Origin of the sequence: Nibribacter koreensis (assembly GCF_039541795.1) — a bacterium.
Classification (GTDB): Bacteria; Bacteroidota; Bacteroidia; order Cytophagales; family Hymenobacteraceae; genus Nibribacter; species Nibribacter koreensis.
On record NZ_BAABGX010000003.1, the window covers coordinates 57,672 to 519,044 of the forward strand.

The 461,373-nt window shown below is 49.7% G+C and carries 358 protein-coding genes, 3 tRNA genes, 1 other RNA gene, 1 pseudogene and 1 riboswitch (2 of these 364 running past the window's edge); of the genes and pseudogenes, 218 read left to right on the top strand and 145 right to left on the bottom strand.

What is annotated here, in order from left to right:
* The 13 genes from ABD880_RS15720 to ABD880_RS15780 form a co-directional block, all read left to right on the top strand.
* Nucleotides 1–157: the 3' portion of an NADH-quinone oxidoreductase subunit B gene (locus tag ABD880_RS15720; RefSeq protein WP_066506071.1), read on the top strand. Its footprint begins 398 nt before the window's first position; the window shows 157 of its 555 coding nt (coding positions 399–555); its start codon lies off the left edge, out of view; the stop codon is at nucleotides 155–157.
* 2 nt (nucleotides 158–159) lie between these two features.
* Nucleotides 160–666, top strand: a complete 507-nt coding sequence (locus ABD880_RS15725) for an NADH-quinone oxidoreductase subunit C (RefSeq protein WP_345168206.1) — start codon at nucleotides 160–162, stop codon at nucleotides 664–666.
* Between the two features lie 69 nt (nucleotides 667–735).
* Nucleotides 736–1,959: an NADH dehydrogenase (quinone) subunit D gene (gene nuoD / locus ABD880_RS15730; protein WP_345168209.1), complete on the top strand. Its 1,224-nt coding sequence runs from the start codon at nucleotides 736–738 to the stop codon at nucleotides 1,957–1,959.
* 68 nt (nucleotides 1,960–2,027) lie between these two features.
* Nucleotides 2,028–2,567 carry an NADH-quinone oxidoreductase subunit NuoE family protein gene (locus tag ABD880_RS15735; protein WP_345168211.1) on the top strand — a complete coding sequence of 180 codons (540 nt, stop codon included), beginning with the start codon at nucleotides 2,028–2,030 and terminating at the stop codon, nucleotides 2,565–2,567.
* Nucleotides 2,549–3,892 carry an NADH-quinone oxidoreductase subunit NuoF gene (gene nuoF / locus ABD880_RS15740; RefSeq protein ID WP_345168214.1) on the top strand — a complete coding sequence of 448 codons (1,344 nt, stop codon included), beginning with the start codon at nucleotides 2,549–2,551 and terminating at the stop codon, nucleotides 3,890–3,892. The genes ABD880_RS15735 and nuoF overlap by 19 nt, the downstream gene beginning before the upstream one ends.
* 115 nt (nucleotides 3,893–4,007) lie before the next feature.
* Complete coding sequence (locus tag ABD880_RS15745) at nucleotides 4,008–5,012, top strand: NADH-quinone oxidoreductase subunit G (protein ID WP_345168215.1); 1,005 nt, start codon at nucleotides 4,008–4,010, stop codon at nucleotides 5,010–5,012.
* Complete coding sequence (nuoH, locus tag ABD880_RS15750) at nucleotides 5,012–6,070, top strand: NADH-quinone oxidoreductase subunit NuoH (RefSeq protein ID WP_066506060.1); 1,059 nt, start codon at nucleotides 5,012–5,014, stop codon at nucleotides 6,068–6,070. The genes ABD880_RS15745 and nuoH overlap by 1 nt, the downstream gene beginning before the upstream one ends.
* Before the next feature lie 72 nt (nucleotides 6,071–6,142).
* Nucleotides 6,143–6,655 carry a NuoI/complex I 23 kDa subunit family protein gene (locus ABD880_RS15755; protein ID WP_071887769.1) on the top strand — a complete coding sequence of 171 codons (513 nt, stop codon included), beginning with the start codon at nucleotides 6,143–6,145 and terminating at the stop codon, nucleotides 6,653–6,655.
* A gap of 33 nt (nucleotides 6,656–6,688) precedes the next feature.
* Nucleotides 6,689–7,201 carry an NADH-quinone oxidoreductase subunit J family protein gene (locus tag ABD880_RS15760; RefSeq protein ID WP_345168224.1) on the top strand — a complete coding sequence of 171 codons (513 nt, stop codon included), beginning with the start codon at nucleotides 6,689–6,691 and terminating at the stop codon, nucleotides 7,199–7,201.
* A 241-nt stretch (nucleotides 7,202–7,442) separates the two neighbouring features.
* A complete protein-coding gene (gene nuoK, locus ABD880_RS15765; RefSeq protein ID WP_066506053.1) occupies nucleotides 7,443–7,772 on the top strand; it encodes an NADH-quinone oxidoreductase subunit NuoK in 330 nt (109 codons plus the stop codon).
* Nucleotides 7,773–7,832: 60 nt separating this feature from the next.
* Nucleotides 7,833–9,788 (top strand): NADH-quinone oxidoreductase subunit L, encoded by a 1,956-nt coding sequence (gene nuoL, locus ABD880_RS15770; RefSeq protein WP_345168227.1) that lies wholly within the window; start codon nucleotides 7,833–7,835, stop codon nucleotides 9,786–9,788.
* 10 nt (nucleotides 9,789–9,798) lie between these two features.
* A complete protein-coding gene (locus ABD880_RS15775; RefSeq protein ID WP_345168230.1) occupies nucleotides 9,799–11,250 on the top strand; it encodes a complex I subunit 4 family protein in 1,452 nt (483 codons plus the stop codon).
* Between the two features lie 42 nt (nucleotides 11,251–11,292).
* Nucleotides 11,293–12,669, top strand: coding sequence for an NADH-quinone oxidoreductase subunit N (locus ABD880_RS15780; protein ID WP_345168233.1), 1,377 nt, complete (start codon nucleotides 11,293–11,295; stop codon nucleotides 12,667–12,669).
* A gap of 369 nt (nucleotides 12,670–13,038) precedes the next feature.
* Here ABD880_RS15780 and ABD880_RS15785 read toward each other — a convergent pair whose 3' ends face one another.
* The 4 genes from ABD880_RS15785 to aspS form a co-directional block, all read right to left on the bottom strand.
* Nucleotides 13,039–13,755, bottom strand: a complete 717-nt coding sequence (locus tag ABD880_RS15785) for a LytR/AlgR family response regulator transcription factor (protein ID WP_345168235.1) — start codon at nucleotides 13,753–13,755, stop codon at nucleotides 13,039–13,041.
* Nucleotides 13,736–14,794, bottom strand: coding sequence for a sensor histidine kinase (locus ABD880_RS15790; protein ID WP_345168237.1), 1,059 nt, complete (start codon nucleotides 14,792–14,794; stop codon nucleotides 13,736–13,738). Before ABD880_RS15790 ends, ABD880_RS15785 begins: the two co-directional genes overlap by 20 nt.
* 15 nt (nucleotides 14,795–14,809) lie before the next feature.
* Nucleotides 14,810–15,676 carry an alpha/beta fold hydrolase gene (locus ABD880_RS15795; protein ID WP_345168239.1) on the bottom strand — a complete coding sequence of 289 codons (867 nt, stop codon included), beginning with the start codon at nucleotides 15,674–15,676 and terminating at the stop codon, nucleotides 14,810–14,812.
* An 855-nt stretch (nucleotides 15,677–16,531) separates the two neighbouring features.
* Entirely contained in the window at nucleotides 16,532–18,286 is a 1,755-nt protein-coding gene (gene aspS / locus ABD880_RS15800; protein WP_345168241.1) for an aspartate--tRNA ligase, read from the bottom strand.
* A gap of 362 nt (nucleotides 18,287–18,648) precedes the next feature.
* Between aspS and ABD880_RS15805 the strand changes: the two genes are divergently transcribed.
* Nucleotides 18,649–21,126 (top strand): outer membrane beta-barrel protein, encoded by a 2,478-nt coding sequence (locus ABD880_RS15805; protein WP_345168243.1) that lies wholly within the window; start codon nucleotides 18,649–18,651, stop codon nucleotides 21,124–21,126.
* Nucleotides 21,127–21,709: 583 nt separating this feature from the next.
* The gene (locus tag ABD880_RS15810; RefSeq protein WP_345168244.1) at nucleotides 21,710–22,243 is read left to right on the top strand and encodes a hypothetical protein; all 534 of its coding nucleotides are present in this window, start codon (nucleotides 21,710–21,712) and stop codon (nucleotides 22,241–22,243) included.
* Between the two features lie 181 nt (nucleotides 22,244–22,424).
* Here ABD880_RS15810 and pruA read toward each other — a convergent pair whose 3' ends face one another.
* Nucleotides 22,425–24,077 (bottom strand): L-glutamate gamma-semialdehyde dehydrogenase, encoded by a 1,653-nt coding sequence (gene pruA / locus ABD880_RS15815; RefSeq protein WP_345168245.1) that lies wholly within the window; start codon nucleotides 24,075–24,077, stop codon nucleotides 22,425–22,427.
* 121 nt (nucleotides 24,078–24,198) lie between these two features.
* A complete protein-coding gene (locus ABD880_RS15820) occupies nucleotides 24,199–24,747 on the bottom strand; it encodes a hypothetical protein (protein WP_345168247.1) in 549 nt (182 codons plus the stop codon).
* 172 nt (nucleotides 24,748–24,919) lie between these two features.
* Between ABD880_RS15820 and ABD880_RS15825 the strand changes: the two genes are divergently transcribed.
* Nucleotides 24,920–25,669: a class I SAM-dependent methyltransferase gene (locus ABD880_RS15825; protein WP_345168248.1), complete on the top strand. Its 750-nt coding sequence runs from the start codon at nucleotides 24,920–24,922 to the stop codon at nucleotides 25,667–25,669.
* An 80-nt stretch (nucleotides 25,670–25,749) separates the two neighbouring features.
* Here ABD880_RS15825 and ABD880_RS15830 read toward each other — a convergent pair whose 3' ends face one another.
* A complete protein-coding gene (locus ABD880_RS15830) occupies nucleotides 25,750–26,580 on the bottom strand; it encodes a metallophosphoesterase family protein (protein ID WP_345168251.1) in 831 nt (276 codons plus the stop codon).
* Between the two features lie 82 nt (nucleotides 26,581–26,662).
* Nucleotides 26,663–27,403, bottom strand: a complete 741-nt coding sequence (locus ABD880_RS15835) for a nucleotidyltransferase (protein WP_345168253.1) — start codon at nucleotides 27,401–27,403, stop codon at nucleotides 26,663–26,665.
* A 301-nt stretch (nucleotides 27,404–27,704) separates the two neighbouring features.
* On the opposite strand from ABD880_RS15835, the gene ABD880_RS15840 reads away from it, so the two are divergent.
* The 14 genes from ABD880_RS15840 (at nucleotide 27,705) to ABD880_RS15905 (ending at nucleotide 41,960) form a co-directional block, all read left to right on the top strand.
* Entirely contained in the window at nucleotides 27,705–28,112 is a 408-nt protein-coding gene (locus ABD880_RS15840; protein WP_345168256.1) for a hypothetical protein, read from the top strand.
* Nucleotides 28,113–28,290: 178 nt separating this feature from the next.
* The gene (locus ABD880_RS15845; RefSeq protein ID WP_345168257.1) at nucleotides 28,291–28,695 is read left to right on the top strand and encodes a hypothetical protein; all 405 of its coding nucleotides are present in this window, start codon (nucleotides 28,291–28,293) and stop codon (nucleotides 28,693–28,695) included.
* 133 nt (nucleotides 28,696–28,828) lie between these two features.
* Nucleotides 28,829–29,494 (top strand): porin family protein, encoded by a 666-nt coding sequence (locus tag ABD880_RS15850; RefSeq protein WP_345168260.1) that lies wholly within the window; start codon nucleotides 28,829–28,831, stop codon nucleotides 29,492–29,494.
* Between the two features lie 138 nt (nucleotides 29,495–29,632).
* Nucleotides 29,633–31,558, top strand: coding sequence for a DNA polymerase III subunit gamma/tau (locus ABD880_RS15855; protein WP_345168262.1), 1,926 nt, complete (start codon nucleotides 29,633–29,635; stop codon nucleotides 31,556–31,558).
* Nucleotides 31,559–31,706: 148 nt separating this feature from the next.
* Nucleotides 31,707–32,081, top strand: a complete 375-nt coding sequence (locus ABD880_RS15860) for a hypothetical protein (RefSeq protein WP_345168264.1) — start codon at nucleotides 31,707–31,709, stop codon at nucleotides 32,079–32,081.
* A 168-nt stretch (nucleotides 32,082–32,249) separates the two neighbouring features.
* Nucleotides 32,250–32,753, top strand: a complete 504-nt coding sequence (locus ABD880_RS15865; RefSeq protein ID WP_345168266.1) for a hypothetical protein — start codon at nucleotides 32,250–32,252, stop codon at nucleotides 32,751–32,753.
* A gap of 131 nt (nucleotides 32,754–32,884) precedes the next feature.
* On the top strand, nucleotides 32,885–35,851 hold the full coding sequence (locus ABD880_RS15870) for a M16 family metallopeptidase (protein ID WP_345168269.1): 2,967 nt from the start codon (nucleotides 32,885–32,887) through the stop codon (nucleotides 35,849–35,851).
* 127 nt (nucleotides 35,852–35,978) lie between these two features.
* On the top strand, nucleotides 35,979–36,608 hold the full coding sequence (locus ABD880_RS15875) for a hypothetical protein (RefSeq protein WP_345168271.1): 630 nt from the start codon (nucleotides 35,979–35,981) through the stop codon (nucleotides 36,606–36,608).
* A 301-nt stretch (nucleotides 36,609–36,909) separates the two neighbouring features.
* Nucleotides 36,910–37,470: a hypothetical protein gene (locus tag ABD880_RS15880; RefSeq protein ID WP_345168274.1), complete on the top strand. Its 561-nt coding sequence runs from the start codon at nucleotides 36,910–36,912 to the stop codon at nucleotides 37,468–37,470.
* Between the two features lie 189 nt (nucleotides 37,471–37,659).
* Nucleotides 37,660–38,154, top strand: coding sequence for an RNA polymerase sigma factor (locus ABD880_RS15885; RefSeq protein WP_345168276.1), 495 nt, complete (start codon nucleotides 37,660–37,662; stop codon nucleotides 38,152–38,154).
* Entirely contained in the window at nucleotides 38,154–38,747 is a 594-nt protein-coding gene (locus tag ABD880_RS15890) for a hypothetical protein (protein ID WP_345168279.1), read from the top strand. Before ABD880_RS15885 ends, ABD880_RS15890 begins: the two co-directional genes overlap by 1 nt.
* A gap of 105 nt (nucleotides 38,748–38,852) precedes the next feature.
* Nucleotides 38,853–39,260 (top strand): hypothetical protein, encoded by a 408-nt coding sequence (locus ABD880_RS15895; RefSeq protein WP_345168281.1) that lies wholly within the window; start codon nucleotides 38,853–38,855, stop codon nucleotides 39,258–39,260.
* A gap of 218 nt (nucleotides 39,261–39,478) precedes the next feature.
* Nucleotides 39,479–40,489, top strand: coding sequence for an alpha/beta hydrolase (locus ABD880_RS15900; protein WP_345168284.1), 1,011 nt, complete (start codon nucleotides 39,479–39,481; stop codon nucleotides 40,487–40,489).
* Nucleotides 40,490–40,751: 262 nt separating this feature from the next.
* Nucleotides 40,752–41,960, top strand: coding sequence for an alpha/beta hydrolase-fold protein (locus tag ABD880_RS15905; RefSeq protein ID WP_345168287.1), 1,209 nt, complete (start codon nucleotides 40,752–40,754; stop codon nucleotides 41,958–41,960).
* 191 nt (nucleotides 41,961–42,151) lie between these two features.
* On the opposite strand, the gene ABD880_RS15910 is transcribed toward ABD880_RS15905, so the two are convergent.
* The gene (locus ABD880_RS15910; protein ID WP_345168290.1) at nucleotides 42,152–43,045 is read right to left on the bottom strand and encodes a DUF4394 domain-containing protein; all 894 of its coding nucleotides are present in this window, start codon (nucleotides 43,043–43,045) and stop codon (nucleotides 42,152–42,154) included.
* Between the two features lie 281 nt (nucleotides 43,046–43,326).
* Here ABD880_RS15910 and ABD880_RS15915 point away from each other — a divergent pair, with 281 nt between their 5' ends.
* The gene (locus ABD880_RS15915; protein ID WP_345168293.1) at nucleotides 43,327–43,971 is read left to right on the top strand and encodes a helix-turn-helix domain-containing protein; all 645 of its coding nucleotides are present in this window, start codon (nucleotides 43,327–43,329) and stop codon (nucleotides 43,969–43,971) included.
* Between the two features lie 149 nt (nucleotides 43,972–44,120).
* A complete protein-coding gene (locus ABD880_RS15920) occupies nucleotides 44,121–45,092 on the top strand; it encodes a hypothetical protein (protein WP_345168295.1) in 972 nt (323 codons plus the stop codon).
* A gap of 88 nt (nucleotides 45,093–45,180) precedes the next feature.
* Here ABD880_RS15920 and ABD880_RS15925 read toward each other — a convergent pair whose 3' ends face one another.
* Nucleotides 45,181–46,095 carry an NmrA family NAD(P)-binding protein gene (locus ABD880_RS15925; protein ID WP_345168298.1) on the bottom strand — a complete coding sequence of 305 codons (915 nt, stop codon included), beginning with the start codon at nucleotides 46,093–46,095 and terminating at the stop codon, nucleotides 45,181–45,183.
* 359 nt (nucleotides 46,096–46,454) lie between these two features.
* On the opposite strand from ABD880_RS15925, the gene ABD880_RS15930 reads away from it, so the two are divergent.
* The 5 genes from ABD880_RS15930 (at nucleotide 46,455) to ABD880_RS15950 (ending at nucleotide 50,602) form a co-directional block, all read left to right on the top strand.
* The gene (locus ABD880_RS15930; RefSeq protein WP_345168301.1) at nucleotides 46,455–48,359 is read left to right on the top strand and encodes a DUF262 domain-containing protein; all 1,905 of its coding nucleotides are present in this window, start codon (nucleotides 46,455–46,457) and stop codon (nucleotides 48,357–48,359) included.
* A gap of 297 nt (nucleotides 48,360–48,656) precedes the next feature.
* Nucleotides 48,657–49,220 (top strand): Crp/Fnr family transcriptional regulator, encoded by a 564-nt coding sequence (locus ABD880_RS15935; RefSeq protein ID WP_345168304.1) that lies wholly within the window; start codon nucleotides 48,657–48,659, stop codon nucleotides 49,218–49,220.
* A gap of 80 nt (nucleotides 49,221–49,300) precedes the next feature.
* Nucleotides 49,301–49,720 carry an inner membrane protein YiaA gene (yiaA, locus tag ABD880_RS15940; RefSeq protein WP_345168307.1) on the top strand — a complete coding sequence of 140 codons (420 nt, stop codon included), beginning with the start codon at nucleotides 49,301–49,303 and terminating at the stop codon, nucleotides 49,718–49,720.
* A gap of 212 nt (nucleotides 49,721–49,932) precedes the next feature.
* Nucleotides 49,933–50,184, top strand: a complete 252-nt coding sequence (locus ABD880_RS15945) for a DUF6364 family protein (protein WP_345168309.1) — start codon at nucleotides 49,933–49,935, stop codon at nucleotides 50,182–50,184.
* Complete coding sequence (locus ABD880_RS15950) at nucleotides 50,177–50,602, top strand: type II toxin-antitoxin system VapC family toxin (RefSeq protein ID WP_345168312.1); 426 nt, start codon at nucleotides 50,177–50,179, stop codon at nucleotides 50,600–50,602. The genes ABD880_RS15945 and ABD880_RS15950 overlap by 8 nt, the downstream gene beginning before the upstream one ends.
* Nucleotides 50,603–50,899: 297 nt before the next feature.
* Here the strand turns inward: ABD880_RS15950 and ABD880_RS15955 are convergent, their stop codons facing one another.
* A complete protein-coding gene (locus tag ABD880_RS15955; protein WP_345168315.1) occupies nucleotides 50,900–53,125 on the bottom strand; it encodes an NADP-dependent isocitrate dehydrogenase in 2,226 nt (741 codons plus the stop codon).
* Between the two features lie 374 nt (nucleotides 53,126–53,499).
* Between ABD880_RS15955 and ABD880_RS15960 the strand changes: the two genes are divergently transcribed.
* The 16 genes from ABD880_RS15960 to recO all read left to right on the top strand — a co-directional run bounded on the left by ABD880_RS15960 (nucleotide 53,500) and on the right by recO (nucleotide 70,609).
* Entirely contained in the window at nucleotides 53,500–56,049 is a 2,550-nt protein-coding gene (locus ABD880_RS15960) for a PAS domain-containing sensor histidine kinase (protein WP_345168318.1), read from the top strand.
* A 44-nt stretch (nucleotides 56,050–56,093) separates the two neighbouring features.
* On the top strand, nucleotides 56,094–56,810 hold the full coding sequence (locus ABD880_RS15965) for a hypothetical protein (protein ID WP_345168320.1): 717 nt from the start codon (nucleotides 56,094–56,096) through the stop codon (nucleotides 56,808–56,810).
* Nucleotides 56,811–57,108: 298 nt separating this feature from the next.
* Nucleotides 57,109–57,786 (top strand): deoxyribonuclease V, encoded by a 678-nt coding sequence (gene nfi, locus ABD880_RS15970; protein WP_345168322.1) that lies wholly within the window; start codon nucleotides 57,109–57,111, stop codon nucleotides 57,784–57,786.
* Between the two features lie 1,116 nt (nucleotides 57,787–58,902).
* Nucleotides 58,903–59,544 carry a heme exporter protein CcmB gene (locus ABD880_RS15975; protein WP_066512718.1) on the top strand — a complete coding sequence of 214 codons (642 nt, stop codon included), beginning with the start codon at nucleotides 58,903–58,905 and terminating at the stop codon, nucleotides 59,542–59,544.
* Nucleotides 59,545–59,565: 21 nt separating this feature from the next.
* The gene (ccsA, locus tag ABD880_RS15980) at nucleotides 59,566–60,231 is read left to right on the top strand and encodes a cytochrome c biogenesis protein CcsA (protein WP_345168324.1); all 666 of its coding nucleotides are present in this window, start codon (nucleotides 59,566–59,568) and stop codon (nucleotides 60,229–60,231) included.
* Nucleotides 60,218–60,478 (top strand): CcmD family protein, encoded by a 261-nt coding sequence (locus ABD880_RS15985; RefSeq protein ID WP_345168326.1) that lies wholly within the window; start codon nucleotides 60,218–60,220, stop codon nucleotides 60,476–60,478. Before ccsA (ABD880_RS15980) ends, ABD880_RS15985 begins: the two co-directional genes overlap by 14 nt.
* Before the next feature lie 144 nt (nucleotides 60,479–60,622).
* Complete coding sequence (locus tag ABD880_RS15990) at nucleotides 60,623–61,054, top strand: cytochrome c maturation protein CcmE domain-containing protein (protein ID WP_345168328.1); 432 nt, start codon at nucleotides 60,623–60,625, stop codon at nucleotides 61,052–61,054.
* Nucleotides 61,055–61,198: 144 nt separating this feature from the next.
* Complete coding sequence (gene ccsA, locus ABD880_RS15995; RefSeq protein ID WP_345168330.1) at nucleotides 61,199–63,808, top strand: cytochrome c biogenesis protein CcsA; 2,610 nt, start codon at nucleotides 61,199–61,201, stop codon at nucleotides 63,806–63,808.
* A gap of 109 nt (nucleotides 63,809–63,917) precedes the next feature.
* Nucleotides 63,918–64,775, top strand: coding sequence for a Rossmann-like and DUF2520 domain-containing protein (locus ABD880_RS16000; protein WP_345168332.1), 858 nt, complete (start codon nucleotides 63,918–63,920; stop codon nucleotides 64,773–64,775).
* A 92-nt stretch (nucleotides 64,776–64,867) separates the two neighbouring features.
* Nucleotides 64,868–65,197 (top strand): 2Fe-2S iron-sulfur cluster-binding protein, encoded by a 330-nt coding sequence (locus ABD880_RS16005; protein WP_345168335.1) that lies wholly within the window; start codon nucleotides 64,868–64,870, stop codon nucleotides 65,195–65,197.
* A gap of 167 nt (nucleotides 65,198–65,364) precedes the next feature.
* Entirely contained in the window at nucleotides 65,365–65,604 is a 240-nt protein-coding gene (gene iscX, locus ABD880_RS16010; RefSeq protein WP_066508422.1) for a Fe-S cluster assembly protein IscX, read from the top strand.
* A gap of 21 nt (nucleotides 65,605–65,625) precedes the next feature.
* Nucleotides 65,626–66,120, top strand: coding sequence for a KdsC family phosphatase (locus ABD880_RS16015; protein WP_066508426.1), 495 nt, complete (start codon nucleotides 65,626–65,628; stop codon nucleotides 66,118–66,120).
* 115 nt (nucleotides 66,121–66,235) lie between these two features.
* On the top strand, nucleotides 66,236–66,430 hold the full coding sequence (locus ABD880_RS16020) for a cold-shock protein (RefSeq protein ID WP_066508428.1): 195 nt from the start codon (nucleotides 66,236–66,238) through the stop codon (nucleotides 66,428–66,430).
* A 116-nt stretch (nucleotides 66,431–66,546) separates the two neighbouring features.
* The gene (locus tag ABD880_RS16025) at nucleotides 66,547–67,392 is read left to right on the top strand and encodes a geranylgeranylglycerol-phosphate geranylgeranyltransferase (RefSeq protein ID WP_345168341.1); all 846 of its coding nucleotides are present in this window, start codon (nucleotides 66,547–66,549) and stop codon (nucleotides 67,390–67,392) included.
* A gap of 62 nt (nucleotides 67,393–67,454) precedes the next feature.
* On the top strand, nucleotides 67,455–69,761 hold the full coding sequence (gene porZ / locus ABD880_RS16030; protein ID WP_345168344.1) for a type IX secretion system anionic LPS delivery protein PorZ: 2,307 nt from the start codon (nucleotides 67,455–67,457) through the stop codon (nucleotides 69,759–69,761).
* A 134-nt stretch (nucleotides 69,762–69,895) separates the two neighbouring features.
* Nucleotides 69,896–70,609, top strand: a complete 714-nt coding sequence (recO, locus tag ABD880_RS16035) for a DNA repair protein RecO (RefSeq protein WP_345168347.1) — start codon at nucleotides 69,896–69,898, stop codon at nucleotides 70,607–70,609.
* Between the two features lie 245 nt (nucleotides 70,610–70,854).
* On the opposite strand, the gene ABD880_RS16040 is transcribed toward recO, so the two are convergent.
* The 3 genes from ABD880_RS16040 to ABD880_RS16050 are packed head-to-tail and all read right to left on the bottom strand — an operon-like array spanning nucleotide 70,855 to nucleotide 73,417.
* Complete coding sequence (locus ABD880_RS16040) at nucleotides 70,855–71,379, bottom strand: FKBP-type peptidyl-prolyl cis-trans isomerase (RefSeq protein WP_345168350.1); 525 nt, start codon at nucleotides 71,377–71,379, stop codon at nucleotides 70,855–70,857.
* Nucleotides 71,380–71,390: 11 nt separating this feature from the next.
* On the bottom strand, nucleotides 71,391–72,374 hold the full coding sequence (locus ABD880_RS16045) for an FKBP-type peptidyl-prolyl cis-trans isomerase (RefSeq protein ID WP_345168353.1): 984 nt from the start codon (nucleotides 72,372–72,374) through the stop codon (nucleotides 71,391–71,393).
* A gap of 32 nt (nucleotides 72,375–72,406) precedes the next feature.
* On the bottom strand, nucleotides 72,407–73,417 hold the full coding sequence (locus tag ABD880_RS16050; protein WP_345168356.1) for a DHH family phosphoesterase: 1,011 nt from the start codon (nucleotides 73,415–73,417) through the stop codon (nucleotides 72,407–72,409).
* 196 nt (nucleotides 73,418–73,613) lie between these two features.
* Here ABD880_RS16050 and ABD880_RS16055 point away from each other — a divergent pair, with 196 nt between their 5' ends.
* The 3 genes from ABD880_RS16055 (at nucleotide 73,614) to ABD880_RS16065 (ending at nucleotide 76,425) form a co-directional block, all read left to right on the top strand.
* Complete coding sequence (locus ABD880_RS16055) at nucleotides 73,614–74,033, top strand: nucleoside-diphosphate kinase (RefSeq protein ID WP_066508436.1); 420 nt, start codon at nucleotides 73,614–73,616, stop codon at nucleotides 74,031–74,033.
* A 152-nt stretch (nucleotides 74,034–74,185) separates the two neighbouring features.
* Nucleotides 74,186–75,328 (top strand): TonB family protein, encoded by a 1,143-nt coding sequence (locus ABD880_RS16060; RefSeq protein ID WP_345168362.1) that lies wholly within the window; start codon nucleotides 74,186–74,188, stop codon nucleotides 75,326–75,328.
* A gap of 140 nt (nucleotides 75,329–75,468) precedes the next feature.
* Nucleotides 75,469–76,425, top strand: coding sequence for a TonB family protein (locus ABD880_RS16065; RefSeq protein WP_345168364.1), 957 nt, complete (start codon nucleotides 75,469–75,471; stop codon nucleotides 76,423–76,425).
* 153 nt (nucleotides 76,426–76,578) lie between these two features.
* On the opposite strand, the gene ABD880_RS16070 is transcribed toward ABD880_RS16065, so the two are convergent.
* The 4 genes from ABD880_RS16070 to ABD880_RS16085 all read right to left on the bottom strand — a co-directional run bounded on the left by ABD880_RS16070 (nucleotide 76,579) and on the right by ABD880_RS16085 (nucleotide 79,864).
* On the bottom strand, nucleotides 76,579–77,070 hold the full coding sequence (locus ABD880_RS16070) for a DUF4199 domain-containing protein (RefSeq protein ID WP_345168367.1): 492 nt from the start codon (nucleotides 77,068–77,070) through the stop codon (nucleotides 76,579–76,581).
* A gap of 335 nt (nucleotides 77,071–77,405) precedes the next feature.
* On the bottom strand, nucleotides 77,406–77,951 hold the full coding sequence (locus ABD880_RS16075; protein WP_345168370.1) for a hypothetical protein: 546 nt from the start codon (nucleotides 77,949–77,951) through the stop codon (nucleotides 77,406–77,408).
* An 85-nt stretch (nucleotides 77,952–78,036) separates the two neighbouring features.
* Complete coding sequence (locus ABD880_RS16080) at nucleotides 78,037–79,101, bottom strand: lysylphosphatidylglycerol synthase transmembrane domain-containing protein (RefSeq protein ID WP_066508444.1); 1,065 nt, start codon at nucleotides 79,099–79,101, stop codon at nucleotides 78,037–78,039.
* Entirely contained in the window at nucleotides 79,088–79,864 is a 777-nt protein-coding gene (locus ABD880_RS16085) for a segregation and condensation protein A (protein WP_066508446.1), read from the bottom strand. Before ABD880_RS16085 ends, ABD880_RS16080 begins: the two co-directional genes overlap by 14 nt.
* Before the next feature lie 256 nt (nucleotides 79,865–80,120).
* On the opposite strand from ABD880_RS16085, the gene ABD880_RS16090 reads away from it, so the two are divergent.
* The 6 genes from ABD880_RS16090 to ABD880_RS16115 all read left to right on the top strand — a co-directional run bounded on the left by ABD880_RS16090 (nucleotide 80,121) and on the right by ABD880_RS16115 (nucleotide 88,956).
* On the top strand, nucleotides 80,121–81,482 hold the full coding sequence (locus ABD880_RS16090; protein WP_345168376.1) for an ArnT family glycosyltransferase: 1,362 nt from the start codon (nucleotides 80,121–80,123) through the stop codon (nucleotides 81,480–81,482).
* A 115-nt stretch (nucleotides 81,483–81,597) separates the two neighbouring features.
* Nucleotides 81,598–83,514, top strand: a complete 1,917-nt coding sequence (gene dxs / locus ABD880_RS16095; RefSeq protein WP_345168378.1) for a 1-deoxy-D-xylulose-5-phosphate synthase — start codon at nucleotides 81,598–81,600, stop codon at nucleotides 83,512–83,514.
* Between the two features lie 401 nt (nucleotides 83,515–83,915).
* Entirely contained in the window at nucleotides 83,916–84,233 is a 318-nt protein-coding gene (locus tag ABD880_RS16100; protein ID WP_345168381.1) for a hypothetical protein, read from the top strand.
* A 53-nt stretch (nucleotides 84,234–84,286) separates the two neighbouring features.
* Entirely contained in the window at nucleotides 84,287–85,102 is an 816-nt protein-coding gene (locus tag ABD880_RS16105) for an alpha/beta fold hydrolase (protein WP_345168384.1), read from the top strand.
* Between the two features lie 114 nt (nucleotides 85,103–85,216).
* On the top strand, nucleotides 85,217–85,702 hold the full coding sequence (locus tag ABD880_RS16110; RefSeq protein WP_345168387.1) for a hypothetical protein: 486 nt from the start codon (nucleotides 85,217–85,219) through the stop codon (nucleotides 85,700–85,702).
* Nucleotides 85,703–86,022: 320 nt separating this feature from the next.
* Complete coding sequence (locus ABD880_RS16115) at nucleotides 86,023–88,956, top strand: VPS10 domain-containing protein (protein WP_345168389.1); 2,934 nt, start codon at nucleotides 86,023–86,025, stop codon at nucleotides 88,954–88,956.
* A gap of 85 nt (nucleotides 88,957–89,041) precedes the next feature.
* On the opposite strand, the gene ABD880_RS16120 is transcribed toward ABD880_RS16115, so the two are convergent.
* Nucleotides 89,042–89,446, bottom strand: coding sequence for a response regulator (locus ABD880_RS16120; RefSeq protein WP_345168391.1), 405 nt, complete (start codon nucleotides 89,444–89,446; stop codon nucleotides 89,042–89,044).
* Between the two features lie 387 nt (nucleotides 89,447–89,833).
* On the opposite strand from ABD880_RS16120, the gene ABD880_RS16125 reads away from it, so the two are divergent.
* The 3 genes from ABD880_RS16125 to ABD880_RS16135 all read left to right on the top strand — a co-directional run bounded on the left by ABD880_RS16125 (nucleotide 89,834) and on the right by ABD880_RS16135 (nucleotide 92,047).
* Nucleotides 89,834–90,847 (top strand): hypothetical protein, encoded by a 1,014-nt coding sequence (locus ABD880_RS16125; protein WP_345168392.1) that lies wholly within the window; start codon nucleotides 89,834–89,836, stop codon nucleotides 90,845–90,847.
* A 218-nt stretch (nucleotides 90,848–91,065) separates the two neighbouring features.
* A complete protein-coding gene (locus ABD880_RS16130; protein ID WP_345168394.1) occupies nucleotides 91,066–91,413 on the top strand; it encodes a DUF6970 domain-containing protein in 348 nt (115 codons plus the stop codon).
* A gap of 43 nt (nucleotides 91,414–91,456) precedes the next feature.
* Nucleotides 91,457–92,047 (top strand): hypothetical protein, encoded by a 591-nt coding sequence (locus ABD880_RS16135; RefSeq protein ID WP_345168395.1) that lies wholly within the window; start codon nucleotides 91,457–91,459, stop codon nucleotides 92,045–92,047.
* Between the two features lie 131 nt (nucleotides 92,048–92,178).
* Here the strand turns inward: ABD880_RS16135 and ABD880_RS16140 are convergent, their stop codons facing one another.
* Nucleotides 92,179–93,168 (bottom strand): aspartate-semialdehyde dehydrogenase, encoded by a 990-nt coding sequence (locus ABD880_RS16140; RefSeq protein ID WP_345168398.1) that lies wholly within the window; start codon nucleotides 93,166–93,168, stop codon nucleotides 92,179–92,181.
* A gap of 192 nt (nucleotides 93,169–93,360) precedes the next feature.
* On the opposite strand from ABD880_RS16140, the gene ABD880_RS16145 reads away from it, so the two are divergent.
* From ABD880_RS16145 to ABD880_RS16180, 8 genes are all read left to right on the top strand, one after another.
* Entirely contained in the window at nucleotides 93,361–95,904 is a 2,544-nt protein-coding gene (locus ABD880_RS16145) for a lamin tail domain-containing protein (protein WP_345168399.1), read from the top strand.
* A 120-nt stretch (nucleotides 95,905–96,024) separates the two neighbouring features.
* A complete protein-coding gene (locus ABD880_RS16150) occupies nucleotides 96,025–96,783 on the top strand; it encodes a sulfite exporter TauE/SafE family protein (protein WP_345168401.1) in 759 nt (252 codons plus the stop codon).
* A gap of 154 nt (nucleotides 96,784–96,937) precedes the next feature.
* Complete coding sequence (locus tag ABD880_RS16155) at nucleotides 96,938–98,056, top strand: DUF6588 family protein (RefSeq protein WP_345168403.1); 1,119 nt, start codon at nucleotides 96,938–96,940, stop codon at nucleotides 98,054–98,056.
* Between the two features lie 728 nt (nucleotides 98,057–98,784).
* Complete coding sequence (locus ABD880_RS16160) at nucleotides 98,785–101,802, top strand: SusC/RagA family TonB-linked outer membrane protein (protein WP_345168405.1); 3,018 nt, start codon at nucleotides 98,785–98,787, stop codon at nucleotides 101,800–101,802.
* A gap of 35 nt (nucleotides 101,803–101,837) precedes the next feature.
* Nucleotides 101,838–103,262 (top strand): RagB/SusD family nutrient uptake outer membrane protein, encoded by a 1,425-nt coding sequence (locus tag ABD880_RS16165; protein WP_345168407.1) that lies wholly within the window; start codon nucleotides 101,838–101,840, stop codon nucleotides 103,260–103,262.
* Between the two features lie 19 nt (nucleotides 103,263–103,281).
* Nucleotides 103,282–103,773: a hypothetical protein gene (locus tag ABD880_RS16170; protein WP_345168410.1), complete on the top strand. Its 492-nt coding sequence runs from the start codon at nucleotides 103,282–103,284 to the stop codon at nucleotides 103,771–103,773.
* 109 nt (nucleotides 103,774–103,882) lie between these two features.
* Nucleotides 103,883–105,550: an amidase gene (locus ABD880_RS16175; RefSeq protein ID WP_345168411.1), complete on the top strand. Its 1,668-nt coding sequence runs from the start codon at nucleotides 103,883–103,885 to the stop codon at nucleotides 105,548–105,550.
* A 41-nt stretch (nucleotides 105,551–105,591) separates the two neighbouring features.
* Nucleotides 105,592–107,979, top strand: a complete 2,388-nt coding sequence (locus ABD880_RS16180; RefSeq protein ID WP_345168412.1) for a S9 family peptidase — start codon at nucleotides 105,592–105,594, stop codon at nucleotides 107,977–107,979.
* 95 nt (nucleotides 107,980–108,074) lie between these two features.
* Here the strand turns inward: ABD880_RS16180 and ABD880_RS16185 are convergent, their stop codons facing one another.
* Nucleotides 108,075–108,890, bottom strand: coding sequence for a phosphatase PAP2 family protein (locus ABD880_RS16185; RefSeq protein WP_345168415.1), 816 nt, complete (start codon nucleotides 108,888–108,890; stop codon nucleotides 108,075–108,077).
* Nucleotides 108,891–109,166: 276 nt separating this feature from the next.
* Between ABD880_RS16185 and metK the strand changes: the two genes are divergently transcribed.
* Complete coding sequence (gene metK, locus ABD880_RS16190) at nucleotides 109,167–110,471, top strand: methionine adenosyltransferase (protein ID WP_345168417.1); 1,305 nt, start codon at nucleotides 109,167–109,169, stop codon at nucleotides 110,469–110,471.
* A gap of 85 nt (nucleotides 110,472–110,556) precedes the next feature.
* Here metK and hpf read toward each other — a convergent pair whose 3' ends face one another.
* The 4 genes from hpf to ABD880_RS16210 form a co-directional block, all read right to left on the bottom strand.
* A complete protein-coding gene (gene hpf, locus ABD880_RS16195; protein WP_345168418.1) occupies nucleotides 110,557–110,856 on the bottom strand; it encodes a ribosome hibernation-promoting factor, HPF/YfiA family in 300 nt (99 codons plus the stop codon).
* 24 nt (nucleotides 110,857–110,880) lie between these two features.
* A complete protein-coding gene (locus ABD880_RS16200; RefSeq protein WP_345168421.1) occupies nucleotides 110,881–111,759 on the bottom strand; it encodes a tyrosine-type recombinase/integrase in 879 nt (292 codons plus the stop codon).
* A gap of 74 nt (nucleotides 111,760–111,833) precedes the next feature.
* A complete protein-coding gene (gene rpsU / locus ABD880_RS16205; RefSeq protein ID WP_345168424.1) occupies nucleotides 111,834–112,028 on the bottom strand; it encodes a 30S ribosomal protein S21 in 195 nt (64 codons plus the stop codon).
* Between the two features lie 82 nt (nucleotides 112,029–112,110).
* Nucleotides 112,111–113,250 (bottom strand): acyl-CoA dehydrogenase, encoded by a 1,140-nt coding sequence (locus tag ABD880_RS16210; RefSeq protein ID WP_345168426.1) that lies wholly within the window; start codon nucleotides 113,248–113,250, stop codon nucleotides 112,111–112,113.
* 297 nt (nucleotides 113,251–113,547) lie between these two features.
* Between ABD880_RS16210 and ABD880_RS16215 the strand changes: the two genes are divergently transcribed.
* The 21 genes from ABD880_RS16215 (at nucleotide 113,548) to ABD880_RS16315 (ending at nucleotide 137,829) form a co-directional block, all read left to right on the top strand.
* Nucleotides 113,548–114,360 carry a polysaccharide biosynthesis/export family protein gene (locus tag ABD880_RS16215; RefSeq protein WP_345168427.1) on the top strand — a complete coding sequence of 271 codons (813 nt, stop codon included), beginning with the start codon at nucleotides 113,548–113,550 and terminating at the stop codon, nucleotides 114,358–114,360.
* Nucleotides 114,361–114,371: 11 nt separating this feature from the next.
* The gene (locus tag ABD880_RS16220; RefSeq protein ID WP_345168430.1) at nucleotides 114,372–116,807 is read left to right on the top strand and encodes a GumC family protein; all 2,436 of its coding nucleotides are present in this window, start codon (nucleotides 114,372–114,374) and stop codon (nucleotides 116,805–116,807) included.
* Nucleotides 116,808–116,811: 4 nt separating this feature from the next.
* Nucleotides 116,812–117,567, top strand: a complete 756-nt coding sequence (locus tag ABD880_RS16225; RefSeq protein ID WP_345168432.1) for a tyrosine-protein phosphatase — start codon at nucleotides 116,812–116,814, stop codon at nucleotides 117,565–117,567.
* Nucleotides 117,568–117,576: 9 nt separating this feature from the next.
* Nucleotides 117,577–118,560 (top strand): NAD-dependent epimerase/dehydratase family protein, encoded by a 984-nt coding sequence (locus tag ABD880_RS16230; RefSeq protein ID WP_345168433.1) that lies wholly within the window; start codon nucleotides 117,577–117,579, stop codon nucleotides 118,558–118,560.
* A 66-nt stretch (nucleotides 118,561–118,626) separates the two neighbouring features.
* Entirely contained in the window at nucleotides 118,627–120,027 is a 1,401-nt protein-coding gene (locus ABD880_RS16235; RefSeq protein WP_345168436.1) for a tetratricopeptide repeat protein, read from the top strand.
* An 8-nt stretch (nucleotides 120,028–120,035) separates the two neighbouring features.
* A complete protein-coding gene (locus ABD880_RS16240; protein WP_345168438.1) occupies nucleotides 120,036–120,818 on the top strand; it encodes a phosphosulfolactate synthase in 783 nt (260 codons plus the stop codon).
* Nucleotides 120,819–120,843: 25 nt separating this feature from the next.
* Nucleotides 120,844–121,491: a DedA family protein gene (locus ABD880_RS16245; RefSeq protein WP_345168441.1), complete on the top strand. Its 648-nt coding sequence runs from the start codon at nucleotides 120,844–120,846 to the stop codon at nucleotides 121,489–121,491.
* 18 nt (nucleotides 121,492–121,509) lie between these two features.
* Nucleotides 121,510–122,256 (top strand): shikimate dehydrogenase family protein, encoded by a 747-nt coding sequence (locus ABD880_RS16250; protein WP_345168443.1) that lies wholly within the window; start codon nucleotides 121,510–121,512, stop codon nucleotides 122,254–122,256.
* 217 nt (nucleotides 122,257–122,473) lie between these two features.
* A complete protein-coding gene (locus ABD880_RS16255) occupies nucleotides 122,474–123,055 on the top strand; it encodes an RNA polymerase sigma factor (protein WP_345168445.1) in 582 nt (193 codons plus the stop codon).
* Entirely contained in the window at nucleotides 123,030–124,703 is a 1,674-nt protein-coding gene (locus ABD880_RS16260) for an outer membrane beta-barrel protein (protein ID WP_345168448.1), read from the top strand. Before ABD880_RS16255 ends, ABD880_RS16260 begins: the two co-directional genes overlap by 26 nt.
* A gap of 98 nt (nucleotides 124,704–124,801) precedes the next feature.
* Nucleotides 124,802–125,032 carry a hypothetical protein gene (locus ABD880_RS16265; protein ID WP_345168451.1) on the top strand — a complete coding sequence of 77 codons (231 nt, stop codon included), beginning with the start codon at nucleotides 124,802–124,804 and terminating at the stop codon, nucleotides 125,030–125,032.
* Between the two features lie 45 nt (nucleotides 125,033–125,077).
* The gene (locus ABD880_RS16270) at nucleotides 125,078–125,434 is read left to right on the top strand and encodes a hypothetical protein (protein ID WP_345168453.1); all 357 of its coding nucleotides are present in this window, start codon (nucleotides 125,078–125,080) and stop codon (nucleotides 125,432–125,434) included.
* A gap of 190 nt (nucleotides 125,435–125,624) precedes the next feature.
* The gene (gene uvrB, locus ABD880_RS16275) at nucleotides 125,625–127,658 is read left to right on the top strand and encodes an excinuclease ABC subunit UvrB (protein ID WP_345168456.1); all 2,034 of its coding nucleotides are present in this window, start codon (nucleotides 125,625–125,627) and stop codon (nucleotides 127,656–127,658) included.
* Between the two features lie 190 nt (nucleotides 127,659–127,848).
* Nucleotides 127,849–128,841, top strand: coding sequence for a hypothetical protein (locus ABD880_RS16280; protein ID WP_345168458.1), 993 nt, complete (start codon nucleotides 127,849–127,851; stop codon nucleotides 128,839–128,841).
* 255 nt (nucleotides 128,842–129,096) lie between these two features.
* Nucleotides 129,097–129,288, top strand: coding sequence for a hypothetical protein (locus tag ABD880_RS16285; RefSeq protein WP_345168460.1), 192 nt, complete (start codon nucleotides 129,097–129,099; stop codon nucleotides 129,286–129,288).
* Between the two features lie 214 nt (nucleotides 129,289–129,502).
* On the top strand, nucleotides 129,503–130,087 hold the full coding sequence (locus ABD880_RS16290; RefSeq protein WP_345168462.1) for a hypothetical protein: 585 nt from the start codon (nucleotides 129,503–129,505) through the stop codon (nucleotides 130,085–130,087).
* Between the two features lie 147 nt (nucleotides 130,088–130,234).
* Nucleotides 130,235–132,853 carry an ATP-dependent chaperone ClpB gene (clpB, locus tag ABD880_RS16295; protein ID WP_345168465.1) on the top strand — a complete coding sequence of 873 codons (2,619 nt, stop codon included), beginning with the start codon at nucleotides 130,235–130,237 and terminating at the stop codon, nucleotides 132,851–132,853.
* 746 nt (nucleotides 132,854–133,599) lie between these two features.
* Nucleotides 133,600–134,202: a HupE/UreJ family protein gene (locus ABD880_RS16300; protein WP_345168467.1), complete on the top strand. Its 603-nt coding sequence runs from the start codon at nucleotides 133,600–133,602 to the stop codon at nucleotides 134,200–134,202.
* A 45-nt stretch (nucleotides 134,203–134,247) separates the two neighbouring features.
* The gene (locus ABD880_RS16305; protein WP_345168469.1) at nucleotides 134,248–134,901 is read left to right on the top strand and encodes a DnaJ domain-containing protein; all 654 of its coding nucleotides are present in this window, start codon (nucleotides 134,248–134,250) and stop codon (nucleotides 134,899–134,901) included.
* A gap of 88 nt (nucleotides 134,902–134,989) precedes the next feature.
* On the top strand, nucleotides 134,990–137,323 hold the full coding sequence (locus ABD880_RS16310) for a M1 family metallopeptidase (protein WP_345168471.1): 2,334 nt from the start codon (nucleotides 134,990–134,992) through the stop codon (nucleotides 137,321–137,323).
* Between the two features lie 218 nt (nucleotides 137,324–137,541).
* Nucleotides 137,542–137,829, top strand: a complete 288-nt coding sequence (locus ABD880_RS16315) for a hypothetical protein (protein WP_345168473.1) — start codon at nucleotides 137,542–137,544, stop codon at nucleotides 137,827–137,829.
* A 639-nt stretch (nucleotides 137,830–138,468) separates the two neighbouring features.
* Here the strand turns inward: ABD880_RS16315 and ABD880_RS16320 are convergent.
* A complete protein-coding gene (locus ABD880_RS16320; protein WP_345168476.1) occupies nucleotides 138,469–139,161 on the bottom strand; it encodes a carboxypeptidase-like regulatory domain-containing protein in 693 nt (230 codons plus the stop codon).
* Nucleotides 139,162–139,247: 86 nt separating this feature from the next.
* Between ABD880_RS16320 and ABD880_RS16325 the strand changes: the two genes are divergently transcribed.
* From ABD880_RS16325 to ABD880_RS16360, 8 genes are all read left to right on the top strand, one after another.
* Nucleotides 139,248–139,634: an ArsR/SmtB family transcription factor gene (locus tag ABD880_RS16325; protein WP_345168478.1), complete on the top strand. Its 387-nt coding sequence runs from the start codon at nucleotides 139,248–139,250 to the stop codon at nucleotides 139,632–139,634.
* Nucleotides 139,635–139,757: 123 nt separating this feature from the next.
* Complete coding sequence (locus ABD880_RS16330) at nucleotides 139,758–140,462, top strand: YjjG family noncanonical pyrimidine nucleotidase (protein ID WP_345168480.1); 705 nt, start codon at nucleotides 139,758–139,760, stop codon at nucleotides 140,460–140,462.
* 134 nt (nucleotides 140,463–140,596) lie between these two features.
* Nucleotides 140,597–140,969: a transfer-messenger RNA gene (gene ssrA, locus ABD880_RS16335) on the top strand.
* Nucleotides 140,970–141,692: 723 nt separating this feature from the next.
* Nucleotides 141,693–143,777, top strand: coding sequence for a T9SS type A sorting domain-containing protein (locus ABD880_RS16340; RefSeq protein WP_345168482.1), 2,085 nt, complete (start codon nucleotides 141,693–141,695; stop codon nucleotides 143,775–143,777).
* A gap of 1,631 nt (nucleotides 143,778–145,408) precedes the next feature.
* Nucleotides 145,409–145,540 (top strand): hypothetical protein, encoded by a 132-nt coding sequence (locus ABD880_RS16345; protein WP_345168483.1) that lies wholly within the window; start codon nucleotides 145,409–145,411, stop codon nucleotides 145,538–145,540.
* Nucleotides 145,540–152,868 carry a LamG-like jellyroll fold domain-containing protein gene (locus ABD880_RS16350; protein ID WP_345168484.1) on the top strand — a complete coding sequence of 2,443 codons (7,329 nt, stop codon included), beginning with the start codon at nucleotides 145,540–145,542 and terminating at the stop codon, nucleotides 152,866–152,868. Before ABD880_RS16345 ends, ABD880_RS16350 begins: the two co-directional genes overlap by 1 nt.
* Nucleotides 152,869–152,870: 2 nt before the next feature.
* A complete protein-coding gene (locus ABD880_RS16355) occupies nucleotides 152,871–153,863 on the top strand; it encodes a PorP/SprF family type IX secretion system membrane protein (RefSeq protein ID WP_345168485.1) in 993 nt (330 codons plus the stop codon).
* A gap of 20 nt (nucleotides 153,864–153,883) precedes the next feature.
* Entirely contained in the window at nucleotides 153,884–155,047 is a 1,164-nt protein-coding gene (locus tag ABD880_RS16360) for an OmpA family protein (RefSeq protein ID WP_345168486.1), read from the top strand.
* Between the two features lie 149 nt (nucleotides 155,048–155,196).
* Here the strand turns inward: ABD880_RS16360 and ABD880_RS16365 are convergent, their stop codons facing one another.
* From ABD880_RS16365 to ABD880_RS16375, 3 genes are all read right to left on the bottom strand, one after another.
* Nucleotides 155,197–155,856, bottom strand: coding sequence for a 3-keto-disaccharide hydrolase (locus ABD880_RS16365; protein ID WP_345168487.1), 660 nt, complete (start codon nucleotides 155,854–155,856; stop codon nucleotides 155,197–155,199).
* A 376-nt stretch (nucleotides 155,857–156,232) separates the two neighbouring features.
* A complete protein-coding gene (locus ABD880_RS16370; protein WP_345168490.1) occupies nucleotides 156,233–159,655 on the bottom strand; it encodes an amidohydrolase family protein in 3,423 nt (1,140 codons plus the stop codon).
* A 454-nt stretch (nucleotides 159,656–160,109) separates the two neighbouring features.
* On the bottom strand, nucleotides 160,110–160,862 hold the full coding sequence (locus tag ABD880_RS16375) for an SDR family oxidoreductase (RefSeq protein WP_345168492.1): 753 nt from the start codon (nucleotides 160,860–160,862) through the stop codon (nucleotides 160,110–160,112).
* Nucleotides 160,863–161,012: 150 nt separating this feature from the next.
* On the opposite strand from ABD880_RS16375, the gene ABD880_RS16380 reads away from it, so the two are divergent.
* The 7 genes from ABD880_RS16380 to ABD880_RS16410 all read left to right on the top strand — a co-directional run bounded on the left by ABD880_RS16380 (nucleotide 161,013) and on the right by ABD880_RS16410 (nucleotide 166,569).
* Nucleotides 161,013–161,612, top strand: coding sequence for a GNAT family N-acetyltransferase (locus tag ABD880_RS16380; RefSeq protein ID WP_345168494.1), 600 nt, complete (start codon nucleotides 161,013–161,015; stop codon nucleotides 161,610–161,612).
* Between the two features lie 50 nt (nucleotides 161,613–161,662).
* Nucleotides 161,663–162,148, top strand: a complete 486-nt coding sequence (locus tag ABD880_RS16385; protein ID WP_345168496.1) for a DUF4112 domain-containing protein — start codon at nucleotides 161,663–161,665, stop codon at nucleotides 162,146–162,148.
* A gap of 77 nt (nucleotides 162,149–162,225) precedes the next feature.
* Nucleotides 162,226–162,960 (top strand): Dph6-related ATP pyrophosphatase, encoded by a 735-nt coding sequence (locus ABD880_RS16390; RefSeq protein ID WP_345168497.1) that lies wholly within the window; start codon nucleotides 162,226–162,228, stop codon nucleotides 162,958–162,960.
* A gap of 74 nt (nucleotides 162,961–163,034) precedes the next feature.
* Nucleotides 163,035–163,712: a hypothetical protein gene (locus tag ABD880_RS16395; protein ID WP_345168500.1), complete on the top strand. Its 678-nt coding sequence runs from the start codon at nucleotides 163,035–163,037 to the stop codon at nucleotides 163,710–163,712.
* 120 nt (nucleotides 163,713–163,832) lie between these two features.
* A complete protein-coding gene (locus tag ABD880_RS16400; protein ID WP_345168503.1) occupies nucleotides 163,833–165,209 on the top strand; it encodes a lysophospholipid acyltransferase family protein in 1,377 nt (458 codons plus the stop codon).
* Between the two features lie 212 nt (nucleotides 165,210–165,421).
* Nucleotides 165,422–166,063, top strand: a complete 642-nt coding sequence (locus tag ABD880_RS16405; protein ID WP_345168505.1) for an SGNH/GDSL hydrolase family protein — start codon at nucleotides 165,422–165,424, stop codon at nucleotides 166,061–166,063.
* Nucleotides 166,064–166,155: 92 nt separating this feature from the next.
* Nucleotides 166,156–166,569, top strand: coding sequence for a T9SS type A sorting domain-containing protein (locus ABD880_RS16410; protein WP_345168506.1), 414 nt, complete (start codon nucleotides 166,156–166,158; stop codon nucleotides 166,567–166,569).
* A 75-nt stretch (nucleotides 166,570–166,644) separates the two neighbouring features.
* Here ABD880_RS16410 and ABD880_RS16415 read toward each other — a convergent pair whose 3' ends face one another.
* The 3 genes from ABD880_RS16415 to ABD880_RS16425 all read right to left on the bottom strand — a co-directional run bounded on the left by ABD880_RS16415 (nucleotide 166,645) and on the right by ABD880_RS16425 (nucleotide 174,705).
* Nucleotides 166,645–167,658, bottom strand: coding sequence for a DUF6929 family protein (locus tag ABD880_RS16415; RefSeq protein WP_345168508.1), 1,014 nt, complete (start codon nucleotides 167,656–167,658; stop codon nucleotides 166,645–166,647).
* Nucleotides 167,659–167,763: 105 nt separating this feature from the next.
* On the bottom strand, nucleotides 167,764–168,657 hold the full coding sequence (uvsE, locus tag ABD880_RS16420) for a UV DNA damage repair endonuclease UvsE (protein WP_345168511.1): 894 nt from the start codon (nucleotides 168,655–168,657) through the stop codon (nucleotides 167,764–167,766).
* Nucleotides 168,658–168,831: 174 nt separating this feature from the next.
* Nucleotides 168,832–174,705, bottom strand: coding sequence for a carboxypeptidase-like regulatory domain-containing protein (locus ABD880_RS16425; RefSeq protein ID WP_345168512.1), 5,874 nt, complete (start codon nucleotides 174,703–174,705; stop codon nucleotides 168,832–168,834).
* Between the two features lie 224 nt (nucleotides 174,706–174,929).
* Here ABD880_RS16425 and sucD point away from each other — a divergent pair, with 224 nt between their 5' ends.
* Nucleotides 174,930–175,820: a succinate--CoA ligase subunit alpha gene (sucD, locus tag ABD880_RS16430; RefSeq protein WP_345168515.1), complete on the top strand. Its 891-nt coding sequence runs from the start codon at nucleotides 174,930–174,932 to the stop codon at nucleotides 175,818–175,820.
* 730 nt (nucleotides 175,821–176,550) lie between these two features.
* Here sucD and ABD880_RS16435 read toward each other — a convergent pair.
* Nucleotides 176,551–178,134, bottom strand: coding sequence for a glycerol-3-phosphate dehydrogenase/oxidase (locus ABD880_RS16435; RefSeq protein WP_345168517.1), 1,584 nt, complete (start codon nucleotides 178,132–178,134; stop codon nucleotides 176,551–176,553).
* Between the two features lie 80 nt (nucleotides 178,135–178,214).
* Nucleotides 178,215–179,150 carry a hydrogen peroxide-inducible genes activator gene (locus ABD880_RS16440; RefSeq protein ID WP_345168518.1) on the bottom strand — a complete coding sequence of 312 codons (936 nt, stop codon included), beginning with the start codon at nucleotides 179,148–179,150 and terminating at the stop codon, nucleotides 178,215–178,217.
* A 312-nt stretch (nucleotides 179,151–179,462) separates the two neighbouring features.
* On the opposite strand from ABD880_RS16440, the gene ABD880_RS16445 reads away from it, so the two are divergent.
* Nucleotides 179,463–179,939, top strand: coding sequence for a Dps family protein (locus ABD880_RS16445; RefSeq protein WP_345168521.1), 477 nt, complete (start codon nucleotides 179,463–179,465; stop codon nucleotides 179,937–179,939).
* A 366-nt stretch (nucleotides 179,940–180,305) separates the two neighbouring features.
* Here the strand turns inward: ABD880_RS16445 and rny are convergent, their stop codons facing one another.
* From rny to radC, 6 genes are all read right to left on the bottom strand, one after another.
* Nucleotides 180,306–181,904: a ribonuclease Y gene (gene rny, locus ABD880_RS16450; protein WP_345168523.1), complete on the bottom strand. Its 1,599-nt coding sequence runs from the start codon at nucleotides 181,902–181,904 to the stop codon at nucleotides 180,306–180,308.
* Between the two features lie 69 nt (nucleotides 181,905–181,973).
* Nucleotides 181,974–182,264 carry a cell division protein ZapA gene (locus ABD880_RS16455; RefSeq protein ID WP_066505874.1) on the bottom strand — a complete coding sequence of 97 codons (291 nt, stop codon included), beginning with the start codon at nucleotides 182,262–182,264 and terminating at the stop codon, nucleotides 181,974–181,976.
* Between the two features lie 163 nt (nucleotides 182,265–182,427).
* On the bottom strand, nucleotides 182,428–182,724 hold the full coding sequence (locus ABD880_RS16460; protein ID WP_066505871.1) for a hypothetical protein: 297 nt from the start codon (nucleotides 182,722–182,724) through the stop codon (nucleotides 182,428–182,430).
* Nucleotide 182,725: 1 nt separating this feature from the next.
* Complete coding sequence (gene pheT / locus ABD880_RS16465; RefSeq protein WP_345168529.1) at nucleotides 182,726–185,140, bottom strand: phenylalanine--tRNA ligase subunit beta; 2,415 nt, start codon at nucleotides 185,138–185,140, stop codon at nucleotides 182,726–182,728.
* An 851-nt stretch (nucleotides 185,141–185,991) separates the two neighbouring features.
* Nucleotides 185,992–186,594 carry a DUF1684 domain-containing protein gene (locus ABD880_RS16470; protein WP_345168531.1) on the bottom strand — a complete coding sequence of 201 codons (603 nt, stop codon included), beginning with the start codon at nucleotides 186,592–186,594 and terminating at the stop codon, nucleotides 185,992–185,994.
* Between the two features lie 354 nt (nucleotides 186,595–186,948).
* The gene (radC, locus tag ABD880_RS16475) at nucleotides 186,949–187,653 is read right to left on the bottom strand and encodes a RadC family protein (protein WP_345168533.1); all 705 of its coding nucleotides are present in this window, start codon (nucleotides 187,651–187,653) and stop codon (nucleotides 186,949–186,951) included.
* A gap of 150 nt (nucleotides 187,654–187,803) precedes the next feature.
* Here radC and ABD880_RS16480 point away from each other — a divergent pair, with 150 nt between their 5' ends.
* From ABD880_RS16480 to ABD880_RS16505, 6 genes and pseudogenes are all read left to right on the top strand, one after another.
* Nucleotides 187,804–189,033, top strand: a complete 1,230-nt coding sequence (locus ABD880_RS16480) for a metallophosphoesterase (RefSeq protein ID WP_345168536.1) — start codon at nucleotides 187,804–187,806, stop codon at nucleotides 189,031–189,033.
* 232 nt (nucleotides 189,034–189,265) lie between these two features.
* The gene (locus ABD880_RS16485; RefSeq protein WP_345168539.1) at nucleotides 189,266–190,048 is read left to right on the top strand and encodes a hypothetical protein; all 783 of its coding nucleotides are present in this window, start codon (nucleotides 189,266–189,268) and stop codon (nucleotides 190,046–190,048) included.
* An 87-nt stretch (nucleotides 190,049–190,135) separates the two neighbouring features.
* Nucleotides 190,136–190,840, top strand: a complete 705-nt coding sequence (locus tag ABD880_RS16490; protein WP_345168543.1) for a carboxypeptidase-like regulatory domain-containing protein — start codon at nucleotides 190,136–190,138, stop codon at nucleotides 190,838–190,840.
* A 79-nt stretch (nucleotides 190,841–190,919) separates the two neighbouring features.
* A pseudogene (locus tag ABD880_RS16495) lies at nucleotides 190,920–191,897 on the top strand (PLP-dependent cysteine synthase family protein); the annotation flags it as partial.
* A gap of 180 nt (nucleotides 191,898–192,077) precedes the next feature.
* Complete coding sequence (locus ABD880_RS16500) at nucleotides 192,078–193,385, top strand: sensor histidine kinase (RefSeq protein WP_345168545.1); 1,308 nt, start codon at nucleotides 192,078–192,080, stop codon at nucleotides 193,383–193,385.
* The gene (locus ABD880_RS16505; protein WP_345168547.1) at nucleotides 193,382–193,810 is read left to right on the top strand and encodes a response regulator; all 429 of its coding nucleotides are present in this window, start codon (nucleotides 193,382–193,384) and stop codon (nucleotides 193,808–193,810) included. The genes ABD880_RS16500 and ABD880_RS16505 overlap by 4 nt, the downstream gene beginning before the upstream one ends.
* A gap of 68 nt (nucleotides 193,811–193,878) precedes the next feature.
* Here ABD880_RS16505 and ABD880_RS16510 read toward each other — a convergent pair whose 3' ends face one another.
* Both ABD880_RS16510 and ade read right to left on the bottom strand, forming a co-directional pair.
* On the bottom strand, nucleotides 193,879–194,715 hold the full coding sequence (locus ABD880_RS16510) for a sulfite exporter TauE/SafE family protein (protein WP_345168549.1): 837 nt from the start codon (nucleotides 194,713–194,715) through the stop codon (nucleotides 193,879–193,881).
* 89 nt (nucleotides 194,716–194,804) lie between these two features.
* Nucleotides 194,805–196,451, bottom strand: a complete 1,647-nt coding sequence (gene ade, locus ABD880_RS16515; RefSeq protein ID WP_345168550.1) for an adenine deaminase — start codon at nucleotides 196,449–196,451, stop codon at nucleotides 194,805–194,807.
* Nucleotides 196,452–196,755: 304 nt separating this feature from the next.
* Between ade and cmk the strand changes: the two genes are divergently transcribed.
* The 12 genes from cmk (at nucleotide 196,756) to ABD880_RS16575 (ending at nucleotide 209,167) form a co-directional block, all read left to right on the top strand.
* Nucleotides 196,756–197,454 carry a (d)CMP kinase gene (cmk, locus tag ABD880_RS16520; protein WP_345168554.1) on the top strand — a complete coding sequence of 233 codons (699 nt, stop codon included), beginning with the start codon at nucleotides 196,756–196,758 and terminating at the stop codon, nucleotides 197,452–197,454.
* Between the two features lie 210 nt (nucleotides 197,455–197,664).
* On the top strand, nucleotides 197,665–198,558 hold the full coding sequence (locus ABD880_RS16525) for a 4-hydroxy-3-methylbut-2-enyl diphosphate reductase (protein WP_345168555.1): 894 nt from the start codon (nucleotides 197,665–197,667) through the stop codon (nucleotides 198,556–198,558).
* A 79-nt stretch (nucleotides 198,559–198,637) separates the two neighbouring features.
* A complete protein-coding gene (locus ABD880_RS16530) occupies nucleotides 198,638–199,180 on the top strand; it encodes a DUF502 domain-containing protein (RefSeq protein ID WP_345168558.1) in 543 nt (180 codons plus the stop codon).
* A 108-nt stretch (nucleotides 199,181–199,288) separates the two neighbouring features.
* Nucleotides 199,289–201,868: a family 20 glycosylhydrolase gene (locus tag ABD880_RS16535; RefSeq protein ID WP_345168559.1), complete on the top strand. Its 2,580-nt coding sequence runs from the start codon at nucleotides 199,289–199,291 to the stop codon at nucleotides 201,866–201,868.
* A 38-nt stretch (nucleotides 201,869–201,906) separates the two neighbouring features.
* On the top strand, nucleotides 201,907–202,500 hold the full coding sequence (locus ABD880_RS16540; protein ID WP_345168562.1) for a hypothetical protein: 594 nt from the start codon (nucleotides 201,907–201,909) through the stop codon (nucleotides 202,498–202,500).
* Nucleotides 202,501–202,648: 148 nt separating this feature from the next.
* Nucleotides 202,649–203,278, top strand: a complete 630-nt coding sequence (locus ABD880_RS16545; protein WP_345168565.1) for a hypothetical protein — start codon at nucleotides 202,649–202,651, stop codon at nucleotides 203,276–203,278.
* Nucleotides 203,279–203,362: 84 nt separating this feature from the next.
* A complete protein-coding gene (locus ABD880_RS16550) occupies nucleotides 203,363–204,178 on the top strand; it encodes an alpha/beta fold hydrolase (RefSeq protein WP_345168566.1) in 816 nt (271 codons plus the stop codon).
* Between the two features lie 132 nt (nucleotides 204,179–204,310).
* Entirely contained in the window at nucleotides 204,311–205,519 is a 1,209-nt protein-coding gene (locus tag ABD880_RS16555) for a PQQ-dependent sugar dehydrogenase (RefSeq protein WP_345168569.1), read from the top strand.
* A 173-nt stretch (nucleotides 205,520–205,692) separates the two neighbouring features.
* Nucleotides 205,693–206,433 (top strand): hypothetical protein, encoded by a 741-nt coding sequence (locus ABD880_RS16560; RefSeq protein ID WP_345168570.1) that lies wholly within the window; start codon nucleotides 205,693–205,695, stop codon nucleotides 206,431–206,433.
* Between the two features lie 385 nt (nucleotides 206,434–206,818).
* Nucleotides 206,819–207,319, top strand: coding sequence for an ATP-dependent zinc protease family protein (locus ABD880_RS16565; protein WP_345168572.1), 501 nt, complete (start codon nucleotides 206,819–206,821; stop codon nucleotides 207,317–207,319).
* On the top strand, nucleotides 207,316–208,251 hold the full coding sequence (rimK, locus tag ABD880_RS16570; protein WP_345168573.1) for a 30S ribosomal protein S6--L-glutamate ligase: 936 nt from the start codon (nucleotides 207,316–207,318) through the stop codon (nucleotides 208,249–208,251). The genes ABD880_RS16565 and rimK overlap by 4 nt, the downstream gene beginning before the upstream one ends.
* Nucleotides 208,229–209,167, top strand: a complete 939-nt coding sequence (locus ABD880_RS16575; protein WP_345168576.1) for a succinylglutamate desuccinylase/aspartoacylase family protein — start codon at nucleotides 208,229–208,231, stop codon at nucleotides 209,165–209,167. Before rimK ends, ABD880_RS16575 begins: the two co-directional genes overlap by 23 nt.
* A 137-nt stretch (nucleotides 209,168–209,304) precedes the next feature.
* Here the strand turns inward: ABD880_RS16575 and ABD880_RS16580 are convergent, their stop codons facing one another.
* The 7 genes from ABD880_RS16580 to ABD880_RS16610 all read right to left on the bottom strand — a co-directional run bounded on the left by ABD880_RS16580 (nucleotide 209,305) and on the right by ABD880_RS16610 (nucleotide 221,335).
* Entirely contained in the window at nucleotides 209,305–210,156 is an 852-nt protein-coding gene (locus tag ABD880_RS16580; protein WP_345168577.1) for a DUF4261 domain-containing protein, read from the bottom strand.
* Nucleotides 210,157–210,357: 201 nt separating this feature from the next.
* Nucleotides 210,358–211,311, bottom strand: a complete 954-nt coding sequence (metF, locus tag ABD880_RS16585) for a methylenetetrahydrofolate reductase [NAD(P)H] (protein ID WP_345168579.1) — start codon at nucleotides 211,309–211,311, stop codon at nucleotides 210,358–210,360.
* Between the two features lie 96 nt (nucleotides 211,312–211,407).
* Nucleotides 211,408–215,097, bottom strand: coding sequence for a methionine synthase (gene metH, locus ABD880_RS16590; RefSeq protein ID WP_345168582.1), 3,690 nt, complete (start codon nucleotides 215,095–215,097; stop codon nucleotides 211,408–211,410).
* Between the two features lie 83 nt (nucleotides 215,098–215,180).
* A riboswitch (SAM riboswitch) is annotated at nucleotides 215,181–215,289 on the bottom strand.
* A 1,038-nt stretch (nucleotides 215,290–216,327) separates the two neighbouring features.
* Entirely contained in the window at nucleotides 216,328–217,113 is a 786-nt protein-coding gene (locus ABD880_RS16595) for an SAM-dependent methyltransferase (protein ID WP_345168584.1), read from the bottom strand.
* 176 nt (nucleotides 217,114–217,289) lie between these two features.
* The gene (locus ABD880_RS16600; protein WP_345168587.1) at nucleotides 217,290–217,952 is read right to left on the bottom strand and encodes an oxidoreductase; all 663 of its coding nucleotides are present in this window, start codon (nucleotides 217,950–217,952) and stop codon (nucleotides 217,290–217,292) included.
* Nucleotides 217,953–217,960: 8 nt separating this feature from the next.
* Nucleotides 217,961–220,462: a DUF5916 domain-containing protein gene (locus ABD880_RS16605; RefSeq protein WP_345168589.1), complete on the bottom strand. Its 2,502-nt coding sequence runs from the start codon at nucleotides 220,460–220,462 to the stop codon at nucleotides 217,961–217,963.
* Between the two features lie 36 nt (nucleotides 220,463–220,498).
* Entirely contained in the window at nucleotides 220,499–221,335 is an 837-nt protein-coding gene (locus ABD880_RS16610) for a CvfB family protein (protein WP_345168590.1), read from the bottom strand.
* Between the two features lie 233 nt (nucleotides 221,336–221,568).
* Here ABD880_RS16610 and ABD880_RS16615 point away from each other — a divergent pair, with 233 nt between their 5' ends.
* Together ABD880_RS16615 and ABD880_RS16620 are read left to right on the top strand one after the other, a co-directional pair.
* Nucleotides 221,569–222,243 carry a hypothetical protein gene (locus tag ABD880_RS16615; RefSeq protein ID WP_345168592.1) on the top strand — a complete coding sequence of 225 codons (675 nt, stop codon included), beginning with the start codon at nucleotides 221,569–221,571 and terminating at the stop codon, nucleotides 222,241–222,243.
* A 315-nt stretch (nucleotides 222,244–222,558) separates the two neighbouring features.
* A complete protein-coding gene (locus ABD880_RS16620; RefSeq protein ID WP_345168595.1) occupies nucleotides 222,559–222,708 on the top strand; it encodes a hypothetical protein in 150 nt (49 codons plus the stop codon).
* A 119-nt stretch (nucleotides 222,709–222,827) separates the two neighbouring features.
* Here the strand turns inward: ABD880_RS16620 and ABD880_RS16625 are convergent, their stop codons facing one another.
* From ABD880_RS16625 to ABD880_RS16635, 3 genes are all read right to left on the bottom strand, one after another.
* On the bottom strand, nucleotides 222,828–223,874 hold the full coding sequence (locus ABD880_RS16625; RefSeq protein ID WP_345168597.1) for a PorP/SprF family type IX secretion system membrane protein: 1,047 nt from the start codon (nucleotides 223,872–223,874) through the stop codon (nucleotides 222,828–222,830).
* A complete protein-coding gene (locus ABD880_RS16630; RefSeq protein WP_345168600.1) occupies nucleotides 223,874–227,677 on the bottom strand; it encodes a PKD domain-containing protein in 3,804 nt (1,267 codons plus the stop codon). Before ABD880_RS16630 ends, ABD880_RS16625 begins: the two co-directional genes overlap by 1 nt.
* A 197-nt stretch (nucleotides 227,678–227,874) precedes the next feature.
* Complete coding sequence (locus tag ABD880_RS16635) at nucleotides 227,875–229,818, bottom strand: hypothetical protein (RefSeq protein ID WP_345168603.1); 1,944 nt, start codon at nucleotides 229,816–229,818, stop codon at nucleotides 227,875–227,877.
* 192 nt (nucleotides 229,819–230,010) lie between these two features.
* Between ABD880_RS16635 and ABD880_RS16640 the strand changes: the two genes are divergently transcribed.
* The 12 genes from ABD880_RS16640 (at nucleotide 230,011) to ABD880_RS16695 (ending at nucleotide 242,127) form a co-directional block, all read left to right on the top strand.
* Nucleotides 230,011–231,276, top strand: a complete 1,266-nt coding sequence (locus ABD880_RS16640) for a putative DNA modification/repair radical SAM protein (protein WP_345168605.1) — start codon at nucleotides 230,011–230,013, stop codon at nucleotides 231,274–231,276.
* Nucleotides 231,277–231,365: 89 nt separating this feature from the next.
* Entirely contained in the window at nucleotides 231,366–231,515 is a 150-nt protein-coding gene (locus tag ABD880_RS16645) for a hypothetical protein (RefSeq protein WP_345168607.1), read from the top strand.
* An 18-nt stretch (nucleotides 231,516–231,533) separates the two neighbouring features.
* Nucleotides 231,534–232,367, top strand: coding sequence for a TIGR03915 family putative DNA repair protein (locus tag ABD880_RS16650; RefSeq protein ID WP_345168609.1), 834 nt, complete (start codon nucleotides 231,534–231,536; stop codon nucleotides 232,365–232,367).
* Between the two features lie 641 nt (nucleotides 232,368–233,008).
* Nucleotides 233,009–233,608, top strand: a complete 600-nt coding sequence (gene purN / locus ABD880_RS16655; protein ID WP_345168611.1) for a phosphoribosylglycinamide formyltransferase — start codon at nucleotides 233,009–233,011, stop codon at nucleotides 233,606–233,608.
* A 210-nt stretch (nucleotides 233,609–233,818) separates the two neighbouring features.
* Nucleotides 233,819–235,348, top strand: a complete 1,530-nt coding sequence (purH, locus tag ABD880_RS16660) for a bifunctional phosphoribosylaminoimidazolecarboxamide formyltransferase/IMP cyclohydrolase (RefSeq protein WP_345168613.1) — start codon at nucleotides 233,819–233,821, stop codon at nucleotides 235,346–235,348.
* A 220-nt stretch (nucleotides 235,349–235,568) separates the two neighbouring features.
* Entirely contained in the window at nucleotides 235,569–235,955 is a 387-nt protein-coding gene (locus tag ABD880_RS16665; RefSeq protein ID WP_345168615.1) for a hypothetical protein, read from the top strand.
* Nucleotides 235,956–236,247: 292 nt separating this feature from the next.
* Nucleotides 236,248–237,276, top strand: a complete 1,029-nt coding sequence (locus ABD880_RS16670; protein WP_345168618.1) for a rod shape-determining protein — start codon at nucleotides 236,248–236,250, stop codon at nucleotides 237,274–237,276.
* Between the two features lie 12 nt (nucleotides 237,277–237,288).
* Nucleotides 237,289–238,155, top strand: a complete 867-nt coding sequence (mreC, locus tag ABD880_RS16675) for a rod shape-determining protein MreC (RefSeq protein ID WP_345168620.1) — start codon at nucleotides 237,289–237,291, stop codon at nucleotides 238,153–238,155.
* Entirely contained in the window at nucleotides 238,148–238,672 is a 525-nt protein-coding gene (locus ABD880_RS16680; protein ID WP_345168623.1) for a hypothetical protein, read from the top strand. The genes mreC and ABD880_RS16680 overlap by 8 nt, the downstream gene beginning before the upstream one ends.
* Entirely contained in the window at nucleotides 238,669–240,501 is a 1,833-nt protein-coding gene (gene mrdA, locus ABD880_RS16685) for a penicillin-binding protein 2 (protein ID WP_345168626.1), read from the top strand. Before ABD880_RS16680 ends, mrdA begins: the two co-directional genes overlap by 4 nt.
* Before the next feature lie 2 nt (nucleotides 240,502–240,503).
* Nucleotides 240,504–241,781, top strand: a complete 1,278-nt coding sequence (gene rodA / locus ABD880_RS16690; protein ID WP_345168628.1) for a rod shape-determining protein RodA — start codon at nucleotides 240,504–240,506, stop codon at nucleotides 241,779–241,781.
* Between the two features lie 139 nt (nucleotides 241,782–241,920).
* Nucleotides 241,921–242,127 (top strand): hypothetical protein, encoded by a 207-nt coding sequence (locus tag ABD880_RS16695; RefSeq protein ID WP_345168631.1) that lies wholly within the window; start codon nucleotides 241,921–241,923, stop codon nucleotides 242,125–242,127.
* Nucleotides 242,128–242,254: 127 nt separating this feature from the next.
* Here ABD880_RS16695 and ABD880_RS16700 read toward each other — a convergent pair whose 3' ends face one another.
* Nucleotides 242,255–243,397, bottom strand: coding sequence for a hypothetical protein (locus ABD880_RS16700; RefSeq protein WP_345168633.1), 1,143 nt, complete (start codon nucleotides 243,395–243,397; stop codon nucleotides 242,255–242,257).
* 58 nt (nucleotides 243,398–243,455) lie between these two features.
* Between ABD880_RS16700 and ABD880_RS16705 the strand changes: the two genes are divergently transcribed.
* The 6 genes from ABD880_RS16705 to ABD880_RS16730 all read left to right on the top strand — a co-directional run bounded on the left by ABD880_RS16705 (nucleotide 243,456) and on the right by ABD880_RS16730 (nucleotide 251,233).
* Nucleotides 243,456–243,761, top strand: coding sequence for a 2Fe-2S iron-sulfur cluster-binding protein (locus tag ABD880_RS16705; protein ID WP_345168635.1), 306 nt, complete (start codon nucleotides 243,456–243,458; stop codon nucleotides 243,759–243,761).
* 388 nt (nucleotides 243,762–244,149) lie between these two features.
* A complete protein-coding gene (locus ABD880_RS16710) occupies nucleotides 244,150–244,743 on the top strand; it encodes a thymidine kinase (protein ID WP_345168637.1) in 594 nt (197 codons plus the stop codon).
* A 320-nt stretch (nucleotides 244,744–245,063) separates the two neighbouring features.
* Nucleotides 245,064–245,555 (top strand): hypothetical protein, encoded by a 492-nt coding sequence (locus ABD880_RS16715; protein ID WP_345168639.1) that lies wholly within the window; start codon nucleotides 245,064–245,066, stop codon nucleotides 245,553–245,555.
* Nucleotides 245,556–246,040: 485 nt separating this feature from the next.
* Entirely contained in the window at nucleotides 246,041–249,316 is a 3,276-nt protein-coding gene (locus ABD880_RS16720; RefSeq protein ID WP_345168641.1) for a S41 family peptidase, read from the top strand.
* 14 nt (nucleotides 249,317–249,330) lie between these two features.
* Nucleotides 249,331–249,891, top strand: a complete 561-nt coding sequence (locus tag ABD880_RS16725) for a hypothetical protein (RefSeq protein WP_345168644.1) — start codon at nucleotides 249,331–249,333, stop codon at nucleotides 249,889–249,891.
* Between the two features lie 118 nt (nucleotides 249,892–250,009).
* Nucleotides 250,010–251,233, top strand: coding sequence for an RtcB family protein (locus ABD880_RS16730; protein ID WP_345168646.1), 1,224 nt, complete (start codon nucleotides 250,010–250,012; stop codon nucleotides 251,231–251,233).
* A gap of 86 nt (nucleotides 251,234–251,319) precedes the next feature.
* Here ABD880_RS16730 and ABD880_RS16735 read toward each other — a convergent pair whose 3' ends face one another.
* The 3 genes from ABD880_RS16735 to ABD880_RS16745 all read right to left on the bottom strand — a co-directional run bounded on the left by ABD880_RS16735 (nucleotide 251,320) and on the right by ABD880_RS16745 (nucleotide 255,998).
* The gene (locus ABD880_RS16735; protein WP_345168648.1) at nucleotides 251,320–252,438 is read right to left on the bottom strand and encodes a PepSY-associated TM helix domain-containing protein; all 1,119 of its coding nucleotides are present in this window, start codon (nucleotides 252,436–252,438) and stop codon (nucleotides 251,320–251,322) included.
* Between the two features lie 73 nt (nucleotides 252,439–252,511).
* Complete coding sequence (locus ABD880_RS16740; RefSeq protein WP_345168651.1) at nucleotides 252,512–254,824, bottom strand: TonB-dependent siderophore receptor; 2,313 nt, start codon at nucleotides 254,822–254,824, stop codon at nucleotides 252,512–252,514.
* A gap of 79 nt (nucleotides 254,825–254,903) precedes the next feature.
* Complete coding sequence (locus ABD880_RS16745; protein WP_345168654.1) at nucleotides 254,904–255,998, bottom strand: mechanosensitive ion channel family protein; 1,095 nt, start codon at nucleotides 255,996–255,998, stop codon at nucleotides 254,904–254,906.
* A 220-nt stretch (nucleotides 255,999–256,218) separates the two neighbouring features.
* On the opposite strand from ABD880_RS16745, the gene ABD880_RS16750 reads away from it, so the two are divergent.
* Entirely contained in the window at nucleotides 256,219–258,399 is a 2,181-nt protein-coding gene (locus ABD880_RS16750; protein ID WP_345168656.1) for a bifunctional alpha,alpha-trehalose-phosphate synthase (UDP-forming)/trehalose-phosphatase, read from the top strand.
* Between the two features lie 348 nt (nucleotides 258,400–258,747).
* Here the strand turns inward: ABD880_RS16750 and ABD880_RS16755 are convergent, their stop codons facing one another.
* The 4 genes from ABD880_RS16755 to metX form a co-directional block, all read right to left on the bottom strand.
* Nucleotides 258,748–259,029, bottom strand: a complete 282-nt coding sequence (locus ABD880_RS16755) for a hypothetical protein (protein ID WP_345168659.1) — start codon at nucleotides 259,027–259,029, stop codon at nucleotides 258,748–258,750.
* Nucleotides 259,030–259,043: 14 nt separating this feature from the next.
* Nucleotides 259,044–260,825: a glycoside hydrolase family 15 protein gene (locus ABD880_RS16760; RefSeq protein ID WP_345168662.1), complete on the bottom strand. Its 1,782-nt coding sequence runs from the start codon at nucleotides 260,823–260,825 to the stop codon at nucleotides 259,044–259,046.
* A gap of 256 nt (nucleotides 260,826–261,081) precedes the next feature.
* On the bottom strand, nucleotides 261,082–261,528 hold the full coding sequence (locus ABD880_RS16765; protein ID WP_345168664.1) for a hypothetical protein: 447 nt from the start codon (nucleotides 261,526–261,528) through the stop codon (nucleotides 261,082–261,084).
* Nucleotides 261,529–261,578: 50 nt separating this feature from the next.
* Nucleotides 261,579–262,628: a homoserine O-acetyltransferase MetX gene (gene metX / locus ABD880_RS16770; protein ID WP_345168667.1), complete on the bottom strand. Its 1,050-nt coding sequence runs from the start codon at nucleotides 262,626–262,628 to the stop codon at nucleotides 261,579–261,581.
* Nucleotides 262,629–262,670: 42 nt separating this feature from the next.
* On the opposite strand from metX, the gene ABD880_RS16775 reads away from it, so the two are divergent.
* Both ABD880_RS16775 and ABD880_RS16780 read left to right on the top strand, forming a co-directional pair.
* Nucleotides 262,671–263,093, top strand: coding sequence for an OsmC family protein (locus ABD880_RS16775; RefSeq protein ID WP_345168670.1), 423 nt, complete (start codon nucleotides 262,671–262,673; stop codon nucleotides 263,091–263,093).
* 724 nt (nucleotides 263,094–263,817) lie between these two features.
* On the top strand, nucleotides 263,818–264,996 hold the full coding sequence (locus ABD880_RS16780) for a trans-sulfuration enzyme family protein (RefSeq protein ID WP_345168673.1): 1,179 nt from the start codon (nucleotides 263,818–263,820) through the stop codon (nucleotides 264,994–264,996).
* Nucleotides 264,997–265,298: 302 nt separating this feature from the next.
* Here ABD880_RS16780 and ABD880_RS16785 read toward each other — a convergent pair whose 3' ends face one another.
* The 4 genes from ABD880_RS16785 to ABD880_RS16800 form a co-directional block, all read right to left on the bottom strand.
* Complete coding sequence (locus ABD880_RS16785) at nucleotides 265,299–265,838, bottom strand: pyridoxamine 5'-phosphate oxidase family protein (protein ID WP_345168676.1); 540 nt, start codon at nucleotides 265,836–265,838, stop codon at nucleotides 265,299–265,301.
* Nucleotides 265,839–266,010: 172 nt separating this feature from the next.
* A complete protein-coding gene (locus ABD880_RS16790; protein ID WP_345168679.1) occupies nucleotides 266,011–266,535 on the bottom strand; it encodes a hypothetical protein in 525 nt (174 codons plus the stop codon).
* Between the two features lie 14 nt (nucleotides 266,536–266,549).
* Nucleotides 266,550–267,455, bottom strand: coding sequence for a polysaccharide deacetylase family protein (locus ABD880_RS16795; RefSeq protein ID WP_345168683.1), 906 nt, complete (start codon nucleotides 267,453–267,455; stop codon nucleotides 266,550–266,552).
* A 131-nt stretch (nucleotides 267,456–267,586) separates the two neighbouring features.
* Nucleotides 267,587–267,778, bottom strand: a complete 192-nt coding sequence (locus ABD880_RS16800; RefSeq protein ID WP_066505718.1) for a cold-shock protein — start codon at nucleotides 267,776–267,778, stop codon at nucleotides 267,587–267,589.
* Between the two features lie 393 nt (nucleotides 267,779–268,171).
* Between ABD880_RS16800 and ABD880_RS16805 the strand changes: the two genes are divergently transcribed.
* The 4 genes from ABD880_RS16805 (at nucleotide 268,172) to ABD880_RS16820 (ending at nucleotide 270,460) form a co-directional block, all read left to right on the top strand.
* Nucleotides 268,172–269,227 carry an oxidoreductase gene (locus ABD880_RS16805; protein ID WP_345168689.1) on the top strand — a complete coding sequence of 352 codons (1,056 nt, stop codon included), beginning with the start codon at nucleotides 268,172–268,174 and terminating at the stop codon, nucleotides 269,225–269,227.
* A gap of 90 nt (nucleotides 269,228–269,317) precedes the next feature.
* Nucleotides 269,318–269,728 (top strand): lipocalin-like domain-containing protein, encoded by a 411-nt coding sequence (locus tag ABD880_RS16810; protein WP_345168691.1) that lies wholly within the window; start codon nucleotides 269,318–269,320, stop codon nucleotides 269,726–269,728.
* 140 nt (nucleotides 269,729–269,868) lie between these two features.
* Nucleotides 269,869–270,150, top strand: coding sequence for a type II toxin-antitoxin system RelE/ParE family toxin (locus ABD880_RS16815; protein WP_345168693.1), 282 nt, complete (start codon nucleotides 269,869–269,871; stop codon nucleotides 270,148–270,150).
* A gap of 10 nt (nucleotides 270,151–270,160) precedes the next feature.
* On the top strand, nucleotides 270,161–270,460 hold the full coding sequence (locus ABD880_RS16820) for a HigA family addiction module antitoxin (RefSeq protein WP_345168696.1): 300 nt from the start codon (nucleotides 270,161–270,163) through the stop codon (nucleotides 270,458–270,460).
* A gap of 250 nt (nucleotides 270,461–270,710) precedes the next feature.
* On the opposite strand, the gene ABD880_RS16825 is transcribed toward ABD880_RS16820, so the two are convergent.
* The 4 genes from ABD880_RS16825 to ABD880_RS16840 form a co-directional block, all read right to left on the bottom strand.
* A complete protein-coding gene (locus ABD880_RS16825) occupies nucleotides 270,711–271,652 on the bottom strand; it encodes an SDR family oxidoreductase (RefSeq protein ID WP_345168698.1) in 942 nt (313 codons plus the stop codon).
* Between the two features lie 366 nt (nucleotides 271,653–272,018).
* On the bottom strand, nucleotides 272,019–273,821 hold the full coding sequence (gene typA / locus ABD880_RS16830; protein ID WP_345168701.1) for a translational GTPase TypA: 1,803 nt from the start codon (nucleotides 273,819–273,821) through the stop codon (nucleotides 272,019–272,021).
* A gap of 308 nt (nucleotides 273,822–274,129) precedes the next feature.
* On the bottom strand, nucleotides 274,130–275,086 hold the full coding sequence (locus tag ABD880_RS16835; RefSeq protein WP_345168703.1) for a PorP/SprF family type IX secretion system membrane protein: 957 nt from the start codon (nucleotides 275,084–275,086) through the stop codon (nucleotides 274,130–274,132).
* A gap of 25 nt (nucleotides 275,087–275,111) precedes the next feature.
* Nucleotides 275,112–290,807, bottom strand: coding sequence for a T9SS type B sorting domain-containing protein (locus ABD880_RS16840; RefSeq protein ID WP_345168705.1), 15,696 nt, complete (start codon nucleotides 290,805–290,807; stop codon nucleotides 275,112–275,114).
* Nucleotides 290,808–291,546: 739 nt separating this feature from the next.
* Between ABD880_RS16840 and ABD880_RS16845 the strand changes: the two genes are divergently transcribed.
* The 4 genes from ABD880_RS16845 (at nucleotide 291,547) to metG (ending at nucleotide 295,664) form a co-directional block, all read left to right on the top strand.
* Entirely contained in the window at nucleotides 291,547–292,329 is a 783-nt protein-coding gene (locus ABD880_RS16845; protein WP_345168708.1) for a DUF3050 domain-containing protein, read from the top strand.
* Nucleotides 292,330–292,395: 66 nt separating this feature from the next.
* On the top strand, nucleotides 292,396–292,710 hold the full coding sequence (locus tag ABD880_RS16850) for a hypothetical protein (RefSeq protein WP_345168710.1): 315 nt from the start codon (nucleotides 292,396–292,398) through the stop codon (nucleotides 292,708–292,710).
* 13 nt (nucleotides 292,711–292,723) lie between these two features.
* Nucleotides 292,724–293,068 carry a hypothetical protein gene (locus ABD880_RS16855; protein ID WP_345168713.1) on the top strand — a complete coding sequence of 115 codons (345 nt, stop codon included), beginning with the start codon at nucleotides 292,724–292,726 and terminating at the stop codon, nucleotides 293,066–293,068.
* Between the two features lie 553 nt (nucleotides 293,069–293,621).
* A complete protein-coding gene (gene metG, locus ABD880_RS16860; protein WP_345168715.1) occupies nucleotides 293,622–295,664 on the top strand; it encodes a methionine--tRNA ligase in 2,043 nt (680 codons plus the stop codon).
* 107 nt (nucleotides 295,665–295,771) lie between these two features.
* Here the strand turns inward: metG and ABD880_RS16865 are convergent, their stop codons facing one another.
* The 4 genes from ABD880_RS16865 to ABD880_RS16880 form a co-directional block, all read right to left on the bottom strand.
* Nucleotides 295,772–296,434 (bottom strand): energy transducer TonB, encoded by a 663-nt coding sequence (locus ABD880_RS16865; RefSeq protein ID WP_345168717.1) that lies wholly within the window; start codon nucleotides 296,432–296,434, stop codon nucleotides 295,772–295,774.
* 339 nt (nucleotides 296,435–296,773) lie between these two features.
* Nucleotides 296,774–297,610 (bottom strand): energy transducer TonB, encoded by an 837-nt coding sequence (locus ABD880_RS16870; protein ID WP_345168720.1) that lies wholly within the window; start codon nucleotides 297,608–297,610, stop codon nucleotides 296,774–296,776.
* A 250-nt stretch (nucleotides 297,611–297,860) separates the two neighbouring features.
* Nucleotides 297,861–299,066, bottom strand: coding sequence for a lactonase family protein (locus ABD880_RS16875; protein ID WP_345168723.1), 1,206 nt, complete (start codon nucleotides 299,064–299,066; stop codon nucleotides 297,861–297,863).
* Between the two features lie 51 nt (nucleotides 299,067–299,117).
* Nucleotides 299,118–300,317: an MFS transporter gene (locus ABD880_RS16880; RefSeq protein WP_345168726.1), complete on the bottom strand. Its 1,200-nt coding sequence runs from the start codon at nucleotides 300,315–300,317 to the stop codon at nucleotides 299,118–299,120.
* A 184-nt stretch (nucleotides 300,318–300,501) separates the two neighbouring features.
* Here ABD880_RS16880 and ABD880_RS16885 point away from each other — a divergent pair, with 184 nt between their 5' ends.
* Nucleotides 300,502–301,263, top strand: a complete 762-nt coding sequence (locus tag ABD880_RS16885) for a GAF domain-containing protein (RefSeq protein ID WP_345168729.1) — start codon at nucleotides 300,502–300,504, stop codon at nucleotides 301,261–301,263.
* A gap of 53 nt (nucleotides 301,264–301,316) precedes the next feature.
* On the opposite strand, the gene pth is transcribed toward ABD880_RS16885, so the two are convergent.
* The 5 genes from pth to purL all read right to left on the bottom strand — a co-directional run bounded on the left by pth (nucleotide 301,317) and on the right by purL (nucleotide 306,868).
* Complete coding sequence (pth, locus tag ABD880_RS16890) at nucleotides 301,317–301,877, bottom strand: aminoacyl-tRNA hydrolase (RefSeq protein ID WP_345168731.1); 561 nt, start codon at nucleotides 301,875–301,877, stop codon at nucleotides 301,317–301,319.
* Nucleotides 301,878–302,712: 835 nt separating this feature from the next.
* Nucleotides 302,713–303,297, bottom strand: a complete 585-nt coding sequence (locus tag ABD880_RS16895; protein ID WP_345168734.1) for a 50S ribosomal protein L25/general stress protein Ctc — start codon at nucleotides 303,295–303,297, stop codon at nucleotides 302,713–302,715.
* Nucleotides 303,298–303,410: 113 nt separating this feature from the next.
* Nucleotides 303,411–304,343 (bottom strand): ribose-phosphate pyrophosphokinase, encoded by a 933-nt coding sequence (locus tag ABD880_RS16900; RefSeq protein ID WP_345168737.1) that lies wholly within the window; start codon nucleotides 304,341–304,343, stop codon nucleotides 303,411–303,413.
* A 135-nt stretch (nucleotides 304,344–304,478) separates the two neighbouring features.
* A tRNA-Gln gene (locus ABD880_RS16905) sits at nucleotides 304,479–304,551 on the bottom strand.
* Between the two features lie 94 nt (nucleotides 304,552–304,645).
* The gene (gene purL / locus ABD880_RS16910; RefSeq protein WP_345168740.1) at nucleotides 304,646–306,868 is read right to left on the bottom strand and encodes a phosphoribosylformylglycinamidine synthase subunit PurL; all 2,223 of its coding nucleotides are present in this window, start codon (nucleotides 306,866–306,868) and stop codon (nucleotides 304,646–304,648) included.
* 246 nt (nucleotides 306,869–307,114) lie between these two features.
* Here purL and ABD880_RS16915 point away from each other — a divergent pair, with 246 nt between their 5' ends.
* From ABD880_RS16915 to ABD880_RS16945, 7 genes are all read left to right on the top strand, one after another.
* On the top strand, nucleotides 307,115–307,513 hold the full coding sequence (locus tag ABD880_RS16915; protein ID WP_345168742.1) for a hypothetical protein: 399 nt from the start codon (nucleotides 307,115–307,117) through the stop codon (nucleotides 307,511–307,513).
* A 2-nt stretch (nucleotides 307,514–307,515) separates the two neighbouring features.
* On the top strand, nucleotides 307,516–307,743 hold the full coding sequence (locus tag ABD880_RS16920) for a hypothetical protein (protein WP_345168745.1): 228 nt from the start codon (nucleotides 307,516–307,518) through the stop codon (nucleotides 307,741–307,743).
* A 68-nt stretch (nucleotides 307,744–307,811) separates the two neighbouring features.
* Complete coding sequence (locus tag ABD880_RS16925) at nucleotides 307,812–308,360, top strand: Riean_0653 family protein (RefSeq protein WP_345168747.1); 549 nt, start codon at nucleotides 307,812–307,814, stop codon at nucleotides 308,358–308,360.
* A gap of 435 nt (nucleotides 308,361–308,795) precedes the next feature.
* A complete protein-coding gene (gene atpD, locus ABD880_RS16930; protein ID WP_066505684.1) occupies nucleotides 308,796–310,301 on the top strand; it encodes a F0F1 ATP synthase subunit beta in 1,506 nt (501 codons plus the stop codon).
* An 88-nt stretch (nucleotides 310,302–310,389) separates the two neighbouring features.
* Nucleotides 310,390–310,638 carry an ATP synthase F1 subunit epsilon gene (gene atpC, locus ABD880_RS16935; RefSeq protein WP_345168752.1) on the top strand — a complete coding sequence of 83 codons (249 nt, stop codon included), beginning with the start codon at nucleotides 310,390–310,392 and terminating at the stop codon, nucleotides 310,636–310,638.
* Nucleotides 310,639–310,876: 238 nt separating this feature from the next.
* Nucleotides 310,877–311,461: a hypothetical protein gene (locus ABD880_RS16940; RefSeq protein WP_345168754.1), complete on the top strand. Its 585-nt coding sequence runs from the start codon at nucleotides 310,877–310,879 to the stop codon at nucleotides 311,459–311,461.
* 135 nt (nucleotides 311,462–311,596) lie between these two features.
* Entirely contained in the window at nucleotides 311,597–312,724 is a 1,128-nt protein-coding gene (locus tag ABD880_RS16945) for a trans-sulfuration enzyme family protein (RefSeq protein WP_345168757.1), read from the top strand.
* A 256-nt stretch (nucleotides 312,725–312,980) separates the two neighbouring features.
* Here the strand turns inward: ABD880_RS16945 and ABD880_RS16950 are convergent, their stop codons facing one another.
* Genes ABD880_RS16950 through ABD880_RS16965 form a run of 4 tightly spaced genes read right to left on the bottom strand, consistent with a single transcriptional unit; the run spans nucleotide 312,981 to nucleotide 316,177 of the window.
* On the bottom strand, nucleotides 312,981–314,117 hold the full coding sequence (locus tag ABD880_RS16950) for a DegT/DnrJ/EryC1/StrS family aminotransferase (RefSeq protein ID WP_345168760.1): 1,137 nt from the start codon (nucleotides 314,115–314,117) through the stop codon (nucleotides 312,981–312,983).
* Nucleotides 314,114–314,767: an acetyltransferase gene (locus ABD880_RS16955; RefSeq protein ID WP_345168762.1), complete on the bottom strand. Its 654-nt coding sequence runs from the start codon at nucleotides 314,765–314,767 to the stop codon at nucleotides 314,114–314,116. Before ABD880_RS16955 ends, ABD880_RS16950 begins: the two co-directional genes overlap by 4 nt.
* The gene (locus ABD880_RS16960) at nucleotides 314,764–315,381 is read right to left on the bottom strand and encodes a sugar transferase (RefSeq protein ID WP_345168765.1); all 618 of its coding nucleotides are present in this window, start codon (nucleotides 315,379–315,381) and stop codon (nucleotides 314,764–314,766) included. Before ABD880_RS16960 ends, ABD880_RS16955 begins: the two co-directional genes overlap by 4 nt.
* A 28-nt stretch (nucleotides 315,382–315,409) precedes the next feature.
* The gene (locus tag ABD880_RS16965) at nucleotides 315,410–316,177 is read right to left on the bottom strand and encodes a DUF2310 family Zn-ribbon-containing protein (protein WP_345168768.1); all 768 of its coding nucleotides are present in this window, start codon (nucleotides 316,175–316,177) and stop codon (nucleotides 315,410–315,412) included.
* Nucleotides 316,178–316,328: 151 nt separating this feature from the next.
* Between ABD880_RS16965 and ispE the strand changes: the two genes are divergently transcribed.
* The 5 genes from ispE (at nucleotide 316,329) to ABD880_RS16990 (ending at nucleotide 319,429) form a co-directional block, all read left to right on the top strand.
* Nucleotides 316,329–317,141 carry a 4-(cytidine 5'-diphospho)-2-C-methyl-D-erythritol kinase gene (gene ispE, locus ABD880_RS16970; protein WP_345168771.1) on the top strand — a complete coding sequence of 271 codons (813 nt, stop codon included), beginning with the start codon at nucleotides 316,329–316,331 and terminating at the stop codon, nucleotides 317,139–317,141.
* Between the two features lie 25 nt (nucleotides 317,142–317,166).
* On the top strand, nucleotides 317,167–317,562 hold the full coding sequence (locus ABD880_RS16975; protein ID WP_345168774.1) for a DoxX-like family protein: 396 nt from the start codon (nucleotides 317,167–317,169) through the stop codon (nucleotides 317,560–317,562).
* Between the two features lies 1 nt (nucleotide 317,563).
* Nucleotides 317,564–318,304 carry a DUF2071 domain-containing protein gene (locus ABD880_RS16980; protein ID WP_345168776.1) on the top strand — a complete coding sequence of 247 codons (741 nt, stop codon included), beginning with the start codon at nucleotides 317,564–317,566 and terminating at the stop codon, nucleotides 318,302–318,304.
* Entirely contained in the window at nucleotides 318,301–319,050 is a 750-nt protein-coding gene (locus tag ABD880_RS16985) for a class I SAM-dependent methyltransferase (protein ID WP_345168779.1), read from the top strand. The genes ABD880_RS16980 and ABD880_RS16985 overlap by 4 nt, the downstream gene beginning before the upstream one ends.
* A 91-nt stretch (nucleotides 319,051–319,141) precedes the next feature.
* The gene (locus tag ABD880_RS16990; protein WP_345168782.1) at nucleotides 319,142–319,429 is read left to right on the top strand and encodes a hypothetical protein; all 288 of its coding nucleotides are present in this window, start codon (nucleotides 319,142–319,144) and stop codon (nucleotides 319,427–319,429) included.
* 20 nt (nucleotides 319,430–319,449) lie between these two features.
* On the opposite strand, the gene ABD880_RS16995 is transcribed toward ABD880_RS16990, so the two are convergent.
* From ABD880_RS16995 to tgt, 3 genes are all read right to left on the bottom strand, one after another.
* The gene (locus tag ABD880_RS16995) at nucleotides 319,450–320,373 is read right to left on the bottom strand and encodes a DMT family transporter (RefSeq protein ID WP_345168784.1); all 924 of its coding nucleotides are present in this window, start codon (nucleotides 320,371–320,373) and stop codon (nucleotides 319,450–319,452) included.
* 93 nt (nucleotides 320,374–320,466) lie between these two features.
* Complete coding sequence (locus ABD880_RS17000) at nucleotides 320,467–321,543, bottom strand: LptF/LptG family permease (protein ID WP_345168786.1); 1,077 nt, start codon at nucleotides 321,541–321,543, stop codon at nucleotides 320,467–320,469.
* Nucleotides 321,544–321,678: 135 nt separating this feature from the next.
* Entirely contained in the window at nucleotides 321,679–322,809 is a 1,131-nt protein-coding gene (gene tgt, locus ABD880_RS17005) for a tRNA guanosine(34) transglycosylase Tgt (protein ID WP_345168788.1), read from the bottom strand.
* 160 nt (nucleotides 322,810–322,969) lie between these two features.
* Between tgt and ABD880_RS17010 the strand changes: the two genes are divergently transcribed.
* From ABD880_RS17010 to rsmG, 3 genes are all read left to right on the top strand, one after another.
* On the top strand, nucleotides 322,970–324,109 hold the full coding sequence (locus tag ABD880_RS17010; protein WP_345168791.1) for a glycosyltransferase: 1,140 nt from the start codon (nucleotides 322,970–322,972) through the stop codon (nucleotides 324,107–324,109).
* The gene (locus ABD880_RS17015) at nucleotides 324,100–324,708 is read left to right on the top strand and encodes an RNA polymerase sigma factor (protein WP_066505647.1); all 609 of its coding nucleotides are present in this window, start codon (nucleotides 324,100–324,102) and stop codon (nucleotides 324,706–324,708) included. Before ABD880_RS17010 ends, ABD880_RS17015 begins: the two co-directional genes overlap by 10 nt.
* A gap of 673 nt (nucleotides 324,709–325,381) precedes the next feature.
* Nucleotides 325,382–326,023 carry a 16S rRNA (guanine(527)-N(7))-methyltransferase RsmG gene (rsmG, locus tag ABD880_RS17020; protein ID WP_345168794.1) on the top strand — a complete coding sequence of 214 codons (642 nt, stop codon included), beginning with the start codon at nucleotides 325,382–325,384 and terminating at the stop codon, nucleotides 326,021–326,023.
* Between the two features lie 137 nt (nucleotides 326,024–326,160).
* Here the strand turns inward: rsmG and ABD880_RS17025 are convergent, their stop codons facing one another.
* Nucleotides 326,161–327,111, bottom strand: a complete 951-nt coding sequence (locus ABD880_RS17025; RefSeq protein ID WP_345168796.1) for an AAA family ATPase — start codon at nucleotides 327,109–327,111, stop codon at nucleotides 326,161–326,163.
* 248 nt (nucleotides 327,112–327,359) lie between these two features.
* Nucleotides 327,360–329,294, bottom strand: coding sequence for a peptidylprolyl isomerase (locus ABD880_RS17030; RefSeq protein WP_345168799.1), 1,935 nt, complete (start codon nucleotides 329,292–329,294; stop codon nucleotides 327,360–327,362).
* A 697-nt stretch (nucleotides 329,295–329,991) separates the two neighbouring features.
* Between ABD880_RS17030 and ABD880_RS17035 the strand changes: the two genes are divergently transcribed.
* The gene (locus tag ABD880_RS17035) at nucleotides 329,992–331,164 is read left to right on the top strand and encodes an MFS transporter (RefSeq protein ID WP_345168801.1); all 1,173 of its coding nucleotides are present in this window, start codon (nucleotides 329,992–329,994) and stop codon (nucleotides 331,162–331,164) included.
* A gap of 42 nt (nucleotides 331,165–331,206) precedes the next feature.
* Nucleotides 331,207–331,752 (top strand): hypothetical protein, encoded by a 546-nt coding sequence (locus tag ABD880_RS17040; RefSeq protein ID WP_345168804.1) that lies wholly within the window; start codon nucleotides 331,207–331,209, stop codon nucleotides 331,750–331,752.
* A gap of 305 nt (nucleotides 331,753–332,057) precedes the next feature.
* Here the strand turns inward: ABD880_RS17040 and ABD880_RS17045 are convergent, their stop codons facing one another.
* Complete coding sequence (locus ABD880_RS17045; protein WP_345168807.1) at nucleotides 332,058–333,917, bottom strand: ABC transporter ATP-binding protein; 1,860 nt, start codon at nucleotides 333,915–333,917, stop codon at nucleotides 332,058–332,060.
* A gap of 389 nt (nucleotides 333,918–334,306) precedes the next feature.
* Here ABD880_RS17045 and ABD880_RS17050 point away from each other — a divergent pair, with 389 nt between their 5' ends.
* Both ABD880_RS17050 and cysK read left to right on the top strand, forming a co-directional pair.
* Complete coding sequence (locus ABD880_RS17050; protein ID WP_345168810.1) at nucleotides 334,307–335,140, top strand: serine O-acetyltransferase; 834 nt, start codon at nucleotides 334,307–334,309, stop codon at nucleotides 335,138–335,140.
* Nucleotides 335,141–335,230: 90 nt separating this feature from the next.
* Nucleotides 335,231–336,145: a cysteine synthase A gene (gene cysK / locus ABD880_RS17055; RefSeq protein ID WP_345168813.1), complete on the top strand. Its 915-nt coding sequence runs from the start codon at nucleotides 335,231–335,233 to the stop codon at nucleotides 336,143–336,145.
* 176 nt (nucleotides 336,146–336,321) lie between these two features.
* Here the strand turns inward: cysK and ABD880_RS17060 are convergent, their stop codons facing one another.
* The 8 genes from ABD880_RS17060 to ABD880_RS17090 form a co-directional block, all read right to left on the bottom strand.
* A complete protein-coding gene (locus tag ABD880_RS17060; RefSeq protein ID WP_345168816.1) occupies nucleotides 336,322–337,029 on the bottom strand; it encodes a PKD domain-containing protein in 708 nt (235 codons plus the stop codon).
* Nucleotides 337,030–337,405: 376 nt separating this feature from the next.
* The gene (locus ABD880_RS17065) at nucleotides 337,406–338,101 is read right to left on the bottom strand and encodes a hypothetical protein (protein WP_345168819.1); all 696 of its coding nucleotides are present in this window, start codon (nucleotides 338,099–338,101) and stop codon (nucleotides 337,406–337,408) included.
* Nucleotides 338,102–338,346: 245 nt separating this feature from the next.
* Nucleotides 338,347–338,610 carry a GIY-YIG nuclease family protein gene (locus tag ABD880_RS19135; RefSeq protein ID WP_425575844.1) on the bottom strand — a complete coding sequence of 88 codons (264 nt, stop codon included), beginning with the start codon at nucleotides 338,608–338,610 and terminating at the stop codon, nucleotides 338,347–338,349.
* A 34-nt stretch (nucleotides 338,611–338,644) separates the two neighbouring features.
* Nucleotides 338,645–338,718: transfer RNA gene (locus tag ABD880_RS17070), tRNA-Ala, on the bottom strand.
* Nucleotides 338,719–338,901: 183 nt separating this feature from the next.
* The gene (locus tag ABD880_RS17075) at nucleotides 338,902–342,240 is read right to left on the bottom strand and encodes a TonB-dependent receptor (RefSeq protein WP_345168821.1); all 3,339 of its coding nucleotides are present in this window, start codon (nucleotides 342,238–342,240) and stop codon (nucleotides 338,902–338,904) included.
* Nucleotides 342,241–342,499: 259 nt separating this feature from the next.
* Nucleotides 342,500–343,693, bottom strand: a complete 1,194-nt coding sequence (locus ABD880_RS17080; protein WP_345168824.1) for a hypothetical protein — start codon at nucleotides 343,691–343,693, stop codon at nucleotides 342,500–342,502.
* Between the two features lie 10 nt (nucleotides 343,694–343,703).
* Nucleotides 343,704–346,271, bottom strand: a complete 2,568-nt coding sequence (locus ABD880_RS17085; RefSeq protein WP_345168827.1) for a TonB-dependent receptor — start codon at nucleotides 346,269–346,271, stop codon at nucleotides 343,704–343,706.
* Between the two features lie 369 nt (nucleotides 346,272–346,640).
* Nucleotides 346,641–347,303, bottom strand: coding sequence for a C40 family peptidase (locus ABD880_RS17090; protein WP_345168829.1), 663 nt, complete (start codon nucleotides 347,301–347,303; stop codon nucleotides 346,641–346,643).
* A gap of 71 nt (nucleotides 347,304–347,374) precedes the next feature.
* Between ABD880_RS17090 and ABD880_RS17095 the strand changes: the two genes are divergently transcribed.
* On the top strand, nucleotides 347,375–348,787 hold the full coding sequence (locus ABD880_RS17095; RefSeq protein ID WP_345168832.1) for an FAD-binding oxidoreductase: 1,413 nt from the start codon (nucleotides 347,375–347,377) through the stop codon (nucleotides 348,785–348,787).
* Nucleotides 348,788–349,066: 279 nt separating this feature from the next.
* Here the strand turns inward: ABD880_RS17095 and ABD880_RS17100 are convergent, their stop codons facing one another.
* The 4 genes from ABD880_RS17100 to ABD880_RS17115 form a co-directional block, all read right to left on the bottom strand.
* Nucleotides 349,067–350,347 (bottom strand): YaiO family outer membrane beta-barrel protein, encoded by a 1,281-nt coding sequence (locus ABD880_RS17100; RefSeq protein ID WP_345168834.1) that lies wholly within the window; start codon nucleotides 350,345–350,347, stop codon nucleotides 349,067–349,069.
* A gap of 172 nt (nucleotides 350,348–350,519) precedes the next feature.
* Nucleotides 350,520–351,482, bottom strand: coding sequence for a YheT family hydrolase (locus ABD880_RS17105; RefSeq protein ID WP_345168836.1), 963 nt, complete (start codon nucleotides 351,480–351,482; stop codon nucleotides 350,520–350,522).
* 515 nt (nucleotides 351,483–351,997) lie between these two features.
* Nucleotides 351,998–354,385, bottom strand: a complete 2,388-nt coding sequence (locus ABD880_RS17110) for an endonuclease (RefSeq protein WP_345168838.1) — start codon at nucleotides 354,383–354,385, stop codon at nucleotides 351,998–352,000.
* 65 nt (nucleotides 354,386–354,450) lie between these two features.
* Nucleotides 354,451–354,882 carry an STAS/SEC14 domain-containing protein gene (locus ABD880_RS17115; RefSeq protein ID WP_345168841.1) on the bottom strand — a complete coding sequence of 144 codons (432 nt, stop codon included), beginning with the start codon at nucleotides 354,880–354,882 and terminating at the stop codon, nucleotides 354,451–354,453.
* Between the two features lie 388 nt (nucleotides 354,883–355,270).
* Here ABD880_RS17115 and ABD880_RS17120 point away from each other — a divergent pair, with 388 nt between their 5' ends.
* The 3 genes from ABD880_RS17120 to ABD880_RS17130 all read left to right on the top strand — a co-directional run bounded on the left by ABD880_RS17120 (nucleotide 355,271) and on the right by ABD880_RS17130 (nucleotide 357,091).
* Nucleotides 355,271–355,774 (top strand): GAF domain-containing protein, encoded by a 504-nt coding sequence (locus tag ABD880_RS17120; RefSeq protein WP_345168844.1) that lies wholly within the window; start codon nucleotides 355,271–355,273, stop codon nucleotides 355,772–355,774.
* A 241-nt stretch (nucleotides 355,775–356,015) separates the two neighbouring features.
* The gene (locus ABD880_RS17125) at nucleotides 356,016–356,603 is read left to right on the top strand and encodes a heme NO-binding domain-containing protein (RefSeq protein ID WP_345168847.1); all 588 of its coding nucleotides are present in this window, start codon (nucleotides 356,016–356,018) and stop codon (nucleotides 356,601–356,603) included.
* Nucleotides 356,604–356,713: 110 nt separating this feature from the next.
* Nucleotides 356,714–357,091, top strand: a complete 378-nt coding sequence (locus ABD880_RS17130; protein ID WP_345168849.1) for a hypothetical protein — start codon at nucleotides 356,714–356,716, stop codon at nucleotides 357,089–357,091.
* 233 nt (nucleotides 357,092–357,324) lie between these two features.
* Here ABD880_RS17130 and ABD880_RS17135 read toward each other — a convergent pair.
* Both ABD880_RS17135 and ABD880_RS17140 read right to left on the bottom strand, forming a co-directional pair.
* Nucleotides 357,325–357,401, bottom strand: a tRNA-Arg gene (locus tag ABD880_RS17135).
* 142 nt (nucleotides 357,402–357,543) lie between these two features.
* Nucleotides 357,544–358,239, bottom strand: a complete 696-nt coding sequence (locus ABD880_RS17140) for a TVP38/TMEM64 family protein (protein ID WP_345168852.1) — start codon at nucleotides 358,237–358,239, stop codon at nucleotides 357,544–357,546.
* A 133-nt stretch (nucleotides 358,240–358,372) separates the two neighbouring features.
* Between ABD880_RS17140 and ABD880_RS17145 the strand changes: the two genes are divergently transcribed.
* Together ABD880_RS17145 and ABD880_RS17150 are read left to right on the top strand one after the other, a co-directional pair.
* The gene (locus ABD880_RS17145) at nucleotides 358,373–359,512 is read left to right on the top strand and encodes a cystathionine gamma-synthase (RefSeq protein WP_345168854.1); all 1,140 of its coding nucleotides are present in this window, start codon (nucleotides 358,373–358,375) and stop codon (nucleotides 359,510–359,512) included.
* A 479-nt stretch (nucleotides 359,513–359,991) separates the two neighbouring features.
* Nucleotides 359,992–360,678, top strand: coding sequence for a hypothetical protein (locus tag ABD880_RS17150; RefSeq protein WP_345168857.1), 687 nt, complete (start codon nucleotides 359,992–359,994; stop codon nucleotides 360,676–360,678).
* 53 nt (nucleotides 360,679–360,731) lie between these two features.
* Here ABD880_RS17150 and ABD880_RS17155 read toward each other — a convergent pair whose 3' ends face one another.
* The 6 genes from ABD880_RS17155 to ABD880_RS17180 form a co-directional block, all read right to left on the bottom strand.
* Nucleotides 360,732–361,475: an SIMPL domain-containing protein gene (locus ABD880_RS17155; protein WP_345168861.1), complete on the bottom strand. Its 744-nt coding sequence runs from the start codon at nucleotides 361,473–361,475 to the stop codon at nucleotides 360,732–360,734.
* 248 nt (nucleotides 361,476–361,723) lie between these two features.
* A complete protein-coding gene (gene bglX / locus ABD880_RS17160; RefSeq protein ID WP_345168867.1) occupies nucleotides 361,724–363,991 on the bottom strand; it encodes a beta-glucosidase BglX in 2,268 nt (755 codons plus the stop codon).
* A 90-nt stretch (nucleotides 363,992–364,081) separates the two neighbouring features.
* Nucleotides 364,082–366,184: a family 16 glycosylhydrolase gene (locus tag ABD880_RS17165; RefSeq protein ID WP_345168874.1), complete on the bottom strand. Its 2,103-nt coding sequence runs from the start codon at nucleotides 366,182–366,184 to the stop codon at nucleotides 364,082–364,084.
* 69 nt (nucleotides 366,185–366,253) lie between these two features.
* The gene (locus ABD880_RS17170) at nucleotides 366,254–367,675 is read right to left on the bottom strand and encodes a PKD domain-containing protein (RefSeq protein ID WP_345168876.1); all 1,422 of its coding nucleotides are present in this window, start codon (nucleotides 367,673–367,675) and stop codon (nucleotides 366,254–366,256) included.
* A gap of 24 nt (nucleotides 367,676–367,699) precedes the next feature.
* Complete coding sequence (locus ABD880_RS17175; protein ID WP_345168879.1) at nucleotides 367,700–369,271, bottom strand: RagB/SusD family nutrient uptake outer membrane protein; 1,572 nt, start codon at nucleotides 369,269–369,271, stop codon at nucleotides 367,700–367,702.
* Between the two features lie 10 nt (nucleotides 369,272–369,281).
* Nucleotides 369,282–372,362, bottom strand: a complete 3,081-nt coding sequence (locus tag ABD880_RS17180) for a SusC/RagA family TonB-linked outer membrane protein (RefSeq protein ID WP_345168882.1) — start codon at nucleotides 372,360–372,362, stop codon at nucleotides 369,282–369,284.
* Nucleotides 372,363–372,679: 317 nt separating this feature from the next.
* On the opposite strand from ABD880_RS17180, the gene ABD880_RS19140 reads away from it, so the two are divergent.
* A complete protein-coding gene (locus ABD880_RS19140) occupies nucleotides 372,680–375,511 on the top strand; it encodes a ligand-binding sensor domain-containing protein (protein ID WP_425575845.1) in 2,832 nt (943 codons plus the stop codon).
* Between the two features lie 470 nt (nucleotides 375,512–375,981).
* Here the strand turns inward: ABD880_RS19140 and ABD880_RS17195 are convergent, their stop codons facing one another.
* The 6 genes from ABD880_RS17195 to ABD880_RS17220 all read right to left on the bottom strand — a co-directional run bounded on the left by ABD880_RS17195 (nucleotide 375,982) and on the right by ABD880_RS17220 (nucleotide 382,634).
* Nucleotides 375,982–377,052: an NADH:flavin oxidoreductase/NADH oxidase gene (locus ABD880_RS17195; RefSeq protein WP_345168885.1), complete on the bottom strand. Its 1,071-nt coding sequence runs from the start codon at nucleotides 377,050–377,052 to the stop codon at nucleotides 375,982–375,984.
* A 233-nt stretch (nucleotides 377,053–377,285) separates the two neighbouring features.
* Nucleotides 377,286–377,900 carry a peptide chain release factor H gene (prfH, locus tag ABD880_RS17200; RefSeq protein WP_345168888.1) on the bottom strand — a complete coding sequence of 205 codons (615 nt, stop codon included), beginning with the start codon at nucleotides 377,898–377,900 and terminating at the stop codon, nucleotides 377,286–377,288.
* A gap of 8 nt (nucleotides 377,901–377,908) precedes the next feature.
* Nucleotides 377,909–379,315 carry an RtcB family protein gene (locus ABD880_RS17205; protein WP_345168891.1) on the bottom strand — a complete coding sequence of 469 codons (1,407 nt, stop codon included), beginning with the start codon at nucleotides 379,313–379,315 and terminating at the stop codon, nucleotides 377,909–377,911.
* Between the two features lie 787 nt (nucleotides 379,316–380,102).
* A complete protein-coding gene (locus ABD880_RS17210; protein WP_345168894.1) occupies nucleotides 380,103–380,567 on the bottom strand; it encodes a MaoC family dehydratase in 465 nt (154 codons plus the stop codon).
* A 169-nt stretch (nucleotides 380,568–380,736) separates the two neighbouring features.
* A complete protein-coding gene (locus ABD880_RS17215; protein ID WP_345168897.1) occupies nucleotides 380,737–381,732 on the bottom strand; it encodes an OmpA family protein in 996 nt (331 codons plus the stop codon).
* A 191-nt stretch (nucleotides 381,733–381,923) separates the two neighbouring features.
* Nucleotides 381,924–382,634 (bottom strand): OmpA/MotB family protein, encoded by a 711-nt coding sequence (locus ABD880_RS17220; protein WP_345168899.1) that lies wholly within the window; start codon nucleotides 382,632–382,634, stop codon nucleotides 381,924–381,926.
* Nucleotides 382,635–382,939: 305 nt separating this feature from the next.
* On the opposite strand from ABD880_RS17220, the gene ABD880_RS17225 reads away from it, so the two are divergent.
* From ABD880_RS17225 to ABD880_RS17240, 4 genes are all read left to right on the top strand, one after another.
* Nucleotides 382,940–383,998, top strand: a complete 1,059-nt coding sequence (locus ABD880_RS17225) for a class I fructose-bisphosphate aldolase (protein WP_345168902.1) — start codon at nucleotides 382,940–382,942, stop codon at nucleotides 383,996–383,998.
* 172 nt (nucleotides 383,999–384,170) lie between these two features.
* On the top strand, nucleotides 384,171–385,064 hold the full coding sequence (gene accD, locus ABD880_RS17230; protein ID WP_345168906.1) for an acetyl-CoA carboxylase, carboxyltransferase subunit beta: 894 nt from the start codon (nucleotides 384,171–384,173) through the stop codon (nucleotides 385,062–385,064).
* 210 nt (nucleotides 385,065–385,274) lie between these two features.
* Entirely contained in the window at nucleotides 385,275–385,991 is a 717-nt protein-coding gene (locus ABD880_RS17235) for a YiaD family glycine zipper/OmpA-like lipoprotein (RefSeq protein ID WP_345168909.1), read from the top strand.
* Nucleotides 385,992–386,118: 127 nt separating this feature from the next.
* Nucleotides 386,119–386,784 carry a hypothetical protein gene (locus ABD880_RS17240; RefSeq protein WP_345168915.1) on the top strand — a complete coding sequence of 222 codons (666 nt, stop codon included), beginning with the start codon at nucleotides 386,119–386,121 and terminating at the stop codon, nucleotides 386,782–386,784.
* Between the two features lie 69 nt (nucleotides 386,785–386,853).
* Here ABD880_RS17240 and ABD880_RS17245 read toward each other — a convergent pair whose 3' ends face one another.
* Both ABD880_RS17245 and ABD880_RS17250 read right to left on the bottom strand, forming a co-directional pair.
* Nucleotides 386,854–387,495 carry a DUF2238 domain-containing protein gene (locus ABD880_RS17245; RefSeq protein WP_345168922.1) on the bottom strand — a complete coding sequence of 214 codons (642 nt, stop codon included), beginning with the start codon at nucleotides 387,493–387,495 and terminating at the stop codon, nucleotides 386,854–386,856.
* 172 nt (nucleotides 387,496–387,667) lie between these two features.
* On the bottom strand, nucleotides 387,668–388,393 hold the full coding sequence (locus tag ABD880_RS17250) for an MBL fold metallo-hydrolase (protein ID WP_345168924.1): 726 nt from the start codon (nucleotides 388,391–388,393) through the stop codon (nucleotides 387,668–387,670).
* Nucleotides 388,394–388,480: 87 nt separating this feature from the next.
* On the opposite strand from ABD880_RS17250, the gene ABD880_RS17255 reads away from it, so the two are divergent.
* The 3 genes from ABD880_RS17255 to ABD880_RS17265 all read left to right on the top strand — a co-directional run bounded on the left by ABD880_RS17255 (nucleotide 388,481) and on the right by ABD880_RS17265 (nucleotide 394,329).
* A complete protein-coding gene (locus ABD880_RS17255) occupies nucleotides 388,481–389,188 on the top strand; it encodes an endonuclease III domain-containing protein (RefSeq protein WP_345168927.1) in 708 nt (235 codons plus the stop codon).
* Nucleotides 389,189–390,024: 836 nt separating this feature from the next.
* Nucleotides 390,025–392,472 carry a TonB-dependent receptor gene (locus ABD880_RS17260; RefSeq protein WP_345168930.1) on the top strand — a complete coding sequence of 816 codons (2,448 nt, stop codon included), beginning with the start codon at nucleotides 390,025–390,027 and terminating at the stop codon, nucleotides 392,470–392,472.
* Between the two features lie 876 nt (nucleotides 392,473–393,348).
* Nucleotides 393,349–394,329, top strand: coding sequence for a radical SAM protein (locus ABD880_RS17265; RefSeq protein ID WP_345168934.1), 981 nt, complete (start codon nucleotides 393,349–393,351; stop codon nucleotides 394,327–394,329).
* A gap of 9 nt (nucleotides 394,330–394,338) precedes the next feature.
* Here the strand turns inward: ABD880_RS17265 and ABD880_RS17270 are convergent, their stop codons facing one another.
* Nucleotides 394,339–394,662: a hypothetical protein gene (locus tag ABD880_RS17270; protein WP_345168936.1), complete on the bottom strand. Its 324-nt coding sequence runs from the start codon at nucleotides 394,660–394,662 to the stop codon at nucleotides 394,339–394,341.
* A gap of 88 nt (nucleotides 394,663–394,750) precedes the next feature.
* Between ABD880_RS17270 and ABD880_RS17275 the strand changes: the two genes are divergently transcribed.
* The 5 genes from ABD880_RS17275 to ABD880_RS17295 all read left to right on the top strand — a co-directional run bounded on the left by ABD880_RS17275 (nucleotide 394,751) and on the right by ABD880_RS17295 (nucleotide 402,259).
* Entirely contained in the window at nucleotides 394,751–397,471 is a 2,721-nt protein-coding gene (locus ABD880_RS17275) for a TonB-dependent receptor domain-containing protein (protein WP_345168939.1), read from the top strand.
* 7 nt (nucleotides 397,472–397,478) lie between these two features.
* Entirely contained in the window at nucleotides 397,479–398,555 is a 1,077-nt protein-coding gene (locus ABD880_RS17280) for a DUF4249 domain-containing protein (protein ID WP_345168942.1), read from the top strand.
* A 23-nt stretch (nucleotides 398,556–398,578) separates the two neighbouring features.
* Nucleotides 398,579–400,870, top strand: coding sequence for a hypothetical protein (locus tag ABD880_RS17285; RefSeq protein ID WP_345168945.1), 2,292 nt, complete (start codon nucleotides 398,579–398,581; stop codon nucleotides 400,868–400,870).
* Between the two features lie 64 nt (nucleotides 400,871–400,934).
* Complete coding sequence (locus ABD880_RS17290; protein ID WP_345168950.1) at nucleotides 400,935–401,459, top strand: gamma carbonic anhydrase family protein; 525 nt, start codon at nucleotides 400,935–400,937, stop codon at nucleotides 401,457–401,459.
* Between the two features lie 32 nt (nucleotides 401,460–401,491).
* Nucleotides 401,492–402,259 (top strand): NADase-type glycan-binding domain-containing protein, encoded by a 768-nt coding sequence (locus ABD880_RS17295; protein ID WP_345168952.1) that lies wholly within the window; start codon nucleotides 401,492–401,494, stop codon nucleotides 402,257–402,259.
* 77 nt (nucleotides 402,260–402,336) lie between these two features.
* Here the strand turns inward: ABD880_RS17295 and ABD880_RS17300 are convergent, their stop codons facing one another.
* From ABD880_RS17300 to ABD880_RS17315, 4 genes are all read right to left on the bottom strand, one after another.
* Nucleotides 402,337–402,927, bottom strand: coding sequence for a Pycsar system effector family protein (locus tag ABD880_RS17300; protein ID WP_345168958.1), 591 nt, complete (start codon nucleotides 402,925–402,927; stop codon nucleotides 402,337–402,339).
* A gap of 194 nt (nucleotides 402,928–403,121) precedes the next feature.
* A complete protein-coding gene (locus ABD880_RS17305) occupies nucleotides 403,122–403,682 on the bottom strand; it encodes an NUDIX hydrolase (protein WP_345168963.1) in 561 nt (186 codons plus the stop codon).
* Between the two features lie 264 nt (nucleotides 403,683–403,946).
* Nucleotides 403,947–404,354, bottom strand: a complete 408-nt coding sequence (locus ABD880_RS17310) for a hypothetical protein (RefSeq protein WP_345168966.1) — start codon at nucleotides 404,352–404,354, stop codon at nucleotides 403,947–403,949.
* Nucleotides 404,355–404,523: 169 nt separating this feature from the next.
* Entirely contained in the window at nucleotides 404,524–405,834 is a 1,311-nt protein-coding gene (locus ABD880_RS17315; RefSeq protein WP_345168969.1) for a hemolysin family protein, read from the bottom strand.
* Nucleotides 405,835–406,058: 224 nt separating this feature from the next.
* Here ABD880_RS17315 and ABD880_RS17320 point away from each other — a divergent pair, with 224 nt between their 5' ends.
* The gene (locus ABD880_RS17320; RefSeq protein WP_345168973.1) at nucleotides 406,059–408,275 is read left to right on the top strand and encodes a protein-disulfide reductase DsbD family protein; all 2,217 of its coding nucleotides are present in this window, start codon (nucleotides 406,059–406,061) and stop codon (nucleotides 408,273–408,275) included.
* 333 nt (nucleotides 408,276–408,608) lie between these two features.
* Here ABD880_RS17320 and ABD880_RS17325 read toward each other — a convergent pair whose 3' ends face one another.
* Nucleotides 408,609–409,139 carry a DUF4385 domain-containing protein gene (locus ABD880_RS17325; protein WP_345168976.1) on the bottom strand — a complete coding sequence of 177 codons (531 nt, stop codon included), beginning with the start codon at nucleotides 409,137–409,139 and terminating at the stop codon, nucleotides 408,609–408,611.
* Nucleotides 409,140–409,219: 80 nt separating this feature from the next.
* Between ABD880_RS17325 and ABD880_RS17330 the strand changes: the two genes are divergently transcribed.
* Nucleotides 409,220–409,789, top strand: a complete 570-nt coding sequence (locus tag ABD880_RS17330; RefSeq protein WP_345168978.1) for a hypothetical protein — start codon at nucleotides 409,220–409,222, stop codon at nucleotides 409,787–409,789.
* Nucleotides 409,790–410,068: 279 nt separating this feature from the next.
* On the opposite strand, the gene ABD880_RS17335 is transcribed toward ABD880_RS17330, so the two are convergent.
* The gene (locus tag ABD880_RS17335; RefSeq protein ID WP_345168980.1) at nucleotides 410,069–411,700 is read right to left on the bottom strand and encodes an ArnT family glycosyltransferase; all 1,632 of its coding nucleotides are present in this window, start codon (nucleotides 411,698–411,700) and stop codon (nucleotides 410,069–410,071) included.
* Between the two features lie 154 nt (nucleotides 411,701–411,854).
* On the opposite strand from ABD880_RS17335, the gene ABD880_RS17340 reads away from it, so the two are divergent.
* Nucleotides 411,855–413,783: a hypothetical protein gene (locus tag ABD880_RS17340; protein ID WP_345168985.1), complete on the top strand. Its 1,929-nt coding sequence runs from the start codon at nucleotides 411,855–411,857 to the stop codon at nucleotides 413,781–413,783.
* 794 nt (nucleotides 413,784–414,577) lie between these two features.
* Here the strand turns inward: ABD880_RS17340 and trxA are convergent.
* From trxA to dnaE, 3 genes are all read right to left on the bottom strand, one after another.
* The gene (trxA, locus tag ABD880_RS17345) at nucleotides 414,578–414,904 is read right to left on the bottom strand and encodes a thioredoxin (RefSeq protein ID WP_066505504.1); all 327 of its coding nucleotides are present in this window, start codon (nucleotides 414,902–414,904) and stop codon (nucleotides 414,578–414,580) included.
* Between the two features lie 479 nt (nucleotides 414,905–415,383).
* Nucleotides 415,384–415,929, bottom strand: coding sequence for an REP-associated tyrosine transposase (locus ABD880_RS17350; RefSeq protein WP_345168991.1), 546 nt, complete (start codon nucleotides 415,927–415,929; stop codon nucleotides 415,384–415,386).
* Between the two features lie 298 nt (nucleotides 415,930–416,227).
* On the bottom strand, nucleotides 416,228–419,863 hold the full coding sequence (gene dnaE, locus ABD880_RS17355) for a DNA polymerase III subunit alpha (protein ID WP_345168995.1): 3,636 nt from the start codon (nucleotides 419,861–419,863) through the stop codon (nucleotides 416,228–416,230).
* 276 nt (nucleotides 419,864–420,139) lie between these two features.
* On the opposite strand from dnaE, the gene ABD880_RS17360 reads away from it, so the two are divergent.
* The gene (locus ABD880_RS17360) at nucleotides 420,140–420,445 is read left to right on the top strand and encodes a DUF3817 domain-containing protein (protein WP_345168997.1); all 306 of its coding nucleotides are present in this window, start codon (nucleotides 420,140–420,142) and stop codon (nucleotides 420,443–420,445) included.
* Nucleotides 420,446–420,524: 79 nt separating this feature from the next.
* Here ABD880_RS17360 and ABD880_RS17365 read toward each other — a convergent pair whose 3' ends face one another.
* Complete coding sequence (locus ABD880_RS17365) at nucleotides 420,525–421,421, bottom strand: cyanophycinase (protein ID WP_345169000.1); 897 nt, start codon at nucleotides 421,419–421,421, stop codon at nucleotides 420,525–420,527.
* 266 nt (nucleotides 421,422–421,687) lie between these two features.
* Between ABD880_RS17365 and ABD880_RS17370 the strand changes: the two genes are divergently transcribed.
* Nucleotides 421,688–423,031 (top strand): MFS transporter, encoded by a 1,344-nt coding sequence (locus ABD880_RS17370; RefSeq protein ID WP_345169002.1) that lies wholly within the window; start codon nucleotides 421,688–421,690, stop codon nucleotides 423,029–423,031.
* A 95-nt stretch (nucleotides 423,032–423,126) separates the two neighbouring features.
* Here the strand turns inward: ABD880_RS17370 and ABD880_RS17375 are convergent, their stop codons facing one another.
* The 3 genes from ABD880_RS17375 to ABD880_RS17385 all read right to left on the bottom strand — a co-directional run bounded on the left by ABD880_RS17375 (nucleotide 423,127) and on the right by ABD880_RS17385 (nucleotide 427,642).
* Nucleotides 423,127–425,391 (bottom strand): LysM peptidoglycan-binding domain-containing protein, encoded by a 2,265-nt coding sequence (locus tag ABD880_RS17375; protein ID WP_345169004.1) that lies wholly within the window; start codon nucleotides 425,389–425,391, stop codon nucleotides 423,127–423,129.
* A gap of 194 nt (nucleotides 425,392–425,585) precedes the next feature.
* Entirely contained in the window at nucleotides 425,586–426,230 is a 645-nt protein-coding gene (locus ABD880_RS17380) for an O-methyltransferase (protein WP_345169006.1), read from the bottom strand.
* Nucleotides 426,231–426,400: 170 nt separating this feature from the next.
* The gene (locus ABD880_RS17385) at nucleotides 426,401–427,642 is read right to left on the bottom strand and encodes a M16 family metallopeptidase (RefSeq protein WP_345169008.1); all 1,242 of its coding nucleotides are present in this window, start codon (nucleotides 427,640–427,642) and stop codon (nucleotides 426,401–426,403) included.
* 235 nt (nucleotides 427,643–427,877) lie between these two features.
* Between ABD880_RS17385 and ABD880_RS17390 the strand changes: the two genes are divergently transcribed.
* Nucleotides 427,878–429,116, top strand: a complete 1,239-nt coding sequence (locus ABD880_RS17390) for a DUF2254 domain-containing protein (protein ID WP_345169011.1) — start codon at nucleotides 427,878–427,880, stop codon at nucleotides 429,114–429,116.
* Between the two features lie 104 nt (nucleotides 429,117–429,220).
* Here ABD880_RS17390 and ABD880_RS17395 read toward each other — a convergent pair whose 3' ends face one another.
* Nucleotides 429,221–430,348 (bottom strand): glycosyltransferase family 4 protein, encoded by a 1,128-nt coding sequence (locus ABD880_RS17395; protein WP_345169014.1) that lies wholly within the window; start codon nucleotides 430,346–430,348, stop codon nucleotides 429,221–429,223.
* A 219-nt stretch (nucleotides 430,349–430,567) separates the two neighbouring features.
* On the opposite strand from ABD880_RS17395, the gene ABD880_RS17400 reads away from it, so the two are divergent.
* Both ABD880_RS17400 and ABD880_RS17405 read left to right on the top strand, forming a co-directional pair.
* Complete coding sequence (locus ABD880_RS17400) at nucleotides 430,568–430,945, top strand: BlaI/MecI/CopY family transcriptional regulator (RefSeq protein ID WP_345169016.1); 378 nt, start codon at nucleotides 430,568–430,570, stop codon at nucleotides 430,943–430,945.
* Complete coding sequence (locus ABD880_RS17405) at nucleotides 430,938–433,229, top strand: energy transducer TonB (protein WP_345169018.1); 2,292 nt, start codon at nucleotides 430,938–430,940, stop codon at nucleotides 433,227–433,229. Before ABD880_RS17400 ends, ABD880_RS17405 begins: the two co-directional genes overlap by 8 nt.
* Before the next feature lie 69 nt (nucleotides 433,230–433,298).
* On the opposite strand, the gene ABD880_RS17410 is transcribed toward ABD880_RS17405, so the two are convergent.
* A complete protein-coding gene (locus tag ABD880_RS17410) occupies nucleotides 433,299–434,552 on the bottom strand; it encodes a S8 family serine peptidase (RefSeq protein ID WP_345169019.1) in 1,254 nt (417 codons plus the stop codon).
* A 470-nt stretch (nucleotides 434,553–435,022) separates the two neighbouring features.
* On the opposite strand from ABD880_RS17410, the gene ABD880_RS17415 reads away from it, so the two are divergent.
* The gene (locus ABD880_RS17415) at nucleotides 435,023–436,312 is read left to right on the top strand and encodes an aminopeptidase P N-terminal domain-containing protein (RefSeq protein WP_345169021.1); all 1,290 of its coding nucleotides are present in this window, start codon (nucleotides 435,023–435,025) and stop codon (nucleotides 436,310–436,312) included.
* A gap of 105 nt (nucleotides 436,313–436,417) precedes the next feature.
* Nucleotides 436,418–437,950 carry a TolC family protein gene (locus ABD880_RS17420; RefSeq protein WP_345169023.1) on the top strand — a complete coding sequence of 511 codons (1,533 nt, stop codon included), beginning with the start codon at nucleotides 436,418–436,420 and terminating at the stop codon, nucleotides 437,948–437,950.
* Nucleotides 437,951–438,064: 114 nt separating this feature from the next.
* Here the strand turns inward: ABD880_RS17420 and ABD880_RS17425 are convergent, their stop codons facing one another.
* From ABD880_RS17425 to ABD880_RS17460, 8 genes are all read right to left on the bottom strand, one after another.
* A complete protein-coding gene (locus ABD880_RS17425; protein ID WP_345169025.1) occupies nucleotides 438,065–438,481 on the bottom strand; it encodes an STAS/SEC14 domain-containing protein in 417 nt (138 codons plus the stop codon).
* A 184-nt stretch (nucleotides 438,482–438,665) separates the two neighbouring features.
* Nucleotides 438,666–439,589 (bottom strand): aspartate carbamoyltransferase catalytic subunit, encoded by a 924-nt coding sequence (locus ABD880_RS17430; RefSeq protein ID WP_345169027.1) that lies wholly within the window; start codon nucleotides 439,587–439,589, stop codon nucleotides 438,666–438,668.
* Nucleotides 439,576–440,145 carry a bifunctional pyr operon transcriptional regulator/uracil phosphoribosyltransferase PyrR gene (gene pyrR / locus ABD880_RS17435; protein ID WP_345169029.1) on the bottom strand — a complete coding sequence of 190 codons (570 nt, stop codon included), beginning with the start codon at nucleotides 440,143–440,145 and terminating at the stop codon, nucleotides 439,576–439,578. Before pyrR ends, ABD880_RS17430 begins: the two co-directional genes overlap by 14 nt.
* A gap of 126 nt (nucleotides 440,146–440,271) precedes the next feature.
* Nucleotides 440,272–441,789, bottom strand: coding sequence for a hypothetical protein (locus ABD880_RS17440; RefSeq protein WP_345169031.1), 1,518 nt, complete (start codon nucleotides 441,787–441,789; stop codon nucleotides 440,272–440,274).
* Nucleotides 441,790–441,832: 43 nt separating this feature from the next.
* Entirely contained in the window at nucleotides 441,833–442,834 is a 1,002-nt protein-coding gene (locus ABD880_RS17445; protein WP_345169033.1) for a hypothetical protein, read from the bottom strand.
* Nucleotides 442,835–443,479: 645 nt separating this feature from the next.
* Complete coding sequence (locus ABD880_RS17450) at nucleotides 443,480–445,018, bottom strand: hypothetical protein (RefSeq protein ID WP_345169036.1); 1,539 nt, start codon at nucleotides 445,016–445,018, stop codon at nucleotides 443,480–443,482.
* Between the two features lie 74 nt (nucleotides 445,019–445,092).
* Nucleotides 445,093–445,497, bottom strand: a complete 405-nt coding sequence (locus tag ABD880_RS17455) for an EVE domain-containing protein (protein ID WP_345169038.1) — start codon at nucleotides 445,495–445,497, stop codon at nucleotides 445,093–445,095.
* 58 nt (nucleotides 445,498–445,555) lie between these two features.
* Entirely contained in the window at nucleotides 445,556–445,954 is a 399-nt protein-coding gene (locus tag ABD880_RS17460) for a hypothetical protein (protein WP_345169041.1), read from the bottom strand.
* A 936-nt stretch (nucleotides 445,955–446,890) separates the two neighbouring features.
* Between ABD880_RS17460 and ABD880_RS17465 the strand changes: the two genes are divergently transcribed.
* Entirely contained in the window at nucleotides 446,891–448,642 is a 1,752-nt protein-coding gene (locus ABD880_RS17465; protein ID WP_345169043.1) for a helix-hairpin-helix domain-containing protein, read from the top strand.
* Nucleotides 448,643–448,893: 251 nt separating this feature from the next.
* Complete coding sequence (locus tag ABD880_RS17470) at nucleotides 448,894–449,487, top strand: hypothetical protein (RefSeq protein WP_345169046.1); 594 nt, start codon at nucleotides 448,894–448,896, stop codon at nucleotides 449,485–449,487.
* A gap of 186 nt (nucleotides 449,488–449,673) precedes the next feature.
* Here the strand turns inward: ABD880_RS17470 and ABD880_RS17475 are convergent, their stop codons facing one another.
* On the bottom strand, nucleotides 449,674–450,129 hold the full coding sequence (locus ABD880_RS17475) for an energy transducer TonB (protein WP_345169048.1): 456 nt from the start codon (nucleotides 450,127–450,129) through the stop codon (nucleotides 449,674–449,676).
* Nucleotides 450,130–450,656: 527 nt separating this feature from the next.
* Between ABD880_RS17475 and ABD880_RS17480 the strand changes: the two genes are divergently transcribed.
* Together ABD880_RS17480 and ABD880_RS17485 are read left to right on the top strand one after the other, a co-directional pair.
* On the top strand, nucleotides 450,657–451,274 hold the full coding sequence (locus ABD880_RS17480) for a hypothetical protein (protein ID WP_345169050.1): 618 nt from the start codon (nucleotides 450,657–450,659) through the stop codon (nucleotides 451,272–451,274).
* 123 nt (nucleotides 451,275–451,397) lie between these two features.
* Nucleotides 451,398–452,423, top strand: coding sequence for a glycosyltransferase family 9 protein (locus ABD880_RS17485; protein ID WP_345169052.1), 1,026 nt, complete (start codon nucleotides 451,398–451,400; stop codon nucleotides 452,421–452,423).
* A 756-nt stretch (nucleotides 452,424–453,179) separates the two neighbouring features.
* Here the strand turns inward: ABD880_RS17485 and serS are convergent.
* Nucleotides 453,180–454,457, bottom strand: coding sequence for a serine--tRNA ligase (serS, locus tag ABD880_RS17490; protein ID WP_345169054.1), 1,278 nt, complete (start codon nucleotides 454,455–454,457; stop codon nucleotides 453,180–453,182).
* 278 nt (nucleotides 454,458–454,735) lie between these two features.
* Here serS and rho point away from each other — a divergent pair, with 278 nt between their 5' ends.
* The 3 genes from rho (at nucleotide 454,736) to ABD880_RS17505 (ending at nucleotide 457,787) form a co-directional block, all read left to right on the top strand.
* Complete coding sequence (gene rho, locus ABD880_RS17495) at nucleotides 454,736–456,595, top strand: transcription termination factor Rho (RefSeq protein ID WP_345169056.1); 1,860 nt, start codon at nucleotides 454,736–454,738, stop codon at nucleotides 456,593–456,595.
* Between the two features lie 309 nt (nucleotides 456,596–456,904).
* Entirely contained in the window at nucleotides 456,905–457,273 is a 369-nt protein-coding gene (locus tag ABD880_RS17500) for a hypothetical protein (protein WP_345169058.1), read from the top strand.
* A 154-nt stretch (nucleotides 457,274–457,427) separates the two neighbouring features.
* The gene (locus ABD880_RS17505) at nucleotides 457,428–457,787 is read left to right on the top strand and encodes a DUF2200 domain-containing protein (protein WP_345169060.1); all 360 of its coding nucleotides are present in this window, start codon (nucleotides 457,428–457,430) and stop codon (nucleotides 457,785–457,787) included.
* 26 nt (nucleotides 457,788–457,813) lie between these two features.
* Here ABD880_RS17505 and ABD880_RS17510 read toward each other — a convergent pair whose 3' ends face one another.
* The 4 genes from ABD880_RS17510 to ABD880_RS17525 form a co-directional block, all read right to left on the bottom strand.
* Nucleotides 457,814–458,410 carry a hypothetical protein gene (locus tag ABD880_RS17510; protein WP_345169063.1) on the bottom strand — a complete coding sequence of 199 codons (597 nt, stop codon included), beginning with the start codon at nucleotides 458,408–458,410 and terminating at the stop codon, nucleotides 457,814–457,816.
* A gap of 57 nt (nucleotides 458,411–458,467) precedes the next feature.
* Nucleotides 458,468–459,352, bottom strand: coding sequence for a UbiA family prenyltransferase (locus ABD880_RS17515; protein ID WP_345169065.1), 885 nt, complete (start codon nucleotides 459,350–459,352; stop codon nucleotides 458,468–458,470).
* A gap of 9 nt (nucleotides 459,353–459,361) precedes the next feature.
* Nucleotides 459,362–460,144, bottom strand: coding sequence for a class I SAM-dependent methyltransferase (locus ABD880_RS17520; protein ID WP_345169067.1), 783 nt, complete (start codon nucleotides 460,142–460,144; stop codon nucleotides 459,362–459,364).
* Between the two features lie 419 nt (nucleotides 460,145–460,563).
* Nucleotides 460,564–460,989, bottom strand: a complete 426-nt coding sequence (locus tag ABD880_RS17525) for a lipocalin family protein (protein ID WP_345169069.1) — start codon at nucleotides 460,987–460,989, stop codon at nucleotides 460,564–460,566.
* 201 nt (nucleotides 460,990–461,190) lie between these two features.
* Here ABD880_RS17525 and ABD880_RS17530 point away from each other — a divergent pair, with 201 nt between their 5' ends.
* A protein-coding gene (locus ABD880_RS17530; RefSeq protein ID WP_345169072.1) for a LysM peptidoglycan-binding domain-containing protein crosses the window boundary here: on the top strand, nucleotides 461,191–461,373 show its 5' portion. The gene runs 111 nt beyond the window's last position; the window shows 183 of its 294 coding nt (coding positions 1–183); its start codon is at nucleotides 461,191–461,193; the stop codon falls past the right edge of the window.

The window sequence follows — 461,373 nt, forward strand, 5'->3', positions numbered from 1 at the left end:
AGTACCGGTAGACGTGTACGTGCCGGGCTGCCCGCCGCGCCCAGAGCAGATTCTGGATGGCTTGATGCGTATTCAGGATTTGGCTGAGAACGAGTCCCTGCGCCGCCGTAACTCACCAGAATATCAAGCATTACTAGCTTCTTACAACATTAAATAGGCATGTCCGAACTTACCAACGAACTCCTCATCCAAAAGCTTCAAGAGAAGTTTGGGGACCAGGTGTTTGATATCCAGGAGCCTTACGGTCTGGTCACTGTGACCACCACCCGTGAAAACATCATCCCCATTCTACAGGCACTGTATGATGATGAGATGATGCAGTTCCAGTTCCTCACCACCATGTGCGGAATCCATTACCCAGATAACAAGGGCCAGGAGCTAGGCGTGATTTACCACGTGCACAGCTTGGTACACAACGTGCGCCTTCGCCTTAAAATCTTCTTCTCTGAGGATGATGCCGTGGTGCCAACCGCCACCAACCTGTACGCCACCGCCAACTGGATGGAACGTGAGACCTGGGATTTCTACGGCATCCGATTTGAGGGTCACCCTAACCTTATTCGCATTCTCAATGTGGAAGAGATGGAGGTGTTCCCCATGCGTAAGGAGTTCCCGCTAGAGGATCAAACCCGCGAAGACAAGATTAATACCTTCTTCGGAAGATAATAGAAGGCCTAAACCGATGATTGCGCAAAAGCACGGTCATCGGTTTTGCCGCATACCCTAACAGCCATTATGGAGTTAGACAAACCAACAACAGGAACAACAGAGTTAAACACCACAGACACCTTTGTACAGGAGTTAACCACTCTTAACCTAGGTCCTACGCACCCGGCCACGCACGGCATCTTCCAGAACATTCTACAAATGAATGGCGAGAAGATCGTTTCGGGCGTGCCTACCATTGGCTACATTCACCGGGCCTTTGAGAAGATTGCCGAGCGTAGAGCGTTCTACCAAATCACCCCGCTCACTGACCGCATGAACTACTGCTCCTCACCCATCAACAACATGGGCTGGTGGATGACGGTAGAGAAGTTGTTGGGCGTAACGGTTCCAAAACGCGCTGAGTACATTAGAGTGATTGTGATGGAGCTGGCCCGTATTGCGGACCACTTGATCTGTAACTCTATCTTGGGCGTGGACACGGGCGCCTTCTCGGGCTTCTTGTACGTGTTTCAGGAGCGTGAGAAAATCTATGAGATTTACGAGGAGATCTGCGGTGCCCGCTTAACTACCAACATGGGTAGAATTGGCGGCATGGAGCGTGACCTTTCTCCGTTGGCCATTGAAAAAATCAGAAAGTTCCTGGCTGAGTTCCCGGCTGTGATGCGCGAGTTTGAGACTATGTTCAACCGCAACCGCATCTTTGTGGACCGTGTGGAAGGCGTTGGCCCCATCACGGCAGAGCGTGCCTTGAACTACGGTTTCACAGGCCCTAACCTGAGAGCTGCTGGCGTAGACTATGACGTGCGCGTCATGAACCCGTACTCGTCCTACCAAGACTTTGAGTTTGATATTCCGGTAGGTACCAAAGGCGACACCTATGACCGTTTCATGGTGCGTAACGAGGAGATCTGGCAGAGTTTGCGCATCATTCAGCAGGCTTTAGACAATTTACCTGAGGGACCTTACCACGCAGACGCGCCAGAGTTCTTTCTGCCGCCAAAGCAAGAGGTGTACCGCAGCATGGAAGCCTTGATCTACCACTTCAAGATTGTGATGGGCGAGATTGATGCACCAGTAGGTGAGGTCTACCATTCAGTAGAAGGTGGTAATGGGGAGCTAGGCTTCTATCTGGTGTCTGACGGAGGCCGCACGCCGTATCGTTTGCACTTCAGAAGACCTTGTTTTATTTACTACCAAGCCTACCCAGAAATGGTGGTGGGCACGCAGTTGTCAGATGCCATCGTGATCCTTTCTTCTATGAATGTGATTGCCGGTGAGCTTGACGCCTAAGCGGTTCTTATAACAGAAACATTTTCCCAAGCCTGCTGTGAGGCGGCTTTATATCGACCATTGACCAAATGGATCAAACAGTAGAAAGAAAAGAAGTACAGTTCTCAGAGGGGGCCATGGCCGAGATTCGGCGCTACCTATCTCATTACCCGGCAGACCGTCAGAAGTCAGCGTTGTTGCCTATCCTGCACATTGCGCAGGCCGAGTTTGGCGGCTGGGTAAGCCCAGAGGCGATGGACAAAGTAGCCGAAATCCTGGGCATTGAGCCTATTGAGGTATATGAGGTGGCTACGTTCTATACCATGTTCAACCTGAAGCCGGTAGGCAAGCACGTGTTGGAGGTTTGCCGAACGGGACCTTGCATGCTACGCGGCTCAGATGAGTTGATTCAGCACCTGGAGAACAAGTTGGGTTGCAAAGTAGGAGAGACCAGTGCAGACGGCAACTTCACCTTGAAGACCGTGGAGTGCCTTGCCTCTTGCGGTACCGGCCCAATGTTGCAGGTGAGAGAGCAGTATTATGAGAACTTGGACGCTGCCAGCACAGACCAGTTGCTGGAAGACCTGAAAGCTTCAACGGTGAAGAAACCATGGGAAGAAAATTATTAACTGAACATATCAACGTTGAAGGCATTGAAACCTTTGACGTGTACCGCAAGCACGGCGGCTACGCTTCTGTAGAGAAAGCTTTAAAGACCATGACCCCAGAGGAAGTGGTGGAAGAAGTGAAAACCTCTGGATTGAGAGGCCGTGGTGGTGCTGGTTTCCCTACGGGGATGAAGTGGAGCTTTTTGGCCAAGCCAGAAGGTAAGCCGCGTTACCTGGTATGCAACGCAGATGAGTCTGAGCCAGGTACCTTCAAGGACCGCTATCTGATGGAAAAACTGCCTCACCTGTTGGTAGAGGGCATGATTACCTCTAGCTATGCCCTAGGTTGCCGTACCTCTTATATCTACATACGCGGGGAGTTAATGTACATCCTGCGCATTCTGGAAAAAGCCATCGCCGAGGCCTATGCCAATGGTTTCTTGGGTGAGAACATTCTGGGTAGCGGTTACTCTCTGGATTTACACGTGCACCCAGGCGGTGGCGCGTACATCTGCGGCGAGGAGACTGCTTTACTGGAGTCTCTGGAAGGCAAGCGCGGCAACCCGCGTAACAAGCCACCTTTCCCGGCGGTATGGGGCCTTTATGGTTGCCCAACCGTGGTGAACAACGTGGAGTCCATTGCCACTGTTCCCTGGATTGTGAATAACACCGCTGCTGAATATGCCAAGATTGGCGTGGGACGCAGTACCGGTACCAAATTGATCTCCGCTGGTGGTAACATCAACAACCCTGGTGTGTACGAGATTGAAATGGGCATCACTGTAGAGGAGTTCATCTACTCAGACGAATACTGCGGTGGTATCTGGAAAGGCCGTGACATGAAAGCCGTCATTGCCGGTGGTTCTTCGGTTCCAATTTTGCCTAAAGACTTAATCTTGAAAACCGCCGCTGGCGAGGATAGATTAATGACTTATGAGTCTTTGTCTGACGGAGGTTTTGCCACGGGTACCATGTTGGGCTCTGGCGGCTTCTTCGTGATGGATGACCAGACTTGTATTGTAAGACATACTTGGACTTTGGCCCGTTTCTACCACCACGAGTCGTGCGGCCAGTGTAGCCCATGCCGTGAAGGAACCGGTTGGTTAGAGAAAGTCTTGCACCGCATTGAGTACGGCCATGGCCACATGCATGACATTGACTTGCTGGTGAGCGTTGCCAAGCAGATTGAAGGAAACACCATCTGTCCACTAGGGGATGCCGCGGCATGGCCTGTAGCGGCAGCGGTGCGTCACTTCAGAGAGGAGTTTGAGTGGCACGTGAAACATCCAGAGCAGGCAACTTCTCCTGGGGCAGTGTTCAACAAAAACGCCTCTGTTTTAGCATAAGGTTTTCGTTTTTGGCGTGTTTTCTAGAAAAGAGGCCAAAAACGAGCAGTAGATTAAATAGCCATTTGCTGATTGACAGTAACAATTGACAACCAGCAATCAACAATACATTGAAATGGTAAAGATAACTTTTGATGGCATAGAGGTGGAGGTAGAAGAGGGAACTACCATCCTCAACGCGGCCCGTAAAATAGGCGGCGAAGTGGTTCCTCCGGCCATGTGCTATTATACTCCTTTAAAAGGAAGCGGCGGAAAGTGTCGGGCTTGCTTGGTAAGAGTGGCGGCTGGTTCAGCCAAAGACCCGCGCCCTATGCCTAAGCTGGTGGCTTCCTGCATTACCCCGGTACAAGACGGCATGGTGGTAGAAAACACCACCAACCCAGACGTATTGGCCGCCCGCAAAGGCGTGGTGGAAATGCTGTTGATTAACCACCCGCTGGATTGCCCTATCTGTGACCAGGCCGGGGAGTGCGACTTGCAGAACTTCGCGTATGAGCACGGTACCTCTGGTACCCGCTATGAAGAAGAGCGCCGCACCTTTGATAAAATTGACATCGGGCCGTTGATTCAACTGCACATGACGCGTTGCATCCTTTGCTACCGTTGCGTGTACACCGCTGACCAAATTACTGAGAAGCGTGTGCATGGTGTACTAGGCCGTGGTGATGCCGCTGAGATTGGTACCTACATTGAGAACGTGATTGACAACGAATTCTCTGGTAACGTGATTGACGTGTGCCCGGTAGGCGCCTTGACAGACAAGACCTTCCGTTTCAAAAACCGCGTGTGGTTCACCAAGCCTATGGATGCGCACCGTGACTGCCCTAAATGCTCTGGTAAAGTAGTGTTGTGGATGCGCGGCAACGATGTATTGCGTGTGACGGGTCGCAAGGACCAGTACGGCGAGGTGCAGGAATTCATCTGCAACGAGTGTCGCTTTGATCACAAAGACCCGCAGGATTGGACCATTGAAGGACCTCGTCACATTGACCAGCGTTCTGTCATTGCCACTAACCACTATGAGTTGCCGGTATTGAACGTACCAGTGGTACCTAACTTGCCAGGGTCCACCGAAGAAGATTTAAAAAGCACGCCTTTTAACCTAGGAAGACAAGTATAATGGAGTCAACCGTATTTTTGGTAAAAGCCCTCATCATCTTGGCGGTGTTTGGGGTCACTTTATTAATTGCCACTTACTCTACCTACGCGGAGCGCAAGGTGGCCGCCTTCATCCAAGACAGGATTGGGCCAAACCGGGCGGGTCCGCTGGGTTTGTTTCAGCCGTTGGCAGATGCGGTGAAGCTTTTCTTTAAAGAGGAGTTCGTGCCGGCCAACGCCAATAAGTTCCTGTTCATCTTGGGGCCGTCCCTGTCTATGTTGACAGCGTGTATGGCCAGCGCGGTGATTCCGTTTGGCGGCAGTATTTTGATTGACGGTCAGTACATTAACGTGCAGGCCATTGAGGTGAACATCGGGATTCTGTACATCTTTGGCGTAGTGGCCTTGGGTGTGTACGGCATCATGATTGGTGGTTGGGCCTCTAACAACAAGTTCTCTTTGCTAGGAGCCATTAGAGCGGCTTCGCAGAACATCAGCTATGAGCTAGCCATGGGTATGTCCATCATCGCTCTTTTGCTGGTGACATCAACCTTGTCTTTAGGCGAGATGGCGCGTCAGCAGGGAGAGCCTTTGTTTGGTATCTCGGGCATGAACTGGAATATCTTCTACCAGCCGCTGGGCTTCCTGATCTTCATCATCTGTGCGTTTGCAGAGACCAACCGCGTACCTTTTGACTTACCTGAGTGTGAGACCGAACTGATTGGCGGGTACCACACCGAGTATAGCTCTATGGGTATGGGCTTGTACCTGTTTGCCGAGTACGTGAACATCTTCGTGGCTTCGGCTGTGATGGCAACGCTTTACTTTGGTGGCTATAACTTCCCGTTCATGTATGACATGGGCTTGCCGCACAACATCGTGACTTTGTTAGGCACCGTAGCTTTGTTTGGAAAAATCTTCTTCTTCATCTTCTTCTTCATGTGGGTGCGCTGGACTTTGCCACGCTTCCGTTATGACCAGTTGATGAACCTTGGCTGGAAAATCTTGATTCCATTGTCCATTGCCAACGTGATTGTGACCGCGGCCATTATTTTGTTCAAGCAAGAGTACTTCCAATAAGAAGCAATTGCCGTGAGATGTAAGGCTCTCTGTTTAGAAAAGCCTTACCCACTATTTAAAGACTAGAATGATATGCAATCATTAAGTAATAGAGCAAAGAAGCTGGAAAAGAAACCGATGAACTTCTCTGAGAGAATGTATCTGCCGGCTATTTTTCAGGGCTTGACCATTACCATGCGTCACTTCTTCAAGAAGAAGGCGACCATCAGCTACCCAGAGCAGACACGCCCCATGAGTGCGGTGTGGCGGGGCTTGCACGTGTTAAAGCGTGACGAGAAGGGGAGAGAGCGTTGCACGGCCTGCGGTCTGTGTGCCGTGGCTTGCCCAGCCGAGGCCATTACCATGGTGGCCGGTGAGCGCAAGCGTGGCGAAGAAGGCTTGTACCGCGAAGAGAAATACGCGGTGAGCTATGAGATTAACATGTTGCGTTGCATCTTCTGCGGCCTCTGTGAGGAAGCCTGTCCTAAGGCGGCCATCTTCCTGCAGAACGACAAGACGGCACCGGCCCGCTATGAGCGTGATGAGTTCATCTACGGCAAAGACCGTTTGGTGGAGCCTATGCCTGCTACCGGAAACAACCAATAACCCAAGCCCCGAGATTCGCTAATCATCTATAAAATGACTGGAAATTTATTCTTCTTTTTAGCCTTCTTGACCTTGTTCGCGGCTATTGGTGTGGTAGTGTCTAAGAACCCGGTGTACAGCATCCTGTTCATGATTTTGACCTTCTTCGCTTTAACGGGCCACTATATCTTGTTGAACGCCCAGTTTGTGGCCGCCGTGAATTTCATTGTATACATGGGCGCCATCATGGTGTTGTTCCTGTTTGTGATCATGTTCCTGAACATGCGCGAAGACACCGAAGAGCACAAGTCTAACTTAAGCAAGTTTGCCGCCGCCATTGCCGGAGGCGTCCTGTTGGTGATTATGATTGCCGCCTTGAAAGACGTGGAAACCGCTGGCTACGCTTCTGATTTCAACTCACAAGTAGGTCTGGTAGAGAACCTGGGCAAGGTGTTGTTCAGAGATTATCTGTTGCCGTTTGAGTTGGCGTCTGTGTTGTTCTTGGCTGCTATGGCTGGAGCCGTGATGCTGGGCAAGCGCGAACCAGGCGAGCAAAACAGATTCTAAGGCGTAGACAAGCGCTGGACAAGGACAGCTATGCATGTTGTCCTTTTTTCTTGCCAGACCGCTTCTCGTTTTTAGGCTATTTTCGGGAAAACAGGCCAAAAACGGCAAGCACGAACGCCAGAGGCAGAGTACAGGCACCTAGTAAGTAGGCGCCTTTTAATGTGGATTTACCAAAAAATGGGAATAACTTTGGCCGCCGTTCACGCGCCCGGGCAAGGCAGTTCCTGCGAATACAAAAACCATGAATGAGATACCTGAGGTAATCAGAACCATCCCGCTGAACTACTACCTGTTCTTCAGCACTATGCTGTTTTGCATTGGGGTTACGGGCGTATTGGTTCGTCGTAATGCCATCATCATCTTTATGTGCATTGAGTTGATGCTGAACTCTGTGAACTTGTTGCTCACTGCTTTCTCAGCGTACCGCTCAGACCCGCACGGACAGATTTTTGTATTCTTCATCATGGCGGTAGCCGCCGCCGAAGTAGCGGTTGGTCTGGCCATCATTGTGATGATTTACCGCAACCTGCGCACCACAGACATACATTTCCTGAACAAATTGAAGTGGTAGACAGACGTGTAGTCTCTGCCTGAATCTGTTAAAGAATACCGTTTCATATACCTTTACCAAATGCAAGAATTTATTTTGCCGGCAAACAATTCTGAGATGCGTCTCATTACGTTGCTGATTCCGCTCCTGCCGTTCATCGGGTTTCTGATTAACGGGCTAGGCAACCGGAAATTGCCGAAAGGGCTGGCGGGACTCATTGGCTGTGCCTCTGTCCTGGGCTCGTTCCTGCTGTCTCTGTACCTGTTCTTCGGGTTTGAGGGCTATGGCAACCGTCCGTACACTACTCAAATCTTTGACTGGATTAACGTAGCCAACCTGCAGATTCCGTTCGCTTTCCAGATTGACCAGTTGTCCCTGGTGATGCTGTTGCTGGTGACGGGCGTGGGTTCTGTGATTCATATCTACTCAGCGGGCTACATGAGCCATGATGAGAACTTCGGTAAATTCTTCTCTTTCCTGAACCTGTTCGTGTTCTCCATGCTCCTTTTGGTGATGGGCGCGAACTACGTGATGATGTTTGTGGGCTGGGAAGGCGTGGGCCTTTGCTCGTACCTGCTCATCGGGTTCTGGAACAAGGTAACACCGTATAACAACGCCGCTAAGAAAGCCTTCATCATCAACCGCATTGGTGACTTGGGCTTCTTGCTGGGTATCTTCTTAATCTTTATCACCTACGGAAGCGTGAGTTACGGCGAGGTGTTCAATCAAGCCTCTCAGCTGAACCAGGTAAACGATGGCGTAGTGATTGCCATTACCTTGTTGTTGTTTGTGGGTGCCATGGGTAAGTCTGCCCAGTTGCCACTTTACACGTGGTTGCCGGACGCGATGGCTGGTCCAACCCCAGTGTCTGCCTTGATTCACGCCGCTACCATGGTGACGGCGGGTATCTACATGGTGATACGGTCAAACGTGCTTTATACTTTAGCACCGGACACGCTTGAGTTTGTGGCCATCATTGGTTTGGCTACGGCTTTGTTTGCTGCTACCATTGGTCTCTTCCAAAACGACATCAAAAAAGTATTGGCTTACTCTACCGTGAGTCAGTTGGGCTACATGTTCCTGGCGTTGGGCGTGATGGCATATTCCTCTTCTCTGTTCCACGTATTGACGCACGCCTTCTTCAAAGCTCTTCTATTCTTGGGTGCAGGTAGCGTGATTCATGCCATGTCTGGAGAGCAGGATTTGCGCAGAATGGGCGGTCTGAAAAAAGTATTGCCTATCACTTTCCTGACTTTCCTGATTGGAACGCTGGCTATTTCTGGTATTCCGCCGTTTGCCGGTTTCTTCTCTAAGGATGAGTTGTTGGCGCATGTGTTTGTGCACAGCAAAGTGATGTGGGCGTTTGGTCTGTTAACCTCGTTCATGACGGCTTTCTACATGTTTAGGTTGCTGTATCTGGCTTTCTTCGGGGAGTTTAGAGGCACTGAGGAACAGCGCAAGCATTTGCATGAGTCGCCGGCCGTGATGACCATTCCATTGATTATCCTGGCCATCCTTTCTACCATTGGCGGATTTATGGGCTTGCCAGCGGTCTTCAGCCAGAACCATATGCTGGGTAACTTCTTGTCGCCTATTTATGAGCTGGCCAGAAGAGCTGTGCCAAGTGCTTTTGAAGCACACCACTTATCCCATGAGACAGAATATATGCTAATGGCAGTTTCTGTGGCTGTGGCAGTTGTCGCTATCATTTTGGCTTATATGATTTACGGGAAGAAGAAGTCTATTCCTGCAGAAGAAGGAGCCACTTTGTCACCGTTGCACAAGCTGGTGTACAACAAATACTACGTGGACGAACTGTATGACGCTATCATTGTAAAGCCTGTCATGGCTATGTCTACGGGCTTGCACCGCTTTGTGGAGAAGGGCTTGATTGACCCAATCGTGAACGGATTCGGGAAGGCCACCTTGGGTGGCGGGCGCACCTTGCGCTTTGTGCAGAGCGGGGCCACCGGTTCTTACATCCTGATGATGGTGCTGGGCATCGCGTTAATTTTATTGCTGAACTTTATTATCTGATAGGCCACACATGTTAACCGCATTATTAATCTTATGGCCTGCTGTGGCCGCACTGCTGGTACTGTTGGTAAAAGGACAGGGAGCCAAGAAAGTAGCCTTCGGCGCAGCCTTGGTAGAATTGCTTTTGGGTATTTACGCTTGGATTGGTTTCAATCCAGCAGACAGCTCAGCCCAGTATTTAATTAACCTTCCGTGGATTGCCTCTGCGGGCATCGTGTTCAAAGTGGGTATGGACGGCATCAGCTTATTGCTAATGTTGTTGACGGTGTTCTTATTGCCGTTAATCATCCTGTCCACGTTCAGGCACAACTATGAGCGGCCGTCGTCTTTCTATGCCTTGATTCTGTTCATGCAGACGGGTTTGATTGGTGTGTTCACCGCTTTAGACGCCTTCTTGTTCTACTTCTTCTGGGAGGTGGCCTTGATTCCAATCTACTTCATTGCCGGTCTTTGGGGCGGTGAGAACAGAATTAGAGTAACGTTCAAGTTCTTCTTGTACACGGTCTTCGGGTCGTTGTTCATGCTGGCCGCGTTTGTGTATCTGTACTTCCAGACGCCGGGCACGCACACCTCTGAATTGTCGGCTTTCTATCAATTGGTATTAGATGCAGGCACGCAGAGCTGGTTGTTCTGGTTTCTGTTCATTGCCTTCGCTATTAAAATGCCGGTGTTCCCGTTCCATACCTGGCAACCAGATACATACGCTGAGGCTCCGGCCGCCGGTACCATGTTGCTGTCTGGTATCATGCTGAAAATGGGTATCTATGGCGTGCTACGTTGGTTGTTGCCGGTAGTACCTTTGGGCGTAAGCCAGTGGTCTACAGTAGCCATCGTTCTAGCAATCATCGGGATTGTCTACGGAGCCATCATCGCCATCCGTCAGCATGACATGAAGCGTCTGATTGCGTTTTCTTCCATCTCGCACGTTGGTCTGATTGCCGCTGGTTTGTTCACGTTAACCGAGCAGGGCTTGCAAGGCGTGATGGTACAGATGCTGAGCCACGGTATTAACGTGGTGGGCTTGTTCTTCATCATAGACATTATTCAACAGCGCACCGGTACCCGCGAGATTGCCGCCATGGGTGGTATCACGCAGAAGGCACCGTTCCTGACCGTTTGCTTTATGGTTTTGATGCTAGGCGCTGTTGCCTTGCCATTGACCAATGGGTTTGTGGGTGAATTCCTGCTCTTGATGGGCGTGTACCAGTACAATGCCTGGATGGGTGCTGTGGCCGGTCTGACTATCATCCTGGGAGCCGTGTACATGTTGCGCATGTTCCAGCGCGTGATGTTTGGGGAGACCAACCACATCACCGATGTTTTCACAGATTTGACCTTCACCGAGAAAGCCGTGTTGGTACCCTTGGTGATTATGGTGTTCTGGATTGGCTTGAACCCCAATACGTTTTTGAACATCTCTGAACCGGCCATTGGGCAGTTGCTGAACGTGATTAACCGCTAAGTTTAGCGACGATATTATATACACAGGAGAAATTACCTGCACATGACCTCATTAATTCTACTCTCTATTTTTGGTATTGTGAACCTGTTCTTAGGGTTCATGAAATCTAAAAAGGTACTCATGCCTATGGTGATGCTGTTTCTGGCAGTTTCCTTAGGTGCTACGTTACTGGACTGGAACAATCCCCAGACCTACTTCAACAACATGTTCACCATGGACAACTTCTCCATAGCGTTTACCGCGGTGATGATTTTGTCCACGCTGTTCATCCTCCCGTTCTCCAGCAAATACGGCCGCGACGAAGACGGTAATTTAGCTGAATATTACTCTCTGATGCTCTTCTCTTTGGTGGGCGGCATCATGATGGTGGGCTATGAGAACCTGTTGATGCTGTTCATTGGCATTGAGATTATGTCCATTAGCATGTACATCCTGGCCGGTTCAGACAAGCGCAACATCTTGTCCAATGAGGCGTCCATGAAGTACTTCTTGATGGGGTCTTTCTTCACGGGTATCATTTTGTTCGGCGTGGCGTTGTTGTACGGGGCCACCGGCTCTTTTGACTTGACTACCATCTCTGACGCTGCCAGAAACATTGACGCCGGCAGCGCACCGTTGTTGCTGATGGGTCTCCTGTTGGTGTTGATAGGGATTACTTTTAAGGTAGGGGCTGCGCCTTTCCACTTCTGGACGCCAGACGTGTATGAAGGCACGCCAACCGTGTTTACAAGCTACATGTCTACCGTGGTGAAGACCGCGGGTATTGCGGCTTTCTACAAATTGATGTCGGCGGCGTTTGGCGGGGTGTATGAGCAGTGGTTCCCAACCGTGGTAGCCATTACCGTCCTGACCCTGTTGATTGGTAACATTGGGGCTGTGGCGCAGACCAGCATGAAGCGTATGTTGGCTTACTCCAGTATCTCGCACGCGGGCTACCTGATGATTGCCTTAACATCCTTCAATGACCGTTCTGAGAACGCTATCTTATTCTATTCTCTTGCCTATTCAGTAGCCACCATCGCGGCCTTCGGGATATTAAAGTACGTGGCAGATGAGCGTAAATCAGATGCCTATGAAGCGTTCAACGGTTTAGGTAAAACCAACCCTCTGCTGGCCTTTGTGATGACTGTTGCTATGCTGTCTTTGGCGGGTATTCCGTTGACGGGCGGTTTCTTCGGGAAGCTGTTCCTCTTCTCTGCCGCCTTGGAGCAAGACATGCTGTGGCTGATTGTGGTGGCTATCCTGATGTCTGCCGTGGGTATCTATTATTACTTCAGAGTGATTATTGCCATGTACATGAAGGAGCCAGCCGGCGAGCGCATTACTGTTGACGCCTTGGCCAGCTTTACTTTGATAGCCTTGGTGGTATTGACCGTGCTGATGGGCGTAGTACCAGGCTTGTTCAACGATTTACTCTAAGCAGAATATATTCTTGATATTAAACAGAAGAGGCGCTCATGGAGCGCCTCTTCTGTTTTTGTCGTTTTTGAGCTGTTTTCTGGAAAGTAGGCCAAAATCGAGCAAAGGTGACTACGGGCAGATTCTCCCCTTGAGGGGAGCGCAGAAGGGTGTCTAAATCTGCTGAATCTTCTTTTTACACTGAAGATATTGCAATGACTTTTTATGGTAACACCGTCAAGAGCCCTTTAAGCATCGGCTCTCCTATGTAAACACCCCTCTGCACTCCCCTCAAGGGGAGAATCCGGGCGTGGTAAATGGATAAGCTAGATTAGACCGAATTTCGTTTTCAACCCGTTTTCCAGAAAATAGGCCAAAAACGCTTCTCTTTTACAAACTCATCAAATCCTTAAACACCTGTGTCTGTCTCCTAGATACTTCCACTTCCTCACCGCCCCTGAGTTGGATCTTGATGCTTCCTCTGAACCACGGGTTAATTTGCTCAATGTAGTTCACGTTGATAATCTGCTGGCGGTTGGCTCTAAAGAACACCTTGGGATCCAGGCGGCTTTCCAGGTAGTTCAGGGTCTTGAGAATGCAGGGGCGTTCGTTGTCAAAGGAGAGCAGGGCGTAATTGCCATTGGACTCAATGAGGCGCACTTGCTTTAAGGCCACAAACCAGCAGCGCTCGCCGTCTTTCACAAACACGCGGTCGTCTTCACTCAGTTGAGCAGGGGCCACGGCAGGTTTGGCGGATACTTGTTTAGCCAGGGCTTTCTCTACGGCTTGGCGTAGGCGGTTCTCCTCAATGGGTTTCATGAGGTAGTCCAGGGCGTTGCGCTCAAAGGCTTGCAGGGCGTACTGGTCATAGGCCGTGGTGAAGATGACCTGCGGTATGAGCTCTAGTGCCTCTAACAACTCGAAGCCGTTTTTCTGGGGCAGATGGATGTCCAGAAACAGCAAATCCGGCCGAAGTTCTTCTACTAAGGCAATGCCGTCTTCGGCGTTCTCGGCTTCGCCTACCAGTTCCAATTCTGGAAATTTGGTGAGCAGGTGCTTCAGCTCCAGGCGCGCCAGCCGTGAGTCTTCAACTATGCAGATTCTCATACTTTTTAAAAGGAAGCGTGAGCGTGGCGGTCACGCTGGTGTCTGTGGTTTGATGTAAATTGAAAGTGCCGGGCTGGTCCAGCGAATGAGCGACGCGCTCCAGCAATCGCTGAATGCCGATGCCAGCAGGGGCAGACGAGGCGCCCAATCTACCGGTGTTCTCTACTTGTACCTGTAAATAGCCGTTCTGACGGTGCAAAGAAAGCACAATTTGACCTCCTTTAGCCTGCGTCCCGATGCCGTGTTTGATGGCGTTCTCTACCAACAACTGAATGCCCAAAGGCGGAATGGAAGCTAATTTTAAGTCTTCCGGGACTTCAGAAGAGAACGCCAGCTTGTCCTCGAAATGGATTTTCTCCAGCGCCACGTAATGGTCCAGAAACTCCAGCTCTTCGGCCACGCTCACCAGGTTGTTGCGGTTGTAGCCAATCACGTAGCGCATCATGGCCGACAGGCGGGTTATCATCTCGCGGGCCTTGGAAGGGTCTTCCAGCACCAGGGACCGGATGTTGTTAAGGCTGTTGAACAGAAAGTGAGGGTTTAGTTGCGAACGGATGGCTTCCAGTTCAGCCTCTTTCAAAGACAGTTGTAGTTTAAGCGTTTCTACTTCCTTGGCTTTCCAGCGCTTGATTGCCTGGAACGCAAAATAGAAAGAAGACCACGCAGACAGCACTACAATCCCGTTGACGGAATACAACAACAGAATCGGGAATTCCATCTGCTTCCAGGTATACATCCCGCTAACCACCATTTGGCTGTAGGTAAGCAATTGGACCAGAACAGAGCAAACGGCATTATAGAGCAGGATTAAAGCGGCTAGCTTGGCAATGGAGAATTTCTGCCATTGGTATTTCTTAGATAGATAACGTTGCAAGTGTGTCACCACCAGAAACAGGAAAGCACCAGTGAGCTGGATGCCATACATGGTGGCCGAACCTTTGAAGAAATTATAACTAATGAACAGACCCAGGAAAAAGTAAAGGGTCCAGCCAGTTACCTGACAGACCCAATACCATTTATGTTGACGTGTGTTAGACATGAACCGTGCGGTTACTTATTTCTTCAAGAAGGCATCCATTTGTGCAAACAACCAGGCAGGCTCATCATACATGATGAAGTGGCGGGCAGTGTCTGCTATCTTAACTTCGGCGGAAGGCAAGTTAGCAAATTGTGTCTTATACATGTTGGTGGTTAACTCCTTGGTCACGCCGTACCCTTTGTACCCATACCAGGCGCCTAGTACCAGCACCGGCGATTTGATGGTGGCGATGTCTTTGCGCAAGTCGGTGGTGTACATTTCATACATGGCCTGTCCGGTGGTTTTATAGTCAGACTTTCTGCCCCAGTCAATCACTTTTTGGATGTGCACCGAGTCGGTGGCCATGGTCACGCCGTAGCTGGCCTCCTGTTGTTTCTGCATTTCGGGGCTCATCTTAGCCATGGAGTTCTTCATCTGATCGGCCATGGGTTTGATGCTTTCCACGGTGGCGCCTGGGTTTTGGGCGGCGCCAATGTAGGGCAGTCCGTCTACCACTACCACTTTCCCAAACAGGTCAGGCGCTTTTACGCTCAGTGCGAGGGTCATGTACCCACCTAAGCTATGCCCTACCAACACTGGTTTCTTGAGCTTGTTCTCCTGCACGTAGGTGATAATCTCGTCGCGCACGGTGTTCAGGAAGTGGTCTGTTTGGATAGCCGGCTGTCCCGCAAAACCGGGTAAGGTCAGTACGTAGCAGGTGTAGCTTTTTTGGTAGTGCTTGACGGTCTCGTCCCATACCTCACCATCAGAGTTCAAGCCGGGAATTAGAATCATAGCCGGTCCCTTGCCGGTTTTCACTACTTTGAAGGATGGGGCCTTGGCCTGCGCGGTGAGGGTGATGAACAACAACAGCGCGAGGAGAGAGGTTAGTTTTGCTTTCATGGTTTCTTATGGGTTAGAATTTTTAAGTGCGATTGCTTGATACAAATATGGGAGAAGTGTTCACGCTGGGGAAGGGAAAAATGATGAGCGGTTGTTGGGTGGGGTGAATGGCAGAGTATATAGTTTTTTGGTAGGTGATGTCGTTTTTGGCGTGTTTTCTGGGAATTAGGCTGAAAATGGCAATTGGTCATTATAGCTTAACCGAAGAATTTAAGGGGATTTGCTTTAGTGGACGATGGTGCACGCCGTTGGCTGTTTCCTTGGTAATGCCGTCTGTTCCGGTGCGAAGTCACAGCCTTGTTGCATTTTGTCCGCTAAGCGCTCACGGCCGCGGGGCCTCGTCTTGGCCCTTCGCAATGCTGTTGTACTCTGGGCCTTTGGCCCCGCCCTGGCGGGCGACGAAACAACAGAGGCGCTCAGGACCAAGACTGGTTTCGGTTCCGGTCCTGTAAGGGTTTATTGGTGGCCTAAGTGGTTGTAGGTAAAGTCCGTCCCTGTCGCTGCAGAGGCATTCGTGCTGCGCACGGTCTGTTTGATCTTGGTTCACGTGGGCATGGTGCAAGTCTTCGACTTGGCCCCATGACGGGGGCAGTTTTCAACTGCCCTGAAGCGCTGGCTTCAACCGGCGCGTTGGTCCCCCTTTGAAGTCGAAGATCCCGGACTTGTTCCGGGAGGAGTAGGGGGAGGACAGGAGCTCTTTCAGACTCACGACTCGCGACTCATGACTAAACAAGTAGCGTCTTGGCCAAGAACCGTTTTTAGCCTCTTTTTACAAAAACAGGCTAAAAACGAAAAGCCCTGCGAAAAAGGATTCCGCAGGGCTTTTTATAACAATCAACAATTAGCAATCAACAATTAACCCTTCAACTTCACGTCAATCTGCAACTCATCCAACTGCGCTTGCGCGATAGGTGATGGGGCGTCAATCATCACGTCACGGCCGGAGTTGTTCTTAGGGAAGGCGATGAAGTCACGGATAGAGTCTGCACCACCGAACAAAGAACAAAGACGGTCAAACCCGAAAGCGATGCCACCGTGTGGAGGCGCTCCATATTCAAAGGCATCCAGCAAGAACCCGAACTGGGCCTGTGCTTCCTCTGGCGTGAAGCCTAGCAGGTTGAACATGCGTGACTGCACCGCGCGGTCATGGATACGGATAGAACCTCCGCCTACTTCTACACCATTAATCACCATGTCATAGGCGTTGGCGCGCACGGCGCCCGGGTTGGTGTCAATCAGGTCCATGTCCTCTGGTTTGGGCGAAGTGAACGGGTGGTGCATGGCGTGGTAGCGGTTGCTTTCCTCGTCCCACTCCAGGAGAGGGAAGTCCAGGACCCACAGCGTAGAGAACGTGTCTTTGTCGCGCATGCCCAAACGGGTGCCCATCTCCAGACGCAGTTCATTCAACGCTTTTCTGGTTTTATCAGCACCGCCGGCCAGGACTAACAGCAAGTCGCCGGGCTGGGCGTTGAAGGCTTGCGCCCATAGTTGCAGGTCTTCTGGCGAGTAGAATTTGTCCACGCTTGATTTCACGCTTCCGTCTTCCTGCACGCGGGCGTATACCAAACCGGTGGCACCTACTTGGGGGCGCTTCACGAAGTCTGTGAGCTCATCCAGTTGCTTGCGGGTGAAATGGGCGCTGCCAGAGGCGTTGATACCCACCACCAGCTCGGCATCGTCAAATACCTTAAAGCCTTTGTTCTTTACCACGTCATTCAGCTCCACAAACTGCATCCCAAAACGGGTGTCTGGCTTGTCTGAACCATACAGGCGCATCGCATCGGCGTAGGTCATTCTAGGGAAGTCTGGCAGTTCAATGCCTTTCACGGCTCTGAATAATTGCTTCACCAAACCTTCAAAGGTGTTCAGGATGTCTTCCTGCGTCACGAAGGACATTTCGCAGTCAATCTGGGTGAATTCGGGCTGGCGGTCAGCACGAAGGTCTTCGTCTCTAAAGCACTTCACAATCTGGAAGTACTTGTCAAAGCCTGACACCATCAACAACTGCTTAAAGGTCTGCGGGGACTGGGGCAAGGCGTAGAACTCACCAGGGTTCATGCGGCTAGGCACTACAAAGTCACGAGCGCCTTCCGGGGTAGACTTTATCAACACCGGCGTCTCCACTTCAATAAAGCCTTGTCCGTCTAAATAGGCGCGCGTCTGCTGGCCAATGCGGTGGCGCAGTTCCAGGCTTTTGCGCACCGGTGAGCGGCGCAGGTCCAGGTAGCGGTACTTCATGCGCAGGTCATCGCCGCCGTCGGTCTCGTCCTCAATAAGGAAAGGAGGGAGTTTGGCAGGGTTTAGAATTTCAAGGTCCATTACCTTAATCTCTACATCGCCGGTGGCAATCTTATCGTTTTTAGACACGCGCTCAATCACGGTGCCAGTGGCTTTGATCACAAACTCGCGGCCCAGGGTACGCGCCAGGGTAAGGGCTTCTGGAGAAGAAACGCCTTCCTCTAGCATCAATTGCGTGATGCCGTAGCGGTCGCGCAGGTCCACCCACAGCATGCCGCCTTTGTCACGTGATTTCTGTACCCAACCGGTCAGGGTTACTTCCTGGCCAACATGTTCAAGGCGCAATTCGCCGCAGGTGTGTGAACGAAGCATGGTATCTCTCTTTCTATAAGTCGCAAAAACAAAGGGCAAAGGTACACAATCTCCTTTGTTCTGCCGAAGGCCGTTTTTGGGGTATTTTCTGGAAAGGAGGCCAAAAATGTAAAAACTTTTTTAGCGTCTACCAGCCGTGCGCAACCGTCCAAGTGCTGTTCGGTTATGGGTGGAAAGTGTCCGGTTTTATACACTTATTGGTGTGGGGTGTTTTGTAACTAACTGTAGTTCAATTACTTGTTATTTTGGCATAACCCTTGCCAAGGTGGTGAAACTGAACGGCTTAACTCCATAACAGACAGTTGCCCTTCAGTAGAGCTTCACCTAATCACCAGTATTTATTGATTACAAGTACACATACAATGAAACACAAAGACAAACTATTCACGCTTCTCTTCCTCCTTTTGGTAAGTTGGGCGCCGGCTTGGGCCCAGGACGCCAACCGCTTTGAGCTGAAAGGCAAGCTAACAGGTACCAAGGCAGAGCCCTTGCTGGCCGGCAACATTCAATTAGTGAAAGACCCGTCTATGACTTTGGTGAAAGTAGAGGTCTCCGCTGAGGACGGCTCCTTCACCTTCAGCAACCTGCCGGCGGGCGATTATAAGCTCATGGCCACGCACTATGACTACGCTACGTATCAGTCTAATACTATTCAACTGCGCCAAAATATGAACCTGGGCGATTTGGTGATGCCAGAACGCGCGGTGGCCTTGAAGGAGATTAAGATTGAGCAACAGAAGCCTTTGGTGGAACAACACTTTGATAAGACGGTGCTCAACGTGGAGAACAGCATTGCCGCCACCGGTAGCACCGTGCTGGAAGTGCTGGAGAAAGCGCCCGGCGTGAACATTGACCAGAACGACAACATAAGCATGCGTGGCAAAACCGGCGTGATTGTGATGGTAGACGGCAAGCCGGTACCTATGTCTGGTGCCGAGCTGGCCAACATGCTACGGGGTATGGGGGCCAACACCGTGGCCAAGATTGATTTGATCACCAACCCTTCGGCTAAGTATGACGCGGCAGGTAATGCGGGAATCATTGACATTAGGCTGAAGAAGGACAACCGGGTGGGTACCAACGGGACGCTTTCCTCTTCGGCAGGCATGGGTATGTTCCCGAAGGCCAACCAAGGCTTGCAGTTAAACCACCGCAACAGAAACGTGAACGTCTTTGGCTCTTACAACTATGTGCACCGCAATGACATCAACAAGCTTGATCTATACCGTGAGTTCTTTACGGTCGTTGAGTCAGATACTGAAGGACCTAAGTCGGGAGAGCTTACCAATGTCTATGACCAGAAAAACGTGTTCGGGCACATCATCAACGGGCACAACGGCAGAGTAGGTTTGGATTATAATCTTTCGCCTAAGACCATTGTAGGCATTGTTGGAAGTGGGGCGTTTACAGACATTAACCGCACGGTCAACAACACCGCCGATGTCCTGAATGCCAGCCGTCAGTACGTGAGCGGATTTAACACCACCGGTTTTACCGAAACCAACCGGAACAACCAGGCGCTTAACCTTAACCTGAAGCATACCATTGACACCACAGGCCGTGAGATTTCTGCCGACGTTGATTATGCCTCCTTCCAGACCCGTGACCTTCAAAACATCAACATCGCGTTTATAAACAATCCTCGCCCAACCCCTGATTCTACCTTGTTCGGTGATTTGGACGGCGGACTGGATATTTATTCAGCCAAAGTAGACTATGCACAGCCGTTGCCTTCGGTAAAAGCTAACTTAGAACTAGGGTTAAAAAGCAGTTTGGTGAAGGCAGATAACAACCTGCAGTTCTTTGACCGATCAGAAGGCAGAAATGATTACCTGGCAGGCACCAGCAATCATTTTCTGTATTCAGAGAACATCAACGCCGCATACGTAAACGTGAACAAGAAGTGGGCTAAACTGAGTTTGCAACTAGGGCTCAGAGTGGAGAATACCCAAGCTGAAGGGGAGCAGTTGATTACCAATGATACCTTTGACCGAAACTATACCCAACTTTTCCCGAGCGCCTTTGTAGGTTATACGGTTAGTGAGAAGCATGATGTGGGCCTTTCCTTAAGCAGACGCATTGACCGGCCTACCTATAACCAGCTCAATCCATTCAGATTCCTTCTGGACCATACTACCTATTCACAGGGGAATCCGGCGCTCAAGCCACAGCTCACGTACTCCTTTGAGTTCACGCATACCTTGTTGCAGAAGTTTGTGACCAAACTCAGCTACAGCCGCACCAAAGACGTAATCGTGAGCGTGCTTTCCCCAACAGATGAGTTAACTGGTGACGGAAGACCCGTGGTGAGGCAACAGGACCTGAACCTGGCCCAACTGGATTACTACGGCGTGACCATGTCTGTGCCAATCACTGTTGCTCGTTGGTTTACCAGTACCAATAACCTGGAGATGTACTACGGCTTGTACCAAGGCAATCTGGCCAACACCAACCTGCGCAACGGACGTCCTACGTTCAACCTCAACTCCAACAACTCGTTCCTGTTGCCTAAAGACTGGTCAGCCGAAGTGATAGGTGTTTATCGGGCCCGTGAGATTTATGGTTTCTTAGACGTAGAGCCGGTAAGATTCCTGTCTGTGGGCGTGCAAAAGCAGTTCTTGGAAAAGAAAGCCAGTCTTAAGTTAAATGTATCTGACGTGTTCTATTCTAATAAGACCCGCGCCACTACTGAGCTTACCTCTTACGCAGAGCGCTTCTATCAGCGCAGAGACACCCGCGTGGCCACGTTGAGCTTTACCTACAGATTTGGTAAGAGCCAGGTGGCCCCATCGCGCAGACGCACCGGCGGCGCCGAAGAAGAGAAACGCCGCGCCGGATAAGCCTAATAAAAAAACCAATAAGCATCCTGCTGTATAGAAGGAGCCAACTAGGTGTAGTCAGCTACTCTGTTTGGCTCCTTCTTTTTTGTGCGCTAGTTAAGGGAAGGCTTTTTGGGAATCAATGGATAATACTAAAAGTTGAGGTGTAGGCTAGATTTTAATGCCAGCCAGGTATTGTGTATTTTTGTCATGCAGCTTTATTACTATATAAGGAATGGTATATAGTAAATTAAATATATTTTTTAGGACTGTAATAGCTTTCTTTCACTAGTTTATTACATCCAAGTAAGAAGTTATTATAATCTTATAGGAATATCTTTGAAGATTGCCTGAGGCGTGGTAACTAGCTTAAAATGTATAATAGCAAGAGTGTAGCCAATGTTATACTGGCCTTGTGACAGGCATTTATATATAAGCACAAAACAGTTAAATACAGCATTTACTTAAAATATCAGCAATGTTTGGTTTATTATGGCATAAGTCTAAATCGGGAAAGTCTAAAAAACGATACGAGACGAGCTCTACTAAGGAAGAATATTTTGATAGAGTAAATTACCCCCGCACGGCTGTAAGTTTATTGAACATGGTCACTGATAATAAGTTGGTTGCAGAGAATTCTGACCTGGCTATTACCTTCAGAGGCGTGGAGTTTGGCACTACCTTGAAAGAGGCAAGACAGACCCTTGGTAAACCAGATTTACATGCTCACCGTGACATGGAGGTAGAAGGACATGAGATCCTTTTTTACTCTTCTTCTATTGGCTCTGTACGCGTCACGCAGTGTCTTCATTTTAAGGATGACAGCTTCTTTTTGGGGCAGACCATCTTAAGAAGACCGTCCCAGGAACAATACAAGGCTTTCTTAGAGAAGGTGTTGGAGAAATATGACTTGATGCCTTCTAAAGGAGCCAGCGTATCTGACCTGGAAGCGCAGCTGCCGGTGTGTGATAACAACCGCAACCGCATTGAGTTTACACAGGCGTTTCACTTGACCATCAACTACATCTCTGGTGACCCACAGATAGCGGATGCGTTTGATGACGTGCGCACTCAGAAGCAACGCAAACGTTCATCTGCTAGAGCTTCTTTCAGGGAGCAGGTAGAGAACTTTATTTAGTCTACAGTACCAATCCAAACTACACAAACAACTGCCCTTTCTCTTTAGAGGAAGGGCTTTTTTATGGGCAATTACCAACCTTAGATATCAATGAATCCCGCCAGTTCTTTCCCTAAATGAAAACAGCCCAAGAACGGGGATCCGTTTTTGGGCTGTTTTCTAGAAATTAGGTTAAAAACGCTTAGATGGCGCCTTCTGCGGCGCTTCCGCGCTGTAAGAATGGATAGCGGTAGTCTACTGGTGGTACAAACGTTTCTTTAATAGTACGGGCGGTTGTCCAACGCAACAGATTCAACATAGAGCCGGCCTTGTCATTGGTACCAGACGCACGTGATCCACCAAACGGCTGCTGGCCTACCACGGCGCCGGTTGGCTTGTCATTGATGTAGAAGTTACCGGCCGCATGGCTCAGCTTCTTAGAGGCAATCTCAATGGCATAGCGGTCGTTAGAGAAGATGGCACCGGTCAAGGCGTACGGAGAGGTTTTGTCTACCAGCTCCAGGGTCTCCTCAAACTTGTTCTCGTCATACACATGTAAGGTCAACACCGGCCCGAAGAGCTCTTCGCACATAGTCACGTACTGCGGATCCTCTGCCACGATGATGGTAGGCTCAATGAAGTAGCCTTTGCTCTTGTCATAGTTGCCACCGGCAATGATCTCTACGCCTTTGTCTTTCTTGGCGGCGTCAATGTATTTGGCCAGCTTGTCAAAAGACTTCTCGTCAATTACGGCATTGATGAAATTCCCGAAGTCCTGCGGGTCACCCATCTCCAATGATTTCAGGTCTTCAATCACGTAGGCCTTCACGTCTTCCCAGATGTTGCTAGGAATGTACGCTCTTGAGGCGGCAGAGCATTTCTGACCCTGGTACTCAAAGGCACCACGGGTAATAGCTACGGCTACCTCTTTGGCATCCGCTGATTTGTGCGCCACAATGAAGTCCTTGCCACCGGTCTCACCCACAATGCGTGGGTAGTTGCGGTAGTTGCCCACGTTCTCGCCAATGGTCTTCCAGATGTGGTTGAACACGCCAGTACTACCAGTGAAGTGGATACCAGAGAAATCACGGTGCTTGAAGATAACGTCACCTGCCACCGGACCATCTACATACACCAGGTTGATCACGCCGTCTGGCACGCCAGCGGCTTTGAACAGGTCCATGATCACTTTAGCCGAGTAGATCTGCGTGTTGGCTGGCTTCCAAACCACTACGTTGCCCATCAAGGCAGGTGCGGCCGGAAGGTTAGCGGCAATAGAGGTGAAGTTGAACGGCGTCAAAGCGAACACAAAACCTTCCAGCGGGCGGTGCTCCAAACGGTTCCACATGCCAGGCAATGACTCGGGTTGCATCTTGTAGATGTCGGTCATGTACTTCACGTTGAACTTGAAGAAGTCAATCAGCTCACAAGCGGCGTCAATCTCGGCTTGGAATGCGTTCTTGGACTGGCCCAGCATGGTAGCGGCGTTCATGCGCGCTCTGAAAGGACCGGCCAATAATTCGGCGGCTTTTAAGAAGATGGCGGCACGGCTTTCCCAGGGCATGTTGGCCCATTGCTCACGGGCGGCCAAGGCGGCGTCAATGGCTTGTTGCACGTGGCTGGCGTCTCCCTGGTGGAAGTTGGCAATCACGCGCTTATGATCATGCGGAGGCGCAATGGTAGCAGTCTTGCCGCTGCGTACCTCTTCGCCGCCAATGTACATGGGGATGTCTAACTGCTGTTCGCGCAGTTCATTGTATGTGTTGAGAAGTTCTTCTCTTTCTTTGCTGCCCGGAGCGTAGCTCTTCACAGGCTCGTTCACCGGAATGGGAACATTGAAAAATCCGTTGGCCATATTGACTATAGTTTTAGATTCTGGTTAAGATGTAAAGGTAAGGCATAGAGAGGGAAAAGGCTAACACCTGTACGTTCAGGCTGTATACCATCTCTGTACATCTACGTTGCTTTGATTAATCTTACATATGCGTAAGACGCATAGAGTCAAAGAATTTTCTGATTCTCTCTTTACTTGGTTTGTGCAGATGCGAAATGGGTGTGTATTGCGCCTGATATACCCGTCCATCAACAAAAATTACCCGTTTGCTAAACGTGATTGGATACTTGCCAAGCGGAGGCGCTGCCGAAAAAGAGAATTCAAGCCCTCTATAATTGTCTAATGTGAAAGAAGATGAATCTACCAATGTGCCATTTGCCCCTTTAATCTGAGAGGTCATCAAACTGACATAATACTGGTAGGGATTGGTGATGGGTTTGAGGCTTGGCTGATTATTATAATGAATGGCAGTTGCTATAAAGCCTGCATCGGTTGATTTGATAAAGTACAAACTGTGGCTAGAGCCAGATCCTGTTTTTTCAGTAGGAGTCCCCGGAAATTCAATAGATAACCTCTGATCTAGGTGCTGTCTAATCCAATCTGAAGGGCGAATAGTGAACGCGAGAAGAGGCACGGTAACGCAAATAGCAAAAAGTAAAATGGTCGTTTTGGAGGGAAGAGTGCGTTTCATGGGATGGAATATAGGATAGGAATAAGGTTTCAAATTACTGAATCTTTTGGCAAGTCTCTAACTTCAGATTAGAACAAATAGGGTTTTTCTTTGATTCCTGAATAATGGGAAGCAAAATGGCATACTCCTCTTTTATAACATTTAAAGAAACGCAAATACTTACTTTGTTCCTATGACCGCTCCCAAAGACAATTTCTCCAGGCAAGCTTCGCTTTACAAGAAGTTCAGGCCCACGTATCCTCAATCACTTTATAACTTTCTGTTAAGTTTGGTGCCGACTCGGGAATGTGCCTGGGACTGCGGCACTGGCAACGGCCAAGTAGCGGTAGAGTTGGCCAAGCACTTTACCCACATCAAAGCCACCGACATAAGTGAAAAGCAATTACAACAAGCACCTGCGCTGGTCAACATAGAATACCGATTGCTGCCTGCAGAAAAGACCAATTTCGCTGACAATTCCTTTGACTTGATCACAGTAGGCCAAGCTGCGCATTGGTTTAATTTTGAACCGTTTTATGGGGAAGTAAAACGCGTGGGCAAAGCCAATGCTATCCTGGCCATTTGGGGCTACGGTCTGCTCTCCATTACACCCGCCATAGATGCCATCATCCGTCATTTTTACACGCAGGTTATTGGCCCGTACTGGGACGCTGAACGCAAGCACATTGACGCTGCCTATGCCACGTTGCCTTTTCCGTTGGAAGAGTTGCCATCCTTTACCGGAGCCATTGAACAGACCTGGACGGTGGCAGACTTGGAAGGCTATTTGAACACCTGGTCTAGCGTGCAGGCCTTCATTCAAAAGCACGGAGAAAATCCAGTGGATGCTTGTATGGTAGAAATAAGAAAGGTCTGGAAGGAAGAGGAGGAATTGCTGGTACGTTTCCCGGTTTTCAGTAGGATCGGCAGAATTTCGAAATAAGGATGGAGAGAAAATAAGAATCCTGTTTTTGGCCTGTTTTCCGGAAAACAGGCCAAAAACAGGATTCTCTTTAATGTGGGTTACACGTCAAACAGGAAGAACGGCATGGCAAAGCCGGCTTTCTGCAAAATGGGTTTGGCTACGTTGAATACCTTTACGCCATGCGAGGTAGCGCCTTCCAGCGTGCCTATGTGCGCGTGCCCATGAAAGCAGGCCAAGACGTTCTGTCGGTTCAAAGGCTCTGCCAACCGGGAACAGCCCAGGAACGGATGAATGGCTTCGGGTTCGCCCTCTACGGTGGCCCTGATAGGAGAGTAGTGTAGCAGGGCAATCTTCTTCACGTCTGGGTATTCTGTATCCAGTCTGGAGAGGCCGGCCTCCAGTTTGAGAGCCTCGTCCACGGCTTCCTGTACAAAGGCTTTGTTGGATGTTTCACCAAACATGGAGAGCATGTGGTGGTCAAAGCCGCCGCCAAAGCCTTTTACGCCGGTAAAGCCCACGTTACGTATCACCACGGCATCACCGTCCAGAAAGTGCACGTTGTCTTTTATGAGGCATTTTCTGATTTGGTCCTGCTCGTTCTTGTCATGGTCATGGTTGCCTAATACGCACACCACAGGAATGGTGCAGGCGCGCATCTCATCAGCCAGAATCTCGGCCTCGCGGGCGTAGCCATGGTCGGTTAAGTCGCCGCAGAGAAGCAGTACGTCTGCCTGGTCACTGGCCGCCCTAAAAAAGTCCACCCACTTGCCTTTGTCCGTTTCGCGCACATGGATGTCTCCCACGGCGGCAATGCGGGTGGGGCGTTGCGCTTCCTGCGGAGGAGCAGGAACCGGTTGCGGATAAGGGGCTAGCGGTTGCTGCGGTTGAGGCGTGTCTGGGGCCGGGGGCGTGTTAGGGTTTTGCTCCATTCTTTTAATTGTTGGTTGTTGATTGTCAGTTGTTTAAAGATGTAGTCTTAGGAACGAACAACTTGTAACGATCAACTAATAACTAAATAGTCATGATGGTCATGGCCTTAAAGCCCCACTCAGTGACGGCCGGCGCATATTGGGTTTGGTCAATGAGGAGACCACGGCACACGCGCTCTGTGGGCGGTGGCATGTCAAACTGCTCTTTGGCGCGTAGCAACAGTTCGTCAAACAAGTCTCTTGGAATGATGTCTCGTTCTGAGGGGTACACAAACTGGAAGGAGAGGAGTTGCATGAGCAGCAATTGCCAGTGTTGCTCCAGGGTTTGCAGGATGCGTTCCCAGTCCATCTTGTCACCGTGTCTTAAAATCAAGTGATTCAGGTCTGAGCCGTCATAGCGCTCGCGGTTCTGCACGTATATTTTGCATTTGAACAGATCCTCGGCAGAGATGTATTTGACCGGCACGCCAAACTCGGTGCCTTCGGGCGCTCTCCTGAACCAGCCATCGTTGACGGGCATGTTGCTGGCCGGGTTGTTGAAAATGAAGTCTACGTACTTGCCGTCTTTGTAGGCCTTGGCCAGCCAGCGGGCGTCTACCAGTTCGGTTTTGAAGCCTTCATCAGAGAAAATCTTGAGCAGGCGCGGGCAGTCGCCGGCTTTGCAGAAAACGTCCATGTCTTTCATGTCGCGTTGCATGCCGGTATACTGACGTAAGGCAAAGCCGCCGCCCATCAAGAAAGGCAGTCCGCTCTCATGCAGCATTTGCAGGGCCTGCGGGTAAAATTCTTTGGCCACTTCGGGGGCCATATCGTCAAGTTCCATAATCTTCTAAAGCTCTGAAATGTAAAAGGTTCTGCCTTTTGGAAAGGCGTCTTTGCCACTTGTAGGGCAGAATAGGGGCTTCTGGTGTCTCTACTCCTTTCTCTGGTGGTATTGCATGTACTAAATCCTGTAGAAAATGTTATCTCTCATTTTGTCTGAACTAAAGGCAAGAACTAATTCTAGTGAACTTTCTATATAGGACAACCAAATTATTATTAGAACCGTTAAAAATAAAATCATAATAATTATATGATTCAAGCCAATATTATATTACTATTGTTCTAATTAATGGTAGAGCGTCATGAAAAATTTCTTTAGCACCCTGTTGGTAATCACCCTGTTAGGCACTTCTAGTACTGTTAATTCCGTTTTTGCGCAGAGTAACCCAGAGGCTGACAAGACATCAGCGATGGTTTCAAAAAAAATGTTGCAGGTATTAAGGCTCAATGAGTTAGAGTACATCAAGGTGAAGGAACTGAACCTTGCCCGCATCTCTAAGATGACGGAAGCCTTGACCAAGTACAGCCACGACCAAGCCGGTCTTGAAACTAAGTTGACAGAAATTGAGAGAGAGTTTGAGGCCAACTTAACCGAGGTTCTTAAGAAGGAATCCTTCTTGCGTTACGCAGATTTCAAAATGACGCCAGAAGGTGACGTGCTTGCCTTGGTGAAAAACGCATCGGCTGGTAACACAACCCCTGCCAAGTAGAGAGCTATAATTGTTATAAAGAATCCCCACGGAGAGATGACCTGGTAGCAGGCCCCTCTCCGTGGGGATTTTTACGTTCAAGGCCTGCACAACTGTGGGCTTTAAATAACCTGGACTTGATTTGCTACCTTTGCCTGGCATTTGGCATTGCCGCCTAGGTGCCTTAGAAAGTAGTAGCATGTCCGGAAAAAAAGTAAAATACCTGTTAATAGCCTTGGGCGCCTTGTTAGTGATTTGGTTTATCAAAGACGCCTTCACCCAGCCCAGCATAGATGACCTCTCTGGCGAATTTAACGAGGTAGCCTTTTACCGAAACGAGAACAACACCGGCCCCATTCAGCGCATTTACGCCGTCACCGTTGAGGACACCCTCTGGGACCAGATGCAGCAGTATGGCGAGTTTATGCCGCACACCAAATACGGCACCACCAGAATCTACTTCTTCCTGCAAAACCAGCCTTTCCCAGAGACCATTGCCCCGGGCCAAGACAATTTTGACGCGCAATACCAAAAACACTGCCTGGCCAAGTATGAGAAGGACGCCATGGGGCAGGTGAGTTTTGTGAAGTGGCCTTTTAGGTAGGGGCAATCCCTCGTGGTTGCCCTAATATGGAGGAAAGTTAGGCCAATGCGTAGCCAGTTAATCCTTTTTATAGGATCTTCTCTATATTAAACTGCCATGACCTATCTTTAAGGGTTCAATATAAACGCATTTGATGAAAAATTTAATCCTAGCTCTCTATTTACTCTTCGCCTCCTCGGTTTCTAGTATGGCGCAACAAACGCCTGGTACCTTGCAACTAGGACTGGTAGCAGGACCCAGCCACGTGTTTTTTGATAGAGATGATGTTCCCTATGGTAATGTTACCATTAGCAGTGATATTAGGTGGTCGGCAGGTTTATCTTCTAAATATCAGCTAAACAAGTTCTTTCTTAAGGTGGACCTGCTCTATGAAAATAAAGGGTATGGAGCACATGCCATCCTTCCGTACAATGGTCGACAAACACAAGAAGAAATCAATCAAAAAAAACATTTCCATTATTTAACACTTCCGCTTTTACTCGGGGTGGACATTCTTCAGTCAGGCATCTTTCTCAATGCAGGTCCATATATAGGCAGGCTTCTATCTCAAATAACGTTTGAGAGCAGTTCTGAGGCAGAGAAACAAACTGCTCGTAGAAACGAGACTATGGGGTGGGAAAAGTTTGACTATGGAATTTCAGGAGGTATAGGGTATTATAAAGAAATCACCCCAATTTTGAATGTTAGTGCGGAGATTCGTCACAACAGAGGGCTATACGATATTTATAATTGGGGCAACTATAATCCCAATTCCACTAGCTTGCTTCTAGGCCTGCACTATACACTTGCCACCAAATAGCATTCTTCTCTCGTTTTTGGCCTGTTTTCTCTAAAATACGCCAAAAACGAATCTGCCCTTGCACAAAATCAAGAACCTGTGCGCCGCTCCGTTTTTCCGTTGCGCAAACAAATCAGAATAGATTAACTTTGTAGAGCGATGGAGAATTTTGTTGTATCGGCTAGAAAATACCGTCCTACCACCTTTGACAGTGTGGTGGGCCAGCACCATATTACCACTACCTTAAAGAACGCAATCAGCAGCAACCATTTGGCCCAGGCCTTCTTGTTCTGCGGGCCAAGGGGAGTGGGTAAGACCACGTGCGCGCGTATTCTGGCCAAGACCATCAACTGCGAGAACATTACGCCAGAGGTAGAGGCCTGCAACGTCTGTGACTCCTGCAAAAGCTTCAATACCAGCTCTTCCTTCAACATCCATGAGCTAGATGCCGCATCTAACAACTCGGTAGATGACATTAGAAGTCTGGTGGAGCAGGTGCGTTATGTGCCGCAGACGGGCAAGTACAAAATCTACATCATAGATGAGGTGCACATGCTCTCTAACCAGGCCTTCAACGCGTTTCTGAAGACCCTGGAAGAGCCGCCGTCCTACGCCATTTTCATTCTGGCTACTACGGAGCGTCATAAAATCATCCCTACTATTCTGTCCCGCTGTCAGATCTTTGACTTCAACCGCATTCGTATTGAAGACATGGTCCAGCATTTGGGCAACATTGCGGGCAAAGAGAACATTGAAGCCGAGGAAGACGCCCTGCACCTGATTTCGCAGAAGGCAGACGGCGCCCTGCGCGATGCGCTTTCCATCTTTGACCAGATGGTGACCTTCTCGGGTAATCATTTGACCTATAAGGCCACGGTACAGAACCTCCATATTCTGGACTATGACTATTACTTCAGGCTGACCGACTATTTGCTCACGCAGAACCTGAGCGGCACCTTGTTGCTGTATGATGAGATCCTGAAAAACGGTTTTGACTCCCATAACTTCATATTAGGCATTGGGGACCACTTCAGAAGTCTGTTGGTGTGCAAAGACCAAGTGACGGTGCAGTTGCTGGAGGTATCTGAGAACATCAAGTCCCGCTACGCCCAGCAAGCGCAGGAAGCCAGCTTGAGTTTCTTGCTATCTGGCTTGAATCTGGTGGGCACTTGCGACCAGAACTTTAAAGCGGCCAAGAACCAGCGCCTGCACGTAGAGCTATTGCTCATGAAACTGGCGCATTTGCCGCAAGCCTTGCAACTGGCCTCAGACGTCTCTCTTACCGGGGACGTCAAAAAAAAAACTAATGGAAGTTCCGGCGTAGCCGCACCCGCGGTTCCTGCAACTGCTGTTCCTGTTCCAACTCCTGCTCCAGTAGCGGCCGCTCCGGCGCCCGCAGTTTTAGGTAGTTTTGAAGAAAACAGCCCAAAAACGCACCATAACACGGCACCCTCAGACATGGACGCTGGCGAGGATCCTATCTTTGACACGTATCCAGAAGAGGCGCCTTCGCCGGTGCCTTCTATGATAGCGCCTGCCGCGCCGGTGGTCACGCCCGCTCCCTTGCGCGCACCCATCTCGTCTCCGTTGGCTGGTCGCAAACTGTCCAAATTGCCCAGCCTCAAGAATATAGAAGAAAAAGTAGCGGCTTCGGCGGGCCCCGCCATTGACGTGTTGGAAGAAGAAACCGAAGCCTACGTGCCCGGCTCCCTGCCTGCCATCAATGAGGAGAGACTACGCCGTTTGTGGCAGGTCTACGTGGACCGCGTCAAGCAAACGGACCGCACCCTGGAGTACACCATCATGAACCGCGACTGGACCTTTGACGTGGAACGCGCCGAGGTACGCCTGACCGTGGAGAATGATGTGCAGGTAGCCGAGTTCAACTCCTTTAAACCAGAACTGTTGTTGTACCTGCGCCAAGGCATAGGACACAACCGTCTGCAAGTGAACATTGAAGTAGCCCAACAGGAAAACACCGGCCGTAATCTCTACACCTCGCAAGACCGATTCAATTACTTGTCAGAACTCTATCCGGGGTTATTGGAGCTGAAAAACCGCCTCGGGCTGGATACTGATTTCTAAGAAGAGAGTAGCTTTTGTGTAGCAAGGGCTTCTACATCTTTCATAGATAAAACCAGTCGCTCTACTCTCTTCTTGTCATCCTGAAAGGATCTTGGGAGCAAGCTAGGTAAGCAGTTATTACACGCATGATTGCGCAGAAATATCGACGATGGATAAACGGCAAAGATTTCTAGAAGCATTTCTTGGAGCCTTGGGTGCAAGCCAATTGCTATGGAATTCTACTAACGATGAATTTGTGTCTGGCACCGTTATTTATGACATTGCAGACCCAGAAGAACGACAAGATTTTATCTTGCACAAGACAGAAAATGAAGTGCCAGATGAAGATGTCATTACTTTGCTAGCGTACTTGAAGGATAATGAGCTCTTAGACGGTGATAAACTTAAAGTTCCTGATACTGAAATAAGTCTACCCACAATGGATGACGCAAGAAAAGAGAGAGCGTTTGAGGCGCTTTTTACTGTTTTAGTCTCTATGGTGGATGAGGGTGAAGAAACAGATTGTTACTACATTCATGATTGATACCCTGTATTTTATTTCAGTCCCACCATTAAAAGATGAGGTAGGATAGAGCCTACCTAGCTTGTTCCCAAGATCCTTTCAGGATGACAAAAGAGAAAAAGGGAGTAGCTTTGTCCGTTGCTGTCACCTCAAGCTCACAGCGTTTCCTTTACTTTTTATCCTCCCTCCATGCCCCACATCTTTGACCGCAAAACAGATTCTTTCTTTGGCTCGCTCAGTTACGCTGGGTATGGGTTATTGGTGATAGGCGCATTGATGGTAAGCAGTCCCTGGTGGTGGACCGGGGAGGTGAACCAGACGCAGATGTTGGCTGTGGGGGTATTGCTTTTGATTCTTGGAGTTTTGTTCAAGTTTACGCACCATGGCTTCCAGCTGGATTTTGAGCAAGGCCGGGTGCGGGAATACTTGTTGATGTTTGGGATTAAATTTGGCCAATGGGCGCCCTTGCCGGTGTTTGAACGCGTGGTATTGACGACCAACATGATCCCGGCAGGCCATGACCATCCGGGCGAGGAACCAGCCTTGGTGAAATGGTACACGGTGGGTTTATATGCCACCGCAGATGAACCCGCCTATGAACTACGCACCAGCCATGAGCACGAGGCCCTGCAAACACTAGAACTATTATCCCATCGGCTGCAGGTTCCTTCTGAAAACAGGCTGATTTCCTGAAAACAGGCCAAAAACGAACTCCCTTGGTGATTGTCTATGGCTGGTAGTTGATTGCCCTCCATAACTGCCAAAGACAATAAATTTCCCGCTTTTCGTTTTATTTAAGTAGAATTTCATTCAATCCTATCCCTGTGAAGAAAAGACTCATAGCCTGTTCACTCTTGGGCGTAATGCTGTTTACCCAGTGTAAAACCAGCACGCCTTCGCCAACAGCGCAAACCAATACGCCCGAAGCGCAGACCGCTACGCCAAAAGCCAAGGAATACACCTACACCACCGTCCCAAACGACCCGCTCAAAGCCCGCATCTATACACTGGACAACGGCCTGACGGTCTATCTAACGGACTACAAAGACGCGCCCCGCATCCAGACCTACATAGCAGTGCGCGCTGGCAGTAAGAATGACCCGGCCAATGCCACGGGCCTGGCGCATTACCTGGAGCACATGGCGTTCAAGGGTTCCAGCAAACTGGGCACCACCAACTGGCAGAAGGAGCAAGAGGAGCTGGCCAAGATAGAGGCGCTGTATGAACTGTACCGCACCCAGAAAGACCCGGCCATCCGCAAGAAAACCTACCACCAGATTGACTCCATTTCGGGCGTGGCCGCCAAATATGCCGTTCCCAATGAGTATGACAAGCTGGTGGCGTCTATGGGCATGCAGAACTCCAACGCCAGTACCTGGGTAGAGCAGACTATTTACTACGGAGACATCCCGAGCAACCAACTAGAACGCTGGGCCATGCTGGAATCTGAGCGCCTGAGCGTGATGGTGCCGCGTTTGTTCCACACCGAACTGGAAGCAGTGTACGAGGAAAAAAACCGTTCCTTGGACTCAGATAACAACAAGGTGTTTGAAGCGGCCTTCGCGGCGCTGTACCCTACGCACCAGTATGGCACGCAAACCACCATTGGCACGGTAGAGCACTTGAAGAATCCGTCCATTACGGAGATTAAGAAGTACTTTGATACCTACTACGTGCCCAACAACATGGCCATTGCCATGAGCGGGGACCTGGACCCAGACCAGACCATCAGGATTATTGATGAGCATTTTGGAAAGTGGCGGAAGAAGGCAGACCCGATGTACAACGCTCCGCAGGAGAAACCACTGACGGCACCGGTAATCAAAGAGGTGATAGGGCCAGACGCCGAGAGCGTGTTTTTGGGCTTCCGGTTCCCGGGGGTGAAATCTAAAGACGCCTTGGTGTTGCGCATGATCAGTCAGATTTTGAGCAACGGCCAGGCGGGTTTGATTGACCTGAACATCAACCAGAAGCAGGCGGCCTTGGGCGCAGGCTCCTTCGCCGAGATTTACAATGACTACAGTGCGCACTTCTTGTCAGGCAATCCGCGCCAAGGACAGAGCCTGGACCAAGTGAAGGATCTGTTGCTACAGCAGATTGAGCTGGTCAAGAAGGGAGCTTTTGAGGACTGGTTGATTCCGGCCATCGTCAATAAGAACAAAATCAGTCAGATGGAAGCCTATGAAAGCAACGAGGCCCGCGCCACGGCCTTTGTGGACGCGTTCATTGCCCGCCAGGACTGGGCCGACTATGTGAAGCAGGACGCCGAGTTTGCCAAGATCACCAAGCAGGACGTGATGGAGGTGGCTAACCGCTACTACGGCAACAACTACGCCCTCATTTACAAGCGCACCGGCAAAGACCCCAATGCCCAGAAGGTAGAGAAACCTACCATCACCCCCGTGCCCGCCAACCGCGAGGCACAGAGTGATTACTACAAAACGGTGGCCAGCAAACCAGTGTCTGATCTTCAGCCTGAGTTTGTGGACTACAAGAAAGACATTCAGCAGGGACAACTGAAGGCCGGTATTCCGGTGTACTACACGCGCAACAAGGAGAACGGCCTGTTCAATCTGTACTATGTGCTGGACATGGGCACCAACAATGACCTTAAACTGGGCCTGGCCGTGAACTACCTGCAATACTTGGGCACCGACAAATACTCTGCCGAGGAACTGCAGAAGGAGTTCTTCAAGATTGGATGCTCGTTTAACGTGTCTTCGGGGCAGGACCAGATTTATGTGTCTTTGTCTGGCCTGGATGAAAACATGGAGCAGGGCTTGAACTTGTTTGAAAGCCTCTTGAAGAATCCTCAACCAGACCAGAAAGCTTTGAGTGATTTAGTGGCTGGCATCCTGAAAGACCGCAAAGACGCCAAGCTCAACAAGAACATCATCCACAGCGTGGCCATGGTCAACTACGCCAAGTACGGCCCTAAGAATCCGTTCACCAACCTCTTGTCTGAGCAGGAACTGAAGAAGGTGAAACCGCAGGAACTGGTGTCTTTGATCAAGAGTATTCCTAGCTACCAGCACCGCGTATTGTACTACGGGCCGAGAGAGTTGCAAGCCATCACGGCCACGCTCAACACGGGTCATATTGTGCCGGCTACCTTAAAACCCGTGCCCGCCGAGAAGCCTTTCAAAGAACTGGACATCACCAAACGCCAAGTCTATTGGACCGACTACAACATGGTGCAGGCCGAGTTGCTTTTCCTGACCAAGTCGCTCAACTATGATCCTAAGCTGGTACCTACCATTAGGCTGTACAACGAGTACTTTGACGGAGGCATGGGCGCTATTGTCTTCCAAGAGCTACGCGAGTCCAGAGCTTTGGCGTACAGCGCTAGCTCCCGGTTTGCCAACGCCAGCAAGAAAGACCGCGCCAACTACATTCTCTCTTACATAGGCACACAGTCAGATAAATTACCCGAAGCCATGGCCGGCATGCAGGAGCTCCTGAATGATTTACCCCTCGCCGAAGCCAACTTCGCCAACGCCAAAGCCTCGGTACGCAACAGCATCGCCACGGAGCGCATCAACAAGACGGCCATCCTGATGAACTATGAGCAGGCCCGCAAACTGGGGATTGACCATGACATTAGACGTGACATCTACGAAAGCCTGGACGCCCTGACCCTGGACCAGATCAAAGCCTTTCAACAGCAGTTCGTGAAGGGCCAGAACCAGACCATTCTGGTGATTGGCTCCAAAGACAAACTCAACTTCAAGGAACTGGCCAAGTACGGCACCGTGAAGCAGTTGACCTTGAAAGAGCTGTTCGGGTATTAGGATTGGTTAGACGTTAGTAGCTAGATAGTAGACGTTAGATTTTGGAGAAGGAGAGGCCGTTGGTTGCTCCTTTTCTGTTTTTGGGCTACTTTTAGAGAAATAAGCCAAAAACGAAACCCTTTAGTACATGAAGAAAATTTTATCCACCTTATTCTTTACCTTGTTATTTAGTGCTACTTTTTCGCAGAGTTTTGAAGGCAAGATCACGTACAATGTGACGTACAAAAGCAAGAATCCTGCAATAACGGATGCGCAGTTTGCCGCCATGATGGGCAATACCCAAGAGTATTTCATCAAAGGAGGTAGCTATAAGTCTATCATGAACGGTGAGTTGGTGCAATGGCAACTTTACCCAAGCCAGGATACGCTCATGTACAGCAAAATGTCAAACACGCCCTCTGTGTACTGGGTAGATGCCCGCACAGATGATGACCATATCCTGAAAACCGAAATCAACAAAGGCGCCGCCACCTTTCTGGGATACCTTTGTGATGAGTTGATTCTGACCTGCAAATCTGGCGTGCAGAAATACTACTTCAGCCAAAAGCTACCCTTGGATTACACCCTGTTTACGAAGCATAATTATGGCAACTGGTTAGCGTACCTAAAGCAGGCCAAAGCGGTGCCATTAAAGATGTCAGCAGACACAGAGATGATGACCATTGAATCTACGGCTACTGCGGTGAAGGCCATGAAACTGGAGTCGTCGTTTTTTCAGTTGGCCAAAGGTAGCAAGCTTGAGAAAATGCCTTACTAAGAACTCATAGAAGAACAGATATTGCAGAAGGAGAGGCCGTTGGTTTCTCCTTCTTCGTTTTTAGCCTGTTTTGGGGAAAACAGGCTAAAAACCATGTGGCTAAAAAACTTATGAAGTGCTCATCTAATATAAGTTTACATCAAGCCGAGATGCCTTAGAATAGCTCAAACACAATTAAACCGCTCCAATACATTAATGGTTTGTACAATGCTATGAATTATTAGCAGAAGACGAGTAATAAGTAAGCCTCCCCTGCGACTCATAGACAGTAACTAAATTTTAACACTTTTAAGAATTGACTATGAGCAAGGCATCTTTTTTTAGGGTAAGAATTTGGTTTACGGCGCTGGTAGCCCTAGTCATCTGGGCGCTGTTGAGTTATCAGCAGTACAATGGAGGCGTGCCCAGTCACCATATCCTGGCAGATGAAACCTTGCCGTCTTTCTCTAATTGGTGGGGAGCGCTTCTGTTGCCTGTCCTGACGTGGATTCTCTTATACCGCATAGAAAAAAGGGTATTCGCGCATTCTAATACAGTTCTATCAATGCAACACGTCCTCTATGGGTTTGTCGGGGCCTTGCTGTTTGGCGTGGTCCTTTCCGTCTTCTTTACGCTGGGCAATACGAATGTGCCGGGCTTTATGCTCCTGGGCGTATTTGCCTTAGCCTTATTTCTTCCGGTTTACCGTGCGCAGTGTCTACTGGGTTTTGTGCTGGGGATGACCTTCACCTTCGGGGCGGTTCTACCAACGGGCATTGGGCTTATTCTTTCCTTGATTACCGCCGTGATTTATCTGGTCATAAGGCCCGCTTTCTTATTTGTAGTCTCTAAGCTGATGAGAAAGCAGAGTACACAAGTTTAACGTTTCTTCCATTTCCTTCCGTTCACCGCTTAAAGCGCACTGCGCCCAGTGTAGCCTACATCCGTTTTTGTCCTGTTTTCACTAAAACAGGTCAAAAACGCCTATTTCTCCTGCCCTGAAAATAATTCTTCCCGTGCCTGTGATTTTCTTGTGCCTTGCTACACTAATGGGCTGAAGATTGATTTTTAGATGGACCTACACCAGCAGTTTACCCGCGTCATCCAAGAGAATAAAGGCTTGATCTTTAAGGTGTCGGCTATGTATACCAATTCTGCAGATGACCGGAACGACCTGCAACAGGAGATTGTGTACCAGCTCTGGAAATCCTATGAATCCTTTAAGCAGGAGTCTAAGCTGAGCACCTGGATGTACCGCGTGGCCTTGAACACCGCTATTGCTTATCTAAACCAAACCAAGCGAAGGGTCAGCACCATTCCCTTGGAACTGGACACTGATAGGTTTGTAGAAAGTTATGATAAGACCGAGGAGGAGCAGATTCAACAGCTGTACGCCCAGATACAGAGCCTCCACCTGCTGGATAGAGGCATCATCCTACTGTTCCTGGAAGGCAAGAAGTACGAGGAGATTGCCGTCATTGTGGGAATCACGCCTAGCAACGTGGGCACCAGGATTTCGCGCATCAAAGAAAAACTAAGAACGCAACTAGTTAAACAACCTGCATAATGGAACTGGAAGAAATGCAACAGGCCTGGGCAAACCTAAGCCAGCGAGTAGAAAAACAAGATATCTTAACCACTCATCTGGTAGAGCAGACAGCGCGCCAGAGGTATCACGCTAGGTTGAACAGCATCAAGTATTCTGAGTTGGCCGGCACTTTTGTCTGTTACGCCGCCGCCGGGTACGTGAGCGTGCACCTCACCAGAATTGAGGGCTTCTGGATGCAGGTCCTGGCCGTCTTAACCATTGTAGTGCTGTTGATATTACCCATTTTATCATTGGCCTCGGTGCGCGCGGTTAGGGGTGTGAACATTTCAGTGGCGACGTATGTAGAAACCATCCAGACGTTTGCCCGGCAGAAGATCAGGTTCCAGCGGCTACAGAAAATCAACGTGTTGTTAGGCCTGGTGTTGTTGTTTGTTTCTCTGCCCGTGCTAGCGTCCATTCAAGGCAAAGACCTTACTCAGATTCCGTATCTCTGGACGGTGCTGGTGCCGGTAGGAGCGGCGGTGTTTCTGGCCTTCGCTTATTGGGTGCTAAGGTCCTACAACAAGATCTTAACCGATATGGAAAGCCTGCTTACTGACATTGAGAAGTAAGATTGGGATGAAGGCGTATAAGGCAGGCGCATAAAGAGACTTCTTTTTTCAACAAACTTTAAAGAAAACTAGGAGGCTTGACTGCCCAATACATCTCTTTGCCAGATGAAATCAAATCTGCTGTTTAAGACTTCCTATCTCTTCCTTCTCTCTTTGCTGCTAGGGTGTGAGGAGGAGGAGGACAGGTATGAGAAGTTTTACGGTACCTGGTTCGCCATTGCCTGTGGCTCTAATGGTGGGCCTCCCAATTGCGGCTATCCGTATCCGATGCCCAGGGGAACTAGAACACTCATCTTAAATCCTGATAGAACCTATGTTTCAACAGGGAATGGGTATCATAAGGAAGGCACTTATGTAATTAAAAGGGATTTGTTTTCAATCAATACTAATCCTAAGCAACCAAAAGATATGATCAAGTTTGATGGCAACTCTTGGGAGGATTATGTTGAAATAGTGAATGGTAACTTACGTGTAAGGGAAGGTTGCTGTGCGGCTTATACCTATGAAAAGTAAGGGAATAGAAATTCCAATGTGAAGAAGGGACGACGGCTGGTTGTCCCTTCTTCGTTTTTGGGCTGTTTTGATGGAAACAGGCCAAAAACGAGAGGAGGTATAGCTTAAAGGCTATATAAATAAGCTAAGAGAACTGGGCGGTTCTTCTTTCTTGAGTCTTATTCTAAAGCGTTTTGTAATAATGCCGGATGGAATGCTACATATAAAAGAAAAACTCCATGAAGAGATTCTTTCTGCTCACCTGTCTAAGCCTGTTCTCTCTTTTTATTACGTCTGAGGTTTTGGCGCAGGCCTGCAATACGCGGGTGCTGGACCCCAACGTGGCTGGTTTTCTGAAAATGATAGGGTATCAGGATTTGACCTTGGACCAGTTGAGGGCCCTGCCCATGGAGCAGATTAAGTTTGCCGGCCCGCCCGCCATTCCTTATCCCCAGGAAGACGTCAGAAGAATGAAGATCACGGCAGACAGCATTTCGGTCTTGGTGTTCAATGCCTCTAAAACGCCCAACGCGCCTATTATTATCAACTACCATGGCGGTGGCTTCATTTCGCCTTTGTTGCCGGGCCTGGAGCATTCCTTGTGGCTGGAGTCTAAAACGTATGGAGCTGTGGTGGTGGCCGTAGATTACCGGGTGGCACCAGAACACAGATTCCCGGCGGCGGTCAATGATAGTTACAATGCCTTTAAATGGGTAGCCCAGCACGGCAAAAGCTTGGGCGGAGATACTGACCGAATTGTCCTGCTAGGCAACAGCGCCGGGGCCAACCTGGTGGCAGTCATCGCCCAGAAAGCCAAGAAGGAAGGCATCGCCAAAAAGATAAAACTTCAGGTGATGAATGGTCTGCCGGTGGACCTTCGGCCCCAGCACATGGAAACGTCCGTATCGTATCAGCAGAATGCCAAAGGCTACTTCCAGACCAAAGACGCCTGCTACTTCGCGGTAGAAACATATGCGCCCAACCAGTACAACAACCCAGAAGTTTCGCCTATTCTCACCAAAGATGTATCTGGCTTGCCGCCGGCGGTCATCATCAACGCCGAGTTTGACCCTCTGCGCGAGGACGGTATTTTATATGCTTCTAAGTTGAGAAAAGCCGGCGTGAAGGTTTGGGATAAGTGCTTCGCAGGGCAGATTCATTGTTTGATTGGCCTGCAGCCGGGCGCTCCTGCGTTATTAGAGTATGAGGCGCTGGTGAAGACCGCCATGCAAGAGAGCTTTAAAAAGTAGCCAAGTGTAATCACTGTCGGAGTAAAGGCTATCCGTTTTTGGCTTGTTTTCTGGGAAACAGGCCAAAAACGGATAGCCTTTCTTGTTTGCGTCTAAGTAGGCATGTGACCAATTACGCCATTTCCCTCTCCTTTGAACGCCTCCTTATTATATTATCAGAATTATATATAGTCTTTCTTTAAGCTTGTGCTAAGTAATCCGTTTACCTTAGAGGCATTATTGCTATAAAAGCCCACAACCCATTCTTTCCCCTTCATCTCTCATGAGAGTATTTCTTGCCCTTCTATTACTGCTTCCAACCTTTTGCTTTGCACAAACTGCTAAACAGCCTGATGCTCCCATCACTATAGGCACCAAGCAGATTCTTCATTCGGCTATCTTAAAAGAAGACAGAACCCTGTGGGTGTATGTGCCTAAATCTGGGGACGGCGCGAAAACGCGTTACCCAGTCATGTACCTGTTAGACGGCGAGGCTTTTTTTATGTCCATGGCCGGCACGGTGGACTACGTGAGCGGACAAGGCAAGATGCCCGAAATGATCATTGTCGGCATTGAAAGCCCAGACCGGGTACGCGACCTGACGCCCACCCATTATCCGTTTTGGGCCAGTGGCGAGCCGGCCAATGATTTAAAGACATCGGGCGGAGGGGCCAATTTTATGGCCTTCCTGGAAAAGGAAGTGATGCCCTACATTGAAAAGCGCTACCAAACCCAGCCGTACCGCATGCTGGTGGGGCACTCCCTGGGTGGCTTGACCGTTTTGCAGGCCCTGGTACACCAGCCAACCCTGTTTACGTCGTATGTAGCCATTGACCCTAGTATTTGGTGGGACAAGGAACTCATCATGAAGCAGGCCGAGAAAGCCCTCACCCAAAAAGACTACGCCAGTGAAAGCCTCTTCTATGCGGTGGCCAACACCATGGAGAAGGGGATGGATACCGTGCGCGTGGTGCAAGACAAAACGCAAGGCAACCATAATGTGAGAAATCACCTGCTGTTCAGAGAGACGCTCAGAAAGAGCAAGAACCTGGCCTGGGCCTGGAAGTACTACCCAGAAGACAACCATGGTTCGGTGCCGTTCCCGGCGCAGTACGACGCCCTGCGGTATCTTTTCAAAACCTATGCGCTAGACAAGGACTTAAAAGATGCTACCATCACCGTAGACTATATCAAAAACCACTACCGTGCCGTGTCTGCTCTGTTACAATACCAAGTGTTGCCTGACATGGGCACGGTGAATACGCTGGGCTATATTTCTTTAAGCGAAAAACGGTATGACAAGGCCTATCAGTTCTTTAAATTAAACCTTGAAAACTACCCCGCCGTGGGCAACCTCTATGATTCTATGGGCGACTATTACGTGGCGGTAGGAGATAAGAAGAAAGCCATGGAAGCTTTTAAAAAGGCGTTGTCCCTAGAGGAAGTAGCAGACACCAGACGCAAGCTGAAAAGCCTGGAGGCGGGGAAATAGTAGAATCTTCCTTGTACAAGCAAAGTTGGCCAAGGTATCATGGCAGTTGCCACTAAAGGATACTCATCTCAGTAAAAGAAAGTCTATTGCTGATGCTCACTCAACAAAGAAGCCGTTTCAACTAGATTGAAACGGCTTCTTTGTTTAAGATGGGGTGGGTTGTAGAAACTACCCAAGAGAGAACGAATGGCTTAGTTGCCAGTTGGCATGATGGCAATACCAATTACGGCGCGGTCTGTTTTGCCCAGGTTCTTCGCCTTTCCAGTCTGCAGGTCAATAGAATAGAACCGGTATTTGTTGCCGTTTGAGTCCTCTTGTTGGTCTGCGTCTCCGCCGCCACGGCCAAACAAAACGGCAAGGGCCATGGAGTTGTCTGGGGAAATGTCAAATCCGCCTTCGCCGGAGGCCTGCACGTTCAAGCTACCCACTTCTACCAACCCACCGCTGTTAGGAGGAGATTGAATGTAAAGCTTGTCTGTATTTACGTCAATGTCATACAGGGTGGTAGACGTAGCGCCGGCCATGCTGTTGGTATAGGCCGCGGCTACTACCGCCGGGTTTCCTGGGTTCAAATCACCGTCAATGGCAGCCACCGCTCCTGTGATGGGGTTCAAACGAAGATTCTGGCCTGTGTTGGTCACTAACCTAATGCGGTCTACCGTCGGGTTAAAGTCAAAGCCCACCTCTGTGCCCTCAATGGCAGGGGAGAAGGGCTGAGAACCTATAGCCATGGCAGCACCCGTCATCTGATCAATCACATACAATCTACTTTGGTTACTAACGGCATACAGTTGGCCCGTGGCTGGCCGGAAATCAATGCCCAAGAGGCTCTCGCCGCTTTGTAAGCCGGTGATGATAACCGCGCTCATCTCCTGTATGGTTTGGTTGGAGCTGTACTTCACCAACTGATTCATATTGGTAAGCGCATAAAACAGGGTGGGGCTGTCCATCTTTTTAGCTTGGTTAATAGCCGTCGCGTTTTGTGGAGCCAGGGTCTCAAGCTCATCTGTAGAGCAAGAAGAAAATAACAGGGAAATGGAGAGAAGTCCCGAAAGCCCGAAGGCAAGATGTTTGTTTGTTTTCATAGCAAGATGAGTTTAAGTGGTTCATATGTAGGAACTTACGAACTGGCTTGACGCCCAGATTGCAGGCTTCTAAATAAACTTGCCAGGCTCAGAACACACAGTGGCGGAAGTAAGATTGAGCCCTCCTATATTTTCTATAAAGCGTTTTTAGGCTGTTTTCTGGGAAAGAGGCCAAAAACGCTTAATGATATCAGGAGAATTTACAGGCTTGGCAAAAACCACTACCCACTATTGCTTACTTTTAAGGGAAGAATCCAATACCCATCTTCTGCTTGAACCCCATGAACCTAGCTGATAAAGTCACCACCTATAGAAAGAGCCAAGGCTTGTCACAGGAAGACTTAGCAGACCTTTCGCAAATCAGCCTCAGGACCATACAACGGATAGAGGGAGGCAAGAGCATCCCGCGGGGCTATACCTTGAAATCTCTGGCGCAGGCCTTGGGGAAACCGGTGGAGGAATTTGCCGGACAGGAGGAAGCCGAAGCGCCGTCTTTACCGGTGGCGGTGGAGCAGGAGGTGGCCCAGCCCGAAGTTCAGCCAATGGCTACCTCGCCAGGGGCGCTGACGATGTGGTTGCAACAGTTGAACATCGCGTCCTTCGCGTTTCTGGTGTTGCCGTACCTGGGTTTTTTGGTGCCCTTGTGGCTCTGGCGGAAACAACCGGAAGGGTCAGAGGCCAGGGTCTTGGGCGCGCGGGTGGTTAACTTTCAGGTGCTGTGGTGTGTGGGCATGCACCTGGGTTTGTTGCTGGCTTTGGGCGTGCAGTTGGCACTGGCGTATTACTTCCAGGTGAAGCTAGGGTTTCTGGTCCTCGGGACGTTTTTCTTTTTCTATGCGCTCAACATTGTGGCCATTTTATACGGCGCGGCCAAGCTGAGAACCAGTCAAAATCTCTATTCCGTAGGGTTCTATTTGTTCGGGTAAAAGACTCTAGATACAAGCTTTTTCACGAGTGGCGTAAGAATGTCATAGGCAAAAAGGGCCTTAGCGCGTGTTTGGCGGGCATATGACGTAAGAATGGCGTGTTCAAGCGCCGGTATCTGCCCTAACATTGCAAGAAAAAAACACTTGCTATGAAACTGCTGAAAAGACTCTCCCTCGTTTTTGTTGTCCTGTTTATCCTGAGCTCGGTAGGAGGTTGCTTCTACTTCAAGAAGAAGTTTGCCCCGCCAGCCAACCAACTGCACATGGCCAACCAGGCCCATTACATTCCGTTTGTATGGCGCGGTGATGCCAATGATACCCACGCATTTCTCTTGGTGCCCGTGACCCTGCCGGGTTCTTCTAAGAAGTTCTACATGCAGTTAGACACCGGCGCGCCGTACTCGCTGTTTTATCAAAGCAAAGTAGAGGCGCTTCAGAAAAAGTACGGCACCTACGGCCTGCACCAAAAAGAGAACGGTACATTTTTGCAAGACCTGAAATTTAACGTGGGCAACTTGGCGGTGACAGCATCAGAAGTCAAAGTATTGGCCAACGGTACCACTGGTATTAACTGGGAAGACACTACTCAGGTAGAAGTGATTGGCACGCTGGGCTCAGACTTTATTGAGAACAAGGTGGTGGCCATTGACTACAGCAAAGGCGTCATCTTCTGGGGCGACCAACTGCCCAAAGAGATTCCGGCGTCTACACCCATGATGGACTTTGAATTTGAGAACAGACGCGTCATGCTCCCGTCTACCATCAACGGCAAAGAAACCAAGCTGATGTTTGACACCGGCGCCAGCGCCTATGAGTTGCTCACCAACCAATCTACCTGGAAAGAACTGGCCGACCAAGGAAGCCGTACCGACACCACCAAGGTGAATTCATGGGGCACTACCCTCACGGCGTTTACCGTCAACACCAGCAAAACGGCCACGTTCGGCCAAACGCAGATTCCTATCAAGCAAGCCACCTACATGGAAGGCATGAGTTTCATCAATACCACCTTGATGCGGTTCTCGGGGATGGGCGGAATGACGGGCAACAAGCTCTTTTTGGGGACTACGCTGGTATTGGATACCAAGCACCAGAAGTTTGCCATTGTGGCCAACCGCTAATTTGGCTGGCTTGGGAGATAGTCTTGCCCGGCAGAAAAACAGCACCCGTTTTTGGCTTGTTTTACAGAAAACAGGCTAAAAACGGGTTTTACTTTTTAGTGGCCAGCACTTCTTGCACGCTGGTCCAGCGCATGCCGGGGTAGCGGTCATTGTCCAGAGATGGCAGTTTGGTTTCTCCGCTGAGCATGTCGCGCAGGTATTGCATGCCTTGCCACGGCGGAAACACTTCCTGGTTATTGCGCATAAGCGTCTTGGTCACTTTAATCATGGCGTTCAAGACGCCCAGCCCGCCAGCTCTCAAGAGTTTATAGGGATGACCCGTAGCTTGGCTGGCGACGTGTTGCAGGCTTCTAGGCGATTGCACGTCACCGGCTATGCGCAGGTAGCGGGGCGTGTTGGGGTCCAGGGCCACCAGGGCGGTATATTCTGCGGTGTTGGCGATGGTGGTGAAATCCAGGGGCTGGTCTGCGTTGCCCCAGAACAGGATGCGCTTTAATGGGAACAGCACCACCGGCGCCTGGCCCGTGAGCAGGTCTGTGAACATGCCGTTCAAGACCGAGGTCCCGGCAATGGGCGCATTGTCCAGCACCTCACTAAATTCTTTCCGGAAGTCTAGGTTGCGGTTCTTGCCGTAGGCCAGCCGGGTGAAATCTATGGAGAAGTCTGAGGGAATAAACCGGGGCACGCCGGCCTGTACAGACGCGTTCAAAAGTTGGGTCTGGGTGTCTACCATCACGTCCCGCAAACCCGACAAAGCACTTACCACACACGCCCCACCCTGGCAGGCTTGGGCCAAGGCCGGTGCATTCTGGAAGTCCACCTCCACCACCTCGGCGCCCAGGGCTTTCAAGGCAGAACGTTTGCCCGCCTCGGTTCCCACCCGCACCAAAGCCCGCACGTGCGCGCCTCTTTTGCGCAACTCTTCGGCAATGAGGCCTCCTAAGTGGCCGGTGGCTCCTGCGAGGATGATGGTTGGGGTGTTGGGTGAGGTGGGATTGGTCATAGAAAAAAGTTATATTTTTATCTTAACCAGATAGCGGACTAAAATGTTAGCTGTAATAATTTCTGTAGGGAAAAGGTTGTTATCTTTTAATTATGCTGAATACTCTCCTTTTGTAAATGTCTACAGAAAGCAAACTGAATATATAAGGTTTATACAATCTTGATAAGGATAATTAAATCAAAAAAAGTATATATATAATCAATAATATATTTTATCTTCGAATATTAGGAGTGTTTTATGGGTACTAGATTATTCAAATATAAAAATACAATCAATACATGGCTTGGTATAAGCCTTATATTGATTGTATGAAAGCTCAGGAGTATAAATACAGATATTTTAAATAATTAATAAATAATATGAACTTAGGCAAGCCATTATTAGAAGAACTTTTTAATAAGCAAATCAGATTTAGAATTCCAGTCTTTCAAAGACATTATGTTTGGAATGAGCAGGAACAGTTAATGCCTTTGTGGGAAGATTTTGTTAATAAATACAATGAAAGGCTTGCCAAAAAGAAAATCCATCCTCATTACACAGGCTCAATTGTTCTATTTCATGAAAATACGACAACAAGTACGCTTTCGTCATACAGTGTTATAGATGGTCAACAAAGGCTTACTACATTTCAGATTTTTATCGCCTCATTTAGAGAAATATGTAGAAAGTATTTAGGAGACGAAAATCTAATTAAGGAATTAGATAAATTTCTTTTTAATGAAAAGTCGTATGGAGACCAGGACTATGAATTGCAGAAATTCAAGTTGGAGCCAACAAAATTCAATAAAGAAATATTCAATACTATTATCTCGAATACATACGAAAAAATAAATGAGTTACTTGTGTTGCCTGTTTTGTCAGAATATGGTATAGGGCATAAAACATATAGACAGGTTGCTAAGGGCAGAAATAAGCTTTTGGGAGCATACCTGTTTTTCTATGACCAGTTAGATAATTTAGTTTCTGGATACGATGGCCATTTGCCTGACTTAATAACACAATTTCTATTAGTATTAAAAAGGGATTTTCAATTTGTTGAAATAGGGTTAACTCAAAATGATGACCCTCAAATGATTTTTGAAACAATGAATGGTCGCGGGGCTTCATTGACAGAAACTGACCTCATAAGAAATTACATATTTATGAGAGCAAATAGTAACCAAGAAAATTTAGATAAAATATATGAAAAGTATTGGGATGAATTTGACGATTCTGAATCAAAATTTAAATGGCATGAAAAGGTAAGTAGAGGCAGATATTTTGAGAGGAATTTGCAGTTTTTCATTATTGACTATCTAACACTTAAACTTCAAGCAGAAATAAGATATGACCAAGTGTTTTATTTCTACAAACTTTTTATAATAAACCAAACTAATTTTCAAAATGTAGAAGAAGAATTAGCGGAACTAAATGCATATAGTAAAATATTTAAAAGAATTGTAAAGCCAGAGGGGAATACATTTTTTGACCGACTGGCATCACGTCTTTTAGATATGAATATATCCACCGTCTATCCACTTATCTTGTACATTGAGGGTGATTCAGATATTACTATTGAAAATAAAAATAAAATTTACTCGTATTTAGACTCTTACATTACAAGGAGATTCTTATGTGGTTATACTACAAAAAATTATAATAATGTCTTTTTAGAATATTTAAAGTTTTTGACTAAGAATAAAGATGCAGATTCTTTCAAAGAATTATTGAACTCAAAAACGTCTGAAACTAATCTGTGGCCAACAGATAATATACTTTTAGAGAAACTACTTGAACGGCCTTTGTATAGGGAAGAAAAGAACAAGTCAAGGAGTATTTCAAATATTTTATTGGAAGTTGAACACTCTATCCGTGGTAACAAACAGGAACAAGTTAAATTCTTAAATACTGGACTGACCATAGAGCATCTACTGCCTCAAAATTGGTTTAAATATTGGCCACTAGGTGGCGAGGCTATATCAGAAGATGATTTTAATATCTCAGTTCATGCTGTAATGACTGAGGATGATAAAAATGGCAAGTACCATAAAATTGAGAATAGAAATAAAATGCTTCATACAATAGGCAATCTAACTATTCTAACAAGTTCTTTGAACCCAAGTGTAAGTAATTCTTCATTTGATATTAAGAAGCAAGAAATTGGTCGTCAATCAACAGCAGTACTTAATACCTATTTCCAAAGTAAATCTACTTGGGACGAAGAACAAATTATCAGTAGAAGTGAATATCTTTATGAGCAAATTAAGAAAATATGGTCTGCCTAGAGGGAGCAGTATATATAGTTTTTTGTGCTAAATGGACTGTTGAGAATTGAAAGTAGATATGACTTCTTTTAAAGTTTTAAAGCTAAGTGCTATTAAAAGACCACAATCTGATTGTGTTCTTTCTCTGGTAATATTGCAAAGGAAAGGGTGCTTGAGATTACTCCCAAGCACCCTTTCCTTTGTAATATTACCTTTTCCTAAAACTAGAATAAGAAAGAATTTAATGTGGGGTTTGGGTATTGCCGCTCATTCAAATCAGTAAAGGCTTACTCATATCCATAGCAAAAGAGTCTCAAAATGAATGCATTGTATAATTGCATATCAAAATACTATCCTATCACTTCTGAAGCTTGGAAGGCCCTTTCCAATGCTTTAACCCAAATCAAGATTCCAAGAAATTCCTTTCTAGTAAAAGAAGGAACGGTATGCAACAACTTATACTTTCTTGAGCGAGGTTGTCTACGTGGGTATTATAGCCTAGACGGGAAAGAGATTACCTATTGGTTTGGGTTTGAGGATAATTTTGTCACGTCCTTTTATAGCTTTATTTCTAGAAAGCCAGCGGTAGAAAACATACAGGCTTTAGAAGACTCTACCTTATGGAGCATTAGTTATGAAGCTTTGCACCTGTTGTTTGATGCGCATCATGACCTGGAGCGGCTTGTGCGCATTATCAATGAGCAGTACTACATACGGCTGGAAGAGCGGTTTATGGCCATGCAGTTTAAAACGGCTAAAGAGCGCTATGAACAGCTAATAGAAAATTCGCCACACATCCTTCACAGAATCTCGCTTGGACAAACGGCTTCTTACCTGGGTATTAGTCAGGAAACGCTGAGCAGAATAAGAAGCCAAGTGTAGCGTTTCGCTTTTTGACAAATGTCAAAAGAAAGGATTGAGGCCCACTCTACCTTTGATTCATCATTTAACGAAAAACAAAGATGAATCAGAAACCATCAAACGTATTTGCCGCGGCCTCTTATTTTGTTCTACTTACGGGTATCAGTGCTTACATCATAGGCCTCTGGAACGCCGACATGATGCTGAATGAAAAAGGGTATTACTTCACCATTCTTATGTATGGTTTGTTCTCAGCCATCTCCCTGCAAAAAAGTGTGCGTGACCAATTAGATGGTATTCCGGTTTCTAGTATGTATTATGGACTTGCCTGGTTCTCTACCATCGTTTCCTTGGTACTACTTACCGTAGGGCTCTGGAATGCAGATTTGTTTCTGAGCGAGAAAGGTTTTTACGGAATGTCTTTTCTGTTGAGCCTATTCGCTGCGATAACCGTTCAGAAAAATACCAGAGACAGTCTAGCTAATGAAACGTCTGCGAAGCATAATGTGGATGGGTATTAACTACTCAACAAGAAAGGGACTTATGGAAAAGGCCGCTTGAGACTTCTCTTAACCGGCTTTTTCTTTCCTGCTTGTTCCCTTGGGTCCCAATCTGCTCCTGGTGTAAATTCAATTCCTGAACTATGTTGCCAGCCTGTTGATTTGCAAAACTATCAACCGCGCACATAACTCGCTTCTTGTTTGCACGTATAGAATTGTATAATTTTACACGTATGGAAACCAAGCTCACGTTAGTCTTAGACAAAGCTATTATTGAGAGAGCCAAGTTATATGCCTCTTCCAAGAAGACTAGTTTGTCTAAAATGATAGAGGCCTACCTGGATCGGGTAACAGAAGAAGAAACGGCCAAGGCAGAAATTTCGCCGTTGGTGAAAAGCCTTTCTGGCGTATTGTCTCTCCCTAAAACGCATGACCTGAAAAAGGACTACGGTGACTACCTGGCAGATAAATACTTGAATGGCTGATATCTTCATTGACACAGACGTGTGTCTGGACCTTTTGGCCCAAAGAGACCCGCATTACACCTATGCGGCTTCTTTGTTTACCATGGCAGACAAAGGCGAAATTACCTTATATGTGTCTTCGCTTTCCTTCTCTAATTTGAATTACCTGTTGTCCAGGCAGTACTCCATTGCAGAGGCCAGACGGATTTTGAGCAAGTTTAAAGTTTTGGTCAAAGTGTTGGCAGTAGATGATAAAATTATTGAATTGGCGCTTCATTCTAAATTCACTGATTTTGAGGACGCCATTCAGTACTTCACCGCCATTGAAACAGGCATTACTGTACTGTTAACCAGAAACTTGAAAGACTACAAGAAAGCTGAGATAACCGTGCAGACACCAGAACTGTATTTAAAGCCCATAACGGGGAAAAGTTTTTAAATAGGTGTATGTCGTAGGCGTCCGTTTGTGTACGTACGTATAGTGAATTACCAATAATCTGCTATCTGCTCTTTAGTATTTATTGCTGATGTACCTTGCTATTCGGGATTTACCAATCCCGAATCCATCTGTCGGGGATTTATCAATCCCCGTTTTGCTCAAGAAGGGGATTGATAAATCCCCGACAGAGAGCTTTCAGATTGGTAAATCTGAAATAGCAAAGTGCATCTTTAATAACAAAAAGGCCGCTTGAGATTTCTCCCAAGCGGCCTTTCCTTTTCTAAAATTACCTTCCTCCTAGAACTGGTCTAAGAAAGAATTCAACGTGGCGCTTGGGCGCATGGCTTTCTCTACTTTGGCCGTGTCTGGGTGGAAGTAACCACCCATGTCTACGGGTTTGCCTTGGGCCGCAATCTGCTCCTGTACAATCTTCTCTTCGTTCTCCGTTAAGCCTTTGGCCAGGTCCGTGAAACGGGTTTTCAGTTCCTCGTTCTTGGTTTGCTCAGCCAGGGCCTGGGCCCAGTAAAGCGCCAGGTAGAAGTGGCTTCCGCGGTTGTCAATGCCGCCTACTTTACGGGCCGGCGACTTGTCTTTCTCCAGGAACTCGGCGTTGGCTTGGTTCAGGGTTTCGGCAAGCACGGCGGCTTTGTCGTTCTTGGTTTTGTAAGCCAGGTCTTCCAGCGATACGGCCAGGGCCAGGAACTCACCCAGTGAATCCCAGCGCAGGTAGTTCTCCTCAGCGAACTGCTGTACGTGCTTAGGTGCAGATCCACCGGCACCGGTTTCAAACAGTCCGCCGCCGTCTAGCAACGGCACAATAGAAAGCATTTTGGCGCTGGTGCCTAGTTCAATAATCGGGAACAAGTCCGTTAAGTAGTCACGCAGTACGTTGCCCGTCACAGAGATGGTGTCTTTACCGGCAACCGCGCGCTCACATGAGTAGCGCATGGCCTCTACCGGAGACATGATTTTAATCTCCAGGCCGTTGGTGTCATGGTCTTTCAGGTACTGGTTTACCTTCTTGATGAGGTTGGCGTCATGCGCACGCTTCGGGTCTAGCCAGAAGATGGCAGGCGCGCCGGTGATGCGGGCACGGGTCACGGCCAGTTTCACCCAGTCCTGAATAGGCAGGTCTTTGGTCTGGCACATTCTCCAGATATCGCCTTCCTCTACTTTGTGCTCCATCAAGGCATTGCCAGCCGCATCTACCACGCGCACGGTACCGCTGGTAGTCATTTGGAAGGTCTTGTCATGTGAGCCGTACTCTTCGGCTTTCTGGGCCATTAGGCCAATGTTAGGCACGGTGCCCATGGTCTTAGGGTCAAAAGCGCCGTTCTCTTTGCAGAAGTCAATCACCTCTTGGTAGATGCCCGCGTAGTTGCGGTCTGGAATCATGAACTTGGCGTCATGGGCTTTGCCGTCGGCGCCCCACATCTTGCCAGACGTTCTAATGGCCGCCGGCATAGAGGCGTCAATAATCACGTCATTAGGGAAGTGCAGGTTGGTGATGCCTTTGTCTGAGTCTACCATGGCCAGGGCCGGACCGTTCTCTAGGGCCGCTTTCAAATCAGCCTCAATGGCTTCTCTCTGGTCTTGGGGCAGAGACTGGATTTTGTTGTACACATCGCCCAGGCCGTTGTTGGGGTCCACACCGGCGGTTTTCAGGGCCTCGGCGTGCTTGGTGAACACGTCCTTGAAGAACACCGTCACGGCATGACCAAACATAATAGGGTCAGAGACCTTCATCATGGTGGCTTTCAGGTGCAGAGACAATAGAATACCAGATGCCTTGGCATCAGCGATCTCTTTCTCATAGAACGCGCGCAGGGCTTTCTTGCTCATCACCGATGAGTCAATCACCTCGCCGGCTTTCAGGGCCAGTTTGTCTTTTAGGGTAGTGGTGGTTCCGTCGGCGGCTACAAACTCAATCTTTACTTCGGTGGCTTGGTCCATGGTCACTGACTGCTCAGTGCCATAAAAATCACCGTCGGTCATGTGGGCTACGTGTGATTTTGAGTCTGATGTCCAGGCGCCCATGGAGTGCGGGTGCTTGCGGGCGTACTGCTTCACGGCGTCGGCCACGCGGCGGTCAGAGTTTCCTTCGCGCAAGACCGGGTTCACGGCACTGCCCAACACTTTGCCGTAGCGGGTTTTGATTTCCTTCTCGGCGTCGGTCTTCGGGTCTGCCGGATAGTCTGGAATGTTATAGCCCTGGCTCTGCAATTCTTTGATGGCCTGCGTCAACTGCGGCACAGAGGCCGAGATGTTAGGCAATTTGATGATGTTGGCTTCCGGGGTTTTGGCCAGTTCGCCTAGCTCTGCTAAGTCATCGGCTTGTCTCTGCTCAGGAGTCAGGTTCTCTGGGAAGGTAGCCAGAATACGGCCCGCCAGGGAGATGTCTCTTGTTTCTACCTCAATGCCGGCCGCCTTGGTGAATGCCTTTACAATAGGCAGGAACGAGTGCGTGGCCAAAGCCGGCGCCTCATCTGTTATGGTATAAATGATTTTTGATGTGTTTGCCATAGTAGTGTATGTTAAGTAATGTGCCCTGCGCGCAAACCTGTTACCCGCACGTCTAAGCCCTGTACGGTTGGCAAAGGGTTAGACTGGCAAATATAAGTGAAAATTGATACGCACTAATCTGCAGACCAACTGTTCTAAACAATAAATACCTGAATAGGTTAAGAGGCAAACTGGTCTTTCGTTTTTGGGCTGTTTTCCTCAAAACAAGCCAAAAACGACCTTTGCGACTATTGTTTGTGGCATGAACCCTGGTGCTGACAACTTTAATCCATGGCCGTTAAAAAGGTCTTTTCTGCGCTTTAAGCTCAATATTAATCCTATCTTTGGTAACCACGTAAAGGGAGTTCCTTTGCTACATCAGCTCTCAGCGGTACATGACTGATTTCTCCACTTCCCCCAACCCTACAGCTTCTTTTAATGAGGCGCTTTCGTTTCAGAAGATTTTTGAGGCACAAAACAACCCTATTCTTGTGCTCTCGCCTTCTTTGAAAATATTAGGGTGTACTGAAGCTTATTTAAATGAAACGCTTCTAACCAGAGAGCAACTGCTCGGGAAAAGTGTGTTTGACGCTTTTCCAGACAATCCAGAAGCCGGCGAGTCTCTCTCTTCAGTAAAGCTGAGAGCTTCTTTGCAACAGGTGCTGGCTAGTAAACAGGCCCACCAGATGGAGGTGACGCGGTATGACATCCCAGATCCCAACCACTCGGCCTCTTTTATAGAACGGTATTGGTCTATCCTCAACACGCCTATTTTAGACGAAAGGGGAGAGGTGCTTTATATTTTGAACGAGGCCACCAACGTCACAGAGGCAGAGAAATCTAAAAAGAACTTACTGGAAAGCGAAGAAAGGGAAAAAGTAGCCTTGGCCGAGGTAGAACAGCAACGCCTTAGGTTAGAGCGCCTGTTTGCCCAGGCACCGGCGGCCATGGCCGTTCTGGAAGGCCCAAATCTTGAATTCAAGGAAATCAATGACGCGTATCAGCAGTTGTTTCCGGGACGCAAATTACTGGGTCTAGCCTTGTTTGAAGCCCTTTCAGAGCTAAAGGGGCAGCCCATAGAAGAAATTGTGCAGCACGTCATCACTACCGGCGAGACCTTTGAGGGCAAGGAAATCTTAATACCCGTAGCCCGTTACAAAGACCAGCCGGTAGAGGACATTTACTGGAACTTCATCTACCAGGCCCTTTATGACGCCCAAGGCAAGATCAACGGCATGTTCATTTTTGCCTTGGATGTAACGCCCTTTGTAGAAGCCCGCCAACAAGTAGAGAAAAGCGCCGAGGACCTGAAAGCCCTTAACCTGGAACTGGAGGCCCGGGTAGAAAGACGCACCCAGGAGGTGCAAAAAGCCCAGGCCGATGCCGAGCGCCAACGCCAGCGCTTTGAAAGGCTCTTTATGGATGCGCCCACGGCCATCTGCATACTAGCAGGCCCAGAGCTGGTGTATGAACTAGTCAACCCGGTGTACGCAGGCCTTTTCCCCGATAGGGAGCTTCTGGGCAAGCCCATTTTAGAGGCCCTGCCAGAGATTGGACATAACAAGGCGTATGAGACCTTCTCAGAAGTGTATAGAACGGGTATCACCCATGAAGAGCCAGAATTGCTCATTCCCTTCACCTCGCCCCATGGCTTCTTAGAGGACAGGTACTTCAGGTACATTCAACAAGCCAGAACCAACGAAGAAGGCATAGTAGACGGCGTGCTGGTCTTCGCTATTGAGGTGACAGAGCAGGTGGCGGCACGCAAAGCCGTAGAAGAAAACGCCAACAACCTGCGGCTCATCACAGATTCTTTGCCGGTCCTCATTGGGTACCTGGACCGGAGCCGGGTTTACCGTTTCACCAACAAAGCCTATGAAGCATGGTTTCCTATCAAGTCTGAGGATTTGCTGGGCCGCCGGGTGCAGGACGTGGTGGGTGAAAAAGCCTACAATAACACCAAAGGCTACATGGACCGCGCCCTGGCCGGAGAGCGCCTTAGCTTTGAGGCCACCATGCCCTACCGCGAAGATTTTGTCAAGCATATAAAGACAGACTATGTGCCAGACGTAAGAGGCGGCGAAGTGTTAGGTTTCTATACCTTGGTCACGGACGTAACCGACCAGGTAGAGGCTCGCTTAAAAATAGAGTCCAGCGCCCAACAGGCTAGCGCCATTGCCGTTGAACTGGCCGCCGCCAATGAAGACCTGCGCCTGGCCAACCTGGACCTGGCCGACGCCAACCAACAGCTTACCCACACCAACAAAGACCTGGATAATTTTATCTACACGGCCTCGCATGACCTCAAGGCGCCTATCTCTAACATAGAGATGCTTTTACGGGAGCTGCAGGTAGAACTGCCCAAAGAGAGTCTGGAGGGGAATGAAGTCAAGGTGATCATCAAGATGATGCAAAACTCCATTGACCGTTTCAAGAAGACCATTGCCAGCCTTACAGAGATCACCAAACTGCAGAAAGACCATGACCGGGCGGCCCAAACCGTTAACCTGAAGGACGTGGTGCAAGAGGTGCAGCTAGACATGCAGCAAATCATTGCGTCACATAGCGCACAGATTGAGGCAGACCTCAGGGATGATGCCATGGTGTCCTTCTCAGAGAAGAACCTGCGCAGCGTGGTGTATAATCTACTGTCTAACGCCATCAAGTACCGGCACCTGGACAGAAATCCCGTGGTCAGGATCAGCTGTCAGCCCGAAGACGACTACGTGGTGCTGGTAGTGCAGGATAACGGCTTGGGCATTAATGGTAAACAACAGAAAAAGCTGTTTACCATGTTCAGTCGGTTCCATGACCACGTAGAAGGCTCTGGCGTGGGGCTTTACATGGTTAAGAGGATTTTAGATAACGCAGAAGGCAAGATTGAAGTAGAAAGTACCGTAGGAGAAGGAAGTACCTTCAAAGTATTCCTTAAGCGCGCTCAATAAGTATTGAAAAGCCTTCTTTTTCAGGCACTCCGTATATCATCTCTATGAAGACTCTTATCTATTGTTGCTTGGGCGTGATGTTGGGGCTGGCCGGTTGCCAAAGCAAAACCTCAACAGAGATTACGGCCCCAGACACGGCCACCACCATGGACACCGCCGCCAATCCCGTGGCCGTGACAGATGCCTCGGCGCGCGTGCTGCAACAAGATACCCTGAACGCCGTGCAGGATGAGGTGGTCAAAAAATCTTCTGCCGAGGAGCTGGCGGGGTTTAAAGTCATGTTCCAGGCATTTAACCAGAGCATTCAGAACGGAGACGCCCAGGCCTTTAACCAATACCTTGATCCCGTGCACGGCCTTTACATCATTGACACGCCCGGCGCCATGCCGCAGTTTACCAAGGTCACCGACATACGCCAGTACAAGCGCTTCTACCAGAATCTGCCGTTCTTCACCATCAAAGAGTATTTTAAGCGCTGTGACCTGCAAGAAATAGCCGCCCTGCCCAAGGTCACCTGCGAAGGAGAGGAGCCCTACACCCAGAAAGGCTGTTTTGTGGCAGACGCCGACGCTTTTAGAAAAAATACGGCCTACCAGTACACAGAACTCCCCGACGCCGAGAAGAAGACCATCGCTCAGATTCAGTTGCTGGTAGACAAGACCGTCCTGCACACCGCATCGGGCTTTAAATTTCACTTCGCGCAAATTAATGGCCAATGGCGCGTGCTGTTTATTGATTTGATGATCCCTTGTAGTGCTTAGAATAGACACAAGACGCAAGACTTTCTTCCTCACATTTGTCATCCTGAAAGGACATTATGACCAAATTAGAAAAGCGCTTGCTCCCGGCGGTAATTTCTCTGCTTTCTTTATAGCTGGAACCCTTTCTGCTTAAAAAGGCATTGCGCCAAATCTCCCTTCTTTCCCAAACCCTAAGATATCTTGACGGGCTTGTTGCCGTACAGTCATAAAGTGGTTTAGTTTTGGCCTGATTTCTCCAAAACAGACCAAAAACGACAAAACTCTTAACTCATAACTTTCAATTCTTAACTCTTTAAGAATGGCTTGGTACGCGCAACATCCTGCTCCAGATCCTATCCTTGTCAAAGAACTTACCGCCAAGCAAGAAGAATTGCGGCAACAGGTCATTATTCAGAAACCAGACTTTAAATTGAAATGGCTGGCCGGTTGCGACTCTTCGTTTATTGGCGAGAAGATTCTGTCTGTGTTTGTCTTGCTCAAGTACCCAGAGCTGGAGCTGGTAGAGAAAGTGTACCATTACGGCGACGTGGAGTTGCCCTACATCCCAGGGTTTCTGGCCTTCAGAGAATCTCCCAACCTGCTCAAAGCCTACGCCCTCTTGCAACAGAAACCCGACTTGATCATGGTAGACGGCCATGGCATTGCGCACCCACGGCGTCTGGGCATTGCCAGCCAACTGGGTGTGTTGCTCAACAAGCCCACCATGGGCGTGGCCAAGAAAGTGCTCACGGGCAAGTATGAAGAACCCGCGCCCGTTAAAGGAAGCACCTCGCCGCTCATGAGCAAAGTGGAGCAGATTGGAACGGTGCTGGTGACTAAAGATAAAGTGAAACCCGTGTTCGTCTCGCCGGGTCATCTCATGGATCAGGAAACTGCCGCCGCCCTCGCCCTGGAAACCGCCATCAAGCACAAACTCCCAGAACCCACCCGCCTGGCAGACCACTACGCCGAAGTCTTCAAAGCTGAAGTGCGGTAAGCGGTAATTCAGTGCAGGCCGTTTTTGGCCTCTTTCCCAGAAAACAGGCTAAAAACGGACTAGCCCAGTACCTTCACTTTGAGGAAGAAGAGCTGAGGCGTGTCTTCTAAGAAAATCAATGTAGAGAGGAGATGCGCGTCGGTCTGTCAGGGGACAGACTAATGGTGAATTCCGAATTTCTGTAGAGACCAGGCTCTGCCTTGTCTCCTACGCATTGCTTTCTTCTGCCTGATTTATTACCACCGCCAGCCCCTTCTAAAAAGAGGAGTCAACGACTTTTGTACGTCTTTGGCGCAGACGCTCGCAGGTCCCGCTGGACGCTACGAGGTCTTTTAAGCGACGGCCGTTCACAAGGCAAGCGCCCTCGTCATCCCCCTACCCCTCCCGGAACAAGTCCGGGATCTTCGACTTCAAAGGGGGACGTAATGCGCCGGTTGAAGCCAGCGCTTCAGGGCAGTTGAAAACTGCCTGGGATCATGGATTCAAGTCAAAGACTTGAACCATGCCCACGGGACAGCAGATGGCTACAACCGTGCCTTGGCACGCGTGCCTCTGCAGCGACAGGGACGGACTTTGCCTACAACCACCTGAACCAACCATCCAGCTTACACAGGACTGGAACCAGAACCAGTCTTGGTACTGAGCGCCTCTGTTGTTTCGTCGCCCGCCAGGGCGGGGCCAAAGGCCCAGAGTACAACAGCAGTGCGAAGGGCCAAGACGAGGCCCCGCGGCCTTGAGCGCTTAGCGGACAAAATGCAACAAGAAAGGTGGTGCGCACCGGAGCAGACGGCATTGCCAAGAGAACAGCCAACGGAAGTGCACCAAGTCTTTCCCAGAGAGTAATGGCAATTGGAGCGGCAGTCTCAGTCATTGGTGACAACACCAACCACGGCAGGCAATGTGCAATATAAGCTGCCGAACCCCTCCATCAGCAACTGACAATCACCAACCAGCCATTCACCACCCACCTCGTTTTTCGCCTGATTTCCTGAAAGTAACCTAAAAACCAACCTGCCTCTCTGTGATTAATGACAGAAATCATCTTGCGCCATGGTTTTGTGTTGTACCTTTGCCCCAAAGAAGAAAAACGTGCTCCTGAAAGAGGTTATCTACTTGATGCAAAAGGATTTTGTGCTGGAATGGCGGCAGAAGTATGCGTTCAATGGCATGCTCCTGTACGTGGGCAGTACGGTGTTCATTTGCTACCTCAGCTTCAGTTTGCAGTTTGGCGGCTTGCAAGTGCCGGTCTGGAATGCCTTGTACTGGGTGATTCTGCTGTTTACCGCCGTGAACGCCATTGCCAAGGGCTTTGCCCAGGAGAGCAGGGGACGCCTGCTCTATTATTACAGCATTGTGAGTCCGCAAGGCGTGATTCTGGCTAAGATTCTGTACAACACGGCCCTAATGCTGGTGCTGGCGCTCTTGTGCTTTGTGTTCTATGCGGTGGTGATTGGCAACCCGGTGCAGGACATCACCATGTTTCTGGCGGCCATTGTGCTGGGAGCAGTTGGGTTTGCTACGTCGCTGACCATGATTTCGGGCATTGCGGCCAAGGCATCCAACACGGGTACTTTGATGGCGGTGCTGAGTTTTCCGGTGATGGTGCCCATGCTCCTGATGCTGATTAGAATGTCTAAGAACGCCATTGACGGCCTGGACCGCTCCTTGAGTTTGGATGAGGCCCTGACTGTTTTGGCTATTAATATGATTGTTGTCACTGTTTCTTACATCCTGTTCCCGTATTTGTGGCGCAGTTAAGCAACGGTTTAAACTAGAAGAATGAAACTATCCTGGTGGAAATGGCTGACCATAGCCTTGCTCCTGTTTACCGTGGTGGGAGGGATGCTTACCGAGGTACCTAGACTGGCCATCTTGAATGAGACCATCCGCAACCTATTCTTTCACGTGCCCATGTGGTTCGGGATGATCCTGATTCTGCTGGTTTCAGTGGTGTACTCCATTAAGTACCTCCGTACCCCGTCGCTTAAGAATGACGTGATGGCGGTAGAAGCGGCTAAGGTTGGTATTCTTTTTGGCGTGCTGGGCATTGTGACCGGCATGGAATGGGCGCGCTTTACCTGGGGCGAGTTCTGGAGCAATGACCCGAAGCAGAACGCCTCGGCCATTGGTCTGTTGATTTACTTTGCCTACTTGATTCTGCGCGGTTCTTTCCAGGACTACCAGCAACGTGCCAGAATTGGCGCGGTGTACAACATCTTCGCGTTTGCGGCTTTGATTCCTTTGTTATTCATCCTGCCCAGGCTTACAGATTCCTTACACCCCGGCAACGGCGGAAACCCAGGCTTTAACTCTTATGACCTGGATGCTCGCCTACGAGTAGTGTTTTATCCAGCGGTACTAGGGTGGACCTTGTTGGGTGTTTGGATGATGACCGTGAAAGCCCGTCTTGAACTTTTGAAGCAACGCATTTATGAAAGTGTATAAATTGATTTTGGTAGTGCTCCTGTCATGGGTGGCTACCGCCGGAACCCCGTTGATGGCGCAAAGCCAGACAGAAACCACATCTACCACGGCTACTACTTCTGGTCCAGAGATGGCCGATGTGATGCGCCAGGATGGCAAGATTTACATTGTGGTGGCTGTGTTGGTGACCGTGTTGTTGGGCATCTTGTTTTATCTGATTTCCTTGGATAGAAAAGTAGCCAAACTGGAGCGGGAACTAAGGCAATAAAATCGTTTTTGGGCTGTTTTTAGAAAAAGAGGCCAAAAACGACAACCTTTTTTTAAGGCTGTTTTAAAAGTGCCGCTTCTGCGGATTTAATTTACAGTAAGTAGTGTTAGGTAGGCGGAAAACACCGTCCAAGCTCTTGCAACCATGAAAAGAATACACATTTTCGGAATCCTGATTATCGCCGCGGCCATCACCATCATCATGTCTACGGCCTCTGACGCTAGCGTGTACGTGCCTTTCACTGAGGCTCAGGCCCGCGCCAAAGACGGCGATGACACCAAAGTGCACGTGGTGGGCCGCCTGAAGAAGGACGCCAAAGGGCACATTGTAGGCATGCAATATGACCCTATGATTGACCCTAACTACTTCTCCTTCGTGCTGGTAGACACCAACCGCGTGGAGCAACAAGTGGTGTACTACAATCCCAAACCGCAGGACTTTGACCGTTCTGAGCAAGTGGTAATCACCGGTAACATGCAGGGCAAGACCTTTGTGGCAGACAAGATCCTGCTCAAGTGTCCTTCTAAATACACAGAAAACGAAGTCAAGGCCGAAGGCAAAACGGCTAGCCTTTAGTTAAAAGTTGAGAGTTAAAAGTTAAGAGTGGATTTCACTCAGGCTTAGCTCTCAAATTTGAAGATTATAATTTAGTGATAGGGAAGGGCGATGTTAGTCTCAATAGACTTTTAACTCTTAACTTTTAATTCTTAACTAACCATCATGGTTAACACTCTTATTGGTGATGTTGGGCATATCAGTGTGATTGTCGCGTTTGTGGCCGCATTGGTGTCTTCTTTTGCTTACTTCTTCGCTTCCAGGCTCAACAGCTTAGAAGCAGATCAGGAATCTTGGCGCAAGCTGGCCCGGGGAGCTTTCTTTGTGCACGCTTTGGCCGTGGTGGGAATTATCTTTGCCCTGTTCAACATCATCTACGAGCACCGCTACGAGTACCATTACGCCTGGAGCCACTCTAGCAATCACTTGCCGGTGCATTACATGATTTCCTGCTTCTGGGAAGGCCAGGAAGGCTCGTTCCTTCTCTGGATTTTCTGGCATGCGGTCTTAGGACTTATCCTAATCAAGTATTCTAAGAAGTGGGAAAGCCCGGTGATGGCTGTGTTCTCCTTCGTGCAGATTTTCTTGACGTCCATGATTCTGGGCGTGGTCTTAGGCGACTTCAAACTGGGTAGCTCACCGTTTATCTTGATGCGGGACTTCATGACAGACGCGCCGGTGTTCCAGATGGACCCTAACTTCGTGCCTAAGGATGGTACCGGCCTGAACCCGCTGTTGCAGAACTACTGGATGGTGATTCACCCGCCGGTTTTGTTCCTGGGCTTCGCCGCTACCTTGGTGCCGTTTGCCTTTGCTATTGCCGGTCTCTGGAAGAAAGACTACTCTTCTTGGACGAAGCCTGCCTTGCCTTGGGCCCTGTTTGCCGCGGGTATCTTGGGTCTTGGAATCATGATGGGCGCTTACTGGGCGTATGAGACCTTGAATTTTGGTGGGTACTGGAACTGGGATCCGGTAGAAAACGCGGTATACATTCCGTGGCTGGTGCTGATAGGTGCCATTCATACCTTGATTGCCTACCGCAAGAGCAGAACCGCTCTGCGCGCGACTTTCATCTTGTTCATCACATCCTTCCTGTTAATCCTGTATGCTACCTTCTTAACGCGTAGCGGTATCTTGGGCAATGCCTCTGTACACTCCTTCACCGACTTAGGTTTGTCAGGACAGTTGTTCACGTATTTGGCGGCATTCTTAGTACTGTCTATTGCGCTATTGGTATACCGCTGGAAGTTCATCCCGGCCACTGAAAAAGAGATTGCCACCTACAACGGCGAGTTCTGGGTGTTCATTGGCGCGGCCGTTCTTTGCTTGGGCGCTTTCCAGGTATTAGTGACTACGTCTATCCCGGTATACAATTCCTTCATGGGCTTTATTGGCGTGAAAACCAACGTAGCCTTACCCGCCGACCAGATTGCGCACTACACCAAGTTCCAGTTGTGGATGGGCGTGGGCATCGCGCTTCTTTCAGGAACTGGTCAATTATTATGGTGGCGCAAGCAGAACAACGGCGAGAAAATTTCTGACGTGTTCACCTTGCCGTTCATCTTCACCGCCTTATTCACCGCGCTTATTCTGCTGTTAGGTAAGATGGGCGTTCTGGGTATTGCAGAGAAAATCAACAACCCAGTTTATATCATAGTGTTGGTGGCTGGCTTATACGCCTTCTTCAGTAACCTGCGGGTACTGTTTGTGCTCTTGCAGTCTAGAGTGGCTATTGCCGGTGGTGCCGTGGCGCACATTGGGGTTGCCTTAATGCTGTTGGGTATCTTGTTCTCCGCGGGGTATTCTAACATCATCTCCAAGAACATGTCAGGTATGGTGTATGCCCGTGAGTTTGGCGATGACATTAACCGGGACAACGTGTTGCTGTGGCGCAATGACGCTACGCAGATGGGGCCTTACACTGTGACCTACAAAGGCCAGTACTTAGAAGTGGACAACATCTCTGAGCACGTGAACAAGCAGATGCTCTTTAGATTGGCAGATGAGTACAAAGCTGTAGCCCGCGGACCATTGAAAGACGGTGACGAGGTTATTTACAACACCGGTGATACGGTAGACCTGGTGTCTCCAGAGAACACGTATTATCAGGTGGAATACAAACACAAAGAATCAGGTGAAGTCTTTACGCTCTACCCACGCGCGCAGGTGAACCCAGAGATGGGCCTGCTGGCCTCGCCGGACGTGAAGATGATGCCGGGCAAAGACTTGTACACCCACGTGTCTACTATTCCAGACCCTAATGAGGAGAAGGAGTGGGGCGAGCTGAAAGAGTTTGAAGTGAAGATAGGCGACACCATCTTCGTGAATGACTACGTGGCGGTGCTGAACGGCATTGAGCCAGCCAAAGACACCTTGCTGTTGCAGTTGAAGCCGGGCGACATTGCCGTGCAAGCAGACATGCAAGTAATGGGCGAACGCCGTACGTACCACGCGCATCCTATCTACGCCATCCGTAACAAGAGCCAGGTAGGACAGGTCCCCGAGGAGATTGAAGACCTGGGCATGCGTCTGTTCTTGTTGAGCATCAATCCAGAGAAAGGCAAGATCACCATTGGCGTGAACACCACCCAGAAGGACTACATCATCCTGAAGGCCATGGAGAAACCGTTCATCAGCTTCCTGTGGATTGGTACCATCATTATGACCATCGGGTTTATCATGGCCATAGTACGTCATTACCATGACGGCAAAACCAAAGGTGGTAAAGTGGTGGCTGGTAAAAAGACTACCACCCGTGAAAAGCAGATTGCTTAAGCGGTTTTAGTGACGAGATACAAGAGGGAGAGCAGGCAACTGTTCTCCCTCTTTCTATTTACAAATCCTGTTTTTGCCGAGTTTTCAGAAAAAGAGGCTATTTTCCAGCATGCAACCAGACGCACACTCGCTTTCAAGTACTTCCACCGGCTTACCCAAAGTGGCCATCATAGGCGCGGGCAATGTAGGTACTCATTTGGCCATGGGCTTAAAAGCGGCAGGTATAGAAATAGTCTGGGTATACAGCCGCACTGAGGCGCACGGGCAAGAGTTGGCAAACAAAGTCCAAAGTCAAACCATCACTAAGGTTGATTTCACCCTGGCGCCGCCGGCGGATATCTATTTGCTTTCCATCCCAGACCAAGCCTTGGAGCAGTTAACTAGAGAAGCGGTTTTCCCACCCAATGTCTTGGTGGCGCATACGTCGGGAGCACAGCCGTTGCAAGTCCTTGAGGCAATTCCGGGAGTAAGAAAAGGCGTTTTCTACCCGTTGCAGACCTTTAGTAAAGAGAAGGCCGTGGATTGGAAAACCATCCCCATCTGTGTAGAAGCTGAAAGACCAGACAACGAGAGAATTTTACAGGAACTGGGTAGACTGTTAAGCAATCAGGTAGTAATCCTGCAGGGCGAGGCCAGAAAGCAATTGCACGTGGCGGCCGTGTTCGCGTGTAATTTCACCAACCATCTGTGGGGTATTGCGCAGGAGTTGTTGCAGAAAGCTCAATTGCCTGGGCATTTGCTGGAGCCGCTTATGCAGGAGACCTTGGAGAAAGCCAGGCAGTTTCCGCCGTTCACGGTGCAGACCGGGCCTGCGCAACGCAATGACAAGAATACCATTCAGGCGCATCTGCAGTTGTTGGCCGGCAACCCGCAGTACCAGCAAGTGTACCAGACCCTCACCCGAAGCATTCAAACCACCGCTTCTGAAAATGGCCTGATTTCTGGAAAACAAGCCAAAAACGACTGATTGCCTTCTTGATACCGAAGACAAAACTCCTCTGGTTTTGATAGGGGCCGCAGGATGCCTACCTTTGCACCCTTAATGAACATTGCCCCAGAATGAAAGTCGTCAATATTACTTATAAGTTCGAAGACGGGAAACCAGATGAAACTCATCTGGGAGCCGAAGGAGAGTCTGTGCTGGATGTAGCCCTTAACAACGGCGTACAGTTACAGCACAATTGTGGAGGCGTCTGTGGGTGCAGTACTTGCCATGTCTACATTGAAAGCGGGATGGATGACCTCCCCGAAATCACCGACAAGGAAGAGGACTTCATTGACCGCGCCGTCAACCCGCGCCTCAACTCCAGACTTGCCTGCCAGTGCGTGGTGCAAGGCGGCCAAGACTTGGTCATCACCATTCCTAAGCAAGATTTCCTAGGACACTAGGTTTAATGAATAGTGATTAATGAATAATAAATAATAATCAGTGGGTGATCAAACACAAAAGCATGTTAGTCTTTTGTTTGTTTTAATCATTGGTCATTCATCAATATTCATTGCCTATTAATCATTAGTCACTGGTCATTAATCATTACTATTAATCATTAGAAATTATGAATAAATCATATGAACCGCCTATCAACTGGGCAGACCATGAAGACATTGCCATGGCGCTTTATGAGAAGTTTGGCGATGAGTTTGGTGAAAGCAAAATCTACCGCATCAGGTTCACCGACTTGCTGGAGTGGATTCTGACCTTGCCTAACTTTGAAGGCACCCGCGAGCAGGCCAACGAGGGTCACTTGGAGCAGATCCAGGCCGCTTGGGTGTATGAGTGGAGAGACAATCAATAGACTGTTTTAGCCAGATTTGCCATGCAAGCGCTTCCAGACTTCCGGAACATATCCACCTTCATTTTTGACGTAGACGGCGTTCTCACAGACGGCACGCTCATGTGCTTTTCTACGGGAGAGCAGGCGCGGTCTTTCAACATCAAAGACGGTTATGCTATTAAGCATGCGCTTAAGAAAGGGTACCGAGTGGCCATTATCTCTGGACGCAATGAGCCGGGCGTGCGCAAGCGTCTGGAGCAGCTGGACATCAAGGACATTTACCTGGGAGTGGAGAATAAGCTGGATACCTGCCAGAACTACCTCTACTACTATGGCATTGAGCCAGAGACGGTGGTGTTCATGGGTGATGACATGCCAGACTTAGAAGTGATGGAATATTGCGGAATCTCGGCGTGCCCGGCAGACGCGGCCATTGACATCTGTGACATTAGCCAGTACGTGGCCGCCGCCGAAGGAGGAAAAGGCGCCGCCAGAGAATTGATTGAGATGGTGATGAAGCTACAAAAGCGCTGGTAGAGGGGATTTTTTCCACTAACGTTCTTGGTTTTCAAATTATTGTAAAGAAAGTTGGCTTTTTTGAAAGAAATCATATATTTACAATATCATTCATTCTTTCAATTTTTAATTTCTTATGAAAACAGGAACGGTAAAATTCTTCAACGAGTCTAAAGGCTACGGCTTTATCACCGAAGAAGGCACCAATGAGGATTTCTTCGTACACGTGACAGGCCTCAACGGAATCCAAATCCAACAGCATGACAAAGTGGAATTCGACACCAAAGAAGGTAAAAAAGGCATTAACGCGGTAAACGTGAAGAAACTCTAATTACCGCTTGCGCATACCCATTTTGTGAACTCTTCTAAAAGCCCCTGGTCTAGGGGCTTTTTTCATTTGTGGCCCCTTTGCCGTACCTTGCCCGCCTATCTGGGTTTATCTGCGCTGTGAAGAGTCTCCTGTCCCTAATTCGGTTCCCCAATCTGGTCATCATGCTACTCACGCAGGTACTAGTGCGCCTATGCCTGGTGTTTCCGGAGCGTAGTCTGGCCAAGTCCTTCACCTGGCCGTTTGGCATTCTGCTGTTAGCTACGTTCTGCATTGGCGCCTCTGGTTACATCATCAATGATTACTATGACCTCAAGATAGACCGCATCAACAAGCCTGAGCGCATCATAGTAGGCAAAGGCCTCACCCGCCGAAAGGCCATGATGCTACACCTATACCTGTCGCTGGCCAGTGTCACCTTGGGAACGCTGTTGGGCTGGCGCATTGGCTTGGTGTACTTGGGCACGGGACTGCTATTGTGGGGCTATTCGGCGCAGTTGAAGAAGCGTATGCTGGTAGGTAACATGACGGTGGCTTTGCTGGCGGCAGCCATGGTGCTGGTGGTGCCCTTGCAGGCGGGGCAGCCGTCTCTAGCGGCCTGGGCCTACGGTATCTTCGCGTTTTTGATGACCTTGATTAGAGAGATTGTCAAAGACATGGAAGATGTGCAGGGCGATGCCTCTTTTAGGTGTGAGACCTTGCCCATTGTTCTTGGGCTGCCCAAGACCAAATGGGTGCTGTACTTTCTGTTGCTCTGCTTCTGGTTATTTACGGGCTTTGTGATAGCGCATGAGTGGGAGTCCAAGCTGTTGGTAGTCTATCTGTTCATTGGCGTGGTGTTGCCGTCCTTGGTGCTCTTTCGGCAACTATTCTACGCTGACCGCAAGCGCGACTTTGCCCAGTTGAGCTGGCTCTGCAAAGGCATCATGGTGACGGGCATCTTGTCCATGCTGGTGTGGCACTAGTGTTTTTGGCCTGATTTCCAGAAAACAGGCCAAAAACGAAGGCAATCTGCGTATCTTTACATATGGTGCTTTCTTCTGCGAAGTTCTGGATGAGTTTTCTCTGTGCCTGGGTGTTAGCCTTCGCGGCGCAGGCGCAAAGTTCTACTCTGCCCATAGGTTCTTGGCGCTTGCACGTGCCCAACAACCGCGCCAAGGCCCTCACCGAAACTCCCACCTCCATCTATGTCGCCACGGAGGATGGTTTCTTCAAGCTGTTAAAAGAAGACAACTCGCTACAAGTCTTAACCCGCACCGATGGTTTCAGTGACGTGAACCTAAGCAGCGTGCGCTATGACTCAGCCTCGGCGACGCTGGTGGTAGCGTATGAGAACACCAACCTGGACTTGGTGCAGGACGGCAAGATTAAGAACATCACGGACCTGTTGCGAAAGCAGTTGGCGGGCGTTAAGACCATTCATCATCTCTATACGCATCAGAAGAAGGCCTATCTATCCACGTCCTTCGGGTTGGTGGTGGTAGACTTGGTGAAGCTGGAGGTAAAGGACACGTATTCCAACCTGGGCCCGCAGGGCGAGGGCGTGCAAGTCTACAGTTCCACCGTGCTCAAAGACAGTTTGTTCATCACCTCGTCTATGGGCGTGATGGCGACCTCCCTCCAAAACGCCAATTTGCTGGATTACAGAGCCTGGCGAAGATTCACCGCAGCTCAAGGTTTGCCTGCCCAGGCCACAGACAATGCTAGAACCATTTCGGCTTTTCAAGGCAAGGTGTATGTGGGCGTGAATGGCAGCGGGCTGTACCAATACCAAAACAATACCTGGCAGAGAGCGCCTTTCTCTACCCCAGACAATCAGTTTGCGGCCATTGAAACCAACGGCGTGAGGCTGGTGCTGGCCAGTGGCCCCAACGTAGTAGAAGCTAATGCCAACGGCCAAGCCACGGTCTATACAAATCAGCTCATCACCTCGGCGCGCATGGCTATTCCGGCCAAGGACGGTAGCCTCTGGGTAGCTGATTACGTGAATGGACTAGTTCAGCTCAAAAACAACAGCGCCCAGGCCTTCGCGCCCAACGGTCCGGCCTTTGTGGATGTGTTTAGTTTGTACGCTGAGAATAATACCCTCACGGTGCTGGGCGGAGGCTTTAACCAATCCTACTTGCAGGCTGGCTCCAACGCAGGCTTCTATCAATACCAGGACGGGCAGTGGACCAGTTATAACAGGTTTAGCGGTGGACAATTCCCGAGTAATGTACGTGACTTGGTAGCGGCTGTGCGTAATCCCGTGACGGGTAAGTTCTACCTGGCTAGCTACGGCGGCGGTCTCCTGGAATGGGACGGACTGAACAAGGTGACGCTGTATAATGAGACCAACAGCCCCTTACGGAGCGCCATTCCCGGTAATCAGGATTTTGTGCGCATCACTAGTCTAGCCGTAGACCCGCAAGGCCATTTGTGGGTGGTGAATAGAAACCAACAAGCCAATGCGGCAGGTTTGTTTGAACTGCTTCCGGATGGCACCTGGAAGGCACATCCGTTTAATTTTCAGTTCAGCAATGCGCTGGACAAGATTGTGATTGACAACGAGGGCTATAAATGGCTCACCGTGAGTACCAATGCCCCGGGCGCGGGTCTGGTAGTCTACAATGACTTGGATAAAACGTACCGCTACCTGGGCGCTGCCGGCGAGGGTGGTTTGCCCAGCCCGCAGGTATACAGCCTGGCCGTAGACAACAAAGGCGAAATCTGGGTAGGGACGGGCGCAGGCGTGGCCGTGTTCAGCAGTGGGGCAGACGTGTTTTCATCTAACGCAGCCAATGCCTATCTGCCCATCTATGAACGGCGACCATTGCTGCAGGGCCAGGTGGTGCGCAGCATTGCCATAGACGGTGGCAATCGCAAATGGATTGGCACTGACAATGGCGTGTGGCTGTTCAATGAAACCGGCGAGGAGATGATTTCTAACTTCACCACCAGGAACAGTCCTTTGCCTTCAGACAAGATCAGAGACATTGCCATCAACCACGCAACCGGCGAAGTCTTCATTGGCACCGAGGCTGGCATTGCCGCGTATAGAGGCGCTGCGACCAAGACTGAGGCTGTGAGTAAAGACTGCCTGCAAGTGTTTCCTAATCCCGTACGCGTGGGGTACGCGGGCTCTATTGGGATCTCGGGCTTGCCCAATAACGGCTGGGTGAAGATAACAGACGCCAGCGGCAAACTGGTCTTTGAAGGAAAGTCCAACGGCGGTACCTTCCCCTGGAACGGCCGCGACTACAAGGGTAACAAAGCCAAACCGGGCGTGTATGTAGTGCTGGCTGGTTCTGATGATGGCGCTGAGACCTGTTCCACCAAAATAGCCGTACAATAGCTGTTGTCAGAAATGGCAGCTTTACCGCAGGTTTTCGTTTTTGACCTGTTTTCTGGAAAATAGCCTGAAAATGCCAAGCTTGAAGCCATGGCGTACAACCACAAGTTCAGTTTTGAAATTATAGCACATTTGGCATGCTGATAAAGACCCGGGGCATTGTTTTAAACTTCATCAAGTTCAAGGAGTCCTCCATTATTGTGCGCATTTACACCGAGGAGCTGGGCCTGCAGAGCTACATAGTCAACAGCGTACGCAAGAAGGGTAGTGCGTCTAGGATAGCCTTGTTCCAACCGTTCACCTTGCTGGACATGGTGGTGTACCCTTCGGCGAAGGGTGGTTTGACGCGCATCTCAGAGTACAAGTGCAGCCACCCGTTCTCCTCTGTGCCCTATGACATCAGGAAGAGCAGCATCTTGATGTTCTTGTCTGAGATGGTGGCCCGTACCGTGAAGGAGGAAGAAGAGAATAGGCCGCTGTTTGAGTTTCTGCATGAGGCCATCATTGCCTTTGATGAGGCCCCGGCCGGCTTTGAGAACTTCCATCTGGCGTTTCTGCTGCAGTTGGCGGGGTATCTGGGCTTCGGGGTTTCTTCTGCAGATGAGCTCATTAGCCAGATTGCGTTTGAGACCGGCGGATCTACTGCCTTGGGCAACAGCGTCATGCAACTGCAGCGCCTGGAGCCGTATCTGGCAGAATTGCTCCACAATGGCGTGGCCGCAAACATTCCCAACGGCCGCGCCCGCCGCGAACTGCTTCAACTATTGGTACAGTACTTTCAACTACACGTAGCCAATCTGGGCGAAATTAAGTCTTTGGCGGTCTTGTCTGAGGTCTTGAGTGTAGAGTAGGCTGAAGGCGGCGCTTTCCAAAGGGACTTCGTTTTTAGGCTGTTTTCTAGAAAATAAGCCAAAAACGGATGTGCCAATTCTCTTGTTTCTACAATCTCCCACCAGCAAAGGGCGGTTTTGGCTATCATGGTTAGATAGAGCAACTATAATAGCAATCCAAATGGGATAAGCCAGAAAGCCAGGGTTATTATACAAAAAAAGAGGCCACCTGTTTAGGTGGCCTCTTTTTGTAAACTTACGTGTGATTAGAAGTTAAGCAACTCCACGTCAAACATGATAGGCGTATTGCCAGGAACGGAGCCGCTACCATAACGTCCGTAACCTAAGTGCGATGGAATTAGCAAAAGTCCTTTTTCACCTTTGCTCATCAGTAAAACACCTTCATCCCAGCCTTTGATTACTTTGCCAATGCCTAAAATAAATTTGAACGTCTTGGCGCGGTCATAAGAAGAATCAAATTTTTGACTGTCACTTACAAACCTGCCCACATAGTGCATTTCTACTTCTTGGCCATTCACCGGTTTTACACCATTTCCTGCGGTTTTAACCACATAATAAAGACCAGAGGCGGTGCGGGTGTAGTCTTTTTCTGTTAAGCCCATAAATTCCTGCAGGTAGGCCTTGATCTGCTTGTCTTCAAACTCTGCTTGCGCGGCCGCGTCAAAATTGTCATATGGGTTAGTGTCATCTTTGCAGCTCAGCAAAGTCATGACAAGACACAAAGACAAAACCAATTGCCACAGCACGCTTTTTCTTACCAACTGTTGCATGATGTTAAGGATTATAGACCTGGACCGGCAGGACCCGCTGGGTTCACCGGCGTGTTCTTAATGTCTACCAACTCAATGTCAAAACGAAGGATAGAGTTAGCCGGCATGTCTGCTCCACGGGCCATGGCACCGTAACCCATTGGCGAAGGAATCAACAAGATGCCTTTGCTGCCTTTGTTGAACTGCTGCAAGCCTTCTTCCCAGCCTTTAATCACCTGGCCTTGGCCAAGCGGGAATTCAATTGGGTTGCCACCGTTAGACTTGGCAGAAGAATCAAACTCTTTGCCGTTCAGCAAGGTGCCTTTGTATTGTACGCTCACTGTCTTGCCGGCAGTAGCGTTAGGACCAGTACCTGGTTGAGAGATGACATAGTATACACCGTTAGCTGTCTTCTGAGCAGTCAAGTTGTTTTTCTTGATGTACTCCTGAATCAGCTTGTCATCAATTGGCGCTTGCTTTAAGGCTTTGGCTTCCATGGCCTTCTGCTGCGCTTCCATCATTTTAGGATAGTCGGCCATGGCCTCTTGCTCTGTCTGCAGGTTCACCGCTTTCACGAAGAACGTCAGGAAGCTTCCTTTTTTGATGAACGGAGGAAGTGGTGCTTTGAAGGTCTTGGCAAACAAAGTGTCTGCGTTGATCTTGAACACGGCGCTGTCGCCTTTGTCTAGCAACAAGAACGCTTCTTCAATGCTGCCTTTGTTGGGCGTCTCTACCAGTTTAATCTGGATAGGCATGGCGTTGTCTTTGGTGCTGAACAGCAAAGAGTCTTTCTCTGTGCGGTATTCCATCTCAAAGGTCATCACTTTGCCCATTTTGGTAGTGTCTACTTTGGCGGCGTCTTTTACCTCATAATCACCGTCTTTACCAGCTGCGTATAGTTTGTATTCTAGGCCAGAGGCGGTCTTCTGAAATGAGTCATTGCCCAGGTTCTTGCATGACGGGGCAAAAAGGGTTATTGCCAAGGCTGGCAATAGGTAGATTGATTTTTTTAACATCGGTTTAATTAGTGTAAATCTTATTTGGTTGGTTACTTGGCTAATTGTTCTGCGTAGAGCGGCAACAGACTCTGGAACTTCTCCACGGTTTCGGCCAGCGAAAGATAAGAAATTCCGCCCGAAGCATTTTTATGTCCGCCCCCGCTAAAGTGACTTCTGGCAAACTCGTTCACAGAAATGTCGCCCACCGACCGGAAGGAGATCTTAACAGCCTCTGTGCGGTCAATGAACAGAGCGGCAAAACGCACGCCTTCAATGGAAAGCGCAAAGTTTACCAAGCCTTCGGTGTCACCGGTCTGGGAGTTGTATTGCTTTAGTTCTTCTGAGGTAACGGCAATAAAGGCGGTATTGTATTCGCGCACCACCGTCAGTTTGTCTTTGAGCACGTAGCCCAAAAAGCGCAGGCGGCTCTCTGAGTAGCTATCATAGATGTTGCGGTGAATCTTACAGATGTCTACGCCTTTGTGCAACAAATCTGCAATAATCAAGTGCACGTTACGGGTAGTACTGGCATGTCTAAAGGAACCCGTGTCGGTCATGATGCCGGCGTACAGACACTCCCCAATGGCGGTATCTATCAGTTCTTCATCGCCTAAATCTCTAATCACTTCATAGACCAGTTCTGCGGTGGCCGCTGCGCTGGTGTTGGAAAACATGATCTCGGCGAAGGGCTCTGGTTCCAGGTGGTGGTCAATCAGGACCTTAGTGCCTTTGGCCTCACGTATGTAGCCGCCCAGTTCATTGATGCGGCTCAAGGCGCTAAAGTCCAGACAGAACAGCACCTCGGCGTCATTGATGATGGCCTTAGCCTGGGCGTCTGTGCGGTGGCTGTAAATAAGGACCTCATCGTTGCCGCTCATCCAGTTAAGGAAGGAGGGGTAGTCTGTGGGGGTGATCACCGTTACCTGGTGGCCCTTTTTCTTTAGATACCCTGCCAGCCCCAGTGAAGATCCTAACGCGTCCGCATCCGGTTTATGGTGCGTGGTGATCATGATCTTCTTAGGCGATTGCAAAAGCTCTCGTAGCTCGTTGATTTGTTGCATTGTATACGCTCCACCCGCGTCAGAAAAAATGCGGGTATAAGATGCAAAATTCAGAAGAATAAAAGTACAAACCAAATAAAAGCCCAAGGGAAACAAAGGCCTCATTTGGGGTATTTATCAGGCAGAACAAAGACTTTTACCAAATTGTGCTAATTTTGCGTCTCAATTAGTCAATCACTGTTAAATAATAAGAAAAATGGCTGGAAACGTAACGTTCACCATGATTAAACCAGATGCCGTGCAGGACAACCACATTGGCGGTATCACTAAAATGATGGAAGAGGCTGGCTTTAGAGTTGTAGCCATGAAAAAGACGCGCCTGACAGAGGAGCGTGCCGGAAAGTTCTACGAGGTGCACAAGGAGCGTCCGTTCTATGGTGACCTGGTAAAATACATGAGCTCTGGCCCTATCGTGGCCATGATCTTAGAGAAAGACAACGCCGTGTTGGATTTCCGTACCTTAATTGGCGCCACCAACCCAGCCCAGGCTGAGAACGGTACCATCAGAAAGCAATACGCTAAGTCTGTTGAGGCCAACGCCGTACACGGTTCTGACTCTGATGAGAACGCCCAGATTGAAGGAGACTTCTTCTTCTCTGCTGACGAGCGTTTCTAGTCTGTTTTCTAGAAAATACCCCAAAAACGCCTGATGCTTACGTGTCAGGCGTTTTTTTGTGCCTGCCGATTTTGGGCTGGTTTTGTGAAAACAGACTGAAAACGGAATGGTTGATTATCTTTAGGCTATCTATTCCATATTTATATCCCATCATGAATCTTCGTTTTGTGTGGGTGCTGATCTTCTTTCTCATTCTGGGGAATAGGAGCATTGCCCAAGAAATAAATCCGCAGGTGGTACCGGTCACTATGTTTTATGACCAAAACTGGCAGGTGACTGTCAAAGAGAAGGCGTCTTTTATACGAGTGGGTAGCTTGGACACCGTTCGGCTGAAATTCATGGGCAAGGTCACTGATTTTTACGCCAACGGCACACCGCTACTGCAGGTGAATTACTTAGAGACGGGCAAAGACGGAGCCTTCCAAACCAGTTACTCCAACAAGAAATTAGAGCAGCGCGGCATTTTCCTGAAAGACAAGCCCGTGGGTACATGGGAATACTATTACGCCTCGGGCAAGCCTTGGCAGACCGTTGAATACCTGGAGAATGGAGACTTTAAGGTTCTAGCTTTCTATGATACTACCGGGCAACAACTAGTGAAGGATGGCACGGGCCCTTGGTACTCCAAGATGCGGGCTCAGATAAAAGGCATAGACTTTACAGTAAACATTACCGGTAACTGGAAAGAAGGCAAGAGAATTGGTCAATGGAAGGCTACTCAGAAAAACGGTAAGTCGGTGTTTGAGGAACTGTTTGAAGCTGGCGTACTAAAAGAAGGAAAGCTTTTTGACGTATTTACTGGCCGGCCCTCCAGCAATTACATAGAAAAGGAGAATCCCAAGATAGGGACGTTTGACTTTGTCTACCATGCCGAAGCCCTTAACCCAAGTCCTTCCTTTCTAACGAAAGAGCGAGCTGTTAGGTACATTTTACGGAAAGAGCATCTTCTACCTGCTATCTTAGAGTCTATCACTTATACAGAAAATGTGGAGAAGATGCCGGAATTTCCAGGAGGAATGGCAGCCTTGTACAAATTCATACGTGACAACTTTAGGGTTCCTGCAGATGTCTCTAGAAGGCGAGAAAGTATGGATGGCACCGTAGTACTCTCTATGACAGTAGGATCCGAAGGCAAAGTAGCTAATATTAAAGTAGAAAGGTCCTTCACTCCTAGCATTGACCAAGAAGTGATCCGCATATTCAAGATTATGCCCACTTGGTACCCAGGTATACAGAATGGCAGGGCTGTGAGCGTTAAGTATACTATTCCTTATAGGGTATCTATCAAATACTAAGACACCTGCTGTAAGCTTATTCTGGTAAGTAGTACCTGTTCTATTTGTTTTTGGGCTGGTTTAGCGAAAAGAGGGCAAAAACGCAAGAGGGGAGATGACTATTGATTTTGTAACTTTGATTAGGTTCCAAATGCGTTTTTATGAAAAGATATTTTCCCCTGCTAGTATTAGTGCTTTTGCCGTTTTGGGTGCAAGCGCAAACCTCCTCCACGTACCATCAAGAAATCTTAAAGCACCGCGCCCAAGAGGACAGCGTGTTCAAGCACGGTGAGAAATCCCCGCTCACGCCAGAGGACAAAGCCACGTTCGCAGCCCTGGAGTATTATCCAATCAATGAAGCCTACCGTGTTAAGGCCAAGTTTGTGCGCACCGCCAATGAAGGGGTTTTTAAAATGCCCACCACCGGCCCGCGCACGCCAGAATACGTCAAGTACGGCGAACTTCACTTTAGCCTGAACGGCCAGCAACTAGCCTTGAACGCCTATCAGAACCAGGACCTCATGAAACAGGTACAGTACGCCAACTACCTGTTCATTCCGTTCACAGATGCTACCACCGGGCAAGAAACGTATGCCACCGGCCGGTACCTGGACTTTGCCATTCCCATGGGAGAAGACAGCGTGTGGGTAGATTTTAACAAAGCCTATAATCCGTATTGCGCCTACAGTGACGGCTATTCCTGCCCCATTCCACCCAAGGAGAATAAGTTGGCCGTGCGCATAGAGGCCGGGGTGAAGGACTATAAGAAGTATGGAAAGAGAATGGCCGTCAGCAAAAAGATGGCCGTCTACCCGGGCGGCGACCAGGTGCTGGAAGACTTTTTGTACAGAAACCTGGTGATTCCGGTGGCGGTCAGAAAGGCGCACATTTCTGGCAACGTTGTGTTTTGCTTCGTGGTCAAGCCAGATGGCTCCTTGACAAATTTTGAGATTGTGAAGTCCGTACGAAGTGATGTAGACAGCGCCGTGCTCAAGGCAGCCAGAAAAATGCCTAAATGGGAGCCGCTGGAATCTAATGAGGAGATAAAGATGACCTTGTCTTTGCAAGTGCCCAGAGGAAAGCCTCACCAACAGGATCTGACCAAGGCGGCTTACTGAGAGAAGATACTTCTTACGTAGAAGGCAAAGCGACAAAGCTTGACGTCACTCTTTTGACGCTTATTTTACAGCTTGTGCCGTCAGGGTAGTGCCGTTTTCGGCCTGTTTTGCAGAAAACAGGCCGAAAACGTTTTTAAGGAAATGACAAAGATGTTAAGCATCCTTGCTAAACTGCCCGCCAGAATTGTCAAACGCCATCATTAAAATGTAGCCCGTCATAGCGCCCGTGGCCGTCCCCAAAATCACAACAGATCCCGCTACCATGATAAGGGGCAGTTGAATCCCGTAATAGTCTTGGGTGGCCAAAACGCCTGCATAGTCAGGGTCAAGGAAGATGGCATTGATCAGGATGAAGGCTGCAAAGAGGGCTGAGCCAATCAACCCCACCAGAAACCCGATGGCCAGACCGGGTAGGTAAGGCGTCTGCCTATTGCGGTTTTCATAGTTTCTCTTGAGCGACCTAATGGCCAGCACCACTGCTCCTATGATAAAGATATTACTGCCAAAGCGCACCAATTCACTGTCTTGCAGGTCAAGCAGGTTAATGACAATGAAATAGATAATCATGGCCAAGGCCGAAAGCACACCGTAGCGGACACCAATTCTTTGGGTGGGGGCAGTTGATCTATTTGCTGTCGTTTCCATAGCAATTGGATTAGGGTTGACAAAGTAGTTTAATTCGTGTCCATAGATTTTAGACTATTCTCTGGATACGTAAAAAACTAAAACTTAGTCTACCTGAAACGCCTGGCCAGAAACTTGCCATAAACCAAACTTACTACCCGGTCACCCATCACCAATGGTGGCTTTTTCACTGAAAAAAGGGCCGGGAATGATTGCCTGATCGCCTGCGTGGTGATAAAACAATCCCCATGTAATCTTGCAAAGTCAAGGTTTTGTGTCTCCTTTACCAAATAGGTTGTCCATAAAAAAGGCCTTCTGCTTATCAGGAGGCCTTTTCGCTTTAAAGCATTTCTTCTTTACTGCACTTTGATGCTAGTCAAAAGACGGGTAAAGGTATTGTGCATCTTAAGGTTGTCCTCGCCAAAACCAGCTACAATATATGCCTTGCCTTTCTGGTCAGTGAAGCCGTAGCCTTTTACTATCATCTTGTCTGTACCTCTGGTGAACGTGGCAGTGGCCAGCAGAGCGCTTTTCTCTTGGTTCAATTCCATGAACTCAATCTGGAAATCAGTGCCTTGCAGCTGGGTGACGGCATTCTGAATGGCGCCTTGTAAACTACCTTGAATACTGACCTGGGTGGTTTTGGCGTGCATGTACATGCTGTAAATCATGTAATCGCCACCGTTGCCCATGTGGGCCTCCATGGAGTGGAACATGGCCTTCTGCTCTGGGGCCACCGGAATCTCCATTTTCTGCAAGGCCATGGGAGCCAGCAAGGAGAGTCCATGAAAAGAGGTCTGCACCCACGGCTTAGGGGCATCAGTGGGCGTTGTCTGCGCAAAAGAAGAGGTAAAAGTACTTACCAGAAGCGCCAACAAGACAAAGGCTTTTAAAAACCGCATGAGTAAGGAGAAAAGGTAGAAGAAAAGATAACCTTCCGTTTTTGGCCTGTTTTACCCAAAACAAGCCAAAAACGGAGGCAAGGGTTTAAACATCGTCCTCGTCGTCCTGCGGATGCTCGCCAAAGACGCGCAATACCCAGCGAGGCAGGAAGAAAGAACCTAGAATCAGGTACAGGTAATACGTCACCACGCGGTACAGCAAAACAATCACCGTGGTGAATCGGCCCAAGAACTGCCCGAAGAACGTAGGGAACGCCACCTCAGCAATACCCGCACCGCCCGGCGTCACGGCTACTAGCAAGACAATTTTGTAGACCATGTTTCTAGAGAAGATGAGCACGTGGTCATGGAAGCCTATGTCTGTGAAAGCAGCAATGAGGCAGTTAATGACAAAGTAGCGGGCAGTCCAGACAAAGGCGGTGCTCAGGGCGGCGTTCATCCAGTAACTGAACGTGCTGCCCTTCAAATGCTGCGAAGCCCATACCAGTTCATTGCCGTGCTTGTAGGCGCCCGGTCTCCAGCGACGCGTCCATTTAAACGAGGTAGCGCGTAAGAAAAGGCGTTTCACGGCCTTCGGGTTGATGAGCAGGCCATAGGCCATCAAGAACGCATAGAAAGCAATGAGCAGGTAGCTGATTACAAAGGCAATCTCTAAACTCTGCGTCACGGAGAATTCCATGGCAGAAACCTGCGGGAAGATGTCACCGGCGGTAATCAAGAACACCAGCGGCACGGCCACAATAAAGTACAGGTTGTCCAGCATGGCCGTCACCATCACATAGGCCAAAGACTTACCCAAGCTTAGGCCTTCCTTGTTCAAAATAAAAGCAGCCACGGTTGACCCGCCTACTACAGAGGGCATCACGCAAGAGGCAAACTCCCAGAGCATGATTACGTCCACGCTCTTGCGCCAGCTCAAGAACTTCTCCGTCACGTACCTGATGCGGTAAATGTACCCGAAGTCCCGCACCACCAGCACCAGAAACGTCATAAAGAGCCAGAACGGCTTGGCGTTGTAGAGCGGCGTTAAGTCCATCTGGGCGCTGTCCCGGTAGAACATGTACCCAATCACGCTCAAGCCAATCACCACCGGAATGAGAATGCGCTGCGGCGTGAAGTAGGAGAGAAGTTTCTTTCTATTCAGATCCATTGGTTTCAGAGACGGTCAGGTGCTGGGTATCAGAAAAGGGCACGATGCGGAAATTATTAAACCCATCGCCAATCTCCAAGCCAATCTCATTGAGCTGGAGCAAATCTAAAATCGCCAGAAAGTTAAAGATAAGGCCAATCTTGTCGGGGAAGGCCTCTAATATGTCTGTGAACTGCACGGCACCCTGGGCGCTCACCCGGTGCTTGATGTAGTTGCGTTGCTGGTCTATGGTGTAGGGATAGGTATAGACGGTGTGCTTGGGCCGGTTCTGCTCTTCCTCGTAGCGCTGCATGGCCTTATGAAAGCTTTGCATGAGGTGGTAGAGGTTGAGGTCCTTGAGCTCGTACTCCAGTTGGTGCTTGGCGGCAATCTTGCCTAGTTCCTCATCCGTATTGCCGCGGCGCTCCTGTTGCAGTCGTACGTCTTCTAAAAGACTTAAATCGCCTAATACTTCTTTGTAGCGCTTGTATTCCAAGAGGTGTTGGACCAGTTCCTGGCGCGGGTCAATCTCATTGCCCTGCTCGTCTTTCTCAAAACGGGGCAAGAGCATCTTGGCCTTGATGCGCATGAGGGTGGCAGCGGTGAGGATGAACTCGCTGGCCACTTCCATGTTCATGGTCTCCAGCTGACGTATGTAGCCTACAAAGTCATTGGTGATCTGCGAGATGGGAATATCATGAATGTCCAGCTCATCACGCTCAATAAAGAAGAGCAATAAGTCAAAGGGGCCCTCAAAAAGCGATAATTTTATCTCGAAACTCACGAATTCTGTTCTGCTACGTCTTACGGTGGAAGCTCGGTTAGAAGTGGGTTCAGGCGAAAGGCGTTTTAAGTGCCAGCACCGTTTTTGGGCTCTTTTCTGGAAAACAGGTCAAAAACGAGTCTGCATCCTATAGAAACCCCTTTGCTTCTAAGGCTTCAAGACATAAAATTAGGCAAAAAAAAGAAGACGAAGCAGAAAACCGGAGACTGCCTAATTCTGGCTACCTTGCTTTCCCTAAAAATTAGCTTAGCCCAGATTGACCTCCACTACAACTTTTTCATCAACCAGAGAGTCTAGAAACCAGAAATGGGTCTGGGGTGTGTTGGTATTGCTACACGTAGCGGGCTTCTTTTGGCAACTGCACCAACAAGCCTATCTCCTCACCGATTCTCAGCAATACCTGAATGTAGCCCAGAACCTGCGTGAGCACGGAGAAATCTACAGCGCTGTCTGGCAAGCACCATTTATTCTGGAAGGCTTTACGCTTCGGCCACCGGGATACCCACTCTTTATCTTACTCTGGCAACAATTCTCTAATAGCGTTTGGGGTGTTTTTTTGGCACAGGCAGTTCTAAGTCTGGTCACTTTGTACACGGTGCAACGGCTATGGCTGGAGAGTCTATTGCAAAGAAAGTATCCTGTGCTTTTGCTGGCGGCAGTAGTATTGTATCCGGCGCAAGTCATTTACGCCAACATAGTCATGTCTGAGATGCTGGTGCAGGCCTTGTTGCTGGGTTATTTTGTGGCGCTTCTGCACTTCAACCGCAAAGGACAGCCTCATTATTTTTTGGTGGCCGGCTTCTTTTTGATGGTAGCCATGCTCACCAAGCCCTTGTTCTATCCTTTCACCTTTCTGTTTCTAGCTTGGGGAGTCTTTTTAAGCTTTAAACAGAAAAGAGCGCTTTTGCTACTTTATGCAGTGCTACCACTTGCGGTAGCGGTTGGCTACCAAAAATACAATGAGCACAGAACGGGCTATTTCCATTTCTCCAGCATCCAAGAAATAAATCTGCGGCAGTACAATGCCTTTGGGGTTTGGGAGAAGGAGCACGGCTACGCTTACGCAGACAGCGCCTTGACTGCCTTAGAAACCAACGCCGACCAACAGCCATCCTTTGCCGAACGGCAAAAATTTATCAGAAAAGCTAGCGTAGAGGTGTTGTTAAATTCACCGGTGACGTATGCGCAGAACCACCTTTTAGGCATGGTGCATTTCTTTCTGGACCCGGGACGCTATGATCTGGTGCATTATTTTGGGGTGGATATCAAGAAAGGGCCGGGACTGAGCAGTTATTTGCAAACCGAAGGCTACGGTGGCTTATTCAAGTATTTCAAGGATTACAATTTCTTCTTCTTGCTGGCGTTGGTTCTTCTGGTGCTGGCCAATCTGTTGAAGGTGGCATCCTTAGTTCTCTTCGCGTTAAATAAGCGGGTTGCGGTCTATGAAAAGGTGCTGTTGCTAGGAGTCATTTTGTTGGTAGCGGGGCTAACAGGACCGGTGGGCGCGTCTAGGTACACAGTGCCGGTTTTTCCGTTGATGTTGTACACGTTTCCTTTTGCGCTACAAGCAAGCAGGCTTTTTATTCAAAAACGTCTATTTTTCGTAGAGGAGAAATAAGCAACGCGGGCGGCTTGGCAAGAGGGATAAGAATTTTTGCTATTTTTACATTTTTTGGGGAAACCAGAACATTTGGCCACCTCATTGGTTAAGATTTTGCTAAGTAGAAAGACATATGATCATTGAACCCGGAGAATTACTGTCCAAAATAGACTCGCCCGCCGACCTGCGGAAGCTGTCTGAGGACCAGTTGTTACAGGTCTGCCAAGAACTGCGGCAATTCATCATTGACAATGTGTCTATCTATGGAGGCCACTTCGGCGCCAGCTTGGGCGTGGTGGAGATGACCGTGGCCCTGCATTACGTGTTCAACACGCCCTATGACCAATTGGTCTGGGACGTGGGGCACCAGGCCTATGGCCACAAAATCCTCACCGGCCGAAGAGACAATTTCCACACCAACCGTAAGCTCAACGGCATCTCGGGCTTCCCGAAGCGCAAGGAGAGCGAGTATGATGCCTTTGGCGTTGGGCACTCTAGTACGTCCATTTCGGCGGCGCTAGGCATGGCCGTGGCCTCGCAGATTAAGAAAGAGTTTGACCGTCACCACATTGCCGTGATTGGCGATGGCTCCATGACGGCCGGTATGGCCTTTGAAGCCCTCAACCACGGCGGCGCCTCAGACGCCGACCTACTGGTAGTTTTAAACGACAACTGCATGAGCATTGACCCCAACGTGGGCGCGCTCAAAGAATATTTAACCGATATCACCACGTCCCGCACCTACAACAAAGTGCGCGATGAGCTTTGGAACATCCTGGGCAAGATCAGCAAGTTTGGGCCTAATGCCCAGCAGATTGCCTCTAAGGTAGAAAGCGGCATCAAAGCCACCTTGCTGAAGCAAAGCAACTTGTTTGAAAGCCTCAAGTTTCGGTACTTCGGTCCTATTGACGGTCATGATGTCAATCATCTGGCCAGCGTCTTGCAAGACCTGAAGAAGATACCCGGACCTAAAATCCTCCACTGCGTGACCGTGAAAGGCAAGGGCTTTGCCCTGGCTGAGAAAGAGCAGACCAAATGGCACGCGCCAGGACTGTTTGACAAAGTCACCGGTGAAATCTACAAAGTACACCACACCACGCCGCAGCCGCCTAAGTACCAAGATGTGTTTGGGCACACGCTGTTGGAGATGGCCGAGCAGAACCCTAAAATCATGGGCGTGACACCGGCTATGCCAAGTGGTTCTTCCATGAACATCATGATGGCCGCCATGCCAGACCGCGCCATTGACGTGGGCATAGCGGAGCAGCATGCTGTGACGTTCTCGGCAGGCTTGGCCACGCAGGGCATGGTGCCGTTCTGTAACATCTACTCCAGCTTCATGCAACGCGGCTATGACCAGGTGGTGCATGACGTGTGTCTGCAGAACCTGCACGTGGTCTTCACGCTGGACAGAGCCGGTTTTGCTGGCGCCGATGGCCAGACGCACCATGGTTCTTATGACATTGCCTTCATGCGCTGTCTGCCTAACATGGTGGTGTCATCTCCAATGAACGAGCAGGAGTTGCGCAACCTTATGTTCACCGCCAGCCAAGACGGCATGGGACCGTTTACCATCCGCTACCCACGCGGCGAAGGCGTGATGCCCGAATGGCGCACTCCGCTGGAGCTAATAAAAGTAGGAGAAGGCTGTACGGTGCAAGAAGGGGAGGAAGTAGCCATCCTGACCATCGGGCACATTGGCAATTATGCCGTAGACGTTTGCAAGAACTTAAAACTAGACGGTCTGCGCCCGGGGCACTATGACATGCGCTTCTGCAAACCATTAGATGAAAAACTCCTGCACCATATCTTCCAGACCTATGATAAAGTAGTGACGGTAGAGGACGGTTGTTTGCAAGGCGGTTTTGGCAGTGCCATCTTAGAGTTCATGGCCGATCATGGTTACAATGCCCAAGTGAAACGCCTGGGTATTCCAGACACGATTGTAGAGCACGGCTCGCAATTGGAGTTGCACCGCCTGTGCGGTTTTGACCCAGAAGGCATTGAGCAAACCGTACGCGAGCTGATGGAAGTGCCGGTAAGAGTATAATTCCCAATAAGATATAATTTGAGGGAGGCCTCGTAGGTTTTTAAAACCTGCGAGGTCTTTTCGTTTTTGGCCTGTTTTAAGGGAAACAGGCTAAAAGTGGTGTCAGCGAATCGAAATGTATGTTATCGTGTCTTGGTAGCAAACATGAAATGCTGTTGCTACGTGCCTGCTTCAAGTTTTAAACTTGGAGCTTTTAATAGGGCAAGTTTTCAACTTGCGTAAGTTTGTGGGCGCGTAAGACGCAAGTTGAAAACTTGCCCTATAGTGACCACAAGTTAAAAACTTGCGGTAGAGCAGGAAGGTAGAGAAAGAAGATGAGCAGTGGGTAAGAACCCGTTTTTAGCTTGTTTTACCCAAAACAGACCAAAAACGGCGTCCGGAAATATTTGTACCTTCACCCAATGACAACGCCAGAACATACGCCACTTCCAACCCTACCACTACAAGAAAAGCTCATCATTATTGGTAGGTCACTGCTGTTGGTAGTGGTCATTTATACGGTCATCGATTTGTACATACCGGTTAAGAAGATATTGTTCGGCGAGGTCATCACTTGGAAGGAAACAATCTCCCATCTGGAGGTGCTGGAGAAGTGGCCTATTGTAGCCATCATCACCGCCTTAATGGCCAACAACAGCATCAAGAAAAAGACCAAGGCCCTGCAAGAAGCCCAGGCCCAGCCCCAAGAAACGGCAGAACAAGGAACAGTAGGTAAATAATCTTCTTCGTTTTTCGCCTCTTTTCCGTAAAACAGGTCAAAATCAGAATTCTTATGACACCCAATCTTCTTTCCCATACCCAGTCCGGTACCGGTCCTACCTTGGTTTTCTTGCACGGCTTCTGCGAAAGCAAGGAAGTCTGGACCGATTTCGTGAAGCCGCTCTTACATGAATTCCAGATCATCACCCTAGACCTGCCCGGTCACGGCGAAAGCGAACTCCCCAAAGATTATTCTATGGAAGCCCAGGCGCGGCAAGTACAAGAGACGCTGGTGTCCTTGAACGTGGAGAAGTGCCTGTTGGTAGGCCATTCCATGGGCGGTTACGTGAGTCTGGCGGTGGCCGAGCAGTTTCCGGACCTATTGTACGGCTTGTGCCTGTTCCACTCCAGCGCGCTGGCAGACAATGAGGAGAAGAAAGAAAGCCGCAACAAGACGGTAGAGTTCATCCAGAAGCACGGTGTAGACAAGTTTATGGAGACGTTCGTGGCCCCGCTGTTCGCAGAGAGCAATAGAGTGTCCTGCCAGCCCGCCATTGAAAAGATGCAGACCATTGGCAAGGCCACGCCGCAAGAAACCATCATTGGCTGTCTGCAGGCCATGCGCGACAGAAAAGACCGTACCGAGGTATTGAAAACCACGCCTATTCCGGTGTTCTTCATGGCGGGCAAAGAAGACCCAGCCGTACCGCTAGAAGCTACTCTGCAACAGTGCCACCTTCCTGAGAATAGCATGACCTACTTCCTGGGCCACGTGGGGCACATGGGCATGTTTGAGAATACGGCCCTCACGCGGCAGGCCCTGCTCAAGTTTGCAGAGACACTGTCGCCGGCCAACGCCCAGAAGTACCGCTCTCAGAACTCGTTCTAAACTGAAATTCATTCACAAGCCGAAGTAGAAAAAGGGGTAAGTATATAGTGGTTTCGCTATTTATGTGTAGTATTAGGCTTTCTTTTACTGCTACTTTTTCTTGCCGGTTTTTGTATGAATGACGCCCATTATCATCTGTTGTTAAATCACTTGCCTATTCTGGGTTCCTTGTTCGGGGCGCTGTTGTTGGCCTCTGGGTTTTTCACCAAAAGCGTGTCGGTGCTGAAGGCGGGCATGACCACCATCTTAATCGTTTCGTTGCTGACCATGCCGGCCTACTTTACCGGTGAAGCCGCTGAGGAAGTGGTGGAGCATCTGCCGGGCGTGCGCCATGATGACATTGAGGCCCATGAAGAAGCCGCCGAGTTTGCCCTGTGGGCGATGGGAGCCGCCGGCGCCGCCGCCTTGATGGGCTTGCTGACCACTTCCAGCCGAAGTTCCCGTTCCCAACGACCTAAGACGTGGGCCGTGGTAACCTTATTTGTGACCCTGGGAGCCTTCGGTGTCATGGCCTGGACAGGCGTAACCGGCGGACAGATTCGGCACAGCGAGTTACACCAGGAGAAATTGATTGCACCTGCTCCGGCAGACAAGAAGTAAAGTGGCACAGAACTTATAACAACTACTTTCTTGAAGGAAGTAGCAGGAACGCCCGCCCTAGTTGGTGTTATCACGAACAAGTAACATACAGTTTCTGATTGAAAAGGGTGCCTGTCTCGCTTGTTGGTGATGCCACCAACCAGGGCAACGGAACTACCAATATCCAAAGCCGTTTTTGGCCTGTTTTCCTAAAAACAGGCCAAAAACGGCTTTTCTTTTAGAAAGCGCTGGCGCTTATTTTATTAACTGCCGCTTTTCCTCTATTTTCAAGCATCCTAACTCCACCTAACTAACAAAAGACAGACGTCTTCGCATAAGGCATGATGCTACGCAAACCACTCTTCCCCTTGATGATGCTGGGCTTTTTGAGCCTACCCGCCATCGCCCAGAAAAACAAAGAAAAACAGCCGCCCTTTACGCCTGCCAAAGAGCGCTTAGAAGGCTACCAGCAACGGCTTAAACTTCAGCAGAACTCCATTGCCGGCAACATCGCGTTCCGCAACGTGGGGCCTACCGTGATGAGCGGCCGCGTGGTAGACTTGGACGTGTCGCCTACAGACCCCACCAATTTCTACGTGGCCTACGCCTCTGGAGGACTGTGGCATACTACCAACAACGGCATTTCCTTTGAGCCTTTGTTTGACCGTCAGGCGGTGATGACCATTGGCGACATTGCCGTGGACTGGAAGACCAACACCATCTGGGTAGGCACTGGCGAAAGCAACTCTAGCCGTTCCTCGTATTCTGGGGTAGGTATTTATAAGTCAACCGACGGCGGAAAAACCTGGCAACACAAAGGCCTTCCGGAGTCACATCACATTGGGCGTATTATCCTGAGCCCCACAGACCCGAACACGGCCTGGGTGGCGGCGGTGGGCCACTTGTACTCACCTAACCAGGAGCGCGGCATTTTCAAAACCACCGACGGCGGCAATACCTGGAAGCACGTCTTGAAAGGCGGGAACGCTAACACGGGCGCCGTGGACATGGTCATTGACCCAACTAACCCCAATACCTTGTACGCCAGCTTGTGGCAACGTGAGCGCCGGGCCTGGAACTTCGTGGAAAGCGGAAGTGGCTCTGGCGTGTACAAAAGCACCAACGGCGGTGAGACCTGGCAGAAAATGGACGGCGGTCTGCCATCCGGCGAAGGCGTGGGCCGCATCGGCTTGACCATCTTCCCGGGCAACCCGAAGATCATCTATGCCAGTGTTGATAACCAGGAACTACGCAAGGACGTGAAGCCGGCCGTGGCCAGCAACACCAACAAACTGCGCAAGGAGCAGTTCAAGGACTTCACCAAAGAAGACTTCCTGAAGCTGGATGACGCTACCATCAACACCTTTTTAGACGACAACAACTTTCCGAGAACCTATACCGCCCGCTCTGTGAAGGAGATGGTGCGCACGGATAAGATTAGACCGGTGGCATTGTCGGATTTCTTGGTAGACGCCAACTCTATCATGATTGAGACCCCGGTGACGGGCGCGCAGGTGTACCGCTCAGACGATGCCGGCCTTACCTGGAAGAAAACCCACGAAGGCTACATTGACGACCTATACTATACCTACGGCTACTATTTCGGGGTGATTAGAGTATCGCCTATCAACCCAGACCATGTGTATGTGCTGGGTGTGCCGTTGCTCAAGTCTGAGGACGCGGGTAAAACCTGGAAGAACATTGAAGGCGACAACGTGCACTCAGACCATCAGGATTTATGGGTGAGCCCTACCAAGCAAGGTCACTTAATCAGTGGCAATGACGGTGGTTTGAATATTACGTATGATGACGGTAAGACGTGGTTCAAAGCCAATTCGCAGGCTTTGGGGCAGTTCTATTCTGTGGCGGTAGACATGGCCACGCCTTATAACGTGTATGGCGGTTTGCAGGACAACGGCGTTTGGGGCGGACCAAGCACCTACCAGGCCAGCAATGCCTGGACCGAAAACGGCCGTTACCCATACCAGCGTTTGGGCGGTGGCGACGGCATGATGGTGCAGGTAGATTTCAGGGACAACAACACGGTTTACACCGGCTCACAGTACGGCGCTTACTTCAGGCTGAACAAGGCCACTGGCCAGCGCATGCCTATCCAGCCTAAGCACCAATTGGGTGAGCGTCCGTTGCGCTTCAACTGGGAAAGCCCGATTCTCTTGTCACGTCATAACCAGGATGTCCTGTACTTCGGGTCTAACAAATTCCACCGCTCTTTGAACAAGGGCGAGAACATGGAAGCCCTGTCTGGTGACCTGACCAATGGCGGAAGAGCTGGTGACGTGGGCTACGGCACCTTAACGGTGATTGAGGAATCTCCTAAGCGTTTTGGCCTATTGTACACGGGCTCAGATGATGGACTAATCCATGTAAGCCGCGATGGTGGCTATACCTGGACCAAGATTTCTGACAAGCTCCCTAAGGACATGTGGATCAGTGCCATCTCGGCTTCGAATGAAAACGAAGGCACCGTATATGCTACCTTAAACGGCTACCGTTGGGATGATTTCACGCCGTACCTGTACATGTCTACGGACTATGGTAAGAACTGGAAGCAACTAGGTAAGAACCTGCCTAAAGAGCCTTTGAACGTAGTTAAAGAAGACCCTAAAAACCCTAATTTGCTTTTTGTAGGCACAGACAACGGCCTGTACATGTCACTGGACAAAGGACAAACATTCCAAGCAATGGGCGGTGATGATTTGCCATCGGTGTCGGTGCATGATTTGGCCATCCATCCAAGAGAGAATGACCTGGTGGTGGGTACGCACGGGCGCTCCTTGTTTATTGGGAACATTGCCCATTTACAGCAGTTGACCTCAGAAATTCAAGGCAAGGCGGTGCATATGTTCGCGTTGACCGCGCCGCAGTACTCTGAGCGTTGGGGAGAGAAATTTGGTGCTTATGGTGACACGTTCACGCCTAACCTGACCGTGCCATTTTATGTGAACAACGCTGGCACCACTACCATCAGAATCAAAACGGACAAAGGCCAGGTATTAAAGCAGGTAACAGATCAAAGCGAGAAAGGCTTGAATTACGTGGGCTATGACTTAACCGTAGAACCTGCCAACCAAACCGCTTATGAGCAAGCCTTGAACGAAGGCCGTAAAGGCGGCGAGGCCGTGAAAGTAGCTCCGGCTTCTAACAAGAGCCTGTACCTGAAGCCTGGCAAATACACCGTAGAGGTAGAAGCCAACGGCTCTAAGACCACGCAGGAGTTTGTGATTAAAGCCCCTGAGCGCAGAGGCAGAGAATAGATTTTGCGTAAACCGTTTTCGGGCTAATTCCCGGAAAACAGGCTAAAAACGAAAAAGGAGGCTATGAGGGCCTCCTTTTTTTGTGTTAACTGAAATGCTCATTGACCAGGTGCATGGCGTCTGCCTGCGTCAAGGGCTTGGACAAGAAGCCCACCACGTCCGGGAACTCCTTCAGTTTCTCCAGGTCATAAAAGCTGGCCGAAGAGGAAAGGGTGAACACCTTTTTGGCTTTGTGGTGGTCGGGGAGTTCCTGGTACTGGGCCAGAAAGTCAAAGCCGTCCATGACAGACATTTTGATGTCCACCAGAATCAGGTCCAGAGGCAGGCTGGCGTTGGCATGGGCTTCGCCGGTGAGGTAGTTGAGGGCTTCCTCGCCGTTGAGCACCACGTCAATCTGCTGGGCAATCTCGGCCTTGTTCAAGACCCGCTGGTTCATATAATTGGTAATCTCGTCGTCGTCAATCAACAAGACTCTGTTGAGTTTTTTCATAGGTACTGGGGTTGTAGGGCACCGGTGTGCCGTGCTCTTGTAAAGATAGCGTCTTTCCTATATAGATGGACTATCCAGCAAAATCTGTCTTTTACTATAACGTCTGCCCCGGCGGTGATTGTATGGTGGCCGGGCGCGTTTATCTGGTACGTGGCTTGCCTTGTTAAAGTGACAAAAAATACCAGAGTCGGTTCCATGTTGCACCATACTGCGTATATAGGAATATGTAGATGTAAGAGGCGTTTTTGGCCTGATTTCCAGAAAACAGGCTAAAAACAAAAAAGTGGAAACAAAACATGCGCGGGCTTCTGAACATCCACAGAAAACCGGTATCTTCCAGAATCCATTGCTCATTCGTTTACCCTTGTGATTACCGCACCTACCAAAATGAAATCAAAGCAGGCCATGAAGTTGAAGTTAGGAGGGGCCCTTGCCCTGGCCTTTCTCTGGGGAGCCACCCTTACCAGTTGTAATTCTAAAGCCGCCGCAGAGGAGACGGCCCGTCAAGACAAAGAAATTGCCGCCGCGGCTGCCGCAGATTCGGTTAAAGCGGCCAAGGTAGTAGCAGACTCTCTGGCCGCCAAAGCCAAGGCAGACTCCATAGACTTGGCCACCAAAGCCATTCTGCCGCACAAACGCATCATTGCCTACTACGGTAACCCTATGTCTAAGCGCATGGGTATTTTGGGCGAACTGCCGCCTAAGCAAATGCTCAAAAAATTGGACGAAGAGGTGAAGACCTGGAACGCCGTAGACCCGGCCACGCCCGTACAGCCTGCCTTGCACGTGATTGTGGTAACGGCCCAGGGCCAGCCCGGCAAAGGCGGCAAGTACCGTCTTCGCATGAGCGACCACGTAGCCGACTCTGTCATCTCCTGGGCCAAGCAACGTAACGCCATTGTGTTCCTGGACATTCAAATAGGCCAAAGCACTCTGCAAGAAGAGATTCCTAGGCTGGAGAAATGGCTGAAACTGCCGCAGGTGCACCTGGGCATTGACCCTGAGTTTGCCATGAAGAACGGCGGAATACCAGGCAGACGCGTAGGTACGGTGGATGCCGCAGATATTAACTATGCCACCGGTTTCTTGGCAGACGTGGCCAAGCGCTACAACCTGCCACCTAAGATTTTGGTAGTGCACCGCTTCACGCAACGCATGGTCACCAACTACCAGAATATCAGGTTACGGCCAAATGTTCAGTTTGTGATGCACATGGACGGCTGGGGAGACCGCATCTTGAAGAAGAGCACCTACAACGACTACATCAAGAAAGAGCCCGTACAGTACACCGGTTTCAAGATCTTCTACAAGAACGACACCAAGAAGCCCGGCTGGAAACTCTACGACCCGAAAGACCTGCTTAAGCTGACGCCGGTGCCGTTGTACATCCAGTACCAATAAGGATACCCGTCTTTTATTTGAAAAGCCGTTTTCGGCCTGTTTTCCAGAAAACAGGCCGAAAACGGCTTTCTTCGTTTGGCAAGCGCGTGCGCAAAGTAGAAAGTAAGCTTGGCATTCTATGCGTGAAGGTGTAGTTTGCAGAAAATAGATAGAAAGGTGCGTGGCCAAAGCAACCTACCGTCCAGTTTGGGTATCTATACAGCAAAGACCCCATTGCTATGAAACACCTGTACTTCCTGTGCCTTCTTGTTTTGATCTCTTTCTCTTCTTGTGAACTGGAAGAAGTCAACCGCACCTGTGACGTAGTCAAACCCACTGAGAACATTAAATGGCTGAAGGAGCGCGTGCAGGAATTAGAACGCTCTAACCGTTGCCAGTTTGTACAGCAAGGCCAATACAACGGGCACAGCGTCTTCGTGATTGGTAGCTGTGAGCCCGGCGTCAACTCCATCAACTCCGTCTATGACTGCGAAGGCAACCTGCTTTGCTTCAACGGTGACGAAACCTGCCCTGATTTTGATAGGGAAGTGAAGGATTTGCGGATTATCTGGCAGGATGCGAATTAGGGGTAGGCTACAAATAGGAGGATGTGAGTAAAGTAAATGTTCAATGAAAATAAAGCTCTTCCTAACTGTACTTTTCACTATTGTATTTCTTTCCTGCAACTCAAAGAATGATGTAGGAGTTAGAGCGGCTCAATCAAATTCAGATAATGTTTCACCCGCATTGGATGATTCTTCATCAACTTCAATCAAGAGTACTCGACGAGAGTATTGGCCGCTTGACAATGATGTTTTTGAAGAAGACACCGTTGTTCAGCTTAAGGATACTTTTCTGATTAAAACCAATAATTATAGCCTAAATGACAGCGCTGTAATTCATACAGCTACTGATGATTTGGGTCAATTCCTTGTACATAGTCACAATAGGGTTGTTGAAGTTACCATACTTAAAAATCAGAAACAGTATATCAAATCGATTCTATCTAAAAACATATTCGAGAAAAATACAGAACTTCAACTTACTGGAACTTCTTTCCAGAGGTATTCGAATGGAGAACACGTCTTTAGAATAGAAGCCTGTATTCCGGATACTGATGTTTGCGATGTAGCTGAAGTAGCAATGAATAATTTAGGTAAAGTTAGAGTGGTCCAATTCCTTAGTAATGAGGCAGACACAAATACTAATTCATCTAACTAATTGAGTTCAGATTCATTAACAGAAATACCGTTTTCAATCTCTTTTCCAGAAAACAGACCAATAACGAACCAGCCATAAAAAGGGAAAGGCTACCAATTGGTAGCCTTTCCCTTTTTATCTAAACCTGATACTTACACCAACTTGTTCTCTACTAAGTATTCCGCGATTTGAACGGCGTTGGTAGCGGCACCTTTTCTCAGGTTATCGGCTACAATCCATAGGTTCAAAGTCTTAGGCTGAGACTCGTCTCTGCGTATGCGGCCTACAAACACTTCATCTTTGCCGTGGGCATTTAAGGGCATTGGGTATTGCTGGTTGGCAACGTCATCCACTACCACCACGCCCGGGGTTTCCTGCAAGATGCGGTATACTTCCTCAAGGGTGAAATCACGCTCAAACTCTACGTTCACAGACTCAGAGTGACCGCCAATCACGGGAATGCGCACCGTGGTGGCCGTTACCTGAATAGAATCATCGCCCATGATTTTCTTGGTCTCCAGAATCATCTTCATCTCCTCCTTGGTGTAACCATTCTCGGTGAAGACGTCAATCTGCGGAATCACGTTCAGGTCAATCTGGTAGGCATACGCCATTTCACCGTCTTTACCGTTGCGCTCGTTCATAAGTTGGTCCACTGCCTTCTTGCCGGTGCCGGTTACGCTCTGGTAGGTACTGACCACAATACGTTTGATTTTAAGCGCTTTGTGCAGGTGGTTCAAGGCCACTACCATCTGGATGGTAGAGCAGTTGGGGTTGGCGATAATCTTGTCAGTGGCGGTCAGTTCAGAAGCGTTGATTTCGGGTACTACCAGCTTTTTGGTAGGGTCCATGCGCCAGGCCGAAGAGTTGTCTACCACGGTGGTACCGGCTTCAGCGAACTTAGGCGCCATTTCCTTGCTCACACTGCCACCGGCAGAGAAGATGGCAATGGCGGGTTTTTGGGCAATGGCGTCGTCCATGCTAATGACGGTGTACTCCTTGCCCTCAAAAGACATTTTCTGGCCCACAGAACGCTCTGAGGCCACTAACAATAATTCATCAACCGGAAATTGGCGCTCGGCCAACACCTTCAGCATTTCGCCACCCACTAGGCCGGTGGCGCCTACTACAGCTACTTTCATGTAAGGTGAACTTATAAAAATGAATGTCGGTCATGGGCTTTATTGTTGAGGCCGCATGCCTGAGTAGATTTCCGTTTTTGGCTTGTTTTCTGAGAATCAGGCAGAAAACGGAAATTTCTCTGTCGCAAAGAAACCAACTTTTACGCACTTTTAAAGTATGGTCATTCTATGCGGCAACTCTTTCTTTTGATAATGCTACAGTTTGCCCTCTGCGGTACGGCTAGCGCCCAATTACAGGAGACGTTTACAGACGGTGATTTTACGCAGAATCCCGCGTGGACGGGTGATGCGGGCTCTTTTCAGGTGAACGCCGCCAAGCAGTTGCAAAGCAAGGGCCCCGCCGTGACGGGCACCACCTTGCAACTCATGACGCCCAACACGCTGGCCGTGGGGGTGCAATGGGAGTTCTACGCGCAACTGGCCTTTGCCACTTCCTCGGGAAATTACGCAGAGGTCCACCTCACCTCAGACAACCAAGACTTGAAAGGCGCGCACCAAGGCTATTTTGTGCGCATTGGGGGCACCGAAGACGAGGTAAGCCTCTATCGCAAAGACGGCGGCACGGCGGTACGCATCATCAACGGTCCAGATAAAACCGTGGCCACTAGCAATAACGTGCTGAGAGTACGCGTCACCAGAACTGAAACAAACCTATGGAATTTAGAACTGGACATGGGCGCCACTGGCCAGAACTACGTGAGCCAAGGCACGGTGCAGGATGCCCGCTATCCCACGTCTGCCTTTACCGGTGTGCGCTTCACCTACAGCCAAGCCAATGCCCAGAAGTTTTACTTCGATGATTATTCTATCAAGGACATTGGCGTGCCAGCTCTTTTAGAAACTAAAGTAGCCGGCCCAAGGTCGTTAGAAATAAAATTCTCTGAGCCTATCACCGCGGCCTCGGTACAGAACCTGCAGAACTATCTCTTGAACGGAGCGGTACTGCCCAACGCTGTTGAATTGGTAGACCCCAGTACCATACGGCTTGCCTTTTCCTCAGACTTTACCACAGGGAGCAACCGTTTACAGATGGCAGAAATTACAGACCTACAAGGAAACACCGCCAGAAATCTACAGACTACTTTTGACTACAGCCCCATCGCCCAACCCGGTGAGGTGCGCATCACGGAGATTTACCCTGACCTGAACCCTTTGCAAGATTTGCCCGCTGCCGAGTTCTTCGAGATTCATAACCTGAGCGACAAGACCTTTAACCTGCAAAACTGGAAATACTCAGACGCCACCACTAATACCGCCACCTTTCCCACGTTTCTGTTAAAGCCCGGGGCCTACGTGATTGTAACCGCAGCCGCAGATACGGCTTTGTACAAACCATTTGGCGAAGTGGTGGGTTTGCCCAGTTTTCCGTCTTTGAACGACACCGGAGACGAGGTAGAGCTTTTCAATGCACAAGGGCAGTTGCTAGACAAGGTGATTTATACCAACGCGTGGTATAGAGATAACCAGAAGAAGGAAGGAGGCTGGACTTTGGAACTGGTAGACGTGAACACCACTTGTACGGGAGCCGCTGCCTGGAAAGCCTCTGAAGACCCAAGAGGCGGATCTCCAGGAAAAGTAAACTCGGTGCAAGGGAAAGACGTGACCGCTCCGCAATTCTTGCAAGCGACCACCACTGCGCCAGACAAGGTGCTGCTTCGGTTGGATGAACCCCTAGATAGCTTGGCTGCTTCCTCACTGTCTTTGTATAAGATAACGCCAGAGGTAGTTGTTACGCAAGTACGCGTGTTGCCTGCCACGTTCACCGAGGTGGAGTTGACCTTACAGGCGCCCTTGCGAGAAAATATAAGATACGCGGTGACGGTGCAGGGCATGAAAGATTGCGCCGGGAATACCAATGTCACTCAACAGATGGTGTCGCTGGTTTTGCCATCTTTGGCGCTGAAGGGAGACGTGATCATCAATGAGATTCTGTTCAACCCCCGCACCGGCGGCGTAGACTTTGTGGAACTGGTTAACCGCACCGACAAGTACCTGAACCTGCAGAACTGGCAACTGGCCAACCGAGACAAAGGAGAAATTGCCAATGCTAGAACCATCTCTAGTCAGCCGTTTCTGTTGGCGCCCAATGCTTATCTGGTGCTTACTTCCAGTGCCAAGATTCTGCTGGAGCACTACCCCAACGCCAAAACAGAGACGTTTTTGCAAATGACGTCTCTGCCGTCTTTTAATGACGATGCCGGAAACGTAGTGCTTCTGGTGCCAGATAAAACCGTGATGGACGAAGTGGCCTATAATGCTAAACAGCACTTTAAATTGATACGTGACCCCGAGGGAATTTCTCTGGAGCGGATTCAACTCAACGGACCAAGCGTAGCGGCCAACTTTCATTCGGCGGCCACGGCAGTGAGAGCCACGCCGGGCTACCTGAACTCTCAAACACAGACAACCGCCACTCAAAACAAAAAACTCACACTCACACCCAAAGTGTTCACCCCAGACGGCGACGGGGTAGAGGATGTGCTCTTGCTGCAGTTCAATGGCGTATCGTCAGGGAGCGTGGCCAACGTGACCGTGTATGATGCCTCCGGCAGACAGGTCCGCAAGCTGGTTAACAACACCTTGACCGGTAATGAAAACCTGATGCAGTGGGACGGCCTCACAGACAAAGGAACCAAGGCGGCCATTGGGTATTACATCCTGTTAGTAGAACTGTTCAGCCTGAACGGGGAGAAGGAGATCCTCAAAGAAACCACCGTCGTAGGCGGTCGTTTTTAGGCTGTTTTCTGTAAAGCAGGCCAAAAACAAATTTGCTGTTGAGCAGTTTTGGCAAGCCCGGCCTTTTTCTGAATCTTTGCGAAAAATTGGCTCTGTACGGGGCCTTATCTATTTGTACTAGTGGAGATTCTGTACCTGTGTGTGTTCGCGTTTCTGGCGGGCTTGATTGATTCTGTAGTAGGCGGCGGCGGACTGATCCAGTTACCAGCCTTGTTCGTATTCCTTCCTTCGGCGCCTATCCCAGCTTTGTTTGGCACGGGCAAGTTGTCCAGCATTGCGGGCACCTCGGTCTCGCTCTGGCGTTTCTCCAGAAACGTAGAAATCAACTGGAAAGCGGTTCTGCCGGCGGCGGCGGCGGCATTTGTCTTCTCCTTTCTGGGCGCACGCGTAGTCAGCCATTTTGATAAAGAGATGCTCAGGCCTTTGATCTTGGTCTTACTGATTGCTGTGGCGGTGTACACTTTTTTTAGAAAGGATTTTGGCGCCATTCATGCGCCGCGGCTAGCGCCGGCCAAAGAGGTGTGGTACGGCATGGGCGTGGGCCTGGTGATAGGGTTTTATGACGGGTTCTTCGGGCCGGGCACGGGCAGCTTTTTGATGTTTGTGTTTGTGGGCCTGTTCGGGTTTAACTTTTTAGCAGCCTCGGCGTCTGCCAAAGTAGTGAACGTGGCCACAAATTTGTCTGCTTTGTTGTACTTTGGGTATAAAGGTTTTATCTTGTTCCACATTGGAATACCAATGGCCATTAGTAGCGTACTAGGTTCTGTGGTTGGCACCAAGATTGCGCTGGCAAAAGGAAGCGGTTTTGTGCGCAAGCTTTTCTTGGTGGTGGTCACGGGCATCATCCTTAAATTCGCCTACGACACGTTTTACGCCTAGCCGTTTTTGGCCTGTTTTTCTATAAATGCCTCAAAAACGGCTACTTACAAACAGTCTTCCCCCTCGTCTGTTTGAGAATATCTCTTTATCATGATTTTAACACGGCAGAGCAAGACTGTCGGGTACCTGTTTATTCTGACTTTATTCTAATTGTATGTTGAAAAAAACTCTACAAAGATTTTCTTTCTGGGCGTTGCCTGCCCTGGCATTTGTGTTGGTGTCACCAGCCGCCCAGGCCCAAGACGAGGTGGGTGAGTTCATTAGAGCCGGCAAGGAAGACGCCAGTAAACTGGTAAGAGCCTACGCAGAGCCCGCGGGTATTGCGTTGGGGCATAACCTGAACAGCGGCTGGTTCAACTCGGGCCAGGCCATGAAGCCGGGCCGTTTTGACATCCGTATCTATGCCTCTGCCGTGTTTGCGCCAGATGACGCCAAGACGTTTGACATCTCCAAGCTGGGTCTTAAGCAGATCAGGACCTCTACTGGCGCTCCCTTTGATCCCAACCGTCCGGTTTTGGTGCCTACCGTGTTTGGCGAAGACAGAGAAGGTCCTGAACTTACCGTCTACACCCGCAACCCCTTGACCAACCAAGAGGAAGAAGTAGTGTCCTTTAATTCGCCGCCAGGGGCCGGGTATGACGTATTGCCTTTCCCGATGGCCCAGGTGAGCATAGGCTTGTTCAAAGAAACAGAAGTAGCGGTTAGGTTTGTCCCTAAAACCAAAGCCGATGATTTTGAGGGAAGCCTCTGGGGCGTGGGCGTAAAGCACGGCTTAAAACAATGGATTCCGGGCGTGGCCGCTATTCCGGGCTTTGACATTACTGTGTTTGGCGGCTATACCAACCTCACCAGCTCATATGGCCTGGACGTGCCCTTAACTGAGGACAACCAGATGTACGCAACCCAACAGCAGCAGAGCCCCACCTATTATGATGGGCAAGCCTTAGAATTAAAGACCAAGGCCTGGACTACCAGCCTAGTCGTTTCTAAAACGGTTAGCGTCATCACCGGCTACGCCGGCATCCGGTACAGCAACGTAGAGACAGATTTGAACGCCGTGGGCAAGTACCCGGTAGTAGCTTACAGAACCACCGCGCCTTACGCTAAATATGTAGACGACGTGGTAGACCCTATCCTGGTCAAGATGAAAGATGCGCAAGTAGGCGGCACCGCCGGCCTACGCTTAAAGCTAGCGTTCTTCTCTATCTACGGCGAGTACACGTTTGCCAAGTACTCAACCGCCATGGCCGGCATTGGCCTAGGCTGGAACTAAGGCTTGCTCGTTTTTGGCCTGTTTTTGTGAAAACCGGCCAAAAACGGACACCATTATGACAAAGCGCCTCTCTTAATAAATAGGAGAGGCGCTTTTGTTTGGTTAATCAAGAGGGGAAGGTAACTGCCACTAGAAAGGCCTTTTATTTTGGAAGGGGCTGTGTTTGAAAACCGCTACTGACTGCAATTAGCCCCATTCATATTTCAAGGGTGAGAGTCAATTTGGTAATTTATAATTAGGAAGGTCTATTCTGATTGATTTATCTGCTTCGCGGCTCATAAACAGAAGCGAAAATATTTCTTTTACTATATAAAAGGTTTAACATGAATTAACCTCTACTTCTATCAAATGAATACCTAGCGCCAGAAATTTTCTCTGGAAAAACGATATTTTATTTTAATGCTTCCCTATTCTAGGTATTCTAGCCTCTCTCATAAAATAATGAAGGTGATTTAGGATAGGTGTTTAAGCTTAGGGAGGAAAGGGGGTAAGGAGTGTTTTAGGAATAGACGCCTAAGGTCGAGAAAATGCAAAGATGTTTAATAGTCAAATATTTAATTATATACATGATATTATATTATTTCTATTTTGAATAGCCTTAAACGGGTAACTAGTGAAATAGGTTGAAGTTTTTAAAAAATAATTCATGTTAAGGATTTGTTAAAGTTGAGTTGGTGGTTATATTTGGTTAACAAAGAATAAACTCTACAAACAAACCAAAAAACCACATGAAGAAAGCTTTACTTTTCAGCTTCGTTTTTGTGTTGGCGCTTGTAACCCAAGCGTGGGCCCAGAACCGGACTGTGACAGGACGAGTGACTGATGCACAAACAGGAGAGGGAATGCCTGGTGTAACAGTACAACTCAAAGGAACCACAACCGCATCTCCTACAGATGTAAACGGTGGTTATGAAATTAGTGTACCGTCTAACGGTGGTACCCTTGTGTTTACATTTATTGGCTACGCCAAGCAAGAAATTGCTGTAGGTAGCCAGTCAACGGTAAATGTGAAATTGGGAAGCGACGCTCGTCAAATCTCAGAAATCGTGATTACCGGTTATGGTGTGCAGGAAAAACTTGAGCCAGCTGGTTCAACTGCCAGAGTAAGCGGTGCAACCATTGAGAACTTGCCGGTGCAAAGCTTTGACAGAGCCCTACAAGGAAGAGCTGCAGGTGTGCAGGTAACTGCACTGAGCGGTCAGCCAGGTGGTGCCATCAACGTACGTGTACGTGGTCAAGGCTCTATCAATGCTGGTAATGAGCCTTTGTACATCATTGACGGTGTAATGGTGGCTAGTGGCCAGACTTCTGGTCAGTCTTCTTCTAACGCACTTTCTTCTATCAACCCTAATGACATTGAGTCTATGGAAGTGTTGAAGGACGCTGCTGCTGCTTCTATCTACGGTGCCCAGGCAGCCAACGGTGTAGTTTTGATTACTACAAAACGTGGTAAGTCTGGTAAGACTAACTTTACATTCTCTGGTCAAGAGGGTGTGGTGGAAAGAATCAAGAAGTTAGACGTAACTACTGCTGCTGAGTTTGCTGAGTTGAGAATTGAAGCCCTATACAATCAGTATTTTGATATCTATGGCCCAACTGTTCCAACTAACCCGGTACAAGACACTCGTACCTATACCCGTAACTTAGCCATCGCTGCTCACGGTGATCCTGCTACGGTTAAAAACACAGACTGGCAAGAAACAATTTACCGGAAAGGTAGATTGCGTACGTATGACTTCTCTGCCAATGGGGGAGATGAAAAAACAAGATTTTTGCTTTCTGCTTCTTATAACAAGCAAGAAGGACAGATCTTGAAGTCTGATTTTGCGCGCGCCACAGCTCGTTTAAACTTAGACCATAAAGTAAACGACAGATTGTCTTTCTTGGCAAACATAAGTTTAGCGAACACAAAGCAGAATGGTAACATTGCTGATGGTGCTTTCATTAACAGCCCGCAGTTCTCTGCTCCTTTGATCTTGCCTAACCAGCCAGTATATAGAGAAGATGGTTCTTTCAATGCTCCTTTAGCAGGTGCCTTCTCTTACAATATCTTGCAGAACACGTTATTGGAACTTCGCCAAGCGGTGACTAACCAAACTGTATCTAGCTTTAAGGCTGTGTACAAAGTTGCTCCAGGTATCTTTGTGAGTGCTCTGGCAGGAGTGGATTTTGCAGATACGCAAGATGATAACTACCGCGACCCACGTGTTCCTCAGTTTGCCGCTATTGGAGGTCAAGCTACTAACATCAACCGTCGTACGTTGAACTGGAACTCTAACGTTACCTTGAACTACAACAAAACATTTGCTGAGTTACACAATTTCTCTGCATTAGTAGGAACTGAGTACCGTGAAGAAACAAGAGAGACTTCAACTGCACAAGGTGAAGGTTTCCCAAGTGGTCAATTCCAGACTTTGGCTTCTGCTGCTAACCCTAAAGCTGTAAGCGGTACTTATACTACTTACAAAATGGGTGGTATCTTCACTAACTTGAAGTATGACCTAGGTGAGAAGTATTTCTTGAGCGGTACGTTGCGTTATGATGGTTCTTCTAAATTTGGTGCCAACAACCGCTTTGGGTTATTCTACGCAGGTGCTGTAGCATGGGCTCTGAACAGAGAAGCCTTCTTGGCTAATGCAACATACCTAGACAACTTGAAGCTTCGTTTGAGCTACGGTGTAACTGGTAACTCTAACATTGACAACTTTGCGTCTTTAGGTTTATTAGGTAGTGGTCCTAACTACACTGGTACTTCTGGTATCCGTCCTTCTCAGTTGCCTAATCCAGACCTTACTTGGGAAGAAGCTAAGACTTTGAACTTAGGTTTAGACTGGTCATTCTTCAACAGCCGTGTGAGTGGTGCTGTAGATGTATATCGTCGTAACAATGAGCGTTTATTGCTAGCAAGACAATTGCCAACTGATACTGGTTTTGGTTCTGTATGGGAAAATGCAGGTGTTGTATTGAACGAAGGTGTTGAAGTTGAATTGAACACCGTGAACGTAGATGCTGGTGGGTTCAAGTGGAGCACCAACTTTAACGTGACCTTCCAAAGAAATGAGATCAAAGAACTTTATGGAGGTCTTCAGAACATTGGAACTGGTCTGCGTGTAGGTCAGCCAATTGACATCTTGTGGTACCCAGAATATGCTGGTGTAAACCCTGCAGATGGACGCCCAATGTACTATGACTCTTTAGGCAACATTACGTACACTTTGCGTGCCCGTGATTCTAAAGTAACTGGTCAGTATCTGCCAAAAACGTTTGGCGGTTTAGCTAACAGTTTCCAATACAAAGGCTTGTCATTAGATGTGTTCTTCCAAGGTTCATTTGGAAGCAAGACGTTGAACAATAACTCTTACTTTATGGCTAACTCTGCTGGTACTACTTACAACCAGACCAGAGACCAATACACAGAGAGATGGACTACTCCAGGTCAAATCACTGACGTGCCAAGACCATACGGTGGTGGTACTGAGCCTAACACCAGCGGTGTGTTTAACTTCTCTACTAAACAAGTGGAAGACAACTCTTACATCCGCTTGAAGCAGTTGACATTAGCGTACAACTTGCCGCAGACTTTAATCTCTCGTGCAAAATTGACTAACGTACGCGTGTTTGTTCAAGGCTTGAACCTAGTTACTTGGACAGGTTACTCAGGTCTAGATCCAGAATTGTTGTTCAATGAGATTGGTACTTATCCTCAAGGAAAGCAATACTCAGGCGGACTTTCAGTTAGTTTCTAATTACTAATTATTGATTTATTATGTTAAAAAAATATATGATTGCTGTTCTAATGGGAGCCACTGCGCTTTCTGTTAGTTCCTGCGATGACCTTCTAGAAACCGCACCAAGACAATCTATTGCCCTAGACACTGGATTGACTGATATCACAGGCGTAAGAGCTCTTTTGATTGGTGTGTATGACCGCTTGCAAGTAAACACTTACTATGGCGCCCAGATGATGCTGGCCCCAGACGTGATGGCAGATAACTTGCGTCAGACGGCTTCTAACTCTAACCGCTACACGTTCTTCCAGAACAATAGCTTTGGTACCCAGCTGAATAGATGGGCCGGTAACTATGGTGCCATCAATGATACTAACTTGATTATTGAGGCAATTGCCAATAACACAGATCCAACAGTGACGGCGGCAGAAAAAGCCAGAATTACCGCAGAAGCTAAGTTCTTAAGAGCCTTGTTGTATCATGATTTAGTAAGAATTTACGGATATGAGCCAGGTAAAGAAGTAGGTGGTTTCAATGCAGGGGTAATCCTTCGTTTAGAGCCAGTTACGCTAAAGTCTGAGGCTGATTTCAAAGCAAGAGCTACTAACGCAGAAGTTTATGCTCAAATTGAGAAAGACTTGACAGATGCTATTGCAGGGTTTACAACTTCTAACCAGACTAGCTGGTTTAGAGGTAACAAGGCTGCTGCTGAGGCTTTGATGGCTCGTGTTTCTCTTTATCAGGCCAAGTGGCAACAAGCTCTTGATTTCTCTAACACAGCTATTGCAACTGCTGCAGCACGTAGCAAAGGGTTAGTGTCAGCTGCCAACTATGCTGCTGCTTGGACTACCTTGCCAAACCCAGAGTCTTTGTTTGAATTGAATTACGTACAAGCAACTGAAACCTTGGGTGCTAATGAGTCCCTGAACTCATTAACTTCAGACACCTACGTTGGTGCTTGGCGAGACATCGTGCCTACCAACACATTGTTTAACCTGTATGAGGTGAATGATGTACGTAGAGCCATGTTCTACACTGCTACTAAAGGTAGTGAGGCAGTAAGATTCAACAAGAAGTTTGCTGGTAACCAAGGTGTGTTCACAGACAACATTCCAATTATCCGTCTTTCTGAAGTGCATTTAATCAAGGCAGAGGCAGAAGCTGAGTTAGCTGCTGGAACTGAAGTTTCTGTAGCAGGTCTTGCTACTTTGAACAATTTGCGTTCTAGAAGAGATGCATCACCAGTGGTTGCTCTTACAAAAGCTGATTTGATTAACGCTATCTTGGTAGAGCGTAGATTAGAATTAGTGTATGAAGGACACCGCTTCTTTGACTTGAAGCGTCGCGGTCTTGATATTGTGAAGGATCCACAAGTTGCAGCTGTTAACATTCCTTACACAGACCCAAGAGTATTAGCGCCAATCCCTGCGGCTGAAGTAAACCTCAACTCTAAGTTGAAGCAAAACCCAGGTTATTAATTCTTTAATTGACAGATTCATGAAAAATAAATTTATAATCGGTTCACTTTTCGCTTTGGCGATTGGCTTTACCTCTTGCGATCTTGAGGAAGAAGACAAGTCTTATGATGGACCTTTACAAGTAGAATACGATTCTTCTCCAGCTTCAGCGTACAGAAAAAGCTTTACACTGAGCGGACCAACCAGAAGAGACAGCTTTAAAGTGCAGTTGATTGGACCTCACCAGTCTGAGGCTATCAATGGTACTTACAAAGTAGACCCTAACGCTAAGAAAATCACAGACCCTAATAACACCAATCCTCTTTTGGATAATGCGGTTGAAGGTACTGACTTTACGTTGGTAGATGGTGGAAAATACACTATTCCAGCCAACTCTAGCTTTGGTTATGTTAAGTATATCATGGTTAAACCAAGCGACGGAAGAACTAAGGTTTTAGGGTTAGAACTGCTTGACACTGATAAAGTGAAGGCAGCTGTTAACTACAAAACTGCTACTGCAACTTTTAAATAAGTCAACGGCTTATTCCAACTAAAAAAGCGGATACCCATTAAGGGTATCCGCTTTTTTTATGTAGAATACCATATCTTTAAGAACAAGAACTCTTTAAGCTGGATTAGATATGTTCAAGAAAGTTTCACTCTACTCCTTTCTGGCTCTTTTAATATTCACTACCGGTGCCTTCTTTGGCAAGCAGGTACAAATGGAGAAGATAACCGTTCCCATGGTACAAGGCGCTCAGAAGTTGCTAGGCCTATCCTTCACGCCTGCCCAGATAGATACTGCGTTGGCAGAATTAACGGATCTGCGTAATGGTTACACACGCCTGCGCGAAGTTAAAGTAGAGAACAGCGTGCCACCGGCGTTGCAGTTCAACCCGATTCCAATAGGCTTCCAGTTTGGCCGGGAGAAGGAGAAGTTCAAGGTGTCCTCCATAGAGAAGGTGAGTCTGCCTGCTAATAGAGAAGACCTGGCGTTCTACTCAGTGAGAGAGCTAGCAGACCTCTTAAGGAATAAGAAAATCACCTCGCTGGAATTAACGCAGTTCTTCTTAGAGCGATTGAAACGATACAATACCCAATTACACTGCGTTACCTCTTTTACCGAAGACCTGGCCTTGCAACAAGCCAGACAAGCTGACGCTGAGATTAAAGCCGGCAAATACAAAGGATTATTGCACGGCATACCGTTTGGCGTGAAAGATTTGTTAAGCACCAAAGGTTATAAAACCACGTGGGGATCTGTGCCCTACAAAGACCAAGTGCTTGAGGAAGACGCAACGGTTGTCACCAAGCTAAGAGAAGCCGGTGCCGTGCTGGTGGCCAAGATGACCCTGGGCGAATTAGCCATGGGCGATGTCTGGTACGGGGGCAAGACCCGGACGCCATGGGATGTGACCAGAGGCTCTAGCGGTTCCTCAGCGGGATCTGCCTCTGCAGTAGCGGCTGGATTGTTACCCTTTGCCATAGGTACAGAAACACTTGGTTCTATTGTGTCACCGTCCAATGCATGTGGTACTACTGGATTACGTCCTACCTATGGCCGCGTGAGCCGCCACGGGGCTATGGCCCTAAGTTGGTCCATGGATAAGATTGGTCCCATTGCCAGAACGGTAGAAGACTGCGCCATTGTGTTCAATGCCATCTATGGCCCAGATGGCAAAGACCAAACGGTGTACGGGGCACCTTTCAACTACAACGCCAAGCAAGACCTTAAGAAACTCAGAATTGGGTACTTGAAAAGTGATTTTGAGCGCAATTACCCTACCAAAGCCCAGGACCAGGCTACCTTAGAGGCCCTTAGAAAAGCGGGACATGAGTTAATTCCCATTGAGTTACCTAAGATACCGGTGAACGATTTGGTGATGACCATTTCTGTAGAGGGAGCCACGGCTTTTGATGAGATTACCCGCAACAACAAGGTAGCCGACATGGTCAACCAGGATAAGAACGCCTGGCCCAACACGTTTAGAAGCGCCCGGTTCATCCCCGCGGTAGAGTACCTGCAGGCCCAGCGCGTGCGTTACCAGCTTATTCAGGAAATGCACAAGATGATGGAGCAGGTAGATGTGTACGTGTCTCCGTCATTTGCCAGCAGTAACCTGGTGGTGACCAATTTGACGGGGCATCCCTGCGTGGTGGTCCCAAACGGGTTTAACGCCCGCAACCTGCCCACTACCATCACCTTTATTGGCAAGTTGTTTGGTGAGGCAGACTTGTTGGCCTTTGCTAAAGCTTACCAGGACGGGACAGACTTTCACAAGAAGCACCCGGCGGCTTTCTTAAAATAGTAATTTCATTTTTGACTTATTTTCCATAAAACAGCCTAAAAATGCGTTTCATCAAGACAGCATTGGCGGTTAGCGCCTCCTTATTGTTTCCGTTGGTTTCGGGTTTCGCCCAGAGCAAGCCTGAACTTACGGTAGAGAAAATCATGCGGGACCCTGCCCAATGGATAGGGACCTCGCCCAGCAACATTCAGTGGGCCGAAAGCGGCAAGCAGGTCTATTTCATGTGGAACCCCGAGAAGGCCAGACAGGACTCTCTCTATGTGGTAGACACGGGCTCCAAGAAAATCAGCAAAGTCTCTAAAGCCGCCAGGTTGGCCATGCCTTCGCAAGGCGGCACCTACAACAGACAGCGCACCCAACGGGTCTATGAAAAGGCCGGCGACGTCTATTTGCTGGACATGAAAACCGGCAAGAGCCGCCAAATCACGGCTACGGCAGACAGAGAGTCTTCGCCGTCTTTCACAGCAGATGAACAGCGCGTTGCGTATCTCAAGGACGGCAACCTGTATACCTGGAACATCAGCAACGGGCAGGTAAAACAGCTCACAGACTTTAGAAGAGGCCGCAAGCCGGTAGACCCAAGCCAGACCCGTGACAAGCAGGAGCTTTTCTTGCGCGAGCAACAACTGGACTTGTTGCAGATTGTGAAGAAGCGCGAGGAGGACCGCCGGAACCAACAACTGGCCCAGCGCGAGATGACCCGCAACAAACCCAAGGAAATTTACACCGAGGACAAGTCTGTTGACAACATCACCCTAAGCCCAGACGAAAAATTCATTACCTACCGTCTCACTACCAGACCCGCCAATAGTAAAATAGCGCAGGTACCCAACTTTGTGACGGCCTCTGGCTACACCGAAGACATTCCCACCAGAACCAAAGTGGGCGCGGTGCAGGCCACCTATGAGATGGGCGTGTATGATGTAAAAGCAGATACTACTTACCTGGTGTCCTTTAAAGGTTTGACAGGTTTGCAGGAAAAGCCGGTTTATCAGAGAGAAAATCAAAAGCCAGGGACAGACACTGAGAAAGCCGCTGCCGCTGAGGCATCGCGCAGAGTGTTGATGTTCGGGCCGTATTATTCCACAGACGGCAAACATGGCGTCTTGGTGATTAGATCTGCAGACAACAAAGACCGCTGGATTGCCTCTTTTGACCCAGCCACCAGAACCGTGAAGACGTTGGACCGCCAGCGCGACGAGGCTTGGGTAAACGGCTTCGGGCCGGGCGTGATTGGCTGGATGCCGGATAACAAACGCATCTATTTCACCTCAGAAGAAACTGGGTATGCCCACTTGTATACGCTGGATGTTGAGACGGGCAAGAAAACGGCTTTGACCAGCGGCAAATATGAGGTAATAGGCGTTCAGATGTCAAAGGACCAGAAGAACTGGTACCTCACCACCAACCAGGTGCACCCCGGGGAGCAGCACTTCTACCGTCTGCCTTTGAACGGCGGCAGAGCCGAGCAGATCACCCGCATGACGGGGGCGCATGAAGTCACCATGTCACCAGATGAGAAGACCCTGGCCGTACGCTATTCTTACTCCAACAAGCCCTGGGAGCTGTTCTTGATGGACAACAAGCCGGGCGCTAAGCCAGTGCAGATCACCAATTCCCTCACCGAAGAATTCAAGGCCTATCCATGGCGCGAGCCAGAGGTGATTACCTACAAGGCAGCTGATGGTGCTGATGTGCACGCCCGCTTGTATAAGCCGGCCAACGGCGTATCTAACGGACCGGCGGTTATCTTTGTGCACGGGGCCGGTTACCTGCAGAACGCGCACAAGTGGTGGAGCACCTATTTTAGAGAATACATGTTCCACAACCTATTGGTAGATAAAGGCTATACCGTCTTAGACATTGACTACCGCGGAAGCGCCGGCTACGGCCGTGACTGGCGCACGGGCATCTACCGTCATATGGGTGGCAAAGACCTGAGTGATCACGTAGACGGCGCCAAGTTGTTAGCCGAGAAGTACAACGTAGACCCTAAGCGCATTGGCATCTACGGCGGTTCTTACGGTGGTTTCATTACGCTCATGGCCATGTTTACGCAACCAGACGTATTTGCCGCCGGAGCCGCCTTGCGCTCCGTAACTGACTGGTCTCACTACAACCACGGCTACACGTCTAACATCTTAAATGAGCCACAGGCAGACAGCCTGGCGTACACGCGCAGTTCGCCCATCTACTTCGCCGAAGGATTGAAGGGTGCTTTGCTCATGTGCCACGGCATGGTAGACACCAACGTGCACTTCCAGGATATCGTGCGGCTGTCACAACGCTTAATTGAGCTAGGCAAGGATAATTGGGAGTTGGCGGTGTACCCAGTAGAAGACCACGGCTTTGTGGAGCCCTCCAGCTGGACAGATGAATACAAACGCATCCTCAAACTCTTTGAGACCAATCTGCAGCCCAAAAAGTAAAAACGAAGAGGCCAGACACTGCAGTGTCTGGCCTCTTCGTTTTTGGCTTATTTTCCAGAAATCAGACCAAAAACGGCCTTACTGAAAATGATTTCTTAGAACTTGTACTGAAGCGCAACGCCTTCTACAGACTCGCCCTGCATCGGAATGGCGGTGGGAGCAATAGACAGGTTGCTGTTGGTCTTATGTAACTGTGGTACCAAAATACCCACGGCGGCACCAACGCCATAGCCAATAAGGTTGTCACTTAAAAAGTGCTTTCCGGCTTCTAGTCTCAGGTAGCCAACGGCAGCTGGTACCAAGGCTGCTCCTGCCCATACAAACGGTCTGGCCGGTGAGTCTGGGTTGTAGTCATGGAATACCTTGGCCGTGAAGAAAGACATGGTAGACACGGCGGCGGTATGACCGGCAAAGAAGGAGTTCTGCGCATTGGCTCTTATCTTTTCACTTAAAGGAACGGCGCCAGACTTGTCATACACCAACGGCCTGGCTCTAGGGAAGGCGGCAGAGCTCATAGTGAACAAAGCACCCGTCACAGACATGGTCTCAACATACAAGGCAAACATCTGGCCCGCGTTCTGAGAAATGTCTTGGTCAAACAACAAGAGGGCAGGCGCGGCAATGGAGCTGTACATCATGATGTCACTTACTTTTTTGGCGCTGGTGCTATGGTTGCCGGCCGCAAAACGGTCAAAGCTATTCACAGAGCTCTTGTTTAGGTCCATGGCCTCCTGCTCTGTAAAAGGATCTTTTTGCTGCATCAGGTACAAGCCCAGTCCGCTCAAGCCCATTCCTACGGCAGTAATGGGTGCATCTTTCTTAAAAGACATTTTATAAGGAGAGGAGGACTGCCCAAAGGATTGCGTAAGAGTGGCTATTGCTAAGACAAGGGTACAAATGTGTCGTTTCATAAGAATATAGGTAAATAGAAATTCTAAAATTGTTGCTTGTGAAACGGGCAAGTCGGCAAAAGGTTTAAGGGGGCTGCAATATGATTGAATGTCGTTTTTGGTCTATTTTCTGGAAAACAGGCCAAAAACGAACGAGTCGTGCCCAAGTATCTTCCAGTGAGCGGGTATTTATCCCTCAAGTTTTTGCATCTCCATCATTTAGAGTAATTTTGCCCTCCTGTGGCTTGGCTCTTATGGCTTAGCCGCAACCCAACGTAGTATTTTAATCTTTTAGAGATGCCATATCTTTTTACTTCTGAGTCGGTTTCTGAGGGTCACCCAGACAAAGTAGCCGATCAAATCTCTGACGCCCTGTTAGATGAGTTTTTAAAGCAAGACCCCCAATCAAAGGTTGCCTGTGAGACATTGGTAACCACTGGTTTGGTGGTATTGAGCGGCGAGGTGAAGTCCCATGCCTATGTAGACGTACAGAAAGTGGCCCGTGAGGTAATCCGCCGCATTGGCTATACCAAGTCTGAATATAAATTTGACGCTGAGGCCTGCGGTGTGATCTCTGCCATTCACGAGCAGTCTGGTGACATCAACCAGGGCGTAGAGCGCGAGAACCCAGAAGACCAGGGCGCCGGCGACCAAGGCATGATGTTCGGTTACGCCACCAGCGAAACCGACAGCTACATGCCATTGGCCCTTGAAATCTCCCACTTGTTGTTGAAAGAGCTGGCCGCCATCCGGAAAGAAGGCAAAGAAATGACCTATCTGCGTCCAGATGCTAAGTCTCAGGTAACCATCCGGTACTCAGACAACCACGTGCCAGAGAAGATTGACACCATTGTCATCTCTACCCAGCATGATGAGTTTGAACTGTCTGACGCCAATGACCGCGCGGCCTCTAAGCAAGCCGAAGCCAATATGGTAGCCCGCATTAAGGAAGACGTACTGAACATCCTGTTGCCCCGCGTGAAGAGCAAATTGCCGCAGCGCACCGCAGACCTGTTTGCAGATGACATCACCTACCACATCAACCCAACGGGTAAGTTTGTGATTGGTGGTCCGCACGGTGACACGGGTTTGACCGGTCGTAAGATCATTGTAGACACCTACGGCGGAAAAGGTGCCCACGGTGGTGGGGCTTTCTCTGGCAAAGACTCTTCTAAAGTAGACCGCTCTGCGGCCTACGCGGCCAGACACATTGCCAAGAACCTGGTAGCCGCTGGCGTAGCAGAACAAGTATTGGTGCAGGTGGCCTATGCTATTGGCGTGGCAGAGCCGGTGGGCTTGTACGTGACCACATACGGCACTACCAAAGTGAAAGGCGCTAACGGCGAGGTGATGACGGATGGTGAGATTGCCAACAAGGTGAACGAGCTGTTTGAAATGCGCCCGTATGACATCATCAAGCGCTTCGGATTGCAGAATCCTATCTTCTCTGAGACGGCTGCTTACGGGCATATGGGTCGCGAAGCCGGTGTTAAGAAGGTTGAATACACCGTGAACGGAACCACAGAGGTACGTGAGTTTGAGACCTTCACGTGGGAGAAGCTAGACTACGTGGATAAAATCAAAGCGGCCTTTACTCTATAGTAAGTCGTTTTTGACCTGTTGTAACGAAAAGAGCCCCAAAACGGGGCTCTTTTTTTATGGTCAATGCGTAAAGCGTTGCGGCTACTTAGTGCGTGGCCAGCTTCTCTTTATGTTTGATCAATTGCTTCTTCATGTCTTCCACACACTTATCAGTAGCGGTTTCAAAGCTGTTGGCCTCTTCTTTGCAGAAAAGCGTGGCGCCTGGTACAAACAGTTTTACTTCTACTAGCTTATTGTCATGTGACTCTGGCTTAGATACGCGCAGGATCACCTCGCCACTGATCACTCTATCATAAAAGGTTTCTAGCTTATCTAGCTTCTTCTGGATAAAGTCTAATAGGCTTTGGTCGGCATTGAAGTGCACGGATTGAATTTGCAGTTTCATAGTTTACTTCTTTAGTGGTACTTGTTACGCTTTAGGATGAGCCTTCTCAAAGACGGCTTTGAGTTGCTCAATGGAATTATGGGTATACACCTGTGTGGCCGCCAAACTAGAGTGGCCCAACAGATCCTTGATGGCTCCCAAATCTGCCCCTCTGTTTAATAAGTGCGTGGCAAAGGAGTGACGCAACACATGCGGACTGTTCTTGGATGACGTAGAAACGGTGCTCATGTATTTTTTCACTACCCGGTACACATACTTTGGATAGAGCGGGAGTCCTTTATCGGTAACGAATAGATGAGTAGAATTGTTATCAGTGCTATGCGCGCGTCTCATTTCTAAAAACCTACCCAAGGCCTCTTTGATGGATGAATTCAGGGGCAAGATACGCTCTTTGTTTCCCTTACCCAGTACCTTAATTGTGCCCTCCAGATGATTTACATCATTGACTTTTAAACCTATGAGTTCTGATAGACGCATGCCGGTGCCGTACAGCAACTCCAGAATGAGCCGCTCGGTGTGGCCTTTCAAGTCGTCTGAAAAATCGCCTTGGTCTAATAATTGGGTGAAAGCATCTTCTGGGATAAACGCCGGAAGCTTTTTGGCTAGCTTGGGTGCTTTAATCCTAAGGGTGGGATTTTGCTCCACCTCGCCGCGGTTCAATAAGAACTTGAAGTAGGAGCGCAGGGAGGCAATCTTGCGGTGGACAGTACGGCTGTCCAGGTCTTTCTGCACCAAGGCCACTACCCAGGAACGGATGATGGCATGGTCTGCCTTGCTAATATCTGTGAGCTCGTAGGTCTCCTTTAGATATTCTTGAAACTGGTAAAGGTCTGTCTGGTAAGAGGTAACGGTGTGTGGGCTAAACCGTTTCTCGTACTGCAGGTACTTAAAAAATAATTCCATAAATCAGTAAACGACTCAGAAGTAAGTCTGTCTACTAATTTATGGAATTACCTCGTAGGTTGTATGGATAAAGCCTAGTAGTTATCTGTCGCGAACAATTGTTGCTTGTAGATAGCTCTTTCTTTTTGCTTTCTCTGTCTGATAGAAGGCTTCAGGAAGAAAGTTCTAGCGCGTAGTTCTTTCAATACACCAGTTCTCTCAAATTTCTTTTTGAATCTTTTTAAGGCTTTGTCTACAGACTCGTTATCCTTTACGTTTACGATAATCATATTATAGATTGAGTTTAAAGTCAATTGTTTTAAGGACTGCAAAGATATTTACAAAATATCTGACTGTCAATACCTGCGGCAATTATTTTAATACGGCTCTGGAAATAACCAGTTTCTGTATCTCTGAAGTTCCTTCACCAATAGTGCACAGCTTAGAATCACGGTAATACTTTTCTGCCGGGTAGTCTTTGGTGTAGCCGTAACCGCCAAAAATCTGCACACCTTCATTGGCCACGCGCACGCACACCTCAGAGGCATACAATTTAGCCATGGCAGACTCCTTGTTTACGTTCTCACCACGGTTCTTCATGGCGGCAGAGCGATAGGTCAATAAGGCAGCTGCTTCAATTTCTGTGGCCATGTCTGCCAGCTTAAAGGCAATGCCTTGGAACTGAGAGATAGGCTTGTTGAACTGGTGACGCTCTTTAGAATAGGCCAAAGCCGCTTCATAGGCACCTTGCGCAATTCCTAAGCTTAAGGCGGCAATAGAGATTCTACCACCGTCCAATACTTTCATGGATTGGATAAAGCCATCACCTACTTTGCCTAATACATTCTCATTTGGTACGCGGCAGTCCTGGAAAATAAGTTCTGTGGTCTCAGAGGCGCGCATGCCTAGTTTGTCTTCCTTGCGTCCGGCGGTAAAACCTTCGGTTGGTTTCTCAATTACAAAGGCCGTCATGCCATGAGAGTCACCCACCTCGCCGGTTCTGGCAATCACCACCGCAATGTTGCTGGACTTGCCGTGCGTGATGAAGTTCTTGGCGCCGTTCAGTACCCAGTGGTCCCCATCTCTTACCGCTACGGTTTTCATGTTGCCGGCGTCAGAACCTGTGTTGGGCTCGGTTAGGCCCCAAGCGCCAATCCACTCGGCGGTGGCTAGTTTAGGCAACCACTTGCGTTTCTGCTCTTCGTTGCCAAACTGCAGAATGTGGCCGGTGCACAATGAGTTATGGGCTGCCATGGACAATCCAATAGATCCGTCAATCTTAGACAATTCTGCAATGGCAGTCACGTATTCTAAATAGCCAAATCCTGCTCCACCGTATTCCTGCGGTACCAGCACGCCCATTAACCCAAGCTCGCCTAGTTTTTTGAAGACATGCACCGGGAACTCTTGTGACTCGTCCCATTTCATCATGTCTGGTTTAATGTTTTTGGCGCCAAAATCACGGATCATTTCCGCAATCATCTGCTGGTTTTCATTGTAGGTGAGCTGCATAATATATAGTACAGATTTGGAGTTTTATGAAATAAGGGTGTTAGTTACGAATTTTTAGGATGCAAAGCTAACGTAAGTTAGTTTTTAACTTGCTCTGAGATGAATGATTAGAAGAATAAAGGTTTTTCAACCAAGCACAACTTTTTTAAGGTATTGCAGTACGCATGAGCGGAAGACATGTGCGTTTTTGGCGTACCCGTTACTTTTGCCTTTCTTTGTAGTTAGGTCTTACGGTTGCGCATTGCGTGCACTTGTTCATTATGACCGCTTTTATTACTAAATCCACTGCCTTTATCCATGCTAAAATTCTTATTGAGATTACTGCCTGTGTTTGCGCTCTTGCAGCTTACCGGGTGTAACGTCTACCGGCAGAACATCATGTTTCAGACAGATGGCAATGTGAATGCAGATGTTTTGAGAGCTTCTGCCGCAGAGGCTAGTAAGAATTACCGCGTGCAACCAAATGATATCCTAGAGATTAAGATTTTCACCAATAAGGGAGAGCTTCTGGTAGATCCTAACAACTTCTTGAGACAGGAACTGACCAGTGGTTCTGGAAGAGGTGGAGGAGGTGTGCAGCAAGGGCGGCAAGTAGAAGACCCTGAGTATGTGGTGCTCCCCAACGGTGAGGTGAAGGTACCCATGGTGGGCTATATAAAAGTAGACGGTCTTACTGTTTCTCAGGTAGATAGTGTGTTGCAAACCCAATTCGAAACTTATTATAAGGAGACGTATGTTTACACAAAAGTAGTAAGCAGACGGGTGGTAGTTTTAGGTGCAACGGGGGGTAAAGTCATCCCTTTGAACAATGAAAGCATGCACTTGGTTGAGGTGGTGGCGCTGGCAGGAGGTATCCCAGATAATGGTAAGGCGCATAACATCCGTCTAATCAGGAATGTGGCATCAGATAACCCCAGTGTTGAGATTATAGATTTATCTACCGTGCAAGGTTTGCAGAGAGCCAATATTTGGGTGCAGCCTAATGACGTTATTTATGTAGAGCCCGTGCGTAGGGTCTTCAATGAGTCTTTAAGGGACGCTTTGACAGTACTTGGTGCCCTCTCCAACATACTTACTACCTATTTGGTAATACAGAACTTACTTAATTAAAAAAGGATTTCATGAGTGTGAAAACAGGCAATAATCTGGATGAACTGGATTATCACACGAGTAATGCAGATATAGAAGAAGAGGATAGTGGTTCAAGCATTGATTTAGTAACGCTTTGGCATGTGGTCCGGAGGAGCATTCCCTGGGTTGTCTTGCTCGTCCTTCTGGGTTTAACAGGTTCTTATCTTTTTCTTAGATATACCAAAAAAGTTTATGAGTCGTCCTCAGTTATAAAGCTGGAGGAGCAGACGGAGGCTAAGGTATTGGAACTTCCTGGAGCAGGTATGGAATCTGACCTAGGTAAGTTGCAGGGTGAAGTAGACTTGATTAAGTCTGACCTAGTGTATGACCGGCTCAAGAAAAACATGCCTCTGCAAGTGAGTTACCATGTAGAGGCAAGGATCCTTGAGGTTGAATTATACAATGAGAGCCCATTTAGGATTGCCTTTGATTCTTCAAAGTTCAATCTGTATGACCAAAAAATATACGTCAGCTTTGATTCTAAAAACCGCTATACCATCCAGATCGGTGAAGAAGGTGAAAAATCAGCTGTGCAGACTGTGGGGGCTCCTTTCACGTTGGCAGGTAACAGCTTAAATGTATACACCAACCCAAGATTTAATGCCAATCATATTGGAGAGTCTTTCTTCTTTATTGTCCATAGTAACCAAGCCTTAAAAAGCTACCTTAATCAAAACCTGACAGTAGCAGTTCTAAATCCTGAGGCCAAGACCATCTCTATTTCTTTTAAAGAATTCAATAGAGAGAAGGCCCGTGATGTGGTAAACAAGATTGACACTGTTTACCTAGAGCAGAAATTAGCTAGAAGCAACCAGGCCAGTCAGCAAACCATAGATTTCCTTTCTGATCAGTTGCAGGAGACGCAAGATAACTTGCAGAAGGCTGAAATTGATATGGAGTATTTTGTAAAGCAAAATAAGTCCTATGACGTTAAAGCCGGCTTGGAAGGGGCGATGACCCAAATCCAGGAATTGGAGAAGCAGAAGTATGAGTTGCGCTTTAGAAATTCTTTGCTGGCAGATATACAGCAAAGGATAAGAAAAGACGATGATTTAAGTCTTGTCATTTCCAGTTTACAAGTACAGGAGCAGCAAGACCCTCAGCTCACCCAATTGCTTACTGAATTAAACGACCTACAGGCGCAGCGCAGAAAGGTATTAACCACCACAAGAGGGAATACGCTGTCTGTGGAGTTATTGGATCAACAGATAAAGTTTTCTCAAGACAAAATTACCTCCCTTTTAAAAGAGGGTAGAGACTACCTACAGGATCAGATTTCAAACATTGATAAGAATAAATCTCTATTAACTGGCCAGATTATGCAAATGCCGTCTAAGGAGACGGAGCGGGCCAGGTTGATTAGAATCTTGGGCATTTATGAGAAGTTCTATTTGCTTCTAATGGAGAAACGGGTTGAGTTTGGCATTTCTATGGCCGGTACTATCCCAGACTTCCAGATTCTGTCACCGGCTAGTTTGCCTAATGAGTCCAATCCCATTTATCCGAATAGGATGATCATCTATGCTATTGGCATTGCAGGTGGCTTGTTTTTTGGGATAGCCCTAATTGGTGCGCGCTACTTGATGCACAATACCGTGACGAGTGTGCGGGAGTTGGAACGAAACACGAGTGCTCCTGTTCTGGGGGTTATACCGTCTTACAGCAAAGAGAAGATGCCGGTTTCTAAGCTGGTTGTGAATCAGAACCCAAAATCTGCCCTCAGCGAGTCCATTAGGTCTATTAGAACCAACTTGGACTTTTTGAGCTCTGCCAAGAAAAAACGCCTTATCTCAGTAACCTCAACCATAAGTGGAGAGGGGAAGACTTTTGTGGCAACCAACTTGGGGGGGATTATAGCCATGTCTGGTCAGAAAGTGATTCTACTAGATTTGGATATGCGCAAGCCCAAGGTACACATTGCCTTGGATGGAGAAAATATCAAAGGGATGAGCACCATCCTTATTGAGAAGCACACCATCTTAGAGTCAACGCAAAGGACATCTATTGAGAACTTAGATTTTATCTCGGCGGGGCCAACGCCTCCCAATCCATCTGAGCTGATCATGGGCCAAAGGTTTGATGATATCCTGCAGGAGTTGCACCAAGAATATGATGTGATTCTAATTGATAGTCCGCCGGTAGGGTTGGTGACGGACGGTATCTTGATTATGCGCAAGGCAGACATTCCTTTGTTTATTGTACGCGCCAACTACTCTAAGAAAGCCTTCTTGAAAGGTGTGGATAGAGTCATGAAAACCAACCATCTGTCCAACATGGCCACTATCCTGAATGATGCGCCAAGCACCAACATGTATGGGTATTCTTATGGTTACGGCTATGGCTACGGCTACGGGTATGGTTACGGGTATTATGAGGAGGAAGAGAAGCCTACCATGACAAGCCGTATTAAATCAATGTTCAAATAAGGGTATGTGGAATCCACTGCGTGGCTTTAGGCAGAAAGCAAAGGAACCTGCAATAACGTCTTATGCTAGTTTGGTGACAGACATGCACTCGCATTTGCTTCCGGGCATTGATGACGGTTCTAGCTGTGTGGAGGATTCTATCCAGATGATGGAGAAGTTGCAGCAACTTGGGTTTAAGAAGCTGTGCATGACCCCTCACATCATGGGCGATTTTTTCAAGAATACTCCGGAGGGTATCAGAGAAAAACTACTTGAGCTGCAGGATGCGTCGCAGAAGGGGGGACTGAACTTAGAACTCTCATGCGCTGCGGAGTATTATCTGGATGAATGGTTCATGGCCAAGTTGGAGGAAGGGCAGGAATTGCTTTCGTTTGGCGGAGATAAGAAATACCTGTTGCTGGAAACGTCCTATATCAATGAACCTGCCCATTTACGGCAAGCCATCTTTTCATTGAAGGCCGCTGGTTTTATGCCAGTCTTGGCTCACCCAGAGCGGTATACTTATTTTTATGGCCGACTGGAAGAGCTGCTAAGCCTGCGGGATTTGGGCGTGTTGTTTCAGGTGAACACTAACTCCATCAATGGATATTATTCTAAAGGCGCGAGGATGGTGGCAGAGCAGTTGATTAAAAAAGGAGCGGTAGAGTTTCTAGGAACAGACACGCACTCCATGCGTCATCTAAGAGCGTTGGAAAGTACCTTGACGGATCCGCTTTTAGCGCAGGCGCTAAAATTACCCTTGCTTAACGCCACGCTCTAATTCCATTCGTTGAAAAAAGCACTCGTAACCGGAGGTAGTGGCTTGATTGGCCAGTTTCTACTGCAACAGTTGCAGGTGGCAGGGTATGAAGTCATAGCATTGTACAGAAACACCCCTCCATCTCATGAAGCAATAGGTCTTAAGTGGGTGGAAGGAGATGTATTAGACCCACTGCTTTTGCATTCCCTGGTGAAGGAGGTAGAGGAGGTTTACCATTGCGCCGGCTTTGTGTCCTACTCTCCCCAAGACGCAAATGTAATGCAGCAGATAAACGTGGAGGGTACTGCTAATATTGTGGATGCCTGTCTGCAATTCCCTGAGGTGAAGCTGTGCCACGTAAGCTCCATTGCCGCCATCAACAGAAAAAAAGGAGACAGTGTCATCACAGAAGAAGCCAAGTGGGACCCCAACGAGGAGCGCTCTGTTTACGCATTTTCAAAATATGCGGCAGAGGTAGAAGTCTGGCGAGGCATCTCAGAAGGATTGAAGGCAGTCATTGTGAACCCTGCTATTGTGCTGGGACCGGCAGACTGGAAAAGAAGCAGTACGCAACTGTTCAAATACGCTTGGGATGAACATGCCTTTTATACCGCAGGATACGCTAACTTTGTAGACGTGAGGGATGTTGTGCAGGCCATGACCCTTTTAATGCAAGGCGATCACTGGGGTAGACGGTTTATTCTGAATGCCCACCAAATCACGTACCAAGAGTTTTTTCAGCGCGTAGCTACTTGTTTTACTAAGAAGCCTCCAACCATCAAGGTGTCCAATTGGTTAACAGAAGTAATATGGCGCGCCGAAGCCCTAAGAGGAAAACTAATCGGTAGCAGGCCGCTTATCACCAAAGAAACCGCCCGGGTTGCCAAGGAGAAACACTTTTACAGCAACGCAAAAATTAAAGAGGCGCTAGGGTTTGAGTTTAGGCCATTAGAGGACACCTTGGCCTGGTGCTGTCAATCCTTGCAAAACAGAATAGAAAAGGCAGTCGCCTAATAGAAACATTGTCGTGTGATTAGAGAGGAGCATAGAAGCCTGTGCCCACGTTGAGACTTATTTTAGATGAACGATAATTTTGATGAGCTTTCTGGGGAGGAGCTAGACTTGATTGCCAAGTTTGAGCAAATGCTGGAAACCAATGGATCTGCATTCTTTGATCTTTCAGATTTTGAGACCATTATAGACCATTACGCCAATAATTTTAACTATGCGCAGGCCCTAAAGGCGTGCGACGTGGCCATTGAACAATACCCATTCTCTACCGAAATCTTAGTAGACAAGGCACAGGTGCTAGCCATGCTAGGCGCCTTTGATGAGGCGCTGTCCATTGTAGAAGACGTCACCCAAATAAACCCAGACTCAGCAGACATTCCTTTGACCAAAGGCATCATCTTCAACCAGAAGGGTGACTTTGGCGCCGCTATAGATTATTTTAAGCAGGCGGCAGAGCTGATTGAGGATCGGGATGACATTTATTTTAACATAGGGCTGTCTTATCAAAGCTGGGGCAAGTTTAAGGCCGCACTTAAGTACTACAAGAAGTGCCTCAAGCTAAACATGGAGAATGAGCTGGCTTTGCAGGAATTACTCTATTGTATAGAGATTACCGGTGAAGGCGAGAACACAGTACCCTTCTTTCAGGAGTTTGTAGACGCAGATCCTTATTCACCCATGGCTTGGTTTAATCTGGGCTTGGTGTATGGACGCATTGCAGACTATGAGAAAGCGGTAGGTGCCTATGAGTACGCTACGCTGATCAAGCCAGATTTCCCGGCGGCGTATGTGAACCTGGCCAACAGCTTTGTGTACTTAGGCGAGTTTACCAAGGCTATTGAGGCCTTTATGCTGGCCATTGAGCACTCAGAACCCAATGCCGACATCTACTGCAACGTGGGCGAGTGTTATGAAAAATTGTCCCAGTGGAACCTGTCGCATAAATACTATCAGAAAGCCATTGACCTGGCACCTGACATGGACGAGGCCTGGTTTGGGATTGGCGTCATCTTGGACCTGCAAGGCAAATGGATGGAGGCGGTGCATTACTACCGCAAAGCCATTTCTTTTTATAGCGAGAACCCAGACTACTGGATGGCGCTGGCCGCCGCCGAGTACCAGATGGGCAACATCATCTCCAGCGTAGAGGCTTATGAACAGGCTAGCGTCCTGGCTCCTCAAAATAAGGACATCTGGTTGAACTGGTCCATTATTTTATATGAGCAGGGCAATTATGAAGGGGCCGCAGATCTTTTAATGAACGCCGTAGAACTGCAACCAGATGAAGCAGAGCTATATTACCGGTTGTGTGCCTACTGCCTGGCCGCAGGAAAATACAAACAAGCGTATAATTATTTGGAAAATGCTCTAATTTTGGACTTCGATAAGCATAAGCTTCTATTCGACTTCTTTCCTGAACTGGAGTCACAGAGAGCCTTGGCCCGTCTGATTGACCAGTACCGTAAATAGCATTTCTAATGAATTACCATCTTTCCCACTTACCAGAACGCACTGCTAAACCTAGAGAGAGCGGCTTCACCATGGCCATGGACAAAGGTCTGAGCGTGCGCGAAGTAGAAAACTTTGTAGAAGTTGCCGGTGAGTACACAGACATAGTAAAGCTTGGCTGGGCCACGTCTTTTGTAACGCCCAATCTAGAAAAAAAGCTAGAAGTTTATAGAGCCGCCGGTATACCGGTATATTTTGGTGGTACGCTGTTTGAGGCGTTCATCGTTCGGGACCAGTTTGATGACTACCGCAGAATGCTGGACAAGTTCCAGCTGACCTTTGCCGAGGTCTCTGACGGTTCCATTGAGATGGACCACGGCAAGAAATGCGAATACATCAGGACGCTGTCTGAGCAAGTGACCGTTCTTTCTGAGGTGGGTTCTAAGGACGCGGAGAAGATCATCCCGCCGTACAAGTGGATCAAACTTATGCAGGATGAACTGGACGCCGGTGCCTGGAAGGTCATTGGCGAGTCTAGAGAAGCGGGCAACGTGGGCCTTTTTAGATCTACCGGCGAGGTGCGCAGCGGTCTGGTGGAAGAGATCCTGACCAAGATTCCGTTTGAGAAAATCATTTGGGAAGCTCCGCAAAAGGCACAGCAAGTGTTCTTTATCAAACTTTTGGGCTCAAACGTAAATCTGGGCAATATATCACCTAATGAGATCATTCCATTAGAAACCATTAGGTTAGGCTTGCGCGGCGACACGTTCACCCATTTCATTGACAAAACATTGCTAGACAAGCTGGTTTAGTCATTCAACTTTATAAGTTATCCCCATGGAGCTCCTCCATCAGTTTATTGACCTGTTTCTGCACCTAGACAAACACCTGAGCCAGATCATTTCTGACTACGGTACCTGGACGTATGCCATCTTGTTCCTGATCATCTTCGTGGAGACAGGAATTGTAATTATGCCCTTTCTGCCAGGCGACTCGCTGTTATTTGCGGCTGGGGCGTTTGCGGCCACTGGGGTACTTAACGTTTGGTACCTCTTGGTGCTGTTGTTTGTGGCGGCATTCTTGGGTGATACGCTCAATTACCTGATTGGAGACTATTTTGGACCCAGGGTGTTCAGGAAGGACTACCGTTTTCTCAAAAAGGAATACCTGATGAAGACCCAGGCCTATTATGAGAAGCACGGTGGTAAGACCATCATCTTCGCGCGCTTTATCCCCATCATCAGGACGTTTGCGCCCTTTGTGGCCGGCGTGGGCACCATGAAGTATGGCAAGTTCCTGTCTTATAATATCATTGGCGGCATCCTGTGGGTGGTGGGTTTTGTGATGGCGGGCTTCCTGTTCGGGAATATTCCGGCAGTTAAGAAAAACTTCACCATGGTGATTTTTGGCATCATCCTCATCTCCATCCTTCCGCCCATCTATGAGATTCTGAAGCAGAAATTTGGCAAGCAGACTGTCAAGTAATCAGGATAGCAACAAGAAGTGGAGCAGGTAGAGCATCTATACGGCCTGATAGGCTATAAACTTAGCCATTCGTTTTCTAAAGGCTACTTCACAGACAAATTCAAGGCAGAGGGCATTGACAACAGTGCTTATCAATTGTTTGAGCTGGATTCCATTGCAGAGCTGCCTGGGCTCATTCAAACGCATCCTAATCTGCGCGGCCTCAACGTCACCATTCCGTATAAAGAGGCCGTCCTTCCTTTTCTTGATGAATTGTCGCCGGCAGCGGCTGAGATTGGGGCTGTCAACGTCATCAAATTTGACCAAGGCAGACTGATTGGCCACAATTCAGACTACCAAGGGTTCATGCAGTCCCTGCAGGGTTTCTATCCGTGCCATTCGCAGTCTAAAGCCTTGGTACTGGGTACAGGTGGTGCGGCCAAAGCAGTCATGGCTGCGTTGGGGTACCTCAACATCTCTTATCAAGTAGTATCCAGAGAGAGAAGACCGGGCATGCTCACGTACCAGGACTTGACGCCCAGCTTAATGGCGGCCGTCTCTTTGATTGTGAACGCATCGCCGGTAGGTACCTTCCCCAATGACCAAGAGGCACCGGCCATCCCGTATGACTTGCTTTCTATGCATCATTACCTGTATGATCTGGTGTACAACCCGCCCGTGACAGAGTTCATGAAGCGTGGCAAGGCCATGGGTGCCAAGACGATCAACGGCTATGAGATGCTATGTCTGCAGGCAGAAGTGGCCTGGCAGATCTGGAACAGCTAAACGCCTTTCGTTTTTAGGCTATTTTCCAGAAAACAGGCCGAAAACGCTTCTTCTTTTTATTTTCTATGTAGTAGGCACAGCCAGTTTCTGCCATTCTGAGTGATAGCGCTAGGTTTCAGCTGATATAAAATAGTCTTTTTCTTTGGCTATCTTTGGCGTGCAACCTTTTATGGTAAAAAGGACTCTTCTTACTAGAAGCCCCCACACCACCCAACCCTTGAAACTTAAGCCTGCCAAAGACCTCTCAGAAGAGGACCTGATCAAAGGTGCCGTAGCCGGGAAAAGAGAGGCGCAGCACCAGTTGTACCAGCGGTACGCAGGCAAGATGCTGGCCGTGAGTAAACGCTACGCCCGCACTGATTTTGAGGCCGAGGATATTTTGCAGGACGCCTTTTTGAAGGTGTTCACCTACCTCAAGAATTTTAAAGGGGAGTGTCCGCTGGAGTTCTGGGTCAAGCGCATAGTCATCAACACGGCGCTCAAGCACCAGCACAGCAATAGGCACCTAACGGTGACAGACCAGGAGGAGGAATGGGACGAGGCTTCTGAACAGGAAAATTTTGACAGCCAGCACGGATATGAAGAACTGTTGCAATTGGTAAGGGAACTGCCGCCGCGCTACCAGGCGGTCTTTAACTTGTATGCCATTGAAGGCTTTTCGCACAAAGAGATTGGCGAAATGCTGGACATTACAGAAAGTACCTCTAAGTCTCAATATTCCCGGGCCCGCGCCAGCTTGCGCCAGGCCCTGCAGAATTTAGAAAACCAATACCATGAAAGAGTCATCGGGAGAGGATAACAAACGGAACCGCCGCGTGGAGGACGTCTTTCGCGACGGCTTTGAGGGCGCGCAGGTGCCCCCGCCGGCACGGCTATGGGACAACCTGGACCAGGCCCTGGAAAACCAGGAGCTGAAGCACTACCGTACGCAAGCCTTTTGGTACCGCTCTGTAGCAGCTGCCTGTCTGTTGCTGTTGTTGACCGCCGGCGCCTACCTGTGGCAACAAGACCAGAGCCTTTTTGGCACTAATGAAGGGCACCTGGCCAAGGCTCCGGCTGCTAAGTCTACCCCATCAGAAGGTGCCTCTGGCGTCAATCAAAATGCTATAAATAAGTCAGGCGAAGAGGAAAGCACGAAGGAGTCTTCCGTTTTTGGCTCAAATCCTGGAAAACAGGCCAAAAACGAAATGGCCAGCCACCAATCCGTAGAGAGAACTACCAACAGCCTGCCTTCTAGACAAGAAGATAAAAAGCAGTCCCGTCCGTTAAGTGCAGAGACTGGGCGCATGGCTAATAGCCAGGAGAAGATAAACACTGGTGCTGTTACTTTAGGGAGCAGGGGAGAAGCCAACCCTGCGGCATTGGCTATTTCAGCTACTAATCCTAAGGCTGACGGTGCAGGCAAAGCAGCGGAAGCAGCCATCAGGAATGACGAATCTTCCTCCATGGCATCTGCCTCAGTCATGGCATTGGAGTCTTTTAAAACTAATTCTTCCCTTGCAACTACCAAGGCCGGCACAGCTGTTTCTGCAGACTCATTGATGAACACTAGAGTAGCCACCGTTCTGTACCAAGGAGAGGGAAATAACCTGCAGATGGCCAAGGTGGACGTAGAGCCAACGCCTGCGCTACCAGAAGAGAAGAAGAAGACCACGCTAAAAGGCTGGATGGTTTCTCTTTCCTACACGCCCCTGTACGCCTACGCACCCATTGCCGTGGCCGAGGCCCCCAGCCGCGAAGGCATAAGAATGTCTGCAGAGCAACAGCAAATGTACGAGCAGTATGACCAAGCCTTGCAAGAGTACCGCGAAAGCTATTCACCTGCCTATTCTTACAGTGCTAAGCTAGGTGCCGGGTACCAGTTAAATGATCATTGGCAAATAGAGACGGGCTTTTTGTATGGTCATAACGAGGCCACTACTACTCATTCGTTCCTCATTACCAAGGCTGACAACGTCATGAGAATCAACTCTGCAGTGCCGCGTGTGAACAGACCAGAGCCCATTGTCAAGGTGGCCTTTGAGCCAGAACTGGTGAATAACCTGGAGGCCGTAACGCCCACAGAGCGGTATCAAACCAAGTACAAGTACCAGCAGATTGGGGTTCCGTTGCGCATTGCCTACCATAAAAGCATTAGCAAGGTGTTTGCCTTTGTCTCAGGCGGGGTGAACCTGAACCTGCTGCTCAACAACCGTATTGAGTCTGACAACCAAGACGTGCAGGCCAAGCGCTACCATTACAAAGATGAGGCCTCACCGTTTAGAGCCTGGCAGTGGGCGGCGGCTACCTCTGCGGGAATTGGCTACCAGGTGAACCGTAAAATGAGCCTGACGGTGGCCCCCGAGCTTACCTATTCTTTTTCATCTGCGTTAAAGGAAAGTCAGACGCAGGCAGACCCTTACCAGGTGGGGGTGAGCATTGGTGGTAAATACCGACTTTCTAAATAACAATTTATCATAGAAGCCATACAATTTCGGCTACCGCTATAGGGGTCTTTGAAGGATAAGTGGTCTTATAGGTACAAGTGGAAAGATCAATGAGAGTAATGCGTAAACAACAGCCAGATACTATCTTTTTCTCTAAAGTGGCCCGCACCTGGGTTCTGCTTTTCTCAGTGCCGCTGTACATTGGCAGCACCGTGCTTTGGATGAAAGAGGAGATAAAGCAGGTGTTAGCCCAAGAGCCAGCCTCACAACAGCTCATGGTTTCTTTGAAAGAACAAGTGAAGAAAACGACCCAGCCAGAGAACCTACAACAGTCGTTTATCCTGCCCTAGCCAAAGACGACCCGAAACCTTAACCTGTTGCAACCCAATTTTTTTATGTCAATTTCCCTTAGAGGCATCTGTCTTCTTCTGGCCACTGCTTTGCTGTCTGGTGGTTGCAAGGAGGAAGAAGTAAGCCCTGTTTGTTATGAGGCCATCGTTAAAGACCAAGGCTGCGGTACTACGTTGGCTATCTTAAACAAAGAGGCGGCTTCTATTTTTGATACCCAAGCCAAAGGCGATACCGTTTTTGTAAGCACCTTTCATTTGCCGGTCAAATACCAGGTTAGGGACAAACGGCTGTACGTGACGGTGGCACCAGCCTCTAAAGAAGAAGAACAGATTTGCCACGGCATCTATGTGCTGTACCCCAAAGCTAAAATCATCAACGTGCAGGAAACGCCCTGCTCTTAGAATATTGGTTCTCTCAAAAGAGCTATTGGTCCTATGTTTACATTTTTGGAAAGCGTCGTTTCATAGAAGCGGCGCTTTTTTACGTATGTCTTTCAGGACTTAAAAAACACTAGTTTATTTAGCATTCGGCTAAACTCTCTGGCCGTGACTGGTGTTATAATACGTTACCTTTGACCGTATTTCAGAACGCATGAAGTTTCAACTAACGTCAGAATTCAAACCCACCGGCGACCAGCCCCGCGCCATAGGCCAACTCACAGACGGCCTGCGCAACGGGGAGCACGCCCAGGTATTGCTAGGCGCCACCGGTACGGGTAAAACCTTTACCGTGGCCAACGTGATTCAGGAGGTGCAGAAGCCCACGCTGGTGCTGTGTCACAATAAAACCCTGGCCGCCCAGCTGTACGGTGAGTTCAAGCAATTCTTCCCTAATAACGCCGTAGAGTATTTCATCTCTTACTATGACTACTATCAGCCCGAGGCTTACATCGCTTCCTCTGATGTGTTCATTGAAAAGGATTTGGCCATCAACGAAGAGATTGAGAAGCTGCGTCTGCATGCCACGTCTGCGCTGCTTTCGGGACGGAGGGATGTGATTGTGGTGGCCTCGGTGTCTTGTATCTATGGTATTGGCAATCCAGAGGAGTTCGGGAAGAACGTTATTCCGCTGGCGGCGGGCATGAAGGTGAGTCGCAACAACCTACTCTACCAGTTCGTGTCCATTTTATATAGCCGCACCGAGATTGAGTTCACCCGTGGAACGTTCCGGGTGAAAGGCGATACCGTGGACATCTACCCGGCCTACGCCGACTTTGCCTACCGCATCTATTTCTGGGGCGATGAGATTGAGTCCATCCAGCGCATTGATCCAGAGTCTGGCAAGAAGATAGCCGATGAGGAGAGCATCTCGCTATTCCCGGCCAACCTCTTCGTGACGGGCAAAGACACCTTGAACCAAGCCATTCATGAAATCCAGTATGACATGGTGGCCCAACACGAGTACTTCCTGAAAGAAGGCCGCGACAATGAAGCCAAGCGCATTAAGGAGCGGACGGAGTTTGACCTGGAGATGATTCGGGAGCTAGGGTATTGTTCTGGTATTGAGAACTACTCCCGCTACTTTGACCGCAGGGAGCCTGGGGCCCGACCATTCTGCTTGCTGGATTATTTCCCGGATGACTTCCTGATGGTTATTGACGAGAGTCACGCCACCTTGCCGCAGGTACGTGCCATGTGGGGCGGTGACCGTTCGCGCAAGACGGCCTTGGTAGAGTATGGCTTTAGATTACCGGCCGCCATGGACAACCGCCCGCTCACCTTCAATGAGTTTGAGAGCGTGATGCACCAAGTCATCTTTGTGAGTGCCACGCCAGGTGACTATGAGATTCAGAAATCTGAGGGTGTGATTGTGGAGCAGATTATTAGGCCTACGGGCTTGCTGGACCCTGAGATTGAAATCAGACCGAGCCAGAACCAGATAGATGATTTACTGGACGAGGTAGACAATCGCATCAAAAAGGGAGACCGCGTGCTGGTGACCACCCTGACCAAACGCATGGCCGAAGAGCTTTGCAAGTACATGGAGCGCCTCAACATCAAGGTCAAATACATTCATTCAGAGGTGAAGTCTCTGGAGCGCGTGGAGATTCTGCGCGAACTGCGTCTGGGCGTGATTGATGTGTTGATTGGCGTAAACTTGCTGCGCGAAGGTCTGGATTTACCAGAGGTGAGTTTGGTGGCTATTCTTGACACCGACAAAGAAGGCTTCCTGCGGGACCAGCGTTCCTTGATTCAGACCATCGGCCGCGCCGCGCGTAACGAGAACGGTAAGGTGCTTATGTACGCCGATAGAATCACTGGTTCTATGCAACGCGCCATTGATGAGACCAACCGGCGCCGAGCCACGCAGATGGAGTACAACCTGGAGCATGGTATTACGCCTAAGACTATCTTTAAGTCCAAGGAAGCTATCATGGACCAGACTTCGGTGGCAGACTCTAACAAGCGCGAAGCCAAGGCTTATGCCGGCCCAGATGAAAGCCTGATGTCCATTGCCGCGGACCCGGTGGTGCAGTACATGAAGCGCGACGAGTTGGAGAAAGTCATCAAGAAAACCGAGAAGCAGATGGAAGCCGCCGCCAAGGAGCTGGACTTCTTGCAGGCCGCCAAGTTTAGAGATGAACTGGCAGAGCTTCGCAAACTGCTTAAGGCAAAGAGAGACTAATATATTGAACTTTCATTGAAGCCGTTTTTGACCTGTTTTCACCAAAACAGGCCAAAAACGGCTTCTGCTTTGCAAAAGGTTTGTGCTGTAATAGGGGAGAAGTGAGAGAAGTCGGTCTTTGTTGTAGAAAGCGCCATGGCGCGTATTTTACGTGCCTTCGTTCAGCATCATCTCCATACCACCTACACCCATGCGTAAACTTTTAAACCTGTTGTGGCTACTGGCCGCTCCTTTCTTGATGGCCTCTTGCGGAGACGAAAAGGATCCCTCACCTGCTCCGCACTCAGAATTAACAGCAGTAGTGCAGCTCTCTAAACATACCAACCTTGGTTATCTTCCGGTAGGTAGAGACTCGGAGATGAAACTCTATTCAGGCGATACCATTCGCTACTTCTTTCGGTTTACCACTAACCAAGGCATCAAGGATTTTAAAGTGTATGACAATTTTGTAGGTCGCGAGTTTCCATTAACCGTGCACCTCAAAGCTACTTCTACAGCCAATGGCGTAACTTCTAATGAATATGAATTGGAGTATATAGTAGATAGCTACCCTCAATCTCAAAAGCCCTACCAACCAGTTATCTTAAACCTAGAGCCCCAGCACACCGACGGGACTATTTACCTAGACCCAACCACGGGTAAGCCTTTTCAAATGCTGTTTCTCAAGTCAGGACCCAAGGAATACACTGGCGTTAGACTGTATAACTACTGGGGTCCTAGCAGTAATTCGCTCACCATCAATGACTACAGGATAGACAACCCTGATCCGCAGGCGTTGGTAGATGAGCGCTCCTTAAACCCGTTTGCCTTCCTAACCAACAAAATGCCCCCGCGCGAGTGGTTTGACAACCGTTTTGAAGCGTCGTTTACTTCTGGACCAGAAATGGGCGAGGGACGTGTGGCCTTTGTGAAAGTGCCTGTTGTTGCCAAAGATTGGTACCAACCTAACCAGATTGCCAAAGCCATGAAACAATATGGTCCAGAGAAGACGACTGTTCTGAACGCGCAGGTAGGTGATGTATACGCCTTCAGGGTGAGCTACCCATTGATGGGCTCTTGGGTGATTTATGGTGTGCTGGAAGTGAAAAGCATAGTAGATGACCATGACACCGCCGCCGGCAACGGGCATGACAACGATTATCTGGAGTTTGACATCAAGTATTTCCCCGGCTATAGGTATTAAGGAACAACGTCGTTTTCATGCTGTTTTCCTGAAAACAGCATGAAAACGACTCAATCTTTCTCAAGATTAAGAATACTTCTTTAGCAAATAGGATACGAAAGGGAAATGCTCTCTACACGGCATCATGTGACCGTAAAGGAAGAACAGAGGTAATGGGAATACCAGACCGTGTCCTGGAGCAGGAGCACGTCCCAATGCGGCAAATCTCCGTAGAATGCTTACTATTGAAATTCAAACCTCTGGCTTTTCCAACCCATGAAACCCAAGTACCTACTGCTGTTGTTGCTGCTCATTCCCATAGATTTCTTGTCCTATATGCAAATCAAGGAGTTGTTGCGGCAGCCGTCAGACCTAGCCGTCATGTTCGGGGTTTTCTTTCTGGTCATGCTGTTGGCGGGCAATTTCATTATCCTGCGCTATTTGCTGGCAAAAATAAAACGCTCTTAGACTACTATTCATAGTTCTAAAGCTGGCACCTATGAGACACGGAAGAGAGCTGCGTCTTGAATAAAAATTTGCAGGCAGTGCTTAAGGGTCTGCAGTAGAATCAAATGCACATACACCTAACCTAAACCAGTGGCCTTACGTCTTTACCGTAAGGCCACTGGCATTTATGGCCACCAGGTTTTTGATAGAACATTAGCAAGTACAAAAGATTCCTATGGACACACTTCGCAGATTCTCCGGTACGTCAGAAGAAGAACTTTGGCGCCAGCTCACCATTGACCTTGCCCGCGATAAGAACCTCACCAGCTATTCGGCGCAATTGATGCTTCATGACACCGAAGTTTTTCTGGACATTGACATTGACCTGGGCGGCGGGTTTGAAGGAGGTTCTTCGTCTACCACGTTCATGGCGCCGGTGCCTACCAACGTGCCTCTGCGGTTTGCCTTGCATGAGCAGGACTGGATGAGCGAGATAGGCAAGTTCTTCGGGATGGGAGACGTACAACTAAACCTGCCTGACCTGGATGACGCCTTCGTGATTAAAGCCAACGACCCCGTTGCCCTAGCGTCCCTACTGTCAGATGCCAAGGTACGGCAGACCTTGCTAGAACATTCCAACTGTGAATTGAAACTGAGCGTGGACAATGATGAGCCAGATGCCACGCCGTTTCTTACCTTCTCCAAAGACGACGCCATCCTGGACATGGACAAACTGCAGGAAGTCTACCGCATGATTTTAAAGCTGTTGCAGAAACTGAATCCACCGGTAGCCACCACTAAAGAATTCGACAAGCTATAATCAAGACGTTTTGTCTCATTATGTTAAATAGTATTGCAATTGTTTCTGTCATAATTTCCGGAAAGTAGGCTAAAATCGGTTCGGTACCCTGTTTGCTTCTGGCATCGTAGAAAAGTAGTAACCACTCAACCACGATATATAGAAGCTATGAACTTTAACAATTATACCATCAAGTCTCAGGAGGCCGTACAGAAGGCCACTGAGATTGCGGGAGGCAACCAGCAGCAGGCCATTGAAACCGGCCACCTGCTTAAGGGCATCCTGCAAACCGACGAAAACGTGCCCAACTTCTACCTCAAGAAGCTGGGCGTGAGTATCAGCCAATTCGAATCCCGCCTGAACGAGGTAGTAACCGCCTATCCAGTGGTGACCGGCGGAAATCCATACCTGAGCAATGACGCGGCGGCGGCCCTGCAAAAAGCAACGTCGTATTTAAAAGAGTTCGGCGACGAATACGTGGCCATTGAGCACTTACTTTTAGGTTTATTGGCGGGCCGCGACAAGGTAGCCACGCTCATGAAAGACGCGGGCATCACGGAGAAAGGCCTGAAAGCCGCCATCAAAGAACTGCGCGGCGATTCTAAAGTAACCGACCAGAACGCCGAGGCCAAATACAATTCCCTTAAGAAATATGCCATTGACCTGAATGAGCAAGCGCGCCTGGGCAAGATTGACCCCGTGATTGGCCGTGACGAGGAAATAAGACGCGTGCTCCAAATCCTGAGCCGCCGTACCAAGAACAACCCAATTCTTTTAGGTGAGCCGGGGGTAGGTAAAACTGCCATCGTGGAAGGTTTGGCCCAGCGCATTGTCTCCGGTGACGTGCCCGAGAACCTCAAATCCAAAACCATCATGAGCCTGGACATGGGTCTGCTGGTGGCCGGTGCCAAATACAAAGGCGAATTTGAGGAACGCTTGAAAGCCGTCATCAAAGAAGTGGTGGACTCAGAAGGGGAGATTGTGCTCTTCATTGACGAGATACATACCCTGATTGGCGCCGGTGCCGGTGGAGAGAGTGCCATGGACGCCGCCAACCTATTAAAGCCAGCTTTGGCGAGAGGTGAACTGCACGCCATTGGGGCCACCACGCTCAAAGAGTACCAGAAGTATTTTGAGAAGGACAAGGCTATGGAGCGCCGGTTCCAGTCGGTGACCGTTGATGAGCCTAGTATTCCAGATGCTATTTCCATCTTACGCGGTATCAAAGACAAGTATGAGTTACACCACGGCGTGCGTATTAAAGACGATGCCATCATCTCTGCCGTGGAATTGTCCAGCCGCTATATCTCTGACCGCTTCTTGCCAGACAAAGCCATTGACTTAATTGACGAGGCCGCGTCCAAGCTTCGCATTGAAATGGATTCTCTGCCGGTAGAACTGGACGAGGTGCAGCGTAAAATCATGCAACTGGAGATTGAGCGCGAAGCCATCCGCCGGGAGAATGACAAGGAAAAAGAGAACCTACTGTCTAAGGAAATCGCTGATTTAAGCGAAGCCCGGGACACCTTGCGCGCCAAATGGCAGAGTGAGAAACAGGTCATTGAAGGCATCCAGAAAGAGAAGGAAGCCATTGAACAATATAAACTGGAAGCAGACCACGCCGAACGCGCTGGTGATTACGGTCGCGTAGCCGAGCTGCGCTATGGTATTATCCAGGAAGCCGAAGCCCGTTTGAAGCAGTTGCAAGAGACGGTGAAGGAACAGCAGGCGGGTGAGCACATGCTCCAGGAAGAGGTGACTTCTGAAGACATCGCTGAAGTAGTGGCCAAGTGGACGGGCGTGCCGGTGAATAAAATGCTGCAAAGCGACCGCGAGAAGCTCCTGCGCCTAGAAGAAGAACTAGGCCGAAGAGTAGCCGGTCAGGAAGAAGCCATTGCGGCCATTTCTGATGCCGTTCGCCGGAGCCGCGCCGGGTTGCAAGACCCTAAGCGCCCCATCGGGTCGTTCATCTTTCTGGGAACTACCGGGGTAGGTAAAACGGAGCTCGCCAAAGCCTTAGCCGACTTCCTGTTCAATGATGAGAACGCCATGGTCCGGATTGACATGAGCGAGTACCAGGAGCGCCACGCGGTGAGCCGTCTGGTAGGGGCGCCTCCGGGCTACGTGGGTTATGACGAAGGCGGTCAGTTGACTGAGGCCGTGCGCCGTAAGCCGTACTCTGTCATTCTGCTGGATGAAATTGAGAAAGCGCACCCAGACGTGTTTAACATCCTGTTGCAGGTGCTGGATGACGGCCGCCTGACGGATAACAAGGGACGCGTGGCCAACTTCAAGAACACCATCATCATCATGACGTCCAACATTGGCGCCAACATCATTCAGGAGAACTTCCAGGATCTGGATGAGAAGAACCCAGAGCCAACCATTGAGCGCACCAAGGACGAAGTGTTTGAGGTCTTGAAGAAAACGCTTCGGCCGGAGTTCCTGAACCGGATTGACGAGCTGATTATGTTCCGTCCGTTGAGCTCTAGAGAGATCCGGAAGATTGTGGACATCCAGTTCCGTCACATCCAGGAACGTCTGGAAGACTCGGGCATCCGTCTGGAAGCCACCAATGAGGTATTGGACTTCTTGGGACGCGAAGGCTACGATCCGCAGTTTGGGGCCCGTCCGTTGAAGCGCGTACTACAGCGCCGCATCTTGAACGAGCTGTCTAAGTCCATCCTGGGCGGCGACATCCGGAAGGACGCGGTGGTAGAGGCGGTATTGGCCGGTGACCAGATAAAATTTGTGAACATTGACATTGACTTGCCAGTAGATAGGTAAGAATGAATGATGAATAAGAAAAGGCGTCGGAGGGTTTTCCCTTCGGCGCCTTTTCGTTTACAATTGGCTTGATTCGTTTTTGGCCTGTTTTCTGGGAAATAGGCTGAAAATGAAGAAGACGCTCGTAGGAGCTCCGCACACTATGAGGTCTTTTGAGAGTCTTGAGTTTTGAGTTTTGAGTCGGCATTGAGGTTATCCGCGCCAGCGCATAAAGGCATTGCAGCTTCTCAACCATTAGTCCGCCGGCTGACCGACCTTGCGCAGGGCAGCCTTGGCTGTGCGCCCGGAGCATGGGCAGGGACCGAGTAGTAGCCTGTCAATTGGCGAAGGCGTAAGCTGGCTATGAAACAGATCACATCGGCCAGGTGCATAAAGACGAAGAAAAGACTGTCTGAGCGGCAGCGAGTTTCTTTTCTTCTTGATTCTTTTGGTTAGGTTGAACATCAAGGAGAAAAGTGACAAACGCGGGTAGAAAGTAAGAAAGAAGATGGGTGGTGAGAAGGAATTGAGAGGCAGAAGCTAAAAGGGAAACGTATCACCAAGAGTAAGTCATCCCCCTACCCCCTTCAAAGGGGGACAGAGCAGATTGTACGGCAGTCTTGGTTGTTGGTGATAACACCAACAACGGCGGCCGATGTTAGTGGCATTTTTGGCCTGTTTTCCAGAAAACAAGCCAAAAACGCTTCTTGCAAAAGAACAGGCATTGCTTAAATTTGTCTGCTTACAAATTCAATCACTCCATTCCTGTGTCTTCCGTTTTTTACACGTATCTTCAGTTAGGCTTCCATCATATCTTTAACCTACAGGCATATGACCACATGGTCTTTGTGCTGGCCATGTGTGCGCTGTACACAGGGCAGGAGTGGCGAAGAATTTTAGCGCTGGTGACCAGTTTCACACTGGGGCATTCCATCACGCTGGCTTTATCTACGCTGGAGGTGATAAAGTTTAACACGGCCTTGATTGAGTTATTGATACCAGTGACCATTTTGCTAACGTGTGTCTATAACCTCACGCAGATGGACAAAAACAAACGCAAGGGTTCAGTGGTATTTAGTTGGAGCAACTTCTTTGCGGTGGCCTTCGGGCTGATTCATGGCATGGGCTTCTCTAACTATCTCAAGTCCCTGTTGGGCAAAGGTGAAAACATCGTGCTGGAGCTGTTTGCCTTCAACGTGGGCATTGAGCTGGGCCAGTTGCTAATTGTGGTGTTGATATTGGTGGTGAGCGCCATTTTGGTGAATGCTTTTAGAGTGGCCAGAAGGGACTGGGTGTTGGGCGTGAGTGCGGCTGCCGGGGCCATTGCGCTTATGCTCATTTTAGACCAGGATTTTTCGGCTATTTTCTAGAAAATAGGTCAAAAACGGAAACCCTTCCGTGCATAAAAAAAGAACATGCTGGCGGAGTCGTATAGAGTGTTGCAGGTACCTTTTGGCGCGCAGATGCCAGAGGTGAGGCGCGCCTACCGCCAGTTGGTCTTGCAGTACCACCCCGACAGAAACCGTGAGCCCAACGCGCAGGAGACGTTCTTGCGGGTGCAGGCCGCCTACGAGTTTTTGCAAGGCTATCACGCTAATCCTTCTCAATTTTTCGCGCCTTCGCCTGTAACCTCCAGTCAACCAGAAGACCCCAAATCCAAAGCTGAGCGGGACTGGGAGAAGTACCAATACGTCTATGAGCCGCCCGCTGACCCCAAGGAGTTTGCTGCCTGGGCCGAAGTGGGGAAGGAACGGGTACGCCGTCAAGCCAAAAAGGACCATGAGGCCTACATTAGGCGCACGCTGGCCATGAAAGCCAAATGGTGGTACCAGCTGGCACGGCTGTTCAGCTATCTAGTGCTGCTGTTTGGGGCCGTGTTTGGTCTGGGGGTCTTGCTTACGCCTTTGTGGTTTGCGTGGATTGGCTATTACTACCACCCATACTACTACAGATTTGTAGCGCTGGGTGTCATCATCATTCCCATGGGGTTGCGCGTACTGCAGATGATGAAGTCTTTGAAAGAAGATATAAAATACTATTTCGGGGAAAACCTGACCGAGCAAAATTAATGTAGGGACACGCGTCAGAAGCTTTGTTTTTGGCCAATAATTGCCCAATTTGCTCGTTCACACTACCACAAACTCACAAACCTTTAGAATGAAGAAGTTCTTACTCGCCTCGGGGTTGCTGTTAAGCGCTTTGGCTCCGGTTTTGGCGCAGGAAAACATTGATAAGTCTAAGTTCAGGCAACTGGCCCAAGAGTTACCAACCCCTAATACCTACCGTTCGGCTTCGGGCGCGCCCGGCCATGAATACTGGCAACAGCGCGCCGACTACAACATCAAAGCCGAATTGAACGATGACAACCAGTCGTTGACCGGCTCTGAGACTATCACCTACACCAACTTGTCACCAGATATGTTGACCTACCTGTGGGTGCAGTTGGACCAGAACATCTTTGAGAAGAACTCCATGACCAGCCTCACGCGCACCAACTCGGTGCCGGCGCGGGCGCCGTTCAGCACGGCAGAGGCTTTGGCAGAGCAGACGTTTGACGGTGGGTACAAAATCAAATCAGTGAAAGATGCCAACGGTAAAGCATTGCCATACACCATCAACTTCACCATGATGCGCATTGACCTGCCGCAGCCTCTTAAGCCAAAGCAGTCTGTGAAGTTCTCCATTGACTGGACCAACCTCATTAATGACCAAAAGAAGCAAGGCGGCCGCGGGGGCTATGAGTTCTTCCCCGAAGACGGCAACTATGAGTACCAGATGGCGCAGTGGTTCCCGCGCATGGCCGTCTATGATGACGTGAACGGCTGGCAGCACAAGCAGTTCCTGGGCACGGGCGAGTTCGCCCTTCCGTTTGGCGATTATAAAGTAAGCCTGACCGTGCCTGCTGACCATATTGTAGCTTCTACCGGTGAATTGCAAAACGAGGACGTCTTGACTTCTACGCAACGCAGCCGTCTGGCGCAAGCCAAGAAAGCCAACAAGCCAGTCTTGATTGTAACGCCAGAAGAAGCCTTGAAAGCCGAAAAGTCTAAAGCCAAGGGCAAAAAGACTTGGACGTTTGTAGCCAAGGACGTGCGCGACTTCGCGTGGGCCTCTAGCCGTAAGTTCATCTGGGATGCCATGAACGTGAACTACGCCGGCAAGAACACCATGGCCATGAGCTTCTACCCGAAGGAGGGAAACCCGCTGTGGGGACAGTATTCCACCGAGGTAGTAGCCCACACCATCAAAGTATACTCAAAGTATACCATTGACTACCCGTATCCGGTGGCTATCTCAGTGCACGGCGCGGTAGGCGGGATGGAGTATCCAATGCTTTCGTTCAACGGAGGCCGTCCTGAGAAAGACGGTTCTTACACAGAGCGCACCAAATACGGTATGATTTCGGTGATTATCCATGAGGTGGGCCACAACTTCTTCCCGATGATCATCAACTCTGATGAGCGTCAGTGGACCTGGATGGACGAAGGCTTGAACACCTTCGTGCAGTATTTAGCTGAGCAGGAATGGCAGCGTGATTACCCAAGCAGCCGCGGCGAGGCCAGAAACATGACTACCTACATGAAGATGGACAAGGCCATGCAACAGCCCATCATGACCAACTCTGAGTCAATCTCCCAGCTGGGTAACAACGCCTACGGCAAACCGGCCACCGCTTTGAATATTCTTCGTGAGACCGTGTTGGGCCGTAAGTTGTTTGACTACGCCTTTAAAGAATACGCGCGCCGTTGGGCTTTCAAACATCCAATGCCGGCAGACTTCTTCCGGACCATGGAAGACGCTTCTGGCACTGACCTGGATTGGTTCTGGAGAGGCTGGTTCTACACCACAGACCACGTAGAGCAGGAGTTGACCGGCGTGAAATGGTACTCAATAGACACCAAAAACCCGCAGGTAGAAAACGCCAAAAGACGGGAAGAGATTAACAGCGCGCCTTTGAGCATTTCACAGCAACGCAACCTGCAAGACATTCCTAAGACCTTGCTTGATACCAAGCCCGAGCTAAAGGACTTCTACAATACCTATGACCCGCTAGCCGTAACGCCAGAAAGCCAGGCTACTTACCAAAAATACGTGCAAGCCTTGAGCCCAGAAGAGAAGGCTATTCTAGAGAAAGGCCTAAACTTCTATGAGGTGGGCTTACGCAACAACGGCGGTCTGGTAATGCCCATAGTGATGCAAATGACCTTCTCTGACGGCACCAACCAGATTGTGCGCATACCCGCAGAAATATGGCGCTACAATGAGAAGGAGGTGACCAAGGTGTTTGTGACCGAGAAGCCGGTGGTGAGCTTCGTCTTGGATCCGTTCCAGGAAACCGCTGACATTGACATGAGCAACAACGCCTACCCGGCCCGCATGGCACCTTCGCGCTTTGAACTGTTCAAGCAACAACCTCAAGGTGTGACGCCCAACCCGTTGCAACAGCAGATGCAACGCCAACAGCAACCGAAGCCGCAAGGCAATCAGTAGTCTTTGTTTTTGGCCTGTTTTCTAGGAAACAGCCCCAAAACGATTTTTGGGAAGCCCATTCTTTACAAGAGTGGGCCTTCTTATTTAAATGGGCAGTGCGCAATGGGAAATTAATATACAGAGCCAATAGTTTAAAAATGAGGGTCTTTGATTACATCTACTATAGGATTACACGATTTTATTACGATAAGGATGGAGCTGATGGTCCCAGAGGAATCATGATGCTAACTGTTATTCAAGGGGTCCTTTTAGCCAACATTTATTATGAGATACTTTGGCTATTTGAGCCTCCCCATTTACATGTGTCCGGTGAAGTCAGCTACACCAAGGAAATAGGTTTGGTAGTAGGGTTGCTTATCATGATTTTCAATTTAAAGCGTTACCGCGGCAACTATTCACTTTATGACCAACGCTGGGGAAACAGTGAAACTTCTAGGCAAAGCAAGCTCAGAGGATGGTTGGTGGTGGTTGCTTTAATGGTACCATTAGCAATAATCTTTTTGTAAAGATGCTTCTTTATCATTTTTGGCCTGTTTTCTGAGAAATAGGCCAAAAACGATTTTCGGGAAGCCCATTCTTTACAGGAGTGGGCTTCCTTTTTGCATGAATAGAGCGTGCGAGTGAAATTTAGTGCAGAGCCAAGAGTTTACAAATGAAGTTCTTTGATTACATATTCTACAGGGTGACCAAGTTCTTTTACTCAAGAGACGGTGCCGATGGGCCGAGGGGAATTGGGTTAGTTAGTGTGATGCAAGTATTTCTTTGCTGTAAAATTTATTATGAAGTTTTGTGGTTGTTTGTAGAGCCTCAAAAAAATGAACCCGGCGAATTTAACTATGCTAAGTTGATTGGGTTAGTGGTTGCGCTCAGTATTTTAATCTTTAATGTATTGCGCTACCGTGGCAAGTATGAGTTCTATAACCAGCGATGGGGGAACAGTGAGACGCCAAGCCAGAGAAGATTGAGGGGATGGCTGGTGGTATTGGCTTTGGTGGCGTCTTTTATATTACTGTATTTGTAGAGGACGCTCATTTATCGTTTTTGGGCTAATTTCCAGAAATTAGGCTAAAAACGAACTCGTCTTAAAGCAAGAAGGCCCAACCTCATCATGGTTGGGCCTTCTGCTTGTATGGAATAAAGCCTTTCTAGTCCTTTCTCTTGAAATCGCCGCGTTTGATGGATTGGATGACTTGGTACCAGGCAAACGGATTGAGCAGTGGGTTGGTGGCACCTGGGTTGTAACCGCCTCTGCGTAGCATCTGCTGGTTTTGAAGGTTCATGTAGTTCTGGTGGTTGGCAGTAGCGTCCATGGGGGTGTTCTCATACATCTGCGCCAAAATTTGTTTACTCATGGCCGTCTGTTGGTCTACATCCTGTGACGGTAGTTTCATAGCCATGACCGCCTGCGTGAATTCCCTGAAGGTGGCATACGGAAACACCTTGATCTCGGCTAGCATGGTTGGGTCTTCCAGCATCTCAATGATCACAGAATAACTCTGCTTTTCAAAATTGGCTGGGATGATGATGGACTGCTTGGCAAAACCTAGGGAGCTGATCACCACGCTGTCGCCGGCTAGGACCGGGAGCGAGAAGAAACCATATTCGTTGGTGTTGGTGCCTCGGCCGGCTTTGGGGACATATACGCTGGCTCCGGGTATGCCCAAGAGGCTGTCGCCGGCGGCTACTACGCCTGTGAGTTGTATTACTTTCTTGCCGCCTTGGGCATGCACAACGGTAGGAGAGAAGGCCCAATAGAAACAAAGAAGCGCACTAAACGTGAAAATAAGGCGCCACCTGCGGGCAAGAGAAGTAGTAATAACGGAAGAGTAAGTCTGCATTGAATAAGATCGTTTACAAGTATAGCCTTATTTGTGGTACTTTGTGCCGCAGGTGGCGTAAATTTGTTTTACGCAGCTAGTAGAACATGAGGCTCAAACATTTCAACGTCAATTTCGGGGAACAAGTATTCAAGGCCATGAGCGATGCCTCGCGCATCCGTATTCTGCACCTGTTGCTCCGCAACAAGGAGCTCTGCATTGCAGACATGGAAATGGTATTGGACTTCACGCAGACTAAGACTTCCAGGCACCTCATCTACCTTAAAAACGCCGGTTTAGTGTCCTTTAGAAAGCAGGATCAATGGGCTTTCTATGCCATCAAAGACGAGATGCTGGACCTGTTGCAGCAGATGTTTGGCTACCTGGAGAAAGACCAACAACTGCTCCATGACCAGGAAGTATACCAAACGCTCTATTCTAATAGAGAGTTGGCTATTAACCGTCTGCAACAGCGACATTTTACAGGTTTGTAGAATTCTTGGAGGAGATGACCTGTCATGCCGTAAATAAACATTGTACCAAATCACGGGTTTTATCCTAGAACAAAGAACTTTGCCCCACCCGCCTCCGTTCTTGAAGGCCCAACGCTTACTCTCATGAAAAAAGTTAAAACCTACCGCCATATTTTCTTCGACCTGGACCATACGCTCTGGGACTTTGAGAAAAACTCAGAAGAAACGCTGGTGCACCTGTTTCATGAGTTTGAGCTGCACCGCCTGGGAGATTTCACCATCACAGACTTTTACAAGAAGTACAGCTATATCAACCTCAGGCTTTGGGACCTGTTCCACAAGGGCAAGATTGACCAGCAGGAGCTACGGGAGAAACGCTTTGTCAAATGCCTCACCGGTCTAGGCGTGGCCGAAGAAGACGTGCCCGAAGGCCTGAGTGAGGCGTACACAGACATCTGTCCTACCAAGTCGGCGGTGTTTCCGTTCACGCATGAGGTGCTGGGGTATTTGAAGCAGAAATACACGCTGCACATCATTACCAATGGTTTTAAAGACGTGCAGGCCATTAAGCTACAATCGTCTAACCTGACGCAGTATTTCTCTGAGGTGGTCACGTCTGAATGTATTAACTGCACCAAGCCAGACAAACGCATCTATCAGCATGCTTTAGAACGCGCCGGCGTGAAGGCCAGCGAGAGCCTCATGATTGGCGACAACCTGGAGGCTGATATTCTGGGTGCCATGAATGCAGGCCTGGACCAGGTGTTCTTTAACCCTGAGCGTAAGCGCATTCCGTTAAAACCCACCTATGAGGTGGCTTGTTTAAGTGAGCTGAAAACGTTTCTGTAAAGCCGTTTTTGGCCTGTTTTCACCAAAACAAGCCAAAAACGCGGAACCAGAAAGAGCTAGCATTTGTCTATTATTTGGTTACTTTTGCAGGCCTTCGGGCGTATAAGTAAGAGTGACACGTTCTTTTACACATTGGGGATGACCGGAATTGACAGCTTGAGCAAGCTGGGTGTAAGCATGTCGGGAGTTGGCTGTTTTCCCGTAAATCAGAATTGACCGACTATTATCTGGCGAGTCTAACTACGCCATGGCTGCCTAGTCTAGGTACTAAGCATTTTGCCATTGTCCTGCAGCTCCTCGGTTCGGTGGGGGTTGGTCACAGGGCATCGTAATGCCGATCTAGTGTACTCCAAGGTGTGGGGAGTGCATGAAACTAAAGCACCTAAGGTGATTTCATAGGCCAGGCTTGGGCCTGAACTCACACGAAAACCAATCCAAGACTAAACATGTAGAAAGCGCTCAAGTTTCCTTGTCTGGACCAGGGTTCGACTCCCTGCATCTCCACAAATCACTAAAAATGAAGCCTGATTATCTAATTGGTAGTCAGGCTTTTTTTTGATGAATTTTTAGTCGCCTTTCCGCCTTTCTAGTTCTTTTGGGATACCCCTTTGTCTAGCAGGGTTTAATACATTCATTAATTTCCGGGTTTTGGATTGGTAGCACATATATGCGTGAGAAGCTACTAGATAATTGCCTGCGCATTGTAATGTACATATCGTTTGAATTCTGCCTTGTCTTCAGCCCTTTTCCTGTTATTGTCCTAAGCAATTCGGCTCTTTTTGTGAACTTCTCTCTGTTAAGCCGAAACTCAATATATATGGGCAATGGTATGGAATAATATGTAAAACTTGTTAAAATGCAATAGTTAAAATGCGTCTTTTAGTACAAAAGTGTGTGTTATGAGAGTAAAATAGGGTAAAAATTGAACATTTCAAATAAGGTAATTGTAGTTTTGAGATAAAGTGCAAAAATCTTGAAACCGGGCGTAGGAAAGGTCGTTAAAGAGGTATGTAAGCTGAAATATAATAAAACACAGCAATATAACCTTCAAAACACTGTATATATGAAAATAATTGTACTTCCTATCCAGATTCAGTCAGCAATAGCAGACCTTACTTACCATATCTTCCTGAACTAAGGTAAGCTTTCTCCCCGACTCTCTTCCCCAAGAGAACCCGAATACCTAGCAAAGTACCCTCAAATTTCCTTTTTCCTATAAATCCTATTACTATGAAAAGATTCATACTTTCATGGGCTAGCATCCTAATGTTCATACTTTTCGGATTCACGCAACAAGCCCAAGCACAATGCACTGCTTCTGATGAGTGCTTTGATTTTACCTTCATGGGCGCTGAGCCAATTGAAAACGACTTTGTTCGTCTTTCATTCAAAGTAAAAACAAACTGCTCTAATGACTTAAGCAACGTTGCCTTTGAATTGCCAACCGGCGCGGGCGTTACGTCATCAGCAGTGGCCTACTCTTCAGCCAAATACAAATACACGGTTGAGAACGGCACCAACAACCCATTCTACTCTATCAAGTTTGAGGGCGTAGGTATTAACGGTTACAAAAACGGTGCAGAAGACATCTTCACCTATGACCTTAGCGCCTATGAGTACTCTACCATGAAGACCTTGAAAGTGTCTGCCAAGGCGGCCACTACCACTGGTACTGTCATGTTTGATCTTTCTAAATGCGCTCCGGTAACTGGCGGCACTAACGGTGGTGGTACCACTGGCGGCGGAAACAATGGCAATGATGCTTCTGGCAAATGTGCTACTTCACAGCCATCTCCTATCACTGGCCCTTATGATCCATGCCCAGGTGATATTGTAACCTATTGCATTGCCGCAGACGCTAACTACACTTCTTATGTATGGGACGTTCCAAGAGCACACGCCGGTGAAGAACCAACTGGTTGGGTGATCATCTCTGGTCAAGGCACTAACTGCGTGACGGTAAAAGTAGGTGAGAAACCAGGTACCATGAAAGTGAAAGTGACGCACAAAGAGTGTGGCACTAAAGTAAGAACCAAGCCAGTGCACCCAGGGCGCAACGCCAATGTAGACATTGCAGGCCCCGCTCAGTATTGCCCGGGTGAGCGTTTAACCTACACCGCAACCATTGACAAGCAAGGTAACGGCAACGGTGGTGCTAACCCTAAGTTCTTCAACATTACCTGGACAGTGCCTGCCGGATGGGAGATCGTATCTGGACAAGGAACAGAGAAAATAGTAGTAGTTGCAGGAGTTTTGCCAGGTGCCATCTCTGTGAATGCTGAGTACAACAAGCCAGGAAACGGCAACGGTAACAATGGCAACGGAAACAACACAGATGGTAACCCTAACAACGGAAACGGCAACACCGGCAACAACCAGTCACAGAAAACCTACTGCGGTAAAGCTACAGACACCCTGCCAGTTACTCCTAAGCCAGAATGCGGCGGCGGGCCATGTGTAGAGCCAACTGTTGCCATCACTGCTCCAGACACGGTTTGTAACTTGTCAGATGAGTTCTACACCTTTAGCGTAGCAGAAGTACAAGAAGGCGTTACTTACTCATTCACTTTGCCAGAAGGCTTCATCGTGATTGAAGAAACCAACGGATCTGTAACCGTAGCCGCCATCTTTGAAGAAGATCAGTTAGGTCAGCCACAAACTATCACCGTGACGGCCACCAATGACTGCGGAACTGCCACTGCCACTGCCCAGGTGATCGTCTCTGAGTGTGAGCCAGGTGAGGCCTTGCCAGTAACCTTGACCAAGTTTGACGGTGTGTCTAGAAACGGAGCCATTGAGCTAAGCTGGGCCACTGCCACAGAGATTAACAATGACAGATTTGAGATTGAGCGTAGCACCAACGGTAAGGACTTTGTGAAGATTGGCGAAGTAAAAGGATCTGGTAACAGCAGCATCTTGAGAGACTACACCTTCACAGACCGTCAAGCCCCTAAAGGCACCGTGTACTACCGCTTGAACCAAGTAGACATTGACACCAAGAATGAGTACTCTAAAGTGATTGCAGTACAACACAGCATCAAAGGCGCTGGCAACGGATTGAGAGTCACCTTGTATCCTAACCCAGTGAGCAACGGCAACCTGAACATCAGATTTGACGAGATGCCACAAGGTGCCGGTGACGTAGCCTTCCAGTTGCTTGACATGAGCGGAAGAGTATTGCACACTAGAACCCTGAACGGTAACAGCGCCGAAGCCGCCGTAGCTCTACAGTCACTAGGCTTGAAACAAGGTGTCTACATGGTGTCCATCACCGTGGCTGGACAGAAAACAGTACAGAGAATAGTAGTACAATAAGGAAAGGAATTACAATAGGATGCTTTTGGAAAGGCAGCGGCTCAAGGCCGCTGCTTTTTTTATGCCCGTATGGTAGACAATCATCTAAGTACCCAGGCTAACCTAAAGTTATTGATATGTGTTTAACCAATAAGGTTTTTTAAGTATTAGGGATAGTGCCGTTTTTAGCCTTGTTTCTGGTAAATAGGCAAAAAACGAGGTGGGTAGGGCAGGGTTAATTCTTGGTTCTGGGAGTGTAATTTGAATCAAAAAGATAACACACCAAATAAGGTTGCCTTCTAATCGTCTTTGCAATTAGAGATGGATGCCTGTATGTAATTAAACGCTTGTAATCCCTAAGGCTAAGACGTTCAGTTGTTATTTATTTGGATAGGTTTTCTCTAGCTAATAGTATGCTTCTAGTATAAGCTTAGAAGGTTAGTTAAATAATATTGGTCTTACCTGATGATGGCTAAACCTGTGCAGAGGCCATTGATTGTGTGGCAGAATAAAAGATTGTCGCCACCTCGATTATCTGTCATTGCCAGAGCAGTTCTTCCTATTGTTCTAGCTTTAACAAAACTTAACCTTGTAAAAGGGCATTTTTTGTTAATTCTAAACAAGAATCCGTATTTCTCCTTGTCAAAAAAAGTGCTTATACATCCTAAAAAGCTCGTTTTTTGGCTTTATTAAATTTTAAATTGACTTTTTGTGATAAAATTATTGGAGGCCTTACGTTAAATACTGATAAAGGTTTCTACATTTGTCCTGTCTTTCAAAAAAAATTAAGCTGCAAAAGCATCTTTCTCCCCACTAGATGTTCTGGTATCCTTTAGCTATCCCCCTGGCTTTTCATATACCACAGTAAGAATACCCCCTTTAGAAGTAACAGTTTGGCTTAGAATAAGCCTTTAGAATCCGCTTTAAACCAAAAGCTTTAGGGCTTTCCTTATGAATAGTAAAACAGATAGTCTACAAAGGCTATCAAGCTTATCCTGTTATACCCTTGGTATTGATAGGGTGCATTGGTCAGGCATACAGTAGAACCATCATTCTATCCCCTTTACGGCTTCAGAATGATGGTTCTACTGTATGCTTTTAGATTGTTATCAATAATTCGCTCACTCATACTATCTACTACTTAACCCTTTATATGAAGCAATTCTACTCACCGCCACCCAAGCTAAGGTGGAAAACACAAGACTTTAAAAAGTCAAAAGTCAAAACGCTCTTTTCCTGGATGGCTGCTCTCTTGATGCTGGCTGTTCCTTTTGTTGGAACGGCGCAGACTACTACATTTAACTATACCGGAAATGTGCAGACCTATACAGTCCCTGCTGGGGTAACTAAAATCTCAATTCAAGGTTTTGGTGCTCAAGGTGGCGGAAATGCGGGCGGAAAGGGGGCAAGTATCAAGGGAGACTTTGATGTAACACCTGGAGAAGTTATTCGAATCCTAATAGGTGGACAAGGTGGAGTCTCATCTCAAGGTGTTAATTATTGCGCTGGAGGTGGAGGTGGCACTTATATTTATAGAAATAGTGCAGATGCTTTACCATTGGTTGTTGCCGCCGGTGGAGGTGGCCAATCTGAATACACATATAGCGTAGCGGCGGCTGGTGGTGTAGGCTCTGCGACTAATGTATCTACAAATGGAAATTCAATTCCAGGTAATGCAACAGGGGGAATTAATGGAAATGGTGGAAATGGTGGCGCAAATGTTGGAATGTATTCAACTGGCGGTGGTGGTGCAGGATGGATTACAAGTGGTAGCAATGGCTTAATGCTAAGAAACCCCGCAGGAATTGGGGGGAAATCACCTCGTGATGGGGGAGCTGGAGGTACTTATTCGCATCCATATTTTACTGGAGCTAATGGAGGATATGGTGGTGGAGGCAGTGGGTCAGACAATACAGGAGCTGGCGGCGGCGGCGGCGGCTTCAATGGCGGCGGCGGCGGCAACAACTACCTTGGAGGTGGTCAATGGGGTTCAGGGGGAGGAGGAGGCTCTTTTAATGCAGGAGCTAATCCAAATAATGTAGCAGGAACAAACACAGGTAATGGCAAAGCAATTATTACAGTTCTTGTTACCCCAGCAACAGCCCTAAACTTTGACGGTGTTGATGACATCGTGGATTTAGGAAATGTTCACAATAGCTTAGAGTCACTTACTATAAGTGCCTGGATTTATAGGACTGCAAACAACGGGTTTGGCTATGATGAGATTTGGGCTAAGGATAATATCAGCTCTTTGTCCATCAACAACACCAACAACAAGTTGCACGTCAACTTCGGGAATGGTACCACTTGGGGCAATGCCACTGAGTCTGCGCAGACCATTCCACTTAATGAATGGGTGTTTGTAGCGGCTACTCGTGACTTTACTACCGGTTCTGTTAAAATCTATATAAATGGCGCACCAGATGGTAGCGGCTCCAATAATTTAACCGGATTCAACCTGTCATCCAGGGGCATTGGGTATAAGCCAGGAGTTCCTCTGCAAAACGGAATTTTTGCGGGTTCTATTGATGAGGTAAGACTATGGAACCGGGTACTTTGCGAAGGAGAACTAAAGAACAGCATGAATGCTGAGTTAACCCTTCCGCAAACTGGTTTGGTTTCTTACTACAAGTTTAACCACGGCAATGTTGGAGAAAATAACGCCGGTGTTATTACCTTAAGCGATCTAGTAGGTGTTGATCACGGTACTTTGACCAACTTCGCTCTTACAGGAGCTTCTTCTAACTGGGTAGCTGGCAAGGTAACGGGCACTGCCCTAGCGTTTGTGGCTCCAACCGTATCTTTCACAACTTCTAATCCGCTTATCCAGTGCAGTGGCGGTTCTGTAATCTTTACTGCTGCATCGGCGGCTGGTAGCACGTATCAATGGACAAAAGATGGTGCTCCTATTAATGGCGCAACAAACAACACTTATACTGCTACAACATCAGGAAGCTACAACGTAATAGTAACCAATACAGGCTGTACGGCTACGGCTACGGCTCAAAATGTAGTGATTGAAGACGTAACTAGTCCGGTGGTTCCTGTTCTGGCAGATGTGACCGGTCAGTGTTCTGCCACCGTGACGGCCCCTACTACTACAGACAATTGTGCTGGCACTATCACAGGTACTACTTCAAGTCCTTTAACCTATAACACGCAGGGCGAATACACCATTACTTGGTCTTTCAATGACGGGAATGGGAATGTGTCTACGGCGCAGCAGAAAGTGATAGTTAAAGACACGCAAAAACCAGGAGCAGTTGCCTTTGCGGCGCCTGCCAACCTTTTGAGCAATGTCTCTGAAGCATCTAACTTCAATCTTGCCTATACGCTCAACATCCCTGATAGAGCTGACTTCAACAGCCCAAGCGATATTCTCTATGCGGTGAATAATGCGGCGGCCTTGCAAGGGAAAACCATTACCCGTATTGCCTACGCTTTAGAGCTGGACAATAAATGGGTGTGGGTATCTATGGATGCCTTCAGCCAGAATGTTTCCCAGTTAGGAGTACCTACAGGAGCCACAGGCTTCCAGCAGAAAGTGAACAACCTAAATGTGTTTGCTAGTTCTAACGCGGGCGTGACTACCGGCACCGGTATCACCACCGGTAACATTGAGATTTGGTCTAACTGTTATGGTACAGGAAATGCTACTGCCTTGCCTGGTGCCAATGCGGGGATTTATGATTTTGATGACTCAAGAGATGGCGCTAACTGTTACGGGTCTTTTCAGGTTCATAATTATGGAGCGCAGCAGACGCTTCTTGCTTATAATAGATTTTCTGAAAACATTAATAATATTTCAGATTTAGGTATTGGTAATCAAGGAAGTGGCCATACAGATTGGACTTTTGTTAGCAATGCCAATTCGTTCACAACCAAAAAACTGCATGTATTTGTACAAACAGATGGTGGTCTTTTTGCTAAGAATGCCACGGTCTTCTTAGATGCCAATGGTACAGCCACCATCACGGCGGCAGATGTAAATGCAGGTGTAACGGATAATTGCGGCATTGCCTCGGTTACCGTTGACAAAACTAGTTTCACGGCTGCTAACTTGGGTGCAAATACTGTAACGCTTACGGCCACAGATGTAAACGGAAACGTGAATACTGCAACGGCTACGGTAACGGTAGTAGATAATACCAACCCGGTATTCACCTCTACGCAAGCCAATGAGATTGTAGCGTTAGATGCTATAACAGGTACAGCCTCTTTAAAAGATTACGCAACCCTGGCCACTGCTACAGATAATTCTGGTACGGTAACTATCACGCAGGCACCAGCAGCAGGCACTGCCCTTGCTAAGAACGTGCCTGTTACGGTCACCTTGACGGCAATTGATGCTTCGGGTAACAAGGTTACTCAGATTTTTACGGTAACAGCTACAGACCAAACAGCACCAGTGCCTAATGTAAAACCATTGGCAACTGTCACTGGGGAATGTGCTGCCACGGTAACGGCTCCAACAGCCACAGACAACACGGCAGGAACGGTGACTGGCACAACCACAGACCCGGTAACTTATACAGCCCAGGGAAATTACACTATCACCTGGAAGTATGATGACGGCAGCGGAAACGTTGCAACCCAAACCCAGACAGTGGTGGTGAAAGACGTAACCGCGCCGGTATTTGCGGCAGTTGCTTCTATCACTAAGACCAATGATGTAGATAAGTGCGGGGCTATTGTAAATTTCACGGTAGGTGGTAATAACGCCCTTACAGAAGCAGTGGCAACATTTAATTTACAAGGTGGAATAGGATCAACAAAAATAAATATTGCTTACAATCCTCTTAAAGGCTTGTACTATTTATCAAGAGGTGGAAGCTCAAGCTTGCCTTTAGAGACGTTTAACTCTGATGGGCAATTAGTTTTTACAACTAATAACTCAGGCCATGATTGGAGAGGAATGTGGTGGAATCCAATTGATAATCAATTAGAAGGTAATCCATGCGCCACATGTCAAGCAAATGGAATCCGTAAACAACATCTTGATATAAATGGGTATGCTTTAGGAACAGGTACTCAGATTCTTCCCATTGGACAACCTGAATTCCAATCAAAAGGCGATTTTGATTACAACTCAGATGAGATACTATACTATTACCAAGGGAAAATTCATAGGTATTCTCATGTGGATGGGCTAGCAATCGGTACTATAAACATTACCGGTTTACCTGTAAGTATTAGCAACATAAATTCCAGCTTCATAGGTTATACAGGTGTGCCTGGTAAGGAAGTGATCATTTATGATGAAAGCTTAGAGGCGGTATACTTCATAAATAAGGCTACAGGTGCTTATTCTGGTACCTGTAAAATGCCGTCTGATGTGGCCGCAATTAATCCAAGCTGGGGAATTGGATATACAAATGGTCAACTATTTATTAATAATGGTAATGGTGGAACTACGTTTGGATATAAAATAGTAACTACTGGTACCGATGTGTCAGACAACTGCACCGGTCCTCTCACCATCACTCAAACGGCTGGCCTTGCCTCTGGTTCCTTGTTCCCAGTAGGTACAACCACTAACACGTTTGAGGCAAAAGACGCAGCGGGTAATGTAACTACCACTAGTTTTAATGTAACTGTTTCGGATACTCAAAAGCCAACTGTCCTTACTCAGAACATTACGGTTCAGTTAGATGCCAACGGTACGGTAGTTATCACGCCGGGCCAAATCAACAACGGCTCAACAGACAACTGCTCTATTCCAGCCAATGGCTACAGCTTAGACAAAACCAGCTTTGACTGTACCAACGTGGGTGTCAACACGGTTACGTTAACCGTATCAGACGTGAACGGCAACACGCAAACTAAGACTGCTACAGTAACGGTTGAGGACAAAAATCTTCCGGTCGCCAAGGCCAAAAACATTGCGGTTCAGCTGAATGCGAGTGGGGTGGCAACGGTCACGCCAGCCATGATAGACAATGGCTCTGCAGACCAATGTGGTGCTGTAACTCTAACGCTTTCCAAAACCAGTTTTGACTGTAGCAACCTTGGGGAGAACACAGTAGTGTTAACAGCCACAGACAACAGTGGCAACACGCATACGGCAACCGCCGTGGTGACAGTACAAGACGTAATAGCCCCAGTGGCCATTGCCAAGAACATCATCGTGCAACTAGACGCCACTGGTAAAGTATCTGTTACCGCCGCCCAGGTGAACAACAGCTCTACAGATAACTGCGGGGTTGAATTGATGACACTGTCTAAAACAGCCTTTGACTGCGGTAACATAGGACCAAACACGGTTACCTTAACGGTAGCAGACAAGAGTGGCAACACGCACTCAGTGGACGCTACGGTGACGGTAGAAGACAGAATTGCTCCGGTGGTACTTGTTAAAAACATCACTGCGCAATTAGACGCTGCTGGTAAAGTGATAATTACGGCAAATGACGTGGACAATGGCAGTGCAGACGCCTGTGGTATTGCGTCCATGACTTTGTCTAAAACTACTTTTGACTGCAGCAATGTAGGAGCAAATGCAGTAACACTAACGCTGACAGATGTAAACAACAACGTCTCTACTGCTACGGTGACAGTGACCATTCAAGACAATGTGGCTCCAGTGGCCATTGCTAAGAATATCACGGTTCCATTAGGGGTTAACGGTACTGTATCTATCACTGCGGCAGATGTCAACAATGGTAGTTCAGACGCGTGCGGTATTGCTTCTATAGCTGTTTCTAAGACTAGCTTTGACTGTACTACCACCGGTCCTAACACGGTAACCTTGACGGTGACAGACGTGAACGGAAATGTTTCTACGGCAGAAGCAGTAGTGACGGTAGTAGAAGAGATAGCGCCAGTAGCTATTGCCAAAAACCTTACGGTAGAACTAGACGCCAACGGCGAAGCCACGGTGACGGCAGCGCAGGTAAACAACGCTTCTACAGACAACTGCGGAATTGGTGCCCTGGCATTATCTAAGACTACCTTCAATTGCAGCAATGTAGGCGAGAACACAGTAACTCTCACGGTAACAGATAAGAGCGGTAACACCAACGCAACTACTGCCATCATTACAGTGGTTGATAAGTTGGCGCCTGTTGTGCTAACGCAGAACTTAACGGTACAGCTAGATGCCACAGGTAAGGCTACCATCACGGCTGCTCAGGTGAACAATGGTTCCAAAGACAACTGTGACGTGGCATCGTTAACGCTAGACAAAAACGAGTTTACGTGTGAGAATGTAGGTGCCAATACGGTTACTTTGACAGTGATAGATGTGCACGGGAATGTAGCTTCTGGTACCGCCACCATCACGGTAGAAGACAAAGTAGCGCCAGTGGTTATTGCCAAAAACATCACTGCGCAATTAGGAGCCAATGGAACTGTTACCATAACGGCTGCTCAGGTAGACAATGGTAGCACAGATGCGTGCGGCATTGCTTCTATGACGCTTTCTAAAACCGTGTTTGATTGCTCTAATCTTGGTGAGAACACAGTAACCCTTCTGGTAACAGATAAGAATGGCAACGTGTCCTCTGTAGAGGCGGTGATTACCATTGAAGACAAGGTAGCACCAGTGGCTATTGCCAAGAACATCACCGTGCAACTAGACGCTACGGGTAATGTCACCATTACACCAGCACAAGTAGACGGAGGTTCTTCAGATAATTGCTCTATTGCTTCTATCACCCTTGATAAAACTGCTTTCAACTGCGCTACCATAGGTGCAAATGAGGTAGTCCTTACAGTGACAGACCAAAGCGGGAACACACACGCTGCCACTGCCACCGTTACGGTAGAAGACAAGATTGCTCCTGTCATCCTAGCTCAGAACATCACGGTTCAGCTAAATGCCAGCGGCACTGCCACTATCACAGCGGCACAAATCAACAACGGCACTACAGACAACTGCTCTATTCCAGCTGGTGGTTATAGCCTAAGTAAAACAAGCTTTGACTGTACCAACGTAGGTGCCAATACTGTCACCTTAACCGTGACAGACGTCAATGGCAACTCAGCTAGCGCCGTAGTGACGGTAACGGTAGAGGACAAGATCAACCCAACCATCACAGCTCCGGCCAATGTGACGGTGAACGTTGACCCTGGCAAAACCACTGCCTCTAACGTAGCCTTGGGTACCCCGGTAACGGCAGACAACTGTTCAGTTTCAACGGCCACCAACAACGGTCTGGTAGAATACCCAACAGGTGTAACTACCGTCATCTGGACCGTAACTGATGCGTCTGGCAACACGGCCACTGCTACGCAAACCGTGACCGTTAGACCAAATGCAGTGTCTGTGGCAACGCCAGCCATGATAGAGGTGAAGATAAGAACCACCTTCGCGCAGGTTCCTAAACCAGCTACCGTAGCGGTGACCTTCACAGATGGTAACACAGCGCAGGTGCCTGTGGTATGGCAGCAAGGTAGCTATGACGGTACCGTTGCAGGAGACTATGAGTTGACCGGTACCTTAACTATGCCGGCAGATAAGTCTAATGTAAACAATGTAGTAGCTAAAATGACAGTACGTGTGCTGCCAAACCAAGCGCCTACCAACATTCTGTTAAGCAAAAACACCTTCCAGCCTAACATCACCCCAGAGCAGGCCATTGGTACGTTGACGGCAGTAGATGTGGATGACCCAATTGACAACAATCCAGACAATCAGCATGAGTATTTCTTGGTCAATGGTCAAGGTGCTGCAGACAACGGCTTGTTTGAGATAAGAGGCGACAAGTTGTACCTCAAGTCCAACAAAGGTCTTTCTGGTAGAACCACCTTTACGGTGAGAGTGATGACGGTAGATCCTTATGCCAATTCATTTGAGAAATCCTTCACGCTCACCAAAGAGGCCTACAGCAAAGAAACTGTAGACTTGAAACTGGTGAACGCCTTCTCTCCAAACGGTGACGGCGTGAATGATACCTGGACAGTACCTGAGCTTAAGTTCTACAACAGCGTGGAAGTACAGGTGTTTGACCGTTCGGGCGTGCGTTTGTTCCACACCACCAACCCAGAAGAAGGTTGGAACGGGCGTGACACCAACGGCAATGTATTGGTAGGTCCTTACCTCTACATCATCCACATCAAGGATATCAACTTTGTGAAGAGAGGAACTGTGACCATCCTTAAGAAACAATAACGATGAAAAAGTTAACCATATCCCTATGTTTCCTGCTTTCCGCTCTGGGCGCTTCTGCCCAGAGCCGGAAGCACATTGCCAACTTCTCCTTGTTTCAGCAGTACTTCAACCCGGCCTTGACCGGGTATGAAGGCTCCATGGTTAAGACTTATTACCGCGACCAGTGGACTGGCTTTGAGGATGCCCCGCGCACCATCTTTGCCTCTGTTGAACTAGATGCGGCAGACATCACCGCCTGGAGAAGGTCTGATGTCATGAAAACCCGGAACCCAGATTACTACAACCGCCAGGCCGGTGCCAAGCATGCCTATGGCTTGTCTGTATTGCACGACTCTTTCGGTCCTTTTGTAGAAACCCAGGTCAACCTAAGCTACGGCTCCCGCATCCGGTTATCTGAGAAGATGAGCATGCGGGCCGGGGTGGCCATGACCTATGGCATTCAACGGTTAAACGGTAACAAACTGGTCATAGACCAAGACGGCGACCAGGAGTACCTGGACTATCTAGGCAAGGAAAACCGCGCCAACAAGCTAGACGTGAACTTGGGCGTCATGCTAACCGGGCAGGATGCCTACCTGGGCTATGCCTTGCAGGACATCGCCAAAGGCGAAGTTTCTTCTGGTGATGAGTTTATGGAAGGCACCTATGCCATGCAACACGTAGTGCAGGCGGGTTACCGCACGGCCGTGTCTGAGCATATTGGTTTTGTGGCCAACGGTATCTTCAGATATGACAGCTTCCAGAAAGAAACCACTGAGGTGCAGGCGAAGGCCGTGTTTCAGAACGTGTTCTGGGCAGGCGGCGGCTACCGCCATAACCTGGCCTACACCGTGAATGCTGGCGTGCGCTTAAACCAGTTCAAGGTAGGGTATGTGTTGGAGATGCCTACCGGCGACGCCCAGCACATAGGCAAGAACACCAGCGAGTTCATGGTTACTTATAACCTCTTCCCTGTCAAGTACCCTAAGCTGGGTAAAAAAGTAACCATGTGGTAATCTGAGTTTAGCTAGACATAATGAAAAGAATCTTTTATACAATTGCTATACTACTGTCCTCCTGGACAGTGACCAACGCTCAGACGGCCGTCCGTGAAACCAAAGACAACCTGGCAGATTTTTCTCTTATTGGAGGAGACCTGCTGGTGTACACCATCAAAGAAAACAACGGCCAGTTTCTCTACATAGAAAAGCGCGGCGACCAAGCTTCTTACCATAAAGAAGTTTCTTTGAACGGAGGAGCGGTAAACGCACTTATTGGCTCTAATGCGGCTGGGGATGAACTCTACGTCTATCAGAAGGTAGACCGTAAGCAAGAGCGGATTGCCATCTACCGTTGGGACGGGACCAGTTTCCAGAAAACGGGAGAGAAGCCTTTTCCTAAGTTCAGAAACCACTCCTATAACATGGGGGCTCACCTTTCACCAGACCAGAACACGCTCATCATCACCGCCGGTTTAAGAAAGACCAAAGGCTATGATGATCTGTACCTGAGCAAGTGGGAGAAGGGCAAATGGTCCAAACCTGTCAACTTTGACAAGCCTGTGAACACCCGCGAGTCTGAGTTTGCACCTTTTGTGGTGAATGACTCCTTGTTTTTTACGCAAAAAAGCGGTGACAACGGGTACGTCTTCTCAGTGCCCATGAGTGCCTCAATGCCCAATGGAGCGCCTACCAAGGTAAGAAGCCTCATCAACAAGGAGAACGCGTTCAACGCAGGCTACAAGCGCATAGGCGAAAAGCAGCTATGGATAACCCGCACGCCAGACGGTGTGCATACGGCCTATATCCTGGAGCCGGCACCCATCATTGTGCCGCCGGTGGTTGAGCCTACGCCAGAAGTAGTAGCCGCGCCAACCCCTCAGCCCGAGGCACCCGTAGCAAAAGAGATGGCAGTGAACTATGGCCTGAATGAAGTGTTCATGACCTCGGCAGATGCCGCTTCTCTGGATGCGTTCTTAGCCCTGCAGCCAACCGGTGCCACCATCTGGGTGAAAGGCTATTCAGATAGCATTGGACCAGACAAAGCCAAGAAGAGCGTAGCCAGAAAACGCGCCGAATTCCTGAAAAAGTACATAGAAAGATACCACGCTGACCGTAGCTTCAAGGTAGAAACCTCAAGCGATGTTTTAGGCACCGCAGGCCGTGACTCACGTCGGGTTGAAATACACAAGCACGACTAAATGGTGACTTAGTAACCACAAAAAAAGCCCTCTGTGCATGCAGAGGGCTTTTTTTATGATACCTATTCCGTCTTCAGGAAATTTAGGGTACAGAGAAAGGCCGTTTTTAACCTATTTTCTTGAAAACAAGCCAAAAACGGTAGAATGACCTACAAGCGCTTGATTAGAATATTGCGGTACCAAACATCATCGCCGTGGTCTTGCAGGGCAATCTTCCCAGACTGGAACATCCCAAAACCAGGCATCTGCGCAAACTTGCTTTTACTTATTAGGGATTTCCATTCATCGTTCCAAAGAGTAGTGGACAGCACCTGCGTCCCGTTCAACTTCACTGTCAACTGGTTATTATGGCTGATAATCTCCACTTGGTTCCACTGTCCGGCGGGCTTCACCGTCTCTGGGGTGCTGGCAATAAGGTCATACAAGTCTCCGGCGCGGTGCTTTTGTATTCTAGCGTCTGGGTGCCCGGCATTGTCCAGCACCTGAACCTCTGGACCGGTATGCCACGCATAGGGATATTTAGCTGGGTCTTCCTGCACAAAGAGAATGATACCGCTGTTCCCGGTAGGGGCAATCTTCCATTCTAGCTTTAGGTGGAAGTTGTCAAAGCTTTGGTCTGTGACAATGTCTCCGCCTTCAGCGGTCTGCCAATCCTTTTTGGCAGAAGCGTCTAAATGGAGAGCGTTGTCCTCTACCGTCCAGGCTTTGCCAATGGTTTGCTTGCCGTACGTATGCCAGCCACTAGTGGTCTTGCCGTCAAACAACGATTGCCACTCGCCTTTACTGCTGGAATCAATTGATTTTGCCATGGAAGAATCTTGGTAGGTGGATTTACAGGAAAGTAACACCGCCAAAGGAAATAGCAGCAAACTGTTCTTTGATATCATAGCTTTCAGGTTTGAACCAAGGGGAATAAGGAGACCGTTTTTAGCCTGTTTTCCTGAAACTAGCCTAAAATCAATGGAAGGTCAAATCTCCTGTTGATAAAATTCCTTCGGAAGGACCAAGCTGGAAATTCAGAGGGGAGTAAATGTGTCAAGTAAAACCAAGTTGCTTTCCCTGTAGAATTTTAAACTTTCGCTCAGACTAAAATCCGTTTTTGGCTTGGTTTCCAGAAAACAGCCTAAAAACGAAAAGGCCTCACCTGTTTCCAGATGAGGCCTTTTCTAATGCAACTAATTCAACTTATTTCTGAACGCCAGGTACGCCAACGGGTAGCGCGCTGTGCCAGTCAAAGTCCGGAGCCTTCTTCTTGGTTGGGGCTAGCTCATCCAAGGTGTTGGCATCATACAGACGGCCGTTGCGCATCACGTACTGCACCGTGTTGGTGTTTCTAATGTTCTCCAATGGGTTCTGGTCCAAGATCACCAGGTCGGCTAGTTTGCCGTTTTGGATAGAGCCTAGGTCGCCTTCCAAGCCCAGAGACTTAGCGCCTAAGATGGTGGCGGTTTTCAAGGCGTCCAGGTTGCTCATGCCACCCGACTGCATAGACCATAGCTCCCAGTGGTAGCCCAAGCCTTGCAACTGACCGTGCGAGCCAACGCCAGCCAAACCACCGGCTTTCACCAGGTTGTTCACAAACTGCGCGTGGCGGTCAAAGATGTGCTCTTCTTTCATGAACCATCCGGCGCGGCGTCTGATCTTCTCATCCAATTCCACTTTAGGCGTGAAGTAGTTGAGTTTTTTATCGCCGGCCACATCTTCGGTGGCATAGTAATAGTTCTCGGCCCAAGGCCCGCCATAAGACACCAACAAGGTAGGCGTGTAGGCAATCTGCGACTGAGACACAAAGTCAATCACGTCTTTGTACAGCGGGTAGATGGGGTAGGAGTGCTCATGGCCCGGGTAGCCGTCCAGAATCTCGGTTAGGTTGCTCTTGAAATCAAGGCCGCCTTCGGTAGTAGGCATCAGGCCTTGTTCTTTGGCAGCCATAATCACCCATTGACGGTGCTGGCGGTTACCCACCATGTACATCTTAATGGTCTTGGTGTTGTAGTACTCAGAGTACTGCTTCAAGACGTTGCGGGTATGGTCCAGGCTCTTGAGGTTATAACCCCAATAGCCGACGCCCGGTCCGGTTGAGTACACGCGCGGCCCGATCATCTTGCCGGTCTCCACCATGTCTGAGTAGGTGAGTACGTCTGTAGTGGCAGTCTGTGGGTCGCGGGTGGTGGTTACGCCGTAGGCCAGGTTGGCAGCATATACCCACACCTGGTTGGAGTGAACGCCCCAGCGTGGCCACATGTGCGCGTGGGTGTCAATGAAGCCCGGCGTGATGGTTTTGCCTTTCACGTCTACCACGGTGGCCGACGTAGGTGCGTTCAACGTCCCCGAAGCACCCACCGCTTTAATACGGTTGTTTTCTACTAGGATGTCGCCGTTTTCAATCACCTCATCGCCGTTCATGGTAATGATGCGGGCGCCTTGCAATAAAACTACGCCTTGCGGAATGTCACGCGGCACCTCAATCGCGATGCGCATCTCTTTGGCTTTGTAGCCTTCAATCTTCACCGCTTCTTTGGCGCCGGTGCTATCCGTTTTCACGGCTACTTCTGGCTTGGCGTCTTTCTTCTTCTCTTCGGCTAGCTCCAGTTCTCTTTTCTTGGCAAAAGCCTCGTCTAAGTTATAAGCGAAGAACGCGTTGCCAATAGACCAGTACACCGATTTACCATCGGCGGACCAGCTTGGGAACTGACCGCCAATGTCGGTTAACTTCCAGCTTGGGAACTGCGAGCTGGTTACGTCTGCCACCGAGATGGTTGGCGTCTCACCCCCCACGAACGGAATGGTCACCACGTAAATCTCATTGTTAATAAGAGCCAAAGCCTTATCGCCTTTAGGGGCTTTAATCACGGTAGTAGCGGTAGAGGCCTGCATGGTAGGCTCCTTCTCGTTAACGTGGTGGTTGTGGCTCATCTCTTCCTCTAACATGTCGGCGAAAGAGCCATACGTGGTAATACCTTTCACCTTCACGTACGGCTTCTTGTCCGTGCCATCCCAACGGATGGAAATCAATCCGTCAGCAGAACTGTACAGGTAAATGCGGTCATCGCCTTGCACGAAGTGTGGGTTAGCGCCCAGGTTGGCTTTGGTCACAAACGTGCTGGTGCCGCCTTTGCTGGAAACCCAGTTGATGGTCTGGCGGGCGTCAAAAGCGCCCGGGCCCGCAGACTCACGGTAGGTTTGGGCAGAGCCTTTCACGAACACAATCTTGTCTCCCTTAGGTGACCAAACCGGCTCCTGGAAAACAGAATTCTCCACGGTCAATTTCTCTGGCTTGCCTTTGCCGGTAGCTGCTACTTTATAGATAGCGCCGCCGGTTTTCTCATGCCAGGTCACAAATGCCAGGCTCTTGCCGTCTGGTGACCAGGCGGGTTGGGCCTCTGTAAAGTCATTGGTGGTGATGCGCTTGGGCGTTCCGCTTGGGTAGTCCATCACGTACAGTCTGTCCAGGGCGGTGAAGGCCACGCGTTTACCATCCGGAGACACTGCGGCGTCCCGGATTTGCGTCACCTTCATGGTCTTGTCATCCTTGATAGGGTATTTGAACTCCAGTTTCGGGCCGATGGCGATTTTGGTGTTTACCTCAAACGGGATTTCCTTGGCCGCGCCACCATTCATAGGGATGCGATAGATTTTACCGCCGTAAGAAGCCACCAGTTCCTTGCTGTCTGGCGTGAAAGACATAGCCGGCAATACGCCTAATGGCGCCACCGACTCCTGCTCATCACGCTGTACCGGATAGGCCAGCCACTTCTCATCGCCAGATTTCAGGTTCTGGGCAATCAGGCCGGTGTGGTTGTTATAGCGCGTGCCGTACACCAGCCAGTTGCCATCCGGTGAAAGAGTAGGCGTGAAGGCAGATCCGTAGCGAGACGTTCTAGTGTCGGTTTCACCGGTTTCGCGGTCAAAGGTAGAAAGCTGGAATTGTGGCAATTGGGCGTTGTAGTTCCAGCCGCCGGTTCTCTTGGCGTACCAGATGTAACGGCTGTCCTTGCCAAACGCAGGCTCCACCGTTTTCAAGGTCTCGGGCGTTTTAATCAACTGCGTACCAGAACCACTGTCTTTGTGGTACAGGTGCAGTTTTAAGTTGCGGCGTCCCTGAGAAACTACCAGGTACTCGCCGTCTGGCGTCCACTCGGCGGCCTGGAAGTTCTCGTTTTTGCTCTTGCTGATTTGGCGGGTCTTCTTGTTGGCCAGCTCCATAACCCAGACGTTGTCAGAGCCGTCGCGGTCAGAGAGGAACACAATGGATTTGCCGTCTGGACTGAACCGCGGCTGCACGTCCAGCGCCATGCCGTCGGTCAGCTGTTCGGCCTTGCCGCCCGTGATGGGCAGCATGTACAAATCGCCCAGCATGCTGAAGATGATTTTCTGGCCGTCTGGGCTTACGTCCAGCGCCAACCAGGAACCTTCTTTGGTGTTGATGTCTAGGGTGCGGCCGGCCTCTAGCGGCAGGTCTTTTTTCTCTTCCTTTTTAGGCGCGTCTTTCTTTGCGGGCGGGGTGGTCTGCTGCGCGGAGGCCGGGTCAGAGAGCAAGCCTAGCGTGCAAAGCAGAAACACTGATTTGGTCCAGCGGCCTGGGCGGCTGGGAAATAGATGCTTCATGAAGTCAGGTTTAGTAGTGTTTGTTTGTTGTCCTGAATATAAGGAGCAAATGCCAAAATATAAATACCGCTGAGTAAGAATAAGTTAGGATAGACTCGCGAGTGGGAATTCGTTTTCGGCCTGTTTTCTGGAAACGAGGCCAAAAACAGAAAGGCACAGCAGTTGTTTCTCGCTTAGGGAAATAACTGCTGTGCCTAGTTAGTGTGGCAGATTCTGTAGAGACCAGGCATTGCCTTGTCTCCAGCGCATTGTTTTCTTCTGTGCCGATTCATCTGCTGGTGTAAACATCCCCCTACACCCCCTTCAAAGGGGGAATCTGCGTTTTGGAGAAGTCATTGGCGCAGACGCTCGCAGGTCCTGCCGGACGCTACGAGGTCTTTGGAGCAAGCGATGTTAGCGTTTTTGCCCTGATTTCCGAAAAAGAAGCCAAAAACGGGTTGTCAAAAAACAAGGCTTAAGAACCGCTGAACATGCGCTGGTTCATCTGCTCAGAGAAGGCGTCGTTTTCTTGTCTGGAGGCCAGTCTTCTTTGCTCAGAATTGCCGTAGCCTACTTCCAGTTCGCCTTGGTCCAGGCGCTGCATCACAGAGTCGGCGAAGGCGTCTACAGGCTCTCCAAACGTATGCAAGCCCACGCCACCCAAGTCGGTGTTGACGGCAGGCGGCACAATCTCCAACACTTCCACGCTGGTTTTAGAAAGCAGAAACCGCAGGGACACGGTGAAGGAATGCAAGGCCGCTTTGGTGGCGCAGTAGATGGGCGCGAAGGCGGCAGGCGTGAAGGCCAGCCCCGAGGTCACGTTGATGATGGCCGCTTTCTCCTGTTTCTTCAGATGCTCCGCGAACAGCATGCACAGGTGAATGGGCGCCTCCAGGTTAATAGCCAGTTCCTGCTGCGTCTCGGACCAGGGTTCTTGGGTGTCTACCGGGTTCACGCGGCGCTGGATGCCGGCGTTGTTGACCAGCACATTCATCTTCGGGAAGTTTTCCCTAATCCAGTTGTATAACTCTTTCCGTTCCTGTTCCTGGGCCACGTCACAGACCCGGGCGTGCAGGGTGGGGTGCTGCTGCTTGGCCTCGTGCAGTTTGTCTTCGCGGCGGCCACAGATGATGACGGTGCTGCCGGCCTGTAAAAAGCGTTCGGCAATGGCCAGGCCGATGCCCGAGGCCCCGCCAGTCACTAAAACGGTATTTCCTGCTAATTTCATGGTGTCTGTTTAGGTTAGGTAATCGCTTCTAAAACTATACTCATATTCATAGAAAAGGGCTGAGGAAAGCAGCCGTCGTTTTTGGCCTGTTTTCCGGAAATGAGGACAAAAACGAGTAAACTTGTCGCACGCTTAAATTCCAACCAAGTCATGAAACAACCTACGCCCGTCACTCTCACCGGCCAGCACGTTCTCCTCCGGCCCATGCAAGCCTCAGACATCCCAGAACTGTGCGAAGTAGGGCTGGAGCCAAGCCTCTGGGAACTGAGTTTGAGCGTCCTGCAAACCCCTGAGGACATGGCCCAGTACGTACACACGGCCTTGCAGGCGCAGGAAGCGGGCACGGCGCTGCCCTTCGTGTACGTGGACCCGAAGACGGGCGGCATCATCGGGAGCACGCGCTTCGGGAACATTGAGGTGGCCAACAAAGGCCTGGAGATTGGCTGGACCTGGCTAATACCCGCCTACCAGCGCACAGGCGTTAATACAGAGACTAAATATCTCTTGTTGTGCCATGCGTTTGAGAAGCTGGGATGTATTAGAGTCGCTTTGAAAACCGATGTTTTGAACGAGCGTTCCCGCAACGCCATGAAGCGGATTGGAGCCAAAGAGGAAGGCATTCTGCGTAACCACATGGTCACCTCCACGGGCCGCGTGCGCGACTCAGTTATGCTCAGTATTATTGATAAAGAGTGGTTAGAAGTGAAGACGCGACTGGAGCAAATGATGGCCAGATATACCGCTAAATAATCTAGCGGATGCAATTCTGCGTATGAGAGAAAAAAACCTTCCTGCACCCCATGAACACACCTCCGCAAGTACCGTTAGATGACCGCTTAAAATGGGTAGAATCTGTGGCCAGCCTACTGGACAACCAATTCAAAGTGCCGGGTACCAATTTCAGGTTCGGGGTGGACCCCATTCTCAACCTGATCCCGGTGGTGGGCAGTCTTTCTACGTTTGCCATGTCTGGGGTGATGGTTATGACCATGGCCCGACACGGCGCCAGCGGGGCCTTAGTGGTGCGCATGCTGTTCAATATTCTGCTAGATGCGGTAGTAGGTGCTATCCCGGTGCTGGGCTGGCTGTTTGACTTCGGGTTCAAGGCCAACCAGCGCAACGTAGAGATGCTCCGCCGGCATTACGTAGAGGGCAAGTACCAGGGTCGCGGCACCGGTTTTGTGGTAGGGGTGCTGTTGGTATTCCTGGTGCTCTTCGGATTGGTGCTGTACGGCATCTGGCAACTGTTCGCGTTTGGCTGGGAGTGGGTGTCTACCGCTTTCTAATTTCGTTTTTCGGCTCTTTTCCAGAAATTAGGCTAAAAACGCCTTTGCCCGGCGTGGGCTTTGCGTAATTTGCCGCCATGAAACCGAAGGCCATCTTTAACTGGAGCGGCGGCAAAGACTCTGCGCTCGCCTTGCACCGCATCCAACAGCAGGACCAATTTCAACTGCACGCCCTGTTTACTTCTTTGAGTCAGGCCCACCAACGGGTGACCATGCACGGCGTGCGCGAAGAACTCATGCGCCAGCAACTACAGCAGTTAAACCTACCCTGGAAACCGCTGTTTCTGCCGGAAGGCGTGTCTTTGAAAGAATACAACCAAGCCATGAAAACCGCGTGGCAAGACTTCACCAAAGCCGGGGTGACGCACGCCATCTTCGGGGATATCTACCTGGAGGATTTGCGCCAGTACCGCGAGACGCAATTGGCCGAAGTGGGCGTGACCGCGGTCTTTCCTATCTGGGGAGAGGACACCACCCAACTACTCGAGGAATTCTGGCGACTGGGTTTCAAGGCCAAAATAGTCTGCGTGAACGGCAAATACCTGGACGCCTCCTTCGCGGGCCGTGAGCTAGACCAAGCCTTCATAAAAGACCTGCCCGCCGGCGTAGACCCCTGCGGCGAGAACGGCGAATACCACACCTTTGTCTATGACGGCCCCAATTTCAAAGCACCCGTGCCAGTGCAGGTAGGGGAAACTGTGTTTAAAAGCTACGCGCCTTCCAGCCAGAACAGTGAGGATGATTGCTTTGCCGCCTCACCGCCCGCCTATGACACCGGTTTCTGGTTCTGTGATTTGCTGCCGGGCAACTAAAACTTCCGCAAGAAATTAGGAGCGCGAATTTCGTTTTCTAACTAGCTTGTTAAAGGCCATATAGATGTTGACTTATGAAATCCAATAGTGTATCAGTACTGTTGCTTTTAGTAGCCATGCTGGGTTGTAACAGACAGAAGGTGTCTGAAGAAACCCAAATCCAAGATTCTAAAAAGAGTGAAAAAAAGTTGGTTTTTACTCAGGAAACAACAGATAGAATTAAGAAGGCAGTAAATACGGATAGTGTACAGCTTACCGCATTTACTAGAAGCTTCTATAAATGGTATGAGCAGAAGGGACGGAAGCCGGACTTTATACCTGTCAGAAAATCTACTAAAGATAGCGCTTACATGGGCATTGACTGGAAGGCTCATAATATCAGAGTAACAGAACTGAAAAACACAGGCTTCTTCTCTAATGCTTTCCTAGATAATTATCAAAGAATAGCTGAGCGTATTGACCAAAAGCTGAAAAGCGGTGAAGAGGTTTGGCTAGTAGGAGAAATGTCGCCTTTTGGACCAGATGCAAATGCCTGGTGCAATTGCCAAGACACCAAGGAAAAATATTGGGAGACGTTGACTATACAAGATTTTCAGAGAGGGTCTGGTAAAGCGACTTTTCAATGGACGTGGGGAGACGCTTTTACTTATGCAATTAAAACAGAGCATGTGCAGAATAAATGGTTCATTTCTGAAATGGAAGGATTCCAGTTTGAAAATTATTTCGGAATAGACCAAGCAAGGCCTGAGTAGTTATTTGAGACTGTCACCGGCTAAAGACAACCACAAAACTATAGTAGGTTTTCGTTTTTGGCCTGTTTTCCTGAAATGAGGCCAAAAATGCGTAGCTTCCTGTGTTAATCCAGAGCCTGTATGCTGTATTTTATATTAAAGTCCCTCTTCCGGATTGCCCTGCGCGTGTTCTTTAGGCGGTTCACGGTCAACAATAAGCACCTGCTGTTCTCAGAGGGGCCGTTGATTGTAGTCTCCAACCACCCCAACACGCTCATGGACCCCGTGGTGACCGCCTCGCTCATGAAGCAGGACATCTACTTTCTGGCTAAGAGCAGTTTCTTTAAACCGGGCATCCAGGGCTGGCTGTTCTCCAAGCTATTCATGATACCCGTTTACCGCCGCGAAGACGTGGGCGACGGCGGCACCGCGCAGAACGATGCCACCTTTGTCAAGTGCTACGAGTTCCTGGGAAAGGGCGGCACGCTCATGGTATTCCCAGAGGGCAACAGTTTTATGCAGCGCCGCCTGCGTCCGCTCAAGACCGGCACCGCCCGCATTGCCTTGGGCGCCGAGGCCCAGCATGACTTCCATCTGGGCGTGCGCATCATTCCGGTAGGGCTTAACTACTCAGACCCGTCCCGGTTCAGGAGCGAAGTGTTTGTGAACGTGGGCGAGCCCATTCATGTCAAGGAGTTCAAAGACGCGTATCTGCAAGATCCTTTCAAAGCGGCTCACGCCTTAACGGACCATCTCAAAGAACGCCTGGAAGATTTGGTCATCCACACCGAAACCGACGAAGAAGACCTCTTGGCCCGGCAAGTGGAAGCCGTCTACCAAGACACCCTAGCCGAGGAGCTGGACCTGGCCAAGTCAGACCCGCAGGAGCGCTTCTTAATCACCAAAGGCATTGTGCAGAGCATCCAGCATTTTGAGAACACCCAGCCAGAGCGGGTGCATAAACTGCGCCTGGATTTACAAGAGTACCTGGACCATCTGGAGCGGGTGGGTTTGCTGCCCAGCGCCATCAAAAACATGCCCAAGCGCCACCACCTGGCTTGGGGCACGGTAGAAACGGTGCTGTACCTGCTCATCGGGTTTCCGTTTTATGTGTACGGGGTGATTCATAATTACCTGCCTTATATTCTGCCCGCCAAGATTGCCAAGTCCCTGACCAAGGATGTGGAGTTTCATGCGCCTATGATGATGACCATTGGCATGTTCACCTTTCCTATTTTTTATGCCCTGCTTGGTTCGGCCGCGCACGCCTGGCTGGGGCTGAACGGCTGGGGGCTGGTAGCCTACTTGGTGACCCTGCCCATCACGGGCTTTTTTGTGCTGCACTACTGGCACCGCGTAGAGGTGGCCCGCCGTGGTTGGATTTTTCTTTCGCTTTTTACCAAGAGGTCTACTATTTTGGCCCATTTATTGGAACAGCGCAACCACCTCATGGCAGAATTAGAGAGTGCTAGAAAAGAGTTTTTGGCCTCTGCATCTGAAAGTAAATTAAATGCGTAATACACTTATCTTGGCAAAGTTCAAGTTGGGTGTGAGATGAGGAAAATCGGGAAGGGGTTGAACAAATAAATTTCAATTCCTGTTGTGCTGGCGAGGCCTTAAACGGCCATTTATTGAGAAGGTTTCACACTGATAGTATAGTCTGTATGCGTTCGTTACTCCCCCTGCTTCTAGTACTCGTTACCCTGTTTTCTTCTTGTGAAAAATCTCCCATGGAAGAGTTGGAAGACAAGCTGCCCGGCCCGGGCATGGCCGCTAAGTTTCTGGCTCTAGGCGATTCTTATACCATAGGCGAGGGGGTGCTGCCCGCAGATAGATGGCCCATGCAACTGTCTGTGCTGTTAGACAAAGAGGGCATTCAATTAGGGGAACCCTTGTACGTAGCCAAAACCGGCTGGACCACGGGTAACCTCTTAAGTTACCTGCGCACCGTGAGCATGCCCAATGACTATGGCCTGGTGACCCTGCAGATTGGCGTCAACAACCAATACCAGAACCGCTCCCTGGACGAGTTTAGAAGTGAGCTGCGCACTTTGATTAGCATTGCCACCGGTTTAGCCAGCAAGAGCCCTAAAAACGTAATGCTGCTTACCATCCCAGATTACGGAGTGACGCCTTTTGCCACTGGTAAAAACGCAACCACCATCACTACCCAGATTAACCAGTTTAACACGGTGATTTTGGAAGAGGGGCAAAAAGCAAGCGTGGTGGTGGTCAACGTAAATGATTTGTCCAAGATGGTCATTTCTAACCCGGCCTTTTTAGCGCCAGACGGTCTGCACTACAGCGCGGCCATGTACGCCCTCTGGGCAGACCGCGCCAAACCCACGGCGGTGAGCATCATCAAAGAATAATTTTTTCAGGTTTCTGATTTTTGGAACAGTATGTGCATAGGCTTTGTCAACTACACAAGTAGCCTCTGTTACAAACTTAAATGTTGGAAAGAATGAAGCTGAAAAAGACTACCCTGGTTGCATTGATGATGTTAGGTTTTGGTGCTGTGATAGTTCCTGCGCAAGCACAAACTCCCGTAAAGGGCACACTGGCCTTAGCAGATACCAATGCCAAAAAAGGCCCTGAGAAAGTGATACGTCGTGAGACCCTCTCAGGCATAGACCTGTATGAGGAGAAAGGTAAGTCCAAGGACTTTATGCTCTCGTTTCAGCAGAACCTGGTGGAGGATGGCGTCCTGACGGTAGCCAACTCTGCGGGCAAGGTTCTGTTCACCAAGTCGCTTACTGCCGGAGACCATACGCTGGCGCCGCCCATGAACCTGGGGGCATTGCGCAACGGGGTGTACCTGGTAGAAGTAAAAACCGGTAACACCATCTATTGGAAGAAGCTTCGTATTAAACCATAGTAAGAACCGTAATAAATTATAAAAGCCCTTCTGAATCATACTTCAGAAGGGCTTTCTTTTTGGGATCCGATCGAATTAAAACGTCAGTTTCAAGACTATTAATTCAGACTGGCCGTCATCGCTGTCGGCTACGGCCACGGCTTGGTAGCCACCGTCCTTTAAGGGTTCTACCAAGGAGATGGACTCCAGTTTGCCTTTGTACACACTGCCGTCTTGCTCCGTGACGATGGCTACCTGCTGGGGTTTCTGTGCAGAGGTGGCAGAAAAGTTAGGCGATAGCCAGCCAATCAAGCTTCCGTATACCTGGCCGTCCAGAATGGCGTTGGGCGTCTCTTCTGCCGAGGCCGTGAACAAAAGCTGTCCGTTGTCATAGGCCGTCACGCCAGAGAAACCGGTTTTGATCTTCTCCAAATCAGGCAGGGCCCAGGGCTGTATATGGCGCGGCACCGGCGCCGGGGACAAGCCCATCAAGAACGGAATGACTTCTTCCATGGCGTATAGCACCAGCACGTTCTGTCCGCCGGGGCTAAACCGTTGCAGCACATACAGAAACTCTTCATTGGCGGCCACGCCTTCAATGTTCAAAGACGCGGTGCCGGTCACTTGCTGGTTCTTTTGCAGGCCTTGATAGAGTGGCGTCAGGCCCACCGTCAGTACTTTGCCCAACCTGCCTCTGTCTATGGGTACCAGGTAGCCTTTGTTCCGGTATTCTGTGGCCCCAGAACCCAAGATGAACAAGAAGTTCTCGCCCTCAATGGATAAGGAGGTGATGGCTTCCAGGTCGGGTTTGACTGATTTCGGGATTCGGCCGCCGGTTACTTCTTTAGGCTCCAGCAATTTGGTCCTGGCAATAATCTTAAAGTTCTCATTGAGGGTGAACAGGTACGGCGAATCATCTCCTATCACGTAATAGCGGTTCTCTACCTTCTCAATGCCAGACGCCGAGGGCAGGTCTGTAAACGTCATCTTTTGGGTAACGACTGCGGAGAGGGGCATAGTAGAAGATTCTGTAGGGGAATGGCAGGCAGATGAGAAAGCCAGGAGGAAAGCCACCAGGCTGTACATCAGGAATTGGATAATCCTTTTCATACCCCCTCAGTACGGGATGCGCGTTAGAAGGGCTTCGTTTTTGGCCTCTTTTTCAGAAAATAGGCTAAAAACGACCTTCCATTAAAGGAGAATTGTGAAGGGAATCTATACCAAGGTCAACTCTTCTAAGACCTGTCTTGCGCGCAGGCAGCTGGCTTCTTTGTCTTTGATTTCCAGCATGATGTCCACGTCCAGTCCGTTCAGGTGCGTGAGAAACTCCCGGAACAAGTCTGTGTCCATGCTGTGGGTGTGCTTGCCTTTGCGTTCGCCATGTGACTGGGAGCTGTAGTCCATCATGAGCACACCGTCAGTCTGTGGGTGCCAGGTGCCGGCGGCCAGTTGCAGGGCCTCGGCCATGGGCTCGCCGTTGTTCAGGCACTCATGGTGGAAGTTGTCAAACAAGATGGGGATGCCCGTCTCGCCGTGTAACTCTAAACAATCCCGAAGGCTGTACAGACGGTCATCGTTCTCCACCACCAAGCGGGCTTTCACGGCTTCGGGGAGCATGGTGTGGTAGGTATGGATGAAGCGTTTGAGGGCAGCGGGTTTGTCGCCGTAGACGCCGCCGGCGTGTATCTGCAGTTTGGCCGTGGAGTCCAGTCCCATCAAGTCCATGACACTGCCTTGGTAGATTAACTCTGCTATGCTGTTGCGCACAATGCGCTCGTCAGGTGAATTCAAAACTACAAACTGGTCTGGGTGCATGGAGATGCGCATGCCGTGCTTTTTGATGAAATCTCCCAGGCGCTTGAACGTCATTCTAAAATGCTCTTGCCAGTTGTACGTGCACACGGCATGGCTGGCAAAGGGCACCAAGCCAGAACTCATCCTGAAGAAAAGAAACCCATGCTCCAGGTTGTATTCCAGAATGCGGCGCAGACAAGCCAGGTTCTTCTCTACGCTCTGCACCAACCGCTCCTCACTGTAAGACGCTAATCTAAACGTAGTAGAAGTACTGCAATCCAGAGACTCATTTACGCACGGGTATCCTATTTTCATGTTACGGTGGGTTTGGGCCTAATAACCACTACCAAGGGCAGATGTTTAAACTTCTATAAACGCAAGGCAGAGGAGGGAGTTTATGAACGTACAGTGCGCTACAAGCAGAGAGCCGTTTTTGGCCTGATTTCCGGAAATCAGGCCAAAAACGGCTCTCTGCGCAATAAGGTAATTTTACTTCACTTCCACAGTTTTCAGGCCTTCCCGTCCGAAGAACGTAGGAAAGTACATGAGCTCTGCCTTGGCAGGATTTAACGTGTAGGTGCCTTTGTACCGTGGCAACAATTGAATGGTGAACGTGTACTTTCCTTTCTGCAAACGGTCTGAGAAGATGGCCACCTTATGTCTAAAGTACTCGCGGTGCGATTCATTGCGGCCCCAGGCGGTTTTGGCGTCATATGAACAGCCCGCCGGAATAGGCACTTCAATCATGACGTAAGAAGCGTCTCCTTTCACCTCAACGTCCACTACTAATTCTACCGGTTTGCCGGCCTCTAGCGTAGCAATGGTGGTTTTGGTATTGGCAAAGGAGGTGCGGACTACAAAGTCTTTGTCTACCCGTGCCGGTTGGGTCACCCATTCATTCTGGTAGGCGGTGAGGTACATAGCCATAGAGCCCGTCTTCTTAAGGGTGAGCGGCTGGGTAGGAGTGAAGGTAGTGTCTACCGGGAATTTAGTGAGCGTGGCATTCATAGAGCCTGACACCAAAAGCTGATTTTCTGCCGCCTGTCCTTTTCCTTTTACTAGGTCTGGAAGCAGGGTTTCTAAGATCCTCGCCGATTCAAAGGTGTTTCGCCAGTAACCAGCGCGGCGTTCGTTCAGCAAGTATGCTTGTATTCTTAGCAGATCACGTTCATGTCCTCCAGCCGCTTTTAGAATCTCATATGCCAGCAACGTATTGGAAATGTGGCTGTCAAAGAGGCTGCTGCGCTCCCTGCCCCAATACATTCCTCCAAAAGTAGTGGTCTGGTGGTATTCGTTCAGGGTGTCTAAAGGTGCCTTCATTTGAAGTTTTTGTCTAAGCCTGGTTAACCTAAACTGATCCTCCAAGGTGAGTTGCTTTTCCTTTTCTAACTGCGGGATATAGGTGACAAAATCTACTTTGCCGCCTAACTGTTGGAGTATTTCTAAACCACGTACTTTGTCATAAGAATCTTTTTTCTCAACATGATACGTGAGGTAATCTATGAGCGGCTGTGCTTTGAAAGCAGTGGCGTAGCCTTCTTTCTGGGCCATGACCAGCGCCTCGGTGACATGTTGGGTAATCCAGAGATACCCCGTGCCATTGCCCCACCAACTCCAGGTGCCTTCTTCTTTCTGGGCTTTCTCTAAGTGCTTGATGGCGCGTTTTACGAGCTTGTCATGCTCAAAGGGTTTTCCTAAGGTTTCTTGAATGCGTTTCTCCCAAAGCAGGCCTTTTAATTTAGAAGCCGCCTGCTCATTGCACCAGTATTCATAACGGTGTAGGGCGCTGATCTCATCTAACATTACCTGCAACAGGCTACTTTGCGCATAGAAACGAACAGGTCCTTTGGCGGGGTCAAAGGCAAGGGTGAACGTCGTGTCAATGGGGAGCGAAAGAAATACGCCCTTTCGTTCTAAGACACCCTTTTTATATACGCCTATGTGTCGTTGCTCGCCGTCTGTAAAGCTGTTGGCCTGTTTTAAAGTGAACTGCAACGCAACAGAATCTGGCGCCACCGCTGGGGCCTGTATCATAAACGTGTCTGCGTACACCCGGCCAAAGGTGAGTTGCTTTTCTCTTACTAGTTTGCCGTTCAGCTCAAACCTGGTTTGTACCCTAGCCGAATCTGGTAGGTAGTTGACAGCTTTGCCAATGATCTGGGCTTTGTCTCCCTCCACCAAGAAACGAGGGCCGCTCAAGGAGGCCATCATGGCTTTGAAAGATAGTATCTCGGTGGAGGTCTGGCCGCTTCGCTTATGGCCATCCATGCCCAGTATATGCGTTTTCCAACTGGTTACATCGCCTGGGAAGGTAACCGTAAAGGAAGCCTTGCCCTGGTTGTCTGTCACCAGGCGCGGCTGCCAGAAGGCATAGTCAGAGAAATAACTCCTGATGGAAGAGGCAGCCGCGGCGCCTTCTGGCAGCTCTTGCTCAAGCCCAGGCAGGCTATTTGCCTGTTTGCCCCGTATTCCCCCATTCTTGGTGGTAATAATAATCACTCCATTGGCGCCTCTTGCCCCATATAAGGCCGTTGCGTCTGCTCCCTTCATTACGGTTGAACTAGCAATGGTTTGTGGATCCAGGTCTGCTACGTTGCCATTAAACGGAAGGCCGTCTACAATAATGATGGGTGGGTTATTCCCTGCTAACGTAGAGGCCCCTCTAATCAAAATGGGGGCGGCATTACCTGAGACTTGGACCCCGGCGGCTCTGCCTTGTAGCGCTTGTTCTACCCCGTACCCAGTCACTACCACCTCTTGTAATTGCTTTACATCTCCTGCCAGTTTAACATCAATCCGGCTACTGTTCCTAACGGGCACTTCTTGGTGAACATAGCCTATGTAAGAGAATAACAGAACGCCGTTGCCGGGTGCTTGAATGCTGTACCTGCCATCTGCGTCTGTAGCTACACCGGTGGTTGTGCCCTTTAGGAGCACGGTCACACCGGGTAATCCCTCAGCAGTCTGCGCGTCTACCACCATTCCCCTAACCTCACTAGCATAACCCAAGAATCCTCCATAAGAGACAGAGGGGGGTAATATACTGGTTGGGGCAGGCGTTGAGATGGGAACGGTAGAGGAGGCATTCGCTATAGCGGTTTCTACGCTCTTTTGTAAGTAAGCTTCCAATGCCTTGGTTTCAGAAGTAGGGGCTTTTAACTGAGAAGGGTTGAAATGCAGGCGCAATTCGCCGTTTGGTTTAACGGTGACCAAGGTGCTGATGTGTCTATGGTCCGGAAACACTAACACCAGTTTGTATTTCTTTGGGAATACTGAGGTAAGGTGAGTTACCTGGCCAGCATACATGGCAATCTGATGATTGGCGGCGTTAGGCTCATAGAAGAAGACAAATTTGGGTGAGGCTTTAAAAGCAGAATCAAGTTGCCAGTGCAGGCGTCCGTTTCCGGCCTCCGTACGATAAGCAGGACGTTCTAAGATTTTAGAAAGCCAATAGTTGTATTGGGTGTCTTTCCATTGCTGTTGCAGGCCTTCTTCTGTGTAAGCAGTCTCTGCCAGAGTTTCTGATGGAAGTCTATAGGATTTGTTGTCAGTAGCCAGAGAGAAATTGCCCGTAAAAATTTTCCTTTCGCGCATTTTTAGTAATCTAGGCTCAAAACGGTGGACGTAATTGGCTTCTGGCGTGAAAGCGGTGGTAAAGTTGCCTATAGAAATGAACTCCATGGTATTTGGTCTGAATGGACCACCTACAAGTATTCTGTCCCAGGTATTGCTTCGTTGGGAATAATTTCTGCTAGAGCCGTTGGGCAGGTACTGGATAATCTTTCCCTGTTTTAGATAAGTAAGGCCATTGGAAAAGTTCTGTTCAACGGGTACCAGATAATGGCTAAGCATTTCCTGCTCAGAAGGTGATAATTTATTCTTTTCAGTGGCGGTGAACAGATAGGATAGTTTGTGCTGGTCAACACTTAAAATAAGCTTTTGGCCATGCTGTAAGTACACGCTGTCTAGCTCTATTTCATGCTTGGCAGTGCGTAACCTTATGTAATGGTAGCCGCTGTCTGCCGGAAAAGAGTAGGGCGGCACTACATCTGTCCCTGAGAAATAGATGGGTACTTCGTTTAGGTAGAGGATATGAATGGGTACCACTCGTCCAGAGTCCACCACAAAAGGGGCAAACTGGGTAAGTTTGTCTGCAGTAGTGGAGTAGTTGGTGTAAATGCCTTTGCTTGGGTAAAGCAGTTGGTAGTAGGACAAGCTGTCCAAGCCCATGGTCTGGCGCCAGTGCTCCCAGTTCATCAGTTGGAAACCTTTCTCTGGTATATCCTTCAAATGAAAAGTGCGCCGGTCTTTTCTGCTGTGGTGCTTGCCAAACTCTGGCAGATTTTCTGGCGATGTGTCTTTGAATTTAGACGTGAGGGCATAGGCGGTTACATCTACATTAGAGGCGGGTTTACCTTTTGAGTTAGTGACCTGTAGCGTAAAGTTTGTCTTCTGGCCCGGGTACACCGTGGTGGGGCCTTGCAGTGCAATGTGTAAATCATTCTTCCGGAAGGGAGCGTTATACTCGTCACTTTCTACTTGCCCTGCCCACAGGTATTGAACAGACACGTAATACGGCTCTTGGTTAGTGGCTGGGCGGCTGTATTGCCACATGGCCGTGGTGTCTTGGCCTCTGTCTACTAAATGGTTGTTTTTATACACAAAGTACCAGAAAGGGAGTTTTCTAGGATTGTGAATGCCCAATAAGAGAGAGTCTGCAGTACGTTCTGAGTAGAACTGCAGGTTGGCAGATTGATCTTCTAAATGTAAAGTGCTTTCTAACCGACCAGCCGTAAGCCTGTATTGTTGCGCGTTTGGCTGTAGTGGTAACAAGGCGGGTAAGGTCACTTTCTGTGTTTGTAGCAGTTTGCCTTGGCCGTCTATCAATGTTACCACAGCTTGTTTAGGAAGAGACGCCGTGCCCTTCATAAAATCTGCCTTGACGCTGTCATTCAAAAGACTGAGGGTGAGTTGACCGTCTTCTTCTAATACATATCTGGCATTGACTGACTTTTCTGACCTTTCATTGTTTGAGGTTAGAAAAACCGCTCGTATCTGGTAGTCAATGGTAGCTTTTGGAAAAATGGAGTCTGGTAGCAAAAGAGTGGTTTCTCCTGAGCTTTCTAAGGGTTGTTTGTGTACCCAAAGCGTGTCTGGTATGAATTGAACGGGAGCGTTGCTCTGTTTTATTTTTTTAGTCAACACTGTAAGCTCTACCCAGGCATCTGTCAAGGTGAGGCCGTTGGCGTCTGACCCTCGTAAATACAACTTGTTGGGCGTGCCAGCCGTGTGCTCCAGTTTGTCAAGCCTAACCGCATAGCTATTCTCCTTCAGCTCATAATCCTCATATTTGAATCTGGTGGTGATTACCTGCTCTGTGCTCCACCTCTTCTTTTGTGAGAGGTTCAAGGCCACATAAGTGTCCAGTCGTAGACGTAATGAGTCATGGAGTATAAAGGAGCCTTCATAGGCGCCAGGACGAAAGGCTTTCAACTCGCCCAGTCTTTTGGGTTTCCCGTTTCCGGTGATCTCTGTCAGTAGGGTCTTCGTATAGGGCCTTCCATTTTTCTTCACCAAAAAGGCTTTGTACCGCACTGTGTCATTAGGCATGTACATGGGCTTATTCAGGACCAGATAGCCTTTTGGCCAGTCACTGGAGCGGTAACCCCAATCATCAAATAAGTGGATGGCGCTGTACACGTATCCCTGCGGATACCAATGAATCAAACTTCTGGCAATGTCTCTAAAGGGACTCCAGAGGTAGTAGATGGGTTTTCTGAATACAATTTTTTTGAAGAGGGAGTGTTTCCCGCCTTTGATATTCTGGCTTACGGGTACATAATACGTGTATCCGTTGTGGGTAACAGAAAGTAGTCCGTTCTTTTTGGTATTGCCCAGTCTGTATGTTTGGGAAGCCTTGTCAAAGGGGACAGGTTTATTTTTCAGTTGAAGCTGGGCATCCGGCAGGATGTTCCCCAGAGAATCTAGTAAAACTGCCGCAAAATCAACATGGTTGTTAAGGAGTTTCAACTGTGTCTTTGTCTGCGTGAATAAGGTGTATTCCAGATCTGGCCCAGACGCAAGGGTGTAGAGGTAATGCCCCTGCGGCAACTGTTTGATGTAAGGTAGGTTAGTGACGAAGGAGTCTACCTTGGTATGAAAGAAGCTTTGCTTAGCAGCTTGCATGCCCTTGTCATACAGCACTTTTGCCTCTGCATCTGTAATCTTATAGAGGTAGGTAAAATAGCTGGTAGTTCTGCTTTGCGCTAAATGTTGTTGGGCAGAGACCTTGGACGTGAGGGAGAAAAAGCAAAACAGCAATACCCAATAGGCAAAAACGCGGGAGCAGGGGAGCAATCTCATTTAATCTTGTATTTTTTATTTAATATATAGAGAACCTGCAAGAATACCAGTAAAGAAGCGGTATTCCCTCGTTTTTGCCCTCTTTTCCAGAAAACAAGCAAAAAATGCCTTATGCGTAGGTTAGCGGTTTAATGCGGAGTCTTAGTTTGGATGCGCGCCAAAAAAGCCTATTTTTGCGTACAGTTTGAAAACAGAGCGTACATCTATCACATAATCCACTACACATGAGTGTTTTAGTAAATAAAGATTCCAAGGTGATTGTGCAGGGCTTCACCGGCTCAGAAGGTTCTTTCCACGCACAGCAGATGATTGAGTATGGTACCAACGTGGTTGGTGGCGTGACCCCGGGCAAAGGTGGTTCAACGCACCTGGACCGTCCGGTATTCAACACCGTGGCCGAGGCCGTGCAGAAAGCTCAGGCTAACGTATCTATCATCTTCGTGCCGCCGGCTTTTGCCGCTGACGCCATCATGGAAGCCGCCGACGCTGGTATTGAAGTGATTGTTTGTATCACCGAGGGTATTCCAGTGAAAGACATGGTTGCCGCTAAAAACTACCTTAAAAACAAAGCAGTTACCTTGATTGGACCAAACTGCCCAGGTGTGATCACGCCAGGCGAAGCCAAAGTTGGTATCATGCCAGGTTTCGTGTTCAAGCCAGGTAGAATTGGCATCGTGTCTAAGTCTGGTACGTTGACCTATGAAGCCGCTGACCAAATCGTGAAAGCTGGCTTGGGTATCTCTACCGCTATTGGTATTGGTGGTGACCCAATCATTGGAACACCTACTAAGAACGCCGTGGAGTTGTTGATGGAAGATCCAGAGACTGATGCCATTGTGATGATTGGAGAGATTGGTGGTAACTATGAGGCCATGGCCGCTGAGTACATCCGCTCAACTGGTAACAAGAAGCCAGTAGTTGGTTTCATTGCGGGCCAGACGGCTCCTGCTGGTCGTAGAATGGGCCACGCCGGTGCTATCATTGGTGGTGCTGATGACACGGCTGCCGCTAAAATGCGCATCATGCGTGAGAACGGCATCTTTGTGGTGGATTCTCCGGCAGAGATTGGCGATACTATGTTGAAAGCCTTGAAAGGTGAGCTTGCCAACGCATAAGCTTTTCTTTTACTTATAGAAAAGGCCGCTCTGCAAAGAGCGGCCTTTTTGTTTGCCTTCGTTTTCAGCTTATTTTCTGGGAATTAAGGTAAAAACGAAAATAGGTAATTGTAGGAGTTTCGTCTACTCAAAGGCGTTTTGTTAAGGCTCTATTTACTACTTTGGATGTGTCGCTCTTCTCCTTCCTCTCTTTGTCATCCTGAAAGGATCTTGTGGGCGAACTAGAGAGGTCCATCCATGAAAAGACTTCCAGCAAATTCGCCGCCGTTGTTGGTGTTATCACCAACAACTAAAACGGCCTTTCAATCTGCACTTGTTTGATAAAGGTTTTTCTAGCCGCAATAATCCTAGTCATTATTTTTGTGCACGTAGTTGGCTATCCCTGCGTAAGACCGCCCTTACCGGTGCGCACCACCTTCCTTGTTCCATAGCCTCCGGTAAGCGCTCAAGGCCGCGAGGCCTCGTCTTGGCCCTTCGCACTGCTGTTGTACTCTGGGCCTTTGGTCCCGCCTTTCAGGCGACGAAACAACAGAGGCGCTCAGGACCAAGACTGGTTTCGGTTCCAGTCCTGTGTAGGCTGGATGGTTGATTCTGGTGGTTGCAGGTAATAATGGTTCCTGTCGCTGCAGAGACACGCGTGCTGCGCACGGTTTTCTTTATCTGCTGGCACGGGACTGTTCCAAGTCTGTGGCTTGGAACAGTTTTAGGGATGAAGAATGATTGTGGATGACTACAAAATATACTGGCTTGCCAATTGCTTGAACTGCTGAATTTGATTTTCTTCCCAAGCCGCATCTTTGTGTAAGGCAACCGCCATTAATTGAGCCACTTTAGGAGCCATCTTTAGTGCTATTCGGGCATCCAGAAACAGCACCCGAAGCCTTCTGGCCAAGACATCCTCCACGGTTCTCGCCATTTCATATTGCGCGGCCCAAACTACTTCAGCGGCGATGTGAGGGAATCTAGGATGAAGTGGTTGGCCTAAGTCTGAGAATTGCTTCACCAACGCTAAGATTCCTGCTTTGTCGGTGCCGTAAATGGCCAGCGGGTCTGCCGGGTATTTCTCCAAACTATAGCCGTGGATTTTCAATTGAGCGGTATGGCAGGTAGCAGGAGGGAGGAAGCCCTGGGTAATGGCCAGGTCAAGGGCGTCCTCGGCCATTTGTCGGTAAGTAGTCCATTTGCCGCCTGTCACCGTGATGAGGCCAGAGGGTGCTACTAAAATGCTGTGGCTTCTAGAGATTTCTTTGGTCTTGTGCGTATGAATGGTGGGCGCCGCGAGGGGCCGCTGTCCGGCAAAAACACTTAGCACATCTGCCCGGGTGGGCTTGCGCACCAGGTAGTGGCTGGCCGTCTCTAAGATGAAGTCAATCTCCTGTTCCTGCGCCTTAGGTTCCAGGCTAGTCTCATTCACCAGCGTGTCTGTAGTGCCCACCAACAGATACCCATGCCACGGCACCATAAAGAGCACGCGTCCGTCAGAGGTCTTCGGGATCATCAGCGCATTCTCGCCTTTCAGGAAGGATTGGTCCAGCACCACATGCACGCCTTGGCTAGGACGTACCAACGGCGCCTGGGCCGGTGCGTCCATGTGCAGAATACTGTTCACAAAAACGCCCGTGGCATTAATCACCGCTTTGGCGAAGATGGAATATTCTTGGCCAGATTCCATGTCTTTGGTTTGAACTCCAACAACTTTATCCTGAGTGTCTTTGAGCAAGTTCACCACTGGCATGTAATTCAGCAAGAGGCCGCCTTGCTCGGCGCAGGTCTGGGCCAGGTTGATGGCCAGGCGCGTGTCATCGAACTGACCGTCAAAGTATTGCACGCCGCCGGTCAGGCCTTCGGTTTTAATGTTGGGGAGCTGTTGAGCGGTTTCTTGGGAAGAAAGAAAAGCGGTGTTGCGCAGGCGAAGTCTGCCGGCCATCAGATCATAGAGCGTCAGGCCCAGGCCATAGACCAGCTTGTCCCACCACCTGTAGGTAGGAATGATGAAGGACTGGAGTTGGACCAGATGAGGAGCGTTCTCCAGCAACCTGCCTCTTTCCCGCAAGGCCTCCAGGACCAGTTTTATGTGGCCCAAGGCCAGGTAGCGTACGCCGCCGTGCACTAGTTTGGTGCTTCTACTGGAGGTGCCTTTGGCGAAGTCTGCCTGCTCCAGCAACACCGTTTTGTACCCCCGGGAGGCTGCGTCTACGGCAATGCCTAAGCCGGTGGCCCCGCCGCCAATCACCACCACGTCCCAAACAGGTTGCGCCTGCAACTTCTGCAGGAAATGCTCTCGGTTAAAGGCGAATGGCTGGCTTTCTTTCACAGGCGCAGTAGAAGTAGGAGAAGAAGCGATTATTGAAATCCGTTTTTGGCTTGTTTTCTGGAAATCGGGCCGAAAACGGCTTATTTGATTTTAACCACGCGCACCGGGTTCCTGGTCTTGAGGTCTGCGGGGATGTGCGCCAAAATGGTTTCCCGCAGGGCTTCAATCATTCGTTTCTTCAGGAAGCTCTTATGCACCACCAAACTCACCTCACGTAAGGGGGCGGGGTCAGAGAAGGGACGCACTAGAAGTTTTTTGTCCTCAGGCAGGTCCATTACCGACAGTTCTGGCAACAAGGTCATGCCGCTTTGGGTTTCTACTATCCGCTTGAGGGTTTCCAGGGAGCCGCTCTCATAGTCCAGATGCACGTTGCGGGGTGCTTTGGTCCGGTTGCAAATTTGCAGCACCTGGCTCCGGAAGCAGTGGCCCTCGTTCATGAGCCACAAGTCCTCGTTGTCAATGGCGCCAGGCGTGATTTCCTTTTCAGCAAAGAGCGGGTGTTTGGGGTGCAGGTAGCCCACAAAGGCCTCATAGAACAGCGGAATCTCCACAATGGTCTTCTCCTGCAGGGGCGTCACCAACAGGCCCACGTCCAGCATCTCCAGCCGTAGCTTCTCAATAATGGTGTCTGTGACCATCTCATGGACTATCACGTGCACCTTGGGATATTTCTGAATGAAATCGGTGATGAACAGCGGAATGAGGTAAGGGGCCAGCGTGGGAATGACGCCAATGCGCAGTTCGCCGGTGATGCCAGTGCGCTGGGCCTGCACAATCTCCTGTATCTTCTTGAACTCAGACACCGTGACGCGGGCCTGCTCAATGACATCCTTGCCCAGCTCGGTGGGCCGAACGGGCACGCGGCTGCGATCAAACAATTGTACGCCCAGCTCGTCCTCCAACTTCTGCAACTGCATGCTCAAGGTGGGCTGGGTTACAAAACATTTCTCGGCGGCGGTGGCGAAGTGACGGTACGTGTCCACGGCCAGCAGGTACTCCAATTGGGTAAGGGTCATGCAATAAGGGGATGGGCTAGCGGTTACAAAGGCAAGGCGGCGTCAGGGATTGACAAGAGAAAGCGGGCGCAGTAATCACTGTGAGCGAGTCCCCTGTAGCGGGCGCCTGTGATATAAGTACCAGGGCGCGACGGTCCAAAGCATTTCCGTTTTTGGGCTGGTTTCCAGAAAAGAGGCCAAAAACGATTTCCTCTGCGAATATAATAGTTTTTCTCTATAACGAAAGTTATATAATCAATTTGTGCAATGACATCATAAGCCTGCTTTTTCCCGTATGCACCAACACAAACCTAATTAGAACATACATTGACTATGGAATCACATAATGAATTAGGCTTAGCCCGCCGAGACACCAAAGACTTAGCCGTTAAACTGAACGAACTGCTGGCCAACTACCACGTCTACTACCAGAACCTGCGCGCCTTCCACTGGAACATCCGGGGCGGAAACTTCTTTGCCCTGCACGCCAAGTTTGAAGAACTGTACACCGCCGCCTTTGAGACCATTGACGAGATTGCCGAGCGCATCCTGACCCTGCGTCATACACCCATGCACAGCTTCTCTGACTACCTGGCTACCTCCAGAGTGCAGGAGCGCAAAGGCCTCACCACCGATGTAGACACCGTGGAGGCTACCGTAGAGAACATCGGGCAGATTATCCATTTGGAGCGCGAAGTCCTGGCCATGGCCTCTGAACTGGAGGACGAAGGCACGCAAGGCTTAATCAGTGATGACTTGAACGCCCTGGAGAAAACCCTCTGGATGCTGAACGCCTTCCAGGCACGATAAGAGAATGATACTTGTAGGAGCTTCGCGCACTACGAGGTCATAGCACCTAGCAAACCTGTGAGGTTTTGAAAACCTCACAGGTTTTTTGTTTTTGGCCTGTTTTGGTGAAAAGAGGGCAAAAATGAGACAGTTTGTTCATCATTTTAGCTGCGGCTATTCAACGCAGATTCTCCTCTTGAGGGGAGAATCTGCGTTTAGTTAGGGATAATGCCGTTTTTATAGTAGTTTAAATAGACTTCCACTATTGGCACTTGGCCCCAAAACAAAACGCCTGTTGCTACAGTAGCAACAGGCGTTTTTCGCTTTTTTTCCAGAAACTAGGCCCAAAACGAAATGTCTAAGGTCTAGCGTCTAGTATCTAACATCTTACTTCGCGTATGACACAGAGCGCATCTCCCGGATGACCGTGATTTTAATCTGGCCTGGGTACTGCATCTCTTTCTCAATCTTCTGGGAGATGTCAAAGGAAAGCTCCTGGGCGCGCTCATCGGTTACGTTTTCAGCGTCTACCATTACGCGCAGCTCGCGGCCGGCCTGGATGGCATAGCACTGGTTCACACCTTCAAAAGAGTGCGCAGTTTCTTCCAGTTCTTTCAGACGCTTGATGTAGGATTCCATGATCTCGCGGCGGGCACCCGGGCGTGAGCCAGAGATGGCATCACAAGCCTGTATGATAGGCGAAATCATAGCCGTCATCTCAATCTCGTCGTGGTGAGCACCGATGGCGTTGCAAACGTCTGGATGTTCCTTGTATTTCTGGGCCAGTTGCATACCAATGATAGCGTGCGGCAATTCTGGCTCCTCGGGCGTTACCTTCCCGATGTCATGCAACAGACCGGCGCGCTTGGCCAGCTTCACGTTCAAGCCTAGTTCGGCGGCCATGGTGGCGCAAAGGTTGGCTACCTCTCTAGAGTGTTGCAACAGGTTCTGACCATAAGATGACCGGAAACGCATACGGCCTACCATTCTAATCAGTTCTGGGTGCAGACCATGGATGCCCAAGTCAATAGCGGTGCGCTCCCCAATCTCCACAATCTCCTCTTCAATGCCTTTCTTGGTCTTGGCTACTACCTCTTCAATACGGGCCGGGTGAATACGTCCGTCGGCTACCAGGCGGTGTAGGGCCAGGCGGGCAATCTCACGGCGTACCGGGTCAAAGCCAGAGATGATGATGGCTTCTGGGGTGTCGTCTACAATAATCTCAACACCAGTGGCGGCTTCTAAGGCTCTAATGTTACGTCCTTCACGACCGATAATCTTCCCTTTGATGTCATCAGACTCAATGTTGAAGATAGAGACGCAGTTCTCAATGGCGTGCTCGGCGGCGGTGCGCTGGATGGTCTCAATCACCACCTTCTTGGCTTCTTTGGTAGCGGTAAGTTTGGCTTCGGCTACAATGTCTTTGATGTAGGAAGAAGCGCGGGTAGAGGCTTCAGACTTGAGGCTTTCTACTAGTTGCTCGCGAGCTTCCTCGGCAGACAAGTTAGCAATGCGCTCCAGTTTGCTCAGAATCTCGTGGTGGTCTTTGTCTACCTTGTTTTGCTTCTCGCGGTACTGGGCCTCTAATTCCTCTTTGCGCTGGTCAATGCCTTCTAGTTGCTTGTTCAGCTTTTCGCGGACGGCGTCAGTTTCCTGCTCTTTTTTCTTGAGGTCTTCCAGTTGCTTGGTCACCAGCACTTCGCGCTGCTTTACCTTGGCCTCGTTCTGGATGATGATGTTTTTCTTGTGGTTGGCTTGTTCTTCGTGCTCGGCTTTCAGCTTTAAGAAATGCTCCTTGGCTTCCAGCATCTTCTCCTTTTTCTGGCTTTCGGCGCGGGCCTCTGCGTCCCGGATGATTTGCTGGGCGCGTTGCTTGGCCTGGGTCTCCTGGTCCTGGAACAGCTTGACCAGCAGCACGCGGCCAATGAAGAAGCCGATGCCCAGACAGACAACGGCCGTGATTAGAATATAAACGATGGTAGACATGTGGCTATAGCTTTTATGGTTAAAAGTATAGCATTAGACATTGGCCCTAGGCCTCACAGAGAAAGCGCTCTACCCGAGCTTGAGGGAGGAAAGCAAATCATTCAAAGACGACAGCTGCTGTTCCAGACCCATCTGGTCTTGCTGTGCGGCGTCTTCGGTTTTAATCTTATCTGCGGCGGTCTCCAGGGCTATCATGGCCAGCAAATCTTGCTTGTCATGGATGCCAAACTGGTCCCTGAACATCTTAATGCGCTCATTCAGGTATTTGCCCGCCAAACGCAGTCGTTCTTCTTCTTCCTCGCTTACCCGCATCGGATATTCGCGGTCTGCTATCTTTATCTTTATAGATAACTCACTCATTTCCTGATGCTTTCTAAATTGCCTGCGCGTTTTGTTATGTCTAAAAGAGAAATCATGTTCTGTAAAAGGTCCTAATCTCTCTGGTACTCTATAATCTAAAGGGAACGTGCACGGGGCACGAAGTCTAAAATGGACATCAACAAACCGCGTCCAGACACTTGGGTTATTCTCTTAGATACGCGATGCACTTGTCAATCTCTCGCAGGTACTCGTTTATCTTCAGCTTCAGCTCTGTGGAACTGGCAGTGTCTACTGCTATGGTTTGTACAATTTTACTAATATTATCTTGATTCTGAAAATTTTTTATCTCAGTCTCTTTTTCCTGTATCACTTGCTGCAGACGCGCAATTTCTTGGTGGGCGGCCTGTAGTCTGTCCTGCCCGGCCTGGTATTGCTCCACCAACGCATGGACTTTGGCCTCAATGTTCTGGATTTGATGAAGATAGCTGCTCGCTTTCATATTACTTCCGGATGACGGCGCCCAATTGGTGTTCAAACTGCTGCATTAATCGGCCCATGGTGGAGTCAATGACTTTGTCTATGAGCGTCTGCTGTTTGTCCTGCAACGTGAAGCTCACCGCAATGGCCTTCTTACCGCTCTCAATCTTGTCGCCCTCATACACGTCAAAGGCGTTCACGTCCTGCAACAGCTTGCGCTCTGTGCGCTGGGCCACTTGCTTAATCTGCTCAAAGGTAACGGCTTTATCCACAACCAAAGATAAATCTCGGCGCACCTCCGGGAACTTGGACAGCTCCTCAAACACCAGCTTGTCTTTGTAGTTGCGCAGCAAGTAGTCCCAGTTGAGCTCGGCGTACCAAACCTGCTCTTTCACGTCGGCCTGCTTGCACACGCTTTCTTTCACCAGACCCACGTGCGCCAGGGTGATGTCGCCTTTGTGGTAGGTCACCCCGCCGGCCAGATACGGGTGCTCGGTGGGCTTGGTGGTGAAATTGTTCTGGCGGCAAAGCGTGAGGGTCTGTTGTACCTGCGTGGCCAAATCATGGAACGAGGCTTTGGCACTGGCCTGTTGCCAGCTTTCTGCGGCCTTATTGCCGGTCATGAACAGCACCAAATAGTTATTCTCCTTGTACTTCTCACCGTCTTTGCGGTAGACCTTGCCCAGTTCAAACACTTTGAGGTCGCGCTGGCGGCGGTTGATGTTATGGCGCAGCACTTCCAGGCCAGAATACACCAGCGTCAGGCGCATGGCATCCAAATCCTCTGAATTGTAGTTGAGGATGGGCACCAGTTCTGCCGGCACGTTGCCTTCTGCGTCTTTGTAGTAGTTGGAGTTTGTCAAGGAGTTGGTGAACATCTCCAGGTAGCCGTTGGCGGCCAACGCGTCGGCCACGCGGCTGGTGATAATCTCCGGGTCCGGGTTAGGGAACTTGGCCAGGAAGTCGGCGGCCAGGTTCTCACTCAGGATGATGTTGTTGTAGCCATAGATTCTGAGGATTTCCTCTACCACATCGGCCTCGCGGGTCACGTCTACCTTATAGGCCGGAATGGACAAGGCCAACTGTTCCTCGTTCTCGCTGGTGATTTCAATGCCCAGGTTGGTCAAAATAGCTTTGATGTGCGCCGGCTCGATGTACTGGCCAATGAGTTGCTGCACGCGGCTGTAGCGCAAGGTAATTTGCTGCGGCTGGATAGGCTGCGGGTACACGTCCACAATCTCTGAAGAGATAACCCCGCCGGCAATCTCCTGGATTAACAAGGCCGCTCTTTTCAAAGCCAGAATCACCATGTCTGGGTCAGTGCCGCGCTCAAACCTGAATGACGAGTCGGTCTTGATGCCGTGCACCTGCGAAGTTTTCCGGATGCCCGCTGGCGCGAAATAAGCACTCTCCAGGAAGATATTCTGTGTCTGCTCAGTCACACCCGCCTGCAATCCTCCGAATACCCCGGCCAACACCATTGGTTCTTCAGCGTTGCTGATGGTCAGGTCCTCGGCGCGCAAAGTGCGTTCTACGCTGTCCAGCGTGGTGAATTTGGCGCCTTCAGAAGCGTTCTTCACGATGATTTTTCCGCCTTTGATTTTGGCGGCGTCAAACGCGTGCAAGGGCTGACCCAACTCATGCAATACATAGTTGGTGGCGTCCACCACGTTGTTGATGGGCGACAGGCCGATGGCGCGCAGTCTGCGTTGCAACCAGGCCGGAGAGTCCTGCACGGTCACGCCTGAGATAGTGACGCCCGCATAGCGTGGGCAGGCTTCTGTATTTTCTACTTCCACCGTGATAGGCAGAGACGTATTGGCTACTGTGAAACCGCTCACTTCTGGCAGTTGGTAGGGTGCATTTAGTAAGGCTTGTAAGTCGCGGGCCACGCCCAGATGCGAGGCGGCATCGGCACGGTTGGGCGTCAGGCCAATCTCAAAGACCTCATCCGAAGCCAAGCCGAAGTACTGGGCGGCCGGCGTACCGTTTGGTAAATCTGTGTCCAAGACCATAATGCCGGCGTGTGAAGAACCTACGCCAATCTCGTCCTCGGCGCAAATCATGCCTTCAGACACGGCTCCGCGTATTTTTGATTTCTTGATTTGGAACGGCTCGCCGCCCGCTGGGTATAAGGTGGCGCCCACGGTGGCAATGACCACTTTCTGACCGGCCGCCACGTTGGGCGCCCCGCAGACAATGTGCTTGGGCTCGCCGTCGCCTACGTCTACCGTGGTTACGCTCAGCTTGTCGGCGTCTGGGTGTTTGGCGCAGGTGAGCACTTCTCCAATCACAATTCCTTGTAAACCGCCGGGCACTACCTCAAAGGTCTCAATGCCTTCTACCTCCAGACCAGCGTCTGTCAGGAATTGGCCAATCTCTTGGGCGGGTTTGTCTGTGGGGAAAAGTTGCTTCAGCCAGTCAAATGATATGCGCATGGTGTTGTTTGTCTCTCAAGGTGTTAGGGGTGCGGTGAATTGCACCTGTGGCCGTTTTTGGGCTACAATTTTCAAAATTACCAAAAACTGGGGAAGATGGGATGGATTTTTTATTGGTCAGGAGTTTAGAGTTGTGGGTCCAGCGCCCTGCCTCTCGTGTCTATTGCCTCTGCCAACCGCAGATTCTCCTCTTGAGGATTGCCCAAACGAGAGTTTGAGGCAGCGAGCGTAGCTCAGTAGAGGGGTGTTTTCACTGACAACTAAGAATTCCATCTAAGCCTCTGCCTTCCAACATCTACTTAGTAAACCTTTTCTTTCTTACTTTCTGCCCGCGTTTGTCACTTTTCTCCTTGATGAGAAAAGTAACCAAAAGAATCAAGAAGAAAAGAAACTCGCTGACGCTCAGACAGCTTTTCTTCGAGTTGTGTACCAGGCCGGCGTGATTCGTTTCATTGTAGGCTTAGGCCAATGCCAATGGATAGGCCACTGCTTTCTCCCTCTGTCAAAGAGACTTAAACTGACCAGTCTCTTTTCACTCGGTCAAGGGCCGGCGGACTGCTGGTTGGGAAGTTGCAATGCCTTCATCGCCCTTCGGGCGGTAATTTCTGAGGCTGATGTAGAGACAACGGCACCGCCTTGTCTCCCGCGCATTGCCTTCTTCTGCTGACCTCATGGTCTTTCGTAGCTTCAATGACCTCGTAGCGTGCAAAGCTCCTACGAGTGTCTCTGCCAACAACCGTTTTTGGCCTAATTCCCAGAAAGTAGCCCAAAAACGAAACAGCCGCGCCCTAAAAAGAAAGCGGCTGTTCTAAAATATCTGACACTCGCGACTCAAGACTCAGAACTCGCGACTATTTAAAGTTCTTCTCGCCGGCGGGGATTTTGACTTTCAGGCGGTTTTCTGCGGGGGGCATGGGACAGACGAACTCAGGGTTGTAGGCGCAGAAAGGGTTGTAGGCGCGGTTGAAGTCCAGGACGATGTTGCTTCCGGTGGGGATGGCGTCCAGGTAGCGGCCGCCGCCGTAGGTGTCAAAACCGTTGGTCTGGTCGGTGAAGGGGATGAAAAGCGAGTCTGAGGTGGCGCCGGCTTTTTGGTACAACGTAAGCGTGTGCTCCTGGCCGTCCAGTTCAAAGGTGGCCTTGCCTTTCACGTGGTAAGGCTCTTTGGTGCCGCCGGTCATGGCCATGGCAATAGGTTCAGGACGTTCCTCGGGGGTAAAGTCAGCCGTGATTTCATAGTCGCGGTCGGGGGCATAGTAGTCCAGCTTGTTGAACTTGCGGCGCAACGAGTCTGAGAGGGGAGAGGCGCTCAGGCTCCGGAACGTGAGGTCCTTGTTCTCTCTGAATTTTTTGACGGACTGGATATAGCTTTCGTCGTTGAAGAACAGGTCACTGACCAGGTAGCCTACAATGGCTAGAACGCCCACCAGAATAATGTATTTAAAACCTTTCATGTACGGTGCAATTGAATACAGCCGCAAAGGTAGAACCAGACGCACGTAACACGGCATGATTGGTCGCACTTTTTAGAAAAGCTTCGTTTTTGGCCTGTTTTCTGGGAAATAAGCCAAAAACAGCATGTTGAGATTTTAGATAATGCTATTTGTTTCCACCGGTAAGGGGGTCTTAAGACTCCCTTCATCCTTTGTCACGAGACTGAAGTCTCACGCCAGAAACTAATTGAGAAGAACAGTCTTTCGTTTTTAGCCTGTTTTCTAGGAAATAAGCCAAAAACGAAAAGCAGCACCCCGTTTAAAGGCCGCCGCTTTCAGAATCTAACAATCAACAATTAACAACCAACAATCAATTTAAAGCATATCCTCATCCGCGAAGCTGTAGTAACTGCTATCCGTGAAGATGAGGTGGTCCAGGATGGGTAGGTCCAAAACTTTTCCGGCCTCCTGTAGTTTTTTGGTGAGGGAGATGTCGGCGGCGCTGGGTTTGAGTTGGCCAGATGGATGGTTGTGCACCAGAATCATGGCGCTGGCCAGGTTTTCCAGGGCGTGCTTGAAGATGATTTTAGGGTCGGCCACGGTGCCGGCCACGCCGCCGCTGCTTATTTGAATTTTCTTCATGATGGCGTTGGCGCGGTTGAGCAGGATAATCCAGAACTCCTCGTGCGGCAAATCCAACAGGTGCGGGCGCATGTAGTTGTAAATGTCCGTGGAGCAGGTGATTTTGGTGAGTTGGGTGGCTGTGGCTTCCTTGCGTCTCCGGCCCAGTTCCAGGGCGCTCACAATGGTGATGGCCTTGGCTTCGCCGATGCCTTTGTGCTTTTTGAGCTCGTTGACGGTGAGCTTGGCCAGGGCGTTTAAGTCATGGTCCACTGCTTTCAGAATAAGTTTGGCTACGTCTACGGCGCTAAGGCTGGGCGTGCCCGACCCAATTAAAATGCCAATCAGTTCTGCGTCTGAAAGCGCGGCGCGTCCTTTTAAAAGCAGTTTTTCGCGCGGCCGGTCTTCTTCGGCCCAGGATTTAATGGTGAGTGGGGCAGGCGCGTAGACGGTAGACATAAGGATTCTGGTTATTTTTGCAGATAAATCAGGCTAAAATTGTCCTGTTAAGCGTTGAGCGGTAGAAATAGTTCACCGTCCGTATTCTTTTCGCGTACCAGAACGCGGGTAGCCTTATAAGCAGGCTATCTAGTTCATTTAAAATTACCTATGACCCGATTAATCATAACCCTCATCCTGATTCTACTCCTAGACGTGTACGTCTTCCAGGCAGTAAGAACGGTGATGATGGGTTCTTCGCCGCTTTTTAAGAAAAGCGCCTATTTCATTTACTGGGCCTTGAGTCTGTTCACGCTGGGAACCATCTTGCTGGCCATGTTCACCCGCGGCACCGCACCAAATCCCATGCGCATGCAGGTGGCCAACATCCTATTCATCTTCTTCGTGTCAAAGGCGGTCATTGTGCTGTTTCTGCTGGTAGATGACCTGGTGCGACTGGTGCAGCTTATCTCCAACACCGTGAGAGGGCCAGAGAAACTGCAGTTTAACTTGGGCAGACATAAGTTTCTGAGCCAGATGGCGCTGGTGATGGGTGCCATTCCGCTGGGTACGCTGGTGTGGGGCATGGTCAAGGGCGCGTATGACTACCAGGTCAAGAAGGTGACGCTCAAGTTTCCTAACCTGCCGCCGGCGTTTGAAGGGTTTAGAATGTTGCAGATCACAGACATGCACACGGGTAGTTTTCACTCGGGTGAGCCCTTGCAGAAGGCAGTACAAATCATTAATCAGCAGGCCTGTGACGTGGTGGTGTTTACCGGTGACCTGGTCAACAACGTGGCCGCCGAGGTGGAGCCTTACATTGATACGCTGGCGCAGATAAAAGCTAAAATGGGAGTCTTCTCCATCATGGGTAACCATGACTACGGTGACTACATGCAGTGGGAGACGCCTGCCCAGAAAGCGCAGAACCTGGCAGACTTTAAGAACGCCCACAAGCGCATGGGCTGGGACCTGCTCTTGAACGAGCATAGGGTCCTGGAGCGCGACGGCCAGAAGATTGCCCTGCTGGGCGTGGAGAACTGGGGCCACCGCATGAACTTCCCTAAGTACGGCATCATGTCCAAGGCCTATGAGGGCACCCAGGAGTATCCGGTCAAGGTGCTGTTGTCGCATGACCCCTCGCATTGGGATGGCGAGGTGAATCAAAAATACCAGGACATAGACCTCATGCTGTCTGGCCACACCCACGGCATGCAGTTTGGCGTGAACATGCCCGGCTTTAAATGGAGCCCGGTGCAGTACGTCTATAAACAATGGTCTGGTTTGTACCAGAAGGGTAAGCAGCGCCTGTACGTGAACGTGGGCCTGGGCTTTCTGGGCTACCATGGGCGCGTAGGATTTCTACCAGAGATTACCGTCTTTGAATTTAAGCGAGGTTAATATATAGGCAAAGTTCAATAAATCATTTTTAGCCTGTTTTTGAGGAATTAGGCTAAAAACGATTTTTATACGCGGTATTGACCAGTCTCTAGATGGCTTGGTGCGTCTATTGGGAAGAGGGTTTGTGTTGGGAGAGTGCAATTGCAAGTTAACCTATTGGATTGGCGTTTCGTATGGAGGGTGTGGGGTTTGCGTTGGGCAAGTCTCTCATCATCAACTTAATGCTACTACCATGAAAAAACTGATGTTACTATGCATGGCGGCGGGGGCTTTGACCTTTACTGCCTGCCGTGAGGATTCTGGTACGTCTACTGAGACCAACACCAACGATAGCGATACCCCAGATGCCGCCTCTGGCTCTACCAGAGAGGATTCTACCAACACCACTGCCGCCAACTATAACTATGACGCCGAGTACCGCGAGCGCGCCACCCGCCTGGCCCGTCAGGTGACCGCAGATCTGCGGCTAGACCCGGCCACCCAGGAGCGCGTGCAAACCGTCTACTACAACCGCGCACGCCAGGTAGATGAGCTGGAGCGTACCTATACCAGTAGAAACGCCAGCGCCGGTCTGGCCTATGACACCACCATTGGGGACGATCCTCTGGTAAACGGTGAGATGCCTGTAGAAGGCTACCCCTCTGACCACCCCAAGGCTTACTACACAGAACTGGAGACCATCAACAGCAACGTGGACATGGAGTTGAAAGGCTTCCTGACCCCAGAGCAGTTCAAAGCGTACCAGACCAACCGGCAGAAGTATTACGCTGAGGACATCAAATATGAAACCTCTACCGGTGACAAGATGAAACTGGACGGTGACGAGGCCAAAGTAAAGGCAGGAGATACCAAAATGAAGCGCGAAGGCGATGAGGCCAAAATGAAAGTAGGCGACGCCAAGTTGAAACATGACGGCGATGAGACCAAGATCAAGGCCGGCGACACCAAAATTAAGAAAGACGGCAATGAAACCAAAGTCAAGACAGATGATGGTAAAATAAAGATAGAGGAGTAACCGTTCTGTTACTACCTTTGAAAGGCTTGCCCCTAAAGGGCAGGCCTTTTTCTATGTAGGGTGCCGCCTTTGTACCTTTTCTGCCGCATGAACCAGTATTTACGTCTTCTCTTTCTCTTCTGCTTTTGTCTGTTGGCGGCTAGCGCTTCTCTGGCGCAAACCCAGGACCATTACGTCTGGGTAAGCGGCCAAGTCTTAAAGCAAGTAGACAAGACGCCCATTGCCGGCGTGTCTGTCTTTACCAAAAGGAGCGGGCTGGGAGCCTCTACAGACGGAGAAGGGCGGTTTAGGGTACAGATTTCCTCAACAGACACCTTGGTGTTCAGGGCGCTGGGCTATCGTCAGAAATTGTACGTGCCGGCTTTAAGGAGCGTCACTGAACTACGCGTGAACATTCTCTTGCAAGAGGAAAGCGTGCAATTGAAAGAAGTGCAGGTGGGACCCGTGGCCACGCCAGAGAAGGTGGACCGCGTGCTCCGGAACATGAAGCCCCGCGCCGCCGCGCCCAAGCCCCGCATGAACGCCATGGTGCCGCGCGTCATCATTCCGCCCAAGCCCTTGAGTTCAGAGCCGCCATCACCGTTAATGCTCTTGTCCAGCCCCTTGAATTATTTCTATGAGCAGTTCTCCAAAGACGGCAAACAGCGCCGCCGCGTAGCCTTGTTGATGGAACAGCAAGAGATGCTAAAGGCCATTGAGCGCGAAAACCTCAAGAAAGACTCCATCCGGCAGGCGCGCCTGCGCTACAACCGTTTCTTCAGGGACACCGTGAGCTTCTACCCGCGCTGGTAAGCACGTTGCTAGCAGACCCTTCAGATTTTTTTGGTTATCTTTGCGGCAGATTCCAGAATACTGGATAAAACGCAATTGTATGTATTTAAACAACATTATAGAGGCCATTGGCAACACGCCCCTGGTTAAGCTGAACAGCGTGACAGACGGCGTCAAAGCCACCATTCTGGCCAAGGTAGAATACTTTAACCCAGGCAACTCGGTAAAAGACCGCATGGCCCTGCGCATGATTGAGGACGCCGAGAAGGCGGGCATCCTGAAGCCGGGCGGTACCATCATTGAAGGCACCAGCGGTAACACGGGTATGGGCTTGGCGCTGGCCGCCATCGCCAAAGGCTACAAGTGCATCTTCACCATGTCTGACAAGCAGAGCAAGGAGAAAATGGACATCTTGAGAGCCGTAGGCGCCGAAGTATTGGTGTGCCCCACCAACGTGTCTCCAGACCATCCAGATTCTTACTACTCCGTAGCCAAGCGTTTGAACCAGGAGATTCCCAACTCATTCTACCCTAACCAGTACGACAACCTGTCCAACACCGCGGCGCACTATGAGACCAGCGGTCCAGAGATCTGGAAGCAGACCGAAGGCAAGATCACGCACTTTGCGGCGGGCGTGGGCACGGGCGGTACCATCTGCGGCATCTCTAAATACTTGAAAGAGCAGAACCCAGCCATCCAGGCCATTGGTCTAGACACGTACGGCTCTGTTTTCAAGAAATACAAGGAGACCGGCATCTTTGACGAAAACGAGATCTACGCCTATGCCACCGAGGGTATTGGCGAGGATATTCTGCCCAAGAACGTAGACTTCTCTCTTATTGACACCTTCATCAAGGTGACTGACAAGGACGCCGCCCTCATGACCAGAAGACTGGCCAAGGAAGAAGGTCTGTTTGTGGGTTGGTCATGTGGTTCTGCCGTATACGGTGCCATGGAGTACGCCAGAGAGCATCTGACTGAGAATGACACCATGGTGATTGTGTTGCCAGACCACGGCACGCGCTACCTGGCCAAAATCTACAATGATGACTGGATGAAGGCACAAGGCTACCTGGACTAAGACTTCTAGCACACAAGCCGTTTTTGGCCTGTTTTCCAGAAAAGACCTCAAAAACAGGCTGATGCGTTTTACACGTGTCAGCCTGTTTTTGTATGTTAGGGCTGAAATGTATGTTTCTAAGACGGTGGCATAACTTTCTTTTGACGCTAGCCGTTCATATCCTACATTGTATACCTGATGGATTCACTTCTTTTTCTGTCCTTGCCCACCTTGGCGCAGGTATGGCCCGCCGTCCCACCTCAATATGAGTGGCTCTTCCTTATTGGGGAAATCTTGTCTGGTACCGCGTATCTGGTGGTGGCAGGCGTCCTGTTTTACCTGGCCCTTAAACGCGACGACAAACAACGCAAAATGGTGTTGCTGCTCTTCGGGGTATTGGGGGCATTAGGGGCTGGGGTGCATTTTCTAAATCTGTGGGCAGGAGAGGAATGGTTCTCAACGGTACAGGTCATCCGGTTTGTGATTGGGATCTTCTCTATGGTGACGGCCGTATTTTTATACAGGGCCATTCCCAGTCTTTTGGCTATTCCCAGCCCAGAAAGGTTAGAGAGGGCCAACCTAGAACTGCGGGAGCAGATCCTGGAACGGGAGCGCGCCGAGGATGCCTTGCGCAAAACCCATCAGGAGCTGGAGAAGAGCGTACAGCAGCGCACCGCCCAGCTCATTACGGCCAACCGCGACATGGAGCGCGAGATGGAAAGCCGTAAAAACGCTGAGAAGCAGCTCATTGCCAAGAACTATGAACTGGTGCGCACCAACGCAGATCTAGATGATTTTGTGTATTACGCCTCCAGAGACATCAAGGGACCGGTGCTTAACGTATCTGGCCTCATTGCCGCCATCAAAGAGGAGCTTCCGCCTAACAATGAGGTCTTGGCCAACCTGTTCTCCCGGCTAGATAATTCGGTGGAGCAGATCAACCGCAAGCTCAACAACCTGTCAGAGGTGAGCAGAATCCAGCGCCCTGCAGAACAGACCCAGCAGAGCAAGGTGTCTTTGCAAGAGGTGTTTGATAACGTGATGAAGGATCTAGCCGAGCGGCTGGTTGGGTTTGAACATACCATAGAAGCAGATTTCTCTCAAGCCCCAGAGGTGCTTATCACCAAAGAGAACCTGTACAGCCTGCTCTACCACCTGCTCACCAACTCTATCAAGTACAGAGACCCGTCCAGGCCCCTGCATATTTTAGTCTCCTCAGACCAACAAGAGCGCTATACGCGTTTACTAGTCAAAGACAACGGGCTGGGCATGGAGACCACGCAGTATGAGGGCAAGATCTTCTCCCTGTTCCGGCGGTTCCATGACCACGTAGAGGGCAGTGGCATTGGGTTGTACATCATCAAGCGCATCATGGACAATCACCGGGGCAAGGTAGAAGTGAAAAGTACCGTGGGCGAAGGCACCACCTTCTATCTTTCCTTTGTGAACATAGCACCAACCACAACATCATCATCATCATCAGATAACACCGCAGCACGCGTATGAAAAAGTTACAGGGCATTCTGCTTATAGACGACGACGATACTAACAATTTCCTGAACAACCGGTTAATTTCCCGAATGGACATCACTGACCAGATACGGGAGTTCAGAAACGGCAAGCAAGCCTTTGACTACCTGTACGCCATCAGTCAGGGAATTGTAGACGCCAACTCACCTGAGTACGTGAAGCCGTCACTTATCCTGCTGGACATCAACATGCCCGTGATGGACGGGTTTGAGTTTCTGCAGATGTTTGACAAGCTGGACCCTGCCTTTACCAAAGACATAGTGCTGGCCATCCTGACCACCTCAGAGCACAAGCAGGACACCGAGCGCGCCGCCGCCAGCAACATAGCCTACCTCACCAAACCGTTGACTACTGAGAAGATGGAAGGGGTGTTGCAGGCGTACTTTCCGGCAGCGCAGTAATAGTAGAATTGAGAGAGTCCGTTTTTGGCCTGTTTTTCAGAAATCAGGCCAAAAACGGACTCTCTACTTTACCAGTCAAATTCGTACTTGAGGAAGATGTGCGTGATAACGCTGGCGCCCGCCAGTAACAGGCCAAGGCCAATCAGGCGCTCTGGATGATGTAGATGACTTTTCTGTTTTAGAATTTTGCCCAGCACCGCGCCAATGGCAAAGGCCAGCATCAAAGGCGCGCTCTTGACCCAGTCCACGTTGCCCAGCCAGTAATGCGAAGAGATGCCCGTCAGGCTGGTGATCACCAGCAGAAACAAGGAGGTGGAGATGGCAATTTGCGGAGGAATCTTGAAGACCTTGATCATGATGGGCGTCTGCAGAAAACCGCCGCCAATCCCAAACATGCCTGCCATGGTGCCGGTGCACAACCCAAAGAAGGACACCAGCGTCCCGTTCAGCCTATAGGCCTTGTGTTTAGGTCTGTTTTTCCTGATGAAGGAAGTGGGCAGGCGGTTGATGCGGTACAGCACACCCTGTTTTCTGGCTTTAGCCTGCACATGTGACACCAGCATGTAGACACCCGTCCCTGACACGAACAAGGCAAAGAGCGCCTGCATGTGCAACACCGGTATATACGCCACCAGAAACGCTCCCAAGACCGTGCCCAGCATGGCAAACGGCTGTATAAGCGAGGCCACCACGTAATCTATGTTTTTTTCGCGGTAGCTAAAGATGGAGGTAATCAAGGACGCCGGGAGCAAGGCGCACATGGCACTGCCAATGGCCACCTCAATGGGAAACTGGAAGAAGATGATGAGGATAGGTACCAGAAACACGCCGCCGCCAAACCCAATGAGGGTCCCGAACGCGCTGACCAAAACGCCAATTACAAAAAGTAAGATCTCTGTGACCAATCCTGTCTGGGTATAAACTAAAAAGGAGCTGATGTTGTACCAGCCCCCTTTTAGCTTACTGCCTGACAAAAGAATAGTTGCTCTAAAGTTTACTCCGCCTCCAGAACGTCTACAAACTCAAACTTCTGACCGTCAAAAAGCCCTTTGTCGCTCAGCTTCAAGGCCGGAATCACCAGCAGGGCCATAAAGCTCAAGGTCATGTACGGCGAGTTCAAGGTGCTACCCATCTCTTTAGCGATTCTGTCCAGTTTGGCGTACTGCTCGGCCACCCAATACCCGTCCTCAGCAGACATGATGCCGGCCACCGGCAAAGGAAGGATTTCCTCCATTTTCCCAGAAACAGCAGATATGCCGCCTTTGGCTTCAATAACCAAGTTCACCGCGCGGCACAGGCTCTCATCATCACAGCCCACGGCAATGATGTTGTGTGAGTCATGCCCCACGCTGGACGCAATGGCTCCATGTTTCAACCCGAAGTTCTTGATGAAGGCAATGGCGGGCTCTGCGTTCTCGTAGCGGTTCACCACGGTCATCTTAAGCACGTCATTGGCCACGTCAGAGACAATGTTGCCGTTCTCAATCTTGGCCTGGGCGGTGAGCAGGCCGGTAATCAACTGCCCGTCATATGGCTCTATGACTTTCACTTTGGTAGCCTGTTGCGCGGGTAGTTTAAACTGTTCCACCGTTTTTACCTCGGCATGAAAGTTATTGATGATGTCGCTGGGCGTGAAGTCAATCTTGGTCTTCCCGTTCTCGGCTACCAACTGCCCGTTGATGTAGGTCTGCTGAATGGTGAAATCCTGCAGGTTGTTGACGATGATAAAGTCTGCCGGGTCTTTCTCTTGAAGCAAGCCTACTTCCAGTTTGTAGTGCTGAACGGGGTTGACGCAGGCGGCCTGTAGCACATGGAACAGCTCATGTCCGTGGGCTAGTGCGCATTTAACCAGCTCGTTGATATGGCCTTCCACCAGATTGTCTGGGTGCTTGTCATCTGAGCAGAACATGATGCTGGCGGCGTGGTCTTTGAGCAGGGGAATGAGGGCTTCAAAGTTTTTGGCGGCGCTTCCTTCGCGGATTAAGATCTTCATGCCCACGGCCAGTTTGTCCAAGGCCTCCTCAGCGGTAAAGCACTCATGGTCGGTGGTCATGCCGGCGGCGGCGTAGGCAGCGGCTTGTTCGCCGCGCAGGCCGGGCGCGTGGCCGTCTACCTGCTTGTCAAACTTCTGGGCCAGCGTTATCTTCTGCATCACCAGGTCATCGCCATTCAGTACACCGGGCCAGTTCATCATCTCAGCCAGGTACTTTACCTCGGGGCGGAGGAACAATTCCTCAATGTCTTCGGGCGTTATCTCTGCGCCAGCGGTCTCAAACGGAGTGGCCGGCACGCAGGACGGTGCCCCGAAGAAAAACTTGAAGGGTACTTTCTTGCCGTTGTCCAGCATGTACTCTACTCCTTTGAGGCCCAGCACGTTGCCAATCTCATGCGGGTCTGATACGGTGGCCACGGTGCCGTGGGGAACGGCCAGGCGCGCGAACTCAGAGGGCACCAGCATGGAGCTCTCCACGTGCACGTGCGCGTCTATGAACCCGGGCAGGAGGAAGTGCGTTTCAGTGACGGACTCGCGGGTGATGGCTGTGATGGTGCCGTCCATGATTTCCAGGGTACCTTGGTAGATTTCCTGACGCAACACATCTACAATGTGCCCGCTTACCTTGAAAAAACGACGTGTGCTCATAGCCTTCAGTTTAGAGGAGTTTTAGGGAAAACAAGCCAGAAACGATCCCACATAAGAAATGTAAGGTTCGTGGTTCTGGCTTTAACGTGTATCTTTGCAGTCAAAGTTAATGGTTTTGAAAAAGATATTTTCGCTTGGTTTGATCTGGTGCCTGCTCCTGGGAGCGGTAAGCCCCGCCTGCACGCGCAAGACGTCCCTGAGCAAGAAAACGAAAAGCTACCAGCGCCATCAACGTTCGGGCAAGGCCATTCCCTGCCCCACAAAAGATTGTTAATTCCTTTTATATAGTAGACAAGGCACTGGTATGAAGAAGATTGTAGTTGCTCTGGACGGGCACTCTTCCTGCGGTAAAAGCACCACCGCTAAGCAGGTGGCGAAAGAACTGGGCTATGCCTACATTGACACCGGGGCCATGTACCGGGCGGTAACGCTTTATTTTCTGGAGCATTATATTGACCTCACCAACCCTAAAAAGATTCAGGAGGCGCTGGCCAACATTGAAGTTACCTTCCATAGAAACCCCAAAACCAACCGCAACGAGGTGTTCTTGAACGGCCTCAACGTGGAGGATGAAATCAGGACCATGTACGTGTCTAACATGGTGAGCGAGGTGAGCGTGATTCCGGCTGTGCGCCGCGCAATGGTTGCCGAACAACAAAAAATGGGCAAGCGCCGGGGCGTGGTCATGGACGGCCGCGACATTGGCACCGTGGTGTTCCCAGACGCAGAAGTAAAAGTCTTCATGACCGCCGATGTAGAGACCCGCGCCAAGCGCCGGCAGGAAGAACTGTTTGAGAAAGACCAACTAGTGCCCTTTGACGAGATAGTGGAGAACCTGAAGAAGCGTGACCACATAGACTCAACCCGTGAGGACAGCCCGTTGCGTCAGGCTGAGGACGCGCATCTGCTGGACACCTCGCACATCACCATTGATGAGCAGGTAGAGTTTGTCATGCGTCTGGTGGACTCTAAGCTGGCACACTTATCAGTGACTAATGAATAATGACTAGTGATTAATGAATAATAGTAAATAAGACAATTATTCATCATTGGTCATTACTCATTAATCATTAGTCCAGCCGGAATTTAATAGAGGCAAATTAGGTTAGTTAACTGAAAGAAAGGTACAGCATAAGTTGTGTATCTTCCGTTCTAATAAAGCAATGGTTTCTGGTTTTTAATCATGAATCATTGGTCATTAATCATTGTAAGGATGAACGTAACCATAGATCAGAATTCAGGCTATTGCTTTGGGGTGGAGTTTGCCATACAGATGGCAGAGGACGAACTAGAGGAAGTAACCGAACTCTATTGTTTAGGCGACATTGTGCACAACAGCATGGAGGTGCAGCGTTTGTACAACAAAGGCCTGCGCATCATTGACCGTGACCAGCTCAAGGAACTGCGGGACTGTAAAGTCTTGATTAGAGCGCACGGCGAGCCGCCTGAAACGTATCAAACCGCCCTGCAGAACAACCTGGAGCTGATTGACGCTTCTTGCCCGGTGGTGCTCAAGTTGCAGAACCGCGTCAAGCATGCCTATGACTCCAACAAGGCCATGAACGGCCAGATTGTACTCTACGGGCAGCAAGGCCACGCCGAGGTGATTGGCTTAGCCGGCCAGACCGGCAACGAGGCCATTGTCATCACCACTGAGGAGGATTTGGACCAGTTGGATTACAGCCGCCCGATTACCTTGTTCAGCCAGACCACCAAGAGCACCAAAGGCTTTTACCACATGAAAGAGCTGATTGAGCAACGGGTAGCCGCGGCGCAAGCCTCTGGGGTGCAGGTGGAATCTTTAGACGCCAATGACAGCATCTGCCGCCAAGTGTCTAACCGCGAGCCGCAGTTGGAGAAATTCGCCGCCTTACATGACGTGGTAATCTTTGTGAGTGGTAAAAAAAGCTCCAACGGCAAAGCTTTATATGCGGTTTGCCAGCGCGTAAACCCGCAAAGCTACTTTGTGGAGAACGCGCAGGAATTGGACATGGACTGGTTCAAAAACGCTGGTTCTGTAGGTATCTGCGGGGCCACGTCTACACCCATGTGGTTGATGCAAGCCGTGAAAGACGCCATACAGGCACAAGAACCGGTAGCAGTATAAGACTTTAAGAATATAGCAGAATATACCTATTTTTAAGCCCCGGCACCAGTCGGGGCTTTTTCTTTACCTTGCCTATAGCATGAAAAAATTACTCAAATACTTTCTCAACGGTTTCCTGATTGTAGCGCCCATTAGCCTCACCATCTACATTATTGTAGCCATTGTGAACTGGTTGGACAACCTCTTTTTGCTTTACTATCCAGGACTTGGACTGTTCATCATCATCTTTTTGGTGACCTTGGTGGGCTTCATCGGCTCGTCTTTCCTGGTCAAGCCTTTCTTTGTGCTCACAGAGCGTATCATGAACCGCCTGCCCTTGGTGAGCATGATCTATTCCTCCCTCAAAGACTTGTTTGACGCGTTTGTAGGCGAGAACCAGAAATTCAACCAGCCGGTTTTGGTCAAGATGACGCAGTTTCAAGACGTCATGAAGCTGGGCTTTATCACCCAGACCTCTATGGATGCCTTGCATTTACCCGACAAGGTGGCCGTGTATTTCCCGCACTCTTACAACTTCTCGGGTGAGTTGTTCCTGGTGCCGCGTGAAAGCGTGACGTTCTTAGAGATTCCAAGCAGCGAGGTGATGAAATTTGTAGTCTCTGGCGGCGTTTCTAAACTATAGAAGTAGTAGCAAGATTCTTGTGAGTAGTCCGTTTTTGGCCTGATTTCTGGGAATTAAGCCAAAAACGGATTTCTAGTTTACCTATTCTTCCCCTAAAAGATAGACGGCATGGCAAAGTATTGGATTGGTTTTTTGGGTTGTTTCTTTTCTGTCTGGACGGTGAGTTGCGGTCAGCCCAGTCCCCAAAAACAGCAGAAGGTAGAAACTACTTCTGCCCCGCAAGATAATGCCAAAGCCGACCTTCAGCTCATATTCCAGGTCTTAGAAGAAAAGTATCAAGGTAAAACACAGTCCCGATCCTCGCTGACTTTCAAAAACACCGGCAACGCTCCCTTGCTGGCCACCGGCTGGAAAATTTATTTCAACGGCTCGCCGTCTTACAAAGCCAAAGACACCAACGGGCCAATCAAAATAGAATCCATCAACGGGGACTTGTTGCATCTGGTGCCTACAGAGAATTTTAAAGCAATTGCAAGCGGTGATTCCATAACAGTAGAGGTAGTTTCTGCCGGACAGATCATCAATGACTCACGGGCTCCTTATGGCTTTTACCTGGTCTGGGATAAAGAACCAGCCAAAGGCTATACACTTACTACCCGTTATGTAAAGCCTACCAAAAATGCAGTAGGCTGGATAGAAGCGCAGGACATCTACCGCCAGAACCAAAATATCCAGAACATACCGGAAGATAAGCTGACCAAGGTGTTTCCCACGCCTGCGCAGTACACCAAAACCGGCAGCTCAATTACGCTTACCCCAGCTACCATGGTCACAACGGACCCTGCTTTTGCCAATGAAGGCAAGTTGCTGTCAGAATATTTGGAAACCATTTTAGGAAAGCCAAATGTAGCTCAAGTGCAAGAGTACGGAAAGAATTCTATTCAGCTGAACAAAAAGCCTGGCTTAGGCGCTGAAGGCTATGAGTTGCAGGTTCTGCCCATGGCTATTGTCATTAACGCCACTACACCCGCAGGTGCTTTCTATGGAATACAGTCTTTGAAAACGCTTATTCCACCGTCGGCTTATGCTCAAAAGCAGACTTCCATCACCGTTGACGGTGTACAGATAAAAGACGCTTCCAGATTTCCGCACCGGGCTTTTATGATGGATGTAGCCAGAAACTTCCAGCAGAAGGAGCAGGTGCTCAAGGTGCTGGATTTGATGGCGCTCTACAAACTCAACGTCCTGCACTTCCACTTGAATGATGACGAAGGCTGGCGCCTGGAGATTGCCGGCTTACCAGAACTTACCCAAGTAGGGGGTAGACGTGGACATACGCTGGACAATCTTCAGTTCTTGCAATCTGCCTACGCCTCTGGCCCAGACGTGAACAATTCTACCGGAAGCGGTCATTACACCAAGGAAGACTTCATTGAAATTCTCAAATACGCCAAGGCGCGTCACATAAAAGTCATTCCTGAGATTGAGACGCCCGGCCACGCGCGCGCGGCTATAAAGGCCATGGACGCCCGCTATTATCGCCTGCTCAATGAAGGCAAGAAAACGGAGGCCGAGCAGTACCTGCTGAGAGACCTGAATGACAAATCCGTCTACCGTTCCGTACAGTACTGGAACGACAACGTGATGGACGTGTCTATGCCGTCTACCTATCGGTTTTTGGAAAAAGTGACGGATGAAGTGCTAGCCATGTACAAAGAAGCCGGGGCGCCTATCCAGACCATCCACTTCGGGGGCGACGAGGTGCCCAAAGGCGTCTGGGAGAAATCCCCATCGGTGCAGGCGTTGATGAAGAAAGATGCGTCCATCAAAGAGATTGATGACTTGTGGTACTACTTCTTCAACAAGCTCAACGCCATGCTTAAAGCCCGCAAGATGTATCTATCGGGTTGGGAGGAAGTGGGCCTGCGCAAGGTTCGGGAAAACAGCAAGCTGAGCTATGTGGCCAACCCGGTACTGGCCAAGGAGAACGTACACGTAGACGTCTGGAACAACATAGGCACCAACAGTGACCTGGCCTACCGCATGGCCAACGCCGGCTACAAAGTGGTGCTTACCAACGTGACTAATCTGTACCTGGACCTGGCCTACCAAAAAGCCTACGAAGAGCCCGGGTTGTATTGGGGAGGCTTCGTGGACCTGGACAAGCCCTTCTATTTCATCCCGCTCAACTACATGAAGAACATGAAAGTGGATGAAAGCAATAACCCTATCAAGCCAGGAACCTTTGCCGGAAAAGAGCAACTCACCTCCAAAGGCAAAGCCAACATCGTAGGCTTACAGGCCCCGCTCTGGAGCGAAAGAATCCTCAGCCCCGAACGCCAGGAATACATGCTCCTTCCCAAACTTTTAGGCCTGGCAGAACGCGCCTGGGCCCCAGACCCAATGTGGGCCACCGAACCCAACACTGCCAAAAGCGAAGCCCTCTATACCGCCGCCTGGTCCCAGTTTGTGAACACCCTCGGTAAGCGCGAACTACCCCGTCTTAACTACTACCACAACGGCTTTCAATACCGCATCCCCACCGCCGGAGCCTTGGTAGAAAATGGAAAAGTCTTGGCTAATGTGCAGTTGCCGGGAATGGTGATTCGGTACACGGTAGATGGTTCAGAACCTACCGCTCAAAGCAAGGTATATTTAGGACCAATCACAGAGAAGGGAACAGTTAAGCTAAGAGTATTTGATGTGACTGGCAGAGGAAGCAGGGTGATAGCAGTGGATAATAGATAATTCGGTTAAAAGAAATTAGAATCTTTATTACAATTAGAATGACTTTTAAGCCGAACCTTCTATCTCTAATAATCTTGTTAATAATTTGTGCCTCATGCCGGAAGAATGAGAATCACGAATTTCAAACTGTAGATTTTGAAGCATTTAAAGTTGACTTACCCAAAACTTGGAGAGTGGTAGATTTGAAAGGGATTGATTCCTATATTAAAGCGATAGTTACTACGGATGGAGACACTTTGCAATTTGATTATGGCTTTTACTCAGGAGCTTTGGAAGAAGAAAGCCCAAAAGTTTATCCTGCTAACTTGAGGAAGATTTTCATAGAAAGAGGTAGAGATACAACGGGCTTTATTTTTTTAGATAAGGAAATTATATCAAGTTCTGATTTAGAGCCTTATAGAAAACAAAGGTTGGAGAATAAAATAATTGATGGATTTAGGGCTAGTATAATGACTCCTAAAAAGGCTGGCACAGGAATAACCGGCGTTTACTTTGATAGCTTAGGAGATGACCCAATTGGGAATATTCAATTGAGATTTTCAGGAAATAATCTAAAGCCAAAAAATAGTGCCCTTTTCTTGAAGTCTATTAATACAATTAGAATTAGTCGTGATACTACAACTTCTAAATGAGTTAATTCTAAGAGATTGATTAACTCCCATTTTCCGCCTCTTTTCACCAAAACAAGCCAAAAACGGCCATGCTCTCTTAAGTAGTTAAATAACTATCTGGATTGAATTCTAAATAATCAGAAGTATATCTCTGTTTTTCTTCCTTGCCTTGATATTCCAATTTTGCACCCTGAAAAAGACTCAAATACCTAAGAGTTCTCATTTGGGTGGGAATGCTGTACACCAAGATGATACTACCAGAATTACTAGGATTAAGCTTTTTGATTTAAAGCCGTTTGAAGCTGTTTTCACTAAAGCTGAAAAGATACACATAGTGGACAAAGCGGTGAAAAGCGCAATGCAAGAAAATGCTTTTGTGTTTCTTGAGAATGACTGGTACAGATGGGACAGTAAAACCAGTAGGCCACAATCTATAGGTAGTGGCTTGGCGTGCAGGCTAAATGATTTCTATTTGATTGATTTGGATAATGATGAAGACTTAGATATCATCTATTCTTCAGCGGTAGACCAATATGTCAATTGGGATACAAACGCAGTATATATCTTCCAGAACAAGAATGGTGATTATCAACTCCATCGCTTTACTGGTTACTTAGTTAACACAGACTTGTCAGAAAGGAAGAGTGATAAAGTTCACTTTAAAACTGTTGTGAGACCTTGTTGTGACAACAATGACTTTAGGTTCTACGATTCAGTACTTAATACGCATAGTTGGGTCATTACTACATTGAAAGGAGCAACGGTGCACAAATCGAAAGTGAAAGAAGATTTTGAGTAAATCTCATTTTCCGCCTCATTTCACTAAAACAAGCCAAAAACGCCGGCGCCTCTCGTATAGAGAAAATTACCAAAATATCTTCCAGTGTCCATCATCAGACTTCAAACGTCCAAGCTCCATTACAGAAAGTTAGGCCACGGCCCCAAGGCCTTGTTGGCGTTTCATGGGTATGGGCAGGAGGGGCATTACTTTGATGTGATGGCGCGCACCCTGCACCCAGATTACACGGTGTATGCGGTGGACCTCTTCTTCCATGGGGGCAGTACGTTGAGTAAGGCAGACCAACCGCTCACCAAAACCAAGTTACAGGAGTTTGTGCAGGCCTTGCTGGAGAAGGAAAAAGTAGAGCGGTTCTCGGTGATGGCCTTTAGCATGGGCGGGAAGTTCGCGCTGGCCACGCTGGAGAAATTCCATGGGCAGATGAACGAGTTGTACCTTATTGCGCCCGACGGCATCAAGACCCATCTGTTGTATAACATTGCCACCTACCCGGGTTGGTTGCAGGGCTTGTTCAAGCGCATCGTGCTACGGCCTACGCGGTTCTTCCAGACGTTGGGCTGGCTGGAGCGCAAGCGGGTAGTGGACTCGGGGTTGGTGAAGTTCGCCAACTGGCAGATGAACTCCCAAGAGAAGCGTCTGCGCGTGTACCGCAGTTGGACTGCTTTCAGAAACCTCACGTTTGACATACGGCACGTAGTCAAACTGCTCAACCAGAGTGATATGGAGGTGACCGTTTTTCTGGGCAAGTATGACCAGATTATTTCGCCCAAACGGCTGGAGGTATTCCTGAAAGCTTTGCGCAAACACAACCTGGTTATTTTGAACGCCGGGCATACGCACTTGCTGTATGATGTGGCTACTTGGTTAAAGAACCACCGGCGGTCGGCCAAGAATCTGTAGGGCGCGTACACCCAAACTAATTCCTGTTTACCTTGTTGCGTTTTTGGCCTGTTTTCCAGGAAAGAGGCTAAAAACGATTCCACCTTCATTCTACCCTCGATTAACGAACAACGAATAACCACTCACGAATCTATGAAAAGACTTTCTACCGTTAAATGGAGTGTGCTGGGCCTGGCCCTGGCGTTCCAGATGAGCTGTTCCTCAGACAGCAACAAGCCTAACGCCAACGCTGAAGGAGAGAAGCCTTCCACCGAAGCCCAAGACACCCTCTCTGAGAACGTCACCGAAGCTCCTGCCACCGAAGCCAACCTGGCTAAGATTGTGCTGCCAGACGGTTTCAAAATCAGCTACTACGCCCAAAAGGTGGTGAACGCCCGCTCCATGACACTCACGCCCAACGGCACCCTGTTTGTGGGTACCCGCGACAAAGGCAGTGTGTACGCCATTGTGGACCGCAACAAAGACAACAAAGCCGACGAAGTCATCACCATCGCCACCGGCCTGAGAATGCCCAACGGCGTGGCCTTTAGGAACGGTTCTCTGTATGTAGCCGAGATTCACCGCATCCTGCGCTTTGACAACATTGAAGACAACCTCAAGAACCCGCCTAAGCCGGTGGTGGTGTATGACAAATTCCCGACAGAGGAGCACCACGGTTGGAAGTACATCGCCTTCGGGCCGGATGATAAACTGTACGTGCCCGTGGGCGCCCCGTGTAACATCTGCCTTTCTGAGAAGCCCGTGTACGCCGCCATTAACCGCATGAACGCAGACGGCTCAGGCTTGGAAGTATTCGCCAATGGCGTGCGCAACACCGTGGGCTTTGACTGGCACCCAGACACCAAAGAACTCTGGTTCACCGACAACGGCCGTGACCTCATGGGCGACAACACGCCCGCAGATGAACTGAACAAAGCGCCTAAAAAGGGAATGCACTTCGGGTACCCGTTCTGCCACGCCGGCGATGTGCTGGACCCCGAGTTTGGCAAAGGCAAGAACTGTGCTGACTACACCGCGCCTGTGCAGAAACTGAACCCGCACGGCGGAACGCTGGGCATGGAGTTTTACACCGGCACCATGTTCCCAGAAAACTACCGCAAGCAAATCTTCATAGCCGAGCACGGCTCTTGGAACCGCACCGAGAAAATTGGCTACCGCGTGAGTTTGGTGAGAACAGACGCGCAAGGCAAAACCACGTTCTCACCCTTCGCGGCCGGTTGGTTGCAGGAAGGCAAAGAATGGGGACGCCCCGTGGACGTAGAAGTAATGCCGGACGGCTCTATGCTAGTCTCAGATGACATGAATGACGCCATCTACCGCATCACCTACAGCGGGAAGTAAGCCTAGAAAAATTGATTCATGAAAAGGAGCCGTGCAGGAACGTACGGCTCCTTTTCTTTTTAAATTGGCTTCTCAACGCATGTGCTCTTTTCTCTTTATCATCCTGAAAGGAACTTGTGGGCGAGTTAGAAAGGCGTTGAATAAAGGAATAGATAAAAGTTAAATTATAAATAATGAGATTCAAGATTTCAGCCCTGTATACCTTTGTCTTGTTGGTTTCGCTTTCTTGCTCTTCCACCACTCAGAAGCCAAAAGAGGAACCCTCAGATAATGAGGTAAAGCCGTCCATGGTTGAACCTGTCTCTAACTTCGGCAGTGGGACTCAGAAGACAATAAAGCTCCAAAATGGATTTGAGATTTTAGTTGGTGGGGAAGAAGATTTTGATAGTTTCAAGACCTATACTTTGTTCAAGCTAAACAGAAACGGAATACAACTCTTTCAGGATACTTCTCAAACAGAATATGAATTTGGTGACAAGTTGTATCCGCTTTCCTTTTCATTTGATAATGAGAAATTCAACCTGTTAGTTGAAGTAAATGATAGGCCAAGTAAAAACTACCTTAAGCTTTTTAAGATTGATGGTGAGAAACTCGTCAAGATAGAAAAGTTACCAACTTTCATTGCCCATGCCAAAAATCTTGATTCTGACAATGAATTGGAATTTGCTGGCTTTTGGGATTATCCGCAAATAAGCTCAGATGAAGATGGCAATAAAATAACTGCTTATAACCCAATTCTCTATTACTACTTATCTAAAAGAGGATTAGAAGTAGATACTGCTTTGACGAAAGAGCGCAATACAGCCATCTATGGTAAGTTTTATGGTTTTGAATTCATGGAATCAATAGAAGTTTCTTCTACAACTTTGACTAACCATGATGCCGAGGTTGAGCGGATTAAAAACTTAAAATAAAAGGAGCAGACAAAGCTCAGAGCAAAGCCTTTTTACCATTACCTACCCATGAATTCAGGACACCTCATAGTTCTTTTTTTTATTCCAGTTGGAATCTTCTTCATGCTGATTAACAAATTTTGGAAGCATGAGGCAAACGACGTGCTTTATTATATCCGACTAAGGCTTTTCTTAGGAGGTCTCTTTTTATTCCTAACTGGTATTTGGGAAGTTATAGACGGAATTGTAAAGCTTCTAAAGTGACCCCAAATATTCACCAACTCAAATTCTTTCCCCCTGAACCTCTCCATGTTACCAGCATCACGTAAAAGAGACAACCGTTTTTGGCCTGTTTTTCAGAAATTAGCCGAAAAACGACACGCGCAGACCCTTAGCTTTTACCGATATGACAGAGAGTCTTGAGAAAAAAATCATTGGCAGACGGGAGATGGTAGACTTCCCCGGGCTAGAGCTGTTTGAGGTAGAAGCCAAGATTGACACCGGGGCGTTCACCTCATCCATCCATTGCAACAACATCCGCGAAGTCACGCAGGCGGACGGTCGCAAGGCCATTCACTTTGAGTTGCTGGACCCTTCGCACCCGGCCTACAACCACAAAGCCTTTGAGTTCAATGACTTCACGTTGCGCAACGTAAAAAGTTCGTTTGGCGATGTACAGGAACGCTACATCATTCGTACTACCATTGTGGTGCACGGGCAGGAGATTGAGACGGAGTTCTCCCTCTCTGACCGAAGCGACTTGAAATATCCCGTGCTGTTGGGCCGTACGCTGTTGCGGCGCCGGTTTGTGGTAGACGTTTCTAAAAAGAACCTGTCGCTCAAAGCCAAAAACAAGAAAGCCACCAAGGCCAAAAGATCACCCAAGAAAAAAGACCAGACCTCATGAAGATAGCGATTCTCTCGCGTAACCCCCGGCTGTACTCTACGCGCCGGTTAGTAGAAGCCGCGCACCAACGCGGCCACGAAGCCGTGGTGCTGGACCACCTGCGCTGTGACCTGGTCATGGAAAAAGGCGCACCTCACATTCTCTACAAAGGCGAACTGCTCACCGGCATTGATGCTATTATTCCGCGCATTGGCGCCTCGGTCACATTTTACGGCACGGCCGTGGTGCGTCAGTTTGAGATGATGAAAGTAAAGAGCGTAGTGGCCTCACAGTCCATTGTGCGCTCCAGAGACAAACTGCGCTCGCTTCAGATTATGGCCCGCGCCGGTCTGGGCATGCCCAAAACTGCCTTCACCAACTACTCCAAGGAAGTTAAACAGTTGATTGCCGAGGTAGGCGGTGCCCCGCTGGTGATTAAACTGCTGGAAGGAACGCAAGGCCTGGGCGTGGTACTGGCAGAAACCGGCAAAGCTGCTGAGTCGGTGATTGAGGCCTTCCATAACCTGAAGGCCCGCATCATTGTGCAGGAGTTTATCGCTGAAAGCAAAGGCGCCGACATACGCGTGTTTGTGGTGAACGGTGAGGTGGTGGGCGCCATGAAACGCCAGGGCAAGGAAGGCGAGTTTAGGTCCAACCTGCACCGTGGCGGCAGTGCTACGCTCATTAAACTGTCCCGCGCCGAAAAAGCCGCCGCCCTCATGGCCGCCAAGTCGTTGGGCCTGGACGTAGCCGGCGTAGACATGCTCCAGTCCAAACGCGGACCGCTGATTCTGGAGGTGAACTCATCCCCGGGTTTGGAGGGTATTGAGAAAGCCACGCAGAAAGACATAGCCGGTAAGATCATAGAATTCACAGAACTGCTGGTCAACAAGAAGGCCTCTAAGACCAGCAAAAAGAAAACCACCGGCGATGGCGGAGATGATCATCAATGAGATAGCCATTCAGCCCGGTGAGAACATCTTAATCAGGCTGGCCATCTCCAGACTGCCTAGCGGAACCGAGATTGACATTCCCGTCCATGTGTTTAGGTCTCTGGAGCCGGGGCCGGTATTGCTGCTCATGGCCGGCATGCACGGCGATGAAGTGAACGGCATTGAGATCATCCGGCGCATGATCAGGCGCAATATGTTGCAACCCGAGCGCGGTACCATCATCGCTATTCCGGTTCTCAACATCTACGGCTTCCTGAACTTCTCCCGTGAGGTGCCAGACGGCAAAGACGTAAACCGGAGTTTTCCTGGCAATCCCAACGGCTCCCTGGCCAGTCGCGTGGCCGCAAGATTTACCAAAGAGATTCTGCCGCTGGTAGACTACGGCATTGACTTTCATACGGGCGGGGCCAGCCGTTCCAACTATCCGCAGTTGCGCTGTGTGCTGGAAGAGGAAACCAACGCCCAATTGGCCCATGCCTTCGGCGCTCCCTTCATTCTCAACTCCAACCTTCGGCTGGGTTCGCTTCGCAAGGAAGCCTCCCAGATGGGCAAGTCCATTATTGTATATGAGACCGGCGAATCGTTGCGCTTTGATGATAACGGGATTAACATCGCTATTGAAGGCACGCACCGCGTCATGCACCATCTGGGCATGATCAGTTCCTCTACGCCGCTCTCGCAACCCAGCATTGTCTGCCAGAAAGACACGTGGGTGCGCGCGCCCAAGGCGGGTTTGTTCAGAAGCTTCGTGAAGAACGGGCAGATCATCAACCGCGGCCAGCAGATTGGCACCTCGGCAGATCCGTATGGTTTTGACAGCTATCCCATCATCTCCCCCGTGAGCGGCTACGTCATTGGCCTCAACCACATGCCCGTCGTCAACCAAGGCGATGCCATTCTACATATTGGGTACTGAGAAAATCATTTGTTGATGAAACGGGAGAGGCGATACTGTAACAGTATCGCCTCTCCCGTTTTCAGCCTGTTTTCTGCAAAATAGGCCAAAATTGGATATGCCTAACTTGCTAAAAGCATTGTTAGATGCCGTTAGTTCTAATCTACTAATATGTTAATAACAATTCGTTCGGGGTCAACCAAAGATGGTTGTTTTTCAGATTTCCACTTGGACGCTTCTGAAAGACCCTGCAGAGTGTTCCCAGACTTTATTACATCCCCATTTTCATAAATATAGTAGGCGTAATTCCACAGCAATCCTGCAACTTCGTTTTCATCCAAGCCGGTAAACTTGATTTGTAAGTCAGGTAGTCCTAATGAGTGCATTCCAATCGTGTCCATTAATATTTCTCCTTCCTGCCCGTCATTAATATTAAATAAGCGCACGTTAACGAGTCCATGTAAATCCTCCCTATTCCTTGTGGCAGAATCGAGCACTAAGTCTTCTGGCAAAATTAACTTTTGGCAATTGAGAGAGTGGATGGCTTGAGGGTTTGTAACTTTTATGAGTGCGCCCAAAAAATTCAAATATAGGTCAGCCCTAACCTTATAATCCAAGCTTCGGCTCATAAGATCACTTATGAAGATTTCGTAATTGCATTGTTGGGCTATGTGAGTAGCTTCTTCCCAATGCCAATTTTGTTGGAGCGAACTTTCCTCAATATTTGATGTCTTTGATCCTTCAGAGTTAAGAAGAGTTAATTGTGCAGGAATGGATGCATCTGACAGGTTAATCTTTAACTCAGGAAAGAAAAAAAGTAACGTATTCCCTTCGCCGGCAGACTCAACACCTGTGTATACTGGTTTAAGTTCTTGTAATATTTTAGCGGCATCAATGCTAGGTCTTTCAAAGTACAACAATCTGGTAGTTAGTACCTCTGGGCTGTTTTGTATTGGTGCAAAAGACTCTTGTGGAGTAGATGCCTTCTTTATAAAATCGAATATTCCCATTTCTTAAACCTATTAAAACGCAGAATAACAGAAGGGACGGAGTTATCCAGCATGTTAGTCCAATATATGGAATAAACCTTCAGCTAATAATACCTCCTAGCGGAGAGTTAGAATAAAATTTGGTTGACACTCAAGATGTTATTGAAAGAGCAAATGACCGTTTTTGGCCTGTTTTCCGAGAAACAGCCCAAAAACGATTTTCTAAAAAACACCTCTGGCTACGGCGGCGGTAGCCTCAGACTTGCTCATGGTGTAAAAGTGCAGGCATGGCACGCCAAAGTTGATCAGTTCCTTGCACTGCTGTATGGTCCACTCAATGCCTACTTGCTTGACCGCTTGCGGCGTTTTGCAAGCGTCTACGGCGTTCACCAAATCTTCGGGCAGGTCAATGTTGAAGAAGCGCGGCAAAACGGTAAGCTGGTTGCGCGTAGTCAAAGGCTTAAGACCCGGAATGATAGGCACAGTGATGCCCACGGCGCGGCAGGCGGTGACAAAGTCGCAGAACTTCTTGTTGTCAAAAAACATCTGCGTGATGATATACTGGGCGCCTAGGTCTACTTTCTGTTTCAGATACTTCAGGTCGGTGGCCAGGTTGGGGGCTTCTACGTGCTTTTCTGGGTAACCAGCCACGCCAATGCAGAAGTCGGTGGGGGTGGGGCTTTCCATCTCCTCGTCCAGGTAAACACCGTGGTTTAGTTGTACCACCTGCTGAATGAGGTCAGAAGCGTGGGCATGGCCATCAGTATGCGGCCGGAAATGAGCCTCCGTTTTCACGGCGTCGCCGCGAAGCAGAAGCACATTGTCAATGCCCAGAAAGTTGAGGTCCATCAAGGCGTTCTCGGTGTCTTCCTTGCTGAAGCCTCCGCAGATGATGTGCGGCACCGTGTCTACCTTGTACTTGTTCATAATAGCCGAACAAATTCCTACCGTGCCGGGCCGCTTCCGGATGGTGATCTTCTCCAGCAACCCATTGCCACGCTCTTTGAACACGTACTCCTCGCGGTGGTAGGTCACATTGATGAACGGCGGGTTGAACTCCATCAAAGGGTCAATGCCCTCATAAATGGATTGGATGCTTTTCCCTTTCACGGGCGGAAGTATCTCAAAGGAGAATAGGGTAGAAGTGGCGTTCTGTAAATGCTCTGTTACTTTCACTTTGTATAATGAGTAATGATTAATGAATAGTGACTAATGGGATGATGAATAAAAGTTTAATTATTAATCATTGGTCATTAATCATTAGTCATTGAATTAGTAATTCAAATTTGGCGACAGCCAGCGCTCAGTTTCCTCCACCGTCATGCCTTTGCGCTTAGCGTAATCTACCACTTGGTCTTTCTCAATCTTACCCAATCCAAAATACCTGGATTGTTTATGCGCGAAGTACATACCAGACACTGCCGCGGTAGGATACATGGCAAGGCTCTCGGTTAAGGTGATGCCTGTGTGCTTTTCCACGTCTAGTAACTGGAAGAGCGTGGTTTTCTCGGTGTGGTCTGGGCAGGCCGGATAGCCCGGCGCCGGACGGATACCTTGGTATTTCTCCTTAATTAGTTCCTCGTTGCTCAGACTTTCTTCTGGTTCATAGGCCCACAGTTCCTTGCGCACAATCTCATGCAGTTTCTCAGCGAAGGCCTCAGCCAGACGGTCGGCCAGGGCTTTGGCCATGATGCTGTGGTAGTCGTCGTGGTCGGCGGCGAACTCTTTCAACAGTTCCTCCAGGCCATGGCCCGTGGTGACGGCAAATCCGCCCACGTAATCAGGCAATTCCGTCTCTTTAGGAGCCACAAAATCGGCCAGCGCCAGGTTTGGCACGCCGGGCCCTTTTTGGCCCTGTTGGCGCAGTGACCTGAAGGTGGTCAAGACTTCTGAACGCTCGTTATTGGCATAGACCTCAATGTCATCTTCCCCTATGCTGTTGGCCGGAAACAGACCCACGATGCCGTTGGCGGTGAGCAGTTTTTGGTCTACAATGCGCTTTAGTAGAGCCTGAGCATCTGCGTAGAGCTTGGTGGCTTCTGAACCAATCAACGGGTCTTCCAGCAGTTTAGGGAAACGGCCGTGCAACTCCCAGGTTTGGAAGAACGGCGTCCAGTCAATGTAGGGCACCAACTCCTCTAGCGGGAAGCCTTTGAATACAGTCACGCCGGTTTTAGCAGGTTGATAAATGTCCTCGGCTTTCCAGTCTATAGGAAGTTTGTTGGCGCGAGCCTGCGACAGGGTGAGGTACTTTTTCTCCTTCTGGCGGCTCAGGTAGCCTTCGCGCATCTCGTCGTACTCCGCCTTCATGTCTAGGGCAAACTTCTCACGGTTGTCGGGGCTCAACAGGTTACCAACCACCGGCACGCTACGCGAGGCATCCAACACGTGCACCACCGTGCCTTTGTAAGCCGGAGCAATCTTCACGGCGGTATGCGCGCGCGAGGTAGTTGCCCCGCCAATGAGTAACGGCACTTGGAAGTTCTGGCGCTCCATCTCCCTAGCCACCGACACCATTTCATCCAAAGACGGGGTAATCAAACCACTCAGGCCAATCACATCCACGTTCTCCTGGCGGGCGGTCTCCAGAATTTTATCAATGGGCGTCATCACGCCCAAGTCTATCACTTCATAATTGTTGCAGGCCAAGACCACGCCTACAATGTTTTTGCCGATGTCGTGCACATCGCCTTTCACGGTGGCGAGGAGGATTTTGCCGTTGGTCTGGCGGGTAGACGTGTCACCGGCGGCGGCGGCGCGTTCTTTTTCTTGCTCAATGAACGGCAACAGATAGGCCACGGCCTTCTTCATCACGCGGGCGCTTTTCACCACTTGCGGCAGGAACATCTTTCCTTCGCCAAACAGGTCGCCTACCACGTTCATACCATCCATGAGCGGGCCTTCAATCACTTCCAGCGGTTTTTGGTACAGGTGGCGGGCTTCTTCCACGTCCTGATCAATGTATTCCACCAAGCCTTTCACTAGCGCGTGCGTCAAACGCTTCTGCACCGGCTCATTGCGCCAGGCCTCATCCCGGACAATCTCTTTGCCTTTGTTTTTAACGGTTTCAGCGAACTCCACCAAGCGCTCGGTGGCATCTGGTCTGCGGTTCAACAGCACGTCCTCTACTCGCTCTAACAAGTCCTTCGGGATTTCCTCGTAGACCTCCAGCATACCCGCATTCACAATGCCCATGTCCAGACCGGCCTTGATGGCGTGGTACAGGAAGACAGAGTGCATGGCCTCACGCACGGGGTCATTGCCCCTGAACGAGAAGGAGATGTTACTCACGCCGCCGCTCACTTTACAGCCCGGTAGGTTTTCTTTAATCCAGCGGGTGGCATTGATGAAATCTACGGCGTAGTTGTTGTGCTCTTCCATGCCCGTGGCCACCGTCAAGATGTTGGGGTCAAAGATGATGTCCTGGGGCGGGAAGCCTACTTCTTTGGTCAGGATGTTATAAGCACGTTGGCAGATTTGGATGCGACGCTCGTAGTTGTCGGCCTGGCCTTGTTCGTCAAACGCCATCACCACCACCGCGGCTCCGTAACTGCGCACCTTGCGGGCCACTTCCTTGAATTTCTCTTCGCCTTCTTTAAGGGAGATGGAGTTGACAATAGCCTTACCCTGCACACACTTCAAACCAGCCTCAATCACGCTCCATTTAGAGGAGTCAATCATGATGGGCACACGGGCGATGTCTGGCTCTGAGGCTATGAGGTTGAGGAACGTGGTCATGGCGGCTTCTGAGTCCAGCATGCCTTCGTCCATGTTCACGTCTATGATTTGGGCACCGTTTTCTACCTGTTGGCGGGCAATGGCCAGGGCTTCTTCATATTCCCCATTTAAGATGAGGCGGGCGAATTTTTTGGAACCGGTGACGTTGGTGCGCTCGCCAATGTTGACGAAGTTGGAGCCTTCAAAGACCGTTAGTGGCTCAAGGCCGGAGTAGGTGGGAACGGCCGGTAATTGGGGGAGAGGACGCGGGGAGAACTCTTGGGCAATCTGGGCAATGACTTTGATGTGCGGCGGCGTAGTGCCACAACAACCACCCACAATGTTCACGAAGTTGTTCTCTAAATAGTCACGAATGTGTTCGCCCATCTGCTCAGGCGTCTCATCATACGCCCCAAAGGCATTCGGTAAGCCGGCATTGGGGTAGGCACTGATTCTGAACTTGGACGCCTTATCCAGGGACTGCAAGTGCGGACGCAACTGTTTGGCGCCTAAGGCGCAGTTAAAGCCTACGCTCAACAACGGCATGTGCGACACTGAGTACAAAAATGCCTCTACCGTCTGCCCAGAAAGCGTACGTCCGCTGGCATCTGTAATAGTACCAGATACCATGATAGGCAGGCGCTTGCCGGTCTGCTGGCTGTATTGGTCAATGGCGAACAAGGCCGCTTTGGCGTTCAAGGTATCAAAGATGGTTTCTACCAACAACACGTCCACGCCGCCGTCTACCAAGCCTCTAATCTGCTCGGTGTAGGCGTCTACCAGTTCATCAAAGGTGATTGCGCGGTAGCCGGGGTTGTTGACATCTGGAGAAAGAGAGGCGGTACGGTTGGTGGGGCCCATGGCACCCGCCACAAAGCGCGGCTTGTCTGGCGTCTTGGCGGTCCATTCATCAGCGGCCTCGCGAGCGATGCGGGCAGATTCAAAATTCAGTTCATAGACCAAATCCTCCATCTGGTAATCGGCCATGGCGATAGAGGTGCCGCTGAATGTGTTGGTCTCAGCAATGTCTGCGCCGGCCTCAAAGTACTGGCTATGGATTTCCTTGATGATGTGCGGCTGCGTGAGGGAGAGCAGGTCATTGTTGCCCTTCACATCGGTGGGGTGGTTTTTAAAGCGCTCGCCGCGGTAATCCTCTTCTTGGAGGTTATAGCGTTGAATCATGGTGCCCATGGCACCGTCTAAGACTAAAATTCGTTTTTGTACTTCTTCCTCTATGCGCGTCATGGCTCTCTGGGTTCACCTGGGTATGGTTACGTATACAGAAAGCGCAGAGGAAAAGTGGCGGGCAGGCGTGCAGGAAATTCCGTCACTCATCTCCCCCAGCACGCTACGCGAACTGGGTAGGAAGTAGCACCCAACTGAATTGGGTTGCTAAGACATCACAGGGCCTAATCCCTCCGTCTTTCTGGATAAGTGCTACAAAGGTAGGTTGCAGATGCGCATTCTCCAAATTGGATTATTGCTGATTGTTCATTGCCGGTTGTTGAAGGTCGTTTTTAGTCTGTTTTCTGGAAAAGTGACTAAAAATGAATTTTGGCACAGACGCTCGCAGGTCTTACAGACGCTACGAGGTCTTTTGAGCAACAACTGTTCAGTGTTTTGCGCATTGTTATTCAGCTTGTGTGAACACCCCCCTTCGCCCCCCTCAAAGGGGGAATCCGCGAGTAGTAGAGGCCTCTGCCACTGGCACCAGTTCCAGTCTTTCCGGCGAGTCGCCTAAGCAGGTTGCCGCCTATGGACCAATAAGCGGTCCCGACAGAGCAAAGCAGATTCAAGAGCCATTAGAGGGACTATGCAAAGGAGGCAAGCTGGTACAGCGCGAGGCGGGAAGACGGGGCCCCGCGGCCGTGAGCGCTTGGCGGAGACAATGCAACAAAACGGCATAAGGGCACCGGAAGAAGCAGTCTTTCTCAGGAACAGCCAACGGAAGCGCACGGCAATGAGTCACGGGAATGACATCCGCGCCATATAAGGGGGCACAAAGCTAGTCAGAAAGGCACTCTGGGTCGTTGGTGACAAAACCAACAACGGCGGGACTCAGCAGAGGAAGACATCAACCAACAATTGGCAATCAACAATCAAACACCGGTTTTGGCCTCTTTTCCGGAAAATAGGCCAAAAATGAAAACCAAAGAAAATGAAAAAGCCTGCGCGAGGCAGGCTTTTCAAGTAGGTTCGGGGAAGCATCAGTTGATGTGCCTCACGGTTAGTGCGCCGTCAGGAAACAAGAAAAACTGTCCCGGTAGACATCCAAAAATGGCATAAATTGATGGCCACCAGAGACAAGAATTCCCGCTATGTGATATTCCAAACCTAAAATATGGTAGTTCTCCTTTTTGCTGGAGAAACTCTAGTAAATAATCGTCAGAATCACTTTTTTATTTTACTCTGCAACAGAGAAAATTTTGCAAAAACAGTGTCTGCTCCGTTTAAGAAGACTTTTGCGACTGCAAGTTAACTTTTTTTGTAAGACTGTAGATAGGCATTTTTGTCAGTGCGCTGACCTACCAGCCGGAAGAAACTGATTGTTTGGTGCTTATCTTTTTTAAGAGCCCGTGCAAATGGGTCTTTTTTTTGTCCATGCTCCTCAAAGTCCTTCACATACTGCTCTCGTATCAATTCCGCGGCTGGTAACAGCTCAGCCGTGGTGATGTTGACCAAGCCGGTTTTCTCCCAGAGCTTCTGCCACCAGGGAACGGAATGGATGTAGTACCAGTAGTCCTGATAGTCTTCCTGCAGAAAATCGGGCACTTGGTCCAGCGTCTCAATCTCCTCTAGAAAGCACACGTCCACCACGCCTATGTAGCCTTCGGGCTTTAAGAACTTGCAGATGTAGGGCAGGTACTTGTCATCGGTGCCAAAGTAGGTATAAGAATCTATCACCAAGACCACGTCAAAAAACTCCTTCGGGAAGGGCAGGGACCGGGCATCTACCTGAAGGGGAAACACCTGGTTCTCCAGGTTCTCGTCTAAAATGCGCTGGTAGTTGTCCGTGGCCGAAATGGCCTCATCTACGGCCCATACCTGCACGCCAAACTCCTTGGCCAGAAAGATGGAACTGATGGCCTTGCCGCAGCCCAGGTCCAGGACGCGCATGCCTTTCTTAAGCGGTATTTTAGAAGTGATGCTCTCCAGATTAAAGAGCACGTTCTCGCCCATGGAATGCTCGCGCACCCAATGCGGATCATATTGCACACTACGCGGGAAAAGGTGTTTAAACTGATGCTCAGGCGACGCCATGCTTTGTAAAAGTAAGAAGTAGAAATCAATGATTTCATAATACTCCTTTCAGGGCGTTGGGTTGTGGAAAGTAGAGGCAGGTATCAGAAATGCACCTGCAAGAATAGCGTCGTTTTTGGTATCTTTTCTGGAAAACAGGCCAAAAACGACAATCAACAATCAGCGATTAACAATTGTCAGGCAAATTGCTGCATCTGTTCTGAGGAGTGCACCAATACGCCGCCGCCGTCCTGCTTGGCGGCTTCCAGCATGGCCTTGGCCACGGTCTTGGCCTGGATGGGGCGGTACTTGCGCAAAGGCCCGCGCAGCAAGAAACCAAACCAGCGCATGGCGGTGGCGGCCATGGATTCGCCTTTTCGTTTCTCCTGGCGGTTACCTAAGAGCAGGCTAGGCTGGAAAATATGGACGGCGGTGAACGGAAGCGCCTTGACGGCCTGCTCCATTTCGCCTTTGGTGTGGTTGTAAAAGATATGCGACTCTGGGTCGGCGCCCAGGGCAGACACCACCAGAAACTGCGTGGCAAAGTTCTTGGATGTAATCTTGGCCAGGTTGACCACGTAGTGTAAATCTACCTTCCTGAAGTTCTCCTTTGAGCCGGCCTTCTTGATGGTGGTGCCCAGGCAGCAGTAGATGTCATCTGCCACCAGGCTTTGCTGCACCTTGGTCAAGTCATTAAAGTCTACCACCAACTGCTTGAGTTTGGGGTGGTCCAGATGCAGGGGGCGCCTTCCAATGGAGATGACTTTGCTGTATCTGGGGTCATCCAGTAAGAGTTGCAGGCAGTGGCTGCCTACCAACCCACTGGCACCCGCAATAAGGGCAGTTTTGGCAGATTCCATAGAGTCCGTTATTTTTTTAGGGCTTGTTTTATCACCAGGTAGTCCAGGTAATATAACAGCTTAACGGAGAAGCTATTTAATTGGTTAGCTTCTAGGGTACTCCTTAAATTGCGACCGTAGCTGGTGTGTGGCGGCACCTGGTCATCATAGATGGCGTTCTTCCAGACAAGGCTCATCTCACTGCCCGGGGCAAATCGCCAGCTGTACACCAGGTCAACGTTGAAGGCGTTAAAGTTTCTGTTAGACGCTGATGGGCTCTCTGCCGGATCTTTGATGGGGAGCATGTTCCCGTCCTCTAATAACAGCAACTTTTGATGATAAGAGGCATTGGAGTAATAATGGCGGGCATTAATGTTTAGTGCGGTGCGGGCATTGAAGATGTAAGAACCCGTCAAACTGTTCTCAATGGTTTTTACCGTTCGTTGGCCAAAGATGATGTCCTTGTGGCCGTCGTCATACACTAGGTTTTCAACAAACCCGTAGCTGTTCAGGCTTTCATTGTAGCCGGTTCTGTAAACGAGCATGAGGTGGTCATTCACGCGCACCCTTGGGCTTACGTTAATCCAGTAGTTCTTCTGGTTATACTCGCCAGCATGGAAGATGCCGCCGTTTACGTCTAAGGCAAATCGCTTACGGTAGTCAGAAGAGACATATGCGTTTATCTCTTTGCCGCCAGGCTGTCTCCATTTGCGGTTGGGTACCCCGTTTTCATAAGACCTGGGCTCGAAGTAGTCATAGTTTTTGTGCGGCAGAAAGGCCAGCGTCACGCCAAAGGAGGTAAAGTTCTTGGTGTTGCCGTTGGTCTGTATAAAATACACTATCTGCGAAAAAGAGGCCGGTTTGTACAGCATGCGGTGTTGTATGCCCACGGCATTGTAGAGGCTGTTCAGTTTCCAGAAGGGCTTGTAGAAGTTGTAGCGTACGTTGGCGGCGTTGTCAATGCTGTTGTTGTTGCTCAGGTAACCCAGGTCATTGATGTCATAGGTGTGGTTCTTGACGCTGTGCTCTGTAGAGAACTGAAAGTTGCCGCTGGTCTTGCCAAACCAGGCATTGTAGGTATAGCCTAAATCAACATTCTGCCTGGACGGGCCAGTGTTTTTAATGTATTTCTGACTTAGGTTAAACTGACCACCGCCCGTGTAGCTGTTTTTTTTGTTGGAGAACCTGCCCATGACGCCAGAAACGTTGGCGTTGTAGTAGCCGTGTCCTCTGGTCACGTTGGTGTTGGTAAATGTAACCGACGAGCTGTTAGGCAAGGTCTGGTCCAACACCAACACATTGTAGTTAGAGATGGGGTCTGTAAGCACCTCAAACTCATCACCGGTCTCTGGGTCACGCAAGGTGGCATAGGTGTTTTTGGTTACGGCATTAAAGATACCCACGCCCAGGCCCTTATTGGTGCGCCCAGATACCTTGGTAGCGTTCACTAAGCTGGTTTTGTCTGGATTGTCTACTATCTCTACATTGTCCCCGTAGCGGTCATGGTCATACTTGGGGTTAAAGTAATCCTGCGGTCTGGCGCCAATGCGTCTGGAGTAAAAGAGGCCGGCCTTGTTGAAGAGCTCGGTGCCTTCTGTGAAGAACTGCCTGTTTTCATTAAAACGCACCTCAAACGGGGAGAGGTTCAAGACCTGCGCATCTGACTGCGTCTGCCCGAAATCCGGAATTAAGGTCATGTCCAGGGTAAAGGCGTCATTGATGCCGTACTTGATGTCCATGCCGCCGTTGACCGTGGTCTCCAGGTTGTCCTTGTCTGCTTGATTGTACGGATAATGGTCTGCGTACCCAGAGATATAGGGCATTAAAGAAAGGCGCAACGGTGATTTGATGTTGGTGATGCCGTCTACTTCGCCAAACTGGTTCACAAAACCCTGTACTGAGTTGTCAATGAAATTCCAGAAGGCGTCCTCGCGGTAGCGTCGTATGCCCCGCCAGAAGTTAATGCCCCAGGTCTGCACCTCTTTGTTAGGAAAACGGATGGCCGAATACGGAATCCTGATCTCCACGGACCAGCCTTTGTCATGGCGGGCCACGGCGCTTTGCCAAACGGCGTCCCAGGCGCGGTCATCGCCGTTGCTAGTCAGTTTAAAGTCTGTCTGCACGCCAGAGGTAGCCACCTCAAACCCAAACGCGTTCTGCTTGTCCAGATACGTGTCAAAGTACACGCCAAACATGTCTGCGTTCACCTGGCCGCCGTCTCTGGCGCTTAGCTGGGTAAGGATGGAGTCTGGAGCGGTGTCAAACAGCATGGCGCTCACGTACACGGCGGCGTCATCATAGAGCATGCGCACCTCGGTGCGTTGCTTGGCTGGCGCGCCCATGTTGGGCACGTTCTGGATAAAGTCTGTGGCTACGGGCGCTTGTTGCCAAATCTCCTCGTCTGGCGTTCCGTCTAGTTTAGGAGGCGTCTGCGTGCGGATGGCCGTTGTTTTCTTGGTGATTTTGGGAGCTTGCCCAAAGCTTAGCAGGGCACTGCAGAGAAACAGAGAGAGTAAACAGACGTATTTCATTGGGCGATGGGAATGACAATAGGTGAGGACGTTGCGCTAGTTCTTGGGTGAAAGACTCACGCTGTCTGGCAATAGTTGCACGTCTCCTCTTTTATATAATGCGCCAATTGCTTTCTTAAACGTCTTCTTGCTCATGCCCAGGGTCTTGTAAATGAGTTCTGGGCTGCTTTTGTCGGTGAGGGGCAAGGTGCCGCCCTCCGCTTTTAGCTTGGCAAGAATCTGTTCGGCGGCTTCAAGGGCCTCGTCATAGCCTTGTTTTTGCAGGCTTACGTCCAGGCGGTTGTCTTCGCGTACTTTCTTGACAAAGCCTTGGGTGTAGTCGCCGGGCACAAGCGGTTTAAAGATCTCGTTGCGGTAGAGCATGCCCAAAAAACCGTTGTTCACCATCACCTGGTATCCCAAGGCTTTCTCAGGGCCAATTAGAATCTGCACCTCTTCGCCTTCTTGCGGAGGCATGGATTCATAGTTAAGAAACGGAGCCAGCTTGGTGGAGCCCACCAAACGGTCAGAGGTCTCATCCAAGTATACGTACACCAGCGCCCATTGGCCTATGTGCAAGGGCTCATGCTGGTTCTGGTAGGGCACAAACAAATCCTTCTCCAGTCCCCACTCCATGAACGCCCCAAAGTTGCTGATGTCCTTTACCTGCAGGCAGGCAAACTGGTCTACCTTGGCTTTGGGGTCCAGAGTGGTGGCAATAAGGCGGTCCTCAGAGTCACGGTACACAAACACGGTGATCATGTCACCCACGTGCACGCCTTGTGGTATGTATTTGCGTGGCAACAGCACGTCTCCATCCTCAGAGCCCAGATAATAGCCGTGGTCCAGTTCTCTTAGAATTTCAAGGTGGTTGTAGTCGCCTAGGTGTAGCATACCGTCCAAAGGTTTATGAATATTTGAACAAAGGTAGAAATTCTAGATGGCACCTTAGTGCGCGTACGTCAACTTTGTGTAAAGCTTTCGTTTTTGGCCTCTTTTCAAGAAAACAGGCTAAAAACGGCTTGGGGATTTTAAGGCAGAAGAAGGGCTTTGTAATTTATCTGTCATACGATGAAATTTAAATATTTAGCCAGAACTTTAGGAAAACATACTACTGGCCTCTTTTTATGAAAAAACGCATCAGCTCTCTCTTTTTGGCAGTTGTCCTTTTGCAAAGCTGCGTCTCCACAGAGGAGGCCGCCAAGATTGTGAAGCCGGGAGAGATAGAGAAAGTTGGGTACTTCTCCGCTACTTCTTACATCAGCATGGTGGAAAAAGGAAACAATGGTTCTCATAATGAGGAGATGTCTAGAGAGGCCGCTGCTAGGATAGATTCTTTGGTGAAGGTGCAGAGCCAAACCTTCAGGGTGCAGGCGTCCTTGTCACCGGAGGGAGATGCCTTGGCCGCCAAGGTAGACAAAGAAATAGAGGCGCTGCTCCTGCAGGTAATGAATAGAAGAAGAGCCTACAATGTGACGCTTTCGCCTACCATTGACTCTTTGATGGAGGCCAGCGGCGAGCGCTTCGCCCTGACCATTCTCTCCTCGGGCTTCAGTAGGGTGAAGGGAAACTACGGCGGCCAGGTAGCCAAGGGCATTGGGGTAGGTATTCTCACGTTGGGCATGTACACACCCCTTCCAATCAAGGCAAACTCTACGCTGCACGCCATGGTCTTTGATGCCAAGAACAATACCGTAGCCCTTTACAAGCGAAGCCAGCTCCTGGACAAAGAACCCATGGACCAAAAAGTAATGACCAAGCAGGTGAATTTCTTGCTGTCCAGCCTTTTAATGGCAAAGTGATAGGAAGGTATCTCCCTTAGGACTTCGTGACGAACAAAAAATCCGCTCTACTTTATGAATATCTGCCATGCCTCTTTTAAAGCGTGCCTGCTGTTCCTTTGTTTATATCTGTGTTCCTGTTCAGGTATAGCAAAGGAAGCAGATGCCATTGGTGTGTATACGCCTAAAGATTACATCAATAATTTTGATACGGTGCAACTCAAAGTTGGTGGGGTTTATAATAGAAGAGTTTATGATAAAAATAGACGATTGGTCAAGGCAATGGATGGGAGGTGGTCCTTTTCTGGGGGTGTCTTAAAACTGCACTCTTTTTACATGAATCTAGACGATGATTTACTGCGGTTCCCTGAATCAGTAGCTGACTCTAGATACTACATACAGACGTACTTCCGGAAGGTGAATGGCTTAGAGTCTTTTTGCATTGGCCATGATTTAGACAAAAACTGTTACACTAAAGTAAGGTAATAAACTAAAGACTGTAGAACCTGGTCCAAAAATCAATCTAAGCTTTTTGTATCCGGCCATTAACTATTTCTTTCTTGGGCGTTTTTGGCCTGATTTCCAGAAAATAAGCCAAAAACGGCTTACCAGTACTGGGACGGGGAGAAGACGCCGCGGGTGTTGCGGAGCATGAGGCCCAGCACGATCTCGTGGCTCCCGTGGCTTACTGTGCTGAGCTGGCTGGTGGTGAAGTCGTAGGCGTAGCCCAGGTGCAGGCGCTGCTTGAGCTGGAATCCCGCCGAGGCCACCGCCGCGTCGTGGTGCCGGTAGGTGCCGCCCAGCCAGAACTGGTCCCGGTAGAAGACCTTGGCGTTCACGTCAAAGGCGAGCGGGCTGGGATTAGCGTACTTGAGCACCACTGAGGGGAGCACGCTGAACTGCCGGCCCACCGCAAACCGGTATCCGCCGTGCGCAAAAATATGTCGCTGCTGTTTGGCCGGAACCTCAGCACTAGAGGATCTGAAGCTGAAGGGCGCCGGCAACACCTGCGCCAAAGAAATTCCCGCGTAGAACTGACCGTCATACGCCATCAGGCCCACGCCCAGGTTGGGACGGGTGCGGCGGTAGTCCTGCGCACTGGTCACCGGGTCACTGGGGTTGGTGAAGGAGATGTGCTCCCAGTTGAGGCCGTATTGCGTGATGCCCCCAGAGATGCCCGCCGCCAGCTTAATGCTGGAATTGAGCGGCAAGTGATAGGCGTAAATCAGCTGGGCGTCGGTGCGCTTGAGACCGGCCGCCTGGTCCACCTGGACGAGCGCTCCCAGGCCATGGTGGGCGCGGGTCTTCTGTAGGGTGCTCTTGTGTTGGGGCTTCCAGCGGGCGCGGCTCTTGCTCTTGGAGAAGGACTGCGGCCTAAACGTGGTGGGCGTGCTGCTGTAGTCCAGCTTGCCCAGGGGCATGTGCCCGCTTAAATAATAAGAGGTAGGCGCGCCCTCCAGCCCCACCCACTGGTTGCGGTAGCCGGCACGCACGTCCAGATAGTTGTCTGTACCGCTGATGGCCGGATTGAGCAGGAGCGGGTTGAGCATGTACTGGCTGTAGTGCGGAATCTGCTGGGCCTGCACGTTCGCGCCTGCCAGCATCACTATGCAAACCACCCATAGCGAGCATTTCTTCAGTAGCTTTCTCATCAGCGTAGAATGGTCAGGGAGACCGAGAACTTAGGACGGCCGTTGTGCGGGTTGATGATGTAGTAGTAGGCACCCACGGGCAGGTCTGCGCCGTTACGCCTGCCGTCCCAGGGCGTCTTGTACCCGAAGGCGTTGTAGACCACCTCGCCCCAGCGGTTGTAGATCTCAATGCTCACGTTAGGATAATCCTCCACTCCCGGAATCTCCCAAGTGTCGTTCACGCCGTCGCCGTTGGGCGAGAAGGCCTTGGGGATCTTGAGCTTCTTAAGCACCGTCACCAAGACGCTATCCACGTTGGGGCAGCCCGCCTCTGATAGCACGTTGAGGTAGTACTTGGTGGTGACCTCGGGCGTGGCCACCGGGTTGCCTATGTTGGCGTTGCTGAGTCCGGTGGCAGGGGACCATCTAAGGCTTCCCTCGCCGGTGCCGGCCAAAGTGGTGTTTTCGCCTTCTATCAAGATCACGTCCTTGCCGGCGTCCGCCTTGGGCGTGGGTCTAAGCTTGATCTCCACCTCATCATAGACGCTGGCGCATGGGCTGTTGCTGGCCGTCCAGCGCAAGACGTAGGTGCCGCCCATGGTGCCGGTGAAGGTGGCCTTGGGAGAGGTCTCGTCAGAGAAACTACCACCGGTGCCGCTGGTTACCGTCCACTTGCCGGCGGCAGGTGCCGTGACGTTGGCTGCCAGGACAGCAGTGGTCTTTCCGCAGATGAGCTGGTCCGGCCCGGCCGTGGCCACGGGCGTGGGGGTGATGGTGATCTGCTTGGTGACGGTGCTGGGGCAACCCTTGTCTGAGGTAGTGGTCAGCTTGACGGTGTAGGTGCCGGGTTTGGTGTACTGGTGGCTGGGGTTCTGCTGCGCTGAGTTGGTCCCATCGCCAAAGTCCCAGGCCCACGTGGTGAGCCTTCCGCCAGATAAGCTGGTCATATCCTGGAAAGAGACCGCGTCCGCCTGGCAACCCACCGTGGGCGAAAAATCAGCGCGCGGCGTAGGGTAGATGGTAATGCTCTGGGTAAAGGTTTCCTCGCAAGCGTTGGCCGCCTTCACAACCAGCGTGACGGTATAGGTGCCGGGCGTAGCGTAGGTATAGTTTGGATTCTGCTCGGTAGAAGTCTTGCTATCCCCAAACGTCCAGAGATAGCTGAGCGCGCCGCTTCCGTTGGCCGTGGAGGTGTTGGTGAACTTAGCTGCCTCGCCCTCGCAGACGTTGGCCGTGGTAAAACTGGCCACAGGGTTGGGGATGACGGTGATCTGCTTGGTGACAGAGTCGGTGCAGACAATGCCGGACCAGACGCGGAGCTTGACCTGGTAGGTGCCCGCGGCGGCGTAGGTGTGCACGGGGTTCTGCTGGTCTGAGAACTGGCCATCGCCAAACGTCCAGCGCCAGCGCACAATGTTCCCGAAAGCAATTTTACTCGCGTCCTTGAACTGCACGCCCTGCTTCTGGCAGAAGGAAGCGGCCGTGAAGTCCGGCTCAGGCACGGCACCGCTCACGGTGTAGGTGTTGGTGGCCGTGGCTATGCAGCCTTTGTCACTGGTGACGGTGAGCTTGACCGTGTAGACGCCCTCATTGGTGTAGCGGTGTCTAGGGTGGCGCAGAGTGGACGTCTTGCCGTCCCCAAACTCCCAGAAATAAGTAAGCGTGCCCACGGCTATGCTGGAGGTGTTCTGGAAGACGGCATCGTCCTTGATGCAAATGTCGGGCAGGCTGAACTCGGCGGTGGGCTGTTGGTTAACCGTAACGGATAGTTGAGTAGAATCTACACAGCCTTTGTCTGAGGTCACTTTTAATTTAACCAGGTAGGTGCCGGGTGCCGGGTATATATGTTTGGGCGAAGCAATGGTGGATACAGCGGAGCCGTCTCCAAAATCCCAGGCCCACTTCGTTATGCTTCCCAGGGCTACCGTGCTCTGGTCCTGGAACACCATCTCTTTTTGGTCACAAGTGGCCGGTGCACTGAATTTGGCTTGAGGCGGCGCGTAAATAACCACGGTTTTCTGGACTTCATTGACGCAGAGGGCCTGTGTGACCGTCATCAGTTTTACGGTGTAGGTGCCGGGCGTTGTGAACGGGTGCTTTGGGTTTTGCTCCCTGGATTTGGTGCCGTCCCCAAAGTCCCAGTGCCATTCTTTGATGATTTCGCCGGTGGTTACTTGGCTGGCATCTGTAAACTGGGTGGCCTCATTGGAACAGACGGTGCTGTAGGTGAACTCTGATTGCGGATTGTTATGCACTTCTACCTCAATATACGTAGAGTCCTGTGAGTCGCAGTCATTGCCGTTGGACTTGGTGGTGACCAGAGAGACGGTGTAAGTGCCGGGCTTTGGAAACGTATGCGAAGGGTTCTGATCTGTGGAGGTGGTGCCGTCCCCAAAATGCCATTTCCAGGCCAGCGGGTTGTAAATGGCAAAGCCCTTGAACCTGATGCTACGGCCGTCACAAATGGAGTCTGACAATACCATGATGTTTTGCACCAGGTTGTTCACGTTGGCCCCCGCCGAATAGCCGTAGGACTCAACCTGGCCAAACCCGTAGGCCACGGCATTGAACCCACTGTCTGCCTTGAGCGAGTGGTTGCCTTGTAACACATCGTTCTGGGAGTAGGCAAACTGCGGATTGGCGGGAATGGTTTTAAACAGTACTTTTTTGCCGTCCATTAAAAACGTGGCCGTGTCCTGTGACTTCATGGTCACGTTGATGTAGTGCCTGGAAATCTGAAAGTCTCTGGACGAGTACAGCGTGATGTCCTTTAAGGTCTGCTCCACGGGGTTGACCAACGTCATCTCGGGGTCTGCCTGCACGCCGTCACAGGACTGCGTCTTGGCGTACTGGGCAAAGAGAATGGGCTTATCTGCAGACACGTAATTAGGCGCCATGCTTTCAAATTCATAAAACTGGCCTTTGTTTCTGGTCACCGATGTGCCGTTGATGTTGATGCTGGTATTGTCCTCAGAGGTCAGCACTCTAAATACATCGCCGGCCAGACGGCTTTTGAAAGGAGCCGTTACAAAACTCTTGCCCCAGGCGCTGATGGGGTACAGTTGCTGGTACAGATTGTCTCCGCTGATGGTGGCGGGACAGTTGAGGGGAACGGCCGTCCAGGAGCTTCCGGAGAAGACCGCAATACGTTTACAGGATCCCAAGCCTGTGTCTATAGACTCTACCTTGGTGCCGGTCAGGTCTTGCAAGGTGCGCACCTGGTAGACTTCGCCCTTCATGAGCGGCCTTTCTGGAGAGAACGCCACGCCGGCAGGTTTGCCCCCCAGGGTGGGCACGGTAGGTGTAATTTCAATGGTGGTGTTATCTTCTAACGCCACTACCATCAATTGTGAAGAGGCCCGGCCTGGGTCTGTGGGATAGTACAGCTGGTCATAGCTGATGGCGTAATAAGACCGGCCCAGGGTATTGGTAGGCAGTACCAGCGTAGCCGCCGACTTGTTGGTGTAATAGATATGCGAATAGACCACCACCGGCACGTCTGATGTCACGTGAATGGCTTTGGGCTCAATCAACTCAGAACTGTTCACGTACGCCTGCGACACGCTAATGGGAATCACGGTGACTTTGTTGGCGGTCACGGCATGCGTAGTGGGCGTGTTGCTACCCACGGTCACGGTCACCTGCGCGTCTCGGTCTGAGGTGACGTAGAGGTTCATCCTGGAGGCAGTTCCCTCAAAATGCGCCATGTACCCCAGCCAGAAATCACGGCCTTTGTTAGAGGTGCTTTGGGCGCGGCTCTGGCCAACCAGTAGTAATAACAGAGCGCAAAGAAGAAGGAGTGGACAGCGTAAAAGTTTTACCATACGGTAGGGCGCAAAATACGGGAAGCAGTGGGCCTTAGAAAATTCTGTTTTTCAAGAACTTGCTTTGGCAAGAGGGGGAATTAAAGCTAAGGATTTTTTACAACAAGTCAATCATCTCCCAGTTGGCGCCTAGGTGGACAGGGGTTTTAACTAAGACCGTTTTTGATCTGTTTTCCAGAAAATAGACCAAAAACGGCTTATCTGAATTCTGTGATCAAGGGCTGGGTAAAGCGCAGGTCGTTGAAGTCATAATACGGGCGCGAACTCCTGAAGAACTTGAAGTCGGTTTGATTGTCTAGTGGTACCCGTGGGTAGTAACCTAATAGAATCTGGATGGTACTAAAGGGCAGGTACTCGTTCCGGAACCTGAAGCCCATGCCCAAGCCGGTGTAGGGTTTCTCCGTGAAGGGAGAGCCGTCCTTTTTCTCGGTGATCCAAGCCAGATCAGCAAAGCCCACCACCGCCAGTCTAAATCCAAACACTGTCACCGGGGCAAAGAAGTTGGTCTCATAGTTTAACACAAACTTGCGGTAGCCGCGCACCATCTCAGACCTGAACCCTCTAATGCCGTCATCTTGGTTAATATGCAGCGCCAGCAAATCTGGTCTTCTTAGGCCAATCTGGGTTCTGTTCCACAAGAAATGCCGCCAGCGCCAGCGGTTAAGTTTGTAAAGGGGCGTAAAGTACAAAGCCTCTGAGGTCCAGACGCCCTGCTCCCAGCCGCCCTGGTACCGGTAGCTGCCGTATTCCATGCCGCCATACAGGTAGCCAAAGTTGGGCTTGTACTTGCCAAAAGCGAACTTGGTCCCAAAGTACAGTCGGTTTTTAGCGGAGCCGTCTTCAAAGCCCGCCGTCACCGCCAACAGGTTGCCCGCCGGAATGTCTTCTGTTCTACCAAAGCCAAACAGGTACTGGTCCTTGTAATAGCGCCTGAAACTGTAGCCCAGGCCAGAAAGGTACAGCCGCGCGCTCTGGATGGTAGGCCCGGTGCCCTGCGTGTACTGGATGTTCATGACCCGCAGCGCCGTAATCAAACGGCCCGGATTGTCATGGCTTAGATCATAGGACTTGAGCCTATAGGCGCGTCCCACCCAAAAATCCTGCACGTTGTAGTCCAGAGGTTTGTAGAGAATGGGCGCTGGCGTAGGGACGGGATCTGTGTCATAGACCTCGGGCTCATAGAAATCGGGTACCAGGGTCTGGTACCAATTGATGGTGGCCCCGCCGGCGTACTTGGTGTTGGTAGAGTAGAAGTCTCTCTGGAAAGAAATGCCCTGCTGTTTATACGTGTACTCGTTTCTGTAAATCAGCTCCGCCGAAATGTACGACCGGTAGATGTTCTCAATCAGGTAGCTGCCCTGGAACAGCCAGCCCTGCGGGTCATCCATGGCAAACCTGCCCACGGTGCGTATCTGGTGGCCCAGTCCCAGAAAGTTAATGTCCCGCAAGGCCAGCCGCGTGCCAGACGTACTCACAGAACCAGAACCGCTCAAGCTGAAGATGTCCTTGGTGATAACCGTGACGTCTACGCTGTCTTGGGTAGAGGTAGAGTCATTGACTAGAATTCTGGCGTCTACTATATAATCCGTTTGGCGCAAGAGACGCTCAGATTCTGAGAGAGCCAGGGGTTCTAAGAATTTGCCTTGCTGAAACAGGAGTTTGTTGCGTAGCAGCCGGGGCTTGGACCGGGAGTGCAGGGCGTTGCCAAATTTCTCCAGCGCATTGTCTGGTACCTGTAAGGTGTCATTGATGTTATAGCCAAAGGCATCCATCCGCACAAAATGGATTTTGCGCACCACCTTGTAGTTGTGCTGCTCCTGGTCCTGAGGCAATAGCTCAGCATCTACGGGGCCTTCCAGCTTGCGCGGCTTAAACACCACCAAGGCCCTTATGGCCCGGCCAAAAATGGTTTTGCGCTGGCTCATGCGCCGCAGAAAATCTAGGAACCTCTTTTGTTGAATACTGTCTCTGGCAACGGTGTCCTTTTTTAATATGGAGGTAGGCACGAAGGAGGAGTCCGGCACTACCACCTGGGCGCAGGCATTGGGTGAGCTATGTAGCCACAAAATAGAGACCAGTAAAAGGAGTGCGGCAACCTTAAGGACCTTGAAAAGACCCGTGCCGAGTCTGTTAGCGCTCATGCCCAATAATACATCCTTCTAAAGTACGCAAAAATCATGCATATCTGGTGTAGAAGCTTATTATGCTAATAATTTTAGTGTTATAAACATTTGAACATCACCTTGTGGAAAACAAAAAACTAAAATTATTAGTTATAAAAGCGAGTTGTTAGTATCTTGCTAACGCATTCAGGAGTACATAAACCCACACAGATGCAGAACACTATCATTGAAAAGCTAAGCATTTTGGCAGATTCGGCTAAGTACGACGTCTCTTGCTCTTCTAGCGGCGGTAAACGCAAAAACGAAGGCAAAGGATTAGGCAACGCCGAAGGCATGGGCATTTGCCACAGCTATACCGAGGATGGCCGTTGCGTGTCTCTGCTGAAAATTCTGCTCACCAATTTCTGCATTTTTGACTGCGCCTACTGCGTGTCCAGAAAAAGCAATGACGTGAAGCGTGTGGCTTTCACAGTGCAGGAGGTGGTGGATTTGACCATCAACTTCTACCGCCGCAACTACATAGAGGGCCTGTTCCTGAGCTCTGGTATTTTCAAGGACTCTGACTATACCATGGAGCGCCTGGTGCGCATTGCCAAGAAGCTGCGCCTGGAGCACAACTTCAACGGGTACATCCACCTCAAGACCATACCGGGTGCCAGCGAAGAACTCATCAAAGAGGCCGGTAAGTACGCCGACAGACTGAGCGTAAACATTGAGCTGCCCTCTGAGCTGAGCCTGCAGACTTTGGCGCCAGAGAAGAACTACCAGGAGATTCTCACGCCCATGGGCAACATCAAAGACCAGTTGGTATTGGTGAAAGAGGAGAAGAGGCTGTTCAAGTCTACGCCTGCCTTCGCGCCGGCCGGACAGAGCACGCAGTTGATAGTTGGGGCCACGCCCGAAAGCGACCGTCAAATTCTGGCCTTATCCAGCGGCTTGTACAAGAACTTTGAGTTAAAGCGGGTCTACTATTCTGGCTATGTGCCCGTGGTAACAGATAGCCGCCTGCCCATCATCAGCACGCCGCCCATTATCAGAGAGAACAGGTTGTACCAAGCCGACTGGCTCATGCGCTTGTATGGTTTTGACGCGAAGGAGTTGCTAGATGAGCAGAACCCTAACCTGGATTTGCAGATTGACCCCAAGTTGGCTTGGGCGCTACGCAACCGGCACGTGTTTCCTTTAGAGATTAACACCGCAGACTATGAGATGATTGTCCGGGTGCCGGGCATAGGCTTAAAGTCTGCCAAAAAGATAGTGGCAGCCCGCCGCTTTGCATACCTCAACTGGGAGAACCTGAAACAGATTGGGGTGGTCATTAAACGGGCCAAGTACTTTATCACCTGCGGAGGGCGCAGTTTGGAGACGAGAGAATGGGACGAGGAAGCCATCCGAAGAAGAATCCTTTTCGGGGAAAAGGGAGACCGAAACGGTCTGTGGGGAAGTCAGCTGGATTTGTTTCAGCAGGCCAGCTGAGCCGCCGCGACCGGAAACCCAGAACTGGGAAGCTAAATGCTTCCAAAACAAAGAAAATCACATTTGTAAAACATCAAACCAACACCGCCATGCAATCTATCACTGCCCGCCAAACCGTAGCTCCTGTTTCTTTCCGTTGCAAGCTAAGCACGCTGGTGCCGTATCTGCGCCAACTGTCTGCCCAGCGCCAGGAGGCCGCCGCCAACGCCGTATTGAGCGACATCCGCATCGCTTCCTAATTCAGCTATATTCTGGCTATGCACTTCTATACCTATGATGGCTCGTTTGAGGGACTGCTCACGGTCATCTTTGAGGCGTATGAGCGCAAGGCCTGGCCAGACCAGATAGGCAAAGAAGGCGAGGCCCCTCCGGGCATTTTTGCGGAGCACCATTTCATCCCATCAGATGAGACCAAGGCCAAGCGCGTTTGGGAAGGTCTGGGTAAGAAGTTATCTAAGGCTGCCTGGGAGAACGTGTACAAAGCCTACCTCTGGGAACAGCCGGGGTTTGAGATGCTCATCTGGCAGTTTGTGCAATTGGTCTTCTCCAGCCAGCAGGAGGGTATTGAAGAAAATTTCGCGGAGCCTTGCGTGCAGAAGATGGCGCAGGTGGGCAAGCAGATGTTTAGAGAGAAGCACCGCATGGAGGCCTTTGTCAGGTTCCAGTGCACGCAAGACGGCCTCTACGTAGCGCCCATCCAACCCGACTTCAACGTGTTGCCTTTGATTGTCACCCACTTTGAGAAACGCTACGCCGACCAGCAGTGGCTTATCTATGACGTAAAGCGCCAATACGGGGCATTTTACAATGGCCAGTTTGTAGAGCTGGTGTCCATGGAAGATGGCGCACCGGCGTTCCAGAAGATAGACTTGCCGCAGGATGTTCTGGCTGGCGTGGAGCCTTTGTACCAACAGCTATGGCAGGCGTACTTTGACCACGTCAACATCCCGGAGCGGCGCAACAAGAAACTGCACATGCGGCACATGCCCAAACGCTACTGGAAGTACCTCACAGAGAAGAAGCCCAGAATCCAGGCGTACCAGCCCATCCAGAACAAGCAACTGCCCACTGGGCTGGCCCGGTTAAATTAATCCTGTCGTTTTTGGCCTATTTTCTGGAAAAGAGGACAAAAACGAGCAGTCTCTTCTCCCTGGAAGAAGGTTAGGAAAATAGCCTAAAAACGGTTAATAGTTGATTGCCCATTGCTAATTCATCTACAGATATAAACACCCCTCTACAGAGCTCCGCTCGCTGGCTCAAACTCTCGTTTGGCCAATCCTCAAGGGGAGAATCCTCGTTTGGCAAAGGCTTCTACTACGTGTACCTGATCCAGTCTTTCCGTCGAGTCGCCTAAGCAGGTTGCCGCCTCTGACAGGATAGCGGTCACGATAAAGCAATGTTAGCTAAATAAGCAAGGAAGTAGCCATGCAAAAGAGGCAAGCTGGTACAGCGCGAGGCGGGAAGACGGGGCCTCGCGGCCGTGAGCGCTTAGCGGAGAAGATGAAAAAGGAAGTATAAGGGCACCGGAAGAAAGAGCCTTCTCAGGCATAGCCAAATGCGTGCTCATCAATACCAGAAAGGATTAGAAAGTATAGACCTGTAGTCTACGCTGTGGACAAATGTAACGGGCAATGGTGAGCCTGAGAAAACAAATATCATCGTTTTCAGCCTATTTTCTGGAAAAGAAGCCAGAAACGCTATCTTTGCTCTTCCATCTGCATGACCAGCTGTTTTGGGTACTTCTTCTAAAAAGAACATCGTCATTTTCGCTTCCGGCTCTGGGAGCAATGCCCAGCGCCTGCTGGAGCACTTTGAGCACCACCCTACTATTCAGGTGGCGGCGCTCTTCTCCAACAACGCCAACGCGTTTGCCCTGCAGCGGGCCGAAAACTTCAACGTCCCCACCGTGGTCTTTGACCGGGCTTCATTGAAAGACGGCACCGTGGCCCAGCAAGTAAATGACTATCATCCAGATTTGATTGTACTGGCCGGATTTTTATGGCTGTTACCAGCAGAGTTTGTGAGGGCCTTCCATAATAGGATCATCAACATTCATCCGGCGTTGTTACCTAAGTTTGGCGGCAAAGGCATGCACGGACAGCATGTGCACCAGGCAGTGTTGGATGCGACAGAGGCCGAAACCGGCATCACCATCCATTACGTGAATGAGCACTATGACGAGGGCGCGCCTATCTTTCAAGAAACCTGCCCCGTCCGGGCAGACGATACCTGCGAGACCTTGGCGGCGCGCGTGCTTTCTCTGGAGCACAAGCACCTGCCGCGCGTAGTAGAAGAGTTGCTCACCCAGGAGAAACAGACCCCCAAAGCCTAACCTGCCAAAGATGAAGCGACTACTCCAGCCCTCTGCGTTTTGCTCCCTTCATCTGCCCGCTACCCTTTTGCGCTTTCTTTTAAAGGACACCACTTCACATAGAAGTTGGATGCCTCATGTCCAGTTACATCTGGATTTTGGGGTGGCTACGTATGTCCTGAGGCGTATTGCCTTTAATTTGCCAATTGAACCCAATCATTCTCAATCTATATGAATACCGTTAAAATCAAATCTGCTTTAATCTCTGTGTACTACAAAGACGGTCTGGAGCCGCTGGTGCGCGAATTGCAGAAACAAGGCGTGACGTTTTACTCAACCGGCGGCACCCAGGACTTTCTGGAGAAGCTAGGCGTTGAGGTAGTACCGGTAGAAACCGTAACTGATTATCCGTCCATCTTTGGAGGGCGCGTGAAGACCTTGCACCCTAAAATCTTCGGGGGGATTCTGCACCGCCGCGGGCATGAGCAGGACCAGCAGGAGTTGCGCCACTTCCAGATTCCGGCGCTGGACCTGGTGATTGTGGATTTGTATCCGTTTGAAGAAACCGTGGCCTCTGGTGCTTCAGAGGAGGACATCATTGAGAAGATTGACATCGGGGGGATTTCCTTGATTAGAGCGGCGGCCAAAAACTTCCAGGACGTACTCATCGTCTCTAACCGCGAGCAGTACGGTGAGGTGGTAGAACTCTTGCAGGCCAAAGACGGAAGCACTGACCTCTCTGACCGCAAGCGTTTTGCAGCCAAGGCGTTTGACGTGTCTTCACATTATGACACGCACATTTTCCAGCACTTGAGCAAAGAGCAAGAGCTTGCGCCAGCTTTCAAACAAAGCGAACGCACCAGCCAAGCCCTGCGCTATGGCGAGAATCCGCACCAGGCTGGTACCTTCTATGGCAACCTGGACCAACTCTTTGACAAGCTCAACGGCAAAGAGCTGTCTTATAACAACCTGGTAGACGTAGACGCCGCTGTGTTGTTAATGGCCGAGTTTGCGAACCAACCCGCCGTGGCCATTTTAAAGCACACCAATGCTTGCGGCGTGGCCGTGGCGGATACTTTACACCAAGCCTATTTGAATGCTTTGGCTTGTGACCCAGTGTCGGCGTTTGGCGGGGTGATCATTGCCAACAAAACCATTGACCTGGCCACTGCGCAGGAACTGAACAAGCTCTTCTTTGAAGTCTTGATTGCCCCAGCCTTTGATCAAGATGCGTTGGAACTGCTTTCCTCTAAGAAGAACCGCATCTTGCTTAGACAAAAGCCGGTGCAACTGCCAACTAAGCTGTTTAAAACCTTGCTGAACGGTGTGATTGAACAAGACAAAGACTCAGCCACAGAAACCGCCAAGGACTTTAAAACCGCCACCAACCGCGCACCGTCACCAGAAGAAGTAGAAGGATTGGAGTTCGCGTTAAAGGTTTGCAAGCACACCAAGTCCAATACCATTGTATTGGCCAAAGGAAACCAACTTTTGGCCAGCGGCGTGGGCCAGACATCCAGAGTAGATGCCTTGCGCCAAGCCATTGAAAAGGCTAGAAGCTTCGGGTTTGATTTGCAAGGGGCGGTGATGGCCTCAGACGCGTTCTTCCCGTTCCCGGACTGCGTGACCATCGCGTCAGAGGCCGGCATTACCGCCGTGGTACAGCCGGGTGGTTCCATCAAAGACCAGGATTCTATTGACGCCTGCAATGAGCGCAACATGGCCATGGTCATGACCGGTGTGCGTCACTTCAAGCATTAATCATTACTTATCTCAGACTCAATCAAAAGCCCGGCTGTTCTAGAACAGCCGGGCTTTTCGTTTTTGGCCTGTTTTCAAGAAATCAGGCCAAAAACGGATAGCTTCCCAACTCAGATCGTCTTTGAGATTTTATATTGAATGGAATATATATTAAAATATAAATTCAGTTGATTTTCAAATAGTTGCGTAAGCTTGAGATACAGTTAATCTATAATAAATTATGAAAAATAAGGCCATTGTTTTCGCTTTCTTGTTAGGGGGTGCAACACTATTATCTACCAACGCCATTGCTCAGGAAACTAACTCCCAGCAAAAGGAGAAAGAGATGCAGGATAAACAACGCCTTCAGGATGCCAGAACGTTAAAAGCCGACACCAAAAAATCGGCGGCGCAGACCAAAGCCTCGGCCAACGACCAGAAAGCCTTGCTAAAAGAAGCCAAGGCAAACGCAAAAGAGGCTAATAGAATTGAAGACGAGGCAAATGATGCCGCCAAGCAAGCCAAGCAGTCCGTAAGAACCGAAGAAAAAGCCCAACGGACCCGCGAGAATGCTGACAAGCAAGCCAAAAAAGCGGCAAAGGCCCAGGCCAAATCCAACCGGAATTAAGCCTGAAAAGGAAGGTCTGTCACAAATAAAACTATGAAAAGAAGAAGCCTCTACGTTAGAGGCTTTTTTTGTTTTAGTAAAAAAACAAGGTGGAAAGCCTCCAGAGAATAAAATGAAGACTGGAAAAACGACGTTTTTAGGCTGTTTTACAGAAAACAAACCAAAAACGAAAGGCTTTTAAATGAGAATGAGATAATATGACAGAAATACGTAATTTTGCTTTTTGTAGTACCTAGTAAAGAGAATATTCTTCATATATAGTGTTTCGGCTAGAGACACCAAAAGACAACGAATGGGATTATTTAATTTTTTCACCGCAGATATAGCGATTGATTTGGGCACCGCCAATACCCTTATCATCCACAACGATAAAATAGTGATAGACGAACCATCTATCATTGCCATGGACCGCACCACCAACAAGATGATTGCCGTGGGCCGTGAGGCGATGCAGATGCACGAAAAAACCCACGAAAACATCAAGACCATCCGTCCCTTGAAAGACGGCGTAATTGCAGACTTTACCGCGGCAGAGCAGATGATACGCGGCATGATCAAGATGATTGACAAAGGCAAGAAGCGTTTGTTCCAGCCGTCTTACCGCATGGTAGTTTGTATTCCGTCTGGTATCACCGAGGTGGAGAAACGCGCCGTAAAGGATTCTTGTGAGCACGCCGACGCCCGCGAGGTATGGATGATCCAGGAGCCGATGGCCGCCGCCATTGGAATTGGCATTGACGTAGAGCAGCCCATTGGTACCATGATTGTGGACGTGGGAGGTGGTACCACAGAGATTGCCGTGATTGCGCTTTCTGGTATTGTCTGCGAGCAGTCTATTAGAGTAGCCGGTGACGTGTTCAACAAAGACATTCTGGACCACATGCGCCGCCAGCACAACCTATTGATTGGCGAGCGTTCAGCAGAAAAAATTAAGATTGAAGTGGGCGCGGCTCTAACAGATTTAGAGAACCCGCCAGCTGACTTTGAGATACGCGGCCGTGACTTGATGACTGGTATTCCTAAAGTAATCAAGGTAACCTACCAGGAGATTGCCATCGCGTTAGACAAATCTGTCTCTAAGATTGAAGAAGCGGTGTTGAAGGCCCTGGAGATTGCTCCGCCAGAACTTTCCGCAGACATTTATGACAATGGTATTCACCTGACCGGTGGCGGCGCCTTGTTGCGTGGATTGGATAAGCGTCTGGCCAGCAAAACCAAACTGCCTATTCATATTGCCGAGGATCCGTTGCGCGCCGTGGTGCGTGGCACCGGCGCGGCCGTTAAAAATATTGAAGGTTTCCGTAGCGTACTGCTAAGCTAAGAACTCGCGCCCATGCGGAAACTCTTTCAGTTTATCTTCCGGATACGGGCGTTTCTGGTGTTTGTCTTGTTTGAGGTACTTTCTCTATACCTGCTTTACCGGAGCAACACCTACCACAATGCCGCGTTCTACCAGTCCTCTAACTACTATGTGGGTAAGGTGCTGGAGTTTCAGAGCGAGGTGACGGAGTATTTCCAGTTACGGGAACAGAACCAGACGCTGGCCGCTGAGAACGCCCTTTTGCGCGCGCAACTCACCCAGAAGCAGGAACTACAGCTCAATGACAGCATAGAAACCGTCAGGGACTCTACGTTTGCCGCGGCAGATTCTGTGGCGGCGGCGCTGTACACGTTCAGGCCGGCCCGGGTCATCAACAACTCGGTGCGCAGGCTCAACAACTACCTCACGCTCAACATTGGGTCAGATGCAGGGGTAAAGGCAGGAATGGGCGTCTTGACGTCCAGAGGCGTGGTGGGCCGTGTGAAGGCTGTCTCTAAACATTATGCCACCGTTACGTCGCTGTTGCACTCCCAAACCCTTATCTCGGTTAAGCTCAAGCGCAACAAAAGCTTTGGCAGTATCAAGTGGGACACGGGCAATCCTGAGTTTGCCACCCTGCATTACATCCCGTTGAGTGAGAAGGTGTTCAAAGGTGATACCGTGGTGACGTCTGGGTTTAATGCCATTTATCCGCAGGGCATCATGATTGGCCGCGTGGTAAGCGTGATGAAAGAATTGGACAAGAGTTTTTATACCATTAGAGTACGTTTGGGCGTTGACTTTGAGAAGCTCTCTTACGTGTACGTGGTGGAGAACAAAGGCCAATCTGAGCTAGATACGTTGCAAGTTAAATCAGGCATAAAGGCAGAAGATGAGTAGTTTCAGGTTTGTCAACTTAATCCAGTTTGTGGTGCTCATGGCCCTGCAGATTCTGCTTATGCGCAACCTGGTGCTCTTTGACACTGGGTTTTGCTTTGTCTACATAGGGTTTATCCTGTTCTTGCCCATTGACATTGACCGCGTGTTGTTGCTGGTGCTGGCCTTTTTGACGGGCCTCACCGTGGACTTGTTCTATGACACGGCGGGGGTACATGCGGCGGCCACGGTGCTGGTGGGCTATTTGCGTCCTTACATGCTCAAACTCTTGACGCCCAGAGACGGGTATGAGACCTCAGACAATCCCAGTCTCACGTCTATGGGCTGGCGCTGGTTCTTGACCTATGGTATTGTGCTGTTGCTGGTGCATCACTTTACGCTTTTCTTTTTAGAACTGAACGGCTTCAAACTCATAGGATTTACTTTGGCTAAGATTATTGCGAGCACTTTTTTCACAGGGGCGGTGTTGGTTATTTTTCAGATGCTATTTTTCGCAAGGAGGGTTAGGGGTTTCAGATGAAATACTTAGAAGGCCGCAAATACGTGATCCAAGCCATTTTTCTGGCCATTGGGGCGGTTTATCTCATCAAACTTTTTTACATACAGGTCTTAGACGACAGCTACAAAACGGCCGCCGAGAACAACGCCATGCGCCGCGTGGTGCAGTACCCGTTTAGGGGCCTCATGTATGACCGCGACGGCAAGTTGCTGGTAGAGAACAAGCCGGTCTATGATCTGATGGTGGTGCCCAAAGAGGCCAAGGCCATTGACACGCTCAAGTTCTGCCAGGTGATGGGCATTACCATGGACGAATACCGCGAGAAGATAAAGGCCGCCAAGGCCTATTCTTACGTCAAGTCCTCACCGTTTCTACAGCGCCTCACCAACGAGGAGTTTGCGCATATCCAAGACAATCTGGTAGACTTTCCGGGGTTCTACATCAACGCGCGGACCGTACGCGGCTATCCGCACCAAAGCCTGTCGCATGCCTTGGGCTACATTGGTGAAATCAGTCCCAGACAATTAGAGGACTCCTCTTTTAAAGGATACATGCCGGGTGACTACCTGGGCGTGAGTGGTCTGGAGAAGGAGTATGAGAAGTACCTCATGGGCAGGCGCGGCGTTAAGTACACCATGGTCAACGTGCGCGGCATTGAGAAAGGATCTTTCAAGAACGGCGAATATGACACCCTGTCCATTGCCGGCCAAAATCTCATCACTACCATTGACCTAGAATTACAGAAGTACGGCGAAAAGCTGATGGCCGGCAAGGTGGGCAGTATTGTGGCCATTGAACCGCAGACCGGCGAGATTCTGTCCATGATTTCGGCGCCATATTATGACCCCTCTTTGCTAACGGGTAAGGAACTAGGAAATAACTACATGAAGTTGTTGCGCGACCCTATCAAACCGCTCTTCAACCGCCCTACCATGGCCACCTATCCGCCGGGTTCTATCTTTAAACTGGCGCAGGCCTTGATTGCCATGCAAGAAGGCACGCTTACGGCCAGCACTGGTTATCCTTGTAACTGGTCTCTGGTAAGATGCTCGCATAGGCACGCGTATCCGGCTAATCTGGGTATTGCCATTGAGCAGTCCTGCAACCCGTACTTCTATCAGGTGTTCAGGTCTGTGGTGAATAAGGGGCGTTCCAATAATGTGTACCTGGATGCTAAACTAGGACTGGACGCTTGGCGGGAGCACGTCACGTCCTTCGGGTTTGCGTCTCAGTTGGGGATAGACTTTCCGCAGGAGAAGAAGGGCTTGATGCCGGGCAGTAAGTTCTATGACAAGATCTACGGCCCCAAAGGTTGGAAATTCCCTACCATCTATTCCATCAGCATTGGCCAGGGTGAGACCGGTGTGACGCCTTTGCAGATGGCTAACTTTGCCGCCATTGTCGCTAACCGTGGCTATTACTATACACCGCATTTGATTAGGTCTGTAGGCGAAAAAGGAAAGCCGTTGCCTGAGTATTCTGTCAAGCACCATTCTTCTGTGGCCCCCAAGCATTTTGGGCCTGTCATAGATGGTATGGAACGCGTGGTGCAGTCTGGTACGGCCCAGTTTGCCAAGTTGAACCACGTGGGCATAACGCTCTGCGGCAAAACAGGCACGGTGCAGAACCCGCACGGAAAAGACCACTCGGTGTTCATTGCGTTTGCACCTAAGGAGAATCCTAAGATTGCCATTGCCGTGTACGTGGAGAACGCCGGTGGAGGAGCCGTGGCCGCCGCGCCTATGGCCAGCCTCATGGTAGAGAAATACCTGACAGACTCCATCAAAACCGCTCCGCGCAAACGTTGGGAAGAGTGGTTGATTGACGGCGGTTTCTACAAAATCAACTAAGCATGCGTACTTCCTATAACCTTACTAGAAACGTTGACTGGATCACCATTGGCCTGTATGGCTTTATGGTGCTTTTGGGTTGGATGAACATTTACGCCGCCGTGTATAACCCTGAAAATGTAACCAACATCTTTGACTTTTCTCTGAACTCAGGAAAACAACTTGCTTGGATTGGAACATCGGTAGTGATCATTATCATGCTCTTTGCCATTGACTATAAGGCGTATGACTCACTGGCGTACGTAATCTACTGGTTCTTCATTCTTCTATTGCTGGGCACCTTGGCTTTTGCCTCAGAGATTAAAGGCTCCAGGTCTTGGCTGGTGATTACAGAATCTGTGAGGCTACAGCCCGCCGAGTTTGCCAAGTTTGCCACGGCGCTGGCGGTGTCAAAGTTCATGAGCGGCATTAACCTGCGGCAACAGAACTGGCGCGACCAAGCCAAGCTAGCGGGATTGGCGCTTCTGCCGCCGGTCATCATCATCTTACAGAATGAGACGGGCTCTGCCCTAGTATTTGCCGCCTTTACGCTGGCGTTCTTCAGAGAGGGTATGTCGCCGTTGATTCTGATCATTGGCGCGGTGGCCGTCTTTGTGTTTGTGTTGACCTTGCTTATAAACCAGTGGTGGTTGATTGGTATCTTAACAGCCTTGATGGGCGGTTACCTGTGGCTGAATTTCCATCGTCTGCGGCGTGATTTGCGCGGATTCATCGGTATTTGGGTGGCGGTGATTGTGATGGTGTTCAGCGTACACTACTTTGTGGAGAATGTGTTACAGCCCCATCAGCAGAACCGCATCAAGGTGTTGGTAGACCCTGAGATTGACCCCTTGGGCGTGGGCTGGAACGTGACCCAGTCCAAGATTGCCATTGGCTCCGGCGGCTTCTTCGGGAAGGGATTTCTGGAAGGCACGCAGACCAAGTTTGACTTTGTGCCGGAGCAGTCCACTGACTTTATCTTTTGTACCATTGGCGAAGAGCACGGCTGGATAGGCAGTTTGGTGGTAATAGCCTTGTTCCTGGGCTTGCTCACGCGTATCATCTTCATAGCCGAACGACAGCGCTCCGTCTTTGGCCGAACGTACGGCTACTGCGTGGCCTCCATCATCTTCTTCCACTTTCTGGTGAACATAGGCATGACCATAGGCCTGGCGCCGGTGGTGGGAATCCCGTTGCCATTCTTCAGCTACGGAGGTTCGGGGCTTTGGTCGTTTACCATTTTGCTCTTCATCCTACTAGCCATTGACGCCCACCGCAAACTAGACCTGGGCAGAGGATAAGAGGGTAGCACGTATTAGGTAGCAAGACTTTTGGGTTCCGTTTTCGGCCTGTTTCTTAGAAATTAGGCCAAAAACGGAATTTCTGCTTCCAACCAGATTTCGTTATAAACCTGTTTACTACTTACTGTTTACTTTCATCATGTACCGCTATTTAGGAGATAAGCACACAGACTCAGCCCTGAAGGGAGGGCTTTGTGAGGCGATGCGCCAACAAAACGGAAAGTGCATTAGAGGCAAGAACGGCAGTATGCTGGTGCGGTTTCTGGATTTACCTTACCCGACGGTGGTGATTGGGAGGTTGCTACGAAAAGTAAATCCTGAAGACAAGCTAGCACATCAGAAATAAAAGCGTTCCTCTAAAATGCAAAACGCCCGGCTCCTCTAAAAGAACCGGGCGTTTTTGGCTTATTTTCCAGAAAACAGCCTAAAAACGAACAACCCATTAATCACTAGTCATTCGTCAGTATTCATTATCACGCGAATTTGCGCTCAATCAATCTGGTCAGTTTCTGCACGTGTTCTTCTTTTTTAGACCAGTTGTAGTGACTGCCTATTTCCTCCACAAGTACACGTTTAGCTTCTTCGGCGGTGGGTTGCTCGTCTAGCTGTTTGATGGCGGCATGATAGGCCATGTTGTCGCCGTCAAACAGCTCATTGATGAAAGAGAAGCGCTGGTTGATGGAAATGGCTTCGCGCAGAGTGCCTATTTTCTGTTCCTGGTTACGGTCTGAAAGCGAACTGGTAGAGGCAGTGGTCTGCTTTAAGCGGTCGTTGAGGCTGGGCTTCTGCTCTGTCTGGAACCGGTCGTTCATCAGCTTAGGCTCTGCCTGCAATACGGGCCTGAAGAAAGGTGCGGCCACCGCGGGTGCCTGCGGCTCTTCTTGTACAATAGGAGCAACGGGTACCAAAGGCTCTGGCGTTGGGATGGTTTGTCTTTCAGCAACAGGAGCTGTGTTCTCTTCTTCCATCACCATTGGTTCAGCAGATGGAGTGGGCTCAGAAATCAACAGTTCCTCCATTTCCAGCGGCTCAAGGCTGTAGAACCTATCCAAGATTTCTTTCAAAGAGGTGCGCTCATCTTCATGCTCTGCCAGGAAACGGTCTAGCTGGGCCATGATAGTGGAGCGCTCCATGTCAATGCCAGAAAGCGTGCCTATGAAGCTCCGATATAAGTCTTTGTCAATGTCCTGGTACTTGAGGCTATCCTGTAGTTTGGTCACGGTCAGGTCCTCCAAGCGTAGGAATTTCTCCTCAAAAACGGCCACGGGGTCCAACGGAATCCTGATGGTGTCTTCAATGGCGTTCACCAAAAGCGGCTCAAAATGCTCACGTTTGATGGAGATTTTGCGCGACAGCACGTTCATGAACTGCACCAGGGCGTCCTTCACCTCGGGGTGTTCAAAGTCAAAATACGGGCTGCGCAGGTTGGCCATCTCGTGGTTCCAAAGCGTGAGCAGTTCGCGTATCATGTACAGGTTCACCTGCTTAACAGGCGTAAACGAAATCAACTGCTGGGCAGTAACGGCCTCATGAGTGGCAAAATGTTCCTCACTGAGGCGCTGGGCCAATTGCTGGCTATATAGCGCTAGGCGGATTTGATTATATTTGTCTTTCATTGGCGGAAGCATACTGGGGTAAAGATAGCGAAGATAGGGAAAAATGGGCGAATTAACCGTGCAGAATCTAGCAGATAAAACGCTTAACGTTGCCCCGGGGCAGACGGTTCTGGCCGCATTGCAGGCCGCCGGCGTAGGCTGGATGCACGCCTGCGGCGGAAAAGGCCGCTGCACCTCCTGCCGCATGATCATCAAAGCCGGCGAAGAAAATCTGGCTCCGCTCACTGCCCCAGAGATTCGGTTTAGAGAAAACGGCCGACTCAAACCCAACGCCCGCCTCACCTGCCAGACCCAGATTACCGGCCCCGTTACCTGCCGCGTGCCAGAGCAGACCAAGCTCCCGCACCTTTCTTATAGTGATTGATTTTCAATTGAGAGATTGAATGGTTGAATGAATGAGAGAATGGTTTTGATGCGCTAATTCTCAATGTGCTGATGTGCTAATTGGTTGAACTCTCCCTATTGTCATCCTGGAAGGACCTTGTGAGCAAGTTGTAATAGGGGTTGCTAGCTAATCAAATAGCCATCCTCCATTTATTTTGCCGTCTCCAAATTTTCAAACCTCCACATCTTCAAATCAATTAATTCTCTCACTCATTCAACCATTCAATCACTCAATGGGTTGAGCGATAGCGAAATGGATAACTGTGTGGAAAAATTGTGCATTAGGGAAGGCGGTGCACCGTGTAACTTGCTAGAGTGTTCAGGCAAGAATAGCACATGAGCACATTAAAAAATTAGCACATTAATCTATGTTCATAGAGCCTCGGGTGGGAAACCGCCAACAGACCCAGAAGCGTGGTTGGATAGAAGTGATTTGCGGGTCTATGTTTTCGGGCAAGACCGAGGAGCTCATTAGACGCCTGAACCGCGCCAAAATTGCCAAACAGCGCGTGGAGATTTTCAAGCCGGCCATTGATACCCGCTACCATGAAGAAGACGTGGTCTCCCATAACGCCACGTCCATCCGTTCCACGCCCGTACAGTTTGCCAACGACATGTTGTTGCTGGGCAGTGGTTGTGACGTACTGGGCGTAGACGAGGCCCAGTTCTTTGACGATGCCATCACTGATGTTTGCGTCCAGCTAGCCAACTCTGGCGTGCGTGTGATTGTGGCCGGCCTGGACATGGACTACCTGGGCAAACCCTTCGGACCTATGCCAGCCTTAATGGGCGTGGCAGAGTACGTGACCAAAGTACACGCCATCTGCGTGCAGTGTGGCGACATCGCTTCTTACTCCTTCCGTAATGCCGCCTCCCAAGAGAAAGTGTTACTAGGCGAAACCGACTCCTACGAGGCCCGCTGTCGTCACTGCTTCCAGGAAGGATTGAAGGGGAAACTTTAAGCTAGTCTCGAGTCGCGAGTTCTGAGTCGCGAGTCATAAAAAACCCTCGTTTTTGGCCTGTTTTCTTGAAAACAGGCCAAAAACGAGGGTTTTTCTTGGTGCTTTTAATCTTCGATATGTTAGACAGTTTACGTGAGGGAATTAATAGTCATAGGACTTGTTTACGATTTGTCGGAAATATATTCGAAAATATTTGGTCGGTGAGTAACTTGTTTCGTATGTTTGTTTATACGATGCTCGTAAATAATCGAAGACATCCTCGATAATTCGTTTAAACACCTTTTTAGCGTGGTCGGTATGTACTTTAACATTTCAAAATTATGGACAATCTAATTAGTGAAGCGCTTGAAAGTGTTCAGGAAAAGGTTGTCGCTGCGAAAGCGATTTGCAGTGCAAGAATTAAGGAAATTGAAGATGCTATAGATGCCCTTGTGGTTGAAAAAAATATTCTGTTAAAACACCTTCAGTCCTTGGAATCTGTGAATTTATCTAATGATAAAAAGGCTTTGACTTTGAATATTAATATGCCTGATTCAAATAGAGCGACTACTAAAGATACTGAAGGATATAATCGGTCTTGGCCATGGGCTCTTAAAATTCAATTTGTTCTTAGTCAGACAGATAGGAAAATGTCCCCTAAGCAAATTGTTGAAGAGATATTTAAGTTTGAACCAGAGCTGAGAAAGTCAAAATCACTGAATAGTATTACTTCTGTAATAAGCGCTAGAATTAAGAGAGGTGCTCTAGTAAAATACCCCATTGATGGGCCTAATGAGTCTAGTTCTAGTAGTTATTTGGTTGGGTTGAAATAATTGTGAATCAATGGGAACAATGAGTTAATTGACTATAAATACAAAGGCTCAGAATAAAAAAAGGGTAGCATTTAGCTACCCTCATTAAAGATGTTCGATCAGATAGCGGAGCCGGTCTCATTAGCCGGGAAAGTGGAATGGCAGTTCCATCTTTGACTATCAACTGTAAGCCGTGCCAGTAGATACACGCTTACATTAAATGCCCTGTCCATTTACGAGGCGACACCTGCAGGATGTGCCAATTTATACACGTCTTGCCTGTACCAAGCCCTGTTCATTAACAGGCCAGAGGAGGCTGGTAGGATTCATTTCCTATCAGCCTCTCTGCATTTAGGTCATATGCAAATATACGAGGTCCTCCGTTTTTTGCCTAATTTCTCCAAAACAGCCTAAAAATGATTTCATAAATCCCTCTTGAACCGGTTGAATAGAAGGCGTTTATTGTGTAGCTTTCTAGTACCAATCTAACAAATTCCAATTCCTTTATGAAAAAGAGGTTCTTCGCCGTTCTGGCCTTATGCTGTGTGAGCAGTCTGGGAGCCAGTGCGCAAGCCCAAGCCCCGCTCTGGATGACCACGCCGGCCATTTCGCCAGACGGCCAGACCATTGTCTTCAGCTACAAAGGCGACCTATATAGAGTAGCCAGTGCCGGAGGTAATGCCACCCCGCTCACCATGCACGAAGGCTACGAATACATGCCCGTCTGGTCGCCGGACGGTAAGCAGTTGGCCTATGCCTCAGACCGTCATGGCAACTTTGACGTGTTCGTGATGCCAGCCGTGGGCGGAGAGTCCAAGCGCTTGACGTTTAACTCCTCTGGTGATTTGCCTTCAGATTTTTCAGCGGACGGTAAGAATGTGTTGTTCACGGCGGCCAGACTTGATGCGGCCAGCAACTCCATGTTCCCCTCAGGGGCGTTCCCTGAGTTGTATAGCGTTTCAGTAAACGGAGGCAAAAACAGCATGGTCTTGACCACGCCCGCCGAGGCCGCCCGTTACAGCCCCGCTGGTGACGTCATTGTGTACCAAGACCGCAAGGGACCGGAGAACGCTTTGCGTAAGCACCACGTCTCGTCCATCACCCGTGACATCTGGGCCTACAACGCCAAAACCAAACAGCATACCAAGCTTACTGATAACCCCGGCGAAGACCGTCAGCCCATGGTTTCGGCCAATGGGCAAGACGTGTATTACCTGAGCGAACAGCCTAACGGTACGTTCAACGTGCGCAAGATGAGCCTGCAGAACCCGAAGCAGAGCACGGCCGTGACCAACTTCACCAAGCACCCGGTGCGGCATTTGAGCGGTTCTAAAGACGGCGTATTGTCCTTCACCTACAACGGCGAAATCTACACCCAGAAGCCTGGTGCACAGCCGCAGAAGGTAGCCATTCAGCTGTACTCAGACATCAGAGCCAATCAAGAGACCGTGTTGCCTATCTCGGGTGGCATGACCGAAATGGAGGTGTCGCCGAACGGCAAAGAAGTAGTGTTCGTGAACCGGGGCGAGGTGTTCGTGTCCTCGGTGGAAGGCGGCATCACTAAGCGCATCACCAACACACCAGAGCAGGAGCGGAGCGTGAGCTTCTCGCCAGACGGACGCAAGATTTTGTACGCCGGCGAGCGCAACGGAAGCTGGAACGTCTATGAAACCAGCCTGGTGCGCGCCAACGAGCCGTATTTCTACGCGTCTACCATTCTCAAGGAAGACGTAGTTATTGCCAATCAAAAGGTGGAGGAATTTCAACCGGCGTACTCGCCAGACGGCAAAGAGGTGGCGTTTTTAGAAGACCGTACCAAACTACGCGTGGTCAACAAAGTCACCAAGCAGGTGCGCGACATCATGGTCAACTCTAACAACTACTCGTACTCAGACGGCGACCAGTACTATGAGTGGTCACCAGACGGCAAGTGGTTCTTGGTGCAGTACAATCAGCCCAAGCAATGGATAAGTGAGGTGGGATTGGTATCGGCCTCGGGCAACGGTGCTATTAGAAACCTGACGCAAAGCGGTTACTATGAGAACGGTCCGCAGTGGATGATGGGCGGCAAGATAATTATCTACTACTCTAACCGCGAAGGCCTGCGCGGCAACGGCAACAACTCGGGCACCGGCGATATTTATGCCCTGTTCACCACGCAAGACGCCTTTGACCGCTTCAAGCTGAGCAAGGATGACTACAACCTGCTGGAGGACCTGGAGAAGCGCGAGACCGAAGCCAGAAGCCAGGCCGAGAAAGCCGAGCCCAAGGGCAAAGGCAAGAAAGGCGAAGCGCCTGTGAAAATGGCACCTGCCGCCATGACCATTGAACTGGACAACCTGGCCTACCGCAAAGCCCGCCTTACCGGCACGTCCTCAGACATCGCGGACGCGGTGGTTTCTTCTAAAGGAGATAGACTGTTTTATTTAACCCGCTTCGAGAAAGGCTACGACCTGTGGGTGACCAACCTCAGAGACAATGACACCAAACTGCTGGCCAAACTAGGTGCCCGCGGCGGAGACATGGCCATGAGCAAGGACGGTAAAAACCTGTTTGTCTTAACCGAAGGCAAAATCCTGAAGATGGACACCGAGAACGGCAAGCAGGAAACCCTCAAGGTAAACGGCGAAATGAACTTGAACGCCTCCGCTGAGCGCGCCTACATGTATGACCACGTGATACGGGAACTGGAGCAGAAATTCTATGTCACCGATTTACACGGCGTAGACTGGAAAGCCAACACTGAGAATTACCGTCAGTTTTTACCGCACATCGCCAATAACTATGACTTTGCAGATGTGCTGAGCGAGCTTTTGGGTGAACTGAACGCCTCGCACACCGGCGGTCGTTATAGCCACCGCGCCACCAACCCAGATGCCACCGCGTCGCTGGGTCTGTTCTATGATGAGCAGTATACTGGCAAAGGCTTGAAGGTGAAGGAAGTCATCAACCTGAGCCCGTTTGACCGAGCCAGCTCCAAAGTGAAGCCGGGCGTTATCATTGAGATGATTGATGGACAGGCCATTGAAGAGAACACTGACCTGGACCAAATCCTGAACCGCAAGTCGGGTAAGTACACGCTGGTGTCTCTGTATGATGAGAAAACCAAAACACGTTGGGAAGAGACCGTGAAGCCTATCAACGCCGGTGAACTGAACGAACTCCTGTACCAGCGTTGGGTAGAAAACCGCCGGAAAGAAGTAGACCGTCTATCTGGTGGACGGTTAGGCTACGTGCACATACGGGGCATGAATGATGCCAGCTACCGCACCGTGTATGAAGACGCCCTAGGCAAGAACGCCACCAAAGAAGCCCTCATTGTAGACACCCGCTCTAACGGTGGCGGAAACCTGCATGATGACCTCATCAGCTTCCTGAACACCAAACGCTACGCCGAGTTCATCCCGCGCAACCAGCACCTCTCAGATGAGCCCCGCAATAAATGGACGAAGCCGTCGGTGGTGGTCATGAACGAGAGCAACTACTCAGACGCGCACATCTTCCCGATGCTCTACAAAGAGCTGGGCCTGGGTAAAACCGTGGGCATGCCCGTAGCCGGTACCGGTACCTTTGTCTGGTGGGAAACCCTGATTGACCCAACCATGGTCTTCGGGATTCCGCAGATTGGCTACCGCACCTTAAAAGGAGGCAAGTTCCTGGAGAACACCCAGCTGGAGCCGGATTACCTGGTGGCCAATGAGCCCTCTTTAACCGCCCAAGGCCGTGACCAACAGCTAGAAAAAGCCGTGGAGGTATTGTTGCAGGAACTACCTAAGAAGTAATCCGTAGATTCGACTTGATAAAAGAAGCCCTGCCAGATTTGGTAGGGCTTCTTTCGTTTTTGGCGTATTTTGGTGGGAAAAAGCTAAAAGTGAACAATATGAGAACAGAATTTTTACACCTTAAGATTTTCTCAAGGGCTCTACTTATAGGTGTTATTTTATGTTGTTCAAGCTGTCTTGTTTCTACTCACTTGTTTATTCCTGTAGATGCAAATAACAAGTTTGGTGATGAAATTCAAGGTAGTGGGTACATTTTGGAATGTCATGCACCGTATAATTCAGATGCTATCCTAGAGGCTGTTATTAAACAAAGCATGGATAGTTTAAGCAAATTCAAACTATCTAAAATTTCCATTAATTGGATTGAAAATGGAGATACCATTAGCGTGAATCCTGAAAAACAGGGACACTATAGTAGCTACTCATATTTTATTTTCTCTGCCCCCAACATTAAAAAGAGGAAAACTATAAACGTTTCATTAGAGGGCATTCTAGTGAAAGGTAATGACTCAGTCGTGATTCTTCAAAGTCATACTTTAAAGAAAGTGCGGGATTACTTCTTTACTATCCATTAAAGTTTACAGCTAGAAGGAAGCAATTCAACAAGATTTCATTTTCAACCTCTTTCCCTCAAAACAGCCTAAAAACGAATGGGCTTTTTCTCGTATAGCCTAAGCTACCAACTCAAAAGCTATGGCTACGGTAATCAACAACATCACGGTCTTCGGGGAGGAAATCATTGACCAGAGCGCCATTGAACAAATCAAGCGCTGTGTGAGTGAAGAGGACATTGGCGTCCTCACTGCCGATGCCCACTATGGTTACGCGCACCCCATTGGCGGGGCAGTGGCCTATAAAAACAAGGTCTCTTTGTCGGGGGTGGGGTTTGACATTGGCTGTGGCAACAAGGCCGTCAAGACCAACGTGCTGGCCAGCGATGTGAACATTGCCCGCATCATGGATGAGATTGTGGACCAGATTGGCTTTGGCGTAGGCCGGCCTAATCCCAAGCGGGTGGACCATCCGGTACTGGAACACATCCAAAACGCCGACTTTAAACCCCAGCGCGAAATGATTAAAATGGCCTCGGCGCAACTGGGCACGGTGGGCAGTGGCAACCATTTCATTGACTTGTTCGAGGACGAGAAGGGCTATCTATGGATTGGTGTGCACTTCGGGTCAAGGGGTTTCGGGCACAAAACCGCCTCTGGCTTCATTGCTATGTCTCAGGGACTGTCGTTTTTTGACCGAGCCAAGGAAGGACCCATGGACGGCCCGCCCATCCTGTTTGACATCCACTCAGGACTGGGCCAGGACTACATTGCCGCCATGGGCCTGGCGGGAGAATACGCCTATGCCGGGCGCGACGTGGTGGTGGAGAAACTGCTGGAAATTCTGGGCGCGCAGAGCACCGAGATTATCCATAACCACCACAACTTTGCGTGGTTTGAGAAGCACCAAGGCGAAGAATACTGGGTGGTGCGCAAAGGTTGCACGCCCGCGTTCCCGGGTCAGAAAGGCTTTATTGGCGCCAACATGCATGACAACTCTGTGATCATTGAAGGCGTAGAGAGCGAGCTGTCCATCAGGGGATTGTATTCCACGGTGCACGGCGCGGGCAGGGTCATGAGCAGACGCGCCGCCGCCGGCAAAACCAAATGGATACGCGATAGAAGAGGCGTCAAGCGCAAAACCGTCATCTCGCCGGGACTCATAGACTTTGACGAAGTGCAGATGCGCATGAAAGCCCGCAAAATTGAACTGCGCGGCGCCGGCGCCGATGAAGCCCCCGAAGCCTACAAGAAACTGGAAGACGTCCTCCAACACCAAGGCAACACCATCAAAATCCTGCATACGCTTAGACCGCTAGGCGTGGCCATGGCCAGTGATGAAATCTTTGACCCGTACAAGGATTGAAGTTTCGTTGCTGGTTATTGGTTGTTCGTTATTTGATGAGACTGGGCCGTTTTTAGCCTGATTACCAGAAATGAGGCTAAAAACGATTATACTGGTCTTAGAGTAGCCGACTTATTTTTGCGCTTTTTGTTACGCCAGATGACGAAGCCAGACACCCAGAGGAAGGCCGGCAGAAAACCCAAAATAAACCAAAGCACTCTGGTGACATAACCGCCAACCTCCCCGAAGTGGATAGGAATAAACCAGTTGCGCAGGATGCGGGCACCGCGCGGGCTGGTCTCTGGGTTGAAATGGTACATCTCTTTGCCGGTGTACTGGTCCAGGTAGACCATTGGTCTTATCTCTGGCCCAGCGCCCACGGTGGGGTCCTCTACAAACGTGAACAGAACAGTGCCTGCGCTGTCTTTGGGCATGGTCAGGCTACGTTTGGCGTGATTGGGATAATACGTGGCCATGCGCTGTAGGGCTTGTTGAGCGTCCATGCCTTGAGCATTAGCCACAAACGTAGACTTTAGCTTTTTACCGGCGGGCATGCGCTCTGTAGTGGCTGTAATCTGGTTGATGGCGGTTTGGGTCTCTTCTGGGAACGCGAAGTTCACGCCCGTAATGGCGATGATGAACAGTGGAAGGGAGACGTAGAAGCCGGTCACGTTGTGCAGGTCATACACCCGTCGTTTAGGGCCGGCGTTTTTCTTGTAAGAAAGGCCGTCTTTCAGTTGGCGCTTCTTTCTGGGGAACCACAGATACAAGCCGGTGCTCAGCAACACCAGAGCCATCAACAAAGCGCAGGTGCCGGTGATGAGGGAGCCGGTTTCGCCCATTGTCAATTGGCGGTGAAGTTCCAGAATGCCTTCAAACACACCCCGGCGCTGTTTCATCTCACCTAAAAAGGCACCGGTATGCAGGTCATAGAACAGCCACTCCTTCTTTTTCTGAAGCTTGATTTGGTAGTTCTCCAGTTCGCGGGTGGGGAAGTTGAGCGTGGCAATGGGTTCTTGAAACTGGGCCTGCGCCTTTTGTACCACTTGCTCTGCTGGATATACAGGACCAGTGTTTTGGGTTTGGTAATACTTTGAATAGAAAAGCCCGGTCAGTTCCGGCTGGAAGACATACAAAGAACCCGTGATGCCCACCACAGACAAGACGGCTCCGCTGAGTAAGCCCACCCAGAGGTGCAGAAAGACAAGGATTTTCTTCAGTTTCATAGTCACAAAAAACGCCGGCCTCTTTTACCTGTATGCAAGAGAGGCCGGCGCTGTAAAAATAGGCGGAATTTACTTAGAAGTTATACCCAACCGTGCCAATGATGGTACGCGGAGCACCCGGCATAATACCCGTAGCCGACTGCGCGCCGTCATAATAGTACTCATCCGTCAGGTTCTTGCCGTTCACACTCACGTGAATGCGCTTGGCGCGGTAGAAGATAGTCGCATCTACCTTGGTGTAACCTGGTAGTCTGAATGAGTCGTTGATGTCTCCCGGACGGGACTGCACCGAGGTAAACCCTCCACCAAAGCCCAGGCCTTTCAATAGACCAGCCTGCAACTCATAGGTAGTCCAGAAGGTGAAGTTATGCGGGCTCACGTTCTGGAAACGGGTGCCTTTGCTGGTCACGCCGTCACTGCTCACGCGGGCGTCAATAAAGCTGTAGGTGGCAATCAGGTTTAAGCCAGGCAACACCTCGCCGGTCACGTCCACCTCAGCGCCTTCACTAATGATTTCGCCTACCTGTACTCTAAAGTTAACGTCACGCGGGTCTACGGCAGAAATGTTGCTTTTCTTGATTCTGAAGTAGCTGGTGGTCAGGTTCAAACGGTCCTGGAACAAGCCCAGTTTGATACCGCCTTCCAGTTGCTGGGTGCGTAACGGCTCAAAGGTGTCACCCTCCAATGTTCGGCCAATCTCCGTCTGGAAACCGGTGGAATAGTTGGCGTAGGCAGACAAAGGGCCATAGACTTCATACAGCAAACCTATGCGCGGGTTAAAGGCGTAGTTGCGCTGCGTGGTGGTGTCTTTGCCTAAATAATCCTCACTGCGGTAGTCAAAGATGTCATAGCGGCCGCCCAGCAACACGTTCAAACGCTGACGGATGGTGATGAAATCCTGCAGGTAAAAACCGGCGTTCTGGGTGCGGTCCCGGTAGTCCTGAGAGGTAACGGTGCTGTTGACCGGTTTGGGCTTGGTGCTGTACTCTGGATTATAAATGTCCAGCTGATCATAGGCTGCTCGTTTCACGTTCAGGTCCAGCATGAAGGAGCTGTACTCCACGCCCGCCACGGTACGGTGCGCAATGTCTGCGCCGGTGTTGAACTTACCATACACCTCATTCTGCGTGGCGAAGTACCGGTCAAAGGTGTACTGGTCCTGGTAGCGGCGATTAATCTTACGGTCTGAGTTAGCTACCAACGTTGTCTGCTCTACCAGTTTGCGGGTCTCGGTGCCGTAATTGAAGTTCACGGCGTGGCGCAGGCTCCAGGCATCGTTCAGGCGGTGCGTAAAGTTGTACTGCACCAAACGGTTCTGGTAAAACGAATAGTTGTCCGGCTCACCCAGACTTCGGCTGCGGGGCACGTCTGCAATCTTTCCTTTCACGGCAAAGATACCACGGTCAGAAGGCTGGTTGTGGTTCAGGAGCTCGGCTTCTACGCTTAAAGACGTGTTAGGGGAGAAGTCATACGTCACCGACGGGGCCACGAAGTAGCGCTTGGTCTTTACAAAATCGCGGTAGCTTTCACTGCGCTCATACAAGCCGTTTAAGCGGTATTTGAAGTTTTTGGCTTCGCCGATGGTACCGCCCAAGTCCACACTTGGTCTAACCAACCCGAAGCTGTTTCCCGTCAGTTGAATAGATTGGAATGTATAGGCCGTTGGTTTTTTAGTGGTAAGGTTGATGAGGCCGCCCGGGTCACTCACTCCATATAAAACTGAGGCAGGACCTTTCATGACTTCTACTTGCTGCACGTTGGCACTCTCCCGGTAGGTACGCGCTGGGTTTCTAAAGCCGTTCTTGAAAATACTGGTCTGGTCGGTTCTAAAGCCTCTTATCTGGAAAACATCGGTACGGCCGCCAAAGCCCGTTTCCACAGAGACGCCGCTCACGTTGCGCATGGCGTCTTCTACTCTTACCACCTGCAACTGGTCCATGGCTCTGCGCGACAAAACCTGCACCGACTGCGGCACGGTGCTCAAATGGGCTTCCATCTTAGTGGCCGTAGTGCCTTCGCGCTCCAGGTAGTTGCCGGCCTTGCTTCCGGTAATCTCTACCTGGGCTAAGGTGAAATCAGAGGTGTTCAAGCGCATGAACACGGGAACCACTTGCTGTTCTGCAATGGAGATGGTCTGCTTGACAGACTCATAGCCAATACCTGAAATCACCAACGTATAGTCGCCGGCGGGAATGCTTTTAATCAGAAATTTGCCTTCGTCATCAGTGGTGCTTCCCAGGGTAGTGCCTTCCAGGCCCACGCTGATGCCGGGCAGGGATTCGCCTTTCTGGGACTGAATGCGCCCCTCAATACGGCCCGTGGTCTGGGCGAAGGAAACAGTACTAGTAATTATGAAAAGGATTAGGAGGGTAAGTAGGCGGTGCATGTCTATTTATTTAGACTAATTATAAACTTGCGCAAACTTACAGCCGGATTTCAGAATAACAAAATTGTTTAGAAGGTTTCTAAATAATCATCCCGCCCTCTGCCGCACCTGGCACCACGGTCCTGGTCATGGGCAGGCAGTCTGGGTAGTTCTTCTGCACAAAATCCACCAGCTGCTCGCGCACCAGACAGCGCAGGTCAAAGGCGGTGCCAGAGTCGCGGGCGCTCACCAGCATGCGCAGTTCCAGGGTTCGCTCCTTTGAATCTGTGACCTGTAGCAGGCCTACGCGCCCGTCCCAGAGCGGCGTCTCTTTTAAGATTCTGTTCAACTCCTGCCTTAAGGGTTCTACCGGAATGGTGTAATCCAGGTATAGAAAGACAGTGCCCAGAATCTCGGCGTTGGTGCGGGTCCAGTTCTGGAAGGGCTTTTCAATAAAGTAATTGATGGGCAGGACCAGACGGCGCTGGTCCCAGAGGCGCATGACCACGTAGGTCAGGTTGATCTCTTCCACGCGGCCCCATTCGTTCTCCACCACCAGCACATCGTCAATCCTAATGGGTTGGGTGAAGGCAATCTGGAAACCGGCCAGCAGGTTAGCCAGGGAGCGCTGCGCGGCAAAACCCACAATGACGCCCGCAATCCCTGCCGAGGTGAGCAGACCCGTGCCTATCTTACGCACCGTCGGGAAACTCATCAACACCAGCGCCGCGGCAAAGAAGATGATCAAGATGATGACCAGCCTCCTAATGAACTGCAGCTGCGTGAACAGGCGCCGCTCCCGTATGTTGTCCTCCTTGTCTATGTGATGCTTTTTGCGGATTCTGTACTGCACCACGTTCACCCAGCCAATCAGGAAATAGGCAAAGGTGCAGATGAGCAGAATCTCCATGAGGCGGCGCAGCACCTCAAAGGGCCTGGGCGCTAGCGGCAGCAGCGGCAACACGGTTGACAAGACCAACAGGGGCAGAAAATAGGCCACGGGTTTGCCTAGCTTCAAGAGCATGCCTTCTACCCAGACGCTGGGGAACCAATGCTGGTAGGCAGCCAGCACTTTGAATATAATCCATTTAAGAACCAGCCCCACCAACAAGGCCGCCACCACCACGCCCAAACCCTGCAAAAACTGCGAAAGATGGTCTAGGGTGAAGTGCCTGAGTTGTTCTAGTAGTTCCATGTAGGAGAGCGCCGTTTAAGTCTTCCCTTACCCTTGGCAAGAGAGAAAGGTTGTCCACTCATGCCAGTAGCAAGCCTTCCCTCAAGAATATAGGACAATTTATATATCTTTTAACCTATGCCCCGTGAAAAGAGTAAACTATACCACTAAGCAGTAAGCGGCGCCAATACTTGGTAAATAAACTGTCAGCGCCTTCTTGTATGTCACAAACCAGTACCCTATGTCTAAAACCATCATCATTTCTAATAGATTACCCATAAAAGTACAGCGCAAGGAAGAGGGGTTGGCTTATGAGACAAGTGAAGGAGGATTGGCCACGGGCTTAGGCTCTATCTATAAAGAAGGAGACAACGTCTGGATTGGCTGGCCGGGTCTTTTCTTTGAGGATGAAGCCGAAGAACAGGAGGTGACCCTCTCGCTCAAGTCACAGAGCATGCACCCGGTATTCCTGACGGAGAGCGAGATAAAAGAATTCTACGAAGGCTTCAGCAATGAGACGCTGTGGCCCTCTTTCCATTATTTTAGTCAGTACACCGTCTATGACGATGTTTACTGGGAGGCGTACCAACATGTAAACCGCAAGTTTTGCCAGGCCGTCATGCAGGTAGCCCAGCCCGGCGACACCATCTGGGTGCATGACTACCAACTGCTGTTGCTGCCCGCCTACCTCAGAGAGGCGTTTCCAGACAGCAGCATCGGGTTTTTTCAGCACATTCCCTTCCCTTCCTTTGAGGTGTTCAGGATGCTGCCCTGGCGCGAACAGCTCCTGAAAGGAATACTTGGAGCCGATTTGATTGGCTTCCATACTTATGATGATGTGAGACATTTCCTGAGTTCGGTGAGCCGCATCATTGGCATGAATACCGCCCAAGGCATGATAGACAACGGCTACCGCCAAATCATGGTGGACGCGTTCCCCATGGGCATAGATTATGAGAAGTATGCGCAACTGGCCGCCTCGCCAGAGATGAAGGAAAAGCTTATTCCTTATAATGAGGCTTTAAGCGGCCAGAAGGTTATTCTATCCATTGACCGCCTGGACTATTCCAAAGGCATACCGGCGCGCTTGCAGGCCTTTGAGCTGCTGTTACAGGAGTACCCAGAGTTCAGGGAGAAAGTGACCTTGTTCATGCTGGTGGTGCCGTCCCGTGACCAGGTAGAAAAGTACAAGCAACTCAAAGAAACCATTGACGAGCTGGTGGGCCGCATCAACAGCTCTTACCGTACCATCTCCTGGAACCCCATTCAATACTTCTATCGGTCATTTCCCATTGAAGAACTTTCTGCCTTATACACGGTGGCAGACATTGCCCTCATCACACCCATGCGCGACGGCATGAACCTGGTCTGCAAAGAGTTTGTAGCCAGCAAGCTGGACCAGAAGGGCGTTTTGATCTTGAGCGAGATGGCCGGGGCCGCCAAAGAACTGTCAGACGCGCTCATCATCAACCCAAATGACCTGGGCCAGATGGTGCAAGCCATGCGCGAAGCCATGACCATGCCCGAGGCCGAGCAGCAAATCCGCATGCAGCACATGCAGGACATTCTCAAGCGCTATGACATTCACCAGTGGGTGAGCATTTTCATGAACCGTCTGGAATACATCAAACTCAAGCAGCTAAGCCTGGCCACTGAGTACCTTTCTCAAGAAGAGCGCCAAGCCTTGCTCCAGAGCTACCGCCAAGCCCAACAGCGCATCCTGTTCCTGGATTATGACGGTACGCTCACCGGCTTTGTGCAGAATCCCAAGCATGCTTTCCCCGATGAAGAACTCCTGCGCGTCCTGGATCAGTTAACGCAAGAGCCCAAAAACCGCGTGGTGGTTATCAGCGGCCGAGACCGTCATACTTTAGAGGATTGGTTAGGTCATCTGCCCGTAGACATCATTGCCGAACACGGCGTCTGGATGCGCCAGCAAACCCATGAGTGGCAGATGATGCACCACATCACCAATGAATGGAAAACCGAGGTGCGCCCCATCATGGAAATGCACGTGAGCCGTACGCCGGGTTCCTTCATTGAAGAGAAGGATTACTCCCTGGTGTGGCATTACCGCAAAGTAGACGCTTCTTTGGGAGAACTGCGCGCCCGCGAACTCAGCAACCACCTTCAGTTCATGGCCGCCAACATCAACCTGCAAGTCATGGAAGGCGACAAGGTGCTGGAAGTAAAGAACGTGGAAGTGAACAAGGGCTTGGCTACGCTCCGTTGGCTAGAACTGCACCCCCATGATTTCCTGCTGGCCATTGGTGATGACCGCACCGACGAGGACATGTTCAAGATGATGCCTGATGATGCCTATACCATTAAAGTAGGTAGTCAGCGCTCTTTTGCCAAGTACAACCTGGACAATCATCAAGAAGTGAGAAAGCTGTTACAAGAGCTTTGCTCTCAGCACTAGTTGGATGCTTGACTTATCGTTTTTGGCTTATTTTCCAGAAAGTAAGCCAAAAACGATTACAAGAATTTCAATTTAGTCTTTCAAGGAGAAAATGGGCTTCTTCGTCCCCCTTTGAAGGGGGTAGGGGGATGACTACTATAGCTGATTAATAAAGGTTTAGCTTTTACCTCTCAATCCTGTACTTCTCAACTTTCAACTCTTAACTTTTCTGCCCGGGTTTGTCACTTTTCTCCTTGATGAGAAAAGTAACCAAAAGAATCAAGAAGAAAAGAAACTCGCTGCCGCTCAGACAGCTTTTCTTCAGACTCTGCACCTGGCTGAGGCTATCTGTTTCATGGTAGGCTTACGCTACTGCCAGATGCCAAGCCACTGCTCGGTCCCTGCCCATGCTCCGGGCGCACAGCCAAGGCTTCCCTGCGCAAGGTCGGTCGGCAGGCGGCTTGGTGTTTGAGAGGCGGCAATGCGTTCTTCGCTGGAGCGGATTTTTCTGTAGAGACCAGGCACTGCCTTGTCTCCTGCGCATTGCTTGGCTATTTCGTTTTTGGCTTGTTTTCTGGAAAATAGGCCGAAAACGGCATCCACCTTAACCAAGAAAGGCCAGCAATTCGCTGGCCTTTCTTGGTTAATCATACAACTTCTCCTCCTTATAAGAAAGAAGGCCTGTCTAGGCGTTTGGAAATGCGGTAAGCTGCATTCAATAAGCCCACATGGCTGTAGGCCTGCGGGAAGTTACCCCACTGGCTTCCGTCTCTGGAGTCTACGTCCTCGCTCAATAATCCCAAATGGTTGGTGTATTGGAGGATGTTCTCAAACTCATGCAGGGCTTCTTCTACGCGGCCCACGCAGGCCAGGGCCTCAATGTACCAGAAGGCACAGATGAGGAAGGTACTTTGCGGTACGCCAAAATCATCGGCGTGCTTGTAGCGGTAGAAAAGTCCCTCGGGGGTTTTAAGCTCGCGTTCCATGGCTTCTAGGTGCGTTTTGGCTACCTCAGAGGCGGGGTCAATGTAGTGCATCATGATTAGTTGCAAGGTGCTGGCATCTAGGTGATTCTTACCTATGGCCTGGGTGTACACGCCGCGTTCCGGGTCAAAGCACTGCTCAATCTTAGCGGCTGCCTGTTGCATTAAATCGGTGGCCAGCTGGTGCAGTTGTTCGTCGCCAAAATGACGGGCTGCGCTTCTTGCCGCCGCCGCACCTGCCCAATGGAACAGGTAGGTGTAGGTATGGTACTGCGCAAAATCCCGGAACTCCCAGAGGCCGGCATCGGGCTCTTCCATGGTGTCCTGAATCTTGTAAAGCGTCTTGTAAATCAGTTTCTGCGACTCAATGCGCTCGGCGTCATTAAAACGGCGGTCAATATAGAGCGGCAAAAGGGCTACCAGAATCTGACCGTAGACGTCGTTCTGAATGTGGGTGTAGGCATCATTGCCAATGCGCACCGGCTTGTTGCCCAGGTAGCCTTCCAGCTCCAGTTCCAGCTCGGTGAGTTTGCTTTGCCCGCTGATGGAGTAGAGCGGTTGGTAACGCGGCGTGTCCTTGGCGGTGATGTTGGCGATGAAATGGAAGTAGCGCTCCATTTCCTCAAAGTGGCCTATGTTGTTGAACGCGTTGAGAATATAGTACGTGTCCCGCATCCAGCAGAAGCGGTAATCCCAGTTCCGGCCGCTACCGGGGTGCTCTGGCAAGCTGGTGGTAGGCGAAGCGATGATGGCGCCCGTGTCTTCGTACTGGTGTATTTTCAAAGCCAACGCAGACCGTATCACCTGCTCCTGGAAGAAATTGCTGATGCTGGTGTTTTTGACCCAGTTGTGCCAGTAGCGGGTGGTTTGGCGCAGGAAGGATTCTACGGTGCTCTCCAGGTTGGCCTCCAGCGGTGCGCCATAGGTTAAGACAAAGTAGAGCGTCTCATTCAGGACAAAAAACTGGTCCTCCAGGATGTAGCTCAAAGACGCGTTGGTGGTCAGGCGCACTTCCTCGTCCAAGCCCAGAAACGCGATGTGGTTGGAACTGCGTCTTCGTTTTAATTCCAGTTGGCCATAGTTCCCCACCGGACGGCAGGTGGCTTTAATGCGTGGCGAACCAGCGATAGGTTCCACTTTTCTAACCAGCATCAAAGGCTTGTAATAGCGCTGGTGCTGTCTAAAACGCGGCGCGAAGTCGGTGACCCGGTAACTGCCTTCCTGGCAGGTGATTTCGGTGCAGAGGATGTTGGTGTTCTCTACATAATATTGGTGCGAGGTGAATTCCTCGGCGTCTGGTTTCAGGGAGAATTCGCCGCCTTTTTGCCGGTCCATCATGGGCCCGAACACAAAACTGCTGTCAAATCTGGGCCAGCAGAGCCATTCAATGTTGGTGTCTTGGTGGATCAAGGCTAGATAGGCACAGTTGCCAATCAAGCCCATGTCATAGGTGTGCTTCGCCATACGGGTTCTGATAGACGCCGGGATTGTCTGCCGGCTTCTGACATACCGTGTACCGTTTTGCGTAGGCTGAGGTTTCTAAAAATATGGAGGTAGCGGTCTAAACCATGTTTATTGCCGTAGGTTCACTGTTTATTATCTGGAGCCCGTAAAACCTTTTGAAAGCGGTGGTATTCTTTTAACTGAAGTCTTTAATCCTGTTTATTAGTTAAGCAGAATTGAATATAGTCAACTATTAAATGATTTGTTTGTGAATCGTTTATTCGCCTTTATAATAATCTTTAAATGAATCTGGATATATAATCTGATTAGGTTTTGCTATAAAAACTTTACATTCTTTATAGCAGGTTTCTACGGAAGTTTTACTACCCCAAGGTTTAGTGATTGATGTATAAAAAGTTAGTGATTTGTAGTTGGCTTTATGACTAAGAATGGGAGTAATCTGATCAACTGTTTTGAAAATGACTTTCTCAAAGGAAGTACTATCTAAGTCGCACACTGAACCATAAACGTAGATGACTAAATTGCCATTTTTTTTATTGTTTGTGACGGCATAATAATCGTGTCTAATTTCCAAGTCAGAGCAGTTTAATTCCTTCTTCAGTGTCTCTTGCAACTCTTCTTCTTCTTCAGTTAAGTCAATACGGGGTACCATACAAGACTGTAAAAATACTATGACCAATATTGCTTGGACTAGTGTTTTCATAGAGATACAGTTATTAACTCCATAGTTTAATTAATTTATATTGATTCAGACTATTGAGCGATACCTAGTTGGCCTGGCAACCAGTCCTGCAATGCTTGAGTGATGCGCTTGCTTTCAATGATAAAGCCGTCATGGCCGTAATCAGATTCAATCTCCACGTACTGCGCGTTGGGTACGTGCTGTGCAATAAACTTCTGCTCCTGCACCGGACACAGCACATCACTGCTAATACCAATGACCAACGTTTTCTGGTGTATCTGTTGTAGCACTTCTGCCAGCTTTCCGCCGCGGCCACGGGCCAAGTGATGACTGTCCATGGCTTTGGTGAGAATCCAATAACTGTAGGCATTGAACCGGTTTACCAGCTTGTCGCCTTGATAATTGATGTAGGACGAGACGCGGTAGTTGTCTAACTTCTCCACGTCAGGGTCGGTTTGGTTCTGTTCCAGAATCTGGAAACTCCGGTACGTCAAAATTCCCACCGCACGCGCCGCTTTCAAGCCTTTGCTCCCGGCCGTATCAGAGTTTTCGCCAAAAGTGCCATCGGCTTCAATGGCCAGACGCTGAGTAGTATGAATGGCAATGCCCCAGGCGCTCTCAGTAGCCGAGGTAGCCAGCAGAAACAGGTTCTCAATCCTATCTGGCTCCAGCACGCACCATTCCAACGCCTGATAACCACCCATGCTTCCGCCTGCCAACAGGTAAATCTTTTCAATGCCCAGCTGTTCCCGCAACAACGCATGCACCTTGACCATGTCTCTGATGGTTACCTGCGGAAAGGTGGCATAATAGGGTTGGCCGGTCTCTGGATTCACGCTCAGCGGACCCGTAGAGCCATAACAGGAGCCCAGAATGTTGGCGCAGATGATGAAATGCTCCTGCGGGTTGATGGCTTTGCCTTCGGCGGTTACGCCACTCCACCAGTCCAGCGGGTTTGAATTAGCGGTGAGGGCATGGCAAATCCAGACTACATTGCTTTTCTTTGCGTTCAACTCACCAAACGTATGGTAGGCAATGGTCAGGGCCGGAAGCGTCTGGCCGTTCTCCAATGCAAAGGGGTGAGAATACTCAAAGTAGTTCATGCCAAGGTGTCTATTCAATGTTCTGCAAAGAAAGGCGCTACAGGTTTTAAATTGAAGAAAATGGTTAGAATAGAATTAGAACGCACCGCCGGCGACTACGGCTTTGAAGCAAAAGACGCCTTCGGGCACGTCATCACCACCGACACCAGCCCCGATGGCGGCGGCACCAACGCGGGCGTACGTCCCATGCAAATGCTGTTGATGGCCCTGGGCGGGTGCGCCGGCATTGACGTGGTCATGATCTTGAACAAGCAACGCCAGACCATCACCCATTTTAAAATGTACATTGACGGTGAACGCGAAACCGGCAAAGAACCTGCCCTCTGGACCAACATCCACGTGGTGTATGAACTAGGCGGCTCCATAGACGCAGACAAAGCCGAACGCGCCTGCCAGCTCTCCATGGACAAGTACTGCTCCGTGGCCGAAACCCTCCGCCGCGCCGGCGCCAACATCACCTGGGAAGTTCGCATCACGGAGTGATGCAGTCCTGAGTCTAGAGTCGCGAGTCCTGAGTCTGGAATGCGTTTTTGGGCTGTTTTCTGGAAATCAGCCCAAAAACGGTTCTTGGCGCAGACGCTCGCAGGTCCTCCGGACGCTACGAGGTCTTTTGAGTAGGGGCAGTTCTTCATCAAACGCCTTTGTCATCCCCCTACCCCCTTCAAAGGGGGACGGTATGCGCGGGGTGTCAAATGCGGATAAAGCAGGTAACAAAACCGTGCGCAGCACGAAGGCCTCTGCAGCGACAGCAAAGGCCATTTCTTGCAACAAGCTTATCAACCAACAAGCCTAAGCAGAATGGAACGAGAACCAGTCTTGGTTCTGAGCGCCTCTGTTGTTTCGTCGCCCGCCAGGGCGGGGCCAAAGGCCCAGAGTACAACAGCAGTGCGAAGGGCCAAGACGGGGCCCCGCGGCCGTGAGCGCTTGGCGGAGGTTATGCAACAAGAAAGGAAGTGCGCACCGGAGCAGACGGCATTGCCAAGGGAACAGCCAAATGCGTGCACCAAGGCCTTATTTCAGTGAAAGGAGGCTGGTGAAGCAGTCTGGGTCGTTGGTGATAACACCAACAACGGCGACGATGGGTCTTTCTCAGCAGTAACCAAGGGCGTGCAATTAAAAGGCAGTAGAGCGTATTACAGCTTAATAAGCAGTTGAGGTGATTGGTGAGGGCACCAACCACGGCAAGAGCATTCAAACAAAGAAACCAATGGAAGAGCAAACCTACCATCCCATCACCCAAGCCATCAGAACCCAAACCGAACGCACCCAGGAAATGGAGCACGCCACGCCGCTGTTCCTGACCAGCAGCTTTGTGTTTGACAATGCAGAGGACATGCGCGCCGCCTTCGCTGATGAGACGGAGGACAACATCTACAGCCGGTTCAGCAACCCCAGCGTGCAGGAGTTCACAGACAAGATGGTGGCCTTGGAAGGAGCGGAGGCGGGTTTTGCGACGGCGTCTGGCATGAGTGCGGTGTTTGCCTCGTTCATGGCCCTGCTCAAAGCGGGAGACCATCTGCTTTCCTGCAATTCCATCTTCGGAAGCACGCACACGGTCATCACCAAATATCTGCCCAAGTACGGCATTGAGTACAGCTACGTGCCCGCCGACAAGCCCGAAGAATGGGAAGCCGCCATCCGGCCCAACACTAAGATGCTCTACATAGAGACGCCTACCAACCCGGGGCTGGACCTCATTGACCTGGAGTGGGTAGGGCAACTGACTAAAAAGCACAACATCCTGCTCAATGTAGACAATTGTTTCGCTACGCCCGTAAACCAGAAGCCCATTGACTTTGGCGCTGATCTGGTGGTGCACTCCGCTACTAAGTGGATTGACGGCCAAGGTCGCGTGATGGGTGGCGTAGTGGTAGGGAAGAAGGAGCTTATCAAAGACATCTACCTTTTTTGCCGGAGCACCGGCCCAGCGCTTTCTCCCTTCAACGGTTGGGTGTTGAGCAAGAGCCTGGAGACCCTGGATGTGCGCATGGAACGCCACGCTGGCAACGCCTTGAAAATAGCCACGGCCCTTCAAGACCATCCTAAACTAAGCTGGGTAAAGTACCCGTTTCTGCCAAGTCATCCGCAATATGCCATCGCCCAAAAGCAGATGCAAAACGGCGGCGGACTGCTCTGCTTTGAACTCACCGGCGGTCTGGAAAGCGGCCGGAAATTCTTAGACAGCCTGAAGATGCTGTCGCTCACCGCTAACTTGGGAGATACGCGTAGCATTGCCTCGCACCCCGCCAGTACCACGCACGCCAAACTCACCGAAGAGGAGCGGCTGGCCGTCAACATCACGCCAGGCCTCATCAGAATCTCAGTAGGATTGGAGCACGCAGATGACATCTTGAACGACATTCTGCAGGCGCTAGAGAAGTGCTAGTTGTTTCGTTGTTGGTTACTGGTTGCTCGTTATTTGAGGACAAAGATTAGCGTTTTATGTAGTACCATGGCGCAAGCGTCCGCTTGTGTCCACGCGCATTGTTAATCTGGAATGCGTCAGAGACAAGGCGGTGCCTGGTCTCTACAGGAGCTGCATCACCTTTTTGTCTCCATTGCCAACCCCCTCATCCTAACCTTCTCACTCAGGTAGAAGGGATTTAAAAAAGAAGCGTTTTCGGCCTGATTTCTAGGAAACAGGCCAAAAACGCTTTTCTGGTTTTATAAGAAGTAAGATGCTGGCTCTTATTTCATGTCCAGCTTTCCTTCAATGGAATCGTCTAGCGTGACGCCAGTGGCCGCGCCAATGGCTTGTTTGGCAAATGCGACGGCGTTGCCGTGTTTGTTGTCCCAGTAGTAACCGCCAGTGGGCACTACCTTGAGGACGGTGATTCTGGGGTCGTCTATGCCTTCGGTGAACCAGGTTTTGAGCATGGGGTTCCAGAGTTCCTTGATCATGGCTTTGTCCTTGCTCACCTCGGTGTTTCCGTACACCGTCAGGAAGTCTGAGTGTGCCGAGCCCTGGAACATCAGCTGCACAAACGGGTCTTGCTGGAGCTCTTCTATCTTATGCGAATCGTCTGAGGTCAGGAACCAGAAATTACCGGCTTCGTCTGCTTTTAAGACTGCCATGGGGCGGGTGGTGATGGGCTGGCTGGCTTTGATGTTGGTGCAGAAAAAACAGCTTTCGGCGTTTTCTGCCAAATCTTTCATTTTTTTGGCAGCTTCGGCGCCGTGCAGGTCCTGGTGGTTTTTTTCGGGCTGATTTTGGTTGATGCTATCCATAGTTTTAAAAGTCGTTAGGTTAGAAAGATGTACTGTGTTTGTCAGGCATCGGTTTTCATTCTCTCTTCTAGCGCTTGAATTTTCTATAGAAAGCGAAAACCCGTTTTTGGCCTGATTTTGAGAAAACAGGCCAAAAACGGGTTTTGTTTTGGGAGAAGGTAAACTGGTTAATTTAACTTATCTCTTTCTTGAAATGGTCCTCTGACTCCATAGGATTAATATCTATTTCTAAGGTGCTAGGAGCATGATCATATAGACTATCCATTATGTCATAGAAATCGTCACTTGACTTTAACCTGATTCTGGTCAATTGAAAATCGTGAAAGATGAATTCTACTCTGTGGGGTTTTATGGCAAACATTTGAATAACAAATGAAATGCGGTTCAAATCCCTGTAGCATATTCTTAAAGTGTCGTGCTGACTTTCAAGGGTAATCGCATCAGATTGAATAGTAAGCGTAGCTGATTTATTCCTTTTTATACCCCGCAAGGCAAAGGATAACACTGCCAATGCGAATAAGAAACCTACAGTATACCAAGAGAAATTTGGAGAAATATCGAAGGTTTTTAAAATGACGAAAGGCTCAATAAAATAGAACAAGACAAAAAGGACAATAACAGAACCTAGTAGGTAATCAGATATCTTTTTAATCCTTTTAGGAACTGTATTTATATGCACTTGGTATGCCTCTGCCATTCCTGCTTCTCTTACTAAAAGCTATTCTTAATGCTGTTATGCAAGGTGCGGGTGCTCCAGTAGCCGCTAGCAATGATGCGCCGGATGGTGAAGAGCGGGTCCTGCTGGTCGCGTTTGGTGGCTAGTTGGAAAGCCGCCGCGAAGCCGCGCTTCTGCAGTTCTGGGATGGCTTCTGGCCTCCACAAGCCAAACGGGTACGCGAAGTAGCGGATGGGTTTGCCGGTGATGGCCTCCAGTTGCTTGGTGGGTTTCTCAATTTGGGTAATCCAGTCTTTGGCTTCGTATTTTTTGACGTTGTGGTGGTCATAGGTATGCGAGCCAATCACGTGCCCTTGGTCAGAGAGCTCTTTGATCTGCGCCTTGGTCATGTAGTTGGGACGGCCAATGGAAACGGTCATCAAGAAGAACACACCTTTGAAGCCGTATTTTTCCATGACAGGTTTGGCCACGGTGTACTGGTCCAGTTTGGTGTCATCAAAGGTGAGCATGATGGGCTTGGACGGCAGAGGCTTGCCTTCTGTGAGGTAGGCGTAGAGTTGGTCGGGCAGGATGGTGTTGTAACCACTGTCGGCTAGCATTTTCATCTGGGCCTTGAACTCGGCGGGCTTCACAATGTAGTCCTTGCCTACTTTGCCGTCTTTAGACGTCCACTCGCGAATCTGGTGGTAACACAAGATGGGCACCTGCGGTCTGGCCAGGATGGAGGCCGCGGTGGCTTTCACTTCTTTGAACGGTGCGTTGGGGTCTGCGGCTACCGGCGCGGTAGTAGGTGGCGGGGTAGTAGCTACCTCTTGGGTTGGTTTTTTAGCGGAGGCGACGGGTACCTGGGCCTCTGTCTGGCCAGCAAAACCAAAAATAAAATAGCCTGCCAAAAGGAGGACGGGCAAAAGCAAAAGATACCAACTGCGGTTCCGGGTCATGGGAGTAAAAGGTAAAAGCGTAGAAAATGGTGGGCAGGGAACGGTACCAAGCGTTCCCCACAGTAAGATACAAAAAAAGGGCTTCGCATATATGCAAAGCCCTTTTTTATGAAACTGATATATATTAAAACTTATGCAAGCTTCACATTAACAGCGTTCAAACCTTTTCTGCCTTCTTTCAGCTCAAAAGTTACATCATCATTCTCTCTGATCTCGTCTACCAGGTTAGACACGTGAACAAAGTACTCTTCGTTTGTTTCTGCATCTTTAATGAAACCAAATCCTTTGGAGTCATTGAAGAATTTTACTTTACCGTTTTTCATTTTTTGATTTTAATAGATATGCAAAGGTAGGTATTCTCCTGAATACTATATGCTATTTACGTAAAAAATAGTTGATATCAGAGCACTGAGGGCAGGTTTTAGCGCTTGAAAATGAGTGAATTACGTCTTTATTCAGGCCCGTTTCTGAAAATATAGTACAAATACGGATGACCCTTTTGAAGTTTACCAAGGTAGCTTTCCTACTTTGTAGTTTGAAAAGTAGAAAGGCTTTTGTAGATGTGCCTCGTTTTTGACCTGTTTACTGGAAAGGAGGCCAAAAACGCTAGTCGGTGGTTCTTCGTCTAATTACGGGGGAGGGTAGCAAGGCTCACCGCAATTGATTTTCTTTGGAAGTATGTCTGGCTTGCTGGACCCATCTTAAAAATTAGCAGGATGATACGCGTAGGATTAATAGGCTATGGCATGGCCGGGCAGGTGTTTCATGCGCCCTTTGTGGACGCCGTAGACGGTTTAGAACTGACCAGAATCAGAGAGTCACGGGATGAGAACATACGCTTGGCCAATGACCGTTACCCCAAAGCGGTGGTGACGTCCAACGTGCAGGATATTTTTAACGACGATAACATTGACCTGGTCATTGTGGCCGTGCCCAACAGCGCGCATTATTCCCTGGCCAAAGAAGCCTTGCTGGCAGGTAAACATGTGGTGGTGGAAAAGCCCTTCACCGTCACTTCTGCCGAGGCTGATGAACTGATTGACCTGTCCAAAGCGCAAGGCAAAATGCTCACCGTCTACCACAACCGCCGGTGGGACAGTGACTTTAAAACCATCCAGAAACTGGTGAAACAAGAACTACTGGGCAACCTGGTGGAATACCGTGCCCATTTTGACCGGTTCAGGAACGCCATACGGCCCAACACCTGGAAAGAGGAGGCCGTGCCCGGTACCACCATTCTCTATGACTTGGGCTCACACTTGATTGACCAAGCTTTGACTTTGTTTGGCATGCCAAAAGCAGTTTTTGCTGATATAAGAACCCAGCGCGAAGGAAGCCAGATCCCAGACAAGTTTGAGACGGTGCTCTTCTATGACAAACTCAAAGTGGTTCTAACCGCGGGCATGCTGGTCCGTGAGCCCGGCCCCCGTTACATCTTGCACGGCGATAAAGGCTCTTTCTTGAAACACGGCCTGGACGTGCAAGAAGAAGCCCTCAAGCAAGGCCTCTTCCCGAAGGACCTGCCCACCACCTGGGGCGTAGAACCAGAGCACCTCTGGGGCCAACTAAACACCAACATGCAAGGCTTACACTTCATGGGCAAAGTAGAAAGCGAAACCGGCGATTACCGTGGTTTTTATGAAAATGTGAAGCAGGCTATTCTGGGGGAAGCAGCATTAGAAGTAAAACCAGAACAGGCGCGGGATGTGATTAGAATCATTGAGCTGGCCATGCAGAGTAGTGAGGAGAAGGGGGTAGTTGAGGTTAGGTAGGTTGAAGTTGGTTTTGAATCCAAATTAAAATTTGATATTTAAGATTTATTTGGATGTATATCTACCTCTAACAATTCTTTTCCTGTTACTATGAGAAACATTATTTATGCATTGCTTGCCTTATTAATCTTTCCAAGTTGTGATAAAGATGAGCCAGCAACATTGATTGGCACATGGATGAGAACAGAAGTGTATGCCATTGATAACGCAGGAAACAGAAGCCATAATAATCTTGATTATGCCCCTACCTGTGAAAAGGACAACCTTTATCAGTTTACTGGTAACAATGAATATTACCTGAAGGAAGGAGGCAATATCTGTCAGCCAAGCGCCGAGAGTTCTGATAAGTATGAGTTGCTAGAAAATGGTACTAAGATAAAATTTCAGAAGGGTGGATTATGGATGATAGAATCACTTTCTGGAGCTTCTCTAACAGTGAAACAAGCATTGCCGCCCGGAGTTGGATTCAAGGAGATTGTAACAATCTTTAAAAGAAGGTAAGCAGGTTTGAAGTAAAATCCGTTTTGCCCTCATTCCCAGAAAATAGGCCGAAAACGGAAAAGTCTATAAAACACAGGTATAGCTTTTTTATGGATCAAACAAATTGCCTACTTTTGACGTTAGTAACGTAAAACGGGAGTATGATTACATCTTTTGGCACTAAGCAGACAGAGAAAATCTGGAATGGTGAAAGGGTGGCTAAACTGCCTCTGGAAATACAGACCGTGGGAAGGCGTAAACTCAGGATGCTCCACAACTCCCAAGACATTGCCGACCTTCGGATACCTCCTTCCAATAGGCTAGAAAAATTATCAGGGAACCTAAAGGATTTTTACAGCATCAGGATAAATGACCAATGGCGGATCATCTTTAAGTGGAATAGTGGCCAAGCCTCAGAAGTAGAAATTTTAGATTACCATTAATACCATGCATATGGAAAGACTACCCAACATTCATCCAGGAGAAATATTGCAAGAAGAGTTTTTGGCTCCTCTCAACATAACTGCCTATAGACTTTCTAAAGACATTGGGATTCCGCAGACTAGAATATCTGAGATTTTGAAAGGCAACAGGAGAATCACCGCAGACACCGCTTTAAGATTGAGTTACTACTTCAGTAATTCTGCTAAGTTTTGGCTTGGTTTACAAGATGATTATGACTTGGAAGAGGAAATGACTGCCAAGTTAAAAGAGCTAGAAACTATAAAGCCATTTGAGAGATCTGCTGCTTAATTCAAGCAATTAAAAGTAATTCTGCCTTAATGTATAAACCCATGCAAGAAATTTAGAAACCTTCGTTTTTGCCCCAATTCCCAGAAAACAGGCCAAAAGCGGGCAAAAGCAACTACAAGCTCTAAGCGGCTTTGAGGCATTTGCTTTATAAAACTTGCTTAAAAAATGGTATTAAAAGAGATAGGGCCGCTATTAGCGGCCCTATCTCTTTTAAGGCACAAGTTGTAGTGCTATCTTTTACATTCAGGCATCAAGGCTGTCCACCGCCACCGGTAGCTGCATAGATTTGTCCCGTGGCATAACTGGCATCACTGGCGGCCAATTGCACATAGATGGACGCCAGTTCTGCAGGTTGGCCAGGGCGGCCCATGGGCGTGTCACCGCCAAACTGCTTCAGTTTTTCTTGGGTGGCGCCGCCGCTTACCTGCAATGGGGTCCAGATAGGGCCTGGTGCCACGCCGTTCACTCTAATGCCTTTAGAGCCCAGTTGCTTGGCTAAAGACCGCACAAAGCTGGTGTTGGCCGCCTTAGTCTGGGCATAGTCAAACAAGTCAGGAGAGGGGTCGGTGGCTTGCTCTGAAGAGGTGGAAATGATGACGGAGCCGGGTTTCAAATGCGGCAGGGCGGCTTTGGTAATCCAGAAGGGCGCGTAGATGTTGGTCTTCATGGTAGAGTCAAACTGCTCTGTAGTGATGTCCAGAATAGACTCCTGCGTTTGCTGATAGCCCGCGTTGTTCACCAGAATGTCCAGTCCGCCTAGGCTCTTAACGGCTTCCTTCACTAGTTTCTGGCAAAAATCTTCTTCGCGTATATCTCCTGGAATAGCAAGGGCTTTACGACCCTCGGCCTCAATGAGTGCAATTACTTCTTTGGCGTCTTCCTCCTCAGTGGGGTAATAGTTGATGGCCACATCGGCGCCCTCGCGCGCGTAGGCAATGGCGGCCGCCCGTCCCATCCCCGAGTCGCCGCCAGTAATGAGGGCCTTGCGGCCTTGCAACCGGCCTGAACCCTTATAGCTTTTCTCACCGTGGTCAGGCACTGGGTCCATCTTGCTGGCCAAACCAGGCCATGGTTGGGTTTGGCCTTTAAAAGGAGGTTGGGGGTATTTGTCAACGGGGTTCTGGAGGGTGTTTGCTTCAGTGGATTTCTTGGATGAGGCTTGGGCCTTTTCTTCTTTCTTCTGGTCTTTCATGGTGCGGTCTTCACTGTTTACAGCTTAATTAAATTGCAAGCAAAGCAGTCCCAAAATGGAGGGTGGAGTTACCTGCGCTTGCTTGGTAGGCCAACATTCTGCTTTTGTAAAACCTACCAACCTCTATACTATCCAGCCTAAAGAACGGTTACTCCACCCTTCCATAGAAATGCAGGAGCAGGGTAACTGGTGTGAGGAGCTGGAGAAGAAAGAGAAGCCCGCCGTTATAAATAGAATCTTACATGAACCAATGGATTGAGGCCGTTTTTAGCCTATTTTCCAGAAAACAGACCAAAAACGGAACAGCCTATAAAAGAAGAAGCCCGGCCAATTTGGCCGGGCTTCTTCTTTTATGAATATATGAGACTAGTTTTTGTCGCCGTAGCGCTTGCGCTCGTTCTCATCCAGGTAAATCTTACGCATTCTGATGCTCTTAGGCGTGATCTCCAGCAACTCATCCTTCTGGATGTATTCCATGGCTTCTTCCAGAGAGAACTGCTTCTTAGGAACAATCTTCACGTTGTTGTCAGAACCAGAGGCACGCATGTTGGTCAACTGCTTGCCTTTCTGGATGTTCACGGTCAGGTCATTCTGACGAGAGTGCTCGCCGATTACCATGCCCATGTACACCTCTTCGCCCGGATCAACAAAGAACACGCCTCTGTCTTGCAGTTTGTCAATAGAGTAAGCCGTTCCTGGACCCGTCTCCATGGCAATCAAAGAACCGTTGATACGGCCTGGGATGGCGCCTTTGAAGGGCTCATAGGCTACAAAACGGTGGTTCATGATGGCCTCACCAGCAGTTGCCGTCAACACGTTGTTACGCAGACCAATCAAGCCGCGTGCCGGAATGTTGAATTCTAAGTGCTGTAAGTCGCCTTTCGGCTCCATGATCATTAGATCGCCTTTGCGCTGGGTTACCAATTCAATCACTTTACCAGCAGACTCTTCAGGAACGTCTACTACCAAGTGCTCCATCGGCTCCATTTTCTGGCCGTTCTCTTCTTTAAAGATTACTTGTGGCTGTCCAACCTGTAACTCATACCCCTCGCGGCGCATGGTCTCAATAAGAACTGACAAGTGAAGGATACCGCGTCCGTACACCAAGAAAGTATCTTCTTTGTCGGTCTCGTCTACGCGCAGGGCCAGGTTTTTCTCCATCTCTTTGAACAAACGGTCACGCAAGTGACGGGATGTTACAAACTTGCCCTCTTTCCCGAAGAAAGGAGAGTTGTTGATGGTGAACAACATGTTCATGGTAGGCTCATCAATAGAGATGCGCTCCAACGGCTCTGGGTTCTCAAAATCGGCGAGGGTGTCACCAATCTCAAAACCTTCAATACCAGTTACGGCGCAGATCTCACCGGCAGAAACAGATTCTACCTTTACGCGACCCAGGCCTTCAAACACTTGAAGTTCTTTGATTTTTACCTTCTTGATAGAACCGTCACGCTTGCAAAGGCTCATGTTGGCGCCTTCTGTCAACGTACCGCGCTTAACGCGTCCAATGGCAATACGACCCACAAAAGAAGAATAATCCAAAGACGTGATCTGCATCTGCGGCGTGCCTTCTTCAGAAGGGGCCGGAGGGATTACGTCAATGATGGCATCCAATAAAGGGATGATGTTATCCGTTGGTTTCTGCCAGTCTGTGCTCATCCAGCCGTTTTTGCTGGAGCCGTAGATGGTCACAAAGTCCAATTGGTCTTCAGTGGCATCCAAGTTGAACATCAGATCAAATACCATTTCGTGTACTTCGTCTGGACGGCAGTTCTCTTTGTCTACTTTGTTTACCACCACAATTGGCTTAAGGCCAAGAGAGATGGCTTTGCCTAGCACGAAACGGGTCTGTGGCATAGGGCCTTCAAAGGCATCTACCAACAAAAGAACACCGTCGGCCATTTTCAATACGCGCTCTACCTCGCCTCCAAAGTCGGCGTGACCAGGCGTGTCAATAATGTTAATCTTAACACCATTGTAACGAACCGATACGTTCTTGGAAACGATAGTAATGCCGCGTTCCCGCTCCAGGTCATTGTTGTCCAGGATGAGGTCGTCGAACTGTTGGTGGGCGTCAAAAATCTTTGAGGCGTGGATGATTTTGTCTACCAGCGTGGTCTTACCGTGGTCCACGTGGGCAATAATCGCGATGTTGCGGATACTTTGCATTCAGAGGTTATTTTCAGGGCGCAAAGGTATGGTTTTTCCGGCGGTTTTTTACATTAAATTATAAAATCGCCTTTGCTCCAACCAGTTACATTCTTAAGTTATTCTGGGGCTAACAGGGGCTGGCCTTGCTAAGTTCCGGTTCAGGCCCATTTAAGTACAAGAATCTGGATGGTTCTGGTGATGAAAAAACTTCTGAATCCCTGTAAAACAGGGAAGTCGTTTTTGGTCTGTTTTCTGAAAAACAGACCAAAAACGACTTCTTGGATGGATAGAAATTCCCTGAAATGGGCCGTGTTCTAATCAGGTTTTTACTGCTTTACCCTAAACCCCAGCATGATCTCATGAGAACCCGCGCTGTAGGGTCTTAGTTTAGAAACCGTGATGTCATAAGAGTAAGAGAACTGGTACTGCTCCTTAAACTGCGTGCCCAGCAAGGCCACTACGGCGTCTTGCGTGCGGTAAGAAACGCCGGCCCAAATCTGGTCATCGTTCTTGTTGCGGCGGCGCTTGCTAAAGTGGTAGGTGCCCTTTAGGTTGAAGTCTGCCTGCACTGGTGCCGGCTCTGCATACTTGAACAAGATGGAAGGAGTGAGGGAGATGTTCTTCTGCACGTCAAAATTATAGCCCCCAGACACAAACAAGTGGCGGTACAGGCGGCTTTCATTGGTGGAGTTCTCCACTTCAAAGAACTTGTTGCCCAGCACCTGAAACAAAGACACGCCCGCAAAAAACTGCTCATTGTGCAGGTTCACGCCCAAGGTCAGGTCTGGCATGAACTTGTTGATAGGGCCGCTTGCTGTCACGGGGTCTAAATGGTTAGAATTGTCGGCCAGCTGGACTTTGTTAGGGTCAAACTTGAACTGCTGGGCCCCTACAAACATGCCAGAAGATAACCATAGCTCCCGGTTCAAGGGTACATGGTAGGCGTAAGAGGCCAGCACTGCCGTCTGCCGGGTAGGGCCCGTGTTATCTGTGTACAGATACCCGCCCACGCCATGGAAGCCCTGCATTCTGCCGCGTCTGCGCCGTCTGCTGTTCTGGAACAGTGCGCTCTCTCCGCTCAGGTAAAAGGTCTGGGGGGCGCCCTCAAACCCTACCCACTGGTTCCGGAAGCCGGCCTTGAAGTTGAGGTCCTTCTCATACCCGGCCACGGCCGGGTTCAAGAGAAAGTAGTTGGTCATGTACTGACTGGACAGGGCCTTCTGCTGGGCCTCCGCTACAGAGGCCCCCAGCAAGAAGGTGAAAAGGATTAGATACTTTTTCATAAGACTAATTAGGGGCTTTGACAGCTTAGCGTATGATGGTAAGAGATTTTCTGATGGCCGGTTGTCCGTTGCCCAGCTCTACCACGGTGTAGTAGGTGCCGGCTGGTACTGGTTTGCCCATGACGTTACCGTCCCATGGTTTCTGATAGCCTCTGGACTCAAACACCGGGCTGCCCCAGCGGTTGTACACGGTCACTCTACAGGCTGGGAACATGGTGCTTAGGTTTTTCAAGACCCATACATCATTGATACCGTCACCGTTAGGCGTGAACCCGGTTGGGATCTCAATGCCCTGGCCGTCAGCGATGGCTTGCATGGTAAAAGCCACTTCTACCGTACAGCCTTTCTTGTCTTTCACCGTCAGGGTATAGTTGCCTGCTTGTAGGTTGGTAAAGACAGAGTCCTTGGCAAATGGTCCGTTGTTCACTTTGTAGGTGTAAGGAGCCGTACCACCGCTGATGGCCGTTACCGCGGCGCTGTTGGCCGTGATGGCTTTGACGGTAGCCTTGATAGCCGTAGGGGCTTTCACGTCTGCCTTGCCCACGCTCATGGTACAGGCGCCACCAAAGCGGGCCACCAATTGGTAGGTGCCTACCGCCAGGTTGTTGAATACAGAATCCTTCTGGAACGACTGCCCGTTGTTGATGCTGAATTCGGCCTGGCCTTTTGCGCCCTGCGTAGAGAAGGTAATAGAACCGTTAGCGTCTCCCAGGCAAAGCACGTTCTTCACAGAAGCTAGTTGCGCGCCCACTTGGATTACCGTCACCGGAGTTGAGAACGTACAACCTTTGGCATCTTTTACCATGAGCTGGTAGTTGCCCGGGGCCACACCCGTCAAGGTGGCATTGGCCGTGAAGGTAGTGCCGTTGAGTGAGTAGGTGTATGGCGCGGTGCCTCCCTCTACATCCGTAACCGTCACCTTGCCCGTGGCCTGACCGCAACCCGCAGGCTCAGTAGTCACACTTGCCTTGGTGATGGACGTGGTGCTAACTATGACCGCCGATTGTACCAGCAGACACCCTTTGGCATCTTTCACGGTCACCTGGTAGGTTGCATCAGGGAGACCCGCAAACTCTGCGCTGGTCTGGAACGTGGCACCGTTGATGCTGTAGCTGTACGGGCTTTGTCCGCCGGTCACTTGCCCGATGGTAAGCTTGCCATTGGTGCTGCCGCAGGTGGCGTTGGTGGTGCTTACCGCAAAGGACTGAACGCCACCCGTAGAGGTAATGCTCTGGTTCTTGGTAAGTACACAACCCGTCGCGTCTTTAATGGTGATGGTGTAAGTGCCCACGGCCAGGTTCTGGAACTGCGCAGACGATTGGAACGCCGCTCCGTTCAGGCTGTAGCTGTATGGCTCGGTGCCCCCGCTCACATTAGAGATAGTGATAGAGCCGTTGGCCAAGCCGCAGGCAGAAGCCGTGAAAGCCAGCGTGGCGTCTTGCAATTTGCTCTCTTTGACCGTTACCGTTGAAGATGCGCCGCACCCGTTGGCGTCTTTCACATACACTTGGTAGGCCTTGGCGACTAGTTGGGTGAAGGTGTTAGAAGCCTGGAACGTACTGCCATCCAAGGAGTATAGGAATGGAGCGGTTCCGCCGGTAGTGCCCGTGATGGTGATGGAGCCAGCTGAGGTACAGGTTACAGGAGTGGTGGCCGTGGCAAATGCCGTGAGGCCCGTCTTGTCCTGTAGTGTTACCTGCCTCACCAATTGGCAACCGTTGGCGTCTGTCAAGGTGACGGTGTAGGTGCCAGCCGGTACTTTCTCAAAGGTGTAAGCAGTGCTCTCCAGATTGGTGGTTTTCTCTATTGCCCCACCTTTCAAGGTTACCGCATACGGGCCAGTGCCACCTGTAGCGCTTTGGATGGTGATGCTGCCATTGGCGTTACCGCAGGCCGGAGGTATGGTGGCTAAGACAAAGTCCTTAGGTCCTGCCACGTTTTCTACCTCTACTTCTCTGCTGTGCGTGCAGCCGTTGGCGTCTTTTACCAGAATGGTGTACTTGCCGGCTGGTAAGCCATCAAATGTAGGAGACGTCTGGAACGTTGTGCCGTTTTTGCTATAAGTGAATGGTGCTACGCCGTCTGTGATGTCTGCCACGGTAATCACTCCGTTGGCTTTGTCACAGGTAGTAGCCTGCAATCCAATCTTAAAGTCAGCAGGGCCAGAGGTTGACGTTACTTCGGCTTCTTGGGTAAACGTACAGCCATTTGCGTCTTTTACCAGGACGGTGTACTTACCAGCGGTCAAGGCCGTGAAGGTGGCATTGCCCTGGAAGTTGATGCCGTCCAGGCTGTAGCTGAATGGCGCTGTACCACCTGCTACCGTAGAGACGGTGATCCTACCATTGCTGTTGTTGCAAGAGGTTGCTTGCGCAAGGACAGAGAATCCTGCAAAGCCGGCTACATCTGTCACCTGTACTTGCTCTAAAGAGGTACAGCCTTTGGCGTCTTTCACGGTGATGGTGTACGTGCCAGCGGCTAAGCCTGTGAAGCGGTTAGACGTCTGGAAGTTGCCATTCTCTAACGCAAAAGTATACGGTGCTGAGCCACCCGTTGCGTTGTCAATAGTGACGATGCCGTTAGGGGAGCCGCAGGTAGAAGCTGTGGCTGAGGCTGTGAAGCTGACAGGTGCTTCCTTGCCCACTTGTACCGTCTTGCTCACGTCACAACCGTTGGCGTCTTTTGCCACCAAGGTGTAAGTGCCAGAGGCCAAGGCTGTAAACGTAGCGTTGGTTTGGAAGGTACCACCATTCAGAGCGTAGGTGTATGGAGCAGTTCCGCCGGTTACGCCCGTCACCGTCAAGCTTCCGTCCTGGTCAGAGCAGCTAGCGGCAATGGTGCTGGCTGCTACTTCGGTTGGCCCGGATATGTTGCTGATGGTTACCTCTTTCTGGAAAGTACAGCCGTTGGCATCCTTCACCGTGAACATATAGTTTCCGGCAGGCAGTGCCGTAAAGTTAGCCGATGCTTGGAAACTAGTACCATCAAGGCTGTAGGTGTAAGGAGCCGTGCCACCGGTTATCGTGGTGATGGTGACTTCGCCGTCAGATTTTCCGCAGGTAGAAGCGCTTGTAGTAGCCAATAGATTGGCTGGACCCGCTACGTTCTCTATGGTCACCTTTTGGATAATCACACATCCATTGACGTCTTTCACGGTCACAGTATGCTCACCAGCGGCCATGGCCATAAAGGTTGCCTCCGTCTGGAAGTTGGAGCCATTGAGTGAGTATACATACGGAGCTGTTCCACCTGTAACCTCTGTCACGGTCAGTTCGCCGTTGCTGGTGCCGCAAGTGCTAGCCTTAGCCGCTATTCTTACATTGCTTGGGCCATCTACATTGCCCACCGTTACCGCCGTGGTGAACAGACAGCCGTTGGCGTCTTTCACAGTCATCTGGTAAGTGCCAGCCTTCACGTTCCCGAAAGTAGAACCTGTCTGGAACGTGCTGCCATCTATGCTAAACATATAAGGTGCCGTTCCTCCTGTTACTTCACCTATGGTCACTTGGCCGTTGCTGTACCCACAAGTTGAAGAAGTAGCGGTTGCTGTGAAAGCGTTAGGTCCAGCTTTGTCTTCTAAGGTTACGGTTTCAACAGCCAGGCACCCGTTGGCATCTTTGACAGTGATGGTATAGGTGCCTGCCGTCAGGTTCTCAAAGGTAGAAGCCGTCTGGAAGTCTACGCCGTTTTTGCTGTAGAGGAACGATGCGGTGCCGCCGGTTAAACCTGTCACAGTAATTTTTCCATTGCTGTTTCCGCAGGTGCTGGCAGTAGGCATTAAGGTGAAGGTTGGGCCGGTAATGTTCTGGATGGTCACCTCTTGGCTTATGGTGCAGCCTCTGGCATCTTTCACCATGACCGTGTGAGTGCCCATGGACATACCCGCAAACGTGGCATTGCTTTGATAGACACCTCCATCCAAGCTGTAGGTGTAAGGGGCAAAACCTCCGGTTACGGCACTTACCGTTACACTGCCGTTCTGTTGCTCACAAGTAGAAGCGTTAGTAGCGGCTGAGAAGCTGGTGAGCTTATTGGTCTTTACTTCTACTGTAGCAGTCACCTCGCAACCATTGGCATCCCGCACTGTAATGGTGTACTGGCCCGATGCTAAGCTGGTGAATGTTCCATCCGTTGCAAAGTCCTGTCCATTGATAGAGTAGTAGTAAGGTGCGGTGCCGCCTGTTACGCCAGAGATGAGCAAGCGACCGTCGTTGTTCTGGCAACTAGCAGGTTCCGCAAAGGCCGCGACCGCCGTAGGGCCGGTGATGTTAGAGATAGTCACGGTCTGTTGCGAAGTGCACCCGTTGGCATCTTTGACAGTCACAGTGTATGGCCCAGCCATCAAGTTATTGAAATCGCTTGACCCTTGGAAAGTACTGCCGTCTACGCTATAGGTATAAGGCGCGGTGCCACCCTTAACAGAGGCAATGGTTAGGCCGCCGTTCTTATTGCCGCAGGTACTGGACTGGGTAGTGACCACTAAGCCAGACGGACCGGCAATGTTTTCTACTTGTACCTTTTGACTGTAAGTACAGCCGTTCGCGTCTCTTACGGTTACTGTATGCTCGCCCGCCAACACGGCGGCAAAGGTGGCAGCAGTTTGGAAGTTGCCGTTGTCCAGTGCATAAGTATAAGGAGCGGTTCCGCCGGTAGTGCCCGTAATGGTGATAGAACCGTTAGAAGCACCGCAGGTAGTAGATACATCGGTAGCCGTCAGAGCGCTTGGTCCGGCAATGTTGGTAACGTCTACCGTTTTGCTGGTTACGCAGCCATTGGTGTCTTTTACCGTGATGGTGTAGTTGCCGCTCAGCAGTCCTGTAAAGCTGGCAGCAGGTTGGAAGGTGCCTCCATTCAAGGAATAGCTATAAGGTGCCGTGCCGCCTAAAACTCCAGAGACCGTAATTTTTCCGTTGTTGTCTCCGCAGGTAGAGGCCACTGGTGCCGCCGTGAAATCTGTTGGCCCCGGTACATCTGTAAGCGTGACTGTTTTTATGAAGGTACAACCGTTGGCGTCTTTCACGGTGAGGACATAGTCGCCGGCCAGTAAGCCAGTGAACTTGGCATTAGCCTGGAAAGGAGACCCCTCTAACGAGTACGTGTAAGGAGCTGTTCCGCCCGTGACCGGTCCCATCGTCAACTCGCCATTGGCAGCGCCGCAGGTAGTTGCTTTGGTAGCGATGGCAAAGCCGGTAGGTCCGGCAATGTTGCCCACCTGCACAGAGGTGCTGAATGTACAGCCCTTCGCATCTTTTACCAGAAGCGTGTGGGTGCCGGCGCCTACTCCTGTAAACGTGGCCGAAGCCTGGAATACAAAACCGTCTAAACTATACGTGTAAGGAGCCGTGCCCCCTGTGACCGCTGTTGCCTGAATGCTACCATTGCTTTGACCGCAGGTAGCACCCGTGGTTGTAGCGGTAAGAGCAGTAGGCACGTTCTGTTTTACTTGCACAGATGCGGTAACCGTGCATCCATTGGCGTCTCTGGCTGTAAGCGTGTACGTGCCAGCCGCCAGGTTCTCAAAGGTTAATCCCGGCTGGAAGGTAGTGCCATTGATAGAGAATTGGTAAGGCGCAGTGCCACCCGTCACTCCAGAAACAGTCACACTGCCATCTTGATTTACGCAAGAAGCAGAACCAGTGGTGGCAGCTACGGCGGTTGGGCCGGCCACGTTGGTGACAGTTACAGCCTTAGTAAGAATACAGCCGTTGGCATCCTTCACGGTGATGGTATAAGAGCCGGCAGACAGGGCAGTGAAGGTTTCTAACGTCTGGTAAGTGACTCCGTCCTTGCTATAAGTATATGGAGCCGTTCCGCCTGTCACGCCTGTGAGGGTTAGCTCGCCATTGTTGTTGCCGCAGGTAGAGGCTGTGGTAGAGGCCGTGAAGGCAGAAGGGCCTGCCACGTTTGTGATGACTACCTTCTTAGAGAATACACAGCCATTGGCATCTTTTACGGTTACCGTGTGCTCACCTGCTTTAATGAAAGCAAACAGACTCGCGCTTTGGAAGGATCCGCCGTTTAGGGCATAAGTATACGGAGCGGTTCCAGCGGTAACGTTAGTGACTGAGATAGAAGCGTTGCTGTTACCACAGGTAGAAGCAGTAGAGACTAATAACAGGTCTGCTGGACCTGCTATGTTTTCCACTACCACAGACCGGCTGAAGCGACATCCATTGGCGTCTTTCACGGTAATGGTATGCGTGCCGGCCAGCAAGCCTGTAAAGGATGCGCTGGTTTGGAACAATATACCATTCTTGCTGTAGGTATACGGTGCGGTGCCGCCTGCCACATTTTGTACCGTAATGGCTCCATTGCTGGCGCTACAGGTAGAGGCTTGGGCAGTGGCCGTAAAGGACGGGCCTGCGATATCTTGTAAAGTAATCTCCTCTGTGTAAATACAGCCGTTCGCGTCTTTTATGTGAAGGGTATAGGCGCCAGCGGTCAACCCTGTGAATGTGGCCGAGGTCTGGAAACTACCGTCCTCCAATCTATAGGTAAACGGAGCCGTTCCCCCCACTACACCGCTAACAGTGAACTCACCGTTATTGCTTCCGCAGGTAGAGGCTTTGGTTGTGGTGATAGCATCAGAAGGACCGTTGGTGTTGCTGAGCGTCACCGCTTGAGTAAAGGTACAGCCCTTTGCGTCTTTCACGGTGATGCTGTAAGTGCCTGACGCCAGCGCCGTGAAAGTAGCGCTCGCTTGGAACGTGTTGCCGTCTTTGCTATAGGTGTAAGGAGCCGTGCCACCCGTGATTCCTCCCAGGGAAATGCTACCGTTGCTGTTGCCACACGTTGAGGAGGTAGTGCTGAAGGCAAAGGCGGTAGGAACGTTCTGGTTGATTTGGAGCGTAGTGCTCACTTCGCAACCATTTGCATCTTTTGCCCTAATTACATAATCGCCTGACTTCAAACCAGCATAAGAGGTGGTAGCAGTGAAGGCACTGCCATTGAAGGAATAGCTGAAAGGCGCCGTGCCCCCGGTTACGCCAGAAATGGTAATGGTGCCGTCATTGTCTGCGCAACTGGCTGGAGAGAAGGTGGCCACCAGGGCGCTTGGACCTTTTACATCTGCAACAGAAACTGACTTGGTGATAAAACAGCCATTGGCATCTTTTACCGTGATGGAATGCGTGCCCGCCAACACCTCTGAGAAAGTAGCCGAAGCCTGGAAGTTTACCCCGTCCTTGCTATAGGTATAAGGAGCCATTCCGCCAGTTACCTCTGTGATGGTCAAGGCCCCGTTGCTGGCACCGCAGGTAGAAGCTTTGGTACTAGCCATGAAAGTGGTTGGACCGGCAATGTTGGTGAGGGTTACTTTCTGGCTGTAGGTACAACCATTGGCATCTCTCACTGTTACCGTATGCTCACCTGCTAATACTGCTGTGAAACTTGGTGAGCTTTGGTAAGCAGAGCCGTTCAGGGAGAAGACATACGGAGCTGTTCCGCCTAGTATGCCGTTAATGGCAATTACTCCATTGCTGGCGCCACAGGTAGAAGAAGTAGCGGACAATTGCAGTTGAGCTGGTCCAGCTATGTTTTCTAACTCAATGGTCTTAGCATAGATACAGCCGTTGGCGTCTTTCACCGTGATGGTGTGCACGCCCGCAGTTAAGCCGGAGAAAGTGGCCGAGGCCTGGAACGTGGTACCGTTTACGCTGTAGGTAAACGGAGCGGTTCCGCCAGTGATTGCGCCTACCACCAACCGTCCGTTGTTATTACCGCAGGTAGAAGAAGTAGCGGTAAGTACAGCCTCGCTAGGTCCGGCAATATCTGTCACTACTACGGTCTCTGTTGACACACACCCATTGGCGTCTTTGGTGGTGATGGCATACGTGCCAGCCAGCAAGTTGCTAAAGGTAGTGCCCGTCTGGAAGGTGCTTCCGTCTTTGCTATACGTGTAAGGAGCAACTCCCCCAGAAACACCAGATACTACAATGCGTCCATTTGCCGCGCCGCAAGTGCTGGCGTTGCTAAAAGTAGTGAAGGTAGGACCTGAGATGTTGCTGATAGAAACTGCCTGGCTGTAGATACAGCCTTTGCTGTCTTTCACAAAAATGGTATAGGTACCCGCCGCCAGGTTGTTAAAGGTGGTAGAGGTTTGGTAGGTTACGCCGCCTTGGCTATACTGATAGGGAGCCGTGCCACCGGTTACTTGACCAATGGTTAACTGACCGTCACTGCGGCCACAAGTAGAGGCTGTGGTGGTGCTAACAAAACGCGTAGGCACATTTTCCTGAATAGTTACGGACGAAGAGGTTACACAGCCATTCGCATCTTTTGCATATACCGTGTACGTGCCGGCCGCCAGTCCTGGGAATGTAGTGCCTGTCTGGAAGGTGGTACCGTTGATGGAGTAGATGAATGGAGCCGTTCCACCGAAGACGTTGCCTACCGAGATACTTCCGTCATTGTTCAAACAGCTGGCCGGCAGAGAACTGGCCGAAATAGCCGTTGGACCCGCAATGTTTGAAATGGTGACCGCCTTCTGGAATGTACAGCCGTTGGCATCTTTCACAAGAATGGTATATGTACCGGCTAGCAGTGCTGAGAAGGTAGAAGAGGCCTGGTAGTTGATGCCGTTCACACTGTAGGTGTAAGGAGCCGTCCCGCCCGTGGTGGCAGTCACCGTCAGGCTACCGTTGCTAGAACCGCAGGTAGAAGAAACGATGGAAGCTGTGAAGTTGGAAGGACCGGCAATGTTCTCTAGCGTAATGGACTTGCTGAAGACACAGCCGTTGGCGTCTTTCACCGTGATGGAATGCGTGCCCGCCGCCAACTGCTGGAAAGTAGTATTGCTCTGGAAAGTGCCTCCGTTCAAGGAGTACTGGTAAGGAGCCGTGCCGCCGGTTACGCCATTGACCAGAACAGAACCATTGCTGTTGCCGCAGGTGGATGAAACGTTGCTTAAGGTAAGGTTGGTAGGGCCTGCCACATCTCCTACTGTCACTGTTTGAGAAACTGAGCACCCATTGGCATCTTTTACCAAGATGGTGTAAGTGTTGGCTGTCAGAGAAGCAAAAGTGGCGCTGGTCTGGAAGGTGCTGCCATCTTTGCTATAGGTATAAGGAGCGGTGCCGCCGGTTATCCCGGTGACAGTAAGACTGCCATTGTTGTTCCCGCAGGTAGAAGAGTTGACGGTTGTCACCAAGGCGGTTGGGCCCGTGATGTTGGTGATGGTGGCTTGCTTAGTGAACGTACAGCCGTTAGCGTCTTTTACGGTGAGGATGTACGTGCCAGAAGCCAGGTTTAAGAAAGAGCCAGATGTCTGGAATGGTGCTCCCTCCAGACTGTATGTGAAGGGTGCCGTTCCGCCGGTCACCGCAGTGACAGTCAGTCCGCCGTTGGAGTTACCGCAGATAGAAGATTTGCTGGCGGTCACTAAGTCAATTGGGCCAGCTACGTTTTCTACTCTCACTTTCTGGGCGTAAGTACAGCCATTCGCGTCTTTTACCGTAAGGGTGTACTCACCCGCCAATAGCTGTCCAAAGCTGGTGCCGTTTTGGAAGGAGGTGCCGTCCAATGAATATTGGAAAGGACTGGTTCCGCCCGCCACACCAGCAACGGTCAGGCTACCATTGGCCGCACCGCAGGTGCTGGAAACGGTGGCAAGGCTTACTTGAGTAGGTCCATTGATATTCGTTACAGCTACAGAAAGGGTCTTTATACAGCCGTTGGCATCTTTCACTGAAATGCTGTAAGTAGCTGCTGCCAGATTCTGGAAAATATTTTCCGTCTGGAAGGCGCCGCTATTTATGCTATAGGTGTAAGGGGCTGTCCCTTCTGTGGCCAGTACTGAGATTTGGCCGTTGCTGTTACCGCAAGTTGATGCTGTTGCCGTAGCGGTAGCCTGAGGGCCAGCAATATTAGTTAGCTGTACTGTTTTAGAAAGCACGCATCCATTGGCGTCTTTGACAGTCAACACGTACTCACCCGCCATCAAGGCGCCAAAAGTAGCGGAAGCCTGATAGGCACCATTGTTAAGAGAGTAGGTGTAAGGGGCCGTTCCACCAGTGACGGTACCTAGGGTCAATTCTCCGTTGGCATTGCCGCAGGTAGAAGCTTTGGCAAAAGAGCTAAATTCTGTTGGGCCTGCCACGTTGGTGATAATTACCTGCTCAGAATAGGTACAGCCTTTGGCATCTTTCACAGTAATAGTGAATGTGCCAGCTGTCAAGCCCGTGAAGGTGTTAGAGGCCTGGAAGTTAGTGCCGTTCTTGCTGTAGGTGAAAGGGGCAAAGCCCCCTGTTACTTTTGTGATGGTAAGGCTTGCATTGCTGTTACCACAGGTAGACGCGCTGGCTGTACTTGCAAATGCCACCGGTTTGTCCGTGCCCACGATGATGGACGTGGTGGTTAAACAACCGTTGGCGTCTTTAGCTGTGATGGTATACGTACCTGCAGCCAAGCCTGTGAAAGAGGTGCCTGTCTGGAAAGCAGTGCCGTTGATGGAATAGCTGTAAGGAGCCGTGCCACCAGAAACTAAGCCTACCAACACGCTGCCGTCATTGTTTTGGCAAGAGGCTGGCTGGGTAGTGGCTGCTACCGCCGTAGGACCTGCAATGTTGGTTAGGTTAAGTGATTTGGTAATGGTACAACCGTTAGCGTCCTTCACTACCAGCGTATAAGTGCCGGCAGTTAATCCAGAGAAAGAAGCAGATGTCTGGAAAACTCCGTCAGTAATGCTGTATGTGTAAGGGGCCGTTCCGCCACTTACACCCGTGATGGTTACGGCACCGTTGCTTGCACCGCAAGTAGTAGCAGTTAGGGTAGCCGCTGCATTGGTTGGCCCAGCCACGTTACTAACAGCCACTGAGCTGGCGAAGGTACACCCTTTGGCATCCTTCACAGTCACAGCATAGGAGTCAGCCGCAAGCCCAGTCAATACATTGGAAACTTGAAACGTAGTGCCGTCTGTACTGTAGGTGTAAGGAGCCGTTCCGCCCGTCACGCCAGTAATGGTAATGGTTCCATTGCTGTTTCCGCAGGTAGAAGCGGTTGTTGTTCTGGTAAAGGCAGTAGGAACGTTTTTAGTAATAGTTACTGCTTTTGTGACCACGCAGCCATTTGCATCCTTGGCGGCAAGTGTATAGGTGCCGGAGGCTAATCCTGTAAAGTCCAGATTTGCCTGATAGCTTCCATTGTTGAGGGCAAAAGTATAAGGGGCCGTTCCGCCGGTCACGCCGGTCACATTGAGGCTACCGTCATTGTTTTGGCAACTGGCAGCCACCGTTGTGGTGGCAATGGCCGTTGGGCCGGCAACGTTGGTGAGCGTAAATGACTTCTGGAAGGTACAGCCGTTAGCGTCTTTTACTGTAAAAGTGTAAGTGTCAGCCGCCAGGCCTGTGAAGATGGTCTCCGTTTGGAAGGTTGTCCCGTCTTTGCTGTACGTGAAAGGTGCGGCTCCGCCGGTAACCCCGGTAAAGGTTACTTTTCCGTTACTGGCGCCACAGGTAGATGGCTGGATATTAGCCAGGAGATTGGTAGGACCCAGCTTGTCTGTAACAGTAACGGTCTGCGTGAAAGTACAACCATTGGCGTCTTTCACCGTGATGGTGTGCTCTGCCGCAAGAATACCAGTAAAGGTATCTGCCGTTTGGAAAGTACCTCCATTTAAGGAGTAAGAATAAGGAGCAGCGCCGCCCGTAACTCCTTTAATCTGTACAGATCCATTGGCGCTACCACAGGTAGAGGAAACACTCGCCAATGTCAAGGCAGCAGGACCTGCCATGTCCTGGAGAGTGACTGTCTGGCTGGTTATACAACCATTGGCGTCTTTCACTACCAGAGTATGAGGGCCGGCTACTAATAAAGTAAACGTAGTACTGGCTTGGAACGTGGTGCCGTCTTTGCTGTAGGTGAAAGGCGCGGTGCCACCAGTGACCGCGGTAATGGTAAGGCTTCCGTTGTTACGTCCGCAAGTGGTGGCTTGTGTGCTGACAGTAAAAGAAGAGGGCCCTGCAATGTTGGTGATAGTGGCTTGTTCAGTGTACGTGCAGCCATTGGCGTCTTTTACGGTAATGGTGTGGGTGCCAGCAGCCAGCGCCGTGAAAGCAGTGCTGTTCTGGAAGGTGGTTCCGTCCAGGGAGTAAGTGTAAGGAGCAGTGCCGCCGGTAACAGACCCAAGGGTTAGTTCGCCATTCGCGTTGCCGCAGGTAGAGGCTTTGCTGGAAACTGCGACATCTGAAGGACCTGCAATGTTGGTGATGGTGAGGGAGCGTGTAAACGTACAGCCCTTGCTATCTTTCACGGTGATGCTGTGGGTGCCGGCCGCTAATCCCGTAAAGCTAGACGAAGCCTGGAAGGTATTTCCGTCTTTGCTGTAGGTATAGGGAGCCGTTCCGCCAGTGATGGTGCCAATGGCAATGCTACCGTTACTGTTGCCGCAGGTAGAAGAGGAGATGGTAGCCGCAAAAGCCGTCGGGATGTTTTTGCCTACACTTACAGAAGTGGTCAACAGACAGCCGTTCGCATCCTTCGCCGTGATGGTGTACGTGCCCATAGCCAAGCCATTGAACGTGGTAGCTGATTGGAAGGTAGTACCATTGATAGAATACGTGTAAGGCGCAGTGCCACCCGTTACCCCAGAGATAAGGAGACTTCCATCATTGTTCAAACAACTGGCTGGGGTGGCAGAGGCCGTAACTGCAGTAGGGCCTGCAATATTGGTAATGGTGAATGCCTTTGCGAAGGTACAGCCATTGGCGTCTTTCACGGTGATGGTGTAAGTGCCAGAAGCCAACGCAGAGAACACATCCGAAGCCTGGAACGTGGAACCGTTTCCGCTATAGGTGTAAGGAGCCGTCCCGCCAGTCACACCCGTAATGGTCAACTCGCCATTAGGAGCACCGCAGGTGGTGGAGGTAGTGGTGGCAGCCATGGCGGAAGGACCTGCCACGTTAGTCACCGTTACATTTTTGTTGAACGTGCAACCGTTGGCATCCTTCACGGTAACAGAATAAGAGCCGGGCATTAGTCCAGAGAAGGTGGCAGATGCCTGATAGCTGGTACCGTTAATGCTATAGGTGAACGGAGCCGTGCCACCGATAATGCCGCTTACCAAAATGCTTCCGTTGGCATTACTACAGGTAGAAGCGGTTGGGCTTAGCGTAAATGCAGTTGGGCCTGCTATGTCTTGCAAAGTGACGGCTTTGCTGAAAACGCATCCGTTGGCGTCCTTAACGGTAATGGTATGCGTTCCCGCCGTTAAGGCCGTGAAAGTGGTGCCGGCCTGGAAGGTAGTTCCGTCCAGGCTGTAGCTATAGGGCGCAGTGCCTCCAGTGATGCCAGTAACCGTTAGCGCGCCATTAGCCCCACCGCAGGTAGAGGACGTGACGCTGGCCGTGAAGGCAGCAGGACCGGCAATGTCAGTAACCGTGAAGGTCTTAGTGAAGGTACAACCATTGGCATCCTTCACCACCACGGTATGGGTAGCCGCAGATAATGAACCAAAGTTTGCAGAGGTTTGGAAGGCACCGCCATTGAGGCTGTAACTAAAAGGGGCGGTGCCCCCTGTTATTCCCGTTAGAATCAGGGAGCCGTTGTTGCCGCCGCAGGTGCTGGAGGTAGTAGAGCCCGAGATGTTGGTAGGCCCCGCCATGTTAGTTACCTCCACTGAGCGTAAAAATATACACCCATTGGCGTCTTTCACGGTAATGGAATGGATACCGGCCATAAGGCCTGCAAAGCTAGAAGCGCTCTGGAACGTAGAGCCGTCCTTGCTATACGTGTAGGGAGCGGCGCCTCCGGTAACACCTGTCACAGAAATACTGCCGTTGCTGGCGCCGCAAGTGCTGGCAACAACTCCAGAAGAGAATCCTGTAGGTCCCGCCACGTTGGTCACCGTCACCGTCTGGCTGAAAAGACAGCCGTTTGCATCTTTCACAGACACGGTGTGCGTGCCGGCGGCTACTCCTATAAAGCTACCCGAGGCTTGATAAGCACCATTGTTGAGGCTATACGTGTAGGGGGCCGTTCCTCCGGTCACTCCGGCCACAGAAATGACCCCGTTAGGATTCCCGCAGGTAGACGCTTGGGTGTTGAAAGTCGCACCCGTAGGGCCTGGTATGTCTAACAGCGTTACAGATTCAGAATACACGCAACCGTTGGCGTCTTTCACCTGTACCGTATACGTGCCTTTGGCCAGCGCACCAAACGTATTAGAAGCCTGAAAAGCGCCGCCATTCAAGCTATAACTAAATGGAGCCGTTCCATTGGTGACGGTGCTTGCCTGAATGGTGCCGTTGCTGGCGCCGCAGGTAGTAGAGGTCAAGGTAAAGGCTAGGTCAGTGGGGCTCACCGCCTGTGTAACCGTAAAAGACTTCTGTACGGCGCAGTTCTTGCCGTCTGTCACAGTGACGGTATAGGTGCCGGCCGGCTTGTTGACGATGGTTGCCGTGGTTTCACCGGTGTTCCATTTGTAGGTGACGGGTCCTTCCGCTCCAGTCACTGAAGCAGTAAGCGAGGCGGTAGTGCCGGTGCAAATAACGGCAGGGCCCGCCACGCTCACCTGCATATTGTAGAAGGAAACAAGCACCTCGTCACTCGCGGCAGTACAAGAACCGTTGCCTGTTGAGGTTAATGTGAGTTTCACAAAGCCAGCCTGCAGCTCATTGGCGGTAGGCGTATAGACGGCGTTGAGCGTGGTATTGTTAGGCGAGAAGGTGCCTGCCCCGCCACTCCACTGGCCGCCCGTGGCGGCTGTGACAATTCCTGTCAACTGCACAGGGTTGAGAGAGCAGACCAACTGGTCTGGTCCGGCATTGACGGTTAAGTCTGTGACTACATTGATACTCGCTGAGAACTTCTGACAGGCGGGATAATTCTCGGTGCGTACCTCTAGAGAGTATTGGCCTGTCTTTGGGGCGGTAAACTTTTGGTTTGTACCTACCAGGTTGCCATTGCTGTCGGTCCATAGGTAGGTGAACTTGCCAGAGCCGCCCGTGACTATACCCGTCAGCTCAACCCCCGAAGAGCCCGGGCAGATAATGGCCGGGCTAGGGGAGATGGCAACCACAGGTGCTTTGTAAAAATACACCCTAACCGTATCACAGAAAGGAAGCGTAGAGCAAGGAGACTGCACAGAAGACCCGCATACCACATAATCTACAAAGGCAGGGGCGCTGGCATCTGGCGTGACGGTAGGCGTGGCGCATCCAGATAGGCAACTAAGGTATTTGTTATAGGCACCCCCTCCGGTAATGTCTCTCCACGTGATGGAAGACTCATTGAAGGCAATGGGTGCTTGCAGCTTGGCAGAACAGCCGCCAGACACCGGCATGTCAGGCACTGGTGTAAACGCAGCAATGGACTTGACCTGGAAGACGTTTTTAGCACCGCCGGGCATACAAATGGTAAGCACGTGCGGCCCCACGCCAGAAACGCAGATAGGCTGGCCCACCGGAACCGGAGTTCCGCAGTTGATCTGATAGGTCATGGACCCAGAAGGAACTGGTCCGCCCACAATGTTAAACTCTAAGCCAGCTGCATTCTTGTCTAGTGTGATAGAGAACTGAACGCAATTATCATTGCCGGTGGCCCCGCACGCCTTTCCGCTTCGATCAATTTCAGGAGACGTGTAGATTCCGTTTGGTTGTCCTGATAGGTTTACCGGATAAACGGTAGCCGTCTGAGCAAACGCTGCCTGGGCACTGGTCAGTTGAAGTAACCAGAAAAAGAAGAGAAAAAAGTAAGGGCTTAGTCTAGGAGTAGAGGTTGTATTCATATAGTACTGTTAGGGGAGTCTTATTTTGTCTGGGATGCAGTTGAATTCAACTAAATAATGGCTTGATTTCTAGAGGAATTAGCTGCTTCACGGTCTTGGGTTTTCTAAGGAGTTAGGCTGGTGTTAGTTAAATTTTAACCTAAAGACTTTGTTGGATAAATCATAGGATTTTATTAAAAATATTATATTAATTGTTTGATAAATAGATGTGTTTTATTTAAAATTAAAATTGTAAAAGTTATATTTAAACCATAGTAAATATTGCTTATGCTAAGCTAGAGATGATAATAGTTTTATAATCAACTTGGAATGAAAATTTTGTTGATAATCTTAATTTAGGTTGAATAATCATATTTAGAATAGTTAAGTTCCAAGAACGATGTTTTTTGATAATTATAATTTTCTAGGTTGTTGTCACCGTAAAACTGAGGGAGTAGTCTGCAAATCTTAAGGTAGATTTTGAGGCAGTTTGGCTTAATAATCAAGCCTGTAAACCTGCTGCCAGCGTAAGAGTTCTTGTGTTGGAAGAGGAACCTTAAAGGCTGGTTTTATCACTTTAAGAAGTATCTTGGTTTTGATAGCTGAACGGGGTGTAGACGCTGTATCTTATTGAAGGCTTTCACGTACAGGGGCAAAGTTCCTGACCACTTTTTGCGCCTTCACTTACCTAGTATTTGCCATTTGCGGGCGCTTGGTTAGACCCTGCTGCAAGGACCAAGCCTGCTTAACCAATACCGCTATGCCCATTAACCATGAAAAAATACAGTGGCTGCAAGAAGAGCTGAAACCTCACCGCGAGGCGCTCATGCAGCACGCCCTCTATGAGAATATACAGGACTTGAACAACCTGCGGGTCTTCATGGAGCATCACGTATTTGCGGTATGGGACTTTATGAGTCTTCTTAAAAGCTTGCAGCGGCACCTCACGTGCGTAGAAGTGCCGTGGGTACCGTTTGGGAATCCGGCCAATAGGCGGCTCATCAATGCCATCGTGCTGGAAGAAGAAACAGACGTTGACCAGGACGGACAACCCATCAGCCACTTTGAGTTGTACACCCGCGCCATGGAAGAGTGCGGAGCAGACACCAGTCTCATGCTAGAGTTTCTGTACGGCCTGCAACATGGCAAATCTGTGTACACCCAACTAGAGAACCTGCCCGTGCCCGGCAACACGCAAGATTTTGTCAAACACACCTTCCAGATCATCCAGAGCGGACAGCCCCACCGCATTGCGGCTGCCTTCACCTTCGGGCGCGAAGATGTGATTCCAGACATGTTCAGGTGCATGGTGGGTGACATGAGCCGTCGTTACCCCGGCACTGTTGACACGTTTCAATACTACATGGACCGCCACATTCAGCTAGACGAGGAGATGCATTCGCCGTTGGCCATGCAGATGGTGTCCATATTGTGCGGTCAGGACGAGGATAAGTGGAGGCAGTGCCATGAAGAAGCCATAGCCTGTTACCGCATGCGCCTGCACCTCTGGGACGGTATTTTGGCGGCCATCCAGAAAGCATAGCGCTATATCTTTTGGTGTTGGGTCTGCGTACTCTACTCTCAGACCTTATACTACCAAACTATGGATATGCAAAACATGGATATGGAGCACCTAAGCTCCAACACCGCCAATATTGAGAACACCGCCCTGCTCATTTTAAAGGCCTTTAAGACCGCTGGCACCAAGGCAGACGAAGTCTTGCCCTGGGCCGAGATTTATCCCTTCCTGAACAAGCAGGATGACCACGAGCACTTCAGGGATGTGCAGAAACAAGCCGAAGAACACCTGCGCAACCAGGCCTACGCCATCCCAGACCCAGAAGGTCTGCGCCTGACCGATGTAGGGTACAAAGCCCTTCAAGAGATGGACGGCCAAGACCTTAGTCAAAGCAACGCACGCTAATACCCTTACTAGCATGAAGACGTTTTTGAGGAGTTTTAGAGAAATCAGCCGAAAAACGGCCTTCATCTTTTGGGCTTTCAGCTTAGCCTTGGCCGGCTGCACCTCGGGTAAGGACAACCCCGTGCAGACCTCTGACCCGGCGCGTGTGTACAAGCCCACGCCCACCGTGCGCGACATGAACCAGCAGTCCAGCGACGTCAACCGCAAGAAGAACATTGAAGAGGCCAGTCCCAATGCACCGGCCACCCAACCACCCGAGGTGCGCAGTCGTCGTCTGTTGCGCTCGCGTCCGCAGCCTGCGCCGCCAGCGCCCATCATCGTGCGGCCAGACACCGTGCGCCGGGACACCATCAGATAAGCGTAGTCGTTTTCAGGCTATTTTTCAGAAAACAGGCCAAAAACGCCGAACCTGTCTCTCTTACCCTAAGGAGCTGGTTCGGCGTTTTTGTGTAGTAAAGCCAGATTCATTCTAATAAGGATTCTCTTCATGCTTAGTGGAATAGAAGTTGCCAACGCACATGCTTACCTCTTTAACTAGATTTAAAAAGAAGACTCCATGGCGCAAGCGTCCGCTTGTGTCCCACGCATTATAGAACTTACTATTCCCTGTTAGAGAAACTCCAAATCCAAAAATGAAAAGCGCTTCTGTAGAGACACCGGCACTGCCTTGTCTCCCGTGCCTACCAGATCACCCACGCGTGCGGACTCAAGCGGACCCGTGCGCCATGGAGTGTTTGAAAAAAGAGATCGATTTTCCTTCCGCACTCAATCTGGTAACAATCGTTTACTAAGATGATGACGTACTTCCGTTTTTGGCCTGTTTCCTGGAAAATAGCCTAAAAACGACAGGTGCGGCCATCCCAAAAAGGTCCCTGCATTTTCACTATATTTGTTTTTTGAAAGAAGAGAACATGGCTATTACCAATCCTAAAAGATATACCATTACCGCCGCCTTGCCTTATGCCAACGGACCCGTGCATATTGGACATTTGGCTGGCGTATATATTCCCGCAGACGTTTATTCACGGTACCTGCGTTCGCGCGGGCGCGACGTCAAGTTTGTCTGCGGGTCAGATGAGCACGGCGTTCCTATTACCATACGCGCCAAGAAAGAAGGCATTACGCCGCAGCAGGCCGTAGACAAATACCATGAGCTGATCAAGAAGTCCTTTGCTGACTTTAACATCTCCTTTGACATCTATTCCCGAACTTCGTCTAAGACACACGCAGAGACCGCTTCTAATTTCTTTAAGAAACTCTACGAGGAGGGCAAGTTCATTGAGCAGACCACCCAGCAGTATTTTGACGAGAAAGCCCAGCAGTTTCTGGCGGACCGTTACATTGTGGGCACCTGCCCCAAGTGCGGCAACGACGGCGCCTACGGGGACCAGTGCGAAAGCTGCGGAACTTCTCTAAGCGCCACTGACCTGATTAATCCAAAAAGTACCCTCAGCGGCGAGCAACCCGTGATGCGCGAAACCAAACACTGGTATTTGCCACTGGACCAATATGAGCCTTGGCTACGTGAGTGGATTGTGGAAGGCCACAAGAACGACTGGAAGACCAACGTGTACGGCCAGTGCAAAAGCTGGATTGACCAGGGCCTGCAACCGCGCGCCGTGACCCGTGACCTGGACTGGGGCGTGCCCGTACCGGTAGAGGGTGCCGAAGGCAAAGTCTTGTACGTCTGGTTTGATGCGCCCATCGGCTATATCTCGGCTACCAAAGACCTGACGCCCGACTGGGAACTGTACTGGAAGGACCAAGAGACCAAACTGGTGCACTTTATAGGCAAGGACAACATCGTGTTCCATTGCATCATCTTCCCGGCCATGCTTAAAGCGCACGGCGACTACGTGCTGCCAGACAACGTGCCCGCCAACGAGTTCCTGAACCTGGAAGGCGACAAGATTTCGACCTCGCGCAACTGGGCGGTGTGGCTGCATGAGTATCTGGAGGACCTGCCGGGTAAAGCAGATGTGCTACGCTACGTGCTGTGCGCCAACGCGCCAGAGACCAAGGACAATGATTTCACGTGGAAAGACTTTCAAGCCAGAAACAACAATGAGCTGTTGGCCATCTTCGGGAACTTCATCAACCGCGCGGTGGTGCTTACGCACAAGTATTACAACGGAGCTGTTCCAACGCGTGGTGAACTGACTGCCTTTGACCAAGAAGTACTGGCTAGCTTGGCTGCGTTCCCAGAGAAGATTGCTGCCTCTCTAGAGCAGTATCGTTTCAAAGAAGCTTTGGGTGAGTTGATGAATTTGGCTCGCTTAGGTAATAAATATCTGGCCGACACGGAGCCTTGGAAACTGTTCAAAACCGACCCGGCGCGCGTGGAGACCATCATGAACATCGCGCTGCAGATTTCGGCTAGCCTGACCATATTGTCTGAGCCGTTCTTGCCAGAGACCGCTGCCAAACTGGCCAACATGCTGCAGTACACGCCAGGTAAATGGGACCAAGCAGGTTCTCCTGACTTGTTACCAGCCGGTCATACCATCGGCGAAGCCGCTTTGTTGTTTGAGAAGATAGAAGACGCCGTGATGGAAGCGCAGGTGCAGAAGCTGTTGGACACCAAGAAAGCCAATGAGATAGCCAACGCCGTGGCCGCGCCCGCCAAAGAGGACATCAACTTTGAGGATTTCTCCAAGATTGACATCCGCATTGGCACCATTCTGGAAGCCGAAAAAGTAGCCAAGACCAAGAAGCTCCTGAAGTTGAAGGTAGACACCGGCCTGGACCAACGCACCATTGTGAGCGGCATCGCTGAGCACTTCAACCCAGAAGACATCATCGGGCAGCAAGTAAGTGTACTGGTGAACCTGGCCCCGCGTGAAATCAAAGGCATTGTAAGCCAGGGCATGCTCCTAATGGCCGAGAATGCTGATGGCTCCCTGGCCTTTATGCAACCGTCTAAACCTGTAGTAAACGGTGGTGGCGTCAGTTAACTAATACCAAGTATCGTTTTAGGCTGTTTTCTGAAAAGTAGGCCAAAAACAAAAACAACCAAAAAAGCCCCGTCTGGAAACTACCTGCGGGGCTTTTTCTTTACTAACTACTCCTCTATTTGAAAGACTATAGGTAGTATGTATCTCGTTTTTACCTGTCTACCGTTGATTAATGCTGGATTCCACGCGGCTAGTGCCTCTAGCTTCCGGATTACTGCTTTGTTAAAATCCTTATATGAGTCATTTAAGGTTACAAAGTCCATTAGCTGCCCTGCTTCATTTACGGTAAACTGTATGTAAATGGTGGCTTGTCTACCATATGACAATTCATTTTCGGGGTAGGGAATTGTGCTGGCAAGTTTTTGCGTGAATGCAGAAAACCCCATTTTGGGTTCAGCCATGCGGTCCACCTTGATGAAAAGAGAGTCTTTCTGCGCCGGCCGGTAAATGAAGGCAGAAACCAGCAGTGAGTCTTTATAAGAGGACTGCATGTTTTCTGTTTTGTCTTTGTTCCAGGTACTGCTAGCGCCTGTGCCTTTGGTTAGAATTGGAGCATGGGCGTCGTTCCATATCTGTGCATAGCGGACTTGTGTGCCATTGGCTATAAGGTCTGAAGAGGAGAGCCCATCTTTATCAAACTTATGTACCTTGGCCTTCAATCTGTTGAAATAAGGCTTTATCAAGTAAGCAACTTGGTTTTCAAGATACCAGAGATATGCGTCAGCCTCGTCTAAAGAGGTAGTTCCAGTAAGGAGGCTTTTTTGTGCCAACTGACTGTTCTTATAATCCTCTACCCGTAGATGGGCGTCTTCTAAGAAATAGCGTCTTTTTTGGGCCGTGCTATCCCGTTGCATTGTTTGAAAGCTCTTGGAAAAGAATCTGGTCTGCTGAGCGTGCGCTAAGGAAGAGCTGAGAAGTAAGAAAAGGCAGTAGAGAAGTCGCATTAAGAAAGCCATTGTAATGCTAAGGTATAAAGTTTTGGTATGGCAAACTCATGGTTATAATGCTTCTAGCCAGGACTTTTTTTGAGCCAACCACAGAATGAGCCTAAATAGGAAAAGCCTCGCAGATTCATCTGCGAGGCTTTTCTATAGGACTTATATTCTTGGTTACTTGGCTTGCTTGAACGTGATGGGCACCGACTGCCGTGATTTAACGGCGCGGCCTCTGAACGTGGCCGGAGTCCAGGCAGGAGAGGCCTCTAGCTTGGCTTTGGTGGCTTCGTCAAAGGTGTAGCCCGGTTTGTCTAAGGGGGTAAAGTCCTTCAACTCGCCTTTTTCATTGATGGTGAACTGGATGTAGATAGTGGTCTGGCTGCCTACCATCACCTCTTTGCTAGGGTAGGGGCAGGCCGAAGACAACTGGAACCTGAACATCTCAAGACCGTTCTTAGGCGTGGCCGCTTTGTCTAGTTTGGTGTACAGCGTGTCTTTCTGGCCAAGTCTGTAGATATAAGAGGCCACCAGCATAGAGTCTTTGTACACGGTGATGTTCTGCTCACTCTTGTCAGCGTTCCAGTAGGTGTCACGGCCGGCGCCTTTTACCAGGAAAGGTTGGTTTTCACTGCCCCAAACCTGGCCGTATTTTATCTTTTCTGCCCGGGCGTAAATCTCAGAAGAAGGAGCGCCAGCCTCTGAATACGTCTGTACCGTTCCTTTTAACTTTGAGAAATAAGGCTTAATCAGGTTGGGCGTTTCGTTTTTAAGGTACAAAAGATAGGCGTCTGCCTCTGTGAAATTGATAGTGCCAGAGACGGTGCTTTTCTGGATGAGGGTGCCGGCCTGGTAGTCTTCGGCGCGCAGTTTCTCCCCTTCTACCACATAGCGGCGCTCTTGGCCAGTCTTAGAAGGAACGTTGGCTTGAAAGTTCTTGGAATAGAATCTAACCTCCTGCGCAGACGCAGAAAGAGAGAAGAGTAAAAGAAAGAGGAAAGCTAAAAAACGCATGTTTGTTTGAATTGGAAATCCAAGATACAAGAAAATTGCGTTTCTCAAAACATAAATAAGCTAAATAGAGCAACTTACACGGTGAATTGGGCAACTTAATTGCCAAACGGACGTAAGGCGCTTGCCTTTATAGAGGCACATGCCAGAAAAAGTAAGACCAGTTCTACTGGTTTAATCCTAATTAAATGATGCTGCGTGGCGTTTTTAGGCTGTTTTCTAGAAAATAGCTTAAAAATGGCGGTCAGGATTTCTACTTACTGGTAGGTGTAAAATTTTTAACTACTTGTAAGTACACCGGCGAGGAGAGTTCTATTGATTTTCCGGTATACGTTAGGTGTCCTGTCTGCCTGTTCACATGATAAGTTGTGATATTATTAGACCGCTGGTTAGCCACCACCATTAGCTTGCCCGAAGGCGTCAACGTAAAATTACGCGGCCAGTCCCCGTGCGTGCTCATGTGCTGGACCAACGTTAGTTTACCGCTTTCTTCCTCTATTTTAAACACCCCAATGCTGTTGTGCCCTCGGTTAGAGGCATATGCAAAGCGGCCGTCTGGAGACACGTGAATGTCTGCGCCAGATACCTGGCCGGTGTATCCTTTTGGGATGGCGGAGACCGTTTCTATCTCTGTGAATGAGCCTTTGTCCTGCTGAAAGCGTAAGGCTGAGATGGTGCCGTCTAGCTCATTCATGACATAGGCAAAGCGCTTATTGGGGTGAAAGGTCAAATGCCGCGGCCCGGCTCCTGCCTTGGCTTGAAACGCTGGTTGCGGTTGTCTTTCCAATGTTCCACCAGCAGATGCATTTAGTTTGTAGCTGATGATCTGGTCAATGCCCAAGTCTACTGCCACGACGAACTGGTTGCCAGGGGCTGGGAGAATGCAATGGGCATGGGCGGCTTCTTGCTGAGGCTTGGGACCCTTGCCCACGTGCTGGTCCATGTCTGTTGCGCTTTTCAATTTGCCATCCTCTTGCAGGGGCAAGGCCGTTACATTGCCGCCCACGTAATTAGCCACCAACGCCATCTGGTTCTTCTCGTCTAAGCTGATGTAGCAGGGAGCGCCGCCTAAACTAGGCTGGCGGTTCAAGAAGGTCAGGTTGCCGGTGGTGGGGTCAATGGCAAACGCACTCACGGCCCCGCTCTTCTGGCCTTCATGCTCCGTAACCTCGTTCACGGCATACAGGTACTTTCTGTCAGAGGTGATGGCCAGGTAAGAAGGGTTGGGACCTGCCTTCACGCGTAGAACCTGCGTCAATTCTCCGGTCTCCTCGTTGAGACGATAGCCAAAAATTCCTTCGGTGTCTGGTTTGGCGTAGGTGCCCACGTATACAAACATATCTTTCTGGGTCTGGGCCTTCTTAACGGATGTACATCCCAAAAAGATAAGACCCAAGACGAGAAACAACACAAACCTAAGTTTCATCATGATCATGGCAGGTGAAAGGGTAAACAACAAGAGCCCTTCGTTTTTGGCCTGTTTTCCAGAAAATAGACTAAAAATGAAAGGCTAAACTGCGGTCAGGCGCTTGACTACAAAATAGAAACCAACGGCCGTAGCTATGCAGACCACGCTAGCGCCCCACCACAAGGTATCAAACCCGTAGGTAGCAATGACGGTGGTACCCGCAAAAGGTGCCACAATATGAGCCGCCGAATAAGACAAGCTGTACAGAGCCATGTAGGAGCCTCGGTTCTGCGGACCCGACCGTTGTACCGTGAGCGTAGACATGTAGGGCATGGCAAAGATCTCGGCCAGGCTCATCAAAGTCACTGACACTAGCAAGACCCAGAAGCCCACAAAGACATTCAAGAACACAAAGGCCGCCGCCAACAAGACCAGTCCAAAGACAATCAGTTTCCAGAGCGAAACCCGTTCGCCCAGCAAGTAGACCAGCACCATCTCCACAAAGAAAACAATCAGGCCATTGAACGCCAGCAAGGCGCCAATCTCCAGTTCGCTCAGCCTGTACACCTGCCTGAAATACAGCGGCATGGTACTGAAAAACTGCATAAAGCAGATGGCAAAAAGACAGCACAGCACCGCAAACAGCACAAACAGCCAGTCCTGGTACGGTGACTTAGATGCTACTTGCGCTTCATTCTTCACAGGCTTGGTATGGCCCGTCTTGTTTCTGAAGTAAAAGTAAAAAAGCGCGCCAGCCGCCAGGCAGGTGAACCCGTCTGCCATGAACAGAAACTGGTAGGAGATGGTGGCCAGCAAACCGCCCAGGGCCGGGCCAATGGAAAAGCCCAGGTTAATGGCCATCCGGTTCAAGGAGAAGGCTCGCGTTACGTTCTCTGGCTTGGCATAGTAACTCACCGACGAGGCATTGGCCGGACGCAGACACTCGGTCATGATGCTGAGCAAGAAGATACCTCCCGCGAAGAGCTCAAAGGTGTCTAGCTGTACCATCACAAAAAACCAAAGCCCGCCAAATACCAGACTGCCCAGCTGTACCTTAAAATGCCCAATGCGGTCTGTAAGCCAGCCGCCCAGAAAGGTGCCGCACATAGAGCCCACCCCAAACAGACTGAGCAGAATACCCGCCTGCTTTAACGTGAAGCCCAGCGACTCTGTCAGGTACACGCTCAGGAAAGGCACCACCATGGCCCCGCTTCTGTTAATGAACATGACGGCCGCCAGAAACCAGGCCTCTCTGGAGAGGCCACCATAAGCGTTTCCGTACAGGGCTAGAATGCGTTTCATGAGGACTGGGGATTGCGAGCCGTAAAAGTAGAGAAACTTATAATCTTGTTTAGAAAACAACGTGGTTATTCCTTGATTCAACCGGTAGGAATTCAAGTACAGCGAGTAATTTCCATATGCCCCTGAGCCTGAGCTACCTTTACTTCATTCTCCTTCCAATCCTTCCCTCCAAACTATGAATACCTTGCTGAAAAAAAGAAATATAACTGCCCCGCCACAAGAACAGCAGCGCTTGCAAGCCCTGGACAGGTATGATCTGCTGGACACTTCTTCTGAGGAGGAATTAGACCAGCTCACCGAACTGGCGGCCCTTGTCTGTGGTACTCCCATTGCCGTTATTTCTCTGGTAGCCAGTGACCGGCAGTGGTTCAAGTCTAAGGTGGGATTGACGCTAACGGAAACGCCTATAGCCAGCTCATTCTGCCAGCATGTGGTGCAGGCGCCCCGCCTGCTAGAAGTGGCAGATGCTAGCAAGGATGTCAGGTTTGCAGACAATCCTTTGGTGGTGGGTGGCGCCAATCTGCGATTTTATGCCGGGGCGCCCTTGATTACTCCGCAAGGACACGTCTTGGGCACCTTGTGCGTGATAGACATCGTGCCACGTATCCTCACCCATGACCAACGCATGGGCTTAGAAGTCTTGGCCCGCCAGGTGATGAAGCATTTTGAACTGAGAAGAAATAAAATAGCCCGACAGGAAGAAGAGGCGCAATTGCACCAAGTGCAGCAGTCTCTTCTAGCCTTGCAGCAACAAGTAAAAAAGAGTTTCCAGTCGCCATTAGAGCAAGCCATGCTTGTATTAGACCATCCAAACTGTCAGACTCCCAAAGAGAAGGTAAAGGACGGCGTCACCCAATTAACAATAGCTGGAAATGAGGTAGGACAGCAAATAGACGGTCTCCTCCAACTGAAGGTATTTACAATTCAAGGAAAGCCTTGCGCATAAAAAAGGAGCAGCGATAGAGCTGCTCCTTTTTTATGCATGTTTGGTAGCTGTATCTATTTATTAAAGAAGTTCATGGTGCGTTCCAGGCCAATGGTACCAAAGGAAAGGCTCATCTCGGCGGCTTTCTCAATGTAGGTGCCCAAGTCAATTTTCTCGTCTTCAGAGAAAGGGCTCAGGACGTAATCTACTTGCCGGCCTTTGGAGAACTGCGAGTCAACCCCGAATCTTAGGCGCGGATACTCATTGTTGCCTAAGGTTTGCTCAATGTGCTTGAGGCCGTTGTGCCCACCAGCGCTGCCTTTGGCCCGCATCCGTAATTTGCCAAACGGCAGGGCCAGGTCATCAGTAATCACTAGCATTTGCTCTGCCGGAATCTTCAAGACGCTCAACCAATGCGCCACGGCCTTGCCGCTCAGGTTCATATAGGTGGTAGGCTTGACCAGGGTAAAATGCTTGCCTTTGTGCTTGAACTCGGTAACAAACGAATGGCGGCCCGTGTCAAAAGAAACCTCTTGCTTCTTGGCTAGGTAATCAAGGACCATAAAGCCAATGTTGTGCCGCGTCTCTGTGTATTCTGGACCAATGTTGCCCAAGCCCACTAATAAATATTTCATGTCTGAAGGTATTGCATCCGTTGGCCGTGGCGGTTTGTTGCCGGTAAGCCAGTTGAATAAACGGTGTAGCATTTGGCAAAGGTACTGAACAGGAGACAGGGAACAATAACCAGCAACCAAGGAATGCTTTGTGAAGGATGTTCGTTTTTGACGTGTTTTCTGGAAATCAGGTTAAAAACGGGTTTTGCTTAAGGAGCTTCTTCGTCCCCCTTTGAAGGGGGTAGGGGGATGACGTACGAGTTTTGAGTCGCGAGTCTATATCCTTTGCCAAATGCGGATTCTCCCTTGAGGATTGCCCAAACTGCCGTTCAAGCCGCTGCCTCCCAGCTCCTTCCATACAATCATCTCTTATCTTACTTTCTGCCCGTGTTTGTCACTTTTCTCCTTGATGAGAAAAGTAACCAAAAGAATCAAGAAGAAAAGAAACTCGCTGCCGCTCAGACAGCTTTTCTTCGGATTGTGCACCTGGCTGGCGTGACTTGTTTCATAGCCAGCTTACGCCTCTGCCAGATGGCAAACCATTACTCGGTCCCTGCCCATGCTCCGGGCGCACAGCCAAGGCTGCCCTGCGCAAGGTCGGTCGGCAGGCGGACTGCTGGTGGAGCCGTGGCAATGCCTGTATGCGCTGGCGCGTATAGTAGAGACAACGGCACTGCCTTGTCTCCTGCACATTGCATAAAACTTGAGTAGTCGTTTTTAGCCTGTTTTCCAGAAAACAGGCTAAAAACGGAAGATTGAGGATTGCTAGAAGCCACAATTCTACACATTCGCTTAAACAAAAAAAATCCTGCCCTGCCGAGGCAGAACAGGATTTTTGTAAAGGGAAAAGCTAAGACTATTTCTTGCCTTTTTTCTCTTCTGTCTGAGCGCTCTTCAGGGCTCTTGGGATAGTTACCGTAGCAACTGGAGAAAGTGGGTTAGTCAAGATGGTGTAGCCTTCTGGCGTGATTTTGCTCACTTTGATAGACTTACCTAGCTCAAGGCCAGAAATGTCAACCGCGATTGAATCTGGCAAGTTAGCTGGAAGCGCCTTCACGCGTAGTTTACGCAGTTTGGTTACCAATTTACCACCGGCCATTACACCTGGAGAAGTACCTACGTAACGAACTGGAACGTCTACTTTCACTTCTTTCTCGTCGTTCAACAACAAGAAGTCTACGTGCAACAACTGCTCGTTCACTGGGTGGAACTGCAAGTCTTGCATGATGGCCTTGTAGATTGTGCCTTCTACGTTTAATTCTACCTGGTATACGTTTGGAGAGTAAACCAACTCACGGAACAAGATAGCCGGTGATGAGAAGTGAACTTGCTCAGAACCGCCGTACAATACACATGGAACTTGAGCTTCCTCACGAAGCGCCTTAGCTTCGGATTTACCGAGATTTGCTCTTTTAAACCCTATAATCTCTAAGCTTTGCATAAAAAATGGTTATAAATAAAAAATGAAAAAACTCTTTAGTGAGACACAAGTATCAAGATATTAGACACAAGATCTCTTTATTTAAATAGCAATCAACAATTAACAATCAGCAATTAGATAAACAGAGAGCTGATAGAATCATGGGTCACTACGTTGCTGATGGCTCTGGCAAACAGGTCAGAGAAGGTCAGCACTTTTATTTTAGAAGACTGCTGTTTTAAAGGAATAGTGTCTGAAATCACTAGCTCTTCTAAAACAGAATTCTCAATGCGCTCATAGGCCGGGCCAGACAATACACCGTGCGTGGCAATTGCCCGTACGCTCTTGGCGCCTTTGGCTTTCAGCAACTCGGCGGCTTTGGTGATGGTTCCGGCGGTGTCAACCAGGTCATCCACTAAGACCACGTCCATGCCTTCCACGTCTCCAATCACCTGCATAGAGGCAATCTCATTGGCACGCTTTCTATGCTTGTCGCAGACCACCATCTCCACGCCAAAAACCTTGGCAAAGCTTCTGGTTCTTACCACGCCCCCCACATCTGGAGAAGCGAAGATCAAATCCTGACCTAGGTTCAAACTGCGCAGATACGGCACAAAAATAGCCGACCCGTCCAGATGATCTACCGGTATGTCAAAGAAGCCTTGTATCTGGCCGGCGTGCAAGTCGCAGGTCATCAAACGATCCGCGCCTACCGACTGAATAGCGTTGGCCATCACTTTGGCTCCAATAGAAACCCGGGGCTTGTCTTTTCTGTCTTGGCGGGCGTAGCCGTAATACGGCATGACCACAATCACTTTGTGCGCCGAAGCCCTTCTGGCCGCGTCTACTAATAACATCAACTCCATCAAGTTGTCTGCCGGCGGAAAAGTAGACTGAATTAAGAATACTTCACAACCACGCACGGACTCATTGAAATGGACAGAAACCTCTCCGTCAGAAAAACGCTGAATGGTCAAGTCACCTAACGTAGTGCCATAGGCGGCCGCTACCTGTTCTGCGAAATACCGGGACTCAGTGCCGGAGAAGATTTTAACTGTAGGAGTCATAGTTGTAAGGCTGAAGGGTTTGGTGGTGCAAAAGTACGGTATAAATACTTGCGTAACACCCTATCCTTCAAAAAAATACAACTCTGCGCATAAAAAAAGACGCCTCTCCGGTTAAGGTAGAGGCGTCTTTTTACGTTGTCCGACCAGGTTTCGAACCTGGACTCTTCTGAACCAAAATCAGACGTGTTGCCAGTTACACCATCGGACAATCTCCCTTAGACAGCATTGCTATCGTTTGGTGATGCAAAGGTAGGAAAGAAATTATTCAGCGCAATACCCCGCACTAAAAAAAATCAGAAAATTTATTCCATAATCCGCTCCAGCGCGGTGTCATAGCTGTTTTTAATGGTCTCAATGTCATGGAAAACTTCGCCGTCTACCACCACGTTCTTACCAGTCACCACGCCAAGTTGAGTGAATACCAGACCGTTGCCTGTCACGGCTTTCTCAAAGGTCTCGCGCTGGGCAGGGTCTATGCTCACCACAATACGGCCCTGGCTCTCACCAAATAAATAAGCATCCTTCCGGAAATTTTTATCTGTGGCAATCTCAAAGCCCAAGTGATGGTACATGGCAGATTCCAGCAAGGTGATGTACAAACCACCGTCTGCACAGTCATGGGCAGATTGTACCAAACGGCTCTCAATGAGTTCTTTCACCGTTTTCTGCACCAACAGCTCTTTCTCCATATCAAAGGCCGGGGCCGGAGACAGTTTCACGCTGTGGTAAGAATAGAGGTACTCACTAGAGGCAATGTCGTTCTGGGCTTCGCCTAGTAAATAGATAAGGTCGCCTTCTTTTTGGAACGCCATGGTCATGGTGTTGGCCTTGTCTTCAATGAGACCCAACATACCAATGGTAGGCGTAGGGAACACAGGACCTTCATCTGAGGACTGGTTGTAGAAACTCACGTTACCGCCGGTTACCGGCGTACCAAACGCAGTACACGCTTTACCCATTCCTTTGATGGCGCCCACAAACTGCCAGTACACTTCCGGCACGTATGGGTTCCCGAAGTTGAGGCAGTTGGTGATGGCTACGGGCTCACCGCCGGCGCAAACAATGTTACGGGCGGCCTCGGCCACGGCAATGGCGGTGCCTTGCTCAGGATCGGCGTTCACGTAACGGCTGTTGCAATCCACGGTCATGGCCAGGGCTTTGTTAGAGCCTTTCACTTTCACCACGCCCGCGTCTGCCGGACGGTTGGTGGTCAAGGTAGCCGTGCCGATCATGGAGTCATACTGCTTGTACACCCAGCGTTTAGAGGCAATGTTAGGGTGCGTGGCCAGGAACTCGGCTACTTTTTTATAGTTGGTGGGCTCTTGAACAGAGTCAATGTTGAATTTCTGGGCCTCTTGGTAATACGCGGGCTCTCTGTATTCTCTGTGGTACACGGGGGCACCTCCGCCTAATACTAAATCATCAGCGGGCACATCGGCTACCAATTCGCCTTTTACATAATAGCGAAGACGTTTGGTGTCGGTTACTTCGCCAATCTGCTCACAGGTCATGTCCCACTTGTCGCAGATTTGCAGGATTAGGTCTTCAGAACCTTTCTCCATCACTACCAACATGCGTTCCTGGCTTTCAGAAAGTAGAATCTCAAACGGTTGCATGTTGGCCTGGCGGGTTGGCACTTTGTCTAGCCAGATTTCCATGCCGTGTTCGCCTTTGGCACTCATCTCTGAAGTAGAACACGTAATACCGGCGGCACCCATGTCCTGCATACCAATCACATGACCAGTTGCCAGAATCTCCAGCGTAGCCTCAAGCAATAATTTCTCTTGGAACGGGTCACCAACTTGTACAGAAGGCAGGTCGTTCACAGAATCCTCAGTAATATCTTTAGACGCGAAGGCCGCTCCATGGATACCGTCCTTGCCCGTAGCAGACCCGATGATGAACACCGGGTTGCCCACGCCATACGACGTGGCGCTGGCGGTTTTGCCTACTTCTACAATACCGGCAGAGAAGGCGTTTACCAGCGGGTTGATGTTGTAGCATTCGTCAAAGAACAACTCACCGCCCACCGTTGGTATCCCGAAGGCGTTGCCATAATCCCCGATGCCTTTCACAACCCCACGCAACAAACCTTTGGTCTTGTCTGAGTTGATGTTCCCGAAACGCAGGGAGTTCAACTGCGCAATAGGACGCGCGCCCATGGTGAAGATATCACGGTTAATCCCGCCCACGCCGGTGGCTGCGCCTTGGTATGGTTCTAAGGCTGACGGGTGATTATGCGACTCTATCTTAAAGGAACAGGCCAGTCCGTCACCAATGTCTACCAGACCCGCGTTCTCTTCGCCGGCCTTGGCCAACATGCGCGGAGAATCTTTGGGCAAGGTCTTGAGCCAGACAATGGAATTTTTGTAAGAGCAGTGCTCTGACCACATCACCGAGAAGATGCTCAGTTCTGTGAAGTTGGGCGTGCGGCCCAGGATTTCTTTGATGCGGTCAAACTCTTCGGGGAGGAGGCCCAGTTTCTGAGCGGTGTCAACAGTGGTGAGCGTGGTCTGGTTTTCCAAAGCAGGTACAGGTTTGGTGAAATGACAAGGCAAAAATAGAGATTCCTTTTGAACGCGCCTGCCTCTTTTGTATTCGTTTTTAGCCTGTTTTCAGAAAAGTAGCCCAAAAATGAAGAAATGGTTACCAATTAGTTAGGCGAAGATGAAGAGGCGGTTATGCTTTGGTTAAGCTTGGCGGTGGGGCTGGTGAAGTAAAAATGGAAGCCGTAGACTTACAGGGTAATGTTTTATGTAATGGCAACCGCTATGAGAAACAAAGAGTTAACCCCCACAAAGTTGTATGTGTACCACCTCTCCAACCAACTCACCAATATCCTGTACCTGCGCGAAGACGAGGCAGAACTGGATTGGATGGTCATTGGTGAAGCGTCAAAGCACATTACCGGCACTTCTACTTTAACGCACGCCCTTCCGCCACAAAAGCAGCAGGAAAGTTATTTCTTACCCACGCTAGAGAAAGCCAGCCGACATGAGCGTTTTAGGCGTATTTTACGGAAAACAGGCCAAAAACGGATTCAGCAGGAAAGTGTGCATGAGCTCCCTGGTAAGACTTCTCCCTTTCTTGGTGCCAATGCAATGGTGGTTGACTTTTTCTGGTGGGTCTCTCTAGGGTCTTTGGTGACGCTCTTATACCAAGCTCTATAATTATGGAAGCCACAGAAGTCACCCTTTGGTTTTATTTCAGGTCTGCCAGTCCGGTCTATACCTGCACGTTAAATAAACTAGACGCCAAATTGGAAAGCGTATTGGAAGACGTGCGCCTGGTACGGCACGGCAACCACGTGTTTGTGCATTTGCGCAGTGAATTTGAATGGGAGCGGGCCATGCAGATTTTGGGGCAACCGGTTAAGCTAGTGGAAGATTCCGCGGCTTAGGGAAAGAAGGAATTGTGGGTGAAATAAAATAAGTATCTTTCCTCTAGCCCACCAAAGCTTCCCCTCCCATGAAAAAGCTACTGCTCCTTCCTTTTGTAAGCCTCCTCCTTCTCTCTGGCTGCAAGAAAGACGACCCCACCAAGAACGCCAAGCTTCCCGAGGCCACCCAGGAGGGCAGGAACACCGTGGGCTTCACGCTGGAAGGCGGCGAGGTGTGGGTGCCCTACTTTGAGTGCGGGATGGGGCAGGACCCCTACGGGAAATATTCGGCGAGGGTGAGCTATCCATTCGCTAACCAAAATGGAATTGATTTTTTATTTGCAAGAAGTGATAAAAAGGTTCTGTCCTATCTTACAATCTCTACTGCTCTAATTGGAACAGTTACTAGTGTAGGTGAAAAGATTGATTCAGTTGGAGTTTTTTTTAAGAGCGAATCTTTTGAAAGTTATGGTGATTTGCCACAGCCCGGTAGCCGATTTATTATTACTAAAATTGACAAAATGAACCAGATTATCTCTGGCGAATTTCATTTAATTCTAAAAGACAAAACAGGAAAGACCGTCACACTGAGCAACGGGCGCTTCGACTTCAAGTTCAACGCCTGCGCCTGTGACTAAAAAGCTAATACACAAATGACGCTGCTCTATATTTTTATCCTTCCATTTGCTGCCTTCGCAGTTTATAAAAGAGTGCAGAACATATGGCTGGCCCTGAATCATGGAGATACTTCTAAGGTGAAGGCTGAGCTGTTGTTCCTGTTTCTGACCATAGCCATTGCCGTTGGATTGGTTCTGCTAACCTATAATAGGTAAAAGGCTCTGTCTTTAAGTATTTTGAGTAAGTAAGTCTTTGTCCCTTCAAGAGAAACAGATATATACGCCTTTTTCTATATTGAAAATTGCCTGAATGTTAGGCGGATGAGGCACTATTCAAAGAGGAGTGCGTCAAATCCCAAAGATTTTTAGATACTTCTATGGAAATCAAGACAGAATGCTCTATTTTTGCACCCTGATTGAGTACTGTATCTATCTAAATATTTATAAACCAACCAAATGGCGAATATTGGCAGAATTACCCAGGTGATCGGTCCGGTAGTGGACGTTAGCTTCTCGGGTGAGAATTCTAAGTTGCCCAACATCATGGATGCCCTGGTGGTGGTGAAGGCGAACGGTGCCCGCGTGGTACTTGAGACTCAGCAGCACTTAGGCGAAGACCGCGTACGTACCATTGCAATGGACGCAACCGAAGGTCTTACCCGCGGTATGGAAGTAACCGACTTGGCGTCTCCTATCTCAATGCCTACCGGCGATAACGTGCTAGGCCGTCTGTTCAACGTAATTGGCGAAGCCATTGACGGTATTCCACAGCCAGTAAGCGAAGGCGACCTTCCTATCCACAGAAACGCACCTCGTTTTGAGGACCTTTCTACGTCTTCTGAGGTTTTGTACACAGGTATCAAAGTAATTGACTTGATCGAGCCTTACTCCAAAGGGGGTAAAATTGGTTTGTTCGGGGGTGCCGGTGTAGGTAAAACCGTATTGATCCAGGAGTTGATCAACAACATCGCCAAAGGCCACGGTGGTCTTTCTGTATTTGCCGGTGTAGGTGAGCGTACCCGTGAAGGTAATGACTTACTACGCGAGATGATTGAGTCTGGCATTGTGCGCTACGGTGACGCCTTCATGGAGTCAATGGAGCACGGTGGATGGGATCTTTCTAAAGTAGACCAGGAAGCCCTGAAAGAATCAAAAGCAACCTTCGTGTTCGGTCAGATGAACGAGCCTCCTGGGGCCCGTGCCCGTGTAGCCTTGTCAGGTTTGACGGTAGCAGAGTCTTTCCGTGACGGTGACGGTACTGGTGCTGGTAGAGATATCCTTTTCTTTATTGACAACATCTTCCGTTTCACGCAGGCAGGTTCTGAGGTGTCGGCTCTCTTGGGTCGTATGCCATCTGCGGTAGGTTACCAGCCAACCTTGGCTACTGAGATGGGTGCCATGCAAGAGCGTATCACGTCTACTAAGCGTGGTTCCATTACGTCTGTACAGGCCGTTTACGTACCTGCAGATGACTTGACGGATCCGGCTCCAGCAACAACGTTTGCTCACTTGGATGCCACCACTGTATTGTCTCGTAAAATCTCTGAGTTGGGTATCTACCCTGCGGTAGACCCTCTGGATTCTACCTCACGTATCTTGACCGCAGACGTAGTAGGCGAAGAGCACTACAACACGGCCCAGCGCGTGAAAGAGATTTTGCAGCGTTACAAAGAATTGCAAGACATCATCGCTATCTTGGGTATGGACGAATTATCTGAAGAAGATAAGTTGGTAGTACACAGAGCGCGTCGTGTGCAGCGTTTCTTGTCTCAGCCATTCCACGTAGCCGAGCAGTTCACCGGCTTGAAGGGTGTGTTGGTAGACATCAAAGACACCATCCGTGGCTTCAACGAAATCATGGACGGTCTGCATGACAACCTTCCTGAGTCTGCCTTCAACTTGGTAGGTACCATTGAGGATGCCGTTGCCAAGGGTCAGAAAATGATGGCCGAAGCAAAGTAATTTCTTTAGTTAAAAGTTAAGAGTTAAAAGTGAAGAGTGGGCAACCACTAACTTTCAACTCTTAACTCTAAACTCTTAACTAATACAGATGTATTTAGAAATCATCACCCCAGATAAGAGAGTATTTGAAGGCGACGTGACTTCAGTTCAGTTTCCTGGTATTAATGGTGGCTTTGAAGTGTTGAACAACCACGCCGCCTTGATTAGTGCCTTGGCTAACGGTCCTGTGCGCGTGACGCCTACTACTGGTGCATCAGTGGTATTCCAGATTGACGGGGGAGTTGTGGAAGTACTGGACAATAAGATTATTGTCTTGGCCGAAGCCGTAACCGCCTAAGATTTCCTGTTTTTCATTTTGAGAGCCCGTTTTTCTGCAAAGAAGGCGGGCTTTCGCTTTTACTATCGTTTTTGGCCTGTTTCCCAGAAAACAGGTCAAAAACGTCATCAGTACATTTACCGCTTTCTGCTTACCTTTAGAATTGTTGATTGCTAGTTGTGGCGGGCACCCAACCATAGCTATTGAGAGCCATTAGAAGAAAGCATATAGAATAAGCACTTCAAGGAAAGAACTAATTATGAAGATTCAGTTACTAATCTTTTTCATTGCTAGTTCATTTGGTGTGTTAGGTCAAAACTTGCCACACATTGAGGCAAGCACAAATCTGCATGAGCGTAACAATTCTGTCATTTATAAGGCCTTTCATGACCAATATGATTTTTTGATTTCTTACTCAGAAGAAAGTTATTGGTGGAGTAATAGATGCGAATACAGAATTCTAGCAACTAAAGATGATGCATGGTATTGTTTGCGCTACACTTCAAAGCAGAAGAATGACAAGAGTTTTAGCAAGCCATTTATCACCAAACAGAAAATAAGAAAAAAGAAAGGTGACTTGCTATTGGATGAATTGTCACGATTAGGCTTCTGGACTCTAAATCAAGATTCACTGAACTACACTACTAAGCACAATGGGGGTGGCAGAACGACTACTTATACTGTTTCTGATGGAGTTAATTATAAATTTGAAATACTCACAAGGGAAGAATTCAAAACTATAAGCGCATACGAACCTGATTACTTCATTCAAGAACTGCCAGAATACAAACAGAGGCAGATGTTCATCTATTCAAGAAACGCATTTAAGGTTCTTTGTAAATAATATGGCGGATGGTATTTGAGGAGTGGTATTTACAACTTCATCCGCACTATTTATGTAATTTAATCGTCCTGATTAATCAAATAAAATACTCCTGCAATTCTTAATTATTAATTACTAATTCTTAATTAACCCGCCGTGTCCATATCACCAAAAGTTACGCCCATCTACCAGACTTCTGTGTTCACCTTTGAGGACTTGAACGCATTGGAAGCTTATTTTGAGATACCGGGTCAGAGCTACCTATACAGCCGCAATGGCAACCCTAATACAGATGAGTTGGCCGAAGAGGTGAACCAACTGGAGAGCGGACAGGGCGCAGTGGCTACTTCCTCGGGCATGTCGGCTATTTTGACGGCTATGCTGGTGTACTGCCAGTCTGGAGACCATGTCCTGTGCGCCGAGGAAATCTATGGAGGCTCTGCCGCTTTGCTTACGCAAGAGTTGACGCGCATGGGCGTGCAGGTGAGTTTCGTGCCGATGGGGGAGATGTACAGCTTTGGAAACTATGTGCAAGCCAATACAAAAGTGCTATTGGTAGAGACAATCAGTAACCCCATGATGACGGTATTGGACTTGGCCAAAGTAGCGGAAGAGTGCCAGAAGCACGGCGTGAAATTGGTAGTGGACAATACTTTTGCTTCGCCGGTCATCACCAAACCTCTGGAATTGGGCGCTGAAATGGTCATTCACAGCGTAACGAAATACCTTTCTGGGCACAGTGATGTGACGGCAGGCGTTGTAGTGGCCAAAGAAACCGCAGATGCCCAGCGGGCTAAGCAGATCGTGGTGGCTTGGGGCTTGAATTTAAGTCCGTTTGATTCCTGGCTAGCCGCTCGTGGTCTCAAGACTTTGAAACTTCGCATCCGTCAGCATTCAGAGAATGCCTTGGCTTTGGCAACTTACCTGCAAAACCACTCTAAAGTAAGCGAAGTCTATTACCCAGGTCTACCCGACCATCCACAGCACGCTTTGGCTTCTGCTCAAGGAAAAGGCTGGTTTGGCGGAATGCTGTCCTTCAGAATCAAAGACGAAGTAGAGACCGTGAACCGCTTCATGCGCGGACTGTCGCATATTCCCTTTGCGCCTTCCTTGGCAGGCGTGGTTTCCTCTATTTCGTATCCATTAGGCACCTCGCATAGAGCGCTCACCGAAGAGCAACGTGCTAAACTGGGAATCTCTACGGGCTTGATTCGTTTGTCTGTGGGCATTGAAGAGGCAGAGGATTTAATCGCTGATTTAGAGAAAGCACTAGACGCAATATAGTAAAAGGCGTTTTTGGCTTGTTTTACAGAAAGTAGGCCAAAAACGGACAGCGTCAGTCCCTTCTCCCTGAGGGAGAAGGTTAGGATGAGGGGGTTATTATTGCAAATGTAAACACCCCTCTCCAGGGCTTCGCTCGCTACTTCAAACTCTCGTTTGAGTAATCCTTTAGGGGAGTATCTGCTGTTAGTTAAGGCAGATTACATAGAAACTTGTAAGAGAGCTTCAACCGAATGAAGTTCATTAGTGAACTGTATTTCTACTTCCTAAAAAATCTCCTAATCACTTCCGCCACACGGTTCTGTTGCTGAAAAGTAAGCTGAGTGCCCGAAGGAAGGCACAATCCTCTGGCGAACAAATCATCGCTGACGTTCTCCCCGAAGTAGTCACAGCCTTGGTACAACGGTTGCTGGTGCATGGGTTGCCAGAGTGGTCGGCTTTCAATTTGTTCTGAAAGCAACGCCAGCCGTATTTTCTCTGGCGTGATACCACTTCCTTTTTTAATAGTGAAACAGGAAAGCCAGCGGTTGCTAGTAAAGCCTTCGGGTTCTGGTTGCCATTGGATTTCCTCTATGTCTTGTAACAGCGTTTGATAGTTTGCAAAGACCTGTCGTTTCTGCTGGATGCGTTCCTCTAACACTTCCAATTGTCCACGCCCAATGCCCGCGCAGATGTTGCTGAGGCGGTAATTGTACCCTATGGTGGTATGATGGTAATGCGGCGTGGGTTCTTTGGCTTGGGTGGCCAGCCATTTGGCCTTCTCTACCATAGCTTGGTCATGGGCTACCAGCGCGCCGCCGCCAGACGTGGTGATTATCTTGTTTCCGTTGAAGGAGTAGAAACCTGCCACCCCAAAACTGCCCATCTGCTGGCCGTTATAAGTAGAGCCCAGGGCCTCGGCGGCGTCTTCAATGACTGGCACGGCATAGTGCTGGCATAACTCCAGAATCTCCTGCATGCGCGAAGGCATTCCGTACAGGTGCACCACAATGAGCGCTTTGGGAAGTTTGCCTTTCTGTTTACGGTCTTCTAAAGCTTGTTCCAGTGCCTTAGGACTAAGGTTCCAAGTAGAAGGTTCGCTGTCAATCAAAACAGGCGTTGCGCCTACGTAACGAATGGGGTTGGAACTAGCCACGAAGGTAAAGCTAGAGCAGAACACCTCATCGCCCGGGCTAATGCCCAAAGCCAACAAGGCCAGATGCAAGGCCGCCGTGCCAGAAGAAAGAGCGGCGGCCTGCGGCATTCCTACGTACGTAGCCAGTTCTTTTTCAAAACCGTCTACGTTCGCGCCCGCAGTGGTAATCCAGTTCTGGTCAAACGCCAGCTGGATGTAATGCTGCTCCCTGCCCCCCATATGCGGCGGCGAGAGGTAGATAAAATCCTGATTGGTGCTCATACCGCTTGCTTGATGATTCTGGCCGGTACGCCCACGGCCGTGCAATGGTCGGGGAGGTCTTGGGTGACGACTGCGCCCGCGCCTATGGTGGTAAACGCGCCCACGGTTTTGTATTGCAGAATAGAGCTGTTGGTGCCCATGTAGACGCCTTTGCCTAGCCGTACGCCTCCACTAACTGCTACCTGGGGCATAAGGGAACAGTAGTCGCCCAGTGTGGCGTCATGACCCACGGTACAGGCCAGATTCAGCAAGACATGTTTGCCCAAAAGGACATTAGTGGTAAGGATGGTGTTCTGGCAGATGATGCTTCCTTCGCCTATCTGGTTGATTTGCATCGCTTCATTGATGACCGATGGGTGCACCAGCACCGGGAATAGCAAGAAGTTGTTGAAGAGCCTGTCAACTACCTTGGCCTTTGCCTGACAATCACCAATAGCAATGACAGCGTGTAAGGGAACAGGGGTAGCATTGAGGTCATCCACGGTGCCTAAATAAGGAAAACGGAAGTCTTCTGCCGGAGCGGCATCGTCGTAAAAGCCCAAGAAATTCCAGGTAGGGGTGTGTTGGTTAATCTGATGAATGAGCATCAAGACCTCGCGGCCCAGACCGCCGGCCCCTACAATGACAATATCTTTTCCTGAGTTACTCATGAAGCAGTATTAGAAGAACCGGTAAACCGTGGCATTGTGGCGGTGTTGGGTGCCGATATGCCTTCGGGTTTGAAAACGTGTTTGAACGTACGCCATAGGATGTGCAGGTCAACTTTAAAAGAGACATGTTCCACGTACCACACGTCAAAAGTAAACTTTTCTTCCCAGGTTAGCAGGTTACGGCCATTTACCTGCGCCCAGCCCGTAATGCCAGGTTTCACCGAGTGGCGACTGGCCTGCTCCCGTGTATATAATGGTAGATACTCCATGAGCAAAGGCCGCGGTCCCACCAGACTCATATCTCCCTTGATCACATTCCACAATTGCGGTAACTCGTCCAGAGAGGTCTTTCTGATGAACCTGCCTAAAGGTGTCAAGCGCTGTTCATCTGGTAACAACTCTCCATTTGCATCACGGCGCTGGGTCATGGTGGTGAACTTGTAGAATGTGAAGGCTTTGCCTCGTAATCCTGGCCGTTGGTGCCTGAACAGGACCTTTCCATCAAACCCAAACCACAACGCCACGGCCACAGCTAACATCACCGGCCAGAGCAACAGAAGCGCGGTTCCGGCTAGCAGAAGGTCTAAAAAGCGTTTTCCGTGGGGAAGGTACATTGAAGTTGATGTTTTATTAATAAGGTCTTTAGGAGTTTAAAGAAACGGTTGACAAAAGTCTACACTTCGGGCATTGGAAATCATAAAACCGATGAAGCTGATTTGAAAGTTGCCATTTACCTCCGCAACTTGGACAAGAAGTAGAGTTTTCTTTCATCTTCGTCTTTCGGTAATGAAACAGGTAGTAATAAGTGGGGGTTTGGGTTAGTTCTTCTATTCTTCTACAAATATCAATACCTTGTTTTGATAGGGGGGAGTTAAATTTCTGCATTTGATTAAGGGCCCATTGTTCACCTATCTCGCTGTTCATTTGCAGAGTGTCACAACTATTATAATTAGATTCCCAGCTTAAGATTGGGCCATAACCGTGGTCATAATAGCTTGGAAGTTTATAAAGAGGTACAGCGCAATTGCAATCTCCACAGGTGATGGGTGATTGTATGGTGAGGTAATTTGTGATTAAAATATAGAAGCTTGGTTTATCACAGCTACAAGCTCCTGTATAGCTCTCATAAGCCTTGCCTACAGTACTAAATTGTATTTGGGCCTCACAAAGCTCCTCGATTTTTTTGCTCTGCCTGTTTACATAAAAGTTGTTGTAAACCTGGCTCAAGGAATCTTTTTCGTGGGTAAATGGGTAACAAACTATCTTCGTGCCATTTAAAAATTGGGATTCAAATTTCCCCTGAGTCTGTCCATTTTGACGGTAGTGCGCTAGAAGTAAACCGAACTCCTCTTCCATAGCTTCTATGTCATCTGCGGATTGTATGTGGATGGTTATTTCTTGAACGTACATTCAAAAGTTGTTCTTATCATGAAAGGCAAGAAATCCTAACTTACTCCATTTTTAGCCACTTTTCCTGAAAACAGGCCAAAAACGGAAGTTACCAATTTCCCTTCTGTTTACTACATACTGAATCCTGATAACTGTTTAGTATTTTGCGGGCATGATTCAGTTCCCGAACGCGAAGATAAACATTGGGTTGCAGTTGGTAGAGAAGCGGCCAGACGGTTTTCATAACCTGGTGTCCTGCTTTTACCCGGTTAACTGGACCGATGCGCTGGAGATTCTACCTACCACTGGCGAGGCCGCGTTCACCCTCTCTGGGTTGGCAGTACCGGGAGCGCCTACCCAAAACCTTTGCTGGAAGGCGTATGAACTGCTTAAAAATGACTTTCAACTGCCGGCTATCCAAATGCATTTGCACAAGGTCATTCCCATGGGGGCCGGCTTGGGCGGTGGATCAGCCGATGCGGCCTTCACCCTCAAAATTCTGAATGACCTCTTCGCGCTGAATTTAACTCCGGAACACCTGGAGAACTACGCCCGGCAATTAGGAAGCGACTGCGCCTTCTTCGTGCAGAACAAACCAGTGCTGGCTGTAGAGAAAGGTGACGTGTTTGAACCGCTAACGGTAGATTTGAAAGGCTGGCATATTGTATTGGTGTATCCCAACTTTGGCATCAGCACCGCCGAAGCCTATGCCGGCGTTTTGCCCCAATTACCAGAAAAAAGCCTGAAAACGCTCTTGACGCAAGCCCTAAACACTTTTAAAGATGCTGTGGTCAATGACTTTGAGGCCAGCCTCTTTCCCAAATATCCTGTCTTGGCAGAAATAAAAGAACAGCTTTATAGCTTAGGAGCAGAGTATGCGTCCATGTCAGGTTCAGGATCTACCATGTACGGCCTGTTCAAAGAAGCGCCTGTGCAACCACTACCGTTCCCTAAGGACTACTCAGTTTGGCAGGGCGTCTTGTAAATCTTAATACACATTACAATTCCAAATGGCCAGCAGGACGCTTCATGTTTTCTTAACCTATTTCATCGCGTTGGTTTGGCTAGCGAATGGTCTTATATGTAAAGTACTTAACTTGGTTAACCGGCATGAGCAGATTGTGGGCAGGATTTTAGGGACTGAAGTTGCCCGGCCTTTCACCATCCTCATTGGGCTATCTGAAATTGGAATGGCAGTCTGGATAGTGAGCAGGATAAAAACGCGCCTGAATGCTTTAGCACAGATAACGATTGTGGCCACCATGAACATCTTGGAGTTCTTCCTGGTGCCTGACTTACTCCTCTGGGGCAGGCTCAATTCATTTTTTGCGCTCCTCTTTATTCTGATAGTCTATTACAATGAATTTATCTTGAACAGGCACCTGTACTTGCACCAAAAGGCTTAATATGCTCTCGTTCCTGAAGAATCATCCTTTCGCGGTAGAGGCATATTTTGATAGTTCATTGGTGCTCACGTTTGCGGTACCTAAAGAGCAACTGCAACCGCTCATTCCTGAATGTCTGCAATTAGATACATTTGAGGATAAATGGGCGTTTGTAGCGGTGGCATTGGTGCAGACAAAGGGCCTCAGGCCGAAGGGATTTCCGGCTTTTTTGGGCAATGATTTTTTCCTGATCGGCTACAGGATATTTGTAAGGTACACTACCAACGCAGGTAAGCGCTTACGGGGGCTTTATATCCTCAAGTCTGAAACAGATAAAAAGAAGATGGAGCTGGTAGGCAATCTCTTCACGCACTACAAGTATACCACCACAGATATCAGCCAAACAGAACTAGGCGGGGCGAAAGATATTTGTTCCAAGCAGTCAGACTTTAAGATTACATTAGACACCAAAGAAGAGGTCGTTCAACTGCCCAAGGATTCTCCGTTCACAGATTGGAAAGAAGCCAGGCGTTTTGCGGGTCCATTGCCATTCACGTTTACCTATAATCCAGAAACCAAAGAGGTCCTCATAGTGGAAGGCGTCAGGCAGCATTGGACTCCTACTCCTGTCAGGGTATTAAAATATCACGTTTCCTTTCTTAAAGCGCTATCTCTCCACAAGCCAGTCTTGGCAAATGCTTTTGTCATACGGGACGTGCCGTATTTCTGGAAGAAAGGCAAAAAGGAGGTATGGACGCCATGAGAAAGCCCTTTCAAGGAGTCCTCAATATTATAAGGTTCAACTGGCATTTCTATGTAATTGCGCTGTTCTTAGTACTTGCCTTAATACTAGTAGCCTTTACCTTTTTACTACCGCTAAAGCAATATATTCTGCTTCTAGCCACCCTGATAGTAGGTAGTATGGCTGTCTCCTTGATTGTGTCATGGTATGTGTATGATGTGTCTAATCTCTACCAATTGCAGTGGATAGATGATATTCATAACCACCAACGTATTCTGAATATCAATGCCGGCTTTGATGAAACAAGCCATTTGCTGAAGAAGAAATTTCCAGCTGCAGACATTCTCTCTTATGACTTTTACGATCCTGTAAAGCATACAGAAGTTTCTATCAAGCGGGCTAGAAAAGCTTATCCTGCTTTTGCAGGGACTATTCAAGGTAATACTCATCACCTAGAGTTACCGGATAATTCAATGGACAAGATTTTTGTGACTTTGGCGGCGCATGAGGTGCGCAATGAACTAGAAAGAGGTGTGTTCTTTAGAGAATTAGAAAGGGTAGTAAAACCAACTGGACAAATCTATATTACTGAACATCTCAGAGATGTGCCCAACTTCTTGGCCTACAACATAGGCTTCTTTCATTTTTATTCCAAAAGCACATGGCTTAAGACTTTCCAACAGGGAAACTTGACAGTGCATCTAGAAAAGAAAATCACACCTTTTATCTCCACTTTCATCCTCGTCAAAAATGGAAGTTCATCTTAGGCTTATTGGGGGCGTTTCTATAGTCTTGGCTTTGGCCCACCTTGTCTTTCCAAGGTATTTCAATTGGTCTGAGGATCTGAAACCCCTGAGTTTGATTAACCGCCAAATGATGACGGTGCATACTTTCTTTATTGCGCTAGCGGTATTTCTGGTGGGCCTTCTCTGCATCACTTCCGCTCAGGAACTAACCCAGACTACTTTAGGAAAGCGGCTTTGTTTAGGTTTAGGCGTCTTCTGGATGATCAGATTGTTTATACAGTTCTTCGGTTACTCGTCTGAGCTCTGGAAAGGAAAGAAGTTTGAGACCAGTGTCCATGTGTTATTCTCTCTTCTCTGGACCTATTTCAGTTACGTATTCTTCAGTACGTATCTGAGTTGATCATCATTAGTAGTTTATTCTCAATTTGGCAGGGCGTCCTTTAAGAGACGCTGGCGTCGGGCAATCAATGATTCTAGAATAGGGTGCAAAAACACGCTGAACAGGATAATAGCCGCGCCATAATAGAATCCCGCCGACATCTGTTCGCCTTCCTTAAAGATAAACCACGCCAACAGAATACCATAGACCGGCTCCAGGTTCACGGTTAGGTTCATGGTGTAGGCAGAGAATTTGTGCATGAGGCGCACGGCGGCGGTGTAGGCATAGACGGTACATACTAGAGCCAATATTCCCACCCATAAAAAGTCCCACATACTGGCCTCTAGTTGCAAGGTGCCAGAATCTGTCATGTAGTTGCGGTAGAAGGGCAGGAAGAGGGTGGTGGCCAGCCAGGCTCCCGCCATCTCATAGCAGGTGATGGTAGTGGCCGCGTGTTGTTTGGTAAGCTTGCTGTTGATGATGGTGAAGCAGGAAGCTAGAAACGCTGAGCCCACCGCCATGGCAATGCCCACCGCATGGTCAAACTCGAACCGGAAGATGACATAGAGCCCCACGATGATTAGCAGGGCCAAGGCCACCTCATGGGCTTTTATTTTCTTGTTGGTGAAGATGGGTTCCAGAATAGACGTCCAGAGGCTGGCCGTCGCCATGCCGGCCAAGCAGATGGAAACAGAGGCCACCCGCGCAGACGCGAAGAACAGAATCCAGTGCGCCGCAATCATAAAGCCCACGCCCAAAATCTTGACAATATTTCGCTTGCCAATCTTGAATGACTCACCGCGCAGTTTAATCACCACAGCCAATGCCACTGCCGCCAGAATGGTGCGGTAAAATACCAACTCCACCGCTGGGATAGAAATGAGCTTGCCTAGAATTGCCGTGAACCCCCAAAGCAGGATGATGAAGTGCAGTTCTAAATAGTCTTTAAACAGGGGCTTTTGCACGAGAGTCTAATGAGGGCTTTAATGGTAGGATATTGAATAGGGGAATTGCCGTTTTCTGCCTGTTTTCTGGAAAACAGGCAGAAAACGGTTTTTTTAGCGTGGTACCGTTTTATAGAGCACCACGCCGATGACCGAGAAGACAGCCAACGGAATCCAGGCGGCCAGCATTGGGTGAATGCCACCTACCTGGGCCAGGCTTCGGGACATCATCACGAAGATGATAAAGATAAAGGCCAGGATAAACCCAAGGGCAATCTGAAAACCAACTCCGCCGCGCACTTTTCTGGAGCTTAGGATCACGCCAATGATGGTGAGCACCGTGATGGCGAAGGGGTAGCTGTAACGTTCATATTTTTCGGTCATGAACTCGGCAATGTCCGTAGAGCCGCGCATTTGTTTCTCCTTGATCACGTCATTTAACTCTGCCATGGTGAGCGTCTCTCGCATGCGGTACGTGCTGGCAAAGTCTTTAGGCAGCAGGTTGAGCGTGGTGTCAACGGGCCCGCCTGTGGTGACGGTTTCTTTGTCACCGTTAAAGATTCTAAGCGTGTAGGCGTCTATGTGCCACTTCTGCTTCGTGCTGTCCCATCTAATGGATTCGGCAGAAAGCTTGCGCACCAATTCCTGCTTTTTGATGGTTTCCAGCGTGAATTTGTAGCCTACGTTGGCGTGGTTGTTAAAACTCTCTAAATACGCAAACGTCTCAGGCCCAATCCTGAAATGTACGTTTCTGCCTTCATAGGTATAAGGGTTCTTAACGTATTTGATCTCAAAGGCCACGCGGGTTTTGTTGGCGTTGGGAATCACATACGAAGAGAAGAAGAAGATGAAAATACCAATGATCACCGACCCAATGATGTACGGCACCAGCATGCGCTTAAAGGAAACCCCGCTGCTCAAGATGGCCACAATCTCTGTGTGTGAAGCCAGTTTAGCCGTCACAAACACGGTAGCAATGAACACCGTGATGGGGCTCAGCATGTTGATGTAATGCGGAATCATGTTGACGTAGTAATCAAAGATGACGGTCTTGGCAGAAAGATTATTCTGGATGAAGTCATCGTTCTTCTCCACAAAATCAATCACGCAGATCACCGCAATCAATATGATCACCACAAACACAAACGTGGTCAGGAACTTCTTGAGAATGTAATTATCTAATAGCTTCAACTTTGCAGAGTTAAAAGTTAAAAGTTATGAGTTTAAAGTTTGTGGTATAAGAAACATAAGCTTCATTTTTTCTAACCATAAAAGCATGATTCCGTTTTGGCACTCATAACTTTTAACTCTAAACTCTTAACTGGCTTACAGCCTCGTCATTAATTTCTTCACCATCACATCTTTCCAAGAGGCGAAGGTGCCGGCAATGATCTGTTCGCGTGCCTGACCTACCAACCACAGGTAGAAGGTGAGGTTGTGCACGCTGGCAATCTGGGCGCCCAGCATCTCGGTGGCATGCATCAAATGGCGCAAATACGCTTTGCTATAGAACGTACTTACGTAGCCGCCCAACTCAGCGTCAATGGGCGAGAAATCTTCTTTCCAGCGCTCGTTCCTGATGTTGATGATGCCCTGCGTGGTGAACAGCATGCCGTTTCTAGCGTTACGGGTTGGTAACACGCAGTCAAACATGTCCACGCCCAGCGCAATGTTCTCCAGAATGTTGGCCGGAGTTCCCACGCCCATGAGGTAACGTGGTTTGTCAGCGGGCAGTATGTCGCAGACCAGTTCGGTCATCTCATACATCATCTCTGCGGGCTCGCCCACAGACAGGCCGCCAATGGCGTTGCCCGGACGGTTCTTGCTGGCTATCATCTCCGCAGACTGTATACGCAAGTCTTTGTAAGTGCTTCCCTGTACAATGGGGAAGAGGGTCTGCTCATAGCCGTATTTGGGCTCTATGCTGTCAAAACGGTCAATGCAACGCTGCAACCAGCGGTGCGTGCGGTCCATGGAGTTTTTGGCGTAGTGGTAGTCACACGGGTAGGGAGTGCACTCGTCAAAGGCCATGATGATGTCGGCGCCAATGGTGCGCTGCGTGTCCATCACGTTCTCTGGCGTGAACAGGTGGCTGGAGCCGTCAATGTGGCTTCTGAATTTAACGCCGTCCTCAATGATCTTGCGCGTGCCTGACAAAGAGAACACTTGGTACCCGCCGCTGTCAGTGAGGATGGGTCTGTCCCAGCCGTTGAATTTATGCAGGCCACCGGCTTTTTCCAGCACGTTCAGGCCCGGTCTCAAATACAGGTGGTAGGTGTTGCCCAGAATAATCTGCGCCTTTACGTCTTCCTTGAGTTCGCGCTGGTGCACGGCTTTAACGGTGCCGGCAGTGCCCACCGGCATGAAAATGGGCGTTTGTATGGTGCCATGCGCCGTGGTGAGTTCACCGGCACGGGCTTTGGAAGCAGGGTCTTTCGCTACTAAATCAAAGGTCATGGACAAGGGGTAAAGTGCTGGAGAAAAGCCAGATGCTTTTCTGGCTGGTTGCTAAAAATTCAGCAATCAGCCTTGAGTTTTCTCCAAACCACAAAGATACAGATTGACCACGGTATAACCGCAGAACAGAGAATTTTGTACTACTTTTGGGTATACTTCTATGATTCCCTTGGACGCCTATTTAACTCTACCATATCTGCTACTCTTCTTGCTGGGCGCCTGCGTGTTGGTGCAGTTGTTTTATGAGCTGTACTATTTTCTGCCACTAGCCTTACACAAACACCAAGCACCGGCCACGCCAGCAGACCTGCCGCCGCTGTCCATTCTGGTGTGCGCGCACAATGAAGTAAAGAACCTGGAAGAACTGTTGCCGCTTCTATTAGAGCAAGAATATCCTCAGCCCTGGGAAATTATTATCATAGATGATCGTTCTTGGGATGGGACCGGGCTGTTATTGAAAGAATATCAGCAGCAGTACCCGCAGTTACGGATTGTGCAGGCCCAGGAGACGCCCAGCCAAATGAGCCCTAAAAAGTACGGCTTGTTTTTGGGCATCAAAGCAGCTAAGCATGAGCACCTTTTATTTACAGATGCAGACTGCCGGCCAGTGTCCAATATGTGGGCCCAGACCATGGCAAGCGGGTTTCTGGAAAAGAATGACATCGTTTTAGGCTTTTCTCCGTATATCAGAATATATGGATTCTTAAATCAACTGATTAGATTTGAAACCTTCTTGACGGCAATGCAGTATCTGTCGTTTGCCAAGCGGGGCCAAGCGTACATGGGGGTAGGCAGAAATCTTGCCTATACAAAATCAACCTTCTTCCGGAACAAGGGATTTGCATCACACATACGGTCGTTGGGCGGCGATGACGATTTATTCGTTCAGGCGGCGGCCAAACATTCCAAGGTTCAGATTGTCATTGAAGAAGAAGCCCACACCCAGAGTGCCCCCGAAACGCGGTGGCGCAAATGGTGGCGACAGAAGACGCGGCATATGGCCGCCGGCAAGCAGTACCAAAAACGGGACCGGTTCAGAATCGGACTTTTTGTCTTGGCAAACGGGCTATTTTATGTAATATCACCCATTCTTTTGGCCATGCAGCAGCAATTGCTCTGGGTTGGCCTCATTATTGGGGTACGGTATCTTGGTCTTTTGGCCACTTATGTGCCCGTGGCGAGGCGTCTACACAACCCGGTTGCCTGGTGGTTATTACCGGTGCTGGAAATGGGGTATTACCTCACATATATAGGGATTGGAATCTCTGTTTTAACGACTAAAAAGGTAAGATGGAAGTAAATAAGCAGTTCTCCGCGAAAGCGAAACACGATTTTAAACTGATTCAGTCGGCGGTTGAGGACGGAGATGAGAAGGCGTACGCTGAGCTGATGCAGATCTACAAGAAGCCCGTGTACCACGTGGTGCTCAAAATGGTGCGCAACCCAGACGATGCCGAAGACTTGACCATTGAAGCCTTTGCCAAAGCGTTCCGCAACCTGCACAAATTCAACCCAGAATACGCATTCAGTACCTGGTTGTTCAGGATTGCCACCAACAACTGCATTGACTTCATTAGAAAGAACAAGATCAAAACCATGTCCATTGACTCGGCTATCAAGATTGATAACGGCGATGAGATAACTATAGATTTCAAAGACAACAACCTCAATCCGCAGGAGACGGCCATCAAGAACCAGAAGATTGAGATTATGCAGTACATTGTAAGTAAACTGCCAGACAAGTACCAGCGCTTGGTGACCCTGCGCTACTTTGACGAGCTCTCTTACGAGGAGATTGCCACTGAGCTGAGCGCCCCGCTAGGCACCGTGAAAGCCCAGTTGCACCGCGCCCGCGAATTGCTCTATGACATGGTGAAAAACAAGAAACACCTTATTTAGAAGATGTTAGACACTAGACGTTAGATTTTAGACTTTCTTCTTGGTGTAAAGATAAAAAGAGAGCGACCCTTGGGTCGCTCTCTTCGTTTTTAGCCTGTTTTCTGGGAATCAGGCTAAAAACGAAGAGGGCTTTGCTCAAGAGACCTCGTAGCGTCCGGCAGGAGCTGCGAGCGTCTGCGCCAACAGCGTTTGCTAAACGCAGATTCTCCCCTTGAGGATTGCCCAAACGAGAGTTTGAGGCACCGAGCGCAGCTCAGCAGAGGGGTGTTTACACCAGCATATTTATATTACCAAAAAAGCAAGCTGTGGGAGACAAGGCAGTGCCTGATTTCTACAAAAATAACGCATTCCGTCCCCCTTTGAAGGGGGTAGGGGGAGGATGTACTCTTACAGAAAATTCCAGAAAAAGAAGGTACTGCGCACTGGTTTCGCGATGCCCGCCAGGGTGGTCGGGAGACTACTCGTCATCCTATGTCACGAGTCTGGAGACTTGCGCCAGATAAGTATCTGTAACCCCCTCATCCTAACCTTCTCCCTCAGGGAGAAGGGACTTCATTCTTTCGTTTTTGACCTGTTTTCTAGAAATCAGGCCGAAAACGGATTATCCACCTCGCTCAAAAGACTCAGGACACTAGACTCAGAACTCAGAACTCCTTTCACTATCTTTGGGCGTATGAAGGCAGCCTCGGTAGAAATCCTTACGAAGTACTTTCCGGAGATAACCCCGGAGCAATTGCAGCAGTTTTCACGCTTGGCGGAGCTGTATGTAGAATGGAACGCCAAAATCAATGTCATCTCCCGCAAGGACACGGAAAACATTGTAGAGAACCACATTCTGCACTCGCTGGCCATTGCCAAGGTGGTGACGTTTCCAGCAGGAACCAGCGTGATGGACGTAGGCACCGGCGGCGGTCTACCGGGTTTGCCACTAGCGATCATGTTCCCAGAGGTGAAGTTTCATCTGGTAGATTCTATTGGAAAGAAGATTCACGTAGTACAAGAGATTGCCCATGAACTGCACCTGCACAACGTAAAGGCCACCCAAACCCGCGCCGAGCAGGTGCATGACAAATACGATTTCATTGTGAGCCGCGCCGTGGCCAGGCTAGCTACCTTCTACCAATGGATTCAGTTCAGCTTCAAGAAAGAGTCTGTGCCCGAGCAAGGCCTCTACTACCTCAAAGGAGGCGACCTCACCGAAGAACTAGCCGAGTCTGGCTTGGTACATACAGTATATGATTTGAATACCTACTTCTCTGAGGAATTCTTTGAGACCAAGAAAGTGGTCTACGTGCCCCAGCACCCAACGGCGTAAACCCTTTTTGGCGTGTTTTGGCGAAACTAGGCCAAAAACGGACATGATATAAAACAGAGAAGCCTTTCCAATTTTATGGAAAGGCTTCTCTGTTTTATAATTTAAAATAACTGGTTGAACTATTTAGCTTAGAATCCTCAGAAACCAATTCTTCTTTTAGACCCGGCCACTTCAAAATCTTTGTCTTCATAGTTGAATATGTCTGCCAATGACATGTCCTCATCTTTTGAACTGTGCCCTAGCGCCATAAGTAATCTGTCAGATTTTTCTGCTGAAAGAGGCCTGAACTCATAGTTGGCAATTAATCTTCCCTTGCGTAGAAGCGCTTTATCTACTCGGTCAATATTGGTGTTGAAAGTACAGATGATCTTGATATTGAGGTAATCACTGAAAAGTCCATCGGTTAATTGAAGAATGGTAGAGGCTACTGAGTTTTCATTTACATTCTCTCTAGAGGTGATGACTTTCTCTGCGTCCTCAATCACCAGAATGGCATTTCTGTTCTTGAGTAAAAACGAAATGAAATCAGGGTTGAGGAGGTCTTTGACAAACTCATTCTGCACAAAGATGAAGCTGTTCTCATGGAACTTGGCAAGTAAGTGCTTGATGTAAGAAGTCTTTCCGGTGCCAGGTGCTCCGTGTAACAAGATAAGGCCAGACCTTTCCACCCCTAGTGATGCCTCAATGATTGCGTTGACTTCCTCAAAGTCATCATTGTAGTGGTCTTCAATGTTTACCTGCAAAAACTCACTTTTAACATCCTCTGTGTCAAATTGCTTTGATTCGTAGATAAGAACCTTGAAGGTAGGTGTCTTTTTAGCTCCAAACTCTGCACGCAGGGTTTTGTTTAAAGCGATGACCGTCTGCTCTAACGCCAAATCTGTGGCATCATATAGAAACTCTACAAACAGTTCGTTGTTGTTAAGAGAAACCCAGATAAGTAAGTCACTTGAGGTGCCTTTTAATAAGTAATGGTAAGGATAGTCTTCAGATGAATCTGAATCTTTATCGTCTTCCGTCCTCCAGTCTTTGAATACTTCTATTAGCTGGTGTTTTTCAAAGTCTAACGTGGCAACTATTGCTTCCATAGCCTTCTTGCTTTCTTTGAGAGGCGTCTCAAAACTCAGACTAGAGGCAAGTTTGTTAAAACAGATGATATAGTATCTGGACCGGCCAAAATCACTATAATCGTCAAATGCATCTATAAGATGGGGCATTATTAAATTATTAATGCTGAATTATTTATATAAAAAACTAGTAGGCAGCTAAATAGATAGCTAAATGCATGTCTGTGACAGATGGGAAAGTCTAGCGTCTAATATCTAATGACTAACGTCTATTTAACCAGCGTCACTTTCTCAATAGTATCCCCAATATTCAACTGGTGCACTACGTCCATGCCTTTCACTACTCTGGCAAAAATGGTGTAGCGGCCGTCCAGGTGCGGGGTAGGCGAGTGGGTGATGAACCATTGGCAGCTTTCGGTGTCTTTGCCGGCAGAGGCCATGCCCACGTAGCCTTCCAGGTAATGCAGGTTGGCAAACTCAGACCGGATGCCGTCTTCAGAGCTTCCCCAGCCATCGCCGCGCGGGTCACCGCCCTGGGCCACGAAGTTAGGAACCACTCTATGGAAGTTCTTGCCATTGAAGAACCCTTTCTCCGTCAACTGCACAAAATTGGCCACCGAGCCCGGCGCATCTTCCACCAGCAATTCAAAAGTGATGTCGCCTTTAGACGTCTTTAAGAGCGCACGCTGGCCTTTCTTTAGTTTATTGACCGTGGCCCAGTTGATAGGGTTGCCATACGGGGTAGCAGGCGTAGGGGCCAAAGTTTTGCCTTCCAGGTAATCCAGGGTTTTCTGTAGCTCAAGGTACGTTTCAATGTCACGCGGCAAAACCAGTTTGTCACGGGCCTGGGTTAGGAAGGAACGGTCTGCATAGGTGTTCTTCATGTTCAGTTCTGGGTTGCGGATAGCTCCGGCGGCCACACCCACCAAGGCTACGTCGCCAGAAGCCACCGCCTGCTGAAACATCTGGTCGAAGGCCTTTACATTGGCCTGATTGAAGTTCTTCTGCCCTCTAATAGCCGCTAAAGCCTCAATACCCGCGGTGCTGATGGCGTTGTGCTTTCTGTTGAAGGTCTGCTCCTGAATAAACGCGAATTGGGTAGCGTCTTTGCTCAAGGCTGTCAACAAGGCCGCCTGTTCATAAGGGTTTTGGCTGGCTGCGAAGCGTTGTTTAATCTGCGCATTGATGGCACTTTTGTCATTGGCAGAGGCCAAGGCAGCACCGTACAAGGTGGCGCGCACGCGCCAGTCCTGCTGTTTGTTGGCGTGCTCTAACAGTTTAGGTGATTCGGTGGCCGGTGCTTTGGCAACCAGGTAGTCGGCGGCACTTAGGGCCACGTGCGGGTGCTTGTCTGCCAACGCATTAAAAGCGGCCTGTTGCGCCGAGGCATAGGACAAGGCATACAACGGCCTAACGGCATTCACGCGCACTCTATAGTCTGAATCGTTCTTCAAGAGGGAAGCCACCACCGGAGCTAAACCTACGGTGTCGGTCATTTTGCCTAAGGCTAATGCCGCGGCCATTCGTACCTCGGCGCTGGGGTCTTTTTGTACCACGGTAATCACTTCAGCCTTAATGGAGGAAGGGTCCAACTTAGGCGTTCTTCCCAGGAAATGCGCAATGCCCAACCGGGCAGATTCCTGGTTGGACCGTAGGAGTTCTGGAGCTTTCTTTATGGCAGCACCGTACGCCAGTTTTCGCTGTCCGGCGCGGTACAAGCCCCAGGCCTGACCGGTCTGCAATTGCGGTTGCGAGGTAGAAATCATGGCCATCATGTCCAATCCTTTCTGCGTGGCTACTTTGCCCCAAGCTTCCAGGAACTCAGCGCGGGTGGCAGGGTCTTTCTCAGAGCCGTAGGCGGCAATCAAGGGCGTCTCGGCGGTAGAACTTCCTATCTGTCCCAAGGCGTAGGCGGCGGCTTTTCTAACCTCTTGGTCTGGGTCCTGCAACAAAGCGGCCAACGGTTGCAACGCCGTGCTGTCCTGCACCGACCCGAAGGCCAGGGCGGCCTCGCGGCGGTACATGGCCTCAGGGCGCTGCAGGAACGTCAACAGCTCCTGGGTTTTGCGCTCGTCTTGCAGGGTGTAGATTTTGCGGAGCGTGGCGTCCGAGAATTTGTTGGTGCCGCCGCTCTCCTGGCCCGGCTGTTGGCAGGCCGAAGCCAGCAACAAAACCGCCACTGCTATTTTAAGTCTGTTTTTCATAGGTCTGGTTTGATACCGGAAGATACGAAAGCCCGCGGGAAATGCAGTGGTTCTATATGGCAAAGCCGATTTTGGCTTGTTTTCTGGGAATTAGCCGAAAATCGAAAGGTGGTTGATTGCTGGTTGTTGATTGTCTGTTTTATTTGCCCAGCCCTTTTGCCGTTGTTGGTGTTGTCACCAACGGCATACACTGGTTTTCAAGTTGTAATGCTTTCCTTGACAGTCTACGTGCACGCATTTAGCTATCCCTGAGGAGGTTCTTCCTTCCGGTGCCCTTATGCCGCCGTGTTTCATGTTCACCGCTAAGCGCTCACGGCCGCGGGGCCCCGCCTTCCCGCCTCGCGCTGTACCAGCTTGCCTCCTTTGCATGGCTACTTTCTTGGTAATTGACATGTTTTGCTTTGTAGTTAACGCTGGCCTGTCAGAGGAGGCAACCTGCTTAGGCGACTCGTCAGAAAGACTGGAACTGGTGCCAGTAGCAAAGGTCTCTGCCAAGCGCAGATTCTCCCCTTAAGGATTGCCCAAACGAGAGTTTGAGGCAGCAAGCGTAGCTCTGTAGAGGGGTGTCTGCACAATTAGGTAAAACAATCAGCAACCAACTCGTTTTTTGCCTCTTTTCCAGAAAACAGCCAAAAAACGGTGGTTTGATTGGAGCGCCGGCCAATCTTTCTGACCTTTGCCCCGAATAATCTTCATCATGTCTGTTGCCCCCAACGTCTATAACCGTCAATTCTGGATGCTGTGCCTGAGCTCGTTTCTGTTCTCGGCCAGTTTCAACATGATTATTCCAGAACTGCCCAACTACCTCACCAGCCTGGGCGGCGGCGAATACAAGGGCTTCATCATTGGTTTGTTCACGCTCACTGCCGGTTTGTCCCGACCCTTCAGCGGCAAACTCGCCGACTCTATTGGGCGCCTGCCGGTCATGTATTTTGGCGTGGCCGTCTGCGTGCTCTGCGGATTTTTGTATCCCTTGGTCGCCACGGTGGCAGCCTTCATGCTCTTGCGCCTCATCCATGGCTTCTCCACGGGTTTCACGCCCACCGGCGAATCAGCTTACGTAGCAGACACGGTACCTTTGGAGAAGCGCGGCGCGGCGCTGGGGATGTTCGGCTTGGCGGGTAGTTTGGGCTTGGCCGCCGGACCGGCTATTGGCGGGGAGTTTAGCCGGTATTTCTCTTTGGATGCGCTGTTTTACTGTTCTTCGGGCATGGCCTTGCTGTCTATTCTGGTGCTGTCTGGTCTGAAGGAGACCTTGCCCAGCCCGCAGAAATTTTCTTGGGGCTTGTTGCGCATTAAAAAGCACGAGATTCTAGAACCCAGGGTGATGCCTCCGTTTATTGTGATGTTCCTGACGCTCTTTTGCTACGGCGCCGTGCTCACGGTGGTACCAGATTTTAGTAGCTCATTAGGCATTGCAAACAAAGGACTCTTCTTTACTTTCTATACGCTTTCCTCCATTGGCATAAGGTTCATGGCTGGCCGCGCCTCAGACAAATACGGCCGCGTGACCTTGTTGCGCATCTCTACCTTGGTGATGGCACTCTCCATGCTCACCATCAGCTTGGCCACTGATAAATCCTGGTTCTTAGCAGGCGCGGTGGTCTATGGCATTGGAACCGGCATGAATTCGCCTACGCTCTACGCCTGGGCCATTGACCTCAGCGACCCAGCACATCGTGGCCGGGCCATGGCTACCATCTACATTGCCCTGGAAGCCGGCATAGGCATTGGTGCTCTTGCCGCCGGCTGGATTTTCGGGAATCATCTGGACCGTCTGCCCTTGGTGTTTCAAGTGGCGGCTGGTCTATGCGGTGCGGCTTCCTTGTATGTGATGCTAGGCAAATTCCCGAAGCGGGCAGAAGCGTAGATCGTTTTTGGCTTCTCAATTTTGACTACATTCAATCAATAAATGGAGAAAGTAGACCTGAAGTTAACCAAAGAAAGAGAAAGGATTGTCCAAGAAGATTACTCAAAATTGAATGAGTATTTTTTTCTTTTTCTCCTTGTCATGCTCCAGATAGTAGTTTGCTTCAAAGTATATTTTGACATCCAGCAACAAAGAAGTGAAACAGAAATAATCATCACCACCGCGGTTTTAGTTGTTATATTCCTTATCTCGCTTTACACCTATGGTAGAATTCAGGAAAACTTCAGGCTAATTGCTATCAACCACGATTTTTCGCAAAAAGATGCTTTAGGTGTTGTTAAAGACTTGGCCCGTGAGCAAAATTGGAATATCATCTCTGCCTCATTAGTGGGTGTAGTGGCAGAAACAAAAAAATCTTTCTTGTTGGCTGAAATGCAAATGATTTTCGTGTTTAAGACGAAACTGGTTTTAGTAGGTGTAAGACCCGTCTCAGGTTTGAAAGGAAGGTCACCGTTTTCTTTTGGGAGAAGAAATAAGTTGCTAAAGGTTATAAAAGGAAGCTTCGCAGTTGCCAAAGTGCGGTTATAAGACCCTGCTTTCTAAGGTTCTCGTTTTTGGCTTGTTTTCTAGGAATAAGGCCAAAAACGCAAAAGGGCAATCTCTTCTCTCTCACGGGAAAAGATAAAATAAGGGTTTAAAGCATTTTCATTAACGTAGAGACAAGGCACTGCCTTGTCTCTCACGCATTGATTTCTTCTGCTGATTTTATTTGTAGATGTAAACATCCCTCTACAGAGCTACGCTCGCTGCCTCAAACTCTCGTTTGGGCAATCCTCAAGGGGAGAGTTTCCTTTCCAAAGACTCGCGACTCTAGACTTAGAACTAGTGACTAATTACAAGTATCCCTTGGCCTGGAGCCTGAACAGTTCTGCGTAGCGTTCGCCCTTGGCGAGGAGTTCTTCATGGGAGCCCATCTCCACGAACTGGCCATTCTCGATAACCAGGATTCTATCTGCCATGCGGACGGTAGAGAAGCGGTGGGAGATGAGGACAGCGGTCTTGCCTTTGGTCAGCTCCGCGAAGCGCTGGAAGACCTCATGCTCGGCGCGAGCATCTAGGGCGGCGGTGGGCTCGTCTAGAATCAACAACTGTGCGTCGCGCATGTAGGCGCGGCCTAAGGCAATCTTCTGCCATTCGCCCCCAGACAAGTCCACGCCTTTGTTGAAACGGCGGCCGATGACCTGGTCGTAGCCTTCGGGGAGCTTGGCGATGACGGTGTCTGCCAGGCTTTGATGTGCAGAGGATTCTATGCGGGGCTGATTGCTCTTTTCTTCAATGCGGCCAATGGCAATGTTGGTGCCCGCACTCATTTGGAACCTGACAAAGTCCTGGAAGATGACGCCAATCTCACGACGCAAGTCAGCGGGGTCGTACTCGCGCAGGTCAATGCCGTCTAATAGAATGCGTCCCTCGGTGGGGTCGTACAAGCGGGATAGAAGTTTAACCAGAGTGGTTTTGCCGGCACCGTTTTCTCCTACCAAGGCCAGTTTCTCACCAGCTCTTAAAGTGAAGTTAAGGTTGCGGATGGCCCAGCGTTCTGAGTTGTGGTATTGGAAGCCCACGTTCTCAAAGGTGAAGCCGTGTTTGATTGGTTTCGGGAAGGCCGGAGCGTTGGGTTTGCGATGAATGCGAGGCTGGAGCTCGAAGAAATCAAAGAAGTCTTGGAGGTATAAAGCACCTTCGGCCACGCTGGTAAAGCGGTTCAAGATAGCCTCTAGCAGGGAGCGCATGCGCATGAAGGAGCCGGCCAGGAACGTGAGTTGGCCAATAGACACCTTGCCCTGCACCGTCTGCAGAATGATGTACACGTAGGCGCCGTAATAACCAGCGCTGCCTAATGCGGCAAAGAAACTACCCCAGGCGGCCCGGCGCGTGGCCAGTTTCTTGTTGTCTAGGTAAAACTTAGAAGAAAGCTCCCTAAAACGCGTTACCAGAAAATCTGACAGCCCGAAGATCTTCACCTCTTTGGCGGTGTCATCACTGGCCCCGGTCTGGCGCAGATAATCCAGTTCGCGGCGTTCTGGCGTCCAGCCGTGCACCAGGGAGTAGCTGCGTTCATTAAAATGAGACTCGCCCAAGAAGGCCGGCAGAACCGCAATCAAAAGTAACAACAAGAGCCACGGGTTAAACGAGACAAGGCCCACGGCCAGAAACAGCATGGTCACCAGATCCTGCAATTGGCCCAGCACCTGGCTCATCAAAATAGTGCGGCTCAAGGTTTGGCGGCGGGCGCGCTCTAATTTGTCATAGAAGGTAGAGTCCTCAAACTGGTCCAGATCCAGCTCGGCGGCGTGCTCCATGAGCCTGATGGAGGATTGGTTCGCGAACAAATCTCCTAACAAGCCGTCAATCAAGGCGATGCCTCTATTGAGCGTGTCTGAGATGACCGCCAGACCAAACTCAATGGCCACCAGCGTGAGCAAGTAGCGCAGTTCGCGCTCGCCGGTTACTTGGGTAAGCCGGATTACTTCGTCAATAATCAACTGGCCCACATACAGCATGGCCAGAGGCACCGCTGCTTTAAGCAAACGCAGTACCACGTTGAGCAAGGCCATCCGTGGATTGGTTTGCCAGACCAGTTTCAGGAACGGGGGCAGGTGCTTGAGGGCGCTCACGCGCTGTTGCACAGACAAGGGCGGCTTGCCATTGGCAGGTGCTCTTCTGCTTGTAAATAGATTAGACCAGAATGCCATAGAAAGGTGAAGGTACGCTAAAGTGATTACCTACGCGAATTCATGGAAAACAGCCTTTTCTAAATGGCACATCCATTGAAAAAAGCGAGCATGAGGAAGATTCTCCTTCTATGGCGCAAGCGTCCGCTTGTGTCCGCACGCATTATTAATCTGGCCTGCGTGTGGACACAAGCAGAAGCGTACGCCCTATTCCTAATGATGGTCTTCTGGTTTGGGGCGATGATAGGAGTACTCAGCTTCTAAGTTGGAAAGGAGATGTCGTTTTTGGTCTGTTTTCTGGAAATGAGGTCAAAAACGAGCAAAAGCCAGTAGCCTGAAGGAAACCGGTTTTCAGTATTTTCTGGTATCCAACCATTAGCCCAATCTGTATTTAAACGTATTACTAGATTATGGAAGAGGCGTTTTTACATAGACTTTGGGGCTTGCACCAAAACAACCAGCTGCGCATCCCAACCGCTTTGCTGTATCAATTTCTGGGCAGGCTTATGCAAATGCTGTTTCCGCCGTTAGCAGAGCCTCCCTATAAAACAGAGCACGCCTTGCGGCAAGAAGCCCATTTCCTGGAGAAGGAGTTGGTGCGCTTGCTGGAAGGCGTACAGCATCTGGGAGAATTTTCAGCGGAAGGCACGGCCCGGAAATTCATTGAGCAGTTGCCGCATCTGTATGACCAGATTGTGGCAGACGCTCAGTTTATTCAAGAAGAAGACCCTGCGGCCCGGCACGTAGAAGAGGTAATGCGCACCTATCCTGGTTTCATGGCCATTGCCGTGTACCGCATGGCGCATATGCTGTACCAAGAAGGCGTTCCCATCCTGCCCAGGATTCTTACCGAGTACGCCCATGGCAGAACCGGTATTGACATCCATCCCGGGGCCCGCATAGGCGTGCCTTTCTGTATTGACCATGGCACTGGCGTGGTGATAGGGGAGACTGCAGAGATAGGTAGTTTTGTCAAGGTCTACCAAGGCGTGACGCTGGGGGCCTTGAGCGTGGCCAAGCACATGCAGGACATTAAGCGGCACCCTACCATTGAAGACCACGTGGTTATCTATGCAGGTGCCACCATCTTGGGCGGTAACACGGTCATTGGCACGCACAGCATCATTGGCGGCAACGTGTGGCTCACGGAGAGCGTGGGTCCGTACTCAAGACTCTATCACCGCGCCCAGATTAAAGTAAGCCGTACCGAAGAGCCTGAAGGCGTCCTGGACTTCTCCATTTAAAAACCTCTTACCAAAGATTTATACATCCTGGCGGCCATTCTCTAAAAGTCTTTGACCTGACTGGGGCCACTTATTTCCATTTTGTTTTTTATGAAGACAGACAACATTTTACAGACCATAGGCAACACGCCCACCGTTAAAATCAACCGCTTGTTTGGCCCAGACGCGCAAGTCTGGATGAAACTGGAGCGCGCCAACCCCGGCGGAAGCATCAAAGACCGCATTGCCCTTTCTATGATTGAGGACGCTGAGAAGCGGGGCATTTTAAAAAAAGGGACGCGCATCATTGAACCTACCTCGGGCAATACAGGCGTGGGCTTGGCCATGGTGGCCGCCGTCAAAGGCTATCAGCTTACCTTGGTGATGCCAGATTCCATGTCTATTGAACGCCGCCGCCTGATGGCTGCCTATGGCGCGCAACTGGAACTCACCCCCCGCGAGAAGGGCATGAAAGGCGCCATTGAAAAAGCCAATGAACTGGCCCAGCAGGACGGCAATGCCTGGATACCCATGCAGTTTGAAAACGAGGCCAACACCCAGATTCATATTGACACCACTGCCCAAGAAGTGCTGGCAGATTTTCCGGATAGTTTGGATTACTTGATTACGGGCGTGGGGACGGGCGGGCATATTACCGGCGTGGGCCGCGTGCTCAAAGAGAAATTTCCCAACCTGAAGGTCTTTGCTGTAGAGCCCACCTTGTCACCCGTTCTAAGCGGCGGCGAACCGGGGCCTCACCCCATCCAGGGCGTGGGCGCAGGCTTCATCCCGAAGATCATGGATATGTCCTTATTAGACGGCATCATTCAAGTGAGTCCGCAAGAAGCCTTTGACTACGCCAGAAGAGCTGCGAAAGAAGAAGGAATCTTTATAGGCGTTTCCTCAGGAGGCTCCCTGGCCGCGGTAGCTCAGAAAATTACTGAGGTGGACAAAGGCGCGCGCATTCTGACGTTCTGCTATGACACTGGTGAACGGTACTTGTCTGTAGAAGGACTGTTTGTGTAAAGCCTTCTGAAAAATAACAAAACGGAAAGGCCACGATCTACTCGTGGCCTTTCCGTTTTTGGCCTGTTTTGCGGGAAACAGGCCAAAAACGGTTTCCGTCTTAGAATGTTGGGTGCTACCAGTTCTTTAGACCTCTTAAAAATGGACAAGGCTCTAAGGTAAGCCCGGCAAAAGGTTTACTGGCAGTATTCTATTTTTACGTCAGGTGTGTCTGTTGATTCATAAGGCCCAGTGTGGATGAGCAGCGTTTTATTTCCATATTCCCACAAATGAATAGAGCCATAGTCAAACGGATTGTAACTTATTGGTGAAACTAGCTCCCAGTTATTTGAGAAGTCCCTTTTGATGTAAATGTCTTTGATATAACTGTTAGGAGGAAGAAATGCATGAGGATTAGGAATCTCTATGACAGTTAAAAAGGGCTGTGTCCAGACAAGGTTTTTAAGGACTACCTCTTTGTTTGGTCCTTTGCAAGGTGGCATTGCTACCGTAATTTTCACCGTGTCCTTAGAAGATAGCTTATCAGCGTCTGTAACGGTTAACTCAAACTCGTAACTACCCACTTTTGGAAGGTCGGTGTAAAAGGTTGGCATTGACTGTGAATTATATACCTCTATTTTGGTAGGGCCAGTCAGCTGTTTCCAGGCATAGAAGGTTATGTTTTTGTCTGGGTCTGTGCTAGCCTCTCCGGTAATTTTAAGCGAGATGAAAGGTATAAATAGAGTAGTGTCATTGCCAGCACGGGCGGTAGGGGCAACTGGAGTGCGAGGCTGAGGCGCAGTAGTTGAAGGAGCAGGGTCAACAGTATCCTCATCTTGGCACGAGGCAAATAACCATGACAGTGCCAATACCATACACATGAAGGGAGGATATTTCTTATACATATCCTTGAGTTTTAAAGCGTTTAAAAAACTCATATCTCATCAACAAACTAGGTCATAGAAAAGCGGTGGTGTTTCTACTGGTGAAGGACCTTACTTACTGCGTACGCTATAGGATTGATGGTGTTTGATTATCAGTTACTTATATTTTTTTTACATAAGTAACTGAATTTTAATTTGTTGAAAAAAGGTGTTAATAAAAGAAACCATCCTGATAGCATTCCTTCTTTTATTAACCTACTTTTTTGAAGGAAGGCCTTAATATATAGCTGATAAAACCCTGTTTAGAATAAAGACTGCCTGGCGTACATTAGGCGTTTCTCCTTTTTTATTATTCTGGTAAGCAACAGGGGAACGTGAGAGAACAGTTGGTAGTAAATTAGTTATTCATGAAAAGTCCAACCAATAGGCTGTTTACCTGAGTAGTCACAATATTGGCATTGGTTGGTTCCCTTTCAGGCATTCTGTTCTGTCTGTAGTAGACTACCTTGTTTTCTTTAGAGTCTAGCAATAAGGCATGAACTATGGATACAGCCTTCTCTGGATACTTAGCCCCAAACGTGTTGCCTTGCAATACTATTTCTTTGGCCACTCTAATCCTTTGCTTGTTACTAAAATTAAGTCTTGTTCTGCTGTACCCTGATCCTACCATAGCCACGGCGTATCGGTTACCTGAAGCTTCCATCAAAGAGTCTATCGTTGGCGGAAGAGCTAAACCATTCAACACATGCATGTCCCTAGAAGTGAAGGCTAGGTGCTTGATCTCTGCTTCTACTTTATCAAGCAAGACAGTGTCTGCGGGCGTGAGTAATTTATCAATGCCATATTCTGCTTTTTTAAGGGTAAGAGCAGAGTCCAGCAGCCTTTCTGACGCATAGGATAAATCAGGGTCTATGGTTCCTCTGTTCCCCTTTTCAACCAGCCGCATAACCGAGATTGGTGCAAAATAGCCCACCTTCCCAAAGCTTGTGTTGACCCTTGTGCTATCTATGAGATTGAAGGAAGAAATAGAGGCAGATAAAGCAAGAATGGCTGTAAGCGCCAGAGCGCCAAGTCTTTTCATTTTGATTTTCATGAATGAGACAAAGTTACTCAAATTGAATAGTACTAACCTTATGGTTTATCTGCGGGTTCACAATCATAGTATCTTTTCTGAAATACATTTGGAAGGTTTTCAATAGTAGAGTGGTCAAAGGAATTGGTTATGAATTGACCTATTTGATGAGAAGGACATAAAAAAAGCCTCACTATTCCTAGTGAGGCTTTTGTGGAGAATATCGGAGTCAAGCCGATGATCTTCCCGAAGGCTTTCGGGACGCTCTAGCTCGCTGAGTTTATAAGCCATTCAATATACTTTCGGCTTTTCTTCTTCTTGATGCCGGCTTCTCGTTGGGTAGCATCAGACCGATTGCTGAATTGTTCTGAGTATTTTAGGACCCAAGGTGTGCCGGATTTTGTAGAAAGATTTCTTCCGGTGTTATGTTGCTCTACTCTATGGAAAATATCCTCACAGCTTCCTGTGTAGTACTTGTCTAGCTTTTCTGAGTAAAGTATGTAGCAGAAGAAAGGCATAGAAATTCGCATAAAAAAAGCCTCACTATTTCTAGTGAGGCTTTTGTGGAGAATATCGGAGTCGAACCGATGACCTCTTGCATGCCATGCAAGCGCTCTAGCCAGCTGAGCTAATCCCCCGGTTAGTGATACAAAAGTAGCAGGCTTTTTCAAAACTGCCAAATCAAAAGCGCCTTTTAAGCGAAATAATCTTTAAAAGATTTGCAGGCCAGTGGGCTTTAAATGACAACTGCTTGTAAGCCAATGTGTAAATAAAAAGGGCGAACCAGTGGTTCGCCCTTTTTGTAAAACAACTACATAAGATTAGTTGAAGATATAGCGTAAGCCAAACTGCATATAGTAAGTTGATTCAATGGCCACCAATGGTCTGTAAGACGTTGACACTGGCAATCCTCTGTCTGTAGCCAAACGGAAGGTTGGTCTAACGGTACCATCTGGTTGCAACGCAGAGGCATTAACAGGCGTCAAGATAGCACGCTGGTTGGTTTGGTACACCAAGCCCCAGTTCTCATTCAAGAAGTTGGCTACGTTGAACACATCCCAGCTAAACTGTAGGGTATTGCGTTTGCCACCCACGTTTACAAAGATGTCTTGCATGATTCTGAAGTCAAACTGGTTTCTCCATGGTAACATGGCACCGTTACGTTCAGCATACTTGCCTTTGTTGGCGTTCAGGTACTCATCCTGCTCAATGAACCGGAAGAACATGTCGCTCTGCTGTTTTGGCGAGTAGGTGATGGCGTTAGCACCAGTACCAACTGTCAAAGGCTCAAAGGTAATCTCTGAGGCATCTCGAGGGATGTAGATCAAGTCAGCGTTGGCACCGTCTCTGTTAAAGTCAGAACCATATACGTAAGAATAACGACCGTCTCTAGAACCAGAGTAGAACAAGGAGATGCTAGTACCAAAGTTGTTCAGGTATTCCTTCCGGAAAGAAAGTGAACCTACAATTCTGTCTGGCACTACGTAGCTAGCATGGCTTAGCTCTGGGCTGTTAGCGCCGTTCACCGTTGGTGTACCGCTCCAGGCAGAACCTGCTTGGTCACCGCTACCGTCATATAGGTTTTTGGCTTCACTTCTGATGTAAGCAAAAGAGGTAGAAAGACCGTTGTCAAACTGCTTGTCTACTTTAGCAGTAACAGACCAGTAGTATCCTCTAGAGGCGTTGTCTAAGACAATAGCCTGGTATTGGCCAGTTCCAGTGGCAGAAGGTAACCCACTAGCCAAAGACACATACTGCTTAGCGTTGTTAGCGCTAGGATAAATGTATCTATTGTCTGGATATCCAGTAACATTTAAAGCTTTAGGCTGTACCAAATTGGCATTTCTGAAAAGGGCAGTGTTCAAGTCTTTGTTATAGATACCTTCTAAGGTACCCACTAGACCAAATGGAAGCTGCGCATCTACTGCTAAGCTGCTCTTCCAGGTCTGTGGCATTTTGAAGTCATTGTCAATGAACGTCATGGTGCTACCTAAAATGGTGCCAGCGGCTGGCTGAGTTGTTGGCCTGTAGGCAGTAGGATCTGGGTTGAAAACACCACCACCATTAGGAAGGTTGGCAATTTCATCAGGATTAGAGTATACAGTTGTGACTTGCAACATGGCGGCATCACTTGCTTGAGATACAATCCAAACAAAAGGAACACGACCCGTGAAGACACCAGATCCACCACGTACCTGCAAGGTACGGTCACCTTTCACATCCCAGTTAAAGCCAGCTCTTGGAGACCAAAGAACAGAGGTTTTAGGCAATGTGGCTGTGCTGAATTTTTCACCACCAAAAGAAAGGTCTCTCACTAGTGGGTGATCAGCCAATTTCTCTGGATACGTTGGCAAATCTAAACGTAAACCTACGGTTAAACGGAAGTTGTCTGTCAAGGTCATCTCATCCTGCGCATAGGCAGAATACTGAGCGAATTTAAAGCTAGGGAACGCTTGCTCATATCCTGGCAACAAAGAGTACGTAAGAGCAATAGCGGCTGGCTTGGCACGTTGGGCTGGGTCTGGATTGGTCTGGCTGTAGAAATCAGCTAGAGAGTTAAAGCGGTAGTAGCTGGTACCATACCGCTGGAAACCGTTTTGAGTTTCTGACCAGTCAGCCTGAACACCAGCGGTTACCGTGTGCTTGCCTGCAAACCAAGTAAAGTTGTCTACCACAGAGTGAGACGTTACGTCTCTTAAGTTACCAAAGGTGAATAGCTCATAGCCAAAAGACGTCCAGGGCGTACCCGCGTTCAAGATGTCCACAAACGGGAACTCAGAGCTCTCAGAGCTACGTGGGTCATTCTGACGTGTGTATGAGTAACGAATGGTGTTGGCAAACTTGCCGCCAAACGTTGAGTTTACCTCAGAAGCCAATGAGTAGAAATTAGCCTCCTGGAAGTAGTTGGCGTTCTTGAAAGCAAGCGCGTTATCATTCTGACGGCCTGCACCGCTAGAGAAGCTGGCAGGAGCAGCAGACGTACCGTTTACCATCACTGGGTCTTTGCTTTCTAACTGGCTGTAACGGATGTTGAAACGATGATTGTCTGTGATGTTCCAGTCCAAACGGGCCAAGAACTTCATGCTTTCGTTTTCAAAGTCATAGCCTTCATAAGGACCGGTCTCATAGCCATAGGTCTCTCTCAGATAATTGCTCAAGGCATCAAGCTCAGCGGCTGTAGGGCGGGCTACGGTTGGGCTACCAAATGGTCTGCTTGGCGTAGCGGCAAATCGTGTCTGGCCTGGTCTTGTCCGCTTCTCTTGCTCTGCGTTGGCAAAGAAGAATAACTTGTTTTTAATGATGGGACCACCCAAACGGAAACCGTATTGCTTGTAGTCCATATCTTGTAGAGTCAACTCCTCTGGACCAACGTTTTTACCTTGCTGATCCTGGTTTCTGAAGTACGTGTACACAGAACCTTTGAACTCATTTGTTCCAGAACGTGTAACCGCGTTGATGGCAGAACCAATGAAACCAGACTGACGGATGTCATAAGGCGTTACGTTCACAGAAATCTCTTCAATAGCGTCCAAAGAGATTGGCTGGGCAGAACCACCTGGCAGGTTGCCACCAATACCAAAGTTGTTGTTAAACTCAGAACCGTCAATGGTTACGTTGTTCTGGCGGTAGTTACCACCACCCACAGACGTACCATTGGCCTGAGGCGTTAAACGGGTAAAGTCGTTGATGGAGCGGTTGATGCTTGGCAAGGTCTGGATCTCCTGGCTGCTAATGTTGGTGATAGAACCACTTCTCTCAGCGTTCAGGACAGACCTTGGGTTGGCAGCCGTTACAACCACCTCTTGTAAGTCTGTGCCAGACTGTGGCAGACGCACGTTCAAAACAAACGGCTCTGACAATCTTAATGTAATGTTTTCTTGTTTTTGTGTCTGGTAGCCAATGTAGGTTACCTCTACAGAATAAGGACCACCCACCCGCATGTTAGGGATGGTGAATTTGCCGTCTACGTTGGTAGAGACGCCATAGCGCGTACCAGTAGGACCATGAATGGCTAACACCGTAGCGCCAGGCAAGCCTTCGCCACTTTGGTCTGAAATTAGTCCCGTCATAGAAGACGTGGTTACGCCCTGCGCCCAACTAAGGTGCATAGGTAAACACATCACCACGATGAGCAACAATCGGGTAAAAAGGTTTTTCATAAAGGGTTTTTTTTGAACAAAAGTAAACTGGGTAATTGAGAAAGGAGATAAGAGTATTGTTAAGATAACATTAAGAATGCTACCAGAACGGGCAAGTGAGGAAGAAGGCAATCTCCAACAGGAAGAGATCATGAGGACGGTCAATAAGATTTTGACAGAACAAAGATAGCCTATGGTTTTATGATTCTACAAGCATATGTTAAATAAAAAAAGCCCTGCTAATTTTAGCAGGGCTTTTTTTATTATAGGCAGAAGTAGGTTACTTAACTACCTCAAACGTTCCGTTAGCTTTTTTCTCAAACAAGGTCTGAACAGACACGTTGGTACCTCTGTACGCTATGTAGGTTACCAGGAATTTCTGGCCAACTTCAGCGTTAGGATATTTCACCTTTAGCAACTCGGCAAGGCCAGCGTTAATCTGGGCGTCTGTCCATAGTCTGGTGTCAGATGGGTTATTGCCTGCCTGGTAGAAGTTCTTGAACTGCTTTAGGTTAGCTCTGTTGGCTTCAGTACCCACGTTGGTAAACCCAGCAATGGTCTCATAGTCAGCAGACACCAGCGTGTATTTAACCGTAAGGTCTGGCTTCCATTTTCCGTTCTCAAAAGAGAAGGTAAGCGTCTTAGGCTCTGTAAAGAAGGTTTTGGTCAATCTAGTCCAGTTGCTACCATCATAGATCATGGCCATGGCCTGCTGCAGGGTAGACGTTGCGCTGTAACGCACGGCGTAGCTTACGTACTTAATGTCGCCAGCCTTGGCGCCAAATACTTTGGCTTTCAAGAAATTGTCAAAGTAAGCAGGTAGCATAGCCTCATCTGCCGTGGCAAACGCATTGTTTCTGTTTCTGTCTACTTTTAGGTAGTCAGCCTCTGTTACCAGATAAGCCTCTTCCCAGCGTCCGTTGGTGTAAAAGTAAGAGAAGGTTCTAACCTGCGTAGTAGGCAATTGGTTATTGCTAAACCAGTTGAACGTCAAGTTTACCAGTCTTCCTTGCAACGGGGTGTACCTGGCGTTCAAGAAGGTCTCAATCTGTGACCATCTGTCAAAGTTTTTGAAGTTGGTACCGCCTAGAGCATAGTCCTCATCTGTAAGGGTATAGGTCTCACGCTCGGTTACTGTGTTGCCTTTAAACTCTTTGGTCAAAGAGTTATAGGTAACCGTAATCTCATCCTTGTTGTCAAAGTTAGGATACGCCGCGTTCAAATAAAGCGGAATCAAAGCGCCGGCCTCTTCCTCAGACGCGAAGTAGAAGTTGGTGTTCACATACCCTGGTACGCCTGCCTTGCCTTGCAGAGACTTGTAGTTAGCCTCTGTTAATGTGATGTTCAGTTTTCTTACCGCAGATGGGTCAAAGGCCTTTGGCTGAGCGTCCAGTTCCTCATACGTGTCCTCCATTGGATCACAAGCCGTAGCCGTCATCAATAGAGCACAAAACAGATAAAATATCTTTTTCATTGTCATCTAATTAGAAGTTAATTCTCAAAGTAGTAGTCCAAGATCTGCCTGTACCAAAGTAAACCCAAGAGTTGTTGGCGTTACTTACAAACGGTTCGTCTCTGTTAGCCTGCGTGTAGTTGGCCAAAGCGTCAGAGATGTATTCTGTGTCAAACACATTGTTTACATTTCCAATAACAGAAGCGTTCAATCCGGCAAACTTAAATTTAAACACGGCGCTTAAATCAAGCAAAGAGTAGTTAGGAACCTCCCAAGGACGATTTCCTCTGTTGGCAGGTAAGTTAATAGGGTTGAAGTCTGAGTGGAAGTTGGCGTAGTAGTTATAGTCTGCACCTACTTTGAAATCATCTGTCAGGTTAAAGTTCAAACCTAAGGCGGCAGTGGTCTGCGGAGCATCCCCCACTTTCAAGCCAGCCATGGTCACGGGGCCCACGGTACCTACTCTGGTTTGGTTTTGGTCAAACACTTCAACTTGGTCAATGTCGTTCAACCAGGTCCAGTCACCCACAGACAGCATACCTGTTAAAGTTACTCTGTTGATAGGCTCGTATCTAAAGTCAACTTCAACTCCTTGGTGCAAAGCGTCAACTCCTAACAAGTTAGCATAGACCGGCGTGTTGTCCTGACCTGGCAATGATCTGGTGAAAGATCTGTCTTTCCAGGTGGTTCTGTACAAGTTTACGTTACCAGACAGGTTTCTGCTTCTAAAACCGTAGCCTAACTCATAGCTCAAAATCTTTTCATTCTCAGCGTTCACGTTAGGGATGTTCTGGTTGTTCAAGAATACGGCGTTAAAGAAAGGTGCCTTCTCAAAGTAACCCAGGTTGGCAAACACGTTGTGGTTGTCATTGATGTTGTAGTTGGCACCACCTTTGGCCTGGTAACCAAAGAAGTTTACTTTATCGCTTTCACGCAAAGGATCATCTTCTTTGTATCTGAAGTAGTCAATTCTCTGGTAGCTGGTGTTAGACGCGGCTAAGGAAACAAAGGCGGCCAATGGACCAACTTTGTACTCGCCTTGCAAGAAACCACCTGCCCAGCCTACTAGGCCGTCATTGTAGAAACCAATCTTGTCGCCGTTCTTAGCTCTAAAGTTAGGGTTGTTCACGTTACCGCTGTTCAACACATACTCAGCACCCAATAGGTTTCTCACAGAGTTGAAGTGAATACCTTTGTAGTATCTCAAGTCAACACCAGCCAATAGGTCAAAGTTTTCAGTAAGCGCTTTTTGATACGTGCTCAAAGCACCATACCATCTGTGGTCATTGCGGTTAGATTGCAAGTATCCTACTGCGTTACCGTCTGGTGAGGTCACGTTCTGGTCTACAATCTTGTCAATGTCTACTGGAGAGTATTTGTCACCGGTTCTGGTGCTCAGGAACAAGTTAGCGTTGTTAGGAAACTCGTTTCCGCCAGAACCAGAAGAAGCGTAAAGGGCAGTTGACAGTGAAGAAGTACCGTCAATGGTCCAGTAGTGGTTCAAAGAAACCTGTGGCTTATGGTAGAAGTTACCGCTAATGGTTTTGTCTTTACCGTTCATCACACCCCAGTTAGGGTTGAATCTGATGCCTTGCGGCGCGTCTCTGTAATATTGAATGTTGGCACGCTCAAATCTTGAACCGTGGTACTGCGGTGCACCAAAACCAGTCAATGAAAGGGTGTGCTTCTCATTAAGTACTTTAGATACGTTGAAGAAGTAGCTGTACGCCTCAAACGCAAGACCTTCAAACCAGCCGTCACCTTCTGTCTTAGAAGCAGCCACTGAGAACGCCCATCCTTTTTCTGACAAGCCAGAAGAAAGAGAGAAAGCCGTCTTAGAGAAGTTGTTGTTACCAATGGCCTGAGAGATGAAACCGCCTCTCTGCGCATCTGTAGATTTAGTTAAGATGTTGATGGTACCGCCCACAGAAGGCACGGCCACTTTAGAGGCACCCAAACCTCTTTGCGTCTGCATAGAGCGGGTTACGTCTGTCAAACCAGCCCAGTTAGACCAGAAAACTCTACCGCTTTCCATGTCATTTACCGGAATACCGTTGATCATCACGGCAATGTTGGCGCTCTGGAAACCACGCATGTTAATGCGGGAGTCACCGTACCCTCCACCAGTACCTCTGGTGGCGTATACGCCTGGCGTTGACTTCAACAACTCAGGGAATTCCTGCTGGCTGGCTTTCTCTACAATCACCTCGCTGGTGATGGTAGACATGGCTACCGGCGTCTCTCTCTCAATGGCGTAGCTGGTACCAGTTACCACTACCTCATTGATGCTGCTTTCAGCGGCCTTTAATTTAATGGTACCGGCGTTGTTGCCAGAGATAGCAATCTCCTGCTGCAAATACCCAATGTAATTTACCACCAAGGTCACGTTCTCAGCAGTTGTTTTCAAGCTGAACGTACCGTCTACCTCTGTAGTCACACCATCACTGCTTCCTTTCACAGACACAGAGGCGCCAGGCAATGACTCCTGCGTGGCGGCATCCACCACCTTGCCTCTAATGGTCCTTTGCGCAAAAGCGGTCGTGAAAACCAGCAGCAGTAAAGGGATAACGCACAAAATTCTTTGTAACTTAATCTTCATAAAGGGTTTTTTTTGAACAAAAAGATAAATTGGTAATTGAAAAAGCGGGTAAGGCTATAGATAGGTTAACACAGGACGCGTTAACGGAACTTCTTGAGGAACAAGAAAAAAATCTCCAATAGGAAGAGATCATGAGGTTGGTCAGTCTGTTGACAATACAAAGATAACTACTTATTTACTTTCTACACCAACCAATTTTTCAACATAAGCGCAAGAAAATGTAGCTCTTACACAATCTGGCTTAAACAGAAGCTGCGTGGGCCTGTTCATGGCGGGCTCTAGTATATACTCTTGTTAGAATTATTATAAATAATACAAAAAAAGCCATCTTTATAAAAGATGGCTTTTGTCATTATAAGAACTAAAGTCTTAGATGTTGGGCCTTACCGCTTTAATGAAATTTCTCTTGTAATAGGGGGCAAAGAGGTTGTCTTCCTTTACGCCCAGAGACGTGGAGGAATGGATAAAGTAAATCTCATTGTCATTGCGTACCTCGGTGACAATGCCGGCGTGGGTAATGTTGCTGGGGCTCTGCGTAGAGCTGAAGAACACCAGGTCGCCGGCGCGCAGGTCATGGGTAGAAACCGTAGGACCAAATTGACTCTGCTCACTAGAGGTGCGGGGCAGTTTTACGCCAATGGATTGGAACGAGGTGCACAACAGGCCAGAGCAGTCCATGCCTACCCGGGTGGTGCCGCCAAACTTATAAGGAGTGCCTCTATAAGAACGGGCCGTGCTGATGACCGTTTCCACTTTTCTGCTGCTATAGGCGGCGTCTTTGCCGCTTCTGCTGTTTCTGGCGGGTTTGGTTTTAATTTTGACTAACCCATCCGTCTTCTCTGTTTTGGAGAATAATCCAGATTTTTTGGCTAGACGGCGCTGTTGCCGTTCCATTTTTTTGAGTTCGGCAATCTCCTGGGCAGACTTGTACGCCTCGTCTGGCTTGCTGAACGTAGAATAAGAAGACTTGCCGCAGGAGGCCACTAAAAATAGAAGCCCTAGCAGAAGTAGCGTTGAGTATTTATTTAACATTGTTCAAAGCTTTACCTTAGCAAAAGTTTCAAGTGGAACGTTAAAGTTAGCCTATTCAGTCTTTCTATAAAATGAATTTTAACCCAGTCACCCCAGAAATTTTGGCGGCCCTGCAGCAGATAGTAGGAGAAGCCTTTGTGCTCACGTCTGCCATGCAAGAAGAGGTAAAGCGTTACGCCCATGATGAGACCGAGGACCTGCACTTCTACCCAGAGGTGGTGGTGAAGCCGGTTAACGCGCAGGAGGTGAGTAAGATAGCCAAGCTGTGTCATGACAATTATATTCCTTTGACTCCCCGCGGCGCAGGCACTGGTCTGAGCGGAGGCGCCTTGCCTATACACGGCGGAGTAGTGCTCTCCATGGAGCGGTTCAACAAGATTATAAATATTGATGAGCGCAACCTGCAGGCCACGGTAGAGCCAGGCGTAGTAAATGAAGAATTCCAGAACGCCGTCAAGGCCAAAGGACTTTTCTACCCGCCAGACCCGGCCAGCAAAGGCAGCTGCTTCTTGGGTGGTAACCTGAGCATGTCCTCGGGCGGGCCCAAAGCGGTCAAATATGGTGTGACCCGTGATTATGTCCTTAACATAGAAATGGTTTTGCCTACCGGCGAAATCATCTGGACCGGTGCCAACGTCTTGAAATATTCCACGGGTTATAACCTCACGCACCTCATGATTGGCAGCGAGGGCACTTTGGGCATCATCACCAAGATCGTGTTCAAACTCATTCCGTTTCCGCCTAAGAACGTGGTCATGCTGGTGCCGTTCAGGTCTTCAGAAGAGGCCTGCGCGGCGGTGGCCCAGATTTTCATGGCGGGCATCACCCCTTCAGGTCTGGAGTTCATGGAGCGCGAAGCCCTGCAATGGTCCTCAGACTATCTCAAAATTGACGTGCCCCTGCCCGAAGACATTGAAGCCCACCTCATCATTGAACTGGACGGCTGGGACCTGGATTTGCTTTACCAGGATGCAGAGCGCGTGTACGGCGTGCTGGAGCAGTTCAACACCGGTGAAGTCTTGCTAGCCGACACCGAAGCCCAGAAAGAAGACATCTGGCGCCTACGCCGCAACGTGGGCAACGCCGTGCGATACAACTCCATTTACAAAGAAGAAGACACCGTAGTGCCCCGTGCCGAACTGCCTGCTTTGCTCAAAGGGGTAAAGGAGATTGGGCAGCGCTATAACTTTAAGTCTGTCTGCTACGGCCACGCCGGCGATGGCAACCTGCACATCAACATCATCAAAGGCGACATGTCTGACGATGACTGGAACAACAAGCTCACCGAGGGCATCAAGGAACTGTTCAGGCTGTGCGTGGCCTTGGGCGGTACCATCTCTGGGGAGCACGGCATTGGCCTGGTGCAGAAACCGTACATGCACATTGCCCTGCAAGAAAAGCAGTTTGAGCTCATGCGCGGCATCAAGAAAACCTTTGACCCGCATGGCATTCTCAATCCCGGTAAAATCTTTGAGATGGCCTAAGCATTAGATGATTTAAGGAAAGGCGGAGTTGGCCTGAGTAAAGGGCCAGCTCCGCTTTTTTGTAAGTCAGAATTTTCTTTTTTGGCCTGTTTTCTGGGAATTAGGCCAAAAACGACTAAACTGAATGCTGGCTTTTCTTAAGCGAATTACACAAGCAGAAAGGAGTTTCCTCTATGCTTAAAAAGACGCTTTACTTGTAAAGTTTTTCATTGAAGGAAATAGCAACCGCGGGCAAGAACATCTAGCTTGTCGTTTTTGGGCTGTTTTCCGGAAAATAGCCTAAAAACGGCGGTCTAGTCCCAAGCCAAACGTAAAGTTATTTCGGAAGGTGGACGGTAGATATTCCTGATGATCCAGTCCCATTCTGATAGTGACCAGCAGGAGAGGGGTCAGCTTCTTTTGAGCGTCTAAGCGTATTTTGTTAGACCGCAGAGTAGAAGAGGGCAGTAGGGAGAGGTCTTTGTTGCGGTCATCTGGGGAGAAGCCTGAGCCCAGCGTCAAAGACAAAAACTCCGCGCCCTCCCCGTAATAATACCTGGCGGTGAAGAAGTATGACCGGGAAATCTCCTGCCCTGTAGGCGAGAAATAAGGCTGAAACGAAAACCAGAAATTGCCCCAGTACTTGCTCAAAGACCCGGTATAGATGAATGTGTTCTGCTCATAGCGCAAGTATCGCAGACCCGCCTCAGCCTCAAAGCCACGCCATAGTTTCCGGTAGACAGAGACCCCAGACCTGAATTTGGGAAAGAAACTGGCCGAAGAGCCGCCCGCATTCAAATACAGGTACCAGTTGTCATTCAGTTTAGGGTAGAAATCTGCCTCCAGCATGGTGCCCGTCTGCTCATAGCGGTTGGCTACGTAGGCCCGGCCCATCAGGCTTCCACGCTTCAGGTGCCTGGTGTAGGTCAAGGAGAGGGTATGCCAGTTGTCCAAGGACTTGCTGAAGGCATCCAATTCATACAGCACATAGAGGCTATTCTTGGCCAGCTCTTCTTGTAAGGCAGCGACCAATGCCAATCCCTGTTCATGCGCAGGATTTACAGCTAAAAGCTCACTTAACGTAGCTTTGGCTTCTGATGGGCGCTTGAGCAGGTGCAGGGCCTTGGCTTTTTTGTAAAGCAGTTCCTGGTGCTGAGGATGTGTGCGTAAGCCTTCTTGGGTTAGGTATAAGATTTGGTTTGGGTGGTTGCTCCAAAGTGCTACATCAACTAGGGCGGTGATTGCCTCTAAATTGATGGCGTCTGTTTTGGTGAGTGGGTTCAGCACCAGTCTAGCCGAGTCATAGTGGCCGTTCCAGGCATGGATTCGGCCTAAGAGAACTTGGGCGTCCTGGTATGCTGGCGCTTGCTTTATAAGTTGTCTGAGCAGGGTTTTGGCTTGGTCATGATTGCCGGCAAACGCTAAGGTTTGGGCCTCTTTGAACACGGAGTCGGGGTCTATCTTGCCTTGGGCCTGCGCTGGTACCTGCAGCCAGATGAGGGCCAGTAGCAGAGTGAGGGTAGCCAGGGTTTTGCCGTAACACCTGTATTCTAAGAACTTGAAGAAGTAAGTGAGCCTCATAAAGAAAGCCTGCCGCACAGTCAATTGTTTGTCAAACACCCAGGGGAGATGCGGGTAAAGATAAACAGGATTTAGCGGGCCTTCCCCTAATTACGATGAATGGCGCAGTTGGCTCGGTGAAGGGAGCCTGTTTCGTTTTTGGCCTGTTTCCCAGAAAACAGGCCAAAAACGACTATTCTGCGCCTTTTAAAAATTCCACTGCCCTTCTTTCTGAGTAATAGGTACCGGCCAGGAAGTTTTCAGTGAAGCCCACGTGGCCGCCCGTGGCGGGCATCTCTAGGTAGAGATGTGGGTTTTCCTGGGCCTGTTCCACGGGAAAACACTCCTGAGACAGAAACGGGTCGTTCTTGGCGTTCACCAGCAGTGTGGGTATTTGCAGGTGCTGCAGGTGCAGGGCAGAACTGCAGCGCTGGTAATAGTCTGCGGCATCTTTAAACCCGTGCAGAGGTGCGGTAAAGCGGTTGTCAAACTGCTCAAAGGTTTTAATCTGGTGGTAGTTGCTTAAGTCTACCGTAAAACTCTGCGCTTTCAACAAAAGCTTTTGGTGCAGGGTGTTGAGGAAGCGCTGCATGTAGATGCGGTTCTGAGGCTTGGCCAGCTGGTCACAGGCACTGCTCATGTGGCATGGCACAGAAAACACCGCCGCCCGCTTTACTTGTGGGTGTATTTTGTCTGCCCACTGAGATAAGTAATTTAACGTGAGGTTGCCGCCCATGGAAAAGCCCACCAAAAACACCGTGCTGTAGTTTTTCTTGGCCAGCGCATGGGCAATGACCAGGTGCAGATCTTCCATCACGCCCATATGATATGACCTGAGCAACCGGTTGGGCTCCCCGCTGCAGCTTCTGTAGTTCCAAGCCAGGGCGTCCCAGCCGGCCTTGTTCATGGCGCGCACCATGCCCTTCATGTATGGACGATGCGTGTCGCCTTCCAGGCCATGTGACACCACTACCAGCGTCTCTGATTCTGCGCAGGACCAGTCCAGGTCCAGAAAGTCTTCGTCTGGCGTGTCAATGCGCTCCCGCGTGTAGGTCACGGCAGGTGCTTTGCGCAAGGTGCTGGGCAGAATAGTCTGCAGATGCCCGTTAAATAAGAAAAAAGGCGCGCGGTAAGAACTGGACGGTACTAAGGGCATGCAAGTCGTTTTAGGGCTATTTTCTGGAAAATAGGCTGAAAGTGAACTATGCAAAAATAACCATTTTTATAGAATTCTTCAAAAGAAGCGCCTGAGCGTGTAGCGTAATTGTACTTTTTACGTTTAACCAGATTATAGGCTCATTCACCGAGGGCTTTGCCCTGCACGGCCAATTATCCTGAGGTATCAGTTGACCTTAGGTATTTTTACAGTATCATTTTAACAATCACTGCTATGCACAACCGGTGGGAAAGAAAACAAGAACCCAAATCTCTTTGCAGAAACTCTGGCAATGTACCCAAGGGTGAACAGGGCGGGCCAGGATTTCTGCCGGTTGAGGATTTTAAAAATGCCGCCATTAGTAGACTAAGTGCTTTAAAGGCAGAGTATCTGCAACAACTAGAATCTGGCACAGGCCCTGCTTCAAAATAATTTGCAGAGCCACCGCCATCCCATAAAGCAGAAGGGCTACCCCAATTGGGGTAGCCCTTCTGCTTTATGGTGTTTTTGCATTCTTAATTCAGCATAATGCGTCTACTAGACGTGCCTTGGCTGGTGCGTACCTGCAAGAAGTAAACGCCGGCTGGCAAATGGCGCAGGTCTACATTCAATGCGTTGCCTTTTACCGGCTCCTTGACGGCATGCACCATCTTGCCAATGGCATTCACCACCTGTACACTCTGCACCTTCAACACCGTTGGCACCTTGAGGGTTACCAAGCCTTTAGAAGGGTTAGGATATACCTGCAGCTGCTGCTCCAACTCTTTAGGAAGGCCGGTGGTGGTAAGGGCGTTGCCATACAAGGTCACGTCATCAATGTTCAGGTACTCTTTGTCTGAGTTGGTTTTCAAGAGCACTTTCACCTGTACTGAGGTGGCCCCGTCAGGGATTTGCACCAGCAGGCGGGACGGGGCGGCTTCTTTGGCAATGGTAGGCAGCGCAGATCCCGTAAAGGTTTTCACTAAAGGCGTGCCAGCCACGGTTTGCAATAGAAGCGTGCCGTCCATGCCGTAACGCGCGTTGTTGTCGTTGGCGTCTCCGGTGATTTTGATGTCTGGGGTAGAAGAGAACGTGCCTCCGTTGATGGTGGTGTACACTTCCAAATAGTCACCCGCCTCAATGCCGTTGCCCGTGGTGGTAGACACCGAGCTGTTGAACAGTTCAAGCACCAGGTCTTTGTAACCAGTGGTAGCAACCGGTTTAAAGATGACTTCTTGTAAGGTAGTGGTAGCCTGCAGGGACTTAAGGCCGCCATGCACGCGCTGTCCGTTAGGCGTGCCCGTGTTCACCTCTGAACTGCTGAAACCAGAAAGAACTTCCCAGCCGTCAGTGGCCGTGGCTTCAAACGTCTGCCGAGCCAGAACCCCGGTAGGCAGGGTGCCGCCAGCGCCAGGGGCTGTCTTTACCACCAAACTGATTGGAGCAGTAGCATACTGCCAGCCGTTGGAGCAGCTTTCAAAGACGGCTAGATGGTACTCTGTGTCAGCTTTTAAGCCAGAAATAGAAACCTGCGTTCCGTTGGCTGCATACACTAAACGGGAGCCGTCTGCCTGGGCAGTGGCCAAACTGTAATTGCTATTTGCACCTGTATAGGTTACTCCAGCCTGCGGAGTAAAGGTGCCTGCCTGCGCTTCTCTCAAAAACACCAGACGGCCGTCACCGTTGCCGGCGGTCATGTTCAAGGTAAAGCCAGTGGTGGTAAGGCTAGTAGTTGCCAGGCCAGTTGCATTCTGGGTTGGGACGCCTGCGCAGGAATAGCCGGGCAGTGTTACTTGTGCAGCTGGCGCCGGGGCAGTGCTGTACGTATTGTCAGAACTACAGTATTCAAAAATCTGGACGTGGTAGGTCTTGGTGGCGCTTAGTCCGTTGACAGTCACAGAGTTGCCTGTGTTGTTATAGACAATCTTCTGGCCGTTGCCTTGATCAGTTGCCAGTGAGAAGTCTGCGTTTACGCCGGTTGTGTAGGCACCTGATGGGGCAAAGTTCACCGCTGAGGCTTCTCTTACCACCACCAATCGGCGGTCGCCGCTACCCTTGGTCCAGGAAAGCTTAAAGGAGGTGGGGGCAGCTTCTGTGATTAAAGGCTGGCTGGCAGCGGTGGTAGGGGTACAGGCCACTGTCGCGAAACCGTAGGCGCGGGCTACCAACTCTGGGTAGTCAATGTACGGGTTGCGGTTACCCTGGGCTCTCTGTACGCGCGCATTGCGCTCCAGCTCACGGGCGTCGGCGGGATCTTGTAAGTGCCAGTTGTAAAGCGTTTGCATGTCTGCCACGGCGCTTACCGTGTTCTTGCCAGCGTCAAAGGATTGTCCCTCATGCATGGTGTAAAAATAGAAAACCGCGCGGGCCAAGTTTCCTTTATGGTCCTCACGCGGTTCAAACTGGGTGCCCGTGTCTTCACTGTACTCGTCAATGTTAGAGGTAGGGATAGAAGTCTGTGATGATAATAGTCTAATCCATTTCTGGGTCTGCGCATCTGGTATCTCAGCAAACGGGTCGCTGCCGCGGTCGCTGTTCCACTGCACCACGGTTGGGAACAGATGGTGAATGTCGGTTCTCATGCGCTCAACCTCGTTAAACCAGGACTGTGGAACCGTATGCTCACAATTGAGGGCGGTTAAGGAAGGAGAGGTGTTGGTTTCACTGTAGGTGTTGCTTTCCTGGTAGCCAGAATAGACGCAGGTGACCTTGTTGTTGTAGTTGTCTACGTAGTTGTACATTTTGCCACGCGCAGTGCTGTAGTCCAGGACTACGCGCTTGCCGTCATACCAGTTCTGGCGGAGCCAGGTCTTCAATTCGGCGCCAGAAAGGTTGGACGGCGGGGCGGTTTGGGCAATGGCAGCAGTGAGGCCAGACCAACTCACCAATACTACTAGCAGGAGAGGGCGTAAGAATGTTCTCATGTAATAAGGTTAAGGAAGGAAACGCAAAGGTACCAGAAACTCCCTGAAGCAGAGCGCTTCTGGTGTTAATTTTGTGTGATGAAGGCAAGCGGGTCAATGACAGACTTCTCATTCAGCCACAAAAGGGCCTCCTGCTCCTCTGTGAAGAACTGAACGTCTAAGGGCTTCATGGTCTGGGCCACTTTGATGAGTTGCTCAATAGACATGTGATTGTCCAGGTACTGGGACGGGATGAGCGCCAGCTTTTGGATAGGCAGGCTCAGGAAAGCCTCTAGCCACTCAGTAAACAGCCAGGACTCATCCTGTGACTCAATCTCCTGCATCTCCTCTAAGTGGAGATACCACTTGTACAACTTATGTTCCTGGGTTTTGTCAAGCAGCGTCTGGGCTATCTGCTGGAATTCTCTGCTGTATACCACTCCGCACCATTTGGCGGTGAGCAGGTTGTCTTCTTGCCTCCAACTCAAGGTAGCATGAGCGGTAGTAAACTGTGACATGTTACTATATTCTGTTGTCTTTTAAGTAGATGCAAAAATAGTATAAATTATTTTCTGTATTGCTAATGTAGCTGATAATTAATTGTTTATGTAAATTTAAATAGGATTATATTTATTTATTCTTAGTATTATTTAGTATATGCAAACTGCATGACGGAGTTCAGTTTAAAGAGTCTTATGCTAGCCATGCAAGCAGTGATAAAAGAAAGGATTTCTTCTTGGTCAGCACAGAAGAATAGCTTTTAGACAAGTACAGAAACGCGCATAGCACAGGGGTGCTATTACAAGAATGGCGAATGACCTACAAACTTAGCCGTCCTGTTTTTATGCCACTTGTAACTATTGCGTAATAAACGGGGTTAAGAAGGCCCTATCACATCAATGATTCATGGAGAATACATTTGGAATACCCATCCTGCCTGACAACGAAGAAGAGAGGCTGGCCAAGCTGCGCAGTTACCATCTACTGGACACGCACAAAGAGTTTGGGCCTTTTAAACACATAGCCAGTATGGCGGCACGCATGTTCAACGTGCCCATTGCGCTGGTAAACTTAGTAGACAGTAATTCTGTGCATACGCTGGCCAGTGCCGGGATAGAGCTTGCCGAGCCTGTACCCAGAGGCACAAGCCTTTGTTCTCTGGCGGTACTACGTGAAGATGTAACGGTGTTTGAAAACGCCTTGCAAGAACCCTGTCTGTTGGCCAATCCTATGGTGACCGGCGAGTTTGGACTTAGGTTCTATGCCGCCGCCCCTTTGACCACCTCAGATGGTTTTAACATTGGTGCCTTGTGCTTAGTAGATCAGGAACCACGGGTATTTACAGAGGCAGAGCAACGAATATTAGAGAACCTGGCTGCTATTATCATGGAAGACGTGCAGAAAGGATAACCTACCGTCTTTGCCAGACCCGCGGATGGCTATCAGTATTCATTCTCTTATAAACTTCCTTCAGTTGTTTACATAGAGGTAGACAACTTGTGCCCCTTTGCTTGGCGCGCCAAAGAAAAGGGCCCTATCCTCTATTTCCTGACGCTGCTTACCTTGTTCTGCAGGTCCTTTATTTGCTTTTTTGGTTACTATCTTTATATATTAACTAACTAAAGTTAAACTTAGGCTGTAAGCATTCCTCATGACAGAGAAAGTAATCGCTGACCATACCTTGATGCATGGTTCTATTTTTGTGTTACTAAAAAGATTTGTAGAGGGTACGCATGACTATAGTACATGGGTAGGCCTGCTGGAAAAAGCGGGAGTGGAGACGCCCTCTTACCAGATGCAGGAGATGTATCCTACAGATGACTTGTTTGCTATTGTCCTGCAGGCGTCAGAGTTGATGGATGTCTCAGTGTATGACCTGATGGAGCAATTTGGGGAGTTCATGGTGCCGGACCTGTTAATGGTTTATAAAAAGTACATTGACCCAGATTGGCGCACCTACCAGATGCTTTTGAATACAGAAGAGGCTATGCATGGGGCCGTCAGGAGAGAAGACCCCAGAACCACACCTCCCATTCTGGTTGTCACTAAACAAGAGCACAATAGACTGATAGTGGACTATTATTCCAAGCGCCGCATGTCTGGCGTAGCAGTAGGCATTATAAGAGGAATTGCCCGCTACTATGGAGAAAGTGACTTGGTGAAAGTGACCAGGCTGTCTAAACCCGATGACGAGCGGGTACAGATTCTGGTTGACTTTGACTTTTCAAAACCTCAATGATTAGTAGGTCTCCACTTCTTTTTTATTTCTATTTTTGAGGTCCTTGCCATTTTCTGCCAGGGCTCTTTCCTTACCTGCTCATGAACCTCTTGCCAAATAGTCCTATACAGATGCATTACAGTCCGGCTACGGATATTTTGCATGTCAAGTACCCAGATGTAGACTCGGTTTTGCTTCCTATCATCAAAGAAAGCCTTGCTGCCATGGTGCAGGCCATTATCAATTATGACGTGAAGCGGTTATTGTTAGACGCCAGTAAAACGGTCATAAAATCTTCAATAGAAGAAAACAGGTCCTTAACCCTTGAACTGGCTAGTCATCTCTCCAAAACCAGACTTCAAAAGGTGGCAAGAATCCAGCCGGTTGACCCTGTGCGGGAAAAGCAGGCACAGGCAAACATCAATCACATCCAGGAGAAGGGACTGTTGTCTTACCAACTAGGTACCTTTGCCACAGAGCAAGAGGCAATGGAGTGGCTACTGGCGTAATGGGGCTTTTTAACTGAGCAGATTTACCAAGTTGCCGCTTTACCTCAGTTCTGGAAGTACTTATTTCCTTATACTGCACTTGCAGGCGTTAGGAGGGAGGACTGCTTTTTAAGCAAGTAGAAAGGCAAACCAGAACACGCTTGGCTAAAGAGGGCAAAGATATGGGTCTTGCTGACTCAGCAATAAAACAAAAAAGCCCTTCAGATTTCTCTAAAGGGCTTTCATTGCATAACTGGTGGTCGCGAAGGGAGTCGAACCCCTAACCTTCTGATTCGTAGTCAGATGCTCTATCCAGTTGAGCTACGTGACCAGTTATTTAGTGATGCAAAGGTAGTAGGTTGCCCCTTTATACGCAAGTTCTGCCCAAAGATTTTCTGTAAAATTCTGCCATTAATTTAATTAAGACTGTAAATCAAGTGGTTTGGGGTTCACCTTCCTGCAAGACTACAAGTCTATCTCTTCTTGGCCAAGGCCTTTTTAATGGCGCGGTTGAGCAATACATAAATACCTCCCAGAGAAATCACTACCAACGCGCCCATCAAGAGTTTGCCACTAGTGCCCGCGTTGGGGTCTTGCAGCAAGGTTAGCAAATCCTGCGCCTGCGTGCCTACCCAGAAGAAAAACAACGTGCGCGGCAACATTCCTGCCATGCTGGCCAACAAAAACCTAGTACGGGGCACCTGCACCAAGGACAACACAAAGGTCATGAACGCGAAGGGTAGCACCGGCGAAATTCTCGTCAAGATGATCAGGCTCCAACTCTGGTCCCGTAGTTCATTGATGACACCCTCGGCTTTGGGGAACTGGTGCAGAAAAGCCGTCATCTTGCCATGGTCAATGAGGCGGGCCACCGTGTAGCCAATCAAGGCCGCTATGCCATACGACACCACCACTCCCGGAAACGACACCCAGCCAAACAAAAAGCCCGTGGCCAGCGCTACAAAAGTAGTGGGCGTGAGCGCGAAGGCCATGGTCAGGGAGACTACCACAAAGTACAGCACCATACCGCCCAAGGAGAGATTCTGTAAGAATTCCTGGTTTCTATACAGCCAGAAGGCCAGGCCAGAGCTGGCTACCACGGGTACCACTACCAGCAAGGCAGAGTACAGAAGCGTTCCAGAATTTTGTTGCAGCAGTTTTTTCCACATAGGCGTCTAGGGCCCCGAATATCGGGTAATTTACCAGAACTACGGCAAAAACGACGCAATGGCTGAATATGCGGTGGTTGGCAACTTGCAGGCAATTTCTCTAACTTGCACCCATACTACCGTATAAGACTCTATGAAATTCGGAACCAAAACCATACACGCAGGGGTAGAGCCAGATCCTACCACCGGCGCCATCATGACCCCTATTTACCAGACCTCTACCTACGTGCAGCGCTCACCCGGCGACCACAAAGGCTACGAGTACTCGCGTACGCACAACCCCACCCGCACGGCATTGCAATACGCCCTGGCAGCGCTGGAGAACGGTAACCATGGCCTGTGCTTCGCGTCTGGCATGGCCGCCACCGACTGCATCATTAAACTGTTAAAGCCTGGCGATGAGGTCATCTCTACCAATGACCTGTACGGCGGCACCTACCGCATCTTCACCAAGGTGTATCAGACCTACGGCATCAAGTTCACCTTCGTGTCCATGGCAGACATCAACAGCATTGAACAGCACATCACGGAGAACACCAAGATGATCTGGGTAGAGACGCCCACCAACCCGCTCTTGAACATCATTGACATCAAAGGTGCCGCCGCCATCAGCAAGAAGCACAATCTTACGCTGGTAGTGGACAACACCTTCTCAACACCATATCTGCAAACCCCGCTTGATTTGGGCGCTGATATTGTGATGCACTCTTTGACTAAATACATGGCCGGTCACTCAGACGTGGTGATGGGAGCTATTGTAGTGAAGGACGATGCCCTGGCTGAACAACTGGCTTTCTTCCAGAATGCCTGCGGCGGAACCCCCGGTCCACAAGACTGCTTCCTGGTATTGCGCGGCCTCAAGACCCTGCACATACGCATGCAACGCCACTGTGAAAATGGGAAAGCCGTAGCCGAATACCTGAAGCAGCACCCTAAAGTAGAAAAGGTCTTCTGGCCAGGCTTTGAGAGCCACCCCAACCACCAGATCGCCCGTGACCAGATGCGCGACTTCGGGGGGATGATTTCCTTTGTCTTGAAAGGCGACAAGCAGGAAGACGCCATCCAGGTACTGGAGAAACTGAAGTACTTTGCCTTAGCCGAGTCTCTGGGTGGTGTAGAATCGCTTTGCGGTCACCCGGCCACCATGACGCACGCCAGCATTCCGCAGGTAGAGCGCTTAAAAGGCGGTCTGTCAGATTCACTTATCCGTTTGAGCGTGGGCATTGAAGACGTAGAAGACCTCATCGCAGATCTAGAGCAGGCCATCGGCTAAGTTTAGAAGCTTATATTTTTTGGAAGTCCCCGTTGGTGCAGAACCGGCGGGGATTTTCGTTTGTAGCCTATTTTCAACAAAACAGCCCAAAAACGAATTGCATTGAGATGGTGCCTGCCCCGTAGAGGCGTTATACATAACGCCGTGTTTCTACGAAGTGCCAGCTTGGCAAACTATGCAAAACCAATCTCCAAGGCTCAAAAAATAGTGCTGACGTAGATTGGTTTAGCAGTTGGCTCCATACAGTTTCATGGAGCCACGGCGTTATGTATAACGCCGCTACGGAGCTAAGTACAGTATCCTCGTTTTTGACCTGATTTTCAGAAACCAGGCCAAAAACGAATTACATAATATAGAAGGTGGATAACCTTCCAAAATGCTACTTCGTTTTAAGAATAGTAGCTGAAAAGGCTTTTCTGTCTTTTTAGAATTCAATCATACCCTAGAACATCCACTCAAATTGGAAAGGAGCATGAACCATGGTGTTAGCCAACTGCCGTGCCCAGTTCACCGCCACGGACTTTGATTTTATAGCCCGCATCTTGTCCAAGCAGGGTGCCAGACATGTAAGCCTCATAGAACTGCTCAGTGACCCAGACTGCCGCGATGAGATGCTGGACCATGCCGCCCTGCCCAAGGCCCTGCTCACGCAAGTAGGCCAGGTAAGCGTGTCCCAGCAATTGTATTTCTATGTACTGGCCCGCACCGTCTTGCGCCGCCAGAACATTGAGGACCGTGACTTGGCAGATTATATTGCCTCCTTGCTCTGGCAGTTCTCCACCACCCAGCGCATGCACTCGATTCATGAGAAACTGCCTCACCGGTTCAAGTACATAATAGACATGCTGGAGGCGTTGACCAATGCCAGTGCCGCCGAAGCTTTTTTGATACGGGTGCACATTGGCAACTATGCGCTGTTTCTATCTGGTATGTTTCAAGCCTGGATTGAGCGCCGCCAGCAACGCGGGGCACCAGACCAGTCCTTTTATGAGGAGGTGGGTAGAAGCAGTTTCAGGCTGGCTGCCACGCACAAACTAGCTTATGAACTGGAACTAGCCGAGGTCTACAGCCAACTGGCCCAAGGCTTCCGGAATGCCCGCCTGGCCTTGAATGAACTGGCCCAAACCGTCTGGAAACCTAACCAAGCACCGCCCTTCGCTTTGTAGAATTAATATGCCGTTTTTAGCCTGTTTTCTGGAAAATACCACAAAAACGACGGTTACTCCAGTGCGAAGGCTACGTGGCAAGTGCTCCTGAATTTTAACAGTTCAGGCGTGACTTTAAAGCCGCTTCCGCCAAAGCCTTTGCCATACAGCTCTACGTCTATGTCCTGGTCAGCTGAGTAGTTGCCGTTGCCACTGTCCAAGGTGCGGTAGTTGGCCATTTCTATAACCGGTCCTCGGGTGGTTTTGGTAACCGAGCACAGATGGTCGGCGGCCTTCACGGCATCTGATAACGCTAGGGCATTGGCTTCTCTTCTCAGGCTGTCTGCCTTGGTATGCGTGTAGCTGATGCTCTGGATGCGGTTGATCTTGGTGGCCAGCAATTCTTCCATGAAGGCTTCCAGCCGTTTAAGGTCAGTGATTTTAATGGTGATGGACTGGGAAGAGTTGAAGCCCGTAAATTGGTTTTTGCCGTTGACGTAGACATAATCCTTGTTGGCCGAGATGCTACTGATGCGCACATCTTCTGTTGAGGTAGTGTATTTTTTGGAGAGCGCCAATACGCTGTTGGTAACCGCCTGCACCTCTTGCACCGCATCCTTCATACGGTCTTTGGTGAAAGAGGCTTCTACCGAAATTTCAGCCACGTCTGGATAGGTGGTCACACTTCCGTACCCCAGCACCTTCACCTGATTGGAGTGGGTGGTTTTAGGCTCACAGGAACCCAAAAGAAGGAGCGAGCCAAAGAGAGTGACTATTCCAGAGGCTTTAAAACGGGGGAGCAAGGAGGAAAACTTCATAGGGTGAACAGGGCTTTAGAGCAGAGGGATGGATTTTTAACTAAAGATAATAGGCTCACGGATATTTGAAAGCGTTACCACTTGTCGTTTTTGGCCTGATTTCTGGAAAACAGGCCAAAAACGGGAATACTCTTTGTTGTAAAGCAAGCGTTTGTGGGCACGGTCAAAAAAAAACGCCAGCTATGGTAGCTGGCGTTTTTTAGTTGTTTTCGGAAAAGTAAACCAAAAACGACTTCCACATGAAGGTCTTACATAGAGGCTGAGGTCAAGGTAAACGGCAGCGTCTGCACGTCTCTGGAGTTGCCGCCTACCATAATTTTAAAGTCGCCGGGCTCAGCGCCAAACGTCATGTCCTGACGCCAGAAAGAAAGGTCCGTTGTATTAAGAGTGAACGTCACGGTTTTCTTTTCGCCGGGGGCAAAGGCCAGCTTCTGGAATTTCTTAAGCTGTTTAACGGGTCTGGCGGTGCTGCCTACCAAATCCTGAATGTAGAGTTGTACCACTTCTTCGCCGGCGTACTTGCCCGTGTTGGTAACCTCTACCGTCAAGACCAGGTTCTCATTGCCGGCAATGCTGCTTTTGTTGAGTTTAGGCTGGCCGTAGGCAAAGGTGGTGTAGCTCAAGCCGTAGCCAAACGGATACAGGGCATCATTGGGCACATCGCGGTAGCGGGAGCGGTACACGCGCTCACTGCCCGGCTCTGAATGGTTGCCTTCATACATGCGGCCCGTGTTCTTGATGTTATAATACAGCGGCAATTGGCCCACATGGCGCGGGAAAGACAGTGGCAGTTTACCTGCCGGGTTGTACTCACCAAACAGAACGCTGGCCACGGCATTGCCGGCTTCTGAGCCTAAGGACCAGGTAGCCATGATGGTAGGAATGTTCTGATCCAGCCAGGACAGTTCCAGAGCGCGGCCACTGCTTACCAAGGCTACAATAGGCTTGCCGGTCTTGTGGATTTCCTTTACCAGGTCCAACTGTACGCCTGGCAGGCCAATGTCTGCTCTAGAGGCGCCTTCACCGTTCATCACGGCGCTTTCGCCAATGGCCATAATCACCACGTCGGCGTTGCGGGCCACGGCTACGGCCGCTGCGAATTTGTCAGTGGAGTTGGTATACAGGTCACAGCCCTCGGCAAAGGTTACCTCAGCGCCTTTGGCGTATTTCTTGATGCCTTCTAAGAAGCTTACCGGGTGTTGCTCCTCCCCGAAGAAAGACCAGGTGCCGTTCATATCGGCTTTGTTGTTGCCTAGTGGTCCAATGACGGCAATCTTTTTGGTGGCGGCCGTCAAAGGCAGAATATTACCCTGGTTTTTTAACAAGACCATAGACTTGCGGGCCATGTCAAACGCGGCGGCCAGGTTTTCTTTGGAGCGTATCTCTTTCTTTTCGCGCTTTGTGTCTGAGTACAGGTACGGGTTGTCAAACAAGCCTAGTTTAAACTTGAGCCACAGCACCCGGCGCACCGACTCGTCCAGAATCTTCTGATCCAGCTTGCCGCTGCGCACCAGTTCCGGAACGAATTTCAAGTAGGCTTCGCCCATCATGTCTACGTCTGTGCCGGCTCTCAAGGCCTGTTCTGCGGCTTGGGCGTGGTCTTTGGAATAACCGTGGTTGACCATCTCAGTGATGTTCTGCCAGTCTGAGATGACCGCGCCCTTAAAGCCCCATTCTTTCCGGAGAATCTGGTCCATGGTGAACATGTTGCCTGTGGCAGGCACGCCGTTCAACTCATTAAACGCCGACATTAAGGTGGCAGAACCAGCGTCCAGAGCAGCTTTGAAAGGTGGTAAATAAACGTCTCTCAACACGTACTCAGACATGTCTGTGGTGTTGTAATCGCGACCACCCTCGGCGGCTCCGTAGGCTACAAAGTGCTTCACGCAAGCGGCCATGGTGCGCGGGTCCGCCAGGTCTTTACCTTGGAAACCTCTCACGCGGGCGGCGGCAATCAGTGAACCCAGGTACGGGTCCTCGCCGGCTCCTTCGGCGGTGCGTCCCCAGCGTGAGTCGCGGGAAATATCCACCATGGGCGCGAAGGTCAGGTTGATGCCCCCGGCGGTAGACTCAATGGCCGCTACCTTAGAACCATTTTCAATGGCGGCTAAGTCCCAGCTGGCAGACTCGCCTAAGGGAATAGGGAACACAGTCTTAAAGCCATGGATGATGTCAGCGCCAATCAACAGCGGAATGCCCAGGCGCGACTCTTTGACGGCCAGGCGCTGCAGTTTGCCAATGTACTCGGCGCCGTGAATGTTGAAGATGCCCGTGATCTCGCCTTTCTTGATGGCGGCATTGAACTTGTCTGACTGTGACGTGCGCACGGTAGGGCCGGTGTTAAAAAGGTCGCCTACCACAAAATTGAGCTGGCCTACTTTCTCTTCCAGAGTCATTTTGGCCAGCAGGTCTTCAATGCGCTTGTCAATAGGCGATTTCTGGGGGGCTGGCGTGAAGGAGGTAAAGGATATTATGGAAAGGAGGAGGACTAGGCAGGTTGCGGAAAATCTTTTCATGAGGATAAAATTTGGTCTGAAGAAGATTGTAGAATCCCTGTTCTCTAGCTTTTGATGGCTAAAAGTGAAGGAAACTGACTATTTGAAATTTTACTTCTGGATGAGAAGTCGTTTAAAAAGCATCGCTTTTTCGGTTTGGATTTGACACAGGTACAAGCCGTCTGGGAGAAGCGTACTAGGTGTCACCTCTATAGTTGATTTTCCTGTTAGAGATGAAACCAATGCAGGAACCTCTTGGCCATTCAACCCAAAAAGCCGGATGGCCTTTACCTTGGTGCCAGCAGGGAAAGAGAGAAAGAATTTGGAGGAAGCCGGATTAGGAAACACCTGCACTTGCCTCGCTAAAGCGTCATCTACCGGCAATCCACTAATGACCCCAGCCACCGTGGCAATATTCGAAAAGCTGGCTGTTCCTGCCGCGTTCACTGCCTGAATCTTGTAGAAGGTTTCACGTGTGCCGGCTGGGTCTGTGAAGGTTCTGGTATTGGCGGCAACAGAGGCTATTTCTTGGTAAGTCCCATTGCTTTGGGCGCTTTTTAAGATTTTGAATGATTGCTCATTTGTGGCATTGTCTTGCCAAGTCACTGTAATGCCAGAAGCCGCCGTGGTTGCGGCGGCATGAGAGGCTCTGTTAGGTGTGGTAGGCATGGCGGGCAATACACTAAAACTGTCCAGCCACAAAGAATCCTGCCCCGGCGAGCCAAACAAACCATAATTGATGAGTAGTCTTATCTTGCTGATACTGGCAGGATCTACCTGTCCTGTACCCGTGCCAAAGGCGTTTGCATAGTTAAAGTGGTAGGTGTAGTACTCACCGTCATCAATGATGGGGGATAGGGTAAAAACCTGATTGCCACCGGTAATTTTACCGGTGGCATCTAATAGGTCTATGCGTAAAGCGACGGTTTTACTTTTGTTGAGCGTCTTGATGGAAGCCTGTAGCACCGGGTAACCGGTCATGTCCAGTGGTGACTCCAGTTCATACACTACCGCCGGCAGGTTGTTGGGCGTAGTAATGTTGTAATTGATTCTGAGCGCGTCAATGGCCTGGCTTAATTGAAACGTTCCCCCAGAAGTTTGCAAGAACGATGATGGGATAGGGGAGAAGCCTTCAATCAGGAAGGAACTGCCGCTGGGCACCATCTTGGTTTTCACCTCCAGAGACTTGGTATAGGTCTGGCCATTGTGTTGCATCTGCACGCGCACCGTTCCAGATTTCCGGCCCCAGTTGATGACCACCTCAGACGTGTTCTGTCCGCTTACAATGGTGGCGCCTTCTGGCAGGGTCCAGGTGTAGGTGGCGTTGGCTAACTGGCTGGCTTTAAAGGTGACGTTCTGCGCTGAAGGGCTAACTAAAGTAGGACCAGTCAAGGCAAGTTCTTTAAAGGTTTGATACACCCGTACATACTCAATCTCCATGCGGGTGCTGGTAAGGTTGGGATCCACGCCATTTTTCTGGCCGTTGGTCTCCAAGCTTGGCTCACTACCCATGTTACCACCCACGGCAATGTTCATAATTAGGAACTGGTCCTCGGTGAAGGGCCATGTTCTGGCGTCTTTCACTGCGGGGGCATAAGTGTAGTACAGGGTGTTGTCTACAAAGAACTTAATCTCTGTAGGTGACCACTCAGCGGCATAAATATGATAGGCCGTGGTGGCGTCTGGCACTTGCGTAGAGCCTATGTTCTGGGTATTGCCAAAGCTGGACGGTGTGTGCAAAGCCGCCTGCACCTTACCGGGCAAACGGTCAATGTATTCCATTACGTCAATCTCGCCGCAGGCAGGCCATCCTTTGGTAGAGATGCTTTCGCCTAGCGTCCAGAGCGCGGGCCAGGTGCCTACGCCCGGCGCCAGTTTGGCTTTCCATTCTACGCGGCCATATGTAAACTTGAACTTGCCTTGGGTCTTCACGCGGCCAGAGGTCCAGTTGCCGTTCTGCTTGATGGCTTCAATGACCAGCTTGCCACCCGCCTGGCGAACATTGGCCAGTTGGTTGGTATAAGATTGCAGTTCACGGTTTCCCCAGCCATTGTCACCCGTGCCCAGGTCATAGCTCCACCAGGCAGGGTTAAGGGCACCGTTTGCTTCAAACTCATCGCTCCAGACAAGTTCATTGAAGGTGGCAGTCTGCGCCTTGACACCCAAAGACCACAAGAGGCTCAGGCAGAAGGTCAGATATTTGAATTTATGCATTTTTGGGCTGTTTTAGAAAAAGTAGGCCAGAAACGGATGCCCCTGGCCTACAGAAAGAAATGTGGTGTATTAAGGCATCAACCTGAAATCATCCAAATAGAAGATGCCTGGGTTCCAATGGGCCTCACCGCCAAACTGCACTACAATTTTGTCGAAGTCTTTTCTGGTAGCATGGGCCCCAAAATCAAACGTCAACTCTACCCAGCGGTCCATCTGAGTGACTTGTTGTACCACTTCGGCTTGGGTAGTCCAGGCGTTGCCGCCCAACTCAGAATTCTGCAGTTTCACAGACAATTGTTTTTGCAACGTCTTTACGGGTGACCAGTCTTCGGCCCCGCCCATGGTGGTGTAGTCATTGTAACTAGGCAAGAACACCTTCACTTTGAATACGTGGCGCTTAGTCAGGTCCAGGTTGTGGGTGAATTGGATGTTGGCGTTGCCAAACTGATTGCCTTGTCCTGCCAGACGGGTGTAGCGGGCTACTTTGTCAGAAGAGTTGGCCGGCAACTGAGCCGGGTTGTCAAAGTTCTCATTGAAGCCAATGTTCTCAAACTTCCAGGTGAAGGTGCCCGGTGTGTCAAAGTTGTCTGCTATGTCTACTTCTTTGTATTCTTTGACTGGTTTAGGCGGCTCATAGCCTTTGCGCACCAATTTCTGGTACCAGGCATGCTCTGCCACGGCGGCACTGCCGCTGCGCAGGTACATTTCATTCTCTGTTAAAGAAAGAATCTCATACTTAGAAACACCCGTGTAATAGCCAATGAAGCCCCCGTTGGAGATGATTAAGAACTTCTTGTCTCCTTCTTCAGAGATGCTCCAGGTAAGGTTGGTGGGTGGGGTGTAGTTTATGGTCTGGTCACCCGCGCCAGCCGTGCCGCCAATGCGCGGTGCATTGTCTCCGTTGGCAAAGGTGGTGCCGTTGTTTTTGTAAGTGTAAGACAAAGTGTTGCCTAGCACAAAGGTCATCTCATCATCATAATATCCTTCAGAGGCTTTCTCATTGGGCGCGGCGGTGTACCATTCTGGGGTAGTGCCCCCAATAGGACCAATACCTAGGTGGCCGGCAGAGTTCTTGTCAATTACCCAGGTTTTACCCTCTAGCTGGTTGGCACCGCCCGTCAAAAAGTTGTAATCTTCTCTGTCAAGCATGGTAGGATTAGTGTTGGCAATGGTCACGGTTTTAGAGCCCGTGGCTGACCCGCCGGCGGTGTAGATAGTAAGCTTTACCGTATAGTTTCCTTTTACAGGATACGCATGTGATACTTTTGCCCCTTCTCCGGTAGCACCGTCTCCAAAGTCCCACACCGCCTTAAAGCCCGGCGAGGTAGATTCAAAGTTGATGATGTTAGCGTTGGTGGCAGTGGGCGCCACGGTGAAGGAAACCATTTCTGAGGTAGGGGCCTCTGCTAGTTCTGGATCGTCTACCTCGCAGCCGCTCCAGACAAAGGTCATCAGCAACAGGGTTGCCAGATAAGATATATACCTTTTCATATTTTCTGTTTTTAAATACATGAATTAATAACCTGCGTTGGGCTTAAGAGTACCGCCAGAAAGGTCAATCTCACTCTGCGGAATAGGGAAGAAGCCTTTTCTGACCGCGTTGTAGGTGATGACAAAATCACTGTTGTCACCCACGTACATTGACCCTATCTGCGTGGTAGGAATTTCCTGGGCCGCCATGTTCCAGCGCAAAAGATCCCAATAGCGATGCCCTTCTAAGGCCAGTTCCAAACGTCTTTCTTTCTTGATGTTGTCCAGGGTGGCGGGCACCGGCGCTAAGCCTACCCGGGCTCTAACTTCAGTAAGGTAGGTCTCTGCATTACCGCCATTGGTTAGAGCCAGTTCTGCGGCCATTAACAGGACATCTGCGTATCTGATGGCGCGGTAGTTATTGCCCCAGTTCAATTCAGGCTGGCCAGCGCTAGGTGCGTATTCCTTGGCCGTGGTGTACTTCTGACTGAAATAGCCCGTGTGCTGATACCCAATGTTCAGGTTGGCTTTGCCGCCCGCTAATTCTGTCTCAAGAAGCAAAGTAGCGTCACGTCTTGGGTCATTGGCGCCAAAGGCATCAAACAGCTCTTGGGTTGGGGTGGCGGCGCTCCAGCCGGCTACATAGCTCTCAGTGGCTGGATTCTTGATGCGTGGGCCCTGCATCTGTGGTTGCATGTTGCCTTCGCCGCCATGAATGTAGCCCCAGTCCCACCACGGGTTTTCATCTGAATAAGAGATTTCCCAAACAGACTCAATGCCAAACTCGCTGGCTCTTTTAAAGATGTCACCATAGTTGGCCATCAAGTCATGACCACTGTTGTTGATGATGTCCTGTAAGTGTGTTAAAACTCTGGCGCCGTTTACGGTAGTGTTACCCGCCTGTAATTCCTGACCATACACGCCTTTGTAGAATAGATACGTTCTGGCTAGTAAAGCTTTGGCTGCCCACTTGGTTGCTTTGCCTTTGCTCACCGTCAAGGTAGTGGCCGGCAAGTCTACAATGGCTTCTTCCAAGTCTTTGGCAATTTGGTCATATACCGCTTTAGGACTTGCCTGGGGCTGGTTGTATTCACTGGGAGCCAAAGGGGTAAGGATCAGAGGAACGTTCTCATAGAAACGGACCAGGTCCAGGTAGAAGTGGGCACGTAAGAACTTAGCCTCAGCGATGGTGGTCTTCTTAAAAGCTTCAGAGGCTTCCAGTCCTTCCATCTTCTGTAGCAAGGTGTTGGCTCTGGCAATGCCAAAGTAATGTTTCTTCCAAAGGCCTTGCACTTCTGGGTTGTTAGGTAGAATCTTGTGGAAGTCCATTTCCTGGATGTTTACAATGTCCGTGCGGTTGCCGCCACCGGCGTAGGCGTCATCTGAGGCAATGTCTAACAACATGGGGGTAGGGTGGAAACCTCTGACGGTATTCCACTGGAGCACGTCATACACGCCCACCAATGCCTCACGGGCGTCTGCTTCAGTTTTAAAGAAGTTGTCCGTGGTGCGGTTGTCAATGGGAGTCAGGTCCAGGAAACTGTCGCAGCTGGCAGAGCCAAACGCTAACAAGCCCAGTACTAAATATTTTGAAGTGTTTTTACGAATATTCTTCATGAGTTCATTCTTAGAAAGTGGCATTGAAACCTAATCTGAATGTTTTTGACTGCGGATACACGCCTCTGTCAATTCCTATGTCAATGGCGCCGCGGGCACCAATCTCAGGGTCAAAGCCGGAGTAGTCTGTCAAAGTGAACAGGTTGTCTGCCGATACATACACCCGCAGTTTCTGCATGTGAATTCTGTTTAAGAGGGTGCCCGGCAGGTTGTAGCCTAACTGTAAAGTTTTCAGGCGTACAAAGTCACCGTCCTCTATATAGAGATCAGAGATGTTCTTATAGTTGCCGTTGGCGTCGTTGAAGGTGAACCTTGGGAATTCATTGGTGCTGCCTTCTCCGGTCCAGCGGTTCAACGCTCTTGACTGAGTGTTGGAATACACCAAGTCATAGCGGCGGGTGCCATTAAAGATTTTGTGACCGAAGGCTCCGTAGAAGAAGGCGTTGATGTCAAAGTTCTTGAAGTCAAAGCCCATGTTAAAGCCTGTGGTGAACTTAGGCGTAGGGTTGCCCAGGTACGTGCGGTCATTGGTGTCAAACTTGCCATCCTGGTTCACGTCCACAAAGATCACGTCACCCGGTGCCGCGTCTGGTTGAAGCTCTTGTGCATTCACCTGTGCCTGGTTTTGGAAGATACCAGCCGTTTTGTAGCCGTAAAAAGCACCTACAGGCAAACCAACCGCCGTTCTGTTGGCTGGGCCATAGGTAGAGATGTTCACCTGACCAAGTACCCCTTCCTCGTTATTGATTTGAGTAACCTCATTCTTATTGTAGGTTCCGTTCAGGGACAGGTTATAGCCAAATTCTCCTACATTTCCTTGGTAAGATAAAGCCATTTCCAGGCCTCGGTTTTCAACTGTTCCTCCATTGACTGGGCCTGGATTCTCTCCCACATGCCCTAAGATAGGAGCTACTACTAAAAGGCCTTTGGTGGTCTTGATGTAGTAGTCAGTGGTGAAGTTTAAGGCATTATTGAAGAAGGTAAGGTCTAAGCCAATGTTGGTCTGTTCTGAAGCCTCCCAACCCAACTCTGGGTTGGCAATGGCCACGGCCGCGGCACCGCTGGTGTAGCCTTTGGCGCCCGGGTTTAAGAACGTGTAGCCTCTGCCTACGCCAATCTGTGCAGCCCAAGGATAGTTGCCGCCAATTTCTTCATTCCCATTCTGTCCCCAAGAGGCACGTAGTTTAGCCAATGATAAGAAGTCGCTTTTAGGAAAGAAGGCTTCATCTGACAGCACCCAGCCCGCTGAGAAAGATGGGAAGGTGGCAAATCTATTCTGAGATCCAAATCTTGAAGAACCATCACGTCTTACCGTAGCTGAGAAAAGGTATTTCCCTTGGTAATTATAATTGGCTCTCCCAAAGAAGGAAAGAATGGCCCGCTCACCGGCGCCGCCCTGTGCTACGGCCGTTCCGGCGTTTACGGCCAAGTTTAGATAAGCCATGGACGGATCAGTGGTAACCAAGCCAGTGTTGGACCCAAACAATCCTTCAAAACGGCTTTTTAGGGCAGAAGTACCGGCGGTTAGCTCTAGATTGTGCTCGCCAAAGCCTTTTTTGTAAGTAGCATAGTTTTCAGCCTGCCACGTGTAGTATCTGTCTGTGTTTCTAGATACCAGAGAGGTTTGGTTGAACTGCGCCGCATTTAGGTAATAGATGGGGTTGTAGTTGCTGCCCACCACAAATGCCAGGTCAATGCCCAGGGTAGAGTGGAAGGTTAGGCCGTCTAGTAGTTTTAATTCAGCCATAGCGTTTCCTACAAACTTGTCCACGTTGGTCAAGCCGTTCATGACCTGCAGGCGGGCCAAGGGGTTCACAATCTCTTGTGAGGCATAGGGCGAAATGGCAAACACATTACCGTTGGCATCTCTTACCACCGGGTTTAAGGTGTATTGAGATTGTGCCAACTTAGCTGGGTCTGTCTCAAATACAGGCGTCAAGGGGTCCATGTTGATGGCATTGCTTAGAATACCGCCAAACTCCTGGTTAGCGTCAAAGGCTCTTCTTTTAATGTGCGTGTAGGCCAGGTTGGTGCCAATCTTTAGCCAGTCCTTTACCTGGTTGTCTGCGTTGATTCTGGCTGTGTAGCGCTGGAAGTTAGACTTGTCGCCGCCTACAATGCCGTCCTGGTCAAAGTAAGAGAAGGCGGCTGAATAACCAGACTTCTCACTGCCGCCGTTAATGGTGACCTGGTGGTTCTGGATAGGGGCATTCTTTTCAAAGATGGCGTCCTGCCAGTCGGTGCCTTCACCATATTGGCTAGGGTCAGCAAAAGGAGGCGTAAGGCCGGCGTTGGCAGCCCCTTCGTTCATCAAGGTGGCATACTCACGACCGTTCAGCAACTCCAATCTTCTCCATGGGTTTTGGATACCGTAATAACCGTCATAAGAAACCGTCATCTTGCCGTCTCTTTTGCCCTGCTTGGTAGTGATAATGACTACGCCGTTACCGCCTCTGGCGCCATAGATGGCCGCCGAAGCCGCATCTTTCAAGATGTCAATCTTCTCAATGTCGCCTGGGTTGAGGTAGTCAATGCCACCTACCGGGAACCCGTCCACTATATAAATAGGGTTGGAGTTGCCCGTAGAGCCTATACCTCTGATCCTGATGGTAGGGGCATCACCTGGCTGACCAGAGATGTTGGTAGCTTGCACACCTGCTACCCGCCCTTGTAAGGCTTGCTCAATGCGGGTAACCGGGGTTTGGGTGATTTCATCTGTAGAAACAGAGGAGATGGCCGTAGAAACTTCTCTGCGCAATTGGGTGCCATAGCCCACCACTACTACTTCTTGCAAAGCCCTAGCATCTTCCTGTAAGGCCATGTTGATAGTAGTCCTTCCATTAATGGCCTCTTCTCTAGAGACAAAACCAATATAAGAGAATACTAATGTGCCAGCGTTGGCAGGGGCTTGAATCTGGTAGCGGCCTTCTGCATCTGTAGAAGTACCGTTGGTAGTGCCTTTGATCACCACACTAACGCCAGGCAGGGGTTCACCACCCGACGTTGAGGTGACGCGTCCAGTTATGGTGGTCTGCGCAAAGGCAATCCCGCATAAATGGAATAAGAGGAAAAAAAGTAGATTTTTCTTCATGTGTTAGGTTGGTTTAGATGGTAGCGTTAAGCATGGCTAAAAGTAGGCGAGTGCACATGTGATACCTAACATTTGAATACATCAATACTACATCAATGGTCTGTGAGGACTACATCACAACTACTACAATAGGGGGTAAAACTGCTCTGGAGTCGTTTAAATGCATTTTTGTTAAAAATGGGTTATTAAAATATGTAATTAACAATTACATCAAGGCTTAATGCCAGGCTTCTGTCAATTTTGTATATTTGGTCATGCGGTCACAAAAGCTCACCATTTGTTCTTACATGCTTTTTCTGTGGTGCTGGACTACAACAGTGGCAGCACAGGACTACTTCTTTGGCAATCCAGTCATCCGCAACTTTAAACCCGAAGAATTTAAAGGTGGCATTCAGAGTTGGGGCATTGTACAGGATGACCGGGAGGTGCTGTATGTGGCCAATAACTTTGGGTTGCTGGAGTTTGATGGTGCCACCTGGAACATCTATCCGGTAAAGGCTGGTACCAAGGTGCGTTCCATCTATGTGGGCAAACAAGGACGCGTGTATGTGGGGAGTCAGGGGGACTTCGGGTATTTTGAGACTAACAAAGCGGGTATTCTCACCTACAAATCACTGGCAAACAAGCTGCCTGTCAAGGACAGTAACTTTGATGAGGTTTGGCGCATCTATGAACAGTCTGGGCATGTCTATTTCTTTACGTTCAAGAACATCTATAAATATACACCCGGCCAGAAAGTTGAGGTCATCCATACCAGTGGCCCTTTAGAGTTTTCTTTTCAGGCCAATAAAAACCTGTACACCCTGGCCTGGGACCTAGGCCTTTGCCTGCTTGAGAACAACAGGCTTAAGCTGTTACCTGGCGGCGAGTTCTTTGCCCAGAAGCAGATTGCCTCTATTTTACCTTATGACAAAGACCGGCTGTTGATTGTCACCATCAAAGAAGGACTGTATCTCTATGATGGACAACGAGTGCTGCCATTTAATCTACAAAAGGCCACCGCTTGTCAGGATTTGGTTATCAACCAGGCGGTACTTTTGAAAGACGGGAATTTTGCCTTAGCCACCCAGAACAAAGGACTGGTGGTCATAGACAACCAAGGCAAGTTGGTATTGAACACTGCTGTGCAGGACGGCCTTTTGGACAATACCATTCATACCCTCTACCAAGACACCCAGGATAATCTTTGGCTGGGGCTTAACAATGGCTTGGCCATGGTAGAACTAAGCTCTCCTTTTAGCAAACTGGACGGTACCCTGGGTTTATCAGGTACGGGCTATGCGGCCATGCAACAGGGCAACTCTTTGTTTGTAGGCACCAACAGCGGTCTATACGTGACCAGTCTGGGCGCTGGTAAGAAACAATTCACCCTGGTGCCCAACAGTACGGGCCAGGTCTACCACCTGGACCATATTGCAGGTCAACTGCTCATGGCTCACCACAACGGCCCGTTCTTGATAAAGGACAACAAAGCCCAGCTTATCTACCCAGAAGGTGGGGCCTGGGAGTTTGTGCAGGTACCTAATCAACCCAACAGGCTGGTATATGGGTCTTACTATGGCTTGCGGTTGCTGTCCTCTTCACCAGAAGGCTTACAGCTTCTGCAAAAGTTCAAGGGTTTGGATGAGTCCTCTAGGGTGCTGGAGTTTGACAGGGACGGCGACCTTTGGATGGCCCACGGCTACAAAGGCATCTTCAGGATTACGTTTGATGCCCGGTATGAGAAGATTGTGAAGGTGCAGTTCTACAATTCCAAAAACGGGTTCCCTTCAGACCAACTCATCAACATGGAGAAAATCAACAATGAATTGATTTTCCCGGCCATGCAGGGGGTGTACAAGTTCAACAAGGCTACCAATAGGTTTGTCTTGGATAAAGCTTACACATCCTTGTTTGGGCCAGAAGAACATGTCATTGAAATGGAGGAAGACGTTCAAGGCAACATCTACTTCATCTCTAACCAGCGCGTAGGCAAAATCACCTTTACCAAGTTTGGGAAGCCCCTCCTGGAAGACAAGCTCTTCCGGAACATCAGAGAGCAGTTGAATGATGACTTGAGCTACATCCAGATTCTGGACCTGAACAACGTGCTCTTTGGGGCCAAGGAAGGATTCATCCACTACAACGCCGCCAAACCCAAGCGCCTGGCACCGTTCCAGACCCGGCTGGCGCATGTCATAGGCACCGCCGGCGAGAAAGACTCATTGCTCTTAACCGGCCGGCTTCTAGACAAAGCCGAGGAACCAGAATGGAAGTATGGCTTTAACTCGCTTCGGTTTGTGTATGCCTCTTCTTTTTATGAGCAGCCCGAGAAAACGCAGTACCAGTATTACCTGGAAAATTTTGACGGAGGCTGGTCTACCTGGACGCCTAAAACCGAAAAAGAATACACCAACCTGCCAGAGGGCACTTACATCTTTAGGGTAAGGGCCAGGAATGTATACGGCACCATCAGTGAGGCACAGCCCTTTGAGTTTGTCATCCGTCCGCCGTTTTACAGAAGCAGCTGGGCCTTTCTGTTCTATGCCTTGTTAGGTGGTCTGCTCATTGGCGCCGTTGCCTTGCAGGTGGACCGTAGGTTCAAAAAGGAGAAGCGCCGCCTCATCCTGGACAAGGAGCGGAAGCTGGGCCAGAAGGAAATAGAAATAAGGGAGATCACCAATCAAAGCGAACAAGAGATTGACCGCTTGCGCGATGAGAAACTGCAGGCCGAGATTGACCATAAAAACCGCGAGCTTACGTATTCTACCATTCACCTCATCAACAAGAATGAACTGCTCACCACCGTCAAGACCGAACTACAGAACATCATAAAAAGCGGCGGCCGGGCGGCCCAGGCAGATGAGCTCAACCGCATCATCAAGAACATTGACCACAACATCACCAGCGAGGTAGACTGGAAGCAATTTGAACTGCATTTCAACCATGTGCACGGTGATTTCATTCATCGTTTACAGGAGAAATTCCCTTGTCTTACCCCAACTGAAATTAAACTAAGCACCTACCTGCGCCTGAACCTCACCACCAAAGACATTGCCCAACTACTCAACATTTCGGTGCGGGGCGTAGAAATAAGCCGGTACCGCCTCCGCAAAAGACTAGAACTGGACCGCAGCGAAAATCTCACTGATTTTATGCTCAAGTTTTAGGGAAGACATAAGACACAAGACGCAAGATGTAAGACTTGTCTCTTGGTGCCAAAAACAAAAGAGAGCGCCCCATCAGCCGCTCTCTTTTGTTTTTGGCCTATTTTCCAGAAAACAGCCCAAAAACGAAGAAACCTATGGGCTCCCACAACCTCTCAACTTAATAGCGGTCGCTCAAAAGACCTCGTAGCGTCCGGCAGGATCTGCGAGCGTCTGCGCCAACAGCCTGGCTAGCCGCAGATTCCCCCCTTGAGGGGGGGCGAAGGGGGGTGTTTACACCAGTGGATAAAACCAGCAGCAATAGGCAATGCGTCACGGTAAGGTCGAGCCCTGCCAGTACAAACCTGCAACGTCTACCCCCTCATCCTAACCTTCTCCCTCAGGGAGAAGGGACTGCGCTAATGCGTTTTTGGCCTGTTTCTCAGAAAACAGGCCAAAAACGCATCAGCGCGTAGGTGCAGGATTGGTACCAACTACCTGAACTTAGCCCGCTCATATTGCAAGGGCCAGGCAATTTCTTCTCCTAGCTCATGCGCCGCTCTTAACGGAAAGTGAGGATCCCGCAAGGACTGACGGGCAATCAGCACCAAGTCGGCTTGGCCGCCGGAAATGATTGCCTCAGCTTCTTGGGCAGTGGTGATGATGCCTACAGCGCCAGTTAGGATGCCAGCTTCTTTTTTAATCTGCTCGGCAAAGGGTAATTGGTACAAGGGGCCTACCGGGATGGGGGCTTTGGGTACGTTGCCGCCGGTAGAGCAGTCAATCAAATCAACGCCATATTCTTGTAAAATCTTGGCTAAAGCAATGGAGTCTTCTATCGTCCAACCGCCTTCGGTCCAGTCTGTGGCAGAAAGGCGCACCAGCAAAGGATATTCTTCTGGCCAGACAGAGCGCACAGCCTGGGTAATCTCTAGCAGCAGCCTGATTCTGTTCTCAAAGGAGCCGCCGTACTGGTCGGTGCGGTGGTTGCTGAGCGGCGACAGGAATTCATGCAAAAGATAGCCGTGCGCGCCATGCAGTTCAATCACTTTGAAACCCGCCGTGAACGCCCGTTGTGCCGCTGCCTTAAAATCTGTGACAACCTTCTCAATGCCGGCTTGGTCCAGGGCCAGCGGCGCTGGCTCTTCTGCTAGAAAGGGAATAGCACTGGGTGCTACCGTCTGCCAACCGTTCTCTTCCTGGGGCAGAATAGGGGTTCCGCCTTTCCAGGGAGATTGGTGGCTGGCCTTGCGGCCCGCGTGCGCTAGTTGAATGCCGGCTACAGAACCTTGACTGTGCAGAAAAGAGACAATGAGCTGTAAGAATGGGATATGCTCGTCTTTCCAAAGGCCCAAATCATCGGGTGTAATCCTCCCTTCTGGTGAGACGGCGGTGGCTTCAAGGATAATGAGTCCGGCGCCGCCTACGGCTCTCGCTCCTAAATGCACCAGGTGCCAGTCATTGGCAAACCCGTCCTCTGAAGAATATTGGCACATGGGAGAGATGGCGATTCGGTTTTTAAGCTGGATGCCTCTGAGCTGGAGTGGTGTGAATAAGGATGCCATAAAATATAGATTGATAGCTGGTATGTCTAACCTTAAAGACTACTTAAAGTTATGCAAGAAAATAACACACCCACCCAGAAGGCTGACGTGTTGTAGATTTCTGTAATGTTTACGTGAGACTTACAGAATGCAATACTGCCTATATCTACTTTGGAGTTAAACTTCTTGCGCGCAAGAGTTAAGAATGAAAAGTGCGCAGGCAATCTCTGCCTGCGCACTGGTGGATAGAAGGTTTACAGTCTACCCGTGAAGGTTTTAACGGCGTTGCCCCGGCTTAGCTCATGGTGCTGTTGCCATTGGTCTTTGGCAGTCTGCGCGGCCTGCTGTAATTGCCAGAGGTGTAACTTCTCCTGCAAACGTTCCCGGGCTTCGGCCTTGTTCTGGTGTTGTGACCGTCTTTCTGAGGCCACCACCATCACGCCAGAGGGAATGTGCCGGGCCCGCACCGCCGACTCTGTTTTATTTACGTGCTGTCCGCCGGGGCCAGAGGCCCGCATGCTCTCATACGCTATATCCTGCTCCCGCCACTGGAATTGACCAGCCACTTCTACTGCCTGAACACCTACAAACCAGTTTTTACGTTTGTGGTACTTCCGGAAGGGGCTGGGGGCAATCCATTGAATGGTGCCTTGCCAATTCTTTAAAAATGCCGCCGTTCCCTTACCCTTTACTAAAACCAACGCTGATAGAAACGTGTGCGGCAAGTGACTGGGCACGGTTTCAATGACCTTGGTTTCTAACTTGTGGGCACGGGCGTCTTGTAGAAGTTCGTCCAGCACCCGGGCTACTACACGGGCACACTCCTCAGGCCCTCGGCCCGATGTGAGTTGAATTAGTTGTTCCTGCATAGGTCTGGCTATTCTTTGTGCATGCGTACTACCTTGGGCAGAAACCTGCCTTGAATGTCTACCAGTTGGTGCTGAGCCTGCATGACCGTTTCAATGTCTTTGTAGGCCAGCGTATGCTCTTCTGTGGATCCGCCAATCAAGGTCACGCCCGCTCCCGAAAGCCGCTTCTTTAAATCAGACATGGTAAAGCTTTCCTTGGCGCGGCCCCTTGACAACCTGCGGCCTGCCCCATGAGAGGCTGAATACAAGGCATCTGCCACCCCTTTTCCGGTTACCAGATAACCGGCGGTGGTCATGCTACCCGGAATAATGCCCAGCTCACCCGCATGGGCGGGCGTGGCTCCTTTTCTATGAATCACCACCTCCTGCCCATTGGGTAAACAGTCTTTCCAGGCGAAATTGTGGTGATTCTCTACATGGGCCACTGGTTTCACTCCAAGGGCTTTGGCCAGGTTCAGGTGAATACGGTCGTGGCAGGCTTGCGCGTACAGGCCGGCCAGTTGCATGCTCAGCCAGTATTCCTGTCCGGCCTCGCTGTCCAGAGAGAGCCACGCCAAGGACTTCGCCTCGCGGGGCAGTTTGCACCGGTCCATGGCCAGTTGCGTGTAGTGTTTGGCTACAGCGGCTCCTAGTCCCCTTGATCCTGAATGCGACAACAGCGCCAGATACGTACCAGCGGGTAATCCCAGAGAATTGTATTCCAGTAAATCCAGCGCTCCGAATTCTACGAAATGGTTGCCCGTACCTGAGGAACCCAGCTGTTTCACAGCCTTGCCATGCAGTTTTCTAAGCAGCTCTGTACCTTGGAACATAGGATCATCCAGCACTTCATGCTCCTGGTTTAACTCCAGTCCTCCCTCAATCCCGAAATGGGTGAATTCCTTCAGGGCTTTCTTGAGTTGGAAGGTATGCGTGTCAAGAAATTTGCCCGGCACCTCAAAGATGGACAAAGCCATTCGGCAGCCTATGTCCAGACCCACGGCGTAAGGAATAACCGCATTGTCTGCGGCCAACACGCCACCAATGGGTAGGCCAAACCCTGCGTGGGCGTCTGGCATGAGGGCACCTTGTACCGCAATAGGTAGGCGCATGGCCAATTCCATTTGCTTTTTGGCGCTCACCTCTATCTGCTGGGCACCATAAATTTTCACCGGGCCGCTTTCTTCCTTTAACTCATACACCTGAAAAGATGACGCAGTAACTGGAGGCGCCAGTTTTAAGGCCAACGGTGCCAGGGTTTGGTGTTGCAAATAATGCTCTGGCTGCTGTAACACGTCGTGCAACAGTTCCAGCACTTCTTCTTTGGGTACGTGTTTGAAATGACGCGCCGCCAGGTTCATGGCCAGGCCGCGGGCCACGTCAGAGCGATACCCTATTTTACTTAAGTCTTTCGACTTGATTGATTGTTTGCCCATGGGCTATATTCTATTCTTTTGTTCATGAAACTATGTGAAGAGGCAGCTCCCAAAGAGCTACCCCAAAAAGACTGGCTTCTTTCTGAAATATTGCCAGATGACTGTAGGCTGAAGACCAACATATGCTTAGAAATTTAAAGGTGTAACAAGAGTCTGGGCTGGCTTTGTAAAAAAAGCTAGGCAAGCCGATTTTGGCTTATTTTGCCAGAAATAGGTCAAAAACGCGGGTAGCAGAAGACGTAACAAACGTCTCAGCTGTTGGAAGAAAATAACGGTGTAGTGGAGAAGGATTCTACAGATGCAAGTGAAAACCCGAGAGGAGCTTTATGGCGTTGCACAGAAGAATCTGCCCATAGCGTGCGCATGGCACGTCAAAGGAATGCTTTGCTTAAGAGAACAAATAACGAACCTACAAGGGAGGAACAACCTGGCCGCTAGACCAAGGTGCAACTACTTAGCTACCTAAAAAGAATAGGAGGTTGTCTTTGCTGTGCTTAAGCAAAAAGCAGAATGGGCGATATGTTGTGAACCTCTAGCATGGGTTGGATCTCCTGCGTTAAAATGAAACATGAGGAGCAATAGATGGGGCAAAGCTATAGGCTTTTTCTGGACTTGGCAAGAAAATGTTACAACTCAGCGGGAAATAATTAAAACGAATAAGGCTTGATATTTTTTAAGCCGTTTTAGATGGAGCTACATAAAGAACCCGTTTTTGGGCTGTTTTCCAGAAAACAGCCCAAAAACGGGTTCGCAAAAATCTTGTGTCTTACGTCTAATATCTAGCGTCCTAGTTAAAATGGTACAGGAAGGTAATAACACCCGTAAAGGCGGGTTTTTTGCTGTCTTCAATCTCCATGGTTACTTCTAAACGGGCTTTGATGACGCCGCGCAGGTTCACGGCAGAAAGCAACTTCACGCGCAGACGCACGGCACTGTCTACCAATACGGCCTGGTTAAACCGAAGGCTTTCAATTTCATAGTTCACCTGCATCTTCAGGTTCTGTATCTCAATGATCTGCCCCCACAGGTACGGCAACAAAGAGACAGTCAGGTAGCCGTGCGCGATGGTGCTTTTGAACGGCGACTCGGTTTGGGCGCGCTCGGCGTCCAGGTGAATCCATTGGTAATCTAAGGTAGCCTCGGCAAATTTCTGGATCTGCTCCTGCGTGATGGTATGGTACTCAGAGACGCCTATTTCCTGGCCTTCGTACTGCTGTAATTTCTCAAAGCTGTCAATGGTAAGTTTGCTCATGTGGTAAAGGTTTCTCCTGTTAGAAAGGAGGCTTGGTTTGTGGTTGTTTGGTATTGGGCTGCCTTTAAATATGGAACGTAGGCGGACGTCGTTTTTGGCCTGTTCTCCAGAAATCGGCCCGAAAACGGAGGCTAATAAGCGTTCCGTCCTCGGGCCGAAAGTAAGAAGATTAATTCACTTCCAGAATCTTAAAGAGTTCGTCCAGCTTTGGCGTGAGGATAATCTCAGTACGGCGGTTTTTCTGGCGGGCGTCTGCGGTTTTGGCGGCGTCTAGCGGCACGTTGCTGGCGCGGCCAGATGGCGTAATTTTAGTACCCTCTAAACCAGCGGTGGTCAAGATGCGGGTAATCTCAGTGGCACGCAGTACGCTCAGATCCCAGTTGTCCTGCATACCCACGGTGCCTTTAGAAACGGGCACATCGTCTGTATGGCCTTCTACTACCACGTTCACGTCGTTCTGGTCTTTTAGAGCGGCAGCCAGTTTGCGCAGGGCATCCTGGCCTTTGGCGTCTACTTTTGTGCTACCAGATTTGAACAAGAGTTGCTCAGAAAGCGATACGTAGACTTTGCCGTTCTGCACGTTCACCGTCAAATCTTTGCTGTTAAAGCCCAGCAAGGCGTTGCTCACTTTGGTTTTAAGAGCGTTCACCGCTTTGTCTTTCTCAGAGAGAATGCGCTCCAGTTCGTTCAGGCGCTCTTCGCGTGATTTCAAGTCCGTACTGAGTTGGTCCACTTGTGAGCGGTTTTTAGCCAGGGCGTCGTTTAGTTTCTTCAGTTCCTCTTCGCGGCGGTTTAGGTCTTTAGAAAGCTTGGAGGACTCCAGCGCGCTGTTGGCCATGAGCTTGTCATGGTTCTTCATGAGCTTGTCATAGCTGTTGCTCATATCTGCGTACAGGGCCTGGGTTTTGCGCAGAACGTTGCCTAGTTGGGTGGTGTCTGAGGCCAGTTGCTGGCGATAGTTGGTGAGGTCTGCTACCTGCTTGTTCAAGTCTGAGCGCTCAGTGGTAATGGTGGCCAGAGAGGTTTCGCAGTCGGCTTTCTCGCGTTCCAGGTTTACTTTCTGGGCCAGCAGGGCGTTATATTTTTTGGTGGTGGTGCAGGAACCCAACAGGCACGTACCTAACAGGGCTACACCGGCATAGCGTAGTAGAGGCTTTTTAATCATGACAAAGTACTAAAAATTGAAAAGGGTTAGGGCAGAATTACAAAGATAAAAACCTTGGGCGCGTGACCAAGTCTAAATTCGTTTTCGGGCTGTTTTCTCAGAAACAGGCCAAAAACGGAACAGCCGTGACCTGTAGGCCGCGGCTGTTCCTGGCCGATTAGGATAACCGGCATATGTTGTTTTAAGCAGCCTTAGTCGTTTTGCAACAGGTTCAGGATTTTCTCAAAGTTAGGGGCCAGGATGATCTCTGTGCGGCGGTTGCTTTGACGAGCCTCTGGGGTGCGGGTCATGGCTAATGGCGTATACTGTCCGCGGCCGGCCGGCACAATCATCTGCGGGGCCACACCGTTGTTAATCAAGAGACGCGTCACCTCCGTGGCACGCAGTACGCTCAAGTCCCAGTTGTCTTTGTAGGTGACGTTGGCAGAGGCCACGGCTACGTCATCGGTGTGGCCTTCCACTACTATCTCGGTGTCACGCTGGCCTTTGATGGCGTTAGCCAGTTTGCCCAGGGCGTTTTGTCCGTTGGGGTTCACCTTGGTGCTACCGGTGGCAAACAACAATTTCTCAGGCATGGTCACGTACACCTTGCCGTCCCGCACGTTCACGGTCAAGCCCTGCTCTTTAAAGCCAGACAATGCTTCATTGACAGAGGCGCGAAGCTCATTTAGTATCTTTTCTTTTTGGGCAATCTGCTGTTGGTATTGAGCCAGCTTGGCGTCGCGGTCACGTACGCTGGCATTGGCTTCTTCCAGACTACGCTGCGCAGCGGCTTTCTCTTGCTCAAGCGCGTTTTTACTTGCTTCCAGTTCTTTATATTTCTTGGTAGAAACGCAAGAACCCAGTGAGGCGACAGCCAATAAAACAGCGAGGGAAGAGGCGGCGAAACGTGTTCTTTTCATAGGGTTAAGTTTAGTGATGGATGATGAAAGTATTATTGGTGGGCTATACGCAAGAAGGTGTCTCTGGTATAAAACCACTCCTTAGGTAACGCCCCAGCTAAATTCTTCATTGCCTTGTACGGTCTAAATTATGTGAAGTAGAGGTGTAAGTGGTTTTAAATCAATTGGATGGGTGATGAATAAAAATCCAGGAGTTGCATTTCAACTGAATGGCAAAGATTGTCGTAAGATTTTCTTGCTATCCTTATCCAAGGCAGACTAGGATTTTTGATAGTGCCTTTCATTTGGTTTAATGACGTGAATCTATGAGCGTACAAACGGTTACTTCTCTCTTAGGCGCAGACGCCGAAACTTTATTAAACTACCAGGCCACCGCCATCCCGAAGGAGATGCTTCACCTGCCGGGGCCAGACTTTATTGAGCGGGTATTTGTCAACTCCAACCGCTCGCCGCAGGTGTTGCGCAATTTGGGGCAGCTTTTTAACCACGGGCGCCTGGCGGGTAGCGGCTACGTCTCCATTCTGCCCGTAGACCAGGGGATTGAGCATACCGCCGGAGCTTCGTTCGCGCCCAATCCCATTTACTTTGACCCAGAGAACATCATTAGACTGGCCATAGAAGGCGGATGCAATGCCGTGGCTACTACGTTTGGCAATTTGGCCATGCTCAGCAGAAAGTACGCGCATAAGATTCCGTTTGTGGTTAAGATCAATCATAATGAGCTGCTCACCTATCCTAATAAGTTTGACCAGATCATGTTTGGGTCTGTAGAGGAGGCCTGGAACCTGGGTGCGGCGGCGGTGGGCGCTACCATCTACTTCGGGTCTGAGGAGTCCAGTAGACAGATTATTGAGGTAGCCGAGGCCTTTGAGCAGGCGCACCAACTGGGCATGGCCACCATTCTCTGGTGCTACGCCCGCAACAACGCCTTCAAGAAAGACGGTACAGATTACCACGTCTCTGCAGATATTACGGGCCAGGCCAACCATCTGGGCGTCACCCTCCAGGCAGACATCATCAAGCAGAAGCTACCAGAAAACAACGGCGGGTTTATGGCCATCAACTTTGCCAAGAGCCACGCCAAAATGTACTCAGACCTCACCACAGACCATCCCATTGACCTGGCGCGCTACCAGGTGGCCAACTGCTACATGGGTCGGGCGGGTTTGATCAACTCGGGTGGCGAGTCTAAAGGCGAATCTGACCTGGCAGACGCGGTGCGCACAGCCGTCATCAACAAGCGCGCCGGCGGCATGGGATTGATCTCGGGCAGAAAAGCGTTCCAGAAAGACATGAAAGCGGGCGTGGCCTTGTTGAATGCCATCCAAGACGTATATCTGGCACAGGACATCAGCATTGCCTAACGTTTAATCATTTACAAATAAAAGGTAGCGTGTATTCTATCGCATCAGAGTAGGGCGCTACCGTTTCTTTTTTATCTTTGCAAGCTTTAGAAATTCCAAGGGCATGTTAATTCATGCTCTTTTGAATATAGGCCCAAAGCTTCACTGTTGAAAAGAACCTTACAAATACACTATGTCTTGGTTTAGAAGAGTAGAAAAAGGCATCGTTACCCCAACGGAGCAAAAGAAGGAAACCCCAGACGGGTTGTGGCACAAGTGCCCTGAGTGCAAGGCGGTTGCCAGCAAGGCAGAGCATAGACAAAACCTCTATACCTGCCCTAAGTGTGACCACCATGACCGTGTCAACTCACAAGAGTATTTTGAGATCCTGTTTGATGACAACGCGTTCACAGAGCTGGATGAGAACATGAGCTCAGGAGACCCTTTGCACTTTGTGGACACCAAGCCGTATCCAGATCGCATCAAGGCCACCCAGCGCAAGACCAACCTAAAGGACGCCGTGCGCACCGCCCATGGCAAGGCCAACGGCCTGGACCTGGTAGTGGCCTGTATGGACTTCAACTTTATTGGGGGCTCCATGGGCTCTGTGGTAGGGGAGAAAATCTCCAGAGCCATAGACTACAGCCGCCAGCACAACATCCCGTTCATGATGATCTCCAAGTCTGGCGGCGCGCGTATGATGGAGGCTGGTTTCTCCCTCATGCAAATGGCCAAGACGTCTGCCAAGCTAGCCCTTCTGTCTGAAGCCAAGATCCCGTACATCTCTTTATTGACAGACCCAACCACCGGTGGTGTGACGGCCTCTTATGCCATGCTGGGCGACTTTAACATCTCTGAGCCGGGTGCGTTGATTGGCTTTGCCGGACCACGCGTGATCAAAGAGACAATTGGCAAGGACCTGCCCAAAGGCTTCCAAAGCGCTGAGTTTGTCCTGGAGCACGGCTTCCTTGATTTCATTGTGCACCGCAAGCAACTAAAAGACCGCGTGGCACAGCTTATTGCCATGTTGGCACCTGCAGACAAGGCGGTAAAGGAAAAATCTACCAAGAAATCTGCCTCTAAATAAGCTCATATTCAAATACAAAAGCACCGGGGCCCGTTTAATACCATTAGACGGGCCCCGGTGCTTTTGTATTTTACTAAATTTGGCACGATTATTACATTAGGTAATATAGTTTTGAGACTATACTGAACATTTTAACCGGAAATGAGTATGTATGTCCGATGCTAAAGACCTTAATAAATCTCTACATCATTCATTAAAAAGAAAAACACTATGAAACTCTTGAAAGGAACATTCACCGCCATGTTAGCAGGAAGCTTACTGTTTGCTTCTTGTAAGTCAAGCGAAACCGCTAGCACCACTGGTACTACGCAAAATAAAGGAATGAGCAAGACCGCTAAAGGCGGTATCATTGGTGCCGGTTCTGGTGCCGTAATTGGTGGTATCATTGGTAAGGCCACTGGTAACACGGCTCGTGGAGCCATCATTGGAGCCGCCGCAGGTGGAGCCACCGGTGCGATCATTGGTCGTAGAATGGACAAGCAGGCAGAGGAGTTGGAGCGTGAAATGAAAAACGCCCAGGTAGAACGTGTAGGCGAGGGTATCAAAGTAACTTTTGACGCTGGTCTGTTGTTTGCCACTAACTCTGCTGAGTTGCAGGCTTCTTCTAGAGCTGACATCGCTAAATTGGCTGAGACGCTTAAGAAATACCCAGGAACCAACGTATTGGTAGAAGGACACGCTGACAACACTGGTAACGACGCTATCAACCAACCGCTTTCTGAGCGCAGAGCGCAGGCCGTGGCCAACTATGCTACTTCTTTGGGCGTAGAGTCTAGCCGCATCCAGACGCGTGGTTATGGTTCAACCCAGCCAATCGCGGACAACTCTACGGCTGCTGGCCGTCAGCAGAACCGTCGTGTAGAGGTGGCCATCTTCGCTAGTGAAGAATTGAAGAAAGCCGCTGAGCGTGGTGAAGTGAAATACTAAGCACCCGTTGCTTTTAACAGCTAAGAAGGCTGGCCTGCAAAGGCCAGCCTTCTTTTTTTGCGCCCGGTACAATCCAACCTCTTGGGCAAGGACCCGTTTAAGCGGTAGTGACTAATTGTACAAAACTATGAAACTAAACATAAAGCCAGTTGGCATCCTCTTGTTGGCGCTTACCCTGGGCGCCTGTGAGAAAGTGAAGAATGAAGAAGCCCGCGCCGACCTGCCCCAGACTACGGTAGAAGACACCTTGGTCTTTACGCCAGACAGCGCAGACATTGACACCACGGGCGTGGCCTACACCGGTGATGACAGCACCTACAACAGGTATGCCTCTGAGTGGCCAGATGAGGACATGGCCTACACCCCCAGGTCAGAGAGAACCAGCAGCGGTTCCCAAACCGTTAGAACTACTGCTTCGGCCTCTGGCAACGCGGCAGGTGCCGCTACTGAGGTAGAAACAAGAACAAATACCAACACCAGCTCAACGGTGAAAACCGAAACGAAAACCCCCACGCCCGCAAGGCGTACCGTTTCTACGGTGTATCGTAAACCCACCAAGGCTGCTTTGCAACGGTCTTTGGCCAATGATGCCCGCCGGTCCAGCCAGATGAGTCTAGAGGAATTGCGCCGTTACTGGACTTCGCGCCAGTATTACTACAAGCGGGCTTCTAAAGAAGTGAAATACGTGGCCGGCAAGGTGAAAATCAACATCAACCAGGAAGAGACCAAGATTGAAACCCCGCTGGGCAAAGTGAAGATGGAGCCCGGCGACGTGAAAGTGAAGCCGAACTAATCTGTTAGAGAACAGAAAAGTAATTCCCGTTTTTGGGCTGTTTTGCAGAAAACAGCCCAAAAACGGGAATTACTTTTTAGCGGAGAACCTATTGGCTAAGAAGACGGTGCCCATGGTGAGCATGGCGCCAAACATGGCAATGGCAATGTCTTTCTGGGCATCCCAGATGTCGCCTTGCGTTCCCAGATAGGCCATGCCCTGCGCCGGGAAGAAGATATCGGCTACGGCCCACTCAATCAATTCATAGAAAGCGCCCAGGCTGATGGTGAGTTCAATGGGCAACAGCAAGGCAAACAGTAACCGCATGTTGGTGAGGCGTCTAAAGGCCTCATATAGGGGGTAGGCCAGCAAGAACCCAAACCCGAAGTGCACCAACCGGTCATAGTGGTTTCTGGCCAGGTCCAATTCGTCTTTCACCCAATACCCAAACGGGTTTTCTGAGTAGGTATACTGGCTGCCGTACACGTGCAGCATCATAAACAGAAACATGCAGGTGTAGCTGGCATCAGAAAACTTAAAGTGCTTGTAAAACGCCACCAGCAGGATGATGGCCGTGAACGTGAGCGTATTCTCCAGCCACCAGTTGTTTAAGTCTGGCGTGTTAAAGCCGGTGTAGGCCCAGTAGCCCAGAAAAATAAGTACATAGGCAATAAGTAATGGATTCTTCCTGAAATGCTGGCGCTCAGGGTCAAGGGCAAACGTAAAAGCCATACGGGATCTAATGAACAAAGCGCAAGATAGCGGTTCTGCCTAAGATTTAATCTAAAACCCTAGCCGCTGCTTGCGCTCTCTTCTTTCTAAAATTTTGATGGGGGAGGGGCCTTGTCTTGCAGATTCGTTTTTGGCTTGTTTTACAGGAAACAGGCCAAAAACGAAAGCTGTGTCAAAGACTCAGCTGCTTTTGTAGGGAGTCGCTGGTAATCATCATGTTGGGCTGATGGTACACCAGCGGGAAGGGATTGTCTTCAGGGTTTTGGGTAGGGTCGCAATGGTAGCCATACAGGTTATAGTCGCCTACCAGGGGTATCAGCTTTTTATAATAGGTGTGGGCCGTGTTCTGTTCATTGAACGTGATGTCATGGTAGATGCAGGTGGGGCGCGGCGGCAGGCTCCTGATGTGGGCGAACAAGGCTTCGGGCTGGCCCAAATCTCCTGAGAAGACCACGCGGTTGCCTTCGTCCTCAAAGATATAGGCATAGGACTGGTAGTTCTCGGCGTGCTGGCCAAAGGTGTCTACTGCGGTAATGCCCGGCATCTCAGACAAAGGGAGGAACTCGGCGTACTCTTCTGGCTTCTGCAGCTGCAACCGCAAGAACTCATACAGCTCACTCCTGAAGTCATCATCTGGGTATAAAATAATGGGCCGGCAGTTCTTGTTGAAGAAGTGGCAGTGCAACAGCACGTTGGCCAGGCTGCCGGTATGGTCATTGTGCAGGTGGGTGAGCAGGATATATTCTATGGTGCGCGTGAGCTGGTGCTGGCGCAGCGCCGGGTACACGGTAAAGCCGCAGTCCAGCAGAATGCTTTTCTCTTTGAAAGAGACCATGGCCGCCGAATTGCCGTAGTCGGTGTCAAAGGCTCCTCCGGTTCCTAAAAATCTGAATTTCATAGCGTTATGGATGTTGTGAGTCTGTCAGGTTTTGTACGTAAACTTTCCCTTGGGAGGCGCGTTTCAATGACAAACCTTTCTGATTGTATGTCGTCACTGGCCCACACCCTTTCGCCCAAAGACAAAGCCTGGCAGGTACACCTACGGTTAAACGACGTGTTTGGACTTCTGCCCACCTACCCCCGGCGGGACCCCATGCGCGAACTCATCTCTACCATGCTCTCGCATAGGACCACGCACGCCAATGAAGAAAAGGCCTATTCCCAGATGCTGGAGCGGTTCCCCACGTGGCAAGAGGTGATGGACGCCCCCGTAGAAGAACTGGCAGACGCGCTGTCTCCGGCCGAGTTCCCCGGCGCCAAGGCGGTGAACATCCAGAAGACCCTGCGCATCATTCAGCAGACGCATCCAGACTTTAACCTGGCTTTTCTGGAGCAGATGGATGTGGCGCCTGCCATGGACTGGCTCATGGCGCTGCCCGGCGTAGGCCTGAAGACGGCCACCTTGGTCTTGCTGTTCAACTTTCATAAGCCGGTGTTGCCCGTAGACACGCACGTGCACCGCATTAGTCAGCGGGTGGGTTTGATTGGCGCCAAAGTCACCCATGACAAAGCGCACGCCATCTTGTTAGAGATGTTTCCCCCAGACGCTCAGGTGCTGTATAACTTTCACCGGCACATGCTCAAGCACGGCCAAAAGGTCTGCACCTTCAGGAACCCCAGATGCGGGTCTTGTGACCTGCAGAACCTGTGTAACTATTATGAAGAAGTGCGCAGCAAGGGCATTGACGTGTAAAACCGTTTTTGGGCTGTTTTCTTAAAAATAAGCTGAAAATGGTTATGATTGTTGGCGATACTAAAGCTGTTATTAAACGCAATTCTCCCCTTGAGGGGAGCGTAGAGGGGTGTTTACACAAGTTGAGCATACCTCTCGCCGTCGTTGGTGTTATCACCAACAACCATGACTGCTGTCCAAGCCGCTACCTCCCAATTCCTCTTACTAAGCTTTTCCTTCAATTACTTTCTGCCCGGGTTTGTCACTTTTCTCCTTGATGAGAAAAGTAACCAAAAGAATCAAGAGCCCCCGAACTCGCTGACCGCTCAGACAGGGCGGGGGCTCAGAGAGGTGCACCTGGCTGGCGTGATTCGTTTCATGGTGAACTTACGCCAATGCCATATGAGAAGTCACTGCTATCTCCCTCGGGCAAAGAGACTTAAATTGACCAGTCTCTTTTCCCTCGGTCAAGGGCTGGCGGACTGCTGTTGGAGCGGTTGCAATGTTTACATGCGCTGGCGCGGGGGGTGGAGATTTGGAATGATTCATTTTTGCCTGTTTTCTGGGAAGCGGGCTGAAAACGGAACAGCGCAGTCCCTTCTCCCTGAGGGAGAAGGTTAGGATGAGGGGGTTGGCGTTGCAGAACCTTTTTTGCAGAAGTTGTAAAGACAACGGATTGCCTTGTCTCTCCCTCATTCCAGATAAAACTCTTCTCCACTGAGAGCGTTTTCGGCAACGGCCGGTTTTGGGCTGTTTTGTGAAAAAGAGGCCAAAAACGGAGTTTGCTTGCATTTTAAAACATAAAGCCCCATTTAGAGGTTGCACGCGTAAAATCACTGTATTTGCCATTATCTGCCATGAGACCCTTCTTCGTCCTGTTTTCGTTTGTCTTTATCTTGAATTTTTATCAGGCGCAAGCCCAAAGCGTGGGAAGGATTACGGGCGTAGTGCGGGACAGGAATACGCAGGAACCCATCATCGGTGCCACGGTAAGTTTAGAGGGAACCACCCTAGGTGTCTCCACCGATGCCCAGGGCCGTTACAGACTGGAAAGCGTGCCCACGGGCAGTTACAACCTCAAGGCCACCTATTTAGGCTATGAACCCATTACGCGTTATAATGTGCCAGTGACTTCGGGCAACGCCTTGACGCTTAACTTAGACCTGGCTCCCAGCCAGACCCAATTGCAAGCGGTAGAAATAGCCATGGACCGGTCCATTAGGGTGGCTATGGCAGAGACGCCATTATCCGTGCAGAGTTTGAGCAGTGAAGAGATTAAGAGCAACCCGGGTGGGAATTTCGATATATCCAGGGTGATACAGACTTTGCCAGGAGTGGCCGGAGCGGGGAGCACGGGCGCCGGTTTCAGAAATGACATTGTGATCAGGGGCGGCGGACCCGGTGAGAACGTCTTTTTTCTAGATGGCATTGAGATACCGGTCATCAACCACTTTTCTACGCAGGGGAGTAGCGGCGGTCCGCAGGGCATCTTGAACGTGTCCTTTATTGAGGACGTGACCCTGAGCACCAGCGCCTTTGACGCCAGGTATGACAACGCCCTATCCAGCGTGTTCCAGTTTAAACAACGCGACGGCAACCCAGACCGCCTGCAAGGCAACGTGCGCCTAAGCGCGACGGAGCTGGCGGGTACCCTAGAAGGTCCGCTGGCGCCTAGGACTACTTTTTTGGCATCGGCCAGACGGTCTTATTTGCAGTTGCTGTTCAAGGCCATTGACTTACCCATCCGGCCCAACTATTGGGATTTTCAGTACAAGGTCACGCATCAGTTGAACGCCAAAACCACCATCACGGCATTGGGCATTGGCGCTATTGACGAGTTCAGTTTTGCCGTGCCTAAAAAATCATCGCCTGAGAATGAGTACATCATCAGGTCTAACCCGCTCATTAATCAATGGAATTACACGACAGGGATTAGCTTGAAGCGCTCTTTAGAGAACGGCTTTGTGCAGGTGTCTTTGAGCAGGAACGTCTTTGAAAACGACTTAGACCGTTTTGAGGACGCACAGTACGGCGATGAATCCAGAAGAGTGCTCAAGGCGCGGTCCCAGGAAAGAGAGAATAAGCTGAGACTAGACGTGAACCAGTTTGTGGGTGGCTGGAAGTTCTCCTACGGCGCTATTGGGCAGTACGTGGGCTATGACAACAACTTCTTCAGCCAGCTACGGCAGGAGGTGCGAGACCAAAACGGAAACGTAGTGCAGCCAAGGGTAGTCCTGGATTTTGACACCAATTTAAATTTCTTCCGCTACGGCCTGTATGGGCAAACGTCCAAGAGCTTTCTGCAAGATAAACTGAGCCTTTCTTTGGGCCTGCGCACGGATATGAACTCGTTCACTACGGATGGCAACAACCCGCTGGAAACGCTGTCGCCCCGCTTGTCTGCGTCTTACTCTTTAACGGAGCGCTGGAAACTGAATGGTTCTGTGGGTACTTATTACCGTCTACCCATCTACACAGTGCTGGGCTATAAAGATGCCTCTGGCGCGTACGTGAACCAAGATAGTGACTACATCCAATCTACGCATTACGTGGCAGGAGTGGAGTTTTTGCCTACCATTGCCAACCGCCTCACCGTGGAGGGCTTTTACAAGCGCTACGGTAACTACCCGGTTTCTTTGCGCGATGGCGTTTCTCTGGCCAACCAAGGCATTGAGTTTGGCGCGATTGGCAACGAGGCCGTAGCTAGCGTGGGCAAAGGACGCGCATATGGCGCCGAGTTTTTCTTCCAGCAGAAGCTAACGCGGGGTTTGTACGGCTCTGTTTCGTATACGCTGGTGCGCAGTGAGTTCACGGGCCTGGACAACGAAAACTACATCGCCTCGGCGTGGGACAACCGTCACCTAGTATCCGCGTTGCTGGGCTGGCAGTTTGGCAAGAACTGGGAACTGGGCGGCAAGTACCGTTTTGCCGGCGGCTCGCCCTACACGCCGTTTGACTTGGAAGCCTCGCAACAAAACTACGCTTCCCTAGGCACCGGCCTGCTGGACTATGACCGCCTGAACACGCAGCGCCTGCGCTCGTTCCAACAGTTGGACGTGCGCCTGGACAAAAAGTGGAACTACAAACGCACTACCTTGTCTGTGTACATAGACATCCAAAACATCTTCCGGTTCAAAGGCCCATCTTTACCGCAATACACCTTCCAGCGCAACGCAGACAACACCGGCTTTGCCACCACAGACGGACAGAGCTTACAAGCCAACGGCTCCAATGCCATTCCCTTGATTCTGGATGAGGATGACGTGACGTTCTTGCCTAGCTTCGGGTTTGTGTTTGAGTTTTAAACCTCACCCCAATCCCTCTCCCGTGAAGAGGGGCTTTTTTGTAATGCGTTTTTGGGCTGGTTTTGGGTAATGAGCCCAAAAACGGGATAGTTACTAGTAGGAGCCTTCACAACCGAGGGTTTTTAATCGATTGATATTTTTTTCTGATATTTTTATCCACTAGTGTAAACACCCCCCTTCGCCCCCCTCAAGGGGGGAGTCTGAGCTTAGTATCAGCCTTTGCTACCCGCACCCTGATCCAGTCTTTCCGTCGAGTCGCCTAAGCAGGTTGCCGCCTCTGACTTATCAGCAGTTACTACAGAGCAGGAACCGGTCAAATACCCCATGAAGCAGCCACGCAGAAGAGGCAAGCTGGTACAGCGCGAGGCGGGAAGACGGGGCCCCGCGGCCGCGAGCGCTTGGCAGTAGAAATGAAACAAAGCAGCATAAGGGCACCGGATGAAGCGGCCTTGCTCAAGATTAGCTAACTGCGTGCACGGCAGATGGGAATGGAAAGTAAAAGCGGTTGGTAGGAGCACCAACAACCCAGGAAATCGGATAAAATAGGTCATCCCCTTACCCCTTTCAAAGGGGGACAAAGAAGATTAAACCTCAGTCTGGGTTGTTTGTGAGAATACGCAATAAAAGCGAAAACCAATGCAAGTCTGAAGACTTATCCCGAGTCTGAAGACTCGAATCATCCCATGTCACGAGTCTGAAGACTCTTGCCAGAATTCTGGCAATAAACAATCAACCATCAAACCCGTTTTCCACCTCTTTTCCAGAAAACAACCCAAAAAGAGAGCAACAACAAAAACGACACTCACCGCTTATCTCCTTTAATCCGTATGCAATGCGTACCTTGCACAAGCCAAGGCATCAGTAGAACCAACTTAAATGCGCTTAATCCATCATCCCGTTCTGGCCAATTACTACGTGACGTACCGGTGCAACGCCAAGTGCTCCTTCTGTGACATTTGGGAAAAACCCTCGCCGTACATTGAACTGGAGGACGTGAAGCAGAACCTGCGGGACCTGCGCCGGCTGGGCGTGAACGTGGTGGACTTTACCGGCGGTGAGCCCTTGTTGCATCGGCAGATAGACCAGTTTTTGGGCACGGCCCAGGAGATGGGTTTTATTACCACCCTCACCACCAACGGCATGCTCTACCCCAAATGGGCCGAGCGCCTGAAAGGCAAGGTGGACATGCTGCACTTCTCCCTGGACTCCGCAGACAAAACCGAACACGACACCGGAAGAGGCGTGGCTTGTTTTGATTTCGTGCTAGAGTCTATCCAAATTGCCAAACGCCTGGGCGAACGGCCAGATATTCTGTTCACGGTCTTCAAACATAACCTGGACCAGATGGAGCGGGTGTACAATGAGATTTGCCTGCCCAATAAATTGATGTTGCTCTTGAACCCGGCCTTTGAATACAACCAAGTAGAAACCGGCGACCAACTTTCCGAGGAGGAGCTGGATTACCTGGTCAAGTTCAGCAAGCAGAAATGGGTGTACCTGAACGAAGCTTTCGTCAAGTTGCGCAAAGACGGCGGCAACCATGTGGACAAACCGGTTTGCAAAGCGGCCAGCACTACTTTGGTGATTTCGCCGGAGAATGAACTAGTCTTGCCGTGTTACCATCTGGGTGCGAAAACCTTTCCCATCCAAGGGCAGCTGTATGACCTGTACAAGTCCCAAGAGGTAAAGGAACTGATTGCCTTGGAAGGCCGACTGCCCGCCTGCGAAGGCTGTACCATCAACTGCTACATGCAACCCAGCTTTGCCGTGGAGCTGAACAGCTACTGGTGGAAGGCCCTGCCCAGCACCCTCAAGTACAACCTCCGCAAGGGCACCTGGAAGAAAATGCTGTCTTAGCACGGGCCATTAAATACGCATAGGCACAGAGGTTGAACTACCAACTAGTAAGTATTTAACGGTATCTGTTTTGCCATAGGGGATAAGTTTCCTTTCTTTGTCTATCTCATATAAGGTCAACCGTTTTGGCGGCATCTGGCTTTGTATTCCTTGCTTTTCTTTCAAGCAACTCCTTTTTCGTTTTTGCCCTGTTTTCTGGAAAATAACCCAGAAACGTGCAATCTGCTCGTTAAAATCTTTCCAACCAGGCAAGGACAGGCTGTGCTGTGGCCTTCCTGCAAAAAGATGTGTAAGAAATCCAGGCTTTGCGCTACTAATGAACGAGCCGTTCATTTTTGGTTTTTGAAGGGATGGCACTACGGTTGGTTTGGAGAGAAAGAATTGCCCTAAAAGATAGTACCCTTTACTTTGGCACGCTTATATGACCCAGCATTACATGCGCTTCCCCTATTTAGCTTCCCTCATTGCCTGCTTGTTAGCTTTTCTTCCGCTGCTGGCAACCGCCCAAACCACGCCAGACTCCCTGATCACAGCGCGTTATGACCAGGCGCCGCTGCAGACTATCCTAAACGACCTGGAGAAGAAATCACCGGTGCGGTTTTATTACCAGAGCCAATGGCTGTCAGACATAAAGGTAACGGCTAGTTTTGACCGTACGCCTCTGCCAGAGGTGCTGCGCAAATCTTTAGAAGGTACTACGCTGGAGTTCATCCAATACCATCCATACGCCGTTGTCATCAAGCCTGCTGGGTTTGTGCAGCCGGTCTTGGCCACCAAAGACAGCCAGGGAAGACCCTTGAACAGGGTGCAGATTGGAAGTCCGCAGAACGCCTCCAGGGCCGCCAAGGTCACGTTGCGGGGCCGCTTAGTAAACGCTAAAACCAACGAAGGCGTGGCCGGAGCCACCGTGGCTGTGGAGGCCATGAAAGCCGGTGCCATGTCTGATGCTGAGGGGAATTATGAGATCAGTCTGCCGGTAGGAGAGCACTTGGTGTCTTACCGCGTGGTAGGCTTAATGTCTGAAGAGCGCATTGTGGCCCTGTACAACTCTGGCAAAGTAGACGTAACCCTGTATGAAAACGCCGTGGCCTTGCGCGAGGTACAAATCAACTCAGAGCGCCTCACCGACCAGAACGTGAACAGCATTGAGATGGGCGTGAACAAACTGGACATGGGCGTGGTGCGCAAGATGCCTTCCTTCATGGGCGAGGCAGACGTGGTGAAGGCCGTGATGTTGTTGCCGGGCGTGAGCTCCGTAGGTGAAGGCTCTGGCGGCTTTAACGTGCGTGGCGGAAGTACAGACCAGAACCTGGTCTTGATGGGCGGCGTGCCCGTGTATAATCCCAGCCACTTGTTCGGGTTCTTCTCGGTGTTCAACCCAGACGCGGTGCAGGACGTGACCTTGTACAGAGGTGGTATTCCTGCGCAGTTTGGCGGTAGGCTATCCTCCGTGTTAGATGTAAAACAGAAAGAAGGCAACAAGAATAAACTTACCGGCAAAGGTGCTTTAGGCCCTGTAACCAGCAGATTGGTGCTGGAAGGACCTTTAGGCGCTGATAAGAAGACCACGTTTTTAGTAGCCGGCCGCGTGTCTTACCTGGACTGGTTTTTAAAGCGTCTCAAAGACGAGGAGCTGCGCCGTAGCAGCGCCTCTTTCTATGACATCACCGCGCAGGTAAACCACCAGTTCGGGGAGAAGGACAAGCTAGCCATTGGCGGGTATTTCAGTAAGGATGCCTTCGGGTTTACCGAGGACAGTTTGTACAACTGGCAGAACATTGGCGCGTCCATCAAGCACACGCATACCTTTAGTGAGAAACTGGTAGGCACTTTGAGTGGCGTGGTGAGCAAATACAGTTTTGAGTCTAAAGATGAGTTAGAAGCAAGGGCATCGTCCTTTAAAAACGGCATCTGGTCTGTTGAAGTAAAACCAGAGTTGACCTATTACGCCGGCAGGCATGTGATTACGGCTGGTTTTCAGGGGACGCGCTATGAGTTTCAGCCGGGCATATTGACGGCTACCTCAGAGGAGTCTTCCGTGAATGGGTCGGCGTTGCCGTACCAGCAGTCCCTGGAAGGGGCCGTGTACCTGAGCGATGAATTCACCATCACCCCGCGGTTAAGTTTGATAGCAGGTCTACGGTTCTCTACGTTCTGGAACGTGGGCCCCGGCCAGGTGTACGTGTACGCCCCCGGTGAACCCAAAAGAATCAGAACCATCACAGACACCTTGCACTATGAGGCAGGCCAGACCATTGCCAAGTATTCGGGCCCTGAGCCACGGGTGTCTTTAAAGTTCAACATCACGGAGAACAGCTCTATTAAAGCCGGTTATCAGCGCATGCGCCAATACATTCATTTGGTGTCTAGCACGGTGGGCATCTCGCCTATTGACTTCTGGCAGACCAGCAACACCTATATTAAACCACAGGTGGGTGACCAGTACTCTTTGGGCTACTTCCATAATCTGCTGGACAACGCCCTAGAATTCTCTGTGGAAGGCTACTACAAGGACATCCAGAACATGCTGGACTACAAAGAAGGCGCTGATCTGTGGCTGAACCCGGCCGTAGAGGCAGATTTGTTGGCGGGTAAAGGCAGAACCTATGGCGCCGAGGTCTTGCTGTCTAAAAAAAGTGGCAAGGTGACCGGCTGGACCAGTTATACCTATGCCCGTTCCTTGATTCAAGTGGCCTCAGACAATCCAGAAGAAGAAATTAACCGGGGCGAGTGGTACTCCAGCAACCATGACAAGCCGCACACCTTTAACCTGGTGACGGCCTGGCAGATGAACCGCAGGGTGGCATTGACTTCTAATTTTACCTATAGCACCGGCCGCCCTACAACCGCGCCCATTGGGCATTACCTCAATGAGGGCAGAATCATCCCTATTTATGGCCCTCGCAACCAGGCTCGCATTCCAGACTACCACCGCCTGGATTTGTCCTTGACCATTGAGACCAACCACAAGAAAGACAAAAAGTGGGAAGGCCGCTGGAACCTGTCTGTGAACAACGTGTACGGCCGCAAGAATGCTTATTCAGTCTTCTATAAACATGAGCGGTATTCTGTACCTAAGCCGTACAAACTGTCTGTGGTGGGTATTCCGTTGCCTTCCATCTCTTATGAATTCAAGTTTTAACATTAGCATGACACAGAAAATGAAATCATTGTGCCGTTGGTTTTTGCTGGCCTTGCCTTTGTTGCTGGCCGGTTGCGTGGAGCCGGTAGACTTAAAGATGCCAGATGATGAGAAGGTCATGACCATCTCTGGCATGATCACCACAGACCCGGGGCCTTACTACGTGTATGTGAACATGAGTTCACCGTACGGGGGCAACCTGTCTATTGTTGACCCTGCGGTGCATGACGCCGTGGTGAGAATAGAAGATGAGACAGGAAAGGTAGAGCAACTGGCGCAGTACCAGCGTGGCGTGTACAGAAGCAGGGCAGATGCGTTGGGTGTGAAAGGCCGCGTGGGGGGTACCTATACGCTGACGGTGCGCCTGAAAGATGGCCGCATCTATCAATCCAAGGCAGAGACCATGCCCGCCGTGCCCGCCATTGATGATGTGAAAAGCACTTATGTGCAGCGCACCATTTTAAAAGGTGAGAATGAGCTGCCAGACAATCGGTTTGAATTGACTTTGCAGATGAAAGACCCAGCGGGCGAACGCAACTTCTACCGTTGGGATTGGACCGGAGTGTATGAAGTGGCTACCCAGCCCTGGGAGTACACAGAAAAAGACCTGAGAACCGGCAGATTGGTGTCAAGGCCTAAATCTTGCTGCACTACCTGCTGGGTGAAGGACTCCATCAATCCCATCTCTGTGGTAGATGACCGTCTGTTCAACGGCAATCTGGTAACGGGACAGCAGGTGGCCACCATTCCGGTAAACGCCCAGACGCTCAGCATCAGGTACCGGGTAGAAGTACGGCAGTATTCCTTGTCAGAGACGGCATACGATTACTGGCGCGTCATGGCCATGCAGACGTCTAAGACCGGTTCTGTTCTGGATCCGCCGCCGGCCAATGCCAAGGGCAACCTGTACAACGTCAATGACCCCAACGAAATGGTGATTGGGTATTTTGGCGCCTCTGCCATTAGTAGGAAGATCATCAACCTAAGCCGCACCGATGTGCCCAATCCGCCGCCTTTGTTTGACTATGATGATGATTGCAGAGTCATCAACAACAGCACCACCCTTAGACCATCTTTCTGGTAATTACTTCTACATTCAAGTTCTCCATGAACCGTTTCCCCTTTAAAAAATTACCCCAGGTAAGTGTGGCGCTGTTGCTATTGCCTATGCTGGCGTTTACTCCCTGGCCAAACCAGCAATGGGACCAGTGGCTACAGCCGTTGCAAGGCTGGACCATGCAAAACACGGCGTCTTCTCCGCTACAGGTGCATCTGTCTCAACCGTTCTATGCCAGCGGAGACACCGTGCGCTTTGCCGCATACGTCACCGCAGACGCACTTGCCCAGCCCGAAGGAGAAACCTCATTGGTGCAGGTAGAAGTGCGGGGACTAAAACCAGAGCACAGCCGCAGTTACCAGTTTGCCTTAAAGGAGGGAGTTGCCCAGGGAGCCATCCCGTTGGCAGACTCTTTGCCCGCCGGCGAATATGAGATGGTGACCTACGCCGCTAGTGCACCCAGAAACCAAACCAGTACCGTCTTGCGCATCTTAGGACCCGTGCAACTAGAAATGGCCGATGCCCAGACCTTAGGCCTCTCCACCTTGCAGGTGCAAGCCTACCCAGAGGGAGGAAGTCTTGTAGCCGGGGCTGAAGGGCTAGTAGCCGTGCAGGTTACCGGAAGTGCCTTTTTAGAGATGAATGGCAAAGTGCTGGACGGCGCCAACAAAACCGTGGCCACTTTTAAAACGGATGCCATGGGCAAAGCGCTGGTGAAACTAACGCCAGCCACGGCCCAGACCCACAAGGTGCAGGTGATAGATGCCCAAGGCAGAACCACCACCACCGTTATGCCTGTGATAGCCTCTGGCATTGCCTTGCAAGTAAATCCTGTCTCACCTACACAGGTGCGCGTACGGGTGCAGCCTAACCTTGAATGGACCAAAGTAGCCGGGTCAAAAGAAGTGCTGGTGTCTTTCATGACAGCGGGGGCACCAGTCCAATCTCAGAAGATCAGCCTGACTACCAATACCCCGCAAGAGATTACCTTTCAAAACAGCGCGTTGGGGCAAACTGGACAAGTAGTGGTACTAAACAGCGCCGGAAAAGTAGAAGCCAGCAGAACCCTTTACTTGCCAACCACTGCCTCCACTTTAGTCGCCCTGAAAACCGACCGCCAGCGCTACGGCAGACGCGAGAAAGTTACCGTTACCTTCACTGGTCCTGCCAGCGCTACTTTGTCCATGGCCGTGCAAAACCAGAACTACGCTTCTACACCCGAAGCCATGGAGTGGGAAATGCGCAAGCTACCCGTTTCCTTTAAGTTACAAGAACAAGTGACAGCACAAATGCCAGTGCCTACAGATACCGCACAAGAAACTATTGGCGCAAAAAGAGGAGTGGTGGTAGATGCTTCGGGTAAGCCCTTGCCCGGGGCCACTATCATGTTCATGGGCGAGGAAGAAGCCGGCACCATCATTCTCAATGCCCAGCAAGACGGCAGTTTTGTGCTAAGTGACCCCAACTTTACCGCCACCAGCCGGTTGATCTATGACGTGTTGCAGTTGGGTAAACGCGTAGACCGGGCCCGCGTGCAATGGCAGGCGGCAAGCGTACAGAAAGTGTCCAGATTCAAGGCGCCTTTAGTACATACGCATCAAGAGAAGCTGTATCTGCAACAAGCCGCCCAGCGCAAGTTATTGAGCAGGGCCTTTACGTCCTTACGTCCTGCCCCGGCCAACACCAGCAGTTTGCCCTCTCCTTTAGACCCAGAGAGCATAGGCGCGCCAGACAGAGCCTTTGACCTGACCAAGTACGTAGCCTTTAAAAACGTAGAGGAAGTCATCAAAGAAGTCCTGCCCATCACCAGCATCGTGAACACGCCCCAAGGCCGCGAGCCCAGAATCTTCTCTCTGGATTTGAACACCACCTTTAAAGAACATCCTTTGTTCATTGTAAACGGCTACCCTACGTTTAACACCCAATGGGTGCTGCAACTGCCCGGCGACCAGCTAGAGAAAATAGGATTGTATTACTCCACCGCCCGGCTAAGAAGAATAGGGCAGATGGCGCGCAACGGGGTTATCTCCATTACTACCCTTAACAAAGAGTTGCATCCAGACACTTTCAAGGATGACCGCACTTTCTCATGGGATGGTGTAGCACCCGTTCTGGCCTTTAAAGCCCCAGCCTATGAGGTCAGTGCGCAGGAGCGTGTCCCAGACTTTAGGTCTTTGATGTACTGGAGCCCTTCTGTAAAACTGGATGCCAAAGGACAGGCCACCGTCAGTTTCTATACATCAGATGACGTGGGGCCGTTTGTCATCACCGTAAAAGGCAGGAACGCCGCCGGGCAGTTAGTCAGCCAGACGCACACGTTTCACGTGGCTGCCGCTTTGTAATAAAAAAAGCCTGTCCTTCTGGAGAGGCTTTTTTTATTTTAGCTTTGTTAAAACTCATTTTGCCATGTCTGTTATCTTACCCGTTAAAGGAATCATGCCCACCTGGGGCGAAGCCTGTTTTATTGCCCCCAACGCCACCATTGTAGGCGACGTCCAGTTAGGCGACCAATGCACTGTCTGGTTCAACGCTGTGATTAGGGGAGACGTGCACCGCATAAGAATTGGTAACAAGACCAACATCCAGGACGGGGCCGTCATCCACTGCACCTACCAGAAAGCGCCCACTACCATTGGCAGCAACGTGAGCATAGGCCACAACGCGCTGGTGCACGGCTGTACGGTAGAGGATAACGTGCTCATTGGCATGGGTTCTATTGTCATGGACAACGCCGTGGTACAGCAGCACTGCATCATAGCCGCCGGGGCCGTGGTCCTGGAAAACACCATCTGCGAAAGCGGCCACATCTACGCCGGCGTTCCCGCCAAAAAAGTGAAAGCCCTAAGCCCAGACCAAATCGCCGCCATGGCCAAAACCGCCGATAATTATGTGCTGTACGCCAGCTGGTTTCAGGAAGGAGAGCAGAACTAGCTCACACCATAGAGATACCTTATCCTACCTAAATGAGAACGCTATTCGCCCTTCCTTTGCTACTTGTCTCCCTGGTCAGCTACAGCCAGAAAGTACCAGAAATGCAACCCGCGCTAGGTCATCTGGTGGAAAAGAGCACGGCGGGCGAGGCTGAGTTTATAAGAAAGCAGAGGACGTGTGAAGAGCTTTGGCGTAAAACTTCTTACCAAGGCGGGCATGAGAAACTGTCTGTCAATGAGAAGAAGGTGCTGGCCACCTGTGATGAAGAATTTGAAAGCTATTGGGACATTTTAGGAGTAGGCTGTAGCTGGTACTGCGGCGGCGGACAAGATACAACCACTGCTACCTCGGTCTTGAAGCCTGTGAATGGGACTAACTATTCAGCTTCTAATGCCCATGACTTAAGTTACAAGACGGCTTGGATAGAAGGAGCGGAAGGCTACGGCATAGGCGAAAAACTCACCTACCATTTTCCGGCAGATAATCCTAGAATCACCAAGGTCATAGTAGTAAATGGCTACGTAAAAAGTGATCAGGCCTGGAAAGATAATACCAGGGTTAAGAAGTTGATGATGTACTTGAACGGAAAACCCTTCAGAGTATTAAACCTCCAAGACACTAAAAAAAAACAGTCCTTCTCCTTTTCTCCGCTGGGGAATGATAACACGCAGGCCAAAAGCCTCTCAAAGAAACATACACCATGGACGCTTACCTTCGAGATTCTGGAGGTGTACCCCGGCGCCGAATACAAAGACACTGCCATCACAGAAATTTATTTTGACGGCATAGACGTCCATTAATAAACAGGGCATCAGTTGCCAGTGATCACCAGCCGTTTTTAGCTTATTTTCTAGAAAACAGCCCAAAAACGGATTTCTTACAGCGGCGTGCTCATGATCTCAGCCACCACAAAAGTGAGCACAGAGATGATAAAGCCAATCATGAAGAACATGTAAGAAAAGCGCAGCCTGCGGTACTTGCTTTCCAACACCAGGCCCAGGCTAAAGTTGTCTTTGATCAAACTGGTATACAAGTAGTCTGGGTCTTGCATCATGGTCTTGATGCCCTCCTCATAGTCCTCATAGCGCATGCTGTGGTAGTTGCCAAAGAATAGCAGATTCACCTTCTTGTCCAGAATGTCTTCACGGGAGAAAGTGGCTTTGCTGATTCTGGGCATGGTCACCAGAATAGCCGACACAATAGTCACCAGACAGGTAATCAAAAAGCAGATGGTAGGGATTAACAGGTTGGGCTCTGTGCCCAGCTTGCGCAACAACAAAGACACCACAATAGAGACAATGATGGAATTGATGGTGAGCAGAATGTGCGCCTTGTTGTCGGCCATGTCACTTAGGCGCATCTGGTTGGTGGCCGTAATGCGGAACATGGTTTCGGTGCCTCTTCTGGGGCGTTTCTCTTTTTTAGGGGAATCTAGTTCAGAAAACTTTTTGTCTGTTTTCTCTGCCATGGGTGTGCGTGGGAAGGTAGGGTATGTACGCCTGAGGTAATTTCACCAAGAAAATGGTGCGCCCAGCCGGTGGGGCGAAGCCTCAACGTATTCCTATACTTCATTTAGCGCGCGTAGTTGGGCTTATGGTTAAATTTTCTTTAAAAATCCTATATTCCACTGCTAACCCTGGTTTCTTACAAGCACAGACTATGCTAAGAAACGTGTTCTTGCAAGCGTTGCAAAGCCATAAAACACAAGGACACTGAGCAGGAAACCTGTATCTCGCCGGCCATTATTTTAGGCAGGACCTGGGCCAGCGGAATGGGCACTACTTCTACGCATTCGGTGATGTCCCATTCAGGAGCGCCGGTCAATTTTGCACCGTGGGCTATAAACAAATGTACCTGGCTGGTGTCTTTGGTGGGGTTGTCATACAGAATGCCAATTGGTGAGATGGCGTCTACGCTATAGCCGGTCTCTTCATAGAACTCCCGCGCGGCAGCCTCACTAGGGTCTTCCGTTTCTGCGTCAAACATGCCGCCGGGCAGCTCCAACAGGATCTTGCCGGCCGCGTGCTTGTACTGGCGCACAAAGATCACCTGGCCGTCTTCGGTTACCGGAAACACCAGGGCCCCCGCCGGACGCACGCTCACAAAGTAATCATCCAGAACAAGGCCGTTGGGTAGTTGCACCGTGTCCCGGCGCAGGTTGTACCAGCGGTGTTGGTAAGCGGTCTCAGAAGAAAGGATTTTCCAGGGTTGGGGCGTGGTCATTGGGGCGTATGTAAAACCGAAGTTATCCGTTTTTGGCCTGTTTTCACAGAAACAGGCCAAAAACGAACAGGCGTTACACGTACGCAAAAACCAGAAAACCGGCTGAGAGTAGAGGGGAAATCGTTTTCTCTTGAGGTGAAAAAAACTTGAAAAAATTTGGGGCTGGCGCCTAAATGAAAGCATTTTAACTGCCGCAGTGGAGAATAAGAAGATAATAAATCATGACTTTCTCAATCTTAAGTGTTCTACTATGGCTTAGAAATCTTAATAAGGCGAAGAATTGGCACGTTTTCTGGCAACTGCCTCTAAGGCCTTACTTTTGTAAAAGGCTAAGCAATGGGAGATGACAAGTTTTCCCTCCATTCCTTCGGCTACACTATATTGGGCTCTGTTAAGAGAATCACGTTTGATTTTCTGGACTTCCGCAAGAACAAGGCTGTCAATGACATCTCCTTCTGCATAGAGCCAGTCCGGTGGCCTGCAACTCACATCTCCCTCGCTTAACTTAAGTTGTTTGTTGTTGCCTAGCTCTACACACCTGCAAAAGCTGTTTGTTTTAAAACTGTCTATAAAGTCCGCCTTGCCCAATCCAGACTTTGATTGTCCACCGTTTTTGCAACTTAAAGCCGAGAGTAGAGAACAAAAGAGTAAGAACAAACAGAGGTTTTTCATTTCGTTTTAAGGTGTTGTTTAAGAGGGATACGTTTTAAATGAAATGCTTTTCAAGGGAAAATTCTACCTGGTTTTTAGAATTAGCTGGATACTAAAAATCCGTTTTCGGGCTGTTTTCTATAAAACGGCCCGAAAACGGATTTTAAAATAAAAGAGGCAGAAAGCAGACTTACAAAAGATCGTCGCGCTTGTCTTCGGTGACGGTGAGCAGGACAGACTCCAAGTTGCGTTCTGTCTTTTCTAGAATCTTGAACTCGTAGACGCCGTGCACCACGGTGTCGCCAATCTCGGGGATGCGGCCGTAAATCATGTTCAAGTAGCCGCCCACGGTTTCGTAGTCTTCGCCTTCTGGAAGCGGGTAAGGCAGGTCATCATTGGCGTCTTGGATGGAGACCGAGGTGTTGACCTTGTATTCAAAGTCGCCGGTCTTTTCAATGAGCGGAACCTCCTCATCGTACTCATCCTGGATTTCGCCTACCAGTTCTTCAATGATGTCCTCAATGGTCACAATGCCCGAGGTGCCGCCAAACTCATCTGACACCACGGCAATGTGCATGCGGTTGCGCTGGAAATCCTTGAGCAAGCGGCTGATTTTCTTGGTCTCTGGCACGTAGTAGGCGGGGCGCATGAGTTTCTCCAGACTCACCTGCTCGCCGGCGCGCAAAACCACCAACAGGTCCTTCACATAGAGAATGCCCACAATGTTGTCAATGGTGTCACGGTAGACGGGCATGCGGGTGTAGCCTTCGTTGAAGACCACGCTAAAGATTTCTTCTTCGGTAGATTCTAAGTCCAGAGCCACCAGTTTGGTGCGCGGCACCATGATTTGCTTGACCATGCGCTCATTGAACTCAAAAACGTTCTCCATGAGCTGTTGCTGGCTGTCGCCAATCTCACCGCTCTCAGCGGACTGTTCAAAGAGCAGGCGCAGTTCCTCGGCGGTGTGTACCTCAGAGCCGTGCATGGGCGTAATACCAACACGCTTTAAGATGAAGTTGGAGAAGCCGTTCAAGACCCAGATAAAAGGTAGCAATACGTAATAGACAATGCGCAACGGCACCGCCACGGCCAAGGTGGTAGATTCTGGACGCTGAATGGCCAGGGACTTAGGCGCCAACTCCCCAAACACAATGTGCAGGACCGTGATGACCGCAAAAGAAATAGGCAAGGCAATTTTGTGAGCCAAAACCGGATCTGGGTTAAAGCCCACGGCGCTCATGATGGCAATGACAATCTCAGAGACCACGCCTTCGCCAATCCAACCCAGGCCCAGCGAAGCCAGCGTAATGCCTAGTTGGGTAGCCGAAAGGTAGGCGTCCAGGTGCCCGATCATGTGGTGGGCAATTTTGGCCAGGTTGTTTCCGGCTTGGGCGCGTAGTTCTATCTGGGAGGCACGCACTTTCACTAGCGCAAATTCGGCGGCCACAAAGAAGCCGTTGAGCGCCACCAGAAACAAGGTCAAGAAGATATTTAGGATCATAGAGTATACCGGCTCTCCAGGTGTCAAGAGACCAGATTAGGTCAAATTTAACGGTTTATCAGCACTATCAAAGCGCAAATAACCGTTTGGTCTACGAGATTGGTCCCAGAAGGTAGCTCTTTTTGGTAAGTTTGAACAAAGGGCTTTCTGCTGAGTTGTACTTGTTTGTGGGGTATTTATAGTAATTTGCCTCTTTATTGAAGACCGTAAATTTTTAAAACGATATGGCAGTAAAACGCCTGTGCCTGTTCCTGTTTTCTTTGTTGCTTCTGGCGGCAACGGTGCAGGGACAAATTTTAAAACCGTCCAGCTGGAGCTATGACGTCTCCAGCACCGAAGTGAAGGTAGGCGAGGAGGTGGACCTCATCTTCAACGCGAAGATCATCCCGGACTGGTACCTCTACTCCTCAGACTTTGACCCGGACCTGGGACCGATGGTGACCACCTTCACGTTCCAGAAGCACCCGTCTTTTGCGCTGGTGGGCAAGGTGAAGCCCATGGGCCCAAAGAAAAAGTACGATGACACCTGGGGCGGCGAGTACACTTATTTTACCAAGACGGCGCAGTTTAGACAGCGCATTAAAGTCCTGCAACCCACTTTGGTGGTGAAAGGCAGTTATGAGTACCAGGTTTGCTCAGACGTGACCGGCCAGTGCATTCCCGGCGAAGCCGACTTTAACTTCACACAAATCACCGTTTTGCCGGGCACCGCACCTGCCAATACACCTACAACAACTCCTCAAACAACCACAGGCAACAACCAAACGCCTACTGCCACCAACACCGGCAAAGGAGCGCCTATCACCGGAATTGCCAATTCCACAACTCCTTCAACAAGTACAACCGCTGGCACGGCAGACACCGTCGTTCCTTTAGGTGCCGGACAAGCCACAACAGCTTTTGCCACAGACAGTGCGCAGGCGGGTACTTCTAATGCTTCGGCGGGTTCTACTTTCAAGACAACTGATGCCTCTGCCGGTGAGGAGCAGGAAACTACGCTGTTAGGTTTCTTTTTCTTGGCGTTCATGTTCGGCTTGTCGGCTTTGCTGACGCCCTGCGTATTCCCTATGATCCCGATGACGGTGAGCTTTTTCACCAACAGTAGTATCACGCGCAGTCAGGCTATCTTTAAGGCCCTGGTGTACGGCTTCTCCATCATCGCCATTTATACCTTGATTGGGGTGGTGTTTGCCCGCATTTTTGGCGCGTCAGAAATCAACTATTACCTGAGTACGCACTGGATCCCTAACGTGCTCTTCTTTATCGTGTTCCTGGTTTTTGGGATGTCCTTTCTGGGGATGTTTGAGATTACCCTGCCGCATTCCTTAGTCAATAAAATTGATGCTCAGGCTGACAAAGGCGGCTTGTATGGCGTCTTTTTCATGGCCTTTACACTGGCGGTGGTTTCCTTTTCCTGCACCGGCCCCATTGTGGGCACCGTCTTGATTGCCTCTGCCGGCGGTGAAATAATCAAACCCATTGTGGGGATGTTCGGCTTCTCGCTGGCCTTCGCCTTGCCGTTTACCTTGTTCGCCGTTTTCCCTAACCTGCTCAACAGCCTTCCTAAGTCTGGCGGCTGGCTGAACTCTGTGAAAGTGGTATTGGGTTTCCTGGAATTAGCTTTGGCGCTTAAGTTCTTGAGCATTGCAGACCAAGTGTACCATTGGGGCATTTTGGACCGCGAGGTGTATCTGGCACTTTGGATTGTGATCTTCGCGCTGATGGGGCTGTACCTGTTAGGCAAGCTCAAGTTCTCGCATGACTCAGACTTGCCGTATCTGGGCGTTCCGCGCCTAATGCTGGCCATCGTCACTTTTTCCTTTGTGGTGTATATGCTACCGGGCATGATTGGCGCTCCCTTAAAGGCCTTGTCTGGTTATCTTCCGCCGCAGGCCACGCATGATTTTGACTTGTCTGCCTTGCTTAGAAAAGACAACGGCGCGCAGAATGAGACCTGTGAGACGCCCAAATACGCCGATTTCCTGCATCTGCCTCATGGCTTAACCGGCTACTTTGACCTGGAGCAGGCCAAGCGTTGCGCCAAGGAACAAGGCAAACCCATCTTCATTGACTTCACCGGCCATGGTTGCGTGAACTGCCGCGAAATGGAAGCCAACGTCTGGTCTCACCCCGACGTTTTAAAACGCCTGCGCGAGAACTTTGTCATTGTGGCTCTGTATGTTGACGATAAAACGCCACTGCCCCAAAACGAATGGGTGACCAGCACCCACGATGGGAAGGTAAAAGACACCATGGGCAAGAAGAATGCTGACTACCAAATTACCAAGTTCAACGCCAACGCCCAGCCCTATTATATTCTCATGGATGAGAACGAGAACGTTCTGGTAAAGCCGGTGGCCTATGAAACAGACATCCAGAAATTCATCCAGTTCTTAGATGCCGGGGTGGCCGCTCACAAAGCCAAACAACAAGCGCAATAGATTTTTTATTAAGTGATTGATAGAGCCCCGGCAATACGCCGGGGCTTTTTCGTTTTTGGCCTATTTTCTGGAAAGCAGGTCAAAAATGGAGAATAGTATAAATAGGGGCAGATTCTCCCCTTGAGGGGAGCGCAGGGGGGTGTTTACATTTGCTAGGAGTACACTTTTATTTACTTCAATACACAACATATAGATTGTAGTCCTTTAAAAAATTAACTCTCCTGGAATAACACCCCTCTACGCTCCCCTCAAGGGGAGAATCTGCGTTGAAGGAGCATGTTTGGTATTAGAGGCCCGTTTTTGGCCTAATTCCTAGAAAACAGGCCAAAAACGCTATTTTTCATAATACGCATCTCTAAATTCCTGCTTCTGCCTCAGGTACTCTGGGTGGTCTTTGGCTTGGAACCAATATTCTTTGAAAATGGCGGCCGATTGGGCTTTCTCGTTGGTGAGGGCGTCTGCTTCTTGGGGTAGAATGTCATTGCCTTTGTGGGCGCTACCAGAGGAGTAGGGATAGGGCAGGTCTGCTGAATGGTCTTGGCCAGTGGCCTCGTACTTGCGGCCGCCTTTGTGATTGGCGTAGCGACGAGCGCGCGTAAAGCCCATTTGTAGGAACTTGCGGGCCATGTCGGCGCCTACAAAGTCATGTTGAGCCAGATACTTTTCAAATAATTCGTAAATTTTCTGGGCAGAGGTTTGGGCTACTTCGGGGTTCTTGAAACGCCAGTGCGGCAAAATCTCGCTTTTGTAGGGTTCCACCAGCAGAACGCCCTGTTCGCCCACGCCTACGCGGTAGAGTTCTGGATGCTCCCTGAAGTTGACTTTCTTAAAGTCTAGGTCGTAGTTAAAACCGTTTTTTGCCATACCTTGCCACTGTGAACGCAGACAGAAGCACCTAAATGGCGTTGGTCTGCGTATTCGTTTGTTTACACATACCTACTACTATGAAACGCGTTCATCTGTTTTCTAAGACCTTCTGCTCGCTGGCAATTCTGGCGGGAGTTCTACTGTTATCCAGCTGTGATACCACGCCCCGCGAGCGTAAGGAGATTGCCGCACGTGAGATTGACCAGCTAGACGATAAAGCCGCCGCTGCCGCTTCTAAAACCAAAGAAGAATTAAGAAAATCTAGAGAAGCCTTAGCCAAACAGCGCGAGGAGCGCAAACTGCGTGAAGCCCGCGGCACCACCACCGGCAAAAAAGCGCAGATGGAAAAAGAACTCTTGGGCGACTACCGCCTACTTTCCCAGACCACGCCAGAGAACCTGAAAGACGCATACATCTACTTCCTGCAGCAGGTGCGGGACCGCCGCGAAGTCTGGACCCTGGAAGACTGGGACTACGCCAATGCCATCTACAAGCAACTCAATGACCGCGAAAAGCAGCTGCATTATGATATCATCCTTCGGCACGCCACCAAAATCAAAGCCCTGCAGGCAGAATATTTGGCGTTGGAGAATAGCGCAGATTTAAAGGACTACCAGCGCATCAAGAAAGAGCAGCAGAAGCAGTAATTAATGTGCTAATTATTGAATGTGCTGATGTGCTATTTTCCTCTTTTGTCCTCCTGGAATGAGACCTCCCGAACTTGTTTCTAGTCTTTGGTGGTTAGAGGAAGAGGCTGTTGTTACAAGGAAGGCCCTGCTTCAAGTTTTCAACGTGGAGCTTTTATAGATGGCAAGTTTATAAACCTGCCTCACTAGTAACCACAAGTTGAAAACTTGCGGCAGGAGGCAATCTGTTTTTGCCCTAATTTCCAGAAAAGAGGCCGAAATCGAATTTTCGGCCTCTTTTTATTTGATGGATACAGAGTCTTTGGGCAGGTAGAACAGCTTCACTTTCTTTTCCTGGGCTATCAATGTAGCCGTCGGGAATTGAGGTAGAATGTCCTCTTCTCTAAGCGTCATCATGAGTTCTGGATGCTCCAGGACGCCGTTGTTGATGAGCAGGAAAACCGTGTCGGCTTGCTGGTCTTGAACAGTGTACTGCTCATACCGCTTGAAGGTATAGTTCTTGGGCACCTGGTAGCCATAGAAATACTCATAACCCCAGTGCATGGTGGAATCCATGAGCACCACATGCTTGCCTACAGGGTGGCGCAGGTGCTTGTCTATGATTCTCTTCTGCTCAAAGTAGTAAGAAACCGTGGGCTTGAGCATAAAGTACACCGGCCTAATGCTAGTTGCCAACGCCACGGCTCCCAGGCCTAGCCAAAATGGCACGGGCCGGTTATAGAGGAACAGCGCCAAAAAGAGAACCGCCAGCGGGGCGTACATCACCCATAAATCGCCACCGGCCAGCCAGGTGCTTATGCCAAACAGAACGGCCATGACTAGATAGGCATTTCTATGGTTCCACGCCTTTTCTAACGCTAGGCCTGCCGCCAGGCAGAAAGTAGGCAGCAAAGGATGAAACATGCGCGGGAGCAAGGGCATGGGCTTGTAAAAGTCTACCGTGGCCGTTCCAAACCAGATTGGAAAGAGCATGCACGCCATGGCCAACAACCAGAAACCGTGCGGCTCTCGCCAAGAGACGGGCCTGGCAAAACTTAGGAAGGAAAGCAAGGCAAACCCTACTGGAATAGCCAGGGCACAGCCAATGAAAAAGAGCAGCGGGCCATACGTAAGCCGCGGGAGCAACGTAGCCGCCCGGCTGCTGAGGTAGTCGTTACGGGTTTGGTCTGTGTTGGTGGCGGCAATGTCATCCAGGCGAAGGAGCGCATTACCCGTAAAAACCTTGTAGGCCACAAAATAGATGGTCAAAAGCACAAGCCCCGTCACCGCGGCGGTTACCCAGAAACGGATGTTTTGTTTTTGTCTAACCTGTAAGAAGAACAGCGCCAAGTAAAAAGGCACCGTGTAGACAATGGTCTCTTTGGTTAAAAAAGCCAACAGGTTCAAGCCCGCAAAGAGCACCCCCCAATAGATTTCCTGCTTAGGTGAAATGGCAAAGGGGGTTCTGAGCTTGTACAACACCAGCAGACAGGCCGTGGTAAAAAAGAGCAGGATGTTGTCTGGGTATAAGTAGTTGACCGTGTTGAGTTGGAAGTAATAGAGCCCCAGCAGGACCAAGGCCCAGCAGGTGGCTACCGGATGGTCTTTCTTAAAGCTGGCGTAGAGAAGGTACAATGTGCCCAAGGTGCAGAGCAAAGGCCAAAGGGTAGTAGTATAAACGTTATGGCCCCCAAGCCAATAAAAGAACGCCGTGGGCACAAACACCATGAACCGGTGCGAGAAGGAGTAATTGTCAAACTGGAACGTACCCTGCAACAGCTGCATGGCAAACATACTGTAGTCGTGGTCATCACCGAAGTAGAAGCCCTCATGCGCCAGAAAGAAATACGCCAGCGTGAAGCCAATGACCAGCACCAGCCAGAAGAGCGGTTTGGAGAAGAGTTGCCAGAGCGGTTGCAAAAACAGCGTCATACAGATTGGGAGCGGTTTGGGTAAAGTTATATAAATATAAACCGAGTTCTATAGCCTCATCCTTTGGCAAAAGTCTTTGAAAGCCCGACCTTTGCACTGGAGATACAAGGGAAGGGCCCTTCTACGTTAGAAGGGGAAGACGCAGCTGCATGACATGAGAACAACCTTACTTACTAAAGCTTTTTTATTGGTATTTCTGTGCTGTGCTACCACGGTGGCCCGTGCGCAGGACATGATTGAGACCCGCTTAGGGTATAATTACCTGGACAAGTTTGAGTTCTCTGATGAGTGGCAGTACCTTACCACAGATATGTATCTGCTCAATGCGGGGCAGTTCACTAAGGTCATCAATGAGCTGGAGCAAGGCACTACCAAAGCCCGCCGCCGCGACTACATCAACCTGGAGTCTCTCTTTATTTCGGCGCAGCTCAAGAACGCCAAGCTGTTTGGGCAGCAACCCATCGTGTACCCGCTGTTCAACTTCGCCATTGACAACTCCAAGAAAGAGTACACCACGCACATCTCTGACCATCTAGACGCCATCAGGATCATTGACAAACTGCCCTTGGCCGCAGATGAGCGCAACATTGACGCGGTGGTGGAGGCCAAGCTTTTTACCGCAGACAGCCGCGAACTGTTTTTCAACATCATTGCCAACCAACTCACCAACATTGGTAAACTAGCCACGCCGCAGGTGGCCATGCTGTCTTTGGTGGGCGAGTTTGGGAATTTGCTGCGCAACGCCGCCAAGCGCCAGGAATACAAGTTCAGCTCCACCATCAGGTTGTATGAGGGCCAGAATTTTGACACGCGTCTGCACTCGGTAAGGGTGTATGTGTTTGTGCCGTCCTTCGCCAAAGTGCCTGCGTTACGCACTGCCCGTCTAACCGAACTTCTGAGCAACAGCCCCCAAGGCTTTGAGAAGCAGAAGCTGGAGGCGGCCATGAACTTTAAGGACTATCCGGTGCTGGTGGTGGCCAACTACAAGTCGCTCTACAAGATGGACGCCTTGACGGGCAGCGAAATCTCGTCAGAGACCATTGAGCGCCGCCGCGTACGCATAGAGCAGGCCTACACCGCCGGCTTGGTGAATGATGACGCCTACAAGCAGGAGAAGTTCTTTGTGGAATATCTGCGCAACTTTGCAGACCTGAAGCAGAACCTCAACAGCTACCGTCTCAACTACAAGAACAACAGCCCCGAGGCCAACGCCAAGACGTTGTTTGCCGTCATACAAGACTACAAACGCCTGAAAACACTGGCCCGCCAGCGCGACAATGAGTTTGCCCGCAACAGCACCTATCAGCGCATCTTCAAAGGCGAGTACCAATCCATTTTAGCCTCTGCTGATGGCTATATGGAAACCGACCATAACCTCAAGAACGGTAAAGAGCTGGTGAACACCCTGCTGGAACTAGACCAGGAGCAGAGCAAACCCTTCACCGTGGCCCAGCGCGAATTTTACCTGAACAAGCTGTATTCTGTGGAGTTGCCTGGCCCTGAGTTTTTGGCCACCACCTTAGAAGGAGAAGCCTTCACGCGCCAAGTAAACAGGCTGGAGAGTGCGCAGTACAATGACCTTTTTGCCAAAGAGGTGAGCCGCTTGCGCGAGGCCACGCCTACAGAGGAGACCATAGCCCAGCGTAACGCCCTGCTAGAAAAATCCTCTACCACCAAATGCCGCACCTGCCGCGAAGACGTGAAACAGTCCGTACGCGTATTCAACCAACGTTTAGAGGAGAAGGAGCTGGAAAAAGAACGCGCCCGGCGCCTGGACTTAGGCCAGCAGATTGAACGCAACGTCATTGTCTGGCTTAAGCAAGACGCCTGCATGGAGAACGCCTTTAAAACCCAGTATCCTACAGACGTGTTGCCGGCGCACATTCAACGGCTTAGAGAAAAAAAGGAAGAGTTGAAGCGGGAGATTTACGAACTGGAGGGAATCCAAAAGACGCCGCCCGTTGACCCAAAGTCTGACCTCCTCAAAGAGCACAACCAACGCTTAGCAGGGAGATTGAAATTGCTGGAACAGGGCTACGCCGATATCTGCACTGCTGAGAAGAGCCTTTGTGGCTGTGAGTAGCAAGACCGTTTTTGGCTTGTTTTCTGGGAATCAGGCGAAAAACGAAGATTTCCTATGGAGCGGATTCTCCTCTTGATGATTACCCAACCGACGATTCTCCCCTTGAGGGAAGCGCAGAGGGCTGTTTACACCAGCTGGTCGAACTGCCAGCCGTTGTTGGTGTTCTCACCAACGACTCAAACTGCCATCCAATTCGCTCTGTCCCCCTTTGAAGGGGGTAGGGGGATGACAACTTTAGCTGGTAAATTCCATTTCAGCCTCTACCTCCCATTCCCATCTTTTCAACTTTTCACTTCACTTACTTCCTGCGTTTGTCACTTTTCTCCTTGATGAGAAAAGTAACCAAAAGAATCAAGAGCCCCCGAACTCGCTGACCGCTCAGACAGGGCGGGGGCTCAAAGTGGTGCACCGTGAGAAGTGATTCGTTTCATCGTGGGCTTACGCCATTGCCACATGACAGGCCACTGCTTCCTCCCTCGGGCAAAGAGACTTAAACTGACCAGTCTCTTTGCCCTCGGTCAAGGCCAGGCGGACTGCGGTGGGAGAAGTTGCAATGCGTTTTGCGCTGGCGCGGAGTTCATCGTAGAGACCAGGCACTGCCTTGTCTCTTGCGCATTGCTTTTCCTGCCTAACGCATCTGCCGCTACTCAAAAGACCTCGTAGCGTCCGGCAGGACTTGTGAGCGTCTGTGCCAAGAACCGTTTTTTGCCTAATTTCCAGAAAACAGGCAAAAAACGAAGAAGCCGCTCCTTGCACAGGAGCGGCTTCTTTCATTCTAAAATGGCTAGGCTAGCTTAGGCTAACTGGCCGTCTAGTTTCTGAGCCAACACGTTCTTAGGAACGGCGCCCACTTGCTTGTCTACTACCTGTCCGTTCTTGAAAACCAACAAAGTAGGGATGCTACGGATACCGAACTTGGCAGATGTCTGCGGGTTGGCGTCTACGTCAACTTTTCCAATGATTACGCGTCCTTCATAGTCGCCGGCCAGTTCCTCTACTACGGGTCCTACCATGCGGCAAGGTCCGCACCACTCTGCCCAGAAGTCTACCAGGACAGGTTTATCTGAATTGATGATCTCCTCAAAATTCGCGTCGGTGATCTCGATTGCTTTATTTCCCATGATTGTCTTTTTATAAATCGGTGTATGGTAAATGTCTCAGTTCAAATATAGAACCATTTCTTGTGTATCTATAAAAACGGCGTGATGTCTGCCAGTTTTACCAGTTTCCTGCAGGATACCGTTTTTGGCCTGTTTTCTGGAAATGAGGTCAAAAACGCCTTTCTATCTACTGATTCCTGTTCAAAAAGGTTGGATGATACGAATGGTAAGCGACTGACAGGATGGCATTGGATGTCTGCTTAGATATCTGTAGCGACTAGGTCTATGCCTAAAGATGAATGAATGCTTATAGCAATTGAAGGAAGATAGTGTTTCCTTTAAACGCAGACAGGCTGTAAAAAAAAACTTGGCTTTTCTAGTAGAAAGAGGTGGAAGCCAACTTTAAACCGGAAAAGCCAAGAACCCGAAGGTTTGATACAAAGGTAAGGAATTTGGCTGGATTGGCAAGTAGTCAGGAAGAGGCTTATCATTGAAAGTACTTAATCTGCTAGGATAATTTCTATTAATCCTTTGCCACCAGCATAGTCTCGCGCTGAACTGTAGATAAAATGTTCTGGTTCCTGCACCCATTCGGCGCGTACTGGGTTCTGGTGGATGTAATCAATTTTTTGTTGCAGAAATTCATTAGAGTGGATCTCTTTCGCTTCATTGCCGTCCTGCCAGAATTTGTAATGAATCACTTTGCTTTGCACGTTAGCCGGAAATTGAAACCTATAGAGCATCCATTCCTTTCGGCTTTCATTTTCCTGTTTGATGGCTTCTACAATACTTCGGCTGGTGAATTTCTTGAAGTCCCGTAGAATGTCAGACAAGTTAGCGCCTTCTTTAGCCGATGCAATCAGGTGCAGGTGGTTGCTCATCAACACCCAAGCATAAATCTCTAAACCTTTCTTTTCCTGACAGAACTTTAGTGATTCCAAAATGATGTGCCGATAAACAGGGCGTGTAAATACATCAATCCAATCAACCACCGTTAATGTTAGGAAGTATAGGTGACCCTCATGGATTTTGTTTTTAATGCCCATGCCAGAGGGTACGAAACCGCCACTTTAACTGTTGCTAGATAACAATTGGTGTTTAGTACCGCTGTCAGCAGTCAGCTGTTCGGGATTTGTCAATCCCGAACTACTCTGTTGGGGATCTCCAGATCCCCGTTGCGGGCCAATTGAGCAAACGCAGGCACGGGGATTGATAAATCCCCGACAGATAACTTCCGGATTTATAAATCCGGAAGAGCTAGAATAACAGCCTAAAAACGAAAAGCCCAGTTAATAAATCTCTCAACTGGGCCCTCCAATGTCACGCTATCCTATACGCGATAATCTAGATCAACTGACAAGTCGCTACCTCCAGATCCTTCACGTTCTGCAAGAAGACCTTCGGGTCAATGCGGTATTTGCGACTGAATAACTCTACGGCCAGTCTTTCACCTGGCTCCGTCAATACCAGCTCCAGTTTCTTCTGGCCGGGGCTGTTGACGGCGGCTTCTTCCAGGCGGTCAATGAGCATGGCGTTGATGTTGCGGATGTCAATGTCCATGCGCACGCCTTTGCTCATCTTCTCGGCTACGTCGCTCAATAGTTGCATGGAGAGCGGTTTCAGTTCCCACTGGTCTTCTGACTTGTAGCGCAGGGTGACTTTGGCCCGAATGAACAGGTACATACCCTCTTTCACATAAGGAGAGAACTTTACGAAGTCTTCGCCAAACAGGGCTAGGCCCATAGTGTTGTCGTAGTCCTCCAGGGAGAAGAGCAGGAAGGGATTTCCGTTCTTGCCGGTGCGCATGACCACGTTGCTGATGATGCCGGCCACGTTCACGTCTCGGCCTTTAAACTCTTCAATGCGGTCCAGGCTACAGGTGCAGTAAGAGTCAATCTCCAGCTTGAACTGGTCCAGCGGGTGGCCCGACAGGTAGAAACCGATTACCTCTTTCTCACGGCGGAGCATCTCGGTCAAAGACCAGGGCTGTACGTCTGGTACCTTTGGCAAGGGCATGTCTACGGCTCCGCCGCCCCCGAACAAGGATTGCTGAGCGGCGCTTTTCTCTGCCTGGTACTGGTTCCCGAAGCGGACGGCCTTCTCCAGCAGGTTAATGGTTTCGCCTGGAGGGGTTTCTATGTACTGGGCGCGGTGGTAGCGTTCAAATGAGTCAAACGCCCCGGCCTGGGCCAGGCTTTCAAAGGTCTTCTTGTTCACGGCGCGCAGGTTCACGCGCTTAGCAAAATCAAAGACATCGGTGTACGGGCCGGTTTTCTCGCGCTCCTCAATGATGGCTTCCACGGCGGCCTCGCCGGTGCCTTTCACGGCGCCCATCCCGAAACGGATTTGCCCCTGCTGGTTCACATTGAACTGGTGGATGGATTCGTTTACATCGGGCCCCAACACCTGAATCTGCTGTTTGCGCGCCTCCTCAATAAAGAACGTCACCTTCTTGATGTCGTTCATGTTGTGAGTGAGCACGGCGGCCATGTATTCTGCCGGATAATGTGCTTTTAAATACCCAGTTTGGTACGCGACCACGGAGTAGGCGGCGGAGTGCGAGCGGTTGAAGCCGTACTGCGCAAATTTCTCCATCACGTCAAATACCTCAGAGGCCTGCTTGGCAGGAATGTTATGAATCTCCTTCGCCCCGGCCACGAATTTCTCGCGCTCCTGGGCCATTTTCTTCATATCCTTCTTACCCATCGCCCGGCGAAGCAAATCGGCTCCACCCAATGAATAACCCGCCAACACCTGCGCCGTCTGCATAATCTGCTCCTGGTACACCATGATGCCGTAGGTGTTCTTCAGGAGCGGTTCCAGCAAAATGTGCGGGTATTCCACTTCCTCACGGCCCTGCTTCCGGTTAATGAAGTTCGGGATGAACTGCATCGGGCCCGGACGGTACAAGGCGTTCATGGCAATCAGGTCTTCAATGTTGGTCGGCTTGAGGTCCTTGAGGTACATGCGCATGCCCTCAGACTCAAACTGGAACGTCCCGATGGTGTCGCCCCGCTGGTAAAGGGCATAGGTTTTCTCATCGTCCAGCGGAATATTGTCAATGTCAATCTCTACGCCGTGGTTGCGTTTGATGAGCGCCATGGCGTCCTTCAGGATGGACAGGGTTTTCAGGCCCAAAAAGTCCATCTTCAGCATGCCCGCGCTTTCAATCACCTTGCCGTCAAACTGCGTCACTAAGAGGTCAGAGTCCTTGGACGTGGACACTGGAATGTAGTTGGTAATGTCATCTGGCGCGATAATCACCCCCGCCGCGTGAATACCGGTATTCCGCACCGAGCCTTCCAGCTTCTCAGCCAGTTTCAGAACTTTGGCGCGCAGGTCATTCCCGTCTCTGATGGAGGCAAGCTCCGGCGATTCTATAAACGCTTTGGCGAGCGTAGTACCCGGAACCTCAGGGACCATCTTGGCAAGTTCATTGGCCTCAGACAAAGGCAAGTCCATAGCACGGGCCACGTCTTTGATAGACGATTTGGCAGCCATGGTACCGAAGGTGATAATCTGGGCCACCTGCGTTTTGCCGTATTTGTCTACCACGTAGTCAATCACGCGCTGACGGTTCACGTCGTCAAAGTCAATATCAATATCGGGCATGGACACCCGTTCTGGGTTCAGGAAACGCTCAAACAACAGGGCGTACTTGATGGGGTCAATGTTGGTGATTCCCACGCAGTAGGCCACGGCAGAACCCGCCGCCGAACCCCGGCCCGGACCCACGGCCACGCCCATGCTTCGGCCTTTGTTGATGAAATCCTGCGTAATAAGGAAGTAGCCCGCAAACCCCATGGTCTCAATGATGCCCAGCTCATAGTTCAGGCGTTCCTCTACCTCGGCGGTAATCTCATGGTAACGTTTCTTGGCCCCTTCAAAGGTGAGGTGACGCAAAAACAAATCTGCCGTAGGGTGCTCCGGAGGCAACGGGAAGTTGGGCAACAGGATATCACGCTGAAGCTTGGGTGGCGTTATCTTGTCTACAATCTCATTGGTGTTGTCAACGGCAAACGGCACGTCCGCGAACAGTTGGTTCATCTCGGCCTGAGACTTAAAGAAGAACTGGTCATTCGGGAAACCGAAACGGTCCTGCGGACGCGGTTTCTGCTGTTCCTCCTCGATGCGGTACAGCATACGGCGCACGTTCTCGTCATGGCCGTAAGAGTTTCTGATGTTGGTCAGCGTGTCATAAATCACCTCGCCGCTACCCGACATCATCCTAAAATACTGGGTCTGGAAATCGCCCACTGGTACGCTTTCCTGCTCGCCGGTGTTCACGCACAGCAAAATGTCGTGCGCGTTCCAGTCGGTTTGTTCCACGTAGTGCGAGTCATTGGTGCAGATGACCTTGACGTTGTATTTGATGGCAAATTTGAGAAGCACCTGGTTTACGTCTTCCTGAGACAGGCCGGTGTTGTCAATGTTCATGAGACCGTGGCGCTGAATCTCAATGTAGTAATCATCACCGAACAGGTCCAGCCACCACTTGAGCAGTTTTTCCGCTTCTTCCTCGCCTTTCCACAAAATAGCCTGGGGCAGCTCGGCACCAATACAGCAGGAGGTGGCAATGAGGCCTTTGTGATATTTTACCAGCAGTTCCTTGTCAATGCGGGGCCATTTGCTGTAGAGGCCGTCAATGTAAGAATAGGAGCAGAGCTTGGCCAGGTTCTGGTAGCCTTCCTGGTCTTTGGCCAAGAGCAGCTGGTGGTGGCGCACGTCTTTTACCTCCTTGGTAAAGGTCTTCTGGTGCCGGTCATTCACCAGGTAGAACTCGCAGCCCACAATGGGTTTCACGTTGTACTTGTTGGCCTCGGCCACGAAGTTGAACGCCCCAAACATGTTGCCGTGGTCGGTCATGGCGACGGCTTTCATGCCATCGGCCTGGGCCTTTTTCATGAGCCCGCTAATGCTGGCGGCCCCGTCTAGCAACGAGTATTGGGTATGGGTATGGAGGTGGGAAAAATCTGGCACAGCTAAAAGAGTCTTGAGTTCTGAGTCTTGAGTCGCGAGTCTAGAAAGGACTCAAAGCGGACTACGAAGATACAAAGAAAACACCGGAAGCTTGGGTAAAAGTTGCTCTATGGGTGCATCGTTTTTGGCCTGTTTTCTGGAAAACAGGCCAAAAACGATGAGGCTAAAAATTAGTAGGAAATAAGCGGGAGAGAATAAGATTTGAGGAGGGAAATCGTTGGGGAAAGGGATGATTACCGGCGCGTGATGTACCTTTGTGTTTTACTCTTACATGTTATGGCTCTTTCGTTTTCCACCACCCTTGACCGCTTTAGGTCTATCGCTATTATAGAAGGTATCTCATTCTTGTTGTTATTAATCATCGCTATGCCCATGAAGTACATGATGGGTATTCCTGAGCCGGTGAAATACATGGGCTGGGCGCACGGCGTGTTGTTTGTGCTGTTTGTGGCCTTACTGCTTCAGGTTTGGATACAGTATAAATGGTCCTTCTGGAAAGTGACCTTGGCCTTCATCTCCTCGCTGATTCCGTTTGGGACGTTCTACCTGGACAAGAAGATTGCCCGCGACGAGGTGCAGTAATTCTTCTGCGCCTTTAATTTGAATGAAGCCGATTTTGGCCTGTTTTCTGGAAAACAGGCCAAAATCGGCTTCGCTGTTGTTATACAACTTGTGTACGGTTGTACGTGGGGATGAGGTATTCGTCCTTGTCGCCTAGCAGATGCACGCGCAAGCCTTTGGCGGTGAAAGGTTGGCCATTCTCAATGTCAAAGATGTTGGTCTCGGTCATGCCCATGCCGTCCACGATGGTAATGAGTCCGCTGCCCACCACCTCCACCTTGCCACCTTCGGTGACTAGGATGGCGGTGTCTTCTTCCAGCCCTATGCCGATGCACTCTGGGTTGGTGGCAATGGCCTGGGTCATGCGCACAATGCGGCCGCGGGTCAGGAAGTGCGTGTCAATGGCCACGTTCTTGATGAACTCCAGCCCAGTTGTCATGCGCACATCGCCTTTAATGTACCCACCATCCGACTCGCCCTCATAAATCATGGGGGTAGACATGGCCGCCGCCCCGGCGCTGGTGCCGGCAATGATGATATTTTCACGCATGTAGCGCTCCTTCAAGCGGTTCAAGATTTCAGTGCCGCCAAAGATGGCCGTGAGCCGAAGCTGGTCGCCGCCGGTGAACATGAAGCCGTCTCCTTTGTCAATCATTTCCAGAAACTCAGGCTTGTAGACATCGGCCCTGGTCCTTATGTCCATCACCAGCAGGTGGTGCACGCCCAGGTCTGTGAAGAGTTTGACGTAGTCCTGAGAAGAGGCATCTGGTTCATTAGAGGCGGTGGGAACGACCACTACGGTGGGGTTGTCTCCCCTGAGTTCCTGCACGAAGCGTTTAAGAATCTGCTCGCTTATAAAGTTGATGTTCTTGTCCTTGCCTTCGGCTTTGTCAGCGCCTTTGTTTTCCTTGCCTCCAATGGCCAGAATCTTTCCCTTGGGCAATGGGCCCCTGATAGGTTTAGGAGATGCTTTCGGTTTTTTAGACGATGTAGTCATGTTTGCATAATCTGGATGAATAGATACAAAACATTGGGATAAGCTATTTTTGAATTAGGTACACAGGCACCAAAGCAGGAAGCACGACTGCCTTTAACGCTGGGTTACTGGTTGGTGTCAATACGCGCGCCTTGGACTTGGGTTGAAAATCATCCATAAACTGTAGACCCAAGAGACTGGCTGGCGGGGTAAAGTATCCTGTTTTTCTCTATCCCTGGCAACGGCGGGCACGTACACCTTTCTGGCGAATCCCCGCTACTTAGATTATGGCAGACAGTATCTCTCCCGCCCAGCCGTCCAGACTGAGTGGAATGTTCAGGGCATTGCAGTACCGCAATTACCGCTTATTCTTTGCTGGACAAAGCATCTCCTTGATTGGCACCTGGATGCAGCAAGTAGCCATGAGCTGGCTGGTGTACCGCCTCACAGATTCTGTGTTTCTGCTGGGCATGGTCAGTTTTGCCAACCAGATTCCGTCGTTTGTGCTGGGGCCGTTTGCCGGCGTCATCTCTGACAGGTTCAACCGCCACCGGGTCTTGCTGGTCACGCAGTTTCTGTTGTTGCTCCAGGCCAGTGTTTTAGCTTATTTGGTGCTTACAGAGGCCATCACCATCACGCATATTCTGGTTCTGGGCGTTTTCTCTGGTGTTGTAAACGCTTTTGACATGAGTGCGCGGCAGTCCCTAGTCATTCAATTGGTAGACAAGCGCGAAGACGTGAGTAATGCCATTGCCCTCAACTCTTCCATGTTCAACATGGCGCGGTTGGTGGGGCCGTCGGTGGCCGGGGCGCTCATTGCCGCGGTGGGCGAGGGCGTCTGTTTTCTCATCAATGCGTTGAGTTATCTGGCGGTGTTAGGTTCCTTGTTTCTTTTGCGCTTGCCAACATTCATCAAATCAACGGAAAAGGAGAACGTATTCCAGTCCTTGGGCCAAGGGTTTAGTTACGCGTTTGGGTTTGCGCCCATCCGGACCATTCTGCTGTTGATTGCCTCTTTGAGTTTGTTCGGGATGCCGTTCAGTGTGTTGATGCCCGTGTTTGCCAGGGACGTATTGCACGGCGATGCCAGCACGTTGGGTATGCTCATGGGAGCCTCGGGCGTGGGGGCCTTGTGTGCCGCCCTGTACTTGGCCGCCCGAAAAACGGTAATAGGCTTGGGCAAAGTCATCGTAGGCGCGGCGGTGCTGTTTGGAGTGGGCTTGATCTCCTTTTCCTTCTCCCAGACGCTGGTCATCTCGCTGGTTTGCATCTTCTTCACAGGCCTGGGCATGATTTTGCAGATGGCCTCCAGCAACACGCTGTTGCAAACCATTGTGGATGATGACAAGCGCGGCCGGGTCATGAGTTTCTATTCCATGGCTTTTATGGGAATGGCACCCATTGGCAGTTTGCTAGCGGGCTGGGCCGCCGAAAAGTACGGCGTGCACTACACGCTCATGACCTGCGGCATCATTAGTCTCTTGACTATTCTGCCTTTCGCGCTCATGCTCCCTAAACTACGCCTCCTGGTACAGCCTATCTACCAACGCCTGGGTATCCTGCCAGAAATTGCCACCGGCCTCAGGTCTGCCACGCAATTAACCACACCGCCCCGGCAGGAGAAAGTGTAGCCCGTTTTTGGCATGTTTTCCAGAAAGTAGCCCGAAAACGAATCGGCCAGACATTTTGTAATGACTGGCCGATTCGTTGAAAAGAATTAGTATGCTTAGTTGGAAGCTGTCTTCGGTTTGATGGTCAGGTTTTCGCCTAGGCTCACGTTGAAATCTGCCTTGTTGTTCCATTCCATGATTTCTTTGATGGTCACGCCGTACTTGCGTGAAATCTGGTACATGGACTCACCGGCGGCTACTTTGTGGGTGATGGTGCCCGAGGCCGATTTTACAGGTGTGGTTGCCGGGGTGATGGCGGGAACTGGTTTGCTTTCTGGAATTGAAACTTCCTCCCCAGTAGGTCCCACTACTACCAACTTCTGCCCGATGGACACAGGACTGTTATCCGTCAAGTTGTTCCACTCAAGTAAATTCTGAATGGTGACGCCGTATTTGCGCGAGATGGAATAAAGGGTTTCACCGGCTACTACCAGGTGCTCCCGCGCGGCAGCTTTGGCCTCGCCCGCGGTCATGGCCGGGATGGCGGCTACGGCCTCAGCAGAAACGGGTCCTTTCAAGGAAAGCTCTTTGCCTACTGACAATGGTCCGCCGTTCAGGTGATTCCAAGCCTGCAGGTTCTCCATAGAGACATTGTACAGTTTGGAGATGGAATAGAGCGTCTCGCCTTTCTGTACCACATGTACTGAAGCATTGGAAACCGGAGCCGTTGGCTTGGCCGGCGTAGCCGAAGCAGCAGGTGTGGCAGTAGTAGAAGGAAGCAAGACTTCTCTCCCGTTTACCTCCGGCGATTTTACCTCTATAGGCCTCTCTGGTTTGTTGGCGCCGGTGCCCATTTGTTTGGTGGGGTACAGCACCGCGTTGGTGGTCACGGTGGTGGTGACAATGACGCTGTCCATGGTTGGCTTGGGGGCAGGCACGTTGCCCGGTACTTTAGCCGTCATGCCCACGGTGTCTTCTACCACCACAGAGATAGCACCAGCTTGCGGTTTTGCTGGCACAACTGAAGTGGTAGGCGTTTGTGTAGAAGCCACTATTGGCGCAACTTCTTCGTTTAAATGCCTGATTTCAATCGGAATATTGCTTGGTCTGGTCTGTTGTAACCAAAGGACGCGACCTACCAACAGGGCCTCGTTTCTCTTCATGCGGTTCTTGCGCAACAGGTTGCTGAGCTTGATGCCGTATTTCTGGGAGACGTCATGCATGGTTTCAGAGGTGCGGGCTACGTGGTATTCTGTGTCTGACTTGGTGCGCTTGGCTTGCAGATAATAGGTGCGGCCCGGCACAATCTCATCAAAGCTGCGCATGTCATTGTATTTCAGGAAACGGCGCGTAGACAGGTTCGCTTGTAAAGCCAGCACGTCTTTGGTGTCACCTACCTGGGCAATAATGGCTTTGAGGCCGTTGGTGTTAGTGAACTGCGCGCGGCGCTTAGCAACTTTGGCCTCCAGTTCTTCTTTAGACTCTCTGCCCGTGATGGACTCGGTCAGGTCTTTTAGTTTTTGTAATGGTCCGCTTCTGTGGTTGTCCTGTGCCAGCACACCCGTAGTTGATGTGCCATTGAACACCGGTACCATCACGTAGTAATCCTTGTCGGCGGGTACGGTAGAGGCTAGGAGCCATTTGTTGTACTGCTCCAATTGGCTGGCTTCCACTTGGGCGGCCATGGCAATCTCCATCAGGCTCTGGCCCGAGGAAACCTTCATGGGCTGAAGCGCCAAACTTGGCTTAGGGTTTCTGCCTACGGCGTTTTCATAGGCCACTTTGTGCGCCAGGAACGTGAGTAGGTAGCGGTTGGTCTGCGAGGTCACGTCCATTTCCTTCACTCCAATGTCTGAGGTCTTGGTAAGGGCTTTGGTGCCGGTCAGGCCTTGGTAGTAGGAGAGGAGCGTGTTAAACCAGTTCTTGTAATAGTTGTTACTGCGGTGCAGGTATTTAGCGGCGCCGCGGCTGGACTCAATGATGTGCTTGCGCTCATCCACTTGGGAGTTCACGCGCACGCCCAGTTCTGTAGCCGACGTCTCTTTGAACTGCCAGAAGCCTACGGCATTGGAGGTAGACACGGCATCTGACACCAGCCCGCTTTCCTGCAGGGCCAGGTATTTGAAATCCAGGGGCAGGTTTTCTTGTTTGAAGGCCTGCTCAATGTGCGGAAAATACGCGTCAGCCAGTTCTACCTTTTTCTGGAAATAGCCCGGGTGCTTGACCAAGCCATCCACAATCTTCTGAATCTCTACGCGTGCGTCTTCCTTGATGGTCAGGCGCATGTCTGTGAAATGAATGGTATAAGGGACAATGGGGTTTTGGGCTTGCGCCGCCAGCGTGAAAAGGCAAAGCAGAAGGAGAGGGAATAGTTTTCTCATCTTCATAAACTGGGTTAAGTACATGCGCATTGGGAAAATGAGCCTCTTGTGTTACTGGAATTACATATAGCTAAATTGCTATTTAGTAAACACTTGCAAGGCAGGCTCCGGCTACAAAGTAGGCGATTTTGGGAGGGGAAAGGAAAGAACCGGGCGGTAAAATTTTTCCACCCAGTTATCCACAACGGGAAAATTTACTTTTTGCGGGCCACCAAGATGCCGTCTCTAATAGGCAGCAACAGGTTCTCTACGCGCGGGTCCTGGTGCACCAACTGATTGAAATCCAGCACCATCTCAGTGTCCTTGTCCAGCTTTGGCCTAAACTTCTCTACCACCTTGCCGCTCCATAACACGTTGTCTGCCAAGATGAAACCGCCCGGCCGTACTTTGTCCAAGACCATCTCATAATACAGCGCGTTGCTTTTCTTGTCGGCGTCAATGAAGACCAGGTCCCAGGTTTCTTCCAGCGTGGGAATGACGTCTGCCGCCTGCCCGATGTGCACCTGAATCTTCTGGTCTAGGTCTGCTTCTGTTATGTAGCTACGCACCATTTCCTCCAGCTCATCATTCACGTCAATGGTGTGAAGAATACCATCTTCTGCTAGACCTTCGGCTAAACATAGGGCTGAGTAGCCAGTATAGGTGCCAATCTCCAGAATCCGTCTAGGCCGCATCATCTGTGAAATCATAGCCAACACCCGTCCCTGCAAGTGCCCGGACAGCATGCGCGGCTTCATGACGTTCAAATGCGTCTCTCGGTTCAGCTTGCGCAACAGGTCAGACTCTGGCGAAGTGTGCGCCTCGGCGTAGGCTTGCAAATCAGCGTCCAAAAATTCCATTTTTGGTCAATTAGAAATTCAAAATTAGAAATTAGAAATGGCAAAAGTAGAAAAAGGAAAGAAAGCGTTTTTGGCCTGATTTTGTGAAAACAGGCCAAAAACGATTGGGTTCAAGGTTTATGCAACCACCCATTTCTAATTTCTAATTTTGAATTTCTAACTGCCGAGCTTTAGCTCGGGATGTACTGCAAGAAACTCAGGTTATCCTCTCTGAACGTGTCGTTGGCGATGTCCAGCAGGTCCTTGGCTTCAATCTTCTTGATCTGGTCGAAGATTTCGTTGAGGGTCTCAATGGTGTCCAGGTCCAGGATGCTCTTGCCCATCATCATCATGAGGCCCATGTTGCTTTCCTCGGCCATGGCCAGCTGGCCCATCAACTGTTGCTTGGCGGTGTGCAGCTGTACGGAGCCCATTGGTTTCTCACGCAATTGCTTCAACTCCTTCAAGACCAGGCCAATGGTGCGCTTCAACTGCTTTTTCTCTGTCCCGAAGTAAATCCCGAACATGCCGGTGTCCACATAGGTGGAGTAGTTGGCATCAATGGAATAGACCAGGCCGTACTTTTCGCGCACGCCCATGTTCAGGCGGGAGTTCATGCCGGGGCCGCCCAGAATGTTCACCAGCGTGAAGAAGGTGAGGCGGCGTTTGTCTACCAAAGAATACGCCGGACAGCCAATGATGCAGTGCGCCTGCTGGATAGGCTTCTCAGACACCAGCGTCTGCGCCTGGTAGCCCGTGAACGGCGTGCGCTCCCGGTTTCTGGTCTGGGTAGGAATCTCACCCAGGTATTTGTTGGCCATCTTCAACACCTTCTCAAACGGCCAGTTGCTCACCGAGCAGAACACCAGCTTGTCGGTGCTCAGGTTGCGTTTAATGAAGGCCTGGAAGTCTTCGCGCTGGAAACCGCTCACGCTCTCCCGTGTGCCCAGAATGTTGTTGCCCAGGGAGTGGTCTTTGAAGACTACGCTGTCAAACTCGTCAATGATGGCGTCTTCTGGCGTGTCCAGGTACATGGCCATTTCCTCCAGAATCACGCCGCGCTCTTTCTCAATCTCCTTGGTGGGGAAGGTGGAGTTGAAGGTGATGTCCGTGAGCAGTTCAAAGGCCTTCTCAAAGTGGTTCTCCAACACCGAGGCGTAGAAGCTTATCTTCTCTTTAGTGGTGTAGGCGTTCAGTTCGCCGCCCACGCTCTCCAAGCGATTGAGAATATGAAACGACTTCCGTTTCTGGGTGCCTTTAAAGGCCATGTGCTCCCAGAAATGCGCCAGCCCCAGCTCATGGGGTAGCTCATCTCTAGAGCCGATGTCCATCATAAAGCCGCAGTGGGCAATCTTGGTATGCGGCACCTGCTTGTGCAACACACGTATGCCGTTTGGTAAGGTATGAATATGGTAATCAGGTAGCTTGGTCAAAGTCAATCTGTTTTATCTAGGGATAAACCTGCCCGCCAATGGTTTGTTTTCATCCTCTGGCAAGTAGCCTGCAAAGGTACGGAGGAATCATTTAGGAATCAGGAATTACGAATTACGAATTAAGGCAAATGGGACAAAAGCGTTTTTGACTTGTTTTCTGGAAAACAGGCCGAAAACGGCTTGAGTACAAGCGGTGTCTTTTAACCCCAGCAGGTTTGACCGTATACACAGGGGTATGACAGAAAAAATACGCACGTATATTCGGAGATATTATACACAGGTAGTGACCAGCATTGCCTTTTACCCGGCAGTGATTGCCCTGGTGTTTTTGCTGATCTCTTACGTTATGCTCAACATAGACTTTTCTGAGTATGGCAAATCTGTGAAAAGCCGGTGGGACTTTCTTACCCTGAAAGACGCCAGCACGGCCCGTACCATTGCCGCCACCATTGCGGCGGGTATTTTGTCGCTCACGGTGTTTAGCTTCTCCATGGTGATGATTCTGCTCAACCAGGCGGCCTCCAATATGAGCAACCGCGTGCTGGACAGCATGATAGGCAACCGGTTTCAGCAGTGGGTACTGGGCTTTTACATTGGTACCATTGTCTACGCGCTCTTCTTGCTGAGTACCATCCGGGACATTGACTCTGGCGTGCTGGTGCCGGCCTTGAGCGTGTATTTGCTTATCCTCTTAACCGTGGTTGATATTTTCCTATTTATCTATTTTTTGCACTACATCACGCAGTCCGTAAAGTATGACACTATCATTGACCGCATCCACAAGCAGACTAGGCGCCGCCTAGAAGAGCTTTTCCCTTTGGAAGAAATTCCCAAGAATGCCATGCTTGCTTTCATGGATGGTTATGAGGTAAGGGCTACTGCGTCTGGCTATTACCAAGGGTTTAATCACAAAGCCTTGTTGCGTCTATGCGCTCAGAACCATTGGCAAGTGGCTTTCCTGTTTCCGGTGAGCGCCTATGTATTGCAAGGAGTTCCATTTTTGAAAGTGCACGCCCCTAAGTCTGTCACAAAGGAGCAGGAAAAGGAATTAAGATTATTAGTTGAATTCTACAGAAGTGAGTCCATTCAGATAAGCGCCTACTATGGCTACCGGCAATTGGTAGAAGTAGCCTTAAAAGCCTTGAGCCCGGGCGTAAACGACCCCGGCACGGCGGTGTTAAGCTTGCAGGCGGTGGTAGACCTGTTGGCCTTTCAGGTAGGGCATTATCCCATCCAGACCCTGCCAGACGCAGACGGCGATGCCAGGGTTTTTATCAAGGAGAAGCATTTTGAGGAAATTTTTGAGGAGACGCTCCTGCCCATCTGGGACTATGGCCACGAAGACCGGATTCTGCAGCTAGAAATGGAAAGACTTTTACGGCAATTGCAAAGCCAGACGGCCAGCCAAGAGAACATAGCCTGCATTCAGGCTTTCTTAGCGCAAGTTCAGCAAAAAATAGGAGAGAGAACCTGAGATCAAATACTGATTAAGGAGGATGCGCTATAGATTGCACACCCTTTAGAAAAGCGCGAAGAAACTCCAGCCTAACAGCAGATTTAATAATCAGAAACTGGCTATTAGCGCTCTAGCACCTGCTCATAAACCTGGTGCAAAGCGGGAATAGTCACTTCTGGCCGAAACGTCTGCGCGTGTTCCAAGCCTTTTTTCACCATCTCCTTCTGCAAGCCTGCACTGGCCAAAACGTCCTGTATGGCCTGCGAAAGCGCCTCTACGTCTGTGGGCGAAACATACCGGCTGGCAACACCGCCGGCCTCTGCAAAACAAGAACCGGTAGACGTAATCACAGGCACGCCGCTGTTCAAGGCCTCCACAATTGGTATCCCGAAGCCCTCAAACACCGAGGGGTACACAAACAACGTGGCCAGTTGGTAAATGATAGGCAATTCTTGGAACGGAATGTAGGGCAAAAACAGCACTTTGTCTTGTAAGTGATGCTGGGTGATGAACGCCTCCATCTCTTTGTAATACTCCGTCTTGCGCCCAATAAACGCCAACGGAATTTGAGCGCCAGCCGCATGCCAGGCCTTGAGCAGGTGCAGTTGGTTTTTACGTCGCTCCAAGGTGCCCACGCACAGAATGTACTGGCTGGGCAGTTGGTATTTCTGCTGGACGGCGTTTTGGGCCTCTTTTCCGGAAATCAGGTGAAAAACGGGGTCGCAGTCCTGGTAGACCACTTTTATCTTTTCTTGCGGTACGCCAAAGAATTCCTGCAAATCCAGAGCGGTCTGCTCACTGATGGCCACAATCTGGTGGGCCGCGTCACAGGCCGCCTTGAACTTCTTCTTATAGATGTAGCGGTCAATGGTAGGGTACAACTCCGGGAAGCGCAGGAAAATCAAATCATGGATGGTGACCACCAGCTTGGTTTGGTTGGTGTCCAGGCCGTAGGGTAGTTCATTGCTGAGGCCGTGGTAGACTTGCACGCCGTGTTTGACCAGCGCCGACCGCAAGCCGAACGTCCGCCATAGAGATGAGACCCGCTTGCCCAGACCGTCGGGCTGGATTATTTGTGTTTTGGCCACCTTTGGGAAGAAGCCTTTGAACAGGTCCTTCTGCTTGGGCGTGAACAAGGCATACTCGTCCTGCGGGTAGAATGTCATCATTCCAGAAACCACAAACCGGCTATAATTGCCCAAACCCGAGGTATTGGTAAAGGCACGCTTGGCGTCAAATCCTATTTTCATGCTATCGGCAAAATTGAGGAAAATACCGTCGGGTAGCAAATTATCCTATGTTAAGTACTACTTGATACTTCTGTAAGTGTAGAGAGTGCTATGCAGTTCATGACGCCTTTTCTTGGTGAATTAGGGAGGGACGCTAGATTATTTTAAATAAACTAAAACTTTAGTTTGAAAACTAAGTATTTAGTTTTACATTCATCCTTGTAATCAATGCTAGCCACTATGAAAGAACTAACCAAGGCCGAGGAGCAGGTCATGCAGGTGCTCTGGGATTTAAAAAAAGGGTTTGTGAAAGACGTCTTGGACCAACTGCCCGAGCCCAAGCCCGCCTACAACACCGTCTCTACCATCGTCAGGATTCTGGAGAAGAAGGGCTTTGTGTCTTATACCGCCTATGGCAAGACGCACGAGTATTTTCCATTGGTAGAAAAGGATGAGTACCGCCATTTCTACCTCAAGAACTTTATGAGCGGCTACTTTGGCGGGTCCTTCAAGCGTCTGGTGTCCTTCTTCGCCAAGGAAGAGAACATGGACATACAGGAGTTGGAGGAAATGCTGAAGCACGTGAAACAAGACATAAACAAGAAGGAAGATGAATGAGGCCCTGCTCCAGTACCTGTTAGAATCAAGCATAGGCCTTGTTCTGTTGTACCTCTTCTTTGCGCTGGTGCTTAGACGTGAGACTTCCTTTCAGTTTAACCGGCTTTACCTGCTGGCCTCCTTGTTGCTGGCGTTTACGGTGCCGCTCACCAGGCTTCCGGGAATTAATGTGTGGCCTGCCCCGCAAGAGCAGGAGATGATTTTACCTGCATTGGACCAGACAGAAATCACAGACCTCTCCATAGCGATTGCTCCCGCTCTTGAAAAACCAACAAAGCAGTTTGACTATTGGCTATTGTTGTACTTGGCATATGGAGTAGGAGCTTTGTTCTGCGCTGTACGGTTACTGACACAACTTGGTCGCCTTAGACGCTTTGCTAAACAAACTGGCCCTGCTTTCTATCTTCCGGAGAACGTGCCCGTCATTCTTACCCATGGCAAACTCCCTACCTTTTCCTTCTGGCGATATGTCTTCTTTGATAACAGCCAGAAGCTTACCCCGCAAGAAACCCAGCGCATTCTACAACATGAGCAGGTGCACATACACCAGCGGCACTCCCTAGACATTCTGCTAGTATCTCTGGCTGGCATTCTTTTCTGGTTCAATCCGCTACTGGTGCTCTACAAAAAGGCCTTGGAACAAACCCATGAGTTCATAGCCGATGCCCACGTGGCCAAAGACGCCGGAGCCAGTGATTATTCTTCCTTGCTAGTCAAGCAGGTACTAAGAACCTCAGATTTTCCCTTAGGTAGTTACTTCTTCCTTAATCAATCTCTCACCCTAACCAGAATAAAGATGATGAAAAAATTACATCAGTCCCCAAGACTCAGTCGGTTATTGTTGGTAGTGCCTACGGTAGCTATTCTTTTGGTGGCCATTGCGGCCACACGCCCCGTGCAGGCGGTAGAACCTGCAACCCCTGAAGAAACAAGCCAGGTAGCGGCCAAGGTTAAAGAAACGGCCGCCGTGTTTCCGGGTGGCCCAGACGCCTTGAGCACTTTCGTGAAAAGTAATTTCATGTTGCCAGAAGTAGCGTTCCAGCAGAGAAAGAGTCCCAATGATTTTGTGAAGGTGACGGCAGTTGTTGAGGTGGCAATTCAGAAAGACGGCACGCCGGTCTACCGTAAAACCGCAAGCCTCGATCTGAGCCCCAACACGCCAGAAGTAAAGGCGGCGGTGCAAAAGCAACTAGAGAAATTAGTACAGCAAATGCCGGCGTGGGCACCTGCCCAGAAAGACGGAAAAGCAGTTGAGTCTGTAGAGACATTAACTGTTACCCAGGTCAGCGGAAATTTTATAGGGGTTGAGGGCGCTGAGGCAAGCCTGCAACAAAAAACCAAGGTGACTACCACGCAAGCAGAGGACCCAGCCAAAGAAAGCACAAAGGAAGGAAACACTAATTTGATTCCTGCAATAGTAATGGTGTATTACCCCTCATCCCAAAAAGTGGCTACTAAGGACTTGGAGAAAAAAGCTTCACCTGTAATGAACATGCCAAAAAGGACTACGAATACCGGGGAGAAAATTTATTTATCTACGAACAAGTTACCACAATTCCCAGGAGGAATGGTTGCTATGAGAAAGTTCTTAGAGCGCAGATTTAGAATACCATTAGCGGCTCAACAATCCCAAATAGAAGGAACAGTGATGGGTGCCTTTGTGATTTCAGCAACTGGTGAGGTGGACAGAGTAGAAATTGCGCAAAGTTTGTCACCTAGCATAGACCAGGAATTGAAGCGGGTACTTAATGAGTTGCCTGCCTTTACCCCCGGCGAATCAGAAGGCAAGCAGGTGCCAGTCCAGTATCTTGTTCCTATCAGAATAGTGGCCAAGAGGGCTAATGAGACGGCAGTTACAAAAACTGAAATAACCGTTAATGGCAGGTCCTCTGGTGCGCCTCTCAAAGAGGTGGGAAAGGAAAATACAATTACACAAGACTCTAAACCAGTGACAGTAACGGTAGAAGAAGAGAAGGTATTTGTAGCGGTGGAGCAGATGCCCAGCTTTGCAGGTGGACAGGAGGCAATGTATCGGTACATGCAGGAAGCATTCAATCTCCCTGTAGATGCAGGAAACATGGAAGGAACCTTGGTGGCCTCTTTTGTAGTGGCTGCTAATGGCGAGGTAACCAAGCCATTACTTCTTAAAAAATTACACCCAAGCGTAGATAAAGAGTTCTTACGGGTTTTACAGGCAATGCCCAAATGGGAGCCTGGCAGGCAAAACGGGAAGGCAGTTTCTGTGAAGTATACCATTCCCTTTAGAATAGAACCTAAGAAATAGCCTCCACCATTAATAAACCAAAGTCCGTTTTTGGGCTGTTTTCCAGAAATCAGGCCGAAAACGGATTTTTTATTCCCACACTACTTCTAAGACGTTCTCACCAAACTGGATGGTGGTATGCGTTTCATCGGCCATGCGTTTGAGCAAGAGAATACTGGTGCGCACTGACAGCCGTTGCTGGGTAATGACCTGCGTAGGGGACTTCTTCCTAAACAACACAATGCCTCCCTTGCCCGCCACCTGCCAGTCTTTGGGCCGCTTAAAGGAGAACTGGTCTCCAGTGGCTTTCATAATGGTGGGTTCAGGAAAAACTGTCGTAGAATCTTTAGCAAATTGTATGGCTTTTTCAGCGTTTGGGACGCCATATCCAATGTAGTTGTTGCCGTGCGGGTACAGATGCCCACTTCTCTGGAGCAAACGAGTAAGTTGCTGGGCAGACAGATAGGGATTCACCTGTAAAAGGCAAGCCGCCAGACCCGTGATGACCGGTGTAGTGAAAGACGTCCCGAAGGCGGAGAAACAAGCCAAGTCAGGTTTGGTATATGGTAAGAAACTTGGCCCGATGCCGCTGTAGCCTTGCTTAACCCAGGCGTTGTAATCCGTAGCACCTACAGTAAGCACGCCAGGCGCATCTGCGGGTGTGTTCAAGACTTGCCAGCTTTTCTTAGCCCCGTCGTTCCCCGCCGAAATCACCAGACACATGCCTTTCTCCAGCACGGCCATCTGCGCGGCGCGGGCAATGAAACTACTGCCGTCCATCTGCTCGGGTCGGTAATTCTCTTCTGCCTTATCAAAGCCGGTTCCGTAGCCCAAGGACGAATTCACCAAGCGCACGCCCAGACTATCCAGCCATTCTAAGGCCCGCACAAAGTGCTCTTCCTCCAACCGGTTTTCCCGGCTGCCATGGTCAGTGCGGGCCAGGTAATACTCGGCCTCGGTGGCCAGGCCCAGCTGCAGGTTCTGTTTGGGATTGTAGCCGGCCAGGCATTCTAGCACCATGGTGCCGTGGTTGTCAAGGAAAGATTCTTTGGTGGCATAAGGCTTGCCGGCCGAGGGGTTCACAAAGTCGCGGTAGCCCAGCACCTGGTCTTGGTTGAACAGCTTTCTAAGGCTGGCTTGTTTGGGTGCCTCGTAAAAGCCCACGTCTATCACGCCAATCTTCACGCCCTTGCCGTTCAGGCCCATTTCCCTGAATTTCTGGGCGTTGATTTGGGTGAGCACGGCCGTGGCCTCGTCTTTTTTAGCTGAAGCAGTAACGGCAGTTCCCTTAAAATAACCGGTGATAGGATTGACGTCTTGTACAAAGCATTTCTGCCTTAGCATTTTTACTTGACACGTTGTTGCATCTACGGCGGCGGCGTTCAGCCATTTAGAGACTGCGGTTATCTGTACCCCCGTTAAAACCAAGCTATCCAGATAAGCCTCTGAAACAGGCGCGTCAGAAATTTGGGAGACAGGCAGACCTAGTTGTAGGCGTTGCTTTTGGGCGGCAGGACTAATAAAATTCGCCTCTATGTTACCAACGGCGGGTTTGTCTTGGAAGCTTACCCAATAACGGTTTTGCGCCGTGGCCCGGCTAGGTGGCAGGGTGCAAATGGCAAAGAGCCAGAAAAAAAATACTATAGTGCAATTGCCCACCGTTAAATATTTATACAGGCGCGTAAGCCTGCAAATTAGCGTATTATATCCTACATTTAAGCCGTCAAGACCGGGCCGTTTTTACGTTGTTTTCCAGAAAACAGCCTAAAACCGGAAACTGTTTTGACTAAGCTCTACCAACAAACCGCAACGCCATGAAATACGAAGCCCTCGGGAAAGACCTCTTCATTCACAACCGTAAAAAGTTTACCGAGTACATGAAGCCCCATTCCCTGGCGGTTTTCCATTCCAATGACGTCATGCCCACCAACGCAGACGGTACCATGCCCTTCCGGCAGAACAATGACCTGCTGTGGCTCTCTGGCATTGACCAGGAAGAAAGCGTAGTCATCCTGTTTCCAGACGCCCGCGAGCCGCGCCTGCAGGAGGTTCTGTTCATCCGGGAGACCAACGACCACATCCTCACCTGGGAAGGCTACAAGCTCACCAAAGAACAAGCCCGCGAAGTCTCTGGCATTGAAACCGTCTACTGGACGCATGAGTTTGACTCTATCCTCAATTCCTTGATGGCCTACGCCGAGAACGTTTACCTCAACTCCAACGAGCACCTGCGCGCCGTCATTGAAGTAGAGACCAGAGACGCCCGTTTCATCAAAAAGATAAAAGAGCGGTTCCCGCTGCACAACTACTGCCGTAGCACGCCGCACCTGCACTACCTGCGCTCCATTAAACAGCCCCGTGAGATTGAGATGATGCGCATGGCCTGCAACATCACCGAGAAAGCCTTCCGGCGCCTGCTCAAGTTTGTGAAGCCGGGCGTGATGGAGTATGAGATTGAAGCCGAGATTGCCCATGAGTTCCTGCGCAACCGTTCCCGCGGACCGGCCTATGGGTCCATCATCGCCTCGGGGGCTAATGCCTGCATCCTGCACTACGTGGATAACTTTAGAGAGTGCAAAGACGGTGATGTGCTTTTAATGGACTTCGGAGCAGAGTATGCCAACTATGCGGCAGACTTGACCCGCTCTATTCCCGTGAACGGCACGTTCACCAAGCGCCAGGCCGATGTCTACAATGCCGTCCTTCACGTCATGAACACCGCCAAGCAGATGCTGGTGCCCGGCAATACCCTGGGCCAGTACCACAAGTTTGTAGGAAAGGTGATGGAGAACGAGCTCATCAAACTGGACCTGCTCAATGAGAACGATGTGCACAACCAGAACCCCGATGCGCCGCTCTACAAGAAATACTTCCCGCACGGCACCTCACACTTTCTGGGCTTAGACGTGCATGACGTAGGGGACAAGTACCGGCCGTTTGAGGCGGGCATGGTCTTTACCTGTGAGCCGGGCATCTACATCAGGGAAGAAGGCCTGGGCATACGCCTGGAGAATGATTTCTTGATCACCAGTGGCGGCGCCGAGGATTTGATGGCCAACATCCCGTTGGAGCTAGAGGACATTGAGCGTGAAATGAAAGCTTAACCTCAAGTTTGCCGTTTTTGGCCTGATTCCTGAAAAACAGGCTAAAAACGGCAAGCCATCCTTTTATTAGAAATTAATAGCGTACCAGATTACCATTACCAACTTGTGAAAAAAGTAGCGACCAGCGGAGACGCTATGCCGTGGGTGTTTTTGCTAGCCTTGCTGTTCCTGGCAGCTGGCGCGCAAGCCCAAAAGAAGAGAAAATCCCTGCCCGTAGAAGAGGAGGACCCCAACACCCGCCGCTATAGTCTAGTAGAGGTAGTACGCATGGCCAAGGAACAATCACCCAGTTACCAGCAGGCCGTCACCTCTCTAGAAAACCGTACCTGGCAGTACCAGACATTCAAGAGCAACTACCTGCCGCAACTCATGCTGCACGCCACGCTGCCAGACTATACCAAAAGCATTGACCCTGTTTTGCAGCCAGACGGTAGTTTGCAGTTCAGGCAACGGGACATTTCCACGTCTTCGGCGCAGTTGGCCTTGAGCCAGAACATTGGCTGGACGGGCGGCGTGGTTTCTGTGAACTCCTATTTACAGCGCATAGATGATTTTATGGCGGCCGCAGGTGGCAAGTCTTACGCCTCTAACCCCGCCAACATCACCTTCAGTCAGCCGCTTTTCTCTTACAACGGCCTCAAGTGGGACCGCAAGATTGAGCCCCTGCGCTTTGAAGAAGCCAAGCGTGATTTCTGGGAAGACATGGAAGACATCTCCGTGCGCGCCACAGACCTGTATTTCTCCCTGCTACAGAACCAGTTGAGTTTTGACATTGCCCAGAAGAACGTAGCCAACAATGACACACTGTTCAAACTGGGACAGGTGCGTTTTAATGAAAACCGAATTGGCGAAAATGAGCTGATGCAGCTAGAGCTGAGCCTCTTGACCTCACAGCAGAGTCTGGAACAGGCCAAGCTGGACATGGAGATAAGCGCCCTTCGGCTAAAGGTATATCTGGGCCTCACCGATGACAGCCCCATCCGGCTCACCACCCCAGACGTTATCCCACAGTTTGAGGTAGACGAAGAAATGGCCTTGACCCAGGCCAGGCAGAACCGCGCGCGCATGATTTCTCTCAAGCGCGAAGAACTGGAGGCCGAGCGGAACCGCGCCCGCGCCGAAGGCGACGCCGGTCTCAACGCCAACCTTTTCCTCCAGTACGGACTCACGCAACAATCTAAAGAAGTGCTGGAAGCCTACCGCGACCCCTCTGAGCAACAGCGCGTGCGCATTGGCCTTAGCGTGCCCATCATGGACTGGGGACGCACCAAATCAAAACTAGGTACTGCGCGCGCCAACCAGAAACTGGTCAAGGCCAACCTGGAGCAGCAGCAAGTCAACTTTGACCAGGACGTGTACTTGCAGGTAAAACGGTTTAAGATGCTACGCGAGCAGATGAAGGTGGCCTACCGGGCCAATGAACTAGCCGAGCGTAGGTTCCAGGGAGCCAAAGAACGCTACCTCAATGAGAAGATCAACCTACTGGAGCTGAATCAGGCCTCCTCAGAAAGGGACTCGGCCAGGCGCGGGTACGTGGGCTCTCTGCGCAACTTCTGGAACGCCTACTACAACCTGCGTTTGCAGACCCTGTATGACTTTGAGATGAACCAGCCCCTCACCTTGCCATTGCCTATTTAAAAAGTAGAACCGGCTGTTTTTGGCCTGTTTTCCAGAAAAAAGGCCAAAAACGAAGAAGCCTGGGTAGCGTTTAATTGCTGCCCAGGCTTCTTCGTTTACTGCTATATGCTGCTATCAATTGAGAGAAGTAGATAGCTCCGTTAACCATTCTTCGGCGGTCCTTATGTTGTCAAAACACTTGGCTTCAAAGACGGTCAGTTCATTGATAAACGTGTCTGCCGATGATTCTGCGAAGCTGGCAGGGCTGGCCAGCATGGCAATGCGCTTAAGACCGGCTTTGGCGGCAGACGGGGCCCAGTCATTAATCACCCAGTCCATGGAATGGTTCCAAGAGCCTACAATGGAGCGGGTATCATTTAAAACGCAGTTATAGCCAGCCTCCTGTAACGTTTTGGTATAAGCCAGAGCGCCGGTTTTTACGTTCTCCTCTGTCAAATACCCAATCCAGTTCACGTAAAGTAGCTTATTGTCCGTATCCTTTTTAATGGTGAGGTACACCTTCCCGAAAGGATTCACGAGTTCTTGGGTCATATAGAAACGCCTTCTATTAAATCTGATGAGTTGAAATAGTACCTGAGAGACGCTTCTGGCGGGGGCGTTGGTTCCTTATTTGGAATTAAATATTTGCGGCCCTTTTAAAGGAAATGAAAATGCCGTTTTTGGCCTGATTTGCGCAAATCAGGCCAAAAACGGCAAGGATATAAAGACAACCTTACTAGCCGCGGCTAGCCAATAGATACAAGACCGCCATCCGGATGGCTACGCCGTTTTCTACTTGGTCCAGGATGATGGAGTGCGGTGAGTCTGCCGCGTCTGAGGTCAGTTCCACGCCGCGGTTGATAGGGCCGGGGTGCATTAAGACAATCTCTTTGTTCAAGTCGTCCAGCATCTTCTTATTGATGCCAAAATACAGGGCGTACTCACGTAAGGACGGGAACAGCTTGCCGGTCTGCCTCTCCAGCTGGATGCGCAGCACGTTGGCCACGTCGCACCATTGTAAGGCTTCCTGCACGTTCCAGAAGATCTTCACGCCCAGATCACCAATGTACTTGGGTAGCAGGGTAGGCGGTCCGCAGACGGCTACCTCGGCGCCTAGCTTTTGTAAGGCGAAGATGTTGGAGAGCGCCACGCGCGAGTGCATGATGTCGCCTATGATGGCTATTTTCTTCCCGGCCACCTGTCCCAGTTTCTCCCTGATGGAGAAAGCGTCTAGCAAGGCCTGGGTGGGGTGCTCATGCGTGCCGTCGCCGGCGTTGACTATGTTGGCGTTGATCTTACGGGACAGGAAATGGGGCGCGCCGGGACTGCTGTGCCGCATCACAATCATGTCTACCTTCATGGCCAGAATGTTGTTGACGGTGTCCAGCAGGGTTTCGCCTTTCTTGACAGAGCTGCCCGAGGCCGAGAAGTTGATCACATCCGCTGACAGTCGTTTCTCTGCCAGCTCAAACGAAAGTCGCGTGCGGGTAGAGTTCTCAAAGAAGACGTTGGCAATGGTGACGTCCCTGAGCGAGGGTACTTTTTTGATGGGGCGGTTTAAAACTTCCTTGAACTGGTCTGCCGTTTCAAAAATCAACTGGATGTCCTGCTCGGTGATGTCCTTGATACCCAACAGGTGCCGGACGCTAAGCTGTTGCATGGGATTCTTGGTCTGGGGTTTTGGTCAATAGCCAGATGGCGTCCTGTTCTGAGTCTGTTCCTTGCCAGGCCACTTCTACCCGCTGCGAGTGCAGGGAGTTGACTTTCTGGCCCACATACGTGGCTTCTACCGGCAGGTCTCTGGTGTATTGGCGGTCAATTAAGACCAGCAGTTCTACCTGGGCAGGTCGTCCGTAAGAAATCATGGCATCCAGGGCAGCGCGCACGGAGCGACCGGTGTACAAAACGTCATCTACCAGAATCACGCGCTTGCCTTCTAAGGAGAATTCTACCTTGGTGGCATTGGGCGCCAGGGGCGTAGAGCGGCGTCTGAAGTCGTCGCGGTGAAACGTGATGTCCAGGTAGCCCGTCTGCACGGTCACGCCCAGAATGTCTTGAAGGGTGGTTTGCAGGCGGTCTGCCACAAAAATGCCGCGGGGCTGCAGGCCCAGAATCACGGAGTTGGAGAAGTCACGATGGGTCTCAATCAGTTGGTGCGCCAGGCGCCGGATCATGATTTGAAACAGAGCGTGCGGAACAATGAGACGTTTGTGCATAGTCCGGGTTTTGGGCAAAGATAAACACTTCCGGTTTGTAGCACCTATCTGAGGGTGTATTTCTTGTCAGGAAAAATAGTGGGATGCTATTGTAATGGTTCCTTTCCTGCCAAGAGAAGTAATTGGTTACTCAAAGGCTACCTGTTGCAAATAGAATACGGTGCGCGACGGTCCTGTCTTAGAGTTGATTCTCTGGAACCCGAAGGCGATGAAATTGCAGCCATACCAATGCTGGATGTCTTCTTGGGAACTAATCACTCGTTTCTCAGCTGTATTATGTAGTTGAAGTATGACTTTGTTTGAAGAGGAACTAGTAGGCTGTACTATCTTATAAAAGATTTCGCTATCCTTTATATACGTCATGATTATATTGCCTTCTGGCGTAATGGCGGTTTTTACTCCTAGCCCAAAGTTTGACCTTGAATTGTTGGTAAGTTTGTATGAGTTGTCCCAGAGCAAGTTACCGTTATAATCAAACACACAAGCAATGGCATGTTGATACTTGTGAATAATCTTGTGTTTAGTAGTACGAGTGGTTTGGGCAAGAAGAAAACCACTCTTTTCTTCTTGAGTTTCAGTTTTGTACATTGACTTATATAGTACGCCCACTAGCGCATAGCCCTGAGGGTGTGGTTGAATCTTGTCCAGGGTTATTCGGTTTTGTTTTATAGGTGCTTTGCCTTTTGCTTCATTACGCAATGCCCTAGATTTCATACGTAGGGCCGCCGCCGGGGAGGACCGGTATTCATAAAAATGTCTTAGTTTGCCAAAGTCAAAATACCTCATCTCGCCTTGTAGATTAATACTGTAGATTCCTTGCACATACTCATCTGTCTTATAGCCATACATGCCCAAAAATAATTTCTGGGTAGTAAGACCAGGTGAAATCCTGGCAGGCCAGAGCAGTTGTCCAGGTATAGGAACTGGCTTAGGATTAATATAATAACCGCCCAACATGTCACCTTGCGCAGAAATAAACCTGGTTGTTAACCTTGCGCTGGTGCCTTGTGATTCAGACCACAGAAGTTCCAAGGATTTATTGAGTGTATCTACCCTAAATTCTCCTAGGTTTTTTGCTAAACCCATCACCACTGGCAGAATTCTTATCTCTGATTCCTGTGGATATAAAATTAGCGTAGTCAATACTCCTTTATAAAAAGCATTTAAAAAGAGATGACCTTCTAAGACCTGTATATCTCTAATATGTGCAGAAGATGAACCCAAAGAATGATCTGATATTTTAATACTCCCTGTTTTAGTATCAATCTGATAAAGTATAAGATGGGTGTTTGATAATAAGTTGTCAAACAAAAGGTAAGCAAAGCCTTTTTCTTCAGTTAAAAATAATAGCCTGGTGTTATTTAGCTGTAGGGCTTTGGTTTCCCAATCAGATTTCAATTGGCGGTCATACTTAGTGAAGATGATATCGTTCTTGCCTACTTCTACCTCGCGCTTCTTAGTGACGAGCAGCAAGGCGCTGTCCTGCAATGGCAATACAGAATGGGTATAATCAAAGGAGTTGCTGGGGAGCTCTATTCTCAGGCTTTGGTTGGGCGAACTTGGCTTATTATCGCCATTTGCCAGGCAAAGTGCTGGCAATGCCAAAAGAATGAATAGAAACGGGAAGGCAAGCTGTCTCAACATTTGGTGAAAGCCTTTGGGCATAAATGGTCGCAAGGTTAGATTGTTACTTAAAGGCTACCTGTTGCAGATAGAATACGGTGCGCGACGGTTCTTGCTTGGAGCTGATTCTCTGGAAACCATAGGTTATAAAATTGGTGCCGTACCAGTGCTGTATGTCTTCCTGGGAGCTGGTCATCCGTTTGTCAGTTGCTTTAGGTAATTGTATTGGGATTCTGTCTGAGGATGAGCTTTTGGCCTGAAGTACCTTGTAGAAGATTTCACTGTCCTTCATATACGCCATAATGACGTCGCCTTCTGGAGAGATGGCCTTGTGTATGATGGGACTATTATCCCATGCATAAGTGGAAACCAGCTTTTTGTTATGAGTTAGCTTGAAAGAGTTGTCCCATAGCAAGGTTCCGTTGGCATCAAAGACGCAGACAAATGCGTGAACTGACAATTGCTTAAACCCAGATCTGATAGAAGTTTCACTACGCCCATATTCTACTTCGGTAATAGGTTCAAACAATTCTCCAATGAGCGCATACCCTTGTGGATGAGGAAGTACATGGTGAAAGAACATTCGGTACTGTTTTATTGGAGCGTTTCCTTTGGCTTCTTTTCGTAAGGCCCTAGCTTTCATGCGCAGAGATGTTGCCAGGGAGGATCGGTATTCATAAAAATGGCTCAGCTTGCCAAAGTCATAGTATTTCATCTCACCCTGTAGATTTATGCTGTACAGTCCTTGCGCAAACTCATCTACGTCGTAGCTATAGCTACCCAAGAACAATTTCTGGGAGGTTGGCCCTGGCGTCAACCTGGCTGGCCGAAGCAACTGATTGGGCGTGGGCAATTCTTTAGGTTGAAGGTAGTAACCACCTAGCATGTCACCCTGGGCAGAAACAAACCTAGTGAGTAATCTTGTGTTAGTGCCTTTAGTTTCTAACACTGAAAGCTCCAATGTCTTGTTGAGCGTGTCTACCCTGAACTCGCCCAGGTTTTTTGCTTTGCCCTTTACCGCCGGCAGAATCCTTATCTCTGATTCCTTAGGGTTTAAGTGAAGCATGCTTAGTCCTTCCTTATCCAAGGCGCTTAAAAAGACCTGTCCCCCTAATACCTTCATTTCTCTGACCGTAGCATACGGTGAGTGTAGAAAATGCTCTGATAGAATAAAGGAGCCCGTATACGTGTCTATCTGATAAAGCAGGAGCTTAGTGTCAGATATTGATGTTTTGAAAAGGAGGTAGGCTCTGCCTTTTTCGTTTTCCTTAAATATAAGTTTGGAACCATTGGGCTGAGGGGCCTTTGTTTCCCAAATGGGCTTTAAAATATGGTTGTACTTGGTGAGGAGAATCTCATTCTTGCCAATTTCTACCTCCCTGTTTTTTGTGATGACTAACAAAGCGCTGTCTAGTAATGGAAGAACAGAGTGCGAGTAGTCTGATGAGCTTCTAGGCAATTCTAACCTTAGACTCTGGTTTGGAGGTGTTGGCCTTTCTTTGTCTTTTTGGCGTGCAGTAGCAACCGAACCTAGGCTTAGTAAGCACAAAAATAAAGTGGTTAATCTTCTGGGGGCAATTGAAAAGGTAAGGGACATGAATAATGAAAAACGAATGGATATGATATTAAATGTAGAATAGAATGGTCTTTGCTTCTAGAAATTTAACTATTAAAGAGGAGATGGAAGCCTGTTTCTATGGCATTAATATACTTAAAATGCCAGGTTCTGCAAGACAAAGACCGTGCGGGCTTTGCCTGACTTTGGGCGTATGCGCTGAAACCCGAAGGCGATGAAGTTGCCGCCGTACCAATGCACCACGCCTTCTGAGTTGCTGTCTACGCGCTTCTCATCTGTGTCCTGTACGCGCACTTCAAACTCCTCATTATTGGTAAGGGAGACACCTTGGATCAGCCGCTTGAACTTGAGCTCATCATCATCTGGATAAATCAAGGCTATCTGCCCGTCTGGGGTCACGCCTGCCTCTACCGTGGGTGCCAGCTCTGCGTACGTTTTGCCTTCTAGTTTGTAATTGTTGTCCCAGAGCAGGTTGCCGTCTTTGTCAAAGACGCAGACAATAGCATGGGTAAACCTAAACCCGTCATAGTTGCGGCGCGGAGTGCTAGGAGTGTTGTACCGTGGGTCAAAATTGTTGTAGTAAAAATTCTGCCGGTACTGCGGGTAATAGACTTCGCCTACCAAGGCGTAGCCCTGCGGGTGGGGCATGATGGGATGGAGGAGCAGACGGTACCGCAATACCAGTGGTTTGCCTTGCCGTTCACGGCGGGCAAACTTAGCTTTCATGCGCCGCTGCTGCCGAAGTGAGAAATGGTCAAAAAACCGGTCCAGCTTACTAAAATCGTAAAACTTGACGTTGCCGGCCAGGTCACTGCTGTACAAGCCCCGGGCAAAGGTGGTCTCCCGGTACCCGTACGTTCCCAGGACCAGTTTGGAGAGCGTGTCGCCGGGCGTGAGGCGGCCGTCCTGGATGTTGGTCTCGGTGCTGAAGTCAATGCGCGGTGGCAGAAAATAGGTGCCCAGCACATCTCCTTTGGGGCTCATGCGCTTTACCTGCACGCGGGAGCGGTAGTTATTGGTCTCAGAGACCAGGAACTCGGCAGCCTTGGTGAGCGTGTCCACCCTGAATTCGCCCAAATCCTCTTCCTGGCCAAACACGGCCGGCAGGATGCGGCATTCTTCCACGGCGGGGTCCATCAATAGAATGTTGATCTTATAGTCTTCTACCGCAGACAGAAACACGTTGCCCTGGCTAGCTGCTATCTCTCTTACATAAATGTAGGGATTGGGCAGCGTGTGGTTAGAGTGGGTGACCTCGCCGGTGCGGTTGTTGACTTTGTAGAGGAACAGTTTCTTGCGCTCCCGGGTGGTGAACAGCAAAAACGTATGCACGCCGTCTGATGTGATTTTATGAAAGTCTGTGCCTTCTTTGTGGTCTTCTTCTTTGGTCCAGAGAGGAGTGAGGTTTTTGCTGTAGCGTGTGAATTTGAGTTTGCTCTTGGTAAACCAGGAATGCTTATCTAGGGTGACTACCATGAGAGAGCTGTCTGGCAGAGGGTGTACCAGGTGCTCTTCCTCAAAGGAGTTGCTTTCAATCTCTGCCCGCAATGTCTGTTCTGGGGCCTTGGGCTTTTCTGGGCCTTTTTCCTTCTGCTGCGCAACCGCGCCCATGTCTGTGCCTAAACAAATAACAATAAGGCAACCCAACTGCTTCAAGTGTGTAGACAAAGACATAGGCGTGCTGTTTTTCTGTTTAATTTACAAAAAACACTTGAAAAAAACATGCTGAATGTTGCGTCCCGTACGGCTTAATTGCCCATGGCCAACAGCATGTCAAATTCTTCTGCGCTCAAAGGCATTACTGACAGCCGCGACTGGCGCAACAGCCCAATCTGCTGCAGGCGCTCGTCTTTTTTTATCTGCTCCAGCGTGACCTTTCGGGCTAAGGCTTTTTCGGGGGACAGTGTCACGGCTACCCATTGCGTTTCTGGCGTGGTGGGGTCTTGGTAGGCTTCTTTGGCAACTTTGGCCACGCCCACAATGGCCTTCTCAGAGACGCTGTGGTAATACATCACTAAGTCTCCTACTTGCATCTGCTGTAAGTTGTTGCGCGCCTGAAAATTACGCACGCCGTCCCAGGTGGTGTGACCATCTCGCTCTAAATCTGACCAAGCGTATTTATCGGGTTCAGACTTTACTAACCAGTACTTCATAAAGGTAAAAACAGGCACCTAGCTAGATGCCAGAAAAAAAGTGAAAAAGGAAATTAGACTACTGCTCCTCAGAGGATCTGCGTTTGATTTTAAGCACCGCGGGCGTTGCCGAAACAATCTCAATGGTGTGTGTCTTGCCGGGCGCTACCTCTAATTGAACGTTGAGAATGTTCTTGCTCTGCGCGGCCCACGTGCCGGGCTGTTCCTCCAGTCCGTCTGTGGGGGCAATGGCGTAGTTGATGAACGTGCCGTCTTCTTTTATCATAAAGCCGGTGCGCCCCCTAGACGCCGGAAAATCAAACGTATTGGGCCGGTAGGTGCGTACATCTGCCGAGTCTTCTTCATAGGAATACAGCCAGGTTTGGCCGTACACTTCTTTCGGAAACGCGGGGCCAGAACCACATTTGGCCGCCATCAATGCCACTGCCAACAAACAAAGCAAGGAAAGGTTTTTCATAGGGAGATAGGTTGCGTCACCGTGCACGCTTCTTCAATTACAGCCACAAGATAGGAATTAATGAATAATGATGCGTGCGCATTGACTTAGGACGAGGGAGTATTGAACAATGACCAAAGCACAGTGTTTATTGCATCCTTTCATGGCAGCCTGAAACGCATCACCTTTCACTCAAAAGACCTCGTAGCGTCCGGCAGGACCTGCGAGCGTCTGCGCCAATGCCGTCTCATTTGCAGATTCTACCCTTAAGGATTACCCAAACGAGCGTCTCTGTGCCAAGGGCGTTTCCAGCCGCAGATTCACCCCTTGAGGGGAGCGAAGGGGGGGGTTGCATTACTAGACCTAGCTGTTCGGGATTTGCAATCCCGAACTACTGAGAAGCGGATTTGCAATCCGCCTGCCACAACCCGCAATTCGTAGGGGATTGCAAATCCCCCTTTCGCTCTTCCGGATTGCAAATCCGGAAGAGGTTGGTTGAAAGCCCCTCTCATCAGGGAGAGGGGTTGGGGGGAGGATTGGTCATGCGTCAGAGACAAGCCGATGCCTGATCTCTACAAACAAACACGCGTATCGTCCCCCTTTGAAGTCGAAGTTCCTGGACTCGTTGCGGGAGGGGTAGGGGGATGATGACGCATTTAGAGCCTAGCCAGCACTAAACGGCAACGCGTGTCTTTTTCGCGGTGCCCGCGAGGGTAGTCCGGAGACTACCCGGCATCCGTGGTCACGAGTCTAGAGACTCGCGCCAGTGATAAATAGCCTCCAACGCCAACCCCCTCATCCTAACCTTCTCCCTCAGGGAGAAGGAACTAGGGTCTTCCGTTTTTGGCCTGTTTTACAGAAAACAGGCCAAAAACGGATGCTAGTTGGAGGACTGGCTATCATTCGTCCTGAAACGCTAAAAACGAATAACCAGCAACGAACAACCAATAACGAATAATGGGTAACTTTACCGAGTCCCTTACCAACCTAAATCCCGTGGAGAACAAAGACCTTATTCGCCTTTTCAGGATGACCGCCTCTTTGATGGAGTTGCATGATGAGAACCCCTTTAAGATACGGTCTTACACCAACGCCATTCAAGTGCTGGAGCGGCTGGAATCGCCCATCCACCAGATGAGCCAGGCGCAACTAGAGAAGTTGGACGGGATTGGCAAGGGAATGGCAGCCAAAATCATGGAAGCCATCCAGACGGGCACCCACGCAGACCTGAACCGCTTGCTGGAAACCACGCCAGAGGGCGTAGTCAAGATGCTCAATATCAAGGGCATCGGGCCCAAGAAGATACGCACCATCTGGAAGGACCTGGGCGTAGAAACCTCTGAGGCCCTGCGCGAAGCCTGCGAGAAGAATGAACTGTCTAAGTTAAAGGGCTTCGGGGCAAAGACGCAGGAGACCATCCTGCAGGCGCTTCAATATTCAGACGACAGCAAAGGCAAACTACTCTGGGCCGAGGCCGAGCCGCTGGCCCTGGATTTACTCCAATTCCTGAAAAACAGGCCAGAAACGACCGCCGCCGAACTGGTAGGTGATATGCGCCGCAACGTAGAGACCATAGACACCCTGCACTACCTCATCTGCTTGAAGACTGACGGTACCTGGCCTGCCTTCCTGCACGAGTTGCCCGGCATAACGCCCATTGAATCCATTTCGGGACCATTTGTCTGGCGAGGTCTGTTGGAGGAATCTGGTTTGAAGCTAGAGGTTAGGTTGGTGCCTGAAAGACGCTTCGCGAATCAAGTACTTTTATATTCCACTAATCCAGCGTGGCTCACGCACCCGCTCAACAGCGCCGGAGACACGCTCATGAGCGAAGCATACGGAGAACCAGCCGCCTCTGAAGAAGAAATTTTCCAGCGCGTAAACCTAGCCTACGTAGCCCCTGAACTGCGCGAAAGCCTGCGCGTGCTGGAACTGGCCCAGGAAAACAAACTGCCCACGTTGGTACGAGACCGTGACCTCAAAGGCATTCTGCATAACCACAGCACCTACTCAGACGGCGCGCATACGCTAGAGCAGATGGCCGTGCATTGCAAGCAACTAGGCTATGAGTACCTGGGCATCTGCGACCACTCTAAATCTGCGTTTTATGCCAACGGCTTGCAGGAGTTTAGGGTACAGGCCCAGCAACAGGAGATTGACCGCCTAAACCAAGAGCTGGGTCCGTTTAAAATCTTCAAGGGCATTGAGTCTGATATTCTGGCAGATGGCTCTCTAGACTATGAGCCCGCCGTGCTAGGTACCTTTGACTTTATTGTGGCCTCTATTCACAGTAACCTCAAGATGGACGTGGTCAAAGCCACTGATCGTCTGCTCAACGCCATTCAGAATCCCTACACCACCATGCTGGGCCACCCAACGGGCCGCTTGCTCTTGCGCCGCGAAGGCTATCCCATTGATCACAAAGCCGTCATTGACGCCTGCGCACAACATGGGGTCATCATTGAGATTAACGCCAACCCGCGCCGCCTGGACATTGACTGGCGCTGGGTAGAATATGCGCTCAGCCAGAACGTGCTGCTCAGTATCAATCCAGACGCCCACAGCATGCGCGGCTATGAGGACATGCGCTACGGCGTCTTGGTAGGGCGCAAAGGCGGCCTCACACCAGAGATGACGTTCAATGCCAAAAGCCGGCAAGAAGTAGCAGCATATTTTGCCGAGCGCAAAAAGGCGAAAGGGATTGCGTAGGATACTTCAGGGTAAATAACCCAAAACAGGCCACAACAACTTCAGTCATTCATTGTCATCTTGGAAAGATCTTGTGGGCAGGCTGTAGTGGCGTTAACTCAAGCGTCTCTATTGTTTGGTGCCAAGATTTCTCTGAATAGGTCTGGGATGTACACTTTCAGGATGACAAAGAAGAAAGGATACATTTCTGGATATTCATTATCTATACTCTGCCTTATTAAATAAAGGGGTATGAAAGATAAAAAGCGATCATGAGAAAAATAGTTGTAGGCACTTTCCTTTTATCAGTTCTTTGGAGTTGTGACAGCCCTACTCAAAAAGAAAGCTCAACTAAGCCTGAGAAAGCTATAGCACAGGATACGTCTGATTTCAAGAAATACATCTCTACCCTTAACCAGATTCCTCTGCCTTTAGAAATAAACCCACTGGCACAGTTCCCTGATGTTTCAAACGCTTTCGATAAAAATGCTTTCGAAAAATATAAATACAAATGGGCAATTAAACCATTGGGGATTTTTTATCAAGACGAGGAAACAATTGGGATTATTGATTGCTCTAACGGTGATTGGGGACTTGTTCCCTTCCTCACTACCTATGATAGAAAGGGCAATAAAATTGACTCGACAGGATTTTACGACAAGAGTGGCCAAGACATGGGCTATGAAGCAATTGAGCATTTGACGTTTAACCCCGATAAGACAATCTATGTTCTTGACACCGTAAAGCGGTGGGATATTAATGAAGAAGAAATGGATGTTGTGGAGGGCAGCATGAAAATGACAACGGGTAAGGTAGTATACCAAGTTTTAGCGGACGGTAAAATAAAAAAGCCAGCGGAAAGGTAGAATAAGGCATATTCTTTTATAAGTAGATGAGTTTTAGGGCAGTCATACGTTGTTATGAAAACCACTTCAACCTTTTTTCACCCCATAATCTCCTACAACAATAAAATACCAGATATAAAGCAAGAGCGCCAGACGGTTTCCCATCTGGCGCTCTTGCTTTATATCTTCACCTAAAATGCTGTGTTATTATCTAATGGAGTTGATTCTGCCTGAACCGTCTAACCCAATGGTGTAAGTGATTCTGTATGGGACGGCGCGGTTGTTGACCAAGGCCGGGGTGAAGGCAGGTAAGCTACTCAAAGTCTTCAAAAGAGGCTCATCAGAACCGTAACCTAAGGTCTTGATGATTTTAGTATCTCTTAACCTAACTTTTCCTTTTTCATCTAGCACTACTTGTACAATGATGGTTCCTCCGCTGCCTCTGGCTGTAAAGCTTTCTGGGGCTTGGTAGTTGTCCTTCATGAACTTGGCCAGACCTTTTTCACCTTCTGGGAACACCGGCATCTGCTCTACCTTGTCATAAATCATGGCAGAGTCAGAGACCATGACCAAAGATTTAGAGCTGGCTTCGGCAGTAAAGGCACCACCAATTAAAGCGATTAGTAAGAAAAGGCGCTTCAAAGTAGAAATTGGAGATTTCATGTTGATTTAATCGAGTATAAATAGTTTACCAGTTGGTATTCTGTGTTTGCAGGCACAAAGATAGATAAATCCTTAACAACATATAATAATGGCTATCTATCTTATTTGATTTTTTTCTTGATATGCTCCTATGCGTCAAATACACACATTAGCAGATACTTCTTGTTAAAGAAATTTACCTTTCCAGCACTTTGCGCCCCTTTCTCGCGCTTTCTTCCTCTCTGAGCAGCCTTCAGCCAGCTTATTGGCCCTCTTGTTCTCTCTCCAATAAATATCTTACGGATTAAATATAGTAATTTTATATAAACAACAAACATCTTACTCTAAAATTATTTAAAAAGATTCACCAAGGCCTTGGCGTACGCAAGGTAAGGGAAGGACGTGCTCCACTTTTAGCTTCTTTTCCAGAAAACTGGCTAAAAACGAATAGTAAGGCCGCTCTTAAACGACTGAGGCTATATCATAAAAGGTGTTTGCCTTATGGAAAGTTAAGATTCCTGCATCTGTTCAGAAACAACATCTTTTATATGAAGCGATTCTTTACTTTTTTCATTTTCTATATAATGACTTTGGCTTGCGGCCAAGCATTGGCGTGCGATTGCCCAAGGGTAAAAGAAGAGAATTGGTTGCCCGGTGTTAAGAAAAATATAAATCGAACCGAGTTTATCTTTTTAGGAGAAGTTATACGGTCTAATGAGAAGACATTTACGCTAAAAGTTATTGATGCATTTAAAGGTGATATTAAAGCAGATTCAATTCTAACCGGCGACAGCCAAAGAAGCGGTTGCCTTATAATCCCCAATGAAGGTTTTTGGATTATCTATGCAAATTCTGTTGAAGGTAAACTGATAGAAATAAGTTTGTGTGGTATATCAAGAGAGTTGACGGGGTTAACTACTTCTACTCCTCCATTAGTTCTAGAGAAAGCCTCGAATGCTTCTATAGACTATGAGGAGTATCAAAATTTGCATCAAATTACATTAGTTAAAAACTGGGTGAATGAATACGCCTTACTCACTGCCTACAGAAACAGGCAACAGAAAAAGGTACAACCCGTCTCTTCCAAAGACTACCTGGCTTACCTGGCTATTGGGCTGTCGGCGATGGCCATTGTGCTCTCTGTAGTCAGTATGCGTAGAAGGTAATGTTCGTTTTTGACTTGTTTTCCAGAAAACAGCCTAAAATGGACGTGTAAAACTCTTTGCGCCTAACTGTTTTCCGTTTAAGTACCAAGACGCGTACCTTTGCCGAAGCTAAAACGGTTGCTCGTGAAAAAAATCCTCATCATCCGGTTCTCTTCTATAGGTGACATTGTGCTCACCACGCCCGTCATCAGGTGCGTGAAACAGCAGGTGCCCGGCGCCGAGGTGCATTTTTGTACCAAAGCCGCTTTCAGGAACATTATTGCCAGCAACCCCTACGTGGACAAGGTGTTCTGTCTGGAGCATTCGCTCAAAGACCTGCTATCCCAACTCAAAGCCGAAAACTACGACCTGGTCCTGGACCTGCACCACAACCTGCGCACCCGCATTTTAAAGTCCCGTTTAGGCAAACCTTCCAAAAGTTTTGACAAACTTAACTTAGAGAAGTGGCTGTTGGTCAAATTCAAGATCAACCGCATGCCCAAGGTGCACATTGTAGATAGGTACCTGGCTACAGCCGCCTCTTTGGGGGTGACCAATGACAAGAAAGGCTTAGACTATTTCATCCCAGAAAAAGATGAGGTAGACCTTGGCACGCTCCCCTCCACGCACCAGAAAGGCTACTACGCCATTGCCATTGGCGCCCAGCATTACACAAAACGCCTTCCGGTAGACCGGCTCATTGAACTCTGCGAGAAAATCAACGGCCCAATCATCCTGTTAGGAGGCAAAGAAGACATGACCGTTGGGCACATGGTGGACATGTACTTCCAGACGGAACCGTGCAAAAGTCAGCGTGAGGCAGACCCTACGCAAAACACGGTCATCTTTAATGCCTGCGGTCAATATAACTTGAACGGTTCTGCCTCTTTAGTGCGCCAGGCCACCGCCGTCTTTAGTCATGACACCGGCTTAATGCACATTGCGGCCGCTTTCCAGAAGAAGATTTACAGCATCTGGGGAAACACCGTTCCGGAGTTCGGCATGTACCCGTACACCCAGGATTTTGAAGTGCTGGAAGTGAAGAACCTGTATTGCCGGCCTTGCTCTAAGATTGGCTATTCAAAATGTCCTGAGCGTCACTTTAGGTGTATGCGGGAGCAGACGTTTGATTTTACATTGCCTGTCCTAGGCCAGTCTTCTCAAGCATAGCCGTTTTTGGCTTGTTTTCTGGAAAACAGACCAAAAACGGTTATGATTGTCTTTTGTTAATTGCTGATCGTTGAGAACGGTCCCGTCCAGGAAGGCAATCCCCTTGGCTAAACGCAGACTCTCCTCTTAAGGAATGACCAAAAGGAATGACCGAACGTGGATTCTCCCCTTGAGGGGAGCGTAGAGGGGTGTATACATCAATTGGTCAATGCCGCCGGCCGTTGTTGGTGTTATCACCAACGACCCAGACTGCCGGCCAAGCCTTTACCTCCCAACTCCTTCCATCCAATTATCCCTGTTCTTGCTTTCTGCCCAGGTTTGTCACTTTTCTCCTTGATGAGAAAAGTAACCAAAAGAATCAAGAAGAAAAGAAACTCGCTGCCGCTCAGACAGTCTTTTCTTCGGATTGTGCACCTGGCCAATGTGATTCGTTTCATAGTCCGTTTACGCCTCTGCCAGGTGATAGGCCACTGCCCGGTCCCTGCCCATGCTCCGGGCGCACAGCCAGGGCTGCCCTGCGCAAGGTCGGTCGGCAGGCGGACTGCCGGTGGAGACGTTGCAATGTGTTTAGCGCCTTTCAGGCGGGAGATAAAGCGGTGCCTGGTCTCTACGATGAGGTGTAAACTTATGCAATCCTGAACCTCCAGTTAATCCTGTAAATCCTGCTCCGAAAAAAGAAGAGGCAGTCACGTTGCCGTAACTGCCTCCTTATCATATATCATCTCGAAGAACGAGCAACCAATAACCAATAACGATTTATTTGGTGATCATCTCGAAGCCCAGGTAAGAATGCAACACTTTCGGCAATTTGATGCCTTCTGGGGTTTGGTTGTTCTCTAGCAAGGCAGCCACGATGCGTGGCAGGGCTAAGGCGCTTCCATTTAAGGTGTGCAGGAGCTGTGGCTTTCCTCCTTCGGTGCGTTGGCGCAGTTTTAAGCGGTTGGCCTGGTAGGTTTCAAAGTTAGAGCAAGAGCTTACCTCTAACCAGCGGCCTTGGGCGGCAGAGTACACTTCCATGTCATAGGTGAGGGCAGAGGTGAAGCCCATGTCACCGCCGCATAAGCGCAGGACGCGGTAAGGGAGCTCTAATTTCTGCAACAGGCCTTGTATGTGTTGGCTCATTTCATCAAGGGCCTCATAGGATTTTTCTGGGGCCTGTATCTGTACAATCTCTACTTTGTCAAACTGGTGCAGGCGGTTCAAGCCGCGCACATCGGCGCCCCAAGAACCGGCTTCTCTTCTAAAGCAAGGGGTGTAGCCTACGTTTTTGATGGGCAGTTTCCCTTCTGGGATGATCTCATCGCGGTATAAATTGGTGATGGGCACCTCGGCAGTTGGGATCAAGAACAAGTTGTCTGCCTTGTCATGGTACATCTGGCCTTCTTTGTCAGGGAGCTGGCCGGTGGCAATGCCAGAGGCTTCGTTCACTAGGATAGGCGGTTGTACTTCATAGTAGCCGGCTTTGATGGCTTCGTCTAAGAAGAAGTTGATTAAGGCGCGTTGCAGACGCGCACCCTGGCCTTTGTACACGGGAAAGCCCGCGCCGGTGATCTTGTTGCCCAGGTCAAAGTCAATGATGTCATACTGCTTAATCAACTCCCAGTGCGGTAACGCGTTCTCTGGCAACGCTGGAATGGCGCCGTGCTCCAAAACCACCTCGTTGTCCTCAGCAGACTTGCCGGCGGGCACGCTTTCATGCGGCACGTTCGGGATTTTATAGAGGGCCTGCTGAAGGTCATTCTGCAGTTGCTGAACCTCTTCGTCCAGGGCTTTGGTCTTTAGCTTCAGCTCGGCGGTCTCAGTTTTCAACTGCTCGGCTTGGTCTTTCTGTCCGTTTTTCATGAGGCCGCCTATCTCTTTGGCTAGAGAGTTTGCACGTGACAACAGCTCGTCACGTTCTGTCTGCAAGGTGCGGCGCTTTTGGTCTAAGTCTATGATGGACTGAACCTCTTGGGCGGCGTTCTTAAAGTTTCTCTTCTCTAGACCGGCTAGTACTTGGGCGGTGTTCTCGCGTAAAACGGGTATTTGTAACATGGTAAGACGGTTTATCTGCTCACAAAAATAGAATATTTTGAATAGGCTACGGCAAGCGCCACTTTTTTATCATAATTAACGTAACATAATATATAAAAACGCTCGTATTGCTTGTAATTTAGAACGAGGCTGCCTAACATTGCAGTACATTTTCAGTGAGACCGCCATCCTGGTTCTTCATTACCCAATTCACTACCATAAAATTTCCTGATTTTTCGCCTGACCGTTGCGCTCGCAACCGCTATGTCTTTTAAAATCGAATAGCTAATTACCTATTTATGTACAACATTGAAGAGTTGAAAGAAAGTCTTCTTTCAGAGCTCAAAGAAATTGCCGAAAACCTCGGTGTCACCAACTTCAAGAAGCTCAGCAAGCAAGAATTGGTCTACAAGATTTTAGATCAGCAGGCTGTCACTCCTATTGAAAAACTCCCCAAGAAATATAAAGCGGCCGCTGCACCCGCAGAGGCTGAAGGCGTAGCCGTGCAACAGGAAGAAGAACTGGTGGAAGCCCTAGCCGAAGCGCCAGTGGCCCTGGTAGCCGAGGAGGCCCGCCCAGCCCAGGTGGCAGAGCGTCCGGCCCGCGCAGAACGACCTGAGCGCGCACCAAGAGAAGCCCGCGCCCCGCGTGAGCGCACTCCTAAGACAGACGAGGCCCGCGAGCAAAGAGCCGCCCGCCCAGAGCCCGCCTCTGACAACGCTGAGGCCGCCCCGCGCACCGAAGCCCGCGAGCCGCGCGAGAACCGCATGCAACAGCCGCGTGAGTTCCAGAACCGCGAGCCGCGCGAAGGCCAACAGCCACGCGCCCCAAGAGAACAACGTGAACCAAGAGAGCAACGCGAGCCAAGAGAAGCGCAACAACCGCGTGACAACAGCAACCGCGAGCCAAGAGACAACAACAACCGTGACCGCGAACCCCGCGACAACCAGTCCAATACCCGCGACAACCAGCAAACCAACCGTCGCGACCAAAACCAAAATCAGAACCGCAACCAACAGCAGAACCAGCCTAACTTTAGAGAGTTTGACGGCGTTATTGCCAATGAGGGCGTTCTGGAGTTGATGCAAGACGGCTACGGCTTCCTGCGTTCTGCTCATTACCATTACCTGGCCAGCCCAGATGATATCTATGTGTCTCCGTCGCAGATCAAATTATTTGGTTTGAAGACCGGTGATACCGTGAAAGGTACCGTGCGTGCCCCGAAAGAAGGCGAGAAGTACTTCGCTCTTTTGAAAGTGGATTCTGTGAACGGCCGTACTACGGAGGAGATCAGAGACCGTATTCCATTCCAGCACTTGACGCCTTTGTTCCCAGAGGAGCGCCTGAAACTGACGACCAAGTCAAGCCAATACTCTACCCGCATCATGGACCTGTTCGCGCCTATTGGTAAAGGACAGCGTGGTTTGATCGTGGCCCAGCCGAAGACTGGTAAAACCGTCTTGCTGAAAGAGATTGCCAACGCCATCACCGAGAACCATCCAGAAGTATACCTGATGATTCTCTTGATTGATGAGCGCCCGGAAGAGGTAACTGACATGGCCCGTAGCGTAAAAGCCGAGGTGATTGCCTCTACCTTTGACGAGCAAGCCGACCGTCACGTAAAAATCTCCAGCATTGTGCTAGACAAAGCCAAGCGCATGGTAGAGTGTGGTCATGATGTAGTGATTCTTTTGGATTCTATCACGCGTCTGGCCCGTGCTTATAACACCGTGGTGCCATCTTCGGGAAAGATTCTTTCTGGTGGTGTGGATGCCAACGCCTTGCACAAGCCTAAGCGCTTCTTCGGGGCGGCGCGTAACGTTGAGAACGGTGGTTCATTGACCATCATTGCCACTGCCTTGATTGAGACCGGTTCTAAAATGGACGAAGTGATCTTTGAAGAATTCAAAGGTACTGGTAACATGGAACTCCAACTAGACAGAAAACTAGCCAACAAGCGTGTGTACCCTGCCATTGACGTTCCTGCGTCTGGTACCCGCCGCGAAGACTTGTTGATGGACCGCGACGAACTGAGCCGTGTTTGGATTCTGCGCAAGTTCATGTCTGACATGAACTCTGTAGAAGCCATGGAGTTCTTGAAAGACCGCATGAAAGGCACCAAGGACAACGACGAGTTCTTAATCTCCATGAACAGCTAGTCTTTTTTGAGACACAAGACATAAGACGCAAGACACAAGAAGTTTTGCTGAACTAAGAAGGCCTTGCAGAGAAATCTGCAAGGCCTTCTTAGTTTTTGGGGTTTCCGTTTTTGGTTTGTTTTCTGGAAAATAGGTTGAAAACGGAAAAAGTGAGATTAATGTCTAAGGACTTATAGTATATTCGGTTAGGTTATTCGGCTTATTTGTCATTTTTGACAATTAACCGGATATTTTGATGCACCCATAGTGCAGATAAGCCGAATAACTCCGTTTATACAGTAGTTAGGGGTAATTTAAATTATAGATTCAATGAAATTAATAATAGGTACTCTACTAATCTCATTGAAATTGTTTGGACAAGATAGCTCCACTTTTCATCAGAAGGATGCTTTCATGTTCAGCAACAAATATGTCTTTTATGAAAATGGCACTTTCAAACATTATTATAGTACTGATGACGGGCAATTGTGGTACGGGGTTGGAAAGTATTTCGACAAGGGGAGGGAAAGAACACTAAAATTTGGAGAAGCAGATACTAATTTTAAGTTAGAATATGGACTCGTTCACTACGAAACAGGTATTGAAAGAATAATGATTAAGAAAAGAAGAACGTTTATCTCCACCGACTACCACAATACCACAACCAAAGAAAAAGTAACTTTTGTTGAGAAAAAATAACTACCCCTAACAACAGCTAAACGTCAGCCTTCGGCCGACGGCCTCGCCCGTCGTTTAGCTTAGTACGTTATAACTTAATCAATACAAGTTAAGCTGTGAGATTGAATGAAACTTCAATAGTATAGAAGGGAAATTCAACAAAGAATACCATACAATGACTACAACCCCTGAACACGACGCCAAAATAGCGAGATTAACCTTTGCCTCGGTCTATCCGCATTATGTGACCAAAGTAGAAAAGAAAGGCAGAACCAAAGAAGAACTGCACCAAGTGATTGAATGGCTAACGGGCTATGCAGAGAAAGAACTGCAAGAACAGATTGACCAAAAAGTGGCGTTTATAACCTTTTTTCAAAACGCCAAGCTTAACCCAAACGCGCATCTCATTACTGGCGTCATCTGCGGCTACAGAGTAGAAGAAATTGAGAACCCATTAACGCAACAAGTTCGGTATTTAGACAAGTTGGTTGATGAACTAGCTAAGGGGAAGAAGCTAGAGAAGATTCTGAGATAGGCGTAAGGACAACCATCAATATTACATCACCCACCAAAACTCCCGTACCGCACCGCTTTCTTCTGGCTGGGGTCATACACCAACAAACGGCCGTCTTCTTTGCCTAACAAGTACTTAAACCCAATAGCCGAAGGATTGGCCTGAATGGTTCTAAAAGTAGTCAAAGAAACGAAGGACGTATCTGCGCGCATGGACGCCGGAATGGCAGGCGTCACGAAATCATCTGGCTGGACGAACTCCTCCATGCGGCGTAAAATGTAGGCTTCGCGGTCGGTTCTGGAAGCGGTGGGCGTTTTCATTTCATACACCATGGCGGCCTCTAAGTCTGCGGCGGGAAACTGCTCTTCATAAATCTTCTGCCCGTCTATGGAGGTAATGGTAAACAGCACCTTGCCATTTGTAATAGAGTCGCCGGTGAGGACCAGTCTAAAATAATCTGGCTGGGTAGTGGAGGAAAATGTATGCGTACGCTGCACGATTTTCAATACCGGGGCTTTGCCTCTTTTGCCTCCTGGTGTTGTTTCTAAAACTTCTGATTGGGTAGTATTGGTAGCGGTTTCTTGGGCGGCTGGTTCACAAGCAACCAGCAGTGACAAAAGGCAAACAAAGGGAAGGGTACGCATACAAAGGAAGCTAGGTAAAGAAGCATGTACGCAGTTGGAGCGTGGCTGTTTACCGGTTTAGCCCAAGTGCCAGATTTGCCAAGCCAGAATAAGCACGAAGGTAAAGCTCATGCTTAGGCTAGAGACCTTGTTCATCTGCATGGTATGCTCAAAATCTGCCGTATTGGCGTCTTTCTTAACTTTTAACACCCAGCGCATGAAAACCAAAATCACCGGGAAAGTGCCCAGCAGAAACAAGAGACTGTGCATGTTCTGGCCTCTCAGGAAATAAGTGTAAAGCAAGGCGCTGGTGGCTAGCAACATACTAATGCCCGCAAATAGAAACGTACCCGTCAGGCCTAAAAGGAGGCTCAACGTTACATCACCGCGGCGGGCGTCTTCCTGGTGCTGGTACACTTGCGTGAGTGGGTAAGAGCCGCACAAGAAAAGAGAACTTACCAAGGCCAACAGCAGATTGGTATAGTCTTGAACCTCTTCTAAAGGCACGCCACTGCCCACCTGCACCATCAAAAACGTGAATGCCCCCTGAAAAAGCACCACCACCACCGTACTCAGAAAAGGGTATTTCTTCAACCTGATGCCCTCATAACTGTAGGCCTTGGACACCAGCAAATACACCAGCACCATCACCGCAAATTGCCAGGAAAGGACCAAAGACAACCCCAAAGCCAGCACATCAAACGCCAACACCAGCCAATACAAAGACTCCGTGACCTGCGGCGGATTCTTAAGACCTCCAATGCTGCCCTCGTCACGGTCATAGTAAGAGTTGTAACCATTGCTGGCCGGGTACACCAATAAATGCAGAATGAAGAACACAGCCGCTGCGCGCCAGACAGACACATTAGGCGTGGCACTTAAAGCAAACCAGAAAATGGGCATCAAGAACAGCGAGAACGGGATGCGCAACAGCCGCCAGGCGCTAGACAGGGATGGGTTCATGGAAGCAGTTTACGAAGGATAGCCTATTAAATACAACACGCCCGTGCCGCTCCAGTGCTTGGCCCGGCCAATCTGCCAGGTATAGTGCGGCGCGTCTAACTTCTGGACCATGGCGTGCAGGTGCTCTGGGGTATACATGCGCAAGATAGAGACCGTCCCGTCCCATACTACCCCCAACGGAATCAACGGCACCAAATAGGTAAAGAAAAGTCGGCTCCAGGTAAAGGGCCTGATGAACGGGGTAATCAAGAGAATTACCCACGGAAACACCAACCAGACCAGCAGCAACTCATGCCACTTCTTGCTGGCGCCCTCAAAGACCCCAATGCCTTGGTTCTGGCGCACGGCGTCCTGCAAAATCTTCTGCGCCATCTCAGGCCTAAAATGATGGAACGCTGAAAACACCGTTCTGAACCCTATTAACGCTACCGGCACCGCTGTGGCATCTACTTCCTCCTCAGCATACGTAATAGCACCCTTTGACTGCGCCTGCAGAAACTGATAAGCCTCTACATTCGGGAATTTGTCTGTGACGGTGATGTTGATGGGCTGACCGCTTTGCTTTTCCAGTTCCTCCCAAATTTGCAGAATGCCACCGCCTGCACCCGCGCACAAGTCAATGATTTTACTTTGATTGGTTTGCCTCAGTGCTTTTAACAACAAGGGCACTATTGGTTTGTAAATGCCCAGCGCCGTAATCAAGAACCGTAACACATCCATCATGCCCTGTCTCACCATATGCGGAAACCACGCCTGGTCTTCCAGTTCCATCAAGTGCCAGCGGTGTTTCATGAGGAGATTGAACAGGATGTAATGTATGCGTAATGGGAGAGTTTGAAGTAAGGCAATTTATAGGTGATAAGTAAAAACCGGAGGAATTGTTTTTAGCCTGTTTTCTGGAAAATAGCCTAAAAACAGCTCCAACTTTTGCCTGATTTCTGGCGCAAGTTTTCAACTAATGATTACCATCATGCAAGTTTTTCAACACTCGGTCCTTCCTTCAAAGTCCTACGCAAGTTGAAAACTTGCGATATAGGTAGCTCCAAGTTATAAACTTGAAGCAGGGATAGTCAATTACATCTTCACATTTCCAAATTTTCACATCTATCCCAATAGCACATTAAACTTTCAGCACATTCAAGCCATTCACTCATTAAAAAAGCCCGCCGTGTACAAAGACAGAGCGGGCTTTTTATGTGTGGGCTTTTTAATTATTCGGCTTCCATTTCAAGGGTAGAGCCGTCTGGGGCTTGTAGCTTCAAGTCGTTTTTAGAAAGCTCCGTTACCGTGAAGTTCTCGCTTACGTTGTTGTTGGCGTAGGTAAGGCTCAAGGTCTTGGTGCTGGCGTCATAGGTCCAGGTACCGTTGGCCGACTGGCTGTTAGATGTCTGTGTAAAGTTACCGTTGGCAAAGAACTGGATCTGCTCTTCTTTCTCGGCAGAGGTCAGCTTGTCTTTGTCGCCGGCAGCGGTGGTTTCCTTGTCAGCTTTCCAGATTTTGCTGGTAGTGCCAGAAATCATGCTGGAGTCACCGCCTTCGTTTTTCTTGTCGCCGCAGCTAAACGTGAACGCCGTAAAGGTAAGGGCCATCACCAAGGTGAGTAGTTTTGTGAAGTTTGATGCAATTGACTTTTTCATAGTTGTTGGGTTGTGGTTTCTAGTTGTATGCAAGCTTGCGTAATTGGCAAACTGAGATACTACTTACGTGGTATTTACCGCACAGTTCTACTAAATAAATCTAACAAAGGACGTGTGCATTCGTAAGAAAAGAAGTGTAAACCAGTAGGCTATCATCAAGGCGCGCGCTGGATAACTACGTACTAAACTAGAAATACAACTATGGGACTGTTTGATTTTTTAAAGAAAGGCGAAGAAAAGCCGGCCGCAAAGCCAGCCGCCAATAATGACTTTTTCAAGAATAACCCCAACGTGGCCCAAACACCGGCGGCAGGGGCGGCGGCTAATCCAGCCACTGAATACTATACCGTTCAGAGCGGTGACTCTCTGTCTAAAATAGCCAAG

Excerpts from the sequence above, each read along its gene's own strand:
- ABD880_RS17415 (WP_345169021.1), top strand. The coding sequence starts at position 435,023 with ATGAAATACGAAGCCCTCGGGAAAGACCTCTTCATTCACAACCGTAAA.
- ABD880_RS16440 (WP_345168518.1), bottom strand. The coding sequence starts at position 179,150 with ATGACCCTTACCCAATTGGAGTACCTGCTGGCCGTGGACACGTACCGT.
- ABD880_RS17170 (WP_345168876.1), bottom strand. The coding sequence starts at position 367,675 with ATGAAAAGGTATATATCTTATCTGGCAACCCTGTTGCTGATGACCTTT.
- ABD880_RS15840 (WP_345168256.1), top strand. The coding sequence starts at position 27,705 with ATGAAAAATTTCTTTAGCACCCTGTTGGTAATCACCCTGTTAGGCACT.
- ABD880_RS15895 (WP_345168281.1), top strand. The coding sequence starts at position 38,853 with ATGAAATCAAATCTGCTGTTTAAGACTTCCTATCTCTTCCTTCTCTCT.
- ABD880_RS15890 (WP_345168279.1), top strand. The coding sequence starts at position 38,154 with ATGGAACTGGAAGAAATGCAACAGGCCTGGGCAAACCTAAGCCAGCGA.
- ABD880_RS16610 (WP_345168590.1), bottom strand. The coding sequence starts at position 221,335 with ATGCTACACCTAGGCGACTACAACCACCTTGAAATTCTAAGAGAACTG.
- ABD880_RS16320 (WP_345168476.1), bottom strand. The coding sequence starts at position 139,161 with ATGCAGACTTACTCTTCCGTTATTACTACTTCTCTTGCCCGCAGGTGG.
- ABD880_RS16005 (WP_345168335.1), top strand. The coding sequence starts at position 64,868 with ATGAAAGTCGTCAATATTACTTATAAGTTCGAAGACGGGAAACCAGAT.
- rny (WP_345168523.1), bottom strand. The coding sequence starts at position 181,904 with ATGTCTACCATCGTTTATATTCTAATCACGGCCGTTGTCTGTCTGGGC.
- ABD880_RS16265 (WP_345168451.1), top strand. The coding sequence starts at position 124,802 with ATGCGTAAACAACAGCCAGATACTATCTTTTTCTCTAAAGTGGCCCGC.
- ABD880_RS17360 (WP_345168997.1), top strand. The coding sequence starts at position 420,140 with ATGGCTCTTTCGTTTTCCACCACCCTTGACCGCTTTAGGTCTATCGCT.
- ABD880_RS16580 (WP_345168577.1), bottom strand. The coding sequence starts at position 210,156 with ATGGGAATATTCGATTTTATAAAGAAGGCATCTACTCCACAAGAGTCT.
- ABD880_RS16985 (WP_345168779.1), top strand. The coding sequence starts at position 318,301 with ATGAGAAAGCCCTTTCAAGGAGTCCTCAATATTATAAGGTTCAACTGG.
- ABD880_RS15860 (WP_345168264.1), top strand. The coding sequence starts at position 31,707 with ATGGATAAACGGCAAAGATTTCTAGAAGCATTTCTTGGAGCCTTGGGT.
- metK (WP_345168417.1), top strand. The coding sequence starts at position 109,167 with ATGCCATATCTTTTTACTTCTGAGTCGGTTTCTGAGGGTCACCCAGAC.
- ABD880_RS16790 (WP_345168679.1), bottom strand. The coding sequence starts at position 266,535 with ATGGCAGAGGCATACCAAGTGCATATAAATACAGTTCCTAAAAGGATT.
- ABD880_RS16820 (WP_345168696.1), top strand. The coding sequence starts at position 270,161 with ATGGAAAGACTACCCAACATTCATCCAGGAGAAATATTGCAAGAAGAG.
- ABD880_RS17450 (WP_345169036.1), bottom strand. The coding sequence starts at position 445,018 with ATGTCTTTGTCTACACACTTGAAGCAGTTGGGTTGCCTTATTGTTATT.
- ABD880_RS17225 (WP_345168902.1), top strand. The coding sequence starts at position 382,940 with ATGAGCGTACAAACGGTTACTTCTCTCTTAGGCGCAGACGCCGAAACT.
- ABD880_RS15880 (WP_345168274.1), top strand. The coding sequence starts at position 36,910 with ATGAGCAAGGCATCTTTTTTTAGGGTAAGAATTTGGTTTACGGCGCTG.
- ABD880_RS16815 (WP_345168693.1), top strand. The coding sequence starts at position 269,869 with ATGATTACATCTTTTGGCACTAAGCAGACAGAGAAAATCTGGAATGGT.
- ABD880_RS17475 (WP_345169048.1), bottom strand. The coding sequence starts at position 450,129 with ATGAAATCTCCAATTTCTACTTTGAAGCGCCTTTTCTTACTAATCGCT.
- ABD880_RS17205 (WP_345168891.1), bottom strand. The coding sequence starts at position 379,315 with ATGGGCAAACAATCAATCAAGTCGAAAGACTTAAGTAAAATAGGGTAT.
- ABD880_RS16825 (WP_345168698.1), bottom strand. The coding sequence starts at position 271,652 with ATGAAAGACCAGAAGAAAGAAGAAAAGGCCCAAGCCTCATCCAAGAAA.
- ABD880_RS16345 (WP_345168483.1), top strand. The coding sequence starts at position 145,409 with ATGGAAATTCAATTCCAGGTAATGCAACAGGGGGAATTAATGGAAATG.
- ABD880_RS16405 (WP_345168505.1), top strand. The coding sequence starts at position 165,422 with ATGGAAGAGTTGGAAGACAAGCTGCCCGGCCCGGGCATGGCCGCTAAG.
- accD (WP_345168906.1), top strand. The coding sequence starts at position 384,171 with ATGTCTTGGTTTAGAAGAGTAGAAAAAGGCATCGTTACCCCAACGGAG.
- ABD880_RS17075 (WP_345168821.1), bottom strand. The coding sequence starts at position 342,240 with ATGAAAAACCTTTTTACCCGATTGTTGCTCATCGTGGTGATGTGTTTA.
- ABD880_RS17470 (WP_345169046.1), top strand. The coding sequence starts at position 448,894 with ATGAGAAAAATAGTTGTAGGCACTTTCCTTTTATCAGTTCTTTGGAGT.
- ABD880_RS15845 (WP_345168257.1), top strand. The coding sequence starts at position 28,291 with ATGTCCGGAAAAAAAGTAAAATACCTGTTAATAGCCTTGGGCGCCTTG.
- ABD880_RS17215 (WP_345168897.1), bottom strand. The coding sequence starts at position 381,732 with ATGATTAAAAAGCCTCTACTACGCTATGCCGGTGTAGCCCTGTTAGGT.
- ABD880_RS16045 (WP_345168353.1), bottom strand. The coding sequence starts at position 72,374 with ATGTTAAAAAAATCAATCTACCTATTGCCAGCCTTGGCAATAACCCTT.
- ABD880_RS17510 (WP_345169063.1), bottom strand. The coding sequence starts at position 458,410 with ATGCGTACCCTTCCCTTTGTTTGCCTTTTGTCACTGCTGGTTGCTTGT.
- rimK (WP_345168573.1), top strand. The coding sequence starts at position 207,316 with ATGAAGATAGCGATTCTCTCGCGTAACCCCCGGCTGTACTCTACGCGC.
- ABD880_RS16750 (WP_345168656.1), top strand. The coding sequence starts at position 256,219 with ATGTCTAAAACCATCATCATTTCTAATAGATTACCCATAAAAGTACAG.
- ABD880_RS16065 (WP_345168364.1), top strand. The coding sequence starts at position 75,469 with ATGAAAAGATATTTTCCCCTGCTAGTATTAGTGCTTTTGCCGTTTTGG.
- ABD880_RS16400 (WP_345168503.1), top strand. The coding sequence starts at position 163,833 with ATGCTGTATTTTATATTAAAGTCCCTCTTCCGGATTGCCCTGCGCGTG.
- ABD880_RS17010 (WP_345168791.1), top strand. The coding sequence starts at position 322,970 with ATGATTCCCTTGGACGCCTATTTAACTCTACCATATCTGCTACTCTTC.
- ABD880_RS16915 (WP_345168742.1), top strand. The coding sequence starts at position 307,115 with ATGAGAAACAAAGAGTTAACCCCCACAAAGTTGTATGTGTACCACCTC.
- ABD880_RS16965 (WP_345168768.1), bottom strand. The coding sequence starts at position 316,177 with ATGTACGTTCAAGAAATAACCATCCACATACAATCCGCAGATGACATA.
- ABD880_RS17425 (WP_345169025.1), bottom strand. The coding sequence starts at position 438,481 with ATGACCCAAGAACTCGTGAATCCTTTCGGGAAGGTGTACCTCACCATT.
- ABD880_RS17520 (WP_345169067.1), bottom strand. The coding sequence starts at position 460,144 with ATGAAACACCGCTGGCACTTGATGGAACTGGAAGACCAGGCGTGGTTT.
- ABD880_RS16740 (WP_345168651.1), bottom strand. The coding sequence starts at position 254,824 with ATGCACCGCCTACTTACCCTCCTAATCCTTTTCATAATTACTAGTACT.
- ABD880_RS17315 (WP_345168969.1), bottom strand. The coding sequence starts at position 405,834 with ATGATCCTAAATATCTTCTTGACCTTGTTTCTGGTGGCGCTCAACGGC.
- ABD880_RS16115 (WP_345168389.1), top strand. The coding sequence starts at position 86,023 with ATGATGCTACGCAAACCACTCTTCCCCTTGATGATGCTGGGCTTTTTG.
- ABD880_RS16390 (WP_345168497.1), top strand. The coding sequence starts at position 162,226 with ATGAAACCGAAGGCCATCTTTAACTGGAGCGGCGGCAAAGACTCTGCG.
- ABD880_RS16615 (WP_345168592.1), top strand. The coding sequence starts at position 221,569 with ATGAAAAAACGCATCAGCTCTCTCTTTTTGGCAGTTGTCCTTTTGCAA.
- ABD880_RS17340 (WP_345168985.1), top strand. The coding sequence starts at position 411,855 with ATGAGAACAACCTTACTTACTAAAGCTTTTTTATTGGTATTTCTGTGC.
- ABD880_RS15935 (WP_345168304.1), top strand. The coding sequence starts at position 48,657 with ATGAATGCATTGTATAATTGCATATCAAAATACTATCCTATCACTTCT.
- ABD880_RS16960 (WP_345168765.1), bottom strand. The coding sequence starts at position 315,381 with ATGTACCTTCCCCACGGAAAACGCTTTTTAGACCTTCTGCTAGCCGGA.
- ABD880_RS17505 (WP_345169060.1), top strand. The coding sequence starts at position 457,428 with ATGACTACAACCCCTGAACACGACGCCAAAATAGCGAGATTAACCTTT.
- ABD880_RS15885 (WP_345168276.1), top strand. The coding sequence starts at position 37,660 with ATGGACCTACACCAGCAGTTTACCCGCGTCATCCAAGAGAATAAAGGC.
- metG (WP_345168715.1), top strand. The coding sequence starts at position 293,622 with ATGGCTATTACCAATCCTAAAAGATATACCATTACCGCCGCCTTGCCT.
- mreC (WP_345168620.1), top strand. The coding sequence starts at position 237,289 with ATGCGGAAACTCTTTCAGTTTATCTTCCGGATACGGGCGTTTCTGGTG.
- ABD880_RS16700 (WP_345168633.1), bottom strand. The coding sequence starts at position 243,397 with ATGAAAGACAAATATAATCAAATCCGCCTAGCGCTATATAGCCAGCAA.
- ABD880_RS17120 (WP_345168844.1), top strand. The coding sequence starts at position 355,271 with ATGGAGAATACATTTGGAATACCCATCCTGCCTGACAACGAAGAAGAG.
- ABD880_RS16840 (WP_345168705.1), bottom strand. The coding sequence starts at position 290,807 with ATGAATACAACCTCTACTCCTAGACTAAGCCCTTACTTTTTTCTCTTC.
- ABD880_RS17110 (WP_345168838.1), bottom strand. The coding sequence starts at position 354,385 with ATGAGAACATTCTTACGCCCTCTCCTGCTAGTAGTATTGGTGAGTTGG.
- radC (WP_345168533.1), bottom strand. The coding sequence starts at position 187,653 with ATGTCTACCGTCTACGCGCCTGCCCCACTCACCATTAAATCCTGGGCC.
- yiaA (WP_345168307.1), top strand. The coding sequence starts at position 49,301 with ATGAATCAGAAACCATCAAACGTATTTGCCGCGGCCTCTTATTTTGTT.
- ABD880_RS16505 (WP_345168547.1), top strand. The coding sequence starts at position 193,382 with ATGAAAAAGTTACAGGGCATTCTGCTTATAGACGACGACGATACTAAC.
- ABD880_RS17220 (WP_345168899.1), bottom strand. The coding sequence starts at position 382,634 with ATGAAAAGAACACGTTTCGCCGCCTCTTCCCTCGCTGTTTTATTGGCT.
- purH (WP_345168613.1), top strand. The coding sequence starts at position 233,819 with ATGAATACCGTTAAAATCAAATCTGCTTTAATCTCTGTGTACTACAAA.
- ABD880_RS17350 (WP_345168991.1), bottom strand. The coding sequence starts at position 415,929 with ATGGGCATTAAAAACAAAATCCATGAGGGTCACCTATACTTCCTAACA.
- nfi (WP_345168322.1), top strand. The coding sequence starts at position 57,109 with ATGGCTTGGTACGCGCAACATCCTGCTCCAGATCCTATCCTTGTCAAA.
- ABD880_RS16120 (WP_345168391.1), bottom strand. The coding sequence starts at position 89,446 with ATGAAAAAACTCAACAGAGTCTTGTTGATTGACGACGACGAGATTACC.
- ABD880_RS16110 (WP_345168387.1), top strand. The coding sequence starts at position 85,217 with ATGAATGACGCCCATTATCATCTGTTGTTAAATCACTTGCCTATTCTG.
- ABD880_RS16215 (WP_345168427.1), top strand. The coding sequence starts at position 113,548 with ATGCTAAAATTCTTATTGAGATTACTGCCTGTGTTTGCGCTCTTGCAG.
- porZ (WP_345168344.1), top strand. The coding sequence starts at position 67,455 with ATGGTGCTTTCTTCTGCGAAGTTCTGGATGAGTTTTCTCTGTGCCTGG.
- ABD880_RS17050 (WP_345168810.1), top strand. The coding sequence starts at position 334,307 with ATGGAAGAGGCGTTTTTACATAGACTTTGGGGCTTGCACCAAAACAAC.
- ABD880_RS17335 (WP_345168980.1), bottom strand. The coding sequence starts at position 411,700 with ATGACGCTGTTTTTGCAACCGCTCTGGCAACTCTTCTCCAAACCGCTC.
- ABD880_RS17390 (WP_345169011.1), top strand. The coding sequence starts at position 427,878 with ATGACAGAAAAAATACGCACGTATATTCGGAGATATTATACACAGGTA.
- ABD880_RS17365 (WP_345169000.1), bottom strand. The coding sequence starts at position 421,421 with ATGACTACATCGTCTAAAAAACCGAAAGCATCTCCTAAACCTATCAGG.
- cysK (WP_345168813.1), top strand. The coding sequence starts at position 335,231 with ATGAAGACAGACAACATTTTACAGACCATAGGCAACACGCCCACCGTT.
- serS (WP_345169054.1), bottom strand. The coding sequence starts at position 454,457 with ATGTTACAAATACCCGTTTTACGCGAGAACACCGCCCAAGTACTAGCC.
- ABD880_RS16470 (WP_345168531.1), bottom strand. The coding sequence starts at position 186,594 with ATGAAAGGTTTTAAATACATTATTCTGGTGGGCGTTCTAGCCATTGTA.
- ABD880_RS16360 (WP_345168486.1), top strand. The coding sequence starts at position 153,884 with ATGAAAAGAATCTTTTATACAATTGCTATACTACTGTCCTCCTGGACA.
- ABD880_RS16220 (WP_345168430.1), top strand. The coding sequence starts at position 114,372 with ATGAGTGTGAAAACAGGCAATAATCTGGATGAACTGGATTATCACACG.
- ABD880_RS16780 (WP_345168673.1), top strand. The coding sequence starts at position 263,818 with ATGGAAGAGCAAACCTACCATCCCATCACCCAAGCCATCAGAACCCAA.
- ABD880_RS17330 (WP_345168978.1), top strand. The coding sequence starts at position 409,220 with ATGAAACGCGTTCATCTGTTTTCTAAGACCTTCTGCTCGCTGGCAATT.
- ABD880_RS17310 (WP_345168966.1), bottom strand. The coding sequence starts at position 404,354 with ATGAAAAACCTCTGTTTGTTCTTACTCTTTTGTTCTCTACTCTCGGCT.
- ABD880_RS16835 (WP_345168703.1), bottom strand. The coding sequence starts at position 275,086 with ATGAAAAAGTATCTAATCCTTTTCACCTTCTTGCTGGGGGCCTCTGTA.
- mrdA (WP_345168626.1), top strand. The coding sequence starts at position 238,669 with ATGAAATACTTAGAAGGCCGCAAATACGTGATCCAAGCCATTTTTCTG.
- metH (WP_345168582.1), bottom strand. The coding sequence starts at position 215,097 with ATGACGCGCATAGAGGAAGAAGTACAAAAACGAATTTTAGTCTTAGAC.
- typA (WP_345168701.1), bottom strand. The coding sequence starts at position 273,821 with ATGCAAAGTATCCGCAACATCGCGATTATTGCCCACGTGGACCACGGT.
- ABD880_RS16140 (WP_345168398.1), bottom strand. The coding sequence starts at position 93,168 with ATGAAAGTAGCTGTAGTAGGCGCCACCGGCCTAGTGGGTGGCGAAATG.
- nuoL (WP_345168227.1), top strand. The coding sequence starts at position 7,833 with ATGCAAGAATTTATTTTGCCGGCAAACAATTCTGAGATGCGTCTCATT.
- ABD880_RS17515 (WP_345169065.1), bottom strand. The coding sequence starts at position 459,352 with ATGAACCCATCCCTGTCTAGCGCCTGGCGGCTGTTGCGCATCCCGTTC.
- ABD880_RS16730 (WP_345168646.1), top strand. The coding sequence starts at position 250,010 with ATGGCTACGGTAATCAACAACATCACGGTCTTCGGGGAGGAAATCATT.
- ABD880_RS16340 (WP_345168482.1), top strand. The coding sequence starts at position 141,693 with ATGAAAAGATTCATACTTTCATGGGCTAGCATCCTAATGTTCATACTT.
- ABD880_RS15875 (WP_345168271.1), top strand. The coding sequence starts at position 35,979 with ATGAAGAAAATTTTATCCACCTTATTCTTTACCTTGTTATTTAGTGCT.
- ABD880_RS17035 (WP_345168801.1), top strand. The coding sequence starts at position 329,992 with ATGTCTGTTGCCCCCAACGTCTATAACCGTCAATTCTGGATGCTGTGC.
- ABD880_RS16125 (WP_345168392.1), top strand. The coding sequence starts at position 89,834 with ATGAAATCAAAGCAGGCCATGAAGTTGAAGTTAGGAGGGGCCCTTGCC.
- ABD880_RS16050 (WP_345168356.1), bottom strand. The coding sequence starts at position 73,417 with ATGCAACAAATCAACGAGCTACGAGAGCTTTTGCAATCGCCTAAGAAG.
- ABD880_RS15745 (WP_345168215.1), top strand. The coding sequence starts at position 4,008 with ATGGTAAAGATAACTTTTGATGGCATAGAGGTGGAGGTAGAAGAGGGA.
- ABD880_RS16445 (WP_345168521.1), top strand. The coding sequence starts at position 179,463 with ATGGAATCACATAATGAATTAGGCTTAGCCCGCCGAGACACCAAAGAC.
- ABD880_RS16185 (WP_345168415.1), bottom strand. The coding sequence starts at position 108,890 with ATGAAACGACACATTTGTACCCTTGTCTTAGCAATAGCCACTCTTACG.
- ABD880_RS16765 (WP_345168664.1), bottom strand. The coding sequence starts at position 261,528 with ATGAAAACACTAGTCCAAGCAATATTGGTCATAGTATTTTTACAGTCT.
- ABD880_RS16260 (WP_345168448.1), top strand. The coding sequence starts at position 123,030 with ATGAAAGAGTCATCGGGAGAGGATAACAAACGGAACCGCCGCGTGGAG.
- ABD880_RS16225 (WP_345168432.1), top strand. The coding sequence starts at position 116,812 with ATGTGGAATCCACTGCGTGGCTTTAGGCAGAAAGCAAAGGAACCTGCA.
- rsmG (WP_345168794.1), top strand. The coding sequence starts at position 325,382 with ATGAAGGCAGCCTCGGTAGAAATCCTTACGAAGTACTTTCCGGAGATA.
- ABD880_RS17255 (WP_345168927.1), top strand. The coding sequence starts at position 388,481 with ATGTCGTCACTGGCCCACACCCTTTCGCCCAAAGACAAAGCCTGGCAG.
- ABD880_RS15820 (WP_345168247.1), bottom strand. The coding sequence starts at position 24,747 with ATGAAACGCACTCTTCCCTCCAAAACGACCATTTTACTTTTTGCTATT.
- ABD880_RS16365 (WP_345168487.1), bottom strand. The coding sequence starts at position 155,856 with ATGGCAAAATCAATTGATTCCAGCAGTAAAGGCGAGTGGCAATCGTTG.
- ABD880_RS16975 (WP_345168774.1), top strand. The coding sequence starts at position 317,167 with ATGGCCAGCAGGACGCTTCATGTTTTCTTAACCTATTTCATCGCGTTG.
- ABD880_RS16310 (WP_345168471.1), top strand. The coding sequence starts at position 134,990 with ATGAAGAAGTTCTTACTCGCCTCGGGGTTGCTGTTAAGCGCTTTGGCT.
- ABD880_RS16795 (WP_345168683.1), bottom strand. The coding sequence starts at position 267,455 with ATGACCCGGAACCGCAGTTGGTATCTTTTGCTTTTGCCCGTCCTCCTT.
- ABD880_RS17085 (WP_345168827.1), bottom strand. The coding sequence starts at position 346,271 with ATGAAGATTAAGTTACAAAGAATTTTGTGCGTTATCCCTTTACTGCTG.
- ABD880_RS16535 (WP_345168559.1), top strand. The coding sequence starts at position 199,289 with ATGGCAAAGTATTGGATTGGTTTTTTGGGTTGTTTCTTTTCTGTCTGG.
- ABD880_RS16455 (WP_066505874.1), bottom strand. The coding sequence starts at position 182,264 with ATGAGTGAGTTATCTATAAAGATAAAGATAGCAGACCGCGAATATCCG.
- ABD880_RS16870 (WP_345168720.1), bottom strand. The coding sequence starts at position 297,610 with ATGCGTTTTTTAGCTTTCCTCTTTCTTTTACTCTTCTCTCTTTCTGCG.
- ABD880_RS16055 (WP_066508436.1), top strand. The coding sequence starts at position 73,614 with ATGGCTGGAAACGTAACGTTCACCATGATTAAACCAGATGCCGTGCAG.
- ABD880_RS16650 (WP_345168609.1), top strand. The coding sequence starts at position 231,534 with ATGCACTTCTATACCTATGATGGCTCGTTTGAGGGACTGCTCACGGTC.
- ABD880_RS17145 (WP_345168854.1), top strand. The coding sequence starts at position 358,373 with ATGAAATTCGGAACCAAAACCATACACGCAGGGGTAGAGCCAGATCCT.
- ABD880_RS16735 (WP_345168648.1), bottom strand. The coding sequence starts at position 252,438 with ATGAAACTGAAGAAAATCCTTGTCTTTCTGCACCTCTGGGTGGGCTTA.
- ABD880_RS16015 (WP_066508426.1), top strand. The coding sequence starts at position 65,626 with ATGCAAGCGCTTCCAGACTTCCGGAACATATCCACCTTCATTTTTGAC.
- ABD880_RS19135 (WP_425575844.1), bottom strand. The coding sequence starts at position 338,610 with ATGCGAATTTCTATGCCTTTCTTCTGCTACATACTTTACTCAGAAAAG.
- ABD880_RS16490 (WP_345168543.1), top strand. The coding sequence starts at position 190,136 with ATGAACCAGTATTTACGTCTTCTCTTTCTCTTCTGCTTTTGTCTGTTG.
- ABD880_RS16240 (WP_345168438.1), top strand. The coding sequence starts at position 120,036 with ATGAATTACCATCTTTCCCACTTACCAGAACGCACTGCTAAACCTAGA.
- ABD880_RS16105 (WP_345168384.1), top strand. The coding sequence starts at position 84,287 with ATGACACCCAATCTTCTTTCCCATACCCAGTCCGGTACCGGTCCTACC.
- pruA (WP_345168245.1), bottom strand. The coding sequence starts at position 24,077 with ATGGCCAACGGATTTTTCAATGTTCCCATTCCGGTGAACGAGCCTGTG.
- ABD880_RS16285 (WP_345168460.1), top strand. The coding sequence starts at position 129,097 with ATGAAACCCAAGTACCTACTGCTGTTGTTGCTGCTCATTCCCATAGAT.
- ABD880_RS16855 (WP_345168713.1), top strand. The coding sequence starts at position 292,724 with ATGAAGACGTTTTTGAGGAGTTTTAGAGAAATCAGCCGAAAAACGGCC.
- ABD880_RS17295 (WP_345168952.1), top strand. The coding sequence starts at position 401,492 with ATGAGAACGCTATTCGCCCTTCCTTTGCTACTTGTCTCCCTGGTCAGC.
- prfH (WP_345168888.1), bottom strand. The coding sequence starts at position 377,900 with ATGCAGGAACAACTAATTCAACTCACATCGGGCCGAGGGCCTGAGGAG.
- ABD880_RS17285 (WP_345168945.1), top strand. The coding sequence starts at position 398,579 with ATGAACCGTTTCCCCTTTAAAAAATTACCCCAGGTAAGTGTGGCGCTG.
- ABD880_RS16235 (WP_345168436.1), top strand. The coding sequence starts at position 118,627 with ATGAACGATAATTTTGATGAGCTTTCTGGGGAGGAGCTAGACTTGATT.
- ABD880_RS16175 (WP_345168411.1), top strand. The coding sequence starts at position 103,883 with ATGTTCAAGAAAGTTTCACTCTACTCCTTTCTGGCTCTTTTAATATTC.
- ABD880_RS16170 (WP_345168410.1), top strand. The coding sequence starts at position 103,282 with ATGAAAAATAAATTTATAATCGGTTCACTTTTCGCTTTGGCGATTGGC.
- ABD880_RS16130 (WP_345168394.1), top strand. The coding sequence starts at position 91,066 with ATGAAACACCTGTACTTCCTGTGCCTTCTTGTTTTGATCTCTTTCTCT.
- ABD880_RS17095 (WP_345168832.1), top strand. The coding sequence starts at position 347,375 with ATGAATTTTAACCCAGTCACCCCAGAAATTTTGGCGGCCCTGCAGCAG.
- ABD880_RS15835 (WP_345168253.1), bottom strand. The coding sequence starts at position 27,403 with ATGGAACTTGACGATATGGCCCCCGAAGTGGCCAAAGAATTTTACCCG.
- ABD880_RS17455 (WP_345169038.1), bottom strand. The coding sequence starts at position 445,497 with ATGAAGTACTGGTTAGTAAAGTCTGAACCCGATAAATACGCTTGGTCA.
- pth (WP_345168731.1), bottom strand. The coding sequence starts at position 301,877 with ATGAAATATTTATTAGTGGGCTTGGGCAACATTGGTCCAGAATACACA.
- ABD880_RS15925 (WP_345168298.1), bottom strand. The coding sequence starts at position 46,095 with ATGACCAATCCCACCTCACCCAACACCCCAACCATCATCCTCGCAGGA.
- ABD880_RS16595 (WP_345168584.1), bottom strand. The coding sequence starts at position 217,113 with ATGGCGTCGCCTGAGCATCAGTTTAAACACCTTTTCCCGCGTAGTGTG.
- ABD880_RS15760 (WP_345168224.1), top strand. The coding sequence starts at position 6,689 with ATGACTGGAAATTTATTCTTCTTTTTAGCCTTCTTGACCTTGTTCGCG.
- ABD880_RS16560 (WP_345168570.1), top strand. The coding sequence starts at position 205,693 with ATGAGATTCAAGATTTCAGCCCTGTATACCTTTGTCTTGTTGGTTTCG.
- ABD880_RS16755 (WP_345168659.1), bottom strand. The coding sequence starts at position 259,029 with ATGATTAACCAAGAAAGGCCAGCGAATTGCTGGCCTTTCTTGGTTAAG.
- ABD880_RS16245 (WP_345168441.1), top strand. The coding sequence starts at position 120,844 with ATGGAGCTCCTCCATCAGTTTATTGACCTGTTTCTGCACCTAGACAAA.
- ABD880_RS16500 (WP_345168545.1), top strand. The coding sequence starts at position 192,078 with ATGGATTCACTTCTTTTTCTGTCCTTGCCCACCTTGGCGCAGGTATGG.
- ABD880_RS16640 (WP_345168605.1), top strand. The coding sequence starts at position 230,011 with ATGCAGAACACTATCATTGAAAAGCTAAGCATTTTGGCAGATTCGGCT.
- ABD880_RS16315 (WP_345168473.1), top strand. The coding sequence starts at position 137,542 with ATGATGCTAACTGTTATTCAAGGGGTCCTTTTAGCCAACATTTATTAT.
- ABD880_RS17270 (WP_345168936.1), bottom strand. The coding sequence starts at position 394,662 with ATGAACGGCTCGTTCATTAGTAGCGCAAAGCCTGGATTTCTTACACAT.
- ABD880_RS17440 (WP_345169031.1), bottom strand. The coding sequence starts at position 441,789 with ATGTTGAGACAGCTTGCCTTCCCGTTTCTATTCATTCTTTTGGCATTG.
- ABD880_RS15900 (WP_345168284.1), top strand. The coding sequence starts at position 39,479 with ATGAAGAGATTCTTTCTGCTCACCTGTCTAAGCCTGTTCTCTCTTTTT.
- cmk (WP_345168554.1), top strand. The coding sequence starts at position 196,756 with ATGAAGAAGATTGTAGTTGCTCTGGACGGGCACTCTTCCTGCGGTAAA.
- ABD880_RS15990 (WP_345168328.1), top strand. The coding sequence starts at position 60,623 with ATGAAAAGAATACACATTTTCGGAATCCTGATTATCGCCGCGGCCATC.
- ABD880_RS16800 (WP_066505718.1), bottom strand. The coding sequence starts at position 267,778 with ATGAAAAACGGTAAAGTAAAATTCTTCAATGACTCCAAAGGATTTGGT.
- ABD880_RS16785 (WP_345168676.1), bottom strand. The coding sequence starts at position 265,838 with ATGGATAGCATCAACCAAAATCAGCCCGAAAAAAACCACCAGGACCTG.
- aspS (WP_345168241.1), bottom strand. The coding sequence starts at position 18,286 with ATGCTTCGTTCACACACCTGCGGCGAATTGCGCCTTGAACATGTTGGC.
- ABD880_RS16330 (WP_345168480.1), top strand. The coding sequence starts at position 139,758 with ATGAAAAAAGTTAAAACCTACCGCCATATTTTCTTCGACCTGGACCAT.
- ABD880_RS16210 (WP_345168426.1), bottom strand. The coding sequence starts at position 113,250 with ATGCAGCTCACCTACAATGAAAACCAGCAGATGATTGCGGAAATGATC.
- ABD880_RS16020 (WP_066508428.1), top strand. The coding sequence starts at position 66,236 with ATGAAAACAGGAACGGTAAAATTCTTCAACGAGTCTAAAGGCTACGGC.
- ABD880_RS16635 (WP_345168603.1), bottom strand. The coding sequence starts at position 229,818 with ATGAGCGCTAACAGACTCGGCACGGGTCTTTTCAAGGTCCTTAAGGTT.
- ABD880_RS16980 (WP_345168776.1), top strand. The coding sequence starts at position 317,564 with ATGCTCTCGTTCCTGAAGAATCATCCTTTCGCGGTAGAGGCATATTTT.
- ABD880_RS16745 (WP_345168654.1), bottom strand. The coding sequence starts at position 255,998 with ATGGAACTACTAGAACAACTCAGGCACTTCACCCTAGACCATCTTTCG.
- ABD880_RS16955 (WP_345168762.1), bottom strand. The coding sequence starts at position 314,767 with ATGAGTAACTCAGGAAAAGATATTGTCATTGTAGGGGCCGGCGGTCTG.
- recO (WP_345168347.1), top strand. The coding sequence starts at position 69,896 with ATGCTGATAAAGACCCGGGGCATTGTTTTAAACTTCATCAAGTTCAAG.
- ABD880_RS17250 (WP_345168924.1), bottom strand. The coding sequence starts at position 388,393 with ATGAAATTCAGATTTTTAGGAACCGGAGGAGCCTTTGACACCGACTAC.
- ABD880_RS15965 (WP_345168320.1), top strand. The coding sequence starts at position 56,094 with ATGAAGACTCTTATCTATTGTTGCTTGGGCGTGATGTTGGGGCTGGCC.
- iscX (WP_066508422.1), top strand. The coding sequence starts at position 65,365 with ATGAATAAATCATATGAACCGCCTATCAACTGGGCAGACCATGAAGAC.
- ABD880_RS17040 (WP_345168804.1), top strand. The coding sequence starts at position 331,207 with ATGGAGAAAGTAGACCTGAAGTTAACCAAAGAAAGAGAAAGGATTGTC.
- ABD880_RS15930 (WP_345168301.1), top strand. The coding sequence starts at position 46,455 with ATGAACTTAGGCAAGCCATTATTAGAAGAACTTTTTAATAAGCAAATC.
- ABD880_RS16940 (WP_345168754.1), top strand. The coding sequence starts at position 310,877 with ATGAAGATTCAGTTACTAATCTTTTTCATTGCTAGTTCATTTGGTGTG.
- ABD880_RS15920 (WP_345168295.1), top strand. The coding sequence starts at position 44,121 with ATGAAACTGCTGAAAAGACTCTCCCTCGTTTTTGTTGTCCTGTTTATC.
- ABD880_RS16620 (WP_345168595.1), top strand. The coding sequence starts at position 222,559 with ATGAATCTAGACGATGATTTACTGCGGTTCCCTGAATCAGTAGCTGAC.
- ABD880_RS16410 (WP_345168506.1), top strand. The coding sequence starts at position 166,156 with ATGAAGCTGAAAAAGACTACCCTGGTTGCATTGATGATGTTAGGTTTT.
- ABD880_RS17380 (WP_345169006.1), bottom strand. The coding sequence starts at position 426,230 with ATGGAATTTTTGGACGCTGATTTGCAAGCCTACGCCGAGGCGCACACT.
- ABD880_RS16670 (WP_345168618.1), top strand. The coding sequence starts at position 236,248 with ATGGGATTATTTAATTTTTTCACCGCAGATATAGCGATTGATTTGGGC.
- ABD880_RS16895 (WP_345168734.1), bottom strand. The coding sequence starts at position 303,297 with ATGCAAAGCTTAGAGATTATAGGGTTTAAAAGAGCAAATCTCGGTAAA.
- ABD880_RS16810 (WP_345168691.1), top strand. The coding sequence starts at position 269,318 with ATGAGAAACATTATTTATGCATTGCTTGCCTTATTAATCTTTCCAAGT.
- nuoK (WP_066506053.1), top strand. The coding sequence starts at position 7,443 with ATGAATGAGATACCTGAGGTAATCAGAACCATCCCGCTGAACTACTAC.
- ABD880_RS16565 (WP_345168572.1), top strand. The coding sequence starts at position 206,819 with ATGACAGAGAGTCTTGAGAAAAAAATCATTGGCAGACGGGAGATGGTA.
- ispE (WP_345168771.1), top strand. The coding sequence starts at position 316,329 with ATGATTCAGTTCCCGAACGCGAAGATAAACATTGGGTTGCAGTTGGTA.
- trxA (WP_066505504.1), bottom strand. The coding sequence starts at position 414,904 with ATGGGAAATAAAGCAATCGAGATCACCGACGCGAATTTTGAGGAGATC.
- pyrR (WP_345169029.1), bottom strand. The coding sequence starts at position 440,145 with ATGCACAAACGTCTCATTGTTCCGCACGCTCTGTTTCAAATCATGATC.
- ABD880_RS16380 (WP_345168494.1), top strand. The coding sequence starts at position 161,013 with ATGAAACAACCTACGCCCGTCACTCTCACCGGCCAGCACGTTCTCCTC.
- ABD880_RS17150 (WP_345168857.1), top strand. The coding sequence starts at position 359,992 with ATGGTGTTAGCCAACTGCCGTGCCCAGTTCACCGCCACGGACTTTGAT.
- ABD880_RS15805 (WP_345168243.1), top strand. The coding sequence starts at position 18,649 with ATGAAACACAAAGACAAACTATTCACGCTTCTCTTCCTCCTTTTGGTA.
- ABD880_RS15735 (WP_345168211.1), top strand. The coding sequence starts at position 2,028 with ATGGATCAAACAGTAGAAAGAAAAGAAGTACAGTTCTCAGAGGGGGCC.
- ABD880_RS16145 (WP_345168399.1), top strand. The coding sequence starts at position 93,361 with ATGCTACAGTTTGCCCTCTGCGGTACGGCTAGCGCCCAATTACAGGAG.
- ABD880_RS17165 (WP_345168874.1), bottom strand. The coding sequence starts at position 366,184 with ATGCATAAATTCAAATATCTGACCTTCTGCCTGAGCCTCTTGTGGTCT.
- ABD880_RS16070 (WP_345168367.1), bottom strand. The coding sequence starts at position 77,070 with ATGGAAACGACAGCAAATAGATCAACTGCCCCCACCCAAAGAATTGGT.
- ABD880_RS15915 (WP_345168293.1), top strand. The coding sequence starts at position 43,327 with ATGAACCTAGCTGATAAAGTCACCACCTATAGAAAGAGCCAAGGCTTG.
- ABD880_RS16200 (WP_345168421.1), bottom strand. The coding sequence starts at position 111,759 with ATGGAATTATTTTTTAAGTACCTGCAGTACGAGAAACGGTTTAGCCCA.
- ABD880_RS17300 (WP_345168958.1), bottom strand. The coding sequence starts at position 402,927 with ATGGCAGAGAAAACAGACAAAAAGTTTTCTGAACTAGATTCCCCTAAA.
- ABD880_RS17140 (WP_345168852.1), bottom strand. The coding sequence starts at position 358,239 with ATGTGGAAAAAACTGCTGCAACAAAATTCTGGAACGCTTCTGTACTCT.
- ABD880_RS16845 (WP_345168708.1), top strand. The coding sequence starts at position 291,547 with ATGCCCATTAACCATGAAAAAATACAGTGGCTGCAAGAAGAGCTGAAA.
- ABD880_RS16645 (WP_345168607.1), top strand. The coding sequence starts at position 231,366 with ATGCAATCTATCACTGCCCGCCAAACCGTAGCTCCTGTTTCTTTCCGT.
- ABD880_RS17080 (WP_345168824.1), bottom strand. The coding sequence starts at position 343,693 with ATGAAAAAGATATTTTATCTGTTTTGTGCTCTATTGATGACGGCTACG.
- ABD880_RS15785 (WP_345168235.1), bottom strand. The coding sequence starts at position 13,755 with ATGAGAATCTGCATAGTTGAAGACTCACGGCTGGCGCGCCTGGAGCTG.
- ABD880_RS16605 (WP_345168589.1), bottom strand. The coding sequence starts at position 220,462 with ATGAAATACGTCTGTTTACTCTCTCTGTTTCTCTGCAGTGCCCTGCTA.
- ABD880_RS15945 (WP_345168309.1), top strand. The coding sequence starts at position 49,933 with ATGGAAACCAAGCTCACGTTAGTCTTAGACAAAGCTATTATTGAGAGA.
- ABD880_RS17240 (WP_345168915.1), top strand. The coding sequence starts at position 386,119 with ATGAAACTAAACATAAAGCCAGTTGGCATCCTCTTGTTGGCGCTTACC.
- ABD880_RS17395 (WP_345169014.1), bottom strand. The coding sequence starts at position 430,348 with ATGAAAATAGGATTTGACGCCAAGCGTGCCTTTACCAATACCTCGGGT.
- pheT (WP_345168529.1), bottom strand. The coding sequence starts at position 185,140 with ATGCGCATATCATTTGACTGGCTGAAGCAACTTTTCCCCACAGACAAA.
- ABD880_RS17370 (WP_345169002.1), top strand. The coding sequence starts at position 421,688 with ATGGCAGACAGTATCTCTCCCGCCCAGCCGTCCAGACTGAGTGGAATG.
- ABD880_RS17235 (WP_345168909.1), top strand. The coding sequence starts at position 385,275 with ATGAAACTCTTGAAAGGAACATTCACCGCCATGTTAGCAGGAAGCTTA.
- ABD880_RS17320 (WP_345168973.1), top strand. The coding sequence starts at position 406,059 with ATGGCAGTAAAACGCCTGTGCCTGTTCCTGTTTTCTTTGTTGCTTCTG.
- ABD880_RS15950 (WP_345168312.1), top strand. The coding sequence starts at position 50,177 with ATGGCTGATATCTTCATTGACACAGACGTGTGTCTGGACCTTTTGGCC.
- ABD880_RS17305 (WP_345168963.1), bottom strand. The coding sequence starts at position 403,682 with ATGACCACGCCCCAACCCTGGAAAATCCTTTCTTCTGAGACCGCTTAC.
- ABD880_RS17465 (WP_345169043.1), top strand. The coding sequence starts at position 446,891 with ATGGGTAACTTTACCGAGTCCCTTACCAACCTAAATCCCGTGGAGAAC.
- ABD880_RS16600 (WP_345168587.1), bottom strand. The coding sequence starts at position 217,952 with ATGGAATCTGCCAAAACTGCCCTTATTGCGGGTGCCAGTGGGTTGGTA.
- nuoH (WP_066506060.1), top strand. The coding sequence starts at position 5,012 with ATGGAGTCAACCGTATTTTTGGTAAAAGCCCTCATCATCTTGGCGGTG.
- ABD880_RS16625 (WP_345168597.1), bottom strand. The coding sequence starts at position 223,874 with ATGAGAAAGCTACTGAAGAAATGCTCGCTATGGGTGGTTTGCATAGTG.
- ABD880_RS16290 (WP_345168462.1), top strand. The coding sequence starts at position 129,503 with ATGGACACACTTCGCAGATTCTCCGGTACGTCAGAAGAAGAACTTTGG.
- ABD880_RS16480 (WP_345168536.1), top strand. The coding sequence starts at position 187,804 with ATGACCCGATTAATCATAACCCTCATCCTGATTCTACTCCTAGACGTG.
- ABD880_RS16880 (WP_345168726.1), bottom strand. The coding sequence starts at position 300,317 with ATGAAACGCATTCTAGCCCTGTACGGAAACGCTTATGGTGGCCTCTCC.
- ABD880_RS16665 (WP_345168615.1), top strand. The coding sequence starts at position 235,569 with ATGAAAAATAAGGCCATTGTTTTCGCTTTCTTGTTAGGGGGTGCAACA.
- ABD880_RS17375 (WP_345169004.1), bottom strand. The coding sequence starts at position 425,391 with ATGAGAAAACTATTCCCTCTCCTTCTGCTTTGCCTTTTCACGCTGGCG.
- ABD880_RS16720 (WP_345168641.1), top strand. The coding sequence starts at position 246,041 with ATGAAAAAGAGGTTCTTCGCCGTTCTGGCCTTATGCTGTGTGAGCAGT.
- ABD880_RS16270 (WP_345168453.1), top strand. The coding sequence starts at position 125,078 with ATGTCAATTTCCCTTAGAGGCATCTGTCTTCTTCTGGCCACTGCTTTG.
- ABD880_RS16925 (WP_345168747.1), top strand. The coding sequence starts at position 307,812 with ATGAAAAAGCTACTGCTCCTTCCTTTTGTAAGCCTCCTCCTTCTCTCT.
- rho (WP_345169056.1), top strand. The coding sequence starts at position 454,736 with ATGTACAACATTGAAGAGTTGAAAGAAAGTCTTCTTTCAGAGCTCAAA.
- ABD880_RS17015 (WP_066505647.1), top strand. The coding sequence starts at position 324,100 with ATGGAAGTAAATAAGCAGTTCTCCGCGAAAGCGAAACACGATTTTAAA.
- ABD880_RS15850 (WP_345168260.1), top strand. The coding sequence starts at position 28,829 with ATGAAAAATTTAATCCTAGCTCTCTATTTACTCTTCGCCTCCTCGGTT.
- ABD880_RS16080 (WP_066508444.1), bottom strand. The coding sequence starts at position 79,101 with ATGGATCTGAATAGAAAGAAACTTCTCTCCTACTTCACGCCGCAGCGC.
- ABD880_RS15855 (WP_345168262.1), top strand. The coding sequence starts at position 29,633 with ATGGAGAATTTTGTTGTATCGGCTAGAAAATACCGTCCTACCACCTTT.
- ABD880_RS16000 (WP_345168332.1), top strand. The coding sequence starts at position 63,918 with ATGCAACCAGACGCACACTCGCTTTCAAGTACTTCCACCGGCTTACCC.
- ABD880_RS16165 (WP_345168407.1), top strand. The coding sequence starts at position 101,838 with ATGATTGCTGTTCTAATGGGAGCCACTGCGCTTTCTGTTAGTTCCTGC.
- ccsA (WP_345168330.1), top strand. The coding sequence starts at position 61,199 with ATGGTTAACACTCTTATTGGTGATGTTGGGCATATCAGTGTGATTGTC.
- ABD880_RS15810 (WP_345168244.1), top strand. The coding sequence starts at position 21,710 with ATGGTCACTGATAATAAGTTGGTTGCAGAGAATTCTGACCTGGCTATT.
- ABD880_RS16850 (WP_345168710.1), top strand. The coding sequence starts at position 292,396 with ATGCAAAACATGGATATGGAGCACCTAAGCTCCAACACCGCCAATATT.
- ABD880_RS16180 (WP_345168412.1), top strand. The coding sequence starts at position 105,592 with ATGCGTTTCATCAAGACAGCATTGGCGGTTAGCGCCTCCTTATTGTTT.
- ABD880_RS15825 (WP_345168248.1), top strand. The coding sequence starts at position 24,920 with ATGACCGCTCCCAAAGACAATTTCTCCAGGCAAGCTTCGCTTTACAAG.
- ABD880_RS16805 (WP_345168689.1), top strand. The coding sequence starts at position 268,172 with ATGATACGCGTAGGATTAATAGGCTATGGCATGGCCGGGCAGGTGTTT.
- ABD880_RS17090 (WP_345168829.1), bottom strand. The coding sequence starts at position 347,303 with ATGTTAAATAAATACTCAACGCTACTTCTGCTAGGGCTTCTATTTTTA.
- ABD880_RS17210 (WP_345168894.1), bottom strand. The coding sequence starts at position 380,567 with ATGAGCAAACTTACCATTGACAGCTTTGAGAAATTACAGCAGTACGAA.
- ABD880_RS16060 (WP_345168362.1), top strand. The coding sequence starts at position 74,186 with ATGAATCTTCGTTTTGTGTGGGTGCTGATCTTCTTTCTCATTCTGGGG.
- ABD880_RS16950 (WP_345168760.1), bottom strand. The coding sequence starts at position 314,117 with ATGAGCACCAATCAGGATTTTATCTACCTCTCGCCGCCGCATATGGGG.
- atpD (WP_066505684.1), top strand. The coding sequence starts at position 308,796 with ATGGCGAATATTGGCAGAATTACCCAGGTGATCGGTCCGGTAGTGGAC.
- ABD880_RS16680 (WP_345168623.1), top strand. The coding sequence starts at position 238,148 with ATGAGTAGTTTCAGGTTTGTCAACTTAATCCAGTTTGTGGTGCTCATG.
- ABD880_RS17175 (WP_345168879.1), bottom strand. The coding sequence starts at position 369,271 with ATGAAGAATATTCGTAAAAACACTTCAAAATATTTAGTACTGGGCTTG.
- ABD880_RS16075 (WP_345168370.1), bottom strand. The coding sequence starts at position 77,951 with ATGCGGTTTTTAAAAGCCTTTGTCTTGTTGGCGCTTCTGGTAAGTACT.
- ABD880_RS15955 (WP_345168315.1), bottom strand. The coding sequence starts at position 53,125 with ATGGCAAACACATCAAAAATCATTTATACCATAACAGATGAGGCGCCG.
- uvsE (WP_345168511.1), bottom strand. The coding sequence starts at position 168,657 with ATGAAAATAGGATACCCGTGCGTAAATGAGTCTCTGGATTGCAGTACT.
- ABD880_RS16040 (WP_345168350.1), bottom strand. The coding sequence starts at position 71,379 with ATGCAACAGTTGGTAAGAAAAAGCGTGCTGTGGCAATTGGTTTTGTCT.
- ABD880_RS16530 (WP_345168558.1), top strand. The coding sequence starts at position 198,638 with ATGAAAAAATTACTCAAATACTTTCTCAACGGTTTCCTGATTGTAGCG.
- ABD880_RS17290 (WP_345168950.1), top strand. The coding sequence starts at position 400,935 with ATGTCTGTTATCTTACCCGTTAAAGGAATCATGCCCACCTGGGGCGAA.
- ABD880_RS17410 (WP_345169019.1), bottom strand. The coding sequence starts at position 434,552 with ATGCTAAGGCAGAAATGCTTTGTACAAGACGTCAATCCTATCACCGGT.
- ABD880_RS16630 (WP_345168600.1), bottom strand. The coding sequence starts at position 227,677 with ATGGTAAAACTTTTACGCTGTCCACTCCTTCTTCTTTGCGCTCTGTTA.
- ABD880_RS17195 (WP_345168885.1), bottom strand. The coding sequence starts at position 377,052 with ATGGCATCCTTATTCACACCACTCCAGCTCAGAGGCATCCAGCTTAAA.
- ABD880_RS16575 (WP_345168576.1), top strand. The coding sequence starts at position 208,229 with ATGGCGGAGATGATCATCAATGAGATAGCCATTCAGCCCGGTGAGAAC.
- ABD880_RS17180 (WP_345168882.1), bottom strand. The coding sequence starts at position 372,362 with ATGAAGAAAAATCTACTTTTTTTCCTCTTATTCCATTTATGCGGGATT.
- ABD880_RS17325 (WP_345168976.1), bottom strand. The coding sequence starts at position 409,139 with ATGGCAAAAAACGGTTTTAACTACGACCTAGACTTTAAGAAAGTCAAC.
- ABD880_RS16160 (WP_345168405.1), top strand. The coding sequence starts at position 98,785 with ATGAAGAAAGCTTTACTTTTCAGCTTCGTTTTTGTGTTGGCGCTTGTA.
- ABD880_RS17275 (WP_345168939.1), top strand. The coding sequence starts at position 394,751 with ATGACCCAGCATTACATGCGCTTCCCCTATTTAGCTTCCCTCATTGCC.
- ABD880_RS15910 (WP_345168290.1), bottom strand. The coding sequence starts at position 43,045 with ATGAAAACAAACAAACATCTTGCCTTCGGGCTTTCGGGACTTCTCTCC.
- ABD880_RS16460 (WP_066505871.1), bottom strand. The coding sequence starts at position 182,724 with ATGAAAGCGAGCAGCTATCTTCATCAAATCCAGAACATTGAGGCCAAA.
- ABD880_RS16695 (WP_345168631.1), top strand. The coding sequence starts at position 241,921 with ATGTACCGCTATTTAGGAGATAAGCACACAGACTCAGCCCTGAAGGGA.
- ABD880_RS16375 (WP_345168492.1), bottom strand. The coding sequence starts at position 160,862 with ATGAAATTAGCAGGAAATACCGTTTTAGTGACTGGCGGGGCCTCGGGC.
- ABD880_RS16540 (WP_345168562.1), top strand. The coding sequence starts at position 201,907 with ATGACTTTTAAGCCGAACCTTCTATCTCTAATAATCTTGTTAATAATT.
- ABD880_RS17155 (WP_345168861.1), bottom strand. The coding sequence starts at position 361,475 with ATGAAGTTTTCCTCCTTGCTCCCCCGTTTTAAAGCCTCTGGAATAGTC.
- ABD880_RS16100 (WP_345168381.1), top strand. The coding sequence starts at position 83,916 with ATGACAACGCCAGAACATACGCCACTTCCAACCCTACCACTACAAGAA.
- ABD880_RS16710 (WP_345168637.1), top strand. The coding sequence starts at position 244,150 with ATGTTCATAGAGCCTCGGGTGGGAAACCGCCAACAGACCCAGAAGCGT.
- ABD880_RS16920 (WP_345168745.1), top strand. The coding sequence starts at position 307,516 with ATGGAAGCCACAGAAGTCACCCTTTGGTTTTATTTCAGGTCTGCCAGT.
- ABD880_RS17065 (WP_345168819.1), bottom strand. The coding sequence starts at position 338,101 with ATGAAAATCAAAATGAAAAGACTTGGCGCTCTGGCGCTTACAGCCATT.
- ABD880_RS15775 (WP_345168230.1), top strand. The coding sequence starts at position 9,799 with ATGTTAACCGCATTATTAATCTTATGGCCTGCTGTGGCCGCACTGCTG.
- ABD880_RS17460 (WP_345169041.1), bottom strand. The coding sequence starts at position 445,954 with ATGAAAAACCTTTCCTTGCTTTGTTTGTTGGCAGTGGCATTGATGGCG.
- ABD880_RS17480 (WP_345169050.1), top strand. The coding sequence starts at position 450,657 with ATGAAGCGATTCTTTACTTTTTTCATTTTCTATATAATGACTTTGGCT.
- ABD880_RS16415 (WP_345168508.1), bottom strand. The coding sequence starts at position 167,658 with ATGAAAAGGATTATCCAATTCCTGATGTACAGCCTGGTGGCTTTCCTC.
- ABD880_RS16135 (WP_345168395.1), top strand. The coding sequence starts at position 91,457 with ATGAAAATAAAGCTCTTCCTAACTGTACTTTTCACTATTGTATTTCTT.
- ABD880_RS17445 (WP_345169033.1), bottom strand. The coding sequence starts at position 442,834 with ATGCTTCACTTAAACCCTAAGGAATCAGAGATAAGGATTCTGCCGGCG.
- ABD880_RS17265 (WP_345168934.1), top strand. The coding sequence starts at position 393,349 with ATGCGCTTAATCCATCATCCCGTTCTGGCCAATTACTACGTGACGTAC.
- ABD880_RS16525 (WP_345168555.1), top strand. The coding sequence starts at position 197,665 with ATGAACGTAACCATAGATCAGAATTCAGGCTATTGCTTTGGGGTGGAG.
- ccsA (WP_345168324.1), top strand. The coding sequence starts at position 59,566 with ATGAAACTATCCTGGTGGAAATGGCTGACCATAGCCTTGCTCCTGTTT.
- ABD880_RS17105 (WP_345168836.1), bottom strand. The coding sequence starts at position 351,482 with ATGCCCTTAGTACCGTCCAGTTCTTACCGCGCGCCTTTTTTCTTATTT.
- ABD880_RS17405 (WP_345169018.1), top strand. The coding sequence starts at position 430,938 with ATGAATGAGGCCCTGCTCCAGTACCTGTTAGAATCAAGCATAGGCCTT.
- sucD (WP_345168515.1), top strand. The coding sequence starts at position 174,930 with ATGAGTGTTTTAGTAAATAAAGATTCCAAGGTGATTGTGCAGGGCTTC.
- ABD880_RS15790 (WP_345168237.1), bottom strand. The coding sequence starts at position 14,794 with ATGTCTAACACACGTCAACATAAATGGTATTGGGTCTGTCAGGTAACT.
- ABD880_RS16555 (WP_345168569.1), top strand. The coding sequence starts at position 204,311 with ATGAAAAGACTTTCTACCGTTAAATGGAGTGTGCTGGGCCTGGCCCTG.
- ABD880_RS17400 (WP_345169016.1), top strand. The coding sequence starts at position 430,568 with ATGAAAGAACTAACCAAGGCCGAGGAGCAGGTCATGCAGGTGCTCTGG.
- ABD880_RS16355 (WP_345168485.1), top strand. The coding sequence starts at position 152,871 with ATGAAAAAGTTAACCATATCCCTATGTTTCCTGCTTTCCGCTCTGGGC.
- atpC (WP_345168752.1), top strand. The coding sequence starts at position 310,390 with ATGTATTTAGAAATCATCACCCCAGATAAGAGAGTATTTGAAGGCGAC.
- hpf (WP_345168418.1), bottom strand. The coding sequence starts at position 110,856 with ATGAAACTGCAAATTCAATCCGTGCACTTCAATGCCGACCAAAGCCTA.
- ABD880_RS16385 (WP_345168496.1), top strand. The coding sequence starts at position 161,663 with ATGAACACACCTCCGCAAGTACCGTTAGATGACCGCTTAAAATGGGTA.
- ABD880_RS17100 (WP_345168834.1), bottom strand. The coding sequence starts at position 350,347 with ATGAGGCTCACTTACTTCTTCAAGTTCTTAGAATACAGGTGTTACGGC.
- ABD880_RS16155 (WP_345168403.1), top strand. The coding sequence starts at position 96,938 with ATGTTGAAAAAAACTCTACAAAGATTTTCTTTCTGGGCGTTGCCTGCC.
- rpsU (WP_345168424.1), bottom strand. The coding sequence starts at position 112,028 with ATGATTATCGTAAACGTAAAGGATAACGAGTCTGTAGACAAAGCCTTA.
- ABD880_RS15975 (WP_066512718.1), top strand. The coding sequence starts at position 58,903 with ATGCAAAAGGATTTTGTGCTGGAATGGCGGCAGAAGTATGCGTTCAAT.
- ABD880_RS17025 (WP_345168796.1), bottom strand. The coding sequence starts at position 327,111 with ATGGAAGCAATAGTTGCCACGTTAGACTTTGAAAAACACCAGCTAATA.
- ABD880_RS15795 (WP_345168239.1), bottom strand. The coding sequence starts at position 15,676 with ATGAAAGCAAAACTAACCTCTCTCCTCGCGCTGTTGTTGTTCATCACC.
- ABD880_RS16715 (WP_345168639.1), top strand. The coding sequence starts at position 245,064 with ATGGACAATCTAATTAGTGAAGCGCTTGAAAGTGTTCAGGAAAAGGTT.
- ABD880_RS16425 (WP_345168512.1), bottom strand. The coding sequence starts at position 174,705 with ATGAGATTGCTCCCCTGCTCCCGCGTTTTTGCCTATTGGGTATTGCTG.
- ABD880_RS16775 (WP_345168670.1), top strand. The coding sequence starts at position 262,671 with ATGGTTAGAATAGAATTAGAACGCACCGCCGGCGACTACGGCTTTGAA.
- ABD880_RS16370 (WP_345168490.1), bottom strand. The coding sequence starts at position 159,655 with ATGAAGCATCTATTTCCCAGCCGCCCAGGCCGCTGGACCAAATCAGTG.
- ABD880_RS15960 (WP_345168318.1), top strand. The coding sequence starts at position 53,500 with ATGACTGATTTCTCCACTTCCCCCAACCCTACAGCTTCTTTTAATGAG.
- ABD880_RS17030 (WP_345168799.1), bottom strand. The coding sequence starts at position 329,294 with ATGAAAAACAGACTTAAAATAGCAGTGGCGGTTTTGTTGCTGGCTTCG.
- ABD880_RS15780 (WP_345168233.1), top strand. The coding sequence starts at position 11,293 with ATGACCTCATTAATTCTACTCTCTATTTTTGGTATTGTGAACCTGTTC.
- tgt (WP_345168788.1), bottom strand. The coding sequence starts at position 322,809 with ATGACCTTTGATTTAGTAGCGAAAGACCCTGCTTCCAAAGCCCGTGCC.
- ABD880_RS17500 (WP_345169058.1), top strand. The coding sequence starts at position 456,905 with ATGAAATTAATAATAGGTACTCTACTAATCTCATTGAAATTGTTTGGA.
- uvrB (WP_345168456.1), top strand. The coding sequence starts at position 125,625 with ATGAAGTTTCAACTAACGTCAGAATTCAAACCCACCGGCGACCAGCCC.
- ABD880_RS16280 (WP_345168458.1), top strand. The coding sequence starts at position 127,849 with ATGCGTAAACTTTTAAACCTGTTGTGGCTACTGGCCGCTCCTTTCTTG.
- ABD880_RS15830 (WP_345168251.1), bottom strand. The coding sequence starts at position 26,580 with ATGGAGCAAAACCCTAACACGCCCCCGGCCCCAGACACGCCTCAACCG.
- ABD880_RS15985 (WP_345168326.1), top strand. The coding sequence starts at position 60,218 with ATGAAAGTGTATAAATTGATTTTGGTAGTGCTCCTGTCATGGGTGGCT.
- ABD880_RS17430 (WP_345169027.1), bottom strand. The coding sequence starts at position 439,589 with ATGCAACAGCTTAGCGTCCGGCACCTGTTGGGTATCAAGGACATCACC.
- ABD880_RS15725 (WP_345168206.1), top strand. The coding sequence starts at position 160 with ATGTCCGAACTTACCAACGAACTCCTCATCCAAAAGCTTCAAGAGAAG.
- ABD880_RS17115 (WP_345168841.1), bottom strand. The coding sequence starts at position 354,882 with ATGTCACAGTTTACTACCGCTCATGCTACCTTGAGTTGGAGGCAAGAA.
- ABD880_RS16760 (WP_345168662.1), bottom strand. The coding sequence starts at position 260,825 with ATGGCGAAGCACACCTATGACATGGGCTTGATTGGCAACTGTGCCTAT.
- ABD880_RS17280 (WP_345168942.1), top strand. The coding sequence starts at position 397,479 with ATGACACAGAAAATGAAATCATTGTGCCGTTGGTTTTTGCTGGCCTTG.
- nuoD (WP_345168209.1), top strand. The coding sequence starts at position 736 with ATGGAGTTAGACAAACCAACAACAGGAACAACAGAGTTAAACACCACA.
- ABD880_RS16395 (WP_345168500.1), top strand. The coding sequence starts at position 163,035 with ATGAAATCCAATAGTGTATCAGTACTGTTGCTTTTAGTAGCCATGCTG.
- ade (WP_345168550.1), bottom strand. The coding sequence starts at position 196,451 with ATGAGCACACGTCGTTTTTTCAAGGTAAGCGGGCACATTGTAGATGTG.
- rodA (WP_345168628.1), top strand. The coding sequence starts at position 240,504 with ATGCGTACTTCCTATAACCTTACTAGAAACGTTGACTGGATCACCATT.
- ABD880_RS15905 (WP_345168287.1), top strand. The coding sequence starts at position 40,752 with ATGAGAGTATTTCTTGCCCTTCTATTACTGCTTCCAACCTTTTGCTTT.
- dxs (WP_345168378.1), top strand. The coding sequence starts at position 81,598 with ATGATCATTGAACCCGGAGAATTACTGTCCAAAATAGACTCGCCCGCC.
- ABD880_RS17260 (WP_345168930.1), top strand. The coding sequence starts at position 390,025 with ATGAGACCCTTCTTCGTCCTGTTTTCGTTTGTCTTTATCTTGAATTTT.
- ABD880_RS15865 (WP_345168266.1), top strand. The coding sequence starts at position 32,250 with ATGCCCCACATCTTTGACCGCAAAACAGATTCTTTCTTTGGCTCGCTC.
- ABD880_RS16325 (WP_345168478.1), top strand. The coding sequence starts at position 139,248 with ATGAGGCTCAAACATTTCAACGTCAATTTCGGGGAACAAGTATTCAAG.
- ABD880_RS17130 (WP_345168849.1), top strand. The coding sequence starts at position 356,714 with ATGCATTACAGTCCGGCTACGGATATTTTGCATGTCAAGTACCCAGAT.
- ABD880_RS17060 (WP_345168816.1), bottom strand. The coding sequence starts at position 337,029 with ATGTATAAGAAATATCCTCCCTTCATGTGTATGGTATTGGCACTGTCA.
- ABD880_RS17125 (WP_345168847.1), top strand. The coding sequence starts at position 356,016 with ATGACAGAGAAAGTAATCGCTGACCATACCTTGATGCATGGTTCTATT.
- ABD880_RS17245 (WP_345168922.1), bottom strand. The coding sequence starts at position 387,495 with ATGGCTTTTACGTTTGCCCTTGACCCTGAGCGCCAGCATTTCAGGAAG.
- nuoF (WP_345168214.1), top strand. The coding sequence starts at position 2,549 with ATGGGAAGAAAATTATTAACTGAACATATCAACGTTGAAGGCATTGAA.
- ABD880_RS17525 (WP_345169069.1), bottom strand. The coding sequence starts at position 460,989 with ATGAAAAAGTCAATTGCATCAAACTTCACAAAACTACTCACCTTGGTG.
- ABD880_RS16485 (WP_345168539.1), top strand. The coding sequence starts at position 189,266 with ATGAAAAAACTGATGTTACTATGCATGGCGGCGGGGGCTTTGACCTTT.
- ABD880_RS16350 (WP_345168484.1), top strand. The coding sequence starts at position 145,540 with ATGCTAAGAAACCCCGCAGGAATTGGGGGGAAATCACCTCGTGATGGG.
- ABD880_RS16900 (WP_345168737.1), bottom strand. The coding sequence starts at position 304,343 with ATGACTCCTACAGTTAAAATCTTCTCCGGCACTGAGTCCCGGTATTTC.
- ABD880_RS17045 (WP_345168807.1), bottom strand. The coding sequence starts at position 333,917 with ATGGCATTCTGGTCTAATCTATTTACAAGCAGAAGAGCACCTGCCAAT.
- clpB (WP_345168465.1), top strand. The coding sequence starts at position 130,235 with ATGAACTTTAACAATTATACCATCAAGTCTCAGGAGGCCGTACAGAAG.
- bglX (WP_345168867.1), bottom strand. The coding sequence starts at position 363,991 with ATGAAAAGATTTTCCGCAACCTGCCTAGTCCTCCTCCTTTCCATAATA.
- ABD880_RS15755 (WP_071887769.1), top strand. The coding sequence starts at position 6,143 with ATGCAATCATTAAGTAATAGAGCAAAGAAGCTGGAAAAGAAACCGATG.
- ABD880_RS16305 (WP_345168469.1), top strand. The coding sequence starts at position 134,248 with ATGCTGGCGGAGTCGTATAGAGTGTTGCAGGTACCTTTTGGCGCGCAG.